At 42.2% G+C, this 461,373-nt stretch carries 382 protein-coding genes, 2 tRNA genes and 1 CRISPR repeat array (1 of these 385 only partly in view); of the genes, 187 read left to right on the plus strand and 197 right to left on the minus strand.

Going from position 1 to position 461,373, the window contains the following annotated elements:
• The first annotated feature begins 49 nt into the window (after nt 1–49).
• Nucleotides 50–3,204: direct repeats of the CRISPR family, unit length 46 nt; unit sequence GTTGTGAATTGCTTTCAGTTCTTTAATTTTAAGGATAGTTCACAGG.
• Between the two features lie 158 nt (nt 3,205–3,362).
• The 5 genes from cas2 to PHU20_RS13555 all read right to left on the minus strand — a co-directional run bounded on the left by cas2 (nt 3,363) and on the right by PHU20_RS13555 (nt 12,515).
• Nucleotides 3,363–3,710, minus strand: coding sequence for a CRISPR-associated endonuclease Cas2 (gene cas2, locus PHU20_RS13535; protein ID WP_274825922.1), 348 nt, complete (start codon nt 3,708–3,710; stop codon nt 3,363–3,365).
• Between the two features lie 251 nt (nt 3,711–3,961).
• Nucleotides 3,962–4,153, minus strand: a complete 192-nt coding sequence (locus PHU20_RS13540) for a GIY-YIG nuclease family protein (protein WP_274825923.1) — start codon at nt 4,151–4,153, stop codon at nt 3,962–3,964.
• A gap of 141 nt (nt 4,154–4,294) precedes the next feature.
• Nucleotides 4,295–5,200, minus strand: a complete 906-nt coding sequence (cas1, locus tag PHU20_RS13545; RefSeq protein WP_274825924.1) for a type II CRISPR-associated endonuclease Cas1 — start codon at nt 5,198–5,200, stop codon at nt 4,295–4,297.
• A 4-nt stretch (nt 5,201–5,204) separates the two neighbouring features.
• Nucleotides 5,205–9,740 carry a type II CRISPR RNA-guided endonuclease Cas9 gene (cas9, locus tag PHU20_RS13550; RefSeq protein WP_274825925.1) on the minus strand — a complete coding sequence of 1,512 codons (4,536 nt, stop codon included), beginning with the start codon at nt 9,738–9,740 and terminating at the stop codon, nt 5,205–5,207.
• A 621-nt stretch (nt 9,741–10,361) separates the two neighbouring features.
• Complete coding sequence (locus PHU20_RS13555) at nt 10,362–12,515, minus strand: carboxy terminal-processing peptidase (RefSeq protein WP_274825926.1); 2,154 nt, start codon at nt 12,513–12,515, stop codon at nt 10,362–10,364.
• A gap of 204 nt (nt 12,516–12,719) precedes the next feature.
• Between PHU20_RS13555 and surE the strand changes: the two genes are divergently transcribed.
• The 5 genes from surE (at nt 12,720) to PHU20_RS13580 (ending at nt 17,649) form a co-directional block, all read left to right on the plus strand.
• Entirely contained in the window at nt 12,720–13,493 is a 774-nt protein-coding gene (gene surE / locus PHU20_RS13560) for a 5'/3'-nucleotidase SurE (RefSeq protein WP_274825927.1), read from the plus strand.
• A 68-nt stretch (nt 13,494–13,561) separates the two neighbouring features.
• Nucleotides 13,562–13,846 (plus strand): hypothetical protein, encoded by a 285-nt coding sequence (locus PHU20_RS13565; protein ID WP_274825928.1) that lies wholly within the window; start codon nt 13,562–13,564, stop codon nt 13,844–13,846.
• A 74-nt stretch (nt 13,847–13,920) separates the two neighbouring features.
• Nucleotides 13,921–15,033 (plus strand): lipid-A-disaccharide synthase, encoded by a 1,113-nt coding sequence (gene lpxB / locus PHU20_RS13570; protein ID WP_274825929.1) that lies wholly within the window; start codon nt 13,921–13,923, stop codon nt 15,031–15,033.
• 33 nt (nt 15,034–15,066) lie between these two features.
• Complete coding sequence (locus PHU20_RS13575; RefSeq protein WP_274825930.1) at nt 15,067–15,624, plus strand: C40 family peptidase; 558 nt, start codon at nt 15,067–15,069, stop codon at nt 15,622–15,624.
• Nucleotides 15,625–17,649 (plus strand): ComEC/Rec2 family competence protein, encoded by a 2,025-nt coding sequence (locus PHU20_RS13580; protein WP_274825931.1) that lies wholly within the window; start codon nt 15,625–15,627, stop codon nt 17,647–17,649.
• A 9-nt stretch (nt 17,650–17,658) separates the two neighbouring features.
• Here PHU20_RS13580 and PHU20_RS13585 read toward each other — a convergent pair whose 3' ends face one another.
• From PHU20_RS13585 to PHU20_RS13595, 3 genes are all read right to left on the minus strand, one after another.
• A complete protein-coding gene (locus tag PHU20_RS13585) occupies nt 17,659–19,443 on the minus strand; it encodes a peptide MFS transporter (protein WP_274825932.1) in 1,785 nt (594 codons plus the stop codon).
• Nucleotides 19,444–19,528: 85 nt separating this feature from the next.
• On the minus strand, nt 19,529–20,914 hold the full coding sequence (locus PHU20_RS13590; RefSeq protein WP_274825933.1) for a peptide MFS transporter: 1,386 nt from the start codon (nt 20,912–20,914) through the stop codon (nt 19,529–19,531).
• A gap of 16 nt (nt 20,915–20,930) precedes the next feature.
• Nucleotides 20,931–23,096, minus strand: coding sequence for a S9 family peptidase (locus PHU20_RS13595; RefSeq protein WP_274825934.1), 2,166 nt, complete (start codon nt 23,094–23,096; stop codon nt 20,931–20,933).
• A gap of 155 nt (nt 23,097–23,251) precedes the next feature.
• Between PHU20_RS13595 and PHU20_RS13600 the strand changes: the two genes are divergently transcribed.
• Nucleotides 23,252–24,574 carry a hydroxymethylglutaryl-CoA reductase, degradative gene (locus tag PHU20_RS13600; RefSeq protein WP_274825935.1) on the plus strand — a complete coding sequence of 441 codons (1,323 nt, stop codon included), beginning with the start codon at nt 23,252–23,254 and terminating at the stop codon, nt 24,572–24,574.
• A complete protein-coding gene (locus PHU20_RS13605) occupies nt 24,571–25,479 on the plus strand; it encodes a GYDIA family GHMP kinase (RefSeq protein ID WP_274825936.1) in 909 nt (302 codons plus the stop codon). Before PHU20_RS13600 ends, PHU20_RS13605 begins: the two co-directional genes overlap by 4 nt.
• 52 nt (nt 25,480–25,531) lie before the next feature.
• Here the strand turns inward: PHU20_RS13605 and PHU20_RS13610 are convergent, their stop codons facing one another.
• The 7 genes from PHU20_RS13610 to PHU20_RS13640 form a co-directional block, all read right to left on the minus strand.
• Complete coding sequence (locus PHU20_RS13610) at nt 25,532–27,652, minus strand: peptidylprolyl isomerase (RefSeq protein ID WP_274825937.1); 2,121 nt, start codon at nt 27,650–27,652, stop codon at nt 25,532–25,534.
• A gap of 92 nt (nt 27,653–27,744) precedes the next feature.
• Nucleotides 27,745–29,034: a hemolysin family protein gene (locus PHU20_RS13615; protein ID WP_274825938.1), complete on the minus strand. Its 1,290-nt coding sequence runs from the start codon at nt 29,032–29,034 to the stop codon at nt 27,745–27,747.
• 2 nt (nt 29,035–29,036) lie between these two features.
• Complete coding sequence (locus PHU20_RS13620; RefSeq protein WP_274825939.1) at nt 29,037–29,240, minus strand: hypothetical protein; 204 nt, start codon at nt 29,238–29,240, stop codon at nt 29,037–29,039.
• A complete protein-coding gene (lptC, locus tag PHU20_RS13625; RefSeq protein WP_274825940.1) occupies nt 29,233–29,841 on the minus strand; it encodes an LPS export ABC transporter periplasmic protein LptC in 609 nt (202 codons plus the stop codon). Before lptC ends, PHU20_RS13620 begins: the two co-directional genes overlap by 8 nt.
• Nucleotide 29,842: 1 nt before the next feature.
• Nucleotides 29,843–31,213: a tetratricopeptide repeat protein gene (locus tag PHU20_RS13630; protein WP_274825941.1), complete on the minus strand. Its 1,371-nt coding sequence runs from the start codon at nt 31,211–31,213 to the stop codon at nt 29,843–29,845.
• 35 nt (nt 31,214–31,248) lie between these two features.
• A complete protein-coding gene (locus tag PHU20_RS13635; protein WP_274825942.1) occupies nt 31,249–31,953 on the minus strand; it encodes a hypothetical protein in 705 nt (234 codons plus the stop codon).
• Nucleotides 31,954–32,682 carry a type III pantothenate kinase gene (locus PHU20_RS13640; protein WP_274825943.1) on the minus strand — a complete coding sequence of 243 codons (729 nt, stop codon included), beginning with the start codon at nt 32,680–32,682 and terminating at the stop codon, nt 31,954–31,956. It lies immediately after the preceding gene.
• A gap of 100 nt (nt 32,683–32,782) precedes the next feature.
• Between PHU20_RS13640 and PHU20_RS13645 the strand changes: the two genes are divergently transcribed.
• Nucleotides 32,783–32,855 (plus strand) — tRNA-Phe (locus PHU20_RS13645).
• Between the two features lie 57 nt (nt 32,856–32,912).
• On the opposite strand, the gene PHU20_RS13650 is transcribed toward PHU20_RS13645, so the two are convergent.
• A complete protein-coding gene (locus PHU20_RS13650; protein ID WP_274825944.1) occupies nt 32,913–34,385 on the minus strand; it encodes a glycoside hydrolase family 32 protein in 1,473 nt (490 codons plus the stop codon).
• Nucleotides 34,386–34,593: 208 nt separating this feature from the next.
• Between PHU20_RS13650 and PHU20_RS13655 the strand changes: the two genes are divergently transcribed.
• From PHU20_RS13655 to PHU20_RS13680, 6 genes are all read left to right on the plus strand, one after another.
• A complete protein-coding gene (locus PHU20_RS13655) occupies nt 34,594–35,037 on the plus strand; it encodes a rhodanese-like domain-containing protein (protein ID WP_274825945.1) in 444 nt (147 codons plus the stop codon).
• A gap of 14 nt (nt 35,038–35,051) precedes the next feature.
• Nucleotides 35,052–35,723, plus strand: a complete 672-nt coding sequence (locus tag PHU20_RS13660; protein ID WP_274825946.1) for a TIGR04282 family arsenosugar biosynthesis glycosyltransferase — start codon at nt 35,052–35,054, stop codon at nt 35,721–35,723.
• On the plus strand, nt 35,720–36,541 hold the full coding sequence (locus PHU20_RS13665) for a purine-nucleoside phosphorylase (RefSeq protein ID WP_274825947.1): 822 nt from the start codon (nt 35,720–35,722) through the stop codon (nt 36,539–36,541). Before PHU20_RS13660 ends, PHU20_RS13665 begins: the two co-directional genes overlap by 4 nt.
• A complete protein-coding gene (arsM, locus tag PHU20_RS13670) occupies nt 36,538–37,503 on the plus strand; it encodes an arsenosugar biosynthesis arsenite methyltransferase ArsM (RefSeq protein WP_274825948.1) in 966 nt (321 codons plus the stop codon). Before PHU20_RS13665 ends, arsM begins: the two co-directional genes overlap by 4 nt.
• A gap of 61 nt (nt 37,504–37,564) precedes the next feature.
• The gene (locus PHU20_RS13675; RefSeq protein WP_274825949.1) at nt 37,565–38,314 is read left to right on the plus strand and encodes a DUF547 domain-containing protein; all 750 of its coding nucleotides are present in this window, start codon (nt 37,565–37,567) and stop codon (nt 38,312–38,314) included.
• Nucleotides 38,301–39,005: a TIGR04283 family arsenosugar biosynthesis glycosyltransferase gene (locus PHU20_RS13680; RefSeq protein WP_274825950.1), complete on the plus strand. Its 705-nt coding sequence runs from the start codon at nt 38,301–38,303 to the stop codon at nt 39,003–39,005. Before PHU20_RS13675 ends, PHU20_RS13680 begins: the two co-directional genes overlap by 14 nt.
• A gap of 104 nt (nt 39,006–39,109) precedes the next feature.
• Here the strand turns inward: PHU20_RS13680 and PHU20_RS13685 are convergent, their stop codons facing one another.
• The 3 genes from PHU20_RS13685 to PHU20_RS13695 form a co-directional block, all read right to left on the minus strand.
• Complete coding sequence (locus PHU20_RS13685; protein ID WP_274825951.1) at nt 39,110–40,150, minus strand: N-acetylmuramoyl-L-alanine amidase family protein; 1,041 nt, start codon at nt 40,148–40,150, stop codon at nt 39,110–39,112.
• A gap of 13 nt (nt 40,151–40,163) precedes the next feature.
• Complete coding sequence (locus tag PHU20_RS13690; protein ID WP_274825952.1) at nt 40,164–41,063, minus strand: hypothetical protein; 900 nt, start codon at nt 41,061–41,063, stop codon at nt 40,164–40,166.
• A gap of 205 nt (nt 41,064–41,268) precedes the next feature.
• Nucleotides 41,269–42,270 carry a glycoside hydrolase family 113 gene (locus PHU20_RS13695; protein WP_274825953.1) on the minus strand — a complete coding sequence of 334 codons (1,002 nt, stop codon included), beginning with the start codon at nt 42,268–42,270 and terminating at the stop codon, nt 41,269–41,271.
• 221 nt (nt 42,271–42,491) lie between these two features.
• Here PHU20_RS13695 and PHU20_RS13700 point away from each other — a divergent pair, with 221 nt between their 5' ends.
• From PHU20_RS13700 to PHU20_RS13780, 17 genes are all read left to right on the plus strand, one after another.
• Nucleotides 42,492–43,838: an NAD(P)/FAD-dependent oxidoreductase gene (locus tag PHU20_RS13700; protein WP_274825954.1), complete on the plus strand. Its 1,347-nt coding sequence runs from the start codon at nt 42,492–42,494 to the stop codon at nt 43,836–43,838.
• Between the two features lie 6 nt (nt 43,839–43,844).
• Entirely contained in the window at nt 43,845–45,425 is a 1,581-nt protein-coding gene (locus PHU20_RS13705; protein WP_274825955.1) for a 4Fe-4S binding protein, read from the plus strand.
• 432 nt (nt 45,426–45,857) lie between these two features.
• Entirely contained in the window at nt 45,858–46,547 is a 690-nt protein-coding gene (locus PHU20_RS13710; protein ID WP_274825956.1) for a glycosyltransferase family 2 protein, read from the plus strand.
• A gap of 1 nt (nt 46,548) precedes the next feature.
• Nucleotides 46,549–48,033: a cellulose synthase family protein gene (locus tag PHU20_RS13715; protein ID WP_274825957.1), complete on the plus strand. Its 1,485-nt coding sequence runs from the start codon at nt 46,549–46,551 to the stop codon at nt 48,031–48,033.
• 96 nt (nt 48,034–48,129) lie between these two features.
• A complete protein-coding gene (locus tag PHU20_RS13720) occupies nt 48,130–49,491 on the plus strand; it encodes an MptA/MptB family glycosyltransferase (RefSeq protein WP_274825958.1) in 1,362 nt (453 codons plus the stop codon).
• A gap of 221 nt (nt 49,492–49,712) precedes the next feature.
• The gene (locus PHU20_RS13725; protein ID WP_274825959.1) at nt 49,713–50,342 is read left to right on the plus strand and encodes a GNAT family N-acetyltransferase; all 630 of its coding nucleotides are present in this window, start codon (nt 49,713–49,715) and stop codon (nt 50,340–50,342) included.
• A gap of 32 nt (nt 50,343–50,374) precedes the next feature.
• Nucleotides 50,375–51,565, plus strand: coding sequence for an argininosuccinate synthase (argG, locus tag PHU20_RS13730; RefSeq protein ID WP_274825960.1), 1,191 nt, complete (start codon nt 50,375–50,377; stop codon nt 51,563–51,565).
• The gene (argC, locus tag PHU20_RS13735; protein ID WP_274825961.1) at nt 51,558–52,532 is read left to right on the plus strand and encodes an N-acetyl-gamma-glutamyl-phosphate reductase; all 975 of its coding nucleotides are present in this window, start codon (nt 51,558–51,560) and stop codon (nt 52,530–52,532) included. Before argG ends, argC begins: the two co-directional genes overlap by 8 nt.
• 102 nt (nt 52,533–52,634) lie before the next feature.
• Entirely contained in the window at nt 52,635–53,435 is an 801-nt protein-coding gene (proC, locus tag PHU20_RS13740) for a pyrroline-5-carboxylate reductase (protein WP_274825962.1), read from the plus strand.
• A complete protein-coding gene (locus PHU20_RS13745) occupies nt 53,432–54,559 on the plus strand; it encodes an aspartate aminotransferase family protein (protein ID WP_274825963.1) in 1,128 nt (375 codons plus the stop codon). Before proC ends, PHU20_RS13745 begins: the two co-directional genes overlap by 4 nt.
• Complete coding sequence (locus tag PHU20_RS13750; RefSeq protein WP_274825964.1) at nt 54,556–55,752, plus strand: glutamate-5-semialdehyde dehydrogenase; 1,197 nt, start codon at nt 54,556–54,558, stop codon at nt 55,750–55,752. The genes PHU20_RS13745 and PHU20_RS13750 overlap by 4 nt, the downstream gene beginning before the upstream one ends.
• 50 nt (nt 55,753–55,802) lie before the next feature.
• Nucleotides 55,803–56,564 (plus strand): glutamate 5-kinase, encoded by a 762-nt coding sequence (proB, locus tag PHU20_RS13755; RefSeq protein WP_274825965.1) that lies wholly within the window; start codon nt 55,803–55,805, stop codon nt 56,562–56,564.
• 7 nt (nt 56,565–56,571) lie between these two features.
• Nucleotides 56,572–57,513, plus strand: a complete 942-nt coding sequence (locus tag PHU20_RS13760) for an N-acetylornithine carbamoyltransferase (protein WP_274825966.1) — start codon at nt 56,572–56,574, stop codon at nt 57,511–57,513.
• Nucleotides 57,510–58,289, plus strand: coding sequence for an acetylglutamate kinase (gene argB, locus PHU20_RS13765; RefSeq protein WP_274825967.1), 780 nt, complete (start codon nt 57,510–57,512; stop codon nt 58,287–58,289). Before PHU20_RS13760 ends, argB begins: the two co-directional genes overlap by 4 nt.
• Nucleotides 58,286–59,356 carry a M20 family metallo-hydrolase gene (locus PHU20_RS13770; RefSeq protein WP_274825968.1) on the plus strand — a complete coding sequence of 357 codons (1,071 nt, stop codon included), beginning with the start codon at nt 58,286–58,288 and terminating at the stop codon, nt 59,354–59,356. The genes argB and PHU20_RS13770 overlap by 4 nt, the downstream gene beginning before the upstream one ends.
• A 63-nt stretch (nt 59,357–59,419) precedes the next feature.
• Nucleotides 59,420–60,700, plus strand: coding sequence for an argininosuccinate lyase (argH, locus tag PHU20_RS13775; RefSeq protein ID WP_274825969.1), 1,281 nt, complete (start codon nt 59,420–59,422; stop codon nt 60,698–60,700).
• Between the two features lie 35 nt (nt 60,701–60,735).
• Complete coding sequence (locus PHU20_RS13780) at nt 60,736–62,343, plus strand: M1 family metallopeptidase (RefSeq protein WP_274825970.1); 1,608 nt, start codon at nt 60,736–60,738, stop codon at nt 62,341–62,343.
• Here PHU20_RS13780 and PHU20_RS13785 read toward each other — a convergent pair.
• The 5 genes from PHU20_RS13785 to PHU20_RS13805 form a co-directional block, all read right to left on the minus strand.
• Complete coding sequence (locus PHU20_RS13785) at nt 62,340–63,182, minus strand: pseudouridine synthase (protein WP_274825971.1); 843 nt, start codon at nt 63,180–63,182, stop codon at nt 62,340–62,342. The genes PHU20_RS13780 and PHU20_RS13785 overlap by 4 nt on opposite strands.
• Before the next feature lie 55 nt (nt 63,183–63,237).
• On the minus strand, nt 63,238–64,188 hold the full coding sequence (locus PHU20_RS13790; RefSeq protein ID WP_274825972.1) for a carbon-nitrogen hydrolase family protein: 951 nt from the start codon (nt 64,186–64,188) through the stop codon (nt 63,238–63,240).
• The gene (locus PHU20_RS13795) at nt 64,188–65,093 is read right to left on the minus strand and encodes a geranylgeranylglycerol-phosphate geranylgeranyltransferase (RefSeq protein WP_274825973.1); all 906 of its coding nucleotides are present in this window, start codon (nt 65,091–65,093) and stop codon (nt 64,188–64,190) included. Before PHU20_RS13795 ends, PHU20_RS13790 begins: the two co-directional genes overlap by 1 nt.
• A 16-nt stretch (nt 65,094–65,109) precedes the next feature.
• The gene (locus PHU20_RS13800) at nt 65,110–66,048 is read right to left on the minus strand and encodes a mevalonate kinase family protein (RefSeq protein ID WP_274825974.1); all 939 of its coding nucleotides are present in this window, start codon (nt 66,046–66,048) and stop codon (nt 65,110–65,112) included.
• A gap of 230 nt (nt 66,049–66,278) precedes the next feature.
• Entirely contained in the window at nt 66,279–67,367 is a 1,089-nt protein-coding gene (locus PHU20_RS13805) for a diphosphomevalonate decarboxylase (protein WP_274825975.1), read from the minus strand.
• A gap of 92 nt (nt 67,368–67,459) precedes the next feature.
• Here PHU20_RS13805 and PHU20_RS13810 point away from each other — a divergent pair, with 92 nt between their 5' ends.
• Nucleotides 67,460–67,933 carry a TspO/MBR family protein gene (locus PHU20_RS13810; RefSeq protein ID WP_274825976.1) on the plus strand — a complete coding sequence of 158 codons (474 nt, stop codon included), beginning with the start codon at nt 67,460–67,462 and terminating at the stop codon, nt 67,931–67,933.
• Here PHU20_RS13810 and PHU20_RS13815 read toward each other — a convergent pair.
• The 7 genes from PHU20_RS13815 to PHU20_RS13845 form a co-directional block, all read right to left on the minus strand.
• Entirely contained in the window at nt 67,930–68,469 is a 540-nt protein-coding gene (locus tag PHU20_RS13815) for a DUF1697 domain-containing protein (RefSeq protein WP_274825977.1), read from the minus strand. The two genes, PHU20_RS13810 and PHU20_RS13815, sit on opposite strands and share 4 nt — an antisense overlap.
• Before the next feature lies 1 nt (nt 68,470).
• Nucleotides 68,471–69,763 carry a BaiN/RdsA family NAD(P)/FAD-dependent oxidoreductase gene (locus PHU20_RS13820; RefSeq protein ID WP_274826341.1) on the minus strand — a complete coding sequence of 431 codons (1,293 nt, stop codon included), beginning with the start codon at nt 69,761–69,763 and terminating at the stop codon, nt 68,471–68,473.
• Between the two features lie 2 nt (nt 69,764–69,765).
• Nucleotides 69,766–70,455: a glycerophosphodiester phosphodiesterase gene (locus PHU20_RS13825; protein ID WP_274825978.1), complete on the minus strand. Its 690-nt coding sequence runs from the start codon at nt 70,453–70,455 to the stop codon at nt 69,766–69,768.
• A gap of 140 nt (nt 70,456–70,595) precedes the next feature.
• Nucleotides 70,596–72,473 (minus strand): alpha-amylase family glycosyl hydrolase, encoded by a 1,878-nt coding sequence (locus PHU20_RS13830; RefSeq protein ID WP_274825979.1) that lies wholly within the window; start codon nt 72,471–72,473, stop codon nt 70,596–70,598.
• Nucleotides 72,474–74,780, minus strand: coding sequence for a glycoside hydrolase family 65 protein (locus tag PHU20_RS13835; RefSeq protein WP_274825980.1), 2,307 nt, complete (start codon nt 74,778–74,780; stop codon nt 72,474–72,476). It abuts the gene before it with no gap.
• The gene (gene pgmB, locus PHU20_RS13840; protein ID WP_274825981.1) at nt 74,777–75,436 is read right to left on the minus strand and encodes a beta-phosphoglucomutase; all 660 of its coding nucleotides are present in this window, start codon (nt 75,434–75,436) and stop codon (nt 74,777–74,779) included. The genes PHU20_RS13835 and pgmB overlap by 4 nt, the downstream gene beginning before the upstream one ends.
• A 227-nt stretch (nt 75,437–75,663) precedes the next feature.
• Nucleotides 75,664–76,704, minus strand: coding sequence for a LacI family DNA-binding transcriptional regulator (locus PHU20_RS13845; protein WP_274825982.1), 1,041 nt, complete (start codon nt 76,702–76,704; stop codon nt 75,664–75,666).
• 231 nt (nt 76,705–76,935) lie between these two features.
• Between PHU20_RS13845 and PHU20_RS13850 the strand changes: the two genes are divergently transcribed.
• The 6 genes from PHU20_RS13850 to PHU20_RS13875 all read left to right on the plus strand — a co-directional run bounded on the left by PHU20_RS13850 (nt 76,936) and on the right by PHU20_RS13875 (nt 88,922).
• Nucleotides 76,936–79,935, plus strand: coding sequence for a SusC/RagA family TonB-linked outer membrane protein (locus PHU20_RS13850; protein WP_274825983.1), 3,000 nt, complete (start codon nt 76,936–76,938; stop codon nt 79,933–79,935).
• Nucleotides 79,936–79,943: 8 nt separating this feature from the next.
• Nucleotides 79,944–81,470, plus strand: a complete 1,527-nt coding sequence (locus tag PHU20_RS13855; RefSeq protein ID WP_338040893.1) for a RagB/SusD family nutrient uptake outer membrane protein — start codon at nt 79,944–79,946, stop codon at nt 81,468–81,470.
• Nucleotides 81,471–81,486: 16 nt separating this feature from the next.
• A complete protein-coding gene (locus PHU20_RS13860; RefSeq protein ID WP_274825984.1) occupies nt 81,487–82,833 on the plus strand; it encodes a SusF/SusE family carbohydrate-binding protein in 1,347 nt (448 codons plus the stop codon).
• Nucleotides 82,834–82,946: 113 nt separating this feature from the next.
• Complete coding sequence (locus PHU20_RS13865; RefSeq protein ID WP_274825985.1) at nt 82,947–86,294, plus strand: alpha-amylase family glycosyl hydrolase; 3,348 nt, start codon at nt 82,947–82,949, stop codon at nt 86,292–86,294.
• Complete coding sequence (locus tag PHU20_RS13870) at nt 86,291–86,992, plus strand: hypothetical protein (protein WP_274825986.1); 702 nt, start codon at nt 86,291–86,293, stop codon at nt 86,990–86,992. Before PHU20_RS13865 ends, PHU20_RS13870 begins: the two co-directional genes overlap by 4 nt.
• Nucleotides 86,993–87,065: 73 nt before the next feature.
• On the plus strand, nt 87,066–88,922 hold the full coding sequence (locus tag PHU20_RS13875) for a glycoside hydrolase family 13 protein (RefSeq protein ID WP_274825987.1): 1,857 nt from the start codon (nt 87,066–87,068) through the stop codon (nt 88,920–88,922).
• Between the two features lie 71 nt (nt 88,923–88,993).
• Here PHU20_RS13875 and PHU20_RS13880 read toward each other — a convergent pair whose 3' ends face one another.
• On the minus strand, nt 88,994–90,019 hold the full coding sequence (locus tag PHU20_RS13880) for a LacI family DNA-binding transcriptional regulator (protein ID WP_274825988.1): 1,026 nt from the start codon (nt 90,017–90,019) through the stop codon (nt 88,994–88,996).
• A 334-nt stretch (nt 90,020–90,353) separates the two neighbouring features.
• Between PHU20_RS13880 and PHU20_RS13885 the strand changes: the two genes are divergently transcribed.
• From PHU20_RS13885 to PHU20_RS13920, 8 genes are all read left to right on the plus strand, one after another.
• A complete protein-coding gene (locus tag PHU20_RS13885; RefSeq protein ID WP_274825989.1) occupies nt 90,354–93,317 on the plus strand; it encodes a SusC/RagA family TonB-linked outer membrane protein in 2,964 nt (987 codons plus the stop codon).
• Between the two features lie 10 nt (nt 93,318–93,327).
• Nucleotides 93,328–94,932 (plus strand): RagB/SusD family nutrient uptake outer membrane protein, encoded by a 1,605-nt coding sequence (locus PHU20_RS13890; protein ID WP_274825990.1) that lies wholly within the window; start codon nt 93,328–93,330, stop codon nt 94,930–94,932.
• Between the two features lie 65 nt (nt 94,933–94,997).
• Nucleotides 94,998–98,276: a VCBS repeat-containing protein gene (locus PHU20_RS13895; RefSeq protein WP_274825991.1), complete on the plus strand. Its 3,279-nt coding sequence runs from the start codon at nt 94,998–95,000 to the stop codon at nt 98,274–98,276.
• A complete protein-coding gene (locus PHU20_RS13900; protein WP_274825992.1) occupies nt 98,245–98,865 on the plus strand; it encodes a hypothetical protein in 621 nt (206 codons plus the stop codon). The genes PHU20_RS13895 and PHU20_RS13900 overlap by 32 nt, the downstream gene beginning before the upstream one ends.
• On the plus strand, nt 98,865–102,179 hold the full coding sequence (locus PHU20_RS13905; protein WP_476703473.1) for a VCBS repeat-containing protein: 3,315 nt from the start codon (nt 98,865–98,867) through the stop codon (nt 102,177–102,179). Before PHU20_RS13900 ends, PHU20_RS13905 begins: the two co-directional genes overlap by 1 nt.
• Entirely contained in the window at nt 102,176–105,427 is a 3,252-nt protein-coding gene (locus PHU20_RS13910) for a VCBS repeat-containing protein (RefSeq protein ID WP_274825994.1), read from the plus strand. Before PHU20_RS13905 ends, PHU20_RS13910 begins: the two co-directional genes overlap by 4 nt.
• A 199-nt stretch (nt 105,428–105,626) precedes the next feature.
• Nucleotides 105,627–106,979: a vanadium-dependent haloperoxidase gene (locus PHU20_RS13915; protein ID WP_274825995.1), complete on the plus strand. Its 1,353-nt coding sequence runs from the start codon at nt 105,627–105,629 to the stop codon at nt 106,977–106,979.
• 5 nt (nt 106,980–106,984) lie between these two features.
• Complete coding sequence (locus PHU20_RS13920) at nt 106,985–107,842, plus strand: hypothetical protein (RefSeq protein WP_274825996.1); 858 nt, start codon at nt 106,985–106,987, stop codon at nt 107,840–107,842.
• A gap of 37 nt (nt 107,843–107,879) precedes the next feature.
• Here the strand turns inward: PHU20_RS13920 and PHU20_RS13925 are convergent, their stop codons facing one another.
• Nucleotides 107,880–111,569, minus strand: coding sequence for a metallophosphoesterase (locus tag PHU20_RS13925; protein WP_338040894.1), 3,690 nt, complete (start codon nt 111,567–111,569; stop codon nt 107,880–107,882).
• A 72-nt stretch (nt 111,570–111,641) separates the two neighbouring features.
• On the opposite strand from PHU20_RS13925, the gene PHU20_RS13930 reads away from it, so the two are divergent.
• On the plus strand, nt 111,642–112,823 hold the full coding sequence (locus PHU20_RS13930; RefSeq protein ID WP_274825998.1) for a Pycsar system effector family protein: 1,182 nt from the start codon (nt 111,642–111,644) through the stop codon (nt 112,821–112,823).
• Between the two features lie 21 nt (nt 112,824–112,844).
• Here the strand turns inward: PHU20_RS13930 and PHU20_RS13935 are convergent, their stop codons facing one another.
• A complete protein-coding gene (locus PHU20_RS13935) occupies nt 112,845–115,217 on the minus strand; it encodes a GAF domain-containing protein (RefSeq protein WP_274825999.1) in 2,373 nt (790 codons plus the stop codon).
• Nucleotides 115,218–115,328: 111 nt separating this feature from the next.
• Here PHU20_RS13935 and PHU20_RS13940 point away from each other — a divergent pair, with 111 nt between their 5' ends.
• A complete protein-coding gene (locus PHU20_RS13940) occupies nt 115,329–116,219 on the plus strand; it encodes a metallophosphoesterase (protein WP_274826000.1) in 891 nt (296 codons plus the stop codon).
• Between the two features lie 51 nt (nt 116,220–116,270).
• On the opposite strand, the gene PHU20_RS13945 is transcribed toward PHU20_RS13940, so the two are convergent.
• The 5 genes from PHU20_RS13945 to PHU20_RS13965 form a co-directional block, all read right to left on the minus strand.
• The gene (locus tag PHU20_RS13945; RefSeq protein WP_274826001.1) at nt 116,271–116,996 is read right to left on the minus strand and encodes an energy transducer TonB; all 726 of its coding nucleotides are present in this window, start codon (nt 116,994–116,996) and stop codon (nt 116,271–116,273) included.
• Nucleotides 116,997–117,404: 408 nt separating this feature from the next.
• Nucleotides 117,405–118,991: a Gfo/Idh/MocA family protein gene (locus tag PHU20_RS13950; protein WP_274826002.1), complete on the minus strand. Its 1,587-nt coding sequence runs from the start codon at nt 118,989–118,991 to the stop codon at nt 117,405–117,407.
• Between the two features lie 30 nt (nt 118,992–119,021).
• Nucleotides 119,022–119,513, minus strand: a complete 492-nt coding sequence (locus PHU20_RS13955) for a DoxX family membrane protein (protein ID WP_274826003.1) — start codon at nt 119,511–119,513, stop codon at nt 119,022–119,024.
• Between the two features lie 220 nt (nt 119,514–119,733).
• Complete coding sequence (locus tag PHU20_RS13960) at nt 119,734–119,952, minus strand: hypothetical protein (RefSeq protein ID WP_274826004.1); 219 nt, start codon at nt 119,950–119,952, stop codon at nt 119,734–119,736.
• Between the two features lie 452 nt (nt 119,953–120,404).
• Nucleotides 120,405–120,971, minus strand: a complete 567-nt coding sequence (locus PHU20_RS13965; protein WP_274826005.1) for a TlpA family protein disulfide reductase — start codon at nt 120,969–120,971, stop codon at nt 120,405–120,407.
• Nucleotides 120,972–121,418: 447 nt separating this feature from the next.
• Between PHU20_RS13965 and PHU20_RS13970 the strand changes: the two genes are divergently transcribed.
• A complete protein-coding gene (locus PHU20_RS13970) occupies nt 121,419–123,596 on the plus strand; it encodes an amino acid permease (protein ID WP_274826006.1) in 2,178 nt (725 codons plus the stop codon).
• A gap of 51 nt (nt 123,597–123,647) precedes the next feature.
• On the opposite strand, the gene PHU20_RS13975 is transcribed toward PHU20_RS13970, so the two are convergent.
• Nucleotides 123,648–124,412 carry a DUF481 domain-containing protein gene (locus PHU20_RS13975; RefSeq protein ID WP_274826007.1) on the minus strand — a complete coding sequence of 255 codons (765 nt, stop codon included), beginning with the start codon at nt 124,410–124,412 and terminating at the stop codon, nt 123,648–123,650.
• Nucleotides 124,413–124,624: 212 nt separating this feature from the next.
• A complete protein-coding gene (locus tag PHU20_RS13980) occupies nt 124,625–125,884 on the minus strand; it encodes an aminotransferase class V-fold PLP-dependent enzyme (protein WP_274826008.1) in 1,260 nt (419 codons plus the stop codon).
• A gap of 643 nt (nt 125,885–126,527) precedes the next feature.
• Between PHU20_RS13980 and PHU20_RS13985 the strand changes: the two genes are divergently transcribed.
• From PHU20_RS13985 to PHU20_RS13995, 3 genes are all read left to right on the plus strand, one after another.
• A complete protein-coding gene (locus PHU20_RS13985) occupies nt 126,528–127,844 on the plus strand; it encodes a gluconate:H+ symporter (RefSeq protein ID WP_274826009.1) in 1,317 nt (438 codons plus the stop codon).
• A gap of 9 nt (nt 127,845–127,853) precedes the next feature.
• Nucleotides 127,854–128,321, plus strand: coding sequence for a RidA family protein (locus PHU20_RS13990; protein ID WP_274826010.1), 468 nt, complete (start codon nt 127,854–127,856; stop codon nt 128,319–128,321).
• A 652-nt stretch (nt 128,322–128,973) separates the two neighbouring features.
• Nucleotides 128,974–130,038 (plus strand): dipeptidase, encoded by a 1,065-nt coding sequence (locus PHU20_RS13995; RefSeq protein ID WP_274826011.1) that lies wholly within the window; start codon nt 128,974–128,976, stop codon nt 130,036–130,038.
• A 131-nt stretch (nt 130,039–130,169) separates the two neighbouring features.
• Here the strand turns inward: PHU20_RS13995 and PHU20_RS14000 are convergent, their stop codons facing one another.
• From PHU20_RS14000 to PHU20_RS14010, 3 genes are all read right to left on the minus strand, one after another.
• Nucleotides 130,170–130,547, minus strand: coding sequence for a HEPN domain-containing protein (locus tag PHU20_RS14000; RefSeq protein WP_274826012.1), 378 nt, complete (start codon nt 130,545–130,547; stop codon nt 130,170–130,172).
• A gap of 128 nt (nt 130,548–130,675) precedes the next feature.
• Nucleotides 130,676–134,206: a pyruvate:ferredoxin (flavodoxin) oxidoreductase gene (gene nifJ / locus PHU20_RS14005; protein WP_274826013.1), complete on the minus strand. Its 3,531-nt coding sequence runs from the start codon at nt 134,204–134,206 to the stop codon at nt 130,676–130,678.
• Nucleotides 134,207–134,577: 371 nt separating this feature from the next.
• Nucleotides 134,578–134,928: a 4Fe-4S binding protein gene (locus tag PHU20_RS14010; RefSeq protein WP_274826014.1), complete on the minus strand. Its 351-nt coding sequence runs from the start codon at nt 134,926–134,928 to the stop codon at nt 134,578–134,580.
• A gap of 149 nt (nt 134,929–135,077) precedes the next feature.
• Here PHU20_RS14010 and PHU20_RS14015 point away from each other — a divergent pair, with 149 nt between their 5' ends.
• The 5 genes from PHU20_RS14015 (at nt 135,078) to PHU20_RS14035 (ending at nt 143,716) form a co-directional block, all read left to right on the plus strand.
• Nucleotides 135,078–136,934 carry a 2-oxoacid:acceptor oxidoreductase subunit alpha gene (locus PHU20_RS14015; protein WP_274826015.1) on the plus strand — a complete coding sequence of 619 codons (1,857 nt, stop codon included), beginning with the start codon at nt 135,078–135,080 and terminating at the stop codon, nt 136,932–136,934.
• 3 nt (nt 136,935–136,937) lie between these two features.
• A complete protein-coding gene (locus tag PHU20_RS14020; RefSeq protein ID WP_274826016.1) occupies nt 136,938–137,948 on the plus strand; it encodes a 2-oxoacid:ferredoxin oxidoreductase subunit beta in 1,011 nt (336 codons plus the stop codon).
• 415 nt (nt 137,949–138,363) lie between these two features.
• Nucleotides 138,364–140,601 (plus strand): beta-glucosidase family protein, encoded by a 2,238-nt coding sequence (locus PHU20_RS14025; RefSeq protein WP_274826017.1) that lies wholly within the window; start codon nt 138,364–138,366, stop codon nt 140,599–140,601.
• Between the two features lie 77 nt (nt 140,602–140,678).
• The gene (locus tag PHU20_RS14030; protein WP_274826018.1) at nt 140,679–142,934 is read left to right on the plus strand and encodes a tetratricopeptide repeat protein; all 2,256 of its coding nucleotides are present in this window, start codon (nt 140,679–140,681) and stop codon (nt 142,932–142,934) included.
• A gap of 125 nt (nt 142,935–143,059) precedes the next feature.
• Nucleotides 143,060–143,716, plus strand: a complete 657-nt coding sequence (locus PHU20_RS14035; protein ID WP_274826019.1) for a hypothetical protein — start codon at nt 143,060–143,062, stop codon at nt 143,714–143,716.
• Between the two features lie 74 nt (nt 143,717–143,790).
• On the opposite strand, the gene PHU20_RS14040 is transcribed toward PHU20_RS14035, so the two are convergent.
• The 3 genes from PHU20_RS14040 to PHU20_RS14050 all read right to left on the minus strand — a co-directional run bounded on the left by PHU20_RS14040 (nt 143,791) and on the right by PHU20_RS14050 (nt 148,922).
• Nucleotides 143,791–145,464, minus strand: coding sequence for an AAA family ATPase (locus tag PHU20_RS14040; protein ID WP_274826020.1), 1,674 nt, complete (start codon nt 145,462–145,464; stop codon nt 143,791–143,793).
• Between the two features lie 174 nt (nt 145,465–145,638).
• Nucleotides 145,639–147,831, minus strand: a complete 2,193-nt coding sequence (locus tag PHU20_RS14045; RefSeq protein WP_274826021.1) for an acylase — start codon at nt 147,829–147,831, stop codon at nt 145,639–145,641.
• A 50-nt stretch (nt 147,832–147,881) separates the two neighbouring features.
• A complete protein-coding gene (locus PHU20_RS14050) occupies nt 147,882–148,922 on the minus strand; it encodes a TPM domain-containing protein (RefSeq protein WP_274826022.1) in 1,041 nt (346 codons plus the stop codon).
• A gap of 162 nt (nt 148,923–149,084) precedes the next feature.
• Here PHU20_RS14050 and PHU20_RS14055 point away from each other — a divergent pair, with 162 nt between their 5' ends.
• Nucleotides 149,085–150,821, plus strand: a complete 1,737-nt coding sequence (locus PHU20_RS14055) for an ABC transporter ATP-binding protein (protein WP_274826023.1) — start codon at nt 149,085–149,087, stop codon at nt 150,819–150,821.
• 19 nt (nt 150,822–150,840) lie between these two features.
• On the opposite strand, the gene PHU20_RS14060 is transcribed toward PHU20_RS14055, so the two are convergent.
• Together PHU20_RS14060 and PHU20_RS14065 are read right to left on the minus strand one after the other, a co-directional pair.
• A complete protein-coding gene (locus PHU20_RS14060) occupies nt 150,841–151,077 on the minus strand; it encodes a NifU family protein (protein WP_274826024.1) in 237 nt (78 codons plus the stop codon).
• 11 nt (nt 151,078–151,088) lie between these two features.
• Complete coding sequence (locus PHU20_RS14065) at nt 151,089–152,225, minus strand: Mrp/NBP35 family ATP-binding protein (RefSeq protein WP_274826025.1); 1,137 nt, start codon at nt 152,223–152,225, stop codon at nt 151,089–151,091.
• Between the two features lie 229 nt (nt 152,226–152,454).
• Here PHU20_RS14065 and PHU20_RS14070 point away from each other — a divergent pair, with 229 nt between their 5' ends.
• Nucleotides 152,455–154,116 carry an amidase gene (locus PHU20_RS14070; protein WP_274826026.1) on the plus strand — a complete coding sequence of 554 codons (1,662 nt, stop codon included), beginning with the start codon at nt 152,455–152,457 and terminating at the stop codon, nt 154,114–154,116.
• Here PHU20_RS14070 and PHU20_RS14075 read toward each other — a convergent pair whose 3' ends face one another.
• The 5 genes from PHU20_RS14075 to PHU20_RS14095 form a co-directional block, all read right to left on the minus strand.
• Nucleotides 154,117–154,449, minus strand: coding sequence for an MGMT family protein (locus PHU20_RS14075; RefSeq protein WP_274826027.1), 333 nt, complete (start codon nt 154,447–154,449; stop codon nt 154,117–154,119).
• On the minus strand, nt 154,446–155,075 hold the full coding sequence (locus PHU20_RS14080; protein ID WP_274826028.1) for a LysE family translocator: 630 nt from the start codon (nt 155,073–155,075) through the stop codon (nt 154,446–154,448). Before PHU20_RS14080 ends, PHU20_RS14075 begins: the two co-directional genes overlap by 4 nt.
• A 3-nt stretch (nt 155,076–155,078) precedes the next feature.
• Entirely contained in the window at nt 155,079–155,750 is a 672-nt protein-coding gene (gene trmB / locus PHU20_RS14085; RefSeq protein ID WP_274826029.1) for a tRNA (guanosine(46)-N7)-methyltransferase TrmB, read from the minus strand.
• Between the two features lie 71 nt (nt 155,751–155,821).
• Complete coding sequence (locus PHU20_RS14090) at nt 155,822–156,880, minus strand: sensor histidine kinase (RefSeq protein ID WP_274826030.1); 1,059 nt, start codon at nt 156,878–156,880, stop codon at nt 155,822–155,824.
• Complete coding sequence (locus tag PHU20_RS14095; protein WP_274826031.1) at nt 156,880–157,566, minus strand: response regulator transcription factor; 687 nt, start codon at nt 157,564–157,566, stop codon at nt 156,880–156,882. Before PHU20_RS14095 ends, PHU20_RS14090 begins: the two co-directional genes overlap by 1 nt.
• 252 nt (nt 157,567–157,818) lie before the next feature.
• Here PHU20_RS14095 and PHU20_RS14100 point away from each other — a divergent pair, with 252 nt between their 5' ends.
• The 3 genes from PHU20_RS14100 (at nt 157,819) to PHU20_RS14110 (ending at nt 159,673) form a co-directional block, all read left to right on the plus strand.
• Entirely contained in the window at nt 157,819–158,127 is a 309-nt protein-coding gene (locus PHU20_RS14100) for a T9SS type A sorting domain-containing protein (RefSeq protein ID WP_274826032.1), read from the plus strand.
• 172 nt (nt 158,128–158,299) lie between these two features.
• On the plus strand, nt 158,300–158,635 hold the full coding sequence (locus PHU20_RS14105) for a T9SS type A sorting domain-containing protein (RefSeq protein ID WP_274826033.1): 336 nt from the start codon (nt 158,300–158,302) through the stop codon (nt 158,633–158,635).
• 57 nt (nt 158,636–158,692) lie between these two features.
• The gene (locus tag PHU20_RS14110) at nt 158,693–159,673 is read left to right on the plus strand and encodes a LuxE/PaaK family acyltransferase (protein WP_274826034.1); all 981 of its coding nucleotides are present in this window, start codon (nt 158,693–158,695) and stop codon (nt 159,671–159,673) included.
• Between the two features lie 5 nt (nt 159,674–159,678).
• On the opposite strand, the gene tyrS is transcribed toward PHU20_RS14110, so the two are convergent.
• Complete coding sequence (gene tyrS, locus PHU20_RS14115; protein WP_274826035.1) at nt 159,679–160,977, minus strand: tyrosine--tRNA ligase; 1,299 nt, start codon at nt 160,975–160,977, stop codon at nt 159,679–159,681.
• A gap of 103 nt (nt 160,978–161,080) precedes the next feature.
• On the opposite strand from tyrS, the gene PHU20_RS14120 reads away from it, so the two are divergent.
• Nucleotides 161,081–162,088 carry an NAD-dependent epimerase/dehydratase family protein gene (locus PHU20_RS14120; RefSeq protein WP_274826036.1) on the plus strand — a complete coding sequence of 336 codons (1,008 nt, stop codon included), beginning with the start codon at nt 161,081–161,083 and terminating at the stop codon, nt 162,086–162,088.
• Here PHU20_RS14120 and PHU20_RS14125 read toward each other — a convergent pair.
• From PHU20_RS14125 to PHU20_RS14135, 3 genes are read right to left on the minus strand one after another with little or no spacing between them, the layout of a single operon-like run.
• Entirely contained in the window at nt 162,069–162,497 is a 429-nt protein-coding gene (locus tag PHU20_RS14125) for a DUF4296 domain-containing protein (RefSeq protein WP_274826037.1), read from the minus strand. The two genes, PHU20_RS14120 and PHU20_RS14125, sit on opposite strands and share 20 nt — an antisense overlap.
• A gap of 2 nt (nt 162,498–162,499) precedes the next feature.
• Nucleotides 162,500–163,834: a dihydroorotase gene (locus PHU20_RS14130; RefSeq protein WP_274826038.1), complete on the minus strand. Its 1,335-nt coding sequence runs from the start codon at nt 163,832–163,834 to the stop codon at nt 162,500–162,502.
• Nucleotides 163,835–163,836: 2 nt separating this feature from the next.
• Nucleotides 163,837–164,565, minus strand: a complete 729-nt coding sequence (locus tag PHU20_RS14135) for a polyprenol monophosphomannose synthase (protein ID WP_274826343.1) — start codon at nt 164,563–164,565, stop codon at nt 163,837–163,839.
• A gap of 133 nt (nt 164,566–164,698) precedes the next feature.
• Between PHU20_RS14135 and PHU20_RS14140 the strand changes: the two genes are divergently transcribed.
• The 3 genes from PHU20_RS14140 to PHU20_RS14150 are packed head-to-tail and all read left to right on the plus strand — an operon-like array spanning nt 164,699 to nt 167,777.
• Entirely contained in the window at nt 164,699–166,369 is a 1,671-nt protein-coding gene (locus PHU20_RS14140) for an ArnT family glycosyltransferase (protein ID WP_274826039.1), read from the plus strand.
• Nucleotides 166,369–167,025: a DUF4271 domain-containing protein gene (locus PHU20_RS14145; RefSeq protein ID WP_274826040.1), complete on the plus strand. Its 657-nt coding sequence runs from the start codon at nt 166,369–166,371 to the stop codon at nt 167,023–167,025. Before PHU20_RS14140 ends, PHU20_RS14145 begins: the two co-directional genes overlap by 1 nt.
• 5 nt (nt 167,026–167,030) lie before the next feature.
• Nucleotides 167,031–167,777 carry a uroporphyrinogen-III synthase gene (locus PHU20_RS14150; protein ID WP_274826041.1) on the plus strand — a complete coding sequence of 249 codons (747 nt, stop codon included), beginning with the start codon at nt 167,031–167,033 and terminating at the stop codon, nt 167,775–167,777.
• Nucleotides 167,778–167,805: 28 nt separating this feature from the next.
• Here the strand turns inward: PHU20_RS14150 and PHU20_RS14155 are convergent, their stop codons facing one another.
• Nucleotides 167,806–168,231, minus strand: a complete 426-nt coding sequence (locus tag PHU20_RS14155; RefSeq protein ID WP_274826042.1) for a DUF423 domain-containing protein — start codon at nt 168,229–168,231, stop codon at nt 167,806–167,808.
• Between the two features lie 82 nt (nt 168,232–168,313).
• Here PHU20_RS14155 and PHU20_RS14160 point away from each other — a divergent pair, with 82 nt between their 5' ends.
• Together PHU20_RS14160 and PHU20_RS14165 are read left to right on the plus strand one after the other, a co-directional pair.
• On the plus strand, nt 168,314–169,687 hold the full coding sequence (locus tag PHU20_RS14160; RefSeq protein WP_274826043.1) for a saccharopine dehydrogenase family protein: 1,374 nt from the start codon (nt 168,314–168,316) through the stop codon (nt 169,685–169,687).
• 47 nt (nt 169,688–169,734) lie between these two features.
• On the plus strand, nt 169,735–170,205 hold the full coding sequence (locus tag PHU20_RS14165) for an Lrp/AsnC ligand binding domain-containing protein (RefSeq protein WP_274826044.1): 471 nt from the start codon (nt 169,735–169,737) through the stop codon (nt 170,203–170,205).
• A 47-nt stretch (nt 170,206–170,252) separates the two neighbouring features.
• On the opposite strand, the gene PHU20_RS14170 is transcribed toward PHU20_RS14165, so the two are convergent.
• From PHU20_RS14170 to leuS, 3 genes are all read right to left on the minus strand, one after another.
• A complete protein-coding gene (locus PHU20_RS14170) occupies nt 170,253–170,948 on the minus strand; it encodes a zinc metallopeptidase (protein ID WP_274826045.1) in 696 nt (231 codons plus the stop codon).
• A gap of 126 nt (nt 170,949–171,074) precedes the next feature.
• A complete protein-coding gene (gene ald / locus PHU20_RS14175; protein WP_274826046.1) occupies nt 171,075–172,175 on the minus strand; it encodes an alanine dehydrogenase in 1,101 nt (366 codons plus the stop codon).
• Between the two features lie 282 nt (nt 172,176–172,457).
• Nucleotides 172,458–175,286 (minus strand): leucine--tRNA ligase, encoded by a 2,829-nt coding sequence (leuS, locus tag PHU20_RS14180; protein WP_274826047.1) that lies wholly within the window; start codon nt 175,284–175,286, stop codon nt 172,458–172,460.
• Nucleotides 175,287–175,468: 182 nt separating this feature from the next.
• On the opposite strand from leuS, the gene PHU20_RS14185 reads away from it, so the two are divergent.
• The 6 genes from PHU20_RS14185 (at nt 175,469) to PHU20_RS14210 (ending at nt 181,061) form a co-directional block, all read left to right on the plus strand.
• On the plus strand, nt 175,469–177,352 hold the full coding sequence (locus PHU20_RS14185; protein WP_274826048.1) for a T9SS type B sorting domain-containing protein: 1,884 nt from the start codon (nt 175,469–175,471) through the stop codon (nt 177,350–177,352).
• A 71-nt stretch (nt 177,353–177,423) separates the two neighbouring features.
• Nucleotides 177,424–178,302 carry a cell division protein FtsX gene (locus PHU20_RS14190; RefSeq protein ID WP_274826049.1) on the plus strand — a complete coding sequence of 293 codons (879 nt, stop codon included), beginning with the start codon at nt 177,424–177,426 and terminating at the stop codon, nt 178,300–178,302.
• 138 nt (nt 178,303–178,440) lie between these two features.
• Nucleotides 178,441–178,710 (plus strand): DUF3098 domain-containing protein, encoded by a 270-nt coding sequence (locus PHU20_RS14195; RefSeq protein ID WP_274826050.1) that lies wholly within the window; start codon nt 178,441–178,443, stop codon nt 178,708–178,710.
• Nucleotides 178,711–179,505 (plus strand): undecaprenyl-diphosphate phosphatase, encoded by a 795-nt coding sequence (locus PHU20_RS14200; protein WP_274826051.1) that lies wholly within the window; start codon nt 178,711–178,713, stop codon nt 179,503–179,505. It abuts the gene before it with no gap.
• Nucleotides 179,506–179,549: 44 nt separating this feature from the next.
• Nucleotides 179,550–180,272 carry a tRNA pseudouridine(55) synthase TruB gene (gene truB / locus PHU20_RS14205; RefSeq protein ID WP_274826052.1) on the plus strand — a complete coding sequence of 241 codons (723 nt, stop codon included), beginning with the start codon at nt 179,550–179,552 and terminating at the stop codon, nt 180,270–180,272.
• A 60-nt stretch (nt 180,273–180,332) separates the two neighbouring features.
• On the plus strand, nt 180,333–181,061 hold the full coding sequence (locus tag PHU20_RS14210) for a hypothetical protein (protein ID WP_274826053.1): 729 nt from the start codon (nt 180,333–180,335) through the stop codon (nt 181,059–181,061).
• Here the strand turns inward: PHU20_RS14210 and PHU20_RS14215 are convergent.
• From PHU20_RS14215 to PHU20_RS14235, 5 genes are all read right to left on the minus strand, one after another.
• The gene (locus PHU20_RS14215) at nt 181,044–181,682 is read right to left on the minus strand and encodes a thioredoxin family protein (RefSeq protein WP_274826054.1); all 639 of its coding nucleotides are present in this window, start codon (nt 181,680–181,682) and stop codon (nt 181,044–181,046) included. The genes PHU20_RS14210 and PHU20_RS14215 overlap by 18 nt on opposite strands.
• 133 nt (nt 181,683–181,815) lie before the next feature.
• Nucleotides 181,816–183,219: a TolC family protein gene (locus PHU20_RS14220; protein WP_274826055.1), complete on the minus strand. Its 1,404-nt coding sequence runs from the start codon at nt 183,217–183,219 to the stop codon at nt 181,816–181,818.
• Nucleotides 183,220–183,221: 2 nt separating this feature from the next.
• Nucleotides 183,222–184,574, minus strand: a complete 1,353-nt coding sequence (locus PHU20_RS14225) for an HlyD family secretion protein (protein WP_274826056.1) — start codon at nt 184,572–184,574, stop codon at nt 183,222–183,224.
• A gap of 1 nt (nt 184,575) precedes the next feature.
• On the minus strand, nt 184,576–186,249 hold the full coding sequence (locus tag PHU20_RS14230) for a peptidase domain-containing ABC transporter (protein ID WP_274826057.1): 1,674 nt from the start codon (nt 186,247–186,249) through the stop codon (nt 184,576–184,578).
• A 5-nt stretch (nt 186,250–186,254) separates the two neighbouring features.
• Nucleotides 186,255–186,929, minus strand: coding sequence for a TetR/AcrR family transcriptional regulator (locus PHU20_RS14235; RefSeq protein ID WP_274826058.1), 675 nt, complete (start codon nt 186,927–186,929; stop codon nt 186,255–186,257).
• Between the two features lie 239 nt (nt 186,930–187,168).
• Between PHU20_RS14235 and PHU20_RS14240 the strand changes: the two genes are divergently transcribed.
• From PHU20_RS14240 to PHU20_RS14250, 3 genes are all read left to right on the plus strand, one after another.
• Nucleotides 187,169–187,732, plus strand: a complete 564-nt coding sequence (locus PHU20_RS14240; RefSeq protein WP_274826059.1) for a DNA-3-methyladenine glycosylase I — start codon at nt 187,169–187,171, stop codon at nt 187,730–187,732.
• A gap of 63 nt (nt 187,733–187,795) precedes the next feature.
• Nucleotides 187,796–188,392: a hypothetical protein gene (locus tag PHU20_RS14245; RefSeq protein WP_274826060.1), complete on the plus strand. Its 597-nt coding sequence runs from the start codon at nt 187,796–187,798 to the stop codon at nt 188,390–188,392.
• A gap of 17 nt (nt 188,393–188,409) precedes the next feature.
• Nucleotides 188,410–189,081: a DNA alkylation repair protein gene (locus PHU20_RS14250; RefSeq protein ID WP_274826061.1), complete on the plus strand. Its 672-nt coding sequence runs from the start codon at nt 188,410–188,412 to the stop codon at nt 189,079–189,081.
• Between the two features lie 613 nt (nt 189,082–189,694).
• Here the strand turns inward: PHU20_RS14250 and aat are convergent.
• The 3 genes from aat to PHU20_RS14265 form a co-directional block, all read right to left on the minus strand.
• Complete coding sequence (gene aat, locus PHU20_RS14255; protein ID WP_274826062.1) at nt 189,695–190,360, minus strand: leucyl/phenylalanyl-tRNA--protein transferase; 666 nt, start codon at nt 190,358–190,360, stop codon at nt 189,695–189,697.
• A 122-nt stretch (nt 190,361–190,482) separates the two neighbouring features.
• The gene (locus tag PHU20_RS14260) at nt 190,483–190,860 is read right to left on the minus strand and encodes a DUF3127 domain-containing protein (RefSeq protein ID WP_274826063.1); all 378 of its coding nucleotides are present in this window, start codon (nt 190,858–190,860) and stop codon (nt 190,483–190,485) included.
• A gap of 208 nt (nt 190,861–191,068) precedes the next feature.
• The gene (locus PHU20_RS14265; RefSeq protein ID WP_274826064.1) at nt 191,069–191,956 is read right to left on the minus strand and encodes a flavin reductase family protein; all 888 of its coding nucleotides are present in this window, start codon (nt 191,954–191,956) and stop codon (nt 191,069–191,071) included.
• 108 nt (nt 191,957–192,064) lie between these two features.
• Here PHU20_RS14265 and PHU20_RS14270 point away from each other — a divergent pair, with 108 nt between their 5' ends.
• Together PHU20_RS14270 and PHU20_RS14275 are read left to right on the plus strand one after the other, a co-directional pair.
• The gene (locus PHU20_RS14270) at nt 192,065–193,213 is read left to right on the plus strand and encodes a sensor histidine kinase (RefSeq protein ID WP_274826065.1); all 1,149 of its coding nucleotides are present in this window, start codon (nt 192,065–192,067) and stop codon (nt 193,211–193,213) included.
• Between the two features lie 3 nt (nt 193,214–193,216).
• Nucleotides 193,217–193,573 (plus strand): hypothetical protein, encoded by a 357-nt coding sequence (locus PHU20_RS14275; RefSeq protein WP_274826066.1) that lies wholly within the window; start codon nt 193,217–193,219, stop codon nt 193,571–193,573.
• Here the strand turns inward: PHU20_RS14275 and PHU20_RS14280 are convergent.
• Both PHU20_RS14280 and greA read right to left on the minus strand, forming a co-directional pair.
• On the minus strand, nt 193,560–193,952 hold the full coding sequence (locus PHU20_RS14280) for an HIT family protein (RefSeq protein WP_274826067.1): 393 nt from the start codon (nt 193,950–193,952) through the stop codon (nt 193,560–193,562). The two genes, PHU20_RS14275 and PHU20_RS14280, sit on opposite strands and share 14 nt — an antisense overlap.
• A 73-nt stretch (nt 193,953–194,025) precedes the next feature.
• Nucleotides 194,026–194,502, minus strand: a complete 477-nt coding sequence (gene greA, locus PHU20_RS14285) for a transcription elongation factor GreA (RefSeq protein WP_274826068.1) — start codon at nt 194,500–194,502, stop codon at nt 194,026–194,028.
• 230 nt (nt 194,503–194,732) lie between these two features.
• Between greA and PHU20_RS14290 the strand changes: the two genes are divergently transcribed.
• Nucleotides 194,733–195,170 carry a hypothetical protein gene (locus PHU20_RS14290; RefSeq protein ID WP_274826069.1) on the plus strand — a complete coding sequence of 146 codons (438 nt, stop codon included), beginning with the start codon at nt 194,733–194,735 and terminating at the stop codon, nt 195,168–195,170.
• A gap of 182 nt (nt 195,171–195,352) precedes the next feature.
• Here the strand turns inward: PHU20_RS14290 and PHU20_RS14295 are convergent, their stop codons facing one another.
• The 8 genes from PHU20_RS14295 to PHU20_RS14330 form a co-directional block, all read right to left on the minus strand.
• Entirely contained in the window at nt 195,353–196,333 is a 981-nt protein-coding gene (locus tag PHU20_RS14295; protein WP_274826070.1) for a Gfo/Idh/MocA family protein, read from the minus strand.
• Nucleotides 196,334–196,389: 56 nt separating this feature from the next.
• Entirely contained in the window at nt 196,390–196,587 is a 198-nt protein-coding gene (locus PHU20_RS14300) for a PLDc N-terminal domain-containing protein (protein WP_274826071.1), read from the minus strand.
• Nucleotides 196,588–196,690: 103 nt separating this feature from the next.
• The gene (locus PHU20_RS14305; protein ID WP_274826344.1) at nt 196,691–198,820 is read right to left on the minus strand and encodes a TonB-dependent receptor; all 2,130 of its coding nucleotides are present in this window, start codon (nt 198,818–198,820) and stop codon (nt 196,691–196,693) included.
• Nucleotides 198,821–199,348: 528 nt separating this feature from the next.
• On the minus strand, nt 199,349–200,890 hold the full coding sequence (locus PHU20_RS14310) for a DUF4301 family protein (RefSeq protein WP_274826072.1): 1,542 nt from the start codon (nt 200,888–200,890) through the stop codon (nt 199,349–199,351).
• Entirely contained in the window at nt 200,887–201,450 is a 564-nt protein-coding gene (locus PHU20_RS14315) for an ATP-binding protein (RefSeq protein ID WP_274826073.1), read from the minus strand. The genes PHU20_RS14310 and PHU20_RS14315 overlap by 4 nt, the downstream gene beginning before the upstream one ends.
• Nucleotides 201,405–202,043, minus strand: coding sequence for a nicotinamide riboside transporter PnuC (gene pnuC / locus PHU20_RS14320; protein ID WP_274826074.1), 639 nt, complete (start codon nt 202,041–202,043; stop codon nt 201,405–201,407). Before pnuC ends, PHU20_RS14315 begins: the two co-directional genes overlap by 46 nt.
• The gene (locus PHU20_RS14325) at nt 202,027–202,287 is read right to left on the minus strand and encodes a YkoF family thiamine-binding protein (protein ID WP_274826075.1); all 261 of its coding nucleotides are present in this window, start codon (nt 202,285–202,287) and stop codon (nt 202,027–202,029) included. The genes pnuC and PHU20_RS14325 overlap by 17 nt, the downstream gene beginning before the upstream one ends.
• Nucleotides 202,288–202,298: 11 nt before the next feature.
• The gene (locus tag PHU20_RS14330; protein WP_274826076.1) at nt 202,299–202,931 is read right to left on the minus strand and encodes a 4'-phosphopantetheinyl transferase family protein; all 633 of its coding nucleotides are present in this window, start codon (nt 202,929–202,931) and stop codon (nt 202,299–202,301) included.
• A 79-nt stretch (nt 202,932–203,010) separates the two neighbouring features.
• Here PHU20_RS14330 and ahcY point away from each other — a divergent pair, with 79 nt between their 5' ends.
• From ahcY to PHU20_RS14350, 4 genes are all read left to right on the plus strand, one after another.
• Nucleotides 203,011–204,327: an adenosylhomocysteinase gene (gene ahcY / locus PHU20_RS14335; protein ID WP_274826077.1), complete on the plus strand. Its 1,317-nt coding sequence runs from the start codon at nt 203,011–203,013 to the stop codon at nt 204,325–204,327.
• Between the two features lie 198 nt (nt 204,328–204,525).
• Nucleotides 204,526–206,115 carry an N-acyl-D-amino-acid deacylase family protein gene (locus tag PHU20_RS14340; protein ID WP_274826078.1) on the plus strand — a complete coding sequence of 530 codons (1,590 nt, stop codon included), beginning with the start codon at nt 204,526–204,528 and terminating at the stop codon, nt 206,113–206,115.
• 12 nt (nt 206,116–206,127) lie between these two features.
• Nucleotides 206,128–207,426, plus strand: coding sequence for a M20/M25/M40 family metallo-hydrolase (locus PHU20_RS14345; protein WP_274826079.1), 1,299 nt, complete (start codon nt 206,128–206,130; stop codon nt 207,424–207,426).
• A 16-nt stretch (nt 207,427–207,442) separates the two neighbouring features.
• Nucleotides 207,443–209,068: a serine hydrolase domain-containing protein gene (locus PHU20_RS14350; RefSeq protein ID WP_274826080.1), complete on the plus strand. Its 1,626-nt coding sequence runs from the start codon at nt 207,443–207,445 to the stop codon at nt 209,066–209,068.
• A gap of 151 nt (nt 209,069–209,219) precedes the next feature.
• Here the strand turns inward: PHU20_RS14350 and PHU20_RS14355 are convergent, their stop codons facing one another.
• Complete coding sequence (locus tag PHU20_RS14355) at nt 209,220–209,744, minus strand: lipid-binding SYLF domain-containing protein (RefSeq protein WP_338040895.1); 525 nt, start codon at nt 209,742–209,744, stop codon at nt 209,220–209,222.
• 215 nt (nt 209,745–209,959) lie between these two features.
• Here PHU20_RS14355 and PHU20_RS14360 point away from each other — a divergent pair, with 215 nt between their 5' ends.
• Nucleotides 209,960–210,481 (plus strand): 5' nucleotidase, NT5C type, encoded by a 522-nt coding sequence (locus tag PHU20_RS14360; protein ID WP_274826082.1) that lies wholly within the window; start codon nt 209,960–209,962, stop codon nt 210,479–210,481.
• Here PHU20_RS14360 and PHU20_RS14365 read toward each other — a convergent pair.
• The 5 genes from PHU20_RS14365 to PHU20_RS14385 all read right to left on the minus strand — a co-directional run bounded on the left by PHU20_RS14365 (nt 210,473) and on the right by PHU20_RS14385 (nt 216,126).
• Nucleotides 210,473–211,486 carry a phytase gene (locus tag PHU20_RS14365; protein WP_274826083.1) on the minus strand — a complete coding sequence of 338 codons (1,014 nt, stop codon included), beginning with the start codon at nt 211,484–211,486 and terminating at the stop codon, nt 210,473–210,475. The two genes, PHU20_RS14360 and PHU20_RS14365, sit on opposite strands and share 9 nt — an antisense overlap.
• A 61-nt stretch (nt 211,487–211,547) precedes the next feature.
• On the minus strand, nt 211,548–214,400 hold the full coding sequence (locus tag PHU20_RS14370; protein WP_274826084.1) for a TonB-dependent receptor: 2,853 nt from the start codon (nt 214,398–214,400) through the stop codon (nt 211,548–211,550).
• A gap of 184 nt (nt 214,401–214,584) precedes the next feature.
• Nucleotides 214,585–214,845, minus strand: a complete 261-nt coding sequence (gene rpmA / locus PHU20_RS14375; RefSeq protein ID WP_099544685.1) for a 50S ribosomal protein L27 — start codon at nt 214,843–214,845, stop codon at nt 214,585–214,587.
• A gap of 39 nt (nt 214,846–214,884) precedes the next feature.
• The gene (gene rplU / locus PHU20_RS14380) at nt 214,885–215,544 is read right to left on the minus strand and encodes a 50S ribosomal protein L21 (RefSeq protein WP_274826085.1); all 660 of its coding nucleotides are present in this window, start codon (nt 215,542–215,544) and stop codon (nt 214,885–214,887) included.
• 141 nt (nt 215,545–215,685) lie between these two features.
• Nucleotides 215,686–216,126: a DUF4199 domain-containing protein gene (locus tag PHU20_RS14385; protein ID WP_274826086.1), complete on the minus strand. Its 441-nt coding sequence runs from the start codon at nt 216,124–216,126 to the stop codon at nt 215,686–215,688.
• Nucleotides 216,127–216,568: 442 nt separating this feature from the next.
• Here PHU20_RS14385 and PHU20_RS14390 point away from each other — a divergent pair, with 442 nt between their 5' ends.
• Nucleotides 216,569–217,000 (plus strand): hypothetical protein, encoded by a 432-nt coding sequence (locus PHU20_RS14390; RefSeq protein WP_274826087.1) that lies wholly within the window; start codon nt 216,569–216,571, stop codon nt 216,998–217,000.
• 51 nt (nt 217,001–217,051) lie between these two features.
• Here the strand turns inward: PHU20_RS14390 and gldD are convergent, their stop codons facing one another.
• From gldD to mutY, 4 genes are read right to left on the minus strand one after another with little or no spacing between them, the layout of a single operon-like run.
• Nucleotides 217,052–217,606, minus strand: coding sequence for a gliding motility lipoprotein GldD (gene gldD, locus PHU20_RS14395; RefSeq protein ID WP_274826088.1), 555 nt, complete (start codon nt 217,604–217,606; stop codon nt 217,052–217,054).
• Nucleotides 217,599–218,924, minus strand: coding sequence for a gliding motility-associated protein GldE (locus tag PHU20_RS14400; RefSeq protein WP_274826089.1), 1,326 nt, complete (start codon nt 218,922–218,924; stop codon nt 217,599–217,601). Before PHU20_RS14400 ends, gldD begins: the two co-directional genes overlap by 8 nt.
• 25 nt (nt 218,925–218,949) lie before the next feature.
• On the minus strand, nt 218,950–219,414 hold the full coding sequence (locus tag PHU20_RS14405; RefSeq protein ID WP_274826090.1) for a single-stranded DNA-binding protein: 465 nt from the start codon (nt 219,412–219,414) through the stop codon (nt 218,950–218,952).
• A 25-nt stretch (nt 219,415–219,439) separates the two neighbouring features.
• Nucleotides 219,440–220,477, minus strand: a complete 1,038-nt coding sequence (gene mutY, locus PHU20_RS14410) for an A/G-specific adenine glycosylase (RefSeq protein ID WP_274826345.1) — start codon at nt 220,475–220,477, stop codon at nt 219,440–219,442.
• Nucleotides 220,478–220,603: 126 nt separating this feature from the next.
• On the opposite strand from mutY, the gene PHU20_RS14415 reads away from it, so the two are divergent.
• The 3 genes from PHU20_RS14415 to PHU20_RS14425 all read left to right on the plus strand — a co-directional run bounded on the left by PHU20_RS14415 (nt 220,604) and on the right by PHU20_RS14425 (nt 223,366).
• Nucleotides 220,604–220,894: an HU family DNA-binding protein gene (locus PHU20_RS14415; RefSeq protein WP_027065813.1), complete on the plus strand. Its 291-nt coding sequence runs from the start codon at nt 220,604–220,606 to the stop codon at nt 220,892–220,894.
• A gap of 267 nt (nt 220,895–221,161) precedes the next feature.
• Nucleotides 221,162–222,709: a ribonuclease E/G gene (locus PHU20_RS14420; RefSeq protein WP_274826091.1), complete on the plus strand. Its 1,548-nt coding sequence runs from the start codon at nt 221,162–221,164 to the stop codon at nt 222,707–222,709.
• A gap of 180 nt (nt 222,710–222,889) precedes the next feature.
• Nucleotides 222,890–223,366, plus strand: coding sequence for a regulatory protein RecX (locus PHU20_RS14425; protein WP_274826092.1), 477 nt, complete (start codon nt 222,890–222,892; stop codon nt 223,364–223,366).
• A 52-nt stretch (nt 223,367–223,418) separates the two neighbouring features.
• Here PHU20_RS14425 and PHU20_RS14430 read toward each other — a convergent pair whose 3' ends face one another.
• The 3 genes from PHU20_RS14430 to PHU20_RS14440 all read right to left on the minus strand — a co-directional run bounded on the left by PHU20_RS14430 (nt 223,419) and on the right by PHU20_RS14440 (nt 226,956).
• Nucleotides 223,419–223,913, minus strand: a complete 495-nt coding sequence (locus tag PHU20_RS14430; RefSeq protein ID WP_274826093.1) for a DUF6646 family protein — start codon at nt 223,911–223,913, stop codon at nt 223,419–223,421.
• 59 nt (nt 223,914–223,972) lie between these two features.
• Nucleotides 223,973–224,848 (minus strand): cupin-like domain-containing protein, encoded by an 876-nt coding sequence (locus PHU20_RS14435; protein ID WP_274826094.1) that lies wholly within the window; start codon nt 224,846–224,848, stop codon nt 223,973–223,975.
• A gap of 275 nt (nt 224,849–225,123) precedes the next feature.
• Nucleotides 225,124–226,956 carry a TonB-dependent receptor plug domain-containing protein gene (locus tag PHU20_RS14440; RefSeq protein WP_274826095.1) on the minus strand — a complete coding sequence of 611 codons (1,833 nt, stop codon included), beginning with the start codon at nt 226,954–226,956 and terminating at the stop codon, nt 225,124–225,126.
• A 99-nt stretch (nt 226,957–227,055) separates the two neighbouring features.
• Between PHU20_RS14440 and PHU20_RS14445 the strand changes: the two genes are divergently transcribed.
• Nucleotides 227,056–228,555: an aminotransferase-like domain-containing protein gene (locus tag PHU20_RS14445; protein ID WP_274826096.1), complete on the plus strand. Its 1,500-nt coding sequence runs from the start codon at nt 227,056–227,058 to the stop codon at nt 228,553–228,555.
• A gap of 146 nt (nt 228,556–228,701) precedes the next feature.
• Here PHU20_RS14445 and PHU20_RS14450 read toward each other — a convergent pair whose 3' ends face one another.
• Together PHU20_RS14450 and PHU20_RS14455 are read right to left on the minus strand one after the other, a co-directional pair.
• On the minus strand, nt 228,702–230,144 hold the full coding sequence (locus tag PHU20_RS14450) for a flotillin family protein (protein ID WP_274826097.1): 1,443 nt from the start codon (nt 230,142–230,144) through the stop codon (nt 228,702–228,704).
• 5 nt (nt 230,145–230,149) lie between these two features.
• Nucleotides 230,150–230,728, minus strand: coding sequence for a hypothetical protein (locus PHU20_RS14455; protein ID WP_274826098.1), 579 nt, complete (start codon nt 230,726–230,728; stop codon nt 230,150–230,152).
• Nucleotides 230,729–231,259: 531 nt separating this feature from the next.
• Between PHU20_RS14455 and PHU20_RS14460 the strand changes: the two genes are divergently transcribed.
• Nucleotides 231,260–232,750 (plus strand): ArnT family glycosyltransferase, encoded by a 1,491-nt coding sequence (locus PHU20_RS14460; protein ID WP_274826099.1) that lies wholly within the window; start codon nt 231,260–231,262, stop codon nt 232,748–232,750.
• On the opposite strand, the gene bioD is transcribed toward PHU20_RS14460, so the two are convergent.
• The gene (bioD, locus tag PHU20_RS14465) at nt 232,739–233,356 is read right to left on the minus strand and encodes a dethiobiotin synthase (protein WP_274826100.1); all 618 of its coding nucleotides are present in this window, start codon (nt 233,354–233,356) and stop codon (nt 232,739–232,741) included. The two genes, PHU20_RS14460 and bioD, sit on opposite strands and share 12 nt — an antisense overlap.
• Nucleotides 233,349–233,741: a putative signal transducing protein gene (locus PHU20_RS14470; RefSeq protein WP_274826101.1), complete on the minus strand. Its 393-nt coding sequence runs from the start codon at nt 233,739–233,741 to the stop codon at nt 233,349–233,351. Before PHU20_RS14470 ends, bioD begins: the two co-directional genes overlap by 8 nt.
• Nucleotides 233,742–234,157: 416 nt before the next feature.
• Here PHU20_RS14470 and PHU20_RS14475 point away from each other — a divergent pair, with 416 nt between their 5' ends.
• The 12 genes from PHU20_RS14475 (at nt 234,158) to PHU20_RS14530 (ending at nt 258,203) form a co-directional block, all read left to right on the plus strand.
• Nucleotides 234,158–234,694, plus strand: a complete 537-nt coding sequence (locus tag PHU20_RS14475) for a GNAT family N-acetyltransferase (protein WP_274826102.1) — start codon at nt 234,158–234,160, stop codon at nt 234,692–234,694.
• 595 nt (nt 234,695–235,289) lie between these two features.
• Complete coding sequence (locus PHU20_RS14480; RefSeq protein WP_274826103.1) at nt 235,290–237,716, plus strand: TonB-dependent receptor; 2,427 nt, start codon at nt 235,290–235,292, stop codon at nt 237,714–237,716.
• A gap of 356 nt (nt 237,717–238,072) precedes the next feature.
• Nucleotides 238,073–238,453 carry an endonuclease domain-containing protein gene (locus tag PHU20_RS14485; protein ID WP_274826104.1) on the plus strand — a complete coding sequence of 127 codons (381 nt, stop codon included), beginning with the start codon at nt 238,073–238,075 and terminating at the stop codon, nt 238,451–238,453.
• A gap of 240 nt (nt 238,454–238,693) precedes the next feature.
• Entirely contained in the window at nt 238,694–241,771 is a 3,078-nt protein-coding gene (locus PHU20_RS14490; protein ID WP_274826105.1) for a fibronectin type III domain-containing protein, read from the plus strand.
• Entirely contained in the window at nt 241,772–242,272 is a 501-nt protein-coding gene (locus tag PHU20_RS14495; RefSeq protein WP_274826106.1) for a hypothetical protein, read from the plus strand.
• The gene (locus PHU20_RS14500; protein WP_274826107.1) at nt 242,233–242,973 is read left to right on the plus strand and encodes a hypothetical protein; all 741 of its coding nucleotides are present in this window, start codon (nt 242,233–242,235) and stop codon (nt 242,971–242,973) included. The genes PHU20_RS14495 and PHU20_RS14500 overlap by 40 nt, the downstream gene beginning before the upstream one ends.
• Nucleotides 242,974–242,995: 22 nt before the next feature.
• On the plus strand, nt 242,996–243,625 hold the full coding sequence (locus PHU20_RS14505) for a hypothetical protein (RefSeq protein ID WP_274826108.1): 630 nt from the start codon (nt 242,996–242,998) through the stop codon (nt 243,623–243,625).
• A gap of 310 nt (nt 243,626–243,935) precedes the next feature.
• Complete coding sequence (locus tag PHU20_RS14510) at nt 243,936–248,873, plus strand: hypothetical protein (protein ID WP_274826109.1); 4,938 nt, start codon at nt 243,936–243,938, stop codon at nt 248,871–248,873.
• The gene (locus PHU20_RS14515) at nt 248,873–250,963 is read left to right on the plus strand and encodes a fibronectin type III domain-containing protein (RefSeq protein ID WP_274826110.1); all 2,091 of its coding nucleotides are present in this window, start codon (nt 248,873–248,875) and stop codon (nt 250,961–250,963) included. Before PHU20_RS14510 ends, PHU20_RS14515 begins: the two co-directional genes overlap by 1 nt.
• A 9-nt stretch (nt 250,964–250,972) precedes the next feature.
• A complete protein-coding gene (locus tag PHU20_RS14520; protein ID WP_274826111.1) occupies nt 250,973–256,537 on the plus strand; it encodes a T9SS type A sorting domain-containing protein in 5,565 nt (1,854 codons plus the stop codon).
• Nucleotides 256,538–256,886: 349 nt separating this feature from the next.
• Nucleotides 256,887–257,435: a hypothetical protein gene (locus tag PHU20_RS14525; RefSeq protein WP_274826112.1), complete on the plus strand. Its 549-nt coding sequence runs from the start codon at nt 256,887–256,889 to the stop codon at nt 257,433–257,435.
• Between the two features lie 378 nt (nt 257,436–257,813).
• A complete protein-coding gene (locus PHU20_RS14530; protein ID WP_274826113.1) occupies nt 257,814–258,203 on the plus strand; it encodes a hypothetical protein in 390 nt (129 codons plus the stop codon).
• A gap of 947 nt (nt 258,204–259,150) precedes the next feature.
• Here PHU20_RS14530 and PHU20_RS14535 read toward each other — a convergent pair.
• The 7 genes from PHU20_RS14535 to PHU20_RS14565 all read right to left on the minus strand — a co-directional run bounded on the left by PHU20_RS14535 (nt 259,151) and on the right by PHU20_RS14565 (nt 269,051).
• Complete coding sequence (locus PHU20_RS14535) at nt 259,151–259,654, minus strand: hypothetical protein (protein WP_274826114.1); 504 nt, start codon at nt 259,652–259,654, stop codon at nt 259,151–259,153.
• Between the two features lie 271 nt (nt 259,655–259,925).
• Nucleotides 259,926–260,858, minus strand: a complete 933-nt coding sequence (gene mnmL, locus PHU20_RS14540; RefSeq protein ID WP_274826115.1) for a tRNA modification radical SAM protein MnmL/YtqA — start codon at nt 260,856–260,858, stop codon at nt 259,926–259,928.
• A 142-nt stretch (nt 260,859–261,000) separates the two neighbouring features.
• Nucleotides 261,001–261,279, minus strand: a complete 279-nt coding sequence (locus tag PHU20_RS14545; RefSeq protein ID WP_274826116.1) for a F0F1 ATP synthase subunit delta/epsilon — start codon at nt 261,277–261,279, stop codon at nt 261,001–261,003.
• A 78-nt stretch (nt 261,280–261,357) separates the two neighbouring features.
• Nucleotides 261,358–262,866: a F0F1 ATP synthase subunit beta gene (gene atpD / locus PHU20_RS14550; RefSeq protein WP_274826117.1), complete on the minus strand. Its 1,509-nt coding sequence runs from the start codon at nt 262,864–262,866 to the stop codon at nt 261,358–261,360.
• A gap of 172 nt (nt 262,867–263,038) precedes the next feature.
• Complete coding sequence (locus tag PHU20_RS14555) at nt 263,039–265,789, minus strand: TonB-dependent receptor (RefSeq protein WP_274826118.1); 2,751 nt, start codon at nt 265,787–265,789, stop codon at nt 263,039–263,041.
• 196 nt (nt 265,790–265,985) lie between these two features.
• A complete protein-coding gene (gene glmS, locus PHU20_RS14560) occupies nt 265,986–267,833 on the minus strand; it encodes a glutamine--fructose-6-phosphate transaminase (isomerizing) (protein ID WP_274826119.1) in 1,848 nt (615 codons plus the stop codon).
• Between the two features lie 408 nt (nt 267,834–268,241).
• Nucleotides 268,242–269,051 carry a glycogen/starch synthase gene (locus tag PHU20_RS14565; protein ID WP_274826120.1) on the minus strand — a complete coding sequence of 270 codons (810 nt, stop codon included), beginning with the start codon at nt 269,049–269,051 and terminating at the stop codon, nt 268,242–268,244.
• A gap of 104 nt (nt 269,052–269,155) precedes the next feature.
• Between PHU20_RS14565 and panC the strand changes: the two genes are divergently transcribed.
• From panC to radA, 5 genes are all read left to right on the plus strand, one after another.
• Nucleotides 269,156–270,001, plus strand: coding sequence for a pantoate--beta-alanine ligase (panC, locus tag PHU20_RS14570; protein ID WP_274826121.1), 846 nt, complete (start codon nt 269,156–269,158; stop codon nt 269,999–270,001).
• A gap of 13 nt (nt 270,002–270,014) precedes the next feature.
• Nucleotides 270,015–270,365, plus strand: a complete 351-nt coding sequence (gene panD, locus PHU20_RS14575) for an aspartate 1-decarboxylase (RefSeq protein WP_274826122.1) — start codon at nt 270,015–270,017, stop codon at nt 270,363–270,365.
• A gap of 4 nt (nt 270,366–270,369) precedes the next feature.
• A complete protein-coding gene (locus tag PHU20_RS14580) occupies nt 270,370–271,335 on the plus strand; it encodes a lysylphosphatidylglycerol synthase transmembrane domain-containing protein (protein ID WP_274826123.1) in 966 nt (321 codons plus the stop codon).
• Nucleotides 271,336–271,362: 27 nt separating this feature from the next.
• The gene (locus tag PHU20_RS14585; protein ID WP_274826124.1) at nt 271,363–272,505 is read left to right on the plus strand and encodes an alpha/beta hydrolase; all 1,143 of its coding nucleotides are present in this window, start codon (nt 271,363–271,365) and stop codon (nt 272,503–272,505) included.
• A gap of 78 nt (nt 272,506–272,583) precedes the next feature.
• Nucleotides 272,584–273,945 carry a DNA repair protein RadA gene (gene radA / locus PHU20_RS14590; protein ID WP_274826125.1) on the plus strand — a complete coding sequence of 454 codons (1,362 nt, stop codon included), beginning with the start codon at nt 272,584–272,586 and terminating at the stop codon, nt 273,943–273,945.
• A 104-nt stretch (nt 273,946–274,049) separates the two neighbouring features.
• On the opposite strand, the gene PHU20_RS14595 is transcribed toward radA, so the two are convergent.
• Nucleotides 274,050–275,090 (minus strand): aldo/keto reductase, encoded by a 1,041-nt coding sequence (locus PHU20_RS14595; RefSeq protein ID WP_274826126.1) that lies wholly within the window; start codon nt 275,088–275,090, stop codon nt 274,050–274,052.
• Nucleotides 275,091–275,157: 67 nt separating this feature from the next.
• Complete coding sequence (locus PHU20_RS14600) at nt 275,158–275,919, minus strand: exodeoxyribonuclease III (protein WP_274826127.1); 762 nt, start codon at nt 275,917–275,919, stop codon at nt 275,158–275,160.
• A 166-nt stretch (nt 275,920–276,085) separates the two neighbouring features.
• On the opposite strand from PHU20_RS14600, the gene PHU20_RS14605 reads away from it, so the two are divergent.
• Nucleotides 276,086–276,604, plus strand: coding sequence for a hypothetical protein (locus tag PHU20_RS14605; RefSeq protein ID WP_274826128.1), 519 nt, complete (start codon nt 276,086–276,088; stop codon nt 276,602–276,604).
• Between the two features lie 46 nt (nt 276,605–276,650).
• Here PHU20_RS14605 and PHU20_RS14610 read toward each other — a convergent pair whose 3' ends face one another.
• On the minus strand, nt 276,651–277,541 hold the full coding sequence (locus PHU20_RS14610; protein ID WP_274826129.1) for a leucine-rich repeat domain-containing protein: 891 nt from the start codon (nt 277,539–277,541) through the stop codon (nt 276,651–276,653).
• A gap of 274 nt (nt 277,542–277,815) precedes the next feature.
• Here PHU20_RS14610 and PHU20_RS14615 point away from each other — a divergent pair, with 274 nt between their 5' ends.
• The gene (locus tag PHU20_RS14615) at nt 277,816–279,897 is read left to right on the plus strand and encodes a TonB-dependent receptor family protein (protein ID WP_274826130.1); all 2,082 of its coding nucleotides are present in this window, start codon (nt 277,816–277,818) and stop codon (nt 279,895–279,897) included.
• Between the two features lie 74 nt (nt 279,898–279,971).
• On the plus strand, nt 279,972–280,964 hold the full coding sequence (locus PHU20_RS14620; RefSeq protein WP_274826131.1) for a hypothetical protein: 993 nt from the start codon (nt 279,972–279,974) through the stop codon (nt 280,962–280,964).
• Between the two features lie 101 nt (nt 280,965–281,065).
• On the opposite strand, the gene PHU20_RS14625 is transcribed toward PHU20_RS14620, so the two are convergent.
• Together PHU20_RS14625 and PHU20_RS14630 are read right to left on the minus strand one after the other, a co-directional pair.
• Entirely contained in the window at nt 281,066–282,610 is a 1,545-nt protein-coding gene (locus PHU20_RS14625) for a glycine--tRNA ligase (protein WP_274826132.1), read from the minus strand.
• 36 nt (nt 282,611–282,646) lie between these two features.
• On the minus strand, nt 282,647–283,543 hold the full coding sequence (locus tag PHU20_RS14630; RefSeq protein ID WP_274826133.1) for a hypothetical protein: 897 nt from the start codon (nt 283,541–283,543) through the stop codon (nt 282,647–282,649).
• Between the two features lie 42 nt (nt 283,544–283,585).
• Here PHU20_RS14630 and PHU20_RS14635 point away from each other — a divergent pair, with 42 nt between their 5' ends.
• The gene (locus PHU20_RS14635) at nt 283,586–284,293 is read left to right on the plus strand and encodes a ComF family protein (protein WP_274826134.1); all 708 of its coding nucleotides are present in this window, start codon (nt 283,586–283,588) and stop codon (nt 284,291–284,293) included.
• A gap of 93 nt (nt 284,294–284,386) precedes the next feature.
• Nucleotides 284,387–286,003 carry an Ig-like domain-containing protein gene (locus PHU20_RS14640; protein WP_274826135.1) on the plus strand — a complete coding sequence of 539 codons (1,617 nt, stop codon included), beginning with the start codon at nt 284,387–284,389 and terminating at the stop codon, nt 286,001–286,003.
• Here PHU20_RS14640 and PHU20_RS14645 read toward each other — a convergent pair.
• The 4 genes from PHU20_RS14645 to katG all read right to left on the minus strand — a co-directional run bounded on the left by PHU20_RS14645 (nt 285,987) and on the right by katG (nt 290,185).
• Complete coding sequence (locus PHU20_RS14645; protein WP_274826136.1) at nt 285,987–286,766, minus strand: nitrilase family protein; 780 nt, start codon at nt 286,764–286,766, stop codon at nt 285,987–285,989. The two genes, PHU20_RS14640 and PHU20_RS14645, sit on opposite strands and share 17 nt — an antisense overlap.
• A gap of 3 nt (nt 286,767–286,769) precedes the next feature.
• Nucleotides 286,770–287,393 (minus strand): NUDIX hydrolase N-terminal domain-containing protein, encoded by a 624-nt coding sequence (locus PHU20_RS14650; protein ID WP_274826137.1) that lies wholly within the window; start codon nt 287,391–287,393, stop codon nt 286,770–286,772.
• A 12-nt stretch (nt 287,394–287,405) separates the two neighbouring features.
• A complete protein-coding gene (locus PHU20_RS14655) occupies nt 287,406–287,882 on the minus strand; it encodes an ankyrin repeat domain-containing protein (protein WP_274826138.1) in 477 nt (158 codons plus the stop codon).
• 104 nt (nt 287,883–287,986) lie between these two features.
• On the minus strand, nt 287,987–290,185 hold the full coding sequence (gene katG / locus PHU20_RS14660; protein WP_420828679.1) for a catalase/peroxidase HPI: 2,199 nt from the start codon (nt 290,183–290,185) through the stop codon (nt 287,987–287,989).
• A 190-nt stretch (nt 290,186–290,375) separates the two neighbouring features.
• Here katG and PHU20_RS14665 point away from each other — a divergent pair, with 190 nt between their 5' ends.
• From PHU20_RS14665 to PHU20_RS14675, 3 genes are all read left to right on the plus strand, one after another.
• Nucleotides 290,376–290,510, plus strand: coding sequence for a hypothetical protein (locus PHU20_RS14665; protein WP_274826139.1), 135 nt, complete (start codon nt 290,376–290,378; stop codon nt 290,508–290,510).
• 253 nt (nt 290,511–290,763) lie between these two features.
• Nucleotides 290,764–292,635, plus strand: coding sequence for a PAS domain-containing sensor histidine kinase (locus PHU20_RS14670; protein ID WP_274826140.1), 1,872 nt, complete (start codon nt 290,764–290,766; stop codon nt 292,633–292,635).
• The gene (locus PHU20_RS14675) at nt 292,604–293,005 is read left to right on the plus strand and encodes a response regulator (RefSeq protein ID WP_274826141.1); all 402 of its coding nucleotides are present in this window, start codon (nt 292,604–292,606) and stop codon (nt 293,003–293,005) included. Before PHU20_RS14670 ends, PHU20_RS14675 begins: the two co-directional genes overlap by 32 nt.
• Before the next feature lie 6 nt (nt 293,006–293,011).
• Here PHU20_RS14675 and PHU20_RS14680 read toward each other — a convergent pair whose 3' ends face one another.
• Entirely contained in the window at nt 293,012–294,385 is a 1,374-nt protein-coding gene (locus PHU20_RS14680; RefSeq protein WP_274826142.1) for a DUF5689 domain-containing protein, read from the minus strand.
• A 68-nt stretch (nt 294,386–294,453) separates the two neighbouring features.
• Nucleotides 294,454–297,153, minus strand: a complete 2,700-nt coding sequence (locus PHU20_RS14685; RefSeq protein ID WP_274826143.1) for a peptidase associated domain and porin domain-containing protein — start codon at nt 297,151–297,153, stop codon at nt 294,454–294,456.
• Between the two features lie 139 nt (nt 297,154–297,292).
• Here PHU20_RS14685 and PHU20_RS14690 point away from each other — a divergent pair, with 139 nt between their 5' ends.
• The gene (locus PHU20_RS14690) at nt 297,293–298,330 is read left to right on the plus strand and encodes an endonuclease/exonuclease/phosphatase family protein (RefSeq protein ID WP_274826144.1); all 1,038 of its coding nucleotides are present in this window, start codon (nt 297,293–297,295) and stop codon (nt 298,328–298,330) included.
• 2 nt (nt 298,331–298,332) lie between these two features.
• Here PHU20_RS14690 and PHU20_RS14695 read toward each other — a convergent pair whose 3' ends face one another.
• The 10 genes from PHU20_RS14695 to uvrC form a co-directional block, all read right to left on the minus strand.
• Nucleotides 298,333–298,926 carry a 3-keto-disaccharide hydrolase gene (locus PHU20_RS14695; RefSeq protein ID WP_274826145.1) on the minus strand — a complete coding sequence of 198 codons (594 nt, stop codon included), beginning with the start codon at nt 298,924–298,926 and terminating at the stop codon, nt 298,333–298,335.
• Between the two features lie 55 nt (nt 298,927–298,981).
• The gene (locus PHU20_RS14700; RefSeq protein ID WP_274826146.1) at nt 298,982–299,437 is read right to left on the minus strand and encodes a hypothetical protein; all 456 of its coding nucleotides are present in this window, start codon (nt 299,435–299,437) and stop codon (nt 298,982–298,984) included.
• 103 nt (nt 299,438–299,540) lie between these two features.
• Entirely contained in the window at nt 299,541–302,138 is a 2,598-nt protein-coding gene (locus tag PHU20_RS14705) for a TonB-dependent receptor (protein ID WP_274826147.1), read from the minus strand.
• Between the two features lie 172 nt (nt 302,139–302,310).
• A complete protein-coding gene (gene pgi, locus PHU20_RS14710; RefSeq protein WP_274826148.1) occupies nt 302,311–303,948 on the minus strand; it encodes a glucose-6-phosphate isomerase in 1,638 nt (545 codons plus the stop codon).
• A 1-nt stretch (nt 303,949) separates the two neighbouring features.
• Nucleotides 303,950–305,233 (minus strand): peptidoglycan DD-metalloendopeptidase family protein, encoded by a 1,284-nt coding sequence (locus PHU20_RS14715; protein ID WP_274826149.1) that lies wholly within the window; start codon nt 305,231–305,233, stop codon nt 303,950–303,952.
• Nucleotides 305,226–306,203 (minus strand): tryptophan 2,3-dioxygenase family protein, encoded by a 978-nt coding sequence (locus PHU20_RS14720; protein WP_274826150.1) that lies wholly within the window; start codon nt 306,201–306,203, stop codon nt 305,226–305,228. The genes PHU20_RS14715 and PHU20_RS14720 overlap by 8 nt, the downstream gene beginning before the upstream one ends.
• A 7-nt stretch (nt 306,204–306,210) precedes the next feature.
• The gene (locus PHU20_RS14725; RefSeq protein WP_274826151.1) at nt 306,211–306,990 is read right to left on the minus strand and encodes a DUF3108 domain-containing protein; all 780 of its coding nucleotides are present in this window, start codon (nt 306,988–306,990) and stop codon (nt 306,211–306,213) included.
• A gap of 317 nt (nt 306,991–307,307) precedes the next feature.
• Nucleotides 307,308–308,450, minus strand: a complete 1,143-nt coding sequence (gene hppD / locus PHU20_RS14730; protein ID WP_274826152.1) for a 4-hydroxyphenylpyruvate dioxygenase — start codon at nt 308,448–308,450, stop codon at nt 307,308–307,310.
• Nucleotides 308,451–308,627: 177 nt separating this feature from the next.
• A complete protein-coding gene (locus PHU20_RS14735; protein ID WP_274826153.1) occupies nt 308,628–310,886 on the minus strand; it encodes a patatin-like phospholipase family protein in 2,259 nt (752 codons plus the stop codon).
• Nucleotides 310,887–310,933: 47 nt separating this feature from the next.
• Nucleotides 310,934–312,721: an excinuclease ABC subunit UvrC gene (gene uvrC / locus PHU20_RS14740; RefSeq protein ID WP_274826154.1), complete on the minus strand. Its 1,788-nt coding sequence runs from the start codon at nt 312,719–312,721 to the stop codon at nt 310,934–310,936.
• A 533-nt stretch (nt 312,722–313,254) separates the two neighbouring features.
• On the opposite strand from uvrC, the gene PHU20_RS14745 reads away from it, so the two are divergent.
• Complete coding sequence (locus tag PHU20_RS14745) at nt 313,255–313,821, plus strand: 5-formyltetrahydrofolate cyclo-ligase (protein WP_274826155.1); 567 nt, start codon at nt 313,255–313,257, stop codon at nt 313,819–313,821.
• On the opposite strand, the gene PHU20_RS14750 is transcribed toward PHU20_RS14745, so the two are convergent.
• From PHU20_RS14750 to PHU20_RS14770, 5 genes are all read right to left on the minus strand, one after another.
• A complete protein-coding gene (locus PHU20_RS14750; protein ID WP_274826156.1) occupies nt 313,800–314,459 on the minus strand; it encodes a lipoprotein signal peptidase in 660 nt (219 codons plus the stop codon). The two genes, PHU20_RS14745 and PHU20_RS14750, sit on opposite strands and share 22 nt — an antisense overlap.
• 34 nt (nt 314,460–314,493) lie before the next feature.
• Nucleotides 314,494–315,123, minus strand: coding sequence for a DUF4097 family beta strand repeat-containing protein (locus PHU20_RS14755; RefSeq protein ID WP_274826157.1), 630 nt, complete (start codon nt 315,121–315,123; stop codon nt 314,494–314,496).
• Between the two features lie 39 nt (nt 315,124–315,162).
• Complete coding sequence (locus PHU20_RS14760; protein ID WP_274826158.1) at nt 315,163–315,543, minus strand: TraR/DksA family transcriptional regulator; 381 nt, start codon at nt 315,541–315,543, stop codon at nt 315,163–315,165.
• A 3-nt stretch (nt 315,544–315,546) separates the two neighbouring features.
• Entirely contained in the window at nt 315,547–318,948 is a 3,402-nt protein-coding gene (ileS, locus tag PHU20_RS14765; protein WP_274826159.1) for an isoleucine--tRNA ligase, read from the minus strand.
• Between the two features lie 127 nt (nt 318,949–319,075).
• Nucleotides 319,076–320,023: a DUF4382 domain-containing protein gene (locus tag PHU20_RS14770; RefSeq protein ID WP_274826160.1), complete on the minus strand. Its 948-nt coding sequence runs from the start codon at nt 320,021–320,023 to the stop codon at nt 319,076–319,078.
• A 499-nt stretch (nt 320,024–320,522) separates the two neighbouring features.
• On the opposite strand from PHU20_RS14770, the gene PHU20_RS14775 reads away from it, so the two are divergent.
• Entirely contained in the window at nt 320,523–320,876 is a 354-nt protein-coding gene (locus tag PHU20_RS14775; RefSeq protein ID WP_274826161.1) for a hypothetical protein, read from the plus strand.
• 56 nt (nt 320,877–320,932) lie between these two features.
• Here PHU20_RS14775 and PHU20_RS14780 read toward each other — a convergent pair whose 3' ends face one another.
• The 4 genes from PHU20_RS14780 to PHU20_RS14795 all read right to left on the minus strand — a co-directional run bounded on the left by PHU20_RS14780 (nt 320,933) and on the right by PHU20_RS14795 (nt 326,839).
• Nucleotides 320,933–323,362, minus strand: a complete 2,430-nt coding sequence (locus PHU20_RS14780) for a TonB-dependent receptor (protein ID WP_274826162.1) — start codon at nt 323,360–323,362, stop codon at nt 320,933–320,935.
• Nucleotides 323,346–324,065, minus strand: a complete 720-nt coding sequence (gene recO / locus PHU20_RS14785; RefSeq protein WP_274826163.1) for a DNA repair protein RecO — start codon at nt 324,063–324,065, stop codon at nt 323,346–323,348. Before recO ends, PHU20_RS14780 begins: the two co-directional genes overlap by 17 nt.
• A 105-nt stretch (nt 324,066–324,170) precedes the next feature.
• On the minus strand, nt 324,171–325,514 hold the full coding sequence (gdhA, locus tag PHU20_RS14790; RefSeq protein WP_274826164.1) for an NADP-specific glutamate dehydrogenase: 1,344 nt from the start codon (nt 325,512–325,514) through the stop codon (nt 324,171–324,173).
• A gap of 170 nt (nt 325,515–325,684) precedes the next feature.
• Nucleotides 325,685–326,839 (minus strand): cystathionine gamma-synthase, encoded by a 1,155-nt coding sequence (locus PHU20_RS14795; RefSeq protein WP_274826165.1) that lies wholly within the window; start codon nt 326,837–326,839, stop codon nt 325,685–325,687.
• A gap of 88 nt (nt 326,840–326,927) precedes the next feature.
• On the opposite strand from PHU20_RS14795, the gene PHU20_RS14800 reads away from it, so the two are divergent.
• Nucleotides 326,928–327,671, plus strand: coding sequence for a DUF3298 and DUF4163 domain-containing protein (locus PHU20_RS14800; RefSeq protein WP_274826166.1), 744 nt, complete (start codon nt 326,928–326,930; stop codon nt 327,669–327,671).
• A 2-nt stretch (nt 327,672–327,673) separates the two neighbouring features.
• Here the strand turns inward: PHU20_RS14800 and PHU20_RS14805 are convergent, their stop codons facing one another.
• Nucleotides 327,674–328,141: a DinB family protein gene (locus tag PHU20_RS14805; RefSeq protein ID WP_274826167.1), complete on the minus strand. Its 468-nt coding sequence runs from the start codon at nt 328,139–328,141 to the stop codon at nt 327,674–327,676.
• A 96-nt stretch (nt 328,142–328,237) separates the two neighbouring features.
• On the opposite strand from PHU20_RS14805, the gene PHU20_RS14810 reads away from it, so the two are divergent.
• Both PHU20_RS14810 and PHU20_RS14815 read left to right on the plus strand, forming a co-directional pair.
• Nucleotides 328,238–328,591 (plus strand): arsenate reductase family protein, encoded by a 354-nt coding sequence (locus tag PHU20_RS14810; protein WP_274826168.1) that lies wholly within the window; start codon nt 328,238–328,240, stop codon nt 328,589–328,591.
• On the plus strand, nt 328,588–329,481 hold the full coding sequence (locus PHU20_RS14815; protein WP_274826169.1) for a DMT family transporter: 894 nt from the start codon (nt 328,588–328,590) through the stop codon (nt 329,479–329,481). Before PHU20_RS14810 ends, PHU20_RS14815 begins: the two co-directional genes overlap by 4 nt.
• Here the strand turns inward: PHU20_RS14815 and PHU20_RS14820 are convergent.
• A complete protein-coding gene (locus PHU20_RS14820) occupies nt 329,465–329,941 on the minus strand; it encodes an acyl-CoA thioesterase (RefSeq protein ID WP_274826170.1) in 477 nt (158 codons plus the stop codon). The genes PHU20_RS14815 and PHU20_RS14820 overlap by 17 nt on opposite strands.
• A gap of 119 nt (nt 329,942–330,060) precedes the next feature.
• On the opposite strand from PHU20_RS14820, the gene PHU20_RS14825 reads away from it, so the two are divergent.
• The 3 genes from PHU20_RS14825 to PHU20_RS14835 all read left to right on the plus strand — a co-directional run bounded on the left by PHU20_RS14825 (nt 330,061) and on the right by PHU20_RS14835 (nt 332,572).
• Nucleotides 330,061–331,035, plus strand: coding sequence for an NAD(P)H-dependent flavin oxidoreductase (locus PHU20_RS14825; RefSeq protein ID WP_274826171.1), 975 nt, complete (start codon nt 330,061–330,063; stop codon nt 331,033–331,035).
• A 23-nt stretch (nt 331,036–331,058) separates the two neighbouring features.
• Nucleotides 331,059–332,018, plus strand: a complete 960-nt coding sequence (locus tag PHU20_RS14830) for a YheT family hydrolase (RefSeq protein ID WP_274826172.1) — start codon at nt 331,059–331,061, stop codon at nt 332,016–332,018.
• Nucleotides 332,019–332,092: 74 nt separating this feature from the next.
• Nucleotides 332,093–332,572, plus strand: coding sequence for a c-type cytochrome (locus PHU20_RS14835; RefSeq protein WP_274826173.1), 480 nt, complete (start codon nt 332,093–332,095; stop codon nt 332,570–332,572).
• A gap of 60 nt (nt 332,573–332,632) precedes the next feature.
• Here PHU20_RS14835 and PHU20_RS14840 read toward each other — a convergent pair whose 3' ends face one another.
• The gene (locus tag PHU20_RS14840; protein WP_274826174.1) at nt 332,633–334,210 is read right to left on the minus strand and encodes a SulP family inorganic anion transporter; all 1,578 of its coding nucleotides are present in this window, start codon (nt 334,208–334,210) and stop codon (nt 332,633–332,635) included.
• A 392-nt stretch (nt 334,211–334,602) separates the two neighbouring features.
• Here PHU20_RS14840 and PHU20_RS14845 point away from each other — a divergent pair, with 392 nt between their 5' ends.
• The 4 genes from PHU20_RS14845 to PHU20_RS14860 all read left to right on the plus strand — a co-directional run bounded on the left by PHU20_RS14845 (nt 334,603) and on the right by PHU20_RS14860 (nt 337,627).
• Complete coding sequence (locus tag PHU20_RS14845) at nt 334,603–334,938, plus strand: ArsR/SmtB family transcription factor (RefSeq protein WP_274826175.1); 336 nt, start codon at nt 334,603–334,605, stop codon at nt 334,936–334,938.
• Nucleotides 334,939–335,046: 108 nt separating this feature from the next.
• Nucleotides 335,047–336,054, plus strand: a complete 1,008-nt coding sequence (locus PHU20_RS14850) for a permease (RefSeq protein ID WP_274826176.1) — start codon at nt 335,047–335,049, stop codon at nt 336,052–336,054.
• 11 nt (nt 336,055–336,065) lie between these two features.
• Nucleotides 336,066–336,407, plus strand: a complete 342-nt coding sequence (locus PHU20_RS14855) for a hypothetical protein (protein WP_274826177.1) — start codon at nt 336,066–336,068, stop codon at nt 336,405–336,407.
• 218 nt (nt 336,408–336,625) lie between these two features.
• Nucleotides 336,626–337,627, plus strand: coding sequence for an NAD(P)H-dependent glycerol-3-phosphate dehydrogenase (locus PHU20_RS14860; protein WP_274826178.1), 1,002 nt, complete (start codon nt 336,626–336,628; stop codon nt 337,625–337,627).
• Nucleotides 337,628–337,700: 73 nt separating this feature from the next.
• Here PHU20_RS14860 and pbpC read toward each other — a convergent pair whose 3' ends face one another.
• The 3 genes from pbpC to PHU20_RS14875 all read right to left on the minus strand — a co-directional run bounded on the left by pbpC (nt 337,701) and on the right by PHU20_RS14875 (nt 340,783).
• The gene (pbpC, locus tag PHU20_RS14865; protein WP_274826179.1) at nt 337,701–340,079 is read right to left on the minus strand and encodes a penicillin-binding protein 1C; all 2,379 of its coding nucleotides are present in this window, start codon (nt 340,077–340,079) and stop codon (nt 337,701–337,703) included.
• Complete coding sequence (locus PHU20_RS14870) at nt 340,063–340,365, minus strand: antibiotic biosynthesis monooxygenase family protein (protein ID WP_274826180.1); 303 nt, start codon at nt 340,363–340,365, stop codon at nt 340,063–340,065. Before PHU20_RS14870 ends, pbpC begins: the two co-directional genes overlap by 17 nt.
• Before the next feature lie 61 nt (nt 340,366–340,426).
• Complete coding sequence (locus PHU20_RS14875; protein WP_274826181.1) at nt 340,427–340,783, minus strand: hypothetical protein; 357 nt, start codon at nt 340,781–340,783, stop codon at nt 340,427–340,429.
• Between the two features lie 145 nt (nt 340,784–340,928).
• Between PHU20_RS14875 and PHU20_RS14880 the strand changes: the two genes are divergently transcribed.
• Both PHU20_RS14880 and PHU20_RS14885 read left to right on the plus strand, forming a co-directional pair.
• Entirely contained in the window at nt 340,929–341,453 is a 525-nt protein-coding gene (locus PHU20_RS14880; protein WP_274826182.1) for a CvpA family protein, read from the plus strand.
• A 401-nt stretch (nt 341,454–341,854) separates the two neighbouring features.
• Nucleotides 341,855–342,307, plus strand: a complete 453-nt coding sequence (locus PHU20_RS14885) for a hypothetical protein (RefSeq protein ID WP_274826183.1) — start codon at nt 341,855–341,857, stop codon at nt 342,305–342,307.
• A 47-nt stretch (nt 342,308–342,354) separates the two neighbouring features.
• Here PHU20_RS14885 and PHU20_RS14890 read toward each other — a convergent pair whose 3' ends face one another.
• Complete coding sequence (locus tag PHU20_RS14890) at nt 342,355–347,874, minus strand: alpha-2-macroglobulin family protein (protein ID WP_274826184.1); 5,520 nt, start codon at nt 347,872–347,874, stop codon at nt 342,355–342,357.
• A 349-nt stretch (nt 347,875–348,223) separates the two neighbouring features.
• Here PHU20_RS14890 and PHU20_RS14895 point away from each other — a divergent pair, with 349 nt between their 5' ends.
• From PHU20_RS14895 to PHU20_RS14920, 6 genes are all read left to right on the plus strand, one after another.
• Nucleotides 348,224–348,700, plus strand: coding sequence for a CAP domain-containing protein (locus PHU20_RS14895; protein ID WP_274826185.1), 477 nt, complete (start codon nt 348,224–348,226; stop codon nt 348,698–348,700).
• A gap of 99 nt (nt 348,701–348,799) precedes the next feature.
• Nucleotides 348,800–349,339, plus strand: a complete 540-nt coding sequence (locus tag PHU20_RS14900; protein ID WP_274826186.1) for a 3-hydroxyanthranilate 3,4-dioxygenase — start codon at nt 348,800–348,802, stop codon at nt 349,337–349,339.
• 3 nt (nt 349,340–349,342) lie between these two features.
• Nucleotides 349,343–349,702 carry a DUF1304 domain-containing protein gene (locus PHU20_RS14905; protein WP_274826187.1) on the plus strand — a complete coding sequence of 120 codons (360 nt, stop codon included), beginning with the start codon at nt 349,343–349,345 and terminating at the stop codon, nt 349,700–349,702.
• 103 nt (nt 349,703–349,805) lie between these two features.
• Nucleotides 349,806–351,359 (plus strand): L-piperidine-6-carboxylate dehydrogenase, encoded by a 1,554-nt coding sequence (gene amaB / locus PHU20_RS14910; RefSeq protein WP_274826188.1) that lies wholly within the window; start codon nt 349,806–349,808, stop codon nt 351,357–351,359.
• 643 nt (nt 351,360–352,002) lie between these two features.
• On the plus strand, nt 352,003–352,338 hold the full coding sequence (locus tag PHU20_RS14915; protein ID WP_274826189.1) for a hypothetical protein: 336 nt from the start codon (nt 352,003–352,005) through the stop codon (nt 352,336–352,338).
• A 40-nt stretch (nt 352,339–352,378) separates the two neighbouring features.
• Complete coding sequence (locus PHU20_RS14920) at nt 352,379–352,951, plus strand: hypothetical protein (RefSeq protein ID WP_274826190.1); 573 nt, start codon at nt 352,379–352,381, stop codon at nt 352,949–352,951.
• 50 nt (nt 352,952–353,001) lie between these two features.
• Here PHU20_RS14920 and PHU20_RS14925 read toward each other — a convergent pair whose 3' ends face one another.
• The 4 genes from PHU20_RS14925 to PHU20_RS14940 all read right to left on the minus strand — a co-directional run bounded on the left by PHU20_RS14925 (nt 353,002) and on the right by PHU20_RS14940 (nt 357,064).
• Nucleotides 353,002–353,997 (minus strand): acyl-ACP desaturase, encoded by a 996-nt coding sequence (locus PHU20_RS14925; protein ID WP_274826191.1) that lies wholly within the window; start codon nt 353,995–353,997, stop codon nt 353,002–353,004.
• A 61-nt stretch (nt 353,998–354,058) separates the two neighbouring features.
• Nucleotides 354,059–354,790 (minus strand): metallophosphoesterase, encoded by a 732-nt coding sequence (locus PHU20_RS14930; RefSeq protein WP_274826347.1) that lies wholly within the window; start codon nt 354,788–354,790, stop codon nt 354,059–354,061.
• Nucleotides 354,790–355,872, minus strand: coding sequence for a TFIIB-type zinc ribbon-containing protein (locus PHU20_RS14935; RefSeq protein WP_274826348.1), 1,083 nt, complete (start codon nt 355,870–355,872; stop codon nt 354,790–354,792). The genes PHU20_RS14930 and PHU20_RS14935 overlap by 1 nt, the downstream gene beginning before the upstream one ends.
• 58 nt (nt 355,873–355,930) lie before the next feature.
• Nucleotides 355,931–357,064, minus strand: a complete 1,134-nt coding sequence (locus tag PHU20_RS14940) for an SPFH domain-containing protein (RefSeq protein WP_274826192.1) — start codon at nt 357,062–357,064, stop codon at nt 355,931–355,933.
• 290 nt (nt 357,065–357,354) lie between these two features.
• Between PHU20_RS14940 and PHU20_RS14945 the strand changes: the two genes are divergently transcribed.
• Nucleotides 357,355–359,898 carry an adenosylcobalamin-dependent ribonucleoside-diphosphate reductase gene (locus tag PHU20_RS14945; protein ID WP_274826193.1) on the plus strand — a complete coding sequence of 848 codons (2,544 nt, stop codon included), beginning with the start codon at nt 357,355–357,357 and terminating at the stop codon, nt 359,896–359,898.
• Nucleotides 359,899–360,098: 200 nt separating this feature from the next.
• The gene (locus PHU20_RS14950; RefSeq protein WP_274826194.1) at nt 360,099–361,046 is read left to right on the plus strand and encodes a carbohydrate kinase family protein; all 948 of its coding nucleotides are present in this window, start codon (nt 360,099–360,101) and stop codon (nt 361,044–361,046) included.
• 231 nt (nt 361,047–361,277) lie between these two features.
• Here the strand turns inward: PHU20_RS14950 and PHU20_RS14955 are convergent, their stop codons facing one another.
• The 3 genes from PHU20_RS14955 to PHU20_RS14965 form a co-directional block, all read right to left on the minus strand.
• On the minus strand, nt 361,278–361,802 hold the full coding sequence (locus tag PHU20_RS14955) for a DUF3124 domain-containing protein (RefSeq protein WP_274826195.1): 525 nt from the start codon (nt 361,800–361,802) through the stop codon (nt 361,278–361,280).
• Between the two features lie 206 nt (nt 361,803–362,008).
• Nucleotides 362,009–363,145: an ATP-binding protein gene (locus tag PHU20_RS14960; protein ID WP_274826196.1), complete on the minus strand. Its 1,137-nt coding sequence runs from the start codon at nt 363,143–363,145 to the stop codon at nt 362,009–362,011.
• Between the two features lie 39 nt (nt 363,146–363,184).
• Nucleotides 363,185–363,940: an SDR family NAD(P)-dependent oxidoreductase gene (locus tag PHU20_RS14965; protein WP_274826197.1), complete on the minus strand. Its 756-nt coding sequence runs from the start codon at nt 363,938–363,940 to the stop codon at nt 363,185–363,187.
• Between the two features lie 354 nt (nt 363,941–364,294).
• Here PHU20_RS14965 and PHU20_RS14970 point away from each other — a divergent pair, with 354 nt between their 5' ends.
• From PHU20_RS14970 to PHU20_RS15050, 17 genes are all read left to right on the plus strand, one after another.
• Nucleotides 364,295–365,296, plus strand: a complete 1,002-nt coding sequence (locus PHU20_RS14970; protein ID WP_274826198.1) for an AAA family ATPase — start codon at nt 364,295–364,297, stop codon at nt 365,294–365,296.
• Between the two features lie 91 nt (nt 365,297–365,387).
• A complete protein-coding gene (locus PHU20_RS14975) occupies nt 365,388–366,254 on the plus strand; it encodes a DUF58 domain-containing protein (protein ID WP_274826199.1) in 867 nt (288 codons plus the stop codon).
• Nucleotides 366,255–366,305: 51 nt separating this feature from the next.
• The gene (locus tag PHU20_RS14980; protein WP_420828682.1) at nt 366,306–367,922 is read left to right on the plus strand and encodes a hypothetical protein; all 1,617 of its coding nucleotides are present in this window, start codon (nt 366,306–366,308) and stop codon (nt 367,920–367,922) included.
• Nucleotides 367,923–368,921: a vWA domain-containing protein gene (locus PHU20_RS14985; RefSeq protein WP_274826200.1), complete on the plus strand. Its 999-nt coding sequence runs from the start codon at nt 367,923–367,925 to the stop codon at nt 368,919–368,921.
• Nucleotides 368,922–368,924: 3 nt separating this feature from the next.
• Complete coding sequence (locus PHU20_RS14990; RefSeq protein WP_274826201.1) at nt 368,925–369,962, plus strand: VWA domain-containing protein; 1,038 nt, start codon at nt 368,925–368,927, stop codon at nt 369,960–369,962.
• A gap of 15 nt (nt 369,963–369,977) precedes the next feature.
• The gene (locus PHU20_RS14995) at nt 369,978–370,856 is read left to right on the plus strand and encodes a tetratricopeptide repeat protein (protein ID WP_274826202.1); all 879 of its coding nucleotides are present in this window, start codon (nt 369,978–369,980) and stop codon (nt 370,854–370,856) included.
• Nucleotides 370,856–372,634: a BatD family protein gene (locus PHU20_RS15000; protein WP_274826203.1), complete on the plus strand. Its 1,779-nt coding sequence runs from the start codon at nt 370,856–370,858 to the stop codon at nt 372,632–372,634. Before PHU20_RS14995 ends, PHU20_RS15000 begins: the two co-directional genes overlap by 1 nt.
• A 3-nt stretch (nt 372,635–372,637) precedes the next feature.
• The gene (locus PHU20_RS15005) at nt 372,638–373,396 is read left to right on the plus strand and encodes a tetratricopeptide repeat protein (protein WP_274826204.1); all 759 of its coding nucleotides are present in this window, start codon (nt 372,638–372,640) and stop codon (nt 373,394–373,396) included.
• Between the two features lie 58 nt (nt 373,397–373,454).
• On the plus strand, nt 373,455–373,757 hold the full coding sequence (locus PHU20_RS15010; RefSeq protein WP_274826205.1) for a hypothetical protein: 303 nt from the start codon (nt 373,455–373,457) through the stop codon (nt 373,755–373,757).
• 175 nt (nt 373,758–373,932) lie between these two features.
• The gene (locus PHU20_RS15015; RefSeq protein ID WP_274826206.1) at nt 373,933–374,559 is read left to right on the plus strand and encodes a carbonic anhydrase; all 627 of its coding nucleotides are present in this window, start codon (nt 373,933–373,935) and stop codon (nt 374,557–374,559) included.
• 140 nt (nt 374,560–374,699) lie between these two features.
• Nucleotides 374,700–376,565 (plus strand): SulP family inorganic anion transporter, encoded by a 1,866-nt coding sequence (locus PHU20_RS15020; RefSeq protein ID WP_274826207.1) that lies wholly within the window; start codon nt 374,700–374,702, stop codon nt 376,563–376,565.
• A gap of 114 nt (nt 376,566–376,679) precedes the next feature.
• Nucleotides 376,680–377,699 (plus strand): phenylalanine--tRNA ligase subunit alpha, encoded by a 1,020-nt coding sequence (gene pheS, locus PHU20_RS15025; RefSeq protein WP_274826208.1) that lies wholly within the window; start codon nt 376,680–376,682, stop codon nt 377,697–377,699.
• 8 nt (nt 377,700–377,707) lie between these two features.
• Complete coding sequence (locus tag PHU20_RS15030) at nt 377,708–378,103, plus strand: hypothetical protein (protein ID WP_274826209.1); 396 nt, start codon at nt 377,708–377,710, stop codon at nt 378,101–378,103.
• A gap of 179 nt (nt 378,104–378,282) precedes the next feature.
• Nucleotides 378,283–378,765, plus strand: coding sequence for a GbsR/MarR family transcriptional regulator (locus PHU20_RS15035; protein WP_274826210.1), 483 nt, complete (start codon nt 378,283–378,285; stop codon nt 378,763–378,765).
• An 82-nt stretch (nt 378,766–378,847) separates the two neighbouring features.
• Nucleotides 378,848–379,930, plus strand: a complete 1,083-nt coding sequence (locus PHU20_RS15040) for an efflux RND transporter periplasmic adaptor subunit (protein ID WP_274826211.1) — start codon at nt 378,848–378,850, stop codon at nt 379,928–379,930.
• 33 nt (nt 379,931–379,963) lie between these two features.
• The gene (locus PHU20_RS15045; protein ID WP_274826212.1) at nt 379,964–383,101 is read left to right on the plus strand and encodes an efflux RND transporter permease subunit; all 3,138 of its coding nucleotides are present in this window, start codon (nt 379,964–379,966) and stop codon (nt 383,099–383,101) included.
• 16 nt (nt 383,102–383,117) lie between these two features.
• Complete coding sequence (locus tag PHU20_RS15050) at nt 383,118–384,521, plus strand: TolC family protein (RefSeq protein ID WP_274826213.1); 1,404 nt, start codon at nt 383,118–383,120, stop codon at nt 384,519–384,521.
• Between the two features lie 130 nt (nt 384,522–384,651).
• Here the strand turns inward: PHU20_RS15050 and PHU20_RS15055 are convergent, their stop codons facing one another.
• The 5 genes from PHU20_RS15055 to PHU20_RS15075 all read right to left on the minus strand — a co-directional run bounded on the left by PHU20_RS15055 (nt 384,652) and on the right by PHU20_RS15075 (nt 388,697).
• Nucleotides 384,652–385,122, minus strand: coding sequence for a CYTH domain-containing protein (locus PHU20_RS15055; RefSeq protein ID WP_274826214.1), 471 nt, complete (start codon nt 385,120–385,122; stop codon nt 384,652–384,654).
• Between the two features lie 100 nt (nt 385,123–385,222).
• Nucleotides 385,223–386,377 carry an MFS transporter gene (locus PHU20_RS15060; RefSeq protein WP_274826215.1) on the minus strand — a complete coding sequence of 385 codons (1,155 nt, stop codon included), beginning with the start codon at nt 386,375–386,377 and terminating at the stop codon, nt 385,223–385,225.
• Nucleotides 386,378–386,387: 10 nt separating this feature from the next.
• Nucleotides 386,388–387,317, minus strand: a complete 930-nt coding sequence (locus PHU20_RS15065) for an ROK family protein (protein ID WP_274826216.1) — start codon at nt 387,315–387,317, stop codon at nt 386,388–386,390.
• A 33-nt stretch (nt 387,318–387,350) separates the two neighbouring features.
• Nucleotides 387,351–387,662, minus strand: coding sequence for a hypothetical protein (locus PHU20_RS15070; RefSeq protein WP_274826217.1), 312 nt, complete (start codon nt 387,660–387,662; stop codon nt 387,351–387,353).
• A 375-nt stretch (nt 387,663–388,037) separates the two neighbouring features.
• Nucleotides 388,038–388,697 carry an NAD(P)H-binding protein gene (locus PHU20_RS15075; protein WP_274826218.1) on the minus strand — a complete coding sequence of 220 codons (660 nt, stop codon included), beginning with the start codon at nt 388,695–388,697 and terminating at the stop codon, nt 388,038–388,040.
• A gap of 39 nt (nt 388,698–388,736) precedes the next feature.
• Here PHU20_RS15075 and dinB point away from each other — a divergent pair, with 39 nt between their 5' ends.
• A complete protein-coding gene (gene dinB / locus PHU20_RS15080) occupies nt 388,737–389,837 on the plus strand; it encodes a DNA polymerase IV (RefSeq protein WP_274826219.1) in 1,101 nt (366 codons plus the stop codon).
• Between the two features lie 46 nt (nt 389,838–389,883).
• On the opposite strand, the gene PHU20_RS15085 is transcribed toward dinB, so the two are convergent.
• The 11 genes from PHU20_RS15085 to PHU20_RS15135 form a co-directional block, all read right to left on the minus strand.
• Nucleotides 389,884–390,378, minus strand: coding sequence for a hypothetical protein (locus PHU20_RS15085; protein WP_274826220.1), 495 nt, complete (start codon nt 390,376–390,378; stop codon nt 389,884–389,886).
• Nucleotides 390,379–390,488: 110 nt separating this feature from the next.
• On the minus strand, nt 390,489–390,965 hold the full coding sequence (locus tag PHU20_RS15090; RefSeq protein WP_274826221.1) for an Hsp20/alpha crystallin family protein: 477 nt from the start codon (nt 390,963–390,965) through the stop codon (nt 390,489–390,491).
• 291 nt (nt 390,966–391,256) lie between these two features.
• Nucleotides 391,257–391,646, minus strand: coding sequence for a hypothetical protein (locus PHU20_RS15095; protein ID WP_274826222.1), 390 nt, complete (start codon nt 391,644–391,646; stop codon nt 391,257–391,259).
• 26 nt (nt 391,647–391,672) lie between these two features.
• Nucleotides 391,673–392,221 carry a carboxymuconolactone decarboxylase family protein gene (locus PHU20_RS15100; protein ID WP_274826223.1) on the minus strand — a complete coding sequence of 183 codons (549 nt, stop codon included), beginning with the start codon at nt 392,219–392,221 and terminating at the stop codon, nt 391,673–391,675.
• A 51-nt stretch (nt 392,222–392,272) separates the two neighbouring features.
• Nucleotides 392,273–392,428 (minus strand): hypothetical protein, encoded by a 156-nt coding sequence (locus tag PHU20_RS15105; protein WP_274826224.1) that lies wholly within the window; start codon nt 392,426–392,428, stop codon nt 392,273–392,275.
• A 91-nt stretch (nt 392,429–392,519) separates the two neighbouring features.
• The gene (locus tag PHU20_RS15110) at nt 392,520–393,368 is read right to left on the minus strand and encodes a helix-turn-helix domain-containing protein (protein WP_274826225.1); all 849 of its coding nucleotides are present in this window, start codon (nt 393,366–393,368) and stop codon (nt 392,520–392,522) included.
• 122 nt (nt 393,369–393,490) lie between these two features.
• Nucleotides 393,491–394,933: a pyruvate kinase gene (pyk, locus tag PHU20_RS15115; RefSeq protein ID WP_274826226.1), complete on the minus strand. Its 1,443-nt coding sequence runs from the start codon at nt 394,931–394,933 to the stop codon at nt 393,491–393,493.
• Nucleotides 394,934–394,936: 3 nt separating this feature from the next.
• Entirely contained in the window at nt 394,937–395,401 is a 465-nt protein-coding gene (locus PHU20_RS15120; RefSeq protein WP_274826227.1) for an IPExxxVDY family protein, read from the minus strand.
• A 114-nt stretch (nt 395,402–395,515) separates the two neighbouring features.
• Nucleotides 395,516–396,247, minus strand: coding sequence for a ribonuclease III (gene rnc / locus PHU20_RS15125; RefSeq protein WP_274826228.1), 732 nt, complete (start codon nt 396,245–396,247; stop codon nt 395,516–395,518).
• 7 nt (nt 396,248–396,254) lie between these two features.
• Complete coding sequence (gene fabF, locus PHU20_RS15130) at nt 396,255–397,505, minus strand: beta-ketoacyl-ACP synthase II (protein ID WP_274826229.1); 1,251 nt, start codon at nt 397,503–397,505, stop codon at nt 396,255–396,257.
• Nucleotides 397,506–397,608: 103 nt separating this feature from the next.
• Nucleotides 397,609–397,842, minus strand: a complete 234-nt coding sequence (locus PHU20_RS15135) for an acyl carrier protein (RefSeq protein ID WP_047247024.1) — start codon at nt 397,840–397,842, stop codon at nt 397,609–397,611.
• A gap of 286 nt (nt 397,843–398,128) precedes the next feature.
• On the opposite strand from PHU20_RS15135, the gene purN reads away from it, so the two are divergent.
• The 4 genes from purN (at nt 398,129) to PHU20_RS15155 (ending at nt 402,411) form a co-directional block, all read left to right on the plus strand.
• Nucleotides 398,129–398,704, plus strand: a complete 576-nt coding sequence (purN, locus tag PHU20_RS15140) for a phosphoribosylglycinamide formyltransferase (protein ID WP_274826230.1) — start codon at nt 398,129–398,131, stop codon at nt 398,702–398,704.
• Nucleotides 398,704–399,339, plus strand: coding sequence for a ribonuclease H family protein (locus tag PHU20_RS15145; protein WP_274826231.1), 636 nt, complete (start codon nt 398,704–398,706; stop codon nt 399,337–399,339). Before purN ends, PHU20_RS15145 begins: the two co-directional genes overlap by 1 nt.
• An 87-nt stretch (nt 399,340–399,426) precedes the next feature.
• Complete coding sequence (locus PHU20_RS15150) at nt 399,427–400,353, plus strand: PfkB family carbohydrate kinase (RefSeq protein ID WP_274826232.1); 927 nt, start codon at nt 399,427–399,429, stop codon at nt 400,351–400,353.
• Nucleotides 400,354–400,512: 159 nt separating this feature from the next.
• Nucleotides 400,513–402,411 carry an amidophosphoribosyltransferase gene (locus PHU20_RS15155; RefSeq protein ID WP_274826233.1) on the plus strand — a complete coding sequence of 633 codons (1,899 nt, stop codon included), beginning with the start codon at nt 400,513–400,515 and terminating at the stop codon, nt 402,409–402,411.
• A 1,067-nt stretch (nt 402,412–403,478) separates the two neighbouring features.
• On the opposite strand, the gene PHU20_RS15160 is transcribed toward PHU20_RS15155, so the two are convergent.
• Nucleotides 403,479–404,087 (minus strand): superoxide dismutase, encoded by a 609-nt coding sequence (locus PHU20_RS15160; protein ID WP_274826234.1) that lies wholly within the window; start codon nt 404,085–404,087, stop codon nt 403,479–403,481.
• Nucleotides 404,088–404,204: 117 nt separating this feature from the next.
• On the opposite strand from PHU20_RS15160, the gene PHU20_RS15165 reads away from it, so the two are divergent.
• From PHU20_RS15165 to PHU20_RS15180, 4 genes are all read left to right on the plus strand, one after another.
• Complete coding sequence (locus PHU20_RS15165; protein ID WP_274826235.1) at nt 404,205–407,312, plus strand: UvrD-helicase domain-containing protein; 3,108 nt, start codon at nt 404,205–404,207, stop codon at nt 407,310–407,312.
• Nucleotides 407,313–407,326: 14 nt separating this feature from the next.
• Nucleotides 407,327–408,520 carry a glycine C-acetyltransferase gene (kbl, locus tag PHU20_RS15170; RefSeq protein WP_274826236.1) on the plus strand — a complete coding sequence of 398 codons (1,194 nt, stop codon included), beginning with the start codon at nt 407,327–407,329 and terminating at the stop codon, nt 408,518–408,520.
• 113 nt (nt 408,521–408,633) lie between these two features.
• On the plus strand, nt 408,634–409,974 hold the full coding sequence (locus PHU20_RS15175; RefSeq protein WP_274826237.1) for an OmpA family protein: 1,341 nt from the start codon (nt 408,634–408,636) through the stop codon (nt 409,972–409,974).
• A gap of 69 nt (nt 409,975–410,043) precedes the next feature.
• Nucleotides 410,044–412,800: a PD-(D/E)XK nuclease family protein gene (locus tag PHU20_RS15180; RefSeq protein WP_274826238.1), complete on the plus strand. Its 2,757-nt coding sequence runs from the start codon at nt 410,044–410,046 to the stop codon at nt 412,798–412,800.
• Between the two features lie 2 nt (nt 412,801–412,802).
• Here PHU20_RS15180 and PHU20_RS15185 read toward each other — a convergent pair whose 3' ends face one another.
• Nucleotides 412,803–413,516 (minus strand): SDR family oxidoreductase, encoded by a 714-nt coding sequence (locus PHU20_RS15185; protein ID WP_274826239.1) that lies wholly within the window; start codon nt 413,514–413,516, stop codon nt 412,803–412,805.
• A gap of 94 nt (nt 413,517–413,610) precedes the next feature.
• Between PHU20_RS15185 and PHU20_RS15190 the strand changes: the two genes are divergently transcribed.
• The 3 genes from PHU20_RS15190 to PHU20_RS15200 all read left to right on the plus strand — a co-directional run bounded on the left by PHU20_RS15190 (nt 413,611) and on the right by PHU20_RS15200 (nt 415,362).
• Nucleotides 413,611–413,684: transfer RNA gene (locus PHU20_RS15190), tRNA-Ala, on the plus strand.
• A 464-nt stretch (nt 413,685–414,148) separates the two neighbouring features.
• Nucleotides 414,149–414,616, plus strand: coding sequence for a DUF6428 family protein (locus PHU20_RS15195; protein WP_274826240.1), 468 nt, complete (start codon nt 414,149–414,151; stop codon nt 414,614–414,616).
• 17 nt (nt 414,617–414,633) lie between these two features.
• On the plus strand, nt 414,634–415,362 hold the full coding sequence (locus tag PHU20_RS15200) for a metallophosphoesterase family protein (protein ID WP_274826241.1): 729 nt from the start codon (nt 414,634–414,636) through the stop codon (nt 415,360–415,362).
• A gap of 647 nt (nt 415,363–416,009) precedes the next feature.
• Here the strand turns inward: PHU20_RS15200 and PHU20_RS15205 are convergent.
• Together PHU20_RS15205 and PHU20_RS15210 are read right to left on the minus strand one after the other, a co-directional pair.
• Nucleotides 416,010–417,134 (minus strand): glycerate kinase, encoded by a 1,125-nt coding sequence (locus PHU20_RS15205; protein ID WP_274826242.1) that lies wholly within the window; start codon nt 417,132–417,134, stop codon nt 416,010–416,012.
• A 182-nt stretch (nt 417,135–417,316) separates the two neighbouring features.
• On the minus strand, nt 417,317–418,114 hold the full coding sequence (locus PHU20_RS15210; RefSeq protein ID WP_274826243.1) for a universal stress protein: 798 nt from the start codon (nt 418,112–418,114) through the stop codon (nt 417,317–417,319).
• Between the two features lie 53 nt (nt 418,115–418,167).
• Here PHU20_RS15210 and PHU20_RS15215 point away from each other — a divergent pair, with 53 nt between their 5' ends.
• The 3 genes from PHU20_RS15215 to PHU20_RS15225 are packed head-to-tail and all read left to right on the plus strand — an operon-like array spanning nt 418,168 to nt 420,807.
• Entirely contained in the window at nt 418,168–418,668 is a 501-nt protein-coding gene (locus PHU20_RS15215; protein WP_274826244.1) for a GNAT family N-acetyltransferase, read from the plus strand.
• A gap of 15 nt (nt 418,669–418,683) precedes the next feature.
• Complete coding sequence (locus tag PHU20_RS15220) at nt 418,684–420,018, plus strand: MATE family efflux transporter (protein WP_274826245.1); 1,335 nt, start codon at nt 418,684–418,686, stop codon at nt 420,016–420,018.
• A 21-nt stretch (nt 420,019–420,039) separates the two neighbouring features.
• On the plus strand, nt 420,040–420,807 hold the full coding sequence (locus PHU20_RS15225) for an enoyl-CoA hydratase/isomerase family protein (RefSeq protein ID WP_274826246.1): 768 nt from the start codon (nt 420,040–420,042) through the stop codon (nt 420,805–420,807).
• A 163-nt stretch (nt 420,808–420,970) separates the two neighbouring features.
• On the opposite strand, the gene PHU20_RS15230 is transcribed toward PHU20_RS15225, so the two are convergent.
• On the minus strand, nt 420,971–421,198 hold the full coding sequence (locus PHU20_RS15230) for a hypothetical protein (protein ID WP_274826247.1): 228 nt from the start codon (nt 421,196–421,198) through the stop codon (nt 420,971–420,973).
• Nucleotides 421,199–421,211: 13 nt separating this feature from the next.
• On the opposite strand from PHU20_RS15230, the gene PHU20_RS15235 reads away from it, so the two are divergent.
• The 5 genes from PHU20_RS15235 (at nt 421,212) to PHU20_RS15255 (ending at nt 425,802) form a co-directional block, all read left to right on the plus strand.
• Nucleotides 421,212–422,372 carry a Gfo/Idh/MocA family protein gene (locus tag PHU20_RS15235; RefSeq protein ID WP_274826248.1) on the plus strand — a complete coding sequence of 387 codons (1,161 nt, stop codon included), beginning with the start codon at nt 421,212–421,214 and terminating at the stop codon, nt 422,370–422,372.
• 61 nt (nt 422,373–422,433) lie between these two features.
• Nucleotides 422,434–423,288 carry a LytR/AlgR family response regulator transcription factor gene (locus tag PHU20_RS15240; protein WP_274826249.1) on the plus strand — a complete coding sequence of 285 codons (855 nt, stop codon included), beginning with the start codon at nt 422,434–422,436 and terminating at the stop codon, nt 423,286–423,288.
• 98 nt (nt 423,289–423,386) lie between these two features.
• Complete coding sequence (locus PHU20_RS15245; RefSeq protein WP_274826250.1) at nt 423,387–424,505, plus strand: acyltransferase family protein; 1,119 nt, start codon at nt 423,387–423,389, stop codon at nt 424,503–424,505.
• Nucleotides 424,506–424,555: 50 nt separating this feature from the next.
• Nucleotides 424,556–425,005, plus strand: a complete 450-nt coding sequence (locus tag PHU20_RS15250; protein WP_274826251.1) for a 6-pyruvoyl trahydropterin synthase family protein — start codon at nt 424,556–424,558, stop codon at nt 425,003–425,005.
• 35 nt (nt 425,006–425,040) lie between these two features.
• Nucleotides 425,041–425,802: a UDP-2,3-diacylglucosamine diphosphatase gene (locus PHU20_RS15255; RefSeq protein ID WP_274826252.1), complete on the plus strand. Its 762-nt coding sequence runs from the start codon at nt 425,041–425,043 to the stop codon at nt 425,800–425,802.
• Nucleotide 425,803: 1 nt separating this feature from the next.
• Here the strand turns inward: PHU20_RS15255 and PHU20_RS15260 are convergent, their stop codons facing one another.
• The 5 genes from PHU20_RS15260 to PHU20_RS15280 all read right to left on the minus strand — a co-directional run bounded on the left by PHU20_RS15260 (nt 425,804) and on the right by PHU20_RS15280 (nt 430,115).
• The gene (locus tag PHU20_RS15260; RefSeq protein WP_274826253.1) at nt 425,804–427,063 is read right to left on the minus strand and encodes an MFS transporter; all 1,260 of its coding nucleotides are present in this window, start codon (nt 427,061–427,063) and stop codon (nt 425,804–425,806) included.
• A gap of 19 nt (nt 427,064–427,082) precedes the next feature.
• Complete coding sequence (locus PHU20_RS15265; protein WP_274826254.1) at nt 427,083–427,469, minus strand: VOC family protein; 387 nt, start codon at nt 427,467–427,469, stop codon at nt 427,083–427,085.
• Nucleotides 427,470–427,476: 7 nt separating this feature from the next.
• Nucleotides 427,477–429,165, minus strand: a complete 1,689-nt coding sequence (gene recJ / locus PHU20_RS15270) for a single-stranded-DNA-specific exonuclease RecJ (RefSeq protein WP_274826255.1) — start codon at nt 429,163–429,165, stop codon at nt 427,477–427,479.
• Nucleotides 429,166–429,291: 126 nt separating this feature from the next.
• Nucleotides 429,292–429,645 (minus strand): four helix bundle protein, encoded by a 354-nt coding sequence (locus tag PHU20_RS15275; RefSeq protein WP_274826256.1) that lies wholly within the window; start codon nt 429,643–429,645, stop codon nt 429,292–429,294.
• Between the two features lie 44 nt (nt 429,646–429,689).
• Nucleotides 429,690–430,115, minus strand: a complete 426-nt coding sequence (locus tag PHU20_RS15280; protein WP_274826257.1) for an OsmC family protein — start codon at nt 430,113–430,115, stop codon at nt 429,690–429,692.
• Nucleotides 430,116–430,164: 49 nt separating this feature from the next.
• On the opposite strand from PHU20_RS15280, the gene PHU20_RS15285 reads away from it, so the two are divergent.
• Complete coding sequence (locus PHU20_RS15285) at nt 430,165–430,767, plus strand: carboxymuconolactone decarboxylase family protein (RefSeq protein ID WP_274826258.1); 603 nt, start codon at nt 430,165–430,167, stop codon at nt 430,765–430,767.
• 17 nt (nt 430,768–430,784) lie between these two features.
• Here PHU20_RS15285 and PHU20_RS15290 read toward each other — a convergent pair whose 3' ends face one another.
• From PHU20_RS15290 to PHU20_RS15300, 3 genes are all read right to left on the minus strand, one after another.
• A complete protein-coding gene (locus PHU20_RS15290) occupies nt 430,785–431,354 on the minus strand; it encodes a uracil-DNA glycosylase family protein (protein ID WP_274826259.1) in 570 nt (189 codons plus the stop codon).
• Complete coding sequence (rsmI, locus tag PHU20_RS15295; RefSeq protein WP_274826260.1) at nt 431,354–432,028, minus strand: 16S rRNA (cytidine(1402)-2'-O)-methyltransferase; 675 nt, start codon at nt 432,026–432,028, stop codon at nt 431,354–431,356. The genes PHU20_RS15290 and rsmI overlap by 1 nt, the downstream gene beginning before the upstream one ends.
• 77 nt (nt 432,029–432,105) lie before the next feature.
• On the minus strand, nt 432,106–432,795 hold the full coding sequence (locus PHU20_RS15300) for a hypothetical protein (RefSeq protein ID WP_274826261.1): 690 nt from the start codon (nt 432,793–432,795) through the stop codon (nt 432,106–432,108).
• Between the two features lie 101 nt (nt 432,796–432,896).
• Between PHU20_RS15300 and PHU20_RS15305 the strand changes: the two genes are divergently transcribed.
• The 7 genes from PHU20_RS15305 to arfB all read left to right on the plus strand — a co-directional run bounded on the left by PHU20_RS15305 (nt 432,897) and on the right by arfB (nt 440,091).
• Nucleotides 432,897–433,550, plus strand: coding sequence for a thymidine kinase (locus PHU20_RS15305; RefSeq protein ID WP_274826262.1), 654 nt, complete (start codon nt 432,897–432,899; stop codon nt 433,548–433,550).
• A complete protein-coding gene (gene alr / locus PHU20_RS15310) occupies nt 433,534–434,640 on the plus strand; it encodes an alanine racemase (RefSeq protein WP_274826263.1) in 1,107 nt (368 codons plus the stop codon). The genes PHU20_RS15305 and alr overlap by 17 nt, the downstream gene beginning before the upstream one ends.
• A gap of 83 nt (nt 434,641–434,723) precedes the next feature.
• Nucleotides 434,724–435,128 (plus strand): large conductance mechanosensitive channel protein MscL, encoded by a 405-nt coding sequence (gene mscL, locus PHU20_RS15315; RefSeq protein WP_274826264.1) that lies wholly within the window; start codon nt 434,724–434,726, stop codon nt 435,126–435,128.
• A 248-nt stretch (nt 435,129–435,376) separates the two neighbouring features.
• Nucleotides 435,377–436,366, plus strand: coding sequence for an aspartate-semialdehyde dehydrogenase (locus PHU20_RS15320; protein WP_274826265.1), 990 nt, complete (start codon nt 435,377–435,379; stop codon nt 436,364–436,366).
• A 105-nt stretch (nt 436,367–436,471) separates the two neighbouring features.
• Complete coding sequence (locus PHU20_RS15325) at nt 436,472–438,628, plus strand: prolyl oligopeptidase family serine peptidase (RefSeq protein WP_274826266.1); 2,157 nt, start codon at nt 436,472–436,474, stop codon at nt 438,626–438,628.
• An 80-nt stretch (nt 438,629–438,708) separates the two neighbouring features.
• Complete coding sequence (locus PHU20_RS15330; protein ID WP_274826267.1) at nt 438,709–439,683, plus strand: ABC transporter ATP-binding protein; 975 nt, start codon at nt 438,709–438,711, stop codon at nt 439,681–439,683.
• Nucleotides 439,684–439,686: 3 nt separating this feature from the next.
• On the plus strand, nt 439,687–440,091 hold the full coding sequence (gene arfB / locus PHU20_RS15335; RefSeq protein WP_274826268.1) for an alternative ribosome rescue aminoacyl-tRNA hydrolase ArfB: 405 nt from the start codon (nt 439,687–439,689) through the stop codon (nt 440,089–440,091).
• Between the two features lie 6 nt (nt 440,092–440,097).
• Here arfB and PHU20_RS15340 read toward each other — a convergent pair whose 3' ends face one another.
• The 9 genes from PHU20_RS15340 to pdxA all read right to left on the minus strand — a co-directional run bounded on the left by PHU20_RS15340 (nt 440,098) and on the right by pdxA (nt 447,714).
• Complete coding sequence (locus tag PHU20_RS15340; protein ID WP_274826269.1) at nt 440,098–440,559, minus strand: 3-oxoacyl-ACP synthase; 462 nt, start codon at nt 440,557–440,559, stop codon at nt 440,098–440,100.
• 57 nt (nt 440,560–440,616) lie between these two features.
• Nucleotides 440,617–441,276 carry a hypothetical protein gene (locus PHU20_RS15345; protein ID WP_274826270.1) on the minus strand — a complete coding sequence of 220 codons (660 nt, stop codon included), beginning with the start codon at nt 441,274–441,276 and terminating at the stop codon, nt 440,617–440,619.
• Nucleotides 441,277–441,428: 152 nt separating this feature from the next.
• Nucleotides 441,429–442,544: an NAD(P)/FAD-dependent oxidoreductase gene (locus PHU20_RS15350; protein ID WP_274826271.1), complete on the minus strand. Its 1,116-nt coding sequence runs from the start codon at nt 442,542–442,544 to the stop codon at nt 441,429–441,431.
• Between the two features lie 45 nt (nt 442,545–442,589).
• A complete protein-coding gene (gene accC / locus PHU20_RS15355; protein ID WP_274826272.1) occupies nt 442,590–443,942 on the minus strand; it encodes an acetyl-CoA carboxylase biotin carboxylase subunit in 1,353 nt (450 codons plus the stop codon).
• A gap of 71 nt (nt 443,943–444,013) precedes the next feature.
• Nucleotides 444,014–444,499, minus strand: a complete 486-nt coding sequence (gene accB / locus PHU20_RS15360; RefSeq protein WP_274826273.1) for an acetyl-CoA carboxylase biotin carboxyl carrier protein — start codon at nt 444,497–444,499, stop codon at nt 444,014–444,016.
• Between the two features lie 26 nt (nt 444,500–444,525).
• Nucleotides 444,526–445,524, minus strand: coding sequence for a beta-ketoacyl-ACP synthase III (locus PHU20_RS15365; RefSeq protein ID WP_274826274.1), 999 nt, complete (start codon nt 445,522–445,524; stop codon nt 444,526–444,528).
• Between the two features lie 246 nt (nt 445,525–445,770).
• Nucleotides 445,771–445,968: a 50S ribosomal protein L32 gene (gene rpmF / locus PHU20_RS15370; RefSeq protein WP_274826275.1), complete on the minus strand. Its 198-nt coding sequence runs from the start codon at nt 445,966–445,968 to the stop codon at nt 445,771–445,773.
• Between the two features lie 6 nt (nt 445,969–445,974).
• Nucleotides 445,975–446,505 carry a YceD family protein gene (locus PHU20_RS15375; RefSeq protein WP_274826276.1) on the minus strand — a complete coding sequence of 177 codons (531 nt, stop codon included), beginning with the start codon at nt 446,503–446,505 and terminating at the stop codon, nt 445,975–445,977.
• Nucleotides 446,506–446,667: 162 nt separating this feature from the next.
• Nucleotides 446,668–447,714: a 4-hydroxythreonine-4-phosphate dehydrogenase PdxA gene (pdxA, locus tag PHU20_RS15380; RefSeq protein ID WP_274826277.1), complete on the minus strand. Its 1,047-nt coding sequence runs from the start codon at nt 447,712–447,714 to the stop codon at nt 446,668–446,670.
• An 84-nt stretch (nt 447,715–447,798) separates the two neighbouring features.
• Here pdxA and PHU20_RS15385 point away from each other — a divergent pair, with 84 nt between their 5' ends.
• A complete protein-coding gene (locus tag PHU20_RS15385; RefSeq protein WP_274826278.1) occupies nt 447,799–448,392 on the plus strand; it encodes a riboflavin synthase in 594 nt (197 codons plus the stop codon).
• A gap of 3 nt (nt 448,393–448,395) precedes the next feature.
• On the opposite strand, the gene PHU20_RS15390 is transcribed toward PHU20_RS15385, so the two are convergent.
• On the minus strand, nt 448,396–449,481 hold the full coding sequence (locus PHU20_RS15390) for an acyltransferase family protein (RefSeq protein WP_274826279.1): 1,086 nt from the start codon (nt 449,479–449,481) through the stop codon (nt 448,396–448,398).
• Nucleotides 449,482–449,490: 9 nt separating this feature from the next.
• Nucleotides 449,491–451,299 carry a sodium:solute symporter family protein gene (locus PHU20_RS15395; RefSeq protein WP_274826280.1) on the minus strand — a complete coding sequence of 603 codons (1,809 nt, stop codon included), beginning with the start codon at nt 451,297–451,299 and terminating at the stop codon, nt 449,491–449,493.
• 79 nt (nt 451,300–451,378) lie between these two features.
• Between PHU20_RS15395 and PHU20_RS15400 the strand changes: the two genes are divergently transcribed.
• Nucleotides 451,379–452,134 (plus strand): sulfite exporter TauE/SafE family protein, encoded by a 756-nt coding sequence (locus PHU20_RS15400; RefSeq protein ID WP_274826281.1) that lies wholly within the window; start codon nt 451,379–451,381, stop codon nt 452,132–452,134.
• Nucleotides 452,135–452,521: 387 nt separating this feature from the next.
• On the opposite strand, the gene PHU20_RS15405 is transcribed toward PHU20_RS15400, so the two are convergent.
• The 7 genes from PHU20_RS15405 to PHU20_RS15435 form a co-directional block, all read right to left on the minus strand.
• Nucleotides 452,522–452,938 (minus strand): MFS transporter, encoded by a 417-nt coding sequence (locus tag PHU20_RS15405; RefSeq protein ID WP_274826282.1) that lies wholly within the window; start codon nt 452,936–452,938, stop codon nt 452,522–452,524.
• A 250-nt stretch (nt 452,939–453,188) separates the two neighbouring features.
• Nucleotides 453,189–453,407: a hypothetical protein gene (locus PHU20_RS15410; protein WP_274826283.1), complete on the minus strand. Its 219-nt coding sequence runs from the start codon at nt 453,405–453,407 to the stop codon at nt 453,189–453,191.
• A gap of 546 nt (nt 453,408–453,953) precedes the next feature.
• The gene (locus tag PHU20_RS15415) at nt 453,954–454,244 is read right to left on the minus strand and encodes a DUF2188 domain-containing protein (RefSeq protein ID WP_274826284.1); all 291 of its coding nucleotides are present in this window, start codon (nt 454,242–454,244) and stop codon (nt 453,954–453,956) included.
• 189 nt (nt 454,245–454,433) lie between these two features.
• The gene (locus tag PHU20_RS15420; RefSeq protein ID WP_274826285.1) at nt 454,434–455,201 is read right to left on the minus strand and encodes a hypothetical protein; all 768 of its coding nucleotides are present in this window, start codon (nt 455,199–455,201) and stop codon (nt 454,434–454,436) included.
• Nucleotides 455,202–455,229: 28 nt separating this feature from the next.
• Nucleotides 455,230–455,964: an MIP/aquaporin family protein gene (locus PHU20_RS15425; RefSeq protein ID WP_274826286.1), complete on the minus strand. Its 735-nt coding sequence runs from the start codon at nt 455,962–455,964 to the stop codon at nt 455,230–455,232.
• 30 nt (nt 455,965–455,994) lie between these two features.
• Nucleotides 455,995–457,491, minus strand: coding sequence for a glycerol kinase GlpK (gene glpK / locus PHU20_RS15430; protein WP_274826287.1), 1,497 nt, complete (start codon nt 457,489–457,491; stop codon nt 455,995–455,997).
• Between the two features lie 54 nt (nt 457,492–457,545).
• Nucleotides 457,546–459,105 (minus strand): glycerol-3-phosphate dehydrogenase/oxidase, encoded by a 1,560-nt coding sequence (locus tag PHU20_RS15435; protein WP_274826288.1) that lies wholly within the window; start codon nt 459,103–459,105, stop codon nt 457,546–457,548.
• Between the two features lie 317 nt (nt 459,106–459,422).
• Between PHU20_RS15435 and PHU20_RS15440 the strand changes: the two genes are divergently transcribed.
• Nucleotides 459,423–460,190: a DeoR/GlpR family DNA-binding transcription regulator gene (locus tag PHU20_RS15440; RefSeq protein WP_274826289.1), complete on the plus strand. Its 768-nt coding sequence runs from the start codon at nt 459,423–459,425 to the stop codon at nt 460,188–460,190.
• A gap of 141 nt (nt 460,191–460,331) precedes the next feature.
• On the opposite strand, the gene PHU20_RS20165 is transcribed toward PHU20_RS15440, so the two are convergent.
• Nucleotides 460,332–460,427, minus strand: a complete 96-nt coding sequence (locus tag PHU20_RS20165; protein WP_420828680.1) for a hypothetical protein — start codon at nt 460,425–460,427, stop codon at nt 460,332–460,334.
• Nucleotides 460,428–460,429: 2 nt separating this feature from the next.
• On the minus strand, nt 460,430–461,373 hold the final stretch of the coding sequence (locus PHU20_RS15445; RefSeq protein WP_420828681.1) for a glycoside hydrolase family 97 protein. The gene runs 1,192 nt beyond the window's last position; 944 of the gene's 2,136 nt are visible here — the last part of the coding sequence; the start codon falls outside the window, past its right edge; it ends in the stop codon at nt 460,430–460,432.

Raw genomic sequence — 461,373 nt, forward strand, 5'->3', positions numbered from 1 at the left:
TACCTCACCATCGTTAGGGTAACGAGCTATGTTTTCGCTACTCCTTGGTTTGGTTTTAAGGTGTCAGTTCTTTAATTTTAAGGATAGTTCACAGGAAAGGATTGGAATCATTCTACAACGAGATGTTGTGAATTGCTTTCAGTTCTTTAATTTTAAGGATAGTTCACAGGTACCGTGGCCAATTGGTTTACGCTGTCGCCGTTGTGAATTGCTTTCAGTTCTTTAATTTTAAGGATAGTTCACAGGTGGAAGTCTTTGTTAAAAGTAGTCATGATGGTTGTGAATTGCTTTCAGTTCTTTAATTTTAAGGATAGTTCACAGGAAAAGGAGGCTCATTAACGATTGTATATCGGTTGTGAATTGCTTTCAGTTCTTTAATTTTAAGGATAGTTCACAGGACTTATTTAAAACGGGATATTTCAACCCCGGTTGTGAATTGCTTTCAGTTCTTTAATTTTAAGGATAGTTCACAGGTGCCAAGAAAGAAACCCTTTTGCCAGCTGCGTTGTGAATTGCTTTCAGTTCTTTAATTTTAAGGATAGTTCACAGGAGTAAGTTCGTTGAAGTAGAAAGAGGATAGTTGTGAATTGCTTTCAGTTCTTTAATTTTAAGGATAGTTCACAGGCATTTTAAGCTGATACAATCGACCGTGTGCGTTGTGAATTGCTTTCAGTTCTTTAATTTTAAGGATAGTTCACAGGTCGCGGCAAAAAGATGTAAAAAACGGTTTAGTTGTGAATTGCTTTCAGTTCTTTAATTTTAAGGATAGTTCACAGGTTCGGTTGAGATTTCATTGAAACGTGATGCGTTGTGAATTGCTTTCAGTTCTTTAATTTTAAGGATAGTTCACAGGCGTATCTAGGTTCAACCCTTCATAATCCCTGTTGTGAATTGCTTTCAGTTCTTTAATTTTAAGGATAGTTCACAGGTCAGATTTACGAAAGGTTGGGAATGGACCCGTTGTGAATTGCTTTCAGTTCTTTAATTTTAAGGATAGTTCACAGGTCAGATTACCAACGTAATGAACGGCTTTCAGTTGTGAATTGCTTTCAGTTCTTTAATTTTAAGGATAGTTCACAGGTTTATCGATCCTAGGTTTTTGATCTGCCCGTTGTGAATTGCTTTCAGTTCTTTAATTTTAAGGATAGTTCACAGGACCCACAACCGCAATTTTTTACTTTGACCGGTTGTGAATTGCTTTCAGTTCTTTAATTTTAAGGATAGTTCACAGGCGTGCCGGAAACACTTAGAAAAAGCCGATGTTGTGAATTGCTTTCAGTTCTTTAATTTTAAGGATAGTTCACAGGGGTTCTCAACGATGGCCGTGTTATAAGCCTGTTGTGAATTGCTTTCAGTTCTTTAATTTTAAGGATAGTTCACAGGCAATAAGCTGAATCACTTGTGTCACGTTCGGTTGTGAATTGCTTTCAGTTCTTTAATTTTAAGGATAGTTCACAGGGGCTGTAAAATTTACACGTTTGCGAGTGATGTTGTGAATTGCTTTCAGTTCTTTAATTTTAAGGATAGTTCACAGGCCATACTTTAAAACAAAATAACGGGGATCGTTGTGAATTGCTTTCAGTTCTTTAATTTTAAGGATAGTTCACAGGAAACGAATATGAAACAGAACTTAAAAAGATGTTGTGAATTGCTTTCAGTTCTTTAATTTTAAGGATAGTTCACAGGGTTATCCGTTGAGGGTTTCAACCCGATAACGTTGTGAATTGCTTTCAGTTCTTTAATTTTAAGGATAGTTCACAGGATATTCACATTATTGGCTTCCGCATCGAGAGTTGTGAATTGCTTTCAGTTCTTTAATTTTAAGGATAGTTCACAGGTAATTCTTCACAGCCCTTCTTTGAAAATTAGTTGTGAATTGCTTTCAGTTCTTTAATTTTAAGGATAGTTCACAGGTTCATAAATTACCCCGTCGATCGATAACTCGTTGTGAATTGCTTTCAGTTCTTTAATTTTAAGGATAGTTCACAGGGCAGAACCTAGAGAAGGCGATCCAGGCGGCGTTGTGAATTGCTTTCAGTTCTTTAATTTTAAGGATAGTTCACAGGAGAGGGAGTTTAACCTAAACCCTGACATATGTTGTGAATTGCTTTCAGTTCTTTAATTTTAAGGATAGTTCACAGGGCTACGGTAAAAGGCTTCAGCGGCCGATCTGTTGTGAATTGCTTTCAGTTCTTTAATTTTAAGGATAGTTCACAGGGGATATTTTTTTTTTAATGAAGTAGAAAGTGTTGTGAATTGCTTTCAGTTCTTTAATTTTAAGGATAGTTCACAGGTACTTGTCTTTGGTCGATAATGTCACAGTAGTTGTGAATTGCTTTCAGTTCTTTAATTTTAAGGATAGTTCACAGGTTTTTAGAACGTTTAGTAATGAACTATATGTTGTGAATTGCTTTCAGTTCTTTAATTTTAAGGATAGTTCACAGGATCTAAAGGTTGATTGGATCGACTATAGAAGTTGTGAATTGCTTTCAGTTCTTTAATTTTAAGGATAGTTCACAGGCAGAAGCCATTGGTTGACAAGGTAGCGGCGTTGTGAATTGCTTTCAGTTCTTTAATTTTAAGGATAGTTCACAGGCGAGGCCCTGAAAAACGGAAGGACGTTGCCGTTGTGAATTGCTTTCAGTTCTTTAATTTTAAGGATAGTTCACAGGTTCGGTTATAGTATCCATGAAAACAAAAGTGTTGTGAATTGCTTTCAGTTCTTTAATTTTAAGGATAGTTCACAGGAAAAAGCTACGTGCGAAAAAGGCAAAGGCGGTTGTGAATTGCTTTCAGTTCTTTAATTTTAAGGATAGTTCACAGGGTGGACATTGATAATAATTGGACTATTGAAGTTGTGAATTGCTTTCAGTTCTTTAATTTTAAGGATAGTTCACAGGTTCACCACAAAAGGAGTGACCTTGGCTTTTGTTGTGAATTGCTTTCAGTTCTTTAATTTTAAGGATAGTTCACAGGACCGTCAAGAAACGCGAATTGGCTTTGAAGGTTGTGAATTGCTTTCAGTTCTTTAATTTTAAGGATAGTTCACAGGATATTGGACAGGGTAAGTATTCAACACTCCGTTGTGAATTGCTTTCAGTTCTTTAATTTTAAGGATAGTTCACAGGTAGTTGGTTGCCATACTCCCATAGTATCGTGTTGTGAATTGCTTTCAGTTCTTTAATTTTAAGGATAGTTCACAGGATACCCGCCATAATTGGCTGGTATCCTGTTCTTTAAGACTAGTCGTAGAAATAAAAAAATGTGCCAATTGAGGTCTCGACTGCGCTCGACCTGACAAATAATGGGATTGCTTCTTTATCAATTAGGTCTCGACTGCGCTCGACCTGACATTTTGAATGCTAAAAAAGTTCCAATTGTTGGCTAGGTGGTTCTGGGGGCTGTTCTTTTTGGCCATGAAAAAGTTCCATCATCCCAAACTGTTTATCGGTAATCTGCATGATGCCCACCTTTCCTTTTTTGGGCAGGGCATTTTTAGTCCGCTTAATATGCACCGCAGCATTTTCCCTACTGGGACAAAACCGCAGGTAAATACTGAATTGAAACATGGCAAATCCATCATTCAAAAGGTCTTTTCTGAACTTTGCGGCATACTTCCTTTCGGTCAAAGTTTCCGTTGGTAAATCAAAAAACACAAGTACCCACATGCTTCTGTATTGGTTTAAACGGCTGAAATGGTCTTTACTCATCTTAACATCAGGTTGAGCATAAAATTTATATGAATAGCCCTAAAGTCCATGGTTCCCAGCGCTATAGCAATTGAGCCTAAACACATTTAAATTGGCTAACATAGGTCAGGTCGAGCGCAGTCGAGACCTCATTCAAGGTTTATATTTAAAATGGCTCGCATTCCTGTATTTGGCCAAAATGCACAACAGTTCTTCATTCCCGTTGGCCAAGCCCCATTTCTTTGTACTACTCTACTTCTTTAGTTGTTTCGCTATGGCAATCGCTGTTCCATTTCATTGAACGTTTCGTGTCCTATTAAGCGTACCGGTCTTCGTTTATAGGTAAAACCGATTTTGTTTATCCCCAACTGATGCTCATCGAAACGCCTGGCTTTATCGTTCGTAACCCCAGTGTACACTAGGTTGTCTTTGTATTCCAGCATGCACACTTTATACGTTTTCATGGGCTTTTAGTTCTCGACTGCGCTCGAACTGACAAATAATCGGTTGCTTTTTTAATAATGAGGTCTCGACTGCGCTCGACCTGACACTCGGTTCTTCCTTTACTTTTGAGGACCCGACTGCGCTCGTCCTTACATTTATGTTCATTTTACGTATTGAAATTCTGGATACAACAACCTACGACCACTACCCAAAAAACATTCATACAGACTATTGGTGGTGCGGCTCATGGCATTCATTAATGGGCTTTGTTTCCCATCGATCACCACGTCCATCGCCGGTATGCTTAAAAGTTCTGCTTTCAAATTTTGATTCAATTCTTCCAACTGGCACCCCGTTTCCACAATGTCGTACACCAAGGCATCTACAAAAGGCCTATAGGGCTCCATGATATCATCGGCCAAACAAAAGGCGTTGTACTTATTGCGATGATAAATACCGATAGCGGGTAATAAGCCACTACTGCATAAGGCCCTTGCGGTTACGGCCCTTAGTATGGCATAACCATAATTCAGTAAATTGTTGGGGGCCATTCCTTTCTGGTTGCGACTAAAACCGGCTATTTCAAATAGGTTTTGAAAATAATAAGCCGCAGCATAGGCTTCATGGTTGTCAGTGTCGCCACTTTTAACTTCTTTGGCCCAGCGTTTTAATTTTAGGGCATTTTTATCCCGTTGTAAAAGGTGTTGCGCCTGATTTTCAATTTTGGCCATTACGGTTTGTTGCCATAATTGTTTTTTAAGGGGTATGCTGGCATTCAATTGGTGGCGCATACGCTCGGTCTGTTCGCTATGCCCAACCAAGGGTTGGAAAAACGAACAGGGCAAATGCTGTTTGTCGCAGGTTATGACGGCGGTTTTGTTTTGCACCAACTTCATCAACAACCCATTGGTAACCGTAATCTGCGGATCTTCCAACACCACATAGCCCAAGTCCTCAATGGGGATGGTGGCCTCTTTTTTGCCTTCCTCCGGAAAGTTGACCACCAATTGCTCGTTCTTGGTGCTTAAATAAGCGGGATTACCGAAAAAGAGGGTGCGTTTGATCATACTATTAAGCTTTGGTAATATTGCCTAACCTATCTACTTTGAGTTTGATGCATCTTTCTTTTATACTAATGCCTTCCAAACTTGCTGTTTTTACATCAAATGAACCTGTTGTTTTTTGCTTCTTCTTATCAAATTTCATGTCGACTTCTTTCGGACAAATGGATTTTGATAATGAATTAGGTGTAAAATAACACGTTACACCAGAGAAATCATTTACATTATAAATTCTTTTAAGTTGGACTTTGTTTAAATTATTAAAATCAATTGAACTGATTTTATCAAGCTCATCATCAGTTGGTATATAAACGAGGTCTAAAGGTGAAAGTGTCATTTTATAATTTACTGAAACTTCTTTACCTTTAATAACAGCAGTATTACAAATAGGAGCTAAAGTTCTATTTTCCTTTGGATGATTTGCTACATCTTTCTGATGAATAATTACCATGTCTAAAGGTACCGTTTCATAATATTGTCCAACTTCATTTTTATAAATGTTAAAATATAGATTAGGTGAACCCTGTACATATTTCTTTGAATTTATACCTTTAAAACCCAAGGTAAATCGTCCACTTCCTTTTTCGTAAGTACGAACTTTATAAATTGGGTGATGAAATTTGCCTTCATTGAATTGAGTAATGTTTTTATTCATGTCTTCAATTCCTTCTGGAGAAAAGGCCAATTCTGGATTGTATTCTTTACTTTTTAAGTAGTTCTTAAGGATTTTTTGAATACCAGTATCTGTTATTTTACTTATTTTATTTTCAGCCTTTTCTTTAGTCTTTGCGTCTTTAAATAATGTCGCTAAATCATTTCGTTCTCGCGTGGCGGTTGTTATTTCTCCTTTACCAAGTTTGACCCAAGGTAAATTGACGATACCTGAAACCGTTTCCTCATGCATAGCCTTCCTTATAGCCCAATTATCCCCTTTGGTTTGCTTTCGTAGCTTTTTAACGGGTTTGCCGTTTTTGTCTAGATTTAAGTTGCCATTTTCATCTTTGTATGACCAAAATTTGTTGTTGGCTTTATTGATAATGCGCAAGTTTTGCTTAAAGCTAATCACCGTTTTATCCAATTGATTTTTAGCCTCGGTTGTAAAACCTTGCCACGGCATTTGGAATGCTTTGGTATAATGGTTGTTTTCGTTTTTAATAAGCAACTTATCACGTAAACCGTAATTTTTATTTTCAGCATTCAAAGCACTTAAATAATGACTATGGTTGCGTGTACAGCAAGCAACCACCAAGGCATCCAAAGCGTGATGTCGATGGTCTATTCGCTTCTTGTTAAAGCCTTTGAGCAACGCTTCTGGAACAGTTGGGATGGTGTTGCCATTGGTATTGGTTGCGGTGAAGTCATTGGTTTGTGTTAATTGGTCCAAGCGCTCAAATCGTGGCAAGATAAGTTCGTTCCATTTGTCGTTCAACCCCCAATCGTTTTTAAGTTTTGAGGTTACCGAGCCTGTAACAGGAATCAAGTTTTTTGAAGTCGCTTCTTGCTCGCCCTCTTCACGAACAATATTACTCAACAAACCTTTTACTAATTTACTAATGTAGCGACTATCGTTCATTTGTCTGTTGATAAAACCTTCAGGAATATCCTCACTCAATAGGTTTTTAAGCTTTTGTCGGTTATTTTTGAAGTATTGGTTAACATGGGCTTCATATTCTTCAAGACCTAATAATTTATGTCCATTGATAACACTGCCACTTTTCTCTTTTAAATATTCAAATGCTGTTTTATTGTCTTTGTCTTCATTTACGGGACTTTCACAAATGATTTTATTGCTTAAAGAGTTGTCAAAATACCTGGATTGCGGTATGATATGCTCTATTTGATATTCGTGTGTAAATAATTTTGACAACGGAATGGGCTTTCCGGTATAAGGTGAGATATAGCCTTGATCTAACCATAAACGATAGCGCTGTATTTCTTTTTGAGTTGGGTTATTGCTACGTCTAATCTTTGTAATTTCATCTTCACTAACTTTTGAATAATCTGCTTTTGGGTTTTGATAAACACCTTCTTCAAAGATTTTTAAAATATCTTGTTGGCTTGGTGAATAATCTCGCACGTCGCCTTCAATAGAAGCATCGTTCATTAAGTCTTTTAAAACTTCCCTGATACGATGGTTGGTGTTTTCATTTTCGCTATTTCTATCGGCTATTCTTTTTCGCTTATCAGCAGGATTTTTCATTTCACGCCCTAACTCTACGTGAATTTCGTTGAAAAAATTCGGTTTACTCTCACCATGATGTATCCAAATATCACGTACCACGCGCAATGTTTCGGTAACCACTTGCTCTACAATAGGATTGCGAAGTGAGTGTTGTTTGAAGATTTTTAGGTAGTCATCAATGTCCTGAGGGCTTTTCCAATCCTGGATATCGCCAACCTCTGAGTGCCTACCATAAACCAAATATGTGGCCTGATAGGTATTTAAGCCAATTAATGGGTTTTTATCTTTAAACGGAACAAAACTTTTAATGAGCTGCTTTCTTACATCATCATCACTGACATTTGCTAAAGCTTCAGCTAAATCTTTAGCCGTGTAATCCACTTTTAAGTCAAGGGCATTAACACGATCCATAATGGTATTTACTCGCTGTTTAACCTTATCTGAAATTACATTTTCGTTCCAATGTTTACCCCTACGCATTAAAGGCAACAATTTGTGCAATGCCTTTTGGGAATAGCTACCATAATCGCTTTTGAAAGGCGGAAATTTGATGAAATTATCTACAAAAGACGTTTGCCCTAAATGATGTTTGTTAGCAAATTTTTCTAAAGCTGATTTATATTGATTGATATCAGAAACCGAATAGATAATGTGCCAAAGTTGTTCTATTCTACTAATTAACGGGCTATTTTCGTTTGTGCCAAGTTGTGTCTTTTCATCTAAAAAAGCGTTTATATCATCAATGCCTTCTACTTTGCTCAAACGCGAAATGAATTGCGCTCTGGTTTCGCCAAATGGATATGTTTTATCTTCTACATAATTCCATCGGTAATGGTCTTTTTCTGATTTATCGATTGACCTTTTATCTATAAAGTATTTTACAAATTGCTTTTGTTCCAGTTCTTTTTTGCTCTGTAAAAAATCGAATAAGGCGATCCAATCCTCCTCATTCGGCAACAGTTTTTCTGTTACATCGGTTAGCTCGCCTTTATCAGTAGCTACTTTATTATAGATTTTTAAATTTTGTAACCATTGCCAAATCCTAAACTCTTGAAATAAGGGATGCGATTTTGGGACGGCTTTCACCACCTGTTTAATTTTTTCTTTTTCACCGGTTTCTTTATTGATCTTAAAATAAGTTCGTTGCTCTAATTGACACCCTGAAATGTTTGATTTTTGGCTTTTCAAGGGACGTTGATAAAAAATAATATCCTCCATCAACAAGTACACAAAGTCGCGGTTTTTTATGGCATTTTGGTGTGCTTCATTTCTTGGATACAATTCTTTAACACAAGCTTCGTACAGGGCAGCTGAAAACAGTTCGGGCTGTAATTCCATTTGTTTGGTTAATATTCTTTTGAATTCATCTTTGTAAAACTTACGCTCAATGGTTTTTACCAGCTTCCCTCTTATTTTTTGTGTTGGGTTTTCAAGTAAGGTTTCATAAATAAATTCACCTACGGTTTTGTTCGAGCGCTCTATATCCTGTTCGGTTTTAGCTTTTATGGCAGCCCAATCTTTTTCAGAATCAACAGCTTTATAAGTCCTTTTTATATCTCCATTTTTTAGAGTTTTTATAGTTACAATGAACTCTTTTGTTCGATCAATCCAATCTTCAGTTTTTACAACTTGTTTATCATATTTCCAACCATTTTCAAAAAACACATCGAAGAGTGGCTTTCCTTTTATAACTTCACCAGAATCAACGACCTCTTTTACTCTCAGTTGAACAAAATGTTTGTCTTTGTTATCATCTATTTCTTCGCCTCTCAATTGATAATACCCTCGCTTTTGATTAAAATTCAGAATAATCCATGCCAACTCTTGTTTGGTCAATGGCTGTAAAAGCGCTTTTTTACGTAAATAATAAAGGGTCCAATCATACGGCACTTTAGTTTCTTTGCCGATAGACTTAATGTAAAACAACTCAGGATGAGTCTTTTTAAATTCCCCGAGCATCTCATTAAAGGACGATTTAAAAATAAACTCGTGCTTGCCAGCAGCATTAGGCTCATAATTCAATTTTACTTCTTTACCATCTTTAAATTGACCTAATCGCTTTTCAAAGTCTATGTGTTCTACATAATGCTGTGGCAAAAAACCAAGTATATGTAATACACGATGTAAACGCTCTCTGCGTAAATTATCACGTTGGTATAAACGTCTGACGCCCCGATACCCAGTTCTTTCGGCAGTTTGGGAATGTGATTGTCCAGCATCGAACTTTCCCAAAATATCCGCGCTCATCGGTATAATCCGAACGCCTAAATCGTTAATTTTACCTTCTTTTTTATCAAATTCATGTTCTATTAAGCTCCACCCAATACTATTGGTCCCTAAATCCAAACCTAAAATTCGTTTCATGTATATAAAGTTTGTTTAAAAGTAAATAGAAACCTGCGCATTACCTTACAGAAAAGTGTAATGCCATTAATAATCTTTTTATTACATTTGCATTACTGAAAGCAATTCACAATAAGGATTATTCCGTTGTGAAAACATTTAAAGCGGCATTGGTTCAATCTTATGTCGCTTTCTTTTTTCCTTTGAATGGCTTCACGAGCACAAATTATTCATTAACTAAATTTGCGAGTAAAACATTTAAGCCGCCTCGACTTCCAATTCGGGGCATTTTTTTGCTCCAATGTGTCAATTCCTTTACAAAAAAATTACCTGCAAATACTTTTAAAACGGTAAAATCTTCCATCATTGCACCCTCTCACTTTTACTTGATCCATAGGTTTTAGACCACTAACATACCTCCACCTATATTCGGGTCTTGAATCCTATGCGCCCTAGAAACACAGACGTTGATTACTTGTAGCAATAGTACCCTTTGGGGTTCTAAATGGAAGAAAAACAGTAGGTTTATGCATATATCTTTAAAACTAACTCCCATACTTTTTGGCAGCCCCTTTTTCACAATTGGGCACAAAAAAACCCTGACACAAGGTCAGGGTTCTAAATCTATATAAGGTAAATTCATTACCCTTTTACGCTGGCCAATTTGGCTTGCTTTAAATTGTTCATTTTAAGGTCTTGCAATACATTCACGGCCTCTTCAACATATACATCCTTGGCCAGGTCTTTATGCCATCGATCCCTTTTCTCCCTTAAGTCGGCATCCTGGGTAAACAGCTCCTCTTCGTATTTCAATGACTCAAAGTCCAATTTGGAATCGTATTCCGTCAAGGATTTGAAGTAATCCGATTGCTTTTTATCCTTTTCCTCTTCGGACTTATAGGTCTTGTAATTCAAGGAAATGAGATTTTCCTCCTGTTGTTTCTTGATCCACTTTGCATTTTCCTCGATCAACTTGATCTGGGGATTGGCCTGCATCCGTTTTTTACTGTTGGCTATGGTTTGCTCATAATCTATATAACCGTCCCATATATCATAGTTCGCAGGGGTGATCTTATCCCATTTCAAAGGATTGGCCTGATCCCTTTCGCCCAAATCGATATAGCTATACTTGTCGGGCACCACGACATCGCTTTTAACCCCTTCCAACTGGGTAGAGCCCCCATTGATCCGGTAAAACTTCTGGGTGGTCAACTTAATGGCCCCCAAATCGCCATGCTCATTACTTCTTACGATGTTTTCCAAAGGAATGACATTCTGTACCGTTCCTTTACCGAAAGTCTGCTTACTACCGATAACAATCGCACGCTTATAATCCTGCATTGCCGCAGCCAAGATTTCCGAAGCGGAAGCAGACAGTTCATTCACTAAGATCACCAAAGGTCCATCCCATTGGATACGTTCATCCTTATCGTCATAAACGTCCTTTCCTTGACCGTTGGATCGCACCTGAACAATAGGTCCGTCCTTAATGAACAGTCCGGCCATTTCGACCACTGTTTTCAATGACCCACCGCCATTATCACGTAAATCGAGGATCAACCCTTCTGCCCCTTCCTGTTTTAATCGCTCCACTTCCTTGGCCACATCGGTAGCTGCATTCCTCTCGGAATAATCATTGAAATCGACATAAAACTTAGGTAAGTTGATCAAACCGAATTTTTGGTCCCCTTTTATGATTTTAGCCGATTTGGCATAAGATTCCTCAAGCTCAACGACATCCCTAGTCAATGATATGACTTCTATTGACCCATCCACTTTTCGTACGGTTAGGTCTACAACGGTACCTTCCGGACCTTTGATCAATTTTATGGCATCGTCCAAACGCATCCCTACGATATCGATGGGATCCTTGCCATCCTGACCTACTTTGATGATCTCATCACCGACTTCCATACGTTGGTCCCTCCACACCGGTCCCCCGGAAATGATCTCAACCACTTTGGCCCCTTCAGGTTTCTTTTGTAAACGTGCCCCGATACCTTCGAACTTACCCGACATACTTACATCGAACTTCTCCTTATCCTCAGGGGCGAAATAAAAGGTATGGGGGTCGAACTCATCAACAATGGTATTGATATATTGCACGAACCAATCCTTTCGTTCCAAATCATCGATAAAATCAAAAAATTCATCCAAGGTTTTCTCGGTGGCCTCCCGGGCTTCTTTCTCGGCCTCTTCGGGCGTCAACGGCTTTACTTCCTCTGAAGAAGATTCCGATTTTTTGGCTTCAGCATCTTTTTTTGACCGGGTCAGTTTTGAATCGTATGTGCCAATGGTCGCATATTTCAATTGTTTTCTCCATCGTTCCTTAAGCTCTTTTCTAGAAGCGGCAAAAGGTTCGTCCTCATAGCTAACACTGATATTTTCGTCTATCGAATAATCAAAGGGATCCTGTAAGATTTCCTTGTATATTTTTTTGGCGTCATCCATGCGCTCAATGAGCCTATCATAAACGACATTGAAAAAGGTGATATCGGTATTGTTGATCTGATCATCGATTTGAAACTTGTATTGTTCAAAATCCATGATGTCGCTTTCCAAAAAGTACCTTTTAGTGGGATCGAGAACATCAATAAAATCCTCGAATACCTGTACCGAAAAGTCATCATCGATAGCTTTGGGCTCATAATGCCCCTTTTCCAAAACATAGGCAATCAAATCCAATAATAATTTGTCTTTATCATCCCCATCAAACTGATAAGATTTATTGGTAAAACTGCAAGAAGCAACTGCAACAAGCATAACGATCAACGCGTAGGCAAGGTTCCTTTTCATAAAATATTCTTTGCTATTAATTTTTTTATCCTATTCTAAATGATCAAGATTCCCCATAGCTGACAGCTTTGGGAACCAATCTAAATCCCTAAGGTACTGAAAAAACCGTGCCAGCACTTAAGCCCGTGCCATTAAATTTTTGTTAAACACCATTTGGGAACTTCTGTTTTTTTAAACGTATTTTTACCTGATAAAGTATAAATTATGGAAAAACCTCTTATCCTGGTTACCAATGATGACGGAATTACCGCACCTGGACTAAGGGCTTTGATTCGTTTTATGTCAGAAATTGGTGAGGTTGTCGTCGTTGCCCCAGACAGCCCACAATCCGGGATGGGCCATGCGATTACCGTGGACAATACCCTGTACACCTCCAAGGATGATGTAAAAAGCCCGGATGGTGCTTTGGTCGAATATAGCTGTAGTGGTACTCCTGCCGATTGTGTGAAATTGGCCCTTCAGGAACTTCTCGACCGAAAGCCCGATATCTGTATCAGTGGGATCAATCACGGATCCAATGCATCGATCAATGTCATCTATTCAGGTACCATGAGTGCTGCCATCGAAGCCGGTATCGAAGGATTGCCTGCCATAGGTTTCTCACTTTGTGACTATTCTTGGAATGCCGATTTTGAATTTGCCCGTGATGCCATCATAAGCATCGTCACCGAGGCCCTTCAACATAAAATGCCCAAAGGCATCGTGCTCAATGTCAACATTCCGAAAACTGGACCCGATGTGCCCAAGGGAATAAAAATATGCAGGCAAGCACGGGCCAATTGGAAAGAAAAATTCGACAAACGCACCAATCCCAGAGGTAAGGAATACTATTGGTTAACGGGGGAATTCGAATTATTGGACAAAGGTGAGGACACCGACGAATGGGCGCTTGCCAATGGTTATATTTCCGTAGTACCTACCCAATTCGACCTTACCGCCCACCATGCCATACAAGAACTGAATAGCTGGAACCTATAACCCTTGCCCAATAAAGGGCTACTGAACATAATAATCATTGAATCAAAATAGAACTTGAAATCCAACCCATGAACATTAAAAAGGAAATAATCATCGGTTTTATCATTGGGATAATCGCCAATACCTTAGGCACTTTGCTCTACATACTCCTGTTTTCCGATTTTGGGATCGTAGAAACTTTTAATGCGGCCATTCAACAAGGACATGTTGGCAGTTTGCTTGCCCTTGGGGCCATTTTGAATTTGGTCGCCTTCTTTGGATTCTTGAAAATACGGAGAGACCACCGCGCCAAAGGGGTTTTGATCGCCACATTGCTTACCGCTATGATCATTTTATATTATAAAATATTCTAAAGTACACCCAGAAGGGAATGATACGAATCTAAAACGAACACCACAATATACCTGGTTTTGAACCTGAACAAATCATGAAATACTATATCATCGCCGGGGAGGCTTCCGGAGACCTTCACGGATCCAATCTAATCAAGGCATTGAAAAAGAAAGATGCCGAAGCCGATATCAGATGCTGGGGCGGCGACCTTATGCAGGCCGCAGGGGGGACTTTGGCGAAGCATTATAAGGAACTGGCTTTTATGGGCTTCTTGGAAGTTATCATGAACTTGGGTACCATTTTCGCCAATATCAAATACTGTAAAAATGATATCTCCAATTTTGATCCCGATGTGATCATCTTTATAGACTATTCGGGCTTCAACCTCCGCATCGCAGAATGGGCCAAACAACAACACTATAGGACAAACTACTATATTTCGCCTCAAATTTGGGCCTCTAGGGAAAGTCGGATCCATAAAATAAAAAAGAATATCGATGCCATGTATGTCATCCTACCTTTTGAGAAGGCCTTTTATGAAGAAAAACATGGTTATCCCGTCCATTTTGTAGGCCACCCCTTGATCGATGCCGTTGAAAACCGAAAGGTCATCGATGAGCAGACCTTTAGAAAAGAGAATAATTTGATAGGTGGAAAGCCCATTATCGCTTTGCTCCCTGGCAGCCGCAAACAGGAAGTCAAAAAAATGCTGGATACCATGCTCTCGGTTACCAAGGATTTTCCGGATTACCACTTTATCATTGCCGGTGCCCCAAGTTTGGACAATGATTTTTATGCCCCGTTTTTAACAAACCCCAATGTCGGTTTTGTGGCGAACAAGACCTATGACCTATTGAGCGTGGCCCATACGGCTTTGGTGACCAGTGGCACCGCCACCTTGGAAACCGCCTTGTTCAAAGTACCCCAGGTGGTTTGTTATAAGGCCAATTGGGTTTCCTATCAAATCGCCAAGCGAATTATTACATTGGAATATATTTCTTTGGTAAACCTGATTATGGAGCAAGAGATCGTCAAGGAATTGATCCAGGATGATCTAACAACCAAAAACCTCAAGCATGAACTCGCCAAAATCCTGAAAGGCCAAGCCCGGGAAGAACAATTACGGGCCTATGACCAACTGGAAATGAAGTTGGGTGGAAAAGGGGCCAGCGCCAAGGCCGCCGACCTAATTGTAGAAAATGTTTAAATTTGATAACCAATGACAATCTGAAATCCTTGGATGAAAAGAATCCCGACCTTACTACTACTCCTACTTTTTTTGGGCAGCTGCGCCACCAAAAAGAGAACCACCTCCGCGGAAGGACATAGGGTTTCGGTCGCCGCTTCTCCTGAAAAACCAAATGAAGAACCATCGGTAGCCGAGCCGGCCGCTACGGAAAACCTTTCACCCCCCTCAAAGGTCAATAGCATTATAAGTACGGCCCTAACCTACTCCGGAGTCCGTTATAAATATGGGGGGACCACAAAAAAAGGCATGGATTGTTCGGGCTTACTCTATGTTGCCTTTAAGAAAAACGACATTGAATTACCGAGGGTTTCCACGGCAATGGCCAATCAAGGAAAACGCATTCGGGTCGACCAAATCCAAAAGGGGGATCTACTATTTTTCAAAACCTCCAAAAGGGGTAAAAAAATCAATCATGTGGGATTGGTGGTCGCCGTGGAGCATGATGATGTCAAATTCATACACGCCTCCACTTCCAGAGGGGTGATCGTGTCCTCACTAAGGGAAGGCTTTTGGAATTATGCTTTTGTAAAAGCAAATAGGATCCTCTAGATGAAACTGCTCCAATTTATCCCTATAAAACTGACCTTCTTCTTGGTCATGGGGATCTTGGCAGGTTATCATCTTGATTTGGGTATATATTGGCCCTTAGCCTTGACCCTATCCTCGGTAGCGTGCCTTGGTTTTTTCCGCTATTCCAAAAGCCGACCCAAATCCGTTACTTTTGGAATTACCGCAGCCTGTACGACCCTTTTTCTTGGAATGCTTATCGTAGGTATTTCACAACCGAAAAACGACGCCCATCATTATTCAAAGGCAAACACCGACGATCTGGGCGCATGGAAATTGAAAATTACCGACGTTTTAAAAAGTACGACCTTCTCAAATCGATTCATAGCCGATGTGGAAGCGTTCGATGCTGCCCATGTCACCGGGAAGATCATCGTAAGCCTCCCCGCCGATGCAAGTCCATTCCCTTTGCAAGTAGATGATGAACTGATTGTCTTGGCGAAAAGAACCGAAATCCCTTCGCCTTTAAACCCACATCAATTCGATTATAGGCAATACCTGGAAAAACAGGGGATTTACCATCAATTGAAAATGGATCCCCAAAATACAATCTTGCTCAAAAACCCAAAAAAGACACTTTTGGGCCGTGCTGCCTCGGTAAGGAATACGATACGTTCCGCATTACAACAAGCTGCATTTGGTGAAAATGAATTGGGGATAATCCAAGCGTTGTTCCTTGGGCAGCGAAATGACATTTCCGAAGCCACGTATACAGCCTACAAAAATGCCGGTGCCGTACATATTTTAGCCGTTTCCGGACTGCATATCGGTATTCTCCTTCTCTTTCTGGAATTTCTTTTACGCCCCATGGAGCTATTGCCCAAAGGCAAGGTCTTAAAACTGATAACCATCGTAATCTTGCTGTGGGGATTCGCTTTTTTGGCAGGGTTATCGGCCTCCGTCGTACGAGCGGTCACCATGTTCTCCTTTGTGGCTTACGCCCTTTATTTGAACAGGCCCAGCAATACCTTCAATATATTGGCATTGTCGATGTTTTTCATTCTATTGGCCATAAACCCCATGCTTTTATTTCATGTGGGGTTCCAGATGAGTTATGCCGCCGTCTTTTCGATTGTATGGATATATCCCCTTTTACAAAGGTTTTGGTTTCCAAAAAATTGGATGGTAAATAAAATCTGGCAATTACTTTCGGTGAGTATTGCCGCCCAAATCGGGGTATTACCCATCAGTTTGTTTTATTTTCATCAATTCCCAGGTCTATTTTTTATATCGAACTTATTGATCATCCCCTTTTTGGGTTTCATATTGGGACTGGGCATAATCGTGATCGCCTTGGTGGTCTTGGATTTGGCACCGGATGCCCTCATCTTTTTTTATGATTATGTAATACGGCTGATGAATGGGGTGATCGATAAGGTTGCCCAACAAGAAGCCTTTATTTTTCGAGATATCCCTTTCGATTCCGTTCAACTGATCCTTACCTATGTCATGGTCCTAACATTGGTTTCCTTGTTACACCAATACACTTTCAAACGCTTGCGAATGGTTCTGGTAGCTGTTATCGCCTTACAGGTTTGGTCATTGACCCGCCTATCCCAAGCTGAAAGCAAAGCACGATTGTTGGTCGCCCATCAAACCAAAAACACCATAGTGATGCACCGATCGGGAAACCAGCTTACCGTCTTTACGCCAGATAGTATCAGCTCAAAAAACATTATCACCGATTATGTCATCGGGGAACATATCGCAACGACCCATTTTAAACCTCTCGAAAATGTATTCGACATAAACGGCGGAAAGATGCTGATCATTGATAGTTTGGGGGTAATCCCTACACGGGCCGAGCGGTTCGATCTTCTATTATTGACCCAATCCCCAAAGATCAATCTTGAACGGCTATTGGATTCGTTACAGCCGAAATCGGTGATTGCCGACGGCAGTAATTATGGCAGTTACATAAAACGATGGACTGCCACCTGTGCCCAAAGAAAACTTCCCATGCACTATACGGGGGAAAAGGGCATTTTTGAACTCGACCTTGAATAATTCAAAGTTTCAGCGTACCCCGTGCATTAATTTCTTAAGCACTGGGTTCAACAATATGGATAGTAACCCAACTCCGATCGGGACCAAGGTAAACATCAAAAAAAACGTACTCAGGGAGTATTGTTCCGAAATCCTGTCGATCATACCACCCATGGTTCCTGCTGCTTTTTGCCCAATGGCAATGGCCAAATACCAAATCCCGAACATAAAACCGATCATTCTGGGGGGTACCAATTTGCTCAGGTAAGACAAACCGACCGGTGACAGGCACAATTCGCCCATGGTGTGGAACAAATATGCCAAGATCAAGAAAACCATGCTAACCGAGGCTGTTTTCGCTCCTTGGGGTATACCCAGGGTGCCATAGGCCAAAATCGCAAATCCGAGACCCAATAAGATCAATCCCAACCCATACTTCATGGCCGCACTGGGGTTGTATTTACTTTCCCACCAGCGCGAGAACAGTGGTGCCAAAGTGATAATGAAAAAGGAGTTTAAGATCCCGAACCAAGAGGCTTCTATTTGATTGCCTTCTTGTGAGAATTTATCGTTCAATCGATATAATACCAATGCCCATATCCCTACAAAGGCCAAACCCAGGATAATATTGGATAATCCGATTTTTGAATAGGTCTTTTTGAACAATAGATAAAGCACCCACGTGATGATCATCAGTGGCACGGTGGTCAATAACGCATCCACTACCTTGAAGATCAAGGCCGAAGACCCCAGAAGGTCCCGATTGGTGTAATCCCTTGCAAATAAGGTCATTGACCCGAGTGATTGCTCAAAAGCCGCAAAGAAAAATACCGTGAACAGGCCGAAAATGGCCACAGCGATAATCCTATCCCGGACAATGGGAAGGTATCGTGATACCCTTGAAACCACGAGGATCAAGAATAATACAAGGGCCGTTAAAATAACGACCGATGAACCATCCAAACTTCCTATACGGAATGGAAGCAAGTTTACTTCCTGGATTTTGGACAATGGGTCGTTGAACAAATACAACAATCCACCAATGGCCGAAACCCCTATCAGGATATAGTCGAGAAGGGTAAACGGATTCAATTTTTCATCAACACTTGTTTCTGCTCCTGCAGCCGGACTTTCCTCATTTATATTTTGAGGAAGTTCAACTTCATGTTTTTTAGAGGGTTTAGCACCAACCCCACCGAAAAGGTTCTTTGCCAACAGAAATTGAAGCATCCCAAAAAACATGAATATCCCTGCAAGGCCAAAGCCCCAGGACCATCCTACATTTTCGGCCAAGTAACCACAGAGCATCATTCCGAAAAAAGCGCCGGCATTTACCCCCATATAAAAAATGGTATAAGCTCCATCTTTTTTGGATTCCTTTCCCTTATACATCTCGGAAATGATCGAAGTGATGTTCGGTTTAAAAAATCCCGTGCCGATTACCAATAAAGCCAGACCTAAATAGAATGTTGCCGTCGTTTCCAAAGCCATTGAGGCATGGCCGAGGGTCATAATGGCACAACCGATCACCACGGCGATGCGGTACCCTGTAAATTTATCGGCAATATACCCTCCAACAATAGGTGTTAGATATAATAACGAAGCGTATGTACCTATTAATGCCAACGCATGTTCACGGGGCCATTCCCATCCGGGATTATCACTGATAATGGGGGCCGTAAGAAACAGCACCAATAAAATTCGCATTCCATAAAATGAAAAACGCTCCCACATTTCGGTAAAAAAAAGAACGAACAACCCTGCTGGGTGCCCTAAAACCTTTTCCTTGAATAAATTTTCAATATCGGTATTCATTGATTCGAATATTAGTCGCCAATATAGTTACTACCACTTCATGAATCACTACCGGATACCATTCAGTTTATCGATAAGTTAGGCCCTAGGCCTCTTCTGCTGTCAACTCATGCTCATCATCCTCAGCGCCGTGAGTCAGGGCTTCCAATTTTTTCCTGAACAATATCACTAAGAATCCAAATACTATACAAAACACAGCAATGCCCGTAAATATGGTAAATTCTCCGAACTGGGAAGCCGACTCCCCTAAAAGACCGGCCAATTTATTCCCAAAACCGGTCATCGCAAAATATATACCCATCATAAAAGATGCGTATTTTACAGGTGCCAATTTTGTGATATAAGATAATGCCACAGGTGAGATACATAATTCACCTACGGTATGGAACAAATAAGCCAATACCAACCAATACATGGCCGAGGAACCCGTACTATTATATTCGGTTGCAGCAGCTGTCATGAAGAAAAAACCTGTTCCCATGATTATAAGTCCCAATATCATTTTGAAAAGTCCTGTTGACAACTTTCCCTTCAATTTCCGTTTGGCCCAATACCCCGCCACTGATGTCCCTAAAAAGATGATGAACATAGCATTCAAAGACTGAAACCATGAAGCCGGAATTTCGTTTCCGATAAACGGCAATGAAAAGGATAAAATCCTATTTGTTTTTTCCGAGGCATATATATTCATTAATCCCCCAGCTTGCTCAAAGGCGCCCCAAAAAACGATAACCAACAGAAATGAAACGAATAATACAACCACCCTGTCCTTTTCAATTTTGGTCAATGGTTTATCCATTGCTTCTTTTTCAACCTGATCTTCCGAGGCTCCCAAAAAATTACCTACATGTTTTAAATAATTCTGTCCTAAAACATATTGTAGCAGCCCTAAAGCCATACCTATACCTGCCAATCCAAAACCATAATGCCAGCCGTAGACCTCACCAACGGTCCCAACGATCAAACTTGATAAAAATGCCCCAACATTGATCCCAATGTAAAAAATGGTAAATCCTTTATCCCTACGAATATCCCCTTGTTTATAAAGTCCGCCGACCATGGTCGAGATATTGGGTTTCAACATACCCACTCCCGCAATAATAAAACCAAGACCCGTATAAAATGCCCACATTTCCTCAATGGCCAAAACACTATGTCCGATTACCAAAAGAATTCCTCCGATTAAAACTGATTTTTTCTGACCTAGGAATTTATCGGCAATCCATCCTCCGGGTATGGAAGCAACATACACCAACATGGTATACCAGCCATATAATGCCAACGCCTCTCCGTTGGTCCAACCTAAACCGGCATTATCCCCTGTGGTCTGAGCCACTAAATAAAGGACCAAAATGGCTCGCATTCCATAGTAGGAGAACCGTTCCCACATCTCGGTGAAGAATAAAATATAAAGTCCTACTGGATGCCCAAAAAGCTCTTTTTTATGTGCTGGTTTCTCAATTGCTGCCATTTATAATTTGATTTGGTTATAGATTTTCTTTAATGAAATTCGTCATCTTGGTAAAAAGATGGATTCGGGTGTTCCCACCATATATCCCATGGTTCCTATCGGGATAAATGGCCCAGTCGAACTGTTTGTTCGCCTGAACCAAAGCCTCGACCATGCGCATGGTATTCTGTACATGTACATTATCATCCCCCGACCCATGGACCAATAAATACTTGCCTTCGAGCAATTCTGGATAGTTGAATGGGGAATTATCATCATAGCCACTTGCATTCTCCTGGGGGGTCTGCATATAGCGCTCGGTATAAATGGTGTCATAGAACCGCCATGAAGTCACTGGTGCTACCGCAATGGCGGTCTCAAAGACATCATTGCCCTTTAGGATACAATTGGTAGACATAAAGCCGCCATAGCTCCAACCCCATATTCCTGTCCTATCTTCATCAATGTATGGAAGTTCGCTCAATTTTTTGGCCGCAGCGATTTGGTCCTCTACCTCATATTTACCCAATTCCTTTTGGGTGATTTTCTTAAAATCCCTACCCTTGAACCCGGTTCCCCGGCCATCTACACAGGCAATGATATACCCTTCGGAAGCCAACATTTGATGCCAATAATCATTTGTGCTCCCCCAGCGGTTCGCCACCGATTGCGATCCCGGCCCACTGTATTGGAACAACAAAAGCGGATATTCTTTTGAAGCATCGAAATTGGATGGTTTGATCATGTACATATTCAAATCATTCCCATTGATCGCCAAGGTGGAAAATTCCTTAGGGGAAGCATCATACCCCTTGAGCATATCGGCAAGTTCCCGATTATCCTTTATATCCTTCAACTTAGCACCGGTAAGTGCCTTATGTAAGGTAAAACGGAAAGGTTGTGTTGCGCTGGAATACGTGTTTATAAAATAGGAAAAATCCGCACTGAAAGAGGCTGAATTCGTCCCTGTTTCCACAGCCAGTGCTTTTTTCTTTTTGCCATTGCTTTCTATACTGTAGACCCCTCTGTTAATTGAGCCATTCTCGGTGGATTGGTAATAGATCTTATCCTCATTTTGATCATACCCATAGTATTTGGTCACTTCCCAATTTCCTTTGGTGATCTGATTCATGAGCTTGCCGTCGGAACCATACAGGTACAAATGGTTGTACCCATCCCTTTCACTGGTCCAGATAAAACTATCATCGGCCAAAAACGTAAGGTTGTCGTTGATGTCGACATACGCTTTATCGGTCTCCTCCAACAAAACGCTTACCGAATTATGCTTTGCATCGACCGCATATAATTTCAAATGGTCCTGATGCCTATTCAGCGTCGTTACACTTAAATAATCCGCATTGTTCATCCATTTGATCCGAGGAATGTAGTAAGGATCTTCCAAGTCTATTTTCGTCGTACTCCCCGAAACCACATCAAACATATGTAGGGTCACCCTCGCATTGTCCTCCCCGGCTTTAGGATATTTGAATACGTATTGCCGTTGATACAGGTCTTTTCCGTATATATCCATGGAGAACTCGGGCACATTGGTCTCGTCAAAACGGAGAAAAGCAATTTTGGTTCCGTTCGCGTTCCAGGCAAATGCCCTTACAAAGGCAAATTCCTCTTCGTACACCCAATCGGTTACCCCGTTAATGATCTTATTGTATTCACCGTCACTTGTAATTTGCCGGGTCGTACCACTTGCGATATCGAAGATATAGAGGTTATTGTCCATGGCATAGGCCACTTGGCCACCATCGGGGGACAACAACGGCTCCTGTATCTTGGCGTTCGCCACTTTCACAACCGATTTCGAAGCGATATCATAAACATAATACACCCCTAACTTTGAACGCCTGTATATTTTTTCCAATTCAGTGGCCAATAGCACCTTGCTTTCATCTTCACTGAAACTGTAGGAACTGAACGCAGGAACGGCATCATTGTCTGCGGAATTTAGGATCGTTTCGACTTTTTCCAAAGTCTTATAATCGTATTTATCAATACTGGAGGATTTATTGCCCCTATTGAAATTTAGTAAGGTGTACTGCTCTCCGTTTTTCATAGACCGGAGCGCTTCCATGGTTTTGGTCTTAAAAGCTCCCCCGTAAATTTCCTCAATAGTAATTTTCTTCCCTTGCGCAAATGTAATGGTCACAAAACCAAGCATAAACAACAAGAGCCTAAGGCGTTTGTCCATATTTGTTGAAATAGAAGTTTAAATTCATCCAAGTTTAGTGAATATTTTACAATAAATTAAACTTTAAAGGCAAAAACCATCGGGTCTGCAAGAGTTTTCATTGCCCATGCATAACGACCTAATGACTATCTTTACCACCACAAACAAAAATGAATATGACCAATCCGATTTCAGGCTTCTCAAAATTATCCAAGCAAGAAAAGATAGACTGGGTCGCCGAACAATATACCCACAACCCTACCGTCACCAAGCGGTTGCTTCAAAAGTACTGGAATATTGATGACGAGTTGCAAAAATTACACGATGAGTTCATTGAAAATACCATTTCGAATTACTATTTACCGTTGGGAATTGCCCCGAATTTCCTGATCAATGGAAAACTATATGCCATCCCCATGGCCATTGAAGAAAGTTCTGTCGTGGCAGCGGCCAGTAAGGCGGCTAAGTTCTGGTTGGACCGTGGCGGATTTAAAGCGGAAGTTTTAGGTACGGAAAAAATAGGACAGGTCCATTTCATGTATTCCGGGGATCCGGACCATTTGGAAACCTTTTTTCTTCAAGTAAAACCCAAGCTCATCGAAGCGGCCAAATCCTTGACCGCCAACATGGAAAAAAGAGGTGGGGGCATCACCCAAATAGAACTTCGGAACAAAACTTCGGAACTCAAGGATTATTACCAATTGCATTGCACTTTTGAGACTTTGGATGCCATGGGTGCCAACTTCATCAATTCCTGTTTGGAACAATTCGCAGAAACCTTTGAGGAAGAAGCCATGGCATCCCCTCTTTTTAATGAAGAAGGGAAGAAGATCGAAATTGTAATGAGCATTCTCTCCAATTATGTTCCCAACTGTTTGATCCGGGCAGAGGTATCATGTCCCGTGAGCGACTTAAGACCGAATGCGTCGATCGACCCTGAGGAATTTGCCAAAAAAATGATCCGTGCCATCAATATTGCCGATGTTGAACCCCACAGGGCGGTAACCCACAACAAAGGCATAATGAACGGTATCGATGCGGTCGTTTTGGCCACGGGGAATGATTTTAGGGCCGTGGAAGCAGGGGTACATGCTTATGCGGCCAAAGATGGAACCTATAAAAGTCTTACCCATGCAACCATAGCGCATGGAATTTTCAAATTCTGGATAGAATTACCTTTGGCCCTTGGCACTATCGGCGGATTGACAAACCTTCATCCTTTGGTGGGCATGGCCCTGGAAATACTCCATAAACCTTCTGCCAAGGAACTCATGCAAATCGTAGCGGTTGCCGGTCTTGCCCAAAACTTCGCAGCGGTAAGTTCGTTGGTTACCACAGGTATCCAAGAAGGCCATATGAAAATGCACTTATTGAACATACTCAACCAACTTGGTGCGACGGATCTTGAAAAAAAGAAGATCGTCGAATATTTTAAAGACCATACCGTGACCCAAAGTGCCGTTGTACAGGTGTTCAATACTTTAAGGGACAACCCATGAAGAAAACATTCTATAGCAACGGCAAACTTTTATTGACCGGGGAATATGCAGTTCTCGATGGAGCCAAAGCCTTGGCCCTACCCACGAAATACGGCCAGCATTTAACCGTGACGGAAAACCCTACCCAAACCCTTATTTGGGAGAGTTTGGACAAGGAAAAGAATAGATGGTTCGACGCTGTTTTTGATTTGCAATCGATGGCCATAATCCGTTCAAGCGATAACGAAATCGCGACTACCGCACAGCACATCCTTAGATCGGCCCAAGGTTTGAACCCGATGGGGTTAAAGAAAGACAAAGGGTACCATCTGGTTACACAACTTACATTTCCCAAAGATTGGGGATTGGGATCCTCTTCGACCTTGATCAACAACATTGCCCTCTGGCTGAAAATAGATCCCTATACATTATTGAAACACACTTTTGGCGGAAGCGGTTATGATATCGCCTGCGCACGACACAATACCCCGATTACCTACAAATTGGATAAGGGCATTCCCGTGGTGGAAGAAGTATCGTTCGACCCCGCGTTCAAAGATCGATTGTTCTTTGTTTATCTGAATAAAAAACAAAACAGTCGGGAGGGCATCTCAAAATATCGTGATCAGGATTTCGATGCCAATGAACTTATCCGTGTGATCGATGACCTGACAGGCCAAATGGTTTCATGTACCCACATCAATACTTTTGAAATCCTATTAACATTGCACGAATCGGTAATTTCACAAACCCTACAAACCCCGACCATAAAGAACAGGCTATTTCCCGATTACCCAAGGGCCATAAAAAGCTTGGGGGCTTGGGGTGGCGACTTTATACTTGTTGTTGGGGATACCGCCACCATAGCCTACTTTCGACAAAAGGGATACCATACGATCATCCCCTATTCCGAAATGATCTTATAAAAAAAGGCCCAACAGAAGTTGGGCCTTTTTTATTTCTTACTATTTTTTCTTTCTAATAGAATATGCTCCTATTGTCTTTAATTTCGGAGGCTTCCTTCAATGCATTGTAGACCGCGGTATTTACCCTGGCCGCATTCGAATTTTTTAAGGAATTCGCGAATGTACTGTAGTTCTCCAATTTCGGCGCCTCTTGTTTATTGGTCACGGTAATCAGAAAAACACCGCTTTCCCCTTTGATCAAATCAGAAGTATCGCCAACATTCATGGTATAGGCCGTACCAACAACTATCGGTTCACGCCCTGCACCCGGGATGGTCGGAGCCTTAACCGTCAAGGCAGATGCGGTGGATACGGAAACGGAATTATCCTTGGCCAATTCTTCCATTGATTTACCTTTGTTGGCAGCGATCAATTGTTTGGCCTTTCTTTCTTTTCTTAAAATCGGCAATACGGTTGTCGAAGCATCCGCAACACTTTGCAACCCTTCCTCGTATTGGGCCGTCATTTGTGCAATAACATAGCCATTGTTCACATTGAACCTCTTAACGGCACCAACTTCGGTATCTTCATTGAAGGCCCATTGAACAATGCTTCTTTGTGTACCTAGACCGGGTAAATTCTCGTCCATGGCCTTAATCTTATTTACAGGTCGTACGACATAACTGTTTTCCTTGGCCAAATCAACAAAATTGTTCTCACCGGATATGGCATCCATTTCAAACTTGGTAGCATCTTGGAACAACGTATTGATCGTGGTTTCCGAAGGCTCGATTTCCCTTGTTAAGGTGGCAATTTTGTACACATCCTGTTTATCATCGATCTTAATGACATGGAAACCGAATTCCGTTTCAACAAGTCCAACAGTACCTACGGCATTCCTAAATACAAAATCGTTGAAATCGGCAACCATCATTCCTTCTTGGAAATAACCTAAATCCCCTCCATTGGGAGCCGATGGCCCATCTGAATTATCCCTTGCCAACTGCACGAATACCGCATCTTTCTTTTTGGCTTCTGCCAAAAGCTCTTTAGCCTTGGCCTCTGCCTCTTCTTTTGTCCTGGTAATGTTGGCACCTGCCCTTTCCGCTCCCTCCCAGGAAATCAGGATATGACTGGCCTTGGCCGATCCATTTGTTTTTTTATCCACCATTTTGGATATCTTGAAATAATCGCCGTCGCGGTAAGGACCATACATTTCACCAATGTTCAAAGCGACCAAGGAATCCGCAAAACTAGTGGACAGATCTTTTTTGGCCCTGTAAAGGGTATCGTACTTCGTATCGGATTTTCGTTCCAGAAAATCGACCAAGTCGTTCGTGTTCTTGAATCCTTGAAGCGTATCCATTCTATCGGTTGCCTCACGATACTCGATGGCATCATCCAACATCTTAACGATTTCCTCTTTTATGGCAGCTACATCTTCAGTTGATGCTTTTTCCTCAAAATAAACATATTGGATATCCCGGGCATTCTCCTGCTTATATTCATCTTGATGCTTGTCGATATAGGATTGTATCTCACTCTTGGAAATACTTATGGTGCTATCGGCAATTGACGTATAAGGTAATCGCACATATTTAATATCAACCTTGTCGTTGGACAATTTATAATCCAATTCCCCTTCTTTCAACGTCACACCCATTCCGGCCTTGACCAGGTTAAAATAGGCTTGTTGTTTGGCATTCTGGATTATGGACTGCTCATCTTGCAACCAAAGCTCGTATTGGGAAGGACTGTTCGCCCTTAAATCAGCAATGAAATCCCTGAATTTACCTTGGTCGAAAATACCACTTTCATTCATGAACTGCGGATTTTGGCTGTATGCCGGAATCGTCTCGATATAGTTCATGATCTGATCCTGCTCGATATCGATACCCAAATCCTCAAATTGTTGGTTTAGAACGGCATTCCTGACCTCTTGCTCATATACTTGGTTCACTACCATCATCGATGATGCGGAGGAACCATACCTGTTCTTCGCAACTTCCACTTGTCTTCTAAAATCAGTGATAGGGATTTCATCCCCATTTACTTCTGCGACCGAAGAACCTGTCTTACCGCCCGACATACTATTATTCGTAAACACTCCTGATATGACAAATGCAAAAAGTGCTAGACCTATGATCAATATCAATACGGTGGTTCTCTTTCTTATATTCTCTAAAATCGCCATTCTATGGTATATTTAAAATCAGTTTGCGAAATTACCATTTTCTTTTGAATTAATAAAAAGTAAAACGGGCTTAAAACAAGGTTGATACAGGTTTATACGTCATCCAACAAGCTGAGCTTGATCAAATCTATTTTTGTGTTCGAAACTTCCAAAATCGTAAATAGGAAATTATTGATTTTTATCTCTGTGTCCTTTTCGGGAATTTCCCCCGTTTCGTTGACCAGCAGTCCTCCCAAAGTCTCATACTCATCGTTCTCCGGGAGTTCCAATTTGTAGTTTTCATTAATATAATCCACTTCCAAACGGGCCGAAAACCGATAGTTTTTCGCGTCGATCTGTTCCTCGATCAGATCGGTGGAATCATGTTCGTCCTCTATCTCACCAAAAAGTTCCTCCACGATATCCTCCACGGTCATTAACCCCGAGGTACCCCCGTATTCATCCAAAACCACGGCGATGCTTTTTCGTTTCTTCGTCAACACCTTTAAAATATCATGAATGAGCATGGTCTCAGGAACGAATTCCACCGGTCTAAGGATACTCTTAATGGTCTTTGGCTTTGTAAAGAGTTCGTACGAATGCACATAACCAATGATATTATCTACGGTGCCCTTATAAATCAATATTTTCGAATACCCGGTCTCGGTAAAGAGTTTTGCCAGGTTCTTGGGGGTTTCATGAAGCTCCACTGCCGCAATCTCGGTTCTTGGCACCATTACTTCCCGGGCCTTAACCAAGGTAAACTCCAAGGCATTTTGAAAAATCTGGATCTCCGAATCCACTTGGTCCTCCTCTTCGACACTTCCCATTTGTTCATTGATATAATCCCCCAGTTCCACCTTACTGAACACAAGCTGGGTTTCGTCCCCATCGGTCTTGAAAAAGGTTTTCAGGATAACATCGGAAACTTTAATGACGAATTCGGAAATCACCGAAAACAAAAGGTAAAAAAAATAGGCAGGTACCGCCAATATCTTCAACAGGCTATTGGCATAGATCTGAAAAAGTACCTTAGGGAGGAATTCCGCCGTGATCAAAATGATCAGTGTGGATATTATGGTCTGTGTAAGCAAACTGAAATCGGTCAACATCAGGTGCACCAGGCTATTCCGTACCGGCAGTGCCCCGACAAACCAAGCCATCAGCAATTCCCCCATGAACAACCCGTAGATGACCAATGAGATATTATTGCCAATTAACATGGTAGCAATGAACTTCGAAGGTCTATTCGTTAAACGGGAAAGTACTTTGGCCAAAAAATCATCTTGTTTTTTCTCAATCTCAATATGGATTTTATTGGCAGAGATGAATGCGATTTCCATACCTGAAAAAAAGGCTGAAAACACCAAGGAAAGTACTATTATGACAATGGAGGCCTCCATTCTTACTGTTGGTTATCCTTATTTCGTTGTTCGAATTTCTTGCGGTAATTTCTTCTGAAAGCGAACATGGCAATAGAAACTACTGCAAAAAATATGAATATATAGGTGCCCTCCCTATTGACATTCCAATCCGTAAAAATCCTATAAACCGAGAAGATAGCCACTAGCAAATACAAATACTCGGTATACTTTAATATCTTAATCATTCAATTCTTCTTTAATGGTCATTAGACCATAGGTTTTATGTGCATTCAAAAACGTAAAATCCCTGTTGAAATCCATTCCTTCACCATCCATTACCGTACCCTCTTCGGGGTTTGTATATTTGAATTCCTCTTCGGTAAAGGCCCAATTGTTGGATTGATCATAATACAATCTGGGGGTTTCCAGTTTTTTGCCGTCATGGGTTTCCAAAACCACATTGCCCCTTAAATCAATTAAACCGGTCGATGAATATCGTATACAATAATCCGCGGTGATCTTGTTTCTATTGTTGTCTTCATCGAAAATATCGACCGAAATACCTTTTGGAAACGTGCGATAGGGAAATTCGAGATTTTCATAATTCTCGGTAATAGGTCCCGACAATACGGATATGACCTTAGTGGTATCGACATCCCCATTTCCCATATCCTCTTTGGCCTCTGAATACCTAAATGAGAAATTTTCCGCGATACCCTGTGGAAACACCAATGGCAAGGCCTCTTCCCCTACGCGCTCATAATTATCCGCACATGAAAAAAAAAGCATTGCCCCGGAAAACACCAGGGCAATGCCATATAAATTATATCTAAAAGGTCGTTTCATCTTATAAATTAGGAACCTTGACACTACCACCTACCCAACAATTGAAGGATACTGTTTTACCGGCCATTCCCGAGTTGAAGATATCTGTTTTAGAGGGAGCTTTCGCTGAATAACTTGCAGCGGATTGATTGGCTCTTCCACTTAAGGAAGGATCCACCCTACCGGCTTTTCTTGCCATTTCAGCAGCTCTCCAATAAATCGCTCTTTTTTCAAAAGGAGTTGACCCACAATCATTGGCACTTGTAGCATATAAATTAGCGATCAATAAGTACGCCCTACCATTGGAAGGATTGGCATCAATCGCCTTTTGGGCATAATTTCTTGCCGTAGATTTGCTACTTGTCCTAAAAACGGTGGCTACTTTATAAGCAATGTTGGATTTTTTCCTTGCATCGGTTTCCAATTCCAAAGCTTTGTTGAAATCTGCTACGGCACCATTGCGATCCCCAGCCTTTAATTTAAGGTTACCTCCATATACATAAGCATCAGCAGATGGATCCAATGCCATTTGGGCTTCAAATAATTTTCTGAACATTGGGTCATCGGTACACTCTTTGTTGAACATTCTACCCACAGCCCTCTTTACCCAAGTAATATCGTTTTTCTTTTCTTCGAAACTCTTCTGGTACAAAGGGATCAAATTACCACAATCGGCCAAATCCCCTAGTTTGGAATCTATACTACCTTCGATTTTACCAAAGGATTCGGAGTTGGTAGTGGCCGCTTTCAATGTTCTTTTCTCCTTGCTCGTCAAGGTACCTTCCTCTTCTTTTGGAAGTAATTTTGAAATCCTATCGGTCAACTTAACATTCTCCTCTTCGATTTTTTCGGTAACATCATCATAGACATCAAAAACCTCTTGGAGATCCTTGCTTCCGGCTTTATGCAAATCCACTAAACTGGAAAAATAAAGATAAAGTGCCTTTGGATTTTTGAAATTAACCCTATCCTCTTTAAAAGCTCTACCCAATTCTTCATATATCTCGTCATTCGAGACCATTTTATTGTCATACTTCAACAATACCTTATCAATAATGACATCGGCAAGCTTCGCTTTTTTAGGAAAGTATTTTAAACTACCGTCATACAAAGACAATAAATCTTGGATGGCTGCATCTTTATCGGCCCCGGTGGATTTTTGCACGCGATCTTTCAAAATCCTTTCACCATAGGCGAAATTGGCCCAGTTGATATCAGGACAATTGTCATACACCATTTTCCAGGGGGTGTATGCCGATTCGTAATTTTTAACTTTTGCATGTTCAACGTAGATCGACAGATTGGTCATGCACTCTTGGTTCTGTGCCTGTGCATTACTCACTCCCATGCTTCCTAGAAGCAAAACAGCCGTGAAGTAAAGTTTCGTTTTCATATTATTAATTTTAGCGGTTAATGTACAATTTTTTCTCAATTAATTCTACGCTTACGGAACCAAATATCGTCCAACGAAAGACCTGAATTAATCTTGAAATAATTTTCTTCTTTTGAATCAGCATATTCGGACCCTTCCCTATTCTCCTCAAAATCAAGGTTAAAATCGGAAAAGCTACCTTTCTTCGGTAAACCAAAAGTTATGCCAAAGTTATTTATCTTACGTGTTATTATAGGCATTCCCATTTTTTCCTGCCCCAAACCGGCCTTGCAAGACATTCCTGTAAAATTTGTTGACGATGGTGCATGCCCCAGTTTAAATGATCGATTGGATGCACCTGGACCGATTTCGTTTCCCTTCCTGAATGTACGGTTAGATTCCGTATCCATCCCAACACTCAAATTCCTTACGTATTCAAGCGAGGTAACCGAGTTGCTTTGGGCATCACCATTAGGCGCTGAATCCTGGGTGGCAAATGTAGTCGATACGGTAGTATATATAGTATTACAGAAAATCGCCCTGTTCCGAACCCCTAGACCACTATACGTCGTAGGGTTCTTTTGGTTTGGACAGCCACTATCGGCAAACCTACCGACACTGCCTACCACTGGATATTCCGCAGATTCTTTTGATCGTGATCCATCGATGCCAAAATAAGAGTATGAAGGAACAGTTCCATGTTGAGAACGTAGTCTTGAGGACGTAATGCATACTTTTGCAATTACACTTTTTTTGGCCATCTAACTCTTATTGTAGTCTAGCAAATTGTTCAATCCTGTTAGCAGAAAATTGGAAAGCGCAAATATGGTATTTTTTAACCGTTTAGACAAAAATTGAGTATCCCCACCTGTTAAAATAACTGTTAAATCTACGAATTCAGTGCGATATTGATCTATTATACCGTCCAATTCGGCACAAACCCCATTAATTACCCCACTATGTATACTCGATTCCGTACTATTTCCCATCAACCCCCTGGGATTCCCGGGGGTCAAAAGCGGTAACTTTGAAGTTTGCCGGTGAAGTGCATTATAACGCATTTGTAGTCCCGGGGAGATGGCACCCCCCAAATACTCCCCCTCTTCGGTCAACAGATCATAGGTGATACAGGTTCCCGCATCGATAACCAATACATTCTTATTTGGCTTATGATAAAACGCAGCCGCCGCGAGGGCGATACGGTCTACCCCTAAGGTATCAGGAGTGGCATATCTGTTTTTAAAAGGGGTCTTGGTACTGTGATCAAGCACATGTACCTTGGAAAAAACTTTCAATGCCTCTAAATCGGTTTTTTCCAAAACTACGACCGAAGACACCATAGTCCATTCTATTTCGGGATATGCACCGTATATGTATCTGGCTTTATCCACCAAACCAACAAGCTTGACACTATCCTCATATACCAACGTACCCTTTTCGAAAACGGCTAATTTCACAAAGCTGTTCCCAACATCTATTATGAGATTCATGATACAAAGATCTACAATTGTAAAAAACAATCATCTTTTTTTACAAATTTGTTTGTATATCGTAAAATTGAAATTATATTTGCACCCTCTTAAAAGGGATGGTGCCTTAGCTCAGTTGGTAGAGCAATGGACTGAAAATCCATGTGTCCCTGGTTCGATTCCTGGAGGCACCACAAAAAAGCGTTCGATTTTCGAACGCTTTTTTTATACCTTGACCTTTCACTTTGGCGCTACTCCCAAATCCGATCTACCCCATTCACTTGAAAATCAATGCACTCCATTGTTTCCGCACTTAAATTTTCAATGGTCAATTCCGAATAATCCTCATTTGGGAAAATCTGGGATGTCATCACATATTGCCCGTTATTGATAAAGATCTCTACCGAAGACCAATCGACAAAAATCCTGACTTCATAAGGTCCGTTTGGCAAATCAGGAACCGGCATTCGTTGTATGATGTTTCCAAACCCCTCTTGAAAGTCAACTTTCCCCGATTTGGACCTATCCAGTAAAAACAGCCCTTCATTCCCTTTCATGGTCAACAACAACCGATCATTTACCCCATTACCCAACCTTAACAGAAAATCTTTTGATCCGGTGGTAAAACGAATTTCCGATTGACTTAATTTTTCCGAATCGATCCGATGGTCTTTTCCTGCAGGAACAATCAGTGTTGTTCCAGACCCATTTGCGATAATCGAATTGAAACCTTCAATTGGGTAGTTGAACAACTGATAGTCTTTGGAAATTTGCTTTAACTTCAATGCCCTTGGTAGTGTCATGGCGCTTCGCCATTTTTCGGTCGGCGTATCCCTGGCATAATTCCAATTACTCATCCATCCTATAAAAATCGGGTCAGGTTCCGGGGTGTTGTTATACGTTACCCCGGCATAGTTATCCGTACCATAGTCGATCCATTTCTCTTCGGTTTGGTCTGTGGCAAAAGACGTACCGTCAAAATCCCCAACGAAATATTGGGTACCGCTCCCGCTGTTGGGTGCCCCAGGGTTAATGCTGATCAATAACACCCACTTGACTTCATTCGTTCCATCGACCACCATGGGTATCAGGTCCGGGCACTCCCAAACACCCCCATGTGCCCCTTTATCCTTACCGAATTCACTGAGAAGCTCCCACTCCTTTAAATTATCGGACCCATAAAACAGGGCCCGATCCCCAGCTACCAAAGTCATAATCCATTTTTCGGATTCCCCATGCCACATTACCTTAGGATCACGGAAATCCTTTACACCAGGGTTGCCGATCACAGGGTTGCCTTCGTACTTCGTCCAAGTGTCCCCATGGTCAAGACTATAGGCAATCCCCTGGGTTTGGTAATCGAGCTTACCTTCTTTTTCCCCAATCGGATCATGATACGTAAAGATCGCCACCAATGGGGGGTTATCTGCCGTGCCGAAACCCGAACTGTTCGCTTTATCGACCACAGCACTCCCCGAGAAGATATAACCCAGTTCATCCGGATATAGGGCTATAGGTTTATGTTCCCAGTGCAATAGGTCTTTACTCACCGCATGCCCCCAATGCATGGGGCCCCAAACAATATCATCAGGGTAGTATTGATAGAAAAGATGATAAATTCCATCATGGTACACCATGCCGTTCGGATCGTTCATCCATTTTTCTTTAGGGGAAAAATGAAACTGTGGCCTGTAAGGCTCCCGGTAATATTCCGTCTTACCCATAACTGTAGGTGTTGACGAATCGTTTGCCTTTTGTTTGCAGGCGACCAAAACAATTAATACGGAAATAAGAGCAAGTGTTTTATAACCCATATCATTTTTTCGTTTAGCTTAAGTTACGAAATTCCCATGATATCTTTACCTTTGATTATCCCGGAACATGAAAACCTTATCCATATTTTGTAGCTTTCTATTTTGTGTCGCATCGCTGATGGCACAGAGGAAAATGGATAGGGCCTTACAAACCCTCAACAAGGGAACGATCCCTTACATCGAGGTCTCGGAGGCCATTTCCAAAGACAGTTTGATTTATTTGGACAGTAGGGACATCAAGGAATTCAGGGTAAGTCATTTAAAGGATGCGATATGGGTAGGCCATGATTTTTTTGACCCGAAACGCCTACAAGAAATCGTACCTGATCTAGACACCCCAGTGGTGGTCTATTGTTCGATCGGGGTGCGTTCGGAGGACATAGGGGAAAGGCTCAAAGAACTTGGCTATACGAATATCCAAAACCTATATGGGGGCATTTTTAAATGGAAAAACTCCGGTTATCCCGTTTTTGACCCTGAGGGCAACAAAACGGAAAAAGTGCACGCCTATAATAGGGTTTGGGGCAAATTATTGACCAAAGGCGAAAAAATATACGAGTAAGCAAGTAACTATAGATGGGCATTATCCAATCAAATACACAAAAAATAGACGCCAAGACCATTCACTTCCATTTGGCGGATCCGAAAGATCTTCTACTCATTTTTACACGAAACCCGGTTTTGGGCAAATGCAAAACACGATTGGCGGCCAAAGTAGGTGACCAAGTCGCTTTGGACATCTATACGGATCTACTACACCATACGGCCAGCATTACCAAAGATTTACCGGTACACAAACAAGTGTTTTATTCGGAAGAAATTTGGGAAAACGATCTTTGGGACAACCTTATTTATGACAAGCGCCCACAACAAGGATCCGATTTAGGGGAACGTATGGCAAATGCTTTTCTCGATGGATTTGAAAATGCATTTGAGAGAATCATCATCATCGGAAGCGATATGTACGATTTGGAACGCATTGACTTGGCCAATGCCTTCAAAGCGCTTCATGAAAATGACTATGTCATAGGACCGGCCACCGATGGCGGGTACTATCTGCTGGGAATGAAATCCTATAACGATAAAATCTTCAAAAATAAGGCCTGGGGAACGAACAAGGTGTTTGAAGATACAATGAACGATATGACCAATGACAAAGTTTTCCTCTTGGAAACAAAGAATGATATTGACCACTACGAAGACATTTTACCAATAAAAGCTTTTCATAAATATTTGAAGAACCTATGAGATTATCAGAACAACAATTACAGGATTCAACGGCGTATTTAATGGATAAGGGGTTTGACGAACCTGAAATCGGGATTGTTTTAGGGACCGGACTGGGAAAATTGGTTGAGGCCATTGAAGACCCTATCACAGCACATTACAATCAAATCCCGTATTTTCCTTTGGCCACCGTCGAGTTCCATTCCGGAAAATTGATATACGGCATTATAGAAGGCAAAAAAGTGGTGGTTATGGAAGGACGCTTCCATCTTTATGAAGGTTATGACTTTGTCGATGTCACTTATCCCATCCGAATAATGCACAAACTCGGGATCAAAAAATTGTTCGTTTCAAACGCTGCGGGAGCCATCAACCTCGATTTCAAAAAAGGGGACATTATGCTGATTGAAGACCATATAAACCTTCAAGGCGGATCACCTTTGGCTTTCAGCAATGTGGACAAATTCGGCAATCGATTTGTAGATATGAGCGAGCCATATGACAAAACCATGCGGAATACGCTGATCACCATAGCCAAGCGCGAGAATATACGATTACAAAAAGGGGTTTATGCCGCGGTAATAGGACCTCAGCTCGAAACCAAAGCAGAATATCGAATGTTGAAAATCATAGGCTCCGATGCCGTAGGTATGAGTACCGTACCTGAGGTGATCGTGGCCAACCACTTGCAAATACCTATCGTGGCCGTATCGGTACTGACCGACGAATGTGACCCGGACAACCTTGAACCCGTAGACATTCAGGAAATTATTGGAATCGCCAATAAAACAGAACCCAAAATGATCAAACTATTTACAGAACTAATAAAAGAGCTATGAGTTACTTAGACGCCACGAACGATCTCTATAAGAATGCGGCCCTAACCCCTGATGTCGGCTTATGTTGTACTACCAATCCCATTTGGCAATTCCCGGGATTGTCGATCCCCAAGATCATGCAAGAAATGAATTACGGGTGCGGCAGCACCGTATCTGCCCAGGACTTGGTAAACGATCCCAAAATACTCTATGTTGGCGTTGGTGGCGGTATGGAGCTCTTGCAATTTTCTTATTTCTCCCGTCAAAAAGGTGGTGTTACCGGAGTGGATGTGGTCGATGAAATGCTCGAGGCTTCCCAACGGAATTTCAAGATAGCGGAAAAAGAAAACGACTGGTTCAAAAGTGAATTCATAAACCTCGTCAAAGGGGATGCCTTGAACTTGCCCATCGCGAGCGAAAGTATCGACATCGCTGCCCAGAACTGCCTTTTCAACATCTTCAAGACCGAAGATTTAAAGAAAGCCATTGGTGAAATGTACCGCGTTTTAAAGCCACACGGTCGTTTGGTGATGAGCGACCCTATTTGTGAGCAACCAATGAACGAGAGGTTGCGAAACGACGACAAGCTTCGCGCACTTTGTTTAAGTGGCAGTATTCCCATGAAGGACTACATCAAGACCTTGACCGATGCCGGATTCGGAACCATCGAGATCAGGGCAAGAAAATCGTATCGGGTATTATCGCCCAACCACTACCCCACCGATGAACTGATTTTTATAGAGTCTATCGAAATTGCAGCCATAAAAGACCCGATGCCGGCCGATGGCCCTTGTATTTTTACAGGGAAAACCGCTATTTATTACGGTGATGAAGAATATTTCGATGATCATGCCGGGCATGTGCTGTTGCAAAACCAGCCCTTGGCCATATGTGACAAAACCGCTGCGGCTTTGACAAAGACCGGGGCACCCATACATATCAGCGAAAGCACATGGCATTATAATGGCGGTGGATGCTGTTGATTTTGTAAGGTTCCAAGGAATTGATGAACTAAAGGAACATAGTTTTTCTTAAACCCACGCCATGAGCAAACTGAGTGCCATCCTCATCGTTTTACCTTTTTTCCTGATACGGAATTGCTTTGGACAAAAGCCATCCTTTCCAAGGACGGAAAAAGAAATTATAACGATCCACCATGATGCCTGGGACACCCTACTGCGACAATATGTCGATGAAAATGGAAATGTCGACTATCAGGGCTTTGCCTCCAAGAGCCAACAATTAGGCCATTATTTGGACTATTTGACCACCAACCCCATATCAGTCGCCGCGGATAAAGAAGAACAGTTGGCCTATTACATCAATCTTTACAACGCAGGCACCATTCAGTTGATCTTGGAACATTATCCCATCGAAAGTATAAAGGATATCTCGAGACCTTGGGACAAAAATCGATTTAAAATCGGGGAAGACCAATATTCCCTGGGTGAAATCGAGCACGGTATACTTCGTAAAATGGAAGAACCCCGCATTCATTTTGCCATCAATTGTGCTTCCTATTCCTGTCCCCGATTATTGAACGAGGCCTTTACCGCCGCTAAAATGGAGGAACAACTCCATAAGGCGACCATAGGGTTCATCAATGACCCAAGCAAAAACGAAATATCAAAAAATCACGTCGCGATTTCGAAAATATTCAAATGGTATGCAGGTGATTTTACCCATGAAAACGGCCTTATCGGTTACCTCAACCAATATTCCGAAATTAAGGTTCCGTTACATTCCGATATTGATCATTTAACTTATGATTGGAGCTTGAATGAAAAAAAGTAACAAAACCATAAGCATTATCATCCCGGTGTTGAATGAGGAAAAACATATCGGCAAACTCCTTGTTTACCTTAAAGAAAACAGTACCCCATCACAAATAGCGGAGGTATTGGTCGTTGATGGCCATAGTAGCGACCAAACCGTTCAAATTGCCCGAAATGCCGGAGCTACCGTTTTTCAAGCCCCAAAAGGCAGGGCCAAACAAATGAATTATGGCGCCAAAAAAGCCAAAGGCGACATTCTCTATTTTTTGCATGCCGATACCTTTCCCCCAAAGGATTTTGACGGCCATATCATTTCCGCACTTTCCCAAAACCATAGATCGGGCTGCTTTCAAATGCGTTTTGACAGTAACAGTGTCCTACTTCGTTTTTTTGCCTGGTTTACCCGGTACAATCACAAAATATGTAGAGGAGGGGATCAATCGTTGTTCATTACCAAAGAACTCTTTGACCGGATCGAAGGTTATAATGAGGATTACTGGATTTTTGAAGACAACGAAATGATTGGGCGCATATATCAAAAAACCGATTTTAAGATACTTCCCCATCCCGTTGAAACTTCTGCCAGAAAATACCAAAAGAACGGGGTCCTAAAACTGCAATATCATTTCGGGGTAATCCACCTTAAGAATTTTTTGGGTGCCGGACCGGAAAAATTGCATGATTATTACAAAAGAAAAATCTCAACTTAAGGAATCTCCCTACCTTACCTACCACCCCCAAAAATTTGTAAATTAACGAATTGTGACTCCCCATACAAGAATACGGAAGACCCCCAAAGGCAGGAGTGCTCCACTCAACGGATAGGTCCAATCTCACCACTTTCAAAGTCCTTGATCACCCCTTCCGAAATCCATTTCGCCAAGGCTTGGCGATTATCGGGTTCCAAAATTCTTTTCTGGTCTTTCCCATTCCTGATATTCCCAATTTCGATAAAGGTCATGGCCGGATGCGTTTTTTTAACAAGGTATAATGAAGTTCGATCTTGAAACGTACCCGTATACGTGCGATTGGGTTGGTATTTTTTGTATTTCGCTTTGAAGGTATTATGAATACTTTCAGCCAGTTTCTTTCCATTCTTGCTTTTCGCATGGTGATAGAAAAAAACATCGATATTCTGCCCCTTGCTACGGCTATCTACATGGGTTACTATAAGGCGCTGAAATTGGCCACTATGCTTTTTATGCAGTTCATTGACGATATCTACCCGTTGTTTTAAACGTGCGGTTTGGTTTAACGGAATTACCTTGTCAGGAAAAGCCACCTCATCCCGATCCATTTTTAAAATCCGCTCATCACGGATGCCATCATCCTTATCTTGGATTATAACATAGACCGTAGCACCATGGGCCAATAGCTCGCGTGCCAACCTAAGGGTAAGGTCATAGGCATATTCATCTTCGGAAATAGGGGTTCCCCCATATGTGGTCATCGCACCGGGATCGGGACCCCCATGCCCTGAGATCAAATAATAGACCGCATCCTTTAGAAGGGTGTTTTTAATGACCACCTCCGAATAAGCCTCCCCGAACAATGGATATGAAACACTTGGCTCCAATATTGGCGCTTTTTCTTTTGCCTTATTCGCGTTGGAAACTGAATCCGGGGTCGGCAATAAATATGTTCTTCCCTCGTATAGATGAACACTATCCCGAAGGTTTTCTGAATTCAAAGCTATAAAATCGTCATAAGTACCATAAGGGTCTATACCTTGTTTCCTTAACAAGGAATACACCCCATCCCCTTTTTCGGCCGTTACTGAAATATAAGCATCCTGCCCGCTGGCAACCACTACCACGAACGAAAATACAACAACTACTATATTCTTAATTTTCACTTGTCCCTTTTTACTAATTGTCAATAAACTCGGTATTGGTATAATCCGATAAGATTCCGTTGGTAATCAGGTTGGTCATATCCTTATTGCTTGTATCCACTTTCAGGGTCTTATGGGCCCCATCCGATTTTGAATCCATATCAATATAGGTAATAGGGGGCAGAATATTCTTGGCAAAAGTGATATTCTCGAAATCGGTGAATACCTCGGAATAATCATCCAAAGGCTCGTGGTTGACGACATTTTTGCCCAAACCTATTAAAATATTGTGTGCAAACCGTTCACCCTCCACACTTTCCCTATAATGGTACACCGTCACCTCTGCCTGTGTCCCCGCCTTTACATTCCCATTATCGATGATCATCAGTCTTTGATAATGCCCATGATGTTTCAAATATTTCCTATTCACGATACTTGCAAAATCCAAGAGCCCCAAGGAATCCTTCGCTTTACGTTCCAAAAGATATACCCTTGAACCGCTTTGGAGCAAATTCCTGGCCATTCCCATGGCAACCCCCTCCTTTTGTGCTTTATTATGTTCAATCAAATAGTATACCGTATTCTTAAGGGTACTGTCCTTTCGCTTCAATGAGGCCAGTTCCCCTTTAAAGATAGGTCGTTCGGCACCATCACCGATTGAAATGGACACTCCCATTTTTTTTAAGGAATCAGGGGCGTCCGGGAGTAGATACGTTTCCCCAACAACCAAACGGCTCCCATTTTTTAGTTTGTCCCCATTGAGTTCAAGGAATGGTTCATAATATTTTGAAATATCCATGCCCTCTTTTCTTAGGATCGACAAAATCCCGTCACCGTATTCCGCTACAACGGTTTCATAGGTTGGTTGGGAAAAGAGCGTTGTAAAAAAAAGTAGGGAAAAGACCGTTGCTATAAAATATTTCGTAATACTCACGTGGAAAAGGATTTACGCAAAGTTTAACAAAAAAATTCCTAAATACAAATACCATTAGGAGGTTTCCCATTAAATTGTTGATCCATCCAATACGCATCCGGTCTTTACCACTCAAAACCTTACCGCTATACCAATCCACTGACCGGATCATATTAAAGGCACCTATTGTTCCAGACTGATTTTTGGCCCAAAAGCATGGGGTATTTCAATAGTTCCTATAATAATCACTGATAACGAATTGTGCCGGCTTGTTTTGGGGCGTAAACCTATTGTCATTACCGCCACCAGCCCTATCATGGTTAATAAACCATTTCCAGACATACCCGCCGGCAAACCAATCTTCTCCCCAAAATTCTTCAAAAATGGCCTTTTTTGCATTCACTTGTCCGTCCAGGTTTACGTTTTCTTCATTACGATCTACCAACCATGGCTTCTTCGCCGTATAATCCATACTTCGATAGCCATACTCCGTAAACAAAATGGGCCTGTCCAATAGGAGTGAAAAGTCCATCATCCTATTCTTATGGGTTTTCCAACCTGCTTTTAATTGAGTAACCGATGGGGTTCGTTCTTCTGACAAAGGAAAATAGGCATCGATACCGATATAATCGAGATCGGCCCAAAAGGTTGTCTTAGGATATTCGTCCCAATTGGCCGCATAGGTCAACTTCCCGTGATACAGTTTCCTTATTTTATGTATCAATGCTTTCCAATACCCGGGCCTGTTTTCCACGAAGGATTCCAGTTCGGTCCCAACACAGAAAATTTCGGCATCGGTGTCCTCTGCCAATGCCGCGTATGCCAGAATGAATTTTTCATAGGACTTTTCCAGCCGCTCCCAATCTTCCTCGGATTGCATTTGCAGGGTTCCGGTAAATACACCCCTCCAGATCCAAATTTGAGGTTTGAGCATTACCTTGACCCCATTTTTATGCAACACTTCAATGTATTGTTTGGCCCCACTTTTCGTTTCCCCGAACCATTGTCGTTCGGTATCGAAAATAATATCGGGCGAATTCATTTCCCGAATAAACCCAAAGGGCATTACCGCGGCATGGTTGGCATATATCTTCAAAATCTCATCAACATGCTTTTGACCTACCCGTTCACGGGAGGCCACAAAACTGACCCCATTTATTTTATCATACATCTGCCTTGCACAGGAAAACTGTAGAAAACAGAGAACCAATACCCCCAATCGCCTCATATATCGATGAATTTAAAACTTAAATGTAGTATAATATAACCATCATTTAAAATTAAGAAAGGTTTAACACCCTAATTTAAAGACCACTTTAACACCTATAAACCTTTACATGTCAGCTTTTTACGTAAATTATAATGACTATTTAAAGTTTCCGCCCAAGATAGTGGGTTAAGTTCCTTTATTTAAAAACGACATAAATTTGGACAATCAACAATAATCAAATGCAACATATTGTAATAATAGGCAATGGTATCTCCGGGGTTACCGCTGCAAGGCATATCAGAAAACTTTCCGATAAACAGATTACCATCATCTCCGCCGAAACAGATTACTTTTTTTCACGTACCGCCCTTATGTACGTATATATGGGCCATATGAAGTTCGAGCACACCCAGCCTTACGAACACTGGTTTTGGAAAAAAAACAGGATTGCCCTATTGAAAGCCTATGTGGAAAGCATCGACCATCGGAAAAAAACATTACGGCTAAAAGACGGAAAATTCATTACCTATGACAAATTGATTATTGCAACGGGATCCAAACCCAATAAATTCGGTTGGCCAGGCCAGGATCTCAAGGGGGTACAAGGTTTATATTCCAAGCAGGATTTGGACTGCCTTGAAGCATATGCCCCAAACAATAAGATCTGTAACAGGGCGGTAATCGTTGGGGGCGGATTGATTGGCATTGAACTGGCGGAAATGCTTCGCTCCAGGAATATTCCCGTTACTTTTTTAGTCCGTGAAGACAGCTTTTGGAATGGGGTCTTACCGAAGGGTGAATCGCAAATGATCAATGAACATATATTGGAACACCATATTGATTTACGCCTTTCGACCAATTTGACGGAAATACTCCCCGATGAAACCGGAAGGGTCAAGGCCATAAAAACAGACAAAGGGGAAACCATCGCATGTAACGTTGTCGGGCTTACGGCCGGCGTTACCCCCAATGTTGATTTTCTAAAGGATAGCGGTATTGAAGTCGGTCGGGGGGTAAAGGTCAATCGATTGCTGGAAACCAACATCGAGGATATCTATGCCATCGGCGATTGCGCCGAACAACAGGATCCCATAGGCAACCGGCGCCCCATAGAAGCGGTCTGGTATACCGGACGAATGATGGGGGAGACCGTGGCACAGACCATCTGTGGCCATAATACCGAATACAAACCGGGCCATTGGTTCAATTCGGCCAAATTCCTGGAGGTAGAGTACCAAACCTATGGGTGGGTATTCAGTGAGATAACGAAAAAAGATTCTGAAAAACACTTTCACTGGCGACATCCCAAAGAAAAAATATGTATTACCGTTGCCTATGATTCCCACACCAAGAGGTTCTTGGGCATCAACACCTTCGGAATACGTATGCGCCATGAAATTTTCGATCGTTGGCTTACCGAAGAACGAACGGTGGAATACGTTATGGAATATTTAAAGGATGCCAACTTCGACCCCGAATTCTACACCCAATACGAACATGATATCGTCTTGAAATTCAATTCTGAAATGGGAACGTCAATAGCACCAAAAAAGAAAAGTTGGAAACGAATTTTTAAAACTGCCTAAGACCGAATGAAAACAATACAGCACATAGGCCTGATCATATTTTTGATGGGGCTGGCATTTTTTATCGCTTTGCCGGTTACAGGCACCTTTAACCTCTCCTCAAAACAGTTTGATGATTTTGTCGACCAGAACGGAATCAAAAGTGAACGCTTCATTAACGATATTGAACAAAATGTCGTGGACCGCTCATTTAACGGCATGCTATCCTTTGCCCCTAAAGTTACCAGTGCCCTGGAAAAGGCCAACGCCCACCATCGAAAGAACAAAGAATACAAAAAAGTCATTTATACCAAACCCCACGACATGGCTGCAGTACTTGGAAAGAAGGCCGGAAGCGGTTTTAGGGTCGAAAATAAGGGCTTGATGTGGTTCCTGACTTTTGGCCTGGGGATATTGGGCGCACTGATGTTCATTCTTCCCAATGTGACCCTTTTGGGCAAGAAAGGAATAAAGAACAATGGTATCTACCACCAAAATGCCACTAATAGGGGATGGATCGCCTGGATGGTCTTTGTCTTTCTCGTCTCCTTTTACCTTATCCTGTATTTTCGTCCGGAATATGCCGTGAACTGGACCTATTTGGTAGATCCGATAAGTGAATGGCTAAGTGGGAATCTTGCCGGACATTGGTTTGTATATGGCTTCATGTATTGCACGGTAATGGTCGTCATGGCCGTTCGCATGTATATAAAGTACCGACATAATATGTACCAAATGGTGAGAACGACTTCGGTGTTGTTCTTCCAAATCGTATTTGCCTTTTTGATTCCTGAAATCATGGTCCGCCTTCAAATGCCCTATTATGATTTCAAAAATGCCTTTCCCCTGGATTATGATTTCTTTTTCCAATGGAATATAAGATCATTGGTGAATAGTGGCGGAATAGGCCTGTTCATCCTGGTATGGGGAATCGTGCTCACCGTCGTCGTAGTGCCGGTTATGGTCTATTTCTTTGGAAAACGCTGGTACTGCTCATGGGTATGTGGTTGCGGTGGATTGGCCGAAACGTTGGGCGACCCTTATAGGCAACATTCGAGCAAGTCGCTTTTTTCCTGGAAGGTCGAACGCTGGTTGGTTCATGGCGTCCTACTTTTTGTCCTCATCATGACAGGGATGACGCTATATAGCTTCTTTAGTGGATCGAGTGCCATTTTGGGCATTAAAACACAGGATGTACAAAACACCTACAGCCTAATGATCGGAGCGGTATTCGCAGGTGTTATCGGAACCGGTTTTTACCCTATTTTCGGAAATAGGGTCTGGTGCCGTTTCGGCTGTCCGCTCGCAGCTTATCTCGGTTTTGTCCAACGGTTTAAATCAAGGTTCAGGATCACCACCAACGGGGGACAATGCATATCATGCGGTAACTGTTCTACCTATTGTGAACAAGGGATCGACGTCAGGGCCTATGCCCAGAAAGGGGAAAACATAATCCGATCCAGTTGTGTAGGTTGTGGCGTTTGTTCCGCAGTTTGTCCACGAGGCGTATTGAAATTGGAAAATGGCCCGGAACAAGGCCGGATAAACCCCACACAAGTGCTATTGGGCAATGACCCAGATCTGATGGACCTGGTCAATAAACAATAGTCATGCTATCGGATGCCAAACTCCATCCCATTGATTTTCGTTTTTCAAAAAAGGTCTTTGGATATTTAAGGGAAGTCAAAATCCAAAAGCCTTTCGTTAGCTTGAAAGCTATTCGGTCCTACGAAATCCTTTGATGGGAGCATCAAAATTGCGCTACCGGCATTATTAATTCAATAAAAGTAAAAAGTATTGGTATTTTTACGGCCCGATCCGCATTCGACCAAATGAAGGTGATGTATATAAGACAGCTGTAAACCGGGTGTTTATTTATCGACACTATCACCAACACCTTTATATAACGAAAGTGGTTACCGTATAAAATAAAAATCAAAAATTGATCTCTAAATTAGAATATCAACGTGGAATCAACATCAAGGAATGGTTTGGTTTTATCGATTTTATAAGAGAAAACAAACTATCCCTCCCAAAATAATGACCAAAATAAAAGTTATTATTCCCGCCTATAACGAGGCGGATTCCATTGCCCAAGTCATACAGGAAATCCCTGAAATCGTTTCGGAAACCATTGTGGTCAACAACAATTCGTCGGACCACACCGCTCAAGAGGCCCAAAAAGCGGGTGCAACGGTATTGACCGAAACAAAAATGGGCTATGGTTATGCCTGTCTTTGCGGCATGCAATATATCGCCGAAAGATCCGACAAACCCGATATTATCGTATTTATCGATGGTGATTACTCCGATTTTCCGGAAGAATTGACTAAATTGGTCCAACCGATCATTGAAAGGAATATTGATTTTGTCGTTGGGGCCAGAAACAAAGAATTAAGGGAACCGGGCAGTATGACACCCCAACAGATTTTCGGTAATTGGCTTGCGACCACCTTGATGAAATTGTTCTTCAGGGCAACATATACAGACCTTGGACCGTTTAGGGCTATAAAGTACGAACGATTATTGGCTTTACAGATGGAGGACAAAACCTATGGCTGGACCGTCGAAATGCAGTTAAAGGTTTTAAAACAAAAAATGACATATATCGAAGTACCAGTACATTACAAAAAAAGAATCGGGATATCAAAAGTGTCGGGTACCGTAAAAGGTAGTATATTTGCTGGCATAAAAATTCTTGGTTGGATTTTTAAATACAGCATCAAGTAATATGGGTCTTATAATATCTTATATAATTATCGCCATTTACAGCATAGCGCTGTTATTGATTTTCTTCTACAGTTTGGCACAATTGAATCTATTGGTCAATTACCTAAGCTATAAGCGGCAAAACCAGACCGCCCCAAAATTCAACCTTTTAGACCCAAAGGAAATTCCGTTGGTCACCATACAACTTCCCGTCTACAATGAGGAATATGTCATGGAACGGTTATTGGATAATATCGCAAAAATCGAATATCCAAAAAGCAAACTCGAAATACAGGTTTTGGATGATTCTACCGACAACTCGGTAAATATCACCTCAAAACGGATCCAAGAACTTCAGGAAGAAGGGATAAACATACAACACATCCGACGGGAAAACAGGGAAGGATACAAGGCAGGGGCCTTAAAGGAAGGCCTGGAAATCGCCAAAGGGGATTTCATCGCCATATTTGATGCCGATTTTCTTCCGGATCCCGATTGGTTAAAGAAAACGGTCATCTATTTCAAGGATGAGGAAATCGGGGTGGTACAGACACGATGGGGACATATCAACCGCGATTATTCCACCTTAACAAGAATCCAGGCATTTGCTTTGGATGCGCATTTTACCTTGGAACAAGTAGGTAGAAATGCAAAAGGGCATTTTATCAATTTCAATGGTACCGCAGGTATTTGGCGAAAAAAATGCATTTTGGATGCCGGAAACTGGGAAGGCGATACCTTGACCGAAGACCTTGACCTAAGCTATAGGGCCCAGTTGAAAAATTGGAAGTTCAAATATTTGGAAGATGTCGAAACCCCGGCCGAATTACCCGTTGTGATCAGTGCCGCACGTTCCCAGCAGTTCCGTTGGAACAAAGGAGGAGCGGAAAACTTCAGGAAATCAGTAATGAAGGTCCTTACGGCAAAGAACATATCCTTTAAGACCAAATTTCATGGGGTCATGCATTTACTCAACAGTTCCATGTTCCTTTGCGTGTTCTTGGTTTCCCTGTTAAGTATCCCCGCCATGTATATCAAGGCATTGTACCCTCAATTGGATTGGGCATTCGACGTATTAAGCTTTTTTGTACTTAGTACGATTATTCTCTTTATCTGTTATTGGTTCACCTATAAAAGTATCCAGGGCAGCAGTTTCGACAATTTTGTCGATTACATTAAACTGTTCTTTACTTTTTTCTCGGTAGCCCTTGGGTTTTCGTTACACAACTCCATTGCCGTATTGGAAGGCCATATGGGCAAAAGAAGTGAGTTCGTAAGAACCCCCAAATTCAACTTGAGCAATCTTTCCGATAGTTGGAAAGGAAATAAGTACCTGACCAAAAAACTATCCCCGAACATGATATTGGAATTTGCCCTGATGGTTTATTTCCTCTTTGGGATGTACAGTGCAGTCCCCTTAAATGATTTTGGACTTTTCCCTTTCCATTTTATGCTATTTTCCGGATTTGGTTTCGTCTTCTATAAATCGCTAACGGCCCGGGCTTAAGCCCATAACCTTGCAATCATTCCAACATAAGGGGACGCCTTTGAATTGTTACGCTTTTTTTTCGGTTATTTGCAGTAGAATAAATTAAAACCAACAATGACCTTCCCTATTGTAACCTATTGGAAACTACATAAGATTCCGATACTTATAGTGATCTTGAGCCTTGTTTTTTATTATACATTTGCCTACCACTTAGACCGTACCGATTTTATAAAACTGATAACCTTATTCGGGGCGCTTTTCTTCTTTTGCTATAAGATCATCCAATTTGAAAAATGGAATTTCAAGTTTTTGTTGGCCGTAGGCTTACTTTTTCGACTGATGTTCCTTTGTGCCATACCGAACCTATCCCAAGATTTTTATCGCTTTATTTGGGACGGGGAATTGGTTGGGAATTTCATAAATCCCTATCTACATGTCCCGGATACATTGATAACCGACCAAGATCTGGTCATTTCCAATGCCCAGGTACTTTATCAAGGCATGGGTGAATTAAGTGCAAAACACTTTAGCAATTACCCCCCTTTGAAGCAATTCATTTTTGGCCTATGTGCCTATTTGGGAGGGCAAAGTATCTTGGGGCCGATCATGGCAATGCGGTCCGTAATGATCCTCTCCGATTTGGGAATCCTTTATTTTGGCAGGAAATTACTTAAAAACCTGAATCTTTCACCACACCTGATATTTTGGTATTTCCTCAACCCATTGGTCATAGTCGAACTTACGGGAAACCTTCATTTTGAAGGCGTCATGCTTTGTTTTTTCATTACTTCCCTTTACCTGCTATCGCTCAATAAATGGAAGTTGGCCGCCATCCTCTACGCCCTTTCCATTTCAATAAAACTCATCCCCTTAATGTTCCTGCCCCTATTCCTAAAGTATCTGGGGATTAAGAAAAGCTTACTTTTCTATACCGTGATCCTGGTTACCACATTACTATTGACAGCCCCGTTTTTAACTGCCGTATCCATTGACAATTATTCCCAAACGGTGGCACTTTGGTTCTCGAACTTTGAATTCAATGCCGGCCTTTACAATGTCATAAAGGAAATAGCGGTACGATTCGATTCCAAACCTTGGGAATTGATCAAAACCTATGGAAAGATAGTCCCTTACGTAATAATACTCCTGGTACTCCTGATTACATTCCTTCGAAATAATGGGAAATTGCCGAAATTGATCTCCTCGATGTTATGGATCCTTACCGCCTATTATCTTTTGGCGACGACCATACACCCATGGTATATCGTTTTCTTGGCAATATTATCGATCTTTACCAACTATAGGTTCCCCTTAGTATGGTCCTTGGCAGCGATTTTAAGTTATTATGCGTATTCCCAAACGGATTTCAAGGAACATATGGGCCTTCTTGCCATTGAATATATTTTGGTATATGGATTTTTAATTTTCGAAATATTCAGTCAACATGGGAAAAAGCTGCTTTTTCTAAAAAAGTAAATCCAAGATATGGCTGTTTCGATTTAATTCGTACTTTTACACCATAATGAAGAACGAACTACATACTTTCACGATTATTTGGACCTCTACTCCAAATCGTTCTTTTACACCTGTACGTCGCCGCCCGTAAGGGGTGTGTACTATTATGGAAATAGGTGAGTCCATTTCCGCAAAATCTTCGAAAAAATCTTTTTTAAATCATTTAAATACTATTAGTAACAATGGAAATTGTTATTGCTAACGAATCCCATTTCAAATACGCAGAGATCATTTGTGAGACCATTGCCGAATCAGCAAAGGTACGAGGAACGGGTATTGCCAAAAGAACTCCGGAATACATAAAGCAAAGACTGGCAAATGGAAATGCGGTCATCGCTTTGGATGATGGTAAATTCGTGGGATTTTGCTACATAGAGGTTTGGGGGCATGAGAAATATGTTGCCAACTCCGGACTTATCGTACACCCTGATTATCGAAACTTAGGAATGGCAAAAAAAATCAAAAAAGCCGTTTTTGACCTTTCTGTCAAAAAGTTTCCTGATGCCAAGATTTTCGGGATCACAACAGGATTGGCCGTAATGAAAATAAATTACGAGTTGGGCTACCAACCGGTAACATTTTCAGAACTGACCGACGACCCCCAATTCTGGAAAGGTTGCCAAACCTGTAAAAATTTCGATATCCTTACCCGTACCGATCAAAAAATGTGCCTATGTACCGGCATGCTATACGACCCAGCCAAAAAACAAGCTGCCAAGGAACAGAAAGAGGATAAATTGAACAGTAAGGCTTTTAAAAGATTAAAGAGCATTAAAGAACATTTGTTCTTAAAAAAGAAACAGAAAAAATAGTCTCCGTTAACAGGAATATAAAATCATCAATAATGAAAAAACTAGTTTTAGCATATAGTGGGGGGCTCGACACCTCTTACTGTGCAAAGTATTTGTCAAAAGATCAAGGATTCGAAGTACATGCGGTTAGCGTAAATACGGGCGGTTTCTCAAAAGAAGAGATTGCAACCATAAAATCAAAGGCTCTGGAATTGGGGGCAACTTCCTATATTTCAATCGATGCCGTCAAAACCTTTTACGATAAGGTTGTCAAGTATCTGATTTTCGGCAATGTCCTAAAAAACAACACCTATCCGTTATCCGTGAGTGCCGAACGGATCGTTCAGGCCATAGAAATCGTCAACTACGCAAAAAGCATAGGCGCCGAATATATTGCCCATGGCAGTACCGGGGCTGGTAACGACCAGGTCCGTTTCGATATGATCTTTCAAATCATAGCTCCCGAAATCGAGATCATAACCCCGATCAGGGACAACAAACTCTCTAGGGAATATGAAATTGAATATTTGCAGAAAAACGGGGTCGACTACCCTTGGGCAAAAGCCAAGTATTCCATCAATAAAGGGCTATGGGGAACTTCCGTTGGGGGCGATGAAACCCTTTCCTCCAATTTACCTTTACCGGATAGTGCCTATCCCAGTCAATTGCAAGAGAAAGAACCTTCTGAGGTAACCTTGACCTTTGAGAAAGGGGAATTGGTAGCCATTGATGGGGAAAAAGACCATCCTGTTGCGAATATCGAGAAGTTGGAAGCCATGGCTTCGAAATATGCCATTGGCAGGGACATTCACGTAGGCGATACCATTATAGGAATAAAAGGAAGGGTCGGTTTTGAAGCAGCTGCGGCATTGATCATAATAAAAGCGCACCATTTATTGGAAAAACACACCTTAAGTAAATGGCAGCAGTTCCAAAAAGAACAATTGGGTAATTTCTATGGCATGCTTTTGCACGAAGGCAATTATCTCGACGAGGTAATGCGGAATATCGAGGCATTCCTGACCGATACACAAAAGAACGTTACGGGCGATGTTTTCGTAAGCTTGTATCCGTTCCAATTTAGATTGAACGGAATTTCATCCGAACACGATTTGATGAATGCTTCTTTCGGAAGTTACGGGGAGATCCATAAAGGTTGGACAGCGGATGACGCCAAAGGGTTCATCAAGATCCTTTCCAACCCAGGAAAAATATACAACCATGTAAACCACAACAATGATTAAAGCAGGTATTATCGGTGGGTCTGGTTACACAGGGGGCGAATTGATCCGAATTCTCCTGAACCACCCAAAGGTCGAAATAGATTTCGTTTACAGTACCACGAGGGCAGGTAAAGCCATTGCGGCTGCCCATCCCGATCTATTGGGGTTGACCGATTTACGGTTTACCGGCTCGGTAAACTTGGAGGTAGATGTGGTTTTTCTTTGCTTGGGACATGGCAATTCGACCAAATTCCTGAATGCGCACGATTTCTCGTCAAATACGAAGATCATTGACCTTAGTAATGACTTCAGGTTGCATAAAGATTCGGTATACGATGGTAAGGATTTTGTTTACGGCCTTCCCGAATTACAGAAAGAAAACATTAGGAATGCGCAATATATAGCGAACCCCGGATGTTTTGCGACGGCCATAGAATTGGCGCTTTTGCCTTTGGCGAAAGCCCAATTGTTAAATGCACAAATACATGTAAATGCCGTAACCGGGAGTACGGGCGCAGGTATCAGTCCGTCCGCAACCACCCATTTTAGTTGGCGCAACGGCAATGTTTCTTGGTACAAACCCTTTACCCATCAACATTTGGGAGAGATCAACGAAAGTGTAAGATCATTGCAGGAAAACACGGGGGAAATAATGTTCCTTCCCATGCGAGGCAATTTTACCCGGGGTATTTTAGCTACGGCCTACACCCCTTTTGAAGGTACTGTGGAGGACGCCGTACAATTGTACCAAGAATTTTATGCAGAGGCCCACTTTACCCAAATTGCCATGGAACCCATTGACCTGAAGCAGGTAGTAAACACCAATCAGTGCCATATCCACCTGCACAAACACAATGATGTGCTTTTGATTACCTCTGCCATAGACAACTTGTTGAAAGGAGCTTCGGGACAAGCCGTTCAGAACATGAACCTGATCTTTGGCTATGCGGAAAGTGAAGGATTGCAATTGAAAGCAGGGGTTTTTTAATGATCGTTGTAGGGTAGAGCAACGTCGAGACCAGTTTTGAAACCGTAAACCAGGATTAAAGGAATTCCCGCTTAGTGGGGGTTTAGATTAAAGATAATATTCATGAAAATAGCCATAATAGGAGCCGGTAATTTGGGATTGTCCATTGCCAAGGGAATCTTGAAAAGTGATGGTGCCACTAAAATGTACCTTACCAAAAGAAATATTTCGGACATTGAACATTTTGAAAAATACGGAATTGTCAAGGTTACAACCGATAACCGGGAGGCCGTCAAAAATTCCGATATACTGATTTTTGCCGTTCAGCCCTTACATATCGCAAAATTATTGGAGGGACTCAAAGACCTCCTTACCGAAAAACATGTGATCATTTCGACCATTACGGGCTATAGTATTGAAAAAATGGAAAATATAATCGGCAAAGACCACCATATCATACGCAGTATGCCCAATACCGCTATTTCTGTCGGCAAATCCATGACCTGTATTTGTGCCAACGAAAAAGGAAAGAAACGAATTGAATTGGCCAAGGCCATTTTTAACCGAATGGGGCATTCCATGGAAATTCCCGAAGTACAGATGCAAGCAGCTACCGTTATCTGTGCCAGTGGAATCGCCTTTTGGATGCGATTGATCAGGGCCACGACACAAGGGGCCATACAACTTGGTTTCGATGCCAAGGAAGCCCAGGAATTGGCCATGCATACCTGTGATGGCGCTGCCGGATTATTGATCGCATCGGGAAACCACCCCGAGGAGGAAATCGACAAGGTGACCACCCCTATGGGCTGTACCATTCAAGGGTTGAACGAAATGGAACACCATGGACTCAGTTCTTCCCTGATCCAAGGTATCGTAGCTTCCTTTGATAAAATCAGTGAATTTAAAAAAGAGAACCAATGAAATTATTTGATGTTTACCCCCTATATGACGTAACCCCCGTTTCGGCCAAAGGCATTGTGGTAACCGATGACAAAGGTCAGGAATACATGGATTTTTATGGTGGCCATGCCGTAATTTCCATAGGGCATTCACATCCACATTATGTAAAAAGGTTAAAGGATCAATTGGATAAAATCGGATTTTACAGCAATGCGGTCCAGAATCCATTACAAGAAGAATTGGCTACCAAACTCGGTGAGCTTTCACAATGTGGGGACTATAACCTTTTCCTATGTAATTCTGGGGCCGAGGCAAACGAAAACGCCTTGAAATTGGCTTCTTTCCAAACGGGTAAATCCAGGGTCATTGCCTTTAAGAACAGTTTTCATGGCAGAACCTCAGCGGCAGTCGCGACCACCGATAACGAAAAAATAAACGCCCCCATCAACAAACAGCAAAAAGTAACCTTTTTGCCTTTCAATGACAGCGATGCATTTGAAAAGGAAATCAAAAAAGGGGATGTATGTGCGGTTATCCTGGAGGCCATTCAAGGAGTGGGTGGTTTGGACGAACCTTCAACGGAGTTTTATCGAAACATTGCAAAACAGTGCAAAGAGCACAATGTCATTCTCATTGCGGACGAAGTTCAGTCGGGTTTTGGGCGAAGCGGAAAATTCTTTGCTTTTCAACACCATGACATCCAACCCGATATCATCACCATAGCTAAAGGCATGGGCAACGGTTTTCCGGTAGGGGGAGTATTGATCCACGAGGACATTGAAGCTTCTTACGGCTTACTCGGTACCACTTTTGGGGGAAATCACCTGGCTTGTGCCGCTTCATTGGCCGTACTCGAGGTTATGGAAAAAGAACATCTTATGGCCAACGCCCATCACCTTGGTGAGTATTTCAAACAGAAAGCCAAGGAAATACCCCAGGTAAAACGTACCAAGGGGAAAGGGTTAATGCTGGGTCTGGAATTTGATTTTGAGGTTGCCGAACTCCGTAAAAAATTAATTTATGGGCAACACCTGTTCACCGGGGGGGCAAAAGACAAATATATATTGCGGATTTTACCCGCCTTAAATATCACGAAGGCAGAAATGGATCTGTTTTTCGATAAATTAAAAGTGGCTTTATCATGAGTTTATTATTGAACATCGAACAACGTAATGCCGTCCTGAATTCAATGATAAAATGGCTCGAAAAGGAAAAGGAAACCCTTTTGAAGGCCAATACAAAGGATATGGACGGCTATAAGGGTGATGACCTTGCCATGTACGACCGCCTAAAGGTCGATGACAACAAGATCGAGGGAATGGTTCGTTCCCTCCAAGAACTTGAACAACAAGAGGACCCGTTGAATAAAGAACGGTTTCATTTTGAACATGGGAATGGCATGTCGGTCAGTAATAGAACCGCGCCTTTCGGGACCGTGTTGATCATTTACGAATCCCGCCCCGACGTAACCATAGAGGCTGCGGGAATCGCATTCAAATCGGGCAATAAAATAGTATTGAAGGGTGGAAAGGAATCCTTGAACAGCAATTTGGTCCTGGTAGACCTTTGGCACAAAGCATTGCAGGAAAACCAGATATCCACATCATGGGTGACCTATTTGCAATATGACCGTTCCGAAACCCAAGCATTTTTGGAAAACCCTACCCAGAAATTGGATTTGATCGTACCCAGAGGTGGGGAAAAACTGATTGCCTTTGTTAAGCAACATGCTACCTGCCCGGTAATCGTCAGCGGAAGGGGAAATAACTTTGTCTTTGTTGATGTCGATGCCGACCAAGATATGGCCATCGATATCATTATCAATGCAAAGACGACCAAGATATCGGCATGCAATGCTTTGGATAAGGTATTGATCCACGAACAATTGCCCAACAAATCGGTATTTTTGGATACATTGACCAAAAAGCTATTGGAAAGCAAGGTGACGATTTGGGTCGATGGGCATTTAAATGGTCTTGCGAACACTTCCTTGATTGCCAATGAGGCGATTTGGTATGAAGAATTTCTGGATTACAAGATCCTTTTGGGGGAGGTCAAAGACCTAAAAGAGGCCATGGTTAAGATCAATAAATACGGTGGTGGACACTCCGCGGCCATCATTACCAAAAATGACAGTTCCGCAACGGAGTTCATGAATGGTGTTGACACTGCGGCCGTATACCACAATGCATCAACCCGGTTTACCGATGGTGGTCAATTCGGACTTGGAGGGGAACTCGCCATTAGCACGGATAAATTACACCAAAGAGGCCCTATCGGATTGCAACATTTGGTAACCAACAAATGGTATATCAAAGGAAATGGACAGGTAAGGTAACACTGGCGTACCGGTTTTTTTGACGTCGGACAGATTGAAGGAAAAAGGAAATGGACAAAAAAAGAATATTACTGAAAATAGGCAGCAATACCTTGACCAAGGAAACCAATCAGATTTCCCGAGGGAAGATAGAGGACATTGCAAGGCAAATAGATGCCCTAAAGGATGAATACGAATTCATTATCGTAAGTTCCGGTGCGATTGCCGCAGCCAAGCAATTTGTGAAACTGGAACACAATGGGGAGGAAATAAAGGTAAAACAAGCCTTGGCAGCAATTGGCCAACCCCATCTAATGCGTATTTTTCAAGAGAATTTTCGAGAGTTGGGACTTTTCACTTCCCAATGTCTCCTATCCTATTCCGATTTTGAAAATCCAGATGCCAAGGCCAATATCAAAAACACCATCAATGTGTTGGTCGCGAATAATTTTATTCCGATCATCAATGAGAATGACACTGTTGCCACTGATGAGATCCAGTTTGGGGACAATGATAAATTAGCGGCGTTGACGGCAGCACTCTTAAAGGTCGATTTACTAATGATCGCCACGAATACCGACGGCGTCTACACCAAAGAATCCCTCAAAAATGAGACTCCCGAAACCATTGCTATGGTATCGGGAACACAAAGCTTGCTCAAGGAAATAAGTAATTCCAAATCATCCCATGGTACCGGTGGCATGCAATCCAAAATTGAGGCGGCTTCCATTGCCCAAAAAGCAGGAATTGCAACATGGATCGTAAACGGATTAAAGGACAATTTCATTACTGACGCCTTAATGGACCTTAGTAAGCACACCAAAATAAATTAATATTAAGATGAAAAATTACCTTTCCATAGCTGATATCGATTCATTACAAAAATGGACCGACGAGGCCCGTTCATTAAAAAAGAATCCGGTAGCAAACAAAACGTTGGGAAAAAACAAGACCATTGGCCTTCTTTTCTTCAACAATAGCCTTAGGACACGATTGAGCACACAAAAAGCCGCCATGAATTTGGGGATGGAGGTCATGGTCATGAATTTCGGGAACGAAGGTTGGGCCCTGGAATATGGCGACGGCACCATTATGGACCAAGGTACCTCCGAACATATCAAGGAAGCGGCCCAAGTAGTTTCCCAATATTGTGATATCATAGCCATTAGGGCCTTTGCCTTACTAAAAGATAAAGTCAAGGATGAAGCCGAAGAAGTATTGAACGGTTTCCGAAAATATGCCACCGTACCCATCGTGAATATGGAGAGTTCATTGGGGCATCCGCTACAGGCCTTGGCCGATGCGATCACCTTGGCAGAAAACAATACCAAAGTTAGGCCAAAAGTGGTTCTATCCTGGGCTCCCCACCCCAAGGCACTTCCCCATGCCGTTGCCAATTCATTTGTACAAATGATGCAGTTGCAAGATGCCGATTTTGTGATCACACACCCCAAAGGGTATGAATTGGACCCTACTATCACCAAAGATGCCACCATAGAGTATGACCAGGACAAAGCGTTTGAAAATGCCGATTTTGTTTATGCAAAGAACTGGAGTAACTACTCAGATTATGGCAAGGTCCTGAACCAGGATAAAAGTTGGATGATCACCAAGGATAAATTGGGGGATGCCAAATTCATGCACTGCCTACCTGTGCGTAGAAATGTCATCGTTGAGGACAGTGTACTCGACAGCAAGCAATCTTTGGTCATAGAAGAAGCCAATAACAGAACCTATGCAGCGCAGTTGGTACTTAAAAAAATCCTTGAAGATCTGGAATGAAACAAAAATTATCCATAGTTAAGATCGGTGGCAATGTCATTGAAAACCAAGCCGAGTTGGAACGGTTTTTACTCAATTTCTCGAAATTGGAAGGGTTAAAGATATTGGTACACGGTGGTGGAAAATTGGCCACAAAATTAGCCTCACAATTGGGGATCGAATCCCAAATGTCGAATGGCAGACGTATTACCGATGCCAAAAGCCTTGAAGTCATCACCATGGTCTATGGCGGACTTGCCAATAAGAATATCGTCGCCAAATTGCAGGCCTTGGGCACCAATGCCCTTGGACTCAGTGGGGCAGACGGAAACAGTATAAAAGCACATAAACGACCCGTAAAGGATATCGATTTCGGCTTCGTCGGGGATATAGACGGAATAGCATCCGACTTTTTGAACACCGTGCTCAATGCTGGTATCACCCCTGTTTTTTGTGCTATTTCACACGATGGAAAAGGGCAACTTTTAAACACGAATGCCGATACCATAGCCTCCGAAATTGCCATTGGGATGAGCCCAATCTTTGAAACTACCCTGTATTACTGTTTTGAGAAAAAAGGGGTATTGAAAAATGTGGAAGATGAAGATTCGGTAATCCAACATATCAACACGGCAACATATTCCGACCTAATACAGGAAAAGATCATAGCGGATGGAATGCTTCCCAAAATGGAGAATTGCTTTCATGCACTGCATAACCATGTAGGCAAAGTCTGTATCGGTGATATTTCAATGCTTCAACCCGAATCAAATACCTTTACAACGATAACCTTATGAAAATAGATCAGGAAAAGCTAACCGAAAAGGCCATTGAGCTATTACAAAAACTGATTTCCATCCAGTCCTTTTCCGGGGAAGAACACCAAACGGCCGAAGCCATTGAAAATTGGTTCAAGACCTTCGACATTCCGTTCGATCGGGAAAACAACAATGTAATCGCGAAGAACAAATACTGGGACGATACCAAACCCACCTTATTGTTAAACTCCCATCACGATACCGTATTACCCAACCAAGCCTATACACGAGATCCCTATGACCCCCAAATCATAGATGGCAAACTGTATGGATTGGGCAGTAATGATGCCGGTGGCGCCTTGGTTTCCTTGATCGCAACGTTCACCCACTTTTATGCTTCTCAAGATTTAAGCCACAACCTCCTGATCGCCGCTACGGCAGAGGAAGAAAACGCAGGTCCGAATAGCCTCCGTGGATTGCTTCCCAGTTTACCCAAAATTGATGTGGCCATTGTCGGCGAACCGACCCTTATGAACTTGGCCATTGCCGAAAAAGGATTGGTTGTCTTTGATGCCGTTGTAAAAGGCACTCCTTCACATGCCGCCCACCCGAACGATGATAATTCGATCTACAAAGCCATCAAGGTTTTGGATTGGTTCAAGAACTACAGGTTCGAAAAGGTTTCGGAAGCCCTGGGCGAAGTAAAGCTTACGGTAACCCAGATCAATGCCGGAAGCCAACACAATGTGGTACCCGCCCATACTGATCTGGTTATCGATGTTAGGGTAAATGACCATTACAGCAATAAGGAAATAGCCGATATATTGAAGGCGGAGGCTCCTTGTGAGTTACAGGAACGATCGCTACGGTTAAATTCGTCTTCCATAGACATCAACCATCCGTTGGTGCAATCCGGAATAAAACTGGGCCGTGGGACATACGGTTCGCCCACGCTATCGGACCAGGCGGCGCTTACGTGCCAATCGATGAAATTAGGACCTGGCGATAGTACCCGTTCCCATTCCGCAGATGAGTATATTTACGTCAATGAAATCGAAGAAGGCATTGATATTTACATCAAATTATTAAAGGGATTTTTACAATAAACAATAATGAATTAACAATTGGCAATTGATAATTGTCTATTGTTAATTGTTAACTGAAAACAAATGAAACTCTGGGACAAAGGATTTAGTACAGACAAAAAAATAGACCATTTTACCGTGGGCAATGATCGCGAATTGGATCTGCTCTTGGCAAAATATGATGTTATTGCTTCCAAGGCACATGCCAAAATGTTGGGAAAAATCGGTTTGTTGACCGATGGGGAAACCTCCGCTTTGGTCAACGAATTGGATGCCATTGCCGATACCATTGAAAAAGGTTCGTTTACCATAGAGGATTCCTTTGAGGATATGCATTCTAAAATCGAGTTCGTACTTACCGAAAAATTGGGGGATACCGGCAAAAAAATACATACCGCAAGATCCCGTAACGACCAAGTGTTGGTAGCCATGCACCTGTATCTAAAAAATGAGTTACAGGAGATAAAAAGCGAAACGGGCCTCTTGTTCGATTTATTGATGGATCTTGCCGAAGAACACAAAGCAGTTATGTTGCCCGGGTACACCCATTTGCAAATAGCCATGCCTTCTTCATTCGGGCTTTGGTTCTCGGCCTATGCCGAAAGCCTTATCGATGACCTTTATTTTATTGAGGCCGCCTACAAAGTAGCCGATCAAAATCCATTGGGAAGTGCCGCAGGATATGGCAGTTCCTTTCCTATTGACCGTTCCTTTACTACAAAGGAAATGGGTTTTGAAACGATGAAGTACAATGTTGTTGCCGCTCAAATGGGAAGGGGAAAAGTGGAAAAGGCCACAGCTTTCGGAATGAGCAGTATTGCCGCAACCCTTTCAAAAATGGCCATGGACATCTGCCTATACATGAGCCAGAATTTCGATTTCATCTCCTTCCCCGATGAATTGACCACCGGTAGCAGCATCATGCCCCATAAAAAGAATCCGGACGTTTTTGAATTGGTGCGTGCCAAATGCAATAAACTACAGGCAGTACCCAACCAATTGATCTTGATCACCAACAATCTGCCCAGTGGGTACCACCGTGACCTACAATTGGTAAAAGAAGTGATCGTACCGGCCATTCAGGATTTAAAGGCTTGTTTGGAAATCCTGACCTTCAGTCTAAAAGAAATAAGGGTCAATAAAAATATTCTTGACGACCCTAAATACGATTACCTATTCAGTGTGGACACCTTGAATGAATTGGTGCAGAACGGAATGCCTTTCCGGGATGCGTACAAAAAAATGGGCATGGAAATCAACGAAGGCACCTTTACCCCAAAAAGGGATATTGAACACTCGCATGAAGGCAGTTTAGGAAATTTATGTTTGGATAAAATTCGTGGCAAGATGAAAAAATCCTTTTAAATTTACCCAGACCTTCCACATTTAACCAAGATCAAATGAAATTGTATTTCCCATATCTTAAAAGATATACCTGCTTGGCAACCTGTTTATTGTTTGCCATCGTCGAAATGGCAGCCCAGGACCTGTACCCCAAAAACGAAGCCGTAGATGTTCAAGATTATATTTTCAACCTTACCTTGAACGATGAAAACAACGTTATTATAGGGGAGGCCCAAATCAATGTTGCTTTTAAGGATAAGGTCGATACACTCGTTTTAGACCTTATTGGCAAGTCGCAAAAGTACGGTATGGAAATCACCACGGTCTTAGAAGGCGATAAAGTGGCCAATTACTCCTTCAGTAAAAACAAAATCCATATTCTTCCCTCCGAATCCAAAGAAAACACCCGAACCTTCAAGGTTTTTTACGAAGGTATTCCGGAGCGGGGACTCGTAATATCAACCACCAAATTTGGGCAACGATCTTTTTTTGGGGACAATTGGCCCAATTTAGCCCGACATTGGTTGCCATCCGTAGACCACCCTTATGATAAAGCGACCATTGAATTCCGGATTACCGCCCCAGAGGATTATGATGTAGTCGCAACGGGAGAAAAATTAGAGGAAAGTAACTTGGGCAATGGTTTTAAGCTGACCACTTACAAAGAGCCCGCACCGGTAGCCATGAAGGTAGTAACGATCGGGGTGACCAAATTTGCGAGCAAATTATTGGATGTGGTCCATGGTATTCCCGTAACGGCTTGGGTCTATCCGGAAAACCGCCTTGAAGGATTTTCGGATTATAATGTTGCCTCGAAAGTCTTGGATTATTTTATAGAAAATATTGGCCCGTATTCCTATGCCAAATTGGCAAACATGCAGGCAAAAACGCAATGGGGCGGACTCGAAAATGCGGGTACCATAGCCTATTTTGAGAACTCGGTCACCGGTAAAAATACCGTTGAAGCCTTGATAGCCCATGAAATTGCCCACCAGTGGTTCGGAAATTCGGCTACCGAAGCCAGTTGGAACCATGTATGGTTGAGTGAGGGCTTCGCCACCTATTTTTCGATTTTATATTTGGAGCATGTTTATGGGGATGAAAAAAGAAAAGATGAATTGGCCCTGGATAGAAAACAAATCATCGATTACTACAAACAAAATCCGTCCCCGATCGTCGACCTTACCATTAAAGATCCGATGCGCGTATTGAGTATCAACAGCTATCAAAAAGGGGGTTGGGTATTGAATATGCTTCGCCATAAACTTGGGGATGATCTCTTTTGGAAAGGCATACGGCACTATTATGGAACCTTCCGAAATTCGAATGCGCTGACCGATGATTTCCGGAAAGCGATGGAAGAGGTTTCAGGCGAGCAACTCGAACCTTTTTTCCAACAATGGTTATTCACCAAGGGCCACCCCGAAATAAAATGGGATTGGAGCTATGAAAAAGGCAAAGTACGAATCGACCTGGAACAAATACAAAAACACCATCCATTCGACTTCCCATTGGAAATCGGCATTGTTCAGGATGATGAGCTGAAAATCATGAAGGTAACCGTGAACAAAAAGTCGGAAGTCTTCGAGTTCGCTTTGGAAGCACGCCCCGACAATATTGTCCTCGACCCAAATTACTGGCTTTTGTTCGAGGAGAAAATCTAACGGATCATCCCAAGATTAATGACCTCTTGCTCGGTCAAATACCTCCAGTGTCCCCTAGGAAGATCTTTTTTGGTGAGTCCGGCATAAGCAACCCGATCTATTTTGACGACTTCATATTCCAAGTGCTCAAAAATACGTTCAACGATCTTGTTTTTTGAACTAAAGATCTCTACCCCGACTTCCCGTTTTGGGGCATCATCGATAAAACTGATGTCCTGCACACGAACGGGTTTTTCGTCGATTACGACGCCTTCCTGGATTTTCTTCAAATCCGCACTTCGAAGATCGCGGTTCAATACCACATGATAGATTTTTCGAAGTCCGTTTTTAGGGCTTTTCAATCGTTTGGTCAAATCCCCATCGTTGGTGAACAATAGAAGTCCGGTTGCTTCCTTACCCATTTTATCCACGGGCAACAATGTTGCCTTGGATGCATTGGATATGAGGCCATTGACATTTCGTTTTCCCTTATCATCACGTATGGTGGTCGAAAAATCCTTAGGCTTGTTCAACAATACATATTCTTTCTTTTCCGGATTAAGTACGCGTCCGTCAAACTTAACGACATCGGTTTTCTTAACCTTATACCCCATTTCGGTAATGGGCTTGCCGTTTACGGTAATATTGCCCGCTGCGATATAAATATCGGCATCACGTCGTGAACACACCCCCGAATTGGCCACATATTTATTTAAACGGATTAAATTAGGGTCTGAAGGTTTTTGGGGTTCGGTACGTTTCTTTATCGGAGCATTGCCACGGGCATAACTCTTCTTTCTGTATGTACCGCCCTGACGCCCTGATGCCTTTTTGTCTTTGTTTGAATCTGACCTTCCCATTATCTTCTAATTTTTCGCAAAGGTAATGAATTCAACAAGGATTGATTAAATAATATCAATCTTCAAAATCAAGTGTGGATTGCCTTTCCCTATTGATCGTAAGTTTCGTAACATCGGGCCTGGCATAATGCCCTGCAGGGTCAAAATTCTGACGTTCTTCGTACACCCTGTTGAAATCCAACCACTGGTAAAGGAGCCCTTCTTTATCAAGTACCGGCTCCATTAGCCATTCCCCATCAGGGCCAGCTATGCAGGAACCGCCGTTCGCAAGTACTTCAGGAGCATTTTCAAGGATTTTATCCAGATGTGGCGTACCGATCGGAAAATCTGTTTTTTTCATTAAAGAAGAAACCGATATAACATAACTTCTTGATTCCCGCGCAATGAAACGTGTAATGTCTTTGGTATTATAAGCGCTTCCGGGCCAAACCGCTATATGTAGATTCTCTCCCTGACCGTATAATGCAGCTCTTGGTAAGGGCATCCAGTTTTCCCAACAATTGAGTCCGCCAACCGTAAATTGCTTCAAGGAATGCACTTGCAATCCGTTGCCATCCCCTGGGGCCCAGGTCAATCTTTCGTCATAAGTAGGCTGTAATTTCCTATGCACCGATTTTATAAGTCCGTTTTGATCAATATATACCAAAGAACAGTAAATACTGTGACCGCCCCTATCCTGAGGTCTTTCGATCACTCCCAAATAAATGGCGATTCGGTGCTCCTTTGCCAATTTACGAATGTTGTCCAATTCCCCGGATTCAATTTGCACCGCATTCCTAACATAATGGGCATGTAATTCTTTGTTGATTTTCGTATCCCAAGCCGCCCCATCGGTCAAAGCCAACCAAAAAGGATAACCCGGTAATAAGGCCTCACCGAATACCACCAATTCAGCTTTCTCTTTGGCCGCTGCCAAAACGGATGCTTCGATTTTTTTTAAGGTCCCCGACTTATCCAGCCATACCGGTGCAATTTGTGCAAGGGCCACTTTCAACAGATTTTCCATTATAAAATTCGGTTCAATACAAGATCGATATCGATCAAAAGAATACTGAAAACCCCTAAAACTATGATGAGTTTTATGATATTATGTAACCAAACATAGTGAAACTTTGTTTTTGATTTCCATAAAAGGACCAGAAAAATGATAAGTAATAGGATACAGAGCATAAAATAGTAGTGCATATGCCCCACATCGAAATTAAGGATAAGCAATAGGGAGGGAATAAGCGTCATTACGATCAATATGGAAATGCCGACCTTGGAGACCCTTTCCCCGTATAATATGGGTATGGTCTTATAATTCTGGGCCAGATCACCTGCAATATTCTCAAGATCCTTTATCATCTCACGTCCCAATATCAACAGGAACAAAAACAAGGCATGTACGAAAATCACCGTATCGAAATTCCTATAATACACAAAAACCACAAAGAATGGCGCAATGGCCAAAGTGGCCGAAATGAAATTGCCCAAGAAAGGGATCTTTTTCAATTTATGGGAATACAACCAAATACCGAAAATATACGCTGAAAAGAACAAAACGGCCCGGAAGGAAACATAACTCGCAAAAAACACGGAGAGCAAATTCAAGGTAAAATAGGCCGAAAGTTTAAATCGTTGGCTTACCAAACGATCCAACATACTCTTCCCTGGTTTATTGATCAGGTCTTTTTCCGCATCGTAGAAACTATTGATGATATACCCGCCAGCGATGACCAAGGCCGAAGAAAGTACGATGCAAAAAAGGTTAAGATCCAAAACGACCCTACGCAACGGCAAGTCGGGTGACAAAATATAAATCGAGGCCAAATACTGGGCCAAGACGATCATTAGGATATTATAACCCCGGACAATGGAAAACAGGCTCAATAACTTTAGTAGTAAGAGCTTGTTCTTTCTGCTAAGCATTTTTGTGTTTGAATTACTAGAAGGTATAAACCACCTCCAATTTATAATCCTTGAGTGCTTTTTTTGCTTTTTCCAAATCTTGTGTAAAACCTAAAATATAACCACCCCCACCAGAACCACAGAGTTTTAGATAGTAATCGTTGGTATCGATACCATGTCGCCATAATTGATGGAACTTAGCCGGTATCATCGGTTTAAAATTATCAAGGACCACATGTGACAGTTGTTTTAAATTGCCGAAAAGCGACTTCATATTGCCACTGATAAAATCCTCGACACAGGCATCGGTATGTTTGATGAATTGATCCTTCAACATTTGCCGAAAGCCTTCATGCTTCATTTGCTCCATGAACAGTTGCACCATGGGCGCAGTCTCCCCAGTGGCGCCACTATCCAATAAAAATACCGCTCCTTTACCCTCCTTGTTCTGGGAAGGTATGCTTGTCGATTCGATATTGTCCTTTGAATTGATCAGTATGGGTAGGCTCAAATAACTGTTCAAAGGATCCAATCCTGATGACTTACCATGAAAAAAGGATTCCATCTTACCAAAGATGGCTTTTAGGCGCAATAGTTTTTCACGGGTCAGATTCTCAAGTACGGTAATCTTGTCCAGTGCGTATTTATCATATATGGCAGCGACCAAAGCCCCGCTACTTCCCACGCCATATCCTTGTGGAATGGAACTGTCAAAATACATCCCATCCTCAACGTCGCCCTTTAAACTTTCAAAATCGAAAGCTACCAAATTGGGCTCTTGGGCAACAATACTTTCTAAATAAGCTACAAAATCCCTTAAATAGCCATTCGATTTTAGTGCGGCTTCAGATGGATCGGTATCCTTTTTCAAAGCTCCCTTGAAAAAATTATAGGGAATGGAAAGTCCTTTGGAATCTTTAATGATCCCATACTCCCCAAAAAGAAGGATTTTAGAATAAAATAATGGTCCTTTCATGATAACAATTAAAAATCCATGGATCGGTATAAATCAACCTATCGCTCATCCCGGAATTATATGGTCTGTTTCATTACCTCAAAAATAATAATGACCCACCTTAACCATCAATTTTGTTTAAACTTATTTATTTAAATATAAACAAAATAATCGGGATATTCAAAAAACGCTTTGGCCAATTCCCTACTGCTTCCTTTACAAACGTTGTTTATCCTATTTAATTATTACTTCTAAGGTAATAATCTTTTGGCTCCAAAGCCTAATTTGTCGCAAATATACTGTCCGTTTTCGCAATATGCAACCAACTCATCCTTAATAAATTGCTGTACTTTTTCCTTTTCCCCTTTCGGATATAGGACATGTACATTCGCCCCGGCATCCAATGTAAAGCAAAGATGGGTGTTCGAGGAAGCCCTGAATGACCAGATTTTTTTAATGATCTTCAAGGTATTCGGTTTCATCAGGATGAAATAAGGCATGCTCGTCATCATCATGGCGTGTAAGGTAAGGGCCTCACTTTCCACAATGTGTATAAAAGCATTCAAATTCCCTTCTTTGAAAATCTCATTAAGCTTTTCAATATTTTCATGGGCTTGGTCAAAACGTTGTTCGGCATACGGATGCCCGTGCATTAAATTATGGCCTACGGTACTGCTAACCTGCTTTTGTCCTTTATCTACCAACAAAATGGTATCCTGATATTCATGGAAGACCCCATGTACTTCAAACGGATATTTGATGGCATATAGATCCGAACTGCCAGGTATCCCCTTATGGCTTCCCCATTGTACCAGGTCACCTTCGATACTGCGACAAGCACTCCCTGAACCCAAACGGGCCAAAAAAGATGCCTTTTGAATGAAAAAATCCGCTTTGATGTCGGGATCCAATTGTTTTTCGATATGCATAAGACCCAGTGCCAATGCCGACATCCCACTTGCCGATGAAGCGATCCCACTACTATGGGGGAATGAATTGGAAGTTTCGATCTTAAGGTGATACTCCTTTAAAAAAGGAAGATAATCTTCTACCCGATTGAAAAATGCTTCGATTTTAGGTCTAAAATCAGGCTTCGGTTTTCCTTCGAACAACAATTCAAATGAGAAATCGTTACCTTTTTCCTCTACCCTCGAATAGGAGATCGTTGTGGTCGTGGCACAAGCATCCAAGGTAAAGCTGATGGACGGGTTCGCAGGTATCTGATTGGATTTCTTTCCCCAATATTTTACCAATGCAATATTACTGGGGGCTTTATAGGTCACCTTCCCATCGGTTACCGGTTTTGTATATACTGAAGGAAGGAATTCTTTATGCGTCATTAAAAAACAATTTATGCAAAGATAGTTTTTAAGTGGATTCGTTGACTAAGCAACGGTTTTAATCCTTATTTTAGAGGTCAACAATCAACCAAGTGAAGAGAAAACTGACCTATATAACCATTGCTGTGGGCATTTGCCTAACGGTCGGGATTTTATCCGGTTTTGCCACCCAAAGCTCGGTGAATGATTGGTATGTTTCCTTGAACAAGCCCGTTTTCAATCCGCCAAATTGGATTTTCGCCCCAGTATGGACAATGCTTTATATCATGATGGGGATTGCGGCAGGTCTGGTATGGGCGAAAGGGTTTTACCATTTATGGGTTAAGACCGCTTTATATCATTTTGGGTTTCAATTGATCTTAAATGCCGCATGGAGTATCGTGTTCTTTGGTTTTAAACAGCCTTTTTGGGGCCTTGTGGTCATTATTACCCTACTCTGCTTAGTTGTTTTGACCATACGTTGGTTCAGGATCGTCAGTAAACTTGCTTCTTGGTTACTGATCCCCTATTTGATATGGGTGGGTTTTGCCACTGTTTTAAACTATAAAATCTGGGAATTGAACTAAGCTTTTGCCAGTTCCAACAATTTCACCATGGTCCTGTGGTTACGGGAGGTCGCTACGACCCCAAGTTTACGTTCGATCAGATTATTGGTACATTTGGCCTTACCCGCACCCAGAGCACATCTCAAATAAACACATGTAGGGGTTGCCAAAAGTTGCTCATTATCGAAATGCATGGTGGACAAATCCTTAAGGGCCGCTGGGGATGGAATGGTTTTCAATAGGACAAAGTATATTTTATTGGCTTGTATATCCTCATCCCTAACAAAAGGATTTTGGGCTATGATCTGGTCTATTTCAGACTTCTTTTTTACAATTATGGGCACCCGGAAATCATAATGTTCCTCAATAGCACCGGATATACGATCCCCGATTTTCTCCGTATCCCTTACATCACTTTCAAAAACTACATTTCCACTTTGAATGTAGGTACGAACATCCCAAAATCCCGATTTTTCGAAAAGGTCCCGTAAGTCGGCCATTTTGATCTTTTTTTGCCCACTAACATTGATTCCCCGTAAAAATGCAACATAGACCATCTTACTTTTTCAATTCATCCGTTATGGCCATGGCGGCTATATAGCCTCCCGTCCAGGCATTTTGAAAATTAAATCCTCCGGTAATGGCATCTACATTTATGATTTCCCCCGCAAAATATAGCCCTTTACAAAGCTTACTTTCATAGGTCTTAAAGTTGATTTCCTTCAAATCAACACCCCCGGCGGTCACGAATTCATCTTTGAAAGTACTTTTTCCTTCAACCATGAACCTACTGTTGGTCAATTGATCTGCAAGTTGCTGTAATTGCTCTCTGGTAGCATCGGCCCATTTCCCATCATTGGTTATTCCCGAAGCTTTTACCAGATTCGTCCAAAGTCGTTTGGGTATATCGACCACTTTCGTCCGCAATACCGTTTTTTTACCTTCGACCTCCTTTACTTCGAGCAATAAGGACAGCACCGAAGCCTGATGATAATCAGGCAACCAATTGACACGAATCGGAAAACGATATGTACTATCGTGTAATTTTAAGGCGCCCCACGCGGATAAGCGCAATATGGCCGGGCCACTTAATCCCCAATGGGTAATGAGTACCGGACCCTCGGCACTAAACAGGGTTTTAATGTTTTTCCTACTTTTTAGATCAACCGTTATTTTAGGGTTAAAGGCTTGCCTTGGAAGCACATCTACCTTGGCCGGTGTACTTACGCCCGGTATTCCCGAAATACGCTCGTCCTTGATATTGAACGTAAACAAAGAGGGTACGGGTTGTACAATGGAATGGCCCAAACCTTCCAATAACTTCCAGATTTTAGGATTGCTCCCCGCCGTTACCAATAGCTTTTTGCTTAAATACTGTTTTTTGACCGTAGTGATTTTCCAAACCGTATCGGTATTGTTTTCCGTTGCCGAAGCTTCAATGGAGGTCACCGCACTTTGCCGGTATATCTGGATCCCCAAGCGTTGCGTTTCATTTAAGAAACAATCGATGATCGTTTGGGACGAATTTGAAACGGGAAAAACCCTTCCATCTTCCTCTGTTTTTAAACGCACCCCCCTACTCTCGAAAAAATGCATGGTCTCCTGTGGACCATGGGTATAAAACGGACCAAGGAGTTCCTTGGCTCCCCGTGGGTAATTCTTCGTTAACACCATTGGATCAAATTCCCCATGGGTTACGTTACAGCGTCCGCCTCCAGAAACACTTACCTTCTTTAGGACGTTTTTTCCCTTCTCTAAAATCGCGACCTTAAGACCGGGGTCTGCCTCAGCGATATGAATGGCCGCATAGAAACCTGACGCCCCGCCCCCGATTATTATTACATCGAACATCATTAAATCCGCTCTGGGTAATTTGTAATGATTCCATCCACACCATACGACTTGACCCTATCAATATCGCCTGGTTCATTCACCGTCCAAGGGTAGATCTTGAATCCTGCTTCCTTGATTTCTTTGGCGACATCCGCATTTAAATCCTTAAAATCGGGATTAACGGCCTCTGCCCGTAATTCCTTTGCTATTTGTAAGGCTCCCAACGGATTATCCTCCGTTAATATCGCAATCCTCACATCGGTGTTCAATCTTCTCATCTCTTCCAATTCACTCCAATTAAAACTGGATATGATAAAATTGCCCGGCGACCAACGGTGATCCTTAATATACTCTTGCATAATGGCATTCACTTGTTTGGAAGTATTGGCTCCTTTAAGCTCAATGTTCAAAGCTACTTTATTGTCGATAAGATCCAACACTTCCTTGAGGGTCGGGATTTTATGTCCCCCTTCAAGGTAGAGTGGTTTCAGGTCATCTAAAGTATACGCTTCGATGTTACCGGAACCCTGGGTAAGACGATCAACCGTATTGTCGTGAAAAACCACGATCTCCCCACTTTTTATTTTAAAAACATCGATCTCGACCATATCCACACCAAGTTCGATGGCCTTTTTTACCGATGCCAATGAATTTTCGGTTTCATGGCCCATTGCCCCACGATGTCCGATTACCAAGGGTTTATTTTCCATAGAACAACTTTGGGTTAGTACAAGGAGTACAATAATTAAAAAACAGTGGATTGATTTTTTCATTTGGTCAAAAAAATAGTTTGGGTATCCCTTTGCTGTCCAATATACAGGAAAGATACATTTTCTGAACAAAAAAGTACTCAATCACGCTTTAATTTGAATATAAAAGACTCCAAGGGACTTAAATTGATTTCCATTTTACCGATGCCCTCCTCAACGATCAACTTAGGGGCATTATCCGAAGTCAATTGATCTTCGGTATCGTAAACCCCATCCTTGAGCAGCCACATGGAAATAATTTCCTTTGGGATTTTCAACTCAAACCCATAGGATTCGTTGGCATCGAAATTAGCGACTACCACCAATTTTTCATGGGCAGCCCATCGCACATAGGACAACACCCTATGGTTATAATTTTCGGTATGGTCTCTATTATAGTAATGGATATCCCTGTAATTCCCCATTAATGCCTCACTGTTAATGGTAAAATTCAACAAGGTTTTGTAAAATAGTCGAAGGTCTTTTTCCTCATCGGTCAATTGTGCACCGTCGAAATTCTTGTTATTGACCCAGCGTTGATGATGGGGCACCCCGATATAGTCAAAAATCGAAGTACGGGTCGGTTGCCCGAATCCGGCATTTTCATTTCCGGGTTCACCGACTTCCTGCCCAAAATAGATCAATGTCGGAGATGTACTTATGGTAGCCGATACCACCATGGCCGGTTTACCTTTTTTGGCATCACCTGCAAAATCGGGACTTGCGATACGCTGTTCATCATGGTTTTCCAAAAAATGGAGCATATGATGTTCAATATCCTTCATGTTATCCTTTACGACGGGAATATGGTCCGTCCAACCATGGCCCTGCATAATATGCTTTAAAGAATCGTACATCTCTACCTTATCATAGAGGTAGTCCATCTTTCCTTTATGGATATAATCGCGATACAGGCCAGGGTTATAGACCTCGGCCAATAAAAACGCATCCGGATCACTCATTTTTATATGGGAATTCATATAACTCCAGAACTCCACCGGCACCATTTCGGCCATATCATAACGGAACCCATCGACTCCCATTGACAACCAATACAAGGCAATATCCTTGAATTTGACCCAAGAATCGGGAACGTCTTTATTGGCCCAAAATTCATAATGCGCCTTATAATCGGTCAATCCGAAATTTTCCGGAAGCCTATCAAAATCATAGGAGCCATCGGGACGAACTCCATAATTGATCTTTACGGTCTCGTACCAATCATTCATATGGGGCTGTGCCTTTCGCGATCCGTTTCCGGTCCATTTTGCCGGGTTCTCATCAAATTTCCCGTCTGCCAGTGGATGTGCTTCCCCGCCCAATGGCAAATAACCGTTTTCCCATGTTGGTACTTTAAAAGCCTCTGAGGGAATGTAATAGAAGTTATTGTCCCTTTTATACTCCATCGAGGTATCATCCGAAGCCCCGAAGGGTTCCAAGCCGTCAGGAGTGGAGCTGCCCTCATAATTACGGGCGACATGGTTCGGGACGATATCGATCAATACCTTAAGCCCGGCCCTATGGGTCCTGTTGACCAACGCTTTGAACTCTGCCAATCTATTGGCGGGATCATCGGCCAAATCGGGATTCACGTTATAATAATCCTTTACGGCATAAGGTGAACCGGCCCTACCTTTAACGATATCCGGATCGTCATTTGAAATGCCGTAGGCACTATAATCCGTGATCACGTCGTGATGTGGCACTCCGGTATACCAGATATACGTTACCCCAAGATCCTTGATTTCTTGTAGTGCCTTATCCGAAAAATCGGAAAATTTGCCCACTCCATTCTCCTCAATGGTCCCCCAAGGTTTATTCGTGGTATTCGTATTGCCAAAAAGTCGGGTAAAAACCTGATAGACTACTTCTTTATGTACTTTTTTCTCGGATGCCATTTGTTTGTTTTCTTTTTTTACGGTACACGCTTTGACCAAAAGTATGACAAACATCAATAAAAAGGCCTTAGAACTCTTCATTTAGACCGAAATTTCCTCATGCGGATTCAACTCGATCCGTTTACCCTTACATCGGATCGACATTTGTTCGTTTCCTTCCAATATGAATTTGGTGCTGCTTTCCGAAACCGTGACCTTGATTATGCGATTCCTGAAATTGATCTTAAAGGAATAGGATTTCCATTTTTTCGGAATTCTCGGTGTAAACGACAATTTATCATCAATGACCCTTAATCCCCCAAATCCTTCAACAATGCTCATCCAAGTACCGGCCATAGAGGTTATGTGAAGTCCTTCTTCGACCTCCTTGTTATAATCGTCAAGATCCAACCTTGAAGTGCGCAAATAAAACCGGTAGGCTTGATCCATACGATCTAATTTTGCCGCCTGTATGCTATGCACACAGGGTGAAAGTGACGATTCATGTACCGTAAAAGGCTCATAAAAGTCAAAATGTTTTTCCAACATTTCCTGTGAAAAATGGTCTTCGAAGAAATAAAAACACTGCAGAACATCGGCCTGTTTTATATAGGGTGATCGTAGGATACGGTCCCAACTCCATTTTTGGTTGATGGGCCTTTCCATCTTATCCAACTTATCAACGGTTATGAGTTCTTTGTCCAAGAAGCCATCTTGTTGAAGGTAAACTTCATATTTTTCGGAGTATGGGAAGTACATGCCTTTGGCGACCTCTTCCCATTTATCCGTTTCGTTCGACGTTAATCGGGTATGACCTATGATCCTTTTGTAATCATCGGGATAGCCGTCCTTAACTTTTTGCAACTGCTTTATGGTATATTCGATACACCACTTGGCCAAATAGTTGGTATACCAATTATTGTTCACGTTATTCTCATACTCGTTCGGACCTGTCACCCCCAGAATGACAAACTTCTGCTTGTCCTCCGAAAAATTCGCCCGCTGGTACCAGAAACGGGCAATACCGATCAATACCTCCAAGCCCATTTCAGGGATATAGGAATAATCGCCCGTAAAACGATAGTAATTATAGATGGCAAAGGCAATGGCCCCATTCCTATGGATTTCCTCAAAAGTGATTTCCCATTCGTTATGGCACTCTTCCCCGTTCATAGTTACCATGGGATAAAGTGCCGCCCCGTTATTGAATCCCAATTTGTGGGCATTCGCTATCGCCTTTTCCAAATGGTCGTACCGGTATTTCAATAAGTTCCTGGCTACTTCCTGGTTCTTGGTAGCCATATAAAACGGGATACAATAGGCCTCGGTATCCCAATAGGTACTTCCACCATATTTTTCGCCCGTAAACCCTTTCGGACCAATATTCAATCTAGAGTCGGTACCTAAGTAGGTCTGGTTCAACTGGAAAATATTGAAACGTATACCTTGCTGGGCCTTTACATCGCCCTCAATGGTAATATCACTCATTTGCCAAATGGCCTCCCACGCTTTTTTCTGATTTTGCAACAAGGCATCAAAGCCTAAGGCAAAAGCTTTATCCAAAGCGGAATCCGCAGCTGCGACCAAAGTACCTGTCTTGTGGTTACGGGAAACCGTGTACCCTCCAAACTTGATCAAGGAGAAGGCCGTGCCTTGCTTTACCTTTTGGGTGTAGGAATGCCCGACCCAAGTTTCCTTTTGGGAGACTTCAGGGGTCATTTCCATTTTTTTCCCATCAAGATGTACTTCGACCCCCATGAAAGTACAGGTCTTAAAATTGGTCTTCATGGTATGGGCTTCTATATAGGCCCTGGAATCCTTGGAATCCACAGAAGTGGTGTTCCAAAATTTATCGTCCCAATTACTGTCCACATTGGTGATACCGCTATCGAGGTAAGGTACGAAGGTGATTTCCGCATCTTGGTCCATTGGGACCACACTATAGTCAATGGCACCGATTTCGTCTAGATCAAGGCTCAAAAACCGGGTTATGGCCACCTGTACCTTTGCGTTATTGGGTAGGGTCGCCTTAAAGGTACGTTTGTACCATCCCTCTTTCATGTTCAATTCCCTCCTGAAACCATCGACCGAAATACAGGTAGACAGATCCAAAGGCTCCTTATTGACAAGGACATCCATCCCTATCCAATTCGGGGCGTTCAATACCTTGGCAAAATACTCGGGGTAGCCATTTTTCCACCATCCTACCCGGGTTTTATCAGGATAATATACCCCGGCAATATAACTTCCCTGAAAGGTGGGGCCCGTATATCGCTCTTCAAAGTTGGCCCTTTGTCCCATCGCTCCGTTGCCTAAACTAAAGAGACTTTCTGAGGACATTACCGTTTCCTGGTCGAAACCTTCCTCGATGATCGACCACTTGTCCGCTTTTATGTATTCTTGATTCATCTACTTTCCAATAAATTTTTAATAAAACCCAAATCGATTTCAGTGAAATCCTTAAAATTATGGTCGGCTGCCGAAAGTACACTGGCATCACCGATTCCTATACTTGTCATTTTTGCATTGTTCGCGGCTTCAATGCCCGCAACCGCATCTTCGAAAACGATGCAATCTTCGGCATTTACCCCTAATTTTTGTGCTGCAATCAAGAAGACCTCCGGATCAGGCTTGGCTTTTGTAACACTGTTGCCATCAACGAGGTAATCGAAATAATCCAATAACCCCACCTTTTCCAAAATAGGTTTGGCATTTTTGCTTGCAGAACCCAATGCAATGGGAACGTCTTTTGATTTCAGATATTCCAGGACTTTCGTGACGTCCGGTAAGATTTCGGAGGCATCCATTTGCGCTATATACGCCAAATAATCCTCGTTCTTTTCGACCATCCATTGGTCGAATTGTTCTTGGGTAGCTTTTACCTGTCCGATATCCAACAGAATTTCGAGACAACGTTTGCGGCTTACCCCCTTGAACATTTCGTTTTGCTCTTCGGTAAATTCGAACCCCAATTCGTTGGCAAGTTTCTTCCATGCCAAATAGTGGTATTTTGCGGTATCTACAATAACACCGTCCAAATCGAATATTATTCCTTTTTTCTTCATTTTTATTTTATTGCGAATTGAAATGGACAAATGCATTCGTTGTATACATACACGAAATGTACAATAATGTCCTAATATTGAATAATTTACCGGAAATTTTTTTAACTTAATGGGCCTAGAATCCACCCATTAAAATCGCCAAAAGTCTATTCAAAACTTATCATTGAGAAGTAAAACCAAGTTTTGATGGGTTCAAAAATATAAAGTTTTTTTTAATTTTCAACATCCTATCTGGTTGAATCTCTATCAATAAGCGCAGTTTTTATAATCCGGGTTTCAAATTCCTTGTCCTCATCCTCATTGTTCAACCTATCTATTAGGAGTGTTGCTGCCAGTTCCCCCATCTGGAAACCATGTTGGCTAATGGTCGTAAGGCTCGGCCATGAATGCTGGGAGAGTATTCCGTTTGAAAAACCGACCACCGAAAGATCCTCGGGTACCCGAAGCCCCCTTTGGCGGGCTACATTCAATGCCGTTATCGCATAAATTTCATTTACGGCAAAAATACCGTCAATATCAGGCGTCTTATCGAATATTTTATTGATATCATTCTCAAGATCCTCTTGTTTTCGCTCAAGATTACCCATATCATTGATTTTTAGGATAATATTCGGATCAGGGGCCACACCGTTCTCTTTTAGCACCTCTAAGTACCCTTGTGTCCTTAAATTCCCGATATTGATGAAGTCTTCGGTCGTAAGCAGTAGTATTTTTTCACAACCCGTATCGATAAGCTTCTGCGTGGCTATCCGTGCGCCTTCCTTATCATCCACGATAACCTTGTCACAGTCGATATCGGGGTGTACCCGATCGAACATGACAATGGGCACACCTTGGTTAATGGTTTCCTGAAGGTGATGTTTGTCCTGGTTCAGGAGGGTTTCCTTGGATAAAGACATGATAAAACCATCGATATTACTATGCACCAACAACTCCATATTGATCACCTCATTATCAAAGGATTCATTGGTTACGGCAATTATGACATGGTACCCTTTTAATTTGGCCACATGTTCGATACCCCCTATGACCTTCGCAAAGAAATTATGTACGATTTCCGGAATGATCAAACCTATGGTCTTTGTTTTTTTATTCTTAAGACTCAGTGCGATATTATTGGGACGATAGTTATAGAATTTTGCAAAAGCCTGGATTTTATCCCGGTTCTCCTGACTTATTTCCTTATTGTCATGCAGTGCCTTGGAAACGGTGGAAATCGACACCCCCAACTCTTTGGCAATTCTCTTCAAGGTCATTTTCGGCTTCATAAAATGTATGGGTCTGATAATATTTTAAAGTAAAAAATAAAAATTCATCTTTCGATGGGTCTTGTTTTTGTCATTATCACAATGAAACTTTAAAAGTTATCAACCCGAAAACGTTGTAATCCCCTGTAAACATTGGCGTGACTGAATATTAACATAAAATTTACATAATTTAGTTGATGAGGAGTAAAATTACAGTTCAAAACTAATTAAAACTAATTTAAGAAACGTTCTATGAAAAAAATCAAACAGTGCCTCTTACTGGCCGTGTTTATGATTCCAATAGGGATTTTTGCACAGACCACGGTAAATGGTACCGTGACCGACCAGTTGACTGGAGGTCCCTTACCTGGTGTCAGTATCGTAGTTATAGGCACATCTACAGGAACCACTACCGATTTTGATGGTTATTATACCTTAAGCGTGGACGATGGCGCAGTATTGCAATTTTCCTATATCGGATACAAAACCTTGGAGGTTGCCGTTACAGGTCCTAATCTAGACCTTGTAATGGAAGAGGACAGGGCGCAGTTGGATGAAGTGGTGGTCATTGGATACGGTACCACAACCGTAAAAGATGCCACGGGATCCGTAGAGGCGATCACATCCGAGGATTTCAACAAAGGTGCCATTGTTTCTACAGACCAGTTGTTGACCGGTAAAGCAGCCGGGGTTCGGATCACCAATTCCGGTGGAGCCCCCGATGCCGCTCCGAACATCCGGATTAGGGGTGGGGCGTCATTAAGCGCCAGTAACAACCCATTGATCGTTATCGATGGTGTACCACTCGATATTTCCAACCCTGCCGGGGTAAACAACCCATTGTCATTGGTCAACCCAAATGACGTGGATAGCTTTTCCATATTGAAAGATGCCTCTGCAACTGCCATATATGGTTCCAGGGCATCCAATGGTGTCATTATCATTACCACCAAAAAAGGTACATCGGGAAAACCACAATTCAACCTCTCGGTTACCTCAACCATTAGCGAGGCGGGCAATACGATCGACGTTATGGATGGCCCTACATTTGAGAGGTTCATCAACGAATACCATCCAACATATTCGAATCTGTTGGGAGTGGATGGTGTTACTTACAATACGGATTGGCAAGATGCCATTTTAAGGACCGCTGTTTCCCAAGACGTCAGTTTCAGTGCCAGGGCCAATCTTTTCGAGAAACTTCCCATACGGTTCTCCTTAGGATATAACAATACGGAAGGACTGGTAAAAAGAAATGATTACGAACGTTTTACGACTTCATTGAAATTAACCCCAACTTTCTTTGATGAGCATTTAAAAGTAGATGTCAATGCAAAGGGTATTAAGGCTACTAAGTATACCGTAGATGAAAGTGGAGCTCTGGGAGGTGCCATAAGTATGGACCCCACGAAACCCATTTATGACGATGCTTCCATTTTTGGGGGTTATTACCAAAGCATTACGGATGATGGCCTGTTAGATGGGCAATGGAACCCCGTTGCCTTATTGATGCAACGCTCCAGACCGGAAAACGTGGCCAAATTCTTGGGTAATGTAGAGCTGGATTACAAAATGCATTTCCTGCCCGAATTAAGGGCGGTATTGAACCTTGGGCTGGAATATTCCGAATCCGATATTGAAGAAGTCTATTCCGATAATGCCATTGCTACCTATGAGCTTAATTCGGACAATGAAGCCGTCTTCAACCCCGGTGTCAATTACAGGGAAGATCAAGTCATCCGAAACCATACTATGGATGCCTATCTGGTTTATGCCAAGGAGTTAGAGGAAGGGCCGATCACGAGATTTGATGTACAGGGTGGTTATTCGTATCAAAACTTTGTAAACGATGGCACTAAAGAAGAGTATGATTACAATGATGCTACAGGGCTAAGATATCTCGTAGTAGATGAAAGCAACCCTGACAATAGGTACTATACGATCCTTAACCTGCAATCGTTCTTTGGCCGTACCAATATCAACATTGCAGATAAGTATCTTTTGACCGCTTCGATTAGAGCGGATGGTTCTTCATTGTTCAGTGAAGATAACCGATGGGGCTACTTCCCAGCTGTGGCACTGGCTTGGAAAATCAATGAAGAGAACTTCTTAAAAGACGTTCATTTCGTAAACGACTTAAAACTTCGTTTAGGCTGGGGAAAAACCGGTCAACAAGATGTTACCGGGGTAGCGGGATATTTCCCATACCGACCCTTATTCATAGCAGGTTCCGTTTCCAGTCAATATTTGGAAGGAACCACACTCTACTCGGCTGCAGCCTTCAATGAAGATCTTACCTGGGAGAAGACAACGACCTACAATGCCGGACTCGACTTCGGATTCTTCCCCGGTAGAAGAATAAGCGGTACGTTTGATGTATTCTACAGGGAGACTACCGACCTATTGGCCGAAGTACCGGTTGCTCCCGGACAAGCATTGGCCAGTAGCTTTATTGACAATGTAGGAACAACGGAGAGCAAAGGTTTTGAATTGAGCTTGAATTTCACCCCTGTTCAAACCAGGGATGTCAATCTTGAGTTCAATACCAACATTGCTTATTCAGAAGCGGAGGTGACCGATTTGGAAGATGTGACCACCATTTCTGCCACCGAGTCTAGCTTACCAACAGGTACAGGGGTTTATTTAGCCGATCATGCCGTTGGGGAACAGCCATACTCTGCCTTGGTATTCAAGCAGTTGTACGATGAAGACGGAAATCCGATCCACGACGCCTTTGCAGATTTTACCGGTGACGGTGTCGTTGACGACGACGATATGTATTACAGGCCTTTAAGACCTAACTGGACCTTTGGTTTCGGGTTCAATTTCAATTATAAAAAATTCGATTTCAGTTCGAGCTTTAGAGGGCAAATCGGGGGAGAAGTCTATAATGCCGTACGATTGTCCAATGGGTATACCGATAATGCCATTCCAAACAACTCCCAAAGTCTAAGCAATGTACTTGACTTTTACTCAGGAGCGGCCGATTCGAACTTTGTGGACGTTAGTGGCAACGTACCTTTCTCCGATTATTACTTGGAAGATGCCTCCTTCTTACGATGTGAGAGTATTGTTTTGGGATATACTATCGATCAGTTCAAAAATATGAGATTAAGGCTATTCGGCGTTGTGAACAACCCGTTCATCATTACGAATTATAGTGGCCAGGATCCTGAGAATTTCAATGCTATTGATAATAATTTCTATCCACGACCAAGGTCTATATCGTTAGGTTTAAATCTTGATTTTTAATAAAAAAAATGATGAAAAAAATAATTATCCTTTTATGCTGTACGCTATTTGTATTTACAAATTGTACGGATGATCTCAATACGGAACCCCAAGTTGAACAAACCTTGGAAGACTTACTGGAAAGTGATCCGGATGCCATTACCGGTCTATTATCCCGATTGTATGCATCCTTTGCGCTTTCTGGACCTGACGGACCCGGTAGTTCCGATATCGATGATGATGCCGGGGAATCCCCTTTCTTAAGAGGGATCGTGAACCTTCAGGACTTCACCGCCGACGGAATGAAAAACCGATGGGGAGACGACGGTTTGGATCAATTGACCACATCCACCGATTGGACCCAAAACAATAAGTTCTTTAGATACTTGTACAACAGGATCTACTATACCGTCCCTACGGCGAACAACCTATTACTCATCCTGGAAGCCGAAGATGTGGAAAATGAAGACCAAGTGGTTGCGGAAGTGCGTTTCTTAAGGGCTTTGGCCTACTACTATCTTATCGATTGTTTTGGTAAGGGTGTGCTTGCCACGGAAGACAACTATGGTACCTCTGCACCTTTGGAAGAAGTCTCTAGGACCGAATTGTTCGAATATGTCGAAACCGAATTGATTGCTGCCGAAGCGGACCTACCCACGACCAATGGGTACGGACAGGCAACGAAAGCAGCTGCCCAGATGTTATTGGCAAAACTCTATTTGAACGCCGAGGTGTATACGGGAACTTCACGGTTCGACGATGCCGTGCCGTATATCAACAGTGTAATCAATGATGGGGGGTATACTTTGGCTACTGATTTTGTAAGTCTGTTTTCCGGGGACAACTACACTTCCACGGAAATCATTCTTCCTTTAATAGCGGATGCCATATCCAGTCAAAGTTATGGAAATACGACCTACATTGTCAATGGGAGCATGAGTTCGGAAACCATGACCATCACCGATTTCGGGACGGATGATCCATGGTCTGGACATCGGGCTACGAAAGCTTGGTACGGGTTGTACGAGGAAGGTGATGATAGGGGGGAGCTCTTCTGGACCGAAGGCCATAATTATGAAATGACCGACTATAAAGAATGGACCGATGGATATCCCTCTATAAAATTCAGGAATACAGGGTATAGTACAACATTGGACGCAACCTCATTCTCGAGCACCGATTTTCCTTTATTTAGATTGGCCGATGCCTATTTGATGTATGCCGAATGTGCGATACGGGGAGCCTCCGGAACCGATATGAGTACTGCGAGGAATTATGTGAATCTTGTGCGAACCCGTTCCAATGCCTCCAGCATATCCCTATCCGACCTCACCTTGGATTTCATCCTTGATGAACGTGCAAGGGAACTGAACCTGGAAGGCCACAGACGTTCCGACTTGATCCGTTTTGGTAAATTCACCGGAGGATCTTACATCTGGCCATGGAAAGGAAATACGGCACAGGGAACGTCTATCCCAAGTACCTACGAACTTTTCCCGATTCCTTCATCAGCACTGGAAGCCAATACGAACTTAAGTCAAAATCCTGGATATTAAACTAAACTTAGAAAAGATGAAAAATACGATTATAAACTATTTGAAATTTGTGCCCTTATTGCTGGTGATGGTTTTCACCTCCTGCGATAATGATGACGTTACCCCCGAGTTCACCTTATTGGAAGCCTCTGAAGACCTTGCGTTTTCGTTCACCGCTGCCGATGAATACCTGATTTCTACCGGCACCTTGTCCAATGTGGCGGAAAGATTCGTCTGGAATGAAGTCGATTTCGGCGTAGCCACCGAAATTAGCTACCAATTACAGGGCTCTATAGACAGTTCATTTGACGCTTATGATTCGGCCACCGAATACGATTCAGGAACCTTAAGTGTGACCAATGCCGAAGTTAAAGTCTCCGATTTAAATAACCTTGCCGCTCTTTTAGGTTTGGAAGCCGGTGACAGTGGACAAGTGTATTTTAGGGCCAGGGCCTTTGCCGGTAGTGGGGAAGGTGGTGATGCTGTTGATACCTATTCCGAAGTCATGACCTTGAACATTACGATTTTGGAAGAAAGCAGCGATGGTTCCGGTATTTCAATTTCCACTTGGGGTATTGTGGGTTCTGGATATAACAATTGGGGAGCTTATGATGACGCACCCTTCTACACTACGGATACAGATGGCATTTTTGTGTCTTATGCCACTTTAGTGGATGGCGAAATCAAATTCAGGGAAAATAACGATTGGTCACTTAATTACGGTGACACTGGTGTTGATGGCACATTGGATCAAGATGGAGACAACATTGCGGTAACCGCAGGGGATTATAAAATTACATTGAACCTTAACGACAACACTTACACTATTGAGGAATACTCATGGGGTGTAGTTGGATCTGGTTACAATAACTGGGGAGAAACCCCAGATGCCAAGTTCTACTATGACTATACTACCGATACTTTTACCGTAGGTGTCAAACTTGTAGAAGGAGAGATCAAATTCAGGATGAACAACGAATGGAGTGTTGATTTCGGTGACACCGGTGCCGATGGTACCTTGGATAGTGGCGGTGATAACATTGCGGTAACCGAAGGACATTACACGATCAGAATGAACCTTAACGACAACACCTATACTATTGAAGCTGCCGATCTTTGGGGAGTTGTAGGTTCTGGCTATAATGATTGGGGATCCACTCCCGATTTTACATTTACCGAAGTGAACCCGGATATTTGGATCGCTGAAATCGTTCCTCTTATCGATGGGGAAATCAAATTCCGTATAAATAATGCATGGGACACGGATTTCGGTGATGATGGTGCGGATGGCACATTGGATGCCGGAGGTGCCAATATCACTGTAACTGCGGGAAGCTACAGAATTACCCTTGACACTGCAAATGGCACCTATGCCATTAACTAACCATTAAAGACCATTTAAAAAAAGGGCTGCTCAACACAGCCCTTTTTACCTTATATTCATAAGGTCATATATAGTTTGGGTTTCTAAAACCACTAAACCATTAACCAATAAACATGAAAAAGTTATTAGTACCCTTCTTACTACTTTTCATTAGCTTAACTTATGCTCAACAGCAGACCGGTGTTTTCTCCACCACTCCCACAACGTTTACCGAAAACGATGAAATAACCATCACGGTTTCCGGTTTAGACCTTACGGCGTGGAGCGTGTCGGAAGTTTATTTATGGGCATGGTATGAAGATAGTAACGGCGCCCAGGCCGACTCCCCAACCAATGGCACGTGGACAAGTTCTGACGAAAGCCAAAAAATGACCGATAATGGGGATGGCACCTATAGTTACACCATGACCCCTTCCACTTTTTATGGGGCTACCGGCATAACCGAAATCGGTATGCTCGTAAAGGCCAAAGACGGTACGGGGGACAAAAAAACACAGGACCATACCATCGCTGTCGGTGGGTATCAATTGGTTCTTACTTCGCCTTCCCAAAGTACGACCATCGTTTCCAGCGGTACCAGTTATACCATTGCAGCCACAGCTTCGGCCAACTCAAGCTTCACCTTGACGGCCAACGGTTCGGTTATCGATGATTCCGTAACCTCAGCAACGGATTACTCTTACGATTATGTAGTCAATACCACCACGAATTTTGAACTTCTAGCCAGCGATGGTTCTGAATCGCTCACCGAAGCGTTTACGCTGGCCGTAAGCCCAACAGTGACCGAAGAAGCCGTTCCGGACGGACTTCTGGACGGAATCAATTTTGACGATACAGATCCTACCAAAGTGACTTTGGTGCTATATGCACCCCTAAAAGAATTCGTACATGTCATCGGCGATTTCAACAATTGGGAGATAGATGACGACTATTTAATGAAAAAGGACCCTTCCCAGGATCGATTCTGGATTGAATTGACCGATCTTACTCCAGGCTACGACCACCTTTATCAATATTTGGTAGAATTTGACATCAATATTGCCGACCCCTACTCCACCCTGATCTTGGACGGGTATGGCAATGACGATTATATAGACGACACTACTTATCCCGACCTCCCTTCCTACCCAACCGGACAATCGGATGCGATAACCGTTTTAAGAACAAACGAACCGGACTATGCCTGGCAGATAACGGATTTTGCCCCACCCGCAAAAGAAGATTTGGTCGTTTATGAAATTTTGATCCGTGATTTTGATGCCCTCCATTCCTTTGATGCCGTTAAAAACAGGTTGGACTATTTGGAGGAACTTGGCGTAAATGCCATTGAGCTTATGCCGGTCAGTGAATTTGACGGTAACGAAAGTTGGGGCTACAATCCGTCCTTTCATATGGCGTTGGATAAATATTATGGTACCAAGGATGCCTTAAAATCCCTTATAGACGAATGCCACACCAGGGGAATGGCCGTGATTTTGGATGTGGTCTACAATCATGCCACCGGCCAAAATCCGTATTACCGTTTGTGGAACACCGATGATGGAGGTACCGGTGGGGTCGCCAGTGACGACAACCCGTTTTTCAATGCCACGGCAACCCACTCCTACAGTGTTTTCAATGATTTCAACCATCAACAACAGGCCACTAAAGATTATGTAAACCGTACGGTAACCTATTGGATCGAGGAATTCAAGATTGATGGCATGCGCTGGGACCTCACCAAAGGATTTACACAAAATTGCACCTCATCGGACGACAGTTGCACCAATAGCCCCCAAACGGATAGGGTTGAAGTTTTAAAGGGCTATGCGGACAACCAATGGGCTTCCGATGCCGATTTTTATGTGATTTTCGAGCATTTGGGAGAGATAGCGGAAGAAGAACAATGGGCCAATTATAGGGTAGATGAAGACAAAGGCATCCTTTTATGGAACAAAATGTCCGACCCCTATAACGAAGCTACCATGGGCTACAACGATAGCAGCAAATCCGATTTTTCGAATGTTTCCTATAGCTCCAAAGGATTTGACCAACCGTCTGCAGTATCTTATATGGAAAGCCATGATGAGGAACGTTTGATGTACAAAAATCTGACCTATGGCAATGCCGAGGGCGACTACGATGTTACCGATTCAGACACCGCCTTAAGTAGAATGCAAACTGCTGGGGCGTTCTTTTTCACCGTGCCAGGACCTAAAATGATCTGGCAATTCGGGGAATTGGGATATGATATTTCGATCGATTATAACGACCGAACCGGCAATAAACCCATCTTATGGGAATACGCCGACGATGAAAATCGCTTTGCGATTTATGAAACTTGGTCAGATTTGATCAAACTCAAATTGGAAGAGCCCATTTTTAAAACCACTGATTTTACGATGGACCTAAGTGCTTCCACAGGTTTGAAAACCATTCATATGACAGATAATTCGGCTACTGGGGACGGGATAAAATACATTACCGTACTGGGGAACTTTGGATTGACAACCCAAGAAATCACTCCGGATTTCCAGGAAACCGGCACATGGTACGATCTTTTGGAAACCAATGCCCCCTATGAGGTTTCCAGCACTACGGCTACCATTTCATTGGCCCCAGGGGAATTCAGGGTTTATGCAGACCAACCCAGTGAAGCCCTAATAGACCCAGATGATTTGGATGGTGACGGGGTAATCAATGCTGATGACCTTTGTCCGGACACCCCCTATGGGAGTACTGTGGATGTGGATGGTTGTGCACTGTTCTCTTTGCCGACAGATAACTTCGGGCTTAAATCGAGCAGCGAAACCTGTCGCTCCAGTAACAACGGAAGCATTTCGATCACAGCCAACGAAAGTCACAACTATTCAGCGACCCTTTCAGGGGTAACGAATGCCACGAATGCGTTTACATCCGAAACCGAATTCACCGGACTCTTGGCAGGCGATTATACGGTATGTATCACCGTAGAAGGGCAGAGCGATTATGAACTTTGTTACGACCTAACCATTACCGAACCTGAAGACCTATCGGTAACTTCCAAAGTGGATACTACCACAGGCAAGCTTTCCTTGAACTTACAAGGGGGCAACCTGTATATCATCGACCTTAACGGGAATGTGTTTACCACAACACAAAATGAAATTACCTTGGATTTAGAAGCACAAACAAACACCCTAAGCGTAACTACCGATAAGGATTGTCAAGGAACTTATGAAGAAACCTTTGTTTTGGTAAGTCCAATTTCGGTATATCCCAATCCGGTAACTGACAACCTGTTATATTTGGAACTGGGGTATTTAAACGATCCTTCGGTAAATGTGGAAATCTATACCCTTACGGGCCAACAGCTTTCCACATCGGATCATGAGGCAAACAATGGCCAGGTACAGATCGACGTTTCGAACATTCCGAGCGGTTTGTTCGTATTGAAAATTCATACAGCACAAAAAACCTATCACTATAAAATCGTAAAATGATGGATATCTTAAAATACATCCTTCCCACAATGCTCATCGGCATTTTATTTTCCTGCGGAGGAGATGGCGACAATGACCCGGATCCGATAACCGTAACACCTCCCGATGCGGCCACATTGGTTTTCCCGGAAGCCGATTCGGAGTGTCTCGAAGGCACCATAATTTCGGATACGGAGAGCAATGTCACATTCTTATGGACCGCCTCTGACCATACGGACTCCTATACCGTGAACCTCACTAATTTGGACGCCAATTCCTCCCAATCCTATAATGCAAGCACCAACGAACTCGAAATCACCCTGTTAAGGGCTACTCCGTATGCTTGGACGGTAACCTCCAAAGCCGACGATACCGATGAAACTGCGGAAAGCGACCAATGGAAATTTTACAATGCGGGATCTGCTATAGAAAATTACGCCCCATTCCCTGCTGCGGCGATCTACCCTACCGTAGGATCGAGCATTGCTTCCGGAACGGTTACCCTACGTTGGGAAGGTAGCGATGTGGATGATGATATCGCTTCCTATGACCTAATTATTGATGAAAACACCCTCCCATCAACGGTATTGGGAAACACAACCACCGAATCCATCGATTTTAATGCTGTTTCCGGATCGGTATATTATTGGAAAGTAATAACCTATGATACGGCGGGCAATACATCGAACTCGGAAATTTTTCAGTTTAAGGTGAACTGAGTTTAGGAGGTTTTAAAAACGCCACTTAAAGTCCATAAACCATCACATGATCGAACAATTTAAATCAAATCGGATGAAAAGGGTTCTATTTTTTATTCCAATGGTCCTCCTACAGTTAGCATTTAGCTATGGGCAACAAACCATAAATAGGGTTGAACCACCCAATTGGTGGGTCGGAATGCACTATAACGAAATAGAATTAATGGTTTATGAAAAGGATATTGCTTCCTATTCGGTTTCCATGGATGCCTATGAAGGGGTCAGATTAAAACAGATCAAACAAGTTCCGAATAAGAATTATCTGTTTCTCGATATTGAGATCGCCGGGGACACCCGACCCGGTAATCTTACCCTAAGGTTCACGAAAAATGGAAGCACATCCATTGTTCACTCTTATCCCCTATTGCCAAGAGACCCGGAAAGCAAAAATGTGGAAGGTTTCGACACTGCTGATGCCATTTACCTGATCACTCCGGATAGGTTTGTCAATGGTGACGTTGAAAATGACAATGTAGCCGGATTAAAAGAAAAAGCAAACCGCTCTTTTAAAGGCGGACGGCACGGTGGAGACGTAAAGGGAATCGTCAATAGTTTGGACTATATCAAGGACTTGGGCTTCACCGCTATCTGGATCAATCCCATCCTGGAAAACGATATGGAAACCTACAGCTACCACGGTTATTCCACTACCGATTTTTATAAGGTAGACCCAAGATACGGTAGCAATGAATCCTTTAAGGCATTGTGCAAAAAAGCCGGTGACAAAGGAATGAAAGTGATCATGGACATGATTGCCAACCACTGTGGTCTGGATCACTGGTGGATGCAAGATCTGCCCTCGGAAGACTGGATCAACCAATGGCCTGAGTATACCGAGACCAATCATAAAAAAACGGTGATATTGGACCCCTATGCCTCAAAGATAGATTACAAACAATTCTTTGATGGATGGTTCGTACCCAGTATGCCCGATTTGAACCAACGCAATGGATCTATGGCCAAATACTTGATTCAAAATACCTTATGGTGGATCGAGTACTCGGGAATTTCCGGCATTCGCATGGATACCTACCCCTATCCCGATATGTACTTTATGAGCGACTGGACCAAAGCCGTTATGGATGAATACCCCAATTTCAATATCGTAGGGGAAGAATGGGTAACTCGGCCCACCATTGTTTCCTATTGGCAAAAAGGAAAGAAAAACCACAATGGATATGATTCTTATCTGAAAAGTTTAATGGACTTTCCGTTGCAAAACGCCTTGGTCACTTCATTGAACAAAGAGAAAACATGGGCTTCATCCTGGACAGACCTCTATGAAACCCTAGGTCAGGATTACCTATACCCAGATCCCAACAATCTGGTAGTCTTCCCCGACAACCATGATATGAGCAGGATCTATACCCAAGTAAATGAGGATTTCGAGAAATACAAATTAGCCTTGACCTATATCGCAACGATTCGCGGCATTCCCCAAATATACTACGGTACCGAAATTTTGATGAAAAACCCCGGTACCGAGGACCATGGAATCATCAGGTCGGATTTTCCCGGTGGATGGAAAAATGACAAAATCAATGCCTTTACGGGTAAAGGGCTATCCGCAAAAGAGAAAGAAGCCCAACAGTTTGTCAAAAAGTTAATGAATTGGCGAAAGGATTCCCCCGTAATACATCATGGTAAATTGATGCATTTTGCCCCAAAAAACCAAGATGAGATCTATGTCCTTTTCCGATATGACGATAGTGGAAAGATTATGGTGATCCTTAATAAGAATGACAAGGACATGGTCGTGGACTTAAAACCCTATCAGGAAATTTTGGGAAATTCACTGACCGGTAAAGACATATTATATGGCACCGAATTCAACGCGGTTAAAAAAATATCGATCAAGGCCATGAGCTCCATGATCATAGAAGTCCATTAATTTGTAAGGATCAGGTTCCCCGATTTGATCCAGGGTTATGAAACTAAGGTTTGGCCGATCATCAAGGGAAGTCAATTTAAGGTTGACTCCCTTTCGACTAGGGTAGATGCTATGATTTCGGTCTGGAAGGGTTTCTCTACTTTCCTAAGATTACTTTCTATCCTATCGATCAGCAATCTTGCGGCCATCACTCCCATTTCAAAACCGTGTTGTGACATGGAGGTAAGTCCCGGTTTGGCATATTTTGACAAAATTCCATCGGTAAAGCCGATAAACTCCATTTCTTCGGGCACTTTGACACCTCTTTGTTGAACAAGATTCATCCCATAAACTGCAAAAACCTCATTGACACACAACACGGCGTCAATGTCATTTTTATCGAAAAATGTATGGATGACTTCCGCATCCAAATCCGTAATGGGTAATCTTAATATAAGATCCTCCTGTATGGGCAACCCATAAGACCTAAGCGCCTGTCTATACCCCTTCTCACGCCCATGACTCACACTAAAATATTCCGCTGTAGTGATCAGGGCTATCTTTTTCCTCCCATTGTCCAAAAACTTCGTAACTGCCATATAGGCCGCTTCTTGATCATTGATCAATACCTTGTCACAATCAATTTCATCGGTAACACGATCAAAAAGAACAAAGGGGATTTGCAGGTTCTCTATACGTCTTAAATGTTCAAAATCGTTCGCTTTTTGGGTTTCGGCCGACAAAGCCATAATAAAACCATCCACACTTCCATTGGACAACAGCTCCATGTTGATGACCTCCTTAGTAAGGGATTCATCCGAAACATAGGTTATAACCTTGTATCCCTTCATTTTGGCATACTGTTCAATACCCCTGAAGACCGTAGTAAAAAAGTAATGGACAATATCCGGTATGATCACCCCGATGTTCTTGGTACGATTACTTTTTAAACTTATGGCAAGATTATTGGGCCTGTAATTATAAAGTTTGGCAAAGGCCTGTACCTTCTGTATGGTATCCTCACTTATTTCTTTGCTGTTGTTAAGTGCTTTTGAGACCGTGGAAATCGAAACCCCCAATTCCCTTGCAATCTGTTTTAAAGTTATTTTCCGTCTCATGGTGTAATGCCAAATACATATATAAATACTCCAGATCTTAGGCAGGATGCCGTCTAATAAAGTTAAGATTTTATTAGGAAAAATCAAGGTATATGCACTATATTAAAAAATTTGTATATATTTAAGCCAACGTATCAATCCCCCATATTTTTAGCAATAATATTATATTATCTTAAACACATAGGATGTATATATAAAAATATTCCAATTTTTGGAAGTTATCAACACGAAAACGTTTTCGCAAGGTGTTGAATGATGTTTATCCAAATTTTAACAAAAATTTGGATATTTTTAGAAACTAGAACAAAATTAACTCAACTTAAATCAATTCTTTATGAAGATTAAATTACTGCGTAGCTTTATGCTTGTCGGAGCTTTTATATGCTTTGGATGGGCACAGGCCCAAGAGGTATCGGGAACGGTTTCCGATGCCAATGGTCCCTTACCCGGGGCGAGTGTTGTCGAAAAAGGGACAACCAATGGAACACAAACCGATTTCGATGGCAACTTTACGATCAACGTAGGCGAAAATGCCACATTGGTATTTAGTTATGTTGGGTTCAGTACCCAAGAAATTGCCGTTAATGGCCAAACCAATATTGATGTGCTGTTGACTGAAGATGCCCAAGCCTTGGATGAGGTGGTCATTGTTGGTTATGGTTCCTCTACCAAAAAGGAGATTACCTCTGCGGTAGCAGTAGTTGATGAAGAGGCGTTCAACAAAGGTACGGTCAACGACGCTTCCCAACTACTCCAGGGAAAGGTCGCTGGTTTAAGTATTTATAACAAAGGCGGTAACCCCAATGAGGATGCCGTAATTCGTTTAAGGGGTATTTCCACCGTTGGAGCCAATTCGGAACCTTTAGTGGTCATCGATGGTGTTGTAGGGGCATCCCTGAATAACGTTGACCCCAATGACATTGCCAGTGTCAACGTTTTAAAAGACGGTTCCGCCGCAGCCATATACGGAACAAGGGGTTCCAGTGGGGTAATTCTTGTGACCACAAAACGTGGTACTGCGGGCGTTACAAGCGTGGATTACAATGGTTCCTTGGCCGTATCCACGATCGCCAACCATGTGGATGTGATGTCGGCCAATGAGTTCGCCGCCGCCGGTGGTGTGGATCTGGGGCAAAGAAACGACTGGTTGGATCTGGTAACCATGGATGGGACGACCAAGATAAACAACGTGGCCATTTCGGGTGGTGATGGGAATACCTCCTACCGCATATCAGGAAACTTCAGAAATGCCCAAGGGATACTTAGAAACTCAGGGTTCAAACAGTACAATACCCGGGCAAGCGTAACCACTTTCACATTGAACGATCGCCTGAAAATAGATTTCAACATGTCGTATACCAAAAGAAAGAGCAGATACGGTTTCAACGAAGCCTTACGCTACGCCTTGCTTTACAACCCAACTGCACCCGTTTTTGGCGCAGACTCCCCCTATGATTTCGACGCCGCTACTTACGGTGGGTATTTTGAGACCTTGGGATTGTTCGATAGTTTCAATCCGGTTTCCATCATCCAACAAAATACCAATAATGGTGAAAAGAGTGAATTTACCTATAGTGCCAATTTCAATTTCAAAATCATCGACAATTGGGATTTGAACGCCATGATCTCCCAACAATCAAGTAAATTGCTCAATAAAGAATACTATAGAACCACTTCACTATGGAGGGGTAACGCCTCAAGTCCGATAAGAAAGGGGCTGGCACGATTGTACAATGAAGATCAAGAATTCAAATTGTTCGAATTGTACTCTACCTATAGAACCAGTATTGGGCGGGCCGATATCACCTTTACCGGTGGTTACTCATGGCAGGAAACCACCCAATACGACTACTTTTTGTCAATGGGCGATTTTCCCAATGACGATCTGCAGTATATCAATGCCTTGGAATGGTCACAAGATCTGGAGAATGCCGGGTTTATCGATATAAACAGCAACGCCTCACCAGAAGACCGTATCATTGCCTTTTTCGGAAGGGCCAGTGCCACATTTGACAACGCCATTTTCTTTAATGCTTCCATACGTCGTGAAGGTTCCACAAAATTTGGCGCAAATAATAGATGGGCCACTTTCCCGGCCGTGGGTATAGGTGCCGACCTCAACAACTATTTGAATTTGAACAAAATAGATCTATTGAAAGTCCGTATCGGATATGGGGTAACAGGGGCCTTACCTTCCAACAATGGCCTTTCCAAGTCATTGTATGAACCTGCCGATGGACGTTTGAGCAGTAACCAACTTACGGATGCGAACCCGGATTTAAAATGGGAAGAAAAGGCGGAAACCAACTATGGTATTGAATTTGCCGCCGGAAGACTGGGTGCGACATTGGATATTTATACGAGGAATGTAAGCGATTTCATTTTGGAAAGGGACGTGGATGTCACCATTTACCCCACAGGAAGAAGATGGGAAAATGCAGGGGAATTAAAATCCCAAGGGTTTGAACTTGCCGTAAATTACGATATTTTGAAATCCGAAGAATTGAATTACAATTCCGGTATCGTACTATCCAGAAACAAGACCACCTTGGAAAAATACACCATACCCCAAGAAATGAGAGGTTCTTTGGGGGCACCTGGCCAAAATGATACCGATATGATCCGGATAAAGGAAGGAGAGGAAATAGGTCAGATATGGGGACCTGTTTTCACGGGTGAAGTCGTTGACGGAAATCAAGTCCTTGAGGACGTCAATAACGATGGCCAACTACTGACAGCCCAGAATAACGCCTTGGACCCAGACGGTGATTTTAAGGTATTGGGTAAGGGTACTCCCGATTTTGAGATAGGATGGACCAACCAACTTAGTTACAAAAACTGGGACCTGAATGCTTTCTTTAGGGGAGCTTTCGGCCACAGTTTGATCAATACCTATAGGGCCTTTTACGAGCCGCGGGTAGGTAGCCAAGGGTCTTACAACTTCGTCAATACGGAATTGGCCAATCCTGAAATCACAAATGCCAAATTCAGCTCCTTATATGTTGAAAAAGCCGACTTCTTCAAATTGGATAACCTATCTATAGGCTATACTTTCGATATCAAGGAAAACGATTATGTTAAAGGGGTACGTATTACGGCCAGCGCCCAGAACCTCTTTACCATTACCAACTATACAGGTTCAGATCCCGAACCGGCATTACAGGACAGGGGTTCGGAAGCCGATAATGGCGGCTTTACCTCTACTGCTGCTTTTGACCCTCTTATTCCCGGTATTGACCGTAGGAGCAATTACTTTGCCGCACGCACTTTTACTTTGGGACTAAACGTAAACTTTTAAAAAATAAGCAATGAAAAAAAATATATTCAAAATATTATTGATGTGCAGTGGGGCGTTCTTTGCTTCCTGTACGGATTTGGAAGAAGACCTGATTGGTGAGATCGACAATGCAGTGAGTATTGTGGAGGCCAGCAGCGATTTTGAAGGTGGTGGTAACGGGGGTAATGATGCCCTTAGTGTGGCCTACAGCCAATTGCGTAGTTCAGGTAGTGCCAATCATGGCGGCTATTGGTCCATACAATCCGTATCGACCGATGAAATGGCAGTGACCCAAAAAGGGGGCGACTGGTACGATGGGGGTATCTGGATCGATATGCATCGCCATACCTATGGGCCTTCCAATGGTCCTATCGATGGTACCTGGTCACAAACCTACACGGCAATCGCAGCCTGTAACGATTTATTGGCAACCTCCTTGGATGCCAATCAGACGGCACAAATAAGGGTATTGCGGGCGTTGTTCTATTTTAGGTTATTGGATCTCTATGGTCGTGTTAAAATTATAACCTCCACAGGTACGGATGCTCCACAATCGACACGGTTGCAAGTGTTCAATTTTGTTGAAAGCGAACTGTTGGCTGCCATAGGGATTCCTTCCGTAACCGCCTCAATGGACTTGTCCAATAGCCCACTCGGTGTTGATGTGAACCCATATCGTGTCAACCAATATGCCGCTCTTGGATTATTGTCAAAACTCTATTTGAATGCCGAGGTCTATACCGGGACACCCCGATATACCGAAGCGGCCAATGCGGCCTCTTATGTCATAGACAATTCAGGATACATTCTTTGTGGGGAAGGTTGTAGTGTTCCCAACCCAGGTAAAAGACCTGCGGTGGACACCGACCCCGATGAATTGGAAGGGTATGCCGCTGTTTTTGCCCCCAACAATCAAGACAATCCGGAAATCATCTGGTCAATTGCCTACGATGCCGCGACAGGTGGGGGAATGAATTTCCACGTCATGTCGCTTCACTACTCCAGTCAATTTACATGGAATTTCGAAAATCAACCCTGGAACGGGTATTCGGCCTTGGAAGATTTCTACAATTCCTATGACGATGACGATGCCCGTAAAGCGGCCAGTTTTATAGTGGGGCAACAGTATGACTACAATGGGTCCGCTATATTGGACTATGCGGCCACCGATGGGGAATTGGAATTGAATTACACCCCTGACATCAATGAATTGGAGCCTAACGCCTCTAGAAAAGGGGGAGCCCGTTTGGGTAAATTCAGTAACCGCCTTTTCCAAAGACAGGAAATGGACAATGACATGCCCATTATCCGCTTGGGTGAACTTTATTTGATCCGGGCCGAAGGTATGGCACGAGCGACCGGGGATTGGTCTATGGCGGCGGCCGATGTAAATACGATCCGGGCAAGGGCAGGTCTAGACGCCATGACCACCATAGACGCAGATTCCTTTTTAGCGGAACGGGGACGTGAAATGTTCATGGAAGCTACAAGAAGGCAGGATCTGATCCGTTTTGGCAAATATGATGACCCATGGTGGGAAAAAACAAACAGCGATGCATACAAATCCCTGTTCCCTATTCCGCAACCTCAAATTGATGCGGCACAAGGCACATTAACTCAAAATCCAGGATACTAATACATAGTTTTATTGAATAAAAAGGGTTACATTGAGTAACCCTTTTTTCTATTCAACCAACCCAAATGAGAACCTGTTTTTTATTGGTCATCAGCCTGTTTTTTTCACTATCATGCTCACGGGATGGTAAGCAACGACCCATTACCCAAGAACACCCCCTTTTTGAACTCAGGGAGAACCGTGGCATTGATTTCCAGAATACACTGACCTATACCGAGGATTTTAACCCATATACCTACCGTAACTTCTATAATGGAGGTGGCATAGCCATAGGGGACATCAACAATGACGGTCTTCCCGATCTTTATTTCACAGGAAATATTGTCGATAACCGCCTGTATTTGAACAAAGGCGATTGGCAATTTGAAGACATCACCGATACTGCCGGGGTGGCTTGTAAGGACATTTGGTCCTCAGGGGCGACATTCGTGGACATTAACCATGATGGTCTTGTGGATATTTACGTCTGTAAATCGGGCAAACCCAATGGTACCAATCGGCACAACGAACTTTTTATCAATAACGGGGACCTGACATTTTCCGAACAATCCAAAAAATACGGACTGGATATAACCGGATTATCGGTACAAGCCGCATTTTTCGATTATGACAAGGATGGGGATTTAGACTGTTACTTATTGAACAATTCCATAAAATCGGTTGGAGGATACGATTTGATCAAGGATCAACGCAAAATACCCAGCGATACCGGCAATAAATTCCTGAAGAATGAAAACGGAAAATTTGTCGATTATTCCAGTGAGGCCGGGATTTATACCAGTAGTATCGGGTTTGGACTGGGCATTACCCTTAGTGATTTTAATGGGGATTCATGGCCCGATCTCTTTATTTCAAATGATTTTTTCGAAAGGGACTACCTCTACCTGAACAATAAAAATGGCGGCTTTGACGAGATGGCCGAAAATGCCATATCCTCATTTTCAATGGGTTCAATGGGTGCCGATGCCGCAGATCTGGATAACGATCTGCTACCCGACCTTATGGTCACCGAAATGTTGCCTAAAAACATAGAGCGCCAACGCACTAAAGCAATTTATGAATCCTGGGACAAATTCAGCCTTGGGGTAAAACAAGGTTATGCACACCAATTTCCGAGAAATGTATTACAGAGGAACATGGGCCCCAACGGTTTTTATGAAGTAGGACGCTTTTCCGGGGTTCATGCCACGGAATGGAGTTGGGCCTCTTTGATTTTCGATATGGACAATGATGGCCTACGTGATATATTCATTAGCAACGGTATTTACAAAGACCTTCTGGACAGGGATTATCTAACCTATATGGCCAATGAGGAAAAGGTAAGGAATATGATGAAAACACAAAACGAGGTGATAATGAAGCTTATCGACCTTATGCCTTCCCAAGCCATTTCCAATACTTCCTATAAAAATATGGGAGGGTTTAAATTCGAGGACAAATCGGAAGACTTTGGGCTGGCAACACCCAGTTTCAGTAACGGAAGTGCTTATGCCGACCTTGATAATGACGGCGATCTTGACCTTGTGGTAAACAATGTCAATATGCCCTCTTTCGTTTACGAAAACAAGACCGATACCCTAAAGAACCGAAGTATCCATCTTAAGTTTTCCTCTTCTTCGGAAAATACCCAAGCCATAGGTACGAAGGCCATCATTTATTATAGTGACGGTCAAAAGGCCATGGCAGAGAATTATCCCAGTAGGGGATTCCAAAGTTCTGTCGATACCGGCATCCATTTTGGATTGGGCGCATCAAAATTGGTCGACAGCCTGACCATAGTTTGGCCGAATGAAACGATTACCAAAGCATATAATTTACCATCGAATAAATCTTTTGTGTATCAGGAACCCCTTAATACACCAAAAAACCCCATGTTCAAAACCCCAGATAAGCCCCTTATTACCCTTGCGAAGACCGATCCCTTGTTCCATTTTAAACACAAAGAAAATACCTTTATCGATTTTAACCGGGAACGCCTTTTACCCCATATGTCGAATAATGAAGGTCCGGCTTTGGCTACAGCGGATATCAACGGGGACGGCATTTTGGATATTTATATGGGAGGGGCCAAAAACCAAAAAGGAAGCCTATTCCTCTCCCAAGGTTCGACATACAAAGAAATCGACAAGCCCTTTGAGACCGATAAAAGGTCGGAGGATACCGACGCACTTTTTTTTGACAGCGATTATGATGGGGACCTAGACCTATACGTTTGCAGCGGAGGTAAAGCTTTCTCAAAATATGATGCCCTGCTCAATGATCGATTGTATATAAATGAACATGGTGTATTTTCAAAAGCCAAAAACCCCCTTCCCTTTCCCTTTCCGCTCAGTACGTCAACGGTAGTAGCCAATGACTTTGATAAAGACGGGGATTGGGATCTATTTGTCGGGGGCAGGTTCGACCCCGAAACCTATGGTGCGGATGTATCTAGCTATATCCTAAAGAATAATGGGGATAATCATTTTGAAATCGCGGAACATAAGGACCTTAAAATCCTCGGGATGGTAACCAACGCTGCCTGGGGCGATATAAACGCCGATGGATGGGACGATCTTATTGTCGCGGGGGAATGGATGCCCATTAAAATATTCATCAATAAAAAAGGTGTCCTGACCGATGAAACCTCCAGCTACGGGTTCGAAAATTCAAATGGGATGTGGACATCACTTAAGCTGACCGACATAGACGATGATGGGGATCTGGATATTATCGGTGGTAACATCGGAACTAACACCTTTTATAAACCCGGCAACCGAATGTTCATCAAGGATTTTGATGGCAACGGATTTTCAGAACAGATAATTTGCCATAAAATAGGGCAAAAGTATTTTCCGATTGTCGACCGGGATGAACTCATATCACAATTACCTTACCTAAAATCGAAATTTTTGTATTTTAAGGATTACGCCACAGCGGCCATGAATGACATTTTTTCCGATGAAGACCTGAAAGATGCCAAAATACTGGATATCAACATCGTTGAATCCACTATATTCCTGAATTCGGAAGGCACCTTTATCAAAAATGCCCTACCCCCTGAGGCACAATACTCCAATATCGCTGCAATTGAAATTGTGGATGCAGATCGGAATGGAATAAAAGATATACTTCTAGGTGGTAACCAATATTTGGTAAAACCCCAATTTGGAAGACAGGATGCTTCGAAGGGATGGTTGCTTTTAGGACAATTGAACAAAGAAAAGACCTATAACACCGTAAAAATCGAAAGCTTGGGAATACCGGGACAGATCAGGAATTTTGCCATCCTTCCCTATAAAGACAAAACATTAGTATTAACCGCTTTAAACAATGATGAAATACAATTTCATGAAATACCGTAAGTTAATTTTACTTTCAAGTTTTTTGCTGGGTATCGCCTCGCTTATTTCCTGTGAGTCGGAATATACGAAAACGGTCAACCGGGAGGCCGATAAAGGGGTCCTGAAGGATAGTTTGGTTTTGGGAATGTCGTTTGGTTACACCAAACAGGATTTCTTCGACCACTGTTGGAAACTGAACAATAAAGGATTGGTAACCCAAGGTCCGAACAATCGATCCGTTCAATACCAATTAAGCTCCAATGACAATAACCAAAACCTAACTGCCATTTTGATGCTTTTTTATGGGAACTTCAACGAAAATAATATCATGACAGGAATGGACATGGAATTCTCCTATAAAGCCTGGGCACCGTGGAACGATGACCTATACAGCGATAAATTGGTCCCGGTCTTAATCGACACCCTATTGAGATGGTTTCCCGGAAACAGGTTCATGTCCATAAAATCGGATAAATTGGATTCGGACACCTATGTAAAAGTCGATGGTAACCGACAAATCATGGTGTACCCCAAAGGGATAAAGAACGTGGTCGTCAAAATCGAAGATCTGAAATACAAATACCCCGAAAAGTTCAAACAATCAAAATGATGAAAAAAATATTTTTCGTAGTTACTATTTTAGCCTGCATCCTTATTTTTTCCTGCACGCAAAAAGATAATGCCAACCAAGATCCCCAAACCTTGTTCCAATTAATGGACAGTACGGATACAGGTATAAATTTTGTGAATGACCTAAATTATGACCACGACTTCAATGTTTATAAATACCGTAATTTCTATAACGGAGGCGGGGTCGCTCTTGGCGATGTCAACAACGATGGACTCTTGGATATTTATTTCACCTCGAACTTGAAATCAAACCGCCTTTACCTGAACAAAGGTGGGTTTAAATTCGAGGACATTACCGATAAAGCCCATGTTGGGGGAACAAAAGCTTGGTCTACCGGGGTCACCATGGTAGATATAAATGCCGATGGGTATTTGGATATTTATGTCTGTAATTCCGGTGACATAGTCGGTGACAACAAAGAAAACGAGCTGTTCATAAACAATGGCCCCAATACCGAAACGGGTCAGGTGACTTTTACCGAAGCCGCCAAAAAATACGGACTCGATGACAGGGGGTTCTCGACCCACGCTTCGTTTTTTGATTATGACCGGGATGGCGACCTTGATGTTTACCTCCTTAACAATTCTTACCGTTCCATAGGAAGTTTTAACCTGCAACGTAATGAACGCTTTGAACGCGATGTTCTCGGAGGGGATAAATTATTGCGAAACGATGGGGATACTTTTACCGATGTAAGTGAAGCATCGGGGATATACGGAAGTGTTATCGGTTTTGGACTGGGAGTTACGGTCGGTGACCTCAACAATGATGATTGGGAAGACATATACGTTTCCAATGACTTTTTTGAACGGGATTACATTTACATCAATCAAAAAGACGGCACCTTTAAGGAAACGTTGACCGAACAGATCCAATCCCTGAGCAGTGCTTCGATGGGGGCCGATGCGGCCGACATCAATAATGACGGCAATATCGATTTATTTGTCACCGAAATGCTCCCTTCGGAATACGATAGGCTTAAAACCGTTACAACATTTGAAGATTGGAACAAATACCAACACAACCTTAAAAATGGGTATTACCATCAATTTACACGAAACACCTTACAGCTGAACAATGGGAATTCGACCTTTAGTGAAATCGGCAGGTTCAGCGGTGTCGAGGCTTCCGATTGGAGTTGGGGAGCCTTGTTTTTCGACATGGACAATGACGGTCTTAAAGATCTTTTCATCGCCAATGGCATTTATAAAGATTTGACCGACCAAGACTATCTTCAATACATATCGAGTGATGCGGCGATCCAAACCATTGTTTCGGGCAATGAAGTCGATTATGACCGGTTGATCGAGATAATTCCTTCGAACAAGGTCCCCAATCACGCCTATAAAAATTTAGGGAATCTGAAATTCGAAAGAAATTGGGAATCGGGTCTGAATACCCCCAGCTTTTCCAATGGTTCGGCCTATGGAGACCTGGATAATGATGGGGATTACGACCTTGTGGTGAACAATGTGAACATGCAGTCGTTCGTTTACAGGAACCACGCCGATAAAGAACAGGGGACCAACTATCTTAAAATGATACTTCATGGCGAGGGAAAGAACACCAATGCCATTGGTGCAAAGATCAAAGTTGAAACCAAGGACGAAACCCTTTATCAAGAACAACAACCTATCCGTGGTTTTCAATCAAGTATGGACCTTCGCCCGAATTTTGGGCTAAATGCCAACGATTCGGTAAGTGTACAAGTGGTATGGCCTTCCGGTAAAATTACCGTTCTCAAGCACGTAGCGGCCAATCAAACCATAGAATTATTTGAACATCAAGGTGTCGCACCCGACAAAAAAACCGATGCCACACCCCAGGGGATATTTGTACGTAGTGCCATGAACCTCCCGTTTAAACATACCGAAAACCGTTTTGTGGATTTTGACAGAGATCGGTTACTGCCCCATATGTTAAGTACCGAAGGTCCAAAAATGGCCATAGCCGATGTAAATAACGACGGACTCGATGATCTTTTCATCGGAGGGGCAAAAGGTAGTTTATCTACCCTATTGATCGGTAATGGCAACGGTTTTATCGAAAGTAAAATCCCGGATTTCAATAAGAACATCAATGCTGAAGATGGGGGCAGTCTCTTTTTCGATGCCGACAACGATGGCGATCAAGACTTATATGTTTGCAGTGGTGGCGTGGAATTCTCCAAGTTTTCCAGCTACCTAAAAGACCGTCTTTATTTTAATGACGGACGCGGCAATTTTTCACTTTCCCCCCAACTCCTACCCAACATTAATGGGAATCATAGTACTTCGACCGTAATTAGCGATGATATCGACAATGATGGTGATTTGGATCTTTTTGTTGGGGAACGCAGCATACCCACCCAATACGGCATGCCGGGATCCGGGTTTATTTTGCAGAATGATGGAAAGGGGAATTTCAAGGATATCACTGCCGAAATAGCGCCCGAACTGCAAAACTTGGGAATGATAACGGATGCCCTGTTCATAGATCTTGATGCCGATGCCAAAAATGAGCTCCTTATCATAGGGGAGTATATGGGTATCGAAATCTTCAAAAACGAAGGGGGCCATTTCGTAAAGGCCCCTAATAATCAATTGGCCGCTTTACACGGTTGGTGGAGAACCGTCCATCCGGTAGACTTGGATAATGATGGCGATATTGATTTGGTTTTGGGCAACCATGGGGAGAATTCCCGATTTAAAGCAAGTCGGGACAAACCCATAAACCTTTATATCAGTGATTTTGACCAAAATGGATTTATAGACCCCATAATGACCTTTACCGCGGATAACGGCAAAGAATATCCGTACAATCTAAGGCATAATCTTATAGAACAATTAAAAGACCTTAAAAAGAAATATCCCGACTTTGCTTCTTTCAAAGATGCCAGTATAAAGGACATACTCTCCGAATCCCAATTGGAGGGGGCGGTAAAATTACAGGCCAATAAGCTGACCTCAACACTCCTCATCAATGAAGGGAATATGGAATTCAATGTAGTACCATTACCTATTGAAGCGCAGCTATCCCCCATTTATGCCATCGCTTCAGCCGATTTTGACAATGATGGCGACCAGGACGTGCTTTTAGGGGGAAACCTTTATAATACCAAACCCGAAGTAGGCCGTTATGATGCCTCTTTCGGATTATACCTTGAAAACATTGATGGCACCTTAAAGGCCCATAACAAAGGACAAGGATTTTCACTTTTGGGAGAAATCCGTGATATCAAAATAAGTGACCATAAAGTAATCGTGTCTAGGAACAATGACTCCTTGGCCATATTCAAGTACAACATTAGATGACATACCGAAAAGGCATACTAGCACTGTTGGCAATTATCCTGGTAAGTTGCTCAAAGAAAAATGAGGAACTTGCTGAAAAAAGACCAACCCTATATTTTAAATCGATACCTGCAGAACTCAGTGGGTTGAACTTTACCAATACCCTATCCCCAAAAAATGACCTCAATATCATTGAATATCTTTATTATTATAACGGCGGAGGGGTCGCCCTTGGGGATATCAACAATGACGGATTGGACGATATCTATTTAACGGCGAACCAATCGCCCGATAAATTATTTCTGAATCTCGGGAACCTAAGGTTTAAGGATATAACCGCAACGGCAGGTATTGCCATAGACTCCACCTGGTCTTCCGGAGCGACCATGGAAGATGTGAACAACGATGGCCTATTGGATATTTATGTCTCGAAAGTGGGGAATTACAAAGGGTTGAAAGCCCATAACCTTTTGTATTTGAATAAAGGCAACGAGACCTTTGAAGAGGTTTCCGAACAGGTTGGTCTTGACTTTTCGGGCTTTTCGACACAAGCGGCTTTTATGGATTATGACAACGATGGGGACATGGACATGTACCTTATGAACTGTTCCATCCATACACCGCGTAGTTATGGAAAAGCCCATAAACGAAAGGAGAAAGACTCCCTTGCCGGGGATCGTTTTTATGAGAACAAATTAAATGAAGGTGTCCTTTCTTTTGAAAATGTAACCCATACTTCAGGAATTTATTCGAGCGCTTTGGGCTACGGCCTTGCCTTGGTCGCCGCTGATATCAATCAAGATGGCCTCTTGGATATTTATGTGGGCAACGATTTTCATGAAAATGATTATCTCTATATAAATCAAGGGGACAAAACGTTCAAGGAAATGGGGGCAGCATGGTTAAACCATACCACACGCTTTACCATGGGTGCCGATATCGGGGACATGAACAATGATGGCCTACAGGATATTTTCACCTTGGACATGATGCCCTTCGACCATGAGGTTTTCATGAAATCGGGGGGGGAAGATTCTGATAAGGTAAGTCAAATAAAGTCCGATTTCGGATTTGGCAAACAGTATGCACGTAATAATTTTCAATTGAATACAGGAGAAGCCTCCTTTTCGGACATCGCCCCGATGACCAACACCCATGCGACCGACTGGAGTTGGTCGGTATTGATAGAGGATTACGACAATGATGGCCTGAACGATCTCTATATCACAAATGGCATTTATAAAAGACCCAACGATTTGGATTATATCAATTACCTGAGCAATACCGATTTTAGCAATTATTCCCAGAGTCAGGCTTACGAAATAGAAAAAAAATTGATCCAACAAATGCCGACTTTGAAACTGTCGAACATCCTTTTCAAAAACAAGGGAAATCTTGATTTTGAACGTTTGACCACCGATGCCGGCCTAGTCCCTTCCTTTTCCAATGGAGCGGCCTATAGTGATCTGGACCTTGATGGGGATTTGGATCTGGTCGTAAACAACATCAACGAAAATGTATTTCTTTTAGAGAATGAAACCCAAGGCCATAATTTCATGGTAGTTGACCTTGCCGATAGCTTGCAAAGTACCACGGGGGCCAAAGTAAGGGTCCATTCCGGTACAAAGGTCCTTGCCAAGGAATTAACGGTTACCCGGGGATTTCAATCCGCATCGTCCCGAAAATTGCATTTTGGCCTTGGTGCGATGACCAAAATAGACTCCGTGCAGATCATTTGGCCCGATGGAAGTGTCCAAACCGAAAAAGATCTTTTGGCAAACTCCTTTAAAACGATAACAAAAAAAACAGGTTTGCCCCAGTATACCTATACGCCGGCCATCAAGCCCAAATCCTATACAAAATTCGAATATACCCACATTGAAAACAAGTATTTCGATTATGAACGTGAATCCCTGATACCTGAAAAGTTATCGGTTGAAGGACCGGCCAGTATCAGGGCCGATTTTAATGGGGACGGCCTTCAAGACATCTTTATCGGGGGAGCCAAATACCAAGCAGCAAGCCTGTTCCTACAAGATGAAAATGGCGGCTATCAACTTAAAAAGACCCCGCAATTCGCTAAGGATAAAATTTTTGAGGATGTAGACGCGGAAGTATTTGACCTTGAAAATGACGGCGATCTTGACCTTTACGTCATCAGTGGTGGAAACGACCTTATGGAAGGCAATCAAAATCTAGAGGACCGGGTGTACCTTAATGATGGCCATGGTAATTTTGAGCGATTGAACGCCATATTACCCAGGATCAACGGCGGAAGCATTTCAGCCGGGGATTTCAATGCCGACGGTTATACCGATTTGTTCCTAGGAGGTCGATCTATCCCCGGAGCATACGGCCTACCGCCAACAAGTATGATTTTAAAGAATACCTCAGAAGGGAATTTTGAGGCCGTCATGAACGGAAGATATGGGATGGTAACCGACAGCCAATGGTCAGATCTTAATGATGATGGCCTGCTAGACTTGGTCATCATTGGTGATTGGATGCCCATTACGGTGATGATAAACAAAGGCAATGACCGTTTTGAGGACCAAACCCTTGCCTACGGACTGGAAAATACCAATGGGATGTGGAATACCATTAGTATTGAAGATTTGGATAATAATGGCCATAAAGATATAATAGTGGGAAACGCGGGGCTCAACCTAAAATGGAAAGCTTCCCAGGAGAAACCCGTTAAACTCTATCTTGATGATTATGACGAAAATGGGCAACTAGATCCGTTGATTTTCTACGATTTCTTTGGCCACTATGTTCCTTTTGCCTCAAAGGATAACTTAATGGCACAATTGCCTTATTTAAAAAAACGATTTTTAAGTTACACCGACTTCTCCAAAATAAAGGGTATCGAAGACCTTACCGGTGTTCCCGAGAAAGATATTGCATTACAACTGCAGATCCACGAATTACGATCTATGGTATATTTTAACAATGGCACATCCTTTATAGGTACCCCATTGCCTAAAGAAGCCCAAATGAGTACTATTGAAGATATGCTCGTCAATACCGATGGGACGGATAAACAGCTCTATTTTGTAGGCAATTATCTCGACTATGTAAATGAGTTGGGGGTTAGCGATGCCAATCCCGGAGGAGTGCTTTACAATTTCAATGGAACAAACTTTCAAAGTTATCGCCCTTTAGGGTTACCCAAGGAAACAAGTGCCCGTAAATTGATAAAGATATCGGATGGCAAGCTATTGGTCGTAACCAATAACAGTGATGCTTTGGTCATTGACGGGCTTTAGATCACCTGTACGGTCCATTTAAAAATAAAATTATCCTGATAAAACGGAAAATTCAAGAAAGCTATTGACCACCAAGAACATACCATACAAATATTAACATTTTCTAATGTACCCAAGCCCTTTCGTTTTTTTAAATTGCTTACTAATATTACCCAACATTGATAATTATACGACATACCGATTGAAAAATTAAGTGCAAATGAAAAAAACAATATCATTGATATTCGCCATCGCCCTACTCACCTCGTGTGGCAGGAATAAAATGGAAGAACCTTTGGCCATTGGTCCCGATGAGTTCCATGCTTCCATAAAGAAAGTCACCGAAATCATGATCCATGATATTTTTTCGCCCCCAGTGGCAAGCCGGGTATTTGCTTACCCCAATATAGCGGCCTATGAAATCGTTGCAGTGAACAATGATGACTACCTATCCTTGTCTGGTCAGGTACACGGACTTTCGCCCATACCCCAACCCGATTCCACGAAAGCCATAAACTACCAGGCAGCAGCCCTTGTGGCCCATTTGGAACTGAGCAAAAAATTGATTTTTTCTGAAAATAAACTTGAAAGCTTCAGGGATAGCCTCTACCAAAAATGGAGCACCAGCAACCCAGAAACATTCGAGGCTTCAAAAGAGTATGGTCTTAAGGTAGCGAAGCATATCGGTGATTGGATGAACAAGGATAATTACAATCAGACCCGGACCATGCCCAAATTCACCGTGGATACCTATGAACCGGGAAGATGGCAACCAACACCTCCGGCCTATATGGATGGCATAGAGCCGCATTGGGATAAAATACGTCCGTTCGTCATAGATTCTGCCAATCAATTCAGACCTCAACCACACCCGACCTTCTCGTTAGAAAAGGACTCCCCCTTTTATAAGGAACTGAAGGAAGTTTACGATATCAGCAATGAGATTACCCAAAAAGGGGATACTTCGGAGGAAGTCAAAATTGCCCAGTTTTGGGATTGCAACCCTTATGTCTCGGTAACGCGGGGACATTTGATGTTCGCTACGAAAAAAATAAGTCCGGGGGCCCATTGGATCGGTATCGCCCAAGTAGCCAGTAGAAAGGCGAACCTTGATTTTGACACAACGGTATATGCCTTGACAAAAACGTCAATGGCCATTGCCGATGCCTTTATCAGTTGTTGGGCCGAGAAATACCGCAGTAATTTGATTCGTCCCGAAACTTTGATCAACCAGCATATCGATGAGGATTGGCTACCGGTTTTACAGACCCCTCCGTTTCCCGAATATACGAGTGGCCATAGTGTGGTTTCAGGAGCTGCGGCCATTGCCCTTACCGATATTTTCGGGGACAATTTCGCCTTTGACGATGATGTGGAAGTACCATATGGTCTTCCGATCAGAAGTTTCAATTCCTTCAATGAAGCCGCCCAAGAAGCGGCATTAAGTAGGATTTATGGGGGGATCCACTATAGATCGGCGATAGAAGTTGGAATAAAACAGGGGCGTGACCTCGGTACCTATCACCTGAACAAACTAAAAATGACCAAAGCAAAGGAATTAGCCTCTAATTGATTCGAATGCCAAAGATCTCCGCCACCCTACTCGTTTTATTGCTGTTGACAAGCTGTTCAAATTATGCCCAACTTACCTACTTGACCGAACTTCCAAAAAAAATAAAGGAAAATTCAGGTATGACCATCTTGGACAAGAATACCGTTTGGTTCATCGAAGACCATGGTAATCCCGACGAAATATATCAGGTTGACCTAAATGGAACACTGCTTAAAGCATTGAAGGTGAAAAATGCAAAAAATAAGGATTGGGAAGATTTGACCAAGGATACCGAGAATAATATTTATATAGGTGATTTCGGCAATAACGACAACAAAAGAAAGAACCTTACCATTTACAAAATCCCGGATCCGAGCAGTGAAAAAAGCGAAACCAAAGCGGCCGATAAAATTACTTTTGAATATCCCGGACAAAAGGATTTTCCCCCATCAAAGGCCGAAATGAATTTTGATGCCGAAGCCTTTTTCCATCATGACAATGCCCTTTACATTATCACCAAGAACCGGACCGAACCTTTTACGGGTATTGCTTCGATTTACAAAGTACCTGCAACCCCCGGAGCGTATAAGGCCGAATTCATAGGGGAATTCAGTACCTGTAAAGATGATGGTCATTGCCGGGTGACCGCGGCCGATATTTCCCCTGATAACTCAACGGTCGCTTTATTGGGGTACGGTCAAATATGGTTGTTCACCAATTTTGAATGGGATGATTTCTCTAAAGGGGATATTGAAACCATCGACCTGGGAATATCGACCCAATTGGAATCACTTAACTTCCTGGATGACAACACCCTTTTACTTTCTGATGAAAAAAACGGGGAAAAGGGTGGTAACCTCTACTCCTTCAAAATATCAAAATGATACGTCCAAAAAACCTGACTTGCCCCATGTGATGGCGTTAAAACCCAAAGCCCATCCCAAAAGTAAAACGGGTACCGTCATCACCATTGAACAAGGCAAATGTAAAGGATAAAACGTCTGCTGCATTCAAGAAAAACCCACCCCCATAAGAGGTATGCCATACATTTGAATCAAATTCAGGGGTCCAGACACGACCATAGTCAAATCCCCCATAAACCCCCATATTAACAGGGAGAAGTCCGGTTTTCATCCGCTTAAAGCCGTACCTTATATCGGTGTTCTGATAAAATGATTTCTTTCCCGAAAACCTTTGGTTCCTATATCCTCTCAAACCATCCAATCCCCCGATACTCGCGGCTTGATAAAACTCGTAGGAATCACCGATATTAAAATGGGCCTTCCATTTCGTACCTAGCACCAATTTGCCGTTAGGCACCAATTTATAATCAAAGGATAGGCTGGGAACAATATATCCAAAGTGTTTATCTTCACCTCCGATCTCGGACTTATAGCCTATCGATAATGAGGTGGCCATGCCCATAGTGGGGAAAGCATTATTATCGGCATTTGAAAAAGAATAGGTCACATCGGCCCCAATAAAGTTTTTATGGCTTTCTTCCCCACTCTCTACGTAAAACGTATTGATATATCTATCGATGGTCTCTTCCACTTCGATGTTTTCATAATTCACCCCAACCTTTAATAGTGCCCCCAAATCACTGCGCCAGACCAATGAAGGGAACAATTGTACGGTCTGCAATTTTACACGATTATAATCCATTCCCAAATCATCATCAAAATTTTCGGTCTCATTGCCCCATCCAAAGAAATTGATACTGTAATTGGGACTGGTGAACTTAGCCTCGACCTCAAAATTTGCTTTGCCCATAGCACGTGCGAATTCGCCTTTATACCCCAAATCATATCCATTGGTAGCAAAGTAAAAAGCGGCTTTGAAAGTATGCTGACTGGTGAATGGATTTTGTTGGAATCCATTAAATGTATAAATGTCCGTAAACCCGATTTTTAGACCATCATCCGGATTCGACCCAATGGACGGGATGATCATGTTGGAACTCTTCTTATAATTTATGGGTTGGTACGTATTGGTATCATAATCATTGGCCAATCGTAATTTTGCATCTTTTACCTTTTTTAAGGTGTTCTTTTTCGACTTTTGGTCATATACATATACACCCTGGCTATCGATTACCTCATATACATCGTTATTTTGGCCTCCTACCAGACGTAATTTTATCGTTCCTTTTTTACCGAGAACTTCAAATTGGTCATCATCGTCCAAACCATAGACCCAAATTTCCCTTGTTTTTTCAGGGTTAAATGCCTTTTTAAAGAAAACCTCACCCTTATTCCCTTTTATTATACGTTGACCGACCACTTGGACATCCCCATTGGACAGTTGGGTTATCGTAAAATAATCATCCTTGTCGGTACCCGTTACCATGGCATACCTGTTCAATAACCCAAAATATTCATCTGCGGTTTCGATCAAGTTGGCCTTACGGGCCAATAATACTTTTTTGATCCTTATAAGATCGGTATTGCGTACCGCTTCGGGAAAAGCCAAAAAAGCCTTATCGATGACCTCAGGGGTTATATTATCCTGGATAAAACGGGCCTGCTCGATCCATTGTTCCCTAGTGGTCCCTGTCAATACCGTCATATCAAGGGCATAGGCCTTAGGGGATCCATTAAATCCTTTTACACTTCTTATTTTCTCATTAAACCCTTCCATAAGTGTAAGACCTGGAACAATGCGGGTAAGTAGGTTCATTAGGGCACCATCGCCCATAATGGAAAAAACCTGATCACGATCCCTGGGCACCGGCCTATAGATGATCTTGCCTTTTTCAACATCCTTAAAACGTGCCCAACGCCATTGATCGGTATGCCGATCCCAATCCCCGATCATCATATCGAACAATCTAGCCTTTATATAGGCTGTTTGGTCTACCTTATATTTTTCATCCTTCCTCAGGTTTTTAAGCATATCGTCGGTACTATCCATTGCGTTGGAGTACCCAAAACTTTTTTGATCGCCATGCCCGTCATCGGTTCGTTCCTCGATCATATAAAGTTCATCACCAAATTCATCGGCATACCCTTTTAAGGCCTTTTGTTTGGGAACATAGTACAGTTTCGGATTGGTGTGGTAGATCCCGACGGCATCGGACAATTCCCCTACGGTAAAAGGGGCATAAGGATGGGCTCCCGTATAAAAATCCTCCAAAATACTTTCGGTAAAGGTGCCTTCAAATTCCCCTACGACATATTGGTCTTTGAAGGCCATGGCCTGTAGATAGATCTCGGCACTTTTACGCAAGGCACGCATAACATATTCCCTACCATCCTTATCGACCAACCTAAGGGACCTGGATTGGTGCCCTCCTCCTTTCCGCTTCACTTTCAACCCACCGAAAAGTGTATCAAGATCCACCGTAGGGGCGGTAACTTTCTTCGCATATATATCTCGGTACCGTTCACCCCAAAGGTATTTGAACAACTTACTTTTATCTACTTCCTCTTCGGTGTAGATCGAAGCTTCAACTGCTGCGGGAAAGGATTCGGGATAAGTCTCCGTAATTTCTTCTTTCTCTGGCGGCAACACCTCTGAAGTGAACAGAAACTCCTCTTCCCCATTATCCCCGACCCCATAATATCTGATTCGTGAGGAACCATCAACATATACCTCAAGTATGGCATAGCCCATTCTTCCTGTTGAGAACCTACTGCCGTTCATCAATCTCGTAGCGCCTTCTTTGGCCCCCGCCCCACTGACTATCTGAGGGGTGTTATCCTCTACGATATATTGAAGTGTATGCTCATGACCTGAGGCTAAAATGACCTTTTCCGAGTATTGGGCCAAAGTCATGATCCGTTTTCTTAGCTCGCGATAATCCTTATTATTCAAGTCTTCGGGGGAAGCACCGGTCGTTTTCCTCAAGACATTGATTACCGTACCGATTATCGGCAGGGGTAATTTGGTACCTGTAGGGTACAATTGTCTTTTTAACGAAAACTGACCCCCGTGTTGCCCATAACTTGACATCGGATGGTGCAAGGCGATGAGTGTCGTCTTATCCGCATTTTTTTTGATCAATCCTTCGAGCTCCTCAAAAAACTTCTCCCTATCCTTAATTTCACAATCATCGTTTATGGTGGGGTTCTTATCCCAATTGGCCAAGTACCATTCGGTATCAATGGCTATGACAACGACCTTATCATCAATATCCACTTTTTGGATGGCACAACCATCCTCCGGAAAAAATACCTTCTTACTATCCAGTACTTTCTCTATAAACTTTTGCTCCCTGGCCAACCCTTTAATCCCTTCATTGTACCAATCATGGTTACCGGGTATAAATATAGGATTCCCCTTAAATCTCTCAAGGGTATTCAATTGGGCCATGATATTGTTTTTGGCAACGAGGTAATCGTCCGAGGCATCTTTTTTATGGGGCATGCCTGCCGGATAAATATTATCCCCTAAAAAAATAGCCGTACTATTGGGATTCGCACGATCCAACCTATTCTTGAAAAGTTTGAGAGCGGGGTTCATGTCGCCCATAGGCGATTTACCGGCGTCCCCGATTAAATAAAACGTATGGGAAACCTCTTTGGTCACAGGAACATCCAACTTTCCTGCCTCATCGGCATATTTGGGCTTATAGGTAGCGCAACTGCCCAACAATAACAAGATAGTCAAAAGGTAATATTTATGCATATGGGATCAAGTAATACTAAATTTTGTAATTTGGCTTAATATTAAATACTAAATATGTCGGATATAATCGAGAAAACTAAATCTTTTGCGACAGATTTATTGACTAGGGACTTGGACCCCAACTATTTGTACCATAACCTCACCCATACCCAACGCGTGGTTAAAAGTACTAAAGAAATACTGGAATCGCTCCATCTTGCGGACAAAGAAAATGAGCTGCTCATCTTGGCCGCATGGCTACATGATACCGGCTATACCCATGGCAGTGGGAACCATGAGGAAACCAGTGCAAAAATAGCCCGTGAATTCCTGGAAAAAGAAGGCTATGACAAAGACGGCATTCGGGAAATACAGCGTATTATCCTGGCCACCCAAAGGGAACATTCCCCTACCAACCTTAAAGAAGAAATCATAAGGGACGCAGATGCCTCACATTTTGCCCAGAACAGTTATTTGGAAACCTGTGAGTTATTGCGGGAAGAACTGTCACTATTGGGAATAGCCGAATATGGCCAAAAAGAGTGGTTAAGGACCAACCTCGAGGTACTGGGTAAAGAACATCGTTACTATACCGAATATGCCAAGGAAAATTGGCAGCCCGGCAAGGACAAAAACTTAAAGCGACTTAGAAAAGAATATAAATCGATAAAAAATATTGCTAAAAAGGAAGCCTTAAAAGTGAAATATAAGAGCGAAAGCCCCGATCGAGGCATTCAAACCTTATTTCGGGTGACCTTAAGAAACCATTTGACCCTAAGTGATATCGCCGACACCAAGGCCAATATCCTATTATCCGTCAATGCCATCATCATTTCTTTGGCCCTTTCCAACCTTATTCCCAAACTAGACAACCCATCAAACCATTATCTGATCGTGCCTACGGTCATTTTCATTCTTTTCTCGGTAATATCGATGACTTTAGCGGTATTGGCTACCCGGCCCAAGGTGACCAGCGGGGAATTCACCAAAGAAGATGTAAAGAACAAAAAAGTAAATCTGTTGTTCTTCGGGAATTTTCATAAAATGAAATTATCGGAATATGAATGGGCCATCAATGAATTGGTAAAGGACAAGGATTACATCTATTCAAGTTTGACCAAGGATCTCTATTTTCTTGGCTTGGTACTCAACCGTAAATACAAGATATTACGGTGGACCTATACCATCTTTATGATCGGCACCGTAATTTCGGTCATAGCTTTTGCGGTTTCCTTTCAACTTTATGGCACTAAATAAAGGAAGCTGACAAATAATCCTTTACGCCTTCAGTTCATCCATTAAATCATCGAAAGTATACGTCCTTTCCGTTTCGTTCCCCTTATTATAAAGGATTTCGGCCCGAATGGCCTTAAGTCCGCTAACCCCTTGCAACCCTTCAAGCTCCACAATTTCAATGTGGTTGGTAAAATATCCTTTTGCCTTTAGGAACGCTAAATAGCGCAAATATTCCAACTCTTCTTTTTTCTGTGAATAAACGATGGTCAATTTACCGGTTTGGGTCAAACGTTCGCTGGTTCCTTTAATAAATGCTTTATCTATTCGTTTTTTAATGACCTCATAACGGGCATTGTAGGTGCCATCCACGTCAAAACGTTTCTCATCCATACGGAAACGTATGGAAAGGGAGGTACTATGTACCAATAAAAGGGATGCTACATCCAAGGCAACCGGCAATTCCGGTTTAAGCCTATAGTGTCTATTTTCCATTTCGCACATCACCTGTAATTGCCACAATCGTAAGTTGTGCAGATAAAGGCTATCATAGGGTATTGTCCCCGCAATCGATTGGCCTATGTACATATTGTGCTCGACCCCATCGGTCTTATAGCGTTCGAAATAATGGGGGAACATCCGTTGCGCGTCTTCCTGCCTTTTATCAATGATCGATGTCAATTTCTTATTGATGGTCATAACGCTCTCATCATATTTCTTACGATGATCGTAATATGATTCGGTTTCCACATCAATCTCTTCCTCATAGGCTGAAATCATTTTTCGCAAATGCCCATCGGAATTTTTTAGATATTCAAAAACAGGGATTACTTCTTCTTTGATGAAATCAAAAATGACCTGTTCGCTATTGGTGTTCAAGGCTTCCTCAATTTCTTCAAGCAGATTGCCCACTCGAAAAATCAATTCTTCATAAATGGGCAATTTTTTGTCTTCCCAAGCTGCCATCAATATGGTGTTTATTTTGGAAAGTTGTATGGCCAGGTCTTTCTGAATGGCCAGGTTCCTTGCTTTGGAAGAACCTTTAATATCTATTTGGCCATAAAGCGGATAAACTTCCTGGAATACAATATCATTGAAAGAAGGTTGTTTCCCCTTGCTGGCATCAACGATAAAATGTTTCGCTTCCTCCTTGAATTTCCAATAGACCGACGAATGTACCGTAGTACATTCATTCTGTATTATCGCATCTATCAAATTGGCTTCTTCGGTAGCGGAACGCAAAACGGCCGTTTCGATAAAGGGCATAATATCCTCTAACTTTTGGGCATTCACACTATTAAGGGCATTGACCTTGCCAGAAACCAACTCCAAAACTCCCAAAAGTTCACCATCATTCGAAATTGGTGCAAAAATGGCACTTTTGATCCCTTGCTCCATTAAATTATTATAGGGTGGTACCCTATCACACAGTTCAAAAAACTTATCTACATCGGCAATGGCAAAATAATCTTGCTCATCCAGTAATTTACCATAAGACTCCTTACATAGGGTAGCACTACAGGTTTCGGTTTCCTTTCCATTAAGTAGGTAACTGACCTTTTCCTTGCCATGTGGTTTCTCGAACCTTTGCTTTCCACTGTTATAAGTGGCAAAACCGACTTTTATATCCTTGGTATTGAAAAATGATCTAAAAATATCCTGAAAATCCTCTATAATGTTCGTAGTATCCTCTTTTCCCCCTGAGATAAGTTTTGATTTTATCTCGGAAATCGAATGTTCTGTTGTGGCATCGAACATATTCGATATGACAAATCCCTTGGCTATAAAACTCATTGGTGGGATCTTTTCTTTCCATACTTCAATATTATCGAAGTTCTCCAACAGTTCATCAACGTCTTTCTGTGTCAGATCCTTGGCCTTATCGGTAGGGATCAACTCCATAAAATCGGCATTGTACAGAATACGGTAATGTTTCATCACCCCGTTTTCATCGGGAATATCGTAAAAGAGCGGACGTTTAATGTCTAAATTAAAACCATAATAGAAACTTAGGATTATGGTACATCCCATGATATATGTAAGGTCTTCCGGTATGCCTCTGACCTTCAATTGGAAATCTTCCCCCGCCGCGGAGAGTATTTTCTTGAATCTTTGGGATCCATTAAAAATCACATCGTAATAGGGCAACGAAGCAACTTTGATTTCGTTCTCGGTCAGCACTTCAGAGAAGGAATCCTGCAAAATAATTTCAATGACCTCCTCATATTTCTTTAAAAGGGAAAGATCTTTAAAACCTTCTCGCAATTCAGGATAAGGTGCTTGGGCATCCAGGACATACCTAGCCCTTTGTGCCTTATACACATCCTTACTTGTGAGCATCCGATCATATTTTTTCAATAATTTATTGAAACTGACCAGACGGTCTAAAGGAAATTCTTCTGGGTAAATTTGCTCCATACGCACCTTTAGTCTTTACATGACCGATAAAATTACAAAAACTTGATGATTTTAAGCTTTAAGCCCTCCAGGTATTCCCTGTTTTTTAAGATATTTATGCAAATTTCAGGTATGTCATCGAATTTAAGGTTGTCAAGGGCCTATAAGAATGCCAAAATCGTTCCTTTTGACGACACATCAAAGTTTATACTCTTTAGTGATTGCCATAGGGGGGACAATAGTTTTGCCGATGAATTCGCGAACAACCGGAACATCTATTACCACGCATTAAAACATTACTATAATAACGATTTTCAATATTGTGAGATCGGGGATGGGGACGAACTTTGGGAAAATCGTTCCTTTGAGCCCATTTTTGAAGCCCATAAGAACATTTATCGTTTATTGCGTCAATTTCATTTGCATAACCGATTGCATATGATTTGGGGTAACCACGATATGGTCTATAAGGACGAAGCTTACGTAAAAAAACACCTTTCCAGTTATTTTGAGCCCATCGACAATAAGGACAAGGAGCTTTTTGAGGGCATTACCTATAATGAAGGGGTTATCTTAAAACATAAAGACACCAAGCAAGAGCTATTCATGACCCACGGTCATCAAGCAGATTGGTGGAACTACACCTTTTGGCGATGGGGACGTTTTTTGGTGCGTGTATTATGGAAACCCCTACAGGTCTGGGGCATTGCTGATCCTACGAGTCCGGCCAAAAACTATAAGGAACTGATCAAGGTCGAACGACGGATTAAAAGGTGGATGGTACAAAACCAGTTGAGGGTGACTATCGTAGGGCATACGCACAGACCACGATTTCCGGAGCCCGGTGATATTCCTTTTTTCAATGATGGAAGCTGTGTCCATCCCAGAAGTATTACGGGTATTGAAATAGAGAACGGGAACATATCCCTTATAAAATGGCAAATTGCCACCAAGGATGATGGCACTTTGCAAATAGTACGTATACTGCTGGAGGGACCTCAGAAATTAATCGATTACGAATAACCATCGACCCCCCCAACAGTTCCGCCGTCATTAGAGGAACTCTTTATATTGTTATTGGTCCGCCAATTTAAAGTTCACTGGAATACTGTAGGGTACGGTTACCGCTCTACCTCTCTGCATTCCTGGAGTCATTTTTGGTAAGGAAGACACAATCCTACTAGCTTCTTTCTCTAACCCTGGGTCTGGACCCCTGGTTCTGATACCATCGATATATCCTTTGGAATTAATGGCGAACTGAACGAACACCCTTCCTTGAATACCCATCTCTGCAGCAATTTGTGGATATCTGAATTCCTTTTTGATATGCTCTTGGATCATTTTTTGGAAACATGCCTTACGTTCCGCATTTCCTTGGGCACTTTCACAACCGGGAAAAACCGGTACGTTTTCGATAATGGCAAAAGGCACTGAAATTTCCTCTTCTTCCTCGCCTACCTCAACATCATCTACCTCAACCGCTTCAACAACTTGGTCTTCACTTGATTCGGTACTTTCGATGATCGTTTCTTCGATTTCCGCAGCATCTTCAACGATTTCGATAATCTCCGGTGCAGATGGTGGTGGTGGTGGTGGTGGAGTTTTTATCTGCTCCGTAATGGGAACATCCTCCTTCAGATCTTCAACCACGTTCAACATTTCAACAATCTTATCCTGTTTTGTGTATGATTTAAATTCCAATGCCCTCCAGGTAAGGAAAAGGACAAGGGTTAAGCCTATTACAAAGTAGAGGCCGCTGTTACGATTTAAATCAGCTTTAGGGTTTTTCTTTACTTCCATGACGATTAAATTATATGGGTCAAAAATACATTTGATTAACCACTCCTAACATGATAATTATCAGTTTTTCATGATAATTTTTAATAATTCACAAAATAATTCCAATTTTTTAAGGATGTGGAAATTTCAAAGTCGAAAAAACAAGAATTTTCCACATTAAAATATTCCCAAGGGATCAAAATAACATCAGTGAGCCCCGTAAATACGGTACTTGACACCTACCTGACCACTTAAATGAAGGATTTAACGAGCATGGACTAAAAAAGAATACCCCACTTTCTAAGGAAGAAAATGAAGAATACCATGAGCTCGAATACGGGTCGGAACAATGATTTTACCGGTACAAAAAAAGCCCTAATGGGCTTTTTTTTTAAATAATTGATGTGCTTTCATAGGGCTATTACCATCCTACAAGGAAGCTAACAACGCCTTGTCAAAATCGATTCCTTCGATAGGTTTAAGCCTTCCTTGTTCTTTGTCCCATTCAATACGTTGTCCTAATTTATAGGATAGTCCGGCCATATGGGATGAAATCGCTTCTTCGAAGCCTTCCTTGATTCCGCAACTTACTTTTCCCCCATTCCGGGTACAGCTCAACCATTCCCTCATATGCAAGAAGGTAGAATCTACCCTGGCACCATTGATATAGGTCCACATCAATCCTTTATCGGCAAAATATTGTGAAGTGGCAGAAGCAACACCATCAGGAACCGAAGCCCCTGGATTGTATTGATAAATAGGCACCCTTGGGTTCATTTTTCCATTTTCGATCATATCCGCATAACGGGTAGACTGTCCGTCGGGCCAAATGGTCAACTGATTCCCCAGTTCCAAGGTGCCATCATGGCCCATTAAAATGGTCGGGCGGCTAAAACCATTGCCCAAGGTGGCACTATACACAAAGGTCATCCCCTTTTCCTTTCCTTTGGGCTGACTACTTCCCGTACTAAACTCGGGATACTCCATATTCACCTGCAGGACATCGGGAACATTTCGGCCATCCCTATGGGTATAAATACCCCCCGAAGTCATTACCGAATCCGGAATTCCCATATTCAAAACACAGTTCAACCGGTCAAAATCATGCGACAACAGGTCCCCGGAAAGTCCGGAACCATAAGCCCACCATTTCCGCCATCTGAAAAAATGGTTCTTATTGAAAGGTATTTTAGGGGCGGAACCCAAAAACATGTCCCAATCAATGGTTTGTGGACTGGCATCTGGATGGATTTCGTACATCCAAGCCCCATTATCGTCGTTTCGGTTCGTATTGGTCTGGATCAATGATACATGCCCGATCGTTCCCTTAAGGATGATATCCTTGGCAGTTTGGAAACTCAACGTTTGCCGATGTTGATGTCCGACTTGTAAAACCGCCTTTGAGTTTAGGGCAGCCTCCTGCAAACGATAGGTTTCCTCAACGGTATGCGTCATCGGCTTTTCAACATAAACATGTATATCATTTTCCAAGGCATCTATGGTCATCGGAGCGTGCCAGTGATCCGGGGTGGCGATCACGACGGCATCAACCTTTCCTGAACGTATCATCTCCTTATAGGTACGAAATCGCTCCATCTTACTATCGGGCGTATTGAAGGAATTCAAGGCCTTGTTCGCCCGATAATCGAAAATATCGCAGATTCCGGCCAAATGCACATTCAATTTGTCCTGTGCCTCAAAATCGGCCAAGGCGGTATTGTCCGGATTTTCCTTGGCTGCCAACCGCATTTCTTCTTTCCATTCATTGGTAGCGAACCCCAAGGCCCGGCAAAGCTGTTCGCCTCGAATCCCGAATCCTATGATCCCAATACGAATGGGATCGCCTCCGATGCCCGGAACGGCCGTTGGTAATGAAGGTTGTATGTTCAATTGTTCCAATATGGCGGAACGTTCTTTTTTCTTGGCTACGGAACTGGCTGCACCAGCCCACCATACTGCGCCCATAAGAGGAATACCACCTAAACCTTTTAAAGCGTCTCTTCTTGTAAATTTCATTTGTAGCTATAATTATTTTAAGGATCGGAATCAATTGGTCTGGGTCAGTACTTCTTTTTTCTTATCGAAGAGTCGTTGAAGTCCAAAATTATGGGAAGTCGGCAATTGGTAGATGACCACACAGACCATGAATTCAATCAAGTTTTTATTGACGAACCAATAATTACCCTCAACGTTTACCTCGGTCAACCAAGGAAAGGAAGGATGCGCCAAATAGTACAAGGCCAATAACAAAGCTCCGACAAGAGCTCCCCATTTCTCAAAAACCCCCAATAAAAGGGTCATTCCCACAAAGATCAAAGCCATCTTATTTCCCCAGTCGGCGATACCGATCATTGAATCGCTGGTCAACGAAATAAAAAAGGAACGAAAAGGACCTTGGGCAGAAGCCAGATACCCCAAGGAGGTCCAATCTGGATTGTATAGTTTAATAATACCCTCATAAAGAAAGTGCCAACCTATAAACAGTCTCAAAATTACCATACTGTTTGTCAACAATCTCTCATTTCTAATTGTAAGCATACCCGGAAATTCTATTTGATTATACAATCGGTTAGTGCCTGAAGTACATCGGGACTTTAAAAATATTGAAAATACCCCATAAATCAAGTGTTAAATATGCTTTTTATCCAATTTAATGGAAGGCCACACTTCCCATGAAAAACAGACCCGCCTAAAATCGTTTAAAATCGTTGCTTTATACCTAGACCCAATAAAACCTACTTCCAAAATGTAACATGGATTATGCCATTTTAGCTTTGTTCTTTTTAGTGATAAAAGACAACGCTTTTTTAACCCTTGAGTTTTTGAATTTGTATAACCGGGCCACCGTGTTCCCATTGTTTGAAGTAGTAGTCATGGTCATTTCAACAGTTTCAACCTGAACATCGACCTTAGCGTCCTGTGCTTGTGCAGTGATTGTGATCGTAAGTACAAATAGTAGGGTTAAGATGATTTTCATGACTTGCGTTTTTATAATATAAAAACGCAGCAGAGGGCATCCAAGAAGGTTACAAAACGTTCAAAACCCCTTATTTTTCGGTAACTGACAAGAATCGGGATAAACTGTAAAAAAAGCTCGATAAACGTCAGGGCCTTTCAAATCACCTTACCGAACGTTTGTGCATTTCATCGGGTCGGATTGTTATTCATCTCCTTATCACTGCATGACAAACAGGAATACAAGCCTTTGAATCGCACCTTGAAGAAGGTGTATTCACTTTTGGGAAGTTCAATTGGTGACGGGCGGATAACAATGAAACATTATCATATCATTTATGGCACCCTATTTACTGTAAACACCCTGCGCATAAGCGGCCACAATGCTACTGTTGGGGGTTTTGCAATTGGATGGAAAATCAAAGATCATTTAGACTACCATGGCCTGCACCGTTTTCTTTGTACTTACAACAGCTAATGTGCCAGAAGTGTATCCAATATAGTTCGCATTTTTTTGCTGTTCCAATCTGTTGCCCCCTGCTCCTTAACAACGATATTCCCTTTCTTATCAAGAACATAATTAGTGGGTATTGTACGTTCCTTAAGGGCTTCGGGAGTATTCATCCGTGGGAGGTAAACCGGTAGGTCAAACTGTTTCTTATCCAAAAAGGACTGTATGGCTTTGGGGTCTTCATGGGTGATCAGCACAAAATCCATCCGATCCCCATAGTCGGCATACAGCTGCTGAATACTGGGAAGTTCGGCCCTACACGGGGGACACCAAGTTGCCCAATAACTGAGAAAAGTCACTTTGCCCTTACCAATTTCCACATGGGCGGGCGCTCCTTGCAAATCGGTCAATTCATAGGTAAAAGGTTGTAATTGGGTTTGGTCCTCGTTCTTCAGGGTAGAAGGGGAGAACAAGAACATCCGAATCTTACTTATACCCTCTTGGATGGGCGTTCGCGTTTGGGGTATGATCATCAACAGGATCACCAAGGCGAAAATGATGGTGCTTAAATCCGGCTTTTTCTTTTTCATGAAAACAAATGTAAAGAATGTTGGTTAGTAATGGCAACGTAAATAGGCCCCAATGATCCCTATCTATCCAATACTTTACAAAATTCTGATTGTCGGGAATGAATTCCCCAACAATAAATTGAACCATACTAAAAATATAATACTGTTGCGCTACGGAAATTGCCGTCAGTCACCAAAATCATCAAACTTCGATAAGTCCATCAATCAGGTGCCTCCCATGAATGTCCACAAGCAATACTAAGAGCGGCCATTGCTTTTTAAAAAACAAGTGCCGTATTAAGTTCCGAATGGAAAAATCACAACAATGGCCAAACCGACCGGGATACGAACCGTTGCCTACTGCTTCTTGCCATGTAATAATATTTTACGGATTACCATTTTATAATCTGCAATATCTTTTGATTGGAACAAAGAAATCATTAAATTAAATCATTGATTTCATTGAAAATGACCAAGAAAACATTCGGGACTTTTGCAGGGGTTTTTACACCGACAACATTGACCATACTAGGTGTGATCATGTATATTCGGCAGCCATGGGTTGTTGGAAATGCGGGTGTAGTTGGGGCCTTGTCGATCTTGTTGGTTTCAGTGGCCATAACGTTTACGACGGCATTGAGTTTATCTTCGATTACCACCAATGTCCGTATTGGGGCCGGTGGGGCTTTTAGTATCATTTCAAAATCCTTGGGTCTTGAAATCGGTGGTGCCATAGGCATTCCGTTTTATATTGCCCAGGCCTTGGCGGTGGCCATGTATGTTTTTGGATTTAGGGAAGGTTTGGTTTCCATATTGCCCGGTCTAAACGCTTTGATTGCCGACATCGTTATTTTTTCCCTGGTCATGGGCATCGCCTTTATAAGTACAAGTTTTGCCTTTAAGATACAGTATGTCATTTTGGGTATTATCATCCTTTCTTTGGTTTCGATCTATGGGGCACTCTTTGTCAGTGAATTGAATTACGACTTCGAATGGTTCGGCAAATACCCTGGATCTATAGAGAATAATTTCAGCGGCACCTCGTATTGGGTTGTATTTGCCGTATTTTTTCCCGCCGTGACCGGGGTAATGGCAGGGGCCAACATGTCCGGTGATTTAACCAGTCCACGAAAAAGCATTCCCAAGGGGACCATTTCGGCAGTGATCTTAACGACCATAATCTATGCGAGTCTCATATTCGTTGCCTCACTTTTAGCCACTCCGGATGAACTGGCATCAAACTATAATTTATTTATAGACAAGGCGCTTTTTAGCCCTATTGTACTTGCCGGTTTGTTAGGGGCGACCCTTTCATCGGCCTTGGGCTCGTTTATAGGGGCACCACGCATTATGCTTGCGCTGGCCGAAAAGGGCATTTTACCCAAAAGTAGGGAGCTCGCGAAAATCTCAAAAAAAGGGGAGCCTGTCAATTCCATGCTCATTACCGCTATTATCGTGTTCATTGGCATTTCTTTACGCGATTTGAATACTATAGCCCCTATACTTACGATGTTTTTCATGATTACCTATGCCATGGTCAATATCGTTGTGCTCGTTGAGCAATCGTTGAGCTTACCAAGTTATCGGCCCACCCTAAAAGTACCCATGATCGTACCTGCCATGGGAGCCTTCGGATCGATTGCCATCATGTTTGTCATTAACGTCATCGTTGCCTTGACCTCCTTGATCCTGATTTTTATTTTTTACTTCTATTTGGTGAACTTGAAATTGAAATCTGAGGTTGGTGATTCGCGAAGTGGACTTTTTACCGCATTGGCAGAATGGGCCACAAAAAAATCGAGCAACCTGAGTCCCCAGAAGGAAGTAAGATCCTGGCGACCCGACCTTTTGATACCGATGACCATGCCAAAGGATATTCGAAGTTCGTATAAACTCATCCATTCGATAATCAATCCCAATGGGTCTATTAAAATATTATCCTTGCTGAATGAGAATCCGGAAGAACAAAAGAACATAGAACAGTTTTTGAGCAATGCTTCCAAAAAATACAAGGAAAGCGGCATTTCTGTTTCCTACGCCTTTGTCGAGAATAGGGAACTCAATACCACGATCAACATCAGTATGCAATCGCTCAATGCGGCCTTTTTTAAACCCAATGTAATCTTCGTCAGTATCGACACCGGGAATGTCAACTTGCAATTTTACGATAAACTGATAGCCGATGTAAAAAAGAACAATTTTGGAATGATCATCTATATTCCTTTTTCAACGGCAAGTTTGGCCATCGAAAAAAACATTAATCTCTGGTTGACGGATATCCCCACAAATTGGAAAGAAACCTTCAATATAGGGAACAATGATCTTTCGACCCTATTGGCCCTACTGATTTGCAATAACTGGAAGGGTGAGATCGATGCCCTAATAGTTGATGACAATCCCGGTTCCAAATTTACAGCATCGGATATCGAAGACTTACATACCATGGTCAGGTTTCCGAAAAAAACCCATATCAGCGTAAAACAAGGCAATCTCCTGGAGAATGTTAAAAAATATCGAAATGCCGATGTAAATGTATTCAGCGTGGATGACCATATGATGACCTCCGACATGATCCAAATCGTTAACGAATCCCGAATATCAGGCATATTCTGCGTAGATTCCAATTTGGAAAACGTTCTGGTATAGTATGGTTGTATGATTATGGTGTCCTAAAATACAAAACACGTAACTTTCATTTCATATATTGAACGTAAACCCCACTTTGATTGTTGAGGAACGGTCATCTTGCAGGGCCGATGAAAAATTGGTAAGAAAGTAGTTATACAATGCAGAAAGGCTCATATGATCGGTTAAAGGTATCTCTGCCTTAAGCTGACCCAATACCCTATGGTTGCCGATATCCCTGTAAAGGGGCTGAAAATACACTGTGGCCACAAGATCAAGATGCATCTTATCAAAGGATTGGGTCAAGGACAAATAGCTGCTGTTCCTATGGTTGTAAAACCTCTGGTCAATACCGTTCAACTTTTCTATTTCATACATATACGAATTTCCGAAATATACTCTGGAATTTTCCTTGTCGACAACTTTAAGGCGCACCCCGGCCCCGACCAGATTTCTGTTGATGATGGTCAACTGGGTATTGTTCTGGTTCTGTATAAAGGCTTCCAGCCTAAGAAAGTCGGTAAATTCATGATTGTAGCGGGCGTGTAAAAACCAGGCATTCTGAACATCTTTTTCATCGGTACGGACCAAATTATAATTCAATACCAAAAAATAGATGTCGTTAAGATCCCTGGATTTGAATTGGGTAGAAATATTGGAACCGAACTGCATTACGTAATCCCCATTATTATCGGCATAGTTGAAAAGTAAATCGCTCTTGAGCACAAAACGGGTAGAATCGGTTTGCATACGCTTTGCCTCTATATTTACCAATTGTGCCTTGGCCGATAGTACCGAGAACAATACGACTAAAGGTATGATACGCTTTAATTCCATAGGCTTGCTTTTATGACGGAAAGATATTCAAATTACCCAAGAAGGGGTTATTTACCCGACAAATTCGGCCCGAAAATATACTTTTGAATTTAATCGGGTCTTGAATTCAATCCATTATTTTGTGGCCATCTTGAAGGTACCGCGTACAACCCCAAGTCACATTCATGATCCTTGCCATAAAAATGCTTGTAAACCCACAACCAAGTAACCTTTTATATCCTACCCGCCAAAGTTTTCATGGCGCTGACGAACCGATCCAACTCCTCCGTGGTCGTATAAACGTTGGGGGTAATCCTACAGCCTTGCACATTGACATGATCGATGGCTACGGTGAAAATATTGAATTCTTCCAATAGGGTGTTGGCCAAATCTGCCGGTTTTATATGCCTTACCCCCACATTGGCTATACCACAAGATCGATGTTCTTCCAAGGGAGTGTTCACCACAATATGCCGTACTTCACGTAATTGGTCACTCCAATACCGCTGTAAATAACGCATTCTTTTTTCTTTACGCTGAATACCGATCATCTCGAGATAGTCGATAGCGTCATTGATTGCCAAATCGGTATGCACCGGATGGGTTCCGGTATGGTTTAGTCGTTTTATTTTAGTTTCGTCCTTACTGTAATCGGCCATTAAAGGCCAAATTTTCGGTATTTTATCCTCGGCGACATACAGCAACCCTGCCCCCAGTGGGGTACTCAACCACTTATGAAGACTTGACCCATAATAATCACAGTGCAGTGCTGAAATATCCACACCAAAATGACCAATGCAATGTGCCCCATCGACCAAGACCTCAACGCCATGTTTATGGGCCATATCACAGATTTTTCGAACAGGAAGTATATGCCCCGTGATATTGATCATATGACTCACCATCAACAATTTGGTTTTTAAGGTTATCTGCTCTTCGTACAGTTTCACCAATGCTTCATCACTCTCGGGATAATTGGGCACAGAGACTACCTTATTGACGATACCGAACCGTTTTGCAATTTGATTGAAGTGATCTTGCATCGATCCGTAATCCTGTATGGCAAAAATGGCCTCATCCCCTGCTTTCCAAGGAAAACCCCCGATTATCATATCCAATGATTCCGTTGCATTTCGGGTTATGATCAGTTCTTCCGCCTTCACGCCCACCATATTTGCCAACCGATCCGCTACTTTTTGTTTATTCTCCCACTGTACGGTACGCATATAATACGATCCTTCGTAATTGACCATTTCCATATGCGCAATGTATTTCGCAAGCGTTGGCTGTGGTATGAAATTATAATATCCGTTCTCAAGATTTATATAATCCGGTTTTAAGGAATAATCCTTCCTAATACGTTTCCAAAACCCCTCTTCATCCTTGGGATATGGCGCTTCACACATTGAATATTGGGCTTGCAGTCCCATTGGTAAAAATGGGGTCAATACGGCCGCCTGCCCCATTCGCTTTAAAAACTGTCTTTTCTCCATGGTTTTAATTCTATAGTTTGATGGATTCACATCGCCGGATCCCTGTTCTTATTTATATAGCAAAGCTTTCCTTTAGCATAAAAACCCAAGTAAAAACAGCGCAATTTGCCTCATATTTCAGGTTATTTTAAAATTTAAATAGTACCCATATTTTTTATCGTTCCAATTGGCATATACCCTATATATACCTCATAAAGGGTCGCTACAATATACCTAAAACCCTTAAACACAACGAGGTAAAATGATTGGGATTTCAACAAAAAAACACCGCATTCAAAGAGACAACCGCAGTTATTCGATCCAAAAAACAATAATCAATCATTGACAAAAACATTTACTCCCCACAAGAACCCCAACGTTTATTGGCTTCCTATAATGAAAACTCCACAACCATATAAGGCCCTTACAAGCAAGGGTCCTGAATGGAGAAAGGCCTTGTCGGAGCGACTAAGATCTATTTATGACACCCCATGTAACCGTGGCCTTGCAACACCCATGCCCCCATTGAAGGGACCTATCGCGAGTGATTGGTTTACAACCCTTTAACCCTGGGAAAAGAATGAAAAAAAGGGAACGGTCATTGGCCCACCTTCATTTTCAAAATGGTATATTTAAAGGTTCGTTATCATCAAATGATGTTTTTATGCCATTATTCATTGTAATTTTAGGAATACTGCTGCTCTTTCTACTTATTTCCCAATTTAAACTCAACGCTTTTATTGCTTTTATCATCGTTTCCTTGGTAGTCGGTGTTGCGGAAGGGATGGAATTTCATAGCGTATTGATTACTGTCCAAAACGGCATGGGAAAGACCTTGGGAAGCCTAATCATGATTTTGGGGTTTGGGGCCATGTTGGGCAAATTGGTTGCCGATAGCGGTGCCGCACAACGTATTACGGGAAAATTGATCGATACATTCGGAAAAAAGAACATTCAATGGGCGGTAGTGCTCACCGGTTTCATAGTTGGTGTCCCCATGTTTTATACCGTGGGTTTCGTTATTCTGATTCCCTTGGTCTTTACCGTAGCGGCAGCCACAGGCTTGCCCTTGATCTATGTAGGCCTTCCGATGTTGGCATCCCTATCGGTAACACATGGTTATCTACCGCCCCATCCGGCACCGACCGGGATAGCGGTCATGTTCAATGCCGATATAGGCAAAACGTTGTTATACGGGATTATCGTGGCCATTCCGGCAATAGTCGTCGCCGGACCCTTGTTTTCCAGGACCATAAAAACGATCAAAGCGACACCGTTAAAAGAATTCGTAAACACCAAAGTACTTACCGAGGATGAAATGCCCAGTACCGCAATCAGTATCATTACCGCCTTATTTCCCGTGATCTTAATCGGAATCGCTGCAATAGCCGATCTGGTTTTACCTGAAGAAACGTTCTTGCTACAAGTAACGGCGATAATCGGTAACCCTGTATTTGCCATGCTGCTTTCGGTACTTTTGGCAATATACACCTTGGGGCTGAGACGCGGACGAAAAATAAAAGACGTAATGGATGCTGTTGCCCAGGCGGCCTCTGGTATCACCATGGTATTATTGATCATTGCGGGGGCAGGCGGACTAAAAGAGGTGTTGATCGATAGTGGCGTAAGTGATTATATAGGGTTATTATTGAAAGATTCGAAAATTTCCCCATTGGTTTTGGCATGGTCCATAGCAACTGTTATCCGTGTTTGTGTCGGTTCTGCCACGGTTGCGGGCTTAACGGCAGCAGGGATTGCCTTACCCCTATTGTCCTCCTCTGGGGTAAGTCCAGAACTAATGGTTCTGGCCATAGGTTCCGGAAGTTTGATGCTTTCCCATGTCAATGATGGCGGATTTTGGTTGTACAAAGAGTATTTTAACCTTTCGGTAAAGGATACGTTACGCACTTGGACGGTCATGGAAACCACGGTAGGGATCATGGGTCTTATCGGCGTACTTATTTTGAATATCTTCATTTAAAAAAATCTTATGGAAAATTTACCTTCAGAAAGAATAAAAGCCTTGGGATTACAGCTTCCGCCCGCACCAAAACCCGGCGGGTTGTACAAACCCGTTTTGGTCGTCGATAATTTCCTATTCGTTTCGGGACAAGGCCCGATGAAAGCCGATGGATCACTTATGGTAGGTCGGGTCGGTGATGACCTGAATTTGGGGCAAGCCAAATTAGCCGCCGAACAAGTAGGCCTTACCATGCTTTCTACCATCATCACCCACTTTGGTTCTGTCGATAGGATCAAACGTGTCGTAAAGGTTCTGGGGATGGTGAATTCTACGGCCGAATTCGGCCAACATCCATTGGTCATCAATGGTTTCAGTGAGCTTATGGCAGACGTTTTCGGTAATGATAAAGGGGTTGGGGTGCGTAGTGCCGTGGGAATGATGCTACCTGGAAATATTCCAGTGGAGGTTGAGGCCATGTTCGAACTATATAAGTGATCCATGCCTAGCTAACCCGATAACATATTTAAGAACCTTCTGCATCTAACAAAATATTTGGTAGAATGGCAATATGGCCCGATTTAAAATTATCGACAATCCTTTATATTTCCACAATCCGCTAACCAATCGCTTTCTTTGTGAAACTATAGAAGCACTCCTTTTATTGAGGAAGTTTAGGGGAATTTTTGCCCTGGTCCCTTCGATGCTCCATCGACATCCCCCAATTCATTTTAAAAGAATGCTATTGAAACAACACAATGCACAACAATACCCGGGGATATGCGTTATACTTGCATATTTAAAGGGTGAAATTTCTTACATTTGTTACAACCGTTACCATCATAGCAAGAAGTCCAAATCCAATATACCATGTTTTGATTTGGTCCATAAGCCAATTGCTCCCGAAATACAGTTCCCATAGGCAAATATTTTCGGGTTGGAAATTTGCCGACAAATAGCTCACAGAAAAAATATTCAGTAATGCACAGTAAAGACAAAAAGGGTCTGAAAATGAAGGATGAAATCGGACCAAATCCCATACATACAGATGCTCACGTAGTAAAAAATGAAGGTCTATTGACTTTGGGGAACCAAAGATCAACCGACATTTTCAACGTCATTTCCAGAAACCCTATATCCATAAGCTAATATGTTCGTATTCGATGCACATTTGGATCTCGCCATGAATGCCATGGAATGGAACAGAGACCTAACATGGTCGGTAGAATCTATTCGTACCAGTGAAATAGGCATGTCTGACAAACCGGACCGAAATAAGAATACGGTTTCTTTGAGGGCAATGCGGATGGGAAATGTCGGACTTTGCGTTGCCACACAGATTGCCCGATACACCAAAAGAACGAACCCTCTTCCAGGATGGAAATCCCCACAGCAAGCTTGGGCCCATACCCAAGGCCAATTGGCATGGTACAGAACCATGGAAGACCTTGGTGAAATGGTACAAATACGGAACAAAGAGCAACTAAATGCCCATTTGGAGCTTTGGAATGGCACTCAAGAAAAAAAGCCTGTAGGTTACATCCTTGGATTGGAAGGAGCGGATTCCATCATCACGATGGATTATCTGGAGAAATCGTACGACCAAGGATTACGTACCATTGGTCCCGCACATTACGGCCCGGGCACCTATGCCCAAGGCACCAATGGTTCCGGTGGATTGGGAATCAAAGGAAAGGAACTTTTAAAGGAAATTGAACGCTTGGGTTTGATATTGGATATGAGTCATTTGAACGACAAGTGCTTTTGGGAAACCATGAAATTCCATGATGGCCCCATATGGGCCAGCCATACCAATTGTCGTACGTTGGCAGAACACAACAGGCAATTTTCCGACGAACAGATCAAGCAACTTATCAAAAGGGGAGCGGTCATCGGAACCGCTTTGGATGCCTGGATGTTGGTCTCAGATTGGATTCGGGGTATGTCGACCCCTGGAGGTCTTGGGGTTACCCTACACAATGTAATCGATAATATCGATCATATCTGCCAATTGGCAGGCAACTCAAACCATGTGGGTATAGGGAGCGATTTGGATGGAGGGTTCGGAACCGACCGATGCCCTTCGGATCTGGACAACATTTCCGATGTACAAAAAATTCCAAAAATGCTTCAACAAAGGGGATATTCCCATGAAGATATAGAAAAGATCATGCACAAAAATTTCTTGCGCTTTCTGCAGAATACATGGGATTGAATTCCATCCAAGAATCCAATGGAAAACATAATGCCCTTCCGGACCCATTCGAAGCTATAGGCGAAAATCAATTTCCTGAAACCTCAGCCTCAACGGGGTCCGCAATGGCATTTAATTAAGATCTTATCGTACTAGCTTATGATCTTTTCACGCCTTAAAAAGGTGTCCAAACTATCGGCAATATCAAAGCACCTACTAAAACGGGAACTCTCATTGCAGAATCTGGAATCCTCTTTATGTGCAGTGCAATTGAATCCTGATAATTGAACTTCCGAAAAACGTTCGTCAATGACCTTACACTGCTCATAAAGGTCAGATATGGATTCTTCCTTTTGGATTTCAATGCCGTTTTCGATAAGAAAACCCTTTAAAAAATTTGAAATAGCACTTTGGGCATTGCTACAGACCAATTGGGCAACAACATCTTCTTCGGGCCTGCACAATTCAAAATTCGCTTCCTTCAGTTTTTGTACTGCCTCTTCGTACAGTTTCTTGGATGTATCTTCCATTAGTGATACGATTTTATGTGGTTAAACTTTTGAACTTTGTTCCATACATTCCGGATCTTTCATAACCCAGAATGTATGGTTTCAAAAAACAAAGTCGATCTTTATGTAATCTCTCTTATTAAATTGAGTTACATTTCCCTATAGAGCTCCAATTTTTCCCATCTAGAGTCTACTTCCTCCTGTGCTTGTTGTAAAAGTTCAGCCCCTAATTCGGCATTATCCTTAACAACCCTGGAGAAACGTGTTTCCATATACATGAACTCTTCCAACGGTGCGGTGGGTGCTTTGGAATCCAACCTGAACTTCTTCCCTTTTGGTTTTGAAGGATCGAATCTGAACAGTGGCCAATACCCTGTCTCTACCGCTTTCGCTTGATGCATGGCCCCATCCCTAAGGTTATAACCGTGGTCACCACAATGTGAATAAGCAATGATCAATGATGGACCATCGTAAGCCTCAGCCTCTTCAATCGCTTTAAGGGTTTGAAGATCCTTGGCCCCGATTGCAATTTGTGCAACATAAACATTGTTATAGGAAACGGCTTGGAGTGCCAAACTTTTCTTTCCGGTACGTTTACCCGCCACGGCGAATTTAGCACTTGCACCCAATGGGGTCGATTTGGACATCTGTCCGCCGGTATTGGAATAAATCTCTGTATCCAAAACCATGATATTGATGTTTTCCCCTGAGGCCAATACGTGGTCTACACCACCGTAACCGATGTCATAGGCCCAACCATCCCCACCAAGTATCCAAACTGATTTTTTACGTAAGTACTGGGTCAATTGCGATAGTTTTTTGGCTTCAGGCTTATCGATTTCTGCCAATATGGCCCCGAGTTTTTCCAGATTATCGAAATTCTCTTGTTTTTCAGCCTCCGTTTTTTCAGGATTGTTTAAAATGGCATCGACCAATTCGGTACCGACCTCAGATGCGAGATCTTTTAGTAAGCCGACTGCGATTTCCTGCTTTTTGGACAATCCCAATTTCATCCCTAGTCCGTATTCGGCATTGTCTTCGAACAAGGAGTTGGCCCATGCAGGTCCCCTACCGAATTTGTTCTTTTTATAAGGAGTTGTCGGTAAATTACCACCATAGATTGAGGAACAACCTGTTGCATTCGCAATTAAGATACTGTCGCCGAACAATTGGGTCAATAATTTAATATAAGGTGTTTCCCCACAACCGGAACAAGCTCCTGAGAATTCAAACAATGGTTCAAGGAATTGTGAGCCTTTTACATTCGAAATCTGTAATTCCGTCCTGTTATAATCGGGAAGATCGATAAAGAAATCCCAATTTGGATCTTCAACGGCCTCAACCTCCAGTTTTTCATGCATGTTGATGGCTTTGAATTCCGGATCCTCCTTGCTTACGGCCGGACAAACGGCTACACAAAGGTCACAACCCGTACAATCCTGGGCGGAAACTTGCAGGACATAGGATTCTTCTGCCCCATTGAATGGCCTTCCCTTGGCAGGAACCGATTTTAAGGTTGCCGGTGCATTCGCCAATTCTTCATTGGAAACCACTTTTGCACGTATGGCGGCATGCGGGCAAATTGCCACACACTTGTTACATTGTGTACAAATATCCTCACCGTCCCAAACCGGCACATTGATGGCGATACCCCGTTTCTCAAATTGGGTAGTTCCTGTCGGGAAAGTACCGTCTACAGGGAATGCACTTACGGGAAGCTCATCGCCATTACCCGCCAATATTTTTCCAAGCACTTCTTTTACAAATGGATCGGCATCACCGGTCATCATTGGTTTAAGCTCAGTAGTACTGGAGATCTGTTTCGGATAATCGACTTTTTGAAGATTTTCCAATGATTTATCCACGGCATTGAAGTTCATTTGAACAACCGCGTCCCCTTTTTTGGAATACGACTTAACAATGGCCTCTTTAATTTTCTTTATGGCCTCATCTTTGGGAAGTACTCCGGAAATTGCGAAGAAACAGGTTTGTAATACCGTATTCGTACGCTTCCCTAATTTAGCGTCTTGAGCAACTTTAGTGGCATCGATGACGTAAAAATCCAATTCGTTTTCAACGATCTGCTCTTGCATCTTTTTAGGAAGAACCTCCCAAATCGCATCTTTATCAAAAGGAGCGTTCAATAAGAATGTCCCGCCCTTTTTAATGCTCTTTAGAATGTCATATTTTTCGATGAAGCTAAATTGATGGCAAGCAATGAAATTGGCTTTATGGATCAAATAAGTGGAATAGATCGGATCTGGTCCAAAACGTAAATGCGATACGGTTTGTGCACCCGCTTTTTTGGAATCATATACAAAATAACCCTGTACATAATTATCGGTGGTTTCACCGATAATCTTAATGGAGTTTTTATTCGCACCGACGGTACCGTCAGAACCTAAACCATAGAACATACAGTTAAAGGTGTTCTTGACAGTTTGTAACCTGCTTCCCAACGGAAGACTCTTGAAGGAAACATCATCATTGATACCTACGGTAAAGTGGTTTAAAGGCTGTTCCTTATCCAATTCATCATAAACCGATTTCACCATGGCCGGATCGAACTCTTTGGATGATAGCCCATAACGCCCACCAATGATCTGTGGCATGGCCCTATCGCTTTCCATGAATGCGGTCACTACATCTTGATATAAGGGTTCTCCGATACTACCGGGCTCTTTGGTCCTATCCAAAACAGCGACTTTTTTTACGGTTTCCGGTAGGGCATTGACAAAGTGGTCGATAGAGAATGGCCTAAATAAACGTACGATGATCGCACCGACTTTTTCCCCATTCTTGACCATGGTATCAACAGCTTCCATTACAGGCCCTTGACCGGAACCCATGATCACAATTACTTTTTCTGCCTCAGGATGGCCTACATAATAGAATAAGCTATATTTTCTTCCTGTGTGTTGGTAAAATTCATCCATCGTTTTTTCAACGATCCCGGGCACTTTATCATAATACAGGTTGGCAGCCTCCCTAGCTTGAAAGAATACATCCGGGTTTTGGGAAGTACCTCTCAATACCGGGTTATCTGGATCCAATGACCTTATCTTATGATCCATTATCTTATCCTCCGGCATCATTTCCTTGATGACCTCATCGGAAATGGCGTCAATTTTGGAAATCTCGTGGGAAGTCCTAAATCCATCAAAAATATTCATGAACGGAATTCTCGATTTCAATGTCGCTACCTGCGATATCATTGCCATATCCTGAGCTTCTTGCACAGAACCCCCGAACAACATGGCAAAACCTGTTTGCCTTGCAGCCATAACATCGGAATGGTCCCCGAAAATGGATAAGGCATGGGTGGCTATGGTTCTTGCGGCTACATGTATAACGGAGGGCAACATTTCCCCCGCCATTTTATACATGTTGGGTATCATTAAAAGTAAACCTTGGGAAGCGGTGAAAGTTGTAGTCAAGGCACCGGCCTGCAATGAACCGTGTACGGCCCCTGAAGCACCACCCTCACTTTGCATCTCAACGATCCTCGGTACATTGCCCCATATGTTTTTCTGGCCTTTGGCACTATACACATCAACGTGTTCGCCCATGGGCGAGGCAGGTGTGATGGGATAAATTGCACAAACCTCATTGGTCTTGTGTGCCACCCTTGCAACCGCTTCATTCGCGTCACAAATTAACTTTTTGGATTTTTTTTCCATGATGATTTTAGCTTGTTTTAAAGATACCCTAGCAAAATCGGGAAAAACCCTTTACGATCAATGGTAATGTTTAGCCGAGGTATCGGTTTTATTATTTCCATAAAAATAGATACAGTTTTATGGGCAGACTATGACATTTGTCAGGTTAACACCCACAAAATCAAAAGAAAAAAAAACGGGTCTTGAAAAAAGGGGACAACGTAAGCAGTCAAAAAAAAACATAGTTATCCGGTTTCATATACTACGAAGAAAAACGATGTAGTAATAGGAAAGATATATCCGGGTTTTAAACCCAAAAGAAACCTTGGGGTATCGATCGGACCGAAAAATACCCCTTTGGCAAATCCATTTAAAGAAGAATGATCCCTGATCTATTCCCCGTGCAACCAAGCCTTTTTCTCCAATAAGGCTTCTTCGGTCTCCACGTGGCTCTCATCAGGCACACAACAGTCTACTGGGCAAACTGATGCACATTGTGGCTCATCGTGGAATCCTTTACACTCGGTACATTTATCGGCAACGATAAAATAGAATTCATCAGAAATCGGTTCGTTCTCCTCATCAGCGTCCACTTCCCTTCCATCAGGTGTAGTCACCGTACCACTTAAAGCGGTTTCATCGGAATACGACCATTCTTGATCAGGTTCATAAATCGCATTGTTGGGGCATTCAGAAATGCAGGCATCACAATTAATGCACTCATCTGTAATTATTATAGCCATTTTACTTAATTTTATTTAATTAACGAAGTTAATATATAGGATAATGTCTTTTAATGACAAATATCATATTTTAATCTTAGGATGGTTTTAAATATAGTCACTAAATTTACCGAAAATTAATCGAATTCGTTCAAGAAAAATAAAATCTTATGGTTGCAGCCACAGAAAATAAAAAGCAAAAAGTAATAGATGCGGTGATCATCCGTTTTGTCGGTGATTCAGGAGACGGTATGCAATTGACGGGGACACAGTTTTCGGATACCTCAGCAATGTTCGGAAATGATGTTTCGACCTTCCCCAACTATCCTGCTGAAATCAGGGCCCCGCAAGGAAGTTTATATGGGGTTTCCGGATTTCAAGTTCATATTGGAAGTGTTGAAATCAATACGCCCGGTGATGACGTGGATCTTTTAGTGGCCATGAACCCCGCCGGTCTAAAAACAAATTTACACGCGCTTAAACCTGGCCATACGGTCATCGTGGATACCGATTCATTCACCAAAAAGAATCTGGAAAAGGCACTGTACGAAACCAATCCATTGGAAGATGGGAGCCTTGAAAACTATAGGGTCATTGAAGTGGGCATGACCACGTTGACCAAAGAAGCCTTAAAAGATCTGAAAGGATTGGACAATAAAGCCATTACCCGAAGTAAGAACATGTTCGCCCTGGGTATGGTTTATTGGATGTATGGCCGTTCTCGGGAACACACCATCGACTTCTTCAATAAAAAGTTCAAAAAGAAACCCCAGATCATCGAGGCCAATACCAAGGTTTTGAATGCGGGCTTTTATTTTGCCGAAACCTTGGAACTCATCCCGAATGCCTATTCCATTGCCCCGGCAAAAATGGAACCCGGTACCTACAGGATAATCATGGGTAACCAGGCCACCGCATGGGGCTTTTTGGCGGCAGCGGAAAAATCGGGCTTGGAATTGTTCTTGGGATCGTACCCCATCACCCCTGCCTCCAATATCTTACATGAATTGGTGAAACACAAGCACTTTGGGGTAAAAACTTTACAGGCCGAGGATGAGATTGCAGGAATCAGTTCTGCCATCGGAGCCTCATTTGCCGGTGATTTGGCCATAACCACGACATCGGGACCCGGATTGGCCCTAAAGGCAGAGGCCTTGGGATTGGCCATGATGATCGAACTACCCTTGGTAATCGTAGACGTACAACGTGGTGGCCCCTCAACCGGATTACCTACAAAAACAGAACAGTCAGACCTTTTACAGGCCATGTACGGTAGAAATGGGGAAAGTCCCATTATTGTCATAGCCGCCAGTACCCCTGCCAACTGTTTTAATTATGCCTATGAAGCGGCCAAATTAACGATCGAGCACATGACACCCGTCCTCCTGTTGACCGATGGGTATATCGCCAACGGTTCGGCACCATGGAAAATCAAATCGGTATCCCAAATGCCCGAAATCAAAAACCATATCATTAAGAAGGCGACCGACACATGGCACCCCTATGATCGGGATAACGATACCCTGGCAAGAAATTGGGCCATCCCCGGTACACCGGACTTGGAGCACAGGGTAGGCGGACTCGAAAAGGACCGCGTATCGGGCAATGTTTCCTATGTTCCTGAAAACCACGAATACATGACGAAAATAAGGGCGGAAAAGGTAAAAAGGGTGCAAAATTACATCCCTGAAATCGTCCCCGAATTTGCCGATGAAGGAGATCTTTTGGTCGTAGGATGGGGAGGTACCTATGGTAGTTTGCATTCAGCGGTAAAGGAATTGCATGAAGATGGTTACGACAATATCGGATTCGCACATTTCAACTATATCAATCCACTACCGAAAAATACCAGTGAGGTATTACGGAAATTCAAGAAAATCATCGTCTGTGAGTTGAACAGTGGTCAATTTGTAAAGGTGCTGAAAATCAATTGCAGTGAATTCGATTTCCTTCAATTCAACAAAATACAAGGTCTGCCGTTCCCGAACAATGAATTGGTGGAAAAATTTAAATCTTTAGTTCAATAAATTATGGAAGCAGCAGTAAAAGAATATACATACAAGGACTTTACCAGTGATCAAGAAGTACGATGGTGCCCTGGTTGCGATGACTATGTCATACTCCGATCTATGCAGAAAGCACTTCCGGAAATGGGGGTTAAAAAAGAAGATGTCGTCTTTATATCAGGAATCGGATGTTCTTCACGTTTTCCCTATTATATGGACACCTATGGAATGCACAGCATCCACGGTAGGGCCCCGGCCATTGCCACAGGCGTTAAATTGACCAATCCTGATTTAAGTGTATGGGTCATAACCGGTGATGGCGACTCCATGGCCATTGGTGGCAATCATTTCATACATGTATTACGAAGGAATATCGACCTGAATATCGTCTTGTTCAACAATGAGATATACGGACTTACGAAAGGGCAGTTTTCACCAACCTCCTTAGTGGGCCAGAAAACGAAATCATCACCCTACGGCAACACCCAACCTCCATTTTTGGCCGGGGAACTGGCCATAGGGGCGCAAGCCCGTTTTTTCGGAAGGATATCAGGGAATACCCCCAAAGAAATGACCCAGATGTTCATTGATGCGGAAAAGTTCAAGGGAACTTCACTTATCGAGGTGTTGCAAAACTGTCCCATATTCAACGATGGGGCCTATTCCAAATATACCGATAAGGCCGTTCGGGAAGACCGCATGCTTTTCGTGGAACATGGCAAACCCATGATCTTCGGAAAAGAACGCAACAAAGGATTGGTATTGAACGGATTAAAATTGGAAGTTGCCACTTTAGGCGAAAATGGCATTACGGAAGCGGATATTTTAGTACATGACGCCAAGGAAAAAGATCCTACTTTGCACCAGATGCTGGTACGTTTGGAATATCCTATGGTGACCGGTATCATCAGAGCCTTTGATGATGTAACCTTGGAAGAAAGGGAAGATGCCCTTACGGCCCAGGTTAAATCGGATTCCAGCTATAAGAAAACCGATGATTTATTTTTCTCCGGGGATATTTACAATGTATTTTAATACACCGTAGAAAATAATTTTACCCATAAAAATCCGATCAGGCCTTTTTAGCCATTCCTATACCTAAGGATATGCTAAAAGGGCCTTCTGATTTGGAATCGTCAGTCGCAAACAACCCTTCCAATTCCTTAGGATTGCACCTTTCTGGTTGAGATGACCAAACGGATTCTCAAAGAAGTTTGACAACCAAGTCCTTTTCACCTTTTCCCAGACAATGAAGTTCAAATGCTTTTGGTTTTTGGCGTCCTACCAAAAAGAACCCCAAACCATATTCATGGCATTCGAAAAAGGCATCTAAATTTCGTACTTTTACTTCCGGGCAAAACCTTCCTATATCCTTTATCGATTATTAAGGAAGGACATGAAAATTCCTATTGGATCAACCATTCGATTAGCAACCATAATTAAATCAATAATGAGGGTACGTTTACTTGTTTTATCACTGACAGCGATAGCGTTGTCCGTTTCATCATGTAATTTTGATGCGAAAACAACAAAAGAGGACCGATTGCCCCCCTCCCAATTCAAAAGTGATGGGATCAGTATGGAAAACGAAACGAAAATAGACGCCCTGATTGCCCAAATGACCCTTGAGGAAAAAGTAGGAATGCTTCACGGTAATAGCATGTTCGCGACAGCGGGCGTTGAACGTTTGGGAATTCCAACACTGAACATGACCGATGGGCCCTTGGGGATTCGAGAAGAGATTTCCAAAGACAATTGGGCACCGGCAGGCTGGGACAACGACTTCGCTACCTACTATCCGGCGGCAGGAAGTGTAGCCGCAACTTGGAATCCGGAATTGGCCTACAAATTCGGAAATAGTGTTGGGCAAGAAGCCCGTGCCCGGGATAAAGATGTATTACTTTCCCCTGCGGTCAACATCATCCGTACCCCTTTGGGTGGGCGAACCTACGAATATTTTACCGAAGACCCTTTTTTAAACAAAAAACTGGCGGTACCCTTTATTATCGGCATTCAGGACAATGACGTTATGGCCTGTGTAAAACACTATGCCGTAAACAACCAAGAAACCAACCGTGATTATGTAGATGTCAACACCGATGAACGGACTTTAAGGGAAATATACCTTCCTGCCTTCAAGGCCTCGATTAAAGAAGCCAATGCTTACAGCGTTATGGGGGCCTACAATAAGTTTCGAGGGGATTTTTTATGTGAAAACGATTATATGCAGAATAAAATCCTAAGGGATGAATGGGGATTCAAGGGCATTATCATCTCCGATTGGGCCGCCGTACATTCCACCGTAAAATCCCTGATGAACGGATTGGATATTGAGATGGGCACCCGTAAACCTTTTAACGAGTATTTCTTGGCCGACAAGTTATTGGCTGCCACCAAAGCCGGTGAAATCAGTGAAAAAGAAATAGACAAACATGTTCGGCGAATACTTCGGGTTCTGTTCCAGGTAAAGGCCATTGAAAGTGCCGATAGGATCAAAGGAAGTTTGGCCACGGAAGAACACTACAAAGACGCCTATGATATTGCAGCCGAGTCGATCGTCTTACTAAAGAATGAGCACAAACTCCTTCCTTTGAAATTGGATGGCATCAATTCCATAGCCGTTATCGGCAACAATGCCACTAAAAAAAATGCCTTGGGCGGATTTGGTGCCGGGGTAAAGACAAAACGCGAGGTAACACCACTGGATGGACTTAAAAACAGGCTTCCCGAAAATATCGAAATAAATTATGCCGAAGGCTATTTGGAAAGATATACCAAAAATGATAACGACCAAAAGTCCGAGATTACCTTGAACACCCCTACTACGGTCACCGCATTGGACCCCGAAAAGTTTCAAGAAGCGTTGGAAGTCGCAAAAAATGCCGACATGGCCATTATTTTTGCGGGGTCCAATCGGGATTATGAGACGGAAGCCTCTGACCGCAAAGACCTATCCCTCCCCTTTGGACAAGAAGAGTTGATCGAAAAGGTGTTGGCCGTGAATCCCAAGACCATTGTGGTTATGATCGGTGGCGCCCCATTTGACCTTAATACGATCAAAGCGGAATCATCATCCTTACTATGGAGTTGGTTCAATGGTTCTGAAGGAGGTAATGCCCTGGCCGATGTTATCTTGGGAAACATCAACCCTTCCGGAAAACTCCCATGGACCATGCCTAAAAAAATCGAAGATTCCCCTGCCCATGCAACCCATAGTTTTCCCGGTGATGGATCGGTCACTTATGAAGAAGGCATATTGGTAGGCTACCGATGGTTCGACACAAAGAACATCGAACCCCTTTATCCTTTTGGTTATGGCCTTTCCTATACCCATTTCGAGTTTTCCAAAATTGGCACAAACAAGGAATCCTATTCAGAAGACGAAGAAATCAAAATACATTTCACGATTTCGAATACAGGGAGCCAGGACGGCCACGAAGTTGCCCAAGTATATGTTTCGCATCCGGGCTCATCTGTTGAAAAGGCCGAAAAAGAATTAAAGGGGTTCAACAAGGTCTTTGTTTCAAAAGGCGCTTCCCAAGATGCCTCAATCAGCATTCCCGTCAAGGAATTGGCTTTTTATCAAGAAGCCACCGATAAATGGATCGTGGAAAAAGGGACATATCTCTTGAAAATCGGTAACTCTTCCAGAAACATACTGCAAGAAGTTCCCATCAAAATCCATTGATCACAAACAATACGTTTCGATTTCTGGAAATAAAACAGATTAACCAACAGGACTTTATGTCCTAAGCATTTTTTATAATGAAGATTTTTTTACGCATCATTACGGCATTCATCCTTATCGCTTTTGTCTCTTGTAAAGAACAAAAAAATGGGGAATACACGGAAATACCACCTGAAAACCTCGATAATATTTTCGCCTCGACCGAACAAATTCCCGATTCCGATTTTTTAGGGGATGATGCCTGCAAAAAATGCCATGTTCAGGAATACAAGGACTGGGAAGGATCCCATCATGATAAAGCCATGCAATTGGCAAATAGGGAAACCATTTTAGCTGATTTTAAAGGGGAGAAATTCACCAGCCAAGGGGTTACGTCACGATTTTATACCCAAGGTGACGATTTTTTCGTGCATACGGAAGGACCCGATGGCAAGTACCATGATTATAAGATCATTTATACTTTCGGTATCACCCCGCTACAGCAATACATTGTGGAATTCCCCAATGGTCGATACCAATGCCTTAGAACTGCGTGGGACTCCATAAAAAACAAATGGTTCGACCTATACCCCGATTTTAAGGTAGTACATTCCGAATGGTTGCACTGGTCTAGAGGAGGGTTAAACTGGAACACCATGTGTTCTGACTGCCACTCTACCAATGTCAGGAAAAACTACAACCCGGACACCAAGGGGTATGACACCAAATTCGCCTTGATCAACGTCAACTGTGAGGCCTGTCACGGTCCGGGAAAACAGCATGTTGATGAAGCTTCCCGCATGGGCCAGGACTATAAAGCGTCCGGAAACATGCAAATGACAGTGAATACACCCCCTAAGGAACTGGTCGATCAATGCGCCAGATGCCATATGCGACGGGAACAGATTTCGGAGTACTTCAATTTCGAAGGTACCATGCTCGATCATTATTTTCCACAATTGATCGACGATAGATTATATTTTGCGGATGGGCAGATTCTTGATGAGGATTATGTTTACGGCTCCTTTATACAGAGTAAGATGTACCAGAACAATGTCATGTGTACCAATTGTCATGATTCGCACTCCTTAGCCCTCAAATTCGAAGGGAACGATTTATGTTTGCAATGCCATGTGCCCGAAAATTACAATACCCCTAAACACCATTTTCATGAGGTGAATTCGGAAAGTGGGCAGTGTATTAATTGCCATATGACAGGCAGATATTATATGGGCAATGATTTTAGAAGGGACCATAGCTTCAGGATCCCCAGACCCGATCTAAGCATAAAATACGACACTCCGAATGCCTGTGTGGGTTGTCACGAGGACAAGGATAACGAATGGGCTTGGGAAGCTTTCAAGGAACTGTACGGCACTCCGGATTATGAACACTTTTCCGAAATGTTGGCCCCGGGAATCCACGGTGACCCCGAGGGCAAGGAAGCACTTTTAAAATTGATGCACGATACCCTTCAACCTGAAATTGCAAGGGCCTCGGCCATTAATGGGATGCAATATTATATCAATGCCAATGACATGAACAATTTAATGACCTTTTTAGAGGACTCCTCTCCGTTGGTAAGGGGCGCCACATTGGATGTCTTGGGCAATATAAATACTACCGATTACGCCACCTACCTGATTCCCCTTTTAAAAGACCATAAAAGATCGGTCAGGGTAAAGGCGTTTTATGCCTTGGGAACATTGAATGAAAACCAAATTCCTTCCGAATACAAAGAGGCCTACGCCAGGGTCAAAAAAGAGTTTTTCACCTATTTGGACGCTACATCCGATTTTTCAGGTGGATTGGCCAAGAAAGCCAGTTATTATCTCAAGAAAGGAGACCTCTCCCAAGCCATAGAAAATTATGGAAAAGCCCTGGATATAGACCCCTTGAATAATTTGGTGCGAACGAGTTTGGCCAATCTATATTACAGGAACGGAGAATTGGACAAGGCCGAAAAAGCATTTAAAACGATAATCGAGCAAGAACCCGGGTACGGTCCCACCTATTACTCTTTGGCACTCCTATTGGCCGAGGTGGGCAGAACAAAGGAAGCGATTACAGAATTGGAAAAGGCAATTACCTATATGCCTGAAAATTTAAGGGTCTATTATAATCTTAGCCTGTTATATGACAAGGGAAATGAAAGGGTTAAAGCAAAGAACACCCTACTGAAAGGGTTAAAGGTGGCCCCCACCAATGAGGACCTCTTATATACGTTGGCTTTTTTCTATTCCAAATACGGAGAAACCGAAAAAGCGAAGGAAGTCGGTAGGCAACTCTTACAATTGTATCCCAACAATCGCAATTACATAACGTTTATGCAACAATTGGAAGCCGTAAATTAAAAAGCTTGAAGTTTTACAAGTTAAAAATCAAGTTTACTTACCGGCAAATCAACGAAATTAACAGGCCTTTAAGTCCCTAAGGCAGGGTAATTGCTATCTTTATCCCCATAAATTACGGTATAACGATGGATATTAAGCCTGCTTTACTTTTTGCTTTTTCTTTACTGATATACACGACCATGACCGCACAAACGGACATACCGAACAGTACCCCTTTGGAAATCGGCGTAATGACTACCCCCGACAACAATAACAACACCTCGCAAGGAGCTGCTTTGAATATCCCCTCTATCATAGACCTAAAGCCAAATGTCAATCTAAAGGACTCACTCAGCACCGTACCTATTAACATGAATCTTGACAACGGAATGCTACAGGCCGGGCATGATTTAAAACTGGACACCAAAATAGGCCGTTCAGAAAAACAAGGGGGATCCAAGGAAAAATTCGGTGACCAATATTTGGGGGACATCAAGAATAATGGAAAATTCGTAGGCATTGTCTGTCGTGACCATGAATATGTAGATGGTGACCGGGTGAAGATTTCGCTCAACGGACGGGTTATCGACTATAACGTGTTACTCACCGCTAACTTCAAGGGAGTCAATATAGACTTGGAAAAGGGTTTTAACCGTTTGGATTTCGAAGCCTTAAACGAGGGCTCGTCAAGTCCCAATACGGCCCAGGTCGCCGTATATGATGACGAAGGCAATTTGATCTATTCCAACAGATGGCTATTGTCCCAAGGCTCAAAAGCGACTTTGATCATTACAAAGGAGTAGTTTTGGGTAGTCCTCGATCCCCGGCCGATCCCTAATTTAGTAACAGCGCTTACTCCAAAGGCTATGGCTTTCACTTACAAAAAAGCCAATGCCAATTTAATATCCTCATAATCCACTTTACCGTTGAGTGCAAAATGTAACGGCTTTAAACTTGTAGTATCCTCTTTTATTCCCTTTTTGGCTTTTGCGACTTTTTCGAGCAAAACAGCATCGGGTCTGTAAAAATCGAGATCTTCGTTCGGAAAATCTTTTCGCAATCGAATCAAATGACCCGCGATGGTCCCCTGTGACAACCCACGCTCTTCGGCGATTTTTTCCAATGGCATTTTTTGTTTCAGGTAGCCCAACGTAATTTCATAAGTCGATCGTTTTTTTACTTTCTTCCCTTTTAATTTTTTTGAATGCGCTTCGATTTCTTTAATATTTGTAAGTCCACCACATGCTTTTATAAACTGCATTGTTTCTTCTTCCAATGTTTTAAAATCATACTCAGCATCCGCGATTTGGGAAAGTTCCTGAAATCGCAAATCGGCCTTGAGTGCCAGTCCATCGACCCTAAGGGCCATTTCATTAAAACCTGAAAGGTGTAAATTTTCAATATCCCTCAATCGGGAAAGAGCCACATACCCCTGCCCGCGTTCAAAGGTTTTCGAAAGATCTATAAATGCGGCATCCAAGGTCATGCCCTGACATTTATGAACGGTAATTGCCCATGCCAACCGTAGGGGTATTTGATCCAAACTTGCCAATACCTTACCAAAATCGTCATGTATGCCCCAAGTTTCTTGTTTTACGGTTATCCGCTTTTCGTCAAATGTCTTTACAACAGGAAAACCCTCTTCGGTAAAATCAATGACCGTGCCCAACGTCCCATTTACATAACCTTGCTCAGGATTGTTGCGGACGAACATCACCTTGGCTTCTATTTTCAACTCGAGATACTCATGGGCCAAAACGGATTTCTTTAAGGTCTCTACCAACTTTTTATTGCCTTTGGTAGCAGCCTTGAACTTTCTTGAACGGCCAGGCAGCTTTTCCAATTCCAAAGTGTTCAACCGATCTACATCGATATTATGGGTAAACAATTTAGTCGGTATTTCCTTTTTATCAAGAACATTCGTCCCCGCATTTTTAAGTAGTTCCATGCTCCGAGGCGAAATGTTCGCCGATCGGATCTCACTTAAGATTCCATTTAGGATATTATCCCCTTCTTGGCGATATTGTTCGGTCAAATAACAGATTTTCAAATCTGCGGAAAGCCAAGCTTGGGACATGAATGAAAATTTGTCCTTACTTTTCTCTTCGTTCCTTCCTATTGGGGGTAATTGAAAAAAATCGCCGCATAATACGATCTGTATACCGCCGAAGGCCCGATGGTCCTCCTTAAAAAAACGAAGTACCTCATCGACCATATCCAATTGGTTTTTATGCAACATTGATATTTCATCAATGATAAGGATCATAGCCTCTTCCAAATGTTTTTTAAGATATTTCTTGGTACGCAATGTCACCAAATTGGCCCTGGTCAATCTTTCCTTAATACCGAATCCGGCCCATGAATGTATGGTCATTCCATTCATGTGGGTGGCGGCAATCCCTGTGGATGCGGTAATTGCTACAGGCACCTTTCGCTCCTTTAGGTAAGAGATATACGTATTGAGTACATAGGTCTTTCCCGTACCTGCGGAACCTGTAAGGAAAACATTTTTCCCCGATTTTAAAAGAGCCAGTGCTTTTTCTTGTTGCATTATATTATTATTGGAACTACTTTAATATACGTAGTTTTTAAAACGTATTCACTTTTGGAAGATATCCATTATATCCCTAAAAACAAATCCCTGGATATATGTACCGTAGTCTACGGTTGATTTCCGTAGCTTTAAATTTGGTTTTTTTGGTCCGATCAATGTAAAATGCTGTGATTACCTCTTCCCGCCGGGCTTATACGTCTCTTTGGCATTTGCCAACACATCATCCCTATAAAAGGCTACCTCTTTGAATTCTATGTCGGCATAACGTTGCGCTTGATCATTGAAATGAGGTGACATTGGGTCCCCACTTTGACCACCGGCCAAAATGCTTTTCGCTTTCACCCTATCACCAAATTCCACTACAGCGACAAAGCTATTACCTCGCGTCCCGTATATCTTTTTGGTGTTATTGGTATATCGTGCCCCAAAAGCGGCCAAAGCTCCCCAGCGACCCGAAGCGAACCCGATGGGAATACTGGGCTTGGCATCATCAAAAGGTTGGCGCATATCCCCATTTAGGCGTTGGTAACGGTTTACTTCTCCCCAAGGTATTTCCCAAGTACCAAAATCGTCTTTCAACTTTGTAATAACGGTACTGAAAAGCATGATCATTTCCTTAGGGGTAAGATAAGTTTCCGTCGAATTGAAAAGTTCCATTTGGGAGGGTCTAATTTCCCCATTCATCCTGGTACGCCAATTTAAAATTTCGGTTCCATAATAATGTGCCAAGGTCATTGCCTTTGATTCCCTTGAAGTTCTATAATCCCATTCCCGTAAAATGGTGATCGCAGCCCCCATATCCGATGGTCTATCGGGCTGATCATCATAAGCGGTGATCAAAGCCGGAATTAATTTTTCGAAAGCGGGCAAATAGGGGTCATGGGCCAGTTTGATCAGACCATCCAAAGTATATCCTTTTTTATCCTTTAGGAGGTTGATGGCATGTACTCCCCTAAAATTTTCCTGATCGATAGACATATAACCGGGATAATCCTCTTTTTTGGGACTAAACTCCATCGCAGCCGTATAAGGGGTTGAATTACAGTTTTGAAGCCATCCGTTTTCCGGGTTAAGCAATAGAATGGTTTCCTCCACGGTATGCAACCCTTGCCAATCGGTCTGCGGATCACTACCATCCACAGGCTGGGAATAATCAAATTGCGTATCGCGCTTAGGCACGAAATTTCCATGAAAATAGGCAATGTTTCCTTCCGCATCGGCATAGACGGTATTGTTGGATGAATTTGTGCGTATATCCATCATTTCCCGAAATCCTTTATAACCCTTTTGTTTGGTTCTGATATAGGATTGCTCCAAGGCCTTGACAGGTTCCCACATCATGGCCGAGGCCGTCCATTGCCCATCGCTCATATGGGTAATCGGGCCATGATGGGTATGGTAGGCGGGAAAGGTTTTTTCTTTTAGTATATCGCCTTCTTTATATTTCAAGGTTATCCCGGATTCCTTTACAGGACGTAATTCTTCCCCATATTGGTACATGAGGTCATTGTCGATTTTTACAATGGTTTCCTTAAACTCATCCATTACATCGGTATAGGTAGAGGTATGCATCCAACCCGTTTTTTCGTTAAAGCCTTGATATACGAAAAATTGTCCCCAGGTTACGGCCCCATAGGCGTTGAGGCCCTCCTCGCTGACCACATGTACTTCACCCCTGAAATAAAATGAAGTATGCGGATTGATCAAAAGCATGGTATTACCCGATTTTGTCAATTTCCCTGAAATAGCTATTCCATTAGAACCCTGTGGTTCCGCCATTTCCTTCTCCTTTTTTATTTGCAGTTCCTCTGACTCGGGAATCTGCATGCCACTTTCATAAAATGCCTTTATTTTTGAAGTGGAAATCCGTTCTATATCACCCCCAATGGAGCCTTCACTGAAATACATGGGCATCCAGGGTTCAAAATGGGTCAATAATTTAGGTTGGACTTCTGGGTGGGTATGCAAATAATAATTGATGCCATCGGCAAATGCATTACACAATGCCTTTAACCAATCCGGACTATTTTCATAATTGGCCTTGGCCTCCCCCTCGGTCATGAACAATTTAGCACGGAGATCACTGTAAATGGCATCTTCCCCCTCTACTTCGGACAAACGGCCAGTGGCCCAAATATAATTTTGTTCTACCCGGTTAAAATCATCCTCACATTGTGCATACAGCAAACCGAAAACCGCATCGGCATCGGTCTTGCCATAAATATGGGGTACCCCGAAGGCATCACGGATAATTTCAACATTGGCCGCTTGTGCTTCCCACTTTTCCACTTGGGGATCGTTTGGTTTTTCTGCCTTACAAGCCACTACCAAAATAAATGACAACAAGCATATAATTCTTTTCATAGATGTTCTTTTATTGATTTTTTATAAGGAAATATAAATGTAACCGATTTTTACCAGCCTCCGCTAGCTCCGCCACCACCGGAACTGCCTCCCCCACCGGAAAACGAACCGGAACTACCACTGGATGAGCCAGAACTAAATGAATGCGTTCCTGAAGAAGAGAATGTTTTCCTAAAATACGTTTTATCATTCTTTAACCAAGATATGCCCAATTCTTCTTTACCGGAAATTTTAAGTTTTATAAAAGCTATGATTGCGGCTATGCCAAAGAAAGGCACTAGGAACCAAAGTAAAACCGCAGGTTCATCGAATAGTTTTGCCAAGAGAAAGCGTTTAGGCTCATAAATACTAGAAACCACGGTTAAAGGAACCAATACAAAGACCAAACCAATTACGCTTGAAAAAGACCCTGAAATAAGCATAAATAATCCAGGTACAACACCTAATTTACCCATAAAAATACCCCTGAAAACTTCTACTATATTTCTATAACTTTTTAAGAAAAAAAATCCGCCTACAGAAATAAAAATCAATAGGAAGATACCCATAAACACATTGCTGATAAATTGGCCTTTGTTCTCCCCATCCTCTATTTCCTGTTTAAATTCGGCCAATGCATCGGGATCGTTCAAAAACTGCATGAGTTGATTTGATGCTTCATTAACACCTTTAAAATAGTCCCCTTCTTTGAAATTGGGGATCATAGTGTTTCTTATGATTCTTGAAGCAACGGCATCTGTGATATAGGGTTCTAAGCCATATCCTACCTCTATTCTCACTTCCCTATCGCTTTCGGAAAACAATATGAGCAATCCATTATCCTTACCTTTCTGACCAATTCCGTTTTGATTGAACAGACCATTGGCATAAGATTCAATAGTATCAAAACCCAATTCTTCAATAGTAACCACTACGAACTGATTTGTGGTTTTTTCTTCGAAATCCAATAAACGTTGATTTAAATCAAGTACTTGATCGGGAGTAAATACATCGGCACTATCGGTTACATAGTCACGTAATTCGTAAAATTGCTGTTGCGCATTGGAATAAAATGAAACCAATAGAAAAAGAAAAACTGTTTTTTTAAGCATACCATATAAATCCTGATACTCAAATACAAAAACCTTTATTGATACTCCGCATCATTATCAAAACCTATGCTAGATTCTCTCAAATCTTTAGAATTGAAGTAACTTGCGAGCGTTTTGCCGGAAAAATGGATTGGAGATGGCAAAACACATAAAAAAATAGCTATGCCCGAAAAGAAAGTAAGTATCCTAACTGCCTTTAAAACGATCATTTGGCCAAGAAGGAATCTCGTATTCATTGGTCTTTTACTAATCGTTATCAGTAGGGCAGCGAGTTTCGTAACCCCCGTTGCCTCAAAATATTTGATCGATGATGTCATTGCCAACAATGATATGCAAATGCTTAAACTTTTGGTAACCGTAGTCATTTTGGCAATTCTCGTACAGGCGGTCACCTCCTTCCTATTGACCAAGATCCTTAGCGTACAGGCCCAATATATGATATCGGAATTAAGGGCCCAAGTACAGAAAAAAGTACTTTCATTACCCATCAGTTACTTTGACAATGCCAAATCGGGCGCATTGGTATCCCGTATAATGTCCGATGTTGAAGGGGTTCGGAACCTTATTGGCACGGGGTTGGTTCAACTGGTCGGGGGCATAATCACAGCCATCGTGTCTTTGATCTTATTGCTAAGGATAAGTCCAAGTATGACCCTGTTCACCTTCATCCCATTGACCATTTTCGGAATAATAGCCTTAAAAGCCTTTAAAATCATACGTCCCATATTCCGAAATCGCGGAAAAATAAATGCCGAGGTCAAAGGAAGATTGACCGAAACTTTAGGGGGGATAAGGGTAATAAAGGGATTCAACGCCGAAGAACAGGAACACAAGGTATTCGAAGCCGGGGTCGATGAATTATTCCAGAATGTAAAAAAGAGTTTGACCACAACGGCGTTTATGACCAGCTCCTCGACCTTTTTGATCGGTTTGGCCACCACTGGGGTCATGGGAATCGGCGGTTATAAAATAATGCAGGGTGAATTGACCATAGGCGATTTATTAATGTTCACCGTGTTATTGGGTACCATGGTCGCCCCCATAGTTCAAATGAGCAATATCGGTAGTCAATTGACCGAAGCCCTTGCCGGCCTAGACCGTACGGAAGAGTTAATGAACATGACCCCGGAAGCCGATGAGGCCCAACGGAATATTGTTTTGGACCATGTTGTGGGGGATATGACCTTTAAGGATGTTTCCTTTGCGTATGAAGAAGATAAGGAAGTGCTGCACAACATCTCATTTGAGGTGAAATCCGGAACCGTGGTCGCACTGGTGGGGAGTTCCGGCTCGGGAAAGAGTACCATTGCGGGTCTGGCAGCAAGTTTCCTAAATCCACAGTCCGGTAAAATTACCATCGATGGCAATGATCTGGCCCATGTAGACCTCAACAGTTTTCGCCAACACTTAGGTGTGGTATTGCAGGATGATTTTCTATTTGAAGGTACTATTCGAGAGAATATATTATTCCCAAGGCCCAATGCCTCCGAAGAAGAACTACAAAATGCGGTAAAAGCGGCCTATGTCGATGAATTCACCGATCGTTTTGATGACGGTCTTAATACATTGATCGGGGAGCGTGGCATTAAACTATCGGGCGGACAAAGACAACGGATCGCCATTGCAAGGGCCGTTTTGGCGAATCCGCGCCTATTGATATTGGATGAAGCCACTTCAAACTTGGATACCGAGAGTGAAGCCTTGATCCAAAAAAGTTTGGCAAAACTCACCGAAGGGCGTACGACATTTGTCATTGCCCATAGATTGAGTACCATCAGAAAGGCAAATCAAATCCTGGTCGTAGAAAATGGACAAATCGCCGAACAGGGTACCCATGACGACCTCATAGCAAAAGAAGGAAGATACTATAACCTATTTACTTACCAAGCAAGGATTTAATAAGGAACTATACGTTACCTTATTCTATGTTTATGACCTCCTCGATTTGAGGTGCATATTTTTTTATGGTCATCTCTACCCCGCTCTTTAAGGTCATCTGGTTTACACTACAGCCCACACAGGCCCCTTGTAACCTTACTTTGACCGAGGTATCGTTTTTATCTATGGAAATCAATTCTATGTCTCCCCCATCACTTTGAAGGAAAGGACGTATTTCCTCCAAGGCTTTCTCAATATTGGTCCTTATGTCATCCATATTTACAGGCATTACTTATTAACAGTAGAACAACCGGCCATGGTTGTAATTTTTATGGCCTCGGTAGGAGGCAGATTTTCATTTCTATTTACCAGTTCCTGAACAGCGTTCTTGGTAATATCCTCAAATGCGGTTGCAATGGGGGAGGACTCCTGTAATGCGGCCGGACGACCTACATCACCGGCTTCCCGAATGCTCTGCACCAATGGTACTTCCCCTAAAAAAGGAACCTTTAAGTCTTCCGCCATATTTTTGGCCCCTTCCTTTCCAAAGATATAATATTTGTTATCCGGTAATTCAGCAGGTGTAAAGTAAGCCATATTCTCTACGACTCCCAATACAGGTACGTTAATCGACTCTTGTTGGAACATCGCCACCCCTTTTCGGGCATCGGCAAGCGCCACCTCTTGGGGCGTACTGACGACCACTGCCCCTGTTACCGGCATGGCCTGCATAATGCTCAGGTGGATATCCCCGGTTCCCGGAGGCAAATCGATCAACAAGAAATCAAGGTTGCCCCAATGGGCATCGAAGATCATTTGATTGAGCGCCTTGGCAGCCATGGGTCCCCTCCAAATCACTGCCTGATTGGCATCGGTAAAAAACCCTATGGACAATAATTGTACCCCATAGTTCTCTACCGGTTTCATTTTTGACTTGCCATCGATGGTTACGGCCAAAGGTTTTTCATGGGCCACATCGAACATCATAGGCATCGAAGGTCCGTAAATATCAGCATCCAACAATCCTACTTTAAAACCCATTTTTGATAGGGTAACCGCTAAATTCGCGGTTACCGTGGATTTACCGACCCCTCCTTTACCGGAGGCCACAGCAATGATATTCTGGATTCCGGGAATCGGTTTGCCTTTGATTTCATTCACCTTGGGGTTCGCAGGGGCATCGACCTTAAGGTTTACTTTTATTTTCGCCTTTTCGTATACTTCTTGATGGATGATCTTGAGGATCTCGACTTCGGTTTTTTTACGTGCCTGAAGACTGGGATTGCTTATGGTAATATCGATTTCGACCTCATCACCGAATACCTGTACATTCTTAACGGCACCACTCTCTACCATGTTCTTTCCTTCTCCCGGAACCGTAATATGCCCTAAGGCTTTCAAGATATCTTGTTTGTTCAATTTCATAGCGATTATCGTTCTTATAATAAATTCATGCTAAACAACAAAGATACGGTATTGCGGTTAGATTAAGAAGTTGGAAAATTGAATTTCGAGAAGTCTGGCATTCAAAAATTATGAATGCGACAATGTTTTATCGAAAAAATATGTACAACCTCAAAAATACAACTCCGGCAGCCCATTTTACCCGAAAAAATGTAGCTTAGTATGCTCATACCTAATAGTACCGAACTTTATGACCCGCAAAACCAAATTTCCCCCATTTGTATTCTTATCCTTATCCTTACTCTGGTTTTCATGTTCTTCGAATAAGCAGAACTTTACAAAAAACGATCTTATAAAATCTGAAAAACTGATCGGCCTCGATTTTTCCAAAAAGGACATCGACACCCTTTACCCCTATCTGAAAAGAAACCGATCGGGTTTTGACACCTTGCGAAATTATCCTTTGGCCAACGACGTGTTTCCAGCCGTACGTTTTGACCCGATCCCTTTTGGTTTTGAATTTCGGGAGCAGCAAATAAGCAGCGACTGGACCATTCCTGAAGGTGTAGAAATACCTGAAAATTATGACGATTTGGCCTTTTACACCATTCCCAAATTGGCATCCTTGATCAAATACCGCAAAATTACGGCAACCGAGTTGACCGAATTTTTCTTGGCCCGGTTAAAAAAATACCAACCCACCTTACAATGTAGCATTACCATTACCGATAGCCTTGCCTTGGTTCAGGCCAAACGGGCGGATGAAGAAATCAAAAATGGGAAATACCGTGGTATCCTCCACGGTATCCCCTACGGCACCAAAGATTTGATGGCTGTACCCGGCTACCCGACCACCTGGGGATCGGCACCGTATAAAGACCAAGTCATCGACGAGACGGCTACGGTAATAAAAAAATTGGAAGATGCCGGGGCCATACTCGTATCCAAACTGGTGTCGGGAGCCTTGGCTAGGGGCGATGTTTGGTTCGGCGGTAAAACCAAAAATCCGTGGGATCTATCCCAAGGTGCCTCCGGTTCTTCGGCCGGTTCGGGTTCGGCTACCTCAGCCGGCCTTGTTCCCTTTGCTTTGGGAACCGAAACATTGGGATCGATTACCTCACCCAGTACCCGAAATGGGGTAACCGGACTAAGACCGACCTATGGCAGGGTCAGCCGCCATGGTGTAATGAGCCTGAGTTGGTCGATGGATAAGGTCGGACCTTTGGCCAGAAATGCTGAAGACTGTTCCATTGTCCTATCGGTTATTCAAGGAAAGGATGAAAAAGACCTTACCACAAAGGAACTTTCTTTTGGTGTCGATTGGAAAAAAGACATTACCGGCCTAAAAGTAGCTTATTTAAAAGAGGATATTGAGAAAGATACTTCGGATACTGGCGATAACTTAAGAAAAGCCCTTAAAACCCTAGAGGGAATGGGTATTGCCCCCATAGCGGTCAAAATGCCGAAAGATGTGCCTTACAAAGGCTTTGATATTATCCTAAGGGCTGAGGCAGGTGCTTTTTTTGATGAACTCGTACGTTCAGGGGAAGTCGACATTATGGTTGAACAGGACCAAAAATCCAGGGCGAATTCCCTAAGACAAAGTAGGTTCATCCCTGCCGTGGAATACCTACAGGCCAATAGGCAGCGCCAAGTACTGATGCAAAAAATGCAGGATTTGTTGAAAGATTACGATGTGCTCATTTCACCTTCCTTTGGGAATGACCAACTTTTGGCAACCAATTTAACGGGGCACCCTGCCATTGCCATTCCTACAGGGCTCGATAAAAAAACCCATCCTACAAGCATGACATTCATCGGCAACTTGTATGATGAAGCCAGCATCCTGCTTTTGGCGAAGGCTTTCCAAGAGCAGACAGCATTTGATGAAATGCACCCTCCAGGGTATTGATCAAAGCTCTTTTCCGGGATCCCAGAAATGTTTCTCAAAATTGACGATCTGGTTGTCGATTACCTCAATGCCTTCACTTTCGAGAAGTTGTTGCATTAGGGTCGTCCCATCAAAATGATGCTTCCCGGTCAATAGTCCTATTTTGTTCACGACCCGATGCGCGGGTACATCGGGCATGTTATGGGATCCGTTCATTGCCCAACCCACCATTCGGGCACTTCGGGCCGCACCAAGGTATTTGGCAATGGCCCCATATGAGGTAACCCTACCATAAGGGATGCGTTTTGCCACCTCATATACCTTTTGAAAAAAATTGGTATTGTCAGTTGTCATCGGTTAAAAATCCTATAAATGGTGATCAATAGGAGTATTACCATCAAAGCACTTAGAATATAATTGGAATTCTTTGAAAACCGGTCAGTCTTGTTTTCCAATTTATTGAAATAGACCGTATACATATACAGGACCGAGAAAGTACCACCTCCGGCGGCCAAAACAAAAACCAAAATATCCCAGACTTCGAATTTTATCCAACCGGAGGCCTTCCACATGATATTGAGACCACTATAGTAAGGAATGGTCAGCAAGTTTATGGCTGCCATGAACATCCCTTTGTAAAAACTGTTCCTTTTACTGATGTTAACCTGCTTTACGATCTTCTCTTTATTGTTTCTGGCGATCATAAAAAAATAGATGGCCAAAAAAGCGAATACAAGCACTGCGATCTTAAGCAAGACCTCGACCACGGATGGGTTCCTATGTAAATACTTGGAAATATAAACCGCTACCACTGCCTGCAACATGATCATGGTCGAAACCCCGAGACTAAAGATCAAACCATTCAATTTCCCTTTCTCAACACTGGTCTTTGCGGCATTCATATTCAACAGTCCGGGAGGTACGGTTGCGATAAAGGCAGCAGAAAATGTTGCAAAAAAGAGAAAAGGAAGATGTTGCATGGGCTAGTTTATCCTAAACTTGATATAGGTGATTGGTTTTCCTTGCTCAAGATACTGCTTTTCATAGAAAGTTTGTATGGATAAAACTTCCTTTGGACTACCTTCATTTTTATATACATCGTGGTTCGCATAGATTACCTCCCTACCCGTCCCGTGCAAAAGGCCCAAAGTATACCCGTGCATAAACTCACTATCGGTCTTTAAATGTACAAGACCTTTGGCTGCAAGTATCAGGGAATACTTTTCCAGGAATACCTCATTGGTCATCCTATGCTTCGTACGCTTGTATTTTATTTGGGGATCAGGGAAGGTAATCCAAATTTCGGCTACTTCATTTTTACCGAAAATCCGATCTATAAGTTCTATTTGGGTCCTTAGAAACGCCACATTTCCCATACCGTCTTCCAAAGCGGTCTTGGCACCCCTCCACAAACGGGCCCCTTTAATATCGATTCCGATAAAATTTTTATCGGGGTACATACGAGCCAATCCCAAGGTATACTCCCCTTTACCACAGCCCAACTCAAGTACGATTGGGTTGTCATTCCCGAAATGGGTGTTCCAATGGTCTTTAAGCGGAAAGGTTTTTTCCTCTATTTCTTTACGACTGGGCTGAACCACATTCTTGAATGTCTCATTTTCCCTGAATCTTTTTAGCTTGTTTTTGCTCCCCACAGCATCTTAAAATTTAATCCAGCGGCAAATCTAATAAAATCCTATTTGGGAAGACCATCTTATGCCTTGTTTTAAGATTGGCTTTTCTCCATGGTGAATGAAAACTCCGATCCTACACCCTCTGTACTCTCCACATAAATTTTCTCACCATGCGCCTCAATTATATGTTTCACAATGGCTAGGCCCAAACCCGAACCCCCTTCTGCCCGGCTACCACTTTGATCTACCCGGTAAAATCGTTCGAACAATCGTGGGATATGATGGGGGGCGATCCCTTCCCCATTATCGGTGACACGGACAATGACCTTGTTTTTGATCAAATTCTCGACACTTACCTCCGTGGTGCCATGTTCCTGGCCATATTTTATGGAGTTTACCACTAAATTGGTCAACACCTGTTGTATCTTATCGCGGTCTGCCCTGACCATAATGGGGTTTTCATATTTCATATCAAAGGTTAGGACGATCTTCTTTTTTTCGGCCTTCATCTCAAACATGTCAAAGACATTTTGAATGAGCTCAATGATATCGAATTCCACCAACTCCAAATTTAAATCCCCAACTTCAAGTTTGGTGATCATATCAAGATCCCTAACAATATAAATAAGGCGTTCGACCCCTTTATTGGCCCTCTGCAAATATTTCCTCCGTATTCTTTTATCTTCCATTGCCCCGTCTAACAAGGTTAAAATATAACCTTGCACGGTAAAAAGAGGTGTTTTTAATTCGTGGGAGATATTACCAAGGAAATCCCTTCTATAGGCTTCGCGGATATTCAAGGTCTCTATTTCGATTTTTTTGTCTTTGGCGAATTTTTCGATTTCCGCAGTAAGCGTCTTCATGTCAGTGGTAATGGGACCTGGGGTAAAATTGGCCGATTCCAATAGGGCCACATCATCGTATATTTTTTTTATACGCCGATAAATGAACCTTTCGATTCCCAATTGCAAGACGATGAATGAAATTATAAATATCAATGGTATGAAAACCAGGCACGATAGGACATTCATTGAATTGATGTTCATACCCAGGTACCAAAACAGCCCCATGAATACCAAGGTAGTACAGATGGTGATGAAAAATGACGACCTTAATGCAAATCGATAGGATTTTTTTATATCGGCAGCCATTATAGCACAAACTTATAGCCTACGCCTTTAACGGTCTTAAAGTGTTCGTCCCCGATTTTTTCACGCAATTTTCTAATATGCACGTCTATGGTACGCCCACCTACAACCACTTCACTGCCCCATACCTTATTCAAGATCACCTCTCGCTTAAAAACCTTATTGGGTTTGGAGGTCAACAAGGACAATAATTCGAACTCTTTTCTGGGCAGGATAATTTCCTGGCCATCATTTACGATTTTATATTCTTCCCTATTGATCTCGATACCCCCGACCTTAAAGATTTCCTCAGCTACCGAAGCCTCTTCCTTGAACCTTCTCAGGAGCGCCTTCACCTTACTCACCAATACTTTCGGTTTAATGGGTTTGGTGATATAATCATCGGCACCGGCATCAAAACCCGCCAACTGGGAATAATCCTCTCCACGGGCCGTAAGAAAGGTTATGATCGTATTTTCCAGACCTGGACTTTTACGGATTATACTACAGGCCTCAATACCGTCCATTTCAGGCATCATTACATCCAAGATTATCAAATGCGGTATTTTCTTCTTGGCCAAGGCCACACCCTCAACCCCATTCGCAGCGGTAAAAACCTGATACCCTTCGGAACTCAGGTTGTAGCCGACTATTTCAAGAATATCCGGTTCATCATCAATCAGTAGTATTTTCAGATCTTTCTTTTTCATCTCTACGTTAAATTCTATACGTACAATTTATATACAAAAAGTAAAGATAATATTAATAGAATGAAAGACTTAAGAAAAGTATATATTGGTAACATTAACATAACATTTAAGCTTACTCCCGGTAACGATTTGTTAATTGACGACCATGACCTTATGCATTTCATCGATCTTTTGACGTAATCGGATCCCTGTTCCGACCATCGAATACATATATTATTATATTTGTGGCACACGGTTTGCAATTGAACCTATATGGAGAAACTCTACTTTGCATTCTTTTTTCTTTTTATTACGTTGGGTTTTGCGCAGGATGTAAAGCCGAATGGGGATATTATGGAATTTAAATTATATCCCAACCCTGTCACAAATGGAAAGGTCTACATCATCACCGAAACCAAAGCCCCTAAAAAAATCCATATTTATGATGTATTGGGGACCCAGGTCATGCAAACCACCCTGCTCAGGGAAGAATTGAATGTCTCCGAATTGGACGCTGGGGTATATGTGCTCCGCGTGTACCAAAAAGACAAAGTAGCCACTAGAAAGCTGATAGTTAAATAGTTATTTGACCTTCCTTATCCAACCCAACACCTCCCTTACGCCAAAGGATTCAATTCATCGACAAAATACACGCTTTGGTTTATTGACCTACAATTAATCGTTTTTCACAACATTTTCAATTTAAGGGTTTTCACTTTAAGTATCTTTATGCTGTTGATCCCAAATCAATACCATGAAAAAAAGCTACTTCATCCTATTCATAATATCGTCTTTCGTGTTTTTTGCCCAAGAACCCATACCGCATTCAATGGATCACACGGTTGTACGAAACGGTGAGATCCCCGGATTTAAACTTTACCCCAACCCGGCCTATGACAATGTCGTACATATCAGCACCGCAAAAAATGCCCGAAAGGAAATCGTTGTGTATGACGTTTTTGGCAAAGTGGTTTTGACCGACCGTATCTTACAGACCCAATTGAACATTTCCAGACTCATTCCCGGGGTGTATGTACTGCAGGTGACAGAGAACAACCATACCATTACCCGAAAATTGGTCGTAAAATAAGCCCCTTTTTAGAACAAACCAATTTGTCGTATCATTACCTTTGCCATTGGGAATACAATGATCGACACTACACAAATATTCAATATCGCCTCCGAGGAGGAGTTCGAACGCATGGCCTTGGACATCTTCAGGTTTCAACTGAAGAACAACCCTGTATACAAGGAATTCTGCCACTATTTGGGTAAATCCGGATCAAATGTACGTGGACTGGAGCAAATTCCCTTTTTACCCATTGACTTTTTCAAGACAAAAAAAGTGGTTTCCACCACGGTCAAGGAGCACATTGTCTTCTCAAGCAGTGGTACGACGGGGCAAACCACAAGCAAACATTACGTAAGCGATTTGGACGTATACGAACGAAGTTTTCACAAAGGCTTTACCCATTTTTATGGCGAAGCATCCCAATATTGTATTTTAGCCTTACTACCTTCCTATTTGGAACGCAGCGGGTCTTCCTTGATCTATATGGTCAATGCCCTGATCGATAAAAGCCAACATCCCGAAAGTGGTTTTTATTTGGATGAAATGGATGTCCTCGCCCAAACCCTCGAACGTTTGGATGCCGAGGGAAAAAAGACACTTCTTATTGGGGTTTCCTTTGCTTTATTGGATTTGGTCGAAAAACACCCCTTACAACTAAAAAACACCATTATCATGGAAACCGGTGGAATGAAAGGCCGCCGAAAGGAATTGATTCGGGAGGAACTCCATGATATCCTAAAACGGGGTTTCGGCGTCACTGCCATCCATTCTGAATACGGAATGACCGAATTGCTCTCACAGGCCTACTCCAAAGGGAATGGTATTTTCAACACCCCTCCTTGGATGAAGCTTTTAATACGCGATACCGAAGACCCCCTGAGTTATCTCACTTATGGAAAAACGGGAGGCATTAACGTTATCGACCTGGCCAACATCAACTCCTGTTCTTTTATCGCCACCCAAGATCTGGGCAAGGAACATGAAGACGGTCGTTTTGAAATACTCGGTCGTTTTGACAACTCCGATATTCGGGGTTGCAACCTCATGGTCATATAGGGGACCTATTCCCCTGCAATTATCACAAAGTAATTCTTTTTGCCGCGCTGTAAGAGTACGAATTTGTCGTTGATCAGATCATTTGTGGTAATCAGGTAATCTTCCTTGACTTTTTCCTTATTTACAGAAATCGAGTTTTGTTTCAATTCCCTTCGAGCTTCACCGTTCGACCCCAAAAATCCGGTTTTAGCCGCCAAGGCCCCGATCATATCCAATCCGCTTTCCAATTCGGACATGGGAATATTGGCCTGGGGAACCCCATCAAAAACATCTAAAAAAGTCTTCTCGCCCAAACCTTTCAAATCTTCCGAAGTTGATTTTCCAAAGAGGATGTTACTGGCCTTTTTGGCATTATCCAAATCTTCCTGGGAATGTACCATAACGGTAATCTCATCGGCCAATCGTTTTTGAAGGATTCTTAAATGCGGTGCCTCCCCATGTTCCCCGATCAACCCATCAATCTCATCCTTGCCCAAAAAAGTAAATATCTTAATATATTTTGCGGCATCTTCATCAGAAGTATTCAACCAGTACTGATAGAATTTATAAGGGGAAGTCCTCTCGGGATCCAACCAAACATTACCGCCCTCGGTTTTTCCGAATTTGGTTCCATCGGCCTTGGTAATCAAAGGACAGGTCAGGGCATATCCCTTACCACCACCGATCCTTCGGATAAGCTCGGTACCTGTGGTAATATTCCCCCATTGGTCACTTCCGCCCATTTGAAGGGTACAATTTTCATGTTGGTAGAGATGGAGAAAATCATACCCCTGTACCAACTGATAGGTGAATTCCGTAAAAGACATACCCTCTTTGGATTCACTCGACAACCGTTTTTTGACCGAGTCCTTGGCCATCATATAATTTACGGTAATATGTTTACCTACGTCCCTGATGAATTCCAAGAACGAAAAGTCTTTCATCCAATCGTAATTATTGACCAGGATGGCCGCATTTTCCGATTGACCGTCAAAATCCAAAAACTTGCTCAACTGCGCTTTTAAGGCCTCTTGGTTTGCCCGCAATGTTTCCTCATCCAAAAGGTTCCGTTCTTGCGATTTACCCGATGGATCACCGATCATACCCGTAGCACCGCCCAACAAGGCATAGGGCTTATGGCCCGCCAATTGAAAGTGGCGTAGCATCATTACACTTACCAAGTGCCCTATATGCAGAGAATCGGCAGTTGGATCAATACCAACGTAGGCCGATTGCATTCCGGTCATTAAATGTTCTTCGGTCCCGGGCATGGCATCATGTAACATCCCCCTCCATCTTAGTTCTTCGACGAAATTTGTGCGCATTTCAAGATTTATTTTGATAACAGCTGCAAATATAAAAGGAATTACATTGCCTTTCCCCATTTGAAATTGGTTTTATTAGGCATCATTTGCCTAAATTTGGGCCATGGTTTTGGTAACTGGAGGTACAGGTTTGGTCGGGGCGCATCTTTTGTTGCATTTGCTCCAAAACAATACGAAAGTACGCGCAACTTACAGGGAAGGCAGCCCTCTTGCCAAAGTGGAAAAAGTCTTTTCCTATTATACCGATAAGGCTTCTAAACTTTACGATAAAATAGAATGGGTCAAAGCCGATATCAATGATATTCCCGCCTTACAGATCGCCTTTGAAAACGTGGAATACGTCTATCATGCCGCAGCATTCATCTCATTTGACCCAAAGGATTACTACAAGCTTAAAAAGACAAATGCCCAGGGTACGGCCAACATCGTAAATCTTTGTCTTTCGAATTCCGTGAAGAAACTCTGTTATGTAAGCACCATCGCGGCCATCGGAAAAAGCAAGAAGGACCGAAAAGCCAACGAAAACAATGAATGGGCAGGCCATGATGCAAATGTCTACGCCCTAACGAAGTACAGTGCCGAAATGGAAGTTTGGCGGGGGTCCCAAGAAGGGCTGCAGGTCGTCATCGTCAATCCCGGGGTGATCATTGGGCCCGGTTTCTGGGAACAAGGCAGTGGAAAGCTATTTGCCACGGCCCATAAGGGAAGGGATTACTACCCAACGGGTGGCACCGGTTTTATTGCGGTAAACGATGTGGTCAAAATCATGGTCGGACTTATGCAATCGGATATATTCAGCCAACGGTTCATTGCGGTTTCGGAAAACTTGACCTACAAAGAGGTACTGACCCGATTGGCCAAAGCCCTAGGAAAAAAAGTACCTTCGAAAATGTTACGCCCATGGCACCTACGCTTGTTCCGATTTCTGGATTTCATTAGCAACTTATTGACCGGAAGCAAAAGAAGGATTACCCAAAAAACGATTAAATCCTTGAAGCATACCGAAATCTATGACAATCGGAAAATAATCGAAACGCTAGGTATCCAGTTCGAAGATTTGAATGAAACCATAAAGTTCTGTTCCAAAATTTTCAAGGAAGCGTATCGGTAGCCTTTTTTGGCTCGCGGTTTTTTACCGGGCTTTTCTTTGTCTTGCTCTGTAAAAGTAAGCTGTCCTGTATTCTCTTTTCTTCGGTAATGCGTTCTTTCTCCAATTCGAGCAAAGCTTCTACCTCTGTATATATTTCTTCATATTCCTTGGGCATGGAAGCGTAATAGGTATCACTTGACACAAATTGAAGACTGTCTATTCCATATTTCTCGAAAACGAAGTTTGTAGGGTCGATATTATTTTCTTCCAATTTACTGGCATTGGCGTTATTTGCCGCGTTCATTATGGCGAGATCGTTCAAAATACCCACCATTTGATCTTTAGGAATTAAATTATCGGGTTTCTCGATCAACTTCCCACCACACGAAAGCAGGGCCAAAACGAAAATAACGGCAACAAACTTCTTCATTATTATCTATTGAAAGTTAAGCGTTTTGCATTTCTTCCACCCGGAAACTTCCCTTCTTCATAAGCCAAATGACCGTTTACGAAGGTATGGGTTACTTTTGATTTAAAAACGGTTTCCTCAAAAGGGGACCAACCACATTTGTAGGCAATATTGCTTTTAGAAACCTGCCAAGGGTCATTTAGATCAACAAGCACCAAATCGGCATAATACCCTTCCCGTATAAAACCCCTTTTTTCTATTTGGAATAATTTCGCCGGATTATGGCACATTTTCTCCACTAGTTTTTCCAAAGAAATCACCCCTTCATGGTATTTCTGAAGCATGGCGGGCAGTGCATGCTGAACCAAGGGCCCTCCTGAAGGGGCTTGGGTGTAAACATTGTCCTTTTCCTCAAGGGTATGGGGCGCGTGATCGGTGGCGATAACATCAATTCGGTCATCCAACAAGGCTTCCCAAAGTTTACTTCGATCCCCACCTGTCTTTACGGCCGGATTCCATTTGATCAACGTACCCTTGGATTCATAATCAACATCTGAGAACCAAAGATGATGGATACATACTTCTGCCGTAATCTTCTTTTCCTCCAACGGAATGTCATTGCGGAACAGATCGGTTTCAATTCCCGTTGACAAATGGAAAACATGGAACCTTGCCCCCGTTTTCCGCGCTAGGGCAATTGCTTTTGAGGAAGAAAGGTAACAGGCTTCTGCACTGCGGATCAACGGATGGTATTTTACGGGAATATCGTCACCGTACTTTTCTTTATAATGGGCCAAATTCCGTTTTATGGTCGTTTCATCCTCACAATGGGCCGATATTACCATTTCGGTATTCCTGAATATCTTTTCAATGACCGCCTCATCATCGACCAACATATTCCCGGTGGAAGAACCCAAAAAGAGCTTTACACCGGAACAGGCATTTTTGTCCAGACGTTTTATTTCTTCCAGATTATCATTGGTACCACCAAACAAGAACGAATAATTCGCAAAGGAAGTTTCCGCGGCCCGCGCGAACTTTTCTTCCAATTTGTCTATAGTCGTTGTTTGTGGCACGGTGTTGGGTTGCTCCATAAAGGAAGTAATGCCCCCAGCGACCGCCGCCCTACTTTCCGAGGCGATATCGCCTTTATGCGTTAAACCGGGTTCCCGGAAATGCACTTGATCATCAATAATACCGGGGAGCAAGTAACGCCCATTGGCGTCGATGGTTTTGGCCATTGGATCACTAATGGATCGGTCTATTTTCACGATCGATTCACCATCGAGCAACACATCGGATTCGAACACCCTATTCTCATTGACGATATTGACATTTTTGATCAGTACCCTTCCCATAATCAGAATTTATTTTTTTGGAAAATACTTTTTAACTTCATTTTCAATACCCCGAAAACGGCTTCACTGATAATCGAAGAACTCATTTTCGATTTTCCCTTTTCCCTATCCTTGAAAATAATCGACACTTCTTCTATTTTATATTTTTTCAAATAGGCCCTGAACTTCATTTCAATTTGAAAAGCATACCCCACGAAACGCACGGAATCCAACTCAATATTTTCCAGAACATGTCTTTTGTAACAGACAAAACCGGCTGTAGGGTCATGCACTTTCATGCCGGTGATCAACTTTACATAAAAAGACGCGCCATAGGACAACAGAATACGGTGCAAAGGCCAGTCGACCACATTGACCCCTTTTTTATAGCGGGAACCCACGGCGACATCGGCTCCGTTTTCACAAGCCTTATGCAACCTTAAAAGATCGGTCGGGTTGTGGGAGAAATCCGCATCCATCTCAAAAATATAATCATACCCATGGGCAATCGCCCATTTAAATCCATGTATATATGCCGTGCCCAATCCTGATTTTTCATGACGGACCTCCACAAACAATCGATCCGGGAACTCCTTTTGCATCGTCATCGCATGGGAGGCAGTGCCGTCGGGGGAATTATCATCTACGATAAGTACATGAAAATTTTTCTTTAACGTTAAAACAGCCCTAATGATGGCGTCGATATTCTCAATCTCGTTATAGGTGGGAATAATGACCAAACTACCTGCCATAATCTTCATTCAATTTCCACAAAAATACTATTTTATAAGCTGTCGAAGCGTTTGTACCTTCTATTTATCATTTTTTTTAATCTTTGGATACCACCTAAAATCCGTAATTTTGCGGCTAAACCAACATTCGTCAATGTCTTTGAAATTACCCAGAATTTTTCTTTTCCTATTGGGCGCCATATTGGTCTTGAACCTTTTACAGGCCCATTTTACCGGACTCATTTTTGATGAGGCATATTATTGGCATTATGCAAAAAACCTGGCTTGGGGGTATTTTGACCACCCACCCATGGTCGCCTTGATGGTCAAAGTGGGTAGTTTTTTCTTCGATGGTGAATTAGGGGTCCGTTTTGTCAGTTGCCTATTATCTGCCGGAACGTTCATCCTATTGTGGTTGGCCATAGACAATCCTGTCAAGAAAAAGTATGTCCCCCATTTCTTTGCTTTGGTATTTTCAATGACCCTACTCAATGCGTATGGTTTCTTTACCCTCCCTGACACCCCTTTACTCTTTTTTACCGCACTGTTCCTGTTGATCTACAAACGATTTTTGGAAAAGCCATCCCTTGTACTTTCCATTTTCCTGGGCATTGTAATGGCCGCATTGATGTATAGCAAATACCATGCTGCCCTGGTGATTTTATTCACACTACTCTCGAACCTCAGATTGGTCGTCAATAAATATGCCTGGCTTGCCGTCATCATTGCCTTATTGTGTTATACCCCCCATTTTTTATGGTTGTATGACCATGACTTCGTATCGATAAAATACCACCTTTTTGAGCGCCCCAATGCCCCGTATAATTTCAATAAATATACTTTGGGGTATTTTGTGAACCTGATAGCGATTTTTGGCCTCACATTCCCCTTTGTGTATTACGCCTTGATCAAAAGTAGGTCAAAGGACCTTTTTACAAAGGCCCTGCTATATTTAACTTATGGGGTCTTGATTTTCTTTTTTATATCGAGTTTCAACAGACGTGTACAGACCCAATGGATCATCGTCGTTTCCATACCGATGGCCATCATCGTCTATAACTATATGCTGGAAAATGAAAATATACGCAAATGGCTGTTTAGACTTGGCATCACGAACATTGTCATAATCCTTGTCCTTAGGGTCGGGTTGATCTATGAACCCTTATTTCCCGTAAAATATGAATCCCACGGTAATAACGAATGGATGAACATGATCGGTTCAATGGCAGGGGATAGCCCCGTGGTCTTTGAAAATTCATACCGCAATGCACCCATGTATGCGTTTTATACCGGGAAAACCTCGTTTTCGCTGAACAATGTATTTTACCGCCAGAACCAATATTCAATTGATAATTCAGAGGAAGCGGTACAGCACAAGAGAGTCCTTTATGTTTCCAAATACCTCGGCAACAACAAAGAGGCCTTCCCCTTGGCCAGTGGTAGTGTTTACTCTGGTATTTATATAGATGACTTTGAGTCGTTCAGAAAATTACGATGTATCGTTGAGGACGAAAAATTTAGATTGGATGACACGGTCCATCCAGTGAAGGTCCATAATCCATATGATCGGGACATCCCGTTGAAAAAACTAAAGTTTGCCGTGGCCTATCTAAATGGCTCAAAGCAATTCATGGAATTGGTCCCTGTAGAATTATCCCCTGTAGAACGGGAAACGAACCGGTTGGCACCCAATGATTCCACGCTTTTCACGTTTAAACTACCAAAGCCCAAAACGACCGATACGCCCAAATTTTTTAGGATCGTCATTTCGGAAAACAATCTGCGGCATGGTTTGAACAGTAAAACCATTAAATTGGAGGAATAATGGAAGCCGTATTAAGGAACATCGCAACAAATGATTGGATAACCATACTGGTTACCATCAGCCTTTTGTTCCTAGCGGTAGCCAAAAGATATTTTTACCCCAGGTTTCTCAATTTCATCATTTTACCTTTTAACAACAAATACATTTTTATGTATAACAAAAAGGAAAAACTCGTGAATTGGTTCAACCTTTTTTGGGGTATGTTCCTGATTATCAATTTCTCCATTTTTATTTACCTGATCCTACATATTTTCAGTGCGACCGATTCCGTGTCGAGGTCATTGCCTTTTTTATGGATCATCGGTGCGATCATCCTCTATCTGTTTTTAAAATTAGGGATGCAGTTGGGCAACGGCTATATTTTTGGCGTCCAAAATATGATCACCGATGTCGTTTTCAAAAAATTATCTTATTTCAACTATAGCGGCATGATCATGTTCATGGCCAATATCATCATCACCTATATCCTTATCGACTCAAAACCTGTTGTTTACACAACAATCTTCCTAATAATAGTGGTGAATCTCATTGGTTGGGTCACCATTTTACGTAATTATCAAAATTTGATATCAAGCCATTTTTTCTATTTTATTTTGTACCTTTGCGCTCTTGAAATTGCTCCGTTAATCCTCATTGGGAGCTACTTAAAAAATTAGGATTTATGAAAGTAAAGACGATTTTGGTTTCACAGCCTGAACCTAAAATGGAAAACTCCCCCTATTCCAAATTAATTGACAAAGAAAAAGTTAAAGTTGATTTTAGACCATTTATTCACGTGGAAGGGGTAGACGCCAAAGGTGTTCGCCAACAGAAAATCGATCTAAACAATTTTACTGCGATTATTTTGACCAGTAGAAATGCCGTAGACCATTTTTTTAGGATTGCCGATGAGATGCGCTTTAAGGTGCCTGACACGATGAAGTATTTCTGCCAATCGGAAGCGGTTGCCTACTATCTGCAAAAATATGTGGTATACCGTAAGCGTAAGATCTATGTTGGCAAAAGAAATTTCCAAGATCTCGTTCCTTTGATCAAAAAGTACAAGGACGAAAAGTTTCTTTTACCTTCTTCCGATGTTTTGAAACCATTGGTACCCGATACTTTGGACGAATTGGGAATTACGTGGACAAGGGGTATTTTTTACAAGACCGTTATCAGCGACCTTTCAGATTTAAGGGATGTTTATTATGATGTTTTGGTATTCTTCAGCCCATCGGGCATTGAGTCCCTGCTTAAAAACTTCCCTGATTTTGAACAGAAAGATACCCGTATTGCGGTATTCGGTAATTCTACCATCAATGCCGCTACAGGAGCCGGCCTACGTATAGATATTAAAGCGCCAACGCCGGAAACACCTTCCATGACCATGGCATTGCAAAAATATATTACCTCGGTAAACAAAAAATAAAGAACAGGCCTCTTAATAGAGGCCTTTTTTATTTGTAATCGATGCCGGGAGTCACTTGATCATCATTGCGCGGACGGCGTTTAATGACCCGATACCCTAAAAGCGACCAACCGAAAATCAACAAGGTACCACCAATTGGGGTCAAAAATCCTATTTTCCTAAAATCGATGGCGGTCAACGCGTTTATTGCCAACAGATAAATAGAAAACGAAAACAAAACGATCCCCAGAACGATCGAATAAAAAACCGCTTTCTTTTTCTTCACTTCCAAATAATCGGTATTTGCCAGAATCAGCAAGAACAAGGCATGGTACATTTGATACCTAACCCCGGTTTCATATGTCAATATCGCATCGGCATCGATCATTTTCCCCAAGCCATGTGCACCAAAAGCACCTAAAATAACGGCAAGCACCCCAAAAAAAATCCCACTACAAAAAATTGTTTTGTTCATAACTTAATATGTTGTAAATTTTATATATGTAACAATTTGATACCTTAGTAAACCATTATAACCGTAAAAGTAAACAAAGTAAATGTTGCGAAAAATACTTGTTTTAGGGGCTGGCAAATCAACTTCATATCTACTGGATCATTTCTTGGAAAAATCCCTCACCGAAAAGTTGCACCTTACGATCGGGGACATCGATCCTGACGGTATACCTTCCTACATAAAAGACCATGTGAACTGCAAGGTCATCCGTTTGGACATCCATAATGACAAAGCCCGAAAAAAGGCGATTTCGGATTGCGATATCGTGGTTTCCATGCTACCGGCACATTTACATATCAAGGTAGCCATAGACTGTGTGGACCATAACAAAAATCTGGTTACGGCCTCCTACATCAGTGATGAAATCAAAGCACTTGACGAAACCGTAACGAAAAAAGGTCTCATTTTTATGAATGAGATAGGCTTGGATCCCGGCATAGACCATATGAGTGCCATGCAGATCATCGACAACATAAGGGAAAAGGGGGGCAAAATGATATTGTTCGAATCGTTTACCGGTGGACTCGTAGCTCCCGAAAGTGACGATAATCTTTGGAACTACAAATTTACATGGAACCCCCGCAATGTGGTCTTGGCCGGACAAGGGGGAGCGGCAAAATTCATTCAGGAGGGCACCTACAAATACATACCCTACCATAAACTTTTTAGACGGACTGAATTTTTCGAGATTGAGGGTTATGGAAAATTTGAAGGCTATGCGAATCGCGATTCCTTAAAATACCGTGAGGCATACGGCCTGCAAGATGCCCTTACTTTATACCGGGGTACCATGCGCAGGGTGGGCTTCTCAAAAGCATGGAACATGTTCGTTCAATTGGGGATGACCGATGACAGCTATACCATCGAAAACTCCAAGGGAATGTCGTACCGCGAATACACGAATTTATTCCTACCCTATTCCCCAACAGATTCGGTGGAATTGAAACTAAGGCATTATCTGAAAATAGACCAAGATGACAGCAAATGGGAAATGCTTTCGGAATTGAACCTTTTCGATCCGGACAAGAAAATCGATTTAGACCATGCCACACCCGCACGCATATTACAATTGATCCTCGAGGATAGCTGGACACTGGACGAAGATGACAAGGACATGATCGTCATGTACCATAAATTCGGATACATTCTAGAAGGCAAAAAGCTTCAAATTGATGCCAATATGGTCGTAATCGGTGAAGACCGAACCCATACCGCGATGGCAAAAACCGTCGGGCTTCCCGTTGCCATTGCCACCCTGCTGATTTTAAACAACAAGATCAAGACATTTGGAGTACAAATACCCATTAAAAAAGAAGTGTACGATCCTTTATTAAGGGAATTACGGAATCACGGCATAAAATTCAAGGAATATGAAGTACCCTATTTGGGATACAATCCCGATAGTGTTGGCAATTAGAATCACAACCAAATTGCGTATTTTTACTTTCAATTTGAAGTACACACATGAAATCTGACGACAAAAATGTAAAAATCGACGGAATCGATAAAGAAATCCTAAGATTTTTAATGAAAGATGCCCGTAAACCGATACTTGAAATAGCCCGAAGCATTGGAATATCGGGAGCTGCGATCCATCAACGGCTGCGAAAACTCGAAACTTCCGGACTTTTATCGGGATCCAAATTCATCATAAACCCCAAGGTTTTGGGATATACCACCATGGCGTACATCGGCATTTATTTGGATAAGGCCATGAGTAACCCAATGGCCGTAAAACAATTGGAAAAAATCCCAGAGGTTTTGGAGTGCCATTACACGACGGGAAATTGGTCTATCCTCATCAAGGTCCTTTGTAAGGACAATGAACATTTAATGCATGTTTTGAATAAGGAAATCCAACAAATCGAAGGCGTCTCTAGAACGGAAACTTTCATTTCACTGGACCAACAGATCGATCGACAAATTTCCATATAAAAAAAGGATGCCGATGGCATCCTTTTAAAATTGTTTGTGAGCGCGGGTTAATCCCTACCTCCCAATACCTGTAAGCCCCAATAGACCAAGGTTGCCAAAGAGCCGATAGCTGCTACCAAATAGGTTCTTGCAGCCCATTTCAACGCATCTTCCGAACCTTTGTATTCTTGTTGGGTCACGATATTCTTGGCTTTTAGCCACGCCAGTGCCCTATTACTTGCATCATATTCAACCGGTAAAGTGATAAAACTGAATAAAGTGGCCATACCCATCATGGCCAATCCTGCAACAGCTACCCAATACCCAAGTCCAACACCCGCTGCCGCACCAAGCATCAATCCACCGAAGACCACCCACATGGCCATCCCTGAGGTAACACTTACTACAGGCACTAATTTAGACCTTAACGTTAGCCATTCATACGCTTGGGCGTGCTGTACGGCATGCCCACATTCATGGGCCGCAACAGCAGCGGCAGCCGCATTTCTTTGGCTATAGACCCCTTCGCTTAAATTAACCGTTTTGTTCTTTGGATTATAGTGATCCGACAACATTCCCGGCGTCGAAACGACCTTTACATCCCTAATCCCGTGATCCGCCAACATTTTTTCCGCAATCTCAGCGCCACTCATCCCATTGTTTAAATGGACTTTGGAGTAGAATTTGAATTTACTTTTCAGTTTACTGCTTACCAGCCAACTTATCAAAGCAATACCCCCGATCAATATATAATATCCTAACATAATCTTTCTGTTTTAACTATTAACAACTAAAATACTAAAGTTTCCCATCTTTACCCGATGGACCATAATCAAAACAAAAACCCCGCCAAAATTGACGGGGTCCATTTTACTGACAAAATGTACGGTTTATGCCATGGCGACATCCCATCCAAAGGTGTCGATAATTTCCTTGTAAACGACTTCCCCTTCAACAATGTTCAGCCCTTTATTCAAAGATTCATCTTCCGAACAAGCCATTTTCCACCCTTTGTTCGCCAAGGCCAACACATAGGGCAGGGTTACATTGGTAAGTGCCACTGTGGAAGTATATGGTACTGCACCCGGCATATTGGCGACCGAATAATGCACTACATCATCGATGATATAAACCGGATCCTCATGGGTCGTGGGCCTGGTAGTTTCGACACATCCCCCTTGATCAACGGCAACATCGACTATGACAGCGCCCGGATGCATGGTTTTCAGCATATCTTTTGTAATTAGGTTAGGGGCCTTGGCACCTTTTACCAACACGCCCCCAATAATCAAATCATGGGTCTTAACATGTTTTCGAATATTGAATTCATTGGAGAATTCGGTTACCACATGACTTGGCATAACATCATTGACATACCGCAAGCGCTTCAGGTTTATATCCAGTATGGTAACTTGGGCACCCAATCCGGCAGCCATTTTGGCCGCTTGTATGCCCACTATACCCGCACCTAACACCAATACCCTTCCTGGAGGCACACCGGGGACCCCCCCTAGCAATACACCACGACCTTTTTTGGGTTTTTCAAGGTATTTTGCCCCTTGTTGAATGGCCATTCGACCGGCAACTTCGGACATAGGTGTCAATAATGGCAATGTTCCCTCTTCATCTTCCACAGTCTCATATGCAATACAAATCGCCCCACTTTGGATCATTGCCTTGGTCAAAGGTTCACTGGAGGCAAAATGAAAATACGTGAAAATTATTTGCCCCTTTTGTATGAGGTTATATTCCTCTTCGATAGGCTCCTTGACCTTTACGATCATTTCACTGATACTGTATATCTGCCCAATCGTATCCAAAATAACGGCACCGACCTGCTTATAATCATCATCGGAAAAGCCACTACCTTCCCCAGCTCCGGATTGCACGAAAACCTTGTGGTCATTGTGCACCAATTCAAAAACACCGGCAGGCGTCATGCCCACCCGACTTTCATTGTTCTTAATTTCTTTTGGAATACCTACTGTCATTGGATATGATTTTAAAATACGAGGGTAAAATTGTGATATTTGTTTGGAATAAAAAAATTATAGTTATAAAAACAAGGGGGTCATTCGATTAATTACATATTATATCATTTTATACCCCTTCTTTTTAGGGGGTCAATATTATTTTATAATAATTTATTCATTTTTACCCCCCCCCGTTATAAGGGAGGCTACCGTACTAAACCAAAAATCCACCATTTAAATAAAACAAGGGGCCGCTTTCCTAAAATGGAAAGCGGCCCCTTACTAACATATTACGTCTTTTTAACCGACTATATTCACGATTTTACCGGGAACTATAATAACTTTTTTAGGCGTCCTGCCCTGCAATTGTTGTTGTGTCTTTTCATGGGACATAACTGCGGCCTCTATGCCCTCCTTATCCAAATCCAATGGCAATTCGAGTTTAAAACGCATTTTCCCATTAAAGGAAATCGGATATTCCTTACTGCTCTCGATCAAATGACTTTGATCAAAAACAGGGAAAGGTGCCGTGGCAATCGATTCGTCGTGGCCCAATTGAGCCCATAGCTCCTCTGCAATATGGGGTGCATAAGGGGAAACCAAGATAGCCAATGGCTCTAAAATCGCCCTACTGGTACATTTCTGGGCAGAAAGTTCGTTTACGCAGATCATAAAAGTCGACACCGAGGTATTGAAGGAGAAATTCTCAATATCTTCCTCTACCTTTTTAATGGTCCTATGCAAGGTCTTCAGGTTGTCCTTTGTAGGGTCGGCATCAGTGAACTTGGCCCCGTTTTCATCGAAATACAAACGCCATAGTTTTTTCAAAAAGGAATGCGTCCCGGTAATACCGGCCGTGTTCCACGGTTTGGACTGCTCCAAAGGCCCCAGGAACATCTCGTACAAACGCAACGAATCGGCTCCATATTCCTCACAGATCTCATCCGGACTTACTACATTATATTTGGATTTGGACATTTTTTCGACTTCACGCCCAACGATGTATTTTCCATCTTCCAAAACGAATTCGGCTTCCTTAAATTCGGGCAACCATTTTTTAAAGGCCTCTACATCCAATTCATCCGAAGCATTTACCATGGAAACATCGGCATGGATAGGCGTAACTTTCCTATCCCCTATAATTCCCTTTGAAATTACATTACCCGTCCCCTCTTCACGGTATACAAAAGCACTCGTTCCGGTGATCATGCCCTGGTTAATGAGTTTTTTCGCAAATTCATCTTTCGGCACCAAACCTTTATCGAACATGAACTTTTGCCAAAAACGGGAATACAACAAATGGCCCGTTGCGTGCTCACTACCTCCAATGTACAAGTCTACATCTTGCCAATAGTTAATGGCGTCCTGTGAAAATATCGCCTCATCGTTACCGGGGTCCATATACCGGTTAAAGTATTGGGAGCTCCCCGCCCAACCGGGCATGGTATTCAATTCTAACGGAAAGACACTCTTATGGTCGATCAAATCATTCGTTACGACTTTATTGGCCTTGGTATCCCATGCCCAAACCGTGGCATTTCCCAAGGGCGGTTCCCCTGTTTCTGTAGGTAAGTATTTTTCGACTTCGGGCAAGGTAATGGGCAAATATTCCGTATCGATCATTTGTGGCAATCCCTCCACATAATATACCGGGAAAGGCTCGCCCCAATACCGTTGACGGCTAAATACCGCATCCCGTAATCGGTAGTTGATCTTCCCTTTGCCCTGACCCATTTTTTCCAACTCAAAAATGGCCCTTTTCACAGCCTTCTTATAAGGCAATCCGTTCAAGAAAATCGAATTGGCGATTACCGTAGTGTCTTTATCGGAAAAAGCCTCTTCCGAAATATCGACCCCTTCAAAAATATTGGGGATGGGGATATTGAAGTGTTTGGCAAAATCGTAATCCCGTTGATCACCGCATGGAACGGACATTACCGCGCCGGTACCATACCCGGCCAAAACATAATCGCCGATCCAAATCGGAACAGGCTCCTTGGTGAACGGATGCTCCACATAAGAACCGGTAAATGCCCCGGATATCGTTTTTACATCGGCCATTCGATCACGTTCCGAACGTTTGGCGGTAGCCTCAATATAGGCCTCTACCTCATCTTTTTGTTCAGGAGTGGTTATTTTGGACACCAAATCGTGTTCTGGGGCCAATGTCATAAAACTCACCCCAAAAATAGTATCGGGCCGTGTCGTGAACACCTCTATCGGGTATGACTCCCCAATCGAATCTGAAACAACTGTTTTAAAAGTGACGGATGCCCCTTCACTTCTCCCGATCCAATTGGTCTGTGAATCTTTTAAGGGTTGTGGCCAATCTATTTTCCCCAAACCATCCAACAAACGTTGGGCATAAGCCGTGATACGCATGCTCCACTGGGTCATTTTTTTCCGGATCACAGGGTGCCCCCCGCGTTCCGAAACCCCATTTACAATCTCGTCATTGGCCAAAACCGTACCTAAGGCCGGACACCAATTCACTTCCGTTTCCGCCAAATAGGTCAATCGGTACTGCAATAAAATTTCCTGTTGTCTTGAGCCAGAAAACCCTTTCCATTCCTCTGCTGAGAATACTGCTATATTGTCATCACATACCGCATTTACCTTGGCATTTCCGTCCTTCTCGAATTGGGCGATCAATGTTTCCACATCCTCTGCCTTATCCGTATCCTTATTATACCAAGAATTGAACAATTGAATGAAAATCCATTGTGTCCACTTATAATAGTCAGGGTTTGAAGTCCTTACCTCACGACTCCAATCAAAAGAAAACCCTATTTTATCCAACTGCTGCCGATATCTATTGATATTGGTCTCGGTCGTAATTGCCGGGTGTTGCCCTGTTTGGATAGCATATTGTTCCGCAGGAAGTCCAAATGAATCGTACCCCATGGGATGCAGTACATTAAACCCTTTATGGCGTTTATAGCGGGCATAAATATCACTGGCGATATACCCCAACGGATGCCCAACATGAAGTCCGGCCCCGGAAGGGTACGGAAACATATCCAACACATAAAATTTTTCCTTATCCGAATCATTCCCTGCCTTAAAAGTTTGGTTTTGGGCCCAGAATTTTTGCCATTTGGCCTCAATTTCTTGGAAATTGTACTGCATGTCTTATCTTTCTTAACTATACCGCGCAAAAATAAGTTTAATCCTTGAAAGGGAAAAGCTTATACGGACTTACCATTTAAGAATATTTCGCATGGTAAATCAGAATCCCCAGTGTATCTTTGATAGTAATTGGCCCCTTTATGGATCAGCGCCGCTTACGTGTAATTCGCCACTGGCAGAACATGAAAAACCCAATACAGTATTTAGCGAGCTTCACCCTTCTTTTTTGGGGACTTTCCACTGCCGCGATTTACGGTCAAATAGGATTCTGTAGCGGTAATTCGGGAGATCCGATCTTTATGGAGGATTTCGGTTCAGGTACGACCAACGGCCCCGCATTGCCCACCGGAACTACTACTTATGGTTATGTGGATGGGGAACCCGATGATGGCAACTATACCCTCTCGAGCAATACCGCATATTTCGATTGGTTCGATACTGATGATCATACCCCGAACGATACCAATGGCAAGGCTTTAATCGTTAATGCCGGTTATACCCCGGGGGAATTTTACCAAAGGACCGTAACGGGCTTGTGCGAGAACACATCCTATGAATTTTCATCCTGGCTTATGAATTTACATCCGAGTTATTCCGGTTGTAATGGCAATGGCATTCCCGTAAACGTGAGGTTTCAGATTTGGGACAATACCGGAACGGATATTTTGGCATCGGGGGATACCGGGGCCATTTATGATAAAAACACCCCGGTCTGGGAACAATACGCCCTTGTTTTCCAAACCCTTCCCGGACAAACTTCGGTCATCTTGAAAATGCTCAACAATGGGGCCGGTGGATGTGGAAATGACCTTGCGATCGACGATATTGCCTTTAGTACCTGTGGCGATTATATTGACATTACCAACGACCAAGGTGAGACCCATATCTTGGTTTGTGAAGACTATGGTCCCGTCAGCACCCATCTTACCGCCCAACCCGATTATGCGATTTATTCCACCCACATTTATCAATGGCAAGAAAGTACCGATGGAGTGAATTGGAGCGATATTGCAGGGGAAACCAATCAAGATTATACGCCGCCCACCACCACTACTACCATTTTTTACAGGGTCAAGGTTGCCGAGGACCCCATAAACCTCGACAACGCTCTGTGCAATGCGTATTCGGAAGTTTTCGACATTATCGTTATTCCCATACCCGAGCCACCTGAAAGTGATTACGATACGATCACCTTGTGTCCTGACCAGGGTGGGGTTATTTCGGTCTCAGTGCCTTCCGGTCATTTAGTGAATTGGTATGATGCGCCATTAGGCGGCAACCTAATCCTTGCAAACAGCACTTCCTATTCCCCAGAACTTCCCGGGACCTATTATGCCGAATCCGAATCGGAATTGGCAACATGTACCTCGGAAACCCGCACCGGCATAACGGTAGCCTTTGATACGCCTCCCATGCCGGTAGATGAGGACCTGACCTTTTGCACAGGAAGCTCCATTATACTATCTGCAGGATTTGACAATATGTCATACGTATGGAATACCGGAGCGACCACTGCCGAAATCGAGGTGGACACCCCGGGACGGTATAGCGTTGAAATAACCAATGCACAGGGCTGTACCGCCATTAAGGTCCTAACCCTGACCGAGCTGTCTGTCCCGATCATCGATCATATTTCATCGGACGATTACACCTTAATGATACAGATGGCCAATACCGGGAATTTTGACTATTCCTTGGATGGTATTGCTTTTCAGGAAAGTCCCATCTTCGCGAATATCCCAGGCGGCCATTATACCATTTTCGTAAGGGACAAAAATGGATGCGGTACGGTCACCATGGAATACATACATCTTGTCATCCCAAAATTCTTTACCCCAAATGGGGACCAAGTCAATGATCTTTTCATACCTGAGGGTGTTGGATCTTATACAAATTATGAGGTCATGATTTTCAATCGTTATGGCATGCTCATCAAACACACGAAAAACATACCCTTTGAATGGGATGGGAGTTTTAAAAGCAAAGCCCTTCCATCGGGGGACTATTGGTATTCCATAACCATTGACGACAAGATACTAAAAGGGCATTTTAGCCTAAAAAGATAGAACACTGCTTATCTTTGTAGCCTCAAAAATCGATTTACTTTCCTATTTTTACATATTAAAGTATTCCAGGCATGAGCAGATCTTTTGAAAGATACCAAAAACGAAAATTAATTTCCTCATATTTCTCTGTGGTCTTAAGTATTGGCCTGGTACTTTTTCTTTTGGGCATTTTGGGCTTATTGGTCTTGAACACTAAAAAAATGGCAGATCATTTCAAGGAACAGATCACCATCTCTGTCTTCTTAAAGGAAAATGCCAAAGAGGTGGAAATCGATCAGTTACAGAAAAGTTTGGCCATGGCCGAATATACCAAAACGGCCATTTACGTTTCCAAAGAAGAGGCCGCGGAAAAGCATAGTGCGGAAATCGGGGAGAATTTCATCGATTTTCTAGGGTACAACCCTTTAAAAAACTCCATCGACGTGCAATTGAATGCCGATTTTGTTTCCCCTGAACAAATTGAGGAAATCGCCACTGAAATCTCCAAAAAGAATTATGTCGACGAAGTAAGCTATGACAAACCCTTGGTAGGCCTGCTTAGTGACAATGTGAAAAAAATCAGTTTTTGGATCCTTATCGCAAGTGCCATTTTTACCTTCATAGCGGTTTTGCTCATCAACAGCTCCATTAGATTGTCTATCTACTCCAAACGCTTTATCATAAAAACCATGCAAATGGTGGGGGCCACCAAAATCTTTATTCGAAGGCCTTTTATCTGGACCAATATTAAGTTGGGTATATTGGGTGCCCTTATCGCCATGATGGGCCTTGGCGGGGTATTGTTGTACTTGGACAGCAATTTTGCCGAATTCAACCTTCTTCAAAATAGCAGTATGCTCATTATACTGTTTGTAGGTGTTTTTGTTCTGGGTGTGTTGATCTCATCGATAAGTACCTATTTTGCCACACAACGCTTCTTGAACCTTAGGACCGACGAACTATATTATTGATGGGAATCCATAGGTCATTTACCACAAAATACTGATTCCCAAGGTGGCCAAGCCATTTAAAAGCGCCTATAAATGTAATAAAAGCATAAAATCGTGGTTAATTAAAAATAATAGGTCCGACTTCATTAAATTTGCGACATGGCTAAAAAGCAAAATAATCTTAATGGACAAGCTGTAAAGCATGAATTCATATTCCATAAGAAGAATTATATGTTCATGTTCATTGGTATTGCCTGTATGGCTTTAGGGTTTATACTTATGGCCGGAGGTGGCAGCGACGATCCCAATGTCTTTAATGCGGACATCTATAATTTTCGTAGAATCCGACTGGCCCCTTCCTTGGTGTTGATCGGTCTGGGAATTGAAATTTATGCCATTTTGTTGAATCCCCATAAGAAAAAAAAATAATTGGAAACCTTTGACGCAATTATCCTTGGAATTATCCAGGGTCTTACCGAATTTCTTCCAGTATCATCCAGTGGACATTTGGAACTCGGAAAAGCCATATTGGGGGACCACTCGGTACCTGAAGAAAGTTTATTATTCACCGTCGTACTCCATTTTGCAACAGCCTTAAGTACTATTGTGGTATTCCGAAAGGATGTTTGGGAGATCATAAGCGGCCTCTTTCAATTTAAATATAATGAGGAAACCCGATTTTCCTTGAAAATCATTATTTCAATGCTTCCTGCAGTAGCCATCGGCCTGTTTTTCGAAGATCAATTGGAGGCTTTTTTCGGGGGTGATATACGGTTTGTCGGCTTCATGCTTTTAGTAACGGCCGTACTGCTCTATTTTGCCGATAGGGCCAAGGACACGAACAAAAAGGTGTCCTATAACAACGCATTTTTAGTCGGGATTTCACAGGCGATTGCCATGTTACCCGGTATCTCAAGATCCGGCGCAACCATTTCCACCTCGGTGTTATTGGGTGTCGATAAAACAAAAGCCGCGCGCTTTTCATTCCTTATGGTGGTTCCGTTGATCATTGGTAAAATGGCCAAGGATGTCCTCAGCGGGGAATTGAGCTTTGAAAGTGAGAACATCTTTGCCATGGGAGCGGGGTTTGGCGCTGCTTTTATTGCCGGATTGGCAGCTTGCACCTGGATGATTCAAATTGTAAAACAGAGCAAACTTACCTATTTTGCCATCTACTGCTTGATTGTAGGGCTTATCGCCATTGCTTATAGTTATTGGGGCTAACGAGTGCTACCCCAAATTTTGAACAAACCCAAAAGGACCCTTTAATGGAATCATTATCCAAAGAAGATTTTTTAGAAGGACAATTGCTTTTGATCGATAAGCCAATGGGCTGGTCATCGTTCCAAGCGGTCAACAAACTCAAATGGGCCATTCGAAAAAAATTCAAGCTAAAAAAAATCAAAATAGGCCATGCCGGTACTTTGGATCCATTGGCAACGGGACTACTATTGATCTGTACGGGTAAATTCACCAAGAAAATCAACGACCTGCAAGGACAGGTAAAAGAATACACAGGAACCATTACCCTGGGTGCCACCACACCTTCCTATGATCTGGAAACCGAAGTGGACCGTACGTTCCCTATAGACCATATCACCACCGCTTTGATCCACGAAACCACGACAGCCTTCATTGGGGAAATCGAACAGGTACCCCCGGTATTCTCGGCCTTGAAAAAAGACGGCAAAAGGTTATATGAATATGCCCGGGAAGGGAAGGAAGTTGAAATCAAAAAACGGACCATAGAAATTTCGGAATTTGAAATCACGAAAATAAATTTACCCGAAATCGATTTCAGGGTAGTCTGTAGCAAAGGTACTTACATTCGTTCCTTAGCCCATGATTTTGGAAGGGCTTTACAGTCAGGAGGGCATTTATCTACCTTGAGAAGAACCAAAATAGGTGATTACAACGTAGATAATGCTACAGACCCCATCGAATTTGCCGAAATGCTGTTGGAACAAGGGGATGGAATGGACAAACAATAGGAAGAAACCCCATTTCGACGAACAATTAAAATATTTTACCAAAATCTTGGTTATAGCCTTATGAACCTTAACCGTCATCAACTTTCTTTACTCATAACCGTATTGTCCATGGCCATTGTGGTCTTAGGGCTTTACAACATCCACCTGGGAGGTCAGCAAGAAGCGGATGAGTATATCGTTGAAATGGTTTTGGATGATGAAATACTTGAAGAACTGGACAAGGAAGAGGAAAAAACCTTGGAAGAACTTCAAAACCAAGACCCCATTAAAAGCCATATGGCCTATAACGAGACGGCAAAACCCAGTTTTGGAAATCCCGAACCCCTAAAAACCCTTGAGGAAATCGTAGCGGAAAGGGCCTTGAATGATTCCGAGGAAACTTCGGAATATGAAGGTGAAGACTCCGATTATGTGGCCAAAATCAAAGAATTGGCCAGACAGCGGGAAGAGAACAAACAATTACTGGGCGAGCGGGAAGCCCAAAAAGAGCAACGCACCAATTTTCTGGCGGCCAGAAGAACATCGGTATCCTATTCCCTTGTAGATAGAAACAATTATAAGTTACCCCCACCGATCTATACCTGTATCGAAGGCGGTAAAGTGGTCATCAACATTGAAGTAGATGCCATAGGCAATGTTGTCAATGCCAGTTTCAACGAAAAAAGTTCCGGAACTTCCAACGGATGCCTTGTCGATAATGCCATAACCTACGCTCTAAAAGCCAAGTTCGACACCTCTTCCAAGGCCATGCAAAAAGGAACGATCACCTACCTATTCCAAGGAAAGTAACTCCAAAAGGTCTTGAAGCATATGCTGGCCTTTGTCCTTATTATACCATATTTGTAGTTCTTCTTTAAACTCGGGTGTCAAGGCGCCGTGTTGGTTTTTATAATCCACAACCATTTGTTGGGCGACTTTAGGCCTGGATCCCCATTCACCCAAAACCATTCCCGAGGTATCATCGATCATGACCAGTTTAGGGATACTCATGGCACCATGGGTCAAAAAGCGGTTCATGATGTCCAAGTTTTCATCCCTCAAGATTATTTTCAAGGTAACATCTTCATTCAATTCAGCCACCTTATTGATCATTGGTAAGGCCTGTGCAGCATCTCCGCACCAGCTCTCGGTCAAAACCAACCAGGTTACTTTTCTACCGCTAAAACCTTTAATTTTATCTTCGGTTTCTTTGTCTATTTTTAAAGTTTTGTCCAAACGCTTCATACGGCGTTGGTTCAGAAGTGTATAATTGACCCTATCTTCGGATACCTCGGGCCCTGTAGCCTTACCTTCTGTGGCCAAGCTATCCATTAGCAATCTATAATCCGCATACGATGTACCTTTAGCTATTCCTTCTTGTAACAACTCCTCTCTCGTCAGCTCCAATTTCCCTAAAACGTCTGTATTCATAAGTATTGATTTTGAAAACGGCAAATTTAACCATGAAACCCTTTTCTATCGGTAACATAGGTCACATTTGTAGTGATTTTTACTCCAACCTTACAATTATACGCCCTACGGATAACCAGATAGGGGCGATCGGTTATAAATTTTGTGGGTTTACGGCAAGACTTTTGAACAGTTTGGCCTTGGCGATGTAGTATTTGTTGCGTACTTCGATCTTTTTTAATTCAGCATCGATAAGTTTGCTTTCACGTGAATTGACCAAAAACAAGGAGCTTTCGCCAAAACTGAATTTCCGTTCTTCGGCCTCTAGAAGCGTCCCGTAATTCTGTACCATATCATTGATAAGTACATTTTGGGATTCGAAGGATTCCAATTCGCGATAAACGGAAACAATCTGGTTCTTGACCGCGATTTGGGTATTGTCCAATTCGTATTGTGCCGCTTCAAGTTTGAACTTGGCCAGTTTTAAATCGCCCCGTTCCTTTCTTAAAAACAGGGGCAGTTGAAAACTAAATCCGGCTTTATATTGGTTACTTTCGAAAGAATCTATGAGTTCGGGGGTTTCGGTAAGGAAATTATACTCCAGGTCGATCTTGGGCAACAATCGATTTGCCTTTAACCGTTTTTCTACCCGCAGGCCATCAATTTTGTAACCCAATGATTTTAACTTGGGGTGGTTATCAATCGTAAAATCATCAAGCGGTTTTCCCAAGATTTCGAAGGTCGTATCGATTTCCCCTTCAAGGGCCGTATCAGGTACCACATTGGATTGCAATTCGATGGGAATACCATTGTTCAACCATAAGAAATTTGAAAGTTCCAGGGCTTTTTTCATCAACCGCACCTTGGCCTGCTCCTGTCCCAAGGCCCTGGTTTGTACAACTATTTTTGCCTCCACGGTATCTATTGCGGCAATATCCCCGGCATAGGCACTGCTTTTTACCCCATTGAACCGAAACTTGGCATTTTCCAAATAGTTCTTATAAACCAACGCCTCGTTGTATGCCTTCAACCAATCGAAATACGCCAAGGATGCATCATATAGTATTTGGTTCACAAGAAGGTCTCTATCGGCTTGGGACTGGTTTCTGAAATATTTGGCTTTTTTCAATGTGGCCATACGATCATTGATCCAGAAACCTTGTCCGACAGACATAGAAACCCCTGCACTATATAACCCCTCGGAAGGAACGGTATTCTCCGGGTTTAAATACTCCCCTTCATTCTGTTCAAAATTACCTTTGAGTTCGATCCCGTACCATGTAGGAATCTTGAAAGTCGCATTCAGACGATCATAGTATTCCGTACCCTTGAATTTTTTCCGGTCATAATCCACTTCGATTTTAGGGTCGAAACCCCCTCTGGCCTTCATGAGTTTCGCCTGCCCCATTCCCAATTGCAGTTCGGCCTGTTTGGCTATGGGATGGTACTTTTTCACATAACCCAGGAATTCGTTAAACCTTAACACCACGGTGTCCTGTGCCTGACCTTGAAGGGATAGGCACCAAATAAAGCAAAGGAATACAATGGTAATTCGCATCACTATTTCTTTTTAGAATCCGATTGGACATTTTTGGGTTGGTAATAATTAGGAGGGAAACCGTTCAATTTCCGCCATAACTCATAGAAAATCGGCACATCTTCCAAAAGGGCAAGGGTACGGGCACCAGAACCGACTCGGATCGCTTCGGGCCATGGTTGGTCCTCCGGATCCGGGGCCAGCAAAACCCTATACATACCGTTATCGCTAATATAGGTTTCTATAGCCACTACTTTACCCCCATAGGTACCATAAGATAGATTCGGCCATCCGCTGAAAACGATGGAAGGCCAACCGTCGAATAGGATACGAACCTTTTCCCCTTGGTGCAACAAGGGTAAATCCAAAGGGGTGACATAGGTTTCCACTGCCTTGTCTATATCGGAAGGCATAATGCCCACCAACCGATCACCTTCCTTAAAAGTTTCCCCAATACCCCCTTGAAGGGCCTTATTGATATACCCATTTTGGGGTGCGCGGATATAATAAAGATCGTTCCGCATCCGATAATTGGTGAATTGGTTCTCTAATTTGGTCACTTGTGCTTCAGAATCGAATTGATTTGACCGTGCCGTGAACCTATCGCTCTCTGCCTTGGATATTTTATCGGTATACGATGCCGAGACCCTACTTATTTCCACTTGGGCATTTATGATTTCATTTTTTGAAGCCAACAACTTATTTTCTTGGGAGATCAATTTCGCTTGGGTTTCTTGAAGTTTCAACCGTTTTTCCTCCACATCGGATAGGGCTTTAAGACCCTCGGAATGCAATTGCACGATACGATCGTATTGTCGCTGTGCAATTTCGATATTCGTCCGAGCCGCCTCAAGATCGATACTGTCGCTTTTTACCTTGAGTTTTGCCTGTAGCAATTTGTTCCTTGACTGTTCGAGTTTTAAGCCCCGTTCGTTGACAAGGGCAGCGATTTGATTGTCCAAGGACTTTACCTTGCCCTCATAAGAAGCGACCGAACCTTCCTTGGCTTTAATTTGAAGCCCGGTGCGTTCTACCAATCTCGGGTCGAAATATTCATTCTTAATTTCCGAGATAAAAAGAATGGTGTCGCCTTTCTTAACATAATCACCTTCCTGTACATACCATTTCTCGATTCTTCCAGGAATGGGCGATTGTATGGTCTGAGGGCGTTGATCGGGCCTTAAGGTCGTTACGTACCCCGCGCTGTTGATACTCTGTGTCCATGGTAAAAAAAGGATGATAAGTCCGGCTATCGCAAACGCCATTAAAAACCGGTTAAAATGCTTATAATGTCTTTGATGGAAAACCTTTTTAGCCGAAGAAAACCGTTCCAAAGAAACCTTTTGATTCAATTTATTATGTGAAATATTCAACATATCAGATTACTTTTTCATTGATTATGCTCCCTTTCTCCATAGTAACGACATGGTTACAACGTTCGGCCCAAAGCTTATTTTCACTTACCACGATTAAAGACCAACCGTTTTCGGGGTCACTTAAAAAGTCGATGATTTCAGTGACCTCTTCCTCATCGAATTGATCCAAGGGATCTTTTAAAAGGAGTAATTTCGGATTTCTTACGATACTCCGGGCCAAAACTATTTTTTTGGCCACCGTAAACGGTATTTGTTGCCCTTCCGGATAAAGGATCGTTTGCAATCCTTGTGGTTGTTCCTTTACGAATTCGCTAAGCCCCATCTTATTAATGACCCAATTTATCCGCTCTTGGGCAATGGAAGTGTCCCCAAATGTAATATTGTTAAGGATAGAACCCTCGAAAGGCAATTCCCCGGGCAAGGTATGTCCTATTTGTGACCGATAAAGGTTGAGGTTCAAAGCCTTCAACGAATTTCCATTTACATATACCCCGCCCGAATCGGGTTCCAAAATACCCGATATGATCCGGAGCAAGGTGGTTTTTAAAGAACCACTTTTACCATTGATGAGCATCCTGGAGTTAGGGGGTATCTTTAAACTTATATTATCGATGACCGTCTTTTGACTTCCGGGAACTTTGTAGGAGACCTTCTCCAACTCCACGGAAAGGGGTTCGTTTTCCCCAAAGGAAATTTGACCCTCTTGGGATTCGAGTTCCTTATCCACTACTTGGCCCAATTTCTCCAATGATGTTAAAAGGTCATAAAAAGTCTCCAATCCCAAGATCAGTTTTTCTACCGAACTAATGACCAAAAGAATAATGATTTCCGCGGCAACAAACTGCCCAATGTTCATTTCCTGGTTTAAGACCAATAAGCCTCCGATCAAGAGCAGACCAGCCGTTACCAATACTTTGAACCCGATCATCTGGATAAATTGCAATACGAGAATATTGAAATGGCTTTCCCTTGCTTTTAGGTATTCGGTGACCAATTCATCGTTCTTATCCAAGGCGTGGGATGTTTTCCCTGAAAGTTTAAAACTTACCATAGACCGCGCAACCTCCTGTAACCAATGGGCCACCTTGTATTTGTTTTTAGATTCGTTTAAGCTTGTATCCAGACCCTTTTGAGCCGTAAACTTGAACACCACATAGATCAATCCTATCAACAGAATGCCGTAAACAATAAAAAAGGGATGATAAAAGGAAAGCAATAGCAATCCCAAGATGATCTGCAACAAGGCCGCAGGAAAATCAATTAGGATTTTAGACAACCCTTTTTGTACCGTAAGGGTGTCAAAAAAACGGTTGGCCAATTCAGGCGGATAGTAATTGTTCAGTTCACTCATCTTTATTTTGGGAAACCTATAGGCAAACTCAAATGATGAACGTGTGAATATCTTCTGCTGTACGTTTTCAATAATACGGATCTGCATCAATTGCAATATGCCCCCAAAAGCGACTCCTATCGTTACCAAAACGACAAGGACTACCCATGAGGTACATATTTGGGCTCCTTGGATCAAATTAATGATCGCTTGTATCCCTAAAGGCAAGGAAAGATTAACCACTCCGGCAAAAATCGCATAATAGAAAATTTGAAAGATGTCCCTTTTATCCAATCGCAGCAACCCTATTAATCGTTGCCAAGAGGTCATTATGGTTTTGGCCATACTATTTATGATTTAAGTATACTGAAAACAAGATGTTGAAAATAAGCCGTGGTGTCATTGGTGCCATGACAGTCGGTCAATGAAGGAAAATGATCCTTAAGGAAATACTGGTGTAAAGACCCTTCCAAAATGGTACTGCCTAGACTGGCTGCATAGGAATAATCAGGATTAATCGCTTTGATCATATCGCTTATGCGATTGACCAATCTTTTGTAAATCGAAAAATAACCGTCTTTATTCTCCACATCGACCTTTTGGGTCAAATACGATTTGGAATTCTCGTTAATCACGATTTTGTTCAATAACACCTCGTTTATATGTGAAAATGCCGAATCTTCCTCTGTACCTTTGGTAACGATTTCAATCGCTTTTTTCAATTTCTCATTGGGATTTTCAATACTATTGGTGGCAAAAACCAATTGATACTCCAGCCATCCCCAATACCAAGAGGTCAGGTAGAGCAATAATTTATGTTTATTTTCGAAATAGCGATATATGGAACTCTCGTTGGAAGAAATCCTACTCCCCAGTTTTTTAAATGTAAAACTCTCAAAACCCATCTCATGGATCATCAGGATACTTTCCCCTACAATCCGCTTTCCCAAATCTGAAGAGTCTGGGTCCTTAACATAGATTTTTTCGTTGATGATGATCTTTATCGATGGTAATAATCGATCCATACCTCCCCTTTTTAAATGAAGATCAAATATAATAGTATTACTATCACATTGTGGTTGTTTAACTATTTTTTAACGCGTGTAAAACCCTCTTTTTTCAGGTTGGCAATTTAAAAGGACGAATCCTATGTGTATCGAAAAAAAAGGCCACTTAAAGTACGAATATCCGAAATCCCAAAATGGCCAGGATTGACGGGCATGATTTAAATTATTCCATATCTTTAAGGATAAGATATCAAAAAATGGAAATACATAAATGTGGATGGTGCGTGGGAGACGAACTTTACGAAAGGTACCACGATGAGGAATGGGGCGTGCCCGTTCGCGATGATGCTACCCTATTTGAATTTTTGATCTTGGAGACTTTCCAGGCCGGACTCAGTTGGATTACCATTTTAAAAAAACGTGAAAATTTCAGGGCAGCGTTCGACAACTTCGATCATACTAAAATTGCGAGATACGATGAAGCAAAAATCCAAACCCTCCTACAAGATCCGGGTATCATTCGAAATAAATTAAAGATCAGGGCCGCCATTACCAATGCGCAGGCTTTTATAAAGGTCCAGAAAGAATTTGGAAGTTTCAGCAACTATTTCTGGGGCTTTGTCAATGACCAACCGATCATTAACCGCATTGAAAATTATAAGGAGGCCCCGGCTACGACAACACTCTCGGACACCATCAGTAAAGACCTGAAGCAAAGGGGGTTTAAGTTTGTCGGTAGCACGGTGGTTTATGCCCATATGCAGGCAACCGGCATGGTCAATGATCATGAAATAGGATGTTTTAGATATAATAAGGTTTAATGAATGTCCGTTAACCAAGGATAGGATTAGTTTCCATATTCCTTACTTAACACCAAGTACGTGATGTATAAACCAATACCCCGATCCTTATTGAAGGTTATGCTCTTATTGTTTTTAGGAACACAGCTATGCCAAAGTCAAGTTGGCTATGAACGTGAATATCGGATAAGGAAATCCCAATTTCCGACCTTGGCAGTGGATTATATGTTGATTGGTCACAAAATCAATAAAAAACGCTACTACAAAGAGGTAGACAGCCTCGGCCCCACCTATATCCTAAAATTCAAAAAGGGTCGATTGCATTATCATTTATCCTTTGATGATTCGGGAAATTTAAAGAATTCCGGATTCCGTGTATATGAAATCGATCTACCCGAAGAAACCCTTCAAGAAATAAAAAGATATCTTTCCGCTACTTTCAAGAAATACAGCATAAAACGAATGTATCAACAATACGGTTTCCAACAGGGCGAAAGTGGAAAATCCCTATTAAAGAATACCTTTCAAAACCTATTGCTCCCCAGCAATGTTTATAAACTGATCGTCACTGGAAAAAGGGATCAAAAAATGGCCGAATATGATTTTTGGTTCAATGCGGAAGGCAATTTGGTCAAGAAACGGGCTGCCTTGCCCATGAACCACGACCGTATTTTATATTAATTGTTTCAATACCGAAAATGAACGATTTCCTAAAGACCTTGGAACAGGAGTTCGAGTCCAACGCCGATCATAAAATCGCGGAAGGCCAAAAAGCCTATATGCGCCATCAGTTCGATTTCTATGGCATAAAAGCGACAAAACGGAGGGAATTACAAAAACCCTTTTTGGTAAAATCCGATTTACCCGCTTTAGCGGAATTGCATCAACTTGTAAAAACGCTATGGCAAAAACCACAACGGGAATATCAGTTGTTTGCCCAAGAATTGGTTTTTAAATACACCAAACAATTCAGCATAAACGATATTTCAACCTTGGAATACATGGTGACCCACAAGTCGTGGTGGGACACTGTGGATTATATTGCGGTTAAATTGATCGGACCCTACTTTGAGCGTTATCCCGAACAATTGGACACCTACCTTGAAAAATGGTTGGCCTCGGACAATATATGGCTGCAACGCTGCTGTTTACTCTATCAACTCAAAAGAAAGGACAAAATCGACACTACCAGGCTTAGTATGATTATCCAAAGACTCTTGGGATCCAAGGAGTTCTTTATCAATAAAGCCATTGGGTGGGTTTTGCGGGAATACAGTAAAACCAATCCGAAGTGGGTCAAGGATTTCGTTGCGAAGAATGACTTGGCCAAATTAAGTGAACGTGAAGCATTGCGTCTTATGGATTGCTGATATGATAACCTTACGGTATACCAAGGTCACTAAAAAGTTCAAATACTAAATGGAAAATTTACTAAATAACAGGTGTGTAAAAAAGGAATAGTATGACCAATTGCCATATTCCTTAAGTTTGATTTATATAGCAACTATATACAATTGTTGCCCACAATTAGATATGATAACTACATTTGATGACCCCAACATGGTATGCAAAAATGAAAACGATTCACGGGTAGATGTCTATTTTAAAGACAAACCCCTGTTATTTTTAACTTACACAGTTTGCGGGATAGTGTCGATAAATTGAAAGATGCTAATGAATTGGGCAAGTCAATTTTAAATTTTGAAATAACCTGGTCAATCCTTTTATTCCCGTAAATCATTCTATAGATTTCAGGATTGATGGGTCCCCTAATGAATTACATTACCCCGGTCAGTATTTTAATAAGGAATGTTCCCGTTATCCTATTGTATGCCTACAATTTCCTAATTATCCTTATAAATTCGATAAGGATCTCAAAAAAAAACAATGTATGTTCCTGTATTGAGGATTTTCAGATAAAAAGTATGCCATAACAGAACTCCTGGAAAAACCTTACCGGTTCTTCGTAATCAGAATAAGGGATCATTTGTCTTTCAATATCCCAATAAATTCCTTCCTTGGCATTTCTTTTGCCCCCAAACTGGCCAAATGTTCGGTATATACTTGACAATCGATCAACTTATACTTTTTTTTCTCCAACTCCTTAGCCAATTTGATAAATGCAAATTTTGAAGCATTACTTACTGCACTGAACATACTTTCCCCACAAAAAACATGACCCAGATCTATTCCGTACAACCCACCTACCAAAATACCATTCTCCCATACTTCATAGGAATGGGCATATCCCAGTTCATGTAATTTGAGGTAGGCTTTTTTCATGTCTTGGGTAATCCAAGTGCCGTCTTGCCCCTTCCGGGCAATTTTGGAACATCGGTCAATGACCTCATCAAAGCACTTATCTTTAGTCAGTGTAAATTGATTGCTCTTTATAACCTTGGCCATACTTTTGGAAATCTTGACTTCGGCAGGATGCAAGACCATTCTAGGATCGGGACTCCACCACAAAATCATGGATCCTTCATTAAACCACGGAAAAATACCCTGTTGATAGGCAAGTACCAAACGTTCTACGGAAAGGTCCCCGCCAAAGGCCAATAATCCCTCTGAATTCGCTTCTTCAACAGGCGGAAAACGCAAAGCCTCGCCGATAAAAGCCAGAGGTTTATTTGAACTATCTTTTTTCATTGTGCATGGTTAACCCAAAGGTATCAATAAATAAAAATGGAACAAAAAACCCCACTATGCAGTGGGGTTCGTTTTACGGTTTTTTTGAATGCGTCAAAAAGTCGACAATTCAAATGGTTGGGTTAAAATGGAAGATCATCATGATCTTCATCATTGATATTATCGGCTGGTTCGAAAGCATCCATCGGGGGCACAGGAGGAATATCGGAATTCCCTTGGGCAGGCTGAAGGTTTTCGATACGCCATCCTTGGATCGAATTGAAGTATTTTACCTCACCCTGTGGATTTGTCCATTCACGGCCCCGGATATTAATACTGATCTTTACATCTTGCCCCACTTGGTAACTGTTCAACAAATCACATTTGTCCTGGACAAACTCTACCAATATATGCTGTGGATACTGTTCTTCGGTGGTTACGACCACTTCCCTTTTTCTAAAACCATTACTGCCAAACGTTTTGGTTTCTTCTATCTTTTTAATTTTTCCTTGTATTTCCATGTTATGATGATTATCTGATCTTATTCAATGAAATTTATGTAAACCTTCGGCCCGTTTCGGTCAACTTTGCATGATCGACCTAACCCAGTTATGGCGTTACCACTGATCAAGCAATTCAATTCGAAAAGCAAAAACAAGGCGCAAAAGCAATTTTCGGGCAAGTTAAGGGTTTTACAATTGGCTTCATAAAAAGTGGCCAAATAGTTATTTACAATTCGATTGCCAAGAGCAGTTTCCATGCGGAATGAACCTCATTCCGGTCTAGGTATTCCTGTGCTTTTTGATGTAAAGAAGCCAAGTCACCGAGTTTTACCAGGGAAGATAGCGTATCTTCTGAACCGATGAATTCCTCGATTTCGACCTTGCTCGGCAGTGTTTCCACATTTCCGAGTTTTCCCAAATCATTCCCTGTCAAAACGGTACTGTTCCTGATTTGTGCCGGAATGGCATCTACACCGATCCCTAAAGTGGATAAAGGTTTGGGCACTTCGAACATGCCCCTATTCGCCCTTGAATACCAATTGCCCCCCATACGGGCGACCTGATCGATCTTATACTGATCAATGGTTCCCTTGCCATCCAAGATGCGCTTATTGATATGTATTTTGACCACCTCGGAAAAAATCAGGTTACCCGCACCGCCTTTATTTCCCAAGGGTTCTACCTTGCTTACCCTACATTCGAATTGCACCGGGGATTCGGCCACCCTAAAAGGTTTAACCAAATCTGACGCCAACATCGTGAGACCTGCCTTTAAAAATTCGTTCTCCCCTTCAGGGTATTCCGTGCTCGAAAGCGACATTTGATGGACCATATCATAATTCACGACATTAATGACCACCTCCCTTACTTTATCCGCATTTTGCAAGGAGTGTTTCGTAGTATTATCACGTACCCGGCGTGCAGGGGAAAAGATCAAGATTGGAGGATTGGCACTGAACACATTGAAAAAACTGAAGGGCGATAGGTTGGGCCTACCTTTTTCATCCATGGTACTGACAAGGGCAATAGGCCGTGGACCAACTGCTCCCAAGAGATAGCCATGTAATTCCGGAATCGGGATATCCGCAGGATTTATCGATATTGTATCGGCCATAGTATAACAAAAATAGTCAATTTGAATACGATTTAAAAGCGAAGGGCGTTTACCCTAAACACCATTTATGCGCATTTTACGTTATCTTTAATACAACAAAACGGTTGGATGGAATTTAATCCTAAAAAGAAGACCTCGAACTTTATTCTATTGGCAATCGCTTTTGCCATTGTCAGTTTGATCTTGTGGAACACGAATAGTTTCTTTAAAAAGTTCAAAGAGGAAGAGCGTTTGAAAATGGAAATCTGGGCTACCGCCCAATCCGAGTTACTACAATATTCCGAGGATATGGATATGGGTAACCTCACCATAAAAGTGTTACAGAACAACACCTCTACCCCAATGATCTTGGTAAACAAAGACGGTTCGATCAAAACGAACAACATGCCGACAGACAAGGTCAAGGATTCGGTATACCTGCATCGCAACATACAGATATTCCAAAGTGAGAACACCCCGATTTCCATAGATCAGGGAGGGGAGCACCTTGCCACTTTATATTATGGCAATTCAGAAGTGTTGAACAAATTAAAGTATTATCCCATTGCACTTTTATTGATCATCTTGCTCTTCGGGGCCGTAATTTTCTTTTTCTTTAAAACCAATAAGGCCTCGGAACAAAATAAATTATGGGCCGGTATGGCCAAGGAGACCGCCCACCAGATCGGCACCCCTTTATCCTCACTTTTAGGTTGGAACGAGCTTTTGAAATCCGAAGAGATAAATCCGGAAATCACCAAGGAAATCGATAAGGACATCTCCAGATTGGAAACCATTACCGAACGTTTCTCTAAAATAGGATCCTTACCCGAACTTAGGGAAGTGGATATCGTTCAAGAAACAAAGGAAGCCTATGAATATTTAAAACTCCGCAGTTCCAAATTGATCCATTTCTCTTTCAATTCAAAAGTGGAAAAACTCCCGGTACTTTTAAATAGTTCCCTATACAATTGGACCATTGAAAACTTGGTCAAAAATGGCATCGATGCCATGAAGGGCAAAGGAAGTATCGCAATTGATATTGTTCCTGCCGGAAAATATGTGAATATCCTGGTGGCCGATACGGGTGGGGGTATCCCAAAAAGTGATTACCATACCATTTTCAACCCTGGGGTAACCTCCAAAAAAAGAGGCTGGGGCCTAGGACTATCCCTTGTCAAACGTATCGTGGAAGAATACCATCAAGGTAAGATAAAGGTACTTTCTTCGGGTAAAGAAGGTACGATCATGCAAATTTCCCTAAAAGTAAACCCATAAGCTATGTCGAAGGAAAAATTAGTCGTTGTCAAAGAAGCTGAAATCACCAATAACTGTCCGGAATGTTTCAATCAGGACATGAAAATCACTTTTAAGCAAAAACACCTGACCGGAAGATTGTTCGATCGCGTCACTAAGGAGGTGACCTACACCATACTGTGCAAAAAATGCAACTCTATAATCTACCCGGTTAACTGGACCGAAGATATAGAACGGACGTTCAATTATTATCAAAAAATGGTAACCCCGGAAAAACCTGCCATCCGATTTACATCTTTGTTTTACATTATCGTAATATCGATTTTGGTACTTATGGGCACAGCCATCTACCTATGGCAATCAGGAATTATTCGATTTTAGCCGAAATTCGCGCTGCGATCTCAATAAACTCATCCTGTGTAAGTGAAACTTTGTGTTGAAAAGTAGCTTCTTTCATTTCATTCAAAGGAATCAAATGCACATGTACATGGGGCACTTCGAGTCCGATTACGGTAATCCCGACCCGTTTGCAGTCCATAGCGGATTCAATGGCCTTACCCACCTTTCTTGCAAAAGCCATCAACCCCATGTAGGTTTCCTCATCCAAATCCATAATCTTATCCACTTCCTTTTTGGGAACACATAAAGTATGTCCCTTGGCATTGGGATTAATATCCAAAAAAGCAAAGAAATTTTCGTCTTCCGCTATTTTATAGCTTGGGATTTCACCATTAATGATTTTGGTAAAGATGCTCGCCATGGTATTCATGTTTAAATTAGAAACAAAAAACCTATCAAGTTTGATAGGTTTAAATATAAAGAATTATACTATCCTATTCCCTGGTAATCTCCAAAATCTCGAAGGTGATTTTTCCATTGGGCACGGCGATTTCCGCGGTTTCACCCACTTTTTTTCCCAAAAGGCCCTTGCCGATAGGGGAACTTACCGAGATTTTGCCCGACTTTAAATCCGCTTCGCTCTCGGCCACCAAGGTGTATTTCATTTCCATGCCATTGGTCTGGTTCTTTAACTTTACCGTGGACAGGACCAAAACCTTTGAAGTATCCAATTGGGATTCATCAATTAAGCGTGCATTGGCTAGGGTAGCTTCCATTTTGGAAATCTTCATCTCCAAAAGTCCCTGCGCCTCTTTGGCCGCATCATATTCGGCATTTTCGGAAAGATCCCCTTTATCCCTTGCTTCCGCAATAGCCTGCGAAGCCTTTGGACGCTCCACATCTTTAAGATGGTTCAATTCGTTCCTTAATTTTTTTAACCCTTCCGCAGTATAGTATGATATTTTACTCATAATTAATCCGTTTTAAAGTAATACTTTAAGAATTCACCTAAGTCCCCTGAAAATATTAAACCATTATAAAGGAACGATCAGCCCAAGTAAGGCAAATACTACAGGACCGGACTTATTCCTTTTAAGGGGTTTCATTAATAAGAAAATCCCCTTTTTCAAGAGGATTTAACGCAAATATACATAATTTTTGTCCAATTTTGCAGTTGTCCTTATATAATAGAAATTGCAATATGAAGCGTATTTATCTCCTATTTTTTGTGGTATTGGTCTTAGGATGTAGTGGTGACAGTGGAGAACGGAACCCCTATTTAAACGAAGTTTCCTTTAACTACAGCATGAATTTGAATCTTCCCCTGTACAGTCCATTGACCAACACGGGATCGGCGATATACGTAGGTTATGATGGTGTGGGCATAGCGGGTATTTTTGTCATTAACTCAGGATTCAACATATTCGTAGCTTCAGAAGCGAGTTGCCCCAACCATTCAACCAATGATTGCTCGACCATGACACTCGACGGACAAACGGCAATTTGTCCTTGCGATGATTACGAATACAGTTTATTTACGGGCCAAATGCTCAATAAGCCCGATGATGGCAATCGCTATTACGACATGCTCATATACAACAATACCTATAGCGGTAATGTCGTGACCGTCTACAACTAACTATTTTCCATTCCCATGTTCGGAATACACCGGTGGGATCCAGGGAATAAAAATGGTGGAATGAAATCAATGCGCGTCGGTATGATCCTTGCGCATTGGGATCATATTCCAAGGGTTATGCTTTTTGCTTTTCCCGACTATAAAGCCTGGCGTTAAGGGAACATAGTTTCCTCCAATCCGATTCAAATACGTCCTAGAACCTTATCCAAGACCCAATTAGCCTGCATTCCCGATTTTCCCAAGGAGGGATGTTCCTTGATTCCCAATAAATGATCTTTGATATTTTCCACGTGATACTGTTGGATATGTTTCGGGTTCCCAATTTCAAGTTTCTCCTCTCCACGTGAATTCATCAAGACAATAGGTGCTTCCTCGAAGACTGAAAATATGATCTTACCTTCGCTCCCATAAATTTCAACGATATCTTCCCGTTGAAAACACCCGAAATTCCAACTAGCCGAACCCAAGACCCCATTTTCGTGTTTCCACAGCCCCATTATGGCATCTTTGGCCGTATACAATCCCATTTGATTCTCTGCAATACCACTTGCCTCCGTAATATCGCCCAGAAAATATGCAAATAGATCGAAACCATGACTGGCCAAATCGTCAAAATATCCGCCCGGGGCAATACTGGCATCGGTTCTCCAATTGTATTCCCCATTTAAATCCAAAGCACTGGGGGGTGTTGACAGTTGCCAACGAATCTGCCTAACCTTCCCGATTTCCCCTTTGTTTAGCCATTCCTTTACTTTGTTAAATCGGGGCAATGAACGCCTATAATAAGCGATGAACAAGGGCAGGTCTTTAGCATTGAAAGCCTTATGGATTTCGAGACTATCAGGATAATTGGGGGTCATTGGTTTTTCGATACAACAGGGTTTTCCAACCGCTGCGACTTTAAGGGCGTATTCTTTATGGGAATCCGGTGGAGTGGCGATATAAACGGCATCAATGTCCGGATCATTTATCAATTCATCGGCATTCGTATAATATTTGGGTATACCGTGCCGTTTTGCATAATCCGCGGCTTTTTCCTTGTTTCGGCGCATAACGGCCAGCACTTCGAACCCTTCCGTATTTTGATAAGCAGGACCACTTTTCACCTCTGTTACAGATCCACAGCCAATTATTCCCCATCTTATCTTTTTATCCTTTTTCATCAATTCCTGGTTTTTATTGTATCGTTATGAAAAAATCAATTATTCTCACTGATTTTTTAATCTTTTCCCATCAAAAAATAAAGCAAGGTGCCCAAAGGGTTCAAAAACAACACGACCAATATCCATATCAATCTGTCATTGGCCCCTTTAAACCGGCCTTTGGTAATATCTATTATGGCAACTACCGGTGCTATGGCCAAAACCGCAATGATGATCAAAATCAGTATTTGCCAAATACCAAAACTTACTTCCATGTCTTCTTGATTTTATCATAAAACTACAAATAAACGAACATGGCACAAAACCGAGGTTAAGTGCCATGTTACTTTTGATTATCAACATGAAATCTTCTGGGGTTTAAAAATCGAAGGTAGCCCCCAATAAAAAGTTGGTTCCTGCCTGAGGGTAATATCCTGCACCCTCTATGGTAGTCGTCTGCCCAGGGTCTGACCAAGTATCGTCATAGGTGTAGAAATAACCGTTCGACACAAATTTGGCATCAAAGATATTGTTCACCAATAACGATAGCGTCAAACGCTTAAAAAACGTATTGGTTTCGATAATATATTGGGCATTGAAATCGGTTTGTGAATAGGCCTCCAAAACGGAGCCTTCGGAATCGATATTCCCCATATATTGTTTGCCCACATATTTACTGAGCAATGAAAGCCGAATATCGTCATTGGGCATATATGACAACGCATTGCCCACAATGACTTCTGGCGAATAAGCAATATCGGTATCACCCAGATCCTGCAGCACCCCATCGCGTTGAAAAACGAAATCCTTATTCTTATTGGAGCTTAATGCGACGTTCGGACTTAAACTGAATTTATCCCCCAAGGCCAAATACGCATCGATTTCCAGACCAATTCGGTAACTGTCCCCAACATTGGCCCGTAATGGTGCACCCACATCATTCAACTCACCGGTAAGCACCAACTGGTCTTTGTATTTCATGTAATACACATTGGTACTAAGCTGTACATTGGGCGAAACATAACGCCAACCCAATTCAAGATCATTCAGTTTTTCGGGTTTCGGATTTCCATTCTCATAATCATTTCTATTCGGCTCCCTATTGGCCACGGCGAACGATAGGTAAAAATTGTTGTTTTGATCCAAATCGTAAGAGGCCCCGAATTTCGGATTGAAGAAATTGAAGGTATCAGCTACCAATCCCGTATCCTCACCATCGGCCAAGTAACTTACGGTCCTATATTGTAAATCACCAAAGAGGCTCCAATGGTCGTCTAAATGGTAATTGGCTTTGGTAAAGACATTAAAATCGGTTTTTCTTGAGGAATCGTCATAATACCTATCACCAATATAACTGTTCGGGGCATACTCTGCCCAAATTACCTCACCATAATGCTTACCATCATAGGCATTCCAACCTCCCCCTAAAAAAAGATTGAGGCTCTTGGTATGATAATTGGCCGAAAAAACGGTTCCGTAGAAATCATTGTCCAGCCACCTTCTACGAACAAGGTCTGTGGTATTCACCTCTTCACCATTGACCTCCAAGGTTTCAAAGCCATAGGTATCGAAATCATCATCTTCCTTGAATTGCTCAAAAAACCCCCTACCACGGGTATAGTGCAAAGCTAGGTTCGTATTCCAATGATCACCCAGTTTCTGGTTCCAAAGGAATTGGGCGTGGTTCTGTTTATAATCGTCGACCTCATTGTCGTAAAACTGTGTATTTCCATCATCATCGGTATAGATACCGGATGGGTTGAAGGTCCTATCGGTTTCCAGGGTCTCGGCGTCAATACCGTACCAGGCTTGGTAGGTAACTTCGTGACCTCCAAAAAGAACAGCTTTTAAAATAGTGTTCCCATCTTTAAATGCCCCTTGTAAAAAGTAAGAATCAAGTTCCGAGGAAGCCCTATCGATATAACCATCAGAAGTGATCCTGGACAATCGTCCCGAAATTTCAAATTGATCATTCAAAAGTCCGGTACTGAATTTTAGGGTATTCTTTAAGGTATTGTAACTCCCCACCGATGATGAGATGAGGCCATAGGCATCTTCCGAAATACCATCGGTCGCTATGTTAAGGCTTGCACCGAAAGCTCCGGCGCCATTGGTAGATGTACCTACTCCCCTTTGTAATTGTAAACTTTCTGTGGAAGAAGCAAAATCGGGCATGTTCACCCAAAACGAACCATGCGATTCAGAATCGTTATAAGGAATGCCGTTTATGGTTACATTCACCCTAGTGGCATCGCTGCCCCGCACCCGAATACTGGTATAACCCACTCCTGCACCCGCATCGGAGGTCGTGACCACGGCAGGCATGAAATTCAATAGGATAGGGATATCCTGCCCAAGGTTCCTCGGCTTTAAATCTTCTTTGGTAAGATTCGTAAAGGTAACGGGCGATTCAATTGTTGCCCGTACAGCGGAAACAAACACCTCATCCAGGGCTATTTTTTTGTTTTCCAATGAATCCGTTTCGACCTCTTGAGCCGTAAGTCCCATGGAAATAAGGCCTAATGTAACGGATAAAAATTTGATGCGATGGCTTTTTAGAGTCCTGTCCTGTCGCTTTGAAATGCACCGCGGAATCGCAGTTGAACTGTTTGAAAAGAAATAGAGCTTTTTCATTCGTAATAGGTTTATTACGAATAAAAGGGGCATTATTCTTGGTTAAAATTGATTTTTGTTTCCAGAGGAAACGTTATGATAATCCAAATGGCAACCTTTGCCTCCCTTGGCAGCATTACCTGCCCAGGTTCGTTGGGTATAATCTCAGCTTATCCCGCTCTTTTTTTAGAAAAGTCCTATACAAAGTACGGGGGTTAAGCACCCCTTTGAGATGTTGCAAATGTAATACAGCAATTTTAATATTTTATGGAAAAAATAAATTTATTTATCACACAACGTATTATCCCAAAAACCCCATAACTGCCATAATGAACTTTGTACGTGGATTCCCCGAAGGATAAAGCCATAAAAAAAGTGTATAAACACTTATACACTTTTTTTATTGAATTGCCGATGAGAATATCAGGAAACCTGATGCGTAGGTTTCAACAGGTCATTCACCGTTTTTACCGGATTAAAGGTGGCTAAAGGCACCTCTACGAAAATAGTATTCCAATACGCCATGGCACCGTTCCAAAGACCGGGAAGTTCCAATGCTTTCAAAGCCTTTCCTTCTTTCGTTTTTTCCGTGATAAAACCCTGCTTGTGATCTACATAGTCCAACAGGTTGTACTTTTCCCCTTTGTGGTTCTTTACCCCACAAACCAAGTCAACAGGATTAAAATGGGTGGCGTTTTTAAGTATGTCCACCTGTTTTGGATTGGACATATCTATTTGGGCAGATTCGATGATCTGCAACGAGACATGGCCATGGGCATTCTTGATCCAAAATGGCCCACCTCCGGGTTCCCCTTCATTCTTGACCATACCGCAAATACGGATAGGCCTATTGATCTTATCCTTTAGGATATTGATCTGTTCCCCTAGGCTAAAACTGGGGTACTTATCCACAAAACGAACATTGAGTTCTTTTTCGAGAAACTCCTTGATCTCTAGCATCATATCCGCCGTAAGATTATTGTCCTCGATTCTTTTTGCATAGGCGAAGGCTTTTCCCTGGACTTCCAAAAGCAATCCTGCCAACATTTTTTTACTATTGGTAAGTTCTTCCTGTACTTTGGGAACGACAACATTATCGATGTTCTTTATAAAAATAATATCGGCTTCCTCTTCGTTCAGATTCTCGATCAATGCCCCATGGCCCCCAGGCCTAAAAAGAAGGGAACCATCGGAATTACGAAAAGGATTATTTTCCATGTCAACGGCAATGGTATCCGTAGAACCCTTTTGGTATGAGTACGTTACATTGAAAACCGTATCGGTCGTTTTGGAGAGTCTTTCATTGATCCTTTCATACTCCTTGGTGAACATTTCAATATGTTGTTCCGATATGGTAAAATGTAAATTGGCTTCACCCCCAACCTTGGCATAGTTAACGGCTTCCTCCAGATGTTTTTCAAAAGGGGTTGCCGAATGGTCCCCATAATCATGGAATGGCAAAAGCCCTTTAGGATAGAAGCCATAATTCAGTGCATCCTCGGACATCATTTCCTTTACGAAAAGATACAATTCCTCATCGCTATTTGCCGCTTTCCCTTTAATTCTTTTCTGTACCGTTTCGTAAAACGGGAAATCCTTCAATCCTTCACTGAACCGCTGTAAGGCCGTATCATCGGTACGTTCAAAATATGCACTTAATGATTCTTTCTTGGGATCGTACGCCTCCAAAAAATTGAACAAGGCCTTGAACATCCTTGATGCCGCCCCAGAGGCAGGAACGAATTTCAACAATGACAAACCTGACTTTGCCTTATCGAATTTCTTGCCTAGTGCCAGCTGTTCTTCTTCTGTGAATTTGCTGATGCCATCGCCAACAACGGCTGCATTAACTAAGTTTACAAAAGGGATGCCTTCTTTAAAAATTCCAATTTGTTCTTTGACTTTTTCTTTCGTTATCCCTTTGGTGGCAATTTGATTTAAATCTTTCTCGGTTAGTTGTGTCATTTATCCAATATATTATCTATGTGTTCTACCGCGGTTTTTAAACGTGTTTTTTTATTCCCCTTTAAAGTAACAAATTTCCTATTATATTTCTCAAGAGTTTCCTTGAAATACCTAAACATTCGTTCACGTTCATTGGGTTTGTCCCTTAGGTCGTCTTTTTCCCAAGGTATATCGATATAGGTCAGGAGGTAGAGGTCATATTGGTTCTCCAAAGCGTACTTTTCTAGAATGGGGTCACAATAGCCCAGATAATAGGCTTCGGAATACACTTTTGTCTCGAGTAAATCGGTATCACAAATAAGGACATTCGTCGCTTTTTTGGCCAAATCGTTCTCTAAACGCATTTGCCCTTCGGCAATAGGCAATAAGTCATCGGGCTCACAGGTTTTCCGTTCATTGTTCCATTTATCCTGTAGATACTCCCTGGCATATTCGGGTACCCAAACGGTGTTGTAATGACGGGCCAATTGTTCCGACAGCGTGGTTTTGCCCGTAGACTCGGGACCGAACAATACTATTTTGACAACGTCAGTAGGTTGCTGTTTAAATTTTTCTTCCATGCGAGATATCCGAATATGGCTATAACGGTAAATATAAGGTACTGAAAACTGGTAAAGGTAAAACCTTTATAAAAATATAGGGGGACCGAAATGATATCCCCGATGATCCAATATAACCAATTTTCGATTTTCCGCTTTGCCATAAGCCACATCCCCACAAAAAACACCGCAGTTGTCAGGGTATCCACATAGGCCGTCCAACTAGTCCATTTATCGAACATTCGGTAAACAATGAACACAAAGACCATAGTGGCCAAAAAAATCAGAATCGAAATTTTATGTTCTTTGGCCGTTGTTCGTGTAATGGGGGTAAAATGGGAATCATCTACCTTTCGTGTCCACACGTACCAACCATAAAGGCTCATTATAAAATAGTACCCATTGATCATCATATCCCCGATCAAACCCCATTTTAAAAGAAGATATACATATATGGAAGTACTGATCAGCCCTGTTGGATAGACCAGTATATTATTCTGTTTCGAGAACCATACCGATAAAAGACCAAAGATTACCGCAACGACCTCTAAAACAATATATTTGGTCTCATAGTCTGCATACTGACCGAAAAAAAACTCAAAAATGGGGTTCATATGCGCTTCGGTCAGATTTAACCAACTTCATATAGAGTAGGCCTTTATCCATCAATGCAAAGGCCGTCTTGATTTCGGTGTTCAAGACCGTCATCACCTCATCATAAGGGCCAAATACCTGGGTACTCAACGGGTTTTCCAAAACGGTAAGCCCCGATGCCCGCAGTTTTTTAATAAAGTTGATGATATGTTGTTCAAAATCGTCCTGTAGGGGCGAAAACGTAAGTTCAACTGATATTTCCATAGTATTCATTATTAATTCTTTGTGGCATACACACAGGTAAAACCCTCAAACTCCAAAAATTTAAGCGTATAATACGTCGTTTCCCCATGATAGGTGATTTCCCCTTTGAGGATTTCATCGGCAAATTCAAAATCATGGATGTAAATATGGTTTAAGAAACTCAACCCTACCGTGGCAAAGATCTTGTAAAGCGATTCCTTACAGCCCCAAATGACCGTATATTTGCGAACGAGGTCTTTTTTGTCCTTAATATGGAAATAGGCTTCGGTAGGTGTGAACTTATGGGCTATACGTGTAATAAGGTCCCGCTGCATCTCAATGTCGATTCCCACCTCCTTATCTTTACTGACAATGATCCCGGTGAATTGATGTGAATGGGTAATACTGATATGATTCCCGTCGTAAAGGTGAGGTTTACCCACCTTGTCGTAGAACAGATCCTTGTCCTCATACCCGGCCTCGGCCATCAAATGGCGGATACTCAAAAAGCCTTTCCGATGCAATTCGGACTTCATTCCATCCACCCTATTTTGACAGTGTTCGGTAAGTTGAACTGCCTTAGATAGCTCTGCTTCAGTTTCTTCTATCTTCCAGATATATACTTTGATCGAAGGGGAAACCCGTATTGTCTTGTAAAGAGGCATGTTATTATTTAGGATATTCGTAACTTTGCCATTCGAAAAAGAGCAATAGTTAACAACGAAAGTAAAAAGAAAAAAGGATATGGCTACCAAAACCGTTTCATATGTGCCCTATAAGGTTAAAGATATTTCCCTTGCGGATTGGGGAAGAAAAGAGATTACCTTGGCAGAAGCAGAAATGCCAGGGCTTATGGCACTTCGCGAAGAATACAAGGATGAGCAACCCTTAAAAGGTGCAAGAATTGCAGGTTGTCTGCATATGACCATACAAACTGCGGTTTTGATCGAGACCTTGGTGGCCCTTGGCGCCGAGGTTACATGGAGTTCCTGCAACATTTTCTCCACACAGGACCATGCCGCCGCCGCAATCGCTGCTGCCGGAATACCGGTTTATGCCTGGAAGGGGATGAATGAGGAAGAATTCGATTGGTGTATAGAACAGACCTTGTTCTTTGGCGAAGAGCGCCAGCCATTGAATATGATCCTTGACGATGGAGGTGACCTAACGAATATGGTATTGGACAAATACCCAGCATTGGCCTCGGGTGTAAAAGGATTGTCCGAAGAAACCACAACCGGGGTACATCGTTTATATGAAAGGGTCAACAACGGCACCTTGCCAATGCCTGCGATCAATGTGAACGATTCAGTGACCAAATCAAAATTCGACAACAAATACGGATGCCGTGAGAGTGCCGTGGATGCCATTCGAAGGGCTACCGATACCATGTTGGCGGGTAAACGCGTAGTCGTAGCCGGATATGGCGATGTCGGTAAAGGAACCGCCGCCTCATTTAAAGGTGCGGGAGCAATCGTAACGGTAACCGAAATCGATCCAATTTGTGCCCTACAAGCCTGTATGGATGGTTTCGAAGTCAAAAAATTGGAAAATGTCGTGGATAAAGCCGATGTGGTCATTACCACCACGGGAAACAAAGACATCATCAGGGCAGAGCATTTTAAAGCGATGCGCGATAAAGTGATCGTTTGCAATATAGGGCATTTCGACAATGAAATCGATATGGCTTGGCTGAATTCGAATTATGGGGACACCAAAGATGAAATTAAACCCCAAGTAGATAAATATACCATTGACGGTAAAGATGTTATCGTATTGGCCGAAGGCCGATTGGTAAACCTTGGTTGTGCCACCGGCCACCCAAGTTTTGTAATGAGCAACTCCTTTACCAACCAGACCTTGGCACAGATCGAACTTTGGAAAAATAGTGGCGCCTATGAAAACAAGGTGTATATGCTGCCCAAACATTTGGATGAAAAAGTAGCCAAGTTACATTTATCGAGATTGGGTGCGGAACTTACCGAGCTCCGTGAAGACCAAGCGAAATATATCGGGGTTACCGTAGAGGGCCCTTTTAAACCTGACTATTACAGGTACTAATAAACCATCTTAAGTCCATAAAAAAACCCTTACCATAGCGTAAGGGTTTTTTTATTTTATAAATTTATCGCATTGGGCCAGTAAAAAGCAGTCATAACTCCCTAATACAGCAACACTCAATTGTATTCGATACAACCAAATAACCTTAAACCAAAGCGAAATGAAAAACCAAAATAACTTTAAAAACCAAAACGAGGTATGACAAAAAAAATAACCAAAACCCTTTTAAAACCAATTTTAATCACTTCAATACTACTTGGATTTTCTTGTGGCAACCAAAACGAGTATGACATCGTAATCTTGAACGGAACGGTATATGACGGTTCCGGCAGTGAACCCATAGTAACCGACATTGCCATCAAGAATTCAGAAATCGTCGCCATCACGGACCTGGAAAACTATACAGCCCGAAAGGAAATCAATGCGGAAGGACTTGCAGTAGCACCGGGTTTTATCGATATGCATGCCCACCTTGCCCCCATCATGGAACTCAATTCTTGTGAAAGCCATGTACGACAAGGGGTAACCACTGCCCTTGGCGGACCCGATGGAAGCTCTCCTTATCCCTTAAAGCCCTATATGGACAGTCTTATGCAAAAGGGTATTGGGATGAACGTAGCCTATTTGGTGGGACATAATACCATACGAAAGCATATAATGAAATTGGAAAACAGGGCTCCAACCGAAGAAGAACTGAAGGCTATGGAGGCTGAAGTGGACAGCGCCATGAAAGATGGTGCCTTTGGCATCTCTACCGGCTTAAAATACCTTCCTGGAGCATTCTCCAAAGTTGACGAGGTCATTGCCCTTTCAAAAGTAGCCTCCAACTATGGGGGAATCTACACTTCCCACTTAAGAGATGAAGGCTTGGGCCTCTTTGATGCCGTTGCGGAAGCCATAAAAATTTCTGAAGAAGCCGATATTCCCGTCGTACTTACGCATCATAAAGCCATTGGCAAACCCATGTGGGGAAAAAGTTCGATCACTTTGGCCATGGTCGATTCTGCACGGTCCAAGGGCCTGGACATTAAAATGGATCAGTATCCTTATGCTGCCAGTTACACAAGTATATCGGTTCTGATTCCCAGTTGGGCAAGGGCGGGAGGACAGGAATCATTTAAACAACGTGTTGCCGATCCCGTACTTAAGGATAGCATAAAAAATGCAATTGTCTTCAACATCCTGAATGACCGTGGAGGTTCCGATTTGAATAGAATACAATTCGGCAAAGTAGAATGGGCCCCTGAATTGGAAGGAAAGACGCTGAAATATTGGTGCGAGGAAAATAATTTGGAGCCATCCACTGAAAATGGGGCCGAATTGGTGATCAAAGCACAATTAAATGGAGGTGCCGGCTGTGTTTTCCATGCCATGTCAGAGGATGATGTGGAAAATATCATGAAACATCCATTCACGATGATCGGTTCAGACGGTCGTTTGGTAAAACCTGGAATGGGGCACCCACACCCTCGCGGTTATGGCACGTTCCCAAGGGTTTTGGGTAGATATGTTCGGGAAAAGAAGACCTTGACCCTTTCCAACGCCATTCGCAAAATGACATCCATGCCTGCGGAAAGTCTCCATTTGACGGATAGAGGACTGTTGAAAGAAGGGCTAAAAGCGGATGTGACGATATTCAACCCCGACACCGTTATAGACAAAGCAACTATTGAAAATCCGCATCAATATCCGGAAGGCATTGCGTATGTAATCGTAAACGGGGAATTTGCCGTTTATGATAGCCAATTCAAAGACGTAAAATCAGGAACAGTTTTAAGAAAACAATAAAATTCTATCTCCATGAAAAAAATCCACCTAGGACTTGTAGTAGCATTCGGGCTACTCTCGAATTTTGTAGTTGCACAGGAAAGTACGACCATTGATAAAAAATACAATAAGGAAATAGCACGCTTGGTAAAGTCCAAAAAGGTCAAAGCGGCATTCACGTTTATCGAGGAGCAAAAAGATCAAACTACCGAAGACCACATCACGTTGACCGAGGTACTGGCTCCCCCGTTCAAAGAAGATCAAAAAGGCGTGGTATTTGCAAAAATGTTAAAGGAAGCGGGTGTTGATAGCATCTGGACCGATAAAGTAGGTAATGTAATCGGGCTTAAAAAAGGCTCTTCGGGAACATCGGGTTATGTTGGTATTGATGCCCATTTGGATGTTGTATTCCCAGAGGGCACCGATGTTACCGTAAAAAAAGTTGGCGATACCCTAAAAGCTCCGGGTATTGGTGACGACACACGTGCCTTGGCCAATCTTATCACCATGGTAAAGGCGATGAACAAGGCCGATATCAAAACGGAAAAGGACCTACTTATCGTTGGGACCGTAGGGGAAGAAGGTCTTGGGGATTTACGCGGAATGAAATATATATTCAACGATTCCGGCTTGAAAATAGACTCATGGATTGCCATAGATGGGGGCAGTATGGGCAGTATCAGTAATGCCGGATTGGGTTCTAAACGCTATAAAGTACTGATTAAAGGCAAAGGAGGGCATTCGTGGGGTGCTTTTGAACTTGCAAACCCTCACCATGCATTAGGCAAGGCCATTGATGTCTTTTCAAAGGCAGCATGGACCTATACTTCCGGCGATATCCCAAAAACCAGCTTTAATGTAGGACGCATCGGTGGGGGGACTTCTGTCAACTCCATTCCATTCGAATCTTGGATGGAAGTGGATATGCGCGCCATAAGTCCGGAAAATTTGGATGACATTGAGGGTATTTTAAAAACATCGGTCGAAAAGGCCATTACGGAATACAATGCCAGCGGCGTAAAAGGTGAAGTGACCTATGAACTGATAAAAATTGGTGACCGCCCTTCCGGGGAACTCTCCCCTAGCATCCCATTGGTACAAAGGAGTATGGCGGCCACCGCATATTTTGGTGTTGACCCCTCATTGCGAAGAGGGTCTACCAACATCAACATTCCCGTTTCCAAAGGTATTCCTGCCGTATGTATAGGAAGGGGTGGTCAAGGAGGTGGTGCTCACTCGTTGCACGAATGGTATATCAACGACGAACCTGGGGACGAATCGATCAAATTGGCCCTTCTGATCACCTTGGCACAAGCTGGACTTGAAAAATAAGCGGATGAAACCAACGATGAAAAAGTTACTGGTAGTATTGCTGGTTATTGGATGGTCTTACTCCCATGCCCAATTACAGACCGAACAGATCGCAAAAATCGACAGTCTATTCCTCCAATGGAACACCCCCAACCATCCGGGTGGTGCCATTGGGATCATGCAAGATGATAAAATCGTGTTTTCCAAGGCCTATGGGTTGGCAAGCATGGAGTATTTGGTTCCCAATAGTACGGAAACCCGATTCAATGTAGCCTCGGTATCCAAACAATTCAGTGCATTGGGCATTGTCCTGCTTCATCTCCAAGGAAAAATTTCAATAGATGACACCATTGACCAATACATAGACGGTCTTGCCCCCTTTGCAAGTAAGATCACCATCCGCCATATGCTTCACCACACCAGTGGTCTACGTAGCCTACACACGCTTTTTGGACTGGCAGGTTGGCGAAGTGATGATTCGAGGACCAATGCCGATTTAAATAGGATAATGGCCAAACAAAACGAACTTAATTTTGAACCCGGTTCGGAATATCTGTATTGCAATACCGGATTTATGTTCATGGCAACCATTATTGAAAAGGTTTCCGGTAGGTCTTTCGGCACTTATATGCAGGAAGAAATTTTCGTCCCATTGGGAATGTACGACACCTATGTAGAAGGGGAATATGATAGGATTGTACCCAACAATGCCACTTCTTACAACAATACCGATGATAGCTTTGTCCGCTCCGTAGAATATTGGGGTTATGTTGGGTCCGGAAACATACATACGACCACTAAAGACCTTCTTACCTACCTGAAAAATTTCTATGATCCCCTACCGGGTTGGGATTCCCCGTTTAAAATCATGCAAACCCTAGACCCGCTTAACGATGGTAGTTTTAACCAATATGCCTTTGGGGTAAACGTAGACAGCCTTTACGGTAGAAAACGAATAAGCCATGGGGGATCTATTGGAGGTTTTAGGTCAAATATCGCCGTTTTCCCAGCGGATAGGACCAGTATTGTCATCATTACCAACTTTTCATCCTCGGGACCGGCAAAAAAATCGAACAAAATCGCCGAAGTGATCTTTGGTAAGCCCCAAAAAAAACCCATTGAGGTCGCAAAAATCCCAAAAAGCAAAATGGCCTCCTATGTCGGTACCTATTGGGACGACATTACGGTTCAAGAGCGAAAAGTCACCATAAATGGGGATACCCTATTCATTGGGAATGGAAATTCAAAAACCGCATTCCTTCCCATCACCAAAAACGAATTCATTACCCTTGACCCAGAAAATGTCACTAGGATCGAATTCAATGGGAAGGGCATGACCTTCCACCCGAAAAGCGGAAAACCTTCGCTTTATACAAAATACAAGAGTGAACCCTTAACACCCCAAAGGGCCGAGGAATATATGGGGACTTATTACAGTAAGGAAATAGAGACCGCGTATACCGTTCATTATGAGGACGGAAAATTGTTCGCGCATCATATCCGACATGGTACCATCCCCTTAAAACAAAAAATGGACGACCTGCTGGAGGGCGATTACCCCCTGAATACCATGAAATTCAAAAAGGAAAACAACAAGATCATCGGAGTAAATATTTCCAACGGAAGGGCTCGTAATCTTTGGTTTGAAAAACGTCCCGAATAAATGGAAACATGGGAAATACCCTTGGTACTGCCTTGAATAAGGTTAAAGTGATTGCATATTGTCCGACCCGCTTTTTTAGCCCATTGGCCGGTATAAAAAAACCCCTTGTTCCCATAAAGAACAAGGGGTTTTTAGTTGAATTTCGGAGCTTTTAAAAAGGATCATAGGTGAATTTCTGACCGCCTACCGAGGCATCGGCCATCAAACCTGCTTTTGGCAGTGCAAAAACGGCCACCCCGTCTTTATATTTCGCATTGACGGCAATTCCCGATTTTAGGGCTACCGCAGAAGCTTCAGCCGCAAACTGGAATTTCCCTTCCTTGAACCTTGCCAAGTCTACCGGGGTTTCGAAAAAAATGACTTCGATGATCGCCTGGCCCCCAGCCTGTAACCCTATATTCAGTTTTTTAAGGTTGGCCAATCCAATCACATCCCCATTTTCATAGACCACTCCGTTGCCGGAAGCACCGCCGATGATAAATCCGCCTTTACCTACATTGGGGAAAATCACATACCCTGCGGAGGTATCGAAAAACTTTTCGAGGCCCGAATCGGTTTTTAACAGGGTTTTTTTCGCCTTAACGGCATCTTGCATTAATTTTTTATCGCTTTTTGTCTGACCTATGGCAACACCTACGAACAACATCATAGACATCACGGCCATTAACCTGAACATTTTCATAGTTTTAACTGTTATGATTATTGGCTCAAAGATAAAACGCAATACCTTACGACGGTTGATGGGCACACATAAGAATATGTTAATTTGAAATCGATGAAGCACTGTTTTTTTATCTTGAAACCCGGTTGCCGTTTTATAAAACGATTAACTTTTAAAAATCATTTTCGGATAAAATCATTTTTTCGGTACTTCGTATAAAATATTATGATATGACGATTTTTGTGGATATGGATGAAGTGATCGCCGATACTTTCGGTGCCCACATAGCAATATACAATGAAGAATTCAATGCGAACCTTACCTTGGAAGACTGTAAAGGGACCGAGGTTTGGAAAATGGTGCCTGAGGCCCATCAGGAGAGCATTCGAAAACATGCAACCAGAAGGGGGTTCTTTAAAAACCTGGATCCGATCGAAGGAAGTATTGAAGTAATCGAAAAACTATCGGAAAAACATGAGCTGTATATTGCTTCAGCGGCCATGCAATTTCCGAATTCCTTGGAGGAAAAAAGCGCGTGGTTAGATAAATATTTTCCCTTTATCCCATGGCAAAAAAGAATCTTATGCGGACATAAGCATATATTGAAAGGAGACCTATTAATTGACGATCGGAGCTTCAATCTGGAAATGTTCAATGGCAGGTCCATCTTGTTTTCTTCCCCGCATAATGCCTTTACCAAAGGTTTTGAACGGGCCGATACCTGGGACGAAATTGCCGCTAAATTACTCTAGCCCCAACTTGCCCAGATCATAGAAATAGAAGTTCTTTTCATCGTTCATGGCCACGAAGAGCCCATGGACAAATGTATCGTTCAAAGGAACGGTGACCACTTCGCAGCCATCGGTTTCCATGGTACTTAAGTTTAGGGCCTTTACAAATTCGTTCGTATTTCTGGAAAAGATATTGAACTCCCCTTTTTGTTGATTGGAAACAATAAGGTAACCTTCACCGGTATTATAGGTAGCTATGGCAATACCTTCGATATCGGCCAAGAAATGTTCGCCCCCAAAACATGAAATTTCGTTATTCCCCTTATTGGGTTCGGCATGGTATTTACGAATACAGACCCCTTCATCGGAGTAATAGACAAATCCTTTTTCGTCATCCACCGCTATGGCCTCAATCTCTTTTTCCCCACTGAACTTTCCGAATTTCCGAACGAAATCGGACCTGACCCCCAAACTATCGGCACTAAACCGATATTGGTACAGATACCCCTCCAAAGGACCGGATTTTCTCCCTACTATGGCATAAAGACTTGAATCTATAGGCGAGGTATAAAGCGCTATCCCCATAGGCAATCTTTGTTCCGGGCTAGTTGCATCTTCGAACACCGGGAAACCTCCTTGATCCAGCGGTTTCATTTCCGGAATGGCATACATCCTTAGCTGTTGCTTCTCCCTTTCGGTAAAGACAAGAACATCGGTATATGTTGAATCATTGATTCGAAAACCATAGGCTACATCCACATTATTGGGTCTTTGAACACCCCTTATGGTCATAGCTTCAATGATCTTACCCTCCAGATCAAAAGCATATATGGCTCCTTGGGTATCTTTGTCCGTACCGAATACGATTGATTTTGAAGCATCTTCCGGATGGATCCATATGGCCGGGTCATCGGTGTCATTCGCGGTAAACTCGGTTATCACGTCCGGAGCAATGGCGGGTAACGTGCTCCGGTTACAGGCCAAGGTAAGCGTGAGAGGCAATAAAATCAAGAGGGCTTTTTTCATGTCAAACATATTTGGATCAATAAATCCGATTCGATGGCCATAGCAGGTATCGGAAATGGATTTATTTGTTTTTGCTCCTAAAAAAATCATATTTAAGGCCGAAAGTCAAACGCTGCCCATAGAATTCCATTTGTTGCGTACGCTCTTTAACACCTTGGAAATAGCGCAGGGGCTGATTGGTAATATTATTAAGGTCGGCATAAATACTCAGGTTGGAACTGATTTGGAACGATGCATTAAGATCCAAGAACATTTGTGTGTCATAATAACTGTCCTCAAAAGCATTTCCACCAATCTCATCGATATAACTATCCGAGAAATTAGCCGATAAGCGCGCACTGAATTTTTTATCGGCATAGGCCAAAGAGCCATTGAACATATTCGGTGACGTATTGGGTAGATCAATATCCTCGCGTTCTTCCCCATCTTCGTTCCTAATGCCATTGGCAGAGGAATTTAAATAGGTGTAGTTCACATATAGACTGAGGTTTTTGGCAAATCCGGGGAGAAAATCCAACTGACGTTGAAATGCGAATTCCGCTCCAAAAACCGATGCCCCTTCGCCGTTCAAAGGCTGATAAATTTCAAAGCCCTCGGTTCCGGCGCCATAAGAATCATCTGTGGTTTCCCCTTGGAAGGTATAAATGAAATTATCTATTTCCTTATAAAAAACACCCCCCGATAACAGTCCGACACTTTCAAAATAATGTTCGGCCATGATATCGAAGTTCATTGAGGTCGTAGCTTCCAAATCGGGGTTCCCCACATAGATCTCCTCATCGCTCGAGACAATATCCAAAGAAGGCACCAAATCTGCATAATTGGGTCTTGCCAACGTATTGGTCCATGCAAAACGAAGAATGGTACTGTTATCAAGGTCGTACTTAAAATGGACCCCTGGGAGAAGATTGGTATAGGAGCTTTCTTCCGTAATCTCCCCAATGATATTTTCCTCATCCTCAATCTGATTTCCTGTTGCCGTTACTTTTGTGGCCTCCAATCGAACGCCGACCAATATTCCCAATTTATCACCGATCATTTGATTGGTCATGGCATAACCGGCGAACACATCTTCCCGTACATCGAAATTGGCACGAAGAAATTCATCGGGTACCGATTCCCCGTTGACCAAATTTAATCCTCCCAACCATGCTTCACTGGCAAACGACCCGATTTGATATTGACTTCCTGCCAAAAAATCAGGGTCACTATAATCCTTAACGGGAACATCGGACAAGGTTGGATAATCATTTTCCAGATCGAATTCATAGAAATCATTATCCCTTAACTTGGTTTTAAACCTACCCCTTGCGCCAAATTTAATGGTACCTTCCGCATTACCGAAAAGATCCGCCGGAATCTCAAAATTCACAAATACATTTACATCTTCTTCTTCAGTATATTGGTTTTCTTCGGTTATTTCCCCGTACTCAAAATTATCGAGGGCGGCATCATCCTCATCTGCCACCGAGAATCTGGGGTATCGCGTGTTTTGAACATCGTTATCGATCATATATTCGGATTCAAATTCGGCATAGCGCTCATGGAGTCTTTCCTCGGAAGCTTTGGCATAGGATGTCATCCAATCCATTTTTAAAGCACCCCATAGATGGTTCCCTCCCAAGGTGTAGTTTTGCATACGTTGGTCCTCGAGTCTGCGATTTTTGTTTCTATCATTATCGATACCCCCCTTACTTTGCCTCTTTACTTCTACCGGAAAACTGGTAGGCACCCCGTCGGTTATGGTGAAGTCTCCCAACGTAATATCCTCACCGTCCAAAATTTCGTGTTCTAGACGGAATCTATTCTCACGATCATCGCGCCAGTTATACATGGTTTTAACAAAGATCGTATTATCGGCATCGAATTTATAATCCATATTCACGGAAAAACTCCTGCGTATACGTTGAACCAAGTACTCCCGTTGTTCAAAAACCTTCGTATAGGGTTCCACTTCAATTTCTTCCAAAATGGGTTCCCCTTCCGAATCATCGGACCCCGTATAATATTCGAACTCATCGGTCCATTCCGCTTCGATATTGTCGGAACCGAAGTCGTTGTCATTGATAGATGCGGATACCATCCATCCAAACTTACCGTTATCACTTCTATTCCCTATTAAGAGCGAACCGTTTAAAATAGCCTTATCCGTAATAAAATTGATACCTGACCCAATGTTCGTGGAAATCCTGAATCCCTGTGGCGATGTCCTTGTAATTAAATTGACCGATCCCCCTAGGGCATCTGCATCCATATCGGGAGTTACGGCTTTGCTCACCTCAATGGACTGTATCATATCGGCCGGTATCAAATCCATTTGAACATTCCTGTTATCCCCTTCGGCAGAAGGCACCCGGCTCCCGTTTAAGGTAACGGAATTCAATTGAGGGGAAAGTCCCCTTACGATAATGTTCCTTGCCTCTCCTTGGTCTACCTGCATGGTTATCCCGGGAATCCTTTTTACGGCATCCCCGATATTCGCATCGGGAAACTTACCGATTTGGTCCGTAGAAACGACATTGGTAATATTAAGGTTGTTCTTTTGGGTATTAAGGGCTTTGGCCTGTCCTCCCGATCCGTAGGCACTTACCATGACACCGTCCAATTCGATGTTCTTGGGTTCAACGAACAAGGCAACTTCGACAGTTTCATCGGCCCTTACCGTAACTTCCCGACTTAGGTCTTCATACCCTAAATACAGCACCTTTAAGGTATAAGCGCCTTCCGGTACGTTTACAAGGGTAAATCGACCGTCAAAATCGGTGATGACACCTTTGTTGATCGAAGGTAGTACCACACTGGCACCGGGTAAATACAATCCATTCTTATCAGAGATCGTTCCCTTGATATTTCCGGTTTGGGATAAAAGACATAGGGGCAAAAAGAGGCAAACAAATAATAAAGTGGTTTTCATTTTCCGATGGTTGATTATTCATCACAAAGAAATCGTATAACCACAAATAATAGGGTTAGGTAAAATTTAAGAAAAAATCAATTTATCCCAACCTAAAAGGGTACTTTAAAATAACTTAACATTCAAATAACAAAAAAAGCCCTTACTCTAAAGTAAGGGCTTTATATAAATTCTAAGCGGTTTACTAAGCCTCAAAAGGCTCGATGGAAACATAGGATTTCCCTCCTGCTTTCTTTTCGAATTTTACCAATCCGTCTACTCTTGCATGCAAAGTATGATCTTTACCTGCATAGACATTTTCTCCTGGGTTGTGCTTAGTACCTCGTTGTCTAACGATGATATTACCGGCGATAGCCGCTTGGCCACCAAAAATCTTAACCCCTAAGCGTTTCGATTCTGATTCCCTACCGTTTTTTGAACTACCTACACCTTTCTTGTGAGCCATTTTCTTCGGTTTTTATTGTTATACTTGATGATCGGGCAATTAAGCCTTACCACCGTCTAATTCGTCTTGCCATTTTTTCAACTCGTCCCATTTGCCTTCGGCAGCCAATTTAGCTTGAGCTGGCCAAGTATCGGTAACGTGGTTCCCACGAACATCGGCAATGATCTCTGAAATCTTTTCCGGAGTTGAATTTGCCAATTCAGCGAAAGTTGAAATACCTGCAGCAATCAAGGTTTCGGCGATTTTTGGTCCAATACCTTCAACCTTTTTTAAATCGTCCGCTTTCTTGGAAGCAGCTTTTTTGGGAGCTTCCTTTACAGGAGCTTCCGCTTTTACAACGGCTTTGGCCTTTGGTTCTGCCTTTGCCTTAGTTGCTTTTTTCGCCCCGGAAGTCACAATGCTTTCCACAACGATTTCGGTCAACGATTGGCGATGGCCATTTTTAACGGCATACCCTTTACGTCTTTTCTTTTTAAAGACAATTACCTTGTCCCCTTTTAGGTGTTTAACGACTTTAGCCTCAACAGCGGCTCCGTCTATAGCTGGGGCGCCAACAGTAACGTTCTTACCGTCGTCCAAAAGAAGTACATTGTCAAAAGTTACCTTTTTACCTTCTTCCGTTTGCAAACGGTGAACATACACTTTTTGGTCTTTCGCAACTTTAAATTGCTGCCCTGCCATCTCTACAATTGCATACATAGCGTATCTATTAATTTTAATTATCCCTACTTTTTTTTCATAGGCGGGTGCAAATATACTCCTAATTCCTTAATGTACAAGAGATTTGAGAATAAAAATTGATGCCGTTATCACATGCATAAAGTACATTGCTTGTTTGGGTTACGGCCTTTTATACGACTTGAACAGCTGCATGATGGCAAGGGTAACGACCAAAGTGGTCGCAAAACCCATTATCGCTACGGTAAAAAAGACGATTGCCTCAAAATTCTTGACCTCACTGGCCCAAGCCCTCGATAATTCACCGATAAATTCCGAATCGACCTCCGTGGCATAGAACGTAAAGAACAGCGTGAACAGTATCGTTGCAATCCCCCCGGTAACCAAACCCGCCGTAAACCCACTGCCGTAGTTAAAACGATCGGCTTCTTTAATTTTGAATATTTTAATGGCCTCATAGATGCCAAAACCGGTAATGACCCCATTGAAAACACTGAAAAAAACATTGGTATGTAAGGTGAATAGCGCTAAAAACAGAAAGTAAGCAATCAAGCAAACGCTTGTTACTATACCGAAACGAATTGGTAAGGCAAATTGTTTCATAGTCAGAGATTTTGGTTATTCCCCTTAAATTAAGGAATTTATGATCAATTTAATTTAAATTCTTGTTAAAGACCAAGGCGCCCCTTGCACCATAATACACAATATTCGAAAATTTGGTCGTAACGATTGGCCCATTAGGGGAGCCTAAGGCATCTTTAAGGATTTAAGAACGAACCCCATCGGTTTCGGTTTTGTTCCCTACCTAACTCACATCCAAAAAATATAGGCAACACTGAAATATCAACCCTGATTTGTAAGAAAAACAAATAGGTATTATGTATTTTTGAAAAGGCTATCTTTCGATGTCGAGGTAATGGAAAAGGAATGGCAGTACCCATTCTTAAGAAAATGAACCCTTGCGGGACAAGTAAAATTTAAGGCGGGCATCGGGTGAAAAACAAATTCGGGATAAAAACAAAACCACTAATATAAAAATACAAGAATGAAAAAGTTATTCGGCATTTTGGCCACAATCCTATTGATCGGCAATATCTCATGTAAAGGTGAAAAAAAGGGCGACACGGAAGCTGCCAACGAACAAATGGACAAAGTCATGGCAATCCATGACGAGGTTATGCCAAAAATGAGCGTCATGGGCCAATTGGTCGGCGAATTGAGCAGTAAGGAAGACAGTACCGAAATCGGTCTGCAGTACAAAGAAGCCAGAAAGGGCTTGCAAGATGCCCATCAGGCCATGATGGATTGGATGCAGGGTTTCGGCAACCGTTTTGATTCCGATGAAATCCTAAACGGGAAGGCTTTGACCGATCAAAAGCAAATTTGGCTGAATGAGGAAGAAGAAAAGGTCGAGGCCCTAAGGGAACAGATCTATACGAGTATCGCCAATGCCGAAAAATTGCTCAAAAAGGAATAGGGATTCGCCTACTCCATTTATATACACTTGGGACCGACCGTAAGTTAGCGATCACTTCCACCTAACGCTTTCCATGAACTTCTTAATGTCGTCTTGCAAATATACAGCGGCTGGGTAAATGGAGTCATAATTGGGTTTGGTATAAAAATAAAGGGATCCTGCCAAAAAGTGTTCGGTGCTATCGGTTACATAAAATTGGGCTTGTGAAGCCGCATCACCAACAACTTCAAAGAACGTCCCATAGACTTTATCCCTTTCATTTATGAAAGGATGCGGCAATATCCCATCCGCTTTTGCAGAATGTTCAATGGACAATTTTTGTGCATCGGAAAGCAGTTTATCAATATTATCGTCTACCTCTTTATAGGTAATGAAAAGGGAACCTTTCATACTGGGATAATCCAAGGTCATTGCATGGGCATCCTGTTGCTTAAAAACGCTTTCCGCGTTCTTTAGAAATTTAAAATGATCGGTTTCCATGGTCCGGTACTCGGTTTGTGGGTATTCCAATCGTAATTTCGCGTTGGGCTTGGGAATCACTCCATCTTGGCAACTTATGAATACGATCATAGAAAAAAATACAAATGGAATACGTTTACTACTCATTTGGTAAAATCACTTTTATTTGTTTTAATCTCTTTTTATCAAGACTCTCAACGACGAATGCATAATCCTTGAAAACGACTTTATCCCCTTTTTTGGGAAAGCATCCGGCAATTTCCAAGACAAAACCGGCAATGGTCTCCGATTCGCCTTTTTGACCCTCAAAGTCCTCATCGTCCTCGATTTTCACTACCCTATAAAAATCCTTTAGGGCCGTTTTACCATCAAAGACATAATTGAACTCATCCAATTTGGAATACACCAAATCCTCATCATCGAACTCATCACTGATGTCCCCTACGATCTCTTCGATTATATCCTCAAGGGTGACGATCCCCGAGGTGCCCCCATATTCGTCGACAACCACCGCCAAATGGTTTTTCTTTTCTTGAAACTCCAACAAAAGATCATCCAACTTCTTGTTCTCGGGCACAAAATAAGGGTCTCGGATCAACGATATCCAATTAAATGATTTTCGGTCTATATAAGGTAATAGATCTTTTACATAGAGGACCCCCAGGACATTATCCATATTTTCCGAAAAAACCGGAATACGCGAATATCCTTGTTTCTTGATTTCTTCGAGAACATCGGGAAATTTCATATCCTCGCTCAAAGCGAATAAATCGATACGTGGCCGCATTACTTGTTTCGTATCGGTATTCCCGAATGAAACGATACCCTCCAAAAGTCGCTGTTCCTCTTTGGTCGTATCCCCTTCCGAAGTAAGTTCCAAAGCTTGGGACAATTGGTCAACGCTAAGACTTGGCTTGTACCTTCCCAATTTATTATTCAAGTAAATGGTGGAAGCCCGCATGGGAAGACTCAACGGGGAGAAAACAAAATCGAGGACTTTTAGTGGATAGGCCATAAAATGTGAAAAACTGACCTTATTCCTATTGGCGTATACTTTTGGCAAGATTTCCCCGAACATCAAGATCAAAAAGGTAGCTACGACCACTTCCAACAAAAAGCGCACTGAAATTACATTCAAGAGTTGGTAATCAATATTCGAGAAAAGGGTATCCCCTATGATATTGAATAAAAGAACCACTCCGATATTTATGGCATTATTGGCGATTAAGATAGTCGCCAATAATTTTTTGGGCCGTTCAAGTAACCTTACGATTATGCTTCCCTTGGAAGACTTGTTCTGTTCAATGGTATTGACATCTGTTGCGGACAGGCCAAAAAAGGCCACTTCGGCACCTGAAATGAGGGCCGAACAGAGCAACAGCACCAATAATATGCCAATATTGAGTATAAATGTACCCTCAACAGCTATGAAATTCAGGAAAAAACTAAGGGGTTCTGGGTCCAACAGTCAAATATTAGGTTTTTTGTGGTTAAAATGGCAAATCATCATCATCTTCCGGTGTCACGGAAGCTGTAGGTTCGTTAGCCTTGGCCGGCGCCTGATTCTGTGCCGGTCGTGATGGTTGGCCAGCCGCCTGTGCATTCGCCATACTTTCCTTTTTGGTAGTCAGGAAGGTGAAATCCTGCACATGTACTTCTGTGGTATATCGGGTATTGCCATCCTCACCTTGCCATTGTCGGTTTTTTAAACGTCCTTCAACATAGATTTTATCCCCTTTACTAAGGTACTTTTCACAAATCTCGGCAGCCTTGTTGCGTACCACGACATTATGCCAATCCGTATTGGTCACCCGTTCCCCGGTCTGCTTATTGGTATAGGTCTCATTGGTAGCGATAGGGAACCTTCCTATACAACCACCCCCCTCAAAATAGTGCATTTTAACCTCGTCTCCCAAATGCCCGATAAGCATCACTTTGTTCAATGTTCCACTCATAATTTTTGTCTAATGCCCAAAAGTACTAAATTTTAAATGTTTTAATAAAATCAGCTATCAAAACCGGTACGGGATAATCGGATATTGTGGTCAAATCGATGCCTTTATCCAAATGGGAATCGGTTTGCAGGATCCAAAACTTGGTATACAGATGCTGGTGCGACAACTTATGCACGATACTTTCGGTATTGAATTCAAAAATATTCGGGCTTCCATCAATGGGTACTACCTTATTATAGGTACGTTCCAATTCATCCCTATGAATGTGACCTTGGGTTTCGAGCAAGGGGAATTCCCAAAGGTTCTGCCAAATACCCTTTCCCCTTCGTTGTTGCAACAAGGTCCTGTTCTTGCCATCGACAACAACAAGATAGTTGAAATATCGCTTTCTGACCTTGGTCTTATTCAATTTTTGAGGGAGTTCCGCCACCTTGTTTTTTTGAAGGGCAACGCACCCTTCATTCAAGGGACAGCCCGGACAATCGGGTTTTTTTGGTGTACATTGTATTGCCCCGAACTCCATTAACGCCTGATTATAGTCCCTTATCCGATCCGGATCCATCACCTTCCTTGCCAATTGTTTAAAATAGCGGATGCCTTCCGAAGCATTAATCGGCAGTTCTACCCCGAAATATCGTGCGAGTACCCTATACACATTCCCATCGACCACAGGCTCTGGTAGATCAAAAGAGATCGAAGCAATGGCACTCGCCGTATAGTCCCCCACTCCCTTTAAGTTCAACAGCCCTTTATAAGTGTCCGGAAATTCACCATTATAATCCTTGACCACCATTTTGGCGGTGGCGTGCAGGTTCCTTGCCCGCGAGTAATACCCAAGGCCTTGCCATAATTTCAGTACCTGTTCCTCGGAGGCATCGGCCAAATCAAATACGGTAGGGAAGCGTTCCAAAAACCTTGAATAATACGGTAGCCCTTGCGCCACCCTGGTTTGTTGGAGAATAATTTCGGAAAGCCAAATCCTATAGGGATCTTTCGTTTGTCGCCATGGAAGGGTGCGTTTGTTTTTGCCATACCAAAGGAGAATTTTACGGGAAAAAATCATATACATATATACTATATAATAAAAGTAGGTGTTTATATACTTAAAATTAGTCCATTAAGCCAAAAGAATAAATTTAATTTATATATTTGCAAGCCGAAAAAATACACATATAATATAATACATAAAATGACGAAAGCGGAAATTGTATCGAAAATCTCAGACAAACTGGGAATTGAAAAAGGTGATGTGCAGGCAACTGTTGAATCCTTCATGGAAGAGGTAAAAACTTCATTGGAAAGTGGTGATAATGTATATCTTAGGGGATTCGGTAGTTTTATTATAAAGACCAGGGCTGAAAAGACTGGAAGGAACATTTCGAAGAATACAACCATTAAAATACCAGCTCACAATATCCCGGCATTTAAACCTGCCAAGGTGTTCGTAGAAGGTGTTAAAAGCAACGTACACGTAAAATAAATAATAATCCATAAATTAGAACTTTATGCCGAGTGGTAAAAAAAGAAAGAGACATAAGGTAGCTACCCATAAGCGCAAGAAGCGTAGAAGAGCTAACCGACACAAGAAAAAGTAGTTGTTCTCAACTACTTTTTCGTTTATTACGTTCATTGACATAGAAATTCCACAAAGAATTTCGACGGGTTTATACAACCTGTGACTACTATTGTTTAATCTATTTGTCGTCCCTTTTATTTAAAAGCGGACAACAGATATAAATAAAATCAGGTGAATAGAGAATTAATCGTAAGATCTAGTTCCAACGCCGTCGATTTTGCCTTACTAAAAGAAGGAAAACTCACAGAATTACACAAAGAGGAAGACAATAACGATTTTTCTGTTGGCGACATATTTTTGGCCAAAGTCAGAAAACCGGTTACCGGTCTTAACGCAGCCTTTGTAAACGTAGGTTATGAAAAAGATGCTTTCCTGCATTATCATGACCTAGGGCCACAATTGTCCACAATGTTGAAATTCATAAAACAAGTGAGCATCGGAAAGCTCAAGGACTACTCCTTGAAAAACTTTCCGATGGAAAAAGATATTGATAAGAATGGCAGCATCAATGATGTCATTAAATCAAATCAATCCCTATTAGTACAGATTGTTAAAGAACCCATTTCCACCAAAGGACCAAGGATAAGTTCCGAGCTTTCACTAGCCGGTCGTTATTTGGTCATGGTACCTTTTTCCGAACGTGTTTCGGTCTCTCAGAAGATTGCGAGCAAAGAAGAAAAAGATAGGTTGAAAAGACTCGTAAAGAGTATTAAGCCTAAAGGATTTGGGGTAATTATCAGAACAGTCGCCGAAGGTAAAAAAGTCGCCGAACTGGACAAAGATCTAGAGAACTTGCTGGACAAATGGTCCACAATGTGTAAAAAATTGTATAAAGCACCTACACCATCCAAAGTATTGGTAGAGCTCAACAGGGCTTCCAGTATCCTAAGGGACGTTTTCAACGATTCCTTTTCGGGAATACATGTAGATGACCAGACGCTTTATAACCAGGTCAAAGATTATGTACAAGAAATTGCCCCAGGCAAAGAATCCATGGTTAAACTTTACAACTCCCCTGTCCCTATATTCGAAAAATTCGGAATAGAAAGGCAGATCAAAACTTCTTTCGGCCGCACGGCCACAATGAGCAAGGGAGCCTATTTGATCATAGAGCACACTGAAGCATTACACGTCATAGACGTAAACAGTGGCAATAGATCCAACAAAGCAAAAAATCAAGAAGATACCGCTTTGGAGGTCAATATGCTCGCTGCTTCGGAAATAGCAAGACAATTACGTCTTCGGGATATGGGAGGAATTATCGTTATCGATTTTATCGATATGATAAAAGCACCCCATAGAAGAAAGCTTTTTGATCATCTTCGTGATGAAATGAAGGATGATCGGGCCAAGCATAAGATTTTGCCGCCCAGTAAATTTGGTCTTGTACAGATCACGAGACAACGGGTTCGTCCCGAAATGAATATTAAAACAACGGAAGTAGACCCCAATATAGCGGGGAAAGAAATAGAAGCTCCAATCGTTTTAATAGACAAAATCAACGTCGACTTGGAAAAACTTTTAAAAGGCCCTAAAAAGGATTGTAAGATCACTTTGAACATACATCCATTTATTGCGGCTTACCTTACCAAAGGTTTTCCATCGATCAGAACCAAATGGTTTTTAGACCATAAAAAATGGATCAAGATCCAACCTAGGGATGCGTATACGTATCTAGAGTACCGTTTTAAGGATAAGAACGGCAAAACCATATATTAAAAAAAGCGACTTCGGCAACGGAGTCGCTTTTTTTGTTTATTCCAAGTCGATTCCAAATAATTGGCAAACCGCTTTATTTTCATTGTCAAAGACCTTTAATTTGCCATTCGCATCCAAGGTATATTGGTGCGGACCCTTTTACCTAATCAAAAAGAACATCGCCATTAAAATCCTGTTATCTTGTTCAAAAAAACAAATTCATATACCCTAACCGAAGCGACCAAAAAGTTGGAACGCTATTGTGCCTATCAGGAACGTTGCCATAAAGACGTGACGATAAAGCTCCGTGGGATGCGTATGATCCCTGAAGTGATAGACCAAATCATCACCCATTTGATCCAAGAGAATTATTTGAACGAAGAACGTTTTGCCCAAAGTTTCGCCCGTGGTAAATTCAATATAAAAAAATGGGGCAGGAACAGGATCGTAAATGAGCTGAAACAACGGGATATATCAAGCTACAATATCAAAAGCGCCTTAGCGGAAATCGAAGATGCCCATTATATGGAAACCTTGGATGCCCTTGCCAAAAAAAGGCTCGAAGCCATAAAGGAAACCGACATACAAAAGCGAAAGCGAAAACTGGCCGATTATCTGCTTTACCGCGGTTGGGAAAGCCATTTGGTGTATGATAAAATATCTGAATTGATCGAATAAAAAAAGGACGACCGTTCAACCAATCGTCCTTATCCACTATTTTTTTTTAAAATCAAAGGTTAAAAGTAGCCCCTATGCTAAACACAAATTGATTGTGCAATTCCTCAGCTGCCGTTAATTCATCCGCATTGTATTTCGCGAAAGGAACCGATGCCTCAGCGAAAAGACCAAACCCTTCACTAAAGAAATACCGGGTACCCAAATGCCCCCCAAAATTCTTTAAACCTAAATTCAAGCCTGGATAAACATCGACATTATCAGGCAATTGCATGACACTTCCTATGTTGGCATTAAACCTCACTTTAAGGTCGAACCTGTCCCCGAAATCAGCATCGATAGATTCCTCCACACCCAAAATATATGATGATATGGCCCCTAGCGAGAAATTTTCGCCCATACCATAATCATAGGTAAGGACGATTCCGGTCCCGTTTTCCTGGAAATTGGCCCCAACTTGGAATTTAGTGTCATCCTTTCCTTCAAAGGCTTGGGCATTTACAAATGAAACACCGAAAATCATTGTCATGGCAACTAAAACTTTTTTCATAGTATTATGCTTAAATTGGTTAATGTATGACTTTTTTTAGGGATCAAATATATCCAATCTTATTTGATTGCACCATGCAAATTCAGGTTTGTTCTCTGTATGGCTTTTTCGTTCTTCCGATCGATCCACTTCTGGCCTTGTATTTTTCGCATTATCCCATCGTAATTACGCATTACGATAACGTTATAAAAAGCGGAAAACAGGTTTCTGGGGTTCTTGGCTATAGCACGCAGGCTCATTGAAAAGCCCGGGGTAATATATCGCATATAATGCCAATAGCCTTCAGGAATATATAAAACCTCACCATGGTTCAAATGCGTCTTATGACCCTTGGCATGCTTTAAGGCCGGCCATTTCTGAAAATCTGGATTCTTAAAATCGATACTTTCATGGGTAATCAACGAATGCGGGACCTTATATAAATATTTACTTTCCGATTGTGGGAATAAGATACATTCCTTTTTCCCCTCAAAATGAAAATGGAAAATATTGGCCAGGTCTATATCAAAATGCATAAACGTGTACGAATCACGCCCCCCAAAGAAAAGCATGGGAAGTGTCTTCATTAAGCGCAAACCAAAATCGGGATAGGTAAAATCATTTTGTAAACTTGGCACTTCCTTCAGGATATTCCAAAGGAAAATACGATATTTCGTAGGTTCTTTCTGAAGTAAGTCTATATAATCCGACATCTTCATTTTGGCATGGGGTTCGTTAAACCCATCCTTATGATGTACGGGTCGATCATCATACAAAGGCACAACCTTTTCCCCGGCAACTTCGCGTATATAATCCAAATTCCATTTGGAATAGGCGGGCCAATCCTCAATAAACCGTTCGATCACGACCGGCTTTTGGGGTTTGTAATAGTGTTGTATAAAATCCTCCTTGGTAATGGTCTTTACCCTTGGTATTTCTCTTAAGTTCAAGTTCAAGTGAGTTGAATTATCGGACAAATGTATGAAATCTCTTAAAATAGGTCTGCAAAATTGACCCAGCCAGTGAAATTACCCCTTCATTTTGGCCTTTTGCCTGGCCTGTTCATTTCGTTCGATCCCAAGCTCCGATCTTGTCCTTTTCGGTTTTCGCCCAAAGAACCCGATTTAAAATCCCCGGTTTACGTAAACCATTGTTTCACAAACGTTTTACAAAAGCGGGTGTAGCTCTATCATCCGTATACTGATCGTAAGAAGTATCCATGTCATGATGGTTATTTAAAACCGTAACGCAAACCGAACAACACATTGCTTGGTGGCATCGGAGTAAACCCGGACTCAATATACTCGGCATCAAAAATATTGCTTGCCGTTATTGATAATTCAACTTGTTTTAATTTCATCACAACAGAAGCATCCCAAACATTATAGGTTTGTCCCGTAGTACGTTCAGCGTATTTGTAAACAATATTCTGGCTAACATTTTTGAGTAATTGGGTACGCAATCGTGTTGTAAAATGATGTTTCAACGTGTTTAGGGAGTAACGCGATAATTCTTCGTTTTGGTCTAAAATATTATCATCCAAAAAAGCATACCCGATTGCCAAAGTCTGGTTGAAATCAATCAGCTTAAAATTATAGGCTGCATCAAATTCCAATCCTTTGGTGTTCACTTCCGCAATGTTGGTTGCGGTAAAGACACCTTCGGTGGTATTGGGTCTAATATAATCTATGAGATTTTCGGCATCCCTATTAAAGACGGCTAAAGTTGACGTGAATTTCGGTGTAATGTATTTGATTCCGATTTCTTGGGCAAATGCCTCTTCCGGTTCCAAATCCGGATTTCCGTTGGTGCTCGGGTCACTGTAGTACAAATCGGTATATGTCGGAATTCTATAGGTAAAACCGATGTTTCCATAAGCTTTTAGGTTATTGCCCATATCAAAACCAACGTCCAATCCCGGAAAGGCATTAAACTTAAAATCCGAATAATACGTCATGGCAACTCCGGGTGTAATGTCTAATCGGTTATCGATAAACTCCAATCTGTGTTCCAAAAACAGCGTCGTCATAAAACGATTCCGATGGCCTAGATTATTACTTCGTAAAAAGGTTTTGGACATATCGATCCCAAAACCGGTTTCACCCAATTTCGATTTATAGGACGCATTGGCTTCGGCCCCAATTTTATTCGAAATATGAAAGTTTCTGAAAAACTCAGGCTCATAACGTTTTAACAAAAACATATCTTGATTACGCTTCCAGTAGATTCTTGGTTGGATTTTAAATTTTTCCGACTGGAATTTAGTCGTAAATGCCAATAAACTGTTTTGGGTTTCTTCGTATTCATTGAAAGAAGTGCTGGTCGTGTAGAAATTTTCAGCACCGAATTTTTTTTCGAAAAAAGTCGCTATCATTTCAATCGGTTGTGCTTCTTTGTTGAAAACACTTTTCAAGAAATAATTCGAGTTGTCATAATCCGAATTATTTCGGTAACCCTCAGAGGTCATTTTACCAGCATGGAAAATATGTGTTGAATTCCCTAATTCAGACCCAACGGTTATAGAACCGTTAAGCTGCCCAAAAGAGCCAGCTTCAAGATTTGCCGTAACGGAATTGTTTAGGTTTGATTTAGTGACAATATTAATAGCCCCCGTAAAGGCGTTCTGCCCAAAAACCCTAGCTGCAGGACCTTTTATAATCTCTATACGCTCAATAACCTCAAGCGGTAAAGAAGCATTCATGGTATGGTGCCCAGTTTGCGCATCGTCCATTTTAATACCATCGATCAATAAGAGTGTTTGGTCAAAACCACCTCCCCTAATATATAAATCGGCCTGACTTCCGCCTGTACCACGTCTTCTTATGTCCACTCCAGCGACTTGCTGCAATAGATCTGCCATGGTAACGGCAGAGCTGGTTTTGATATCAGTTGCCGTAATGATATTTATGGTCCTGGAATTTTCCTTGAAGGGCAAATCAATTCGAGCTGAAGTAACTACAACTTCACTTAAAGAATCGACTTTTATTAAAGGCTGTTCTTGTTGAGCTTGTAATTGAAATGCGCCAATCAATAAAAATATAAAAAGTAAGCCTGTATTTTTCATCTTTATGGGTTTTGCAATGGTCGCGTTATTGCATCATTTAATTTTATGTTGCAAAAGTCGTAATTTTCCGGACGATTAAACTAGTCCAGTTTTAAAACAATGAATAGTCCGGTTAGTGATATACTAAAGCAACTAGTCACATTCGACAAAACGATCGCGCAACCTGTTTATATACAAGTGGCACAACAAGTTATAAATGCGATACAACGGGGCTATTTGGAAAAAGGCAGTAAGTTACCCGGAACACGTGTTTTAAGTCAGTTGTTGAACATCCATCGCAATACCGCAGTTGCCATTTACGATGAATTGGCTTCACAAGGTTGGGTAGACATTATAGCCAATAAAGGGACATTTGTTTTGGTGCCGGAGGAATCCACGGTAAAAATCAAAGCAACGGCCCAACATATCCAACAGGCCTATACGTATCCGAAAGTGGCCGGTTTTCCGTTTCAACAGTCATTTCATTTGGCTCCAACCACAGAAGAAACTTCTTTGGGATATACGCTGAGCGACGGCAAACCGGATTTACGTTTACATCCTGTACATCAATTTTCGAGATGGTATAGTGCAGCCATGAAACGAAAACCATTAATCAATAAATGGAATAGAACAAGTGCGTTGCTTCCTTCGGTCTTCAGTACACAACTATGCAATTATTTAAACGCAACACGAGGATTTCATATAAAACCAAATAATCTGGTTAATACGCGTAGCACGGAAATGAGTCTGTATATCGTTTCACAACTATTGATCAAACAAGATGATTTGGTATTGGTCGGTCAGTTGAGCAATTATGCTGCCAATATGATTTTTCAACAAGCTGGTGCGGCGATTAGAACCATTCCCGTAGATAATGAAGGTTTGAATATAGAGTATATAAAAAAGCATTTTGTAAAAGGAAGTATACGCTGTGTGTATGTTTGTGCCAATAGGGATTATCCCACAACGGTAACGTTGAGCGCAAAACGACGATTACAATTGTTGCAATTGGCAAAAACACATGGATTTGCGATTATAGAGGATGATTACGACCACGATTTCCAGTTTGAAGGATCTGCCATGTTACCCATGGCAAGTGCAGATGCCAACGGCATGGTCATTTATTTGGGCAAGTTGGGACAGTCGTTATTTCCAAGTTTTCACACGGGCTTTGTAGTGGCCCCGGAAAACCTGATTTCTGAAGCCAAAAACTATTTGCAATTATTGGATAAACAAGGCGATTTAATACAAGAACAAATGCTTTCCGAACTTATTTCCGAGGGCGAAATATATAGACTTAAGAAAAAGAACATCGTCACTTACAAACAGCGTCGCGATTGTTTGTGCCTTTTTTTACAGGATTATTTCAAAAATATCATTGCTTGGGAAATGCCCTTAGGCGGTTTGGCGATATGGTTGCAATTTGTAGAAACCATATCCTTGGTAAAACTTGCCGAAGAAGCCGCTAAATTGGATTTATTTCTACCCAAAACTATTTTATATCAAGACAAAAATACCTGTGCCATTCGTTTTGGTTTTGGACATTTAAATGAAGAAGAAATCGAAATTGTAATCAAAAAGTTGAAAAGTGCCTATAATAAGGTCATTGGCATTGCATAGGAAATCCAATTTTTTCAGATTCGATTTTCCTGAGCATATCTGTTGTTCTAGATTGATTTTTTCAGCGAATGCCTTTATTGAATAAAAAAACCTAGTTGCTTTTCACGGCAACTAGGTTTATATCCACGATAAGGACAATCCTTTACCTATTCTTCCGAATCGTCTTTAAACGCTTCTTTTTTGTTCGACCCATCTTCTTCTGCCAAGGCCCCATCAACAACATCTTTTCCTTTTAAATACTCTGGCAATTGCATTCCCGCCATGTTGAACATTTCTTGAAGTGGCGGTACCGATTTATACATTCCGGAGATGAAATTGGCTGTAGAACCTTTACCATCCGCTGTCTTAGCCCCTGAATCCCAAACCGTGACTTTATCAATCTTAATGTTCTTGATTGCCTCTGCCTGGGTTTTAACGAGCTCAGGAAGTTTATCGGCCACCAATAACAGCACAGCATCTTTAGGATTATCTCCAGCGGCTTTTACGATCCTATCAAGACCTTCGGCTTGTTTGGTCAAAATCTCATATAAACCTTTTGCTTCTGCTTCTGCCTTGGCAAAGATCGCATCGGCTTCACCCCGTGCTTTACGACGAATCATTTCAGCTTCGGCTTCGGCATCGATCTCTACTTTTTTCTTGTCTATTTCCGCAGGCACCACAATATCCGCCATTTGGGAACTACGCTCCCTTTCCGCCCTGGCGATTTCCGCATCCTTTTCAGCAGCATACGATTCTTCCAATGCTTTCGCGGCCTGTACTTTTTCCGCTGCGATTGCCGTACGTTCGGCCTCGGCCTCTCGCTGTCTTCTTAGGGAGTCGGAATTCGCGACATTGATCTTAGCAATGTTTTCCCCTTCTACCGCTTTGGCATTCGCAGCGGCCACTTGGGTTCGCTCATCCTGTACGGCATTGGCCTCACCAATGGAACCGTCCCTATTCTTCTCAGCTACCGATTTACGGGCAGCGTTAATGGCATGGGCAGCGGCTTCCTTACCCAATGCTTCAATATAACCCGATTCGTCAACGATATCGGTGATATTCACGTTGATCAATTTTAGCCCCACTTTCTTTAATTCCGATTCCACGCTCTGTGAAATGTTCGTCAGGAACTTATCCCTATCGGAGTTGATTTCCTCAATATCCATTGATGCGACCACCAAACGCAATTGCCCAAAAATTATCTCTTTCGCGAGATCCTGTACTTCTTGCATTCCCAACCCCAATAAACGTTCTGCGGCATTTTGCATGATGCCCGGTTCGGTTGAAATACCAATGGTAAATCGAGAAGGAACATTTACACGGATATTCTGTTTACTCAAGGCATTGACCAAATCAACCTCTATCGAAATCGGTGTCAGATCCAAAAACTCATAATCCTGTATTACCGGCCAAATAAATGCGGCACCACCATGAATACATCTAGCGGAATTACCTGTGCCCACTTTACCATAAACCACAAGAATACGGTCAGACGGACAACGCTTATACCTTCGTATAAAAGAAATGATGATGATGAAAAAGAAAAGAATTGCAAAGCCAATGGCCAGCAATGAGGCGCCAGCGCCCAGTTGTAATGGTAATAAGAACATTTTGGTTATTTATTTAAGAGTTGAACAATCAATATTCCGTTTTCGGTGACTTCCTTTACCTTGACGACATCACCTTGGTGCAAGTCTTTTTCTTCCTCTGTAAGTGCATCGAGTTCCCTAAGGGTACCCTGTACGCTGATACTTACCTTACCTATTTTCGATCTATTGGCCCCAATGGTCAAATAGACCTCCCCGATTTGACCAAGGGCATTTTTCATTTTTAGGGTGCCACTGCTCTGCAATTTGCTCAGGTAGTAAAATAACGAGGCCATGGCCAACATCATCAATAAACCACAAATTACCGATATGATAACGGTCAGGGATTTTGAATAACCACTCTCCAAACAAGAGATCCCTACCCATCCGAAAATAGTGAAAAACCCCATTAAATTTTTGAAGGATAGAAACTGAAAACTTATACCTGTATCCCCCTCAATTTCAACATCAACATCACCACTCATATCATCAACGTCGCCCCCTAAAAAAGTAACGATGATCAAAATCAATAAAATAATCGATGATAGGATAGCGACGATCCAATAGATTTTTTCAAACGAAGTCAATGCGGTAAACCATTGTTCCATAATCTTAATTTTAGGTTGGTATAAGAAAGATACTGAATTTGATAAGAATAATCCCACTCATTAAACGGAAAGTATAATCGACACTGCATTTCCCCTATAACTAACGACATTCACCATTACTTTTTAATTTTTTTAAGATCTTTTATCATCGATGTAAAATGGTGTATCTATAAAATTCATTGTGCCATAAAATATGAAGGGCAATTTGCAGACTCAACCTACCCGAGACTCCGAAAGTATGGCCACTTTCATTTATTCATAGCCAGTAACGGTAATTTGTTGTGGAATATTTTATCGATTGTCATTTTACCCGATGCATCCCCTCGATCGGTTCCCGGAGCATTCATGAAAACAACATCAACAACATTGGGATCCGTAGCACATAATGCCTATATAGTCCCAACTAACCGCTACGTCTGGATTTTCCATTTCATCTGAACAAAAAATAATTCAAATTTATTTCGGTCCTTATGAAAATCATTTGGTATTATATCTATCTTGCAAAAATGTGGAATAATCGTATACGACTTGATGCTTAAAACAGTAATAGCTACACTAACACCTAATTATTCACAATTAAAAGGTAGAAGTGTATTTTTAATCCTTTCCGTATTATCCTTTGTATTACGCTTTCCTTTCTTTTTTAGGGATTATATAGACCGGGATGAAAGCACCTTTATTCTTATGGGCCAATCTTGGGTAGACGGTCATTTGCCCTATACCGAACTTTGGGATTTAAAACCACCTATCACTTTCCTGGTTTTCGCAGCCGTCATTTATGTTTTCGGAAAAAGCTTTATCGCCATACGGATCTTTGGGACCCTATTGGTGGTCTCGACCGCATTCTTTACCTACAAGATCGGTGAAAAATCGCACTCGAAAAAAATCGGTCTATGGGCCGCCTTGGGCACTGTTATGCTTTTATCGTTGTTCGGAAGCCTTCAAGGCGTCATGTCCGAGCATATTTGTATGGCCTTTTTTATGCCGGGACTCTATGTGTTGCTACAGCATAAGAAACCGCTTGGTTATCTTTCCGCCGGCTTGCTTATGGGCCTTGCCGTAATGAGTAAAATGAATATCGCCTATGCCATTTTGTTTTTGGGCGTCTTTATCCTTTATGACCATTTCAGCAATCGAAACCGGACCAACGGAATACTTTACGCCTTTATCTACGGTATAGGCATCGTTTTGGTCATAGCATTGACATACCTCCCTTATTATCTGCAAGGTGAGCACGGGTTGTGGGTTTCATCGGTATTCAAGGCACCCATAGCCTATATAGGGGCGCGTAGATATTCGTTTCTAAAATTGGCTCCCGTATATGTGATCTTGGCCGGCTTTTTTGTTTTTGCTTGGAAAAAGAAACTACTCAACTTGAAAGAAACGAACATACAATACCTTCTTGTTGCCATTGTAGGGGTACTGTTCGCTTTTTATAAAGGAGGACGGATCAACGGGCATTATTTGATCCAACTTCACCCCATGCTATTGCTATTGGTGGTGATGGCATTCCATAACATAAAATTTTTCAAAAAGATCGAATGGAAACCGTATTACCTTTTCATCCTCTTATTGATTCCAATGGAATCCTATCTGGAATATGCCAATATCGTAAAGAATAAAATTGAAAGGGGAACTTTCTTTAATGGGGAAGGCATATCGGTACCCAAATACATTAAAGAAAACGGTTTGGATACAAAAAACATCCTATTTCTAGGATACCATATCGGGTATTGGTCCTTGGACGTAAAACCACCTACAAAAGCGGCTACCCATCCCAGCAATATCTGTCGTGATGAACTCTTCCCTTTTCACAATAACCCAAGGGCCACTTCGATGGAGGAGCTACGTTACCTTATGGAAACGCTTCAGCCAAAAACCGTTGTCATACGTAAGAACAAGCGTGTCTTTGACAAAAAGGAAATACAACAAAATGAATATATCGATGCTTTTTTAGCAAAGCATTACCAAGTACACGCCACCGTGGAAAATGCGGAAATCTTGCAACGGTCAGAGCGCTAACAAGGCCGAACGGAACCGGTCGGCATATTCTTTAACTGCGGTTTTATCAAATGATTTTTCCTCACTGATCCTGCCTATTGCTTTAACCCCTGTTTTTTTAAGTATGATACTTTCGGTAGTTGGGTTTTCATCCCCATTGAAGATCAAAGAAACATCATATCCTTTTCGCAGAAGCCAATTCACGGTCAATAACGTATGGTTGATACTTCCCTTATAATGGCGCGAGACCACGATCACCTTATAATTGGGCATGATCATATCCAAAACGGTATCGGTGTCGTTCAGGGGTACCAGAATTCCGCCAGCACCTTCAATCACCAGATGGTTTTCGGTCTTAGGCTCAAAAATTTTATTCACATCTATGGTCACGCTATCGATTTCCGCTGCGGCATGGGGACTCATAGAGGTTTGGAGTTCAAAATCACTGGGATGTATTTTCGATTTCGTATTGGAGATCAATTGGGAAACCTTATGGCGATCGGTATTATCCAATTCCCCCGCCTGTACGGGTTTCCAGTAATCGGCCTCCAAGGCCTCAGCTATTATGGCCGAAGCTATGGTTTTACCCACTTCGGTCGAAATTCCAGTCACAAAAATTCTATGCATGTTTATCCGGTTTAGTTATGATTCCACAATTTAGGCATTTGTATTTTTTCTCCTCAAAAAAAGGGAATAGTTTATAAAAAATGGTCTTACGCCCATAGTAGGCCTCCGATTTTCGGGCCTTGCAATTGGGACAAACTATAGGGTTGCCCTGATCGTCAATAGCATAGGCCCTGACCTCATTGTAAATTTCCAGGGCCCTATCCTTGTCCTTCGCATATACCTGTAGTTTTACCCCTCCAATGGCATGACTGATCAACGGATCGGAGTTTAAGGTATTCTCATCCTTCAGGAAAACGGGAATACCTTCCGACTCCAGTTTCCCCTTTAGGATCTGAACATCAGCTGCGAATTCGAATGCAGCCAGGATATAAAATTTTTCTTCCATAGGCTAAAGATACTTTTTCAAAACAAGTAAATCCTTCTTTATTTCTTCCTTCATGGTATTCCCCTGTGAACAAAACCGAAAACGTTCCCTACCTGTAGGAATCATTGGGTAAAGAATGGGTAGTACGTTAAACCCGGTTTCCCCAATATTTTCCATAATGGCTTACCCTGCAATTCCTAGATCGACACAATATTGAATCGTTGAGGCACTCGATAAAAAATGCCCTTTAAAATAAGCAATATTATCCTGTAACGCCATAACAACATTGATGCTTTTTGGGGTTTGCACAGAAACCTATGCGGTGCTTATGGAAGCTAAGGAATATGGAGGCCAAGCTGTTGGGCCATTTGATCAAGAAATTTTTTTAGCATTCTGGGCATGTCCCTAAATTACTACCTTTATCGAAACTTTTTACCATGGTAATTTTCCAAACAGCTACCGAACCGCATGAACTACAGCAGATCCTTGAATTGCAACAACGTAACTTATTTGCCAATGTTTCAAAAGAAGAACAACTCAAAGAAGGCTTTGTAACCGTTTCCCACACCTTAGATATCTTAAAACGAATGAATGATGTATGCCCGCACATCATTGCCAAGGATGGGGATAAAGTAGTGGGCTATGCCTTATGCATGCACCCTGGATTTTCCAATGAAATAGAGGTCTTGAGACCTATGTTCGATATCATCGAGACCAAGGTCCCTAAAATCGGGAACTATATCGCCATGGGGCAGGTATGTGTGGATAAGGACTACCGTAAAAAAGGCATATTCCGAGGCCTATACCAAACCATGCAAAATACCCTGAAATCCCAATATGAACAGATCATTACCGAGGTAGATGCCAAGAACAAACGTTCTTTACAGGCCCATTACTCGGTCGGATTCGAACTTTTGAACACCCATATCTCGGGAGGGCAGGAATGGAAAATAATCGGGTTGGGTACGGAGTGAATACCTACTGATCAGGAAAGTTCATGTAGTTAGTGAGTAAAATATGAAACAAATAAAACACCCCTACAAAGCAACGGTAACGTTGCTTTTCCAGCGCGCCATCTCGCCCATAGCTTACGCTATGGCGTCCTCAAAGGGGGACAATAAAATCCCTCTTTGCTTGCACTGAGCGCAGTCGAAGTGAAGGGGGTGCCCGCAGGGCGGGGGATGTTACACCGCCAATACGTCTTTCAGGCAGGAATCCCAAAGTCAGGAGACGTTACTGACCAGACCTGAAAGCAAGAAATACATCATGGATGGGACTGGGGACATTTTAAACCTAAACCGACACCACAATCCCCTCTACATTTTTTCCTATTTTGAATACTTCACACTTTACGTTTTAAAAATATTATCCTAAAAGAAGGATAATGAACCACTTACAATTAATATTAACAGGATTAATACTATACCATTCAATTTATACAAAGTAGGAAATGGAATGTTAAATTTTTTGTGCAATTCATCGAATAAATTACAACTAAATGTTAAATTTAACGTATTTTAACATTCTAAGCGAACACTTTTGTCCAAACCATTAACAATTCTATTTCTTATGTCTTGTGCCCTCGGCTATACCCAGCGTATCGATTTTGACCAATTGGGCAAAGAAAAATGGCTTAGGTATAATGGCGGGGTTGCTGCCAATGCCGTCTTCTATGATGGTACGGCCAACAGACAGGACTTGACCTACTACCTAACGGGAAACCTGAATTTCAATATTGCCGGGGTTTACAACATCCCCTTATCGTTCACCTATTCCAACCAGAATTTCGACTTTCCCAGTCCATTTAAGTTCAACCGGCTAAGCCTTCACCCATCCTATAAATGGGCGACGGCGCATTTGGGTGATGTTAGTATGACTTTTTCTCCCTATACCCTGAGTGGACATCAATTTACGGGTGCCGGTTTTGAATTGGCACCGGAAGGAAAATTCAATATTAGCGGAATGTATGGTCGTTTTTTGAAGGCTACCGAATATAATGAGGAAGAACCCCAGGCCATTACCTCCTATAAAAGAATGGGGTATGGACTCAAGGCCAGTTACGATTTTGATTTTGCCAAATTCGGTGTTATCCTATTCAAGGCTTCCGACGAAGAGGAATCATTGGAAAACCCCTTTCCCCTTGAATTGGGGCTTTCACCAAAAGACAATGCGGTTCTATCTTTTGAATCACAATTCAAACTATTCGAAAAAGCCCAATTAAGGATTGAGTATGCCATTTCCGGGGTAACCGAAGATACACGGCTTACCGATGCCAGTGCGGATAGCGGGTTGCTTGCTTTCTTATTGGATGAGAACATCAGCACCGAATATTACAATGCCCTGAATGTATCTTTCGACTACCCAGCAGGCAATGGTACCCTTGGTGTTGGCTATGAACGTATTGACCCCGATTACAAGACCCTAGGCGCTTATTATTTCAACAATGACCTTGAGAACATAACGGTTAACGCCAATCAGACCTTATTCAACAATGCCCTGAATATCAGCGTAAATGCCGGACTTCAACAAGATAATCTCAACAATGCCAAAACTTCGGACCAACAACGTATCGTAAGTTCGGTAAACCTTAATTACACCGCTTCGGAACGTTTGGGACTTAATGGTTCCTATTCCAACTTCCAATCGTACACCAATATCCGGGATCAATTTGATTACATTAACCAAGTAGGTGAATTTGACAATGTGGATACCCTGAATTATCGTCAAATATCACAAAATGCCAATTTGGGTATCAACTATATCCTTAAAAAGACAGAAACCAAACAACACAGCACCAACCTCAACTTGGTTTACCAAAACAGTAACAACCAACAAGAGGGCGAAACCATCGAAGGTGGAAAAACCTCGTTTTACAATGGGGTTGCCGCCTACACCTTGGGCTATCCCGAGCAGGCATTGAGTATATCGTTGGCCGCAAATGCATCATACAATACGGTTGCCGAGGACAACAATTTAACCCTTGGGCCTACCTTGGCCATTGGCAAACAGTTTTTCGACAAACAGCTGCGCACCAATTTATCCAGCTCATATAACACTTCCTACGCCAATGGGGAGCAACAGAACAATGTGTATAATTTTAGATTGGGGGGTAATTATCTATGGTTACAAAAACACAATTTCAGTCTAAACTTTTTGGCGTTATTCCGAAATTCCACATTGAATACCGGTAGGGACCTTACCATAACTTTCGGATACAGTTATGCCTTCGACAATTTTAAACTGAACATAAGAAAAGGCTACCGATCTTCCAACGAGCGTGACCCTAGGAACCGCATGGGCACCTTGAGTTTCAGATACCGCAATGTATCCTATAGCGGAACCATTCCTGAACTGAACGAACAGTTGACGAATGTATTCCAAAGCTCCCAATTCGCTGCCATTCCGCCATTCAAAAAAGATGACCTCGCCCTTCTTTTGTCCATCACCAAAGAGCAGAAGAAAGAAGCGGAATATAAGGAAAATGCCTTGGTCTTTTTAAAGGAACTCTACGCCTATGAAGATTTTTTAAGCACCTATAACAACGCACTTTTCAGTGTCATCAAAAGGGTGAAATACGATATGCGAAAAATAGACATGATACTCGAGAACAGCTTTGTGCAAACCAAAGTAAATGTAGACAAGCATATTTTAAAGACCGATCCCGACAAGAAAGATGTTAGTGAGGCAGAACGGACCACCTATAAAGAGCTCGTTGCCGAACAGGAAGAACGACTGCAGAAGCTCGTAGGACACCGTTGGATGGAACAACGGTTCAGGAATTTCAATACCCTTGAAGCTATTGAAAACCCCAGTGGGTATTTAAAACCATTTGTGGAACAAACCAATGCGGAAGCTTTCAAAAAGTATGAGGCGAATGGGGATTTGGATGCGTTGGAATACTATCTGGAAACGGAAATCATTGACTTCTATTACCTAAAATCACTGGGAATCGTGAACCCTGATAATTTCCAACTGAAGTATATCAACAAGAACTAAAACAGTGGACAGTAGACAGTAGGCAGTGGACAGTAGGCAGTAGACAGTGGGCAGTGGGCAGTGGACAGTGGACAGTGGACAAAAAATAAAATGTATAAATGATAAAAAGTTATTAAGAAAACACTCTTAAAGTCCTCTCAAGGGGACAATTTTCTCCGACTTCGGCCAGCTCAGTGCAGTGCTTTGAAGAGGAAGATGTCAAATCTAAGGAACCTGATAATTCCCCCTTTGAAGGGGGTGCCCGCAGGGCGGGGGATGTATTCCTCCCTCGAGGTGGCTAGTAAGAAGGTGTTAATGTAAAATGGGAAAAAATTGAATTACACCCCTATTATCCCCTATAGGGGATAATTAAAATAATGAAAAACAAAATAATTCCATATGACCCAAAATTAAAGCAACTGGCAAGGCAGTTACGTAAAAACAGCACCTTGTCTGAGGTATTGTTATGGCAAAAGATAAAAAATAGAGCTTACGGGGTTCAGTTTCACAGACAAGTACCCCTATTGAATTATATCGTTGATTTTTATTGTCATGAGTTAATGTTGGCCATAGAGGTTGATGGAAATAGCCATGATCATAAATATGAGTACGACTGCAAGAGACAGCGCAGATTGGAAAAAGAAGGAGTACGTTTTTTACGAGTATCGGATAAAGAAGTAAAACAAGGAATGTTCAGTGTATTATTAAAAGTGGAACAAACAATTGATATTTTAAGAGATAAACAAAAACACCCCTAAAGTCCCCTCAAGGGGACAATTATTCCTCTTTTTAAAAAGGAGAGGCATAGTCAAGGGGACATATTCATTCCCCCTTTGTCTGCACTACGCGCAGTCGAAGTGGAGGGGGTGCCTAAAGGTGGGGGATGTAAAAGGGTTGATTCGAACTCAACCTTGAGTGTTACAAGTATAAGTTAGAAAATGAATAAGATGTTAAACATATTTAAGTACATATTTTCCTTTTTTGGAAAAACAAGCCTTATGGCAATATGTACATTGTATACTATTCTAGGTTATTCCCAAAATTTTCCCGTACAGGTCATACCACAGGCCATACCCCCTGCTCCCATTCATTTTTCCGATTATGCCGATGCCAGTACCGTCAGTAGTCCTTTACGGGTGCAGATAATTCTTAATGACCTGGAGATTGCCAATCGCGAGGTACGCCTAAAAGCCCATTTTCAAGGCAATGGCATTACATTTCAAAGTAATGATATCGTCGTTGGTGCAGACCCCTTGTTTTTAGAAGGTGGGGTGCCCTTAATATTGACCAATGTGGAGTTGGCCCCATACTTCCAATTTCAGAACATTACGGGGATTTCCCCCAACGTGTATGGGCAGGCCATTCCCGAAGGCGCCTATCAATTCTGTTTTGAGGTTTATGATGTATTATCGTGGAACCGACTTTCGAACAAAAGTTGCGCCACCACCGTCGTATTCCAAAACGAGCCGCCCTTTTTGGTCATGCCCCGCGATAAGTCCAATATTGAAGAAATCAACCCCCAGAACATTGTCTTTCAATGGACCCCACGGAGTATCAATGTCACCAACGTGGAATACGAATTGAGTCTTGTGGAAATCTGGGACACCCAAATAGACCCCCAAGCCGCTTTTTTAAGTTCTCCCCCCGTATTCCAAACCACGACAACGGCAACTACTTATGTCTATGGCCCGGCAGACCCCTTATTATTGTCCGGCAAGAATTATGCATGGCGGGTACAGGCAAGGGCCAAACAAGGCATTGAAGAAATAGGGCTCTATAAAAACGAGGGGTATAGCGAGATTTTCTCTTTCAGCTATGCAGGCAGTTGCGATTTACCCTTAAGTCTAAACCATGAGGTAAAAGGCAGTACCAATGCCAATATTTTCTGGGAAGATTTTACCACCGATATTCCCGAATACACGGTTCGTTATCGCAAAAAAGGTGATGATAATGAATGGTTTCTTTCCAAGACAACGACCAACCAGCTTTCCCTTTGGGATCTAAAAGCAGGAACGACCTATGAGTACCAAATACAGAAAAAATGTACGGTTACCGGGAGCGACTGGAGCCTAGCCAAGGAGTTTACAACGTCATTGGAGTTTGAAGAAGAAAGTGTGATAGACTGTGGTATCTCACCCGATATTAATTTAACCAATACGGACCCTTTGGCCAGTATTAGTACAGGAACCTCTTTTAAAGCAGGTGATTTTCCAGTGAAAATAACAGAGGTCAGTGGTAGTAATGGTCGTTTTACAGGTAAAGGCTATGTGTCACTACCCTATTTAAAAAATATTAAAGTAGCTGTTGAGTTCACCAATATCTTGATCAATACCGACCAAGAAATGGCCGAAGGCACCGTAAACACGGTTTACGACCCTACATGGAAGAATATGTTGAGTGTTGATGAAGCGATTGAAACCGTAACAAATTCCGTGGATGCTGTGGGGGAATTAATTGAAAGTGCAGATGATTTTTTAGATGAAATTTTTAACAATGACGATGAAGACGAGGAGAATGCACCTCCAATGGAAACCGAGGGTGATGAAGGTGATTCTGGAAATACGACTACGGATACGACAAATGGAAACGAAGAAAACCCAAGTACTGACGACTCTTCAAGTTCACAGGGCAATTCTGCTGGTCCTAACTATTCAAACGGAGACCAAAATACCGCTGACACAGGTGATATTGCCTCTGGAACAAATACTGACTCAGAAAACACGACATCTAGTGGTGAGGAAGTGGTTATAGTCCATAACGGAATTGAATACAAAAACAATGAAGTGATAGAAGTGCCTTATGATAAGAACAATGCTAACTACGCATTTTTACTGAAAAATTATCCAGAGGGTGCAACCTTTAATTGGCAAATACTATATCAAGGTTCAGATTACACTCCCAGACATGTAACTAATGAACCTATACATGACAATTTGGGAATCGACATGAAAAAGGTTTACATCTTAGATGTTGTGGCAAATTATAATGACCAAAAAATTCAAGTTAGGATAAAAAGAAAGTTACCAGATTTTGATTTGGTCAATATTTATGCCAAACCAGAAGATAGTAAAGATAGAGTTGCAAAGACAGGGCAAAAATTATATTTACAAAAATCCCCTACCCCTGGTGTTGATGCACAACGTAACGTAGATTTTAGTGTCCATATAAGTCCTAATTTATCAAAAGGTGATATTTCTTCGCAAGATATCACTTGGTATTATGATACTCCCAACACACAATCTAATTTAGGTAAGGACTATGGAGTAAAAGATATCCATTTAAACCTTACAGAACAAGAATCTACCTATTCGGTAAATGTAAAAGCTGGTAAACCGGATTTAATCGAGAAAGGGATTGATGTTGTTTGGTTTGATAGTAATGAAAGATCATGGAGTTTTATGCCTCCTGCTGTTAGTCAGGTATTAACAAAGAAATTTGTTGAAATTGAAGATGGACTTAAATTAGTTGACAGAGTATTTCCTGTTGGAAAAGTAAATTTTGAATTAGACGACATAAAAATAAATGGTACTGAAGTAAATAAAGAAGATGTAAACTCCAGATTATACTATCTTGAACAGAAAGAATCCGTAAGTGGTGGTTTAAAAGTGGATGGACCAAAATTACCAATACCGATTCCTATATTAGAACCATTGAACAGATCAGGAATTCTTAAAATAGGTCCATATGTACAACCTAGTTTTGGAATTTCTGTTCAAGGTGGAGTAGAAAGAAAAAAATATATTGAATCGAGTACCTTCAAAAAAGATGAAAACTACCTCGAAATTACAGCTTCAGGATGTGTTAGTGCTGGGGTTGAAGTCGAATTATTAGTAGCCAAAAACCTTCTAGATTTTGTTGTGGATTTTAAAGGTACCGGCTGCCTTTCAGGCTCAGGAAATTACAATTTTAATAACAAAAAACTGGTCTTAGAGGTCTATATTCCTCCTGTTATTTTATCAGGAGAAATTAATATAGCAACAAAAGGAACTTTGGAATTTGAACTAGTGAATTGGAGCCGGAGCATTTCGATTACTGATAAAATTCCATTAGGCGACCCATTTGAACACCAATTCTAAATGAGAAAATACATACTATTCATAATCAGCATTGTTTTAATTCTAAATTTATTAGTAAGTCCATTTTACTATTTAAATATAAGGGAAAAAATTTCCATATTGATTGTTAAAAATGAATTTGAAAAAAAAAGTATCCTAATTGATTCTGTTAGAGTCTCTTCAACAGAAGGCTCAAAACGAGGTGGAAAGTATTCATCTACATATTATTTATTTTATGGTGACAAAAACATAACCCTTTTAGATGCCTCAGCGGCTTTATTTAATTCAAAAAACACAGAATTAAGAACTAAACGGGCCCTAAACTATCTTGAAGCACATAATGATTCCTTATTGATATGGTACCATCCAACCATTAATGGCAGATATGCTTTAGAAGAAGAAACAGAAATGAATACAGATGGTTTTATAACACAAATAATAATTAATTCTATTCTACTAGTCATTGCATTATATTCTATAATATGGCAAATAAAAGAATGGAGAAAACCAAAGAAGAAATGAAAAAGCTAAAATATTTAATGCTATTTACATTTATAATAAGTAGCCTTATTAGTGCCCAAGAAGAAGATGCCAACATAATTTTTAGTTACCCTGAGGAATCCGAAATTTCCTTTTTAAAATACCCTGAAGGCATTTATGCAAAGGCAATTTATAAAAGTCAAGCAGAGGTTATCAACAAGTATCCTGAACAATTATTAGAGTCCATTATTTCAGCTACGAATCAAGAATGGGTCAATTACAACACTTTAGGAGGTGCCGAAAAGGCATCACAGAAAAAGCAAAGTCATTTTGACAAAATAATGACTATGGATAAGGATAAAAATTACTTTGAATTGGCTCATAAACTCACCTTTGATGTTGGAGGTGTTCCTACTGCCATAATAAAATTTTTCACACATTTCGAAGGCACGGATGTCTTGTCTGGAGCTGCTGTTATGCAGTTCGTAGATGGTAGATGGCAAAAAACTTCGCATCCATCATTATCAACCCTTTCTATTATTGTAATGCGAATGAAGTCTGAAGTGCTTGAGGGTATTGTGTTGCAAAATTCAGACGACCCAAATATAATGGTCATTGCCGAAAGGGTATCCACTGAGGCGGGTTTGGATTTATCATTACTTGAAGAAGAATTCGGCAGCTGGTATAGTCCTGAAATAGATGAAACCAAAATTGAATTGTACAAAGACCCGAGAACCTGGTAGTTGATCCTAAAAAAAATATAATATGAATATTAGATTTATAATTGTCCTATTATTTTTATCCCATTCACTGTTTTCCCAACTTGACTATGAAAAGTTTATGGGTCAAAAAGGAAAGATTTCTTTTAACAAAGAATACTCCTATGCCAACTTATATGACTATAAAATAAATGCCAGTAAGGAAGATTCCCTAATAACAGGCAAATTAAGCTCTTCAATACCCGAAGGATTATTAACAAACGAATATATAGATGATCTTTTGAACAATGAGCAAGATTCAATAAGTTTTGAAATTTTAATGAATTCTAGATTGCTGATAGATATTAATACAGAACGCATTTGTTTGATTAAATATAAAACCCGTTCAAATACTACGGCATCAGAAGACAAAATATTCAAAGCGGTGAGAACAGGAGCGAATTGGAGGAAACACACTGATTCAAATAATGAAATACAACTCTTGGAGCAAATTTTACTTGATACAAATGTCAATATGCTATTTCAATTTTATAATTATCGAGATGACCCGAAATACGCAGATATCAATAGATTGAAACCAGAGGTAAAAGATGATAAAGGCGTAATAAATATTAAAAAATTGGCAGAAGTAATTTCTAATAATAAAGCCGCATTGTCAAAATATAAACAAGAATAATGTCTATCTATTTAATTATGGTTACGATAAGTATCCCCTGCTAGCGCGAGCATCACGCCTGTCTGCCTATAACAGGCTCGTGCCATGTTCAAAACACCCCTGTAAAGTAGTGTCCCCACTACTTTACCGTCCCTTCAAAGGGGACAATAAATCCCCCTTTGAAGGGGGTGCCCGCAGGGCGGGGGATGTATTTCCCCATTAAAAGGGTCGAACCGATGTAGATAGAAGGAAAAACAGAAAGATGAATAAAAAAGATATAGCCTCCTATAATTTTTTTGGAGGTACTTAAACACGATAAACTTAACGTAGTATGAAAAACAACTACCTATATATCATCCTAATATTTTGGTGCGGCCTTCTTAGTGCCAACGCAACCAATTCCCACGATGCCAGCACTGAGCGCAGTCGAAGTGAAGGGGGTGCCTGCAGGGCGGGGGATGTTACACACCTTTTCGGGTCCAAAGACTCGGTTACCACTAAAAAAACCGATTCTCTCAAGACCCCCCCATTGGATCATACTGAAATGAGCCCCATAATGGCGCGCTGGCAGAAAGAAAAAGCAACGCCTGTACAATTGACCTCAGAAGTTGAAAACCGGAAATTCAAAAGTTTCCCAGAATTGGATAAATATACCGATGGCGTAAATGACGGTATTGTAAAAATACTCTCGGAATTTACCACAGAATATGTAGATCAGCTTAAAGCGAATGCTAGGGCTAAACTGGACAACAACTCAAAAGAAGTACTCGAAGCCAGTGAAAACGTATTCAAAATATTGGAAGAAAACCAAAACTTCATAAATATTATCGGAGGTAATGAAGTAACCCAATTACCTGTAGGCATCAATAAAAGTATTACGGCCAGCTCAGATATTACGCTGGGTATTGTTCGTATGGAGTACTACCCCACATATACCGTAGTAGATATGTTCGCCAAATTAAACTTGGGTGAATTAGGGGTGGAAAATTTACTTTTTGCTGCCAACAATGTAAAAATTTCCAAAGATGGGGGAATTTACGGCGAAGCCCGTCTAACCCTATTGGAAGATGCCTATGTGGGCCAGAACGGGGGACAATGGTTATTCATCTTTAAAGGAGGAAAAGATGCCAAAACCGGGAAGGGTACCGGATCAACGTATATAGATATCGACTGTGAAGGTAAGGTAAAAAAAATAGGCTTGAACCTTGATGTTCGAATTGCCAAATCCGTTGCCATACCCATAAACGAGGATGGGACCCATAAATTCCCAAACAGTATTGAGCCGGGAACTGGTGAATCACCAAAAGACAACGATACTTATTTGGGTACTTCTTTTTCCTTGGAAACCGATGAACTTGGCGGTTTACTAATAGAGCTGAACCTACCTATGTTCGAATTAAAGGCCCTACCCAACTGGGGTTTTAAAATGGAAAACACCATTTTGGATTTGAGCGACACCCAAAATGTAGCAGGTATTGATTTTCCAGATATTTATAAGAACCAAGGGCTATTACAAGGTAATGATAATCTATGGCGCGGCTTTCATTCACAAGAAGTACGGGTTACCCTTCCTCCAGAATTTAAAAAGAAAGGTTCGGAACAACGGATCTCTATCGGTGCACGAAATCTATTCATAGATAATTATGGGGTATCCGGAGATTTTTTCGCCACCAATGTGCTTGATATTAACGAAGGTGATGCCAGCAAATGGCAGATTTCGGTAGATTCCATTGGAGTGGATTTAAAAGTTAATCGCTTTATAAAAGCCGGTTTTAACGGGGAAATCGTCTTACCCATAAGTGATCAAAATTCTTCAGGTGGCACCTTGGCCTATAAAGGTTTAATTACTGCTGATCAGTTTTATTCGGTTAACGTAGAGGCCGTTGAAGATGCGAGTTTCGACGTTTTCAAAGCAAAAGCCAAAATATTCAATGGCTCGTACATAAAACTAGAGGTAGAGAATAATAAATTTTATCCAGAAGCCAACCTCACGGGTTTAATGTCTTTTAATGCAAAACAAGACAAAGAATTTAACGAACTTTCCTCCGAATCCCTCAATGATTCCACTGATGTAGTGGACTTGGAATTTGACGGACTTTCTTTTCAAAACTTTAAAATACAGACTAGGCAAAGACCGTATTTAAATATTGAATACGCAGGTTTTAAGGATGACATCAAACTCCCTAAAGTTGCAGGATTTGAGTTAGGCTTTTACAATGTAAGTATCGAAACCGACGAACAAGACAATGCTGTTTTAGCTTTAAACTCCTTTGTTAACTTGGATGACTCAGGCATTCATGGTGATGTGCGGCTTAGTGTAATTGGAGAGCTAAAAGAAACGGACTATCTAAAGTGGAGGTATAAAGGTATTGAAGTAAGTTCTGTGGAGATTGATGTAAAAAGAAAATCCTTTGAGTTTTATGGGCAGTTGGATTTTTTTAAAGACAACCTAGTCTACGGTAAAGGCTTTGCCGGTGATCTACAATTATATGCTGAGGATTTAGGTATTGAGGTGGGTGCCAGAGGACTTTTTGGTGCCACGGACGATTACCGCTATTGGTTCGTAGATGGTCACGGACGACCTACTAAGGACAACAATAAGAACTTCTCCATTTTCGATATTGGCGGTGGGGTCTATCATCATATGCGCAAGGCCGGCATGAATGAAGAGACAACATCCTTGTCGGGCATCAATTATCAACCTGATATCAATACCTCTTTAGGCTTTAAGGCCTTGGGGGCGTTCGAAGTTAAAAACGGAGCTTCCTTTACCGCATTGGCTGGTATTGAAATAGCATTTAATTCACAGTCGGCTGGTGGCGGTGTAAGTAGGGTCGGTTTTTATGGTGCAGCCATGCTCATACAAGGTAAAAGTGAGGGTAGCAACCCCCAAACCCCTTTCGGCACAGTAGATGAAATGCAACAAACCGTTGCATCAAAGGAAAGTTCCCTATCAAATTTTCATGAACTTTCCATCGATAAAGAAGGCCTAAAGTATTTTGCTGACAACGTTTTCCCTGAACTATTGACAGGCGAAGAACTCTTTGCCGCCCAGGTTGCCATTGATCTGGATTTCAGAAATAGGGCCTATTGGGGCCTTCTTGACGTATACCTTAATGCAGGAACCATTAGGGGGGAAGGTGAAAAGAACCTTTTGGGTCGACTTGAATACTACAATGCGCCAGAGGACTGGTACATTTATGTAGGTACCCCGACCCACCGCTTTGGGCTGGCCGATATTCCCATTGGTCCATTTAAAGCCGGTGTTAACCTGTATTTTATGACGGGTACCATTTTACCCGATCCCGCCGCACCTCCCCAGAATGTTATTAATCTCTTACATCTGTCGGGAGATGAACTTTTGTTCGGAAGAAATTTTGACCAGGAATTGGCAAGAGGTACAGGATATGCCTTTGGAGCTAAATTTGAATTGGGAATGGGCTTTGATTGGGGCATTGTATATGCCGATGTGACCGCAGGTGCCGGATTTGATTTAATGATGCGCGATTTTGGGGATGCCTATTGTAAAGGGAAAGAAGGCCCCCTTGGTATGGAGGGATGGTATGCTACCGGCCAAATGTACGCTTATTTACAAGGCCAGATCGGAGCCCAGATCAAACTATTCGGAATCAGGAAAAAAGTACCCATATTATCTGCGGGTATTGCCGTTTTGGCACAAGCGCAATTACCGAACCCATGGTTTATAAAAGGTTACGCCGGTGTAGATATAAAAGTTCTTGGCGTTGTGAACATCCATACCCGCTTAAAAGTAATTATTGGGGAAGAATGTGAGATAATCGGAAAAACCGGCTTACAGGATATCGTAATGATCTCTGATATTACTCCTAGGGATGGTCTAACCGATGTGGATGTTTTCGATGCGATTCAAGTGGCCTTCAATGCCCCGGTCGACAGTGAAATACCTTTTGAGGATAATGAAGGAAGAAAAACATACCGTATTGGCCTAAAAGAAATATCGGTTAAAACTGAAGGTGCGGCACTCCAAGGGTCTTTTGCTTATAACAATGAGAAAGATGTCCTTATCTACAATACCGATGAGACCCTTCCTCCTGAACAGGAAATAACTGTTTTGGTCCGGGTTTCATTCGATGAAAAAATTGGTGGCAATTGGGTGGCTGTAACCAGCGAAGGGACCCCAGTTATCGAAGAAAAGGTGGTTACCTTCACAACCGGCGATGCCCCAAGGAAAATCCCATATAAAAATATCGAATTCATGTACCCAATAGTGGACCAACAGTATATGCTCCCAAAAGAATCAAATGTTGGCTTTGTACAATTGGACAAGGGACAACAATATCTTTTTGGCAATGGTCTTAGTGATGAATTGTATTTCATAGATGAATCCGGTAATAAGACCAAAGCTTCTTTCAGCTATAACGCTTCCGAAAAAAGGTTGAATTTCTCCATACCCAACTTAAACAATGAAACCAACTACACCTATGCCCTGGTCACTTTAAATCCGGGCGACATAGAAGAAGATCAAGTTTTGTCCTCAGTGGAGTTCACGAAAATATCCGAAGACTTGGAAATATCGAATAATACACTTACCGGAAGTGCCTCCAATGGAGCGTTTATTAGCCGATTGGATTTTTCGTTTAAAACGAGTAAGCACAATACGTTTAAAAAGAAGATCAATTCATTAAAGGTCGCGCAATCAATAACCAGTTCGGATTCATATGCGGATACAGGAGATGCAATTGCGAATGTTGGACGCATAACGCTTATCATGGAGGATTATGAACCATTTGAAACACATGATTTAATAGGTAATATTTATACTTCAAATAAACCTTTAATACAATATAAGGCGTTATTGAATGATGATTATTTTAAGGAAGATATTAATCCCCTCTTATATAGGGAGTATCCTCTGGACGAATCTATCGAAGTAAGACGTGATGCAACAACCTTAGGAGTGCCCCCGGTCAAATCATTGCAATTAAGCACAACCTATGTAACATATAGCCAAACCAATTTAGACAACCCTTATTTGAACAAACACTTTCCTATACGTTGGCATCTCCCAATTGCATATTATTCCGATTATGTTGACTTACAATATCAGATTACCAATAGGTATATGCGAAATGGCATTACAGATCAAGAAAAGTATAATAAATATTACTATTTGATATGGGGTAGATTTCCGTTTATAAAAAGAGAAAATTATGAGGTTGAACTTGAATATGTACTTCCTGGCCAATCCAATGGAACAACTGGTGTAATACAATATAAAAACACGTTCTAATGGAAAAAATAATAAAACAGGCGATATTTATCCTGTTACTCCCTTTGATTTATAATGGTTATGGTCAAACTCCTGGCGCTAATCCCATGGCACTTCCACAGTTAGTTCTAAAAGCAAGGGCTTTAAACAGTTCCGTAATGCTTCGATGGGGAACAAATGACAGGTTTGCATGGAAAAAAGGTATCGAGAATGGCTATGTTATCGAGAGAACTACCATTTCCAGAAATGGTATACCATTAAAAGAAGTGGAAAAAAAAATATTGAACTCAGGCCCCATTCTACCCAAACCTTTAAACTCTTGGGAAAAGTTCATTTTGAATAATGATATGGCCGCTGTAACTGCCCAAGCTATTTATGGTGAAAATTTTAATGTAGATAATTCGGAAGAAAACCCATTTATAAAAATCATCAATCAAAGTTCTGAACTTCAACAGCGGTTTGCTTTTTCTATGTTTGCCGTGGACCAAGATTTTGAGGTGGCACTATTCGCTGGTCTAGGATACGTAGATAATGACGTTCATTCCAATGAGAGGTATTTGTATAATATAAAATTTGCAGAACCGAATGAACTTAACATAAAAGAAACAGGTACACTTATAGCTCCCGGAAAATCTAATCCCTTACCCAAACCTTATGACTTTGCAGGATATTATTATAACAACTCATTTGTTCTTATTTGGGAATATGATAATCTACAACACTTTTATAATGCTTATGATTTAGAAAAATCTGAAGATGGGGTAACCTTTAAAAAGGTAAACAATGTTCCTATTACGAAATTAAATACAACCGATGTGTCCGGTATTTCCTATGTGGATAGCATACCACAATACTCTAAAAAATATTGGTACCGTATAAAAGGAAAAACGATTTTCAACGAAACCAGCCCTGCTTCAGATACGGTTAGTGTTATTGCCTATAAAGAACTTTTGGTCGCACCTGAATTTAAAGATAATGACGTTATCTCTGATAAGGTGGTGGATTTAACTTGGTCCTTTGCCCAAGATGAAGAATGGAAAGTGACGAGCTACGAACTTTTACGTTCAAATACAGCACCTGGACCATATATAAAAGTTATTGATGATATTGACCCAGCGAATAGGAAGGTAACCTATTCTAATTTACAAGATATCAATTATTTTAAAATACGTGCAAAAGGGATAGCCGGGGATTTCCAAGATTCTTCTCCGAATATGGTACAACCTATCGATTCTATACCACCATCGAAACCATCTGACTTAATTGGTGTAATCGATACTTTGGGAGTTGTTCGTATTACATGGGAGGAAAATCCTGAGTTAGATCTTCGCGGTTATGTTTTGATGAGGGCAAACAGACCAAATCAAGAATTTACACGATTGAACAAACAAGAAATTAAAGAAACAGAATATACGGATACGATCAATTTAAAATCTTTCAATAAATCTGTTTTTTATAAACTGAAGGCATTGGACAGCAGATACAATGAATCTATTCCTTCAGACGTACTTCAATTGAAAAGACCTAGCAAAATCCCCCCAATCAACCCCGTTTTCACAACTTATGAAGTATATGGTGATACCGTTCATCTTGAATGGATACCGAGCATATCGGAAAACATCGTTAGACAAATAATATACAGAAAAAAGGCGGATACAAATGAGGATATACTATGGGAAAATATTTCAGAGATCACAGATAATTCCGTAAGTAATTTCAATGATCCTGATACAGAGACTAACCAAAAATATTTGTATACAATAACTGCGGTGAACGAGTTTATGATAGCGAGTAAGCCCTCTCCCCCTATTTCAATTACAACCATGCCTGAGTTAATAAAACCGGGTGTTAAAGGGCTATATGCCAATGTTGATCGGGAAAATAGATTTATTCAACTGAGCTGGCGAATTAACGGGAATGCAATTGCAGAAATAGAAGTCTACAGAAAAGACAGTGAATCACAGTTTACAAAATATGCCACATTAAAAAAAGATGAAAGACAATTTTTCGACACTAAACTAATACTGAATACCATTTATACTTACGCCCTCAAAGTGCTATACAACGATGGTTCAATGGGTGTATGGGAAGAGATTAAAGTTAAGTTCTAAAATATTAATATGGAAAATACAAATATAAAATGGCTATTATTTTTAGTAGCCCTTGCCTATTCTGTAAATCTTTTAGCTCAAGAAACCAAGTATCAAGTTGAATATAAGATAATTCATAAAGGTACTGCAGATACAAATTCAGAAGTAACAATTAAACTCGGAAATTCAACAATTTATAATTCCTTTATTCAAGGTACCGCTCAAAATAGCACACTTGAAGATATACAAGAATTTAAGGACATTATTACGCTAAGTAACCCAACCACCTCAATGGTGATGACAGGGCGTTCGACTGGTAGTTGTCCTGAAGATTATACGGTACCTTTCGCTGGTTTTGATGGCTGTTGGAATGATTTATCGGATGAAGGATCTGGCTTTGGTTGTTTTGTAATAGAGAACGAATATTTTAGAGTCACAGATATATCTTCCGAAGAGAGTAGTCTGGACAGTTTAAACTCAGAAAAATCCATTGAGTATTGCGAACCACAAAAAATGTACACTCCCTTTTGCGGTGATGGAAGTTATTCATTGGATATAATAATTGATGGAGGAAATCGCCAAAATTTATTAACATATGGTGTGCACCCATGGTTTTATAATTTTAATCCGTCAACTATTACCGGGGTTACAGAGAACAGTGTTATTAAAATTGAAATATTCTATACTGAAGATAAAAGTGAATCGGATATTATTACATATACGGTAAATCCTTGCCCTCTAAAACTTGATACAACTGTCAATCCTAATCCTGCGTCCAAAAATGTGACCTGTAACGGTGGTTCTGACGGTGGTTTCACAGTGACTTTCGATAGGGAACTTACAAATACGGAATATTTGGAAATAAGTTTTATTAGAGATAATAATAACGATGGTAATTTTGAAGAAGAACCTTATGATACTTCAGGTCAATTGTTCGCTGATGATTTTACCAATAGATCATATACATATACCGGCCTAAGTGTCGGGAATTATGAAATAGAATGGAATCAAGGCCTTATAGCTGGGGGGTCCCTTATTCCAGGAGGTACGGCAACCTTTCAGGTTACAGAACCAGACCCCTTGGGTTATTCCCTTACCGTTCCCGTACAGGATGTTACTTGCACTTTGGACGGCGAAATCAATATTTCCCCTTCAGGTGGCAGTGGAAATTATAAATATCAATGGATGGGCCCGAATGGAGCGACAACAATAGTCTCAACCAGTCAAAATCTTAGTACATCAGTACCCGGTGATTATGTTTTACGCCTTTTTGATGCCAATGTGATAGATGACAGTTGTTTTATTGACTCATCTCCTATCAATATTGGAGAGCCACCGGCAAAGCCCGAAATCAATTTAACAAGTCTTGAACAACCATCATCTTCAAATGGGGGTAAAGGTAGTATAAGCGTCCAAATAACAGGAACAGAACCGTTCACCTACGAGTGGCAAAAAGACGGTTCAAGTTTCACCCCATTAAGTCCTTCTACAAACCTTAATCTCGTAAACCTTGATCCCGGCACCTATACCTTAACGGTAACCGACAGCAATGGATGCACATCAATATTACCTCCCGCTGAATATATTTTAGACCCACTTCCCGTATTGGACGTCACTATTGAACAGGCATCACCTATACGCTGCGAGGGGGATACCACCATACTAACCGCATTAGGCCAAGGCGGAGCAGGAGATTATTCCTATTCATGGTCCACCGGGGCAACTACAGAAACCATAACAGCCGGTCCGGGGGATTATTCCGTTACAGTAACGGATTTATCAGGTAATACCGCAGCTAGTGATATTATGGACATCACTTATGTTGACGGCTCCGGAAACGTGATTCCAAATGTTCTTAACGTAACAGTTACCGACATCACGGATATTGAGTGTAAAGGGGAAAATAACGGGCGAATAGCCCTCGATATATCGGGCGGTACCGGAAATTTTGAGGTGTTTTGGGACGGGTCTCTTACTCCAGGGCCTCAAGACAACAATACACTTTCATATGGTAATCACACCTATGAAGTATTTGATGGTAATTGTAGTGTTTCGGGTGGCCCTATTTTTATTGATGAACCTGATGATTATTTCTTGGTTTCCGCCTCTTCAACAGATGCTACAACAAATGGTGGTGATGAAGGTACGATAACTTTGAACATAACAGGAGGGTCTGGCAACTATACCTACGCTTGGTATAAAGATGGAAGTGCCTTCTCCCCGATAAACGGTGCTACTGCCAATGAATTCGAAGGGTTCCCAACAGGAAATTATCAAGTTATTGTTTCGGAAACCAATGGCACGGGGTGCACCGCTACACTGGAAAACACTGTTTTCATAGACGAACCAGGACCCTTAAGTTTAGGTACGCCAGAAGCCATTGTAGATCCAATTTTATGTTTTGGTGATAGTACGGGTAGAATATCCGCCAATTATACAGGCACACCCCCATTTGAGTTTGTTTGGTACAATGTTGATACAGGTATGGAACTTAAACGAAGCGAAGAAGACTTCTTAGAAAATATAAATGTGGGCAACTATTCTTTTACCATAAATGATGCCTCCAATGCCGGCCCAATTTCAAGTGGCACCATAGAACTCCCCGGACCTTTGGCAGCCTTAAGTGCTACAGCGCTTTCAACCCCGATATCATGTTTTGGAAATTCCGATGGAACCATAACGATCAATGCCAACGGTGGGACGGGAAGCTTACGATATCAAATAACCGGTAAACCCTTACAGAATAACCCTTTCTTTGAAAATCTTGCTAGTGGTACGTACTCCGCAACTGTAATAGACCAAAATGGATGTACTTATAACGTTCCTGATGCAATAGAGATCATTGAACCCGATTTGATTCAAATCGATGATTTCCTTGTAACCCCAGCAACTTTTTCCGGTGCCGCTGACGGTCAAATAAGTATTGATGTATCGGGGGGGACAACACCTTATACTTACAGTTGGACGGGGCCTGGAATTACAATCCCAAGAACCACAAAAGATATCGATGCCTTAACAACAGGTAATTATACTGTTGTAATCACCTCCCCAGGCAATCAGGGTGGAATTGATGGGTGTTATCTTACCCAAACTTTTTTTGTTTCGGAACCGGGACCATTGAACCTTCCCGACCTAAGTTCGACGAATATCAGTTGTTCGGGAGCTAATGATGGGGCCATTACCTCCGCCGCCCAAGGTACGGGTACCATTGACTATGTATGGGAAAAAAATGGAGTCGTCATTGACGGTCAAATTGGACCTGACTTAACAGATCTTGGGCCTGGCACCTATACCCTTACCGTTAGTGATGAGACCAGTAACCCTTCGGTGACCAAATCGGTCACCCTCACCGAACCCACCCCACTTACCGCCCAGGCTTTTCCTACGGATGTCACTTGTTTTGGCGTGGAAGACGGTAGTGTCGTGATAACCCCCGATGGGGGAACACTGAGTTACAACTATTCCATCGATGGGGGGATCAACTATCAGAGCGGCAATTCGTTCTCCGGTTTGGCAGCAGGCAACCATTCCGTTAGGGTTCAAGATGCCAATCTATGTACCGTGGACGTCGATTTCGTGATTTCCGAACCCCAACCCATTGCCATTACCCTTGACCTGCAGCAATCCTTGTCCGCCGCAAATGCCACCGATGGGGCCATAAGCATTACCGCATTTGGGGGCACCGGTGCATTGACCTATACTTGGACAGGCCCTACCGGATTCACCCCTCCTACGGACAATAGTGATGATATCACAGACCTTCCAGGGGGCACCTATACCTTGGTAATTACCGATGACAATTTCAATGGCGACCTGACCACAGGTTGTTATTTTACCCAGGATTTCACCATTACCGAACCTGGGGAACTTTTGGTATCCCTGGCACAGACCGTTTTCTTGGAATGTAACGGGAATGATTTTGCCGAGATCACGGCTACCGTTCAAGGCGGGGTATCCCCCTATTCGCTTGAATGGTTCGATACCACCGATGGATCCGATGACCTTCTTTCCGAAACCAGTGAGATCATAGGTGGCCTGACCGCAGGGACCTATTTCGTTAGGGTAACCGATGCCAATGGGATCATCAAGGATTCCGATCCCATTACAGTAACAGAGCCGGACCTTCTGGAGATAACCTTGGAAAATACCACAAACATATTGTGCAATGGGGAGGAGACCGGGGCCATTGACATTTCGGTCAGTGGGGGCACAATACCGTATGAATTCTATTGGAGCAATGGGGCTAATACCGAGGATATCACGGATTTGGCTGTTGGCGAATATACTATAGAAGTCGTGGATGCCAACAGTTGTTCCACCGATATGACCATTACCATATCGGCACCGGACAATCCTCTTGAGATCAGTAATGTTACCTTGACGAATGCCTCCGAATATGAAGCTATGGATGGACGTATCGTCCTTGAAGTAAGCGGAGGACAACCGGGCTACAATATGAGCTGGACAAGGGCTTCCGACGGAGCGATCATTGGGAACACCTCAGAGTTATTAAACCTGGGCGCAGATACATATACCGTGGTAATTACCGATAACAACAGTTGTTCAGTGACGGAAACATACCAGATCACCGAACCCGATATCGTTGAGGAGACCCTAGTGCAACCGATATGTTCAGGGGAATCTAACGGGAGTATCTCCTTACTTGTCAATCAAGGCAATGGCAATTACAGCTATTCCTGGTCTACAGGGGACACCACCAATAGCATCGACAACCTGGCTGCCGGGGAATATTCGGTAACCATTACCGGACTGCCCAACGGTACCATAGAACGAATATATCTTTTGGAAAATCCATTGCCCCTGAACGTTGATCTAGGCGATAATCGGGTACTCTGTGCCGAACAGGAACTAATCCTCGATGCAACGGTGGAAGACGCCACCGCAACCTATTCCTGGTATTCCGACAATGGATTTATAAGTGCGGAACCATTTATCACAGTGGATGAAAAAGGTAATTATACGGTTACCGTGCAATCCGCTACGGGGTGTACCGCTACCGGTAGTATCTCCATCGATAAGAGCACCGATGAAATATCCGCTGAATTGGCGGTATCCAGTCAAGTCTTCGTTGGGGAAACAGCTATTCTGGTAGATATCAGCTATCCGCTTCCCGAGACTACGGAATGGATCCTGCCCGAAGGGGCACAGGTACTCCTTCAGGATAATGATGAGGCCGAGATCGTATTCGCCGAGACCGGGGAATATGAAGTGGGAATCCTTACCAAAATAGGGGAATGTATGGCAGAACAGACCAAAACCATCATCGTGGTCGCCAATGACCCCACAATCGAAGAAGCGGATAGTAATAACGGGCAACGATTGGTCGAGGAATTCATGGTCTACCCCAACCCTACCGATGGTAAGTTTACCGCTGAAGTGGATCTGACCGAAAGGGGAAACATAAGTATCAAGGTCTTTGGCTTGGCCAACAATGCCCTAATGGCGTCTGAAAAAGGACAGGGACAGACGGCGTACAGCATCCCCTTCGATATTTCAGGGCTACCTTCGGGCGTATATGCCGTGCTGCTCGAAACGCCTTACGGGAATTCCCTAAGGAAGATCATCGTTAGGTAAGGGTGTTGGACTATTATAAAATTCTGCGTATAGCAGGATCGTGCAGAATGGTTGATGGGTTTACCACATCCCCTGCCCTGCGGGCATCCCCTTCACTTCGACTGCGCTCAGTGCAGGCAAAGGGGGAATTAATAATGATGAAAAATTATTGGCCATAATGGAATTATGAAGGAAGTAACCGTAAATTAAAACTGGAAAGGCACGAGCAGGTTGCTCGCGCTAGCGGGGGCCTTAGGATTATCATAGACGATATTTCAGGAGAAGTAATTGAAATAATTTATGGTACAACGGTAAACATTATTAAAGACGAAATAACTAAAATATTAAAGAAACATCTTGATATTAAATAATGAAGAAATCAACATTAAACATATCTATATCAGTCATTTACTATTGCTTTATCATTTTGATAGTTTTATCTCAAAGTGGTGATATCTTATGGATGGACGAATGCAAGTTTCACACCTTGTCCGTGACAACATGGTATCAGTCAATTTGGGCTTGGGTATTGATGGCCTTTTTAGGTTTCATATATGTTAAAATATTAAAAATCAAATACCTCCCTCTAAGGTATTATTTCCTTTTGCCCTTAATTACTATTCTCTATACCGGACCAATTTACAGAAAGAATTTAAATTCTAGAATTGAATCCAAACCAAATATAATCGAAAAAGCAGTGATTTACGACATTGCTTTAGGCCAAAGAACACACGCATGTTCCTTTTCTTTTGAATTTAATGGGAAAGAGGCAAAATCAATAAAATCAACCAAGATAAAATACTTAAAAAAATTAAATATTGGAGATACCATACTTATAAAAGTATCGAAAGACTGTAAATACATGAACAAAATACATAATCTTTTTCCAAACAAAAGTGAAATGGATCTTTATAAATGAAAAAAACAAACCTAACCCAGTAGTATGAAAAACAACCATCTATATATCATCCTATTATTTTGGTGCCTTTTGCTTTGGCTGTCGTCGACTCTTGGCATAATGGTAAATAGGAGCAATTCCCCCTTTGAAGGGGGTGCCCGAAGGGCGGGGGATGTCCATTGTCTTACGTATTGTTATTAAGAATAGTTAACAAAGGCATGCATTTAGGCATGATGGAACTATGATTGGCACGATTAACAACATAGGCTATACGGGCACGAGCGTGACGCTCGCGCTAGCGGGGAAATTATCAGATTTAAATGGCTTTGGAAAAGAAGTAAAGTTATTATTGGACAATGATTTTATATATAATAATGATATGAAAATGTTTATAAAGCAATGATAAAAATTAATGGTTTTTACTTGGGTAAAGGAAGAGTTTATGAAGACTGGCATGCTGGTGTAAATATTAAAAGCCAAAACTACATCGTTCTAAAATTCTTTAAGGATGGAACGGTTATTAAAAAAAGTAGTTGGATATACCTCGATGAAATTCAAAAAAACTTAAATAAATTTCTTGAAGATGTGACAAATGAAATAAATAAAAATAATGATGTAAAAAAACTTTTAGAATTAGGTTACTGGATAGGTAATTTTATAGAAGAAGATAAAATAATAGAAATAGAATTTCAATTTAATGAAAGTAAGTATATCGATAATTATACAATATTATCTTCTGATATAATTCTAAGTAATGATTTAGATGAATTTCAATTTGAGAAGATTTGATATTAATCAACAAATCGAAAAAATCCCCCGGATAGTGCGAGCGTCACGCTCGTGCCGTCAACAGTAAGAAAAAAAAGAGTGAAAAGCAGTAGGCAGGGTACAGTAAGCAGTTGAAGAGGTAAAAAGTTGTAAAAAGTACGCAGTTGACAGTTGAAAAAAATAAAAACAAATCATAACCTAGTAGTATGAAAAACAACTACCTATATATCATCCTATTCCTTTGGTGCGGCCTTCTTAGCGCCAACGCAACTAATTCACATTTGAGGGCACAAGCGTGACGCTTGCGCCAGCGGGGAGCAATTAATAGAACCTAGGTATGAATAAAGGAGTAAAATACGTTTTAAGTTGGATCGTAGTGTTTTTAGCGCTTTCTGGGCTATTAGATAGTTTATTACACGATTTTTCGGAATTTAAATGGCTATACGCATCTTTTTATCCTACAGAGTTTTAGCAAAGATGCCTTAATATATGAGAGCCAGACTAGTGGATCCGGCAGCGGAGGTAGAGATATGTACTATTTCAATGGAACATTGAAAAAAATTAAAACAAAAAAGAGAGTTTTTGCTAATCAAAAGTCAATGAAGAAAATATGGACAACGGCCGGTTATCCGGTAGATAAACTTAAAATACCTGTATGGTACAATACTTTGGATGGTGCAATATCAATAAGAACTTCCGAAAAATTTCCTAAACTATATTCAATAAGACAAATTGACGCTTATGTTAATATTATAACTTGGATACTCTTACTGCCTTGTGTATGGTATATTATTCATTATCAAATTCAAAAACGTAAAAAAAATTCTTAAAAATTTAAACTAATGAAAATTAAGCTTATTTACTTATTAATTCTACTATATGCCCTTACAGTTCAGGGGCAGCAAGAAAATATAGGCATAGTTGTAGAATACACCGCTAGCGCGAGCGTCACGCTCATGCGGGGGTAATCAATTCCTCTCCTCAAAAACCAAACCTCCCCATTTAGATTTTTTTATTGTAAACACTTTTTCGGCAACCACGTGATCGAAATCTTGATTCAATACATACCTTACCTCTCCTGGAGATTCATCTCCGCGATACTGCCAACTTGTTTTAAGCTTGATTTCACTTCGAATACCATTGCTTTGAATTAGCCTTTCCAAAATTGGAATCAATGCATCTTGGCGTAGTACGGTAGAATCAACAACAGATATATAAAATAAGGGATAAGGCTCATTTTCGTATTTCAAAAAGAGTATTCCCGACTGTTCCAGGTCAATATTATATGCATAACTCTGACTTTTAGCTTTTTGGTTCTCCAAAGCTTGAAAAATTTCAAATTCCTCAGTCTTTTCTTCCTTATCCACGAAAGAGATTATTTTAAAAAAAATCTTAAAAATTAATATAAGTGAAAGAACACCTAAAATATTATAATACAATGTAGATCTTGTCTTTGGCCGTTTAGTTTTCATCCGATTAAACTTTTTAAGAATATTCAAAATTTCATAATTCTAACAAGTTATGTTACAACGAAATAAAAAATACTTTATTATCAAAGTTTAGGTTGTCGTATACAAGAGATTAGTGATTCGTTCTTTTTCTTAATTACACTAAAACAAACAGAAAAAATCAACAATTAAAATAATGGTATTCGGTTGTGTACTGAGCCTTGGCATAGTTTAATAAACGAGAGCTCTATAATCAAGTGCTTGGCACCGACTAACTAAGATGGCAAAACATTATTTACACCTTATAATATTTCCCCTGCCAAGTATTCTTGGCCTTTAGTTTTTGGTCGATCCTATCCAATATTTCCTGTTTTCGGATACCTCCCCATTTTGGGGCAACCAACAACTCTTTCGGGGCCTCACTAATAAAGCGTTCAATAACAATATCGGGCCGTAAATACCCTATGAAATCGGTAACAAAATCTATATATGTTTCTAAGGTAAATAGATCGAAATTTTCTGGGTTCCGTTTATATTGCACTGCCATTACGGAGTTCCTTACAATCTGTAAATGATGTATTTTCAAGGTATCAATGGGCAATTTGGACAATTCCACGGCATGCTGCATTAAATCGTTTTTGGATTCTCCAGGCAATCCCATGATGATATGCGCCCCTAAATGAAACCCTTTGTCCTTGCACTTTTCAAACATTGCTACGGTATCGCTAAAGGTATGGCACCGATTGATATCCAAAAGTGTTTTTTCATTGGTACTTTCAACCCCAAAATCCAGCGAAATAAAATAATCTTTCGACAATTCTTCCAAATAGGCTATAACCTCATCCGCTATACAATCCGGGCGCGTACCAATGACCAAACCCGCCACTTTAGGGACATTCAAAGCCTCCTCGTACATGGCCTTAAGGGATTCCAAATCGGAATAGGTGTTCGTATAGGCTTGGAAATAAGCGAGGAATTTCTTGTTCTTACCGCGTTTGGCAAAGAACTCGATCCCTTCCTGCAACTGAGCGGCAATACTTTTTTGGGGTTCGCAATAATCGGGATTAAAGGTATTGTTGTTGCAATAGGTACACCCCCCATATCCTTTTGAACCATCCCGGTTGGGACAGGAGAATCCCACATCCAAGGAGATTTTCTGTACCCGTTCCCCAAAATGCAACTTTATAAAAGAATTATAATCATTATATCGCTTTCCTATAAAATCCATTCAGAATGGCTTGTATTACTTCCTATTGAAGATTCCTTTTGTTCCCCATGATTCTTTGGCCCCTATTCCCATCCACGGGAATATATGCTATAAAAAAAGCCCTGACAGTAGGGTCAGGGCTTTTTAAAATCGTTATTCTTCATTAATCCGCTAAGACAATGACTTTATTATCCTTCATTTCAACCGTACCACTACTAATGGCCAATACCGTTTTGCCTTTGGCGTCTTGAGTGAATTTATTTTGATACTCTTCGGCTATGGTCAATGTACCGTCTACCACAACATTGCCCTGTTGCAATAATGAAACGATGGGGGCGTGATCTTTCAACATTTGAAACTCCCCGTTGATACCTGGGACCGTTACCGAATTCACTTCGCCGGCAAATAAGGTAGCTTCTGGGGATACAATTTCTAAATACATAGTTTTTCAGTATTCAGCATTCAGTATTCAGTATTCAGTAGCTCAATGCTATCCGTAAACCGATTACCGCTTACTAATTTATGCTTCAGCCAACATTTTCTCACCAGCTTCGATAGCTTCTTCGATAGTACCCTTAAGGTTAAAGGCAGATTCTGGCAAGTGATCCAATTCACCGTCCATAATCATATTAAACCCTTTGATGGTTTCCTTGATGTCTACCAACACCCCTGGGATACCCGTAAACTGTTCCGCTACATGGAAAGGTTGAGAAAGGAAACGCTGTACACGTCTTGCCCTACCTACGGCCAATTTATCTTCCTCGGACAATTCTTCCATACCTAAGATGGCGATAATATCCTGAAGCTCTTTATAGTGTTGTAATAACTCTTTTACCCTTTGTGCACAGGCATAATGGTCTTTCCCTAAAATCTCAGGGGTCAAAATCCTTGAAGTGGAATCCAATGGATCCACTGCTGGATAAATACCCAACTCAGCGATTTTACGCGAAAGTACCGTAGTCGCATCCAAGTGGGCAAATGTAGTTGCCGGTGCTGGATCCGTTAAATCATCCGCCGGTACGTATACCGCCTGTACCGAAGTAATGGAACCTCTTTTGGTCGATGTAATACGTTCCTGCATGGCACCCATTTCAGTCGCCAAGGTTGGCTGGTACCCTACCGCAGATGGCATACGGCCCAATAGTGCCGAAACCTCAGAACCCGCTTGTGTAAAACGGAAAATATTATCCACGAAGAACAAAACATCCTTTCCTTGTCCCTCACCAGATCCATCACGGAAGTATTCCGCAATGGTCAAACCTGATAGGGCCACACGCGCACGTGCTCCGGGAGGTTCGTTCATTTGTCCGAAAACGAAGGTAGCTTTAGACTCCTTCAATGCACTCTTATCCACTTTTGATAAATCCCATCCGCCTTCTTCCATAGAATGCAAAAAGTCATCACCATATTTTATAATTCCTGATTCCAACATCTCACGAAGCAAGTCGTTACCTTCACGGGTACGTTCCCCAACTCCTGCGAAAACCGAAAGTCCACCGTGGCCTTTTGCGATGTTGTTGATCAACTCCTGGATCAATACGGTTTTACCAACACCCGCACCACCGAACAATCCGATCTTACCCCCTTTTGCATAGGGCTCGATCAAATCAATAACTTTGATCCCGGTAAAAAGCACCTCTGTAGAGGTAGACAAGTCTTCGAATTTTGGAGCTTCGCGGTGAATGGGCAAACCATCTTTACCGGTTTTCGGTAAATTACCGATACCGTCGATGGCATCACCGATCACGTTGAACAAACGTCCGTAAATGTCATCCCCTACCGGCATTTGGATCGCACTTCCTGTGGCGACGACTTCAGTTCCACGGCTTAAACCATCCGTAGAATCCATAGAAATGGTCCTCACTGTGTTTTCCCCAATATGGGATTGTACCTCCAAAACCAAGATCGAACCATCTTTGTTGACGATTTCAAGTGAATCATAGATTTTTGGAAGGTCTGATCCAGACTTAAATTCAACATCTACAACTGGCCCAATGATCTGGGAGACTTTACCTGTAACTTTCGACATTACTAACGTATTTATGTTTTTGGTTTCTAGACCTTACAGGTCTTTATTTCTTGCACTAAAGGCTGCAAAGATATGTTTTTCAATTTTAAATTGAAATGCTTTTCTCGCCTTTTTTCAAAAAGCGAAAAGACGCCGGTCAAAGCGTCTTTTCCACAGGCTAACCTGTTTTATATTAATTGTTTATCGTCCAAGAAATGTAAAATTGGGAACCTATATAACCCGTACCTAAGGCGGTTACGTATTCTTCTCCGAGTACGTTTGAAGCCCCTAACTTAAATATGGACTTAATGCTTGGAACCGTGTAATTTACCTGGGCATCCAATACACTGAACGAAGGAATGTCCCCTGTCGCAAATGAATTTTGCCAAAAATAGGTATCCGTCCATCTATAATTGACATTGAAACCGAAGTTTTCGAACAAGGCGGTATTGCCAAAAGAGGCCTTTACCTTGTGCTTCGGGGTATTGAACTGGGGTTGGAAATCGGGATCCGATGCTTCGTCAAAATCAAAATTGGAGAAAGTGTAGTTTAGACCAAAATCGAAATTACCGAAAACTTGGGCTTCCAATCCGGCAGTGACCCCATAGGAAGTAATTTCTGCCAATGAATTGGTGTACACATTAAACGGTTGATAATCCCCATTTTGAAGTGCCAAAAGGGAAAGCCCCCCATCGCCGGCTTCACCATATTTAGGGACCAATACGATTTTTTGGGATATAAAATCCTGATAGTCATTGTAATAACCGCTGATATCAAGGACCACGGGGCCCCATTGTCCCCGATAACCCAATTCCAAGGCCGTAACTTTCTCGGGTTTTATTAGGGCCGTATTCACTGCAGAGGGGGCACCCGTTTCTACCGAAGTTAAGGAATAGGCATTCTCATACGCATCCCTACCGGTCAAATTTACAGTAGAGGACCCTACGATGACCTCACCGTTGGTCGAAAGCGGAACATCAACATCGTAACGATCCAAATTATCAATTGCCGAACCTACCAACAGGGCACTACCGATATTCAATCCTATATAAAGGTCTTGGGTGGTCGGATTTCTAAATCCGGTTTGGAAAGACCCCCTTATATTATGGTTCCTAAGATCCCCAAAGGTATAGGTCAATGAAGCCCTTGGCGAAACAAATCCATCAAAAAGTTCATTCTTGTCATACCGAACGGATCCCGTGAATTTGAAGTGTTCATCCATGAATTTTTTCTGGATTTGGGTATACAATCCAAATTCATGGTACGGAATGGCCCCATCGGTATCTGTAAAAATGGTTCCCTGGGAATTCAATTCATATTCCCTATAGGACCCGCCAACTTGGATATCGGCAAAGTTTTCGGTAATGTGACTGAAATTATAATTGGCATCGATATGGCGGAGCTTGGTGTTGTCGATAAAACGTGCTCCGGTTGTCAAATCCCCATCAGCGATTACCGTATTAAAGGCATTTTCAAATTCGGTTGTTCCGGGAATATACCTTCCCGTATCGGCAGCCGCCCTTGCTACTGCGTGCGCCGTAGCTTCATCAAGTTGTACGCCCGTGCCTATACCCAATCTGGCCCCAATGAAGGTCGTAGCATAGTCATTGTACCATTGGGCATTACTTTTCCATTTATTATTAATATTGATCGCGGCAAATCTGGTATCGTACGAATCACCCGCATTTTCCGATGTGATATAACCCCTAACAAAGAAGTTGTTGTTCTTGAATTCCAATTTATGTTGTTGCAGGGTAAACCCGTCGATATAGTATCGATTCGCACCTTGGTATATGGTAGAACCACGACCAACCCTACCATTATAGATAATCTCAAAATCGGAGGCAAAAGGGCGATAATGGATCGCTCCATCAAATTTGACACTTTGGGCATCATAACTGTTCAAATCGCGTTCGGCATATCCCGTTCTTGAAACCGATGCCGATCCCAATGTACCGGAAGGCAAACCTGACAATGTATCAAAGTCCAAGTTGAAGGTAAAATCGTCTCCATAGATATTTAAACCGTCATAGGCCGGATCTGCCCTGGTAAAACCCGGATTGTTAATATCTTCTTCGCTAACGGCGTACCAATCGGTTCCTTCCATAACGGAAAAACTCGCCTTTACCGCCAATTTATCACTAAAGGCATGTGCGGCCCGAATACCAAAATCATAAAAACGATTATCCCCTGCAGCTTCCTGGGAAGTAATCCCCGTTTTATAATACGTGCTGATCCCTTGAAAATCGAAGGGACTTTTACTGCGCATGAACAGTATCCCATTAAAAGCGTTGGCTCCATATAATGCGGACGAAGCCCCAGGGAGTATCTCTACACTCTGCACATCAAGGTCGTTCATCCCGACCAAATTACCAAGTACGAAATTCAAGGCGGGGGAGGAATTATCCATACCATCGACCAATTGCATAAAACGTGTGTTGGCAAAACTTGCAAAACCCCTGGTATTTACCGATTGGAAGGTTAGACTGTTCGTATTGATGTCGACACCTTTCAAGTTTTCGAGCCCTCCGTAAAAAGATGCCGAGGCGGTATTCTGGATTTCCTTTAGCCCAAAACGTTCAATGGAAACCGGGGATTCGAACAGGCGCTCCGGGGTTCGGGAGGCAGAAATGACGATTTCATCCAGCATGGTATGTGTCTCTTCCAAAACAACGGAAATATTGAAATCGTCAGCAGTTACATCTACAGTGGTTTCCGTAAATCCGATACTCGTTATTTTTAATTGAAAAGGGGGAGTTTCTGAAGTTTCCAAAATAAAATTTCCATCAAAATCCGATACCGCACCTACTGCCTTACCGACAATAATCACATTGGCACCTGGAATCGGTTCATTGTTAAGGTCAACAACATTACCTGAAATCGTTGTTTGGGCCAACCCTAAGGCACCCATAATCATAAAAGATAAAAAAAGTAACGCTCTCATTGTTATCATTTGTTAAATTAGTTTGTCACCAATATACAGATTTTTTCATACCAAAAATGCAAATTTCATAAAATTATGCATGCATAATAGTTTTTTTCTCAATAACCCGTCTGAATATTGTGTAATTTATAGTAATTAACAAAAAAAGGCCATGATACGTATCATGGCCTTTTTTTGTTAATTTGGACGATTTTCGCTATTCGACCGTAACGGATTTCGCTAGATTTCTGGGTTGATCTACATTACAACCCCGCATTACCGCGATATGATAAGATAACAACTGTAAAGGAATGGTCGTTAACAATGGTGTTAAGCTCTCGAAGGTTTCAGGGACCTCGATGATATGGTCTGCCAACTCGGTTACCTGCGTATCGCCCTCGGTCACGATGGCAATGATCTTACCCTTTCGAGATTTTATTTCTTGGATATTACTCACTACTTTCTCATAATGTCCCTTCTTGGTCGCAATAACAATGACCGGCATCTGTTCGTCTATCAAGGCTATCGGGCCGTGTTTCATTTCCGCCGCAGGATACCCTTCGGCATGGATATAACTGATTTCCTTTAATTTCAAGGCCCCTTCCAAGGCAACGGGGAAATTATATCCCCTACCTAAATACAGGCAATTGGGAGAATCTTTATAGACATCGGCGATAATCTCAACAAGTGGATTGGACCCCAGGGCTTTTTCCACTTTGGCAGGAATTGTTTCCAACTCGGTCAAAAACCCTTGGAATTGCTCAGTCGAAAGCACTCCTTTTTCTTTGGCCAACTTAAGGGCCAGTAACGTTAAAACCGTTATCTGTGTCGTAAATGCCTTTGTAGAGGCAACCCCGATTTCCGGTCCGGCATGCGTATAGGCCCCTGCATGGGTTTCCCTGGCAATAGAGGACCCAACGACATTACAGACACCGAACACAAAGGCCCCATTTTCCTTGGCCAATTTTATAGCGGCCAACGTATCTGCGGTTTCCCCTGACTGGGATATCGCGATCAATACATCCTTATCGGTAATGATCGGGTTCCTATACCTGAATTCCGAGGCATATTCAACTTCCACGGGAATACGGGCCAAATCCTCAAAAATATATTCCGCCACTAAACCCGCATGCCATGAAGTACCGCAAGCCACGATAATAACCCTATTGGCATTCATGAATTTTTCCAGATTTTCGTCAACACCGGACATCTTGATCAACCTTTCTTCAACCTTTAAACGGCCTCTATAGGTATCCATGATCGCCCTAGGCTGCTCATAGATCTCCTTTAACATAAAATGCTCGTATCCTCCTTTCTCAATTTCCTCCAAATTCATCTGGAGTTCCAAAATATGGGGATAGGCTATGGCATCATCCTTAATTTTCCTTAACTTGATTTCTTTCCCTAGGCGTATGATCGCCATTTCCTCATCTTTCAAATAAATGGCATTATTCGTGAATTCGATGAATGGAGAGGCATCGGAAGCAATGAAATACTCGTTCTCACCAATTCCTATGGCCAACGGACTACCTAGTTTAGCCACGACGATTTCATCCGGTTTTTTCTTGTCAAAAACGGCAATGGAATAAGCTCCTACGACCTGGTTAAGGGCAATTTGAACCGCCTTGCCCAGTTTTTCGTTTTGGGCCTTCTGTACCTCCTCGATAAGATTGACCAAAACTTCGGTATCCGTATCCGAGGTAAAAACATAGCCCCTATTGATCAGTTCCTTTCGTATGGATTCATAATTCTCAATTATCCCGTTATGGATGATGACCAGATCCCCTGAATTGGAATAGTGTGGGTGCGAATTGACATCATTGGGTACCCCATGGGTCGCCCATCGGGTATGACCAAGGCCCAAAGTACCTTCCAATGGAATTGATTCGGTGGATTTTTTCACTAAGTCCTCAACCTTCCCCTTTGTCTTGGAAAGATTGATCCCCTTTCCGTCGAACAGGGCTATACCGGCACTGTCATAACCCCGGTATTCCAATCGTTGAAGTCCTTTAACAATAATCGGATATGCATCCCTATGTCCTATATAACCCACAATTCCACACATAACTTTATATTTAAAAAATTGCTTTTGAATGAAGTAATACAAATATATCCTTAAGTAGGATAAGTCGCTACTAAGATAGATATAAAACGATAAAAATCTGTAAGTTGTATATTTTAACCTCTTAATATCATGCCATGATCCGTATCCAAGGGAAGTAGCATTCCCATCCTTTTGAAGTCGTTTTTCAGAAAAACGTCCCAAGTTGATGAACACCGATAAATGGGCCATTTCCGCCCTGATTTGTTGGGGATAGCAAATACTTTAAGCCCGATTTATTGTTCTGAAACGACCTGTACACAAACCATGCACGGCCCAATGGTCGCTATACGATTTTCCCAGAAATCCACGACAAGACACTTTAGCCCCTTGATCTTGGAGCATTCAAATTACCTAAAAACCGATTGTAGTTTATTCCAGGACTTCCGTATTATAGAACTTGGCATACGCTTCCTCAAAACCTTGTAAAGGAACATAAGACAAAACGGGTTTTTCAAGGCTGGAAATGTAATTTTCCAGTTCTTCGGGTATTTCCTCCGCAGCCAAAATAATGGCATCGGAATAATCCACGGCCACTTTCAACAAATTATTGTAATTGGGGGTTTCAAGGGCACTTATACTTTCTTCGGGTACCCCATCAAAAGCGATCTTATGGATCATATCCTTATCCAATTCGCCTTCAAAACCTTGCCCATAGACCGAGGTGACGATCTTACTGTCCCCGAACAAGGGCTCATCGGCATAGTATTTTTTCAAATACAAGGGCAAAAGGGAAGCCATCCAACCATGTACATGGATGATATCGGGTGACCAGTTTAATTTTTTAACGGTTTCGACAACCCCTTTCGCAAAGAAAATGGCCCTTTGGTCATTGTCCTCGAAAAGATTGCCTTCCGTATCGGTAAAGGTTGCCTTTCTTTTAAAATACTCTTCATTATCGATAAAGTAAACCTGTATACGCTCTTTTGGAATGGAAGCTACTTTGATGATCAAAGGCATGTCCATATCGTTAATGACAAGGTTCATCCCCGACAGTCGGATCACCTCATGCAGTTGATGCCTGCGTTCATTGATGTTCCCATATCGAGGCATGAATATCCTTATTTGGCCACCATTGCTGTTGACCATCCTAGGGGTTTCGTATGACATTAAGGAAACTTCGTTCTCTGGAAGGTAGGGGACTAATTCTGAAGATACAAACAATATCTTTTTACCATTCATAAAAGCAATATTTTATTTATCTTGAAAAGATTGATGCAAAATTACAAAAATTATGCAGATTACCAGTATTTATAGTAATTTTGCTCCCTTTTTAAACCAAAGCTATGTTGCTGATCGATACCAGAAAAGAATTAAGAAATCATCTTTCGTCCTTGAAAAAAAACGAAAGTTTAGGGCTTGTTCCTACTATGGGGGCCCTACATATAGGTCATGCAGCCTTGGTCAAAAGAGCGGTTCAAGAGAATTCGGTGGTCGTGGTGAGTATTTTTGTAAACCCTACCCAATTCAACAACCCTGAGGACCTTGAGAACTACCCACAGACCATGGTGGCCGATTTAAAGGTTCTTGAAAAAATCGCAAAACACATCATCGTATTCGCGCCGACCGTTAAAGAGATGTATGCGGAGAAGGTAGCTTCGACGACTTATGATTTTGATGGTTTGGACAAAGTGATGGAAGGCGCTTTTAGGGAAGGGCATTTTGATGGTGTAGGTACCATTGTCGAAGCACTTTTGAATTTGGTCGAACCCACTAGGGCCTATTTTGGCGAAAAAGACTATCAACAACTCCAGATCATTCGGAAGTTAACCCAGATCAGGAACATCCCTGTAGAAATCGTTGGCTGCCCCATTGTAAGGGAAGCTAACGGACTTGCGTTCAGTTCGCGAAACGAAAGGTTATCGAAAAACAATAGGGAGGAGGCCGCTTTCATTTACAAAACCCTTAAGACTGCCAAAGAGAAATTTGGCACGGAAAGTGCTACTGATATTATGGACTGGGTAACCGAACAATTCGAAGCGAACCCCTATCTGGAACTCGAATATATACAGATTGCCCAAGCGGATACATTAGAACCGATTGTAACGAAAGAAAATAACAAAAAATACAGGGCGTTTATAGCTGTTTATGCTGAAGGTATACGACTCATAGATAACTTAGCGCTTAATTAATTACCTTTGTACCATGCAAATAGAAGTTGTAAAATCTAAAATACACCGGATTAAAGTTACCGGTGCGGATCTAAACTATATTGGTAGTATTACCATAGATGAGGATTTGATGGAGGCTGCAAACATTATCCAAGGAGAGAAAGTGCAGATCGTGAACAATAACAATGGTGAACGATTGGAAACCTATGTTATTCCAGGACCAAGGGGCAGTGGCGAACTTACCCTGAATGGTGCCGCGGCCCGTAAAGTGGCCGTTGGGGACGTGTTGATCTTGATCACCTATGCAAGAATGGATATCGAAGAGGCTAAAAAATTCAAGCCGGCCTTGGTATTCCCAAACGAGGTGACGAACCTGTTAAATTGATTTTTTGACGGCAAACCTAAAAAAAAGCTTAAAAACCATACTCCCAATCGCATTGGGAGTTTTTTTGGTTTGGTACTGGTACAATTCGACCTCCGAAACAGACAGGGAACAAATCATGTACCATATCAAAGAGGCCGATTTGTTTTGGGTGGGGCTTTCCGTACTTATGGGGATCATCGCCTATTTTGCACGTGCCATTCGCTGGAATTACCTCCTGAAACCGTTGGGGTACCAACCAAAATTCAGCAATAACCTTTTGATTATCCTGGTTTCTTATTTTGCCAATCTGGGAATTCCAAGATCGGGTGAAATATTGCGGGCTACCGCTTTGACCACTTACGAAGGTGTGCCTTTTGAAAAAGGATTCGGTACCATTGTCACCGAAAGGGTCATCGACCTGATCATGCTCCTGACCATTATCACCATTACCCTTTTTATGCAAACGGAGATCATCCTGGAATTTCTCCAGGACATGGGATTCGATTACAATAAAATACTCTTATTGATCGCGGCCGGCATCTTAGCCGCATTGTTCTTCTTCATCTTCATAAAAAGATCCTCCAACGGATTTGCGGTAAAAATCAAAATTTTCGTCAAAGGTCTGTTAGATGGGGTTTTGAGTATTTTCAAAATGAAGAACAAGTGGTCTTTCGTATTCTTTACCCTTCTCATCTGGGCCTGTTATATCGGTATGTTCGTAGTAATCAAAAATACGGTAGCCGAAACCGTTGACCTGACCATTGGCCAACTCTTGGTCGCCTTTGTGGCCGGGGCATTTGCAATTACCACCACAAACGGTGGCATAGGCCTGTACCCGATTGCCGTAAGTAAGGCCTTGGCCATTTTCGGTATCTCCAAGGTTTCCGGTGATGCCTTCGGATGGATCATGTGGATTTCACAAACGGTAATAGTCGTGGCATTCGGGGCAATATCTTTTCTGGTATTACCGTTAATGAACAGAAACCGGTAACATTACCCGTTACCCAAAAGCTGTTTTATGCGACGATTACTCCTACTGTATACCTTCCTTTTGTGCTTTGGCCTCAATGCCCAAGTCACCAAAGAGATTTTCGAATCCTTTAAACTCCAGGAAAGAAGGGATGTAAGTTATTATTTTCCTGAGGAATACAACGAGGAAAATAAACACCCCCTTATTGTCGTCCTTGATGCCGACTATCTTTTTGAACAGGTGGTCGCCACCGCCAAATACTACAGCAAATTCCATGGTATGCCCGAGTGTATTGTCGTAGGTGTCCATCAAAGTAAGGAAGGTATCCGATACGACGATTGTGCTTTTGACCCGGAAACCGGCCTGCCCGAAGATAAGGGAAGCAAATTTTTTGAATTCTTGGGTATGGAGATCATTCCCTATCTCGATTTAAATTATAACACGGCACCTTTTAAAATGATCGTGGGCTATGATATTACGGCGAATTACGAAAATTATTGGTTATTCAAAGATCGTTCATTGTTCAATGCCTATATCAACATATCCCCAACTTTGGCCCCGGATATGGAAACAAATATACCCTCGCGATTACAGGCATTAGATCAGCAAATCTTTTATCAACTGATCTTGGAAGGGGAAAAAAACAAATATACCCAACGCATTCTTGCCATGGACAATGCCATAAAGGCCATTGACAAAGAAACCCTGCATTACTATTTTGATACGTATCCAAGTGCCGATCATTTATCGGTTGTCACCTATGGTATCGGTAAAGCGTTTGATAATATCTTCGGAATGTTCAAACCCATCAGCCCAAAAGAATACAAGACCAAGATATTGACCTCCGACGAACCGGTGTACAACTATCTGGAAAATAAATATACCAACATAGAAAGTCTGTTCGGCATCAAAAAACCGGTAGACCTCAACGACATCATGGCCATCTATGCCGGTTCACGGAAAAAGGAGGATTATGAATCCCTCAAACCTTTATCCGACCTGTGTAAGGCCGAATTTCCCGATACCATGTTGGGATTTTATTTTGAAGGGGAATATTACGAGCAATTGGGGGAGCCCAAAAAAGCACTTCGTACCTTTGAAAAGGCCTTTGGAATGGATGAAATCGATTTTCTCACCAAGGAAATGGCCCTTGAAAAGATCGATGCGCTAAAGGCTGATTTCGGCTATTGAAATAGGTCGGGAAAAAGTACAAAGACCCCATTTTTTTAAAAGTTTGCTTTATCTTTAGCCAGAACCAAAAAAAAGGTAATGGCCAAAACCAAAACAGCATTTTTCTGTCAAAACTGCGGTACCCAATATGCTAAATGGGTAGGACAATGTTCTGCTTGCAAGGAATGGAACACCGTTGTTGAGGAAGTAGTTCAAAAAGAAGACAAAAAGAGCTGGAAATTACCTTCCGGAACATCAAAAAAAATAGCCAAACCTTTACGGATCAATGAAATAAGCACCGACAAAGAATTGAGGTTAAACACCTATGACCAGGAATTCAATCGGGTTTTAGGTGGCGGAATCGTTCCCGGATCATTGGTATTGTTGGGAGGGGAGCCAGGTGTCGGCAAAAGTACGTTATTGCTACAGATCGCCTTAAAACTACCCTTCAAAACCTTGTATGTTTCTGGGGAGGAAAGCCAAAAACAAATCAAAATGCGGGCAGACCGTATTCTTCCCAGCAGTGAAAATTGCTATATCCTCACGGAAACGAAAACCCAGAATATCTTTAAACAAATCGAGGCCATGGAACCCGATATCGTGGTCATTGATTCCATACAGACCTTGCATTCCGATTATATCGAATCCGCTGCGGGAAGCATTTCCCAAATAAAGGAATGTACCGCGGAACTCATCAAATTTGCCAAGGAAACCAATACGCCGGTAATACTGATCGGGCACATCACAAAAGACGGATCCATAGCCGGACCTAAAATCCTGGAACACATGGTCGATACCGTGCTCCAATTCGAAGGGGACCGTAATTATGTTTACCGTATCCTTAGGGCACTGAAAAACCGGTTTGGATCTACTGCCGAACTTGGCATTTACGAAATGCAGGGCAGTGGATTACGGGAAGTGAACAATCCCTCCGAAATACTGATCTCTAAAAATGACGAAAGACTCAGTGGCACGGCCATCGCCTCGACCGTAGAAGGTATGCGTCCCTTAATGATCGAAATACAAGCCTTGGTCAGTACCGCGGTTTACGGTACCCCACAGCGTTCCACTACGGGCTACAATGCCAAAAGATTGAATATGCTCCTTGCGGTACTCGAGAAACGTGCCGGCTTTAAATTGGGGGCCAAAGATGTCTTCTTGAATATTACAGGGGGCATATCGGTCGATGATCCGGCATTGGACCTCGCCGTTATCGCCGCCATTCTTTCCAGTAATTCCGATATTCCGATTGAAAAAGGGGTCTGTTTTGCGGCGGAAGTTGGCCTTGCCGGTGAAATCAGGCCCGTACAACGGGTAGAACGACGTATCCTCGAAGCTGAAAAATTAGGCTTCAATACCATTTATGTTTCCAAAAACAATAAAATAAGCCTAAAAAACGCTAAAATCAATATTGAGCTGGTCGCAAGAATCGAGGATGTCGTAAGTAGTCTATTCGACTAGCGCTTATCCCGCATGATCCTTGCAAAAACAAGGATGATCAAAATGACGACGATGATCAGGACAAGCTGTCCGAAACCTATTTTCAAAAAATGCATAGTATGGTTTTAGGGTGATGGATTCGGTATTGTATCATGGATCTCTTCAATGCCTTTGAGAAGCACCTTGTCAAGGGCCACATCCACACTCCCTATGTTCTCTTTAAGCTGTGGTAAGGTAGACGCGCCAATAATGGTACTTGTCAGGAAAGGTCTTGAATTAACGAACGCCAAGGCCATTTGTGCCAATGACAGCCCATGTTCCCGGGCAAGCTCAAAATATTTTTGAGTGGCCATCGAAGCATTTGCACTCCCATATCTATTATAATTCGGGAAAAGGGCCAATCTGGAATTATCAGGTAAGTTGCCCCCTAGGTATTTGCCGCTCAACACCCCGAAACCTAAAGGGGAATAAGCCAATAAACCGATATTTTCCCGCATCGAAATCTCACTTAATCCCACCTCAAACAACCGGTTTAAAAGGTTATATGGATTTTGGACGGTAATCATTCTAGGAAGGTTCCGGTGTACTTTGCTTTCCTCTAAATACCGCATGGTACCCCAAGGCGTTTCATTTGATAGGCCCACCTTCCTTATTTTTCCCTCCTTGACCAAATCGCGCAATGTTTCCAAGACTTGATGGATATTATCTTCCCAAAAGTCACTGATTTCATGCCGGTACCCCCTTTGACCAAAATAATTGGTGCTACGTTCTGGCCAATGTAGCTGATACAAGTCGATATAATCGGTCTGAAGACGTGCCAAACTCCCTTCGACCGCTTCTATTATCGATTCCCTCGAAAAGCCGGTTGTACGTATGAACTTCGAATAGTCCCCATTGCCAGCGATCTTGGAGGCCAGGACAATCCGATCCCGATTTTTATTCTTTTTGAACCAAGTGCCGATAATCCTTTCGGTTTGGCCCTGATAGTCGGGATGGGCCGGTATGGGATAAAGCTCTGCCGTATCAAAGAAATTAACGCCTTGATCAATGGCATAATCCATCTGTTCATGACCTTCGGCTTCTGTATTCTGATTACCCCAAGTCATGGTTCCGAGGCAAATTTTGCTTACTTTAATATCGGTATGCGGTAATGTGGTATAGATCATTTAAAATATTTCTTCCCTTATTCCTAAACTCCTTTTATGTTTTTCCGGAATGGTTTCTTGACCGGTTTTAACCCAATTCGACCATAATAGGACAATGGTCACTGTGTTTGGCATCGGGCAAGATCACGCTACGTTTGATTTTGCTTTCCAATGGCTCACTTACCATTCCGTAATCCAAGCGCCAGCCTTTATTGTTGTTCCTGGCATTGGCACGATAGGTCCACCAGGTATAATTATCGGGTTCTTTGTTCAAATGCCGGAAACTGTCTATGAATCCACTCTTGATAAAGTTGCCGATCCACTCCCTTTCTACGGGTAAAAAGCCCGATACATTCTTATTACGGACAGGGTCATGTATATCAATTGCCTCATGGCAGATATTGTAATCGCCAAGGATGATCAAATTCGGATATTCCTTTCTCAGATCGTCCACATAATTCTGGAATTCGGCCATATACCGCAATTTAAAATCCAATCTATCCATATTGGTCCCGGAAGGCAAATACAGACTCATGATGGATACGCCATTGAAATCGGCACGAAGGTTCCTACCTTCAAAATCCATATAATCGATACCGGTACCATACACCACTTGTTCCGGTTTATCCTTACTCAAGATGGCCACCCCACTATACCCTTTTTTTTGGGCACTGAACCAATAATTGTACGAATACCCGGCCTCTTCGAACATTGAAAGGTCCAATTGTTCTTTCATCGCCTTTATTTCCTGTAGGCAAATTACATCGGGACCTGCCGCTTTCAACCAGTCCAAGAACCCTTTTTTTATAGCGGCCCGTATGCCGTTCACATTATAAGATGCTATTTTCAAACTTCTGATTTTTGACCAAAAATAAGGATTGTTTTTTGTTCGAAGGGCCCCTGTGTCCTACTTATCCAAAATCCTTGCCCAAAGTACCCAAATCCGATATTACGTCCTAATATTACCACTTTGGAACAGGATTTGATTTGGACTGGGAAGACGTAAACATTACCCTATGAAAAATCTATATCTTGCCATTGCCTTGTTAAGTGTAGGTATGGCCAATGCCCAAGCCTATCCCCGATTCACCGCTAACAATGAAGTTAAATTCAATATCGGTCTGTTTTTGGCCAATGCTACCGTTGAGGGATCTTATGAGTATTTTTTCAATGAGGACACCAGTATTGGTGGTACACTTTATTTTAATGGCGATGCTACCGATTATAACGGGAATTTCGGGATAGGACCCAATCTAAGGGCCTATTTCGGGTATTTGCCACGTAGTGGTTTCTTTGCCGAGGCTTTTGGTCTTTATTATACCGGAGAGGATGAAGTTCCGGAAAGCGAACTTGGGGCTCGAAATAACGATTATGGCACTACCGCTCTCGGCCTGGGTATCGGTAATAAATGGATGACCCAAAGCGGGAAATTCAGTTTGGAAGTAAATGCAGGTCTAGGAAGGAATATAAACCCAAAAGATGACCAGGATACGTTTATGTTCCGCGCGGCATTGTCAATAGGCATCCGATTTTAGCAAAAGCCATGGCCCGAAAGATAGAACCGAAAAACCACGGAGGTTTTTACTCTTCGTCTTCGAAAATGATGTCCGCCATTCTCGTCTCCCCCTTTAAATCAAATTTAGGTATTGGGTTATCCTCAAAACGCAAAGTTTTGTCCCCAACATCAAAAAAAGCATAATTCGCTTTTTTTACCGATTCATGAAAAGCAAGATCCAGACCAAATTCGTTGTTCTGCAATTGGAGCATTTCCAAATTGGGCAATGAAAGAATGGCATCGGGTACCGTTCCGCTTAACTGGTTTTCAAAAAGTACCAAACGTTTTAAGTTCACCAGCTTCCCCAGACTTTCAGGTATTGCGCCTTGGATATGGTTACTCCCCAGCTCCAAGCCTTCCAACTTCGACAATTCCCCAATGGATTCCGGGATTTCTCCTTGTAAGCCATTGCTAGACAATACCAAGAATTCCATATTTTCCAACTTCCCTAGGCCGGAAGGCAACACGCCTGAAAGATCATTATCGTACAGATCCAAAACCTCCAACGATTTTAAATCGCCAATATGTTCGGGAATTGGTCCGGTCAAGGCATTTTTTCCCATACGTAAAACCCTTAACTGCTTTAAGGCGGTAATCCCATCGGGAATTCGGCCCTCCAAATGGTTGAAGGCGACATTGAGCACCTTAAGGTTTTTCAATTTGAATATAGACTCGGGCAACTGCCCTATTAGATTGTTATTGAACAAGTCAATACCAACAACATGATTATCTTCAACCGCAACGCCATACCATTTTGTGACAGGCTTGTTCAGTGACCAAGTATTCGTCCAATTTTCCCCGTGGGTGTTTTTAAACAGCTCCAATAGTACTTCTTTTTCTGTCTGGGGTACTTTTCCGAACATTGGTGAAAAGACCATAAAAAAGACAAAAGGCCAAAATATTTTTTTTACCATCATGTGTTTTAAGCCATTAGAATAATAGAGTCTTACCTTATCTTTAGGTTTCTAAAGTAGGAATACTTGCCTTTTTAAACGAATTTATAAGGCATTTTGTTGTAAACAGCAAAACATTTGTTGCCATAAAACACATAAATGTTGTAAGAATTTTACTTCATTTGGTTTTTTTGACGAACCGCCGTAATTTCATAAAGCAATGATAACCCATAAGGTATATAGTAAAAACAACTTCCTTATATCACAAATACCGTTTTTTGTTAGTTATCTTAGAGCTATGAGATTAGTACTGTTGATCCTGGGTTTATCAAGTATTCCCTTTAGCTCCTTCGCACAAGAAATCATCTTAAAGGATAGTATTACGCAACTAAGGGAAGTTGTATTGGTAGATTCATTAAAAGCCAAACAAGCAACGGGTATCATACCCTCACGGATTATAGGCGCCAAGGTGTTCCAAAATAATAGCCCGGTGGAAATAACCACTTCCCTAAACCAAGTTTCAGGGGTTTATGTACTTTCGGGAGCATTGAACACCAATCGCATCACCATTCGTGGCGTCGGTGCGAGAACCCCGTACGGTACAGATAAGATCAGACTCTACTATAATGGAATTCCCATAACCAACGGTACCGGTTTTTCAACCATTGAAGCTTTCGACCTAGAGGACATGAACTCGATAGAGATCATTAAAGGCCCTAAAGGAACAGCTTTTGGTGCCAATCTGGGAGGAGCGATACTACTCAACCCCAAAGAGGCCCTTCAACAAGCGACTACCGTTACGAACAACCTTACCGTGGGATCCTATGGGCTGGTCAAAAACCATATGGGTTTTACCCATACCGACAATAATTTGGCTTTGGAATTCCGATATGGCCATATGAATATGGATGGTTATCGTGAAAACAGCCGTTTTGAGCGTGACGGACTATTATTGAACACCTCTTACCGGATAGATGCGAAGAATAAAATTGCATTTTTATTGAATTATATCGATTACACCGCCCAAATAGCAAGCTCCCTGAGTCAAAGTGATTTTGAGGAAGACCCTACCCAAGCAGCTTATACATGGAAAGCAGCCCAAGGGTATGAAGCCAATAAGTATACCCTGGCCGCACTTTCCCATTCCCATGATTTCAATGCCCATTTCTCAAATACCACAAGTCTGTTTTATACCTATTTGGACCATTACGAACCCCGCCCGTTCAATATCCTGGATGAATATACCAATGGCTTCGGATTTAGAACCCGCTTCTTGGGTGATATTGATTTAGGTGGACAACGTGCGCAATATTCGATCGGTACGGAACTTTACAAAGATGAATACCGCTGGGGTACGTATGAAAATCTATATGAATCCAATACGAACAATGGTAGTTTGCAAGGTGACGCCTTGAGCGACAATAAGGAATTTAGGTCGCAATTCAATGTTTTTGGCACCTTGACCCTTCCCTTTGCCCAGTATTTTTGGGGGCAACTAGGATTGAACATCAATAAAACCAAATACGATTTTAGGGATTTATACCATACAGGTACCGAAAACACCAGTGGCCAACGTTCCTTTGACGCAATCGTTTTACCAAGTCTTACCTTAAAGTACATTTTCTATCCCAAGCAAGAGCTCTATTTGAACATCAGTCGTGGTTTTTCCAATCCAAGTTTGGAAGAAACCCTGACTCCGGATGGGGCCATCAATCCGGAGATCGAACAGGAATCAGGTACCAACTATGAATTGGGCAGCCAGTTTTCCCTTGACAACAACAAGCTAAAGGTCAATGTGGCCCTTTACCGCATGGCTATAAAAAACCTATTGGTTGCCCAGCGCGTAGGTGAGGATGAATATATCGGCAAGAATGCTGGCAAAACCAAACACCAAGGTATTGAAGTAGATATGGATTATTCGTTAACGCCTGCCCCCAACTTCCGACTAACCCCCTTTCTCAGTTACTCGTACAGCAACCATAGATTTCTGGATTTTGTGGATGGGGACAACGATTACTCGGGTAATCCCTTGACCGGGGTACCCAAACATCGGTTTAACAGTGGCTTACAAATGCTATGGGGCAATGGCCTTTATTGGAATATCACCCATCAATACGTAAGTGGCATACCATTGACCGATGCCAATACCTCTTATAGTGATTCCTATAATTTGCTACATACCCGAATTGGTTATAAAAAGGAACTTTTTAAAGGTTTCACAATAGGTGTTGATTTTGGGATCAACAATATGACAGCTAGCAAATATGCCCGATCGGTTCTGATCAATGCCGTAGCTTTTGGGGATAGTGAGCCCCGCTATTATTACCCTGGAAACGATCGGAATTATTATGGAAGCCTCCTATTGAATTATAAATTATAACCTTCATTCTCCCCACTCCGTTTTAATTAACTTCGTATTGAATTTTGATTTACTGAAAACCATAACCCAACACCTTGAAAATCTTTCATTCCCTTTTTTGGATACTTATTGGGTCCATACTGGCCCTAACAGCATGTACAACGCAAAAATCAATAGGTAAGGTAAACGCGGACCCTGACCACGGATTGATCCAAACGCTTAAATTGAGTGGTGGATCAAGTGGGATGGAACAAATTGACGACCATTCTTATTTGGCCGTATATGACCTAAAAAGAAATAGCGCAAATGCACGGTTGGGTTTGATCAGGGTCACCCCTTCATCCCTGATCGTTTCCCCTATAAAGGTCGATTCATGGGGAGATGAAGGTATTGCAAACGATTTGGAAAGCATCTGTGCCATACCAGAAAGGAAAAATGAATATTTACTTGCGGAATCGGGAAACTGGCAAGGTAAATACGGTCGTATTTTCCACGTTAAAGTGGATACTTTGACTTTAAGTGCCACAGTTTTGGGAAGCACTAAAATTCCGATGTTGTTCAGAAATGACATGACCGTCGTAGGAGATCAGTATGAAGCGATTATCTGTTTGCCCTACGATAAAGGGCATAGGATCGTCATGCTCGGTGAGCGGGGCGGATCTGACAATAGCCCCCATGGGGTGGTTCGATGGGGCCTACTGAATTTAGAGGACCATTCCTTCCACATGGGAGATGAAGGCCTTGCGGGAATACCCGTTACCGTTCCCGGCAATTGGGTACATACGGAAACCAAAAGGGATATTACCGATTTTCATTTAGACGCAAAAGGGGATATTTGGGCCGCTGCCTCAGAGGACCTTGGCGATAAAGGTCCCTTTTATTCGGTCATTTACAAATTGGGGCGATTGGATTTGGAAAATAAGGAACGGCCCTTTTCCGTTTTTGAGTCCATTACCACCCGTAAAGCGGTAACCGGATTTAAAATCGAGGCCCTTTCGGGACCCTGTAAAGGCATTTCGGCCTCCCATGCCTTCGGTACTGAGGATGAAATATATGGCGGGGTTTGGCGACCGATCCATATCGAATAGCCGAAAAAAAAACCTTTCAAGGAAAAACATTGGCTTTTCCTTGAAAGGTTTTCTTATATACAAGTCCACAACCCGATCTTAGGTCTCACCAGTACAGTTGGTTATTGCATTCGCTGCAACCAAGAACGCATATCGACCTCCTTGTGGATGATCCCCTTTACTTCGGAAATGGCAACACGACGTTGTTCCATGGTATCCCGATGGCGTATGGTCACTGTTTGATCCTCGAGTGATTGATGGTCTACCGTAATACAGAAAGGGGTACCGACCGCATCTTGTCGCCTATAACGTCGGCCGACCGCATCTTTTTCATCATAGGTAACATTGAAATCCCATTTCAGGTCCTCAATGATCTTATGGGCCACATCCGGAAGTCCGTCTTTTTTCACCAATGGCAATACGGCTGCCTTGGTAGGGGCCAAAACCGCAGGTAATTTCAATACGGTCCTTGTGGTATTGTTATCAAGTTCCTCTTCCTGCAACGAATGTGCGAAAACCGCTAGGAACATACGGTCTAGACCAATGGAGGTTTCAACAACGTAAGGCACATAATTTTCCTTGAGTTCAGGATCGAAATATTGCAGTTTTTTATTTGAATGTTTTTCGTGCTGACTTAAATCAAAATCGGTTCTTGAGTGTATTCCTTCGAGTTCTTTAAAACCAAAGGGGAACCTAAATTCGATATCGGCGGCGGCATCGGCATAATGCGCCAGTTTTTCATGGTCGTGAAAACGGTAGTTCTCTTCGCCCATTCCTAAGGACAAATGCCATTTCAATCGGTTTTCCTTCCACTTTTCATACCATTCTTGTTGGGAGCCGGGACGAATGAAGAATTGCATTTCCATTTGTTCAAATTCACGCATTCTAAAGATGAACTGCCTCGCAACGATTTCATTTCTAAAGGCCTTCCCCGTCTGGGCAATCCCAAATGGGATTTTCATACGACCTGTTTTCTGTACATTCAAGAAGTTCACAAAAATACCTTGTGCGGTTTCAGGACGTAAATACAAGTCCATGGCACTTTCTGCCGAAGCCCCCAATTTAGTCCCGAACATAAGGTTGAACTGTTTAACGTCGGTCCAGTTCTTAGAGCCCGACATTGGACAGGAAATGTCAAGTTCCTCGATTAGGCTTTTTACATCGGCCAGGTCCTCATTTTCCAATGACCTTCCCATTCTTTTTAAGATTCCGTCCGCTTTTTCCTGATAATCGAGCACTCTTTGGTTGGTAGCCAGGAATTGTTCCTTATCAAAGGCATCGCCGAAACGCTTAGCTGCTTTGGCAACTTCCTTTTCGATCTTGGCCTCGATCTTGGCCACATGATCTTCGATCAGTACATCGGCCCGGTATCTTTTTTTGGAATCCTTATTGTCTATCAAAGGGTCATTGAAGGCATCTACGTGGCCGGAGGCCTTCCAAGTGGTGGGATGCATAAAAATGGCCGCATCGATCCCAACGATGTTCTCATTGAGGTGCACCATGGCTTTCCACCAGTATTCCCTAATATTCTTTTTGAGTTCGGAACCGTTCTGTGCATAGTCATACACAGCACTTAGTCCGTCATATATTTCACTGGATTGGAATACATAACCATATTCCTTTGCGTGTGAAATTACCTTTTTAAAATCGTCGTCTTGTTTTGCCATTTGGCAAAAATAGAATATTCCCCCAAAAGCATAATGCTATTTTAACTGAAATTCTGCAGAGTCCAATAATCTTTCGTCCTCAAAGATATTCAAGGTATAGTTTCCTGGACTCAAGGAACCTTCCGGAATGGTAATGAAGTCGCATATCTGGGTTTCTTCCCCCATAAAAACCAGTTCAACGCGTTTACTGTACACATTACCGTTTACGGTTATGATATTGGCATTATCCTCGATAACCCCCATATTGGGTCCTAAAAACTGGAAATAAAGTACCTTCTCCTGTTGGATCATCGTAGGATCGGCACTTATGGTGACGCAGCCACGTAATTTCTCGACCGTGGAGGCTTTATTCGTCCTAAGGGGTTTACCGCCACGCAACCTAAAACTTGAGCCTTCGGCACCTTGAAGTTTCAGATAACTTTTCGTCTTAAGCTCCTTGTTGAGTTCCAATATTTTTTGACGTTGTAAAGCTTCGGCCTTGGCAATCGAACTGCTGGCTTCCCGCAAGGCTTCCAACTGGGACTGTGACTCTTCTACCTTATTGGTGAGCAGCATATTATTATAGCGCAGGAAGTTGTTCTTTAGTTTTAAGCTATCGTTTTTAGCTTCCAACCTACGAAGCTCGGATTTAAATTCGCGTAACTTTTCTATGGTGAATGTAAGACGGCCTACAGAGTCCAATAGCTGTTGCACTTCATATCGGGCCCCTTGTATCTCTATCTCGTTAACTTCATTGAGTGCGGTCAATCGATCTACATCGGCCTTCATCAAAGTAAGATCCTTCACCAAAATTTCCTTTTCCTTCTCCAAATAATTGATTTTGTTTTCAGATTGGGCATAGCTATAGTAAAATGCGATGAGTATCCCAATGATCACAGCAACCAAAGCAGCCAGAATAATCTTGTAATTGAATTTATTATCTTGTCCGTCCATTAATCAAAGTCGGCTTTAAGTAGGTTATTAAACTTAAGATCTGTGTATACTAAGCTATCAAAGATACTAAAAGACATCAACTCGGTACTCCTACCCCACGTGTGTTTTGGATGTAATGCACATTTATATAGAGGAGAGCATCATTTGTGTACCGTTTGTCGAAATCAATTACCTCTCACCGATTATAGCTTTAACGTAGAAAATGCGGTTGACCGTATTTTTTATGGTAGAATTAACATAAAAAAGGCAAATTCGTTCCTTTTCTTCATCGAAAACGGCATCGTAAAAAACCTAATCCATCATTTAAAGTACAAAAACCAAGAAAAAATAGGGGTTTTTCTGGGGGATTGGCACGGACAGATCATTGCCGAGAACAATTATTTGGAACCGATAGATTTTGTAGTACCTGTTCCCTTACATCGTAAAAAATTAAGAAAAAGGGGCTATAACCAGGTTTCTGCCTTTGGTAGGCGTTTGTCCTATCACCTGAATGCCGGTTTTATAGAGGACGCACTGATCAAGACCTCCAATACCAAAACACAAACCAAGAAAAGCAGAATTGCCCGTTGGCAAAATAATAAGTCATTATACGTTGTAAGAAATCCAGCGCAATTGGAAAATCGGAAAATCCTTTTGGTAGACGATGTCATTACCACTGGTGCAACCATGGAAATCTGTGCCAAGACCCTCCTTGAAGTCCCAGGGGTCACCATTTATATTACCAGCATGGCCGTTGTCCCGTTGACCTGAATACTTTTTTAGCAGGATAACTTGTAAGGTTTGTTAATTCTTGAAGTCATTTTCCAAATTATGTGTTACTTTGTCGCCTAGATATCAAAATAGATGTTCAGACGAATTTCCGCATATGTTTTTCTCTTTTTCATTGGCGCTGCGTTGGTGCAATGTGCGAGCCGTGGAAGGCCTACAGGAGGCCCAAAAGATGTTACCCCCCCTCAATTGGTAAAGGCCGATCCCGAAAACATGTCGATTAATTTCAAGGCCAACAAGATTCGATTGTATTTTGATGAATTGATAAAGTTGGAAGACGTTCAGGAACAACTGATCATCTCACCTCCGCTGAAAACCACGCCGGTGATCACCCCTCAAGGAAGTGCCAGCAAATATGTCGAGATCGTCATCAAGGACACCCTTCAGGAGAACACGACCTATACCATGAATTTTGGCCAGAGTATCGTGGACAATAATGAAGGTAATCCGAATCGGTTTTTCACTTATGTATTTTCTACCGGGAGTTATATCGATTCCCTGGAAATCAAGGGAGCCGTGAAAGATGCCTTTAATCAAAAAGTCGATGATTTCGTCAGTGTGATGCTCTATGAGATCGACTCGGCCTATACCGACTCTACCATTTTCAAAAAACCCCCGAACTATATTACCAATACCTTGGATAGTGCCGTTATTTTCACCTTAAGAAATCTAAAGGCGGGAAAATACGCATTGTTCGCCTTGAAAGATGGGAACAAAAACAATATGTTCGACCAAAACCAGGATAAAATAGGTTTTATCAAAGACACTGTATCGATACCTACCGATTCGACCTTTCTCCTAACGTTATTCAACGAAATCCCGAATTATAAAATTTCGGTGCCTAGTTTTGCTGCCGAAAATAAAATCATGTTCGGTTATTTTGGGGATGGAAAGGATATTGACATATCGCTTCTCACTGAAATCCCCGATACGGTGAAAACCACCACCCTCAAGGAGTTCGAAAAAGATACCCTCAACTTTTGGTTTACCCCTTTTGAAATGGATTCCTTGATTTTTGCAGTCAGGAACGAAACGTTCAACGCCATCGACACCTTTACGGTCAAACCCCGTAAGGTAGCTTTTGATTCTTTGAAAATCGAAGCCAACCAAAGTGGATCCGTGGATTTCCATACGCCCATGACCCTAAGGACCAATACGCCCTTGACCGCGATCGATACTTCTAAAATATGGATGATCGATAAAGATTCCCTCTATGTCGATTTTACGGCCACCTTGGACAGTATACAAAATAAAGTGGATTTTGATTTTACCAAGGAACCTGAAGAAAAATACGTTTTAGGACTATACCCTGGGGCGCTTACCGATTTCTTCGGAAGCCAAAACGATACCCTCTATATCCGTTTTTCGACCAAGAGCTATGCCGATTACGGCAACTTGAGTGTGAACATCATCGCCCGTCCCGAAGATTATCCCATGGTAGTTCAACTAACCAAGGAAAACGGGGAAATAAAACGTGAGCTGTATGCCGACGAACCCCAATTGTTCGAATTCAACCGGCTAGAACCCTCCAAATACCTTGTTCGTGTCATTTTTGATGCGAACGGGAACAAGAAGTGGGATACCGGAAATTATTTAAAAGGCATACAACCCGAAAGGGTGACCTATTATCCCGATGTCATTGAATTAAGGGCCAATTGGGAGATGGAGCAGACCTTTAGGATTTCAGAATAAACCCGTCCCTATCATCCAGGAATTTAAGCTTTTCCCTTAGGGCAACAATATGGTCTTTTTTTAATGTGGCATAAAGGATCGTTTCCGATTCGGAAAATACTATTTGTTCTCCCAAGCAATCATATACGGCCGAATGACCGGAATATTCATAACCCGAAGCATCGAAACCACAGCGGTTTACCCCGATACAATACGACATGTTCTCAATGGCACGGGCTTTTAGAAGGGCGTCCCAGGCAGCGATTCGTTGTTTGGGCCAATTGGCCACATAAACCAGTACATCGTAATCCCCTGTATTCCTGGCCCAAACCGGGAAACGAAGATCATAACATATCATGGGGTTGATCCTAAACCCTTTATAATCTATAATCAATCGATCAGTCCCCGTAGCATAGACCTTGTCTTCCCCTGCCAAGGTGAAAGCATGTCGTTTGTCATAGTGTGTGACCGTCCCATCCGCTTCAACAAAAAATAACCGATTGTAATAATTACCCCCTTCTTTATGGGCGATACTCCCCATGATGGCCGTCTGGTATGTTTTGGCCTCCAGCAGCATCCAGTCCAAGGTTTTACGACTTTCAGCCGTATCTATATTCCCGGGGTTCATGGTAAACCCCGTAGTGAACATTTCGGGCAAAACCACAACGTCGACCTTTGGGGAAAGTGATTTGAATTTCCCACTCAGACCTGCCCTATTCCTTTCCGGATCCTCCCAGGCCAATGGGGTCTGGACCAAGGCAATGTTCAATTCATTCTGTCCCATAGATCAATCAAAATAAACATTCGTATCCTTGTTCTTTACCATGGTATACAAATGGTGTAGCTGCGAATCCAGGATACGGTCCGTGGATAATTCGGGGAGCGCTTCAATATCGAAAAATGCCGCTCCGTCCATATCGAAACCATGTTGAAGCTTTCCTTTTTCCACATGGCATAAAAATACCAATTTATAAATATAAAAGGGTTGGGGCGGATGTGGGTGCATCCGTTTATCATAAACTGCCAATAGTCGATTTACCGAACATTGAAGGCCCGTCTCCTCTTCGATTTCCTTTACAGCTACTTCAGCCGGTGTAAATCCTATATCGGCCCAACCCCCAGGGATCGTCCATTTACCATCCACCTTTTCCTTGGCCATTAAAATATGCCCTGCATCGTTCAATACAAATCCCCTGACATCGACCTTTACCGTCGGATAATCCACATCGGGCATAAAAAAATCGTTAAGCACCGGTAAGGGCTGACGGGCCATATGACCCAACAACCGTAGACTTAGCTCCCGAAGTTCCTCATAACGTTCCTTATTGTATTCATCCTCGGCATATACCAGTCCCGTATCCGCCAAGGCCTTTATCCGTTTAACCCATTCCAGGTTTTGGTCTTTTTCCATAGACCAATATTACTAATTTTCGAGCAATTGGATAAGTTTGTGGTTACCCCCGATTTTGGCATGGTCCAATGCCGTAAAACCGCGGGCATCCTTAATGGAGATATCCGCCTTTTCGGCCAACAGTACTTCGACGATATCTTCCCTATTTGATGCAACGGCATAAATAAGAGGCGTTGCCCCGGTAGTACTTTGCACATTCACGTCAGCGCCATGGGCGATCAAGGCTTTCGCAACTTCGGTATGGCCTTTAAAACAAACACCCAATAAAGCCGTATGGCCCGAGCCATCCTTTGCATCCAATTCCGCGCCATTTTCAAGCAAGAACCGGGTAATCCCGAGATGTCCGTAATACGTTGCCAATATTAATGGGGTAGAGCCCCTTGAATCTTTTGAATTCAGTAAGCCTGGATCCGCTGAATGTATCTCGACTACCTTTTCCAAATTTCCTTTTCTTATTTCGTCAAAAAAATCATTTATGGTATAGGTCATAAAATATGATGTTTTAAAACTATCACATCAAGTACACCCCGATGTGATAGTTTATCCATTATCTAATAGGTAATATATTGATTATTCGGGTCAATCGACAAGGATTAAGCCAAATCGAAACGATCAAGATCCATAACCTTACTCCAAGCGGCGACGAAATCTTTCACGAATTTTTCTTTATTATCATCCTGGGCATAGACCTCTGCATAGGAACGTAAGATCGAATTTGAACCAAAGACCAAGTCCATACGAGTTGCGGTCCACTTTAAATCCCCTGACTTTCTATCCCGGATCTCATAAAGTTCTTTGCTCGCGGGTTTCCAAACATTGCCCATATCTGTCAAGTTTACAAAGAAATCGTTGGTCAACGCCCCTTCGTTATCGGTAAATACGCCATGTTTTACGCCCCCATAATTGGTTCCCATTACACGCATACCTCCAACCAAAACGGTCATCTCCGGAGCTGTAAGCCCCATTAATTGCGTACGGTCCAACATCATTTCTTCCGGGCTCACGATGTAATCCTTCTTTATCCAATTGCGGTAACCATCTGCCAATGGCTCCAACGGTGCAAAGGAATCCGCATCGGTCATTTCTTCGGTGGCATCTCCACGGCCAGCCGTAAAAGGTACGGTAATTGAATAGCCGGCTTCTTTGGCTGCTTGTTCTATTCCTAAATTACCGGCCAATACGATGGTATCGGCAACGCTTATACCGAATTCCGCGGCGATCGGTTCCAGAACCGATAAAACACGTGACAAACGCTTAGGCTCATTTCCCAACCAATCTTTTTGAGGTGCCAATCTGATTCTGGCGCCATTTGCCCCACCACGCATATCCGAACCTCGGAAGGTTCTTGCACTGTCCCAAGCGGTAGCGACCATATCTGCAGTGGACAAACCGGTGGCTCCGATTTTGGCCTTTACTGCCTCGGCATCATAATCCCTTTTCCCTGCCGGAACCGGGTCTTGCCAGATCAAATCCTCCTGTGGTACATCAGGACCGAAGTAATTCGATTTTGGCCCCATGTCCCTATGGGTAAGCTTAAACCAAGCCCTGGCAAAAGTGTCTGAGAAATAGTCCTGATCTTCCATGAACTTTATAGCGATTTCCCTGTAGACGGGATCCATTTTCATCGCCATATCCGCATCTGTCATCATCGGATTGTGACGAATCGCTGCATCTTCGACATCCACGGGTTTATCTTCTTCCTTAATATTTACCGGCTCCCATTGCCAAGCCCCGGCCGGACTCTTACGAAGTTCCCACTCATGATTAAAAAGCATTTCAAAGAAACCGCCATCCCATTTCGTCGGATGCGTTGTCCATGCCCCTTCCAAACCGGAGGTCACGGTATATCGCCCTACTCCCGATTTATGTGGATTCGACCAACCTAATCCTTGGGCTTCAACCGGTGCTGCTTCCGGGTCTGGACCCAAAATACCGGCATCCCCGTTTCCGTGAGTTTTACCTACGGTATGTCCGCCTGCGGTTAGCGCTACCGTTTCTTCATCATTCATGGCCATACGCGCGAAAGTTTCACGTACTTGAGCAGCCGTCTTTAAAGGGTCTGGCTTACCGTTTACCCCTTCTGGGTTTACATAGATCAATCCCATTTGTACGGCCGCCAATGGATTTTCCATGGTTTCAGGATGATCAACGTCTCCATAACGTTCATCACTGGGTGCCAACCATTCTTTTTCCGCTCCCCAATAGACATCTTTCTCCGGGTGCCAAATATCCTCACGTCCAAATGAAAAACCAAAAGTTTTAAGTCCCATACTTTCATAGGCAATGGTACCTGCAAGGATAATCAAATCTGCCCAGCTCACTTTATTCCCGTACTTCTTTTTAATAGGCCACAGTAACCTTCTCGCCTTATCCAAACTTACATTATCAGGCCAGGAATTCAATGGGGCAAAACGTTGGTTCCCTGTGCCTCCACCCCCGCGACCATCCGCTATTCTATAGGAACCGGCGGCATGCCAAGCCATACGGATCATCAATCCACCGTAGTGCCCCCAATCCGCGGGCCACCAGTCTTGGCTATCGGTCATCAAATCATGCAAATCTTTCTTCAGCGCGGCCACATCCAGATTCTTCAACGCTTCGCGATAATCAAAATCATTTCCCAAAGGATTTGTTTTGGTATCATGCTGATGCAGAATATCCAAATTGAGTGCGTTTGGCCACCAATCCATTACCGAGGCCCCTGTTGATGTGTTCCCTCCATGTAGAAAAGGGCATTTGCCTCCACTGCCCATTTCCGAAATTGAATTGTCTTTACTGTTTTTTGGATCCATAGCTCTTCGTATTAAAATGTTGATTTATCTATTGACTTTTAAATTATACTTGCTCAAAAATAGGGTGCAGTCGTACAATCACCATAGATTTCTAATATCAATGTACTATATCGTAATATATATTGTCTATGGTAGATTTGGGCCATTTCCTTAATTATATCGTTAACCCACAATAAATAAATGCCTTATTGTGCTGAACCTAGCTGCTTTAGGTATCGATGCTTCAGGAATCACCGATGAAGAACGTGATAAGACCGTTACAGGATTGTTACGAACACAAGAATACTCAAGCCATACCCTTGAAGGTCTTAGGGAACCCCATTGAATTATAAAACAAATACCACTTCCCCTTATAGGTTAGATACGGGAAAGCATCATTAAGGATTTATTCGTTTCCCACCAAGTCACTTTTAATAAAACCCTGGAAATCAACAGTACATTTGGGACATATATAAACTGCCCGAACCTCAATAAAAACAAGGCTTTTATTGAAAAAATGGCCATAAACCTTACTTTTAGCGAGTTTTCCTACGCAATATTGTTAATTTCGTATATTTAACGAACTAAAAAACAATCCTTTGGCATCACATCACTTCAATTTCCTTTTTAAAGAATCCATATATCCCATGGCCATTGTGGATCATGAAATGCGATTTTTAAACCATTCAAAATTATGGCTGGAAGAATTGGATATCAATGAACCCGACATCATTGGCAAATCGTTTTATGATATTTTCCCCGATACCCCACAGGAAATAAAAAAAATACATGGGGAATGTCTTAAACAGACCATAAAGAAACATAAAATCCAAAAAATCGTCACTTCAGAGGGTAGGTTAAAATATATCGATTGGCAAGTGAAAGGTTGGAAGGAAGAAGAAAGGGGCCTAAGTGGATTGTTGATCGTTGCTGAGGACATCACCATGGCGAAAAGAAATGAGGAGCTCTTGTTAAGCGTACAACAGGTAGCGAAAATAGGGGGTTGGGAATTCGATTTTGTTGCCAACAAAGCGTATTTAAGTGATATTACGAAAGAAATACATGAACTGCCTTTGGACTATGAAATGGATTTGGACAAAGGCCTTAGGTTTTATAAGAAAGGGGAACATCGCCAAAAAATGGAAAAGGCGATAAACGAAGCCCTTACACACGGTACGCCTTGGGACATTGAAACGATTCTCATCACTGCAAATGGTCATGAACGCTGGGTAAGAAGTATCGGGGAATGTGAAATCGTGGACAATAAATGTATCCGGATCTATGGTACCTTTCAGAATATCGATCAAAAAAAACGCATTGAGTTGCACAATGAAGAAATTTCCGAAAGATTGACCATTGCCACCACCGATGCTGCCAACATCGGGATATGGGAATATCATATCAACGATGAACATGTTATATGGGATGACAACCTTCATCGCATCTACGGGGTGACCAAAGGCAGGTTTAAAGGAACCATTGAAGCCTGGAAGGCCATTATACATCCAGAGGACTATATGAGGTGCCATACTGAATTGACCTCGACTATCGCCGACAAGAAAAATCGAACCATGGAGTTCAGGATAATTTGGCCCAATGGGGAGATCAGACATATCCGAACCGAATTTACGATTAGCCGTTACGAAAATGGCAAACCCTCACGTTTGTTGGGAGCCACTTGGGATATCACGGAATCCAAAACCACGGAACTTCAACTTAAGGACTTATTGAAGATCACCAATGAACAGAACGAAAGTCTAATGAATTTTGCCCATATCGTCTCCCACAACCTGAGATCACATTCAAGTAACCTTTCCATGTTGACCGGCTTCCTTTTGAACGAAACGAGTGACAATGAGAAAATAAATTTGATCAAAATGCTCAATGATGCATCCTCAAGTCTCAATGAGACCGTAACCCATTTGAGTGAAGTGGTGCATGTAAAGACCAATTCGGAAGAAAAGACAAAAAAAATCAATCTACAGAAAGCCCTTAAGAAAGTAGAAAACAATATTACGGCCTTATTGCAAGAAAAGGAAGCGGTTTGTAATATGCGTATTGATGAATCGATATACATAGAAGCCATACCTGCCTATTTAGACAGTATTTTGCTCAATTTGTTCACGAACAGCATCAAATACAGCTCCCCTAAAAGAAAGCCGGTCATTACCATAGAAGCTGAAGAAAAAGAAAACAGGGTCATTTTCACATTCGCAGACAACGGTCTGGGCATTGATCTGGACAAACACGGCAAAAAGCTGTTTGGAATGTACAAAACCTTCCATAACCACAAAGATTCCAAGGGAATTGGTCTATTCATCACCAAAAACCAAATTGAGGCCATGAACGGTAAAATCGAAGTTGAAAGTGCGGTGGATAAAGGAACCACGTTTAGACTTAGATTCCAAAAAACAATTGAAAAAGAATATCCAAAAACAAATGAAAAAAATAAAGAGTACCTGCATTATTGATGATGATCCCATATTTATTTATGGTACCAAAAGAATCATGAAAGAAATCGATTTTTGTGATGATATCTTAGTCTTCAATAATGGCCAAGAGGCCATTGACGGATTATTGAACATTACCGCCCAAGGTAAAAAATTGCCTTCTGTGGTTTTTTTAGACTTGAATATGCCCATCATGGACGGATGGGAATTTTTAGAGAATTTTATAAAAATCCCCAATAACAATCGGGAAATGGTTACCGTATATATCATAAGTTCCTCGGTAGATCCACGGGACGTTGAACGCGTAAAGGGGTATGATATTGTTCATAACTACATACTTAAACCGATTACCCCCCAAGATCTTAAAGATGTATTGGCCGATGTAGCCTGATTTTTTTCATGGGTGACTTCCCGGTGAAAAGTCCGTAGGGGCATTTTGGGGCTGATCGGTAGTCCCTGACGCACCCGTATCATTGTAAATTAACCATTCACTGAAGGTATAGGTGGGGTTCGCTTCGATGATACCGGGCTTTCTAAGTGCCCTGCCGTCCTCAAATTCGTGATCCGTACCGGAGCCATCCTCTCCTATGACGCCAAACATGTCGATTACCGTTCCGAATGGGTCTACCAATTGTAGGTTGTCATCCCCATTGGAATCTGCAGGGCTGTTGGTACCCACGGTTACATTAGGAGCAAAACCATAGACGGCTTCAAATTCGGAACCATTGGGTGAGATCAATAACGTACTTTCGGCTGCTATTTCATGCCCCGATAAATCGATGGTCGAGCTCGTTTCGGTATTGGCATTGGTAAAGCGATGCAATGACCAGCCTTTTAAAGGCAATACGCCTGTACCGGAATAATAAAGCTCCACAAAACGGGCCCCGGCATTATTATCAGGGTCGGCCAATTCAGAAATGAATATTGAATTTGAAGTGAATTCATCAACGACCTCGGCACATCTTTCGTTCTCAAGATCCATATCGTTTACGCCACGAATGACAAGATGGAAATCCTCATTATCCTTTAAAAGTACGCCAACGACGGTGCCGCTACCACTTGGAAGGCTACTCGACTGAAAGTCGGAATACCCACTGTTCAACAATATAATCTCATTATCGTTACAATCGATAAGCGTACGTTCGGTCTCTTCTTCCGAATCGGCATAAGACAACCCCAATTCTTCCTCTATGATTTCAACATTATTGAGTTTCACTAAGGTATTGACCATATGATCTTCCAAGTCGTCTAAGTGCACCTCCAACGGTGACAGGGCAATTTCCTGTCCACATGCCCTATAAAGATGTTGGGGGACAACACTTACAGGCAATCTACCTACCGACAAATTACCAAATGAGGTATAAACCCCTCCCAACTTATAGACCCCTTGTTGTTTTCCCAGATAGAGTCCTTTTAACCGTATATGAATTTTACTGCCCACCGGATAAAACAGGTGGGAATCACGAAGATCAAACTCCAATTGAAATCCCTCGGTAGGATTTTCGGGACTATCCTGAAAGTGAAGGGAACTGAAAAAGTTGCCCTCCTTATCGGATGAAACGACATAGCCTTCAATGATCAGATCGTCTTGGATCTGCAGGGTACCATCAACATACAAATCCTTTACTTGGGCATAGGTCGCATTTGATTCCCACTCCGAAACACAGGATTCTTCCGGCGCCTTAAAATTCCGGTCCTTTACACATCCCAAGGGTATCATCAGGACCAGGATAGTACCCAGTGATTTTAATAGTAAGGGTGTAAACTTCATTTCCTTCGTATATTTTCGCAATACTTTGTAAACTTGAGAACCGATCCGGACGTTACCTTTACGATCCCTTAAAAACTATAAGCCAAATTCAAAAAATACGTTCGCCCATAGCCATACCAATATTTTGGGGCAAAGGACGGCGTACCGCTAAGATTGTCCTGTCGTAATTGCCCATAATTTCCATTTCTACTCTGTTCATAGCCTCCAGTTCTGAACACCGTATCAAAGACATTGTTGATACTTGCGAAAACGCTGATGTACTTTCCGTTTTTCAACCAGGATTTCCCCCCGACCAAATTCAATAAATAAAAATCTTCCAAGGGTTTCTGTTTTAATAACCTCGCGACATTCCCCTCCGTCGCATCCGGAAACCGTTGACCGGTGTCCGGGTCTATATAAAAACTCCGTGTTCTGGTTATCATTGAGATACCGGCATGGTTATTGGCCAAATAATTCGCCGTAGCCCCTACCCACCAGTATTTGGGGTCCCGGTATTCAATACCCAAAGCAAAGGCCTTTTGAGGGCCTTGAGCCAATTTATGATCCTTGACATTGGCTATACCCAAATCGACATTACCGTCAAGGTTGATCAAATCTTCCTCTGCCCCGGCCGTATCGAAATTGACGGAAACATTGGGATAACTCGCATACAGGTACTTACCTATCGCAGCTACGGCAGAAAGTTTCACCATTGATGACAATTCATACTCCAGTCCCATTTCGATCCCCATATGCAACTTATCCAAATCGGTAATGACCTCTTGGACAAATTCGGAACCTACGCCGGCATCCACATAAAAATAATTGACATCGGTAATATTCTGAAATCGCGTATAGAAACCCGTGAACCTACCGATCAATTTAGGCAATCTTAAAAAGTAATTGACATCCAAACTACTAACGGTCTCACTTTGCAGATCGGGTACGATTTCATTGTTCTCCCTGGGGTTGATAAAGGTATTTTGAATTACTGCGGGTCTGTCTATCAAGGCAGCATTGACCTTTACCCAATGCCTACCCGTAATCTGATGCGAAAGTCCCCCTTTCAAACCAAAGTCCGAAAAGTCCTTGGTTTCACTTTCGCCCAGTGAATTATCCAAATAACGCCCATTTCTAAAAAATCCGATTCTTCGGTAATCGGTTCCTATTTGATTTACGGCAACGAACCCATTCCATTTTTTATACGTATATCCTAATTGGACAAAGGCTTTCCACTGGTTTGCGGCCAGTTCATAATGGTAATTGAAAATATCCCCATCAAATCGTTCAGAAGGTTCATCAAGGTTGTTCGCGGTATTTGAAAAAGGATCGACATCCTCATGGAACGCTGCCCCTAAAAGATCGTTGATCTTCGCATAATTATCAGATTTCAATTGTCTAAAAGTAAAACCAAAATCCATTTTCAGGTGATTTGAGAAGTTGATATTACCGATACTATTTATCGTTAATTGTTGGTCTTCAACGACATCATCATACAAAACATAAGCTGCTTTTTCCGAAGAATTGGCCGTATACAATGACCCCCATTTAATTTGTGGGTCATTCAAAAAGCCCCGTTTAGCCATTTCGGCTCCAATAAAATTGGCACCGATTGAACTATTGATATAATAACTCGGCAGGTAACGATAATAGACCGGATCGGGATTCGGGGCATTGTAGTAGCCCAACCTACTTTTTGCATGGCTCCCTGATTGGTATGAAATCCCGGTATTCAAACTAAAATTGTCCGATTCCAGATAGTGGTTCAACATAAGGATCGGTTCTACTATTTTGCGCTCCCTCGAATTGCGGATTTCACCATTTTGATACCCCCAATAAGGGTTATAGCGATTATTGGTGAGCTGATAAACTTCCTCGGTGATTGCCGAGGATCGACCCCGTCTATTGGAAGCCAAAATCGCCGTGGCCGCCAAACTATTCTTAGCATCCATTTTATATTCGATTGCCCCATATAAAGAGTAGGCATCGTACAAAGTTCCATGAATATAACCCTCCTTGGCCCATCTTCGAGAACCCGAAATGGAGTAGGACCATCCGTTGCCGTTCTTCGGTGAGGTGTAGGTGCCCATGACCCTACCCGTATAGGTCCTATTGGAAGCCGAAGCCGAAAAACGAAATCCCGGACGCAAACCGGAAGGTCGGGTATCTATATTGGTATTTCCCAAAATTCCGCCGAAAGTGTAATCGGAAGGATTCAAACCGTTTGAAAATTGTTGATTTCTTGTTATATCGTTCAAACCTCCCCAATTGTTCCATTGTGGACGGTCATCAAATAGTTTATTCATGGGTATTCCATTGATCATCACGATTCCGTTCCTGGAATCATAACCACGCACCCGAAAGAAAGCCTGACCGAAATCAAAAGCCGCCCTTTTCAAAAACACATCCTTTGTGGCCTGTAACAATCCCGCCGTGACCATGGAACTTTCCTCTTCAGAAAATTCGGTGTCGGTCAAGGTGACAAGGTTATCGGTTTTGTCGAATTCAATATCCTTTTCAAGTAGAATATTCCCCAATCCGATACTGCTTCCATTATAAAATATCGGAATCCTTTTGGAAACATAAGCGGATGCCGACACGCTAAGTATAAAATTCCCGGAATCGGACATTTGCATTTCGAAATAACCGAATTGATCTGTTTTCACGGAAGTATGCCCCCCTTCCAAAAGAATTATTCCCTCATTAATAGGCGTCATTGAATGGGCGGAAAGTACATAACCGGAAACCATATGCATCTCTTGGCCATAATTTATTTGGCTTAGCTGCAATGCGAAAAATGTAACTATAATGAATCGCAATTTAACAAGGATATGGTTGGCTTTCCTGTTAAATATATTAAGAATACACAACTTTTGTGGCTTTTTACTTAATAATTATTATTTTTCATGTGTATTTTTACGAATAACAATGAATATCAAACTTCTTTTCCTTATCATTTGTCTTCCGATTTTCGTCTCTTCCCAGAAAGAAACCGCTTATAAAATCAGGACCATCGCATTTTACAATGTCGAGAATCTTTTTGATACCATAAACGACCCTTTAACCTTTGACGATGACCGTACTCCCATGGGCAAAGACCTATGGACCGAAGAAAGATACCGTCATAAAATCGGCAATATCGCCAAGGTAATCTCTGATATCGGTCGAGACCCTGCCCCTTCCGCTCCGGATATTGTAGGCCTCTGTGAAGTGGAAAACAAAGAAGTAGTGGAAGATTTGGTCCATCATCCTAACCTCGAAAAAATGGATTACGGAATCATCCATTTTGATTCCCCGGATGAACGGGGGATCGATGTGGCCCTTATTTACAAGCAATCTGCCTTTTTGCCGACTAGTTTTCAGAGTAGAAGGTTGTTGTTGCAGAACGAAGAAGGAGAACGCGATTATACCCGTGACCAATTGGTAGTTGGTGGCCTACTTGATGACGAACAGATCTATTGTATCGTAAACCACTGGCCTTCACGTAGTGGTGGGGAGGCGAGGAGTAGACCCAACCGTTTGGCCGCTGCGGCCTTAAACAAAAAGATCATGGATTCTATCCTGGAATTAGATCATTCAGCCAAAATCATAAGTATGGGGGATTTAAACGACGATCCCATTGACGACAGCCTGAAGAAAATTTTAAAAACCCAAGGCAAGAAAAACCAACTAACAGAAACCGATCTTTTCAACCCTATGGAAAAAATATATAAAAAGGGGGTAGGTTCTTTGGCCTATAGGGATAAATGGAACCTTTTTGACCAATTGATCTTCACTTCAAATTGGTTGAACCAAGACAATGGCTATTTATTTTGGAAAGCGAATGTTTTTACGGCACCCTATCTTTTCAGTAAAAATGGGCGTTATAAAGGTTATCCTTTCCGAACGTACGCCGGAGGCAACTATATGGGAGGATATAGCGATCATTTTCCCGTATATCTACTCCTGATAAAACCCTCTGGATGAACTTATTGGGGCAAGGCGATCCTGATATTCCTCCATTTAACCTTTATACCGCCCCCATCATGGATCTGTAACGCAATGGAACCTACTCCCTTTCCGATTTTTTCATCCCGAATGGTGACCATCTCTACCCCATTGAGCCAAGAGGTCAATTTATCGCTATAGACACGGATCTTCATTTCGTTCCATTCCCCCATCTTCAAGACCTTGTCTTTTTCAGGATCGGGTTTGATCAGCCAACCACGACCATAAGATTCATAAACACCACCGGTATTATTTCCCGGAGGGGCTACCTCAACCTGCCACCCGCTTACTTTGGTACCGTCGACGGTTGAACGAATGAAAACCCCACTGTTGCCATCAGCCTCCTGTTTGAACTCCAGGGTAAGGGTAAAATCTTTATAGTGTTTGTCGGTGGCAAGGTATCCATATTGTTGGTCGGGACCACTTTCACAGACCAACAACCCATCTTCAACATACCATTTCTCGGTACCATAGACCGTCCAACCCGTAAGGTCCTTTCCATTGAACAAGGATTGTTCTTGGCCAAATCCAATTAATGTACACAAGAATGCTATAATAAGAAGCGTATTTTTCATCGTTACTTTTTAAACGTTGGTAAACCCATAAACACCTTAATAGAAGAACCTTAAGTTACAACCATTGGTTCCAAGGAATCCTACTTAATATAAGTACAAGGCCAAGACCATAGAAAACGGCGATACTTTTGAACTTTTTCTTGCCTTCCATAAACTTCTTATGTCTAGACCACCCTATGGTAATCAGGACCAAAGCGATAATATTGATAAAAGGATGCTCGACGGCCAATAACCTAGCTGCGGAATTCATTCCTCCCATCCCCAGTGTCTGGATGGCATTTAAACCACTAGGGGATACAAAAAACAAAATAAGGCCAACCAAAAGTTGTAAATGACAAAGGATAAGTGCAAAAAGACTGATTCTAAAATCTTTTTGGGGTAAAAACATTTTGTTGCTTACCAAACCGATGATGGCATTGGCTACGGCCAAAAACAAAACAGCTAATGCCACATAGGCCAAATAAGAGTGTAACTGCAGTACCCATTGATATGCAAGTCCTGGTTCTTCCATAATATATACGTTGATTAATTTTATGGTTTAAAAATACTACTTTTTAGGCATAAAAAAACCCTGACGTTGCCGTCAGGGTTTTAATATCATATAATTCCTATGATTAGAATTTGTAACGTAAGCTAAAATTCCATGTAGTACCATTACCAAAGTAAACATAATTACTGGTATTGATGCCTTTGTACGTTTCATCGCCAGCCTCCGCTTCGTAATTAGATGTCATTTTTGAAATATACTCTTCATTTAGTACATTGTTCACATTAAATCTAAACAACAAAGACTTGCCATCATTTTTACCTAACAACATTCTATAAGAAACCCCGGCATCCAACAATCCAAAGCTTGGCAATTCAATATTACTTTTAACAGCTCCCACATCAGCGTAAAGCTTATCATAATATCTGTAGTTGGCATCCAAAGACATTCTTTCAATAAATTCGTAATCAAATCCTAATCCAAATGTAGTTTGGGCAGCACCACCGACTTCACCACCATCTACATCTTCAACATCCGTAGACAACACGTTTCTGTCTTCATCCCTTTCTGTAGTAACAGCGTCACCGACATATTTCCAATCCCCTACTGAAAGGAATCCTGTTAACTTTAAATTTGGTAAAGGCCTTGCATCCAAAGACAATTCCGCACCACTGTGAAGTTGTTCAACGCCTTCATCGGTTTCATATATAATTGCTCCAAAATCATCTGTATCGGAAGAACTTACCACCCTATCTTTCCATGAAGTTCGATAAACATCCAATCTCGCATTAAAATTAGATGTGCTAAATGTATACCCTGCTTCAAGACCAAGAATTTTCTCATTTTCTGTTAATGGGTTAACATCATTAGCATAATTCAGATAGATATTGTCATGATAAGGCTGACGAGAATAATAACCGGCATTAACATAAAACTTGTTTTGATTGTTAATGGCATAGCTACCACCACCTTTTATATTATAACCTGTATTATTAATTGTTTCAGACTCTTCTTCAGCTTCGGTATATTGATATCTATCCCATCTTACGTGACTTTGGTTAGATACAGAACCTTGTACAAAAAGAGAGTAAGCATCTTTAGCATATTCCAATTGTCCAAAAACACCTCCATAATTAATTCTTTCATCGTAATCATAAGCTATTCTTTCATCTTCATCAGCATAATCGAACAATGAAGACCAAGCACTGGGTTTGAATGTAGAACTAACAATGTAACCATCAGGATATTGCTCACTGGCACTTTCATCAAATCCGTTTAACCCTAGTAAATTAACAAGTTGTCTAAAGTGAGATCCTGTGTAGGTTCTTAAATCCGCACCAAGGTTATAGGTAAGATTCTCATTAATTTCCTTACTATAATTAGTGACCAAACCAAACCATTTGTGATTGTTGACGGATGCTCTAATTGCAGATCCATAATAAGAAGATCCAACACCTATACCGTCTGTAATTCCATCATTATAATCCGCAACAGCGTCCCAATCTATCAATCCTTGATCGGTAATACTATTAGATATATAACCAGGGCTATTGCCATAACTACCGGTACCACCTCCACGTCCCCAAGACGCGTAAAGTACAGTCGATAAACTAGACGTATCGTCAATAGTCCAATCCCAGTTTAAGTTGGCAACCGGTTTGTGATAATAATTTCTTCTTTGTGTAAGATATTCCCCATTAAGGTAGCCATAGTTACCATTATAAAGCATACCATATTCTTGATACTCAGAAATCCTCTCAGTATAATGTTGGTCGTGATACTGTGGAGCACCGGTAATCAAAAAGTTGAAGTTATGGGCATCGTTAAGTTTGTACCCTAATGAAATGAAATACGTTTGGCCTTCACCAAAAGTACCATTGCTGTAACCATCACCTTGCCAATGTGAAAGCATTACACTTGCACCAAAACCTTTTTCACCTACCCCGGTATTATATCCTACAGTGGTTTTTATATAATTATCGTTGGCAATACCAGCAGAAACAAAACCACCTTCTCTCATATCGGTAGTTTTGGTAACAAAGTTCACAGTACCCCCAACAGAAGAAATGGCCAATTTGGAAGAACCTAAACCTCTTTGTATTTGGATACCGTTCGCAATATCTGAAATTCCGGACCAGTTAGACCAATACATTTTACCATCTTCCATACCGTTGATTGGCTGACCGTTCAAAAGGAATGCCGTATTATCTTGCTCAAAACCACGAACCCTAATTTCGGTATCCCCAAAACCACCGGATTGACCAGCAACATATACAGAAGGAGTATTAACCAAGGTCATGGTAACATCTTGAGAACCAACCTTAGCTTGAATCTCGGCAACTCCTATAGTAGATACCGCAATTGGCGTTTGTCTGTCAGTTGCAAGGTCGATAAGCCCAGAACCAACAACAATAACCTCACCCAATTGTTCAGCATCTGGAGCTAAAGCGATTGTACCAATACTACCCCCCTTTTTAAAAGCAACATTCTTGGTTACATAACCCATGTAAGAAATAACCAAGGTTCCTGAACCTTCGGCCACATTCAAGGAAAATTTACCGTCAAAATCCGTAGTCGCACCTTTAGTAGTGCCTTTAACTACAATACTTGCCCCTGGAAGCGGGTCACTGGTTTCACCGTCTACGATAGTACCAGTGATTGTTTCTTGGGAAAACGCCAAAGCAGTCATTAGAAAAGCCGCTAAGACCATGTACATTCTTCTCATTCTTTAAGTGTTTAATTTGATTAAATACAGTCTGCAAATGTGAACTTTTTAAACGGACCGTATATTAAGCCTATGTTAAATTTTACGTGTTAAAATTAACATAATTACACACGAATGGCGATTGATAGTTAAGAAGTTATCAACCGCCATTAAGAAATGAATTTGTACCTGTTTATTTCTTAAATTTTTGCAAAAGATTCAATGTAGAGGCGTCATGATCGGAAATTTCCGAATTATCGATATCCTTTAAAATATTTGTCGCCAATTGTTTTCCCAATTCCACTCCCCATTGATCATAACTATAGATGTTCCAAATTACACCCTGAACAAAAATCTTGTGCTCATACGCCGAGATCAATGCCCCTAAACTATGTGGGGTAAGTTTGTTTATCAAAAAAGTGTTGGTAGGCTTATTGCCCGCAAAAACCTTGAAAGGAACTAATTTCGCAATCGCTTCTTGCGACAAATTCTTTTGTTCCAATTCCGAAAGCACCTCTTCCGTTGTTTTGCCGTTCATTAGTGCCTCGGTCTGTGCAAAGAAATTGGCCATTAATTTGTTATGGTGGTCGGTATCACCGTGAAGGGATTCCTTGAACCCAATAAAATCGGCCGGAATCAACTTGGTTCCTTGGTGGATCAACTGGAAAAAGGCGTGTTGGGCATTCGTCCCTGGTTCACCCCAAATAATAGTGCCCGTTTGGTAATTGACGGGATTCCCGTTACGATCCACGCTTTTCCCATTACTTTCCATGATACCCTGTTGCAAATAGGCAGAAAACCTACTTAGATATTGGGTATAGGGAATTATCGCCTCGGTTTCGGCCTTATGGAAATTATTGTACCAGATACTCAACAGGGCCATAATTGCCGGAATATTACTGTCGAATTCCGTGTTTTCAAAATGATCATCCATGGCATTCGCCCCCATTAAAAGGGCATCGAAATTTTCATAACCGACCGCTAAGGCTATCGTAATGCCCACTGCACTCCATAAAGAAAATCGGCCACCGACCCAATCCCACATTGGAAATACATTCTCTTCCGCTATCCCGAATTCGGCTATTTTCTCGGCATTCGTGGAAACAGCCGCAAAATGCTTGGCCACATCTTCCTGGGTGGCATGTTTTAAAAACCATTTTTTAATCGTAGTGGCGTTACTTAGGGTTTCCTGGGTAGTGAACGTCTTGGACACCACAACGAACAAAGTGGTTTCCGGATCCAATTCCTTTAGGACTTCATGTACATGATCACCATCTACATTACTTACAAAATGGGTCTTTAGGTGATTCTTATAATATTTCAGCGCTTCTACCACCATGGCAGGACCGAGATCCGAACCTCCTATTCCAATATTCACCACATCGGTAAAGGCCTTTCCCGTAAATCCTTTTTTTGCACCTGAGATGATTTCCCCTGTAAAGGTTTTTATATGTTCTTTGACTTCGTAGACCTCAGGAACCACATTTACCCCATCCACTAGGACCGAATTTGTTTTTTTGGCACGTAATGCCGTATGCAATACAGCCCTGTTCTCGGTTTGGTTGATAGCCTCCCCTCCAAAATATTTGGATATGGCATCTTTTAAACCAACCTCATCGGCCAATTCCAATAACAAGGATAAGGTTTCCTTGGTCATCCTATTCTTGGAGAAATCGAATAAAAAATCCTCCCATTCAATAGTGAATTCTTTCCCTCTTCCACTATCCTTTAAAAACAATTCCTTTAAATGCGCATCCTTTGTCGTGTTATAATGCTGGGCCAATTTTTTCCAAGCTTCGGTTTTCGTAGGGTCGATGTTCTTTAGTGCCATATTACTCATTAAGTGTTATCAATTCTTCTTCTATGGAATTATCCATATATTCTATACAATCCAATTGTTCCCGCAAAGGGGTAATGAATTCAAAATAGTCAGGCCTTAATTCCTCTGCAAGAGGCTCTGCCAAAGGCAAATCTTCTTTTAAGGGATCGACTTGACGGCCATTCTTCCAAAAACGATAACACACATGGGGTCCTCCGGTATTACCGGTCATACCTACCCAACCAATGACATCTCCTTGCCGTACAAATTCACCTCTTTTAACCTTTTGATTTTTCATGTGCAGATACTGGGTGGAATATGTACCGTTATGCCGAATCTTAACATATTTCCCGTTACCGCCACGTCTGGTGGACTCGGTGACCGTACCATCCGCGGTTGCAATGATAGGGGTACCGATAGGTGCGGCATAGTCGGTTCCTTTATGCGGCCGCACTTTATACCCATAATAACGGATCCTTCTTTTAAGATTATAGCGTGAAGAGATCCGATAATTGAATTTGATCGGTGCCCTTAAAAATGTCCGTCTTAGGTTATTCGCCTCTTCATCATAATATTCCAAAATATTCTTTAGGGAATCGTGCTGATACGGAAAGGCATATATAGGCCTACCGTTATGCTCAAAATAAGCGGCTTCTATAGGTCCAGCCCCCACATAAATGGAATCATTGATATACTTTTCCTTATAGATGATCTTAAAGCGATCTCCTTTTTGGAGTTTGAAAAAATCAATGGTCCAAGCATAAATCTCCGACAATTTGAACGACATGCTATAATCAATGTTCTGATCGATTATCGCTTGGTCCAAATAGGAATCAATGATGCCGGAGGCCTCGCGTTCTACATACGTAACCTGTTTTTTGTCCTTATAGGCCACAACAGTGTCCCTAAGATCGACTACCGTGTAATTAATCGCATCGTTTTCATAAATGAAAACTTGGGCCTGCTCCAAAGTGTCTTTCGATTTCAAGATAACATAGGGCTTGCCAATGCGGATCTTACGCACATCGAAGGTATCTTTAAACTCTTCCGATATCTTGGCTATTTTTGGGTAGTCTACCTTATGGCTCAACATCAATTCCCCAAAACTATCCCCATTTCTCACCGTATCATGCTGTACTTTAAAATCGTCGAAGTTAAAGCCATAATGCTTTATTATGGCCGGCTCTTTGACCATGGCCAATTCGGTACCGTCACCATCGCCTGATCGTTCCGCTTTATTTTCCTTGCAGGAAGCAAGTAGCATAAATGCCATAAAAATGCCCCAAAATTTATGCATTACCCATTTTTAATTTTTCTGGATTAAACATATGGTCTACCCATTGTTTGCCCCATTCGTTCAACTCCTCTTTTGAATAAATTTCAGGAAAAAATATTACTTTTTGAAAACTTGGTGGTAAATATTTTTTCCAGTTAGTACCTCCGGTCGCGGCCACTTCCCCACTTTCTTTTCCCAAATATCTATGTGCCGAACCCAAATGCATCAATGGCCAATTTATATTCGCATTGATATCCAATGTCTTTAACGCTTGAATGAGCTTTGTATTGTTCTTTTTTTCTTCCGGGAGCTCTAAATATTTATCGTATATCGTACTGTTTTTCACCTGTTTGGCAATACGGATCAATCGAGGGGTGTATCGATATTCAAACTGCTTCAAGGTCAGGGTTTTTTCACCCGTTTTGATATCCGTAGCCCCTTTTTTCCAATAGATATTCTCAAAGAGTTCCTCGATGGGGTTGCTTGATGAAAACCGATCGCGCTCATCACGATGCACCAAATTCTCCAATCCCGTTGCATACACTTCGATCATTCGATACTGGGCCGATTGAAAACCGCTTGCAGGTAACAAGGCCATTCTATATTGAAGGAACTGCTCACGTTCCATCCCTTTGATCATGATGCTGAACGAGGAAATCAAGGCTTCGAAATAACTGTTGATCCGCCTAGCCTTTTCGATATAAAAATCGATATCCTGGGCTTTATGGTCTACAAACTGCTTTTGTTCATGAAGGATCAGTTTAAAGTAAAGCTCGGTAATCTGGTGGTACATGATAAATATTTCCTCATCGGGAAAATACGTACGTGGTACTTGAAGACTCAAAAGAGTATCCAAGTGAATGTAATCCCAATAGGTAAGATACCTTTGATAAAGCAAGCCATCCAAGTAGGAGCTAAGATCTTGACCAGAATCCTTATATTTTTCCTCTAGTTTTAATATCTGGGACTCGATCTTCTCTTTGTTATCCATTGTTGGGTCAATCCATTAGAATTTTAAACTGGTGTTTTAGACCTTTATACCCATCCAAATCGGCCTTTATGGAACCTACGGCCAAATCGGCCTTTATTCGGATCGGGATCTTGTTTTTGTCCTTGGAAACCCACAACGTAAGGCTTTCCTGTTCCTTGAACACCCTACCCGATTGCACCAATGGTCTAAATTTATAACATTCGACCTTCCCGAATTTGGTATTTATGATATCGTTGCCCAAATACTTCAGTTGAAAATTGAATATACCATCATCATCATATAGTAATTTCAATTTTATGGCCTCCCCTTTCACCAAATCCTTTGGCTCATAATTGTTCCGCAGATAATAAAAGGCAGAGATAAGGTCCTGAATGCTATCCTGAAGTGCAAAATTAATCTTTTTCTTGTTTTTTTTATCATTAAGGACGGCTTTATCCTTGTCATGATGAAAATTGATCTCTACGTCTTTCGTGTAACCGCCTTCGTCTATTTTACGGATAAACCTATAGGGCCTGCCATTTTCCTTATCGAAATAGCTTTCATACAGATCGTCGACCTTAAAAAAGATACTGGCAAAACCGGTGGTCTTTCCTCTACCGACGACATGGTATACAGGTTTACCGTCGATGTTCGACGAACTTACCTGTAATGTGGCATAACTAGCATTCAGCCAACCGTAGTGCATACGGAACTTCAACCATTCCCCTGGTTCAAAAACCGAGTCACCATTCTGGGCAGCTCCCCCGAATGTAAAGGTCAAAAACAAAATTGTAAATAATAATCTCATCCCTATTTCTATAGTAAAACTACTAAAACAGAATGAATCCATTTTAATATTTACATATACTTAAACAAAATATGTTCCAAAGTATTGTGTAAAAAAAAAGCCCAGTTCTACAACTGGGCTTTTCCTAAATAACCAACCAAACTTTAAATTATGAAAAACCAATACTTAAAGTTGTAAGGGAACCACCCCTTACGAGCACAAATTTAATACATAACTACGCTCATAAAAACTGTTTTAACGTACTTTAACTAAACCATTAACAGATATTTAGGGATGCTGACCGTTTATTGGCAATTAGTTAAGAAAAAACCGCCCGTTTAAAGTGTTCCCCTCAATTGCTGCTCCCTTTCGATGGCCTCAAAAAGTGCTTTGAAATTTCCTTTCCCAAAAGATTTGGCCCCTTTTCTCTGGATAATTTCGATAAATAAGGTAGGTCGGTCCAATATGGGTTTTGTAAAAATCTGTAGTAAGTAACCCTCATCGTCCCGATCAATAAGAATACTCAATTCTTTTAAGGGCATTAGATCCTCATCTATTTCACCTACCCTGTCCAATACATCCTCATAGTAATTGGCCGGTACTTTCAGGAACTCCACACCGCGATTCCTTAGTGCGGTTACCGTTTCGATAATATTATCGGTGGCCATGGCCATATGCTGCACACCGGCCCCATTATAAAATTCAATATACTCCTCTATCTGGGATTTTCTCTTTCCCTTGGCCGGTTCGTTGATCGGGAACTTGATCCTACCGTTACCATTACTCATTACCTTGCTCATTAAAGCGGTATACTCCGTAGAGATATCCTTGTCATCAAAGGAAATCAATTGGGCAAAACCCATTACCTCTTCGTAAAACTTACACCATTTGTCCATTTCATTCCACCCCACATTGCCCACCATATGATCTATATACTTTAAACCCACATCGGAAGCCTTATAAAAGGGATCCCATTTTATGAAACCGGGTAAAAAGACCCCTTTATACCCACTTCTTTCGACAAATAAATGCACGGTTTCGCCGTAGGTATGAATACCCGACACTACTACCTCGCCATCTTGATCCCTTAAGGATCGGGGTTCCAAATAACTCTCTGCTCCCCGAGTCGTGGTTTCATAATGGCTTTTGGTGGCATCATCGACCCAAAGGGCAATCGCTTTTACACCATCGCCATGCCTATTGAGATGCTCGTTGATCTCCCCGCCCGATTTCAAAGGTGACGTCAATACCAACTTGATCTTATCTTGTTTCAATACATAAGAAACCTTGTCTTTTTGTCCGGTCTCAAGTCCGGCGTAGGCCAAAGGTTGAAAACCCCAGGCCGACATATAATAGTGGGCGGCCTGTTTGGCATTGCCCACATAAAGTTCTACATAATCGGTTCCCAAAAGCGGCAGAAAATCCTCGGCGTCAGGATTTTCCTTTGGCAATTGCAATGAAGTGTTATCCAAGATAGACATGATTTAAAGTTTTGAATTAAAGATTGAATTTTATGGCAAGGTCATTGCCGAAAAGGCATTGGGGATATGGCCTTACCACATTGCCCTTAAATGTGCCGAAAATTCAATTCTTGGTTTCATCATGTTGTTGCTACTAACAAATATCGTAAAAAAGCACGACACACCTTGTTAAGGGTTTCAAAACCAATACCCTAAACTAAAAAACAACCTATTGGATCCTTGAGGGGAAAAGGAATACATTACTTGAAGTGGGCCCATGAAAGTTTCAAAGCCATAGCCGATGCCAAAACCCGAATAATCCGGTTCTGTGAACCATTCCCCGGTCCTGAAAAGATCGTCATCGACATTGGCGATATTGGCTGTAAGCATCAAATGGTTCTTTGGCGCAAATTCCAAATCGAACCGCGCATAGGACTTTACGTAACTATTTCCTGGAATGGATAGATAATCATATCCGATAAATGGGATTAAATTATTGATGAGGTTATTCCCATATCCGCCCAAAATGAAATCAAAGGAGGCAACTCCCGATGTCCCTAATTTAAAACCACCTTCGGTTTCAATATTCAGGTATAAATTTTTAGCTAAAGCAAATGCCGCGCCCATCCTTCCTTTTGCGACAGAAAACTCCTTGAAATTACCCCTAAAATCGGAGGATAGTAGGTAAAAATGGAAATCCCCATCAAAAAACAATCCCTTTGTGGGAAAATAGGTGTCGTCATACGTATCGAACTTCAACTGCCCATAGGTACTGTAGAAATTGCTTTTTTCGAAGTACGTCCTATCTTCGGTCGAATTGGGTATTTCCGTGCCATCATCGGAATCGGACGCGATGGTATCACTGCTATATTCCAGGAATTTGTGTTCAATGCCCAAGATAAACCCGAACTTTTCCTGCAGTACGGTCTGCACGTAGATTTGGTTGGTGATATCCAAAACATCCATATCCAAAAAATTGATACTTAGGCCCGTTGTTTCCGGAAAATTACTTTCAATAAGGTCAAAATCCACTTCTTGCCCAAAATTATCGAACCTTGAATTGATTCCAAAACTCCAATAGGAACCCTTATCGATATAATATTGCATATTATAGCGCACTTGGTCTCCCAAGATCAAATCGAAGGATGCCACATCATCCCCGAAAATCAGGTTCTTATGGGTAAGATTGATGATGGCAGCGCTATGGTACAGGTCATCGTAATGTGCCCCGATCTTCAAAAAAGTTTTATTGGGGCTTTCATTGAGTTTAAGGATTAGATCGTCCCCTTCGCCGTCTGACAAAAGTTCATAGCGTATGGTTTTAAAATTACCGGTAGCCGCTAAATTGTTTATGCCTTGTTGTAATTTGAAAAATGTGGTTTCCTCATCCAAACTAAATCTGAGTTTCCCCTTTACATACCCACGGGTAAAACTTTCATTATCACCTGCCAAGGTCAATTTTGAAATCGACAGACTGTCGACCGGTTCGATATGGCCCGGCACCTTAAAACTACCTGATTGCCTGGAAGCCACCTCTTTTAATTGGTCGAATTTTTCCTCGGCAGCCTGTTTCCCTTTTTCGATGATCTCATCATCCAGATCAAAATCCATGACCGTATAGTTGGTCATATCGGGCTTTATATAGACATCTGTCGCAGACGCTTTTTCAATCATATCGGCTACGGTCCTATAATTATTGATCTGTAATAATATCCCGGTAGCGGAAGAAAGTTCACTCCTATCCCTTAAGGCGTGTTGCACATCGACCCCGATAATAACATCAGCCCCCATTTTCTTGACCTCTTCCAATGGATAGTTGTTGACCACCCCACCATCGATCAGTATATCGCCATCAATGTTCGAAGGTTCAAAAAAGGAAGGGAATGTTCCCGATGCCATTATGGCCTCTGGCAAATACCCTTTATCGAGTATTACCTGATTGCCCGTTTCCACATTCGTGGCAATACAGAAAAAGGGTATGGGCAATTGCTTAAAATCGTTGATATCCTTAACATGGTATAAATATTTCACCATTTGGTGGTAAATATTCTGCCCCCCTGAAAATCCTTGGGGAATCGCCAATTTGAAATTATCGAAAGGTATGTTTATGGCATACCGCTCCGAATCTTCCTTTTCGTAAAAGGTTTTTACGTTCCTGGGTAGCTCATCACTGATGAGGCTGTTAAAATCGATATTCCTGAAAATGGAGTCGAGTTGAGTGGCCGAATAGCCCGATGCATAAAGGGCCCCTACAATGGCTCCCATACTCGTTCCCCCAATATAATCTATCTTGACCCCGGCCTCCTCTATGACCTTCAGGGCCCCGATATGGGCCATTCCTTTTGCCCCGCCCCCACTGAGCACCAGACCTACTTTAATTTCTTTTTCAGGTTCCGTATTTTGGGCACCTACCTGGGCCATAAACACCATTAAAAGTAGAAAAGGTATAAACTTCATCTTTTTGCTATTTGTTACATCACATTCCATACCTACCCTCGAAAAACTCAATGAAAGGTTTCATAAATCTTTTTTGCCTTGGCAACACCTACCACGGTGGCCAAATTTTCGAGCGAGGCGGACTTTATCCTTTTGACCGATTTGAATTTTTTCAACAATTCGCTGGCCGTTTTTTCCCCTATGCCGTCAATATTCTCCAATTCGGAATTAATGGCCGCCTTGCTTCTTTTATTCCTATGGAAGGTTATCCCAAATCGATGCGCCTCATTCCTAAGTTGCTGTACTATTTTCAGGCTTTCCGATTTCTTATCCAAATATAGGGGTATAGGGTCTTCGGGGAAATAAATCTCCTCTAATCTTTTGGCAATACCGATTATGGCGATCTTTCCCCTTAATCCCAGGATATCCAAACTCTTTAAGGCAGAGGACAATTGCCCCTTCCCGCCATCGATCACGATCAGTTGGGGTAAAGGTTCCCCTTCTTCCAATAGTCTTTTGTAACGCCTGAACACCACCTCCTCCATGGAGGCGAAATCGTCGGGACCTTCTACCGTTTTTATGTTATAATGACGATAATCCTTTTTCGATGGTTTCCCATTCTTGAACACCACACAGGCTGCAACCGGATTGCTGCCTTGAATATTGCTATTGTCAAAACATTCGATATGCCTGGGCTCTTCCCCCAATCGAAGGTCTTTTTTCATTTGAGCCATAAGCCTATTCGTGTGCCTTTCGGGATCCATGATCTTGATTTGGCTTAGTCGTTCCTGTCTAAAATATTTCGCATTTCGTATGGATAGATCCAAAATCTTACGTTTATCACCCAGTTTGGGAACGGTAACTTTTAGGTGGGGCTCTACCACCACTTTAAAAGGCAGGTAAATTTCCTTTGATTCGGAATTGAAACGCTGCCGTAGCTCAAAGATCGCCAATTGTAACAAGTCTTCGTCCTTTTCATCCAACTTCTTTTTGATTTCCAAGGTATGGGACCTTATGATCGAACCATGGGACAATTGTAAAAAATTAATGTAGGCGAAGGCTTCATCGGTAATGATGGAAAAGACATCGACATTATTTATGTTCGGATTTACGATGGTGGTCTTGGACTGGTAATTTTCAAGTACGTGGATCTTATCCTTGAATTGTTGTGCTTCCTCAAAGCGCATTTCATCGGCCAATTCCTTCATTTTATTCCTAAAGGAATGCAGGGAGGACTTAAAATTACCCTTGAGAATGTCCCGTATCTCTTCTACCTGTCGATCGTACTGTATAGTGTTTTGGAACCCTTCACAAGGGCCCAAGCAATTCCCCAAATGGTATTCTAGGCATACTTTATATTTACCCGCCTGGATCTTCTCCTGCGATAGATCGTAATTACAGGTTCTTATGGGATAAATATTCTTGATCAGATCCAATAAGGTTTTGATCGTATACATACTCGTATAAGGACCAAAATATTCCGATCCGTCCTTGATCAGTTTACGGGTGGGGAAAATCCTTGGAAAACGTTCATTCTTTATACAGATCCAAGGGTATGATTTATCGTCTTTAAGCAGCACGTTATAACGGGGCCTGTATTTTTTAATCAGATTGTTCTCCAATAACAGGGCATCCGATTCGGTAGCCACTACAATATGTTTAATGTTCTTGATCTTCTTTACTAAAATCCGGGTTTTACCGTATTCGTGATTTTTTGTAAAGTAGGAAGACACCCTTTTTTTGAGGTTCTTGGCCTTTCCCACATATAAGATCTTATCCTCACCATCATAGAACTGATATACCCCGGGACTGTTGGGCAAGGTGCTGATCTGTATTTTTAAGGGTAATTTGGACATTAACTCCGATAAGGATTTAGTTTATTCATTGCCACCTTAAGTTACTATGTTTTGGCACTAGTCAAAGGCGTATTCCCCTTTCCATCCCAACATATCGAGAACAGGCCCCTATTTAAAACATACCGACTATAAGGCGCATGCAACGCTAAACAAAAATAATCCCTTTACATGCCGTTTTTCCAATTTTCAATGTTTTTAACATTGCACAATTGTCTGGAAATTGATTATGGTAGTCGGAATTTAAGGCCGCATTGTGAATAATTATTTAAAATTATGCCACTAAATTTTAACCTTTTGTTAAAAATGGTTCCAAAACGTGCATTTCATCGATAAAATAATGCACTTGGTAGGATGCTAAGTCATTTTTTCTTTATTTTTATAACATCAAAATCACATTTTTCACATGGACAATTATATTATAACCCTCGGCACCTACTTGATATTAATGCTATTTTTCAAAATTTATATCGCAGTAGCTGTAAAAGAGTAAGAATCACTTAGTATCTTTATTCGTAAATTTTCAACCTCCCTACATGTTGAAGTCGAATTTACGATTGCATTATTCCCGACTTAGGAATCAAATTACCCCTGGAAAAATTTCCGATGATAGTTTGTTGATTGCCAATAAGGCCTTGGAACTTCCCATTTGGGATTTTGACTATTACCACCTATTCCTACCCATCCAAGATAAGGGGGAAATCGACACCGTTTTTTTATTGTCCATCCTCCAAGGAAGGGACAAACATGTAGTTCTTCCAAAGATGGAAGGAGCCTCATTGACCCACTTTTTACTTACCGACAATACCAAGATAAAAACCAACAAATGGAATGTTCCCGAACCTGTCGATGGTATTGGGATACCACCCGAAAAAATCGATGTAGTGTTCATTCCCCTGCTCGCCTATGATGAAAAAGGAAACAGGGTAGGCTATGGAAAAGGGTATTACGATCGATTCCTGCAACAATGTAAACCCGATGTCATCAAGGTAGGGTTGTCATTATTTGAGCCCGAAAAGAATATCGAGGATGTTGAGGAAACCGATATTCCATTGGATTATTGCATCACTCCAAAGAAAATCTACGCATTTTCGGGAAGTTGACTTTCTTCCACTGCTTTTTCCCCTCCTTTGTTGGCAAAAGCTTTTTTATTGAATACCAACAAAATACCGACCCCAGTACTTATTGCCATATCCGCAATATTGAAAACGGGATCAAAAAAGCTGAAACTTTTTCCCCCAAGAAAGGGTATCCAATCCGGCCAAGTCGTATCGATCATGGGAAAATAAAGCATATCGACTACCTTTCCGAAGAACCATCCTCCGTAAGGCTCATCTGAAAACATGCTGGCCACTTGACCGTTGCTATGGTTGAAAAGCACCCCATAGAAGACAGAATCGACAATATTACCCAAGGCTCCGGCAAAAATCAATGAAACCGCCAATATCAAGGTTGTTGAATATCGTTTTTTAATGCTGTCATAAAGCCAATATCCTATACCCGCCACAGCAAACAACCTGAAAACGGTCAAGATCAACTTCGCGGTATTTTCGGTAATCGGTAGGAAATCATCCAATTTAGCCCCCCAGGCCGCACCTGAATTCTCTATAAAATGGATTTTAAACCACTCGAAAACCACATAGGATTCACCGAGAACAAAATGTGTTTTAATATATATCTTACTCAACTGGTCTATAAGTAATACCAAGAAAATAAGTAATACGGATTTTTTTATACTCATTTGTATCTAATAAGGATGGGCAAAAATAGGCATATTATTCGATTTTTATCAGATGGATATCCCCGGTAGTTGTCGTTAAATCAAAATAATCGTCCCCTTGGGGAACATTATCGCTTTGAATGGCACCGTACTTATTTTTAATGTTAAACAGGGCGCCCTTTGTGTTCACGTCAATATCCCCACTACGCGTGAGCGCATGGGTTACCCCATGAATTTCCCTCAGATTGCAGTTACCATCGTCGAGAACGACCTTTAGGTTGTTGTAATCCCCTTTTGCCAACACATTGGAAGAGCTCCCTAAGATACTTACGTTCATTTTTTCGGGAATCCGAACCTGAATCGAAATCGAAATTACCTTGTGTGCACTTAACTTATCATTGGGCACGACAAAACTAGGTTGAAACCCAGCACTTATCCGAACAATAGGGCCATGGTGTTCAACCCGGACCAATAAATCGTTCCTATACTCACCATCTATTTGGGCCTCGACAACAATTTCCCTTGACTCCGAAGTGGAAAGCTCAAGTTTATAACAGTTTGCCGTATCAATTTCGAGATAGGTAGCTTCGGGATCCTCAAGGGTTTTCCGTATTACTTTTTGGGCCCTCAAGCCCGAAAGACCTATCAACAAAAGGATGATCGTAATACTTACCGTTCTACCCATTATCGGCATAAAAAAACGCCCGAAAGGGCGTTTAAATAATTATTGCATATTTTTCGCCTCAATACTAAGTGTTGCATGGGGCACTAATTTCAATCTTTCCTTATTGATCAACTTCCCTGTTACCCTGCAGATACCATAGGTTTTGTTCTCAATACGCAATAAAGCGTTCTTAAGGTCCCTGATAAACTTTTCCTGACGGATTGCCAACTGGGTATTTGCCTCTTTACTCATGGTTTGTGAACCTTCCTCAAAAGCCTTGAATGTAGGTGAGGTATCATCGGTACCATTGTTCCCATTGTTCATATATGAGCTTTTCAACAGCTCCAAATCACTTTTGGCTTTTACTATCTTGGCTTCTATCAAGGTTTTGAATTCCGCCAAATCCTTGTCTGAATAACGAACTTTTAAATCTTCTGCCATAATTTAGTGTTTTTCAATAAATAATCTTGTATTCACTTGGTCAAATGCAATTGCCGTGCCATTTTCCAAACTATCCTCAAAAACCAAATCGGCAGTCAAGGTTTCGGCTTTGATATAACCAAGGTTACTCTCGACCGCATTTTCCACCAATCCGTCTCTTAGGATTTTAATATCAATTCTGTCAGTTACCTCGTAACCGGACTCTTTTCTTATATTCTGAATCCTATTTACAAGTTCTCGGGCAATACCCTCCTTTTTGAGTTCCTCACTGATGGTCACGTCCAAGGCCACGGTAAGCGGTCCTTGACTTGCCACCAACCAACCCTCTATATCCTGTGAGGTTATCTCTACATCCTGTAACTGTAATTTAATACTTTTATTATTGATATCTAAGGATATTTCGCCCTCTTGCTCAATTTTTTGGATATCTTCCTGTCCCAAAGCACTTACACTTTGGGCAATCACCTTCATATCCTTGCCGAATTTAGGGCCTAGAACCTTGAAATTCGGTTTAATTTTCTTGACAAGGATTCCGGAAGCGTCATCCAACAGTTCGATTTCCTTAACATTGACTTCCGACTTGATCAAATCGGCAACTGCCTCAATCTCAAGACGCTGATTTTCGTCCAAGACGGGAATCATGATTTTTTGCAAAGGCTGTCTCACCTTGATTTTTTCTTTCTGACGTATGCTGAGAACCAAAGAGGATATGGTCTGTGCTTTGGCCATCTTACTCTGTAATCCCTTATCGATCAAAGCTGGATCAGACTCAGGAAAAAGCGATAAATGTACACTTTCAAAAGCATCCTTTCCGGTGGTATTGGCCAGATCTTTGTACAGGCGGTCCATAAAGAAAGGTGCAATCGGAGAAGATAATTTGGCCACGGTCACCAAACAGGTATACAAGGTTTGGTAGGCCGATATCTTGTCCTTTTTATATTCGCCTTTCCAGAAGCGTCTTCTACAAAGCCGAACATACCAGTTACTTAAATTTTCCTGTACATAATCGGAAATTGCCCGTGCCGCCTTGGTAGGCTCATAATCGGCATAGGCCCCATCAACCTTTTTGATCAAGGTATGCAATTCCGACAAAATCCAACGATCTATTTCCGGACGTTCGTTCAATGGGATCTCATCCTCCGAATAATTGAATCCGTCCAAGTTGGCATAAAGGGCAAAAAACGAATAGGTATTGTAAAGTGTCCCGAAGAATTTTCGTTTTACCTCAACAATTCCGTCGATATCGAATTTTAGATTGTCCCAAGGGTTCGCATTCGAGATCATGTACCAACGCGTAGCATCCGCACCATGTTCATCCATGGTCTCAAAAGGATCCACGGCATTCCCCAATCGTTTTGACATTTTCTTTCCGTCCTTATCCAATACAAGTCCGTTGGAAACGACATTCTTATAGGCTACGGAATCAAAGACCATCGTTGCGATGGCATGCAGGGTATAGAACCATCCCCGGGTTTGATCCACACCTTCGGCAATAAAATCTGCCGGGAAGGTCTCGCCTTTATCGATCAAATCCTTTTTCTCAAAAGGATAATGCCACTGGGCAAAGGGCATTGATCCGCTATCGAACCAAACATCTATCAAGTCGCTCTCCCTTTTCATGGGCTTACCCGAAGGGGAAACCAAAGTAATTTGATCTACAATGTTCTTATGAAGGTCTATCTTTTCATAATTCCCCTCACTCATATCACCGACATTGAAATCGGCGAAAATATCCGATTCCAAAACCTCGGCCGAAACGGCTTTGGCCATTTCATCCTTAAGTTGCTCCACAGATCCGATGATCATTTCCTCGGCACCATCCTCTGTGCGCCAAATGGGCAAAGGAATACCCCAATACCGCGATCTGGAAAGGTTCCAGTCATTGGCATTGGCCAGCCAATTGCCAAAACGGCCTTCCCCTGTAGCTTTGGGTTTCCAATTTATGGTTTGGTTTAGCTCGAACATACGGTCTTTTACCTCCGATATCCGTATAAACCAAGAATCCAAAGGATAATATAGGATAGGCTTATCGGTTCGCCAGCAGTTGGGATAACTATGCACGTATTTTTCAACCTTAAAGGCCTTGTTTTCCTCTTTTAATCGAATGGCTATTTCAACATCCACGGACCTTTCGGGAGCCGTACCCTCGTCATAATATTCATTCTTGACATATTTACCGCCAAGTTCCTTCATCTCGGGCCTGAACTTCCCTTGCAAATCTACGAGTGGGACAGGATTATTGTTCCCATCCAAAACCAACATGGGCGGTACTTCGGGCTTGGCCTGTTTCGCTACCAAGGCATCGTCCGCACCAAAAGTAGGTGCCGTATGCACGATTCCGGTACCATCTTCCGTGGTCACGAAATCCCCTGCGATGACCCTAAAGGCATTCTCGGGGTTTTGATACGGTAGGGCGTAGGGCATTAACTGTTCATAGCGGGTACCTACCAGCTCTTTTCCGGCGGCCCCAGCGATTATTTGAAAAGGGATTTTTTTATCCCCACTTGTAAAATCCGTAAAATCACTTTCCTCCTTAGACGCAAAAAACCTACCCGTAAATTGTTTGCCCACAAGGTTTTTGGCCAACACCACATTTATGGGTTCAAAGGTATATTGATTGAATGTTTTTACAAGAACATATTCGATCTTGGGTCCGACGGTCAGTGCCGTATTCGAAGGAAGCGTCCAAGGCGTGGTGGTCCATGCCATTAGGTATACCTCACCTTCTACCTCTTTAAAAACATTCGGCAAGGTCTCTTTCAACACCTTAAATTGAGCGGTTACGGTGGTATCGGTAGTATCTTGATATGTTCCGGGCTGGTTCAATTCATGGGAACTCAAACCGGTACCCGCCTTTGGCGAATAGGGTTGTATGGTATACCCTTTATAAATCAACCCCTTATCATAAATCTGTTTTAACAACCACCAAACAGATTCCATATACTTGGACTTATACGTAATATAGGGGTCATCCATATCTACCCAATATCCGATACGTTGGGTCATTTCATTCCAAACATCCGTATAGCGCATCACCGCCTTTTTACAAGCCGCGTTATACTCCTCAACGGAAATCTTTACCCCGATATCTTCCTTGGTGATCCCCAATTCTTTCTCTACCCCCAATTCTACGGGAAGGCCATGGGTATCCCAACCTGCTTTTCGTTTGACTTGAAAACCCTTCATGGTTTTGTAGCGGGGAAATATGTCCTTGATCGTTCTGGCAATGACATGATGGATCCCCGGCATCCCATTCGCTGAAGGGGGACCTTCATAAAAGACGTAGCTCGGATTTCCCTCCCTACTGGATATACTTTTCTCAAAAATGGAATGTTCTTTCCAGTACTGGAGTTCTTCTTCCGCGACCTTTGGTAAATCCAATCCTTTGTATCCTGCAAACTTCATAATAACAGCTTCTAATGCTACATTTTAAGTCTGCAAAACTAGTAATTTTTGTCGTATAAATGATTCAGTTCAATACAAAAGCCCCTTCGAAAAGGGGCTTTTTTACATCTTAATTGTTGATTGCGATTTATTTCGTTCCGGTAACGGTTACATTTGCGCTTATTTGCAAGGTGGCATTCACCGAAATCGCCCCTAGATCCAATCCCGTAGTAGACTCTACATCCAATAGGGCATTTAAGTAAAAGGTATCATCCTCGTCTTCTTTATAAGAGGCGAAAATCAATTCATACTCCCCTTCTTCCAAGAAATCCAAACTGTATGAACCCGTAATACCCGATACTTCAGAACTGGTTACGGCATTGGCGAAAGTCATGTCACTTTCCCCGCTACCTTGGGTTTCAACCTCCTCATTAAAAGTCCCTTTTTCGTAAGCGAAAACAATGATCTTGTCCGAAGTGTCATTGGTATCGTTCACGTTACCGGTAATTTCACCCGTCAACTCGGTATTTACCGTTCTGATCCCAGCGGATAATTCATCCATGGTCACAAAATCGTAATCGTTCGACAGTCCGTCATTCTCTTCCTTAATTGTTTTCCTTAGATCGAAATCGATGACAATTACGTTGGTGGCATCGGCCAGTACCTCAAAACTGTCCGAAATTACGATATTGTTCGATTCGGCTACCAAGGCATCTTTCTCCCCATTCGCTTTTTCGACATAACAACCGGGGGAATTCCCATCAACATCATTTTCAAAATCAAGTTCAAATACGATATTTGAATAGGTAGTCGCCTCAAGGTCTAAATTACCCAAAGCCTCAGTCTTTCCATCTACCAGGGCCGACAATTCGACGGTTGTTGCATTAAATCCCTCTAAAGACTCCCCATCGACGGACACATCGGTAATCGTAACGAACACAGCTTCAACCTCGGCGTTATCTATGGGCGCATCCGTTACTTCAAACGAAGTATTATACGATTCGGCCTCCATAGCAGGGCTATCGTCACTATCACATGATACCATTCCCATAAAAACCATAAATACCAATCCAGAAATCTTCAAATAATTCTTCATAATACATTTATTTTTGAAATTTTGCTTTATAACAATCGAAACCCGCCTTACCCTACATCCAAATTTCAAAATAAAACACGATTACCCCCTAGTTTCTTGATAAACAAGGGAATGAAAAAATATTTTTTTTTGAATTTATTCTAGTGGATCCCAGCCCTTCTGGTACGTATCAATACCAAATTCGCAAGCTCCCGTACCCCATGGGTAGTTCTAGCCATGCCATCTTTGGACCTTCAGTATTCGAAGTCCTATCGCGTTTACCAGTATTGCAATGTGGATGGAAACAAACCCATAGTATATCTTTATTACAGGAAGTTCGAAACAAACACAATGGGTATAACCTCCATGCCCCAAAGACCGGATCAAGGCATGATCCTAAAACCAAACCCGCTTTGGGTAAATGGGTTAAGACAAAAAAATGTTAAAGAAAAAAGCATCCAATTGATGGTATCTTACGTATATCATTTAAATCGAGATTCAAAACTAAATCGAAAACAACATGAAAAAATCAATTTTTAGTGCCATTCTATTGATCGCCATGAGCGTATCATTTGTTTCCTGTAGGGAAACTGCCGAAAAAGCAAAAGATGCAACCGAAAAAGCAAGTGAAGCTATGGACGAAGCTGCGGATGCTGCGGATGAGGCCGCTGAAGAAGCAATGGACAAAGCGGGTGAAGCCGTCGATCGTATAAAAGAAACCGGTGAGAATGCTGCCGAAGGTATCAAAGAGGCTGCTGATACGGCCGTTGATAAAGCCAAAGAATCCGGTACGGAAGTAAAGGATGCCGCTACTGAAGCCGTTGACAAGGCAAAGGAAAAAGCCGAAGAGGTAAAGGAAGTTATCAAAAACTAACCTTATTACGTCTTACATATTCAAACCCCGACGGTGTACCGTCGGGGTTTTTTTATTTAAAATTTATAGTCCAATCCCAAAATAAGGTTCCTTCCCGGTGCGGCAATCCCGGAAGAATAGGACCGATAACGTTGATCTGTAATATTTTCCAAGCTACAGCTGACCTTGAGTGCCCTACTGATTTGGTATTGGGTACGCAAGTTCAAGGAATACCATGATGGGGCATAAGGCAGGCCGTTTTCATCAGTGGCATAAATGTACTCCTTTGCCTGTTCGGAAGTGGCCAAATCATCATTTGCTATTTCCCCGTTATAATTCAAAAACAAATCCGTTTTAAGGTTCCGGTTCTTAAAGATCAAATGAACATCGCCGAAGGTCGGTGGCACATGCCTGGCCGGGGTATCGGTTCCGTCATCTTCTTCCTCGATACCCTCGGTAAGCGTGAGGTTCGAAACCAAGGATATATTTTCGGTCAGGAAGGCTTCCAATCCAAATTCGAATCCGTAAACATAAGCTTTGGCCGCATTTTGCATGGCCTGTACATTACTCAATTCCCCGTTGTACTCAATTTGGGATTCCCCATTGAAAAGATAATCACGTCGTACCAGGGCATCGACCAAATAGGTATAAAAAGCAGCACTTTTGATAACCAATTTATCGTTATAATTTTTTTGTAGCCCCAACTCCACATTGTAGGCATATTCAGGCTCCAATTCAGGATTGGGAACCACTACCGAACCGGGTTCGGAGTCGAATACCTTTCCAATATCATCGATGTTCGGGGCCCTGAATCCGGTAGAACCATTGAACGTTACCTGTAAATTGGCCCGAGGAAACCAACTAAAACCCAAACTCCCAGTGAGTGCACCCGTACTAAGGTTGGCATCATCGAAAGGAAATGGATAGAAGGTCTTATCAAATTCGGCATCGATCCAAACGTGACTGTACCTTAACCCCGAGAGCACCGTGAAATTGGGCTTGGCCTTATACTCCCCATTTAGATAGGCCGCTGCAGTTTGCCATGTGGAACCATCGGGATAGCGGGATGGGGAAGCGGAAATAATGGAGGTGGTGATATCTTTCTGACTTCCATCGGAACCCACATGGTTGTACACATAGGATGCCCCATAATACAAGCTTAGGTCCCCGATTTTCTTGTTTTCAAAATCGATATTGGTCGATAGGGCATTGACCATTTCCTTGGTCGAATATAAGATAGGGTCCTGAAAATCCCTGTCATTCCTACTTTCCTCAAAATATTGATACGCAGTGGTGACCTTAAGGCCATTATAGAACTTTCCTTTTCCCTTTTTATTCAACTGTACGTTACCCATGAACCATTTCTGGGGACCGTAATACCATTCGGCCGAACGAAGCCCCGTACCTTCACTATCGGGACGGATCAACCGATCATACCGGGAATAATCGGAAGTTTCCGAATAGATCAACCCTAGATCCAAACTCCAATTATTATTGGGTTTATGGGATACCTTCTGCATAAAATTCCACTGATCGTACCCCGTGGGCACCTGTACCCTAGGGTCGCTGTTCGTTACCAGGGCATCGACCCCATTTTCGGTAACCACGTAGTTATTGCGTAAATATTCATCGGGACCATGGGATCCCATTTTCAAATCATCAAAATCATTATAGGATACACTGCTTAGGTATGCCCATTTGTTCGTCCCCAAATTGATATCGAAATGGATTGTTTTTTCATTATTGGCCGAAGCATAGCGCCAATTGGCATTTCCTGAAACCGAAATACTGTCCTGGTGTGCGTACATTGCCCCTTTGGAATAAAAGTTCATTACCCCGCCCAGGGCATCACTCCCATAGATGACGGAACCCGGACCAAAAATGATTTCGGTCTTATTGATCGTAAAAGGATCGATCGAAATAACATTCTGAAGGTTACCTCCCCTAAAAATCGCATTGTTCATCCGCACTCCATCAACGGTCAACAACAATCTGTTGGTCGCAAAACCTCGGATCATGGGGCTCCCACCGCCGAGTTGACTTTTTTGTACGAAAACCTTGCCACTATTCTGAAGCAGATCGGCCGATGTCTGTGGATTTGTAAAGGCGACCAATGCTGCATTTATGGCAACTATCTTATGGGGAATGTCTTTTTTCTGCTGCTCCCATTTTGAAATCGACATGACCACCTCATCCAATTGTTCAGGTTTCAGCACCATCAAAGCCATGGAACCGTTCTTGAGCAACTGCGATTTGGAAGTCCTGTAGACCTCATAACTTAAATGCTTGAAGGTAATTCGCTCATTCTCCTTAAAATGGGAAAGATCACATACACCTTCCAGGTCAGAGAGTGCGGTTTTTGATTTATCGTGATTGTAAATGGCCACATTCACAATAGGTTCTTTGGAATAATAATCCAAAACCTTGATTTCTTGTGCTGTTACGGCAGTAAACGTCAAAAAGACCAAAAAGCATACTAACCGGTTCATACTAACTGAAAACTTCATTTAAAATATCAAGTGATTTGGGTTTTCGAAATCCCTGTAAATGTAATTCAAAATAAAGGACCAACGTTTGCAGCAACTGCTGCCGATCGGCCTTCTTCATCTTGATCGTATGGATTGCATCAAAATTTATGCCTAAAAAGCGTTTAAAGTAATTTAAATTTTCGCCGGAAATATTTGGATTCATATTAATGGCATTCCTAAACTCCCCTTCCAACAAATCAAAGTAATCACCGGACATTTGGGTAGTATCGGGATAGAAGCCTAGATATTTCGTAAGATCGAATAAGAAATAAATATGGAAATTGGTTATCTGCGTATTGGAGTCCATCCACTGAAGGGCACTTTCCACATAATGGAACAATCCTTCATTACATTCCTCTTCCTGTATACTATTGGATAACATTTCCGCCAAAAACATCGAAATGGCATTCTTGGCAATATCAACATGCAGGGTTTGATAAGGGTAAGAGACCCTGACTTCGCGAATGGATTCCAAAGTACCCTTGTTCTTATGGTTGGCCACGATCTCCAATTGGGTGAGCGGTTGAAAATAACCCGATTTCAATCTGCCTTTTTTTGACGCCAAAACCCCTTTGAGCAAATATGATTTCAACCCGTCGGATAAGGTAAAGGCTTTCACGATCAAACTGGTATCGCCATATTTTAAGGCCGACAATACGATTGCTTTGGTTGTGACTTGCATAAAAGGTGCTTTGAAACCCATAAAGATAAAGGTATCTTAACGATTCCGCGCATAAAAAAAGCCTTCCTGTAATCAGGAAGGCTTTTACACTTATTTTGAAATTTATTAGATTACCCCTTGGGCGAGCATGGCATCGGCAACTTTGACAAAACCGGCAATATTTGCCCCTTTTACGTAATTGCAATACCCATCTTCCTCTTTACCGTATTCGATACAGGAATCGTGAATATTCGACATGATCCCTTTCAAACGTTCATCTACCTCTTCGCGTGTCCAGCTGATACGAAGCGAATTCTGTGACATTTCCAGACCGGAAGTGGCAACACCCCCCGCATTGGAAGCTTTACCGGGTGCGAACAGGATTCTAGCATCATGGAAAGCATGGATTGCTTCAATGGTAGACGGCATATTGGCACCTTCGGCAACACAGATACAACCATTTTTCAAAAGTTCTTTCGCATGTTCAAGATTCAATTCATTCTGGGTGGCACAAGGCAATGCGATCTCACATTTGACACTCCATGGTTTTTTCCCTTTATGGAACGTTGCATTCGGATATTCATCAACATACTCGGAAATACGGCCCCGACGGTTGTTCTTTAACTCCATGATGAATTTCAGTTTATCGGCATCGATACCCTCCTTATCATAAATGAATCCGCTGGAGTCTGACATGGTCACGACTTTTCCCCCCAGTTGCAATACCTTTTCTGCGGCATATTGGGCCACATTACCGGAGCCTGAAACAACAACCGTTTTACCGACGACATCATCATTTCTGGTCTTGAGCATATTTTGGGCAAAATACACCGTACCATACCCTGTGGCCTCCGGACGTATTCTAGAACCGCCCCATGAAAGGCCTTTACCAGTAAGTACCCCCGTAAACTCGTTTCTTATTTTCTTGTACATCCCGAAAAGGTAACCTATTTCCCTGGCCCCAACACCGATATCACCGGCGGGAACATCGGTATTCGGCCCGATATGACGACATAATTCGGTCATAAAGGCGTGGCAAAAACGCATCACCTCATCATCTGATTTTCCCTTTGGATCAAAATCGGAACCTCCTTTACCCCCACCCATCGGCAAGGTTGTCAAACTATTTTTGAAAACCTGTTCAAAAGCCAAAAACTTAAGAATACTGGCATTCACGGTTGGATGGAAACGCAATCCTCCTTTATAAGGCCCAATGGCCGAGTTCATTTGGATACGAAACCCCCTGTTTACATGGATCTCACCTTCATCATCCACCCAGGCGACCCTAAAGGAAATAAACCGTTCCGGTTCGACCATCCTAAGAAGAATGTTCTTACCACTATAAATCTCATTATTCGCTATATAAGGAATGACGGTTTCCGCTACTTCCTGCACCGCTTGAAGAAATTCAGGTTGATGGCTATTCCGGGCCGTAACCTCATCCATAAATGCTTTTATTTTTGCTTCCATATATTATGTAACAATTTTAATTTTATTGAATTTAAAATATAGTGCCAAAATTATAATATTATTATAATTTGACCCCTCCTTTTTTAAAAATACTGCAATTTAATTTCAAATTCGTGGTTTCCAATTACGTTTTGCGCAATCCCTTCCTTTGAAAATCCCCTTACTGTGCTTTACTTTAAGGCTTGCTGTAAATCCGCAATAAGATCTTCTTGATCTTCAATGCCCACACTCAAACGGATCAAGGTATCGAGAACCCCGCTTTTTTCACGTTCTTCTTTGGGAATTCCGGCATGGGACATGCTGGCAGGGTGTCCTACCAGACTTTCTACCCCACCCAATGATTCTGCCAAAGTGAATAATTTTAATTTTTCGATTATTTGAATGGCGTCCTTCATTTCGTTTCCTTTGGGAATAAATGAGATCATCCCACCAAACCCTTTCATCTGTTCTTTAGCGACTTTATGGTTGGGATGGTTTTCGAAACCCGGCCAATAAACCTTATCGATCTTTGGATGCTGTGCCAGGTAATTGGCAATGGCCTTTCCGTTTTCACAATGACGTTGCATCCGTACATGCAGGGTTTTGATTCCACGTAATACCAAAAAACTATCCATAGGGCCACATACGGCACCACTGGCATTTTGAATAAAATAGAGTTGGTCGGCCAGTGCTTTATCCTTGACTACCACTGCTCCTGCCACGACATCGCTATGACCCCCTAAATACTTGGTCGCCGAATGCATGACGATATCGGCACCCAAATCCAATGGTTGTTGCAAATAAGGGGTGGCAAAGGTATTATCGACCGCCAAGAGCACCTTATGTTCTTTGGCAATCTTTGCAACAGCCTTGATATCCACGATATTCATCATGGGGTTGGTCGGGGTTTCTACCCAGAACATTTTCGTATTGGCATTGATATACTGCCTTAACCCCTCAGGCGACTGCATATCCACAAAATGAAAGATGATCCCATATTTCTCGAAAACACGTTTAAAAAGACGATAACTACCCCCATAAATATCACCCGTACAAACCACCTCATCCCCGGGTGCGAATAGTTTGATGACTCCATCTATAGCAGCCAAACCACTGGCGTAAGCTAGTCCGTACACCCCGTTTTCGATACTGGCCAAAGCATTCTCCAAGGCCGTTCGTGTGGGATTGGCACTACGTGAATAGGCAAATCCTTGATGTCCTCCCGGCGTAGTCTGTGCAAATGTGGAAGTTTGGTATATCGGGGTCATAACCGCCCCATAGGCCTTATCAGGTTGTTGCCCTCCGTGTATCGTTTTACTATTGAATTTCAATTGCTTCATCGCCATACTTTATAATTTTGCGGATAAAAGTAGGGTTATCTTTTAAAGATTGCAATGAAGCATTAATTTTGTGGGGTACAAACGTAAGAAATAAATGAAAGTCCCAATTTCCCTAGTACTTTGCCTCTTGGTGTTCATAGGATGTAAAGAAGATGGCAAACTTTTCTTTGAACTTGAGGAAATTTCTGAGGAAGCTTGTGAAGGATGTCCAAATATATATATCGGGATTCCCCGTTCTTTGGAGGATTCCAAATTATCCGAAACCATAAATACCGCTCTTGATGAGGAATTGATTTACCAATTGGTCTTCGATGAAGATATCGAAGTGACCACCATATCCGAAGCCATTCAATCCTTCCAAAACGGTTATGATGAACTACGGAACCTATACCCCGATGAAATCACACCTTGGGAAGCCAATATTACGGGATCGGTTTCCTATGAAAACAAGGACATACTAACGATAGCCCTTAATTCTTACCTGTTTACGGGTGGGGCCCATGGCTATACGACCCAAAGGTTCTTGAATTTTGACAAGCGAAAAGGAGGGGAAATGGACAACTGGGAACTCTTCAAGGATAAAGACCGTTTTAAACAATTTGCCGAGACCAAGTTCAGGATACAGGAAGGCATTCCTCAAGAAAGCCCTATCAATACTACGGGTTTTATGTTCGAAGATGACAAATTCCACCTTCCCGAGAACATCGGTTTTAACGAAAAAGGCTTGGTTTTGCTCTATAACCAATATGAGGTGGCCTCCTATGCCGATGGTGCCATAACTTTAGTACTGCCTTTTAATGAGGTCAAGAACTATTTGGCAAAGCATATCGTGCGGTAAATTCAAGGCTTGGTCAACAACACCTTTTCCAACGATAGGATGGCACCTAAATGCAACCCTTCATGAAACAGGTTGAAAGCCATGGCGTCCTCAATATCCTTTAGGGTCACCTTGGCACTAGTGGTATATTCCTTGAAATCCTTGAAAAGCCCATTCCCATAATCTTCCTGTGTCCGTTCAATGGTTGAAAACAGGAAGCCTTTGATCATATCCATTTCTTCCTTTGTTGCCGTACCATCGGGGACGGTTCCCTTTTTGAATTTATCGACCAGCTCCGTGGGGACCTTCATATCCAAGCCACTCAGTGCATATACCAATAGTTGTTGTGTCACGACAACATGGGCTATGTTCCACCAAATATTGTTGCGATACCCGCTGGGTATTTGCAATAGCATTGCTTCCGGGGTTTTCGTAAGGATCGTATAAAGTGCTTTTCGATTTTGCAGTGTAATAGATAGTAGCTTTTCCAAATGATAAGGTTTTAAAAGGCCTTAAAAATAGAAAAAATACGATGGAATTGGGTTACTTTGTACTTCAATTTGTCGAGGAACATTAATATTATGGACATGAAAAAAGTATACTACCTTAGCAGCTGTGACACCTGTAAAAGAATAATGGACGGGTTAAGTCCGTTAGACGATTTTGAATTACAGGATATCAAGACGACACCGATAACCAAAGCCCAACTTGGTGAAATGAAAAAACTCGCCGGTAGTTATGAGTCCCTTTTCAGCAAAAGGGCACGACTTTATAAAGAAAGGGGATTGGCCCAAAAGACCCTTGGTGAAGCCGATTATGAAAAATTGATCCTGGAACATTATACGTTTTTAAAACGGCCGGTATTCCTCTATGGGGACAAAATATTTGTAGGAAACAGCAAAAAAGTGGTTGAGGCCGCCAAAGAAACCATTCACCCTTGAGTAAACGCGCCTTGGCCATATTGGCCGCTATTGGAGCCACGATCATCTATGGGCTAAACCATACCATTGCCAAAGGGGTAATGCCCGATCATGTCGGGGCCTATGGTTTTGTGGTACTCCGGGTCATGGGTGCGGCAATATTATTTTGGGTGATTTCGATATTCGGCCCCAAAGAATGTATCGAAAAGAAAGATTACCTGCGGATCGTTCTATGTGCCATTTTCGGCATGGGCCTGAATATGTTGTCCTTTTTTAAAGGACTATCCCTATCTACCCCGATAAATAGTGCGGTACTTATTACCACCACCCCCATTATCGTTTTGATTTTATCGACGGTACTGATCAAGGAAAAGATATCGCGCAAAAAGGTATTTGGGATATTCGTTGGACTTCTAGGGGCCATGGGCCTCATCTTATTCGGAAAGGAACTACGCCAAGATGCCCCGAATATTCCGATGGGGAATTTCCTGATCCTGATGAATTCATTTTTCTATGGGACGTATTTGATACTGGCCAAAATCCTTATTTCGAAATACCATCCCTTTACCTTTATGAAATGGCTATTTTCTTTAGGTATACTTATCTGCCTGCCCTTTGGGTATCATGAACTTACGGCCATACAATGGTCCACCATACCTTTTGATATGGTTTGGCGCATTGCCTTTGTGATCATCGGGACCACATTTTGCACTTACCTTTTCAATATTTATGCCCTCACCCAACTAAAGGCTTCGACCTTGAGTGCCTTTGTCTATGTTCAACCCTTAATCGGTATTCTTTTTGCCATTGTTATAGGCAAAGATGCCTTGACGACCACAAAAATACTCTCGGCATCATTGGTTTTCCTAGGGGTTTATCTGTCGAGCAGAAAAACTAAACCAGATCTTTAGGCCTTTTGGCGTATTTGCGGGTATCTTCTTTGGTCAGCATACGAAAACCTTCGGGCCGATCAATGCGTTCAAAAACATCCAACAATTCTTTGGGGAGTGGTGTAAGTTGCCTTGTTTCCATACTGATCCAAGCTCCCATCATTTCACAGTGGGCCACATTCCTACCTTTTCCGTCATAAAAATTATGATGGAATTCGAAAAAACAACCGTCCTCGCTCATGCCCATGAATTCAAGTGAAACCCGAACCGGGTTACCAAGAAAGACTTCCTTGAAATAATACATATGCTCATAAAAAACAACGGGACCCAATTTGTTTTTGACCATCACCTTATGACCAAATCCCATTTCCAACATATAGGCCATACGGGTATGGCCCATAAAATTTATATAGGCCGAATTCGCCAAATGCCTATTGGCGTCAACATCGCTCCAACGAACTTCAAATTCTTTTAAAAACATTTTTCCATCATTTTTTTACTATGCATGCATAAGAATTGCAAAAATACCATAGTTTTGGAAAATGGCGGATAACCTTCCCCAAAAAAAATCCCTACATTTAAATACAATAAAACCACCCTATGAGCACTAAAGCATCTTTTATCAAAGATCTCTCCCTACCGGTAATAGCAGCGCCAATGTTCCTTATCTCCGGACCTAAATTGGTTATTGAATGTTGTAAAAACGGTATTGTAGGAACATTTCCCGCATTGAACCAACGCACCAGTGAAGGCTTTGAACAATGGCTTTTGGAAATCAGGACCGCGTTGGAAGCCTTTGAAAAAGAGACGGGTAAAAAAGCAGCGCCTTTCGGGGTCAACCTTATCGTACACCCCACCAATCCCCGACTTGAAGCTGATTTAAAACTCTGTGTAAAACACGAGGTGCCCTTGATCATCACTTCATTGGGTGCCGTTTCGGAAGTCGTTGATGCCATTCACAGTTATGGTGGACTTGTTTTTCACGATGTAATCAAAAAAAGACATGCACAAAAGGCCGCAGGGGCCGGCGTAGACGGACTCATTTTAGTTTCCGCAGGGGCAGGTGGCCATGCCGGCACCATTAACCCCATGACCTTAGTCGCGGAAATCAAAAAGTTCTATGACAAGACCATCATACTTTCAGGATGTATAAGCACGGGTAGGGATATTGCCTCCGCCTTACAAATGGGGGCCGATCTGGCCTATATGGGAACGCGGTTCATCAATGTGGAAGAGAGTAGGGCCACCGATGATTATAAAAAAATGATCATTGCTTCCGGTGCGAGCGATGTGGTATATACCGCTGCCATTTCCGGTGTACATGCCAATTTCCTAGGGGCCAGTCTAAAAGCTGCGGGTATTACCGAAGAAGACCTGAAAAAAGACCGAAAAATTGATTTTGGGAAAGAATTGGATACCGAGGCCAAAGCATGGAAAACCATTTGGTCTGCCGGACAAGGTGTGGCTACCATAGAAAATGTTCTTCCCGTTGCCTCCTTGGTCAGTACGTTGAAAACCGAATTCAAATCGGCCTTGGAAGAACAGTTGAAAGTGTTGGAAATTTACCCGAAATAACCTTAAAACCATAGTTGATCGACATGCCCATCATCACATCGGAATACAACCCGCCTTTTATATTTAAAAATGGACATTTTTCGACCATTTACTCCGGCTTGGTACGTACCGTATCGGGGGTAACCCAAGAACGGGAACGGATAACCTTACCTGATGGGGACTTTCTGGATTTGGATTGGAGCTATGCTAAAAAGCCCAGTCGTAAAGTACTTATTCTAATCCATGGTTTGGAGGGCAATGCCCAAAGACCCTATATTACCGGAAGTGCTAAATTGGCCAACGCCCATGGCTACGATGTTTGTGCCATTAATTTAAGGGGCTGCAGTGGGGTGGCCAATACGCTTTACCGCTCCTACCATTCAGGTGCAACCGAAGATCTTGATGCCGTATTACAGCATATACTTACGCTAGACCAATATGATGGCCTGTACTTAATGGGTTTTAGTTTAGGGGGTAATCTATCCCTGAAGTTCATTGGTGAGGAAAGGGACCTCCCCAAAGCATTGAAAGCCGTCGTTGCCGTGTCGGCCCCATGCGATCTTTACAGTTCCCTAAAACAATTATTACTGCCTATCAATTACCTTTATGCCCTGCGGTTCAAAGAACACTTAGTTGCCAAATTGCGCATTAAACAACAACTGTTCCCTTCAAAAATTTCCGATAGCGATATCGCGAACATCAAGACCTTAAAAGACTTTGATGACATTTATACGAGTGCGGCACATGGTTTTGAAGATGCCATGGATTATTATAAAAAATGCAGTTGTCTGCAATTCTTGCCAAAAATCAAGGTTCCTGCCTTGATCATAAATGCGGCGAACGATTCGTTTTTGGGTAAAGCCTGCTATCCCCATAAAGAAGCGGAAGAAAACGAATCTGTTTTCCTGGAAGTTCCCGTATCTGGCGGACATGTTGGTTTTTATGGCCGTAGGAACACTACATATACCGAAAAAAGAGCACTAAAATTCTTTGGGGAAATATAGGATTAGGTTCTAATTCTTATCTTAGTCCATAAATCCATAAGATGCAAAAATACCTGCGTGATAAAAAGCTTGACATGAAGAACCTAATTGCTGTTTTAGCCCTTGGTGGCATCCTACTTGGCTGTGGCGAAAAAAAAGAAGAAAAGAAAGGTGGTTTTGAAATGAACCGTACCAAAAAGGAAGTTCAAGCGGAAAAGGCCAAGGAAGAAGTTCCGGTCGACTTGGACAACAAAGGGGTAGGTCCGATAACCTCAGTGGATTTTGGTGCCGAAATCGATACGGAATTGGCTGCCCAAGGTGAAAAGACCTATTCTACCATATGCATTGCTTGCCATATGGCGGAACAACGAATGATCGGACCGGCCTTGAAAGGGGTTTATGACCGTCGGAGCCCGGAATGGGTCATGAACATGATCTTAAACCCTGATGGAATGCTCAAGGAAGATCCCATCGCCAAAGCTTTGTTGAAAGAATATAACAATGCCATCATGCTCAACCAAAATTTAAGTAAGGAAGAGGCCAGGGCCATTGCAGAGTATTTAAGAACATTATAATCAAAACATACCTATTTGGGAAGGCACGTTCAACCTATGTGCATTCCTTATATATATCGATCATATCTCATCAACGGCCACCTTATAGGTTGGATCTTCAAGTAAGTTCACGTCGATGATATCATCGGCATTTTTCAACAACCTTATACAGTCCTTGCTCAAGTGCTTTAAATGGACTTTTTTTCCGGCTTTGGCATAACGCTCGGTCAACTTGTTCAAGGCCTCGATACCGGACATATCGGCAACGCGGCTTTCCCGAAAATCGATGATCACTTCTTCGGGATCATCCTGAATATCGAACTTTTCATTGAACAGGGTCGTAGAGCCGAAAAATAAAGGGCCAAAGATCTCATAGTGTTTTATACCTTGGTCATCGACGTATTTCCGTGCACGAATACGTTTGGCATTCTCCCAAGAATAGGCCAAAGCGGAAATAATGACCCCGAACAATACGGCAATGGCCAGGTTATGGGTAACCGCAGTGATCAAGGTTACCAAGACCATCACGATAACATCGGAATTCGGCATTTTCCGGAAAGTCTTAAAACTGGCCCATTCGAAAGTCCCAATGGCCACCATGAACATAAGTCCGACCAAAGCGGCCATTGGCAAACGCTCTATAAGACCAGATCCGAACATTATGAAAACCAACAACATTACCGCTGCCGTAATACCGGATAACCGGGCCCGAGCACCCGAGGAAGTATTGATCAAACTCTGGCCGATCATGGCACAACCCCCCATTCCCGATAAAAATCCGGAAAGGATATTGGCCGTTCCCTGTGCCACGCATTCTTTGTTACCCCTACCTCTGGTTTCGGTTATCTCATCAATGATATTCAAGGTCAGCAAACTTTCCGTCAGTCCTACCACGGCAACGATCAGGGCAAAGGGGAATATGATTTTCAAGGATTGTATCGTAATCGGTATTTCAGGAATCGATACCGGTGGAAACCCACCTTGGATCGACTGACCTTCTTTCATGGTATCGGCAACGGTAAGGGTATCTATCCCAAAGCCTATCACGATGGCGGAAACGACAACTATCGCCAACAAGGAAGAAGGAATGGCCTTGGTCAGTTTTGGAAACCCCCATATGATCAACATCGTCAGCAATGTAAGTCCCAACATGGTATACATCGAAGCACCGGTCAAGAGTTCATCGGTTCCCTTTTGGTAAAAATTGGGAAACTGGGCCATGAAAATGATGATCGCCAAGCCATTTACAAAACCGAACATTACCGGATGGGGTACCAAACGGATGAATTTACCCAACCGTAAGAACCCGGCAACAATTTGAAGGATCCCGGCTAGGATGACCGTTGCAAAAACATAATGAAGTATACTTTCCGGTTCAATACCGGGAAAAGTGTTCTTCAATTCCAATATCAATCCGACAAAAACAACGGCCACAGCCCCAGTAGCCCCTGAAATCATTCCGGGTCTACCCCCGAAAATGGAAGTGACCAAAGCCAAGACAAAAGCCGCATATAAACCTGTCAAAGGGGAAAACCCCGGGATCAGTGCAAATGCGATTGCCTCGGGCACCAAAGCCAAAGCAACCGTAAGCCCCGATAAGACCTCCGTTTTATAGTCTACTTTCTGTTTAAAATCGAATATATTCAAATACTTCTTCATACCCAGCAATTTAAGGGCGCAAAAATAGTACTTATTGTTGGTATGACCTTAAAACATCGGATTATTGAGGATTTGGCAAATTACTACGACCTTGATTCCTGCTATTTCGCTTCAAATGGCGATAATTTTGCGGTTTTCCACTTCTTGTCCTCCCATTGTGCGGATGGCCTCAAATAACATGGCCTTTAGGGTCAATCTGTTCTGCGAAGACATAAAAGCCACCGATGTATTGAACAATAAAAGAAAATTCCTACCGAACGAACCACTTACCCTATAGAAGGTAAATTTCCCACTTAAATAAAAATTAATGGGTGTTTGTGTTTAAATTATTTTATATATTTGGCTCCGAATTACACGTGCATAATTTCACATATGTTAAATTTATAAGATGGATGGATGAACAAATTAACATATTCAAGGCCCTATCCGATGCAACCAGACTAAAAATAATTTGGCTGCTAACCAACATCGATGAAAAGATTTGCGTTTCGGAAATTGTAGAGGTTTTGGATGAATATCAATATAATGTATCGCGCCATTTAAAAATATTGAAACAAGCCAAGTTGGTAGAAGAGGTAAAAGAAGGAAAGTGGGTATACTACTATTTAACACCCATCAAAAACGAATTTCGCCAATTGATGCAAGAAGCCATAAAAACAATTCCCGAATCACAGATTAATTATGAAATACAAAAGTGTAAAAAATTATTGGCAGAACGACAAAAGTAAAATTAAACTTCACGGACCATAAACAACAAGAAAATCGAGCATTCGCTTTTTTTTATAAAAACATATGTGGTTTAGCGCATATATATTACAACCAATTAAATAAACATCATGAACGAAAAATTGAATTTAGCATTAGACGAATTTATACACGTAGGCGTAGTATTGGTATTCATCATTGCCCTTGTATCGATAATCACCGGTTTAATTAGGGCTTTTATACCACAGGAAAAACTTCAAAGGCGGCTATCAAAAACGGGGAAATTCAGTGGTTTGATGGGGGCTTTACTAGGAATCCCCACTCCTTTCTGTAGTGCATCCATGGTTCCCGTATCAATGGGGATGATAGAAATGGGAGCCCCTTTCGCCATGGTGTTTTCCTTTTTACTATCTGCCCCATTGGCAAATTTTGTTGTCGTTGGTTTTATTTTCGGTGTTTTCGGATGGAAAGTGGCATTGGTTTATTTCTTGATTGTTTTTATTGGCTCCGTTTTTTTTGGTAGCATTGCCGAAAAGACATCCCTTAAACATAGTGTAAAGCGAATTGATCTAAAGACTAAGACAGCTACAAGTACTTGTGCATCCCAACCTGCTGTTCGCTGTGGTACCGTTTCAAATAACGCAGTGGCATCTTGTGCAACCGCCCAAAACCCGTGTGCAGATACGCAATCGCCTTCTACCGGTTTATGTGGACAAACGCGTGAATCCAATCCAAAACTTACTGAAGCCTTTAATTTTGGCTGGGCCTTGTTCAAGCGCATATTCCCCTATGTTTTACTAGGTGCGGTGATCAGTGCGATTTCTGCGGTATTTGTCCCTGATGCATGGGTTGAAAAATATCTTGGAAATGATAGTCCACTTGCCATACCTATAGCGGCAACCATTGGTGTCCCCTTGTATTTACGAATCGAAATGGCTATCCCTATCCTAAAGGCACTCATTGTCAAGGGGATGGGTATGGGTGCGGCCATGGCTTTGATTATTGGCGGAACGGGAGCCAGTTTACCTGAGATCGCCATTATTTCTTCCATGTTGAAACCCAAAGCCATAATGGCATTTGTGTGTTCTGTCATGACCATGGCAATCGTCGGTGGTTTTATCTTTTACTTTTTCTATTAAATACAAATTGTATGCAATCGCTCTCTAATTTTTTTAAATCCCTAATCAAGGCTTGTCCGTACTCCCTTGTTGGAAAGAAATGTATTGGTGTTGTTAAGGGCAAACCAAGTACTCATGAAAAATCAAAAAACAAAGCACTATTATTTAAAGCAGGCATAAGAACAGGGCGTAACATTTCACTGGTTGGAGTGTTTTGCCCTTTTCTTTGGTATGCCATATTATCGGGATCCGGTATGGATTTTATAATACTGAATTTAATACATTCGGGAATCATAGTACTTATTGGGCTTGTTGTATTAGGTATTAATTATACCGCATTATACGCTTACACAAAATCAAATAAAAAAAGTTAATCCACTTTTTAGTTAACGTTTGATTTTAATAAGCGCTACTGAGATAATGACCTAACCCATCCTCTTTTTAGGGAAGGCTACCCCCCAATGGAATGGATTTTTTTGATATATAAATGGGTCCTCTCGATTTTATAACCAAACATCATGGGTATAATTTCAACCATATCGTTTTTTCCATTTCATGGAATCCTTACATTTGGATACAATTACATGTATAGATGGAAAAGAATTTAAGGTTTGCGGTTTTAGGAGGAGGAAGCTGGGCTACGGCAATTGTCAAAATGTTGACTGAAAACCTTCAGAAGATCACTTGGTATATGCGGAACGAAGATGCCATCGCGCATATTAAGACCCAAAAACACAATCCAAATTATTTAAGTTCGGTAGAATTCGATACCGATCAATTGATCTTAACGGGAGATATCGATACCGCAGTAGGGAACAATGACATTCTTATCTTTGCCATTCCCTCCGCATTTCTTGCTTCCGAATTAAAAAAACTGACCGCCCCCTTAAAGGAAAAAACGATCTTTTCCGCCATTAAGGGCATTGTACCCGAAACAGGGATGATCGTCGGGGAACATTTTCATGAGATCTACAAGATACCCTTTGAGCAAATCGGGGTTATTACGGGTCCCTGCCATGCCGAAGAAGTTGCCTTGGAACGACTTTCCTATCTTACCATCGCCTGTCGTGACAAAGAAAAAGCCGAGTGGGTGGCCCATGCCTTAAAAAGTGACTATATTAAAACAAAGATATCCGATGATATCATCGGCACCGAATATGCAGCAATGCTCAAGAACATCTATGCCATCGCAGCCGGCATATTCCATGGATTGGGCTATGGTGATAATTTTCAAAGTGTACTCATGAGCAATAGTATCCGTGAGATGAAACGCTATATAAAAAGGGTACATAAAATGAAACGCAACATCAATAATTCGGCCTATTTAGGCGATTTATTGGTTACAGGATACTCAACCTTCAGCCGTAACCGCATGTTCGGGAACATGATCGGTAAAGGCTATACCGTCAAAAGTGCCATGATGGAAATGAGCATGGTCGCGGAAGGCTATTATGCCACTAAAAGTGTCTATGAGCAAAAAGCAGGTTTTAAAAGCAAGGTACGGACACCGATCATCGATGCGGTATATGATGTACTTTATCTACATAAAGATGCCAAACGTACTTTTGCTTCCCTTACCCATAAAATAGATTGATCTCTTAAAAAGGGGTGTGAAAGTCGGTATTCTTAAGGCCTGGAGACCCCAACTTGCAACTAAAAAAAGGTGTTTACTCGATAAGGATGGCAATCCTGGCTTCGTTACCCAATGCGTCCACAGCCGTTATGATATGATGTCCCTGCTGCGGTAGAATCCCCTTTTCATGAAAGTTTTCGGTTTGTCCCAAATACGTTTCATCCAAATACCAGTAAACCTGGGTTTTTGGTTTTGAATGGGCCAATTTCAACACCAATTCATTCAATCTTCCCTCGAAATCTTTCGTTAAGCCGATCCTGCTATGGTCTTTAGGGTAAATAAATTCCATGGCTGGTTCCAGAGTGCTTTTGCAGTTTTCCTTAAAAGGCGGTACGGGGCGGTATGTAGGATGGGATTTTTTATAGTAGAACTCCATCATCGGGGGCAATACAAACCAAGATACCCGACGTGCTTCCGACACATCGGTACAGGATGAGTTTACCCTGAATTGTTGCTGTGAATCCAAGAGAACGGTCCTGTGGTAGGGACACGCCTTAACGTAGGCGTTCTTTTTTGGGACGGAAATTGTTTTTGTCGGACATATGTCCGTAGCTAAAAAACCACTGTTTTCACAGACTTCGACTTCTACGAATTCATCCAAGGGTTTTTGGAACCAGGATGATTTTGGCAGCACATCAAAAACATCAAAAAGTATAGGTGCGGCAGTGGTTACCCCCGAAACATTCGGTCTACCTTCCCCATCAGCATTGCCGACCCAGACCCCCACGACGAAATCTTTGGTGACTCCGATGGCCCAAGCATCCTTATTTCCGAAACTCGTCCCTGTTTTCCAAGCCAATTCCTTGCTACTATCGAAGAACTCCCACGACTCCTGGCCTTCAGGGCGGTTCACCTCTTTCATGGCTTCAAACGTAAGATATACACTACCTGCATCAAAAATGGTCTTTGCTATGGATTTTTCACCAAAACCAACCGATTTCCCCTTGATTAGGGTAGGTTCTGAAAATTCCCGTTCATAATATTCACTTGATGTTGCATTAAAATGATTGACGGTGGATGCCAAGGATGCGTATGTTTTACAAAGATCCCAAAGGCTACATTCAGCCCCGCCCAAAATCAATGTAAGGCCGTAATGATCGGCCGGTTTATCAATCCCCTTAAGGTCAAAAGCCTTTAGTTGATCCCGGAATTTCTTTAGACCATAATCTTGCAATAAACGCACTGCCGGGATATTCAAGGAGCGGGCCAAGGCTTTTTTGGCTTCAATGGCACCGCTATACCCTTCGTTGAAATTCTCTGGGGTATACCCCGCAATCTGTGTGGGCAAATCGGGCACCAACATTCCGGGCAAAAGCGCACCTGCATCCAACATGGCGGCGTATAACAACGGTTTGAGGATACTCCCCGTACTTCTGTTGGCCTGGATCATGTCAACATCTTTTTGGTGGTTGCTATCCGTTGGGGTATTTCCGGTATACGCCAAAACCTCCCTGGTATTAACATCCATGACCATTACTGCCCCATTATACACATGATTTTGCCTTAGGTTTTGGTAGTATTTTTGTAAGATGGCATTCACATTGGCCTGCAGATGGGCATCTATGGTAGAAGCAATACGTTCCCCTTTATGATTCCTGGCCAAATAATGTACCAAGTGGGGGGCCGACTTGGGTAGGCTGTAGGGTTTTTGGGGCAATTTTTCCAAGAGGGATAACTCATAGGTGGTACTATCCAAAATACCCTTTTGAAGCAACTTATGGAGTAATCGATTTCTTTTATGCAGTAACCGTTCCTGATTTTTTCCCGGATAAATTAAACTCGGTGCATTGGGCAAAACCGCCAATGTAGCCGATTCGGCCCATGATAATTGATGCGCCTGCAGACCAAAATAACGCCAAGCGGCAACATCAAGTCCTACGACATTACCCCCAAAAGGGGCATTACTCACATAATACCTTAGAATTTCTTCCTTGCTATGGCGAAGTTCCAATCGGGTGGCCAAGATCAATTCAATAGCTTTTTCCCAATAGGATCGTTTTTTCCCATTTCTGGACAATCGGATTACCTGTTGTGTCAATGTACTCCCGCCACGTACCGATTTTCCAGCCTTGATATTGGCCCCAAGGGCCTTTAACATTGAAACCGGATTAAATCCGGGATGTTGATAAAAATGAGCATCCTCAAACTGGAGTATACAGGTTTTGAATTTCAGGGGTACACTGTCGGCCTCTGGAAATCGCCATTGTCCGTCATCCGCGATCACAGCACCCAAAAGCCTGCCTTCTTTACTTTCGACAACAGTTGAAGTGGGGGTATTGAAGAGGTTTTTGGGCAAACAGAAGTAATAGGCAACAAGTAGGACCCCAAGAACCAAAGTCTTCTTTCGGTGGTGTTTGATACGCTGAAAAAACTTGCCCCTTGCCCTAAGTAAAAAATTATATACCGAAACCATATTCACGTTCTACCAAGCAAATTCTTACCTTATACCAAGTGTACCAATCGGATTTGCCTTTCTGCTGTGCGAACAAATGGTCGGTATTCGATTTCCAATGGGAAATATCCTCCAAAGTTTGCCAGTAACTTACGGCTATACCGATTTGATCCCGGGCACTTTCAAAACCCAAAAAACCGGGTTGTTGCCTTGCCAAATCCTCAATATTCCGTGCCATTTTCGCATACCCATCTTCTACATCCGTTCTTTTATTCGTAAAAATGACAGCGTAATAAGGTGGTTTCATAATTAGCTTTGACTTCTATTCTCCCAAACGGGATTTCTTTACGTAGGGATGCCCTACTGCATCAATCGATATATTCTTTCTCCATAAAATAACCCACAAGGGCTTCTTTCATGAGTACCGATTGCTCCCCGGCCTTGAGAGGGGGTAATTCTTCCTTGATCGTATAATGGGGCCAACCATCCTCATCAAAAAAATCGAATTCATAATACCCGTAAGGTTCCAATAACCTACAAATGGCAATATGCATCAGATTCAGTTTCTCGTCCTTTTTAAAGGTTTTATGTATTTGTCCCAACTCCTGAACCCCAACCAAATAAATTATGGCATCCAACTCCAAGGTATCACCAGGTGCAAACTGCTCCGATAGTTTTTCCATCAATCGTTCCCAGCGTTCTTTTAATTGTAGGTCTCTAGACATAGTTTTATTTTCTGGTCCAAAGGTACAAATCAATGTTTTATATTTGTTCAAGAAACTTGTTTTGGCACTTATTGATAACGCCAAAGTATTTTGATGGTTTATTTCCGAGGCAATCGCCAAGGATCCCCTTATAATAGCAATCGGGATGGGAGTGTTGGATATCGTTTTAGGTTTACTGCTGATTTACGGCCTTATCAAGGGTTTTTATAACGGATTATTCATTGAAATCGCTTCGATCATCGCATTGATCGCCGGACTCTATGGTGCCATCCATTTTTCATATATCGCCGGTGATTATCTTGCCCAAAACATGGAATGGAACGAGCGCTACATGAACATTGCGGCATTTATCATCACATTTATCATCATCGTTATTTTGGTACACCTGGCAGGTAAGCTCCTGACAAAAATCGCCAATTTCGCCATGTTAGGGCTGTTGAACAAACTCGCAGGGGCAATTTTCGGGGCCCTAAAGGTGGCGGTCATCGTGGGTGCCCTTTTGGTATTCCTGGAACGTGCGAATTCTTCGGTCAATGTAGTCAAAAGTGAAACAATGGAAGAATCGGTCCTTTATGAACCTATAAAGGAGATCGGGGCCCTGGTGTTCGCTAAAATATTGAAAACAAAGGAAGACGACACCTTGAAGAGGAATAAAAACAGTTCAAGGTAGGAAACCCTAAATCCCCCAATAGGTCAAAGAACGGTAAAAGGATAAAAATCAAAAAGCCGGTATGACCTTCTTTTCACAAAAACCCCTGAATTTATAAAGCAAACCCTTATCGTAACCCAAGGAATATTTTTATAAAAAATGGCGTTTCCTTAACTATGTTTTACACTGGTTTAGAGTAACTTAAGCCTGTACGTTATTTATTGACTACGAAAAATGGTTAAAATCACCTTTTACGATCGGATATGGATTTCATGCATTATTGTGATCCTTCCCGCAATGCGATGTATTACACAGAACGGATTCCCGTAGTTTAGAGATTATATTGGCCATTTAACGATTTAAAACCTAGGTTTACATTAGGTTTTATTCTTTTGCATTGAGAACGATGAAATGAGGGCACATTGAAAAAACTGAAGGACACTCCGTATTATTATAAAGCGATACATGAAATCAACTATAGTTTCGGTGATTTTTATCTATTCGATACTTTTGTTGTTGGGGAATTCCGTGAAAACGTCAATGTATCATGGAAAGAAAATGGAAAGTTGATCGCCGAGGAATTATCAAACTTATACGATAATAACGGTAAGGACATTGTTTATATTTCGCATAGGGTAAACGACTATTCGCTGGTCCCTACCGACTGGAAGACATTCTTTAATTTAAAATACAACCTTAAGGCTTATGGTATTATAAGCTACACCAGGACAGGTTTTTTCAATGCCATGCTCGAAAGGATGTTCATCAACAGCAAGTTCAAATGGTTTAATTCTTTGGAAGACGCCATATCATGGGTCGCTAAAATTTCGAACACCGAGGTTTTACAACCTTTGTCTAACAGAGCTTCCGTCTGATATTCATGATCCATAGAGCGCCCCACCTATAATCCAAAGAAGTAAATTTACTGCACAACTTCTATCCATTTACCTTTGGTTCGTACGGCATAGTCATTATCATACATGGCCTCCGCTTGGATTCCCGGTAAATAATACGTACCCAAATAAGAAGCATTCAACAATACCCTGAAAGTCTTCGTTTCATATTTTTTCAGATCAAAATAGAAATTTGTCCTGTCATCACGAATATCGGTATGATCGACTTCATTTTCGGCAAAAGGGCCAAAATCGGTAAATCGGGTATTTACAATTTCCCATCCACTAGGGAAAATCCGAGTCAGTGCCACATTGTCGATTTTGTTAGGGGTTGAATTGATCAGTGTAACCTCAGCTACGAAATCGGTTCCCTGCCCCATCCTTGAAACATCGATTCGAGAACCGTCCCTACCTTTGAAATTCGAAATTACCTTAAGGTTCCGTACAACTTCCTTCTCTTCGCCTACCGGTAATTTACCACGGTTCACAATAGTGACGTAGAGGGTATTCCGATCCACATTGGTCAAGGTTAGGGCGTTGTCCCCTTCTTTTATTTTGAATTCGTGGCTGGCCAATGTTTTTGCGGTCTTCACCCCGGTCAATGCCCCGTTAAGATCTATCTTCGCTTCGATACCCTTACCGCCGACCAAAGCCGAAAACTTGGCCATGGCCAACAGACAATAAGCGGTGCTTTGGGTACTCATCCATTCTTTTTCACCCAATCTAAGGGCAATGGTATCGGCCAGTTCCCTTGCTTTGACCTTGTTGTTCAACAATACATAAGTTTCCAAGGCCATGGCCCTATTCCTGCTTTCCGATCCAAAGGTGTCGTAATCGGACGTATCATCGGCAAAATCCAAGGTTGCATTTGAGAGCAATTTTTCAGCGACATTTTTTTGTCCGATCAAGGCATAGGTAGCGGCTAAACGGTATTTCGATGCATTGGAAAGACCTTTCGTCTCCCGTAATCGGTTCATCGATGCTACATCGGCATTCCCTGACAAGGCCAAAGTGTACAAGCGATAGGCCTGCGCCAATTCCGGACTTCCCGTACCGCTACGCCATTGTTTTGCCACTTGCTGTTGGTAATTGATCCAACTCGATTTAAATCCGATGGGTAATACAAACCCTTTTTTCTCGGCTTCCAATAAAAAATGTCCGGCATAGGAGGTCCCCCAATCATTGACCCCATGCTGTCCTGGCCAATAGGAGAATCCCCCGTTCGGTAATTGATAACTTCCCAAACGCTGAATAGCATCCTCCAGATGTTTCTGCACTTGGCCTTTTCGATGACTGTCCAAATCAAAAATTTCGGATAAGTACAATTGGGGAAAAGCGGCAGAGGTAACCTGTTCCACGCATCCGTGGGGATAACGGATCAAATATTCCATTCGTCCATTGAAGTTCATCGGTGGCAAGGTCGATAATTCGACTTGGATCGTATTACTGCCTGAAATACCGAAAGACGGTATGTTGATCGTTCGCTTTTCCTGGGGGCCAAGAACCAAATCCTGTACCGTGGATGAGATGGGGTTTGGGTTGACCACATCCATCGGTATTTTGAACGAAGCCTTTTCCCCATTGCCGGAGGCTTCCACAACGACTTCCCCAATACCTGTGAAATCGGATACGTTCAAATTGAAATAGACCATTTGCTCATCAGGCCCTGAAAATGAAATCGTCTGTGATGCCGCACCATCAACGGTAAACGCTTGATTCTTTTTGATCTTTACGGTAACGTCTTTTACCTTTTTTTCCATGGCAAAAACGGTAATGGGAAGGGTAACCTGCTCCCCAGAGGTCATCTTACGCGGTAAGGACCCCAATACCATTAAAGGTATACGTACTGGGGTGGTCATCTCGGTACTGCCATAAGCCGCACTCGTGCTTTCCCCGGCAATGACCATGGTGCGTACCGATCCCACGTATTTTGGTATTTGTATCGTATGTGATCTGGTTTGACCCGGTTGTAATTCAAAAGGACCCAAATAAACGACCATAGGTTCAAAACGGTTCGCCTTTTTGTTTTTGGCCCCCGCCAATTCCCCATCCCCACCGATGGCAAATACCTGATCGATCCGACCTCCATAGGCCCCAATGACATCATCATAAATATCCCAGGTTTTTACGCCCAAAGCTTCATGGGCATAAAAGGTGTTCCAGGGATCTGGTGTCTTGAACCGGGTAAGATCCAAAAGACCTTCATCTACGATAGCCACACTATATGTCATTGCCTTTTTGTTGGCCTCACTTACCTTTAACGTTACACTTTCCTCTGGCCGCAATACCTCTGGCATCGCAAGTACCGGCTCCAATTTAGTGGCCCGATCCTCAACGGAAATGGGTATTACGCCATAAAGCCGAATCGGGGCGTCATTCAATAAAGATGCATGGGGTTGCAAAAGGGATATATGGATAAAGACATTGGGGGCGTACAAATCCTTTATGGGTAATTGAAACCGGGTTTCTCCCTTTGTGGTCCCCACCCAAAGTGATTCGAGCACCTCATTGCCATTTTCAACAGTGACCAAAGCCCTACCTCCTTCAGAACTTGGGAAGGTTACCGTGGCGGTATCCCCGACATTATATTTTTCCTTATCGGTGGAAAAAACCAACATGGTAGCCGCCGAGGGGTCATTTTTTATAGACCTTCCTGCCCATCCCGGCCAATCGATATACAGGGTCTTTCCTGCGGAATGTCCTCCATTGGGATCCTCGACACGTACCAAATAGCGCCCCCAATCGGGATATTTCAATTCAAAGGTAAAGGTGGCCTTCCCTTTTGAATCCGTGCCAATGGTTTTATCGAAAACCTTCTCCCGATACGTACTACTGCTAAAATTACTGAGGTTGTCCTCGGAAGTATCCCACCACCATTTCCAATTTACCTTATGTATGGTTACCTTCAGATTGGCCACCGCTTTCGGATTTCCTTTTTCATCGACCGAAACAACCTCGAAAAGGTGTTTGGTATCTGTCAACAACATGCCCCTAGCCTTATCCCCTTTAGGGGTATTGAGGCCGACATAAGTTTGATAGGGGGAATAGGGTTTTACAAAAACATCGGTACTGAAATCCCCACCGTTTTCATACACCTTGGTCATAAATACAGCGTTCAACATTCCAGGGGCGCGATTTGTCAATCGGGCATCCATGCTGAAAATGGCTTTACCCTCCGCATTCAACCTGCCATCGAAAATACGTTGCTCCTCAGGTGCAAAAACCCTTGTGGGATCATCGAAGACATAACCCGGAAAAGATTCAAAACTTGTTTTTTGCGTATTGAATTTGGCAGTTACATCGGCCTTAAGGTTTTTTGCAATGGCCCCATGGAGCCATTTAACCTCCAGTTGACCGGTAATGGGGTTGGCACTGGAAAGCACCTCGCTCCCAAAATCCGATTTGATCTTTAAACGATTGGGTTTTATGGTCTCAATCTTGATCGTTTTGGTAAATGAAGCCCCACCGACGGTTACTTTGGCCAACCAATTTCCCGTTGGGGCATTTTCGTCGGTCTTGATATTGAAGTGATAGAAATTGTTCAATCCGGAAGTTTGGACTTCCCTTAAAACCACTTTATTATATGGATCCAATAATTCCAATTTTACCGGATGGTTTTCCGGTAATTTGTTGGCATTATCGTTTAAGAGGAACGAAAGGTAGATTCGGTCCCCGGGACGCCAAACCCCTCTCTCGCCAAAAATAAACCCCTTGATGCCTTTTTGCAATCGTTCTCCCGACACATTGAACTTACTTACCGAAAGTGCGTTGCCATCATTAAGCTTTACGTACGTTTTCTGTCCGTTATTTTCAACTATGGCAAAGAATGCCGTCTTTTCGGCGTCGAAAACAGACATACCCTCCCCATCGGTTATCACATTACCAATGGGCTGTTGTTGGAAATTATAGAACGTTACCTTGGCACCGGCGACAGGGGCAGTATTCAAAATATCGTTCACTGCAACGAAATAACTGTTGTTGATCCCTTTTTTTATCGTAACCCCAAGATCACTGGCCAATACGTTGAGTCCTATTTTCTTGTTGTAGTAATAAGAGGTATGGCAAGGGTTATCGCGCTCGTTCCAATTATAATCGTAATAGTAATCCTGATAATAGGTCTCGACGCCATCCCAAGAACTATCCACCACGTCACCGTCATAGTCCTCTTCAGTTTCCATCGCGGTACCAAAGTTCGTTGCCTCACATACATAGGAACTATACGACGGCTTAAAATCCAATTCCACCCTATAGATTGCGCCGGGATCGGGCTGGATCAATGTCTTTAGGTCCAACGCATGGGCCGTCCATTTGCCATTCGTGTTGGACAATTGGGTTTGTAATTCTATTTTCTTCTTGGCAACAGGGCGTGCTACGGAACGCAAATTGTAATTACCGTCCATTTCATTGCCTTGAAGAAACTGGAGGATATTGTTTTCGTATATCTTCAAAACGGTAACATCGACCGCATTGAGATTCACGGTCTCAAAATTTATCTTTAGGTTGTTGGAAGCGGGCAATATCGTTCCGTTGGTCAAAAAACGGACTTCAGGTTTTATTTGTTCAAAAGCCACACGTTCCTCATACTTGGATTTCAATTTATAACCATCGGCACTTTCGATTCCCTCAAAAACCTCGATTTTGGAAGCCCCTTTGATTTCTTGATCGGGATATACTTTAAGGGTATTGCCATCAATCGAAAATTTAGGATCGGTAGCACCTCCCAAAACTACCAGTCCTTTCAAATTTTGCCCCTTTTTTATGGGGTCAGAAAAATTGATCGACACCATTTGCCCTTCCCCAATATGCACTATGGCTTCCATTACCGTGAAATTGTTCTTCCCGGGAATCTGAATGGCTTGTTTTCCTGAGCTTTCAATGGCCCGCTTTGAGCCGTCCCATGAAATTTCAAGGGAAGTGTCCTCTATATAGCGCTGAATACTGTCTATCTTAAAATAAAACTGGGTGCCTTCCTTTATCGTCTCGTCAAAGATCACCTTGACCGCTTTTCCTTCATGGGTAACCGACACCAGTTCATTCAATACACTTAAGGGCATTATATCGGCACTTCGCACTTGTCCGTTTATGTACTGTAGCTCTTTGGAATACGACTGTAACGGCTCTGTATATAGATTGAATTGTTGCTTTTGGGTCTTTATCCCAAAGACCATATTCCGAAGCTCTTTAGGCACCTCATCAATGATTTCCTTTACGGCCAAAGTAAACGTATATTCGGTATCCTGCTCAAATCCCTTCTCAGGGACAAAGGCTATGGTCCTATTATTCAAGGACACTACTTTCCCCTTTACCTTTGGGGAAACCAAAAGCAGGTCATTATCCAACCCGCCCCCATTTTCCCATGAGGGGATAGGTTTTTGTAGCACGACACGAACATCACTTTTTGTGGATATGATCCCATGGGTGATCTCCGAGATGTATTCCTGGTATTTAGCAAGGTCATCGAAAGGTTCGAGTGAAGTTTCTTTTTTGGAGGTACATCCGATAAGCAACAAAAAAACGGCACTTAAACGGAAGAATTGAGCAATTTTCATGAAAAGCACTATTTAAGTGCATTAAAAGTAATGGGGATTTTTATAAAATCAATCCCGAATCCCATAAAATTATCGATTGACATCAAAACGGGTTACAAAAGCAAGATTCCTCCCGTTATTAAATGGGTTTTATTCCTTTTAAAATTGATAAATACCCGTGGCAATAATTACCGAATTTGCAAAAGTGTCTGGCCATTCATCGAAAAAAAACATCTTTTCATAGGTAAATACAGCAATTTTTTCTATCATTACGGCTGTTGAACCTACCCCATTCAACACGAGAACACGAGACCCCAATTCTCCACCTACTTATTTTCGGATTACACCTACTTACAATTTAGAACATTGTATGAAAATGAGATTGCCACACGCATTCCTCATGATGTTCGTTATTATTTTGGGTTCTTGTAGTAAAGAATCATTGGATGATGCGAATATTCTGGAGGCTGAAAATGTTATTGAAGTAGAGTACGAACTTTTGGATATCGTCAATGACCATCGGGTATCTTTAGGATATTCTTCATTGGAAACAAGTACCCTTGCCTATGAATATGCCAATGCGCACAATGATTATATGATAGCAGCCGGAGATTTAAGCCATGATGGTTTTAGCTCAAGGGCCTCTAGTATCGCCTCTGAGGTGAATGCGGAAATGGTTGCGGAGAACGTTGCCAAAGATTACACCACTGCTTACGAAGCCTTTCAAAATTGGCTGGCCAGTTCCGACCATAAAAAAACAATGGAAGGTGATTTTACCCATACTGCGGTCAGTGTAAAGGCTGACTCCCAAGGCAATCTCTACTTTACACAGCTCTTTTATAGATAAACCATAAATACGGCATTCTTTTCTTACATTTGAATTACCGACCGTAATGGTGTTGGTACGGGTTGCAAACAACAGATCGTTAATTTTCAAATATCAATTATGCCAATTCTACCTCCTTTTAATCTACATCAATGGATAGAAGAAAACCGGGACCTTTTAAAACCGCCGGTGGGAAACAAAAACCTATATAAGGAATCCGGGGATTATATTGTGATGATCGTAGCGGGACCAAATGCACGAAAAGACTATCATTATAATGAGACCGAAGAGCTTTTCTACCAATTGGAAGGAAACATCGAAGTGCATATCCAAGAAGACGACCGGAAAAAGACCATGAAACTAGGACCCGGGGACATGTACCTGCATCCTGCAAAGGTTCCCCACTCCCCCGTTCGCCATGAAGGATCGATCGGCCTGGTCATAGAACGCAAAAGAGCCCATATGAAGGTAGATGACGGCTTGCTTTGGTATTGTGATAATTGTAACCATAAATTATATGAAGTCTATTTTACCCTACATGATATCGAAAAGGATTTCCTAGGGCATTTCAAACAATTTTATGGCTCGGAAGCATTGCGTACCTGTGATAAATGTGGCACCGTAATGCCGGTCGATGAACGCTTTATATCAAAGGATTAACCCATGACATTGGGAATCGACATTCTTATAGGTGCGGTGGCACTTTTGCACCTTTATTTTCTTTGGTTCGAGATGTTCGCTTGGACAACGAAAGGCAAAAAAATATTCAACAAATTCCCAAAAGACCTCTTCGAGCCTACAAAGACCCTTGCGGCCAACCAAGGCTTGTACAATGGTTTTCTTGCAGGGGGACTCCTTTGGTCCCTTCTTATAGACAACCCCAATTGGGCCTCGAATATCGCACTCTTCTTTTTGGCGTGTGTGGCCATAGCCGGCGTTTATGGGGCACTTACCGTGGATAGGAAAATATTCTTTGTCCAAGCTGTGCCGGCAGTCATTGCCATAACCCTTATTTTATTATGATAATCGTCGCTGCTTAAAGCTTAAGGGGTTATTAAAGGCCAATCGGCCCGATTATTCGTAAATTTGTCATAAATTCAACAATACTTAGCTAAAAAGTTATAAAATGTCACATATAGTTACGGAATTCGGCATCCAAGATGCCCTTCAACAATTAGGAATAAAAGCCCTTAACGACGGTACTTCAACAGGCTCCGAAAATTTTGGTTCAGGGGATATCATTGCTTCATACTCCCCCGTGGACGGCGCCCTGATCGGAAAGGTAAAAACCACGACCAAGGCAGATTATGGTAAAGTGATGGTCCAAGCCACAGATGCCTTTAAGACATGGCGAACTACCCCAGCGCCCCAACGGGGTGAAATCGTACGCCAATTCGGCGAAAAACTTCGGGAACTCAAAGAACCCTTGGGCAAATTGGTGTCCTATGAAATGGGAAAAAGTTATCAGGAAGGATTAGGGGAGGTCCAGGAAATGATCGATATCTGTGATTTTGCGGTCGGACTCTCACGACAGCTCCACGGATTGACCATGCACTCCGAACGCCCGGGGCATCGTATGTACGAACAGTACCATCCTTTAGGGGTAGTGGGTATTATTTCAGCCTTTAATTTCCCCGTTGCCGTGTGGGCCTGGAATACGGCACTCGCATGGATCTGTGGTGATGTTTGCATTTGGAAGCCATCGGAAAAAGTACCCCTTTGTGGCATCGCCTGTCAACATATAGCTGCGCAGGTTTTTAAGGCAAATAACCTTCCGGAAGGCATTTCCTGTTTGATCAATGGGGATTATAAGGTCGGGGAATTCATGACCCAGGACCCCCGCGTTCCGTTGATCTCTGCCACAGGCTCGGTACGAATGGGGAAAATCGTGGCACAAGTCGTTGCTTCCCGCCTAGGGAAATCATTGCTCGAGCTTGGCGGTAACAACGCCATTATCGTTACCCCGGATGCCGACATAAAAATGACCATTATCGGGGCGGTTTTTGGCGCTGTGGGTACGGCCGGCCAACGCTGTACATCGACCAGAAGATTGATCATACACGAATCTATTTACGACACGGTAAAGGAGGCATTGGTGCGCGCCTATAACCAATTGAAAATCGGCAATCCCTTGGACGAAAACAACCATGTCGGCCCCTTGATCGATACCGATGCCGTTGCCCTTTATGAAAATGCCCTGAGAAAAGTCCAGGAAGAGGGAGGTACCTTACTGGTTGAAGGCGGTGTTTTAAAAGGCGAAGGCTATGAAAGTGGGTGTTATGTGAAACCAGCCATTGCCGAGGCCCGTAATAATTTTAAAATCGTACAGCATGAGACCTTTGCCCCAGTACTCTATTTACTGAAATATTCCGGGGACGTAACCAATGCCATAGCATTACAGAACGGGGTGGATCAAGGGCTATCGTCGGCCATAATGACCAATAATCTCCGGGAAGCTGAAACCTTCCTTTCCTGTGTTGGCAGTGATTGTGGTATAGCCAATGTGAACATAGGTACTTCCGGTGCTGAAATAGGGGGTGCATTTGGCGGTGAAAAGGAAACCGGGGGTGGACGTGAATCCGGGTCGGATGCTTGGAAAATCTATATGAGGAGACAAACGAACACGATCAATTACACGACTGAACTACCTTTGGCACAAGGCATTAAATTCGATTTATAGCAAAAGAAAACCCGCTGACCCTTTAGCTCCATGATCATGCCCAAGGCTTGAATGGTATAAACGGTCAGCGGGCTTCAACCAACTAACTAACTGAAATTATAAAAAATGATTAAAGTGTCAATGTTCCGACCTTAACCCATGAAAGGTTAAGATTCGATTTTTCCGTGCTCCTGGTGCTCTACTTTCCAGCTGCCTTCTAGCAGGGCTTGCGTACCAAGCACTACTACCATGCAACAAAAGTTGAACAGATTCTTGATTTTGGTTTTCATAACGTTGTTCTATTAAGTGTCCCAATGCCTATTAATCAAACCTACTTGTTCTATGAACAAAAATCAAGGTTTTGTGTGCCATTGGTACATAGTTTTGTATGAATGTACCGATAACCCATCTTTTTGACATCCTAATGGCAGTAACTTCCTACCCCTACCTTGGACTTTACATGGAGAAATAGGAACGGTCATTAAATTATTTTAGAACACTTTCCCCAATGGATTTTCCATATCCATAAGTTTTTACCGATGTGCATGAATACTATTCAATGGCATCCCTATATGTTTGAAAGCAAGGAATTAATGATGATTTTGTAATCTTTTTTAAGTTTTTTTACTACATTAGGAATTCAAACCCCAATTAATTGCACATAATGACAAAAAAAACGACCAACCTATTAGGGATAATCATCACTATTCTGGCGGGGACGTATTTCTTCATTACCTATTGCAGTACATGTGGAGCGTCGTCTGATAGGGTATCACGGAAAGAAATCATGGCCCCTCAGGCACCAAAAACGACAACAGCCCCACTTGCTTTCAATAAAGGAAGTTTTGACGTCACAACAAATGGCCACCATAATTTTAGCCCCCCTTCCCCGGCCTATCCGATATCCATTTCACCAAATGACGAAAACAGGGCCGAAGAACCTGACGCCAATGACGGTCATACATCCGAAGTGGAAAAATCGTTGCCTAAACGACCGTAATCACCTTAAATTAAATCACTAACCGATAAACCTTTAAAAAATGGATTTTTCAACAATGAATATTTGGTGCTGGATAATTCCACTATTGGTGGGCCTACTATGCGCCTACTTTGGATATTTACTGGGCAAGAACAAAAATACCCCGATAGACGATTCTGCGGCCTTAAAGACCTTACGGGATAAAAATGCGAAACTACAGGAAGATTTGGATGCCTGTAAAGGAAAACTAACCACGGGCAGTACTATGGCCAACGTGGGGGATGGCCTCGCGGCAACTTCGATGGCCCCCGAAACCCCAAAAGAAAAATTGAACCTTTTTGATGCTGCCGCCGCAAAAACCGCAATGGGCAAGGCCATAAAACAGGATGACCTAAAGATCGTTGAGGGTATCGGACCCAAAATATCGGGAATGTTCAACGAAGCGGGTATCATAACCTGGAAGGACCTTTCTGAAATTTCCGTTGCCGATTGTCGAAAAATACTTGCTGGTGGTGGCAATCGCTATAAAGTACACGATCCGGCCTCATGGCCAATGCAAGCTAAAATGTGTTATGAAGGCAAATGGAAGGAACTTGCTAAGTGGCAAGATAAACACGACCATGGAAAACTATAATACATGGATCAACAAAAAGCCCTGATAATTTTATCAGGGCTTTTCTTTTGCTATAAGGTACCGTTGGCCTCTACCCATTTAAACTGGTATTGATCTTCGGGAAACGCCATCCTTTCAGAAATACGTTGTAACCTACTCGGCAATTTGATCAAATAATCACGGGCCTTTTCGGCTTCATCGGAAAGTTCCCTAATGGCATCCAATTGCCAATAGGAATTTAATTTTTTGAGAATCTCGATATAATCTTGGGCCGTATATACCCCCAACCGTTGTGCACAGTTCGAAAAATTCTCGAAGGCGGTTCCTATGGATCCACCGGATTCACGCAGAAAATGTGCGGGCATTACTATCTTTTTTTTCATCATATCGGCGAAAGCCAACATCATTCCCGAAGGATCCTCCCCAAAAATGTGCTTTACAAATTCCCTGTACGCCAAATGATGGCGCATTTCATCACCGGCAATGATGGTACACATTTTTCCTAAAAGTGCATTCCCTTTCTTTTTGGCCATTTGACCGACCCTTTTGTGCGATATATTGGTGGCCAACTCTTGGAATGAAGTATACACAAAGTTCTTATAGGGATCCCTATCGGTACCGATATCGAATCCGTCGGCAATCAAATGCTGGGTAGTAATTTCAACTTCGCGCATATTGACACGCCCTGATAGATACAAATATTTGTTCAACACATCACCATGGCGATTTTCTTCGGCCGTCCAGGCACGTACCCATTTAGACCAACCGTTTTCCTTACCCTCATGCTGGTTTATCCCCTCAACATCCATTAACCAGGCCTCATAGGTGGGTAAAGCTTCCTCGGTGATCGTATCGGCAACCATGGTTACCCAAAAGTCATATCCCAATTCTTTGGATTCTTCCCTCAATTGTTCAATATCGTTCAAAAAGTTATCACTTTTAGGGTCTGGAAGAAAATCAGAAGGTTGCCATATATCTTCGATAGGAATCAGGAACGAATCCATAAACTCCCCAACTTTAGGCTCAATGGCCTGCATTACTTCTAATCTTATATTTTTCTTTACCATGTTTTATTTTTATATAATGTACAATTATATCAATAAAATTTAGATAAAGTTGTGCTAAATTTTAATTCCTGCCCTTTTCATCAGGATATAGCGTATATACCGGATCGCTCTGCCAAAATTCTTTCGTATGCACATCCATTATGGTCAACGGACCTAAAAAAGCCGCACCGGTATCGATGTTCCAAACGTTTGCCGCCTTTTGGGGCGTCGTTTTTCCTATTCGGGTAACGGGCGTATGTCCGATGAAAATCTCATCGTAGTGCACCAATCTTTGAGGGTAATACTTATGGTCTTTTGAAAATGTGGGATTAAGGGAAAGTGCCAATTCCCAAAGGGTACGGTCCCAATAAAAGGATTTACTGAAATATTCATATTCAACACCTTTGATATTGGTAAATCCGGCATGTAGATAGATGCGGTTATCGCCTTCCAATTGATAATTGATCAATGCATCGTAAAATCGGATATGCTCTTCTATCGTCGATTTACCGGCTTTTTTATACGATGCAACACTTGCCGCCCCACCGTGTTGCAGCCAAGTCAAATTATCTTCTTCGGTCTGAAGCCAATGAGCACATAGTGCATCATGGTTTCCCCTCAAAAAAATACAATCATGGGTTTTTTTAAGATCGATCAAGAAATCCACGGTTTCCACAGCGGTACTCCAACCGTCGACATAATCCCCCAAAAATATCAGCCTATCACTCGTGGAAACCCTAGCCCGTTCCAAAACTTGTTCCAACGCTTTTAAACCAGCATGGATATCACCGATTACCAATGTCCGAGTTGTCATCATTGTGCAAAAATCGCAATAAGGATGATGAAAACAAGTATAAAAAGCACTAAAATGAAAATTTTCCAGAAGGAATACGGTCTTGAGCCACTCAAAACCCCGGTTTGTCCATTGATATAAAAAAGGTATTCCTTACCGTTATATCTATAAGAACTGATATACACCGGAAGCAAAATGTGCTTGAACGTCTCGTCGGACAATTTGATGTCGGCATGGCCTATACGCTGGGTATCCCCACCAATATCCCTTCGGATCCAGTTATAGGCGATTTCCTTGGCTTCCCGAAACGATCGGTGATGGCCTTCCTTTAAGGATATGGTGTATTTTTCGGTAACAAATCCTGCCAAGTACTTTGGGCTAAAGGCAACCAATTCCTTTAAATTCCAATACGCTATTTTTTCAGGTATCTCCCTTCTTTTTTTTTCTGAGGCGTTGATCAGGATATCATCGACAAAACCACTGACATGCCCAGATACCCGCGACCACCTTGTTTTTCGTACCTGCCGTGTCTGAATACCTTTTTTGGTACGCACCCTTTGTGTTTCATAGTAATAATCCCCCCGTTGCCCCTGGTAAGCCGCATATAAATTGGCGTCGAATGTCCAATATGGAACATAAAGACCATGCAAGCCTTCCGGGGCAAGTGCTGCGCGTTTCAAATTATTGGGTGCAAACCAAATGCCCCTGACCCAATTCTTGAATAACTGTCGCGCCTTTTTCCCATCCAATTGAAAGGGCACCAAAGCCCCCGGCAAGATCCAACCTTCCTTTTCGATATCTTCCCGAATCAAGGGTTCGCCGCAATAGACACAATCGAGCGACTTATAGTTTTCCTCGACATGTTGGTTCGCCCCACAATTTTTGCAATTGAGGAGCTCAATGGTTTCGGTATAGGCATTTTCACCAACCACCTTTAAATAGTGTTGAAGTTCCAATTCCTCAAAACTGCTTTTTTCCTGTGCTATAAATTCCTCATAACCACAGTATTGGCATAAAAGCTGGTGTGAGCCAGGCTTGAATTTAAGTTCGGCACCACAGTTGGGACAGGATTTATTTACTTCGGAATCAAAGGTTTCTTCCATAGTTAACTCTTGCATTCACCACAATAACGTGGCATTTAAAAAATAGTCAAATGCCATTCTATGTGGTCGGCAACGGTGGTGGGGTGCTTCCACCCAAGAATACCTTCAACTCCTCAATATCCTTTAATGCCGCCCAATTGGCCATTCCCTGTTTCCAGATCAAGGAATCCCTATTGATGGTCCTACTTGCAAAAAGCTCTTTTAACTTATCAAAGGTAACCGGGCCTGCTTGTTGCCCGTTTAGGGCGTAATGGTACACTACCTGTGCAGGTATTGGGGGTGGTGCGGTCTGCTGCGGCTGTCCGCCAAAAGGCTGTTGGGTTCCGGTATGCCCCATCATATTCCCCATTTGCTGTGCCAATACAAAGCCCATGCCCATGCCCATGCCCGCACCGGCGGTGCCCCCTTCATTTTTTGCGGCAGCCTCCATGGCCTTTGCGGCCTTGAATTGTGATAATTTGGCCAGATCCAACTTATCCAGTCGACTATATTCGAATATTTCCTTCTTAAGTTCTTCCGGCATGGAAACATTCTCGATATAGAACTTTTCCAACTCAATGCCCACACGGCCAAATTCCGGTTGCATCACCTCTTGGCAGGTCTCGGAAAGTTCACTCGTATTGGCCGCATATAATTCTATAGGCAAATTGGCTTCCCCGACCGTATCGGTAAAACGGGTAACAATTAAACTTTTAAGGTGTTCGTTAACTTCATAATTCGTAAAGTTGCCATCGGTACCCACAACATCGACAACGAATTTTCCGGGATCCTTGATCCGAAAGCTATAGGTGCCGAATGCCCTGATCTCTACCAATCCAAAACGTTGATCACTCAACATAAAAGGATTTTTGGTCCCCCATTTCTCATCGGTGAACAAACGGGTGTTCACATAATAGACCTCTGCCTTAAACGGACTGTCGAATCCGTATTTCCAGCCTTTCAAAGTTGTCAATATTGGAAGGTTCTTGGTGTTCAAGGTGTAGGTGCCCGGTTTAAAAACGTCCGCCAATTGGCCTTCGTTCACGAATACGGCGGTTTGTCCTTCCCGGACGATCAGTTTCGCATTGTTCTTAATTTCATTCTGATACCTCTCAAACCTGTGTACAATGGTATCGTTTGAAGGATCCAACCATTCAATAATGTCTATAAATTCATTACTTAGTTTGTTCTTTATTTCATCGAATAAATTCATGGTTCCCGTTTTTTTTATTTTGTTAAAAGATAAGGATTTATTTAGTTGTTCCAAAGTGATTACCCCCTTGTACAATTGGTTTGCCAATGCTTTTTAACAGTAGTACCACGCAATTACCAATTAAATAAATTTGTTAACTTTTTTTTGTTGATAATTTTTTAAACACCTGATTTTATGGTATTTAACTGTTATTTCTTGTACACTTTATGACATTTGTCATAACGCGATTCTTTTCTTTTTGCATACTTTTACATCAAAATTCCAAGCACTTAAAACCATAAGATCGACAAATGCAGTTAAAAACGATTCAATCCGAGACAAAAACATTTTCCCAAGAAGAAGCCTATCAATCCAGCTTAGCCTATTTTAAAGGTGATGATCTTGCAGCCCAAGTATGGGTGAACAAATATGCCCTCAAAGATTCCGATGGCAATATCTATGAACTCAATCCTGACGACATGCACCGTAGAATAGCAAAGGAAATCAGTCGAATTGAGAAAAAATATCCCAATCCCCTTTCTGAAAAGGAGGTTTTCGATTTAATCAAGAACTTTAAATACATTGTTCCCCAAGGTAGCCCTATGGCCGGTATTGGAAATCCGTACCAGATCGCTTCCTTATCCAATTGTTTCGTGATCGGGAATGAAGGAAACTCCGATTCTTATGGTGGCATAATGAAGATCGACCAAGAACAGGTACAGTTGATGAAACGCCGTGGTGGTGTTGGTCACGACCTTTCACATATACGACCAAAAGGATCGGCCGTAAAAAATTCGGCATTGACCTCAACAGGACTGGTACCTTTTATGGAGCGTTACTCCAATTCAACAAGGGAAGTGGCACAGGATGGCCGTAGAGGGGCTTTGATGCTTTCCGTTTCCATCAATCATCCCGATGCCGAGGATTTTATCGATGCGAAAATGGAACAAGGCAAAGTGACCGGGGCCAATGTATCGGTCAGGATCGATGATGAATTTATGAAGGCGGTTTCTAACAACACCCCCTACACCCAAAAATTTCCGATCCACAGCAACGATCCCAAATTCACGAAAGAGATCGAAGCGAATAAATTATGGAATAAGATCGTCCATAATGCCTGGCAATCCGCAGAACCGGGAATTTTGTTCTGGGATACCATCATCAATGAGTCCGTACCCGATTGTTATGCCGACCTGGGTTATAAAACAGTGTCTACGAATCCTTGTGGCGAAATTCCTTTGTGTCCTTATGATTCCTGTAGGTTATTGGCCATAAACCTTTTCTCCTACGTGGATCAACCCTTTACCAAAGAAGCCAAGTTCAACTTTTCATTGTTCAAAAAGCACATTGCCGCCGCACAACGGATCATGGATGATATCATTGACCTTGAGTTGGAAAAGGTTGACCGTATTTTGGAAAAAATCGCCGAAGACCCCGAGCTTGCCGAAACCAAGGCCGTGGAGGTCCGATTATGGGAAAAAATCAAGGAAAAAGCCATCAGTGGCCGTCGAACCGGTATCGGTATCACCGCCGAAGGTGATATGTTGGCCGCTTTGGGTTTACGCTACGGTAGTGAGGAAGCCAATACTTTTTCCGTAGAGATCCATAAAACCATCGCCATTGAGGCTTACAGGGCTTCCGTGCACGCTGCCAAGGAAAGAGGTCCTTTCGAAATCTTCAATGCCGAAAGGGAAAAAAACAATCCATTTATCCTTCGCCTTAAAGATGCCGATGAAAAGCTATATTACGAAATGCTTGAGTACGGACGCCGTAATATTGCCTTATTGACCATTGCCCCAACGGGGACCACTAGTTTAATGACCCAAACCAGTTCGGGAATAGAACCTGTGTTTATGCCCGTTTACAAACGCAGAAGAAAGGTCAATCCGAACGATAAGAACTCAAAGGTCACATTTGTGGATGAAGTCGGTGATTCATGGGAAGAATACGTGGTTTTCCACCATAGATTCAAAGAATGGATGGAAGCCAACGGCATTAGCACCGAAAAAAGATATAGCCAGGAAGAACTCGATAAAATCGTAAAAAAATCCCCTTACTACAAAGCGACTTCGAATGATGTCGATTGGCTAAGTAAAGTACGTCTACAAGGGGCTGTTCAAAAATGGGTAGACCATTCGATCAGTGTAACGATCAATTTACCGAACGATGTACCCGAAGAACTGGTCGGAAAACTCTATTTGGAAGCATGGAAATCAGGATGTAAAGGCGTTACCGTTTACCGTGACGGCTCTCGATCCGGCGTATTGATCTCCAACGAACCGGAAGCCGATACTACCCTAACCCCTTTCCCAACAAAGCGACCACCGGTATTGGAAGCAGACGTAGTCCGTTTTCAAAACAATAAAGAAAAATGGATCGCTTTTATCGGCCTTATAGATGACAAACCTTATGAAATCTTTACCGGATTGGCAGATGATGAGGATGGGATCTTGATACCGCGCTGGGTAGAAGACGGATTGATCATCAAGAACAGGAATGAGGACGGTACTTCCCGTTACGATTTCCAATACAAGAACAAAAGAGGGTATAAAACGACCATTGAAGGACTTTCCCATAAATTCAACCCTGAATTCTGGAACTATGCGAAATTGATCTCGAGCACCCTACGTCATGGAATGCCCATTGAAAAAATAGTTGATTTGATCAATAGCCTCCAATTGGATGGGGAGTCGATAAATACATGGAAAAACGGGGTTACCCGTGCCCTTAAACGTTTTGTTGAAGACGGCACTGTGGCCACCGGGCAAAAATGTGATAATTGTAAATCCACGAATTTAATTTACCAAGAGGGATGCCTTACCTGTAAGGACTGTGGTTCCTCCAAATGTGGTTGATCCTTTGAACCGACACCGGTAGACAATGACTGAATTCCAACACAAAACCGCAATGGCCAATTATGGCCATTGCGGTTTTTTTTCTGGAGTACCTATTGATCCCCATACCCTGAAAAATCCTCCGTTATAAATTCCCTGTTTATATTCGAATAATTCCCTTTTTGTAAGTACCTTGTGCTAAGTAATAAGGACGTTCATACATGAAAAAAGTTTTTTGTATCGGGGAGTTGCTCATTGATTTCATTGCCGAAAATCAAGGAAACGATCTTTCCAAAGCCAATCTGTTCACAAAAAAGGCAGGCGGAGCCCCTGCCAATGTAGCTTGTGCCATTGCCAAGCTTGGTGGCTTGAGTAAATTCATCGGTTGTGTGGGCCCTGGACAGTTCGGTTCCTTTTTACTCGGGGTTTTGGAGGATAACCACGTTGATATAAGTTTGGCACAACGATCCAAAAGCTTTACCACGTTAGCCTTTGTCTCGATTGCAGATGACGGTGAGCGCGATTTTGTCTTTAGCCGGGGGGCCGATAAAAAACTGAAATACGATTCCAGCATTAAAAATTCGTTCCAAGACAACATCATTCATTTTGGTTCGGCTACCGCCCTATTAGGTGGGGATTTGGAAGCCGCATACGGACGGTACTTTTTCGATGCCCTTACCCAAGGTTCCTTTATAAGTTTCGACCCCAATTTTCGCGCCGATCTTTGGAAGGAAGGGGAAAAAATCTTTATAAAAAAATGCATGCCTTTTATCCAGAAAGCCCACCTATGCAAGTTTAGCCTTGAAGAAGCCCAATTACTCTCCGGAAAGACCGATTTGGAGGAATGCTGTGGGGTTTTACATGAAGTGGGTGCAAAAATAATAACCATCACCTTAGGAAGCGAAGGCACTTTTCTAAGTACCGAAAACTCAAAACAAACCATACCGAGCATCCCCGTAGTACCTGTAGACACCACTGGGGCAGGTGATTCCTTTATCGGTTGCCTCCTATACCAGATATCGCTCTTACACGATCCGATGGAAATTCTTGAAGACACCGATCAATTGGCGGAAATGGTAAAAGTAGCGAACAAAGCCGGGGCATTGACGACTACGAATTTTGGGGCCATTCCGTCCTTGCCGAACCTGGAACAACTCCAGGCCGTGTAATGAATCCGGGTGTTGACCTCTTAAATTTTGTTTCGGGCACTACAGTCCTTAACCTCCCTTAGACCTCCAAAAATTAACGCTGGACTTTCTTAAGGAATAATCCATTGGAAAAGGACAATGTACCGGGACCAACGCCATGTAAATATGCAACCGCAAAGGATGCATTTCAAAAAACCCCTTATAGGGCCGACATTACCGTTTAGGCCAGATAATGGTACCTACCTAACCCGATCATTCTATACGCCTGCCCTGGGTCGTAAAAGACAATCCCTGTTGTCCCATAGTGGAATTCATGACGCCTTCAAATAAAGGTTCGGAAGTGCCCATGGGGATGTTCCATTCAAAAATAAAGTTTGATCCCGTACCTCCTATGACATCAATTTCATCAATGATGATTTCAGCCGTTTCCAAGGGGGCCAAATAAATGGGCGTGTTGAAATAGGTACGAACGTGCTTCCCGTGGGTATCATAATAATTTGCCTTAAGGACGTAGACCGTATCCTTGTCACTGGTATTTCGAAGACTCACCATGGCCGTAAGGTTATGGGTTTTATGCTCCGATGTACTGTAGATCTGCGAATAGGTGGATAAATAGGTTTTCCCGTATTCCAAACTGTCCTTTTTACCAATATCAATGGTTCTTTTTGACCAGTTTTCCGGATTGATCGAACTGACTTCTTTTGGTTCCTCACAACCGAATATCCCCAGTAAAACTAAAATCAATAAAAGACGTGACCACATATATTTTGATTTCATGACTACAACTAATTCCTTTTCGCCTAACAACTTTCGTACATCCCTTTAAAAGCCCAGATCCAATATCGGTATCCTTATGGGGAGGATAAATGTAAAGCTTCATAAAAATACATGATCTTATCGGAAAATACAGAAAACAACATCCTAATTAAGTCAATTCGTTATACACCCAGTTTCCCGTTGGCCGTGGTGGTGATCCCAATAGGTCAATTATACTTCACCTTTCTTAAAATACGCAAGGTTTCCTTTAGGGAATTATAAACCGTTTCATTCGTCTTTTTCAATAGGGGACGTGCCTTTTCCATTTGGGATTTTGCCATTTCGAATCCGTTTAAAAAACAAATCAGATAGGTGGCGGGAAGGTGCATCAAATCCGTTTTCTCGTTGGGTTTCAAAACTTGGCCTTTTTCAAGTTTCATCAGTAAAGCATTGTTCGTGTTGAGAATATGATGCAGGGTTTTTGTATCGTACTGTGGGGGATCAAAAATCATTTGACTATGTATCTGATAGGTGCCATTATCATCGAAAATAATTTTCACTTCCTCCAAAGGGTAGTATTTATACGCTTTACCGAGGCCCAATCGCACATATTCGGTAATATTGAAACTTTCATCATCATGGGTTACCATAACCTCATCCAAGGTGGAATAAAACAAGCGGACCTGCTCATTGATCAGCTCTATGTCAACACGGGAAAAATAGGTTTTCTCCTTTACTTTCTTGGTATGCCCCGCCCAACAAACCACGAATTGTTCTTTAAACACTTTATAATTACTATCCAGGTCTTTATGCCGGTGGTTTATAAAGTCGATGACCCCATCCAAGGTGAGTTCAATATTGTTTTGTGCATGTTGCTCCAAGGTGGCAACGACCTCGGAATTTATATCTTTCAACTCAACCCCATAGGCCTTAGGCATGCTTATACTGCCTTCCCTAAAGAAAACCGAGCCCCCGTAATATTTCCATATGTTCTTTCTTAGGGAACATACTTTCCCATTAGATCTTATGGTGACCAAACCAACGACCTTACCCTCGGGAAGGTGCGGAAATGGGATATTCTCATACGCAATTCGCGGGGGATTGTCCAAATAGGCGTTTACAAGGTTCTGGATTTTACTGTCATCGAAGAAATCGACTCCCACGATGGCGTTGTCCTCATCTTCCACCCCGATAACGATAAATGAATTGTTTTTCGGATTGCTATTGGCCAATGCACAAACATGTTTAAGAAACTTGGCCTTACCTTCCCTATTCCCAATGGTTATAAAACGCTTTTTATCGTAAAAACTGTTCTCGTCATTATGGGCGAGAAGGTTCTTTACCAAAAGACGTTTATTGATCATGGGTGTCCGGGTTATTGATTCAGGCTATCAAAAATTCATTCATTCTATTTTATTCACAATGGTCGAGCTGGCCTGTGCCGTGGGCATTACGACCAAATCGGCAATGTTCACGTGATAAGGTCGGGTTACCGTAAAAAGGATGATATCGGCAATATCCTCGGGGCGCAAAGGTTGAAAACCTTGATACACCTTGGCCGCTTTACTTGTATCGCCCTTAAAACGTACTTGACTGAATTCGGTCTCAACCAATCCGGGGTTTACCGCCCCAACCCGAATTCCATACTGATTCAAATCGATGCGCATGCCTTTGTTGATCGCATCTACGGCATGTTTACTGGCACAGTAGACATTTCCACGGGGATATACTTCCTTGCCGGCGGTAGATCCGATATTGATGATATGTCCGGCTTTCCTTTCGACCATTTGGGGCAATATCGCCTTGGATACATAGAGGAGCCCCTTTACATTGATATCGATCATAGCATCCCAATCCTCTAGGCTACCTACCTCGATAGGGTCCAATCCATGGGCATTACCGGCATTGTTCACCAATATATCGATGGTTGAAAATTCCGGGGGCAAAGCGTTGATTTGCCGGTTGACCGCTTCCTTATCGCGCACATCAAAATTCAGGGTGTACACCGGTGTGGAAACACGTAGTTCTTGCTGTAATTCATTCAACCGATCTTTACGTCTTCCGCATAATACCAATTTAAAATCATTCGCAGCGAAAAGTTCCGCCGTGGCACGCCCAATACCGCTTGTGGCGCCCGTAATTAATACCGTTTTACTCATTTTTCCATTTGTTTCACTTTAGGGACCACCTTTGACCCTGTTCCGACCATCAAAAAAGAGGTCCGTAGCGGATATTTCGATATTTCCCGAATGTTTTGAATTGCCCGCATTCCACTCCGTTGAAATGCCTTTTCACATGGAGTGGAATGGATGGTTTTGGCCAAAGTTTTAAAAAATTTGGCTATGTTTGCCTAAGGCGTGTGAAATTAAAAAGAAATCACTTAAATACTTCATAAAAATAGGGGCTTTCATCAACTTTTAACCATACATTAACAGCGTAAGTATGAATTAATTTTCAATTTGCACCTCTGTTTAGATCAAATCAGACCTATACCCAAAAATGCAATAAAACTTATGGAAGAAAATACTTCAGTTGACATTAGCGTAGTAAACGAAAAGATTTCCCAGGAAAGCGCTTTTATAGACTTATTGATGTTGGAAATGAACAAGGTGATCGTAGGCCAAAAACACATGGTCGAAAGATTGCTTATAGGTCTCTTAGGTCAGGGACATATTTTGTTGGAAGGGGTGCCCGGACTTGCGAAGACGCTTGCAATCAACACCTTGGCCAAGGCCGTAAAAGGAAGTTTTAGCCGGATACAATTTACCCCCGACCTTTTGCCTGCCGATGTCGTAGGGACATTGATCTACAACATTAAGGAAAATGATTTTTCGATAAAAAAAGGCCCCATTTTCGCAAACTTCGTTTTGGCGGATGAGATCAACAGGGCCCCTGCCAAGGTGCAATCGGCCCTTTTGGAAGCCATGCAGGAAAAACAAGTGACCATCGGGGATGAAACCTTCATATTGGACAAGCCTTTTTTGGTCATGGCCACCCAGAACCCGGTTGAGCAAGAAGGTACGTACCCCTTGCCCGAAGCGCAGGTCGACCGTTTTATGCTAAAGACGGTTATTGACTACCCGAAAATGAACGAGGAACAACTGATCATGCGCCAAAACCTTTTAGGTGCCTATGAAACGGTAAACCCGGTGATAACCACCCAACAGATCTTAAGTGCCCAAAAAGCAGTACGGGAGGTCTATATGGATGAAAAAATAGAAAAATACATTCTTGATATCGTTTTCGCCACCCGTTATCCCGAAAAATACAATCTTGAAAACCTTAAACCCCTGATCAGCTTTGGGGCCTCGCCACGTGGTAGTATAAACCTAGGCACCGCTGCCAAATGCTTCGCTTTCATAAAACGTAGGGGCTATGTCGTTCCTGAGGACGTAAGGGCCGTAGTACATGACGTTCTTCGGCATAGGATAGGCATCACCTATGAGGCCGAAGCGGAAAATATCACTTCTGAGGAAATCATCAACAAAATAGTGAACGAGGTAGAAGTTCCATAAATAAGCATACAGTATATAGTAGCCGAGATGGTTCTTCTTAGCCTTGGCCGAATGAATTATTCCAGAATGTTTATTGCTGTTTACCCTAAAAATGGATACCAAAGAATTATTAAAGAAAGTTCGTAAGATCGAGATCAAGACACGTCGATTGTCCGATCACATTTTTGGAGGGGAATACCATTCCACTTTCAAAGGAAGGGGTATGACATTCAGTGAGGTAAGGCAGTATCAATTTGGTGATGACGTCCGAAACATTGACTGGAACGTCACGGCAAGATATAACGAACCCTATATTAAGGTCTTCGAAGAAGAACGGGAACTTACCATGATGTTGATGGTAGATGTAAGTGGATCTGAATTTTTTGGGACCACCAATCAGTTCAAAAAAGAAATCATCACTGAAATTTCCGCTACTTTGGCCTTCTCTGCCATGCAGAACAACGATAAGGTGGGGCTCGTGTTGTTTTCCGATGAGGTTGAGCTCTATATCCCCCCTAAAAAAGGAAAGTCCCATGTATTGCGCATTATCAGGGAATTATTGGAATTCAAACCCAAAAGCAATAAAACCAACATTGCCGAAGCCTTAAAATACCTCACCAACGTAATGAAGAAGAAAGCCATTGTATTCGTGCTTTCCGATTTCATTGATGACGATTATGTAAAAACCCTGAAAATTACCGGTAACAAGCATGATGTTACGGGTATTCGCGTTTATGACGATCGGGAAGAGAACTTGCCGAACTTGGGCATGGTTCAAATGCAGGATGCCGAAACAGGAGCCATACAGCTGATCAACACCCAATCAAAAAAGGTTCGTATGGCCTATGGGGAACACCACAGGCAACGTGTGAATTATTTTCAAGAATCCTTCACCAAGTCAGGGTGCGGGGTATTGAACTGCAGGGTAGACGAGAGCTATGTGAAAAAATTATTGGGTTATTTTAAAAGAAGAGGATAAGTGGGAAGTACGAAGTACAACATACAAAGTACAGGTTTAATGTCGCAATTCATGCGATATATGGTCATATGCCTTTTTTTAATGGGATTTTCCATTCATGGTAGTGCACAAAACGTTCCAGTAATAAAATCCGGGGTTGATACTACCTTTATAAAAATCGGTGATCAACTCAAATTCAAGGTATCGGTTGAAGTCGATTCCACCGATATGGTCATCTTTCCGGAGGGGCAGACTTTTTCCCCCTTGGAAACCGTCGAGGCCTTTGCAACCGATACGACCCGAAAAAAGGATAGGATCACCTTGTTGAAAACCTATGCCCTTACCCAATTCGATTCAGGATCGTATAAATTACCGGCCCAACGGATCGAAATAAACGGGAAAGCCTTTTTTACGGATTCCCTACGTGTGGATGTAGCCACCGTCCCCGTGGATACCACGGCGCAAAAAATGTATGACATTAAACCTTTGATCCAAGTAGAGAAGGTCAATTCGGGCTGGTGGAAAATACTTTTGATCATTTTGGCCATTTTGGGAGTCGTTGCAGGCCTGTTATACTGGTTCGTATTTCGTGCGAAACCCTTGACCGAAGAAGAGAAAGTGGCACAACTGCCCCCTTATGACCGTGCGCTTCTGGAATTGAAAAAATTGGACAATTCGAAATACCTTATCCAAGATGAGTACAAACAATACTATTCCGAATTGACGGATATCGTCCGTTCTTATTTGGAAGAGGATGCCAATATCTCGGCCTTGGAAAGTACTACCGACGAGTTGATCGACAAGTTGGAATTGTTGAAGGATGCCGGCGAGCTCGATTTGGAAAAGGACACCATCAACCAGTTCAAGAATATTTTGAAAACTGCGGATCTGGTCAAGTTCGCCCGCTCCAAACCTCCGACCAATGTAGCGCTACAGGACCGAAAGATAGTAGAACAAATTGTGGTGAAAACGCATGAAGCGATACCGGAACCCACCATGGAAGAGCTCATGGCCCAAGAGGCCTATAAAGAAGAATTGGCCCTAAAACGCCAAAAGAAAAAGTGGAAACTTGCCGGTGCTGCCGCTATAGGTGTAATCTTGATTTCCGCCGCAGTCGTTGTAAATTATTTCGGTGCGACCCAAATTTGGGATACCGTAACAGGCAACCCTACCAAAAGTCTTCTAGATAAGGAATGGGTGGCCAGTTCCTATGGATATCCCCCGATAATCATGGAGACCCCCGAGGTATTGGTGCGCCAAAAAGTTGCGATTCATGCAGAGGCCCAAGCGAACATCAAGGAACTCCAGTCCTTTTTGTTCAGTGATAGTGAATCGCTCTTGACCATTGCTGCCTCATCGACCACTTTTACCCAACCCGCCGAACCCGAGTTTGAAAAGAGCATTGAACAGCTCTTAAAAAGTTTCGAGGCGAAAGGGGCGAAAAATATAATTACAAAACAGGAGGAATTTGTCACCCTTTCAGGGGTCAAGGGACTAAAAACCTTTGGGGACGCCCAATTCAAATCCCCGGATTCCAATACACCGGTCGATGCAAAATATGCCATTATCAGCTTTGGAGGACAAGGATTTCAACAACAGGTATTGCTCACTTGGGAAGATGGGGATACCTATGCTGAAGAAATCATAAACCGGATATTGAGTACCCTGGAAGTTAAAACAGAAGTTTAAATGTTAGAGAATATATCCTTTGCGAATCCAGAATTTTTTTGGTTGCTTTTATTGCTTCCACTGGCCATTCTTTGGTATTTTTTTAAACGGAAGGAATTATCGGCGATCCTAAAGATATCGAGTACGCAAGGTTTTTCAAATGCGGGGATCCTACCCAAGCTGAAACCGCTCCTGTTCCTGTTCAGACTATTGGCTTTGGCCGCTATCATCGTTGCCATGGCAAGACCACAGACCGAGGATATATCAACCCGTACGAAAACGACCAAAGGGATCGATATTGTTATGGCCATCGATGTATCCTCAAGTATGTTGGCAAGGGATTTGAAACCCAACAGATTAACGGCCCTAAAGGAAGTGGCCGCGGATTTTATCAAAGAAAGACCGAACGATAGGATCGGTCTTGTGGCCTATGCTGGGGAAGCTTATACCAAAACACCCATAACCAGTGATAAATCCATCGTGCTTAATTCCCTTCGTGAAATTACATACGGCCAATTGAACGATGGTACGGCAATTGGTATGGGACTTGCCACTTCGGTAAACCGCCTAAAGGAAAGCAAGGCCATCAGCAAGATCATTATCCTCTTGACCGACGGGGTCAATAATTCCGGGTTTATCGAACCTCAAACGGCAGCCGATCTGGCCGTGGAATACGGTATAAAAACCTATACGATCGGTCTCGGCACCAATGGCAATGCACTATCCCCGATCGCATACAATGCAGATGGCTCGTTCAGATACGGTATGCGGCAGGTAGAGATAGATGAGAAACTGTTGGAAGAAATTGCCAGTGCAACGGGAGGCCGTTATTTTAGGGCCACCGACAATGAAAAATTGGAGGCTATCTATGAGGAAATCAACAAACTTGAAAAAACCGAAATAGAGGAGTTCAAATATTATAAATACGAAGAAAAATTTCGTTCGTGGGTATTCTTGGCAGGCGTGCTGTTGTTATTGGAATGGTTGTTGCAAAATACCCTTTTTAGAAGTTTTATATAGCTTATGATCCAATTAGACGAAAAAATATATTTCTATCTTCTAGCCATTATCCCGATAATGGTGGTCTTGTTCGTCTTTCTTCAGATATGGAAAAAACGAACACAGAAAAGGTTTGCCGACACCTCATTGCTCAAGCGCTTGACGCCCAATAGATCCAGGTTTAAATCATATGTTAAGTTGATCTTCTTCTTATTAGGAATCACCTTTTTGACCTTGGGACTGGTAAATCCTAAAATCGGGACCAAATTGGAAACGGTAAAACGCGAAGGGGTCGATATTGTTTTTGCGGTTGATGTTTCCAAAAGTATGTTGGCAGAAGACATTGCCCCCAACCGTTTGGAAAAGGCCAAGCGTTTGGTCTCGGAAATCATCAACCAATTGGGAAGTGATCGCATCGGAATTATTGCCTATGCCGGACAAGCCTTCCCACAATTGCCCATCACGACCGATTATGGTGCTGCAAAAATGTTTTTGCAAAGCATGAATACCGATATGCTCACCTCACAAGGAACGGCCATTGACCAAGCCTTGGGATTGGCTACGACCTATTATGACGATGAAGAACAGACCAATCGCGTATTGTTCATAATCTCCGATGGGGAAGACCATTCCGAAGGTACCACCTCACAAGCGGTCGATGATGCGGTGGATGAAGGCATACGTATTTTTACCATAGGGGTAGGAAAAAGTAAAGGGGCACCCATTCCCATTAAAAGAAACGGGGTAGTCGAAAGCCTGAAAAAAGATTCCCAAGGTGAGGTAGTCATCACAAGACTCAACGAAGAGGTCCTTCAGGAAATCGCCAATGCCGGTAACGGACAATATATAGATGGGAGCAACACGAGTGAGGCCGTAGAGCAAATAAAGGACATCCTTATGCAAATGGATAAAACGGAATTTGAAGCCAAACAATTTTCCGAATATAAAGATCAGTTTCAATGGTTTTTAGCGGCAGGGCTTTTGTTTCTGTTTTTAGATGTTTTTATATTGGACAAAAAAACCAAATGGCTTAAAAAGTTGAATCTTTTCAATGAATCCTAAAAGAAACAGCATCTTATGAACAAGTATGTACTTTTATCGTTTTTTGTTTCTTTCATCTCTTTTGCCCAAGATGCCAAAGAGGATAAGCTGAAAGAAAAAGCACGTATTGCATCCACCAATCTTACGTGGGAGGGGAACCAAGACTTGTCTGAAAACGATTTTGTCTCTGCTGAAGTGGATTATCGGAAGGCTATTGCAAAGAGTGGGGAGAACAGTACGGCACCTTATAACCTGGGGAACGCCTATTACACTAATGAAACATACAGTGAAGCCTTTGGAAGGTTCAAACAGGCCGGGGAACTGGCGACCGCCAAAGAGGACAAACATAAAGCCTACCATAATATGGGCAATGTCTTTATGAAACAAAAAGCCTACGAAAAGGCCGTGGAAGCTTATAAGGAAGCCTTGCGAAACAATCCCAAAGACGAGGAAACCCGCTATAATCTGGCATTGGCAAAAGAACTTTTGAAACAACAACAGGACGAACAGGACCAAAACGACGAAAATAAGGATAACCAAGATCAAAAGGACAACCAAGACCAAAAAGACAACCAAGACCAAGACCAAAAGAACGAAGGCGACAATCAGGAGGATCAAAAAGACAAGGACGATAGCGATAAGAAAGATCAAGGAGACGAAGGGGATAAAGGAGACGAAAATAAGGAGGACAACAAAGAAGGTGATGGCGATGAGAAGAAGGAGGATCAAAAAAAACCTGAACAAGGCGATCAACCTCAAGAACAAGGCCAACAAGAACCCAGACCCAATCAACTTTCCAAGCAGCAGATCCAGAATTTGCTAGAAGCCATGCAGAATGAAGAAAAGAAAGTTCAGGAAAAGATCGATGCCAAAAAGGTAAAAGGAGCAAAAGTTAAAAATGAAAAGGATTGGTAATGGTTAAGGGTATTAAATATTACATATCATTGTTTCCAGTATTGTTCATGGCTTTTGTGATGAATGCCCAAGATGATGCCGTGACTTTTGAAATGAACCTTAGCAAGACAAAACTTGGGATCAATGAGCGACTACGTGTCGAATTCACCATGAACAAGGATGGCGATGATTTCACACCTCCCGATTTTAATGGTTTTAAAGTACTGATGGGTCCTTCACAGGCCATTAGTTCTTCATGGGTAAACGGGGTACGGTCCTACTCAAAAACCTATTCCTATACCTTGGCCCCAACGGCTCGGGGGGAGTTCACCATAAAACAAGCCTCCATAGTCATCGATGGCCAAGTGTATAAATCCTTGGCCAAAACCGTTGAGGTGACCGCAGCGGTAGAAAACCCCAATGAGGTGAGCTATGATGACTATGCCGATGACAACCTGCACCTAGTGGCAGAAATATCAAAAACCGATGCTTATATAAACGAGGCCATAAGTGTGGTCTACAAACTTTATGTGAGTCCGTCTATAAGGGTCTCCAACTATCGACCCATGGACAACCCTACCTACAACAATTTCTGGAGCCAAGACATTCCCGTACAACGGTTAAATGCTGAAAACGGCACCTACAAAGGGAAGAATTATCGTTATGTAGTTTTAAAGCGCGTTGTATTATATCCCCAAAAATCGGGAAAACTGGATATAGAACCCCTTTCCCTTGATGTCACTGTAGAGGTACCGACGGACAAACGCGATTTTTTCGGTGGCCGGGTATATACCCAGATCAACAAAACCGTTTCAGCGGGTAATCGTACCATTACGGTAAAAGCACTGCCTACTGCCGGCAAACCCGCCAATTTTGGAGGAGCCGTAGGCGATTTTGATTTTTCGGTCTCTACCAGCAAAACCCATTTAAATGCCTCCGAATCGCTACAGGCGATTGTAGAGGTCAAGGGTCAAGGAAATTTAAAATTGTTCCAATTGCCCACCCCCGAATTACCAAGTTCGTTGGAGGTTTATGACCCCGAACACAACGAGGAGGTGCGAACCAATTTAGCGGGCATGCAGGGCAAAATAAATGATAGTTATACCATAGTTCCCTCCTACAAGGGCAAATATCCGGTACCCAGCATTTCCTTCAGTTATTTCAATCCTAAGACGGAGTCTTACCATACGATCGATTCAGAGGAAATACTGATCAATGTACTTGAAGGGCCCACCAATTCATCCAACGTCACCAACAATTCCCCCGTAAATTCGAAACAGACGGTAACAACAACGGGAAATCAATTCAATTTCATCAAGTTAAACCCAAATCTTACGGCCATTGACAGCAACTACTTCTTTGGGTCCAAATCATTCTATCTTTGGTTGACGCTTCCCTTATTGCTGATTCCATTGTCCATTGTGTTCCGTAAAAAACGTGATGCCATCGCCGGTGATGTGCAAGGCAATAAAATCAAAAGGGCCAATAGGTTAGCGCGAAAATATCTGTCTGAAGCCAAAAAAACCCTCGGCCAAAAGGATGCTTTCTTTATCGCGATGGAAAAAGCCTTACACAATTACCTTAAGGCCAAATTAAAGATTGAAACTTCAGAATTCAGCAAGGATAAAATCACGAGCTTATTGACCCAAAAAGAAGTCGATACAGACACCATAGAAGGCTTTATCTCATTATTGAAAAATTGTGAAATGGCCAGATACAGTCCATTTTCAGATGTACAAATGCAAGAGGATTACGACCGGGCAAGTAAAATCATCTCAAATCTCGACAAACAATTATAGACAATGAAAAAGGTACTTTACATCATTGTAGTATTCATAGGCTTCATCGGGACTGCCCAAAATGATGAACTCTTCAATAATGCGACGGAAGCCTATAATAAAGGTGAATACGATAAAGCGATCGAACTTTATACCCAAATTTTGGATAATGGACAACATTCCGCTTCGGTCTATTACAATTTGGGAAATGCCTATTATAAATTAAACCATATTGCCCCAAGCATTTACAACTATGAAAAGGCGTTATTGCTTGCCCCAAATGACCCGGAAATAAAGCACAATCTTTCTTTTGCACAAAATATGACCCTCGATGCCATCGAAGTAATGCCCAAAACGGGACTTGGGAGAATTTACAAATCCGTAACGGGATTATTTACCTTTGATCAATGGAGCTATATTGCCGTAATTTCCTTGCTTTTATTTGTACTATTATATATCGCTTTCTATTATTTCAGGTACTCCCTGTACAAACGTATTGCATTCATATCGAGTATCGTGGCCTTATTCATAATGGCTACTTCACTCGTTTTCGCTTTTGTGCAATACAACGATTTTATGGCCGACCAACCTGCCATCGTATTCGATAGTGAAGTGCAGATAAAGGCCGAACCCAATATGGGGAGCCAAGCGATATTCCTATTGCACGAAGGAACCAAAGTCAATGTCCTCGATGAGTTGAACGAATGGAAAAAAATCAGGATCGCCGATGGTAAATCGGGATGGCTTACCTCAAAAAGTATCAAATTATTGAAAAATTTTTAGTACTTCCTTAACAATCCACAATAGTAATACTATTATATTTGTGATAAATCACTATTGAATGGATAGGTCATACCTGCTTTTTGCATTACTTGTTGTTTGGGTAATGGCCATACTGGCCCCTCCTATCATTACACTTATGAATGATGATGGCAATACCGTGATTTCAATGAATCTAAACGAAGAAGAACAACAGGAACTGGGCAAAAAGAACGTTGGCGATAAACCGATTCTTGATAACGATACTTCGGGGGCCTATCTCCTTGCCCTCTTTCACCCATTAAAAGCATATGATTCCTACCTTTTAGGGAAGTACGACCTACAATCGGAAATTGTGCTGCCCCCACCGAAACTTACCCTTTAATTTTTTTCTTCTTAACACGCGGTTTATATTACCTCCAAAAATAATATTAGAGAGGTCCTCTATATATGTTTATAGGGCAAAACCCCGTATTAATTCAATAAAAAAACCTAATTTTATTAGGAATATTACTGATTTTACACCTAAATAATTTACACATTATCAAAATAAAACGAAAATGCAAATAAAAAACGTATTTAAAAACAACGAGAAATGGATTAAGGAAAAATTAGCTGTTGATTCCAATTTCTTTGATGAATTGGGCAAAGGCCAAAAGCCCGAGTTGCTGTATATCGGCTGTTCAGACAGTAGGGTAACCGCCGAAGATCTAATGGGTATGGGCCCAGGTGAAGTATTCGTTCACCGTAATATTGCCAATATGGTCATCAGTATCGACCTTAACGTTATGTCGGTGGTCAACTATGCCGTGGACCATCTGAAGGTAAACCACGTTGTGGTTTGTGGCCATTATGGTTGTGGAGGTGTAAAGGCCGCGATGCAATCTGCCGATCTTGGCATATTGAACCCCTGGCTGCGTAATATCCGCGATGTATACAGGATCCATAAGGATGAACTGAATAAAATTAAGGATGAGGATAAAAAATACGAACGCTTGGTCGAACTCAATGTTCAAGAGCAATGTGTAAACCTAATAAAGACGGCAGCTGTTCAGAAAGCATACCGGGACCACGGATTAAAAGTTTACGGTTGGGTGTTCGATATACATACAGGCAAACTCATAGATCTGAAAATAGATTTTGAGGGAATTCTTGAAAATATCATGGAAATATATCATTTGGATTAACCCGGTCCGTCCACATATAATGTAGCGATCTTTTTCACTTGGGCCTTGGTCCAAGACCAAAAACACATGTAGGGTATATGGGAGGCTACCTTATCGTAGGACTGCACCCTATACCCTTATAACCATACAAAATATTCTTTATGAAAAACTTTTTTTCAAATTTTAAAGGCGACCTATTAGGCGGTATCACTGCAGGGATCGTAGCTTTGCCCTTAGCCCTGGCTTTTGGGGTAAGTTCGGGTTTAGGTCCCAGTGCCGGACTTTACGGAGCTATCTTCATTAGTTTTTTTGCCGCACTTTTCGGAGGTACCAATACACAAATATCTGGCCCAACCGCACCGATGACCGCCGTCAGTATGGTCGTCATAGCCGGTATCATCGCCATCTATGACGGTAGTGTGGAAAAAGCGCTTCCCGCCATTTTAACGATTTTTCTATTGGCAGGTCTAATGCAAATAGGATTGGGGTTTCTGGGTATAGGTAAATATATCCGATACATTCCATACCCCGTCGTATCAGGATTCATGACCGCCATTGGGGTCATTATATTGATCACACAGATTTTGCCTGCTATTGGTTATTACCCTAAGGAAGATGAATCATGGGTAACCCCTTTTAAACCACAGGCAGAGGAATTGATCCTGGAAAACATCCTTAGGGAGGAAGCCGGAGAAGGTATTCTCGTATTGGAAAATTTCAAGGAGACCATAAGACGTTCCAATGAAGTAACCGATGAAACCATCCTTGAAGAAGCAAAAACCCTAGCGGCCAAGAATGCTTCGGGCGTCATGGGTGCCTTAAAAGTCATGCCGAATGCCTTAAGGCAAATAGATTGGTTGGAACTTGGCCTTGCCCTAGCCACGATTTTCATCATCTATGGATTTAAACGTATTACCACCGCCGTACCCAGTACATTGGTCGCGCTGCTGTTGGTGTCCGGTGTGGCCTATGCCTTTGGCCTTGATTATAGGACGATTGAAAAAATCCCGGAAGGGTTTCCCATGCCCAACCTTGAGATTTTCACCGAATTTAAAATGGGGGCGATATCCCCGTATATTTTCACGGCCTTGACCTTGGCCTTATTGGGCGCCATCGATTCCTTATTGACTTCCGTCGTTGCGGATAACATGACAAAGACCAAACACAAACCGAACAAGGAACTGGTTGGACAGGGAATCGGAAATACGATAGCGGCCATTTTCGGGGGTATCCCCGGTGCAGGAGCAACTATCCGTACGGTTGTGAATATCAATTCAGGGGGGAAAACAAAATTGTCCGGGATGATCGCCGGTATATTACTCTTGGTCATTTTATTGGCCATGGGACCCATTGCCTCCCAAATACCGGCAGCGGTCTTGGCAGGTATCCTGATAACGGTTGGCATCGCGGTTATGGATTATAAAGGATTGAAAGCCATCCCCAACCTTCCTAGAGACATCAGTGTCGGCCCAATAAATTTGAGTTCCGAGGTTTTGGTGATGCTTGTTGTATTGGTGTTATCCACCGTTTGGAATTTGGTATACGCCGTTGGTATCGGTTTGATCATCGCTTCTTTGATGTTCATGAAAAAAATCGGTGATCTAACCGCCGAACGTTCCGATGTTAAATCCTTGAACGATGAAAAAGCATGGGCCGATGAGGCCATTTTTCCCAAAGAACTTAAAGAAGAAGTATTCATTAAACATATTAAAGGACCGTTATTTTTTGGGACAACCAGCGATTTTCAAGCACTGGCGGACCAAATACCGAAAACGGCCTCCTATGTCATTATCCGTTTGGATCGTATGCAGTACATGGACCAATCGGGTCTTTATGCCATGGAAGATGTACTACAGGAACTGAACAAAAACAATGTTACCGTGCTCTTTACTGATTTACAAAGGCAGCCGAGATATATGATGGAACGCATCGACATTATCCCGGATTTCATTCCCGAGGAACATATTTTTGAGGATTTCAACCAATGCACCAACTGGATCAAGGAACATGTAGAGGATCGGTATTAGGATATGTAAACGCTTTATACAATCGTGCCTTGGGTAAAGGCACGGTTTTTTTTATTGATGAAATGCATACTCCAAACCGTATAATATTTTAAATTTGCCCCTTACTTATAGATTATGATCGATAAAATAAAGGAACATATTTCAGAAGTTGAAAAATTCACCGCTGACACCAAGGAAGCCATTGAAGCCTTTCGAATAAAGTATTTAGGGAAAAAAGGATTGTTGAATGAATTTTTCGCAGAGTTTAAAAATGTACCCAACGATCAGAAGAAGGAGTTTGGGCAAACCATCAACACCCTTAAGCTCAATGCCACCGAAAAAGTGAACCTACTTAAGGAGGCCTTGGAAAGCAAAACCGATGAAGCTGGTAAGTATGGCGATTTGACCCGCCCTGGAGAAGCCATGGCCTTAGGCGCCAGGCACCCCATTTCCATCGTTAAAAACCAAATTATCGATATATTTTCGAGAATTGGTTTCAACGTTTCCGAAGGCCCTGAGGTAGAGGATGACTGGCACAATTTCACGGCTCTGAACCTGCCGGAATATCATCCTGCCAGGGATATGCAGGACACTTTTTTTATACAAACCGATCCCGATATCCTATTACGTACCCACACCTCATCGGTACAAGTACGTTATATGGAGAACAACAAACCCCCCATTAGAACCATATCACCGGGCCGTGTATACCGTAACGAGGCCATTTCCGCTCGCTCCCATTGCTTTTTCCATCAGGTGGAAGGATTGTATATTGATAAGGACGTTTCTTTTGCCGACTTAAAGCAAACCCTGCAATTCTTTACTACGGAGCTTTTTGGAAAATCGAAGATACGATTACGCCCCTCTTACTTCCCATTTACCGAACCCAGTGCCGAAGTTGATGTTTATTGGGGGCTTGAAACCGAGACCGATTATAAGATGACCAAGGGTACCGGATGGTTAGAGATCATGGGTTGCGGAATGGTAGATCCCAATGTTCTTGAAAATTGTGGAATCGACTCTAAAGAATACTCCGGTTTTGCCTTTGGAATGGGTATTGACCGAATTGCTTTATTACTACATCAAATTTCCGATATCCGATTATTGAGTGAAAATGATGTCCGGTTTTTGGAACAGTTCAAAAGCACGCTTTAAATTACCTTTTGAAAAAGGATATTGAAATACCGGTTGCAAAAGACGTGTTTATAGCGTTGATCCATGAATGGAACGATGACTTCATGGCCAAAAAATGGAATGCTTATATCCTTAATGATCGCGCTACACCGATAGAGATGGTCCTAGTGGTATCCAAAGGATATGATCAAGATCGTAAAACCTCGACCATGAGGCGTTCGATTACCATGATGGCTGCCAAATCATATGCCAAAATAGAACTTGTACAGGACGATGTACTTGAATTGAACAACGAATTTTTTGTCACCTTCTTTGCCGACGGAAAATTATTTGAGAGAAAATTCCTTTTCGGGAAAAATACCGTTGACGAAAGTCTTTCGGTGGACATTCCCATAATCCACAAACCCGGAATATTGGGGCAATAGTTTCCGTTTTCGGAGCCATACCTTATACCCGCTTCCTGATTTTCCCATTATGGGATAAAGTAACTCCCCAGTTCCAATGATGAACTTTATGCTTTTCCTCGCTTTAACAAAAAATTAATTTCGTTTGGTTTGGTTAGTTCCGAACTAACTGTATATTTGCATCCTTAAATCTTGACATCATGGACAAGGAAACACATAGAAGGGAACTTATAGAGGATTTAGGTATTCATTTTGAAAATGAATATTCCTTAGCCCCTCTATCTGCCCGCATTTTTGCCTCGTTGGTTATGACGGAAGAAGACGGGTTGACTTTTGACGATTGTTTAACAAGACGAGGAGCAAGTAAAAGTTCAATATCAACCTCGCTCAATCTTTTATTACAGATGGGCTTTATTAAATATTTTACGAAATCGAAGGATAGAAAACGATACTATACGTTAGCCGAAAAGGATTCCTTTATGGTTAAAAAATTAACCAGAGCACTCAAACAGCTGGAGAATGAAGAGAAAATAATGGCTAAAGTAACGGCCTACAACGAGAAATTCAATCCTGAAAAATTCAAATCGACCCAAAAAATGAAAAACATATATCTGACCTGTTTAAAGGAAAATAAAGATATTTTCCAAAAGACCATAGATCAACTCAACGCTTTAAAGGAATAATTTTTTTAACCAATAAGTTCGTTTTGTACCGAACTTTCCGAATTAACAAAAACATCAGTATAAATATCACATCCATTTCAATATGAAAAAAATTGCAACAATCGGTTCACTTAGTCTATTGGCACTTTTAAGCTCCTGTTTCGGAAAAGTACCCAGTACGCAAGCAGCTTCCACAATACCGGCCCCCAGTTTAAAGGTTACCGCGTTGAATAAGAAAGATATCACCGTTTTCAACGAATTCTCAACCACTCTTGAAGGCAAACAGAATGTGGAAATTTGGCCAAAAGTTTCTGGTTTTATACAAGACATATATGTAGAAGAAGGACAGAAAATAAAAAAAGGGCAATTATTGTTCAAACTGGAGACACAAACCTTGAACCAAGATGCGAATGCGGCCAAAGCTGCCGTAAATGTGGCCCAAGTGGAGGTAAATAAATTACGCCCTTTGGTTGAAAAGGATATTATAAGTCCGGTACAGCTGCAAACTGCCGAGGCACAGCTCAATCAAGCCAAAAGTAATTACGACCGCGTACTATCGGATATCAATTACTCCAAAATCACAAGTCCGGTAGACGGTTTTATTGGAGAAATACCCTATAAAACAGGGGCTTTGGTAAGCTCTTCCATGCCCAATCCGTTAACTACGGTTTCCGATATCAGCGAGGTACGGGCATACTTCTCCTTAAGTGAAAAAGAATTGTTGAAGTTTAAGGAATCCATTCCTGCAAACAGCAATAACCGATTCAATTTTGAAAATGCCAATGACGTTAAATTGGTCATGATCAATGGGGAAGAATATCCTGAGCCCGGTAAAATTGCCATGATAAACACCATTATCAACAGTACGACCGGAAGTGCCACTGCCCGTGTGGATTTTAAGAACCCAAACCATCTATTGACAAGCGGTAGTACGGGTAAAATAAAAATACCTTATCTGTATAAAGACGCTTATGAAATTCCACAGGCGGCAACCATTGACCTGCAGGGTACTAAATTGATATTTATTGTAAAAGAGGACAATACCATCACTACGAAACCCATAAACATCCTTGCCAACACCCAAAAGGGATTTATCGTTAAGGGTGGTCTGGAACCGGGAACGACCATAGTAACCGAAGGTGTCTCAAAATTAAGGGATGGAATGACCATCAATCCCATCAAATAAAATAGTTGATCAACAACCTATAAACATCATAACATGTTTCAAAGATTTATAGATCGTCCCGTACTATCTACGGTGATATCGATTATTATTGTCATACTCGGTATTTTAGGGTTAACCTCCCTGCCCATTGAACAATATCCTGAAATTGCACCCCCGACGGTACAGGTGACCACCACCTACACAGGGGCCAATGCCGAAACCGTATTGAACAGTGTCGTAATTCCTTTGGAAGAACAGATCAACGGTGTTGAAGGCATGACCTATATGACATCGAATGCCAGTAATGATGGTGCTGCAACCATCAACGTCTATTTTAAATTGGGTACAGACCCTGATATAGCCGCGGTCAACGTACAAAACAGGGTGGCAAGGGCAAACAGTGTCCTTCCTGAAGCTGTTATTAAGACCGGCGTGGTTACACAAAAGTCCCAAACCAGTGCATTGATGTTCTTCTCCCTGTTTTCCGACAACGAGGATTATGATGCCACTTTCGTTGAAAACTATGCGCGTATAAACTTAGTGCCAAAACTTCAACGTATTGAAGGTGTCGGTAACGTAACCGTGTTCGGTTCGAAGGATTACTCCATGCGTATTTGGTTGAAACCCGATAAGATGGCCGCATATAACCTTATGCCTTCCGATATCCAAAATGCCTTGGTTGAACAAAACCTTGAAGCGGCGACAGGTAAAATCGGGGAAAATGCCGATGGGGTATTTGAATATGTGTTAAAATATAAAGGTCGATTATCGGAAGTGTCGGAATATGAGGACATTATCATCAAAGCCCAAGATAATGGACAGTTCTTACGCTTGAAAGATGTTGCCGAAGTCGAATTGGGCGCCTTTAATTATGGCACCAAGAATGAAGGTATGGGCAAACCGGGAACAGCGGTAGGTATATTCCAAACCTCGGGTTCCAATGCCAATGACATCATTACCCAAATCCAAGACATATTGGAAGAAAGCAAAGCCGATTTCCCTAAGGGATTGGATTATGTAATTCCGTATAATACCAAGGATTTCCTTGATGCCTCCATTTCGCACGTAATCCAAACTTTGATTGAAGCGTTTTTATTGGTATTCATCGTTGTATTCCTATTCCTGCAAGATTTTAGGTCAACATTGATTCCCGCAATTGCGGTCCCGGTAGCGATTATCGGTACCTTCTTTTTTCTTTCCCTATTTGGGTATTCCATCAATATGTTGACCCTTTTTGCCATGATATTGGCCATTGGTATTGTGGTCGATGATGCCATAGTTGTGGTAGAAGCCGTACACGCCAAGATGGAAGAAGGGGCGACCGATGCCAAGACTGCCACTAAAACGGCCATGTCTGAAATATCCGGAGCGATCATATCGATTACCTTGGTAATGTCGGCGGTATTTATCCCGGTTTCCTTTATCAGTGGATCTTCAGGGGTGTTCTATCAACAATTCGGTATTACCTTGGCAATTGCCATTGTAATTTCCGCAGTAAACGCCTTGACCCTGAGTCCGGCTTTGGCTGCCTTGTTTTTAAAACCGCATAAAGCCTCGGAATTTCATAACAAAGGTTTAAAACATCGTTTTTTCAATGCCTTCAATACCGGTTTCAATGCCCTTACGAATAAATATGTAGGATCGGTAAAGTTCATTGCCAAAAGAAAATGGGTAACCGTATCAATACTCGTCATCTTTACCGGAATTACCATTGCCTTGTTCAAAACCACCCCAACAGGGTTTATTCCCAATGAGGATAGGGGATTGATATTTGCCGATGTAAGTTTACCTCCCGGTACTACGTTGGAACAAACCCAAAAAACCGTGAAAAAACTGGATTCGATATATGCTTCCATGGATATCATAAAATCAAGGATGAACATTACCGGTTTCAGTTTGTTGAACAGTGTAAACGGGGGGTCTTATGCATTCTCCGTAATACGTCTCAAAGATTGGGAAGATAGAAAAGAAGCTTCACAATCCGTCAATGCCGTGGTGGGTAGTCTGTTTGCCCGTACAGCCGGTTTAAACGATGCCAAGATCTTCTTCTTTACCCCCCCGAGCGTACAAGGTTTCGGTAATTCTGCCGGTTTTGAAATGAACCTTCAAAGTAAGGATGCCGATGATTGGCAAACCGTAGGTAATACCACGAATCAATTTTTAGGGGCCTTGAACGCACGGCCAGAGGTTAAATATGCCATAACGCAATTCAACCCTAATTTTCCCCAATATGAACTACAGGTAGATGTGGAAAAGACCAAATCAGCCGGATTGGCCGTTACCGATGTCTTTAATGCCATGCAGGGATATTATGGGGGATTATATACTACGGATTTCAATAAATTCGGTAAGCAATATCGAATCATGATCCAATCGAGACCCGAAGATAGGGCAGACGAAAATTCATTGAACGATATGTTCGTTACCAACAACATGGGGGAATCCGTTCCGGTATCACAGTTTGTTTCCTTAAAGAAAATTTACGGGCCGGAAGTGGTGAGTAGGTTCAATCTACTCAGTTCGGTGAAAATCAATGGTGCCTTAAATCCGGGATATAGTACTGGGGACGCCATCAAGGCCATAGAAGAGGTAGCTGCCCAGGTATTGCCCAATAATTACACCTATGAATATTCGGGACTTACCAAGGAAGAACATAGTGCCGGTAGCCAAACAATACTCATATTTATTTTGAGTTTGGTTTTTGTGTACTTCTTATTGAGTGCGCAATATGAGTCCTACATCCTACCCTTATCCATATTATTATCCTTACCCGTAGGGATTGCCGGTGCCATATCGTTTATCAGTTTTGCGGGATTGGAGAATAACATCTATTTCCAGATTGCCTTGATCATGCTGATCGGTCTGCTCTCCAAGAACGCCATCCTAATTGTTGAATTCGCCTTGCAACGAAGAAAACACGGAATGTCTATCATCGACTCTGCCATTGATGGTGCCAAAGCCAGGCTTCGACCTATTTTAATGACCTCGTTCGCCTTTATCTTCGGTTTAATGCCCTTGGCATTATCGACCGGTATCGGTGCCGTGGGTAACCGTTCCATAGGTTTGAGTGCCGTAGGCGGCATGTTGATAGGGACCCTTTTCGGGGTATTGATCATACCTGCCTTGTATGTGATATTCCAGTCACTCCAAGAAAGGATAACAGGTACTCCCGGTGAAGAAATTTCAAAATAAACCAAGAACAATAACGATGAAAAAAATAGTTACGAATAAACTTATAGTAGTCGCTTTTCTTCCGCTTTTGCTTCAATCGTGTTTTGTGGCAAAGACCTACGAAAGGCCAGCAATCGAAACCGAGGCGCTATTCCGTACCGATCAACTGCCCCAGGACAGCATTTCATTTGCTTCCGTTTCCTATAAAGATCTTTTTACCGATGAGTATCTAAAAGGGTATATTGAAAAAGGCTTGGAGAACAATCTGGACATCAGGATCGCGTTGCAGAACATAAATTCCGCAGCTGCGTATGTGAAACAAGGGAAGGCAAATTACCTGCCTACACTGAACCTATCGGCAACGGGAACCCGGACTGCCCAAAATAGTGCCAACGGCCTATACGGAAGTTTGTTTACCAACCCCTATAGCGTTTATGATCTTACCGGTACCTTATCATGGGAAGCGGATATATGGGGAAAAATAAGAAGTGGTAAAAGGGCCAATGATGCCGACTACTTACAAACCGTAGAGGCCCATAAAGCCGTTAAAACCGATTTGGTCGCACAAATCGCGGCGACCTACTACCAACTTTTGGCCTTGGACGAACAGATCGAGGTTACCGAAAAAACCATAATCAACCGTTCCAAAAGCTTGGAGACCATCAAGGAACTTAAAGTGGCCGGACAGGCCAATCAAGTAGGTGTTGATCAGACCGCCGCACAACTGTATAGTGCCCAAAGTCAATTATTGGACCTCAAAAATGCCCTGTTCATTACTGAAAACACCTTAAGTCTCCTATTAGGGGAAGAACCACAGACCCATTCTCGAAGTACATTGGAAGAGCAGCGCTTGGCGAGTGAAATGCAATTGGGGGTTCCTTCCTTATTGTTGAGAAACAGACCCGACATCCTACAGGCTGAATATGCCTTGATCAACGCATTTGAACTTGCCAATGTTGCCAAAAGTAATTTTTATCCGTCGATAACCCTTAGTGCAAATGCCGGGTACAACAGTTTGGAATTGGACAATTGGATCGATTCCGGTTCAATTTTCGCCAATTTGGTCGGTGGGCTTACACAACCCTTATTGAATGGAAGAAAGATTAGAACTGCCTATGAGGTGTCAAAGGCAAACCAAGAACAAGCCTTGCTGCAATTTAAAAAAGCACTATTGACCGCAGGTAGGGAAGTTTCAGAAGCTTTCTACGATTTCCAAATAGCCGTAGAAAAGGAAACATTCATTACCAACCAGGTCATTGCCCTGCGCAGGGCGGAAGAAAACTCCCAAGAATTGTTGAACAGCGGTTACCTTACCTATTTAGATCTGTTGACCGCAAGGGAGAATGCCCTGAATGCCGAATTGAACTTGATTGACAACAAACTCTCCCAACTGTCAGCAACCGTGGAATTGTACCGATCATTAGGCGGCGGATGGCATTGATACCACTACAGGGCAAACGGTGTAATACCGCACCTTGATCCTGGATTAAAATACTTGAAAAAGAAGATTAAACCCTTTATCATGGATCGAATATATCCTTGGTAGAGGGTTGCTTTTTTTCCTAGGACAACTACTTCCAGGCACTGAAGGGATTTTTACTCAACATGGAGTTATAATACTTAAGGGCACCGGTGACTTCCTTCCCAAGCCACTCGGGACGCTCAAAAGGATCATTTTCGTTTTCCAATTCGATTTCGGCTATGACCAGACCTTGGTTCTCCCCAAGAAATTCATCCACTTCAAACAAATGATTTCCATTCGGGATCACATACCTTATTTTTTCGATTATCGTTGGTTCGCATAATTGAAGTAAGGCCTCCGCTTCTTCGACACCGATACCGGTTTCCCATTCGAAACGCATGGTACCGCTATCATTGGAAATGCCCTTTACGGTCAAAAATGCCTCTTGACCCTTTATCCGGACTCGAACGGTTCTTTCCGGGTCTGTGTTCAAAAAACCTTGGACTATTCTTGTTCTGGAGGTGGCTTCTGTCCTATAACCACTGCCTTTCATTAAAAATTTCCGTTCTATTTCTACCATAATGCATTTGTATTAAACTAAAAGTAAGTAAATGAAACCAAAAAAATCCCCAAGAATCACTTGGGGATTTTTCAATACGCTGGTACAATTAGGCGATAATTTAAACTTTACTCTTTGCCGTAAAGGGTATGATCAACATATATGCAAAGCACGCCACGAGCACAATAAGACTTCCCATAATCCCAAAACTGGAACTAACAAAGCCCATGATCGGGGGAATGACGGCTCCACCTACGATCGCCATGATCAACAACCCGGAAATTTCATTGGATCTTGAAGGCATTTTATTTATGGCAATCGAGAAGATCAATGGAAATAGATTACCTGCCCCAAGGCCTACAATGAATATACCGATATAGGCCATCATTTCGGTAGCGGAGAGCATAATCATCAAGGTACCCACAAGGGCCAAAACCGTAGTGGTCACCAAGAAGAACACCGGTTTTAGGAATTGCAGTAAAATGGCCCCAACAAACCTACTGATCATAAGGGCCGTAAAATAAACACTTATACCGTAAGAGGCATTTTCGAGCGTGAGTCCGTGAAGCTTCATAAGGAATCCTTGAATGTTGGAATTCATCCCGACATCGGCCCCGACAATAAGAAAAATAGCGATTACCATGGCAAGCACAAACTTATTGGTAAGCAACTTCATACACGATGCAAAAGTGGCCGGGGTTTCCGATTTTATACTTTCGTCGATCTTGGTAGCGGAAAGCCATAGCACATTGACCAATGATATTATGGCATAAACCGCGAAAACAAGGATCCACTTGTCATAGGTTATGGCCATATAGGTGGCAATGATCGGTCCTGTTAAGGAAGTAATGGCCTTCATGAACTGGGAAAGGCTTAAAAAACTTGAGAGTTTCTCCTTTGGGGTCACTTCCTGTAACAATGGACTTGCTGCGACCTGCACTATGGTATTACCGATTCCCATAAAGACAAAGGCGATCAAAATAACCGCAAATGAGTAATAAATGAACGGGATTAACAGTCCTAAAATAGTGATGATAATACCCAGGTTCATCATTTTCTTTTTCCCTATTTTATCTTGGAGTACACCTACGGGAATGGAGAAAACGAAAAACCATATGAACACCATGGATGGGATAAACTGTGCCATGGAATCTGAAAGACCGAAATCTTTCTGCACATAACCGGTTGAAACACCCACGATATCTACAAACCCCATAATAATGAAGGTTAGGAATACTGGAAAAAATTTGTTTAGTTGTATTTTATTGGTTGCCATATATTATTTTTTAAATTTCAGGGAGTTCATTTTTTACTACGTTCCAAAAGTCGTTTACGAAAAGTTTGGCACTTCCGATTATCGCCGCATCTTCCAGCAATGTGGACACCTCAAATTCCAAGGGTGCCCCGGCTTTTTCCAATTCTTTTTTCAATACCGGTAAAAATAGGTCACTTGCTTTTGATACGTTCCCGCCCATGACCAGGATTTCCGCTTTGAAATCCTTGATAAAAGGAATCATGAATTCTGCCATATTGCTTCCGAATTCATCAAAAACCTTCCTAGAGTCCTCCGTATTCGCTTCGGCGATTTCCTTTACTCCCTTAACACGTTGTGAAGTAAGTTCAAAATACCTTTCGATACACCATCGGGTAGAGAAATAATCGTCACTTATTCCCGACTTATAGGGTTTGTCCCATAAACATCCATCTTGGGGCACGTCATCGGAATTTACTTGGGGCACACCATTGCTGATAAAGGCAGAACCAAAACCGGTGCCCAAGGTTACGACAATAACCTTTTTACATGTTTTGGCCTTTCCCTGGGTAGATACCCCAACACCAAATGCCGTTGCATCATTTAAATACCTGAGGCTAACATTTTCACTATTGAGGTACTTAGGGAATTCTTTGGTCACCGAAACATTACGCAGATTTTCATATTTATCGTTTTCCCCTTCAAAAAGGGCAACTCCTGTCTTGTAATTGAATGGACCGGGAATCGCAAATCCGATTTCTGCTTTGGTCTGCATTGAAGCACTCTCAATGGTTTTGTTTATAGCTTTACTCCAGTCCTTGAAAATAAGCTCCTTGGATGCCTTATTGTCAATTCTTGCAGAAAACGTGGTATTCCCAAGTATTTCAAAAGTTTTTAAATTCACAGCCGCACTGGTAATATGGCTTCCGCCAATATCTACCCCTATTGCTATTTGATCAGTCATATTATATTAATTTTATTTAGGATTCTCTTTTATTCAGGATATTCTTTTCAATTCAATATCATAGGTGAAATCATAAGTAATATGGAATGCAACGGGTCTGTCTTCTAGATTACAACCCCGTTGGGCTATGGGGAACGCAACGATGGTTTCCTGTTCGGCACCTAACAATTCGTAAAGCGGGGGGTTAGTATTCCCTTCTCCTCCTATGCCAGCCATAAGAGAAAAAAACCTACGGCTTTGGTGTTCTTCTTGAACGACCATAGACCTCGTGATTTTTTCAATCCCTGTATAAAGAAGTACAGGGCTTTTTCGGTCTAATTTCAAGTCAATACAAACTTTTTCCATATCCCTTCGTTAATCAACATCATATATTCAATATTGGAATTTGCCCAAACTTCAAAGTTAATCATTGCTGTGCAAAATACATCGGTAGAATCCCGAAAAGTGACTGTCCCTTTTAGCTTGTTGTCAACAGTGTACCATTTATATAAGCCATTGTTTTATACAAGCCTAGCAGTTGTAGGTATAAAAAGCCGACAAGCCATTTATACGACACCATTATTTATGATTAGGTCGATTCTTCCTCTCCCAAACGATGTTCAGGAAAAAAACTTTGGTTACCATAATCCAGCTTTAAGGAATGACCAGCCAAGTCCCTGATTACAGTAATCTGCATGTAGATACAGCTAGCAACGCCCAATAAGATAATTACCTTGGAATTTAGTATTGACGTCCGAGATCCCGGATAACATTGGAAGGAATCCTAGGGCCGTCGTAATCGTTCTTAGCCAACCACACCATGGCCTTTACAATGGTTTCGGGACGAACTGACTTAAACTTTTTCAAAGGTCCGGCCAAAACGAAATTGGCGGCCCGCATCAATTGTTTAAAGATCCATTCCCCGATTCTTTTTTCTTCCCGTTTACCTCCGATCAAAGAGGGTTGTAGAATATAGGTTCTCGGAATCTTCGCCTTTAAAACGGCCTCTTCCATCTCGCCTTTTATCCGATTATAAAAAAGGGGGCTTTTGGCATTGGCTCCCAATGCAGAAATTACGATAAAGGTATTTATCCCATTTTCTTTTGCCAACATGGCCGCATTTTTGGGAATGCCAAAATCGATCTTTTTATAAAACTCCTTATTGGGGGTCTTTGACTTTGTAGTTCCAATACAACAGAAGACCTCATCGCCGGTAAAATGTTCTTTAAAGTCATCCAAACTGAACATATCGCCAAGATATTCCTCAATTTTAGGATCGGAAATGCCTACGGAACTCCTTGAGAATAGTTTAATGCGTCCGTAATTCGGATCGTTCAACAGGTGTTCCAATAATTTACCCCCTGTCAATCCCGTTGCCCCAAGTATTATAGCCGTCTTCACTTATGCCGTTTTCGTTAAAAGTTGTTATAAATTTACAACATGGATACGGATTTCCCATTGCGAAAAATCATACATGTCGATATGGATGCCTTTTATGCGTCTGTAGAAGAGCTTGATTATCCGGAATTAATCGGGAAACCCCTTGCCGTTGGCGGCAATGAGGTAAGGGGTGTCGTATCCGCAGCAAATTACGAGGCCCGAAAATATGGTGTACGCAGCGCCATGAGCGGTTATTTGGCCAAAAAGAACTGTCCGCACCTGACTTTCGTTAAACCCCGTTTTACACGTTATAAGGAACTATCGCAGCGCATTCGTACGATCTTTTTTGATTATACCGATTTGGTAGAGCCCCTTTCCTTGGATGAGGCCTATTTGGATGTGACCATCAACAAAAAGGGGAATCCGTCCGCTACCTTGATCGCCCAGGAGATAAGACAACGAATATATGACGAAATAGGTCTAAGGGCCTCGGCCGGAATATCCATTAATAAATTCATCGCCAAAATCGCCAGTGATTTCAACAAACCCAATGGACAAAAAACCGTAAACCCTGAAGAGGTACTGCAATTTCTGGAGGATTTGGAAATTCGGAAATTCCATGGTGTCGGTAAGGTAACCACCGAAAAGATGTACCGCTTGGGAATTTTCACCGGGAAGGACTTAAAAAGCAAATCCCTTGAATTTCTCGAAGAACATTTCGGCAAAAGCGGTAATCATTATTTCAACGTGGTCAGGGGAATACACCTTAGCCCCGTTAAACCCCATCGCATCCCCAAGTCTGTTGGGGCTGAGCGTACTTTCAACGAAAACCTGAGCAGCGAGATCTTTATGTTAGAGCGCTTGGAACATATCGCGACCGAACTCGAAAAACGATTGAAAAAATCCAAAATAGCCGGGAAGACCATCACCTTAAAGATCAAGTATAGCGACTTCACCCTTCAGACCCGAAGTAAAACATTGCCCTATTTCGTAACCGACAAATCGTTGCTATTGGAGACGGCCAAAGAACTGCTCTATCAAGAGAAAATGGAAAATTCGGTACGTCTTTTGGGCATTTCGCTTCATAATCTGAATACGGACAAAAAGAAAACCGAAGCTGAAAAAGACTCGGTTTCACTACAATTGCAGTTCGATTTTTAAAAGCATTCACCAGAAAGGAAAAAACGGGGGATGTTTTTTTCAAATCCTATTCCTCATCCTTTCTTTCTTGATTATTGAAATCGGCCCCATAACGCTCCAAGAATTTCCGTTGCATACCTTCCATTCGCTTACGTATTTGGTCAATATCCATAAAATCATGGCCGAAATCACTATCGAAAAAATCATCATTGAAAAACTGTTTGGTGAACAGTGAATCCTCACCGAATATATCGGAAAATCCTTCATGGTCAAAGCCTGAGAAGTTGCGATAAAATCTTGAACGCATTGATTTCAATATGCTATCCCTGTCCATAGCGGCAAGCTCATTAAGATCTGTGCCCGATGACCATGAATAAATGGAATCGTAGCGGATCAAGTTACCGTCCTCATCAAACTCCCTATTCACTTTCCAACTGCCTTTGGGCGCTTCGGTACTATGGGCCTTAGTTCCTTCTTGGGCATCCTCCTTAGCTTTCTTTTCTTGGCTATTGCAACTTAATGTCAAAAGTGCCGAAATAGCCAATGCAACATACTTCTTCATGATACTCTATTTTTAGTTGATACTATTTTATAAAAGGGATGGTCATGATCCCTAGGTATACAATCGATGTATAAACAGGGAGGTCGACGAATGCGACCTCCCGTTTGATCTTATGTAATGTTGATTTTACGGGGTGCCTGTCGTATCGCCTCTTCTTTTTTGGGAAGATGTATACTTAGGATACCCTCCAAATAGGAAGCTTTGATTTTTTCTTCCTGAATGGTTTCCGGTAATGAAAACGAACGTTTAAAAGCATCATATCCGAATTCCCTACGGGTGTAGTTTTCTTCCTCTTCCTTATTCGACTGTACCTCATTCGAAATGGACAGCACGTTATTGTCCAAATCAATCCGGAAATCGGATTTTTTCATTCCCGGTACGGCCATGTCCACAAAATAAGCGTCCTTGGTTTCCCGAATATTGACTTTCGGAAGCGTTATACCGGTGTTGAAATTTGGAGTGAAGATGGAAGGTAAATCCCGGTTGAACATTTCATCGATCCAAGCGGACCAAGTTGGGAAAGTCAGGCCATTGGTTTTTGTTTTTTCTGCCAAACTTCCGTTTCCTGTTGTTACCAAATTACTCATAACGACAAAAATTTTAAGTTAGACAATCATTTAAATATCAACCGAATAGCAGCAAATAAAGTGCCGAAATCGAAAGGAAGGCCGTAATGAAAAAAGTTTTAAAACTATTTAAGAAAGTCAATCCCCAATTATTAAATAAATTTTAAAAAAAATGTCATTATGACATTCGAAAGTGTCACTTTTTCAACCTTACCCCATATAAATCCGTATATGATATGCCAATTTGTATGACCGATTAGGAGGTACAAAAAAGCCCCGATAAAATCGAGGCTTTAAATGTTTAGTGGGCAACTACTGTACTACTAGGGTATTGTCGGTTGCCGTTGGGTTCAAAGGGCAGAAATAGACATACTCCCCTTTGGTCAATTCAGTAGGATGAGACCTTTGGGTCATCCCAGTCGCCACCGCTTCTGTAACGTATGCCGTTTGAATATGGTTTTCAGGCTTGCTAATGTCTTTACCCTTTTCGACCAATACAAAACCAACATCATGGCCCACACCTTTATTTACAATTTCAAAAAAGTATGTTCCCTCGGAAACGGCAATCTTTTTTTGGGTGAATTCCCCTGGGGTTTGCTCTAAGCTGATTGTCTTAGGTGTCTTCCCTTGCATTTTATCTTGGGCGTTTGCCGAAAACACTGCCCCAACTACCCATACCAATACTATAATTACTTTTTTCATGACTTAAAATTTTATGTTTGAATATCTTATTCCACTACTGCTTCCAAAACCGGTGCAACAGGAAAGTCGATGGGTACATCCGTAGTTTTATGTAAATAGTTCGAAATTGTTTTGTCCCCGACCAAAACGATGGTGTCTACCAAATTTTCTTTGCTCCATCCGGCATTGAAGAATTCCTCAATAACCCCTTGATCGGTAGCACCACGATGCTCCGTAATGTTTTTGGCCAAGGCTGCCAAAGCGTTTAATTTTGTATCGAAACTGGACTTTCCTGAACGTAATTCCAAAATTTGATCGTCGTTAAAGCCGTTCATTTTTCCTATTGCGGTATGGGCCGCTAAACAATAAGCACAGTTATTGACCTGGCTCACGGCCAAATTCACCACTTCCTTCTCTTTAGCGCTTAAGGATGTTTTAACATTGGACAATGCCAAATAATTACCGAGTGCATTTTCAGAATACGCATAGGTCGCATACAAATTAGGAACAAAACCAACTGCTTTCTCCAGATTATCGAAAATTGCTTGGTTGGCCGCACTTACTTCTTCTCTTTTAGGTACATTAAAATTACTCATGTCTGTTTTTTTGTTTAATGGGAATCATGGATTCCCGGTTTGTTGTAGGTTTTAAATGGATACAAAAGGTTCTTCCGCATCACAATAGAAATCGTGGTGGAGTTTTTGTTCACAATGATTTTCCAGATTAAGCGATTGGGGTTTCGACCTCTTGGTCTTACCAAAGATCTCGATAAGGTTGAAAATTGATGTGGTATTTACTTTCATCTTGCTTTGTTTTATTATTACAGTGCAAAGATGGGGTAGAGAAACACCTTTTTGTTATTACGTATTTCCCGACTGCTTGTAAAAATTTCCCTTAGTGAAGTATATTGTGGGTTTCTCGGTATTCGGTAGGGGATAAAGAGGTTACCTTCTTAAAAAAACGGCTAAAATGTGCGGGATCATTAAAACCCAACTCATAGGCTATTTCCTGATTTTGCTTATCCGTATAATTGATTAATCGCTTTGCCTCCAAAGCGACACGGTCCAAAATAATTTGCTGGGGCGATTTTTGGTTATAAATGGAAAAAAGGTTGGATAGGGTTTTTGGACTCTTAAAAAGTAATTCGGCATATTCACTTACTTTTCTTTTTGATCGGTAATGCTCATCGACCAATACATTGAACTTGCGTATTACGTCTATTTGGTCATTATCCAGTTTTTTAATGATCAACTGTTCTTTGGCCAATCTTGTAGCCATTATGATCAATCTTTTCAATAGCATTTGAAGCATATCCCCCTGGATTTTATCCGAGGTGGAAAACTCGTCTTGGAAAATTTCATAGAGTGTATTGAACTTACGCTCCTGATCTTTAGGTATGGTTATAATCGGTAAGTCCTGTGTCCCAAAAAACAATATACCGTTACAAGAAACCTCAGCGTCGTGATCGGCTATACAATAAAACTCCCTATTGAATAAAAAAGCAGTTAATGGCAATGTTGTGTTCTCAAAGGAAATATGTTGTAGATAGGTCGTTGTAGTTAATTGGTTAGGCCCTAAAACAACGGGGAAACCATCAATCAGGATTTCTATATTTTCGGAATTCCTATTCCATAGGAAATTAATGGTCCCGGAGGTAATGGAAAAACTTCGTCCATCTTTCTTAATATCATCGGATAACCCAAAAATAGACCCTAATTTACCGTCGTAAAATTCAAATTTCATTCGTTGTTCCCCATTTGTCCAAAACATTAGTCTTCCCCGATGTATAAAACTTACCTGACCCTTTTAAAACAAAAAGCCCAAACACAACTGTGTTTGGGCCAAATTTATGAGGTAAGGTGTATTTAAAAATTACACGTCTTGATCTCGGTTACCCTTAAGGTATTCACCATACCTTTATCTTTTATGGGCATAGCTGCCAAACTGATGAGCATATCCCCTTCTTCCAAAAAGCCTTTTTTACAGGCGATTGAATTGACATCCTCTATCGTCTCATCGGTAGAAACATATTTGTCATAGTAAAAGGCCTTTACACCCCAAAGTAGGTTCAACTGCGTCAAAATCCTTTTATTGGAGGTGAAAACCAAAATATGGGCGCTTGGCCTCCAGGCTGAAATCTGAAAAGCGGTATACCCACTATTGGTCAAAGTGGAAATGGCTTTTGCCTTTATTTCATTCGCCATGATCGCAGCATGGTAACATACGGATTTGGTGATGTATCTATTGGTCCTGATATGAGGTGGTTCTTGTGGAACGACGATCAGTTCCGAATTCTCAACACTTGATAAGATACTCGCCATTTTTTGGATGACCTCAACAGGGTAATTACCTACAGAGGTCTCCCCGGATAGCATTACCGCATCTGCCCCATCCATTACCGAATTCGCCACATCATTTACCTCTGCCCTTGTAGGGGTAAGGCTTGTGATCATGGTTTCCATCATCTGGGTAGCGATAATAACGGGAATCCTGGCTTTTTTAGCCCTTAATACCAGTTTTTTCTGGATCAATGGCACCTCATGGGCAGGAACTTCCACACCCAGATCACCACGGGCAACCATTAAACCGTCGCAATAGGATACGATTTTATCGATATTCTCGACAGCCTCCGGTTTTTCGATCTTGGCAATGATCGGAATCTTATTCTCTGAATGTTCCTTGATGATATTCTGTAGATCAACGATATCCTGACTATGTCTAACGAAGGACAATGCAATCCAATCCACGTTCAAGGAAATGGCGAAAATAGCATCTTTGACATCCTTTTCGGTAAGAGCGGGCAAGGAGATATTCGTATTCGGTAGGTTGACCCCTTTTTTGGATTTTAAGGGCCCTCCTTGAATAACCTTGGCCTTTACCTTATCTTTCTTATTGGTCGAAACGACTTCGAACATCAATTTACCATCGTCCAATAAAATACGTTCCCCTGGATTCACGTCTTTTGGAAAAGCCGCATAGTTCATATATACCTTCTCCGAATCCCCTTCAAAAGGTTTTCCGGTCACAAAGGTAATCTCATCTCCAGGTGCCACCACGACTTCCTCGGCCATAACGCCGACCCTTAGCTTGGGGCCTTGTAAATCGCCTAGGATGGCGATATTGGTTTCCATTTCGGCATTGACCTCACGAATCATGGCCACACGCTCCTTAACATCCTCATAGTCGGCATGTGAAAAATTAATTCGAAAGACATCAACCCCGGCCTTTATCATATCCATAATCACTTCCTTCTTACTGGTAGCAGGACCTAAGGTTGCGACTATTTTCGTCTTTTTTATTTTTGACATCAATTAAAAAATTAAATTATTTTTTGATTTCAACATAGCTGCATCCAAACTATATGCAGTTATTATTTTAGGTATGGTCAATATCTTTTTTACCAGTTCCGATGTCTCCAAATCATCGTCATGTTCAATTTTAATAAAATAATCGACCTCCTTTTGCTCTGGTACCAAATGGTGTTTCGCGAACGATGGCTCATCCTGAAAAAGTCCATCCCGAACCAAAAGCTCTTTTTTCGTACTCTTATTGGCAAGCACCACCCAATACCTATCGTGTTGGTCGTCTTGCCATTCAAAAAACGGAAATGACATATGCTCCGACAATTCCAAATCTTTCGGTGCCCTAACGAATGATGACTTAAGCACATTGTTCAAGGCATATACGACCGAATAATCATTCATGGTACTATGCAATGCGATCAGGGCGAAGTTTTCTTCGTATAAATCACCACTAATTTTATACACTGCCGTCATTTGCGTACAAAAGCGCAAATATATGATTAATAAAATATATTGCCTAAGGCACTATAGACTAAAGCAATTTTTATTTCAATAATAACGCTAACTTTCCAATTTTATGGCATCGGTTTAACCTATACGATCCTGTAGCGCGAAAAATGCGCGTTTAGAGGCCCGTTCCTCGGCTTTCTTTTTCGATGTTCCCCGGGCTTTGGCCACCACTTTGTTTCCAATAATGAGTTTTACGGCAAAATGTTTCAACTCATCGTTACCGGTATCTTCATAAATGTTGAAATTGAATGTTTTTTTCTGTTTTTGGCACCATTCAATGATCAAACTCTTATAGCTGATAACCTTACCTTCCAACTGTTCAATATCCACATAAGGTACGATAACCCTAGCGTGAATGAATTTCTCACAATATTTGTACCCCCGATCCAAGTAGATGGCCCCAACCAATGCTTCGAACACATTGCCATGTATATTATCCCCAAAATGGGTTTTAGGAATCCTGCTTTCCACAAATTTTATCAGGTTCAGGTCTTTTCCCAATTCATTCAAATGGTCCCTACTTACGATTTTGGACCTCATTTTGGTCAAATAACCTTCGTCCCCTTCAGGCACTTGATCATAAAGGTGTTTGGAAATTATGGTCCCCAACATTGAATCGCCCAAAAATTCAAGTCGCTCATAATTCATGGGATTCCCCTTTTTGTCTTTTCGATTTACCGATCGATGCAAAAAGGCTTTCTTATAAATTTCCAGTTTTTTGGGCTTAAAACCCAAAATATCGGTGATTCCCAAAAAAAAATCCCCATCCTGTTTGGAATGGGAATTGAATATATTGGATGGGAAATTCATGACTCGATTAACTGATTTTCTTAAAAACTACACATGCATTATGGCCACCAAATCCGAAGGTATTGCTCATGGCAACATTCACTTCCCTTTTTTGTGCCTTATTTAAGGTAAGGTTCAGTTTTGGGTCAATTTTTTCATCCACGGTCGTGTGGTTTATGGTCGGGGGGATCATACCGTATTTAATGGACAATATGGAAGCTATGGCTTCGATCGCCCCGGCAGCACCCAACAAATGTCCGGTCATGGATTTTGTTGAATTGATGTTTATTTCAGGTGCATGTGCTCCAAAAACCTCCGATATGGCCTTTAATTCAGCAACATCCCCTAAAGGTGTGGAAGTACCATGGGTATTGATCGCATCGATATCCTCCGGTTTTAATCCCGCATCCCTTAAACAATTCTTCATTACCTGTACCACTCCTATCCCATCAGGATGTGGGGCGGTCATATGGTAAGCATCACTCGACATTCCCCCACCAAGGAGTTCCGCATATATTTTGGCACCTCTCGCCTTGGCGTGTTCATATTCCTCCAAGACAAGTGCCCCTGCTCCTTCACCCAATACAAAACCATCCCTGGTAGCATCAAAGGGTCTCGAAGCTGTTTCAGGACTATCATTTCTTGTCGAAAGGGCATGCATGGCATTGAATCCTCCCATACCCGCAATGGTCACGGCTGCTTCGCTACCACCGGTAACAATAACATCGCAATGTCCCAAACGAATATAGTTAAGTGCATCGATCATGGCATTTGCAGATGAGGCACAAGCGGAAACCGTTGTATAGTTCGGCCCCATAAAACCATGTTTGATCGAAATATTGCCCGGGGCGATATCTGCGATCATTTTAGGTATAAAGAATGGATTGAACCTTGGAGTGCCATCGCCATTGGCATAATTGATCACTTCGTTTTGGAAAGTTTCCAATCCGCCGATACCTGCTCCCCAAATTACACCTACCCGGAATTTATCGACCACATCCAAATCCAATTTGGAATCAAGTATGGCCTCATCGGACGAAACCAGGGCATATTGTGCAAATCGGTCCAGTTTACGCGCTTCCTTACGATCGAAATGATCTTCGGCCTTGAAGTTTTTAAGTTCGCAGGCAAACTTGGTTTTGAACTTTTCAGCATCATAATAGGTAACGGGGGCAGAACCACTTTTACCGTTCACCAATCCTTCCCAGTATTCCTCAATATTATTACCAATAGGTGTCAAAGCACCCAATCCTGTAACTACAACTCGCTTTAACTGCATTGAACTAACTTTATTTTATTTAAGCCAAGTGAAAATAAATAAAAATATCCATGCGACATGTTTACCGCATGGATAATTATTAACTATTCAAGAAATCATATGATTACTTAGCTTCTTCTATATAGCTTATGGCTTGACCAACTGTTGCGATATTTTCAGCTTGATCATCAGGGATTTGAATATCGAATTCTTTTTCGAACTCCATAATCAACTCAACCGTATCCAGTGAATCCGCCCCTAAGTCGTTGGTAAAGCTAGCTTCTGATACTACCTCGTTTTCATCAACTCCTAACTTATCAACTATGATAGCCTTAACTCTTGATGCAATGTCTGACATAATAATTTTGGTTTTTAAAATTTAAATTTTGGCAAAAATAAAAAACTTTGGTGTTAATAATGCCATTTGTGGTTAAAATGTCCAGTAATTTAAGAAATTTAAGCTCAAGTGTATTATTTTAGCCCAAATAATTTTCATCGGTAACGTAATGGGAAAAGATTGCAAAGGTTAAAATCAGCACCCCTTTATAGTATATAAAGTGTTCTTGCTCAAATTTTTAACCCAAATTCTCTTCCTCTTTCCTTACAAGAAGAACAAACCATATTTTTTTTAAAATCCCACTCTTTTGAAAACCAAACAAATCATCCTGTTCGCCTCTGGTTCTGGCTCCAATGTTGAAAATATTATCCATTATTTCCAGGATAACCCAAACATCAACGTTTCCATGGTCTTGACCAACAAAAGCGACGCCAAAGTCCTGGAACGTTGCAAAAGACTGAGTGTTAGTGCTTTATATTTCAACAAAACCGCTTTTAAGGATACCGATTGCGTTTTGGACATCCTTAAAGGATCCCATCCCGATCTTATTGTATTGGCCGGTTTTTTATGGAAAGTCCCAGACCACATCATAAAAGCCTTCCCAAATAAAATCATAAACATACACCCGGCCCTATTGCCGAAATATGGTGGTAAAGGCATGTACGGGGACCATGTACATAAGGCCGTAAAAGAGAACGGGGATGATGAATCGGGCATTACCATACACTATGTGAACGAACATTATGATGAAGGCGCCATCATACATCAAGAACGTACAAAAATAAGTCCCGAAGACCGGGTTGAGGATATTGCCGCGAAGGTACATGCCTTGGAGTATGAGTTTTTCCCAAAAATCATTGAACAATTGTTATTGGCCCAATAATGTCAAAAAAGTCGAAATTTTATGTGGTTTGGAAAGGCAAGCGACCCGGCGTCTATACGACCTGGGACGATTGCAAGGCCGCTATAACCGGTTATAAAGGCGCCCAATACAAGTCATTTGCCACTTTTGACATGGCCAAGAAAGCATATAACTCCGATTATGCGTCCTACAAGGGTAAAAAAAGTCCTTCCTCGGGATTAACCTCGGAGCAACTTCAGAAAATAGGGAACCCGAATTACCACTCCATTGCAGTGGATGCCGCCTCGAGTGGCAATCCCGGTATTATGGAATACCAAGGGGTAGACACCAAAACGGGTAAAAAACTATTCAGACAAGGGCCATTTCAACAGGGCACGAACAACATTGGTGAATTTTTGGCCATTGTACATGGCTTGGCCTTTTTGAAACAGCGCAATAGCGATCGTATAATTTATACCGATTCACGGACCGCCATGAGTTGGGTCCGTAAAAAGACCTGCAATACCAAATTGGAAGAAACCCCGAAGAACAAAGAACTGTTCGATTTGGTCCGAAGGGCCATAGATTGGTTGAACAAAAACACCTACACCACTAAGGTCGTTAAATGGGAAACAAAAGCTTGGGGGGAAATTCCCGCAGATTTTGGGAGAAAATAAGTCCTTTGACAACTTTTTGCAATGAAGGACATATCCTTGTGGATTTTAGCCCATCATTAATGTATATTTGCAGCAAAATTCTAATTCATGGGCAAATTACTGATTGTCGGCACTGTCGCTTTTGATGCAATTGAAACCCCTTTTGGCAAAACGGATAAGATTTTGGGCGGCGCAGCGACCTTTATAGGACTTTCTGCTTCCCAATTTGATGTGCAATCTGCCATAGTATCCGTTGTTGGGGATGATTTTCCCCAAGAATATATCGATCTACTTAAAAAAAAGAACATCGATACCTCGTCTTTGGAAGTGGTGAAGGGAGGCAAAACCTTTTTTTGGAAAGGTAAATACCATAACGATTTGAATTCCAGGGATACCTTAGTCACCGAATTGAACACGCTGGCCGATTTCAAACCTTTGGTACCCAATGATTTTAAGGATGCCGATGTCGTCATGTTGGGCAATTTGCACCCTAGCGTTCAAATGAGTGTCATCGTTCAAATGACGAAAAGACCCAAATTGGTTGTTTTGGATACTATGAATTTTTGGATGGACAACACCCTTGATGAGCTGATGCAAGTCATAAAACATACCGACGTAATTACCATCAATGATGAAGAAGCTCGGCAATTGACCAATGAATATTCCTTGGTCAAGGCGGCAGAGAAAATACACGCCATGGGACCTAAATATGTAGTGATCAAAAAAGGGGAGCATGGGGCGCTCTTGTTCAACCAGGACAATATATTCTTTGCACCGGCCTTACCCTTGGAAGAGGTATTTGACCCGACAGGGGCCGGGGATACCTTCGCCGGTGGTTTTTCAGGGTATTTGGCGGCAACGGGCAATACCTCGTTCAACAACCTAAAGAATGCGGTCATACATGGGTCGAATCTCGCTTCTTTTTGCGTAGAAAAGTTCGGCACCGAAAGAATGGTAGATCTTGGTGAGGATGAAATATATAAAAGGCTACATCAATTCAAGGCTTTGACACAATTTGATATTGAATTACAATAATAACACGCCCTAACAGAAAAGTTAGGGCTTTTTTAATACGTAAAATCCATAACCGGGACATTGGGTTATGACCCTTCAAGAAGTGGGGATGATAATGATACTAGTAATAAATTGAAGTTCCCCTATTAGGGGTATTGGGTAAAATTTTAGAGGAAAAAAATGAGCGACGCAATAAAACATGAATGTGGAATTTCGGTAATTCGTTTACTTAAACCGCTATCCTATTACAAAGAAAAATACGGTACGGCATTTTATGGGGTAAACAAAATGTACCTAATGATGGAGAAACAGCACAATCGGGGACAGGATGGTGCAGGTTTTGCGAGTATTAAATTGGATATGAACCCCGGGGTTCGCTATATGAGCCGGGTACGTTCTGCAGAACAACAGCCCATACAGGACATCTTTGACCAAATCAATAACCGTATAAACAAGGAATTTGCGGAACATCCCGAATATAAAGAAGATGTAACCGCCCAGAAAAACAACATTCCCTATATCGGGGAAGTTTTATTGGGACATGTGCGATATGGTACATTTGGCAAGAACAGTATTGAAAGTGTCCATCCATTCCTTAGACAGAATAACTGGATGCACCGTAACCTCATTGTCGCGGGTAATTTCAATATGACCAATGTAAATGAGCTCTTTGATAATCTGGTACAAATTGGACAGCACCCCAAGGAGATGGCCGATACGGTAACCGTTATGGAAAAGATAGGACATTTTCTTGATGATGCCGTGGCCAAATTATACAAGCAGATCAAAAAAGAAGGGTATAACAAAATGGAGGCTTCCCCTTTGATCGCCAAAAGATTGAAACTGACGAAGATCCTTCGAAAAGCAGCCAAGAACTGGGACGGTGGTTATGCCATGGCCGGAATGTTGGGCCATGGAGACGCTTTTGTCCTTAGGGATCCATCGGGAATCAGACCTGCCTATTATTACAAGGATGATGAGGTCGTTGTGGTCGCTTCGGAAAGGCCTGCCATACAGACCGTTTTCAACGTGCCGTTCGAAGAAGTAAAGGAATTGGATCCAGGTCATGCCATTATCGTAAAGAAAGATGGCACCTCAGGAATCAGTGAGATCTTGAAACCCAGGGAAAGAAAGGCCTGTTCCTTTGAACGTATTTATTTTTCGCGGGGAAGCGATAAGGAAATCTACCAAGAACGCAAGAACTTAGGAAAATTCCTTTTCCCCCAAATCCTAAAGGCCATTGACAATGATATTGAGCGCACCGTGTTCTCATACATCCCCAATACGGCGGAGACTTCATTTTTCGGCATGGTCAAAGAGGCCCAGAATTATTTGAACAAAAAGAAAGAGGAACAAATTTTATCCATCGGTTCCAATATCACCCAAAAAGAACTGCACGACATCTTAGGGGTCAGGCCCAGAATCGAAAAAGTCGCCATAAAGGATGCAAAATTAAGGACCTTTATCACCCAAGATAGCAGTAGGGACGATTTGGTCGCCCATGTTTACGATATATCGTACGGTTCGGTGAATAAGGACGACAACCTTGTTATCATCGATGATAGTATTGTACGTGGAACGACCCTTAAAAAAAGTATCCTGCGCATATTGGATCGTTTATCCCCTAAAAAGATAATCGTAGTCTCTTCGGCACCTCAGATACGCTACCCGGATTGTTATGGAATAGATATGGCCAAATTGGAGGATTTCATCGCTTTCAAAGCGGCCTTGGCATTGCATAAAGACTACGATACCATGGATCAGGTCGAGGCCATCTACAAGAAGTGTGTAGCCCAAGTGAATTCCAAAGACAATGAAATAATCAATTATGTGAAGGAATTCTACGCGCCCTTTACCGCACATCAAATTTCAGATAAAATAGGGGAACTATTGAGCCCTCCTGAGATAAAAGCCGAAGTCAAAATCATCTATCAAACCATTGAAAGCCTTCATAAGGCTTGCCCCCAAAACCTTGGGGATTGGTACTTTACAGGCAACTATCCTACAAATGGGGGAAACAAGGTAGTCAACAAGGCATTCATCAACTTTTACGAAGGTAAAAACGAAAGAGCTTATTAATATTTATCGATGAAATGCATCAGATTGTGCATTTCATCGATAAAATAGGTGTTTTAACGTCTTTTTACGCCAGAAGGAAGTCCACCCACCTACTTTAGACCCGCCATAGCATAAGTAGGTTAAGTTCATGGTAAGATTTGGGGCAAAAAAGGTGGAGATTTCTCCACCTTTTTTATTTCTACCCAATGCTTTCCGTTTATAAGCTTTATGAACTCCCCTTAAACCCCGTACGCCAGGTAGAGGTCATATGCCCCCTAACCCTTACGACACATTTTGCCCAACATCCCATACTTACACTTTACCGCTTTTATAGACGCTTCAACCAAGAATTTTCGAAGGTGCGAAATACCGACTTACATTCGTAGGACCATAGCATAAGTAGGTTAAGTTCATGGTAAGATTTGGGGAAAAAGGTGGAACATTGTTCCACCTTTTTATTTTAAAATGCCTTACCCCGAAATTTCCCTCTCCGCCTTACCATTTTCGGAATGTACGATCACTTCAACCCAATTAACGGGAAACCCCATCGGCAGCACCCTTATATGTAGAGTTACACTATACCTCTCGCTATTTATCACAGGACATTTTGCACTTTCACAAAGTAAACCATCTAGGAACATTGGATAATACCCATTTTCGCATAGGGATATTGCACTTTAACCATAGATTAGGGAGTTCATCTAAAACCTTTTATAACTAGCCGGTTACGCCTTATGTTCGTAGGACCATAGCATAAGTAGGTTAAGTTCATGGTAAGATTTGGGGAAAAAGGTGGAACAATGTTCCACCTTTTTATTTTAAAAATCCCTTCCCAATGACGGACCTTATCTTACCAAATACCACGCGAAATCCCCGTAAAGCGGATGAACGAAATCCAAAATTCATTAAAATTCCTTTTTTATTTCCAACAAACCCAGTATTTTAGTCATGCCATAGCATAAGTAGGTTAAGTTTATGGTAAGATTTGGGACGAAAAGGGTGGAGACTTCTCCGCCCTTTTCTATTTTTAGACAAAAAAAAGCCCTTAAACCTAAAGGTCCAAGGGCTTCGATTCATTTGAGCGACTTTTATTTATTCGCACTGTATAACGCTGCGACCTTCTCCCAATTGATTACATTGAAAAACGCATTTATGTAATCAGGTCTTCTGTTTTGGTAATTTAAGTAATAAGCGTGTTCCCACACATCCAATCCTAGAATAGGAAAGCCCTCACAGCCGGTACCGGGCATAAGGGGATTATCTTGGTTTGGAGTTGAACAAACTTCCACTTTACCTCCTTTGTGCACACAAAGCCATGCCCAACCCGAACCAAATCGAGTTCCTGCAGCCTTACTGAACGCTTCTTTAAACGCTTCAAACGAACCAAAAGCGTCCGTAATGGCCTTGGCCAGTTCGCCAGTAGGTTCCCCGCCTCCTTTAGGGGACATCACCTCCCAAAACAAGGAATGGTTATAAAAACCACCACCATTGTTCCGCACAGCGGCATTGCCCATATCCAAATCGGTCAAGATAGCCTCGATGGATTTTTTTTCCAAAGGGGTCCCGGCAATGGCATTATTCAGGTTGTTCGTATAGCCATTATGATGCTTAGTGTGGTGTATTTCCATGGTCCTGGCATCAATATGTGGTTCCAATGCATCGTATGCATAAGGTAATTTTGGTAATTCAAAAGCCATAATTATCGTATTTAGGTTATAAAAATAGTTCCTCAAATTTACATTTTTTAACAGACTAATTCAGCCAATAAATTGTTAAGAACAATTTTGGATTATGTAATTTGCAGATAAAAATCGGTGTCAGATCATTCCTTTAAAATATATAATGCATCCGCAGGTTCGGGAAAAACCCATACCCTGACCAAAGAATATCTTAAGATAGCACTTTCCTCCAACCGTTCTTTTAGCCAAATCTTGGCCGTTACCTTTACCAATAAGGCCGTTAACGAGATGAAGGAACGGATCTTGAAAAGTCTTTATGAATTTTCGACGACCCCATCGCCCAACGCGGCCTCGGTGATGTTCATAGACCTGATGGGGGAGCTTGATATCGATTTTGAAACGCTGAAAAAAAGGTCCCAAACGACCCTAAAACTCATACTTCACAATTACGGGTTTTTTGATATTTCGACCATAGATAAGTTCAATCACAGACTCATCAGGACCTTTGCCAAGGACCTTAAGATCGCCCAAAATTTCGAGGTCGTCCTTGATACGGACCTGCTATTGAACGAGGCTATCGACAACCTTTTGGAAAAAGTAGGGCAAGACAAGGTGTTGACGCAAGTGCTAATGGAGTTCGCCTTGGACAAGATCGACGAGGATAAAAGTTGGGATATTTCCTTTGACCTGAATAAAATCGGGAAGTTGATTTTTCATGAAACCGAAACCGAGCACCTTTCGTTGCTCAAGAAACGAAAAATAAATGATTTCATTGCCCTTAAAAAATCATTGGTGGCGAAAATCCCGTCCCTTGAGTCGGAAGCAAGGAAACTTGCCCAAAATGTCCTTGACCTGATCGTAAAGGAAGGCATCGATTTCAAATCCTTTTCCAGGGAGACCTTGCCCAACCATTTTAAAAAAATCATTGAAAATGAATTTTCACTTTCAAAATTATACAATAACAACCTACAACAAAATCTAAGTGACAACAAGGTCCTTAAGGCCGGGATAAACCCTCCGAACGACACCGTAATCCCGGAAATCCTCAAGGTTTATATGCACATCAAGAACATATTGACCCAAAGGGCTTTTCTTAAAAACATATTGAACAATGTCATTCCCCTTACGGTATTGAATGCCATTCAGGCCGAAGTAAAAACCATTCAGGAAGAAAGGGGTCAACTTTCGATATCGGAATTCAACACCCTTATTTCCAACGAAATCAAAAACCAACCCACTCCGTTTATATATGAACGTTTGGGGGAAAAATATCGCCATTACCTTATTGATGAGTTCCAAGATACCTCCGAATTGCAATGGAGCAACCTGGTACCATTGGTAAGCCATGCGTTGGAAGGGGAAGATATGCAAGGCAAAAGCGGTTCCTTGTTTTTGGTAGGTGATGCAAAACAGGCCATTTATCGCTGGAGGGGTGGGCATGCGGAACAGTTCCTGAATTTGGTGAATGGGCAATCCAATCCGTTTTTCATTGCCCCTAAAACCAATAACCTACCTTCAAATTACAGAAGTCATGAAGAGATCATACATTTCAACAATGACTTTTTTACGGTTACGGGACCGTTAATGAACAATCAACTCTACCAAGAATTATTCGAACAGGGCAACCAACAAAAGGCGAACCACAAGAAAGGTGGATACGTACGGATAAACTTTTTGGAGAAACAGGAAGGACAGGATTTGGATGCGTTGAATTGCGAAGAAGTTCTTAGTACGATCCATACGATTACGGACAAAGGCTATCCCTTACGGGATATCGCCATTTTGGTCAGGGACAACAAAAATGGTTGTACCCTGGCAGATTATTTGACCGAAAAATCGATTCCGGTGATTTCCCCAGACTCCCTGTTGATCGCCAATAACAAAAAGGTGGGGTTCCTGATCGATCTTTTACAGTGCTCTAGCCATACTGATGACCTTGAAGCGGGTTACAATGTACTGTATTATTTAGTGGGGAATACCCCCAATGAACATACCTTGATCCATGGTAACCTGCATCGTTTGGATGATTTTCTAAAAGAAAACCATGATTTCAGTTTGTCCGACCTGAAAAGTAGGTCGGTTTATGATGGTTTGGAACTTGCCATTAAAAAGTTCGGCTTGGTCAATGGTTCGGACGCCTACCTTACTTTTCTACTGGATATTGTACTCGAGGTAGAGCAAAAAGAAGGCACCGGCATGCCTACTTTTTTAACCTATTGGGAAAAGAAAAAAGACAAGCTGAGTATTGCCGCCCCGATTAATTTGAATGCGGTAAAGATCATGAGCATCCACAAATCCAAGGGACTGGAGTTCCCTATCGTTATTTTCCCCTATGCCAATTCGGATATCTATAAAGAAATCGATCCGAAATTATGGCTTACCGTTGACCCTGACGACTATAATGGTTTTAAGGAATTGCTGATCGACAGCAAGAAAGAAGTCACGGATTATAATGACACTGCAGCAAGGGCCTATGGGGAAGAGCGGCACAAATTGGAATTGGATGCCTTCAATATATTATATGTAGCCCTTACTAGGGCCGAAAGGGCATTGTATATTATCACCCTAAAGGAAGAGCGAGCCATCAAGTCGGAAAGAAAGACCCACTACCCTGATATTTTTGTACATTATCTAAAAGAAAAGCGGCTTTGGAACGATACGGAAACGGTCTATTCGTTTGGGAATTTGGAATACAATACCGAACCCGAAAAACACAATTCGAATGAAAGGTCTGTTCCCTATCAATATTCCACTAAGGAAAACCCCAGTTTTAAACTAATGACCAAGGCAGGAATGCTCTGGGATACGGCCCAGGAAAAAGGGATCCAACAGGGTAATTTGATCCATCATATCCTAGGGCAGATTGAAACCCAGGATGATGTCGTTCCCGTGTTCCAGGAATTGGAGCGAATTGGAATGGTACCCCATGGGGATATCCCCTATCTGAAGCAAAAGATATTGGCTGTAATCAACCATGAAGCCCTTAAGAACTACTTTTCAAAAGGGAATACAGTCAAAAATGAAAAAGAAATCCTCACCGCGAATGGGGAAATGTTTCGACCAGACCGCTTGGTCCTGTCCAATGGCAACGCCACCATAATCGACTATAAAACAGGAAAGGAAAACGATGCCTACAAAAAACAATTGAACGCCTATGCCCATGTCTTGGAAGATATGGGGTATACCATAGCGAACAAGATCATTACCTATATCAATAAGGACATATCCATAGAATACGTTTAATAAAACCCAGAACTATGTACGGAAAAATAAAAGAATTCCTAACCGACGAATTGGAGTCTATAAAAAATGAAGGACTGTTTAAAAGTGAAAGGGTCATAACATCCCCCCAAGCAGCGATCATAAAACTGGCAACCGGGGAGGAAGTGATCAATTTTTGTGCGAACAATTACTTGGGACTCTCATCGCATCCCGAGGTAATACAGGCTGCCAAGGACACCATGGACACCCATGGTTTCGGAATGTCATCCGTTCGTTTCATATGTGGCACCCAGGACATCCATAAAGCACTTGAAAAAAAGATCGCCGACTTCTATGAAACCGAGGATACAATATTATATGCCGCCGCCTTTGATGCCAATGGAGGGGTATTCGAACCTTTATTGGGGCCTGAGGATGCCATAATTTCAGATGCACTCAACCACGCCTCCATTATCGATGGTGTCCGTTTGTGCAAGGCGAAAAGATATCGCTATGCCAATGGGGATATGGCCGATCTTGAACGACAACTGCAACAATCCCAAAAAGACAACGCCCGATTCAAGCTCATCGTTACCGATGGGGTTTTCTCAATGGATGGCCTCTTGGCCCCGTTGGATAAGATCTGTGACCTCGCCGATGCCTATGATGCCATGGTCATGGTAGATGAATGCCATGCGGCCGGTTTTATCGGCAAACACGGCAAAGGCACTTTGGAGGAAAAAGGGGTCATGGGCCGGGTCGATATCATCACCGGTACTTTGGGAAAAGCCCTTGGGGGTGCCATGGGGGGATATACCACCGGGAAAAAAGAAATCATCGAACTCTTGAGACAACGATCTCGTCCCTATCTCTTTTCAAACTCCCTGGCCCCCTCGATCGTAGGTGCATCCATCAGGGTCTTTGACATGTTGGCGAACGACACCGGTTTACGCGACAAACTACAATCCAATACCGAATATTTTAAAAAAGGGATGAAAAAAGCCGGTTTTGATATCATCGACGGGGAATCTGCCATCGTTCCCGTTATGCTTTATGATGCCAAACTGGCCCAAAAAATGGCAGATATGCTTTTGACCCAAGGTATCTATGTAATCGGTTTCTTTTATCCGGTAGTCCCAAAAGGCAAGGCACGTATACGTGTACAACTCTCCGCCGCCCATGAAATCGAGCATTTGAATAAAGCCATAAATGCATTTATTACGGTTGGCAAAAAATTGAAAATCGTTTAAATGTCACATTTTATCTATAAAAAACGTTAAAAAAAACGGGAATTTATTTTTTTTATTAATTCTTAACAACTTACATTTGTAGCTAATAAACACTTAAACTTAAAATTTTGAACATGAAACATCTTAGCAAATTAATGGTTGTTGCCCTACTTGTTGTAGGTTTTAACCACATACAAGCGCAAGACGATAATAACCCTTGGCAGATTAGCTTTGGGGTTAATGCCGTTGACGTTTATCCGACCGATGATGTAAGTTCTTTCGGTAATGAATTCTTTAATGCAACTGACCACTGGAACATTCTTCCTTCCATTTCTTATGTAGGTGTATCTAAATCCGTAGGTGACGGTTTTTCCGTTGGTGCTAGGGGTTCTTTAAATAAAATAGACAAATACGGTGATGAGGATGTTGACGACTTATCATACTACGCTATTGATGGTACCATCAAATACAACTTCTTGAAAAATACCGTAATCGATCCTTTCGTTGAAATCGGTGGTGGTTACACATGGGTTGATGAAATCGGTGCCGGTACTGCCAACGGTGGTGTTGGTATCAACTTCTGGTTTACCGATAACATCGGTCTTACCGTTCAAACCCTATACAAGCACGCTTTCGAAGATTACGGAACTAAGCACATGCAACATTTGGCTGGTATTTCCGTTAAATTCGGTGGAACCGATACTGACGGTGATGGTGTCTATGATAAGGATGATGCTTGTCCTGAAGTAGTTGGTTTGGAAGCTTTCAATGGTTGTCCTGATTCTGACGGTGATGGTATCGAAGATAGCAAAGATGATTGTCCTAACGCTGCAGGTTCCAAAGAAATGAACGGTTGTCCTGATGCTGACGGTGACGGTGTTGCCGATAAAGACGATGCTTGTCCTAACGAAGCAGGTTTAGCTTCACTTGCAGGTTGTCCTGATGCTGACGGTGACGGTGTTGCCGATAAAGACGATGCTTGTCCTAACGAAGCAGGTCCTGCTGAAAACAAAGGTTGTCCTTGGACTGACAAAGATAACGACGGTGTATTGGACAAAGACGATGCTTGTCCTGACGTAGCCGGTACGGTTGCCAACAAAGGTTGTCCTGAAGTTACTGAAGAAGTTCAAAAGCAATTGAACGAGTATGCTAGAACCATCTTGTTCGATACCGGTAAATCTTCCATCAAAGCTGAATCTACATCGGTTATGGTTGACATTATCCAAATCTTGAAAGAGTACCCAACTGCTAAATTTACAGTAGAAGGTCACACTGACAGTGTTGGTAGTGCTAAATTGAACCAAAGCCTTTCTGAGTCTAGAGCACTTTCTGTAAAAGACTTCTTAGTGGATAAAGGTATCGATGCGTTCAGATTATCAGCTGTTGGTTACGGTGAAGAAAAACCTATCGCCACTAACAATACAAGAGCCGGTAGAAAACAAAACAGAAGGGTTGAGATCAACTTGATCAAATAATTCCTTCAACCGATAAAATTTATTTGGAAAGCCCTGACGATATCGTCAGGGCTTTTTTTATTTTTGGTCATGAACAGTTTCCTAGAACAGGTTTTAAACACCATCGATAAAGAACATGGTTCTTTCGAAAACATGGTCTTCATCCTTCCAAGTAAAAGGGCCGGATCCTTTCTTAAAAAAGGGATTGCCAAAATTATCGGCAAACCCATATTCACCCCGGAAATATACAGTATAGAAGAGTTTGTAGGTGAAATTTCCGGACTTTCGACCGCAACGAACACCCAACAATTGTTCGAGCTCTACTATGCTTACCTAGAGCAAACAACACAAGAACAGGAGCAGGAAAATTTTGTTGATTTCTCGAAATGGGGACAAACCCTACTTCAGGATTTCAACGAAATAGACAGGTATCTTATCGATACGGGAAAAATGTTCTCGAATCTTTCGGCCATCCAAGAAATAAACCATTGGTACGTGGCTGCAGAGAAAACCGAGATGGTACAGAACTATGTGGACTTCTGGAATAAACTCGAAAAATTGTACACGGCCTTTAACCAAAGATTATCCGGCAAAGGAATGGGCCATCAAGGACTTGTATACCGTAAGGCTTACGATAACCTGGATGCATACTCCCAGTCCCACAGCCATAAGCACCATATATTCATTGGCTTCAATGCCCTGAATACCGCCGAAAGTTCGATCATACAACATATCCTGGCGAAAAAAAATGCAGATATCTTTTGGGACTTGGATGCCTATTTTTTGAACGACCCCAATCATGATGCAGCATACTTTATCAGAAACCATCAAAAAACATGGCCCTACCTAATCCAAAATGGGCTCAAAGGCATTACTTCATCATTTATCCAAGATAAAAAAATCAAAGTGATCGGGGTTCCAAAAAATATATCCCAAGCTAAATACGTGGGGAATATATTGAAAACATTGGCGTATGAAAACAATGGAGCCTTAACAAGTACCGCCGTTGTTTTGAATGATGAAACGTTACTCAATCCCCTATTGAATTCATTGCCCGAAGAAATTGACAGGGTCAACATTACCATGGGATTTCCACTGAACAAGACCTCTTTTGAAAATTTCTTCCACCAATTCCTGGCACTTTATGTGCACAAACAACCCCATGGTTGGTACTATAAAGACCTCTTGTCCTTTCTATCACATCCGTATATGGAGGTTTTGCTCCGGGATAACAATACCTCCCATGCACAAACCATCAGCCAAACAATAACGACCCACAACCTTACTTTTTTAACCCGAAACCAGTTATTATCGTTTGCGCAACCCAACAATACCTACCTCGATAAGTTGTTTTTCGAACCCATACCCACCCCAAAACAGTTTATCCAATCCACCTTGGAGATCATTGCCATTTTAAAAGACAAACTACAGGCCATGGGCAATGCCTTGGCCTTGGAAGAGCTATTTCACTTTTTTGGTATTTTCAACCAGATCGCTACGATGCTCTCCGAACATACCTTTATCAACGACCTTAAATCGCTATTGACCCTATTCACTGAACTCGTTGCGATGGAAACATTGGATTTCAAGGGCGATCCCATAGAAGGTCTACAGATAATGGGGATGTTGGAAAGTCGTAATCTCGATTTTGAAACCGTAATACTCACTTCGGTGAATGAAGGCATCTTGCCGGCCGGTAAATCGAACAATTCTTTCATTCCCTTTGACCTGAAAAGGAATTTCGGTCTTCCGACTTTTAAGGAAAAAGATGCCGTTTACACCTATCACTTCTATCGTTTGTTACAACGGGCAAAACACATCTATCTGGTGTATAATACAGAACCGGATGTTCTGGAAGGAGGGGAAAGAAGTCGCCTTATCACACAACTTTTGACCGATGAAACTATTAAAAACAAGATTACCGAATATATCGCTGTACCTGAGATAAAGGTAGTCCCCAAAACCGAAACCCGCATCCAAAAGGACGATGCCTTGATGCAACTCATTAAAGCGTACGCCCTAAAGGGATTTTCACCATCCTCCCTCAGTAATTACGTTAGGAATCCGTTGGATTTTTACAAGCAAAACCTGCTTCGTATCAACGAGCTGCAAGAAGTGGAAGAAACCGTTGCCGCCAATACCTTCGGCACCATCATACATGATTCTTTGGAGGACCTCTACAAACCCGTGATAGGTCAATATCTGGACAAGGATATATTGACCGAAATGAAAGGCAACATTGAGAAATGGGTAAAACACCACTTCGACAAGTCCTATTCGGCCCTGAATCAGCTGCGGGGCAAAAACCTCATAGCCTATCAGGTCATCATAAAATATATCAGGTCATTCATAGATTTCGAAATCCGGGAAAGTGAAACCCATCAGATCAAAATCCTGGCATTGGAAGAAAAAATGACCATAGGTCTGAATTATCCTGAAATTGGTTTTCCCATTCAACTCACGGGAAAATTGGATAGGATCGATGAAATTGATGGTACATTACGGATCATCGATTATAAATCAGGAAAGGTAGTCCCCAACCAAGTAACATTGTTTGATTGGGAACTACTTACCCAAGAATATAAATACAGTAAGGCATTTCAATTACTTTGTTATGCACTCATGTATACGCACGAAAAAACTTCCGATTCCCTGATAGCCGGTATTGTTTCGTTTAAGAACCTGAGTGCGGCGGTGCAGCATTTTGGTATCAAAGCAAGCCAAAACGGTCGTAAAACCGACATCGCCATCACCCCAGATACTTTATCAAGTTTCCATGCGGAATTAAAAAGACTTATCCTTGAAATCTGCCATCCGGATATCCCCTTCATCGAAAAAGAAGTCTGATCTTATTTTTTGTCGGGTCTTGTGGGTCTTACCTCGATCTTGCTCGGCAAGGTTCTTGGATGCATTTTCAATAGATCCAAAACCAATTCCGCAATATCCTCGGGTTGTATTTTCCAAGCATCTTTTTCCGATGGTTCGTTATTGTTGAAATGTGTAGAAACCGATCCCGGCATTATCGTTGAGACCTTGATGTCATACTGCCGTAAATCGAGCATCGCTGCCTGTGTAAAACCGACGACCCCATACTTTGTGGCGTTATAACCGGCACCTTTGGCAAAAAAATTCGTTCCTGCCAAACTCGCCAAGGTCATATAATACCCTTTTGATGCCTTCAAGGCCTCCACAGAGGCTTTTAGGGTGTGGAATACGCCCGATAAATTAGTATTGATCATACTGTTCCATTGGTCTTCGGTAAGTTCATCTACCGGTGCGAAATGTCCGATTCCCGCATTGGCCAATACCACATCCAATTGTCCCCATTTTTTTATAATTTGCTGTACGGCAAGTTCCTCATCGTTTAATCGGGTCACATCGGATTGCAAGGCCAAGACTTGGTCACTTTTCCCCAATGTTTCGGCTGCAGCCTTTACGGTATCAAGACTCCTACTACTTATGGCCACTTTCATCCCCGCATTCAACAAGGTTTTTGCCACACTGTACCCAATTCCTTTTGAACCTCCTGTGATATACGCTACTTTTCCATTTAAATTTGACATATTATGCATTTTTTATTAGATTCATTTAAAGAAAACGAATATACAATTTTGATACTTGAACAAAAAGTATTTCCTTTGCCGTCCAATTAGCCATGGGGGATTAGCTCAGCTGGCTAGAGCGCTTGCCTGGCAGGCAAGAGGTCACCGGTTCGACTCCGGTATTCTCCACGATCAAGTGCAAATATTTTTGCGCTTAAAAATCAAAACCGCCAAGTTTGCTTGAGCGGTTTTTGTATTTTTTAAGTGTAAAGGCCATAAGGCCTTGAATAAAATGATGTATTTGCAGGACTGAGAGATTGTCTGGAGCAACACAGTTACTCCGGTATTCTCCACTAAAGCAAAATAGCCGAATGATATCGTTCGGCTTTTTTATTGAGGAATGTGAAAATTATTCCTGAACATAAAACCTGCACCCAACCATAGGGTTTTTAGCTTATTACCCATAAACCTGGAATCTTCTACATGTTAATTCAAATTAAATAACATCGATTAACCTGCTGGGTTTATCTTTTTATCCCATTCAACTGACCCTACAAATACCCGTTTTACCGATCCAATATTTTGTACACTAAAATATTAATTGTAATATTGCGATGAATGGAAATTGATGGTATAACCACAACAAATATTAAATGAAACTATCCGAGATAAAAAACAAACTGAGCCAATTGGAAAAGATTTCCTTTCAATTGCCCAATGGGAAATTAGTGCCAAATCACTTCCATATTACGGAAGTTGGAAAAATCACTAAACACTTTATAGATTGTGGCGGAACCGTACGCAATGAAGAAGTCGTAAACTTTCAACTTTGGAATGCGAACGACTATGACCACAGGTTACATCCTGAAAAATTATTGCACATCATCGAACTTTCAGAGAAAGTCCTCGGAATTGAGGATTTAGAAATTGAAGTGGAATACCAAGCAGGGACCATTGGGAAATTCGGACTTGATTTCGACGGAACACATTTTCTTTTGACCTCAAAACAAACCGATTGTTTAGCGAAAGACCAATGTGGTATTCCAGCGGAAAAATCAAAAAAGAAACTATCAGAACTGCAATCAACGAACGCTTGTACGCCGGGAAGTGGTTGCTGTTGACCCCAGAAAATACCCTAATGAAAATAATATTTTTCAGTGACATCCACGCGAATTTACCCGCACTACGGGCCTTTTTCGAGGATATTGACAACACCGGATACGATGCCATCTATTGCCTTGGTGATTTGGTAGGTTACAATATTTGGCCCAATGAAGTTGTGAATGAAATTCGAAAAAGAAACATTCCTACCATTATGGGAAATCATGATGAGGCTTTGTTATTACCTATAGCCAAAGAAGTTGAGCCCACGAACAGAGGATTGACCAGGACCTTGGTAAACGATCGAAACAGGGCGTACCTGATTAACCTTCCAAGACATTTATCCTTATCATTTGTTACCAAAAATAAACCTTTCAATCTCTTGTTGGTGCACGGAAGTCCAAAAGCCATCAATGATTATTTGACCTTTGACTATCCCAAGGATGAAGTTTTAAACATGATGCAATCCCATAAGGCCGATGTGCTACTTTGTGGTCATACACACAAACCTTTTCATCGGGTCATTAAGGATGGTGAAAGTTATAAACATGTCGTCAATATCGGTTCTGTCGGTAAGCCAAAAGATAGCGATCCCAGAATTTGTTATGCTATATTGGAACTTGACCAATCGTCTTCTCCCTCTAATTCAGAAACGCTTGAAGTTTCTTTCAAAAGAGTGGTGTATGATATTGAGAAAGCTGCGACTGCCGTGGAGCAGTCCGATTTTCCCAATGCTTTTGCCGAGGCTTTAAGGATCGGGGAATAGGCTATTTTACTAAGGGATTCAATTTTATATTGCTCCTTAGCTATAAGTTCCTCTTTTGGCGCCGGTTTCCTTGAATATTCCAAAACCCATTCCAGGACCCCATCAATACCTTCTTGGTGATTTTTCCATTTAGGAACAATCAAGACATCAGGTTGAACCCTTAAGGTATCGCTTTCTTGCAAGCGAAATAAGCGTTTGGAATGGGGTATCAATAGGTTGGAATTTGGAAGATGGAACTGCCCCATCTCTTGGTATCCGTTCGAATTGGCGCCAGTGGGTTCACCGACTATTCTTGCATTGAGCAGTTGTCTGAATTGCACCACATTGACCATAACCGCAGAATAGGTAGCCCTGTTGGCCAGCACATACACACCGGATTTCCAATCGATAAAATCTGCACTGTTTAGCCAACCAACAAGTATAAGCCCTTTAAAATAATCCCCTCTATAATTATCCCGATTTGGTGAAAAATGCCGATTTACACAAAAAGGTTACAAAAACCATTAAGTTTGGTATTGTAAAGCCTACCGATTCTTTTATTAGGCCGATACACCCTCCCTTTCAATCGCTGGAGTAGGTGATGAACTATAGTTGTGATCATAAAGCAATTGAATACTTCCTATGGCCCATCAATACATTCCCTAGGGTTATTTCAGGAGAGCAGCAAAGTTAAAACTGGCATTGACTAGATTTTCATAACTCTTCTCCATGGCATCCTGTAAATTGGAAATACCCCTAACAATGGAAACCACATAATCGAGTCCGAAGGCTTGTTGCTGTGCAATGGATATCCCCACCGACCCACATAATGCGGCAACGGGAATTTGTTTTAGGTTCGCGGAGGTAATGACCCCATCGATAGTCTTCCCCGAGAGGGTTTGCTCGTCTAACCTACCTTCCCCGGTGATGATCCAGTCGGCCCCTTCGATGGCCGTATCAAAGCCTGACAGCTCTTTGATCAGATCGATTCCCGAAGTCAAATCGCCTTTCAGGAATATGAGGGCTCCACCTCCAACCCCACCGGCAGCCCCGGCACCGGCCACTTGCTGTAAATCCACAGCAAACTGCCTACTTATGACCTCAGCAAAATTGGATAACCCTTGATCCAGTAGCATGATCTCATTTTCAGATGCCCCTTTTTGTTCGGCATACACATGGGCCGCTCCATTTTTACCATAAAACGGATTGGTTACGTCACAAGCGACCTTTACCTTAACCCCATTGAGTTTAGGGTTCTTGGTTGAATCATCTATTTTACGAACCGCCGATAGGTTTCTTCCTATAGGTTTAAGTTCCTTACCTTGTGCATCCAAAAAACGATACCCCAAAGCAACTGCCATTCCCATACCCCCATCATTGGTGGCACTACCCCCAATACCCAGGATGATTTCCTTAGCACCCCTAAATAATGCATCCAAAATCAACTCCCCGGTACCCAATGAAGTCGTACGCATACAATTGCGCTCTTGATCTGTAAGCAATTTAAGACCTGAGGCCTCGGCCATTTCTATAAAAGCGATTTGGGTACTTTCCGAGTACAAATAGGAGGCTTCTATGGGACGGAAAAGCGGGTCATTAACTTCCTTTTCTACTTTCTCGCCGTTTATGTAGTACTTAACAACATCAATAGTACCATCGCCCCCATCGGCTAAGGGCATTTTCAATATTTCGGCTTTATTGAATACCATTCGAAGTCCTTCTTCCACGGCATCGCAGAATTCGAAACCGGTCAAGGACCCTTTAAATTTGTCTGGAGCGATTACGAATTTCATAAACTAAAGTCAACTTAATAATTCCGGTAGAAAAACACCATTTGCCCCCAAAAGGTATCCACGCCATGGTCGGAAACACCCAAAAAGAAACGATTTAAAGGGTTATTTCCAATTGATGTTATGGATTAATCAGGTAAACTTATGACCTCTAAAAAATAAATCGTCTTATCCCATCTACGGGGTCAGTCTTTCTTTACACTCAGGACAAGAACCGGAATCGGCACTGAAAACTCCGATTTACTGATGGTACTCTTTTCCCATAGTTTTACGAAGAAGCCCCTCTTTCTACGGAAAACACATAACAGATCGGGTTGTTTTGACCGAAAATGCTCCATGACCCCAAGATAGGTAGTCGGATTTTCCGTAATCGTCAATTTAGAACAAAGGTCCATCAATGCCGTATTGATCCTTAGATCGTCATCGGTATACCCAGGGGTCTTCACCAAGAGCAAATTGATCACAGGGTCATGCTTCAACTTTATTTCTAACAGCGGGGCTAAAATACGTTTACGCCTTAGAACCCCCGATTTAAATGCCGTCAAAATACTTTTAAAAGGTTTATAGGTTGTCCCTTCTGGGACGATCAATGCCGGAATGTTGGTTGTTTTAATGATCTTTCCGGCGGTAACCCCTAAATAAAGATCCTCGTGTGCTTGGTTGCTTTTTGGGGATAGGATAATCAAATCAATACCCAATTCCCGGTCTATATCCCTGATCCCATCGACTATTTCCCCTTTATAGGTAGCGATGTTAATATCAACATTTTTGGAATCGACCTCTGAGATAATGGTCTTTAAACGCGCTTTTCCACTTTTTGCGAGCTTTTCGGAGATGTTGGCCAAACTCCCGGCTTTCGCACTAACGCTATAAGCATCCATTACATAAACCTTTAATGAAAAGTCAGCGGCAAAATCAACGGCATATTGTAAAGTTTCAGTAACGTTGGGTAAGGTACCAATGGGCACAAGAATGTTCTGCATAGCGGCAATTATTGATTAATACTTTAAATTTACGACTAAAATAAAACCTATTTGTGATTCGATTGGCAAAATTACCGGAAATTCATGACATTTTAAATGTCACTAAATCATGTGCCGCTTTTATGGTCGAAAACGGCATTTATCAATGGAACGAACATTACCCTTCTAAAAACGCTTTTGAAAAGGATATTGAACGATCCGAATTGTACGTTCTCGAAAACGGGGAACGCATCATCGGTACCATTGTAATTTCAACCCTGATGGATGAGGAGTATTTCCCCATTCAATGGCTCACCCCTAATGAAAACAACCTATACGTTCACCGGTTGGCCATTCATCCCGACTACCAAGGGAAAGGATTCGCCCAAGAATTAATGGATTTTGCAGAAGACCATGCCCGAAAGAACGGCTTTGTCTCGGTTCGTTTGGATACCTTTAGCCAAAACAAACGCAACCAACGTTTTTATGAAACCCGGGGATATCGCAAGCTTGCCGATATCCACTTTCCAAAACAGAGTGAACATCCTTTTCATTGCTATGAACTGGTCTTATAATCCATAATTTACCATTTGAAAACAGTCGTAAACTATAAAACCATCAATAAGCTGGCCATCCCGGCCACTATAGCGGGAATTGCCGAACCCATACTTTCGATTACCGATACGGCCATTGTTGGGAACATTCCCGTTGACGGGATCGAATCGCTCGCCGCAGCGGGGATCGTAGGTTCCTTTTTATCGATGTTGATATGGATATTGGGACAGACGCGAAGTGCAATTTCAGCTATTATCTCCCAATATTTGGGCGCTGGCAAGCTGGAAGAGGTAAAGACCTTACCTGCCCAGGCCATTTTCCTGAATATCGTATTGAGTATCCTTATCCTGTTATCGACCATATTCATTGTTGATGGGATTTTCCGTTTTATGAACGCCTCTGGTAAAATACTCCAATATTGCATCTCCTATTATTCCATCCGTGTGTGGGGCTTTCCGTTAACCTTGTTCGTATTTGCGGTCATGGGTATCTTCCGCGGCCTTCAAAACACCTATTACCCCATGCTGATCGCCATTGTAGGGGCGGTACTTAATATTGGTCTCGACTTTTTATTGGTTTATGGTATCGACGGATTCATCCCCCCCATGTATCTGGAGGGTGCCGCTTGGGCCAGTCTAATTGCCCAAGCTATAATGGCCCTGATGGCTTTTGGTTTTCTGATGACGAAAACCGACATCGGTCTTAAAATCCGTTTTCCACTTCATAAGGAATTGAATCGCTTGATCATCATGAGCCTCAATCTCTTCGTACGGGCCATAGCGCTGAATGTAGCCTTGATCTTAGCTGTTAGGGAAGCCACGGCACTGGGCGATAAATATATAGGTGCCCATACCATTGCGATAAACCTTTGGCTGTTTTCCGCCTTCTTTATTGATGGATATGCGGCTGCGGGAAACATTATGGGAGGCCGGTTGTTAGGGGCCAAAGACTACCATGGCCTTTGGTTGCTCGCGAAGCGGATAATGGTGTATGGTGGACTCGTAAGCTTGGCCCTTATGCTTGTTGGGTTCGTGTTCTACAAGCCCATCGGACACATCTTCTCCAATGAGACCGCAGTGCTCCAAACCTTCTATAGTATCTTTTTTATAATCATCCTCGGTCTTCCCATGAACACTGTTGCTTTTGTTTTTGATGGTGTTTTCAAAGGTCTGGGCGAAATGAAATACCTTAGGAATGTATTGTTGGCCGCAACCTTTTTGGGATTCGTCCCCATGCTGTTTTTGTCCAAATACGCCCATTGGGGTTTATATGGTATTTGGATAGCACTCACCGTTTGGATGGTCATTCGCGGGGGCGCCTTGGTCTGGAAGTTTAGAAGAAAGTTTCGTCCGTTATTACAAAACACCTAATTTTGATTAAAATTAAATTTCATGGCCACTACCAGGGAAAACGGAAGCCTTTATACTTCCATCGACCATAAAGTTGCTACGGTTGAATTCGGTCATCCGGCCGGTAATTCATTCGTTGCCGAGCTTTTGGACCGCCTAACCAAAGAAATCGACAAACTGTCGAATAATAAAGACATTACCGTTATCATTTTGCGTTCGGAAGGCAAAAGGGCTTTCTGCGCCGGAGCCTCCTTTGATGAATTAACGGCTTTGGAAAATCTGGAAGAAGGGAAAGTTTTCTTTAGCGGTTTTGCCCATGTCATCAATGCCATGCGTAAATGTAAAAAAGTCATTGTAGGGCGTGTTCAAGGGAAGACCGTTGGGGGTGGGGTCGGACTTGCGGCAGCATGTGACTATGTTTTTGCCACAGTGGATGCCTCGATCCGGCTATCCGAATTAACCATTGGTATTGCCCCCTTGGTGATTGCACCCGCAGTAAAACGAAAAATAGGAACGGCCGCCCTATCCGAACTCTCCTTGGCCCCTACCGAATGGCAAAATGCCTATTGGGCCAAAGAAAAAGGGTTGTTCGCTAAGGTCTTCGACTCTATCAAGGAAATGGACAAGGAGTTGGATTTTTTCACCCAACAATTATCGACGTACAATCCGGAAGCACTTTCTGAATGGAAGCAGGTACTTTGGGAAGGTACCGATCATTGGGATCGACTACTGACAGAACGGGCTTCAATTTCTGGGACATTGGCCCTATCCGATTTCACGAAAAATGCCTTATCCAAATACAAGAAATAATAAACTTAAAACAAGACCGTTTTAATTAGCATAAATACAGATATGGAACTATTGAACTTCTTAAATGGAAACTTTATTTTCCCCTTATTGGTATTATTCATTGTAATTGCCTATTTCGTCAACCGCGTTCGATCTCGAAGAAAATATAAAAGGTAAACCCGCTTTAACCAACTTCAGTACAGGACCACTTCCTCCAATGCCATGTGGTTCTTTTTCTATACATTCCATTTTTCAATCGTCCTACTCCCAATGGCTGCATACCCAACAATTTTTGGCTAAAGGCACAAAACCGATAGCTACCTTGGTCCTGTCCCTGCTCTTTATAAAGTCGTGGATATTGCATCAATTGGTTTAGATTGCTGTAATACTTCAGTATATTTGGTTTTTCCAATAAACCAACGATTATGCTTTCTCCAAGCTTACTGCTAAAGACAATTCCCTATTTTATCCTTATGATCATGACCAGTTTTGGTCAACCCCATAAGAGTGCTGAACACCCTCTAAACAATGATGAAACCAAACCACTGAAGGTGGGGATAATAGGGTTGGTCCATGATCATGTACACTGGGTATTAGGAAGGGAAAAGATCGGGGACATAGAGATTGTCGGTATTGTGGAGCCCAACACGGCATTGGCCAAAAAGTACAGCAAGCAATACGGATTTTCGATGGATTTGGTTTTTAGTTCGATGCAAGAAATGGCCAAAACCACAAAACCGGAGGCGGTGATGGCCTTCAACACGGTTTACGGACATTTGGAAGTGGTGGAGTTCTTTGCCCCTAAAGGAATCCATATTATGGTTGAAAAACCCATGGCCGTCAATGTGGACCACGCCAAAAAAATGATCGACCTGGCAAAAAAGCACCAAATCCATTTAATGACCAATTATGAAACCACATGGTATGGTAGTCATGCCAAGGCTTTCGATATTATTGAAGAAGGCAATACCATAGGGGACATCGGAAAAATAGTCTTTAATACCGGTCACCCGGGACCCAAAGAAATCGGCTGTAGTAAGGAATTTCTAGCGTGGCTGACCGACCCCGTATTGAACGGTGGAGGTGCCTTGCCCGATTTTGGTTGCTATGGAGCCAACCTATCCACATACCTTATGAAGGGGGAAACGCCGGAAACGGTCACCTGCGTAACCCAACAAACAAAACCTGATATATACCCTAAGGTCGAGGATGATGCGATCATTGTTTTGACCTATCCCAAAACCCAAGTCGTTATCCAAGCCTCGTGGAACTGGACGTATGGCAGAAAGGATATGTCCGTTTACGGAAAAAATGGCTATGTGATTTGTACGAATAATGAGGATATGAAAATCATGGCAAATGGGAAAGATGAACCAATATCGATTAAAGCAGATCCCTTACCCAAAGGAATACATGATCCTTTTGCCTATTTTTCGAAACTGGTAAGGGAAGACGTTCCTGTTAAAAGATTTGATCTGGGGTCCATGGAGAACAATATGATCGTGGTTCAAATTTTGGAAGCTGCCAAACATGCTTCCGAAACGGGGAAAACCGTGGTTTGGGATGATTTCTTTGTTGAGGAATGAATTTGAATTGGTTACATGACTGCCCTAAGAGCAAAGAGTGTCGCAATAAAATTATGTGAATTTGAATAAATTATTTCGATTTCTGAACCAACCCTATCCCTTTTACTTTGAGGGAAAGACCTTTTATACCCTTTTGGTCCTGGTATTCCTGATGTCCTTTGGTTTCAACTATTTCTTTGAGCCCTTTAATGTATATGTGCCAGAGCACAAAATGGATTATTTTTTTATCTCTTTGGTCCATGCCCTGGTCACCATCGTCGTGTTTTTCATCCTATTCTTGGGCCTTAAACTTTTGCCCGAACTGGTTGAAAAGTGGAATGTTTGCAAAGAAATCCTGTTTTTAAGCTCCTTTTTGTTCTTGGTGGGCATAGGACAATTTTTGATCCGTGATCTTATTTACGACAACCCCAATAATTGGTCCTGGTCGTATTTGTTGGAGGAACTACGGAATACCTTTTTGGTCGGTATCCTCTTTGTGGCCATTTTGGTTCCATCGAATTTCAACCACCTGTACCGTAAAAACCAAAATAGGGCCAAGAAATTATCCCCGATAACCAAAAAACCGGAAAACGCCAACATCCATATCGTAACCGATGTAAAAGGCGATGATTTCAATTTGGATTTGACCCATTTCCTGTATGCCAAGGCCGATAGGAATTATGCGGAAATATTTTTGCGGACGAAAGACGGCATTGACAAAAAACTGAAGAGGATCTCCATTAAAAATTTGGAGTCCCAATTGCAACCCTATGGGAATATCTCAAGAACACATCGTTCCTATATCGTCAACCTCAACCACATTGTCAAGATAGCCGGCAATGCACAAGGGTATAAATTGTCGCTAAAAACTTCCGGAAGTACCGTTCCGGTTTCCCGATCTTACATCCCAAGACTTGAAGAAAGCCTAAAGTCCTAGGTATATACCTTGTTCTTTATACCAAAAGTTTGTCACCCGTCCCAAGTTTATGGGCTGCACATGTTTTGCCCTTACCTTTGAGGTCAAATATTTTGATCATGCGCAGACACGATTTGGATTGGCTAAGGGTTTTCGTTTTCGGACTACTTATTTTATATCATGTAGGCATGTTCTTTGTTCCGTGGGGGTTTCATATTAAAAACAATTCCATCCATAGGGGATTGATCTATCCCATGTTGTTTGTAAACCAATGGCGCTTGCCCATCCTATTTGTGATTTCGGGTATGGGGACGTACTTTGCCCTCAATAAAAGAAGCGGGAAACAATTTGCCGTGGAACGTATTGTCAGGTTGTTCATACCCTTGGTGGTCGGGATGCTTTTGATCGTGCCGCCCCAGGTGTATATTGAACGATTGGCCAACGGTGAATTTCTTGGGGGCTATTTTGACTTTTGGCCGTCAGAAGCGTTCCTTGGTGTTTATCCGGAAGGTAATCTGAGCTGGCACCACCTTTGGTTCTTGCCGTATTTGCTGAGTTATTCCTTGCTCTTGGTTCCCTTGTTCCTATACCTTAAAAAACATCCCGGACTAAAGTTCATCCAATGGGTCAAAAGAGTGGTATCCTCTCGATTTGGACTCTTTTGGTGCATTGTTCCCCTCTATTTGTGCGAGGCCTTTTTAGAGCCCTTTTTCAATGTTACCCATGCCCTGATTGATGACTGGTTCAATTTTATCAGTTCAATGTTCCTTTTCTTCTTTGGCTTTTTATTGATTATGGTCAAGGAGGAATTTTGGAATACGGTACAAACCCATCGCCATACCTATTTGATGTGCGGTGTTTTGGGTTTTGCGATTTTATTGACCCTGATCTTCGGTTTTGAGGATTCCATCCTACGGCATTTTACGGAGGCATTTGTAAAGGTTTTCAATATCTGGGCTTGGATCTTGGCCCTTTTCGGCTATGCCGCCAAACACCTCAATAAACCGAGCTCCCTACTTTCTTATGCCAATGAGGCGGTTTACCCCTTCTATATACTCCATCAGACCATTACGATCCTTATCGGATATTATCTGATGGATCTTTCTTGGGGCTTACTACCTAAGTTCACCTTACTGACCGTGGGTACCTTCCTCGGTTCATGGATTATTTATGAATTTGGCATAAGGAGGTGGAAATTGATCCGTCCATGCTTCGGATTGAAGTTAAAGAGGCAATAGTTTGGCGTGCAGTTTAAAGAAAAACTACCTTTGCACTTTAATTTAATGGAATGAGTACTATTAGGATCACCAAGCAATTTACCTTTGAAACGGGCCACGCACTCTATGGGTATGATGGTAAATGCAGAAATGTACACGGACACAGTTATAAACTTTCGGTCACGGTCATCGGAACCCCGATAACGGATACTTCCCATGTGAAATTGGGTATGGTCATCGATTTTGGGGATCTTAAGAAAATCGTTAAGGAAGAAATCGTAAATCCATTTGACCATGCGACCGTTTTCAATAAGAACACACCCCATCTTGAATTGGCCGAGGAATTGATGCGTCGTGACCACAATGTTATCTTGGCCGATTACCAACCGACCAGTGAGAATATGGTCATCGATTTTGCTGAAAAAATCAAAGCCAGACTGCCTAAAACCATTCAACTACACTCTTTAAGGCTCCAGGAAACCGAAACTTCCTTCGCGGAGTGGTTTGCTTCCGACAATTAAAGGGCCGAAGGGATTTTCCTATATTTACGACACCAATGAAACCAATCAACATCCCCAAAGGCAAAAAAGTCTACTTCGCCAGTGATAACCATCTGGGAGCACCTACCATGGAGAAGAGTTTGGTCCGTGAAAAGAAATTCGTGGCTTGGTTGGATGAGGTCAAGAAAGATGCCGCAGCGATATTTTTACTCGGTGATCTTTTTGATTTTTGGTTTGAATACAAAACGGTCGTCCCCAAAGGGTTTACCCGTACCTTGGGTAAACTTGCCGAAATTACGGATTCCGGCATCCCTGTATTTTATTTTGTGGGCAACCATGACCTATGGATGAACGGGTATTTTGAAGAGGAATTGAATATTCCCGTTTATCACAAACCCCAGCAATTCATCATTAATGACACTAAGGTCTTTATTGGTCATGGTGATGGTCTCGGTCCGGATGACCTCGGGTTTAAACGCATGAAAAAGGTCTTCACCAATCCGGTGGCCAAATGGTTTTTTAAATGGTTGCATCCCGATTTGGGCGTACGCTTGGGAAAATACCTTTCCGTAAGGAACAAATTGATTTCCGGTGATGACGATGTCAAATTTCTCGGGGAAGACAAAGAATGGTTGGTTCAATATTGTCACCGAAAACTGGAAGGGGATCATTATGATTATTTTGTATTCGGGCATCGCCATCTACCCTTGGAAATCGATCTGAACGAAAAATCGAAATATATAAACCTTGGGGATTGGCTTTCTTATTTCACGTATGGTGTTTTTGATGGGGAAAGTTTTTCCCTGCAAAAGTTCTAGCTCATTCGGTCACTGCATGTGCTTCAACATCCTTTCGCAGATCCAATCTCCTGAATGAAGGTAAGGCAAAGGTGGTGATCCCTACCGTCAACAGGGTCATACAACCGCCAAATACCACGGCAGTCACCGTGCCCATCAACTTGGCCGTAGCCCCGCTTTCAAAGGCACCAAGTTCATTGGAAGATCCCACGAACATGGAATTCACCGAAGCTACCCGTCCCCGCATATGATCAGGGGTCTTTAATTGCAGTATCGTCTGTCGTATGATCATCGAAACACCGTCAACCGCCCCACTTACGAATAAAGCCCCTACCGACAACCAAAAAGAAGTGGATATCCCAAAAACAATGATACAGACCCCGAAAAAGAAAATGGCCAACAGCAATTTCTTACCTGCATTCCTATACAGTGGAAACCGTGTTGAACCCACCATGGTCAATGCCGCCCCTACCGCCGGTGCCGCCCTTAGAATACCGAACCCCTCAGCACCTACATGCAGGATATCCTGGGCATAAACGGGAAGCAGTGCTATAGCCCCACCAAAAAGTACGGCAATCATATCAAGGGTAAGTGCGCCCAAAATGGCCTTGGTTTTAAAAACGAATTGAATACCTTCCTTTAAACTTTGAAAAACCGGTTCCCCGATTTTCGGATTCAAGATCGGTTTTCGCGATATACGGGAAATGGCCGTTAGGGCTATCAACGTACAAAAGAAAATCAAGCACATCGACCAATGAACCCCGATAAGACCAATTGAAAATCCAGCGGTGGCCGGTCCCAATACCGAAGCCAGTTGCCAGGTCGTACTGCTCCAAGTAGCCGCATTCGGATATAACTTCTTGGGAACGAGCAAAGCCATTAACGAGAAAATCGTCGGACCTAAAAATGCCCTGACTATTCCGCCGAAAAAGACCAAAACATAAATAGACCAGAGAATGGTTTTTTGGGAAACCTTCGTAGAAAGATCGGGCCAACTTAAAACAAAAAGCCCTAGACTGATCATCGAAAAACCAAATAGACACTTGATCAATAAATTCCGCTTTTCTTTTTGATCGACGATATGGCCGGCAAACAAGGCCATGGAAACTGCGGGGATTACCTCCATAAGTCCGATGATCCCAAGGGATAGCGGGTCTTTGGTCAGTGAATACACTTGCCACTCTATTACGATAAATTGCATGGCCCAGGCGAAAACCATGGCAAAACGGGCTCCAAGAAATATATTGAACTCCTTAATTTTCAATGCGGCATACGGATCCATTCACAAAACCTATTGGGGATTATATAGTGATTTCAATTCTATTGTTTTCGGGATCCAGGACCACACTTTCATAATAACCATCACCTGTGGTCCTGGGTTCCCCTACGATTTCAAAATCGGCCTTTCTCAGCCTTTCAGTAAGCATATTTACATTTTCTTTTGACCCCACCGAGACGGCAAAATGGGCCATCCCGATCATTTCCTCCATATCATTGGATCTATGGGGGATTATAGGTCGATACATCAATTCCAATCGGGGTCCTTCTTCAAAGCTCAAAAAATAAGACGTGAAATTTTTATGGGCATTGTGGTATTTTTCACCGGGAATGGCATTAAAATAAGTGATATAGAACTCCTTCATGGTTTCCAACCCCTTGACCCAAATGGCAAGATGTTCAATTTTCATTAGCGTCCTATTTTATGTCTTTCAGCTTTAATTGGATACTCACATTGCCGTTCCATTCATTTTCCTCGATGGTAAACACGGCACTGAAGGTCTTGCCGTTTTGAACATGGGGCAATTTATCCCCCAAATTAAAACCAATGGCCCCAAAAGGAAGGGATCCATTTTGGGTAATCGTCAACTTCAGGTGCTTGCCATCTTCCCCAACCCCTTTGGCATAACCCGTATCGCACAGGCCTTCGGCCATAAAAACGGGAGTCATATTCCCTGGACCGAATGGTGCGAACTGCTTAATGATGCGAAGTAGTTTGGGGGTGATGTCATTCAATGTAATCGAAGCATCTACCTTGATCTCAGGAGTCAATAAATGGGGTGCTATGGTTTTATTGACCACTTTTTCAAACTTTTCCTTGAAAGGGATATATTGGTCCGGTAATAAAGTCAATCCCGCTGCATATTTATGTCCACCGAACTGTTCTATACAATCCGCACATTCCTGTAACGCATTATAAACATCAAAACCTTTCACCGAACGGGCCGATGCCGCCAATTTATCCCCGCTTTTTGTGAAAACAAGGGTAGGCCTATAATAGGTCTCCGTCAATCGGGAGGCTACGATTCCGATGACCCCTTTGTGCCAAGACTCTTTATAGACCACCGAAGTAAATCTATTTTCTTCATTGTTTTCCGTAATCTGCGCCAAAGCCTCAACCGTTATTTCCTTATCCAGGTTTTTTCTTTCGAAATTGAACAATTCGATTTCCCTGGCAAATTGTTCGGCCTCTTCCAAATGATCGGCCACAAGTAAATTGACCGCATATTGCCCATGCTTCATACGCCCTGCGGCATTTATTCTCGGAGCCAATATGAATACCACATCGGTTATGGTGAAGGTCTCCTTCTTAACCTGATCGATTATGGCCTTAAAACCGATCCGAGGTTGTTGGTTGATAACTTTGAGGCCATAAAAAGCCAATATTCGATTCTCCCCAGTTATCGGTACAATATCCGCACCTATCGCAGTCGCCACTAAATCAAGGTAATAGACCAAATCCTCAATTGTTTCCCCACGATGCGACCCTAAGGCCTGAATCAATTTAAAACCGACCCCGCAACCACATAATTCATCATACGGATAAGGGCAATCCTGTCTTTTTGGGTCCAAAACCGCAACCGCTTTTGGTAATTGGTCACCAGGGCGGTGATGATCGCAAATAATAAAATCGATTCCTTTCCCACGGGCATAATCGACCTTTTCAATGGCTTTAATCCCACAATCCAAAGCTATGATCAACGAGAACCCATTGTCCTCGGCAAAATCTATCCCTTGATAAGAGATTCCATAGCCTTCATCATACCTGTCGGGAATATAGGTTGCTACATTGGGATAATACGTCAACAAATAAGAAGAAACCAAAGCTACTGAAGTGGTACCGTCCACATCATAATCCCCGTAAACCAATATATTCTCCCTATCGGCAATGGCCTTTTCGATCCGGGCTATGGCCACATCCATGTCTTTCATCAAAAAAGGGTCATGAAGATCGTTCAATTCCGGACGGAAGAATTTTTTGGCCTCCCCGTAGCTGTTGATTCCACGCTGTAACAAAAGTTCCGCCACCAACCCATCAACCTTCAATGCTTTTGAAAGCTGGGTAATCCGTTGTGGTTCAAGTTTTGGTTTTAGCGTCCAACGCATAGTGTTGATTGGATTCAAATACGAAAATTAAGTTCAAGTGTCAAGTGTCAAGTGTCAAGTGTCAAGTGTCAAGTGTCAAGTGTCAAGTGTCAAGTTCAGTAGTAATAAAAAACCCTTTTGCAATACTTACTTTTTGTTTTTAATTATTGTTGCAACAATTCTAATCAATTGCTCTATTTCATCCAATATATCCGTTCGTTTTGATTCTTTGCCATAATCAACTTCATGCAAAATCTTTAAATTAACACGGGACTCCTTTAGTTCCTTCAAGCAAATACTAGCTTTATTGATATAATCCCTACTCGTATTTGTCCCCTGGGCTTCGCCAAAATTCAAAGCTGCGCTTCCACAAGAACGGAGCAATTGGTTACCATAATATTGTCCCGTTAAATCTTGAGGTAAATCTTTACAAAAGAGTATAGCATTTGCGGCTAATTTAACCAACCTATCTTCTATGTCATACTTCTTGTTTGAAATCACTCCAAATTTAAATTGAACTTGACACTTGCTCTTGGACTTTTTACTTATTGATGAAAAATGGTTTTGATCTCCAATTTTGCAAACTTCCTAAACATCTCCATAACACCACAGTATTTCTCAACGGATAGGTCAACGGCCCTTTGTAATTTCTTTTCATCCAATTCCTTGCCGTGAAAGTGATATTCTATCGTCACCGCATCATAATACTTAGGATGCTCGTCGGTTAAATTGGCAATGGTCTCGATGTGAAAATCATCGACTTTCAATTTCATCTTTTTTATAAGCGAAGCGACATCCAGTCCCGAACAACCGGCCAAAGCCGAAAGCATGAGGGCTTTGGGCCTGAACCCGCTACCTTCACCCCCATCATCGGGACCTGCATCGATCCGAAGATCATGCCCTGAGGGATTATTACTTTCAAAAGCCATTCCGCCCACCCATTTAGTGGTTATATGATTTGTGGTACCCATAATTTTTTGTTACTTGTGAGGTGTAAAAATACGATATTAATATAAAAATATGGCCCTTGTACCCCCTCTTGACCCGCAACATGACCCCGAAACCAAAGAACTGGCGGCATTCTTCAACGAGACCCTGGGATTTTGCCCCAACTCGGTCTTGACCATGCAGCATAGACCGGCCATTTCAAAGGCCTTTATCAATCTCAATAAAGCCGTCATGGCCAATGAAGGTCGGGTTACCTCAGCTTTAAAACGGATGATCGCATGGGTCAGTAGCAATGCCACGGGCTGTCGTTATTGCCAAGCCCATGCCATACGGGCCGCAGAACGCTATGGGGCAGCGCAAGAACAACTGGACCATATTTGGGACTACCGCACCCATCCTGCTTTTTCCGAGGCCGAAAGGGCCGCGTTGGACTTTTCAATCGCTGCCTCCCAAGTACCCAATGCCGTGGATGCGGTCATTAAAAAGCGATTGTACGAACATTGGAATGAAGGGGAGATCGTGGAAATGTTGGGTGTTATTTCCCTCTTTGGATATCTAAACCGTTGGAACGATTCCATGGGTACCACTATTGAGGATGGTGCCGTGGAAAGTGGGGAACGGTATTTAGGTAAATACGGCTGGGAAAAAGGAAAACACGATGGATCTCAATATTGATGCCTATCCCATCGGCTTTACACTAATTTTGAAATTCGCGCCTGTAACTCCGGGACAACCTTTTCCAAAAACCAAGGGTTCTTTGCCAACCAAAAGCGATTTCTTGGTGAAGGGTGGGGTAAAGGAAAGTATTGGGGAAGATAGGATTCAAAGGCAGAGACAGTCTCGGTAAGTGTTTTTTTGGCGGCGGTACCCAAATAATGATTTTGTGCATACCGCCCTATTAAAAGCACTAATTCAACATGCTGCATTTTGGCAAGAAGCGAACCATGCCAAAGCGGTGCACATTCGGGTCGCGGTGGCAAATCGCCCGAGGTTCCTTTTCCAGGATAACAAAACCCCATGGGAACCAACGCTATTTTAGAGGAATCATAAAAGACTTCATCCGATACCCCCATCCAATTACGCAATTGTTTTCCGCTTGGATCGTCCCAAGGTATTCCCGTTTCATGGACTTTAACCCCGGGTGCCTGGCCTATGACCACTATGCTTGAATTCCCATGGGCGGCCACGATTGGTCTGGGGCCCAAGGGCAAATAGGCCTTACAAATTTCACAAGCCCGTATTTCCGAAAGTAGTTTTTGCATTATTTCTTGCCTGCAACCACGATTACAATCTCCCCTTTGGGAGGCTTTTCCGTGTAATGGTCAAGTACTTCCCTAACCGTACCCCTACAGGTTTCCTCGTAGAGTTTTGTCAATTCGCGCGAAACGGAAATCAATCGATCTTCCCCAAAATACTCCGCAAAATGAACTAGGGTCTTTAACAACTTATGGGGCGATTCGTAAAAGATCATGGTCCGCGATTCTTCGGCCAAAAGTTTCAATCGGGTCTGTCTTCCTTTTTTAACCGGTAGGAAACCTTCAAAAACAAATCGATCATTGGGCAAACCACTGTTCACCAAAGCCGGAACGAAGGCCGTTGCCCCGGGAAGACATTCGACTTCGATCCCGTTTTCCAAACAAGCCCTTGTCAATAAAAAACCGGGATCTGAAATCGCCGGGGTTCCCGCATCCGAAATCAAGGCGATATCTTCCATACCGTTTTTTAAACGACTTACGATATGGGCCACCGTTTTATGCTCATTATGCATATGGTGGCTTTGCATGGGGGTATGTATTTCGAAATGATGCAGCAGTTTACCACTGGTACGGGTATCCTCGGCCAAGATCAATGCCACTTCCTTTAAGACACGGATAGCCCGCAGGGTGATATCCTCTAAATTCCCGATCGGGGTTGGTACAATATATAATTTACCCATGTACTGTATGTGAGTATAGGAAGCCGGAAGTCGGCAAACCGACTTCCGGTTGAAATATTATGCTTTTATTGAACGATTTAAGAAAACTTACGGGAGATAAGGGCCAAAAAACGCTCCTCGTATTCTTCCTTACCTTCCCAATTACCGTAATCGGGTTTCACCATATTCTTGATGAATGCAATGCTACGTTCTTCGGTATCGATCGTATTCAGTTGGGAAAGGACCCGGTTATAATCTTCGGTACTATCATTGAAAAGATGTTTCACAAAGGCCAACCGGTTATTCAGATCGATCTTTAATTCCTTTTCTGCCAACTTATCGTTCAAGGATTTTCCCTGTACTTCTTTTTTGGCAATGGTTTCCGAAACGGGTGAAAACAATTCCTTGTCATTTTTAATGAGATTGGGTTTCGCCATGAATTCCTGTAACACCTCATCCACCATCCCTGAATTCGGCATTTCGGAGACAATGTCCTTTATGGTCTGCATTCCGGGGATAATGATATCCTCTTCATGAGGGTTACTTTCCGGAACCGAAGAATTGGCATTCAGAATGGCATTTGCCATGGATTCGAACTTAGCGGCGATCACGCTTTTGGTAACGTCTATTTCAATATCATGCAATTCTTCTTCAATGAATCTCAATACCGCAAGTTTTTCATAGAGGTTCTTTGCGGTCTCATACATTTGGCCTATTTCATTTAAATCGTTGGAATTGATAATGTCCTTCGACATGGCGATCAATTCCGCTTTCAATTTTCTTTTCATCTTATATTTTCTTTTGGAAAAAGTGGGTATTTTTTAAATAACTTTATCGTTCTGTTTATGTACAACGAAAAAACACCTTATTTTCGTCTTAAAATTACAAAATGTTTCTCGAAAATACCGTTAATCATAAAGAACAATTCGGCTGGATAGAGGTTATCTGCGGCTCTATGTTCTCCGGTAAAACCGAGGAATTGATCCGTAGATTGAAACGCGCCCAATTTGCCAGACAGAAGGTTGAGATCTTTAAACCCATGGTAGATACGAGGTACCATGAAGAGATGGTGGTATCCCACGATGCGAATGAAATACGTTCCACCCCGGTACCCGCTGCGGCGAATATCCGTATTTTGGCAGATACCTGTGATGTCATCGGTATCGATGAAGCCCAGTTTTTCGATGATGAAATCGTTTCGGTATGTAATGACCTTGCCAACAAGGGGATCCGCGTGATCGTTGCTGGTTTGGACATGGATTTCAAGGGTAACCCCTTTGGACCCATGCCCGCTTTAATGGCCACCGCCGAGTATGTGACAAAAGTACATGCCATCTGTACCAGAACCGGTAATTTGGCCAATTACAGCTATAGAAAAGCCAAAAACGAAGATCTTGTCTTATTGGGGGAAAACGATGAATACGAACCTTTGAGCAGGGCCGCCTACTACAAGGCCATGTTAAAAGAAAGGGTAAAGGATATTGATGTGGATGCGGAGGAAATTCCGGAAATTAAAAGAAATACGAATGCCGAAGACCTCTGAAACCCAGCTAGAGATAGATTTAAGTGCCCTTGAACATAATTACCGCTATCTACGCTCCCTAATACCATCGAATACGAAATTTTTGGCCGTAGTCAAGGCCTTTGCCTATGGCTCGGAAGCAGTGGCCATCGCCAAAAAGTTGGAAACCTTGGGGGCCGATTATTTTGCCGTGGCCTATGTCAAAGAAGGGGTCGCCTTACGCCAAGCGGGTATCACAACGCCCATACTGGTTTTACACCCACAAACCGTCCATTTCAATGAACTCATGGAAAATTGTTTGGAGCCTAGCCTTTATTCGGTTAAGGTGCTAAAGGAGTTTCTGGAAGCCGCACAGAATAACGGACAATCGAATTATCCCGTTCATATTAAATTCAATACCGGTTTGAATCGATTGGGCTTTTCCGGGGAGCATATCGATGAGATCATGGATCTGATAAGGAATAGGGGTGAAATCAAAATAACATCGTTCTTTTCCCATTTAGCCGCTACCGAAGATCCAAATGAAAAAGCGTTCACCCTAAAACAAATCGGGACTTTCAATAAAATAGTTCCGGAATTTGAGGAAAAATTAGGGTATAGCCCCTTGAAACATATCCTTAACACCTCCGGGATCCTTAATTATAAAGCGGCACAGTTTGATATGGTACGTAGCGGAATCGGACTTTACGGATATGGCAATGATCCCAAATTCGACCCCTATCTGAAGCCCGTAGCTACCTTGAAAACGGTAATATCCCAAATACATCGCATCGCCCCCCATGAAAGTGTAGGGTATAACAGGGCCTTCACTTCCAAGGACTACCGGGTAACGGCAACACTACCTTTGGGCCATGCAGACGGTATCGGCCGACAATATGGACAAGGCAAGGCCATGGTCAACGTTAAGGGTAAAATGGCACCGCTAATCGGCAATGTATGTATGGATATGATCATGATCGATGTAACCGATATTGAATGTCAAGAAGGGGATGAAGTCATCATTTTCGGTGAAAAACCGAATGCGGACGAGTTTGCTGCCTTTGCCGATACCATTTCGTATGAACTCCTTACCGGTATTTCACAACGGGTAACAAGGATTATCAAGGGATAAAAATTCCATTTAACATTTTGTTGTGAACTTTTTTTTTAGCTACATTGCGGAAACATTAATTATTAACTATAAACACACGTAAAATGCTAAAAGAATTCAAGAATTTCATCATGACCGGCAATGTCATTGAATTTGCCGTAGCCGTAATCATGGCAGGAGCCGTTGGCCTTGTGGTAAATGGCTTTGTTGCTGATATTATCATGCCTGTTGTCGGCCACTTTGCCGGGGGAATGGACTTTGCCAACCTAAAGATCATTTTAACGGAGAGTACCGGCGTCCAAGGGGAACCCGGATATGTTGCTGAAAATGCCATTCGTTGGGGAGCCTGGGTCAATACCCTTGTCAACCTATTGATCGTCGGATTTGTAATGTTCGTAATCGTTAAAGCTTACAACAAAACAAAAACCCCACCGGCCCCACCAGCTCCAAAAGGACCTAGCCAGGAAGATCTGTTGGCCGAAATCAGGGATTTATTGAAAAAACAATAAATACACTTATTTGCCCGGGTTACCCCTGGCATCCGCTACACTATAAAACCCCTTAACCGGCGCTCGTCAAAGCGCCGGTTTTTTTGTAGGCCCATCCCTTTCCAAGGCCATTTTTGGAAAGCCCAACCTCCCATGGATTGCATAATTGTTATATTTACAACTTTTTGTTATATTTTGATTATTTGATGCGATTTATCTTGTTCGATCCTATTACATGAACTACATTTGCCTTCTAAATCAATAGAATTATGAAAGTTGCAGTTGTCGGGGCCACCGGAATGGTTGGCGAAGTAATGCTTAAAGTATTGGCAGAACGAGATTTCCCTATTACCGAATTATTATTGGTAGCGTCAGAACGTTCTGTAGGTAAGAAATTAACTTATAAAGGGGAAGAGCATACCGTTATCGGTCTTTCGGACGCCGTTGCGGCCAAACCCGATGTGGCCATATTTTCGGCCGGGGGCGACACCTCCACGGAATGGGCCCCTAAATTTGCCGCAGTAGGTACCACCGTCGTGGACAACTCCTCTGCTTGGCGAATGGATCCCACAAAAAAATTGATCGTTCCCGAAATCAATGCCCATGAATTGACGGCGGAAGACAAGATAATCGCCAACCCGAACTGCTCTACCATACAAATGGTGATGGCATTGGCCCCATTACATGACAAATACAAAATGAAGCGTGTTGTCGTATCTACGTACCAATCGGTTTCAGGAACCGGTGTAAAGGCCGTACAACAATTGGAAAATGAAATTGCCGGCGTAGAAGGTGAAATGGCCTATCCTTATCCTATAGGTAGAAATGCATTGCCGCATTGCGATGTGTTCCTTGAAAATGGGTATACCAAAGAAGAAATGAAACTGGCCAAAGAGCCCCAAAAAATATTCAATGACCAATCGTTCTCCGTTTCGGCCACTGCCGTACGTATCCCAACGTCGGGAGGGCATTCCGAATCGGTCAACGTCGAGTTCCTCAACGATTTCGATTTGAACGAAGTACGTCGGTTATTGAACGATACCCCAGGGGTTACCGTTCAGGATAATCCTGAAACCAATACCTACCCCATGCCCATCTATGCACATGACAAGGATGAAGTGTTCGTAGGTCGTATCCGTAGGGACGAAACCCAGAAAAACACCCTGAACATGTGGATCGTTGCCGATAACCTTAGGAAAGGAGCGGCTACCAACGCCGTCCAAATAGCCGAATATTTGGTGGAAAATAAATTGGTGTAGTACCCATACCGCAAATAACCTTTACCTATCATAAAAACCTTTGGAACCCGTTGGTCTCCAAAGGTTTTTTTGTATTAAATTTAGCGGAGATATAGACGAGTGCACATGAAAAAAACAATGATATTTCCTTTGGTGGCCCTTTTCATAGGGGCCTGTACTACCAAAACCCAAAAAGATCCCATGACCGTGAATTACCCTACTACCAAAAAATCCGATTCCGTTGATACCTATTTTGGAACCGAAGTTCGAGACCCCTATCGTTGGCTCGAGGATGACCGCAGCCCCGAAACCGAAGCATGGGTAAAAGAACAGAATATCACCACCTTCGGCTATCTCGATAAAATACCGTTCCGAAACGACTTGAAAAAACGACTTGAAGGATTATGGAATTACGAAAAATTGGGTTCCCCTTTCAAGGAAGGCGATTACACCTATTTTTATAAAAACGACGGGTTACAGAACCAATATGTGGTCTATAGGCAAAAGGGGGATGCGGAACCCGAAGTCTTCCTAGACCCCAACACCTTCTCGGAAGATGGTACCACTTCGATGGCCTCACTCAATTTCACCAAAGACGGCTCCATGGCCGCCTATCTTATCTCCGAAGGGGGAAGCGATTGGCGCAAGGCCATTGTCCTGAAGACCGAAACCAAGGAAATCGTGGAAGACACTTTAGTCGATATCAAGTTCAGTGGTACTTCTTGGAAAGGCAATGATGGCTTTTATTATTCCAGTTATGACAAGCCTGAAGGAAGCGAGCTCTCCGCAAAAACCGACCAACACAAGGTCTATTACCATAAGCTAGGTACCCCTCAAAAGGAAGACAAGGTTGTTTACGGCGCCAAACCCGAGGAAAAACACCGCTATGTTTTTGCCAAAGTCAGTGAGGATAAAAGGTATCTATATATCTCGGCTTCAACCTCCACATCGGGCAACAAGCTATATATCAAGGATCTGACCCAACAGAACGGCAAACTGAAAACGATTTTGGACCATACCGATAGTGATAGTTATGTTATCGACAATGTAGGTTCCCAACTGTATATCGTTACCAATTTGGATGCTCCCAACCAAAAAATAGTAACCGTGGATGCCTCAAACCCCACCCCGGAAAATTGGGTGGATTTTATCCCCGATACCGAAAACGTACTTTCCCCGAATACCGGGGGCGGTTATTTCTTTGCCGAATATATGGTGGATGCCATCTCGAAAGTATTCCAATATGATTATGAGGGCAAGCTGGTTCGCGAAGTTGAATTACCCGGTATCGGCAGTGTCTCGGGATTCGGTGGAAAAAAAGAGGATACCGAATTCTATTTTTCGTTCACCAATTACAACACCCCCGGATCATCCTATAAATACGATGTTGAAAGTGGGGAATACGAACAATATTGGAAACCTGAAATAGATTTCAATCCCGAGGATTACGAATCGCACCAAGTATTCTATGATTCCAAGGATGGGACCAAGATACCCATGATCATTACCCATAAAAAAGGATTGGCGTTGAACGGCAAAAATCCGACCATTCTTTATGGGTACGGTGGTTTCAACATCAGTCTAACCCCGTCGTTCAGTATCGGTAATGCCGTATGGATGGAACAAGGGGGCATATACGCCGTTCCTAATCTTCGAGGGGGCGGGGAATATGGTAAAAAATGGCATGATGCCGGTATAAAGACCAAAAAACAAAATGTTTTTGACGATTTTATTGCCGCAGCCGAATATTTAATCGCGAACAAGTACACCTCTAAAGAGTACCTGGCCATCCGCGGTGGCAGTAATGGCGGTCTATTGGTCGGTGCTACCATGACCCAGCGTCCTGACTTAATGAAAGTGGCCTTACCAGCCGTTGGGGTCCTCGATATGCTCCGCTACCACACCTTCACAGCCGGTGCAGGGTGGGCCTATGACTATGGCACCTCGGAGGAAAGTAAGGAAATGTTCGAATACCTATTGGGATATTCCCCCCTACACAATATAAAGGAAGGAACCGAATATCCAGCTACCTTGATTACGACCGGTGATCATGATGATCGCGTGGTACCCGCCCATAGTTTTAAATTTGCTGCGGAACTACAAGCGAAACAAGCGGGAACCAACCCTACATTGATCCGCATTGAGACCAATGCCGGCCATGGTGCCGGTACCCCGGTCAGTAAAACCATTGCGCAATACGCCGATATATTCGGTTTCACCCTTTTCAATATGGGGTATGATGAATTACCCAATAAAGCAGTGTTGAAAGAATTTAAAGACTAAAACAAATTATATTTATATATTGGTGTAGGGTCTGTTTCTTTATTTGAAACGGACTTTATACCATTATAAAGTACCTATTTATGTTATATGTAGACCATGTTTCCTTTCGCTACAACACTTCTCCCGTGCTTGAGGACATCAATCTCAAAATAGGAAAGGGCGAACATGTATCCATTATTGGTGAAAGCGGATGTGGCAAGAGTACCTTATTGAAAATCATATACGGACTGTTACATGTGGAGGAAGGATCGTTGTTTTGGAACGATACCCAAATCTTGGGGCCCCATTTTAATTTGGTGCCCGGCGAACCCTATATGAAATACCTATCGCAGGATTTTGACCTAATGCCTTTTACCAAGGTCGAGGAAAATGTAAGCCAGTTTTTGTCGGTATTTGAACCCGAAAAGTTAAAGGAACGTACACAGGAACTGCTCGAAATGATCGAATTGACCGACTTTGCCAAGGTAAAGGTCAAATATTTGAGTGGTGGCCAACAACAACGGGTCGCCTTGGCCCGGGTCCTTGCCCAACGGCCCGAAGTCCTATTGCTTGATGAACCTTTCAGCCATATAGACAACTTTAGAAAGAATAGCCTGAGAAGAAATTTATTTGGGTATTTAAAGGAAAAAGGCGTCACCGTGATCACCGCAACCCATGACCATAATGATATGCTGCCCTATGCCGATACCGTCACCGTATTGAAAAACGGAAAGATCATTGCAAAGGATTCCCCCAAGGCCCTGTTCGAGCATCCCAAAGATCTTTATATCGCCGGTTTGTTCGGTGAAGCCAATAAAATCCCTATACACATCATAAAACCCTATGCCGATACTCAACGGGAGATCATAGTATATGCCCATGAATTCAAGGTATCGCAAAAATCGGGAATGGAGGTCGAGGTAAAACGCTCGTATTATAAAGGTGATTATTATATGATCGAAGGGATATATGAGGGGCAGCCTATTTTTTTCAACCACGGGACAGCCCTGGAAGAGCAAAAAAAAGTGTTTCTAAATATCTCCATAGAGACGATAAACCAACGATTGAACCGTTAAGTCGTGGATGCAAACGCCCTTCTTCAAGAAATAAAATTAAAAGCGATCAGAAGCGGTGGATCGGGCGGACAGCATGTAAACAAAGTAGCCACCAAAGTGGAACTTACCTTTGACGTAGCGGGTTCCAAAGTGCTTACGTCAAAAGAAAAAGAGCGTATCATCCATCAACTTGCCCCTAGGCTTACCAAAGATCATGTATTGATCCTTCAAGCCGAAGCTACCCGCAGTCAGTACCGCAATAAGGAATTGGCCATAAAACGGTTTTTACGACTTTTGGAAAATGCACTTCGGATCGAGAAAAAACGCAAAAAAACAAAACCTTCAAAATCATCGATCGAAAAAAGACTGGATAAAAAGAAAAGGGATGCCTTGAAAAAAAAGAGCCGCCGTAGACCGGAATTGGAATGATCGTCCTTAGGCAATCTCCAAGATCTTGATGTGTTCTTCCCCAAAGTGAATGGTCTGTCCGACATTTTTTCCCAATAGCATGATCCCGATAGGGGTATTCAGTGAAATACAATAATTCTTTTGGGGCGTGTCCAATTTGCATTCCCCGGCGGAAATGGACAAAAAATAATTTGCGGTCGTCGTTTTTACCAAGCTCCCTAGAGTGGCCGCCGTACGTGAAGTCGAAATATCGACCTTTTTAAGTACCCTCTGCATATCTTCCGCTTCAGAAAGCTGCCTTCCCAATTTTTCCCTTTCCAACTGCAGCATGGCCCTTCCCGTTTCGTGTTTATCCCCCGCACTACTTTTGGTTTCCGAGCTTAGGGCCTCCTGTATTTCATTGATTTGGGAATGTATTCGGGAGATACGATCCCGTACGAAATCCTCGCAAAATCGGTGCAACCTTCTTTTTAAATCTAAATTGTTCATAATGTAATGGTTAAATGCGATGACAATCCGGTTTTTGGGGAAATCATTCCATAGGCGCTACTCCTCATCGTGATATAAATCGGCCAGCCTATAGATGAGATAATTTATCATTTGATCCTCAGTACTTCCCATGGTGTACATAGTATGGATTTCGTTCCTGTTTTCCGCCATGAAAAAATCAATATCGTTAGATCGAAACTCACTAAAGATATTCCACGATTTAAGTCCGTTTAACATGTTCCTATGGGCATGGTACTTTTTTCTAACGTTCTCGTATTCTTTTCTAAAAGCCTTGTCTTTTTTTAGTTCGGCATTTTGTTGCATCGAATGATACCGATCGTATTCCGCCTTAATACGGTGGTCGGACTTTTCCGCTTCAGCAATGATCTTAAAATAAGCCCTTGAAACCAAAGATTGGAAACGCTCTTCAAATAGGGCTTCCATATTCAAATCGTTTGTAAAACCATCGTCAACGATATAGTCTTCGGCCGTGCTGGCATACAATTGAAGTTCGTTGGGTACCTCCTTGGAATTATCGGCCAATAATGAATTTTTCCAGGCCTCCGATTTTATGATCTCCTTCCAGATCCGGGTATATTCCCGCTGATATTTTGTTTTGCTGGATGAACAACTTATCGAAACCGCGCAAACGATAATTCCTAAACTTAACTTTTTAAAATGTTCCCTTGCAGTAGAACTGATCATGTAGTATCCCATTAATTGAATCAATAGTTCGATTTTACGATAGCTTATCGATAGCAATTAAATTCGAAAATACCAGGTAATCCGGTACTCCAGTAAGACCTAGGGCGGGTCATTGTCCTCACTGTCCGACAAGATATAAAGAAAAACGTAAAATGGGTAATTTTCTAAAATGAAAGTTCTGCCAGTTCCTTTCCGATTTGACTTCCAATGGCAATGCCCATACCCCCCAATCGCACTCCACAGAACACATGGTCCGAAAGTTGTTTACAGATCGGCTTTTTTACCTCACCTACCCCCATGATACCACTCCACCGCTGGGCAATCTGAAAAGGGGTGTTGGGCAAGATGGTTTTTGCCAACATTTTCTCCAATTCATTTTGGATCAACCCGGTTTCTCCCTGTTCATAGGTTTCTTCCCCTTTAAAATCGAGATGACGCCCCCCACCAAAGAGAATACGGTTATCGATATTCCTAAAATACCAATACCCCTCATCCAAATGAAACGTGCCCTTGATATGAAGGCCGCGTATGGGTTGGGTGATCAAAACCTGGGCACGCGCAGGTCGAACCTTTTCTTTAATAAGTTGGGAAGCAAAGCCATTGGTGGCAAGGAATACGTTGTTCGATCTAAACGAAAATGCATTTGTACGGACTTCCACCCCGCTACCCGTTTCCTGGAATTCCTCGACCTTTATGGCATTTAAAATCCGAATGCCCTTCCGTGCCACAAGGTCCAGGAGCGCGGCCATCATTTTACCCGTATCGATCTGGGCCTCCAGGGTATTGGTAATGTATTGTTCTTTTATGTGCTTAAAATGGAATACGTTCCCTTGTACTCGAAAGGCCGTTGTTTTGAAAACAGGTTTCAATAAGGCGTTTACCCTTTCAAGATTTTCGCAACAGGCCGAAAACAATTCTTCCTTGTTTTCCAAAAAGAGTTCATGTCCCCCAAGTTGTTGGAAATCCATCGTGGAATCCCCCACGGTTTTCCGAAGCAATTGAATTCCGTCCCATCGCTGCTGCACCAGTTGGGCCACTTCTTCCTCGGTATGGGACTTTAAATCGGAAAGGATCTCGGAAATACTGCCATAACAGGCAAATCCGGCATTCTTGGTACTAGCACCTTCGGGCAAAATACCCTTTTCCAATACCACTATTTTGGCCTTTGGATATTTTTCACGTAACCCCAAAGCACAATTCAGCCCCACAATACCACTTCCTACAATGGTAAAATCAATATCGGACAACCATGTTCTATATTCCCAATAACTGAGGTTCATGCCTAAAGATAAAAAACCCCGACGGTATCGTCGGGGTTTTTAATGTTAATCACCGAATGCGGGATCCATTTTAAAATCCTCCATGAACTTGGTGGTATAGTTCCCCGCCAAATAGTCGGGATGTTCCATTAATTGCCTGTGGAAAGGTATGGTCGTCTTTACGCCTTCGATGACGAATTCATCAAGTGCCCGCTTCATTTTATTGATAGCCTCTTCACGGGTTTGGGCCGTGGTTATCAACTTAGCGATCATAGAATCGTAATTGGGCGGAATGGTATACCCACTATAGACATGGGTATCCATACGAACACCGTGCCCTCCTGGCGTATGCAATGTCGTAATTTTCCCCGGCGAAGGCCTAAATCCGTTATACGGATCCTCCGCATTGATCCTACATTCTATGGCGTGTAATTTTGGATAGTAATTTTTACCGGAGATGGGAACCCCTCCTGCTACCAAAATCTGTTCCCGGATCAAATCGTAATCAACGACCTGTTCGGTGATCGGATGCTCCACCTGGATACGGGTGTTCATTTCCATAAAGAAGAAATTCCGGTGTTTATCCACAAGAAACTCAATGGTCCCGGCACCTTCGTATTTAATGAATTCGGCAGCTTTCACCGCAGCATTTCCCATTTCTTCCCGAAGCTTATCGGTCATATAGGGCGATGGGGTTTCCTCCGTTAATTTTTGATGCCTTCGCTGAATGGAACAATCCCGTTCGGACAAATGACATGCCTTACCGTATTGATCCCCGATGATCTGGATTTCAATATGGCGCGGTTCCTCAATCAACTTTTCCATATACATTCCACCATTGCCAAAAGCGGCAGTAGCTTCCTGAACGGCACTTTCGAAGAGGTCTTCCATTTCTTCTTCCTTCCAAACGGCCCGCATTCCTTTACCTCCACCACCGGCAGTAGCTTTGATCATTACGGGGTAACCCATTTTTTTGGCCACTTTCTTGGCTTCGGCAACATCTTTCAACAAGCCTTCGGAACCCGGTACTGTAGGTACACCGGCCTTTCTCATGGTTTCCTTGGCCGAAGCCTTATCGCCCATTCGGTCGATATGTTCCCCGGAAGCTCCGATGAATTTAATATCGTGCTCCGCACAAATCTTTGAAAACTTTGAATTTTCGGATAGAAAACCGTAGCCCGGATGAATGGCATCGGCATTTGTAATTTCGGCAGCGGCAATGATATTGGGTATTTTAAGATAGGATTCACTACTCGGAGCAGGACCGATACAAACGGCCTCATCTGCAAATCGTACATGTAGACTTTCCTCATCGGCCTTAGAATATACAGCTACGGTCTTAATCCCCATTTCTTTACAGGTCCGAATAATCCGCAGTGCAATCTCACCCCTATTTGCAATAAGTATTTTTTTGAACATCTCTTGTAGTTTTAAATTTTAAGCATAACGTTTTCAATAGTGCCAAGCACCGATTTCGAACTTAAAATCCACTAAGAAGGGTCAACCAAGAACAACGGTTGATCGAACTCTACAGGAGATGCGTCATCGACTAGGATCTTAACGATCTTACCGGAAACTTCAGATTCAATATCATTGAACAATTTCATGGCTTCTATTACACAAAGTACATCGCCCTTGGCTATAGTTGAACCAACTTCCACAAACGAAGGTTTATCTGGTGACGGTTTTCTATAGAACGTTCCGATTATCGGCGATTTAATGGTTATGTATTTCGATTCTTCCGCCGACTCTTTTGGAGCAGGGGCGGCGGGAGCGGCAGGTTCCGCTGCAGGTACGGCAACTGGGGCCATATGGCCTTGTGCAACCGGAACTTGATGTACATAGGTCGTTTCATTTCCCCCTGTAGTCGATCCCGTTCTTATGGTTATCTTAATGTCATCGGTCTCTAGCTTAACCTCACTGGCGCCGGATTTGGCGACGAATTTTATCAGGCTTTGAATTTCTTTAATATCCATAGAAAGTAATTTATATAGTTGATTTCTTATTTGTTATATGCCCATTTCAGATAAATGGCCCCCCAAGTAAATCCACCACCAAAGGCAGCGAATACGAGGTTGTCCCCTTTCTTTAGTTTATTTTCATAATCAAAAAGTAACAAAGGTAGGGTAGCCGATGTTGTATTACCGTACTTATCTATGTTCATCATGACCTTGGAATTGTCCAATCCCATCCTATTGGCGGTCGCATCGATGATACGTTTATTGGCCTGGTGTGGTACCAACCATGCCACATCTTGTTCGGAAAGGTTATTCCTTTTCATGATCAGTGCAGCTACATTGGCCATATTGCTGACCGCGAATTTGAATACGGTCCTTCCTTCTTGATAAATAAAATGTTTGCGGTTTTTAACGGTTTCCTCAGTGGCCGGCATCAACGATCCGCCCGCATCCATACCGAGAAACGCCCGTCCTGAACCGTCTGCCCTCAAATATTCGTCTTGCATCCCCAAACCTTCGGTATTGGGTTCAAAGAGTACCGCTCCGGCGCCATCCCCGAAAATGATACAGGTGGTCCTATCGGTATAGTCAACGATCGAGGACATTTTGTCGGCCCCGATCAATAAGACTTTTTTATACTTGCCCGATTCGATAAAACCGGCTGCTGTAGACATGCCGAACAAAAAACTGGAACATGCCGCCAACAAGTCATAGGCAAATGCATTGGTTGCCCCGATTTCCGAGGCGACGAAAGCGGCCGTTGAAGCCACTAAACTATCTGGGGTTGCGGTAGCCACAATGACCAAATCTATTTCTTTTGGGTCTATATCCCCTTTTTCAATCAAGTCCTCTGCGGCCTTTATGGCCATAAAAGAAGACCCTTTCCCCTCTTCATCCTTTAGAACCCTACGCTCTTTGATTCCTGTTCGTGTAGTGATCCATTCATCGTTGGTGTCAACCATTTGTTCAAGCATTTGGTTGGTCATGATGAATTTGGGGACATATCCCCCCACAGCTGTGATCGCCGCACTTAGTTTACCCATAGTTAGTTTGTGTTACTAATCAAAATATTAAAAAATGCTTCATAATCGGGGAAAAATAGTGATTTCTGAGGACTTTTTATCCAAAAAGAGATTGTTTATGACTAATTTGAACCAATTAGTCCTTTTAAAAAACCATTTCCCTTTACCCGTATGTAGTTAAGGCTTTTGTACGAATGATTCGATTTAGGCCATAAAAAAACCCCGCTTTTTTATGGCAGGGGTGTGTGTTTTATGCAAATTCAAGTCTTAAGCCTCAGCCTCCTCGGTTTGATCTATAAGGACTTGTCCTTTGTAGTATAATTTACCTTCATGCCAATGTGCCCTATGGTACAAATGCATTTCCCCGGTTGTTGGGTCTTTGGCGATTGTTGGTGCAACTGCCTTGTAATGCGTTCTTCGCTTGTCTCTCCTAGTTTTGGAAATTTTTCTTTTAGGATGTGCCATTATTAATTATTTATCCGTTTGTAACTTCTTTAATTCATCCCAACGGGGATCACTATCTTCACTGTCGTTTTTCTCTTCTTTTGGACTTAGTTCTGCAAGTTTGTCAAGTACCTTCGATTGAAGCGTGCCATCCAGGACTCCCGGATGGATTCTTTTTTGAGGTACGGCCAAAACCAACATTTCATAAACGTATTGCGCTATGTTCAATTGATGTTCGCCATGGGGAATGATCAATATCTCATCATTCTCATCATTGAATTCATCACCGAATTTGACCACCAATTCCAATGCCCCTTCAATCTCTTGATCATAAGGTTCACTGGTCGTATCGCAATCCACATTTACCGAGCCTTCCGCATGCATTTCCAATTCCAGCATGGTACTCATCTTATTGAGGACCACGGATAGGTTTATTTTGGCATCATTGAACTCGTCGTATCCAAAAGATTCAAAGAACGTATTGTTTATCTTATATTCAAACTCGTGTTTTCCTTGCTTCAATCCAGAGAAAGGAATATTGAACTCCTTTTGTTTCATCACCACAACACTTGTTTTTAATCCACTTGCCCACATAAAGGCGGGTGCAAAGATACTTTTTTTTTAATAAATGCCAATTATTAGCCTGTAAATCTTCTGTCTTTCATTCAGTTGTACGAAAACAGCCCTAAAAATGTGCCCTTTTCGGCTCAAATGGCCCGCTTATCTCCTCACTTTCTGCTTTTGTAAGGGGTTTTCGGTCAACTGTGCATACTCCTCCCTGTTCCTGAAAATTTGTATGGCCTTGAATAGTGCCTCCTTGAACGAATTGTTGTCGGCCTCTCCCTTTCCGGCTATTTCATAGGCCGTTCCATGATCGGGGGAGGTACGTACTTTTGAAAGTCCGGCCGTATAGTTCACCCCGTTCCCGAATGACAAGGTTTTAAAAGGTATAAGTCCTTGGTCATGGTATGCGGCAAGGATGGCATCGAATTTCTTGTAGCCGTCAGAACCAAAGAAACTATCGGCCGAATAGGGCCCGAAAACCAGGTGGCCCTTTTCTTTCAATTCCTTTATGACCGGTTTCATGACCTCCTCGTCTTCTTTGCCTATTACCCCGTGATCGCCGGAATGGGGGTTAATTCCCAATAGTGCGATTTTAGGCCTGGGGATGGCGAAATCCATTTGCAATGATTTCTCGATGATACGGATTTTGTTCCGAATCAAATCGGGACCTATAGCCTCAGGCACTTCTTTGACCGGTATGTGGTCGGTCAGCAGCCCCACTTTCAGGTCATCGGTTATCATGAACATTAGGCTCTCCCCACCAAACTCCTGGGCGAGATAGTCGGTATGGCCCGGAAATTTGAAATCCTTGGCCTGTATGTTTTTTTTGTTGATGGGCGCGGTGACCAATACATCGACTTTATCTTCCTGTAAAGCCTTGACGGCGGCCCGTAACGACCGAATGGCATAGTCCCCCCCTTGTTTGGTTTCCTTGCCGAACTCGACCTTGGGGGTTTCTTTCCAAACATTCACCACGTTTACCTTGCCTTCCAACGCCTTGTCGGCATCAGGCACCCCATTATAATTCAAGGTAATGCCCAAAGCGTTTTTCTGGAAAGTAATGGTCTTGTTGGAGGCAAATATTACGGGGGTGCAAAAATCCAACATCCGTGCGTCCTCAAAGGTCTTGAGTATGATTTCGCATCCAATGCCATTCAAATCCCCTATTGATATTCCTACCCTTATTTTTCGACTTTCCTGCATTATATAATTACCTTTGTGTTTTGCGATCGTATTTTAAATATGACGCTTGATCTTAAACACAAAATTACTTAATTTAAACGACACATGTTTACGGGAATAATCGAATCTTTGGGAGAAGTACAACAACTGGAAAAAGAAGGAGGTAATCTTCATATCAGCATCAATTCCTCGATAACCCAAGAATTGAAAATAGACCAAAGTGTTGCACATAATGGCGTTTGTCTAACGGTGGTTGCCATAAATGGACCCGTTTACACGGTCACAGCCATTGAAGAAACCCTTCTTAAATCGAACCTTGGGGAATTAAAGGTCGGGGATAAAGTGAATTTGGAAAGGGCGATGGTAATGGGTGCCAGATTGGATGGCCATATCGTTCAGGGCCATGTGGACCAAACCGGAAAATGTACCGCCATTTCCGAAAAGGACGGAAGCTGGTATTTCTCTTTTGAATATGATGCCGTATACGATAATGTGACCATTGAAAAAGGATCGATTTCCATTGATGGGGTCAGTCTTACCGTTGTAGACTCGGGTGCGAACCGTTTTAGTGTTGCCATTATCCCTTACACCTATGAAAACACAAGGTTCAATACATATCAAATAGGTAGTACGGTAAACTTGGAATTCGATGTTATCGGGAAATATGTTGCCCGTATGACGCAACACCTTGCGAAATAGCCCTTATACCTTTATGAATATTTTCTTTCTATGCATCATATAGCCAAGCCCTAAGTAGAAGGTTACCACGGTAAGGCCGTATAAAAGGGAGGAAAGTTCCTTAGCCATAAAATCGTGCACATACACGTTTTGAAAGAGCCATCCATGTAAGGAGGTATCCCCCACCGCTATCTGCCCCATTATCTTGCTGATAAAACTGGACAGAAAATATATGGTAATGGCATTGGCCCCGACATATTTAAAAATACTGCCGAATTCAATGTGCCGCACATCGGAAAAATAATAGATCAACGCCAGTAAAATATTGGCCCAACCGGCAGTCACCAATACGAAACTACTACTCCAAAGGGCCTTGTTGATGGGGAAAAGGGTATCCCATAGATAGCCCAGTACCAACATGGTGACCCCCAATCCCAAAAGCACCGATTCTTTCTTTTTCCGCTTGGAGGTCAATAAAAGACCCGTAAAAACCCCCAGTAAGGAAGTGGCAATGGACGGCAGGGTACTCAGCAACCCTTCGGGATCATAATCGGGTTTATAGTTATGGGTGCCGAAAACCTTGACATCGATATAATTCGCCAAGTTGTTGGGGGCGCGATTAAAGGTCGATGCAACGCCTTCTACGGGTACATAGGCCATTACCAGCCAATACCCGACCAAAACCGCAACACAGATACCGATTAAGACCTTCCAATTAAAGTTCATGAACAGGATGGCCGCAAAAAAGAACACCACCCCAATACGCTGCAGTACCCCCGGAAACCGGATACTTTCAAAATCCTTAATAAAGGGGAAATGGATCAAAAAAGCCCCTAGGAACAACCCCAGACCGATCAATTTCAGACTCCGTACGACAATCTTCCGGTAGGTAGGCCAGGAAGCCGTCTTGTGCTGATAGGCGAAAGCTATGGAAGTACCCACGATAAAAAGGAAAAACGGGAATACGAGATCTGTTGGGGTATATCCATGCCAATCGGCATGTAATAAGGGCGCATATACGTTCGACCAGGTCCCCGGCGTATTCACCAAAATCATCAATACGATGGTCAACCCCCTAAAGATATCGACCGAAATCACCCTATTTCCCATATGTTTTATTTATAGAATATTGTCTTTCATTTTGCCCCAAGCCTTGATCAAAAGGAAACCGGAAACTGCGGCGATTCCGGTCAAGATCAGTGCCGATGTGGTATGCCCATAGATCCAATGACCCGTTGCGAACATGATGGTATAGATCAGCACCACACCCAATAGCATGGCTAAAATACCTTGGGGAACACTCCATTTTTCACCCTTATCGATCACAACACCATCCTCCTTGGCTTCGGCGACCACTTTTGCCCATCCGGGACCACCGGGTTGTATTTTTTTGTAGAAGGAGTACAATACCATATTTGACTCCGGTGGGGTAATGAACGTTGCAACCAACCAGATAAGGGTAGTGATGACCATGACAAAAGGAATTTCCCCCCACTCTGGCAACCATCCCGTTTCCGGGGCAAAAAAGAAAGCCCCCAAGGGAGTCGCCTTAAGCGAAATGGATAGGATGCCCGATGCGAACATGGCCGAAATCTCGGTCCATGCATTGATCCGCCACCAGAACCATCTCAATATAAAAATGAGTCCGGTACCTGCCCCGAACAACAAGAGCATATCAAAAATCTGCATGGCATTCTGCATCAGTAAGGCAAGTATCGCACTAAAAACCATGAGTATGACCGTTGAAAACCGCCCTACGGCCACCAATCTTTTTTCTGTGGCATTCGGATTGATCTGTTGCTTATAAAAATCAAAAACGATATAGGAAGAACCCCAGTTCAATTGGGTGGAAATGGTACTCATATAGGCAGCTATCAACGAAGCCAATACCAAGCCCAACAAACCACTGGGTAATTTGGTCAACATGGCCGAATAGGCCAGATCATGCCCCAACTTATCGGCCGGAACATCGGGAAATGCCGCTGAAATACTGGCAATATCGGGATATACCACCAAAGACGCCAAGGCGACAACGATCCACGGCCAAGGCCTAAGGGCATAATGCATGATATTGAAAAAGAACGTCGCACCTATGGCATGGTTCTCGTTTTTGGCGGCCAACATACGCTGGGCGATATAGCCGCCCCCACCGGGTTCCCCCCCAGGGTACCACGAACTCCACCATTGTACCGCAAGCGGGATCACCAATAAGGTAATCACCATTTCCGTATTGCTGAAATCGGGAAGGATGGAAAGTTTATCCTTTACATTTTCATTGGCCATTACGGCATGGATCCCCCCGACCTCAGGAAGGTTCACCAAGTAATACGCGGCCCCTATGGCCCCTGCCATGGCGACAAAAAACAACAGGAAATCGGTATAGACCACGCCTTTGAAACCCCCCAAGGCACTAAAGGTAACGGTAATCAAGCCGGCACCGACAACGGTCTCCCAAGGTTCCAATCCCAACATGATCCCCCCGATTTTTATTGCGGCCAAGGTTACGGCCGACATGGTGATCACATTAAAGATGACCCCAAGATAAACCGCCCTGAATTTACGCAAGAAACTGGCGGGCTTTCCCCCATAACGCAATTCATAGAACTCCAAATCGGTATTCACGTTCGATTTTCTCCACAGCTTGGCATAGACGAATACCGTTAACATCCCCGTAATCAGAAAACACCACCAACCCCAGTTGCCCGAAACCCCGTTATTACGTACCAGATCGGTGACCAAGTTCGGGGTATCGGTAGAAAAGGTAGTGGCCACCATGGAAAGGCCCAACAACCACCAAGGCATGGTTTTCCCGGAAAGAAAGTATTCCGATGAATTTTTACCGGATTTTTTGGAAACGTAAATGCCGATGCCCAAAACGATTGAAAAGAAAACGGCGATAAAGCCGTAATCCAGTATGCTTAATTTCATGGGGGGATAAAGTTTGTTGGTTAAGGGTTAAAGATAAAATTTTTTAAGATACTTTTGCTTTGTTTCCTAAACATCTATAGTGCTCCTAACGATACAATCGGACATATCAACTATGGCATGGGTCATGGCATTCGCCGCGACCTTTGTGGTCGGTATTTCCAAGGCCGGAATCAAGGGGGTGGCCATTATCAACGTAACCCTTATGGCTTTGGCCTTTGGTGCCAAAGAATCTACCGGACTCGTGGTTCCCTTGCTCATTTTGGCCGATATCTTTGCAGTGATCTACTACAACCGGCATACCCAATGGACGTACATCCTGAGGTTTTTACCTTGGATTATCGTAGGTATATTGATCGGGGTATATATTGGGCTAGATCTTGATGAACAAACCTTTAAAATAGGGATGGCCATTATTATCCTTGGCAGTGTGGTCATGATGTACTGGTGGGACCGAAAAAAAACCAAGAAGGTACCTACCCATTGGACCTTTGCCGGATTCATCGGGATTTTAACGGGCATTACCACCATGATCGGTAATTTGGCCGGAGCCTTCAGCAATATCTTCTTTTTGGCAATGCGACTGCCCAAAAATGAATTTATAGGTACGGCCGCATGGCTGTTCCTGATCATCAACCTATTTAAACTCCCTTTCCATATCTGGTCTTGGGGCACTGTTACCCCTGAAACCTTATTGATCAACCTAAAATTGGCCCCTGCCATTTTTCTTGGACTTTTTATCGGGGTACGTTTGGTGAAGATCATCAAAGAGGACTTTTATCGCAAGATGATCCTAGTGCTTACCGCCTTTGGGGCGATCATGATCTTGGTGAAATAAGTCCTATTGCAGCGAATGCCCCGTACCATTTACAAGGCCCTCCCATAGGGTATCGGTCAAAAAATGGAACCGGTATGGTGCACGCCCATCCAAAGGATCCAAGAAAGACCCAAACAAATCAAAAACCGTCCTATCTCTATATAATCTATCCGTGTACGCATAGAACAAGAATTTATATGAAAGTGTAAAATTAAGAGGGAAACCCCTTACACGGATTTGTTTTGGACCAAGGGTAATTATTCTCGTTAAAGTTTGGGAATGAACCCAAAAGCGATTGTGATCGGGCACCCAAACAGCCAGGGTGCATCGCTCTACCCCTATACATTTGCCCTAAAGGAATGCGAAAAAGGGCATTTTATCACATCGTTAAAAAACCACCCTTCAGATTTAAAACCCTCCTGTGTGCTGCAGTTCGTTTTTGATCCTTGCCTCGGTAGGGTGCAGGAAAACCATATATGCGATGATGAAAATACCAAAGACCACCAAACCTGGCTTTAGGAAAAGGATCAAAAATGCCGCTCCTTCCATTAAAGCCCAGCGCACCAAAGCAGCACTTTGGTAATAGGGTATTTTTTCTTCCAAACTCTTTTTTCGGTCTATCTTCTCCAATTGCGCCTTAAAAAGAAAATTCCCCATTAAAACGGCGGCAATGGCAATACATATGAACACCATGGCCTCGGTATCCAATTCGGGGAATTCCAGTAAGGTCGATATCGTAAAGTCCCCCACAACAAAATAGGCCAGGGTTACTCCTATACAAAGGGCGAAATGTACTATTTTAAGGGTCTGTAGTTTCTCTTTCATGAAAATAGGTTTCGTTGGTTTTTATCAATGGATCTTAAACAAAGATCATATCATGTAAGATAATCACTTTTTACAAATAGTCTTAAACAATAAGATAATTCCTTTGCACAACCCATCCGTTAGTATCCAAATCCCCATTTTTTACAAACCCTTTTTTTTTGTTCCTGATAGCTTCTTATTCAAGCAAGTGGTGAAAACATATGGATAACCCTAGAAAACGTGTACCTGTAATTGATACCTTACTTTAAGATTAAGCCATTTTGGCTTTGTTCCTCTTCGTAGTAAAAGATAACGCTTTCTTTACCCTTGAATTTTTGAATTTGTACAAACGGGCTACTGTATTCCCGTTAGTGGAAGAAGTAATGTTGGTCATTTCTATAGTTTCTACCTTAATATCGGCTTTAGCATCTTGGGCTTGGGCAGTTACTCCGATGGTAAGAACAAAGATTAAAGTTAAGATAGTTTTCATGACTTGCGTTTTTATATAATAAAAACGCAGCAGCGGGTATCGAGCTAGGTTGTAAAACGTTCAAAACCCCTTATTTTTCGGTAACTGACAGGAATCCGGATAAAGTGCATAAAATGCTCGATAAACGTATTGGGACCCAAAAACACCTCACCGAAGGTATGTGTATTTCATCGGGATAAGCGACCGCTATCCAGCACCGTTTTTGAAGGTTTCGATGGAGAATCGGGGTCCATGCAATAATTACATAAGAAAAGGCCCTTTAGGATAATAAATAAAATGGAGATCTTGCCTCATGACCCCAAAGGCCCGTAGCGGAATTCTTTTCAAGTTGCCCCATCACTTACTGCTATTGTGAGTAGACTTTAGCCGAAAAACAAAAAAACCTGGGAAGCGAATAAAAATTTCCTTTGTATCCACAGCTGAATGGACAACAAAGAAAATCACTTGCTGCGGATAGTGGATAGGGCCAGAACTTCACTAGAGGGTTTTTACGTCTTTATACCGAATTTCTTCACCCCGGAAAAATGCCCCCTTTCCATTCGATCCCTAATCGTAATTCAATCGATCCCGTATGGTGCCATCCTTACGATGGATGATCACATCGGCCTTGTATTTGCGAGCCAATCGTTTGGCTTTATTTATGGCCGTATCTTGGCGTTGGTGTACGGAGGTAATGCGTTTGTTGCCCTCACGCCTAACGGCCCAACCGTTCTCATGTGGGACTACGTGCTGGTGCCATGTCCTTCCTCGTTTACTTTGACGCGAACTTTTCAAAAAGACTTCCACCAGTTCACTTAAAAGGGTTATCCAAGATTTGGCACGGTTACTTTGCGGCATTTCACATGGTTTTAATGGGGTCGAAGATACTATTTTCAGCCAAGAATGTAAGTATCCCCGTTTCACGTTCCCTCTTTGGCGATCCTAAGGCCGATCGTTTTCATACCCCATTCCCCAAAAAAATAACCCATGATCTGAAAAACCTTCAAACCATGGGTTACCACAAAAATTGGGAGACTATTTTTTGGGTCAAAACAAACTGACCGCCAATTGTACCCTAGCAATTTTTTGTGAGGGGTTCCAAAGGGTCGTTGCCGACACGGGGAAACGCAACTCCGCAAACCTAAGGGTCTTTGAGGCCGTAAGCCCTACATTGACCAAATCGAAGTTTTGTTCGCCATCTCCGTACAAATGGGTGTCCCCATTTAGTGAGAACCCTGCTCCGACGAAACCGTTTAAGTTGACTTTGGAATTCCGGATCAAAGGATAAGAGGCTTCCACATAGGTAGAATACCGCTGTTCCATATCCCCATCATCGTTCAATTGGGCATCCCCGCTTCCGTACAACAACATATCGGCTTCCAAACGTAAAGGGAAACTTTCATCAAAAGTGTAAGAAGTTCTCAGATCCAATAAATGGGTGGTGCTGTTCTGATCGTAATTCCACACATCGGGGCTTTCCACGCTACGGGTATTGAACAAATCCCAAAGGCCAATGGAAAAGCCATTCTCGGCATATTGTACATAGTAATTTATCTCTTTGTACGAGGTACCGTCCGCATCATTGGAGACGGACATTCCGCCCCAAAATCCGGTAGTAAAACTGCCCGACGCATTCAATTTCAATTTTGAAAAAACAGCGACCATGGGTTTATCGGTAATGACCAAACCTCGCCATAAATGGTTCGTTTTTACGTCCACATTAAAATCGATGGGACTGTCTTTCAATTCCGTTTCTTGGGCATGGCCCATTTGTGCCATAAATAGCACTACGCATACTACGAGTATTTTTTTCATTGTATTTTACTATTAGGGAACTATTCTATTACAAGGCCATATATAAATACGCTGCAATGACACATCCGATGATGGGGCCCACAACGGGAATCCATGCATACCCCCAATCACTTTTACCTTTTACGGGTAAAATGGAGTGCATGATCCTTGGTCCCAGATCTCGTGCGGGATTAATGGCGTACCCTGTGGTACCACCAAGTGCCAGACCGATGACCCAGACCAAGAGGGCGACAGGAACCGCCCCAATGGAACCCAAACCTATGATGGCCTTCGCATCTACCTCACTGATGATTTCCAATTTCGGACCTGCCAAATAGAAGATGACAAAAACCAGGACAAAGGTTCCGATGATCTCGCTTATCAGGTTGGAAAAAGTGTTCTTAATTGCCGGTCCCGTACTGAAACAAGCTAACATTCCCCCTTCATCATCGGTGATCTTAAAGTGGTCTTTATAGAATACCCACACAAAAAACGCCCCTAACATGGCCCCGATCATTTCCCCGGCAAGATATTCGGGGACAATGGCCCAAGAAATCTTCCCTGCCACGGCCAAGGCTATGGTTACCGCCGGATTCAAATGGGCGCCGCTATACGGGCCGGCCACGACTACTCCGATGAATACCCCCAAAGCCCAAGCTGTGGTTATTTCGATCCATCCCGCACCGTTACCTTTGGTACCTTTCAATACCGCATTGGCTACGACGCCGTTCCCCATAAGGATCAGGAGCATGGTACCCAATATCTCTGCTACAAAAATTGACATGATTAACAGTTTTATGGTTATTGATTATGGTTATTCTTCGATCCAATTCCGGGCACATTTAACGGCCTTATGCCAGTAATGCAACATATTGTCGACTTTCTCTTTAGGGGCTTCCGGATAGAATTCCTTATCAATACTCCATTGTGATTGGATGTCGTCTATACTGTCCCAATAACCAACGGCCAAACCTGCCAAATAAGCGGCTCCCATGACGGTTGTTTCCAAGGTTTTCGGTCTAATGATCTTGAATCCGAAAAGATCCGCCTGTATCTGCATCAATAAATTACTGGCACTTGCACCTCCATCAACGCGTAGTTCTATACTTTTTTCACCGGCATCGGCTTCCATTGCCCTTACGATATCGTAAACTTGAAATGCTATACCCTCTATGGTTGCGCGTGCGATATGTGCATCGGTCGTTCCACGTGTAATCCCCATCATGCCACCGCGGGCATATTGGTCCCAATAAGGAGCTCCCAAACCTGTCAAGGCAGGCACGAAATAAACCCCTCCATTATCTTCCACGGTTTCCGCCAAATGGTTGATACCCGGGGCTGTTTTTACCATTTTTGCCCCATCGCGTAACCATTGTATGGCGGCTCCACCCACAAAGACACTACCTTCGAGGGCGTATGAGGTTTTCCCATTGATTTTCCAGGCAACGGTAGTCAAAAGGTTGTTTTTGGAATACACTGCCTTATCACCGGTGTTCATTAATAGGAAACATCCCGTACCATAGGTGTTTTTGACCATTCCCGGTTCGGTGCACATTTGACCGAACAAGGCAGCTTGTTGATCCCCTGCGATACCGGCGATCGGAATTTTGGTAGAGAACAGCGTGGTAGCCGTAGTACCGTAAATTTCACTGCTTTCCTTCACTTCGGGCAACATGGCTTTGGGAATGTTGAACAATGCCAACAATTCATCGTCCCATGCCATGGTATGGATATTGAACAACATGGTCCTACTGGCATTGGAGACATCGGTAATGAACATTTTTCCTCTGGAGAGTTTCCAGATTAGCCAAGAATCAACGGTTCCAAAGCACAGTTTACCCGCTTCGGCTTTTTCCCGGGCCCCTTCGACATTATCCAAGATCCATTTAAGTTTGGTCGCGGAAAAATAGGCATCGATCACCAATCCCGTTTTCTTTTTGATCATATCAATATGGCCGGCTTCCTTCAACTCATCGCAATATCTCGATGTTCTTCTATCTTGCCAAACGATGGCATTGTAAATGGGCTCGCTGGTTTCACGATCCCAAACCACGACGGTTTCCCGCTGGTTCGTAATACCGATGGCCGCGATACCATCCCCGTTGATACCCTGTTGGGCCACAACCTCAGCGGCTACCGAAATCTGTGAGGACCAAATGTCATTGGGGTTGTGTTCTACCCATCCTGGTTTAGGAAAAATCTGTTCGAAGGGTTTTTGGGAAACCCTGACAATTTGCCCGTCATGATTGAATAAAATCGCACGGGAAGATGTGGTCCCTTGGTCAAGGGCTAAAATCAGTTTATTCTTCATTGTATATTGATTAATTTGGTTTTAATTGTCTCTAGAAACACTTAAAACGGGGGGTTATAAAATATAGTTAGAGGTAACCTCTATATAATCCGCTACTTGCTTGGTTTGCCAATCGGCATCTTTTCCCAGTTCTTCGGCCATGATCTCGGCCACCTTGGGTGCCATTCGGATACTCTCCTTGGCATCCAACAACTGACAACGGGTCCTACGGGCAAGGAAATCCTCGACACTACGGGCCATTTCATTTCTTACGGCCCATACCACCTGTGCTTCCAAGACCTTCAATGACTCGCTTAGGGTCTTGCTGTATCCGTTTACTTTGGATAAGCCAATGATCGCATCTTCATCGCTACCATAGAAGTACAAGGGGTCCTCAAGGTTTACGTTCTCTTTATAGCCGTGTATCCTCAGGTGGGTCGTTTTGGTGGGAATATGTGCCCATCCGTGGTTTCGCTCTGCCTTATCGACCAAATCCTCGCCCATTTTACGATAGGTGGTCCATTTTCCACCCACCATGGTCAAGAGTCCGGATTCGGATTCGAAAATCTTATGGCTTCTCGATATTTCTTTCGTTTTCTTTCCTTCCCCGCTGGGAGCGGCCAAAGGTCTTAACCCGGCGAATACACTTAAGACATCGCTCCTTTTCGGTGCTTTGGTCAAATAGCGACTGGCCGTATCCAATATAAAGTTGATCTCCTCTTCCAGGGCCACAGGCTCCAACGATTCCTTTTCTATAGGGGTATCGGTTGTTCCTACGACCACCTTATCATGCCATGGCACCAAAAACAGGACCCGGCCATCATCGGTTTTCGGAATCATGATGGCATCGGTACCCGGTAAGAACGATTTGTCCAAGACCAAATGCACGCCTTGGCTAGGAGCTATGGTTTTTTGGGCGTGGGGCGAATCCATTTTCAAGACATCATCGGCAAAAACACCGGTCGCATTCACAATTTGCTTTCCTTTTATTTCGTATCCTTTATTTTCTTCCTCATCAATGAACTTTACCCCGCACGATTTTCCGTTTTCATCTTTGAGTATTCCCACTACGGAACAATAATTAATGACAATGGCTCCCATTTCGGCAGCGGATTGCAGGGTGTTGATCGCCAAACGGGTATCGTCGAACTGCCCATCGTGGTAAACGACACCTGCCGAAATCTTATCCGGATTTATCGTTGAGATCCGTTTTAGGGTCTTTGCCTTTGAAATACGCTTAGACCTTCCAAGGCTTAATTTACCCGCCAACAAATCGTAAAGGGTGAGTCCGACCGTATATTGAACCTCGTCAAACAGCCCGTGGGTAGGGATGACAAAGGAAAGGTCTTTTACCAAGTGTGGCGCATTTTGGGTCAACAACCCCCTTTCGACAACGGCTTCCCTGACAAGACCCACATCCCCTTGTGCCAGGTATCGTACGCCCCCATGCACCAATTTGGTACTTTTACTGGAGGTTGATTTCGTAAAATCGGACTTCTCGAGCAAAACGACCGAGTAGCCCCTTGCGGACGCCTCAAGTGCTACCCCGATACCGGTAGCCCCACCTCCTATTACTATGAAATCGTAAGTTTTGGAATCGCTCCTTAACTTATCCAACATTTCTTTTCTATTCATGACTCACTGCTTTATCTTTTAGTAATGCTTTCTAATTCGAGATTAAATGTACAACAAAACGAAACAATTCAAAACTTATTTTTTGTTGTTTTTTATTTTTTTACCAACCTATGATTTTTGTCATAAAAATGAAACCCATCGCCTATTCCTTAATTTTATCCCCTATATATTAACATTGACCCTTATTTTTACCCTATAAAATCCGAAATAGACAAGATTTAAACTTTCGTTTTCGGTACTAAATGGATCAACAAAAGTTTTGTTTCCCCTTTATTTAGTTGCGTTTATCCCGTATCTTTGTACAAAACGAAACTCAAATGCCACTCAATATCATAGATCGCCATAAGCTTATTTTAGGCAAACTCGAGACCGATGGATTTGTAAATGTCAATGACCTCAGCAAAGAGTTCGATGTTTCTTTGGTAACCATTCGAAAGGACCTAAAGCTTCTTGAAGAAAAAAAATTGTTGTTCCGCTCACATGGCAAGGCCATTCCCGTGAATCCTTATATTTCGGAAAACCCGGTAAATGTCAAGGAAAAAATACATGCCAAGGAAAAAAACAAAATTGCGATTGCGGCTGCCGACACCTTGGAACCCCATGACAGTATCATCATTGCCTCCGGTACCTCGGTCATTGAATTCGCCAGGCATATCCAACCCTTGGAAGGGCTGACCGTATTGACGGCTTCCTTGAACACGGCCCTAATCCTGGCGGAACACAAAGATATCGATGTCATGCAGTTGGGGGGCATCGTACGATCGAGCTCTTCCTCCGTAATCGGGCCCATAGGTGAAAAGATGTTATCGGAATTCACCTTCACCAAATTGTTTTTAGGGGTCGATGGGATCGATTTGGACTATGGTCTTACGACCACGAATTCGATGGAGGCATCCCTGAATAAGGAAATGATAAAGGCATCGCATAAAATCATTGTTTTGGCCGATTCCTCCAAATTCGGGAAAAAGGGCTTTGGAAGGATCTGTGGCCTTGATGAAGTAGACCAAATCATCACCGATTCGGGCATTGATGAAAAAACCAAAAATAGGCTCATGGAATTGGGTATAGCGCTGACCATCGTCTAAATCCCTTATCTCATACGGTATTGACCCTTATTCCCTTGTCAATGGCCCAGGAAATCGGGATATAGGCACCCCATGAACCGTTTCAAAACTTCCGTTACGTTCCCAGTATAGGATTCCCGCCTTCAAAAGTACGGTTGCCTTTTAAATCCCCTTAGGGTTGGCCCCTATCCCTTGAACGCATCGAAACCGGGGCTTCGGCCACTGAATGATGGTTTTTATACGGCACACGGGAGCCATTTTTATTCTTGTGGGACGATACTGATGGCCGTACCGCCCCCTTCGGCCAACTGCAAGGTAAGTTTCGAATCTTTGGTAACCGTGATCGTATCAATCGTTATCGCTGTCGGATTCGTATTCCAATGGGCATCCTCGGCATCTTTATAAATGGTCGCCGTATAGTTCTTGCCGTCATCAAGAAAATCAAAGGCCACATCCAATGTCCTTGCATTTTCATCGGTTATACTTCCCAAAAACCAGTTGTCGGTATTCCGTTCCTTACGGGCAATGGTCACATAATCGCCCACTTCCCCGTTCAAAACCTTGGTTTGGGACCAATCCACACCCACATCGGTAATGAACTGGAAAGCAGGATGTACCTTTCCGTCCTGCATATAATGCTCCGGTAGGTCGCAGGCCATTTGTATGGGACTGTAGATCACCACATAAAGGGCCAACTGTTGCGCCAAGGTCGTATTCACCTGATTTTCTTTTTTATAGTCGTCGAATTTTATATTGAAGACCCCTGGGGTAAAATCTATGGGTCCGGCCAACATTCGGGTAAATGCCACCGTGGGCAGGTGGCTGGGAGGATTGCCCCCATCCGTAGCCCACGCATTGAACTCCTGTCCCCTTAACCCCTCACGGGAAATCGCATTGGGGTACGTCCTTCGTTTTCCGGTGGCTTTGATCGGTTCATGGGCATTGATGGCGATCTCCTTTTTTGCTGCCTCTTCCAATACCTTATGGTAATGGTTGACCATCCATTGCCCGTGATGGTATTCCCCTTTGGGAATGATTTTGCCCACATAACCCGTTTTAACCGAATTGATGCCATTGTCCTTCATGAAATCATAGGCGACATCCATTTGCTTTTCATACGTTCTCGGGGCGGCCGACGTTTCATGGTGCATGATCACCTCAACCCCTTTTTCCTTGGCATACGCCATTACCGCATCAAAGTCAT

Source organism: Maribacter polysaccharolyticus, assembly GCF_028882255.1.
Classification (GTDB): Bacteria; Bacteroidota; Bacteroidia; order Flavobacteriales; family Flavobacteriaceae; genus Maribacter_A; species Maribacter_A polysaccharolyticus.

Excerpts from the sequence above, each read along its gene's own strand:
- cas2 (WP_274825922.1), bottom strand. The coding sequence starts at position 3,710 with ATGAGTAAAGACCATTTCAGCCGTTTAAACCAATACAGAAGCATGTGG.
- PHU20_RS13540 (WP_274825923.1), bottom strand. The coding sequence starts at position 4,153 with ATGAAAACGTATAAAGTGTGCATGCTGGAATACAAAGACAACCTAGTG.
- cas1 (WP_274825924.1), bottom strand. The coding sequence starts at position 5,200 with ATGATCAAACGCACCCTCTTTTTCGGTAATCCCGCTTATTTAAGCACC.
- cas9 (WP_274825925.1), bottom strand. The coding sequence starts at position 9,740 with ATGAAACGAATTTTAGGTTTGGATTTAGGGACCAATAGTATTGGGTGG.
- PHU20_RS13555 (WP_274825926.1), bottom strand. The coding sequence starts at position 12,515 with ATGAAAAGGAACCTTGCCTACGCGTTGATCGTTATGCTTGTTGCAGTT.
- surE (WP_274825927.1), top strand. The coding sequence starts at position 12,720 with ATGGAAAAACCTCTTATCCTGGTTACCAATGATGACGGAATTACCGCA.
- PHU20_RS13565 (WP_274825928.1), top strand. The coding sequence starts at position 13,562 with ATGAACATTAAAAAGGAAATAATCATCGGTTTTATCATTGGGATAATC.
- lpxB (WP_274825929.1), top strand. The coding sequence starts at position 13,921 with ATGAAATACTATATCATCGCCGGGGAGGCTTCCGGAGACCTTCACGGA.
- PHU20_RS13575 (WP_274825930.1), top strand. The coding sequence starts at position 15,067 with ATGAAAAGAATCCCGACCTTACTACTACTCCTACTTTTTTTGGGCAGC.
- PHU20_RS13580 (WP_274825931.1), top strand. The coding sequence starts at position 15,625 with ATGAAACTGCTCCAATTTATCCCTATAAAACTGACCTTCTTCTTGGTC.
- PHU20_RS13585 (WP_274825932.1), bottom strand. The coding sequence starts at position 19,443 with ATGAATACCGATATTGAAAATTTATTCAAGGAAAAGGTTTTAGGGCAC.
- PHU20_RS13590 (WP_274825933.1), bottom strand. The coding sequence starts at position 20,914 with ATGGCAGCAATTGAGAAACCAGCACATAAAAAAGAGCTTTTTGGGCAT.
- PHU20_RS13595 (WP_274825934.1), bottom strand. The coding sequence starts at position 23,096 with ATGGACAAACGCCTTAGGCTCTTGTTGTTTATGCTTGGTTTTGTGACC.
- PHU20_RS13600 (WP_274825935.1), top strand. The coding sequence starts at position 23,252 with ATGACCAATCCGATTTCAGGCTTCTCAAAATTATCCAAGCAAGAAAAG.
- PHU20_RS13605 (WP_274825936.1), top strand. The coding sequence starts at position 24,571 with ATGAAGAAAACATTCTATAGCAACGGCAAACTTTTATTGACCGGGGAA.
- PHU20_RS13610 (WP_274825937.1), bottom strand. The coding sequence starts at position 27,652 with ATGGCGATTTTAGAGAATATAAGAAAGAGAACCACCGTATTGATATTG.
- PHU20_RS13615 (WP_274825938.1), bottom strand. The coding sequence starts at position 29,034 with ATGGAGGCCTCCATTGTCATAATAGTACTTTCCTTGGTGTTTTCAGCC.
- PHU20_RS13620 (WP_274825939.1), bottom strand. The coding sequence starts at position 29,240 with ATGATTAAGATATTAAAGTATACCGAGTATTTGTATTTGCTAGTGGCT.
- lptC (WP_274825940.1), bottom strand. The coding sequence starts at position 29,841 with ATGAAACGACCTTTTAGATATAATTTATATGGCATTGCCCTGGTGTTT.
- PHU20_RS13630 (WP_274825941.1), bottom strand. The coding sequence starts at position 31,213 with ATGAAAACGAAACTTTACTTCACGGCTGTTTTGCTTCTAGGAAGCATG.
- PHU20_RS13635 (WP_274825942.1), bottom strand. The coding sequence starts at position 31,953 with ATGGCCAAAAAAAGTGTAATTGCAAAAGTATGCATTACGTCCTCAAGA.
- PHU20_RS13640 (WP_274825943.1), bottom strand. The coding sequence starts at position 32,682 with ATGAATCTCATAATAGATGTTGGGAACAGCTTTGTGAAATTAGCCGTT.
- PHU20_RS13650 (WP_274825944.1), bottom strand. The coding sequence starts at position 34,385 with ATGGGTAAGACGGAATATTACCGGGAGCCTTACAGGCCACAGTTTCAT.
- PHU20_RS13655 (WP_274825945.1), top strand. The coding sequence starts at position 34,594 with ATGGCACAGAGGAAAATGGATAGGGCCTTACAAACCCTCAACAAGGGA.
- PHU20_RS13660 (WP_274825946.1), top strand. The coding sequence starts at position 35,052 with ATGGGCATTATCCAATCAAATACACAAAAAATAGACGCCAAGACCATT.
- PHU20_RS13665 (WP_274825947.1), top strand. The coding sequence starts at position 35,720 with ATGAGATTATCAGAACAACAATTACAGGATTCAACGGCGTATTTAATG.
- arsM (WP_274825948.1), top strand. The coding sequence starts at position 36,538 with ATGAGTTACTTAGACGCCACGAACGATCTCTATAAGAATGCGGCCCTA.
- PHU20_RS13675 (WP_274825949.1), top strand. The coding sequence starts at position 37,565 with ATGAGCAAACTGAGTGCCATCCTCATCGTTTTACCTTTTTTCCTGATA.
- PHU20_RS13680 (WP_274825950.1), top strand. The coding sequence starts at position 38,301 with ATGAAAAAAAGTAACAAAACCATAAGCATTATCATCCCGGTGTTGAAT.
- PHU20_RS13695 (WP_274825953.1), bottom strand. The coding sequence starts at position 42,270 with ATGAGGCGATTGGGGGTATTGGTTCTCTGTTTTCTACAGTTTTCCTGT.
- PHU20_RS13700 (WP_274825954.1), top strand. The coding sequence starts at position 42,492 with ATGCAACATATTGTAATAATAGGCAATGGTATCTCCGGGGTTACCGCT.
- PHU20_RS13705 (WP_274825955.1), top strand. The coding sequence starts at position 43,845 with ATGAAAACAATACAGCACATAGGCCTGATCATATTTTTGATGGGGCTG.
- PHU20_RS13710 (WP_274825956.1), top strand. The coding sequence starts at position 45,858 with ATGACCAAAATAAAAGTTATTATTCCCGCCTATAACGAGGCGGATTCC.
- PHU20_RS13715 (WP_274825957.1), top strand. The coding sequence starts at position 46,549 with ATGGGTCTTATAATATCTTATATAATTATCGCCATTTACAGCATAGCG.
- PHU20_RS13720 (WP_274825958.1), top strand. The coding sequence starts at position 48,130 with ATGACCTTCCCTATTGTAACCTATTGGAAACTACATAAGATTCCGATA.
- PHU20_RS13725 (WP_274825959.1), top strand. The coding sequence starts at position 49,713 with ATGGAAATTGTTATTGCTAACGAATCCCATTTCAAATACGCAGAGATC.
- argG (WP_274825960.1), top strand. The coding sequence starts at position 50,375 with ATGAAAAAACTAGTTTTAGCATATAGTGGGGGGCTCGACACCTCTTAC.
- argC (WP_274825961.1), top strand. The coding sequence starts at position 51,558 with ATGATTAAAGCAGGTATTATCGGTGGGTCTGGTTACACAGGGGGCGAA.
- proC (WP_274825962.1), top strand. The coding sequence starts at position 52,635 with ATGAAAATAGCCATAATAGGAGCCGGTAATTTGGGATTGTCCATTGCC.
- PHU20_RS13745 (WP_274825963.1), top strand. The coding sequence starts at position 53,432 with ATGAAATTATTTGATGTTTACCCCCTATATGACGTAACCCCCGTTTCG.
- PHU20_RS13750 (WP_274825964.1), top strand. The coding sequence starts at position 54,556 with ATGAGTTTATTATTGAACATCGAACAACGTAATGCCGTCCTGAATTCA.
- proB (WP_274825965.1), top strand. The coding sequence starts at position 55,803 with ATGGACAAAAAAAGAATATTACTGAAAATAGGCAGCAATACCTTGACC.
- PHU20_RS13760 (WP_274825966.1), top strand. The coding sequence starts at position 56,572 with ATGAAAAATTACCTTTCCATAGCTGATATCGATTCATTACAAAAATGG.
- argB (WP_274825967.1), top strand. The coding sequence starts at position 57,510 with ATGAAACAAAAATTATCCATAGTTAAGATCGGTGGCAATGTCATTGAA.
- PHU20_RS13770 (WP_274825968.1), top strand. The coding sequence starts at position 58,286 with ATGAAAATAGATCAGGAAAAGCTAACCGAAAAGGCCATTGAGCTATTA.
- argH (WP_274825969.1), top strand. The coding sequence starts at position 59,420 with ATGAAACTCTGGGACAAAGGATTTAGTACAGACAAAAAAATAGACCAT.
- PHU20_RS13780 (WP_274825970.1), top strand. The coding sequence starts at position 60,736 with ATGAAATTGTATTTCCCATATCTTAAAAGATATACCTGCTTGGCAACC.
- PHU20_RS13785 (WP_274825971.1), bottom strand. The coding sequence starts at position 63,182 with ATGGGAAGGTCAGATTCAAACAAAGACAAAAAGGCATCAGGGCGTCAG.
- PHU20_RS13790 (WP_274825972.1), bottom strand. The coding sequence starts at position 64,188 with ATGGAAAATCTGTTGAAAGTGGCCCTTGCACAAATTGCACCGGTATGG.
- PHU20_RS13795 (WP_274825973.1), bottom strand. The coding sequence starts at position 65,093 with ATGCTTAGCAGAAAGAACAAGCTCTTACTACTAAAGTTATTGAGCCTG.
- PHU20_RS13800 (WP_274825974.1), bottom strand. The coding sequence starts at position 66,048 with ATGAAAGGACCATTATTTTATTCTAAAATCCTTCTTTTTGGGGAGTAT.
- PHU20_RS13805 (WP_274825975.1), bottom strand. The coding sequence starts at position 67,367 with ATGACGCATAAAGAATTCCTTCCTTCAGTATATACAAAACCGGTAACC.
- PHU20_RS13815 (WP_274825977.1), bottom strand. The coding sequence starts at position 68,469 with ATGGTCTATGTTGCATTTTTACGGGGAATCAATGTTAGTGGGCAAAAA.
- PHU20_RS13820 (WP_274826341.1), bottom strand. The coding sequence starts at position 69,763 with ATGTTCGATGTAATAATAATCGGGGGCGGGGCGTCAGGTTTCTATGCG.
- PHU20_RS13825 (WP_274825978.1), bottom strand. The coding sequence starts at position 70,455 with ATGGAAAATAAACCCTTGGTAATCGGACATCGTGGGGCAATGGGCCAT.
- PHU20_RS13830 (WP_274825979.1), bottom strand. The coding sequence starts at position 72,473 with ATGAAGAGTTCTAAGGCCTTTTTATTGATGTTTGTCATACTTTTGGTC.
- PHU20_RS13835 (WP_274825980.1), bottom strand. The coding sequence starts at position 74,780 with ATGAATCAAGAATACATAAAAGCGGACAAGTGGTCGATCATCGAGGAA.
- pgmB (WP_274825981.1), bottom strand. The coding sequence starts at position 75,436 with ATGAAGAAAAAAGGAATAATATTCGATTTGGACGGTGTTATTGTAGAT.
- PHU20_RS13845 (WP_274825982.1), bottom strand. The coding sequence starts at position 76,704 with ATGAAGCCGAAAATGACCTTGAAGAGAATTGCCAAAGAGTTGGGGGTG.
- PHU20_RS13850 (WP_274825983.1), top strand. The coding sequence starts at position 76,936 with ATGAAAAAAATCAAACAGTGCCTCTTACTGGCCGTGTTTATGATTCCA.
- PHU20_RS13855 (WP_338040893.1), top strand. The coding sequence starts at position 79,944 with ATGATGAAAAAAATAATTATCCTTTTATGCTGTACGCTATTTGTATTT.
- PHU20_RS13860 (WP_274825984.1), top strand. The coding sequence starts at position 81,487 with ATGAAAAATACGATTATAAACTATTTGAAATTTGTGCCCTTATTGCTG.
- PHU20_RS13865 (WP_274825985.1), top strand. The coding sequence starts at position 82,947 with ATGAAAAAGTTATTAGTACCCTTCTTACTACTTTTCATTAGCTTAACT.
- PHU20_RS13870 (WP_274825986.1), top strand. The coding sequence starts at position 86,291 with ATGATGGATATCTTAAAATACATCCTTCCCACAATGCTCATCGGCATT.
- PHU20_RS13875 (WP_274825987.1), top strand. The coding sequence starts at position 87,066 with ATGAAAAGGGTTCTATTTTTTATTCCAATGGTCCTCCTACAGTTAGCA.
- PHU20_RS13880 (WP_274825988.1), bottom strand. The coding sequence starts at position 90,019 with ATGAGACGGAAAATAACTTTAAAACAGATTGCAAGGGAATTGGGGGTT.
- PHU20_RS13885 (WP_274825989.1), top strand. The coding sequence starts at position 90,354 with ATGAAGATTAAATTACTGCGTAGCTTTATGCTTGTCGGAGCTTTTATA.
- PHU20_RS13890 (WP_274825990.1), top strand. The coding sequence starts at position 93,328 with ATGAAAAAAAATATATTCAAAATATTATTGATGTGCAGTGGGGCGTTC.
- PHU20_RS13895 (WP_274825991.1), top strand. The coding sequence starts at position 94,998 with ATGAGAACCTGTTTTTTATTGGTCATCAGCCTGTTTTTTTCACTATCA.
- PHU20_RS13900 (WP_274825992.1), top strand. The coding sequence starts at position 98,245 with ATGATGAAATACAATTTCATGAAATACCGTAAGTTAATTTTACTTTCA.
- PHU20_RS13905 (WP_476703473.1), top strand. The coding sequence starts at position 98,865 with ATGAAAAAAATATTTTTCGTAGTTACTATTTTAGCCTGCATCCTTATT.
- PHU20_RS13910 (WP_274825994.1), top strand. The coding sequence starts at position 102,176 with ATGACATACCGAAAAGGCATACTAGCACTGTTGGCAATTATCCTGGTA.
- PHU20_RS13915 (WP_274825995.1), top strand. The coding sequence starts at position 105,627 with ATGAAAAAAACAATATCATTGATATTCGCCATCGCCCTACTCACCTCG.
- PHU20_RS13920 (WP_274825996.1), top strand. The coding sequence starts at position 106,985 with ATGCCAAAGATCTCCGCCACCCTACTCGTTTTATTGCTGTTGACAAGC.
- PHU20_RS13930 (WP_274825998.1), top strand. The coding sequence starts at position 111,642 with ATGTCGGATATAATCGAGAAAACTAAATCTTTTGCGACAGATTTATTG.
- PHU20_RS13935 (WP_274825999.1), bottom strand. The coding sequence starts at position 115,217 with ATGGAGCAAATTTACCCAGAAGAATTTCCTTTAGACCGTCTGGTCAGT.
- PHU20_RS13940 (WP_274826000.1), top strand. The coding sequence starts at position 115,329 with ATGTCATCGAATTTAAGGTTGTCAAGGGCCTATAAGAATGCCAAAATC.
- PHU20_RS13945 (WP_274826001.1), bottom strand. The coding sequence starts at position 116,996 with ATGGAAGTAAAGAAAAACCCTAAAGCTGATTTAAATCGTAACAGCGGC.
- PHU20_RS13950 (WP_274826002.1), bottom strand. The coding sequence starts at position 118,991 with ATGAAATTTACAAGAAGAGACGCTTTAAAAGGTTTAGGTGGTATTCCT.
- PHU20_RS13955 (WP_274826003.1), bottom strand. The coding sequence starts at position 119,513 with ATGCTTACAATTAGAAATGAGAGATTGTTGACAAACAGTATGGTAATT.
- PHU20_RS13960 (WP_274826004.1), bottom strand. The coding sequence starts at position 119,952 with ATGAAAATCATCTTAACCCTACTATTTGTACTTACGATCACAATCACT.
- PHU20_RS13965 (WP_274826005.1), bottom strand. The coding sequence starts at position 120,971 with ATGAAAAAGAAAAAGCCGGATTTAAGCACCATCATTTTCGCCTTGGTG.
- PHU20_RS13970 (WP_274826006.1), top strand. The coding sequence starts at position 121,419 with ATGACCAAGAAAACATTCGGGACTTTTGCAGGGGTTTTTACACCGACA.
- PHU20_RS13975 (WP_274826007.1), bottom strand. The coding sequence starts at position 124,412 with ATGGAATTAAAGCGTATCATACCTTTAGTCGTATTGTTCTCGGTACTA.
- PHU20_RS13980 (WP_274826008.1), bottom strand. The coding sequence starts at position 125,884 with ATGGAGAAAAGACAGTTTTTAAAGCGAATGGGGCAGGCGGCCGTATTG.
- PHU20_RS13985 (WP_274826009.1), top strand. The coding sequence starts at position 126,528 with ATGCCATTATTCATTGTAATTTTAGGAATACTGCTGCTCTTTCTACTT.
- PHU20_RS13990 (WP_274826010.1), top strand. The coding sequence starts at position 127,854 with ATGGAAAATTTACCTTCAGAAAGAATAAAAGCCTTGGGATTACAGCTT.
- PHU20_RS13995 (WP_274826011.1), top strand. The coding sequence starts at position 128,974 with ATGTTCGTATTCGATGCACATTTGGATCTCGCCATGAATGCCATGGAA.
- PHU20_RS14000 (WP_274826012.1), bottom strand. The coding sequence starts at position 130,547 with ATGGAAGATACATCCAAGAAACTGTACGAAGAGGCAGTACAAAAACTG.
- nifJ (WP_274826013.1), bottom strand. The coding sequence starts at position 134,206 with ATGGAAAAAAAATCCAAAAAGTTAATTTGTGACGCGAATGAAGCGGTT.
- PHU20_RS14010 (WP_274826014.1), bottom strand. The coding sequence starts at position 134,928 with ATGGCTATAATAATTACAGATGAGTGCATTAATTGTGATGCCTGCATT.
- PHU20_RS14015 (WP_274826015.1), top strand. The coding sequence starts at position 135,078 with ATGGTTGCAGCCACAGAAAATAAAAAGCAAAAAGTAATAGATGCGGTG.
- PHU20_RS14020 (WP_274826016.1), top strand. The coding sequence starts at position 136,938 with ATGGAAGCAGCAGTAAAAGAATATACATACAAGGACTTTACCAGTGAT.
- PHU20_RS14025 (WP_274826017.1), top strand. The coding sequence starts at position 138,364 with ATGAGGGTACGTTTACTTGTTTTATCACTGACAGCGATAGCGTTGTCC.
- PHU20_RS14030 (WP_274826018.1), top strand. The coding sequence starts at position 140,679 with ATGAAGATTTTTTTACGCATCATTACGGCATTCATCCTTATCGCTTTT.
- PHU20_RS14035 (WP_274826019.1), top strand. The coding sequence starts at position 143,060 with ATGGATATTAAGCCTGCTTTACTTTTTGCTTTTTCTTTACTGATATAC.
- PHU20_RS14040 (WP_274826020.1), bottom strand. The coding sequence starts at position 145,464 with ATGCAACAAGAAAAAGCACTGGCTCTTTTAAAATCGGGGAAAAATGTT.
- PHU20_RS14045 (WP_274826021.1), bottom strand. The coding sequence starts at position 147,831 with ATGAAAAGAATTATATGCTTGTTGTCATTTATTTTGGTAGTGGCTTGT.
- PHU20_RS14050 (WP_274826022.1), bottom strand. The coding sequence starts at position 148,922 with ATGCTTAAAAAAACAGTTTTTCTTTTTCTATTGGTTTCATTTTATTCC.
- PHU20_RS14055 (WP_274826023.1), top strand. The coding sequence starts at position 149,085 with ATGCCCGAAAAGAAAGTAAGTATCCTAACTGCCTTTAAAACGATCATT.
- PHU20_RS14060 (WP_274826024.1), bottom strand. The coding sequence starts at position 151,077 with ATGGATGACATAAGGACCAATATTGAGAAAGCCTTGGAGGAAATACGT.
- PHU20_RS14065 (WP_274826025.1), bottom strand. The coding sequence starts at position 152,225 with ATGAAATTGAACAAACAAGATATCTTGAAAGCCTTAGGGCATATTACG.
- PHU20_RS14070 (WP_274826026.1), top strand. The coding sequence starts at position 152,455 with ATGACCCGCAAAACCAAATTTCCCCCATTTGTATTCTTATCCTTATCC.
- PHU20_RS14075 (WP_274826027.1), bottom strand. The coding sequence starts at position 154,449 with ATGACAACTGACAATACCAATTTTTTTCAAAAGGTATATGAGGTGGCA.
- PHU20_RS14080 (WP_274826028.1), bottom strand. The coding sequence starts at position 155,075 with ATGCAACATCTTCCTTTTCTCTTTTTTGCAACATTTTCTGCTGCCTTT.
- PHU20_RS14090 (WP_274826030.1), bottom strand. The coding sequence starts at position 156,880 with ATGGCTGCCGATATAAAAAAATCCTATCGATTTGCATTAAGGTCGTCA.
- PHU20_RS14095 (WP_274826031.1), bottom strand. The coding sequence starts at position 157,566 with ATGAAAAAGAAAGATCTGAAAATACTACTGATTGATGATGAACCGGAT.
- PHU20_RS14100 (WP_274826032.1), top strand. The coding sequence starts at position 157,819 with ATGGAGAAACTCTACTTTGCATTCTTTTTTCTTTTTATTACGTTGGGT.
- PHU20_RS14105 (WP_274826033.1), top strand. The coding sequence starts at position 158,300 with ATGAAAAAAAGCTACTTCATCCTATTCATAATATCGTCTTTCGTGTTT.
- PHU20_RS14110 (WP_274826034.1), top strand. The coding sequence starts at position 158,693 with ATGATCGACACTACACAAATATTCAATATCGCCTCCGAGGAGGAGTTC.
- tyrS (WP_274826035.1), bottom strand. The coding sequence starts at position 160,977 with ATGCGCACAAATTTCGTCGAAGAACTAAGATGGAGGGGGATGTTACAT.
- PHU20_RS14120 (WP_274826036.1), top strand. The coding sequence starts at position 161,081 with ATGGTTTTGGTAACTGGAGGTACAGGTTTGGTCGGGGCGCATCTTTTG.
- PHU20_RS14125 (WP_274826037.1), bottom strand. The coding sequence starts at position 162,497 with ATGAAGAAGTTTGTTGCCGTTATTTTCGTTTTGGCCCTGCTTTCGTGT.
- PHU20_RS14130 (WP_274826038.1), bottom strand. The coding sequence starts at position 163,834 with ATGGGAAGGGTACTGATCAAAAATGTCAATATCGTCAATGAGAATAGG.
- PHU20_RS14135 (WP_274826343.1), bottom strand. The coding sequence starts at position 164,565 with ATGGCAGGTAGTTTGGTCATTATTCCCACCTATAACGAGATTGAGAAT.
- PHU20_RS14140 (WP_274826039.1), top strand. The coding sequence starts at position 164,699 with ATGTCTTTGAAATTACCCAGAATTTTTCTTTTCCTATTGGGCGCCATA.
- PHU20_RS14145 (WP_274826040.1), top strand. The coding sequence starts at position 166,369 with ATGGAAGCCGTATTAAGGAACATCGCAACAAATGATTGGATAACCATA.
- PHU20_RS14150 (WP_274826041.1), top strand. The coding sequence starts at position 167,031 with ATGAAAGTAAAGACGATTTTGGTTTCACAGCCTGAACCTAAAATGGAA.
- PHU20_RS14155 (WP_274826042.1), bottom strand. The coding sequence starts at position 168,231 with ATGAACAAAACAATTTTTTGTAGTGGGATTTTTTTTGGGGTGCTTGCC.
- PHU20_RS14160 (WP_274826043.1), top strand. The coding sequence starts at position 168,314 with ATGTTGCGAAAAATACTTGTTTTAGGGGCTGGCAAATCAACTTCATAT.
- PHU20_RS14165 (WP_274826044.1), top strand. The coding sequence starts at position 169,735 with ATGAAATCTGACGACAAAAATGTAAAAATCGACGGAATCGATAAAGAA.
- PHU20_RS14170 (WP_274826045.1), bottom strand. The coding sequence starts at position 170,948 with ATGTTAGGATATTATATATTGATCGGGGGTATTGCTTTGATAAGTTGG.
- ald (WP_274826046.1), bottom strand. The coding sequence starts at position 172,175 with ATGACAGTAGGTATTCCAAAAGAAATTAAGAACAATGAAAGTCGGGTG.
- leuS (WP_274826047.1), bottom strand. The coding sequence starts at position 175,286 with ATGCAGTACAATTTCCAAGAAATTGAGGCCAAATGGCAAAAATTCTGG.
- PHU20_RS14185 (WP_274826048.1), top strand. The coding sequence starts at position 175,469 with ATGAAAAACCCAATACAGTATTTAGCGAGCTTCACCCTTCTTTTTTGG.
- PHU20_RS14190 (WP_274826049.1), top strand. The coding sequence starts at position 177,424 with ATGAGCAGATCTTTTGAAAGATACCAAAAACGAAAATTAATTTCCTCA.
- PHU20_RS14195 (WP_274826050.1), top strand. The coding sequence starts at position 178,441 with ATGGCTAAAAAGCAAAATAATCTTAATGGACAAGCTGTAAAGCATGAA.
- truB (WP_274826052.1), top strand. The coding sequence starts at position 179,550 with ATGGAATCATTATCCAAAGAAGATTTTTTAGAAGGACAATTGCTTTTG.
- PHU20_RS14210 (WP_274826053.1), top strand. The coding sequence starts at position 180,333 with ATGAACCTTAACCGTCATCAACTTTCTTTACTCATAACCGTATTGTCC.
- PHU20_RS14215 (WP_274826054.1), bottom strand. The coding sequence starts at position 181,682 with ATGAATACAGACGTTTTAGGGAAATTGGAGCTGACGAGAGAGGAGTTG.
- PHU20_RS14220 (WP_274826055.1), bottom strand. The coding sequence starts at position 183,219 with ATGCGAATTACCATTGTATTCCTTTGCTTTATTTGGTGCCTATCCCTT.
- PHU20_RS14225 (WP_274826056.1), bottom strand. The coding sequence starts at position 184,574 with ATGTTGAATATTTCACATAATAAATTGAATCAAAAGGTTTCTTTGGAA.
- PHU20_RS14230 (WP_274826057.1), bottom strand. The coding sequence starts at position 186,249 with ATGGCCAAAACCATAATGACCTCTTGGCAACGATTAATAGGGTTGCTG.
- PHU20_RS14235 (WP_274826058.1), bottom strand. The coding sequence starts at position 186,929 with ATGGATCGATTATTACCATCGATAAAGATCATCATCAACGAAAAAATC.
- PHU20_RS14240 (WP_274826059.1), top strand. The coding sequence starts at position 187,169 with ATGGAAATACATAAATGTGGATGGTGCGTGGGAGACGAACTTTACGAA.
- PHU20_RS14245 (WP_274826060.1), top strand. The coding sequence starts at position 187,796 with ATGTATAAACCAATACCCCGATCCTTATTGAAGGTTATGCTCTTATTG.
- PHU20_RS14250 (WP_274826061.1), top strand. The coding sequence starts at position 188,410 with ATGAACGATTTCCTAAAGACCTTGGAACAGGAGTTCGAGTCCAACGCC.
- aat (WP_274826062.1), bottom strand. The coding sequence starts at position 190,360 with ATGAAAAAAGATAGTTCAAATAAACCTCTGGCTTTTATCGGCGAGGCT.
- PHU20_RS14260 (WP_274826063.1), bottom strand. The coding sequence starts at position 190,860 with ATGGAAATACAAGGAAAAATTAAAAAGATAGAAGAAACCAAAACGTTT.
- PHU20_RS14265 (WP_274826064.1), bottom strand. The coding sequence starts at position 191,956 with ATGGCCGATACAATATCGATAAATCCTGCGGATATCCCGATTCCGGAA.
- PHU20_RS14270 (WP_274826065.1), top strand. The coding sequence starts at position 192,065 with ATGGAATTTAATCCTAAAAAGAAGACCTCGAACTTTATTCTATTGGCA.
- PHU20_RS14275 (WP_274826066.1), top strand. The coding sequence starts at position 193,217 with ATGTCGAAGGAAAAATTAGTCGTTGTCAAAGAAGCTGAAATCACCAAT.
- PHU20_RS14280 (WP_274826067.1), bottom strand. The coding sequence starts at position 193,952 with ATGGCGAGCATCTTTACCAAAATCATTAATGGTGAAATCCCAAGCTAT.
- greA (WP_274826068.1), bottom strand. The coding sequence starts at position 194,502 with ATGAGTAAAATATCATACTATACTGCGGAAGGGTTAAAAAAATTAAGG.
- PHU20_RS14290 (WP_274826069.1), top strand. The coding sequence starts at position 194,733 with ATGAAGCGTATTTATCTCCTATTTTTTGTGGTATTGGTCTTAGGATGT.
- PHU20_RS14295 (WP_274826070.1), bottom strand. The coding sequence starts at position 196,333 with ATGAAAAAGGATAAAAAGATAAGATGGGGAATAATTGGCTGTGGATCT.
- PHU20_RS14300 (WP_274826071.1), bottom strand. The coding sequence starts at position 196,587 with ATGGAAGTAAGTTTTGGTATTTGGCAAATACTGATTTTGATCATCATT.
- PHU20_RS14305 (WP_274826344.1), bottom strand. The coding sequence starts at position 198,820 with ATGGGACTTACGGCTCAAGAGGTCGAAACGGATTCATTGGAAAACAAA.
- PHU20_RS14310 (WP_274826072.1), bottom strand. The coding sequence starts at position 200,890 with ATGACACAACTAACCGAGAAAGATTTAAATCAAATTGCCACCAAAGGG.
- PHU20_RS14315 (WP_274826073.1), bottom strand. The coding sequence starts at position 201,450 with ATGGAAGAAAAATTTAAACAGCAACCTACTGACGTTGTCAAAATAGTA.
- pnuC (WP_274826074.1), bottom strand. The coding sequence starts at position 202,043 with ATGAACCCCATTTTTGAGTTTTTTTTCGGTCAGTATGCAGACTATGAG.
- PHU20_RS14325 (WP_274826075.1), bottom strand. The coding sequence starts at position 202,287 with ATGGAAATATCAGTTGAACTTACGTTTTCGCCCCTACAGGACGATTTT.
- PHU20_RS14330 (WP_274826076.1), bottom strand. The coding sequence starts at position 202,931 with ATGCCTCTTTACAAGACAATACGGGTTTCCCCTTCGATCAAAGTATAT.
- ahcY (WP_274826077.1), top strand. The coding sequence starts at position 203,011 with ATGGCTACCAAAACCGTTTCATATGTGCCCTATAAGGTTAAAGATATT.
- PHU20_RS14340 (WP_274826078.1), top strand. The coding sequence starts at position 204,526 with ATGACAAAAAAAATAACCAAAACCCTTTTAAAACCAATTTTAATCACT.
- PHU20_RS14345 (WP_274826079.1), top strand. The coding sequence starts at position 206,128 with ATGAAAAAAATCCACCTAGGACTTGTAGTAGCATTCGGGCTACTCTCG.
- PHU20_RS14350 (WP_274826080.1), top strand. The coding sequence starts at position 207,443 with ATGAAAAAGTTACTGGTAGTATTGCTGGTTATTGGATGGTCTTACTCC.
- PHU20_RS14355 (WP_338040895.1), bottom strand. The coding sequence starts at position 209,744 with ATGTTCAGGTTAATGGCCGTGATGTCTATGATGTTGTTCGTAGGTGTT.
- PHU20_RS14360 (WP_274826082.1), top strand. The coding sequence starts at position 209,960 with ATGACGATTTTTGTGGATATGGATGAAGTGATCGCCGATACTTTCGGT.
- PHU20_RS14365 (WP_274826083.1), bottom strand. The coding sequence starts at position 211,486 with ATGAAAAAAGCCCTCTTGATTTTATTGCCTCTCACGCTTACCTTGGCC.
- PHU20_RS14370 (WP_274826084.1), bottom strand. The coding sequence starts at position 214,400 with ATGAAAACCACTTTATTATTTGTTTGCCTCTTTTTGCCCCTATGTCTT.
- rpmA (WP_099544685.1), bottom strand. The coding sequence starts at position 214,845 with ATGGCTCACAAGAAAGGTGTAGGTAGTTCAAAAAACGGTAGGGAATCA.
- rplU (WP_274826085.1), bottom strand. The coding sequence starts at position 215,544 with ATGTATGCAATTGTAGAGATGGCAGGGCAGCAATTTAAAGTTGCGAAA.
- PHU20_RS14385 (WP_274826086.1), bottom strand. The coding sequence starts at position 216,126 with ATGAAACAATTTGCCTTACCAATTCGTTTCGGTATAGTAACAAGCGTT.
- PHU20_RS14390 (WP_274826087.1), top strand. The coding sequence starts at position 216,569 with ATGAAAAAGTTATTCGGCATTTTGGCCACAATCCTATTGATCGGCAAT.
- gldD (WP_274826088.1), bottom strand. The coding sequence starts at position 217,606 with ATGAGTAGTAAACGTATTCCATTTGTATTTTTTTCTATGATCGTATTC.
- PHU20_RS14405 (WP_274826090.1), bottom strand. The coding sequence starts at position 219,414 with ATGAGTGGAACATTGAACAAAGTGATGCTTATCGGGCATTTGGGAGAC.
- mutY (WP_274826345.1), bottom strand. The coding sequence starts at position 220,477 with ATGATTTTTTCCCGTAAAATTCTCCTTTGGTATGGCAAAAACAAACGC.
- PHU20_RS14415 (WP_027065813.1), top strand. The coding sequence starts at position 220,604 with ATGACGAAAGCGGAAATTGTATCGAAAATCTCAGACAAACTGGGAATT.
- PHU20_RS14430 (WP_274826093.1), bottom strand. The coding sequence starts at position 223,913 with ATGAAAAAAGTTTTAGTTGCCATGACAATGATTTTCGGTGTTTCATTT.
- PHU20_RS14440 (WP_274826095.1), bottom strand. The coding sequence starts at position 226,956 with ATGAAAAATACAGGCTTACTTTTTATATTTTTATTGATTGGCGCATTT.
- PHU20_RS14445 (WP_274826096.1), top strand. The coding sequence starts at position 227,056 with ATGAATAGTCCGGTTAGTGATATACTAAAGCAACTAGTCACATTCGAC.
- PHU20_RS14450 (WP_274826097.1), bottom strand. The coding sequence starts at position 230,144 with ATGTTCTTATTACCATTACAACTGGGCGCTGGCGCCTCATTGCTGGCC.
- PHU20_RS14455 (WP_274826098.1), bottom strand. The coding sequence starts at position 230,728 with ATGGAACAATGGTTTACCGCATTGACTTCGTTTGAAAAAATCTATTGG.
- PHU20_RS14460 (WP_274826099.1), top strand. The coding sequence starts at position 231,260 with ATGCTTAAAACAGTAATAGCTACACTAACACCTAATTATTCACAATTA.
- bioD (WP_274826100.1), bottom strand. The coding sequence starts at position 233,356 with ATGCATAGAATTTTTGTGACTGGAATTTCGACCGAAGTGGGTAAAACC.
- PHU20_RS14470 (WP_274826101.1), bottom strand. The coding sequence starts at position 233,741 with ATGGAAGAAAAATTTTATATCCTGGCTGCATTCGAATTCGCAGCTGAT.
- PHU20_RS14475 (WP_274826102.1), top strand. The coding sequence starts at position 234,158 with ATGGTAATTTTCCAAACAGCTACCGAACCGCATGAACTACAGCAGATC.
- PHU20_RS14480 (WP_274826103.1), top strand. The coding sequence starts at position 235,290 with ATGTCTTGTGCCCTCGGCTATACCCAGCGTATCGATTTTGACCAATTG.
- PHU20_RS14485 (WP_274826104.1), top strand. The coding sequence starts at position 238,073 with ATGAAAAACAAAATAATTCCATATGACCCAAAATTAAAGCAACTGGCA.
- PHU20_RS14490 (WP_274826105.1), top strand. The coding sequence starts at position 238,694 with ATGGCAATATGTACATTGTATACTATTCTAGGTTATTCCCAAAATTTT.
- PHU20_RS14495 (WP_274826106.1), top strand. The coding sequence starts at position 241,772 with ATGAGAAAATACATACTATTCATAATCAGCATTGTTTTAATTCTAAAT.
- PHU20_RS14500 (WP_274826107.1), top strand. The coding sequence starts at position 242,233 with ATGGCAAATAAAAGAATGGAGAAAACCAAAGAAGAAATGAAAAAGCTA.
- PHU20_RS14505 (WP_274826108.1), top strand. The coding sequence starts at position 242,996 with ATGAATATTAGATTTATAATTGTCCTATTATTTTTATCCCATTCACTG.
- PHU20_RS14510 (WP_274826109.1), top strand. The coding sequence starts at position 243,936 with ATGAAAAACAACTACCTATATATCATCCTAATATTTTGGTGCGGCCTT.
- PHU20_RS14515 (WP_274826110.1), top strand. The coding sequence starts at position 248,873 with ATGGAAAAAATAATAAAACAGGCGATATTTATCCTGTTACTCCCTTTG.
- PHU20_RS14520 (WP_274826111.1), top strand. The coding sequence starts at position 250,973 with ATGGAAAATACAAATATAAAATGGCTATTATTTTTAGTAGCCCTTGCC.
- PHU20_RS14525 (WP_274826112.1), top strand. The coding sequence starts at position 256,887 with ATGAAGAAATCAACATTAAACATATCTATATCAGTCATTTACTATTGC.
- PHU20_RS14530 (WP_274826113.1), top strand. The coding sequence starts at position 257,814 with ATGATAAAAATTAATGGTTTTTACTTGGGTAAAGGAAGAGTTTATGAA.
- PHU20_RS14535 (WP_274826114.1), bottom strand. The coding sequence starts at position 259,654 with ATGAAAACTAAACGGCCAAAGACAAGATCTACATTGTATTATAATATT.
- mnmL (WP_274826115.1), bottom strand. The coding sequence starts at position 260,858 with ATGGATTTTATAGGAAAGCGATATAATGATTATAATTCTTTTATAAAG.
- PHU20_RS14545 (WP_274826116.1), bottom strand. The coding sequence starts at position 261,279 with ATGTATTTAGAAATTGTATCCCCAGAAGCTACCTTATTTGCCGGCGAA.
- atpD (WP_274826117.1), bottom strand. The coding sequence starts at position 262,866 with ATGTCGAAAGTTACAGGTAAAGTCTCCCAGATCATTGGGCCAGTTGTA.
- PHU20_RS14555 (WP_274826118.1), bottom strand. The coding sequence starts at position 265,789 with ATGAGAGCGTTACTTTTTTTATCTTTTATGATTATGGGTGCCTTAGGG.
- glmS (WP_274826119.1), bottom strand. The coding sequence starts at position 267,833 with ATGTGTGGAATTGTGGGTTATATAGGACATAGGGATGCATATCCGATT.
- PHU20_RS14565 (WP_274826120.1), bottom strand. The coding sequence starts at position 269,051 with ATGAATGGTAAAAAGATATTGTTTGTATCTTCAGAATTAGTCCCCTAC.
- panC (WP_274826121.1), top strand. The coding sequence starts at position 269,156 with ATGTTGCTGATCGATACCAGAAAAGAATTAAGAAATCATCTTTCGTCC.
- panD (WP_274826122.1), top strand. The coding sequence starts at position 270,015 with ATGCAAATAGAAGTTGTAAAATCTAAAATACACCGGATTAAAGTTACC.
- PHU20_RS14585 (WP_274826124.1), top strand. The coding sequence starts at position 271,363 with ATGCGACGATTACTCCTACTGTATACCTTCCTTTTGTGCTTTGGCCTC.
- radA (WP_274826125.1), top strand. The coding sequence starts at position 272,584 with ATGGCCAAAACCAAAACAGCATTTTTCTGTCAAAACTGCGGTACCCAA.
- PHU20_RS14595 (WP_274826126.1), bottom strand. The coding sequence starts at position 275,090 with ATGATCTATACCACATTACCGCATACCGATATTAAAGTAAGCAAAATT.
- PHU20_RS14605 (WP_274826128.1), top strand. The coding sequence starts at position 276,086 with ATGAAAAATCTATATCTTGCCATTGCCTTGTTAAGTGTAGGTATGGCC.
- PHU20_RS14610 (WP_274826129.1), bottom strand. The coding sequence starts at position 277,541 with ATGATGGTAAAAAAAATATTTTGGCCTTTTGTCTTTTTTATGGTCTTT.
- PHU20_RS14615 (WP_274826130.1), top strand. The coding sequence starts at position 277,816 with ATGAGATTAGTACTGTTGATCCTGGGTTTATCAAGTATTCCCTTTAGC.
- PHU20_RS14625 (WP_274826132.1), bottom strand. The coding sequence starts at position 282,610 with ATGGCAAAACAAGACGACGATTTTAAAAAGGTAATTTCACACGCAAAG.
- PHU20_RS14630 (WP_274826133.1), bottom strand. The coding sequence starts at position 283,543 with ATGGACGGACAAGATAATAAATTCAATTACAAGATTATTCTGGCTGCT.
- PHU20_RS14640 (WP_274826135.1), top strand. The coding sequence starts at position 284,387 with ATGTTCAGACGAATTTCCGCATATGTTTTTCTCTTTTTCATTGGCGCT.
- PHU20_RS14645 (WP_274826136.1), bottom strand. The coding sequence starts at position 286,766 with ATGGGACAGAATGAATTGAACATTGCCTTGGTCCAGACCCCATTGGCC.
- PHU20_RS14650 (WP_274826137.1), bottom strand. The coding sequence starts at position 287,393 with ATGGAAAAAGACCAAAACCTGGAATGGGTTAAACGGATAAAGGCCTTG.
- PHU20_RS14655 (WP_274826138.1), bottom strand. The coding sequence starts at position 287,882 with ATGACCTATACCATAAATGATTTTTTTGACGAAATAAGAAAAGGAAAT.
- katG (WP_420828679.1), bottom strand. The coding sequence starts at position 290,185 with ATGGATCCAAAAAACAGTAAAGACAATTCAATTTCGGAAATGGGCAGT.
- PHU20_RS14675 (WP_274826141.1), top strand. The coding sequence starts at position 292,604 with ATGAAAAAAATAAAGAGTACCTGCATTATTGATGATGATCCCATATTT.
- PHU20_RS14680 (WP_274826142.1), bottom strand. The coding sequence starts at position 294,385 with ATGAAGTTTACACCCTTACTATTAAAATCACTGGGTACTATCCTGGTC.
- PHU20_RS14690 (WP_274826144.1), top strand. The coding sequence starts at position 297,293 with ATGAATATCAAACTTCTTTTCCTTATCATTTGTCTTCCGATTTTCGTC.
- PHU20_RS14695 (WP_274826145.1), bottom strand. The coding sequence starts at position 298,926 with ATGAAAAATACGCTTCTTATTATAGCATTCTTGTGTACATTAATTGGA.
- PHU20_RS14700 (WP_274826146.1), bottom strand. The coding sequence starts at position 299,437 with ATGGAAGAACCAGGACTTGCATATCAATGGGTACTGCAGTTACACTCT.
- PHU20_RS14705 (WP_274826147.1), bottom strand. The coding sequence starts at position 302,138 with ATGAGAAGAATGTACATGGTCTTAGCGGCTTTTCTAATGACTGCTTTG.
- pgi (WP_274826148.1), bottom strand. The coding sequence starts at position 303,948 with ATGGCACTAAAGAACATCGACCCTACGAAAACCGAAGCTTGGAAAAAA.
- PHU20_RS14715 (WP_274826149.1), bottom strand. The coding sequence starts at position 305,233 with ATGCATAAATTTTGGGGCATTTTTATGGCATTTATGCTACTTGCTTCC.
- PHU20_RS14720 (WP_274826150.1), bottom strand. The coding sequence starts at position 306,203 with ATGGATAACAAAGAGAAGATCGAGTCCCAGATATTAAAACTAGAGGAA.
- PHU20_RS14725 (WP_274826151.1), bottom strand. The coding sequence starts at position 306,990 with ATGAGATTATTATTTACAATTTTGTTTTTGACCTTTACATTCGGGGGA.
- hppD (WP_274826152.1), bottom strand. The coding sequence starts at position 308,450 with ATGTCTATCTTGGATAACACTTCATTGCAATTGCCAAAGGAAAATCCT.
- PHU20_RS14735 (WP_274826153.1), bottom strand. The coding sequence starts at position 310,886 with ATGAAGTTTATACCTTTTCTACTTTTAATGGTGTTTATGGCCCAGGTA.
- uvrC (WP_274826154.1), bottom strand. The coding sequence starts at position 312,721 with ATGTCCAAATTACCCTTAAAAATACAGATCAGCACCTTGCCCAACAGT.
- PHU20_RS14745 (WP_274826155.1), top strand. The coding sequence starts at position 313,255 with ATGTTGAAGTCGAATTTACGATTGCATTATTCCCGACTTAGGAATCAA.
- PHU20_RS14750 (WP_274826156.1), bottom strand. The coding sequence starts at position 314,459 with ATGAGTATAAAAAAATCCGTATTACTTATTTTCTTGGTATTACTTATA.
- PHU20_RS14755 (WP_274826157.1), bottom strand. The coding sequence starts at position 315,123 with ATGGGTAGAACGGTAAGTATTACGATCATCCTTTTGTTGATAGGTCTT.
- PHU20_RS14760 (WP_274826158.1), bottom strand. The coding sequence starts at position 315,543 with ATGGCAGAAGATTTAAAAGTTCGTTATTCAGACAAGGATTTGGCGGAA.
- ileS (WP_274826159.1), bottom strand. The coding sequence starts at position 318,948 with ATGAAGTTTGCAGGATACAAAGGATTGGATTTACCAAAGGTCGCGGAA.
- PHU20_RS14770 (WP_274826160.1), bottom strand. The coding sequence starts at position 320,023 with ATGAAGAATTATTTGAAGATTTCTGGATTGGTATTTATGGTTTTTATG.
- PHU20_RS14775 (WP_274826161.1), top strand. The coding sequence starts at position 320,523 with ATGAAAAAATCAATTTTTAGTGCCATTCTATTGATCGCCATGAGCGTA.
- PHU20_RS14780 (WP_274826162.1), bottom strand. The coding sequence starts at position 323,362 with ATGAAGTTTTCAGTTAGTATGAACCGGTTAGTATGCTTTTTGGTCTTT.
- recO (WP_274826163.1), bottom strand. The coding sequence starts at position 324,065 with ATGCAAGTCACAACCAAAGCAATCGTATTGTCGGCCTTAAAATATGGC.
- gdhA (WP_274826164.1), bottom strand. The coding sequence starts at position 325,514 with ATGGAAGCAAAAATAAAAGCATTTATGGATGAGGTTACGGCCCGGAAT.
- PHU20_RS14795 (WP_274826165.1), bottom strand. The coding sequence starts at position 326,839 with ATGGCGATGAAGCAATTGAAATTCAATAGTAAAACGATACACGGAGGG.
- PHU20_RS14800 (WP_274826166.1), top strand. The coding sequence starts at position 326,928 with ATGAAAGTCCCAATTTCCCTAGTACTTTGCCTCTTGGTGTTCATAGGA.
- PHU20_RS14810 (WP_274826168.1), top strand. The coding sequence starts at position 328,238 with ATGAAAAAAGTATACTACCTTAGCAGCTGTGACACCTGTAAAAGAATA.
- PHU20_RS14820 (WP_274826170.1), bottom strand. The coding sequence starts at position 329,941 with ATGTTTTTAAAAGAATTTGAAGTTCGTTGGAGCGATGTTGACGCCAAT.
- PHU20_RS14825 (WP_274826171.1), top strand. The coding sequence starts at position 330,061 with ATGAGCACTAAAGCATCTTTTATCAAAGATCTCTCCCTACCGGTAATA.
- PHU20_RS14830 (WP_274826172.1), top strand. The coding sequence starts at position 331,059 with ATGCCCATCATCACATCGGAATACAACCCGCCTTTTATATTTAAAAAT.
- PHU20_RS14835 (WP_274826173.1), top strand. The coding sequence starts at position 332,093 with ATGAAGAACCTAATTGCTGTTTTAGCCCTTGGTGGCATCCTACTTGGC.
- PHU20_RS14840 (WP_274826174.1), bottom strand. The coding sequence starts at position 334,210 with ATGAAGAAGTATTTGAATATATTCGATTTTAAACAGAAAGTAGACTAT.
- PHU20_RS14845 (WP_274826175.1), top strand. The coding sequence starts at position 334,603 with ATGGATGAACAAATTAACATATTCAAGGCCCTATCCGATGCAACCAGA.
- PHU20_RS14850 (WP_274826176.1), top strand. The coding sequence starts at position 335,047 with ATGAACGAAAAATTGAATTTAGCATTAGACGAATTTATACACGTAGGC.
- PHU20_RS14855 (WP_274826177.1), top strand. The coding sequence starts at position 336,066 with ATGCAATCGCTCTCTAATTTTTTTAAATCCCTAATCAAGGCTTGTCCG.
- PHU20_RS14860 (WP_274826178.1), top strand. The coding sequence starts at position 336,626 with ATGGAAAAGAATTTAAGGTTTGCGGTTTTAGGAGGAGGAAGCTGGGCT.
- pbpC (WP_274826179.1), bottom strand. The coding sequence starts at position 340,079 with ATGGTTTCGGTATATAATTTTTTACTTAGGGCAAGGGGCAAGTTTTTT.
- PHU20_RS14870 (WP_274826180.1), bottom strand. The coding sequence starts at position 340,365 with ATGAAACCACCTTATTACGCTGTCATTTTTACGAATAAAAGAACGGAT.
- PHU20_RS14875 (WP_274826181.1), bottom strand. The coding sequence starts at position 340,783 with ATGTCTAGAGACCTACAATTAAAAGAACGCTGGGAACGATTGATGGAA.
- PHU20_RS14880 (WP_274826182.1), top strand. The coding sequence starts at position 340,929 with ATGGGAGTGTTGGATATCGTTTTAGGTTTACTGCTGATTTACGGCCTT.
- PHU20_RS14890 (WP_274826184.1), bottom strand. The coding sequence starts at position 347,874 with ATGAAAATTGCTCAATTCTTCCGTTTAAGTGCCGTTTTTTTGTTGCTT.
- PHU20_RS14895 (WP_274826185.1), top strand. The coding sequence starts at position 348,224 with ATGAAAATGAGATTGCCACACGCATTCCTCATGATGTTCGTTATTATT.
- PHU20_RS14900 (WP_274826186.1), top strand. The coding sequence starts at position 348,800 with ATGCCAATTCTACCTCCTTTTAATCTACATCAATGGATAGAAGAAAAC.
- PHU20_RS14905 (WP_274826187.1), top strand. The coding sequence starts at position 349,343 with ATGACATTGGGAATCGACATTCTTATAGGTGCGGTGGCACTTTTGCAC.
- amaB (WP_274826188.1), top strand. The coding sequence starts at position 349,806 with ATGTCACATATAGTTACGGAATTCGGCATCCAAGATGCCCTTCAACAA.
- PHU20_RS14915 (WP_274826189.1), top strand. The coding sequence starts at position 352,003 with ATGACAAAAAAAACGACCAACCTATTAGGGATAATCATCACTATTCTG.
- PHU20_RS14920 (WP_274826190.1), top strand. The coding sequence starts at position 352,379 with ATGGATTTTTCAACAATGAATATTTGGTGCTGGATAATTCCACTATTG.
- PHU20_RS14925 (WP_274826191.1), bottom strand. The coding sequence starts at position 353,997 with ATGGTAAAGAAAAATATAAGATTAGAAGTAATGCAGGCCATTGAGCCT.
- PHU20_RS14930 (WP_274826347.1), bottom strand. The coding sequence starts at position 354,790 with ATGACAACTCGGACATTGGTAATCGGTGATATCCATGCTGGTTTAAAA.
- PHU20_RS14935 (WP_274826348.1), bottom strand. The coding sequence starts at position 355,872 with ATGGAAGAAACCTTTGATTCCGAAGTAAATAAATCCTGTCCCAACTGT.
- PHU20_RS14940 (WP_274826192.1), bottom strand. The coding sequence starts at position 357,064 with ATGAATTTATTCGATGAAATAAAGAACAAACTAAGTAATGAATTTATA.
- PHU20_RS14945 (WP_274826193.1), top strand. The coding sequence starts at position 357,355 with ATGCAGTTAAAAACGATTCAATCCGAGACAAAAACATTTTCCCAAGAA.
- PHU20_RS14950 (WP_274826194.1), top strand. The coding sequence starts at position 360,099 with ATGAAAAAAGTTTTTTGTATCGGGGAGTTGCTCATTGATTTCATTGCC.
- PHU20_RS14955 (WP_274826195.1), bottom strand. The coding sequence starts at position 361,802 with ATGAAATCAAAATATATGTGGTCACGTCTTTTATTGATTTTAGTTTTA.
- PHU20_RS14960 (WP_274826196.1), bottom strand. The coding sequence starts at position 363,145 with ATGATCAATAAACGTCTTTTGGTAAAGAACCTTCTCGCCCATAATGAC.
- PHU20_RS14965 (WP_274826197.1), bottom strand. The coding sequence starts at position 363,940 with ATGAGTAAAACGGTATTAATTACGGGCGCCACAAGCGGTATTGGGCGT.
- PHU20_RS14970 (WP_274826198.1), top strand. The coding sequence starts at position 364,295 with ATGGAAGAAAATACTTCAGTTGACATTAGCGTAGTAAACGAAAAGATT.
- PHU20_RS14975 (WP_274826199.1), top strand. The coding sequence starts at position 365,388 with ATGGATACCAAAGAATTATTAAAGAAAGTTCGTAAGATCGAGATCAAG.
- PHU20_RS14980 (WP_420828682.1), top strand. The coding sequence starts at position 366,306 with ATGCGATATATGGTCATATGCCTTTTTTTAATGGGATTTTCCATTCAT.
- PHU20_RS14985 (WP_274826200.1), top strand. The coding sequence starts at position 367,923 with ATGTTAGAGAATATATCCTTTGCGAATCCAGAATTTTTTTGGTTGCTT.
- PHU20_RS14990 (WP_274826201.1), top strand. The coding sequence starts at position 368,925 with ATGATCCAATTAGACGAAAAAATATATTTCTATCTTCTAGCCATTATC.
- PHU20_RS14995 (WP_274826202.1), top strand. The coding sequence starts at position 369,978 with ATGAACAAGTATGTACTTTTATCGTTTTTTGTTTCTTTCATCTCTTTT.
- PHU20_RS15000 (WP_274826203.1), top strand. The coding sequence starts at position 370,856 with ATGGTTAAGGGTATTAAATATTACATATCATTGTTTCCAGTATTGTTC.
- PHU20_RS15005 (WP_274826204.1), top strand. The coding sequence starts at position 372,638 with ATGAAAAAGGTACTTTACATCATTGTAGTATTCATAGGCTTCATCGGG.
- PHU20_RS15010 (WP_274826205.1), top strand. The coding sequence starts at position 373,455 with ATGGATAGGTCATACCTGCTTTTTGCATTACTTGTTGTTTGGGTAATG.
- PHU20_RS15015 (WP_274826206.1), top strand. The coding sequence starts at position 373,933 with ATGCAAATAAAAAACGTATTTAAAAACAACGAGAAATGGATTAAGGAA.
- PHU20_RS15020 (WP_274826207.1), top strand. The coding sequence starts at position 374,700 with ATGAAAAACTTTTTTTCAAATTTTAAAGGCGACCTATTAGGCGGTATC.
- pheS (WP_274826208.1), top strand. The coding sequence starts at position 376,680 with ATGATCGATAAAATAAAGGAACATATTTCAGAAGTTGAAAAATTCACC.
- PHU20_RS15035 (WP_274826210.1), top strand. The coding sequence starts at position 378,283 with ATGGACAAGGAAACACATAGAAGGGAACTTATAGAGGATTTAGGTATT.
- PHU20_RS15040 (WP_274826211.1), top strand. The coding sequence starts at position 378,848 with ATGAAAAAAATTGCAACAATCGGTTCACTTAGTCTATTGGCACTTTTA.
- PHU20_RS15045 (WP_274826212.1), top strand. The coding sequence starts at position 379,964 with ATGTTTCAAAGATTTATAGATCGTCCCGTACTATCTACGGTGATATCG.
- PHU20_RS15050 (WP_274826213.1), top strand. The coding sequence starts at position 383,118 with ATGAAAAAAATAGTTACGAATAAACTTATAGTAGTCGCTTTTCTTCCG.
- PHU20_RS15055 (WP_274826214.1), bottom strand. The coding sequence starts at position 385,122 with ATGGTAGAAATAGAACGGAAATTTTTAATGAAAGGCAGTGGTTATAGG.
- PHU20_RS15060 (WP_274826215.1), bottom strand. The coding sequence starts at position 386,377 with ATGGCAACCAATAAAATACAACTAAACAAATTTTTTCCAGTATTCCTA.
- PHU20_RS15065 (WP_274826216.1), bottom strand. The coding sequence starts at position 387,317 with ATGACTGATCAAATAGCAATAGGGGTAGATATTGGCGGAAGCCATATT.
- PHU20_RS15070 (WP_274826217.1), bottom strand. The coding sequence starts at position 387,662 with ATGGAAAAAGTTTGTATTGACTTGAAATTAGACCGAAAAAGCCCTGTA.
- dinB (WP_274826219.1), top strand. The coding sequence starts at position 388,737 with ATGGATACGGATTTCCCATTGCGAAAAATCATACATGTCGATATGGAT.
- PHU20_RS15085 (WP_274826220.1), bottom strand. The coding sequence starts at position 390,378 with ATGAAGAAGTATGTTGCATTGGCTATTTCGGCACTTTTGACATTAAGT.
- PHU20_RS15090 (WP_274826221.1), bottom strand. The coding sequence starts at position 390,965 with ATGAGTAATTTGGTAACAACAGGAAACGGAAGTTTGGCAGAAAAAACA.
- PHU20_RS15095 (WP_274826222.1), bottom strand. The coding sequence starts at position 391,646 with ATGAAAAAAGTAATTATAGTATTGGTATGGGTAGTTGGGGCAGTGTTT.
- PHU20_RS15100 (WP_274826223.1), bottom strand. The coding sequence starts at position 392,221 with ATGAGTAATTTTAATGTACCTAAAAGAGAAGAAGTAAGTGCGGCCAAC.
- PHU20_RS15105 (WP_274826224.1), bottom strand. The coding sequence starts at position 392,428 with ATGAAAGTAAATACCACATCAATTTTCAACCTTATCGAGATCTTTGGT.
- PHU20_RS15110 (WP_274826225.1), bottom strand. The coding sequence starts at position 393,368 with ATGAAATTTGAATTTTACGACGGTAAATTAGGGTCTATTTTTGGGTTA.
- pyk (WP_274826226.1), bottom strand. The coding sequence starts at position 394,933 with ATGTCAAAAATAAAAAAGACGAAAATAGTCGCAACCTTAGGTCCTGCT.
- PHU20_RS15120 (WP_274826227.1), bottom strand. The coding sequence starts at position 395,401 with ATGACGGCAGTGTATAAAATTAGTGGTGATTTATACGAAGAAAACTTC.
- rnc (WP_274826228.1), bottom strand. The coding sequence starts at position 396,247 with ATGAATTTCCCATCCAATATATTCAATTCCCATTCCAAACAGGATGGG.
- fabF (WP_274826229.1), bottom strand. The coding sequence starts at position 397,505 with ATGCAGTTAAAGCGAGTTGTAGTTACAGGATTGGGTGCTTTGACACCT.
- PHU20_RS15135 (WP_047247024.1), bottom strand. The coding sequence starts at position 397,842 with ATGTCAGACATTGCATCAAGAGTTAAGGCTATCATAGTTGATAAGTTA.
- PHU20_RS15145 (WP_274826231.1), top strand. The coding sequence starts at position 398,704 with ATGTCAAAAAAGTCGAAATTTTATGTGGTTTGGAAAGGCAAGCGACCC.
- PHU20_RS15150 (WP_274826232.1), top strand. The coding sequence starts at position 399,427 with ATGGGCAAATTACTGATTGTCGGCACTGTCGCTTTTGATGCAATTGAA.
- PHU20_RS15155 (WP_274826233.1), top strand. The coding sequence starts at position 400,513 with ATGAGCGACGCAATAAAACATGAATGTGGAATTTCGGTAATTCGTTTA.
- PHU20_RS15160 (WP_274826234.1), bottom strand. The coding sequence starts at position 404,087 with ATGGCTTTTGAATTACCAAAATTACCTTATGCATACGATGCATTGGAA.
- kbl (WP_274826236.1), top strand. The coding sequence starts at position 407,327 with ATGTACGGAAAAATAAAAGAATTCCTAACCGACGAATTGGAGTCTATA.
- PHU20_RS15175 (WP_274826237.1), top strand. The coding sequence starts at position 408,634 with ATGAAACATCTTAGCAAATTAATGGTTGTTGCCCTACTTGTTGTAGGT.
- PHU20_RS15180 (WP_274826238.1), top strand. The coding sequence starts at position 410,044 with ATGAACAGTTTCCTAGAACAGGTTTTAAACACCATCGATAAAGAACAT.
- PHU20_RS15185 (WP_274826239.1), bottom strand. The coding sequence starts at position 413,516 with ATGTCAAATTTAAATGGAAAAGTAGCGTATATCACAGGAGGTTCAAAA.
- PHU20_RS15195 (WP_274826240.1), top strand. The coding sequence starts at position 414,149 with ATGAAACTATCCGAGATAAAAAACAAACTGAGCCAATTGGAAAAGATT.
- PHU20_RS15200 (WP_274826241.1), top strand. The coding sequence starts at position 414,634 with ATGAAAATAATATTTTTCAGTGACATCCACGCGAATTTACCCGCACTA.
- PHU20_RS15205 (WP_274826242.1), bottom strand. The coding sequence starts at position 417,134 with ATGAAATTCGTAATCGCTCCAGACAAATTTAAAGGGTCCTTGACCGGT.
- PHU20_RS15210 (WP_274826243.1), bottom strand. The coding sequence starts at position 418,114 with ATGCAGAACATTCTTGTGCCCATTGGTACCTTACCCAACGTTACTGAA.
- PHU20_RS15225 (WP_274826246.1), top strand. The coding sequence starts at position 420,040 with ATGGCCACTACCAGGGAAAACGGAAGCCTTTATACTTCCATCGACCAT.
- PHU20_RS15235 (WP_274826248.1), top strand. The coding sequence starts at position 421,212 with ATGCTTTCTCCAAGCTTACTGCTAAAGACAATTCCCTATTTTATCCTT.
- PHU20_RS15245 (WP_274826250.1), top strand. The coding sequence starts at position 423,387 with ATGCGCAGACACGATTTGGATTGGCTAAGGGTTTTCGTTTTCGGACTA.
- PHU20_RS15250 (WP_274826251.1), top strand. The coding sequence starts at position 424,556 with ATGAGTACTATTAGGATCACCAAGCAATTTACCTTTGAAACGGGCCAC.
- PHU20_RS15255 (WP_274826252.1), top strand. The coding sequence starts at position 425,041 with ATGAAACCAATCAACATCCCCAAAGGCAAAAAAGTCTACTTCGCCAGT.
- PHU20_RS15260 (WP_274826253.1), bottom strand. The coding sequence starts at position 427,063 with ATGGATCCGTATGCCGCATTGAAAATTAAGGAGTTCAATATATTTCTT.
- PHU20_RS15265 (WP_274826254.1), bottom strand. The coding sequence starts at position 427,469 with ATGAAAATTGAACATCTTGCCATTTGGGTCAAGGGGTTGGAAACCATG.
- recJ (WP_274826255.1), bottom strand. The coding sequence starts at position 429,165 with ATGCGTTGGACGCTAAAACCAAAACTTGAACCACAACGGATTACCCAG.
- PHU20_RS15280 (WP_274826257.1), bottom strand. The coding sequence starts at position 430,115 with ATGGGTACCACAAATCATATAACCACTAAATGGGTGGGCGGAATGGCT.
- PHU20_RS15285 (WP_274826258.1), top strand. The coding sequence starts at position 430,165 with ATGGCCCTTGTACCCCCTCTTGACCCGCAACATGACCCCGAAACCAAA.
- PHU20_RS15290 (WP_274826259.1), bottom strand. The coding sequence starts at position 431,354 with ATGCAAAAACTACTTTCGGAAATACGGGCTTGTGAAATTTGTAAGGCC.
- rsmI (WP_274826260.1), bottom strand. The coding sequence starts at position 432,028 with ATGGGTAAATTATATATTGTACCAACCCCGATCGGGAATTTAGAGGAT.
- PHU20_RS15300 (WP_274826261.1), bottom strand. The coding sequence starts at position 432,795 with ATGAAAAGAAAATTGAAAGCGGAATTGATCGCCATGTCGAAGGACATT.
- PHU20_RS15305 (WP_274826262.1), top strand. The coding sequence starts at position 432,897 with ATGTTTCTCGAAAATACCGTTAATCATAAAGAACAATTCGGCTGGATA.
- alr (WP_274826263.1), top strand. The coding sequence starts at position 433,534 with ATGCCGAAGACCTCTGAAACCCAGCTAGAGATAGATTTAAGTGCCCTT.
- mscL (WP_274826264.1), top strand. The coding sequence starts at position 434,724 with ATGCTAAAAGAATTCAAGAATTTCATCATGACCGGCAATGTCATTGAA.
- PHU20_RS15320 (WP_274826265.1), top strand. The coding sequence starts at position 435,377 with ATGAAAGTTGCAGTTGTCGGGGCCACCGGAATGGTTGGCGAAGTAATG.
- PHU20_RS15325 (WP_274826266.1), top strand. The coding sequence starts at position 436,472 with ATGAAAAAAACAATGATATTTCCTTTGGTGGCCCTTTTCATAGGGGCC.
- PHU20_RS15330 (WP_274826267.1), top strand. The coding sequence starts at position 438,709 with ATGTTATATGTAGACCATGTTTCCTTTCGCTACAACACTTCTCCCGTG.
- PHU20_RS15340 (WP_274826269.1), bottom strand. The coding sequence starts at position 440,559 with ATGAACAATTTAGATTTAAAAAGAAGGTTGCACCGATTTTGCGAGGAT.
- PHU20_RS15345 (WP_274826270.1), bottom strand. The coding sequence starts at position 441,276 with ATGGGATACTACATGATCAGTTCTACTGCAAGGGAACATTTTAAAAAG.
- PHU20_RS15350 (WP_274826271.1), bottom strand. The coding sequence starts at position 442,544 with ATGAACCTCAGTTATTGGGAATATAGAACATGGTTGTCCGATATTGAT.
- accC (WP_274826272.1), bottom strand. The coding sequence starts at position 443,942 with ATGTTCAAAAAAATACTTATTGCAAATAGGGGTGAGATTGCACTGCGG.
- accB (WP_274826273.1), bottom strand. The coding sequence starts at position 444,499 with ATGGATATTAAAGAAATTCAAAGCCTGATAAAATTCGTCGCCAAATCC.
- PHU20_RS15365 (WP_274826274.1), bottom strand. The coding sequence starts at position 445,524 with ATGGGTAAACTAAGTGCGGCGATCACAGCTGTGGGGGGATATGTCCCC.
- rpmF (WP_274826275.1), bottom strand. The coding sequence starts at position 445,968 with ATGGCACATCCTAAAAGAAAAATTTCCAAAACTAGGAGAGACAAGCGA.
- PHU20_RS15375 (WP_274826276.1), bottom strand. The coding sequence starts at position 446,505 with ATGAAACAAAAGGAGTTCAATATTCCTTTCTCTGGATTGAAGCAAGGA.
- pdxA (WP_274826277.1), bottom strand. The coding sequence starts at position 447,714 with ATGCAGGAAAGTCGAAAAATAAGGGTAGGAATATCAATAGGGGATTTG.
- PHU20_RS15385 (WP_274826278.1), top strand. The coding sequence starts at position 447,799 with ATGTTTACGGGAATAATCGAATCTTTGGGAGAAGTACAACAACTGGAA.
- PHU20_RS15390 (WP_274826279.1), bottom strand. The coding sequence starts at position 449,481 with ATGGGAAATAGGGTGATTTCGGTCGATATCTTTAGGGGGTTGACCATC.
- PHU20_RS15395 (WP_274826280.1), bottom strand. The coding sequence starts at position 451,299 with ATGAAATTAAGCATACTGGATTACGGCTTTATCGCCGTTTTCTTTTCA.
- PHU20_RS15405 (WP_274826282.1), bottom strand. The coding sequence starts at position 452,938 with ATGAAAGAGAAACTACAGACCCTTAAAATAGTACATTTCGCCCTTTGT.
- PHU20_RS15410 (WP_274826283.1), bottom strand. The coding sequence starts at position 453,407 with ATGAAAACTATCTTAACTTTAATCTTTGTTCTTACCATCGGAGTAACT.
- PHU20_RS15415 (WP_274826284.1), bottom strand. The coding sequence starts at position 454,244 with ATGCCGCAAAGTAACCGTGCCAAATCTTGGATAACCCTTTTAAGTGAA.
- PHU20_RS15420 (WP_274826285.1), bottom strand. The coding sequence starts at position 455,201 with ATGAAAAAAATACTCGTAGTATGCGTAGTGCTATTTATGGCACAAATG.
- PHU20_RS15425 (WP_274826286.1), bottom strand. The coding sequence starts at position 455,964 with ATGTCAATTTTTGTAGCAGAGATATTGGGTACCATGCTCCTGATCCTT.
- glpK (WP_274826287.1), bottom strand. The coding sequence starts at position 457,491 with ATGAAGAATAAACTGATTTTAGCCCTTGACCAAGGGACCACATCTTCC.
- PHU20_RS15435 (WP_274826288.1), bottom strand. The coding sequence starts at position 459,105 with ATGAATAGAAAAGAAATGTTGGATAAGTTAAGGAGCGATTCCAAAACT.
- PHU20_RS15440 (WP_274826289.1), top strand. The coding sequence starts at position 459,423 with ATGCCACTCAATATCATAGATCGCCATAAGCTTATTTTAGGCAAACTC.
- PHU20_RS20165 (WP_420828680.1), bottom strand. The coding sequence starts at position 460,427 with ATGGCTCCCGTGTGCCGTATAAAAACCATCATTCAGTGGCCGAAGCCC.